This is a genomic window from Glaciihabitans sp. INWT7 (assembly GCF_014217685.1).
Classification (GTDB): domain Bacteria; phylum Actinomycetota; class Actinomycetes; order Actinomycetales; family Microbacteriaceae; genus Lacisediminihabitans.
On sequence record NZ_CP043653.1, the window covers coordinates 1,699,577 to 2,153,623 of the forward strand.

The 454,047-nt window shown below is 66.5% G+C and carries 433 protein-coding genes, 12 tRNA genes, 1 other RNA gene, 2 pseudogenes and 1 riboswitch (2 of these 449 only partly in view); of the genes and pseudogenes, 181 read left to right on the plus strand and 267 right to left on the minus strand.

Going from position 1 to position 454,047, the window contains the following annotated elements; genetic code table 11:
• The 5 genes from alaS to F1C58_RS08285 all read right to left on the minus strand — a co-directional run.
• Positions 1–417, minus strand: partial view of an alanine--tRNA ligase gene (gene alaS / locus F1C58_RS08265; RefSeq protein WP_185200675.1) — the start only. Its footprint begins 2,238 nt before the window's first position; only the first 417 of its 2,655 coding nucleotides appear in the window; it begins with the start codon at positions 415–417; its stop codon lies off the left edge, out of view.
• Between the two features lie 60 nt (positions 418–477).
• Positions 478–699 (minus strand): hypothetical protein, encoded by a 222-nt coding sequence (locus tag F1C58_RS08270; RefSeq protein ID WP_185200676.1) that lies wholly within the window; start codon positions 697–699, stop codon positions 478–480.
• 58 nt (positions 700–757) lie between these two features.
• A complete protein-coding gene (locus F1C58_RS08275; protein WP_185200677.1) occupies positions 758–1,123 on the minus strand; it encodes a DUF948 domain-containing protein in 366 nt (121 codons plus the stop codon).
• 106 nt (positions 1,124–1,229) lie between these two features.
• A complete protein-coding gene (rpsD, locus tag F1C58_RS08280) occupies positions 1,230–1,859 on the minus strand; it encodes a 30S ribosomal protein S4 (protein ID WP_185200678.1) in 630 nt (209 codons plus the stop codon).
• Between the two features lie 172 nt (positions 1,860–2,031).
• Positions 2,032–3,366, minus strand: a complete 1,335-nt coding sequence (locus tag F1C58_RS08285) for a replication-associated recombination protein A (RefSeq protein ID WP_185200679.1) — start codon at positions 3,364–3,366, stop codon at positions 2,032–2,034.
• Between the two features lie 117 nt (positions 3,367–3,483).
• On the opposite strand from F1C58_RS08285, the gene F1C58_RS08290 reads away from it, so the two are divergent.
• The 3 genes from F1C58_RS08290 to F1C58_RS08300 all read left to right on the plus strand — a co-directional run bounded on the left by F1C58_RS08290 (position 3,484) and on the right by F1C58_RS08300 (position 6,258).
• Entirely contained in the window at positions 3,484–4,284 is an 801-nt protein-coding gene (locus F1C58_RS08290) for a peptidylprolyl isomerase (protein WP_185200680.1), read from the plus strand.
• A gap of 50 nt (positions 4,285–4,334) precedes the next feature.
• Positions 4,335–5,564 (plus strand): DUF349 domain-containing protein, encoded by a 1,230-nt coding sequence (locus F1C58_RS08295; RefSeq protein WP_185200681.1) that lies wholly within the window; start codon positions 4,335–4,337, stop codon positions 5,562–5,564.
• Between the two features lie 70 nt (positions 5,565–5,634).
• Positions 5,635–6,258, plus strand: coding sequence for a hypothetical protein (locus tag F1C58_RS08300; RefSeq protein WP_185200682.1), 624 nt, complete (start codon positions 5,635–5,637; stop codon positions 6,256–6,258).
• Here the strand turns inward: F1C58_RS08300 and F1C58_RS08305 are convergent.
• The 9 genes from F1C58_RS08305 to F1C58_RS08345 form a co-directional block, all read right to left on the minus strand.
• Positions 6,245–8,536, minus strand: coding sequence for a bifunctional (p)ppGpp synthetase/guanosine-3',5'-bis(diphosphate) 3'-pyrophosphohydrolase (locus F1C58_RS08305; RefSeq protein ID WP_185200683.1), 2,292 nt, complete (start codon positions 8,534–8,536; stop codon positions 6,245–6,247). The genes F1C58_RS08300 and F1C58_RS08305 overlap by 14 nt on opposite strands.
• Positions 8,537–8,626: 90 nt before the next feature.
• Positions 8,627–8,962, minus strand: coding sequence for a rhodanese-like domain-containing protein (locus F1C58_RS08310; RefSeq protein ID WP_185200684.1), 336 nt, complete (start codon positions 8,960–8,962; stop codon positions 8,627–8,629).
• Between the two features lie 24 nt (positions 8,963–8,986).
• Complete coding sequence (gene secF / locus F1C58_RS08315) at positions 8,987–9,997, minus strand: protein translocase subunit SecF (RefSeq protein ID WP_185200685.1); 1,011 nt, start codon at positions 9,995–9,997, stop codon at positions 8,987–8,989.
• Complete coding sequence (secD, locus tag F1C58_RS08320; protein WP_185200686.1) at positions 9,997–11,784, minus strand: protein translocase subunit SecD; 1,788 nt, start codon at positions 11,782–11,784, stop codon at positions 9,997–9,999. Before secD ends, secF begins: the two co-directional genes overlap by 1 nt.
• Positions 11,785–11,881: 97 nt before the next feature.
• Positions 11,882–12,298 carry a preprotein translocase subunit YajC gene (yajC, locus tag F1C58_RS08325; RefSeq protein ID WP_185200687.1) on the minus strand — a complete coding sequence of 139 codons (417 nt, stop codon included), beginning with the start codon at positions 12,296–12,298 and terminating at the stop codon, positions 11,882–11,884.
• A gap of 72 nt (positions 12,299–12,370) precedes the next feature.
• Positions 12,371–13,402: a Holliday junction branch migration DNA helicase RuvB gene (gene ruvB, locus F1C58_RS08330; protein WP_185200688.1), complete on the minus strand. Its 1,032-nt coding sequence runs from the start codon at positions 13,400–13,402 to the stop codon at positions 12,371–12,373.
• The gene (ruvA, locus tag F1C58_RS08335; RefSeq protein WP_185200689.1) at positions 13,399–14,013 is read right to left on the minus strand and encodes a Holliday junction branch migration protein RuvA; all 615 of its coding nucleotides are present in this window, start codon (positions 14,011–14,013) and stop codon (positions 13,399–13,401) included. Before ruvA ends, ruvB begins: the two co-directional genes overlap by 4 nt.
• Positions 14,010–14,612, minus strand: a complete 603-nt coding sequence (gene ruvC / locus F1C58_RS08340; RefSeq protein WP_255461030.1) for a crossover junction endodeoxyribonuclease RuvC — start codon at positions 14,610–14,612, stop codon at positions 14,010–14,012. The genes ruvA and ruvC overlap by 4 nt, the downstream gene beginning before the upstream one ends.
• Before the next feature lie 7 nt (positions 14,613–14,619).
• The gene (locus F1C58_RS08345; RefSeq protein WP_185200691.1) at positions 14,620–15,381 is read right to left on the minus strand and encodes a YebC/PmpR family DNA-binding transcriptional regulator; all 762 of its coding nucleotides are present in this window, start codon (positions 15,379–15,381) and stop codon (positions 14,620–14,622) included.
• 78 nt (positions 15,382–15,459) lie between these two features.
• On the opposite strand from F1C58_RS08345, the gene F1C58_RS08350 reads away from it, so the two are divergent.
• Complete coding sequence (locus F1C58_RS08350) at positions 15,460–15,732, plus strand: DUF2277 domain-containing protein (protein WP_185200692.1); 273 nt, start codon at positions 15,460–15,462, stop codon at positions 15,730–15,732.
• Positions 15,733–15,830: 98 nt separating this feature from the next.
• Here F1C58_RS08350 and pdxT read toward each other — a convergent pair whose 3' ends face one another.
• The 6 genes from pdxT to F1C58_RS08380 all read right to left on the minus strand — a co-directional run bounded on the left by pdxT (position 15,831) and on the right by F1C58_RS08380 (position 21,482).
• Positions 15,831–16,433, minus strand: coding sequence for a pyridoxal 5'-phosphate synthase glutaminase subunit PdxT (gene pdxT, locus F1C58_RS08355; protein WP_185200693.1), 603 nt, complete (start codon positions 16,431–16,433; stop codon positions 15,831–15,833).
• Complete coding sequence (gene pdxS, locus F1C58_RS08360; RefSeq protein WP_370543709.1) at positions 16,423–17,262, minus strand: pyridoxal 5'-phosphate synthase lyase subunit PdxS; 840 nt, start codon at positions 17,260–17,262, stop codon at positions 16,423–16,425. Before pdxS ends, pdxT begins: the two co-directional genes overlap by 11 nt.
• 152 nt (positions 17,263–17,414) lie before the next feature.
• Positions 17,415–17,948 (minus strand): HIT domain-containing protein, encoded by a 534-nt coding sequence (locus F1C58_RS08365; RefSeq protein ID WP_255461369.1) that lies wholly within the window; start codon positions 17,946–17,948, stop codon positions 17,415–17,417.
• A 37-nt stretch (positions 17,949–17,985) separates the two neighbouring features.
• Positions 17,986–19,902, minus strand: a complete 1,917-nt coding sequence (thrS, locus tag F1C58_RS08370; protein ID WP_219732067.1) for a threonine--tRNA ligase — start codon at positions 19,900–19,902, stop codon at positions 17,986–17,988.
• A 192-nt stretch (positions 19,903–20,094) separates the two neighbouring features.
• Positions 20,095–20,583 (minus strand): hypothetical protein, encoded by a 489-nt coding sequence (locus F1C58_RS08375; protein ID WP_185200696.1) that lies wholly within the window; start codon positions 20,581–20,583, stop codon positions 20,095–20,097.
• Positions 20,584–20,765: 182 nt separating this feature from the next.
• The gene (locus F1C58_RS08380; RefSeq protein ID WP_185200697.1) at positions 20,766–21,482 is read right to left on the minus strand and encodes a potassium channel family protein; all 717 of its coding nucleotides are present in this window, start codon (positions 21,480–21,482) and stop codon (positions 20,766–20,768) included.
• Between the two features lie 516 nt (positions 21,483–21,998).
• Here F1C58_RS08380 and F1C58_RS08385 point away from each other — a divergent pair.
• The 7 genes from F1C58_RS08385 (at position 21,999) to F1C58_RS08415 (ending at position 26,196) form a co-directional block, all read left to right on the plus strand.
• On the plus strand, positions 21,999–22,985 hold the full coding sequence (locus F1C58_RS08385; RefSeq protein WP_219731955.1) for a tyrosine-type recombinase/integrase: 987 nt from the start codon (positions 21,999–22,001) through the stop codon (positions 22,983–22,985).
• 268 nt (positions 22,986–23,253) lie between these two features.
• Positions 23,254–23,442, plus strand: a complete 189-nt coding sequence (locus F1C58_RS17090; protein WP_185200699.1) for an AlpA family transcriptional regulator — start codon at positions 23,254–23,256, stop codon at positions 23,440–23,442.
• 106 nt (positions 23,443–23,548) lie between these two features.
• Positions 23,549–24,181 (plus strand): hypothetical protein, encoded by a 633-nt coding sequence (locus F1C58_RS08395; protein ID WP_185200700.1) that lies wholly within the window; start codon positions 23,549–23,551, stop codon positions 24,179–24,181.
• Positions 24,182–24,452: 271 nt separating this feature from the next.
• Positions 24,453–24,710: a hypothetical protein gene (locus F1C58_RS08400; protein WP_185200701.1), complete on the plus strand. Its 258-nt coding sequence runs from the start codon at positions 24,453–24,455 to the stop codon at positions 24,708–24,710.
• A complete protein-coding gene (locus F1C58_RS08405; protein ID WP_185200702.1) occupies positions 24,694–25,314 on the plus strand; it encodes a hypothetical protein in 621 nt (206 codons plus the stop codon). The genes F1C58_RS08400 and F1C58_RS08405 overlap by 17 nt, the downstream gene beginning before the upstream one ends.
• A 276-nt stretch (positions 25,315–25,590) precedes the next feature.
• On the plus strand, positions 25,591–25,824 hold the full coding sequence (locus F1C58_RS08410) for a hypothetical protein (protein ID WP_185200703.1): 234 nt from the start codon (positions 25,591–25,593) through the stop codon (positions 25,822–25,824).
• Between the two features lie 177 nt (positions 25,825–26,001).
• Positions 26,002–26,196, plus strand: a complete 195-nt coding sequence (locus tag F1C58_RS08415) for a hypothetical protein (RefSeq protein WP_185200704.1) — start codon at positions 26,002–26,004, stop codon at positions 26,194–26,196.
• A 30-nt stretch (positions 26,197–26,226) separates the two neighbouring features.
• Here the strand turns inward: F1C58_RS08415 and F1C58_RS08420 are convergent, their stop codons facing one another.
• The 4 genes from F1C58_RS08420 to F1C58_RS08435 all read right to left on the minus strand — a co-directional run bounded on the left by F1C58_RS08420 (position 26,227) and on the right by F1C58_RS08435 (position 26,823).
• Complete coding sequence (locus tag F1C58_RS08420; protein WP_185200705.1) at positions 26,227–26,403, minus strand: hypothetical protein; 177 nt, start codon at positions 26,401–26,403, stop codon at positions 26,227–26,229.
• 129 nt (positions 26,404–26,532) lie between these two features.
• Positions 26,533–26,604, minus strand: a tRNA-Val gene (locus F1C58_RS08425).
• A 30-nt stretch (positions 26,605–26,634) separates the two neighbouring features.
• Positions 26,635–26,705, minus strand: a tRNA-Cys gene (locus F1C58_RS08430).
• A 46-nt stretch (positions 26,706–26,751) separates the two neighbouring features.
• Positions 26,752–26,823 (minus strand) — tRNA-Gly (locus F1C58_RS08435).
• Positions 26,824–26,943: 120 nt separating this feature from the next.
• Between F1C58_RS08435 and F1C58_RS08440 the strand changes: the two genes are divergently transcribed.
• Positions 26,944–27,016 (plus strand) — tRNA-Val (locus F1C58_RS08440).
• Here F1C58_RS08440 and F1C58_RS08445 read toward each other — a convergent pair.
• Positions 26,976–27,797: a YqjF family protein gene (locus tag F1C58_RS08445; protein WP_370543710.1), complete on the minus strand. Its 822-nt coding sequence runs from the start codon at positions 27,795–27,797 to the stop codon at positions 26,976–26,978. The genes F1C58_RS08440 and F1C58_RS08445 overlap by 41 nt on opposite strands.
• A gap of 23 nt (positions 27,798–27,820) precedes the next feature.
• Between F1C58_RS08445 and F1C58_RS08450 the strand changes: the two genes are divergently transcribed.
• Complete coding sequence (locus F1C58_RS08450) at positions 27,821–28,720, plus strand: alpha/beta hydrolase fold domain-containing protein (protein WP_185200706.1); 900 nt, start codon at positions 27,821–27,823, stop codon at positions 28,718–28,720.
• A 4-nt stretch (positions 28,721–28,724) separates the two neighbouring features.
• Here F1C58_RS08450 and F1C58_RS08455 read toward each other — a convergent pair whose 3' ends face one another.
• Together F1C58_RS08455 and F1C58_RS08460 are read right to left on the minus strand one after the other, a co-directional pair.
• Positions 28,725–29,753 carry an ammonium transporter gene (locus tag F1C58_RS08455; RefSeq protein WP_185200707.1) on the minus strand — a complete coding sequence of 343 codons (1,029 nt, stop codon included), beginning with the start codon at positions 29,751–29,753 and terminating at the stop codon, positions 28,725–28,727.
• Positions 29,754–29,982: 229 nt separating this feature from the next.
• Complete coding sequence (locus tag F1C58_RS08460) at positions 29,983–31,155, minus strand: ammonium transporter (protein WP_370543711.1); 1,173 nt, start codon at positions 31,153–31,155, stop codon at positions 29,983–29,985.
• A 371-nt stretch (positions 31,156–31,526) separates the two neighbouring features.
• Between F1C58_RS08460 and F1C58_RS08465 the strand changes: the two genes are divergently transcribed.
• Positions 31,527–32,660, plus strand: coding sequence for a Na+/H+ antiporter NhaA (locus tag F1C58_RS08465; protein WP_185200709.1), 1,134 nt, complete (start codon positions 31,527–31,529; stop codon positions 32,658–32,660).
• A gap of 31 nt (positions 32,661–32,691) precedes the next feature.
• Here F1C58_RS08465 and zapE read toward each other — a convergent pair whose 3' ends face one another.
• The gene (gene zapE, locus F1C58_RS08470) at positions 32,692–33,648 is read right to left on the minus strand and encodes a cell division protein ZapE (RefSeq protein WP_185204068.1); all 957 of its coding nucleotides are present in this window, start codon (positions 33,646–33,648) and stop codon (positions 32,692–32,694) included.
• A 233-nt stretch (positions 33,649–33,881) separates the two neighbouring features.
• Here zapE and F1C58_RS08475 point away from each other — a divergent pair, with 233 nt between their 5' ends.
• The 3 genes from F1C58_RS08475 to F1C58_RS08485 are packed head-to-tail and all read left to right on the plus strand — an operon-like array spanning position 33,882 to position 35,971.
• Complete coding sequence (locus F1C58_RS08475) at positions 33,882–34,781, plus strand: sulfurtransferase (protein ID WP_185200710.1); 900 nt, start codon at positions 33,882–33,884, stop codon at positions 34,779–34,781.
• Positions 34,782–34,820: 39 nt separating this feature from the next.
• Positions 34,821–35,261: a SufE family protein gene (locus tag F1C58_RS08480; protein WP_185200711.1), complete on the plus strand. Its 441-nt coding sequence runs from the start codon at positions 34,821–34,823 to the stop codon at positions 35,259–35,261.
• Entirely contained in the window at positions 35,258–35,971 is a 714-nt protein-coding gene (locus F1C58_RS08485) for a dihydrofolate reductase family protein (protein ID WP_185200712.1), read from the plus strand. The genes F1C58_RS08480 and F1C58_RS08485 overlap by 4 nt, the downstream gene beginning before the upstream one ends.
• 9 nt (positions 35,972–35,980) lie before the next feature.
• On the opposite strand, the gene F1C58_RS08490 is transcribed toward F1C58_RS08485, so the two are convergent.
• Both F1C58_RS08490 and F1C58_RS08495 read right to left on the minus strand, forming a co-directional pair.
• Positions 35,981–36,433, minus strand: coding sequence for a S9 family peptidase (locus tag F1C58_RS08490; RefSeq protein ID WP_185200713.1), 453 nt, complete (start codon positions 36,431–36,433; stop codon positions 35,981–35,983).
• A gap of 3 nt (positions 36,434–36,436) precedes the next feature.
• Complete coding sequence (locus F1C58_RS08495; RefSeq protein WP_185200714.1) at positions 36,437–37,165, minus strand: hypothetical protein; 729 nt, start codon at positions 37,163–37,165, stop codon at positions 36,437–36,439.
• Positions 37,166–37,187: 22 nt separating this feature from the next.
• Between F1C58_RS08495 and F1C58_RS08500 the strand changes: the two genes are divergently transcribed.
• The 4 genes from F1C58_RS08500 to F1C58_RS08515 all read left to right on the plus strand — a co-directional run bounded on the left by F1C58_RS08500 (position 37,188) and on the right by F1C58_RS08515 (position 42,536).
• Positions 37,188–37,787, plus strand: coding sequence for a DUF3000 domain-containing protein (locus F1C58_RS08500; RefSeq protein WP_185200715.1), 600 nt, complete (start codon positions 37,188–37,190; stop codon positions 37,785–37,787).
• A 92-nt stretch (positions 37,788–37,879) separates the two neighbouring features.
• Positions 37,880–39,121, plus strand: a complete 1,242-nt coding sequence (locus tag F1C58_RS08505) for an HRDC domain-containing protein (RefSeq protein ID WP_185204069.1) — start codon at positions 37,880–37,882, stop codon at positions 39,119–39,121.
• Between the two features lie 77 nt (positions 39,122–39,198).
• On the plus strand, positions 39,199–40,401 hold the full coding sequence (locus F1C58_RS08510) for a thiolase family protein (RefSeq protein ID WP_185200716.1): 1,203 nt from the start codon (positions 39,199–39,201) through the stop codon (positions 40,399–40,401).
• The gene (locus F1C58_RS08515) at positions 40,398–42,536 is read left to right on the plus strand and encodes a 3-hydroxyacyl-CoA dehydrogenase NAD-binding domain-containing protein (protein WP_185200717.1); all 2,139 of its coding nucleotides are present in this window, start codon (positions 40,398–40,400) and stop codon (positions 42,534–42,536) included. Before F1C58_RS08510 ends, F1C58_RS08515 begins: the two co-directional genes overlap by 4 nt.
• Positions 42,537–42,644: 108 nt before the next feature.
• Here the strand turns inward: F1C58_RS08515 and F1C58_RS08520 are convergent, their stop codons facing one another.
• The 7 genes from F1C58_RS08520 to dut form a co-directional block, all read right to left on the minus strand.
• Positions 42,645–43,622, minus strand: coding sequence for an aldo/keto reductase (locus F1C58_RS08520; RefSeq protein ID WP_185200718.1), 978 nt, complete (start codon positions 43,620–43,622; stop codon positions 42,645–42,647).
• Positions 43,619–44,002, minus strand: coding sequence for a MerR family transcriptional regulator (locus tag F1C58_RS08525; RefSeq protein ID WP_185200719.1), 384 nt, complete (start codon positions 44,000–44,002; stop codon positions 43,619–43,621). The genes F1C58_RS08520 and F1C58_RS08525 overlap by 4 nt, the downstream gene beginning before the upstream one ends.
• 56 nt (positions 44,003–44,058) lie before the next feature.
• Complete coding sequence (gene dxs, locus F1C58_RS08530) at positions 44,059–46,005, minus strand: 1-deoxy-D-xylulose-5-phosphate synthase (RefSeq protein ID WP_185200720.1); 1,947 nt, start codon at positions 46,003–46,005, stop codon at positions 44,059–44,061.
• Positions 46,006–46,014: 9 nt separating this feature from the next.
• On the minus strand, positions 46,015–48,825 hold the full coding sequence (gene acnA, locus F1C58_RS08535) for an aconitate hydratase AcnA (RefSeq protein ID WP_185200721.1): 2,811 nt from the start codon (positions 48,823–48,825) through the stop codon (positions 46,015–46,017).
• Positions 48,826–48,989: 164 nt separating this feature from the next.
• Complete coding sequence (locus tag F1C58_RS08540; protein WP_255461031.1) at positions 48,990–49,697, minus strand: DUF3159 domain-containing protein; 708 nt, start codon at positions 49,695–49,697, stop codon at positions 48,990–48,992.
• A gap of 4 nt (positions 49,698–49,701) precedes the next feature.
• Positions 49,702–50,367 carry a DUF3710 domain-containing protein gene (locus F1C58_RS08545; protein WP_185200722.1) on the minus strand — a complete coding sequence of 222 codons (666 nt, stop codon included), beginning with the start codon at positions 50,365–50,367 and terminating at the stop codon, positions 49,702–49,704.
• The gene (gene dut / locus F1C58_RS08550; protein ID WP_370543712.1) at positions 50,364–50,807 is read right to left on the minus strand and encodes a dUTP diphosphatase; all 444 of its coding nucleotides are present in this window, start codon (positions 50,805–50,807) and stop codon (positions 50,364–50,366) included. Before dut ends, F1C58_RS08545 begins: the two co-directional genes overlap by 4 nt.
• A 104-nt stretch (positions 50,808–50,911) precedes the next feature.
• On the opposite strand from dut, the gene F1C58_RS08555 reads away from it, so the two are divergent.
• A complete protein-coding gene (locus F1C58_RS08555; RefSeq protein WP_185200724.1) occupies positions 50,912–51,403 on the plus strand; it encodes a DUF3093 domain-containing protein in 492 nt (163 codons plus the stop codon).
• A 16-nt stretch (positions 51,404–51,419) separates the two neighbouring features.
• Here the strand turns inward: F1C58_RS08555 and F1C58_RS08560 are convergent, their stop codons facing one another.
• Entirely contained in the window at positions 51,420–51,713 is a 294-nt protein-coding gene (locus tag F1C58_RS08560; RefSeq protein ID WP_147782392.1) for a DUF4193 domain-containing protein, read from the minus strand.
• Positions 51,714–51,914: 201 nt separating this feature from the next.
• On the opposite strand from F1C58_RS08560, the gene sepH reads away from it, so the two are divergent.
• Positions 51,915–52,991: a septation protein SepH gene (gene sepH, locus F1C58_RS08565; protein WP_185200725.1), complete on the plus strand. Its 1,077-nt coding sequence runs from the start codon at positions 51,915–51,917 to the stop codon at positions 52,989–52,991.
• A gap of 35 nt (positions 52,992–53,026) precedes the next feature.
• Here the strand turns inward: sepH and F1C58_RS08570 are convergent, their stop codons facing one another.
• Entirely contained in the window at positions 53,027–54,079 is a 1,053-nt protein-coding gene (locus tag F1C58_RS08570) for an alkaline phosphatase family protein (RefSeq protein WP_255461032.1), read from the minus strand.
• Between the two features lie 99 nt (positions 54,080–54,178).
• Between F1C58_RS08570 and F1C58_RS08575 the strand changes: the two genes are divergently transcribed.
• Positions 54,179–56,641 carry a DNA topoisomerase (ATP-hydrolyzing) subunit A gene (locus F1C58_RS08575; protein ID WP_185200727.1) on the plus strand — a complete coding sequence of 821 codons (2,463 nt, stop codon included), beginning with the start codon at positions 54,179–54,181 and terminating at the stop codon, positions 56,639–56,641.
• 22 nt (positions 56,642–56,663) lie between these two features.
• On the opposite strand, the gene F1C58_RS08580 is transcribed toward F1C58_RS08575, so the two are convergent.
• A complete protein-coding gene (locus F1C58_RS08580) occupies positions 56,664–58,763 on the minus strand; it encodes a type IIA DNA topoisomerase subunit B (RefSeq protein WP_185200728.1) in 2,100 nt (699 codons plus the stop codon).
• 223 nt (positions 58,764–58,986) lie between these two features.
• On the opposite strand from F1C58_RS08580, the gene F1C58_RS08585 reads away from it, so the two are divergent.
• On the plus strand, positions 58,987–59,223 hold the full coding sequence (locus F1C58_RS08585; RefSeq protein WP_185200729.1) for a hypothetical protein: 237 nt from the start codon (positions 58,987–58,989) through the stop codon (positions 59,221–59,223).
• Positions 59,224–59,367: 144 nt separating this feature from the next.
• Here F1C58_RS08585 and F1C58_RS08590 read toward each other — a convergent pair whose 3' ends face one another.
• The 7 genes from F1C58_RS08590 to F1C58_RS08620 all read right to left on the minus strand — a co-directional run bounded on the left by F1C58_RS08590 (position 59,368) and on the right by F1C58_RS08620 (position 67,193).
• Complete coding sequence (locus F1C58_RS08590) at positions 59,368–60,429, minus strand: alanine racemase (RefSeq protein ID WP_185200730.1); 1,062 nt, start codon at positions 60,427–60,429, stop codon at positions 59,368–59,370.
• On the minus strand, positions 60,429–61,106 hold the full coding sequence (locus tag F1C58_RS08595) for an alanine racemase C-terminal domain-containing protein (protein WP_255461371.1): 678 nt from the start codon (positions 61,104–61,106) through the stop codon (positions 60,429–60,431). The genes F1C58_RS08590 and F1C58_RS08595 overlap by 1 nt, the downstream gene beginning before the upstream one ends.
• Positions 61,107–61,128: 22 nt before the next feature.
• The gene (locus tag F1C58_RS08600; protein WP_185200732.1) at positions 61,129–61,866 is read right to left on the minus strand and encodes a type 1 glutamine amidotransferase; all 738 of its coding nucleotides are present in this window, start codon (positions 61,864–61,866) and stop codon (positions 61,129–61,131) included.
• Positions 61,863–63,197: a MurT ligase domain-containing protein gene (locus F1C58_RS08605; RefSeq protein WP_255461034.1), complete on the minus strand. Its 1,335-nt coding sequence runs from the start codon at positions 63,195–63,197 to the stop codon at positions 61,863–61,865. Before F1C58_RS08605 ends, F1C58_RS08600 begins: the two co-directional genes overlap by 4 nt.
• A gap of 8 nt (positions 63,198–63,205) precedes the next feature.
• Positions 63,206–64,573 carry an RNA polymerase sigma factor gene (locus F1C58_RS08610; RefSeq protein WP_185200734.1) on the minus strand — a complete coding sequence of 456 codons (1,368 nt, stop codon included), beginning with the start codon at positions 64,571–64,573 and terminating at the stop codon, positions 63,206–63,208.
• A gap of 241 nt (positions 64,574–64,814) precedes the next feature.
• A complete protein-coding gene (locus tag F1C58_RS08615; protein WP_185200735.1) occupies positions 64,815–66,161 on the minus strand; it encodes a nitrate/nitrite transporter in 1,347 nt (448 codons plus the stop codon).
• 102 nt (positions 66,162–66,263) lie between these two features.
• Entirely contained in the window at positions 66,264–67,193 is a 930-nt protein-coding gene (locus tag F1C58_RS08620; RefSeq protein WP_185200736.1) for a proteasome assembly chaperone family protein, read from the minus strand.
• 116 nt (positions 67,194–67,309) lie between these two features.
• Here F1C58_RS08620 and F1C58_RS08625 point away from each other — a divergent pair, with 116 nt between their 5' ends.
• The 3 genes from F1C58_RS08625 (at position 67,310) to sucB (ending at position 71,989) form a co-directional block, all read left to right on the plus strand.
• On the plus strand, positions 67,310–68,803 hold the full coding sequence (locus tag F1C58_RS08625) for a leucyl aminopeptidase (RefSeq protein ID WP_185200737.1): 1,494 nt from the start codon (positions 67,310–67,312) through the stop codon (positions 68,801–68,803).
• Between the two features lie 102 nt (positions 68,804–68,905).
• Positions 68,906–70,279 (plus strand): dihydrolipoyl dehydrogenase, encoded by a 1,374-nt coding sequence (gene lpdA / locus F1C58_RS08630; RefSeq protein ID WP_185200738.1) that lies wholly within the window; start codon positions 68,906–68,908, stop codon positions 70,277–70,279.
• A 72-nt stretch (positions 70,280–70,351) separates the two neighbouring features.
• Positions 70,352–71,989: a 2-oxoglutarate dehydrogenase, E2 component, dihydrolipoamide succinyltransferase gene (gene sucB, locus F1C58_RS08635; protein WP_185200739.1), complete on the plus strand. Its 1,638-nt coding sequence runs from the start codon at positions 70,352–70,354 to the stop codon at positions 71,987–71,989.
• Between the two features lie 65 nt (positions 71,990–72,054).
• On the opposite strand, the gene F1C58_RS08640 is transcribed toward sucB, so the two are convergent.
• On the minus strand, positions 72,055–73,596 hold the full coding sequence (locus F1C58_RS08640) for a protein kinase (RefSeq protein WP_185200740.1): 1,542 nt from the start codon (positions 73,594–73,596) through the stop codon (positions 72,055–72,057).
• A gap of 121 nt (positions 73,597–73,717) precedes the next feature.
• Here F1C58_RS08640 and F1C58_RS08645 point away from each other — a divergent pair, with 121 nt between their 5' ends.
• Positions 73,718–74,434 (plus strand): DUF4191 domain-containing protein, encoded by a 717-nt coding sequence (locus F1C58_RS08645; protein WP_185200741.1) that lies wholly within the window; start codon positions 73,718–73,720, stop codon positions 74,432–74,434.
• A 28-nt stretch (positions 74,435–74,462) separates the two neighbouring features.
• On the opposite strand, the gene F1C58_RS08650 is transcribed toward F1C58_RS08645, so the two are convergent.
• Entirely contained in the window at positions 74,463–74,873 is a 411-nt protein-coding gene (locus tag F1C58_RS08650; RefSeq protein ID WP_185200742.1) for an RDD family protein, read from the minus strand.
• A gap of 141 nt (positions 74,874–75,014) precedes the next feature.
• On the opposite strand from F1C58_RS08650, the gene glnA reads away from it, so the two are divergent.
• Entirely contained in the window at positions 75,015–76,439 is a 1,425-nt protein-coding gene (gene glnA, locus F1C58_RS08655) for a type I glutamate--ammonia ligase (protein ID WP_185200743.1), read from the plus strand.
• Positions 76,440–77,746: 1,307 nt separating this feature from the next.
• Here glnA and F1C58_RS08660 read toward each other — a convergent pair.
• The 5 genes from F1C58_RS08660 to F1C58_RS08680 all read right to left on the minus strand — a co-directional run bounded on the left by F1C58_RS08660 (position 77,747) and on the right by F1C58_RS08680 (position 87,113).
• A complete protein-coding gene (locus F1C58_RS08660; protein WP_185200744.1) occupies positions 77,747–79,216 on the minus strand; it encodes a UDP-glucose/GDP-mannose dehydrogenase family protein in 1,470 nt (489 codons plus the stop codon).
• 80 nt (positions 79,217–79,296) lie between these two features.
• Positions 79,297–80,736, minus strand: a complete 1,440-nt coding sequence (locus tag F1C58_RS08665; protein WP_185200745.1) for a glycosyl hydrolase — start codon at positions 80,734–80,736, stop codon at positions 79,297–79,299.
• Positions 80,723–82,243 (minus strand): glycosyltransferase, encoded by a 1,521-nt coding sequence (locus F1C58_RS08670; RefSeq protein ID WP_185200746.1) that lies wholly within the window; start codon positions 82,241–82,243, stop codon positions 80,723–80,725. The genes F1C58_RS08665 and F1C58_RS08670 overlap by 14 nt, the downstream gene beginning before the upstream one ends.
• A 492-nt stretch (positions 82,244–82,735) precedes the next feature.
• Positions 82,736–85,720, minus strand: coding sequence for a bifunctional [glutamine synthetase] adenylyltransferase/[glutamine synthetase]-adenylyl-L-tyrosine phosphorylase (locus F1C58_RS08675; RefSeq protein WP_185200747.1), 2,985 nt, complete (start codon positions 85,718–85,720; stop codon positions 82,736–82,738).
• A gap of 37 nt (positions 85,721–85,757) precedes the next feature.
• Positions 85,758–87,113, minus strand: coding sequence for a glutamine synthetase family protein (locus F1C58_RS08680; RefSeq protein ID WP_185200748.1), 1,356 nt, complete (start codon positions 87,111–87,113; stop codon positions 85,758–85,760).
• A 58-nt stretch (positions 87,114–87,171) separates the two neighbouring features.
• Here F1C58_RS08680 and F1C58_RS08685 point away from each other — a divergent pair, with 58 nt between their 5' ends.
• Genes F1C58_RS08685 through F1C58_RS08695 form a run of 3 tightly spaced genes read left to right on the plus strand, consistent with a single transcriptional unit; the run spans position 87,172 to position 90,158 of the window.
• On the plus strand, positions 87,172–88,917 hold the full coding sequence (locus F1C58_RS08685; RefSeq protein ID WP_185200749.1) for an NAD+ synthase: 1,746 nt from the start codon (positions 87,172–87,174) through the stop codon (positions 88,915–88,917).
• Between the two features lie 24 nt (positions 88,918–88,941).
• Complete coding sequence (panB, locus tag F1C58_RS08690; RefSeq protein ID WP_185200750.1) at positions 88,942–89,778, plus strand: 3-methyl-2-oxobutanoate hydroxymethyltransferase; 837 nt, start codon at positions 88,942–88,944, stop codon at positions 89,776–89,778.
• An 8-nt stretch (positions 89,779–89,786) separates the two neighbouring features.
• Entirely contained in the window at positions 89,787–90,158 is a 372-nt protein-coding gene (locus tag F1C58_RS08695; protein WP_185200751.1) for a VOC family protein, read from the plus strand.
• Positions 90,159–90,171: 13 nt separating this feature from the next.
• Here F1C58_RS08695 and F1C58_RS08700 read toward each other — a convergent pair whose 3' ends face one another.
• A complete protein-coding gene (locus F1C58_RS08700) occupies positions 90,172–90,342 on the minus strand; it encodes a methionine aminopeptidase (protein WP_185200752.1) in 171 nt (56 codons plus the stop codon).
• A 34-nt stretch (positions 90,343–90,376) separates the two neighbouring features.
• Between F1C58_RS08700 and map the strand changes: the two genes are divergently transcribed.
• The 10 genes from map (at position 90,377) to F1C58_RS08745 (ending at position 101,223) form a co-directional block, all read left to right on the plus strand.
• The gene (map, locus tag F1C58_RS08705; RefSeq protein WP_185200753.1) at positions 90,377–91,243 is read left to right on the plus strand and encodes a type I methionyl aminopeptidase; all 867 of its coding nucleotides are present in this window, start codon (positions 90,377–90,379) and stop codon (positions 91,241–91,243) included.
• A gap of 39 nt (positions 91,244–91,282) precedes the next feature.
• Complete coding sequence (ppgK, locus tag F1C58_RS08710) at positions 91,283–92,032, plus strand: polyphosphate--glucose phosphotransferase (RefSeq protein ID WP_185200754.1); 750 nt, start codon at positions 91,283–91,285, stop codon at positions 92,030–92,032.
• Between the two features lie 123 nt (positions 92,033–92,155).
• Positions 92,156–92,290: a hypothetical protein gene (locus F1C58_RS16970; protein WP_255461036.1), complete on the plus strand. Its 135-nt coding sequence runs from the start codon at positions 92,156–92,158 to the stop codon at positions 92,288–92,290.
• Positions 92,287–92,376, plus strand: a complete 90-nt coding sequence (gene kdpF / locus F1C58_RS08715) for a K(+)-transporting ATPase subunit F (protein WP_185200755.1) — start codon at positions 92,287–92,289, stop codon at positions 92,374–92,376. Before F1C58_RS16970 ends, kdpF begins: the two co-directional genes overlap by 4 nt.
• Positions 92,376–94,052, plus strand: a complete 1,677-nt coding sequence (gene kdpA / locus F1C58_RS08720; RefSeq protein ID WP_185200756.1) for a potassium-transporting ATPase subunit KdpA — start codon at positions 92,376–92,378, stop codon at positions 94,050–94,052. Before kdpF ends, kdpA begins: the two co-directional genes overlap by 1 nt.
• Positions 94,053–94,057: 5 nt before the next feature.
• Positions 94,058–96,217: a potassium-transporting ATPase subunit KdpB gene (gene kdpB, locus F1C58_RS08725; RefSeq protein WP_185200757.1), complete on the plus strand. Its 2,160-nt coding sequence runs from the start codon at positions 94,058–94,060 to the stop codon at positions 96,215–96,217.
• 39 nt (positions 96,218–96,256) lie between these two features.
• Entirely contained in the window at positions 96,257–96,868 is a 612-nt protein-coding gene (gene kdpC, locus F1C58_RS08730; RefSeq protein WP_185200758.1) for a potassium-transporting ATPase subunit KdpC, read from the plus strand.
• Between the two features lie 13 nt (positions 96,869–96,881).
• The gene (locus tag F1C58_RS08735) at positions 96,882–99,410 is read left to right on the plus strand and encodes a sensor histidine kinase KdpD (protein ID WP_185200759.1); all 2,529 of its coding nucleotides are present in this window, start codon (positions 96,882–96,884) and stop codon (positions 99,408–99,410) included.
• Entirely contained in the window at positions 99,410–100,090 is a 681-nt protein-coding gene (locus F1C58_RS08740) for a response regulator (protein ID WP_185204071.1), read from the plus strand. Before F1C58_RS08735 ends, F1C58_RS08740 begins: the two co-directional genes overlap by 1 nt.
• A gap of 497 nt (positions 100,091–100,587) precedes the next feature.
• Positions 100,588–101,223 (plus strand): nucleoside/nucleotide kinase family protein, encoded by a 636-nt coding sequence (locus F1C58_RS08745; RefSeq protein ID WP_255461037.1) that lies wholly within the window; start codon positions 100,588–100,590, stop codon positions 101,221–101,223.
• Positions 101,224–101,237: 14 nt separating this feature from the next.
• Here F1C58_RS08745 and rnpB read toward each other — a convergent pair.
• The 5 genes from rnpB to F1C58_RS08770 all read right to left on the minus strand — a co-directional run bounded on the left by rnpB (position 101,238) and on the right by F1C58_RS08770 (position 106,889).
• An RNA gene (gene rnpB / locus F1C58_RS08750) (RNase P RNA component class A) lies at positions 101,238–101,612 on the minus strand.
• Between the two features lie 28 nt (positions 101,613–101,640).
• Entirely contained in the window at positions 101,641–102,381 is a 741-nt protein-coding gene (locus F1C58_RS08755) for a zinc ribbon domain-containing protein (RefSeq protein ID WP_255461038.1), read from the minus strand.
• A 19-nt stretch (positions 102,382–102,400) separates the two neighbouring features.
• A complete protein-coding gene (locus tag F1C58_RS08760; RefSeq protein WP_185200760.1) occupies positions 102,401–103,246 on the minus strand; it encodes a Nif3-like dinuclear metal center hexameric protein in 846 nt (281 codons plus the stop codon).
• A gap of 45 nt (positions 103,247–103,291) precedes the next feature.
• Positions 103,292–105,949, minus strand: coding sequence for a cytosine permease (locus tag F1C58_RS08765; protein ID WP_185200761.1), 2,658 nt, complete (start codon positions 105,947–105,949; stop codon positions 103,292–103,294).
• A 37-nt stretch (positions 105,950–105,986) separates the two neighbouring features.
• Positions 105,987–106,889, minus strand: coding sequence for a DMT family transporter (locus F1C58_RS08770; protein ID WP_185204074.1), 903 nt, complete (start codon positions 106,887–106,889; stop codon positions 105,987–105,989).
• Between the two features lie 212 nt (positions 106,890–107,101).
• Here F1C58_RS08770 and F1C58_RS08775 point away from each other — a divergent pair, with 212 nt between their 5' ends.
• Positions 107,102–107,422 (plus strand): ATP-dependent DNA ligase, encoded by a 321-nt coding sequence (locus F1C58_RS08775; RefSeq protein WP_185200762.1) that lies wholly within the window; start codon positions 107,102–107,104, stop codon positions 107,420–107,422.
• Between the two features lie 143 nt (positions 107,423–107,565).
• Here F1C58_RS08775 and F1C58_RS08780 read toward each other — a convergent pair whose 3' ends face one another.
• Positions 107,566–108,525, minus strand: a complete 960-nt coding sequence (locus F1C58_RS08780; protein WP_185200763.1) for an RNA polymerase sigma factor RpoD/SigA — start codon at positions 108,523–108,525, stop codon at positions 107,566–107,568.
• A 201-nt stretch (positions 108,526–108,726) separates the two neighbouring features.
• Here F1C58_RS08780 and F1C58_RS08785 point away from each other — a divergent pair, with 201 nt between their 5' ends.
• Complete coding sequence (locus tag F1C58_RS08785) at positions 108,727–109,416, plus strand: hypothetical protein (protein WP_255461039.1); 690 nt, start codon at positions 108,727–108,729, stop codon at positions 109,414–109,416.
• Positions 109,417–109,479: 63 nt separating this feature from the next.
• Here F1C58_RS08785 and F1C58_RS08790 read toward each other — a convergent pair whose 3' ends face one another.
• Positions 109,480–110,253, minus strand: coding sequence for a hypothetical protein (locus F1C58_RS08790; RefSeq protein ID WP_185200764.1), 774 nt, complete (start codon positions 110,251–110,253; stop codon positions 109,480–109,482).
• A gap of 124 nt (positions 110,254–110,377) precedes the next feature.
• Here F1C58_RS08790 and F1C58_RS08795 point away from each other — a divergent pair, with 124 nt between their 5' ends.
• Together F1C58_RS08795 and F1C58_RS08800 are read left to right on the plus strand one after the other, a co-directional pair.
• Positions 110,378–112,396, plus strand: coding sequence for a DUF262 domain-containing protein (locus F1C58_RS08795; protein ID WP_185200765.1), 2,019 nt, complete (start codon positions 110,378–110,380; stop codon positions 112,394–112,396).
• Positions 112,393–113,550, plus strand: a complete 1,158-nt coding sequence (locus tag F1C58_RS08800; protein WP_185200766.1) for an SGNH/GDSL hydrolase family protein — start codon at positions 112,393–112,395, stop codon at positions 113,548–113,550. The genes F1C58_RS08795 and F1C58_RS08800 overlap by 4 nt, the downstream gene beginning before the upstream one ends.
• Before the next feature lie 46 nt (positions 113,551–113,596).
• On the opposite strand, the gene F1C58_RS08805 is transcribed toward F1C58_RS08800, so the two are convergent.
• The 3 genes from F1C58_RS08805 to F1C58_RS08815 all read right to left on the minus strand — a co-directional run bounded on the left by F1C58_RS08805 (position 113,597) and on the right by F1C58_RS08815 (position 115,212).
• Positions 113,597–113,672, minus strand: a tRNA-Val gene (locus F1C58_RS08805).
• 112 nt (positions 113,673–113,784) lie between these two features.
• A complete protein-coding gene (locus F1C58_RS08810) occupies positions 113,785–114,258 on the minus strand; it encodes a peroxiredoxin (RefSeq protein ID WP_185200767.1) in 474 nt (157 codons plus the stop codon).
• A gap of 78 nt (positions 114,259–114,336) precedes the next feature.
• Positions 114,337–115,212 (minus strand): aldose 1-epimerase family protein, encoded by an 876-nt coding sequence (locus tag F1C58_RS08815; protein ID WP_185200768.1) that lies wholly within the window; start codon positions 115,210–115,212, stop codon positions 114,337–114,339.
• 159 nt (positions 115,213–115,371) lie between these two features.
• On the opposite strand from F1C58_RS08815, the gene aceE reads away from it, so the two are divergent.
• The 7 genes from aceE (at position 115,372) to F1C58_RS08850 (ending at position 124,284) form a co-directional block, all read left to right on the plus strand.
• The gene (gene aceE, locus F1C58_RS08820) at positions 115,372–118,098 is read left to right on the plus strand and encodes a pyruvate dehydrogenase (acetyl-transferring), homodimeric type (protein WP_185200769.1); all 2,727 of its coding nucleotides are present in this window, start codon (positions 115,372–115,374) and stop codon (positions 118,096–118,098) included.
• A gap of 18 nt (positions 118,099–118,116) precedes the next feature.
• Positions 118,117–119,316, plus strand: a complete 1,200-nt coding sequence (locus tag F1C58_RS08825) for a CdaR family transcriptional regulator (RefSeq protein WP_185200770.1) — start codon at positions 118,117–118,119, stop codon at positions 119,314–119,316.
• A 187-nt stretch (positions 119,317–119,503) separates the two neighbouring features.
• Positions 119,504–120,421, plus strand: a complete 918-nt coding sequence (locus F1C58_RS08830; RefSeq protein ID WP_185200771.1) for an ACP S-malonyltransferase — start codon at positions 119,504–119,506, stop codon at positions 120,419–120,421.
• Positions 120,418–121,422, plus strand: coding sequence for a beta-ketoacyl-ACP synthase III (locus F1C58_RS08835; RefSeq protein WP_185200772.1), 1,005 nt, complete (start codon positions 120,418–120,420; stop codon positions 121,420–121,422). Before F1C58_RS08830 ends, F1C58_RS08835 begins: the two co-directional genes overlap by 4 nt.
• Before the next feature lie 41 nt (positions 121,423–121,463).
• Positions 121,464–121,712: an acyl carrier protein gene (locus F1C58_RS08840; RefSeq protein ID WP_185200773.1), complete on the plus strand. Its 249-nt coding sequence runs from the start codon at positions 121,464–121,466 to the stop codon at positions 121,710–121,712.
• 128 nt (positions 121,713–121,840) lie between these two features.
• Complete coding sequence (locus tag F1C58_RS08845; RefSeq protein ID WP_185200774.1) at positions 121,841–123,076, plus strand: beta-ketoacyl synthase; 1,236 nt, start codon at positions 121,841–121,843, stop codon at positions 123,074–123,076.
• Entirely contained in the window at positions 123,073–124,284 is a 1,212-nt protein-coding gene (locus F1C58_RS08850) for a glycosyltransferase family 4 protein (RefSeq protein ID WP_185200775.1), read from the plus strand. Before F1C58_RS08845 ends, F1C58_RS08850 begins: the two co-directional genes overlap by 4 nt.
• 62 nt (positions 124,285–124,346) lie before the next feature.
• Here the strand turns inward: F1C58_RS08850 and F1C58_RS08855 are convergent, their stop codons facing one another.
• A complete protein-coding gene (locus tag F1C58_RS08855) occupies positions 124,347–124,949 on the minus strand; it encodes a cation transporter (protein WP_185204212.1) in 603 nt (200 codons plus the stop codon).
• 31 nt (positions 124,950–124,980) lie between these two features.
• Positions 124,981–125,472, minus strand: a complete 492-nt coding sequence (locus F1C58_RS08860) for a DUF3145 domain-containing protein (protein ID WP_185204076.1) — start codon at positions 125,470–125,472, stop codon at positions 124,981–124,983.
• Positions 125,473–125,692: 220 nt separating this feature from the next.
• Between F1C58_RS08860 and F1C58_RS08865 the strand changes: the two genes are divergently transcribed.
• Positions 125,693–126,250, plus strand: coding sequence for a PadR family transcriptional regulator (locus F1C58_RS08865; RefSeq protein ID WP_185200776.1), 558 nt, complete (start codon positions 125,693–125,695; stop codon positions 126,248–126,250).
• Position 126,251: 1 nt separating this feature from the next.
• On the opposite strand, the gene F1C58_RS08870 is transcribed toward F1C58_RS08865, so the two are convergent.
• From F1C58_RS08870 to F1C58_RS08905, 8 genes are all read right to left on the minus strand, one after another.
• Positions 126,252–127,931 (minus strand): bifunctional 3'-5' exonuclease/DNA polymerase, encoded by a 1,680-nt coding sequence (locus tag F1C58_RS08870; RefSeq protein ID WP_185200777.1) that lies wholly within the window; start codon positions 127,929–127,931, stop codon positions 126,252–126,254.
• A gap of 34 nt (positions 127,932–127,965) precedes the next feature.
• Complete coding sequence (locus F1C58_RS08875; RefSeq protein WP_185200778.1) at positions 127,966–128,397, minus strand: DUF779 domain-containing protein; 432 nt, start codon at positions 128,395–128,397, stop codon at positions 127,966–127,968.
• A gap of 94 nt (positions 128,398–128,491) precedes the next feature.
• On the minus strand, positions 128,492–130,015 hold the full coding sequence (locus F1C58_RS08880) for an aldehyde dehydrogenase family protein (RefSeq protein ID WP_185200779.1): 1,524 nt from the start codon (positions 130,013–130,015) through the stop codon (positions 128,492–128,494).
• Between the two features lie 53 nt (positions 130,016–130,068).
• Positions 130,069–131,418 (minus strand): helix-turn-helix domain-containing protein, encoded by a 1,350-nt coding sequence (locus F1C58_RS08885; protein ID WP_185200780.1) that lies wholly within the window; start codon positions 131,416–131,418, stop codon positions 130,069–130,071.
• 61 nt (positions 131,419–131,479) lie between these two features.
• Positions 131,480–132,148 (minus strand): hypothetical protein, encoded by a 669-nt coding sequence (locus F1C58_RS08890; RefSeq protein ID WP_185200781.1) that lies wholly within the window; start codon positions 132,146–132,148, stop codon positions 131,480–131,482.
• 19 nt (positions 132,149–132,167) lie between these two features.
• Positions 132,168–133,013 (minus strand): DUF1684 domain-containing protein, encoded by an 846-nt coding sequence (locus F1C58_RS08895; protein WP_185200782.1) that lies wholly within the window; start codon positions 133,011–133,013, stop codon positions 132,168–132,170.
• Positions 133,014–133,331: 318 nt separating this feature from the next.
• Positions 133,332–133,535 carry a cold-shock protein gene (locus F1C58_RS08900; protein WP_147784641.1) on the minus strand — a complete coding sequence of 68 codons (204 nt, stop codon included), beginning with the start codon at positions 133,533–133,535 and terminating at the stop codon, positions 133,332–133,334.
• Between the two features lie 290 nt (positions 133,536–133,825).
• The gene (locus F1C58_RS08905) at positions 133,826–133,990 is read right to left on the minus strand and encodes a hypothetical protein (protein ID WP_185200783.1); all 165 of its coding nucleotides are present in this window, start codon (positions 133,988–133,990) and stop codon (positions 133,826–133,828) included.
• A 74-nt stretch (positions 133,991–134,064) separates the two neighbouring features.
• Here F1C58_RS08905 and F1C58_RS08910 point away from each other — a divergent pair, with 74 nt between their 5' ends.
• Positions 134,065–135,150 carry a winged helix DNA-binding domain-containing protein gene (locus F1C58_RS08910; protein ID WP_185200784.1) on the plus strand — a complete coding sequence of 362 codons (1,086 nt, stop codon included), beginning with the start codon at positions 134,065–134,067 and terminating at the stop codon, positions 135,148–135,150.
• A 144-nt stretch (positions 135,151–135,294) separates the two neighbouring features.
• Here F1C58_RS08910 and F1C58_RS08915 read toward each other — a convergent pair whose 3' ends face one another.
• From F1C58_RS08915 to F1C58_RS08945, 7 genes are all read right to left on the minus strand, one after another.
• Positions 135,295–135,654, minus strand: a complete 360-nt coding sequence (locus F1C58_RS08915) for a hypothetical protein (protein WP_185200785.1) — start codon at positions 135,652–135,654, stop codon at positions 135,295–135,297.
• Between the two features lie 116 nt (positions 135,655–135,770).
• On the minus strand, positions 135,771–137,801 hold the full coding sequence (locus tag F1C58_RS08920; RefSeq protein ID WP_185200786.1) for a glycosyl hydrolase: 2,031 nt from the start codon (positions 137,799–137,801) through the stop codon (positions 135,771–135,773).
• Entirely contained in the window at positions 137,801–138,532 is a 732-nt protein-coding gene (locus F1C58_RS08925; RefSeq protein ID WP_185200787.1) for an HlyD family secretion protein, read from the minus strand. Before F1C58_RS08925 ends, F1C58_RS08920 begins: the two co-directional genes overlap by 1 nt.
• Entirely contained in the window at positions 138,529–140,307 is a 1,779-nt protein-coding gene (locus F1C58_RS08930) for a glycosyltransferase family 2 protein (RefSeq protein WP_255461040.1), read from the minus strand. Before F1C58_RS08930 ends, F1C58_RS08925 begins: the two co-directional genes overlap by 4 nt.
• A 418-nt stretch (positions 140,308–140,725) precedes the next feature.
• A tRNA-Ile gene (locus F1C58_RS08935) sits at positions 140,726–140,799 on the minus strand.
• A 71-nt stretch (positions 140,800–140,870) separates the two neighbouring features.
• Positions 140,871–142,121 carry a glycosyltransferase gene (locus F1C58_RS08940; protein WP_185200789.1) on the minus strand — a complete coding sequence of 417 codons (1,251 nt, stop codon included), beginning with the start codon at positions 142,119–142,121 and terminating at the stop codon, positions 140,871–140,873.
• A 22-nt stretch (positions 142,122–142,143) separates the two neighbouring features.
• Positions 142,144–143,085, minus strand: coding sequence for a DMT family transporter (locus tag F1C58_RS08945; RefSeq protein WP_185200790.1), 942 nt, complete (start codon positions 143,083–143,085; stop codon positions 142,144–142,146).
• Between the two features lie 40 nt (positions 143,086–143,125).
• On the opposite strand from F1C58_RS08945, the gene def reads away from it, so the two are divergent.
• Complete coding sequence (gene def, locus F1C58_RS08950) at positions 143,126–143,692, plus strand: peptide deformylase (RefSeq protein WP_185200791.1); 567 nt, start codon at positions 143,126–143,128, stop codon at positions 143,690–143,692.
• A gap of 842 nt (positions 143,693–144,534) precedes the next feature.
• Entirely contained in the window at positions 144,535–145,971 is a 1,437-nt protein-coding gene (locus F1C58_RS08955) for an HNH endonuclease signature motif containing protein (protein WP_185200792.1), read from the plus strand.
• Positions 145,972–146,067: 96 nt separating this feature from the next.
• Here F1C58_RS08955 and F1C58_RS08960 read toward each other — a convergent pair whose 3' ends face one another.
• The 18 genes from F1C58_RS08960 to dusB form a co-directional block, all read right to left on the minus strand.
• On the minus strand, positions 146,068–146,373 hold the full coding sequence (locus F1C58_RS08960) for an AzlD domain-containing protein (RefSeq protein ID WP_185200793.1): 306 nt from the start codon (positions 146,371–146,373) through the stop codon (positions 146,068–146,070).
• Between the two features lie 64 nt (positions 146,374–146,437).
• Positions 146,438–147,220 (minus strand): AzlC family ABC transporter permease, encoded by a 783-nt coding sequence (locus tag F1C58_RS08965; RefSeq protein ID WP_185200794.1) that lies wholly within the window; start codon positions 147,218–147,220, stop codon positions 146,438–146,440.
• Positions 147,207–148,127: a sensor histidine kinase gene (locus tag F1C58_RS08970; protein WP_185200795.1), complete on the minus strand. Its 921-nt coding sequence runs from the start codon at positions 148,125–148,127 to the stop codon at positions 147,207–147,209. Before F1C58_RS08970 ends, F1C58_RS08965 begins: the two co-directional genes overlap by 14 nt.
• 109 nt (positions 148,128–148,236) lie before the next feature.
• Positions 148,237–148,581 (minus strand): SHOCT domain-containing protein, encoded by a 345-nt coding sequence (locus tag F1C58_RS08975; RefSeq protein WP_185200796.1) that lies wholly within the window; start codon positions 148,579–148,581, stop codon positions 148,237–148,239.
• Positions 148,582–148,713: 132 nt separating this feature from the next.
• Positions 148,714–149,379, minus strand: a complete 666-nt coding sequence (locus F1C58_RS08980; RefSeq protein ID WP_185200797.1) for a response regulator transcription factor — start codon at positions 149,377–149,379, stop codon at positions 148,714–148,716.
• On the minus strand, positions 149,376–150,734 hold the full coding sequence (locus F1C58_RS08985) for a sensor histidine kinase (RefSeq protein WP_255461041.1): 1,359 nt from the start codon (positions 150,732–150,734) through the stop codon (positions 149,376–149,378). The genes F1C58_RS08980 and F1C58_RS08985 overlap by 4 nt, the downstream gene beginning before the upstream one ends.
• Before the next feature lie 142 nt (positions 150,735–150,876).
• A tRNA-Asn gene (locus F1C58_RS08990) sits at positions 150,877–150,949 on the minus strand.
• Positions 150,950–151,049: 100 nt separating this feature from the next.
• Positions 151,050–152,042: a beta-propeller fold lactonase family protein gene (locus F1C58_RS08995; RefSeq protein WP_185200798.1), complete on the minus strand. Its 993-nt coding sequence runs from the start codon at positions 152,040–152,042 to the stop codon at positions 151,050–151,052.
• Positions 152,039–153,052 carry a D-isomer specific 2-hydroxyacid dehydrogenase family protein gene (locus tag F1C58_RS09000; RefSeq protein ID WP_185200799.1) on the minus strand — a complete coding sequence of 338 codons (1,014 nt, stop codon included), beginning with the start codon at positions 153,050–153,052 and terminating at the stop codon, positions 152,039–152,041. The genes F1C58_RS08995 and F1C58_RS09000 overlap by 4 nt, the downstream gene beginning before the upstream one ends.
• Positions 153,049–153,399 carry a TfoX/Sxy family protein gene (locus F1C58_RS09005; protein ID WP_185200800.1) on the minus strand — a complete coding sequence of 117 codons (351 nt, stop codon included), beginning with the start codon at positions 153,397–153,399 and terminating at the stop codon, positions 153,049–153,051. The genes F1C58_RS09000 and F1C58_RS09005 overlap by 4 nt, the downstream gene beginning before the upstream one ends.
• On the minus strand, positions 153,392–154,234 hold the full coding sequence (locus tag F1C58_RS09010; protein ID WP_255461042.1) for an ATP-binding cassette domain-containing protein: 843 nt from the start codon (positions 154,232–154,234) through the stop codon (positions 153,392–153,394). Before F1C58_RS09010 ends, F1C58_RS09005 begins: the two co-directional genes overlap by 8 nt.
• 2 nt (positions 154,235–154,236) lie before the next feature.
• A complete protein-coding gene (locus tag F1C58_RS09015; RefSeq protein ID WP_255461043.1) occupies positions 154,237–155,922 on the minus strand; it encodes an ABC transporter ATP-binding protein in 1,686 nt (561 codons plus the stop codon).
• Positions 155,919–156,983 carry an ABC transporter permease gene (locus F1C58_RS09020; RefSeq protein ID WP_185200801.1) on the minus strand — a complete coding sequence of 355 codons (1,065 nt, stop codon included), beginning with the start codon at positions 156,981–156,983 and terminating at the stop codon, positions 155,919–155,921. The genes F1C58_RS09015 and F1C58_RS09020 overlap by 4 nt, the downstream gene beginning before the upstream one ends.
• Positions 156,984–156,985: 2 nt before the next feature.
• Positions 156,986–158,095, minus strand: coding sequence for an ABC transporter permease (locus tag F1C58_RS09025; protein WP_185200802.1), 1,110 nt, complete (start codon positions 158,093–158,095; stop codon positions 156,986–156,988).
• A 139-nt stretch (positions 158,096–158,234) separates the two neighbouring features.
• Entirely contained in the window at positions 158,235–159,863 is a 1,629-nt protein-coding gene (locus tag F1C58_RS09030) for an ABC transporter substrate-binding protein (RefSeq protein WP_185200803.1), read from the minus strand.
• 177 nt (positions 159,864–160,040) lie between these two features.
• Entirely contained in the window at positions 160,041–161,915 is a 1,875-nt protein-coding gene (dnaG, locus tag F1C58_RS09035; protein ID WP_185200804.1) for a DNA primase, read from the minus strand.
• A 64-nt stretch (positions 161,916–161,979) separates the two neighbouring features.
• On the minus strand, positions 161,980–163,218 hold the full coding sequence (locus F1C58_RS09040) for a deoxyguanosinetriphosphate triphosphohydrolase (RefSeq protein WP_255461044.1): 1,239 nt from the start codon (positions 163,216–163,218) through the stop codon (positions 161,980–161,982).
• Positions 163,211–164,380, minus strand: coding sequence for a tRNA dihydrouridine synthase DusB (gene dusB, locus F1C58_RS09045; protein WP_255461045.1), 1,170 nt, complete (start codon positions 164,378–164,380; stop codon positions 163,211–163,213). The genes F1C58_RS09040 and dusB overlap by 8 nt, the downstream gene beginning before the upstream one ends.
• Before the next feature lie 33 nt (positions 164,381–164,413).
• Between dusB and F1C58_RS09050 the strand changes: the two genes are divergently transcribed.
• The 3 genes and pseudogenes from F1C58_RS09050 to F1C58_RS09055 all read left to right on the plus strand — a co-directional run bounded on the left by F1C58_RS09050 (position 164,414) and on the right by F1C58_RS09055 (position 165,929).
• A complete protein-coding gene (locus tag F1C58_RS09050; RefSeq protein ID WP_185200806.1) occupies positions 164,414–164,899 on the plus strand; it encodes an aminoacyl-tRNA deacylase in 486 nt (161 codons plus the stop codon).
• Between the two features lie 208 nt (positions 164,900–165,107).
• Positions 165,108–165,179, plus strand: a pseudogene (locus F1C58_RS17095) (DUF2510 domain-containing protein); the annotation flags it as partial.
• Between the two features lie 27 nt (positions 165,180–165,206).
• A complete protein-coding gene (locus tag F1C58_RS09055) occupies positions 165,207–165,929 on the plus strand; it encodes a hypothetical protein (RefSeq protein ID WP_370543723.1) in 723 nt (240 codons plus the stop codon).
• Positions 165,930–165,986: 57 nt separating this feature from the next.
• Here F1C58_RS09055 and F1C58_RS09060 read toward each other — a convergent pair whose 3' ends face one another.
• The 4 genes from F1C58_RS09060 to F1C58_RS09075 all read right to left on the minus strand — a co-directional run bounded on the left by F1C58_RS09060 (position 165,987) and on the right by F1C58_RS09075 (position 170,072).
• Complete coding sequence (locus F1C58_RS09060; RefSeq protein ID WP_185200808.1) at positions 165,987–166,136, minus strand: hypothetical protein; 150 nt, start codon at positions 166,134–166,136, stop codon at positions 165,987–165,989.
• Entirely contained in the window at positions 166,133–166,798 is a 666-nt protein-coding gene (locus F1C58_RS09065) for a DsbA family protein (protein ID WP_185200809.1), read from the minus strand. Before F1C58_RS09065 ends, F1C58_RS09060 begins: the two co-directional genes overlap by 4 nt.
• Before the next feature lie 219 nt (positions 166,799–167,017).
• Positions 167,018–168,403: a glycine--tRNA ligase gene (locus F1C58_RS09070; RefSeq protein WP_185200810.1), complete on the minus strand. Its 1,386-nt coding sequence runs from the start codon at positions 168,401–168,403 to the stop codon at positions 167,018–167,020.
• A 601-nt stretch (positions 168,404–169,004) separates the two neighbouring features.
• On the minus strand, positions 169,005–170,072 hold the full coding sequence (locus tag F1C58_RS09075) for an aminotransferase class V-fold PLP-dependent enzyme (RefSeq protein WP_185200811.1): 1,068 nt from the start codon (positions 170,070–170,072) through the stop codon (positions 169,005–169,007).
• A gap of 70 nt (positions 170,073–170,142) precedes the next feature.
• Here F1C58_RS09075 and F1C58_RS09080 point away from each other — a divergent pair, with 70 nt between their 5' ends.
• On the plus strand, positions 170,143–171,093 hold the full coding sequence (locus F1C58_RS09080) for a LysR family transcriptional regulator (protein WP_185200812.1): 951 nt from the start codon (positions 170,143–170,145) through the stop codon (positions 171,091–171,093).
• 2 nt (positions 171,094–171,095) lie between these two features.
• On the opposite strand, the gene F1C58_RS09085 is transcribed toward F1C58_RS09080, so the two are convergent.
• Positions 171,096–172,160: a Gfo/Idh/MocA family oxidoreductase gene (locus tag F1C58_RS09085; protein ID WP_185200813.1), complete on the minus strand. Its 1,065-nt coding sequence runs from the start codon at positions 172,158–172,160 to the stop codon at positions 171,096–171,098.
• A 154-nt stretch (positions 172,161–172,314) separates the two neighbouring features.
• On the opposite strand from F1C58_RS09085, the gene F1C58_RS09090 reads away from it, so the two are divergent.
• The gene (locus F1C58_RS09090; protein ID WP_185200814.1) at positions 172,315–172,881 is read left to right on the plus strand and encodes an AAA family ATPase; all 567 of its coding nucleotides are present in this window, start codon (positions 172,315–172,317) and stop codon (positions 172,879–172,881) included.
• A gap of 114 nt (positions 172,882–172,995) precedes the next feature.
• Here the strand turns inward: F1C58_RS09090 and F1C58_RS09095 are convergent, their stop codons facing one another.
• From F1C58_RS09095 to F1C58_RS09110, 4 genes are all read right to left on the minus strand, one after another.
• Positions 172,996–173,796 carry an isoprenyl transferase gene (locus tag F1C58_RS09095; protein WP_185200815.1) on the minus strand — a complete coding sequence of 267 codons (801 nt, stop codon included), beginning with the start codon at positions 173,794–173,796 and terminating at the stop codon, positions 172,996–172,998.
• Positions 173,793–174,596 carry a DNA repair protein RecO gene (recO, locus tag F1C58_RS09100; RefSeq protein ID WP_255461047.1) on the minus strand — a complete coding sequence of 268 codons (804 nt, stop codon included), beginning with the start codon at positions 174,594–174,596 and terminating at the stop codon, positions 173,793–173,795. The genes F1C58_RS09095 and recO overlap by 4 nt, the downstream gene beginning before the upstream one ends.
• A 234-nt stretch (positions 174,597–174,830) precedes the next feature.
• A complete protein-coding gene (locus F1C58_RS09105) occupies positions 174,831–175,409 on the minus strand; it encodes a hypothetical protein (RefSeq protein ID WP_185200816.1) in 579 nt (192 codons plus the stop codon).
• 115 nt (positions 175,410–175,524) lie between these two features.
• A protein-coding gene (locus tag F1C58_RS09110; RefSeq protein WP_185200817.1) for an IS3 family transposase occupies positions 175,525–176,669 on the minus strand; the annotation gives its coding sequence in 2 pieces (ribosomal slippage) (positions 175,525–176,390 and positions 176,390–176,669; 1,146 coding nt in all).
• An 892-nt stretch (positions 176,670–177,561) separates the two neighbouring features.
• On the opposite strand from F1C58_RS09110, the gene F1C58_RS09115 reads away from it, so the two are divergent.
• A complete protein-coding gene (locus tag F1C58_RS09115) occupies positions 177,562–178,239 on the plus strand; it encodes a trimeric intracellular cation channel family protein (protein WP_185200818.1) in 678 nt (225 codons plus the stop codon).
• On the opposite strand, the gene F1C58_RS09120 is transcribed toward F1C58_RS09115, so the two are convergent.
• Positions 178,208–179,221 (minus strand): D-alanine--D-alanine ligase family protein, encoded by a 1,014-nt coding sequence (locus F1C58_RS09120; RefSeq protein WP_185200819.1) that lies wholly within the window; start codon positions 179,219–179,221, stop codon positions 178,208–178,210. The two genes, F1C58_RS09115 and F1C58_RS09120, sit on opposite strands and share 32 nt — an antisense overlap.
• A complete protein-coding gene (gene alr / locus F1C58_RS09125; protein ID WP_185200820.1) occupies positions 179,218–180,351 on the minus strand; it encodes an alanine racemase in 1,134 nt (377 codons plus the stop codon). Before alr ends, F1C58_RS09120 begins: the two co-directional genes overlap by 4 nt.
• A gap of 65 nt (positions 180,352–180,416) precedes the next feature.
• Here alr and F1C58_RS09130 point away from each other — a divergent pair, with 65 nt between their 5' ends.
• Positions 180,417–181,166: an SDR family oxidoreductase gene (locus tag F1C58_RS09130; RefSeq protein ID WP_185200821.1), complete on the plus strand. Its 750-nt coding sequence runs from the start codon at positions 180,417–180,419 to the stop codon at positions 181,164–181,166.
• 120 nt (positions 181,167–181,286) lie between these two features.
• Here the strand turns inward: F1C58_RS09130 and leuA are convergent, their stop codons facing one another.
• From leuA to hrcA, 15 genes are all read right to left on the minus strand, one after another.
• Positions 181,287–183,047: a 2-isopropylmalate synthase gene (gene leuA / locus F1C58_RS09135; RefSeq protein ID WP_185200822.1), complete on the minus strand. Its 1,761-nt coding sequence runs from the start codon at positions 183,045–183,047 to the stop codon at positions 181,287–181,289.
• Positions 183,048–183,210: 163 nt separating this feature from the next.
• Complete coding sequence (locus F1C58_RS09140; protein ID WP_185200823.1) at positions 183,211–185,643, minus strand: phosphatidylglycerol lysyltransferase domain-containing protein; 2,433 nt, start codon at positions 185,641–185,643, stop codon at positions 183,211–183,213.
• Positions 185,644–185,669: 26 nt separating this feature from the next.
• On the minus strand, positions 185,670–186,974 hold the full coding sequence (locus F1C58_RS09145) for an esterase family protein (RefSeq protein WP_185200824.1): 1,305 nt from the start codon (positions 186,972–186,974) through the stop codon (positions 185,670–185,672).
• Positions 186,975–187,125: 151 nt separating this feature from the next.
• Positions 187,126–188,523 carry an FtsX-like permease family protein gene (locus F1C58_RS09150; RefSeq protein WP_185200825.1) on the minus strand — a complete coding sequence of 466 codons (1,398 nt, stop codon included), beginning with the start codon at positions 188,521–188,523 and terminating at the stop codon, positions 187,126–187,128.
• Entirely contained in the window at positions 188,520–189,281 is a 762-nt protein-coding gene (locus F1C58_RS09155) for an ABC transporter ATP-binding protein (protein WP_185200826.1), read from the minus strand. The genes F1C58_RS09150 and F1C58_RS09155 overlap by 4 nt, the downstream gene beginning before the upstream one ends.
• Positions 189,282–189,380: 99 nt before the next feature.
• Positions 189,381–190,094, minus strand: coding sequence for a response regulator transcription factor (locus F1C58_RS09160; RefSeq protein WP_185200827.1), 714 nt, complete (start codon positions 190,092–190,094; stop codon positions 189,381–189,383).
• The gene (locus F1C58_RS09165) at positions 190,043–191,218 is read right to left on the minus strand and encodes a sensor histidine kinase (RefSeq protein WP_185200828.1); all 1,176 of its coding nucleotides are present in this window, start codon (positions 191,216–191,218) and stop codon (positions 190,043–190,045) included. The genes F1C58_RS09160 and F1C58_RS09165 overlap by 52 nt, the downstream gene beginning before the upstream one ends.
• Positions 191,219–191,302: 84 nt before the next feature.
• Entirely contained in the window at positions 191,303–192,220 is a 918-nt protein-coding gene (gene era / locus F1C58_RS09170; protein WP_255461049.1) for a GTPase Era, read from the minus strand.
• The gene (locus F1C58_RS09175) at positions 192,217–193,722 is read right to left on the minus strand and encodes a hemolysin family protein (protein ID WP_185200829.1); all 1,506 of its coding nucleotides are present in this window, start codon (positions 193,720–193,722) and stop codon (positions 192,217–192,219) included. Before F1C58_RS09175 ends, era begins: the two co-directional genes overlap by 4 nt.
• A gap of 7 nt (positions 193,723–193,729) precedes the next feature.
• The gene (gene ybeY, locus F1C58_RS09180) at positions 193,730–194,194 is read right to left on the minus strand and encodes an rRNA maturation RNase YbeY (RefSeq protein WP_185200830.1); all 465 of its coding nucleotides are present in this window, start codon (positions 194,192–194,194) and stop codon (positions 193,730–193,732) included.
• A complete protein-coding gene (locus tag F1C58_RS09185; RefSeq protein WP_370543637.1) occupies positions 194,191–195,240 on the minus strand; it encodes a PhoH family protein in 1,050 nt (349 codons plus the stop codon). The genes ybeY and F1C58_RS09185 overlap by 4 nt, the downstream gene beginning before the upstream one ends.
• A complete protein-coding gene (locus F1C58_RS09190) occupies positions 195,230–195,586 on the minus strand; it encodes an HIT domain-containing protein (protein ID WP_185200831.1) in 357 nt (118 codons plus the stop codon). Before F1C58_RS09190 ends, F1C58_RS09185 begins: the two co-directional genes overlap by 11 nt.
• A gap of 44 nt (positions 195,587–195,630) precedes the next feature.
• The gene (locus F1C58_RS09195) at positions 195,631–196,359 is read right to left on the minus strand and encodes a 16S rRNA (uracil(1498)-N(3))-methyltransferase (protein WP_185200832.1); all 729 of its coding nucleotides are present in this window, start codon (positions 196,357–196,359) and stop codon (positions 195,631–195,633) included.
• A gap of 4 nt (positions 196,360–196,363) precedes the next feature.
• Complete coding sequence (gene dnaJ, locus F1C58_RS09200) at positions 196,364–197,470, minus strand: molecular chaperone DnaJ (protein ID WP_185200833.1); 1,107 nt, start codon at positions 197,468–197,470, stop codon at positions 196,364–196,366.
• Positions 197,471–197,488: 18 nt separating this feature from the next.
• Complete coding sequence (gene hrcA / locus F1C58_RS09205) at positions 197,489–198,511, minus strand: heat-inducible transcriptional repressor HrcA (RefSeq protein ID WP_185204083.1); 1,023 nt, start codon at positions 198,509–198,511, stop codon at positions 197,489–197,491.
• 241 nt (positions 198,512–198,752) lie between these two features.
• Here hrcA and F1C58_RS09210 point away from each other — a divergent pair, with 241 nt between their 5' ends.
• Entirely contained in the window at positions 198,753–199,121 is a 369-nt protein-coding gene (locus F1C58_RS09210; protein ID WP_185200834.1) for a DUF4870 domain-containing protein, read from the plus strand.
• A gap of 56 nt (positions 199,122–199,177) precedes the next feature.
• Entirely contained in the window at positions 199,178–199,546 is a 369-nt protein-coding gene (locus F1C58_RS09215; protein ID WP_185200835.1) for a DUF4870 domain-containing protein, read from the plus strand.
• A gap of 2 nt (positions 199,547–199,548) precedes the next feature.
• Here F1C58_RS09215 and hemW read toward each other — a convergent pair whose 3' ends face one another.
• The 6 genes from hemW to F1C58_RS09245 form a co-directional block, all read right to left on the minus strand.
• Complete coding sequence (gene hemW, locus F1C58_RS09220) at positions 199,549–200,787, minus strand: radical SAM family heme chaperone HemW (RefSeq protein WP_185200836.1); 1,239 nt, start codon at positions 200,785–200,787, stop codon at positions 199,549–199,551.
• Positions 200,787–201,455, minus strand: coding sequence for a DUF1990 family protein (locus F1C58_RS09225; protein WP_219731958.1), 669 nt, complete (start codon positions 201,453–201,455; stop codon positions 200,787–200,789). Before F1C58_RS09225 ends, hemW begins: the two co-directional genes overlap by 1 nt.
• Positions 201,456–201,547: 92 nt before the next feature.
• Positions 201,548–203,344, minus strand: coding sequence for an acyl-CoA dehydrogenase (locus tag F1C58_RS09230; protein ID WP_185200837.1), 1,797 nt, complete (start codon positions 203,342–203,344; stop codon positions 201,548–201,550).
• Positions 203,345–203,609: 265 nt separating this feature from the next.
• Entirely contained in the window at positions 203,610–205,460 is a 1,851-nt protein-coding gene (gene lepA, locus F1C58_RS09235; protein WP_185200838.1) for a translation elongation factor 4, read from the minus strand.
• 89 nt (positions 205,461–205,549) lie between these two features.
• On the minus strand, positions 205,550–205,894 hold the full coding sequence (locus F1C58_RS09240) for a hypothetical protein (RefSeq protein ID WP_255461050.1): 345 nt from the start codon (positions 205,892–205,894) through the stop codon (positions 205,550–205,552).
• A 93-nt stretch (positions 205,895–205,987) separates the two neighbouring features.
• Entirely contained in the window at positions 205,988–207,127 is a 1,140-nt protein-coding gene (locus F1C58_RS09245; RefSeq protein WP_185200839.1) for a pyridoxal phosphate-dependent aminotransferase, read from the minus strand.
• 43 nt (positions 207,128–207,170) lie between these two features.
• On the opposite strand from F1C58_RS09245, the gene F1C58_RS09250 reads away from it, so the two are divergent.
• Together F1C58_RS09250 and rpsT are read left to right on the plus strand one after the other, a co-directional pair.
• Positions 207,171–207,899: an alpha/beta fold hydrolase gene (locus F1C58_RS09250; protein WP_185200840.1), complete on the plus strand. Its 729-nt coding sequence runs from the start codon at positions 207,171–207,173 to the stop codon at positions 207,897–207,899.
• Positions 207,900–208,038: 139 nt separating this feature from the next.
• On the plus strand, positions 208,039–208,299 hold the full coding sequence (rpsT, locus tag F1C58_RS09255) for a 30S ribosomal protein S20 (protein ID WP_185200841.1): 261 nt from the start codon (positions 208,039–208,041) through the stop codon (positions 208,297–208,299).
• A gap of 96 nt (positions 208,300–208,395) precedes the next feature.
• On the opposite strand, the gene holA is transcribed toward rpsT, so the two are convergent.
• The 5 genes from holA to F1C58_RS09280 all read right to left on the minus strand — a co-directional run bounded on the left by holA (position 208,396) and on the right by F1C58_RS09280 (position 216,825).
• Positions 208,396–209,382, minus strand: coding sequence for a DNA polymerase III subunit delta (gene holA / locus F1C58_RS09260; RefSeq protein WP_370543638.1), 987 nt, complete (start codon positions 209,380–209,382; stop codon positions 208,396–208,398).
• 156 nt (positions 209,383–209,538) lie between these two features.
• Positions 209,539–211,890: a ComEC/Rec2 family competence protein gene (locus F1C58_RS09265; protein WP_185200843.1), complete on the minus strand. Its 2,352-nt coding sequence runs from the start codon at positions 211,888–211,890 to the stop codon at positions 209,539–209,541.
• Between the two features lie 73 nt (positions 211,891–211,963).
• A complete protein-coding gene (locus F1C58_RS09270) occupies positions 211,964–212,584 on the minus strand; it encodes a helix-hairpin-helix domain-containing protein (protein WP_185200844.1) in 621 nt (206 codons plus the stop codon).
• A 101-nt stretch (positions 212,585–212,685) separates the two neighbouring features.
• Positions 212,686–215,283 carry a leucine--tRNA ligase gene (gene leuS / locus F1C58_RS09275; protein WP_255461051.1) on the minus strand — a complete coding sequence of 866 codons (2,598 nt, stop codon included), beginning with the start codon at positions 215,281–215,283 and terminating at the stop codon, positions 212,686–212,688.
• Between the two features lie 186 nt (positions 215,284–215,469).
• Complete coding sequence (locus tag F1C58_RS09280; RefSeq protein WP_185200845.1) at positions 215,470–216,825, minus strand: anthranilate synthase component I family protein; 1,356 nt, start codon at positions 216,823–216,825, stop codon at positions 215,470–215,472.
• Between the two features lie 11 nt (positions 216,826–216,836).
• Here F1C58_RS09280 and F1C58_RS09285 point away from each other — a divergent pair, with 11 nt between their 5' ends.
• Complete coding sequence (locus F1C58_RS09285) at positions 216,837–217,613, plus strand: aminotransferase class IV (RefSeq protein WP_185200846.1); 777 nt, start codon at positions 216,837–216,839, stop codon at positions 217,611–217,613.
• Between the two features lie 41 nt (positions 217,614–217,654).
• Positions 217,655–218,326: a DedA family protein gene (locus F1C58_RS09290; RefSeq protein WP_185200847.1), complete on the plus strand. Its 672-nt coding sequence runs from the start codon at positions 217,655–217,657 to the stop codon at positions 218,324–218,326.
• 32 nt (positions 218,327–218,358) lie between these two features.
• Here F1C58_RS09290 and F1C58_RS09295 read toward each other — a convergent pair whose 3' ends face one another.
• The 5 genes from F1C58_RS09295 to F1C58_RS09315 all read right to left on the minus strand — a co-directional run bounded on the left by F1C58_RS09295 (position 218,359) and on the right by F1C58_RS09315 (position 222,562).
• Positions 218,359–219,153, minus strand: coding sequence for an ABC transporter substrate-binding protein (locus F1C58_RS09295; RefSeq protein WP_370543639.1), 795 nt, complete (start codon positions 219,151–219,153; stop codon positions 218,359–218,361).
• Positions 219,154–219,312: 159 nt separating this feature from the next.
• Positions 219,313–220,029: an ABC transporter permease gene (locus F1C58_RS09300; RefSeq protein ID WP_185200849.1), complete on the minus strand. Its 717-nt coding sequence runs from the start codon at positions 220,027–220,029 to the stop codon at positions 219,313–219,315.
• Positions 220,026–220,715: an ABC transporter permease gene (locus tag F1C58_RS09305; RefSeq protein WP_185200850.1), complete on the minus strand. Its 690-nt coding sequence runs from the start codon at positions 220,713–220,715 to the stop codon at positions 220,026–220,028. Before F1C58_RS09305 ends, F1C58_RS09300 begins: the two co-directional genes overlap by 4 nt.
• Positions 220,712–221,563, minus strand: coding sequence for an ABC transporter ATP-binding protein (locus F1C58_RS09310; RefSeq protein WP_185200851.1), 852 nt, complete (start codon positions 221,561–221,563; stop codon positions 220,712–220,714). Before F1C58_RS09310 ends, F1C58_RS09305 begins: the two co-directional genes overlap by 4 nt.
• 342 nt (positions 221,564–221,905) lie before the next feature.
• Complete coding sequence (locus tag F1C58_RS09315; RefSeq protein ID WP_185200852.1) at positions 221,906–222,562, minus strand: TetR/AcrR family transcriptional regulator; 657 nt, start codon at positions 222,560–222,562, stop codon at positions 221,906–221,908.
• 173 nt (positions 222,563–222,735) lie between these two features.
• Between F1C58_RS09315 and F1C58_RS09320 the strand changes: the two genes are divergently transcribed.
• On the plus strand, positions 222,736–223,779 hold the full coding sequence (locus F1C58_RS09320) for an App1 family protein (protein WP_185200853.1): 1,044 nt from the start codon (positions 222,736–222,738) through the stop codon (positions 223,777–223,779).
• 118 nt (positions 223,780–223,897) lie between these two features.
• On the opposite strand, the gene F1C58_RS09325 is transcribed toward F1C58_RS09320, so the two are convergent.
• A complete protein-coding gene (locus F1C58_RS09325) occupies positions 223,898–225,265 on the minus strand; it encodes a glucose-6-phosphate dehydrogenase (RefSeq protein WP_185200854.1) in 1,368 nt (455 codons plus the stop codon).
• 31 nt (positions 225,266–225,296) lie between these two features.
• Here F1C58_RS09325 and F1C58_RS09330 point away from each other — a divergent pair, with 31 nt between their 5' ends.
• Positions 225,297–227,102: a glycoside hydrolase family 15 protein gene (locus F1C58_RS09330; RefSeq protein ID WP_185200855.1), complete on the plus strand. Its 1,806-nt coding sequence runs from the start codon at positions 225,297–225,299 to the stop codon at positions 227,100–227,102.
• On the opposite strand, the gene F1C58_RS09335 is transcribed toward F1C58_RS09330, so the two are convergent.
• Both F1C58_RS09335 and F1C58_RS09340 read right to left on the minus strand, forming a co-directional pair.
• Complete coding sequence (locus tag F1C58_RS09335; protein WP_185200856.1) at positions 227,099–227,842, minus strand: dienelactone hydrolase family protein; 744 nt, start codon at positions 227,840–227,842, stop codon at positions 227,099–227,101. The two genes, F1C58_RS09330 and F1C58_RS09335, sit on opposite strands and share 4 nt — an antisense overlap.
• A gap of 60 nt (positions 227,843–227,902) precedes the next feature.
• Positions 227,903–228,763, minus strand: coding sequence for an aldo/keto reductase (locus tag F1C58_RS09340; RefSeq protein WP_185200857.1), 861 nt, complete (start codon positions 228,761–228,763; stop codon positions 227,903–227,905).
• A 74-nt stretch (positions 228,764–228,837) separates the two neighbouring features.
• Between F1C58_RS09340 and F1C58_RS09345 the strand changes: the two genes are divergently transcribed.
• Entirely contained in the window at positions 228,838–230,280 is a 1,443-nt protein-coding gene (locus tag F1C58_RS09345) for a HAMP domain-containing sensor histidine kinase (RefSeq protein WP_185200858.1), read from the plus strand.
• On the plus strand, positions 230,277–230,933 hold the full coding sequence (locus F1C58_RS09350; protein ID WP_185200859.1) for a response regulator transcription factor: 657 nt from the start codon (positions 230,277–230,279) through the stop codon (positions 230,931–230,933). The genes F1C58_RS09345 and F1C58_RS09350 overlap by 4 nt, the downstream gene beginning before the upstream one ends.
• Before the next feature lie 35 nt (positions 230,934–230,968).
• Here the strand turns inward: F1C58_RS09350 and F1C58_RS09355 are convergent, their stop codons facing one another.
• Entirely contained in the window at positions 230,969–231,523 is a 555-nt protein-coding gene (locus F1C58_RS09355; protein ID WP_185200860.1) for a hypothetical protein, read from the minus strand.
• A 411-nt stretch (positions 231,524–231,934) separates the two neighbouring features.
• On the opposite strand from F1C58_RS09355, the gene F1C58_RS09360 reads away from it, so the two are divergent.
• The 3 genes from F1C58_RS09360 to F1C58_RS09370 all read left to right on the plus strand — a co-directional run bounded on the left by F1C58_RS09360 (position 231,935) and on the right by F1C58_RS09370 (position 234,356).
• Positions 231,935–232,300: a hypothetical protein gene (locus tag F1C58_RS09360; RefSeq protein ID WP_185200861.1), complete on the plus strand. Its 366-nt coding sequence runs from the start codon at positions 231,935–231,937 to the stop codon at positions 232,298–232,300.
• Positions 232,301–232,392: 92 nt separating this feature from the next.
• The gene (locus F1C58_RS09365; RefSeq protein ID WP_370543640.1) at positions 232,393–233,421 is read left to right on the plus strand and encodes an aromatic acid exporter family protein; all 1,029 of its coding nucleotides are present in this window, start codon (positions 232,393–232,395) and stop codon (positions 233,419–233,421) included.
• On the plus strand, positions 233,418–234,356 hold the full coding sequence (locus tag F1C58_RS09370) for an alpha/beta fold hydrolase (RefSeq protein ID WP_185200863.1): 939 nt from the start codon (positions 233,418–233,420) through the stop codon (positions 234,354–234,356). The genes F1C58_RS09365 and F1C58_RS09370 overlap by 4 nt, the downstream gene beginning before the upstream one ends.
• A gap of 17 nt (positions 234,357–234,373) precedes the next feature.
• Here F1C58_RS09370 and F1C58_RS09375 read toward each other — a convergent pair whose 3' ends face one another.
• Complete coding sequence (locus F1C58_RS09375; RefSeq protein ID WP_185200864.1) at positions 234,374–234,853, minus strand: hypothetical protein; 480 nt, start codon at positions 234,851–234,853, stop codon at positions 234,374–234,376.
• A gap of 42 nt (positions 234,854–234,895) precedes the next feature.
• Here F1C58_RS09375 and F1C58_RS09380 point away from each other — a divergent pair, with 42 nt between their 5' ends.
• Complete coding sequence (locus tag F1C58_RS09380) at positions 234,896–235,873, plus strand: NAD(P)H-quinone oxidoreductase (RefSeq protein WP_185200865.1); 978 nt, start codon at positions 234,896–234,898, stop codon at positions 235,871–235,873.
• A 20-nt stretch (positions 235,874–235,893) separates the two neighbouring features.
• Here F1C58_RS09380 and F1C58_RS09385 read toward each other — a convergent pair whose 3' ends face one another.
• Positions 235,894–237,138 (minus strand): allantoate amidohydrolase, encoded by a 1,245-nt coding sequence (locus F1C58_RS09385; RefSeq protein ID WP_185200866.1) that lies wholly within the window; start codon positions 237,136–237,138, stop codon positions 235,894–235,896.
• 52 nt (positions 237,139–237,190) lie between these two features.
• Between F1C58_RS09385 and F1C58_RS09390 the strand changes: the two genes are divergently transcribed.
• Complete coding sequence (locus F1C58_RS09390) at positions 237,191–238,021, plus strand: UbiA family prenyltransferase (RefSeq protein ID WP_185200867.1); 831 nt, start codon at positions 237,191–237,193, stop codon at positions 238,019–238,021.
• A 35-nt stretch (positions 238,022–238,056) separates the two neighbouring features.
• On the opposite strand, the gene F1C58_RS09395 is transcribed toward F1C58_RS09390, so the two are convergent.
• The 3 genes from F1C58_RS09395 to F1C58_RS09405 are packed head-to-tail and all read right to left on the minus strand — an operon-like array spanning position 238,057 to position 240,929.
• Entirely contained in the window at positions 238,057–239,436 is a 1,380-nt protein-coding gene (locus F1C58_RS09395) for a DHA2 family efflux MFS transporter permease subunit (protein ID WP_185200868.1), read from the minus strand.
• Between the two features lie 13 nt (positions 239,437–239,449).
• On the minus strand, positions 239,450–240,124 hold the full coding sequence (locus tag F1C58_RS09400) for an alpha/beta hydrolase (protein WP_185200869.1): 675 nt from the start codon (positions 240,122–240,124) through the stop codon (positions 239,450–239,452).
• A gap of 10 nt (positions 240,125–240,134) precedes the next feature.
• The gene (locus tag F1C58_RS09405; protein WP_255461373.1) at positions 240,135–240,929 is read right to left on the minus strand and encodes an alpha/beta fold hydrolase; all 795 of its coding nucleotides are present in this window, start codon (positions 240,927–240,929) and stop codon (positions 240,135–240,137) included.
• A gap of 93 nt (positions 240,930–241,022) precedes the next feature.
• On the opposite strand from F1C58_RS09405, the gene F1C58_RS09410 reads away from it, so the two are divergent.
• A complete protein-coding gene (locus F1C58_RS09410) occupies positions 241,023–242,252 on the plus strand; it encodes a PQQ-binding-like beta-propeller repeat protein (RefSeq protein ID WP_185200871.1) in 1,230 nt (409 codons plus the stop codon).
• A 66-nt stretch (positions 242,253–242,318) separates the two neighbouring features.
• On the opposite strand, the gene F1C58_RS09415 is transcribed toward F1C58_RS09410, so the two are convergent.
• Positions 242,319–242,987, minus strand: a complete 669-nt coding sequence (locus F1C58_RS09415; RefSeq protein ID WP_185200872.1) for a hypothetical protein — start codon at positions 242,985–242,987, stop codon at positions 242,319–242,321.
• Between the two features lie 131 nt (positions 242,988–243,118).
• On the opposite strand from F1C58_RS09415, the gene F1C58_RS09420 reads away from it, so the two are divergent.
• Complete coding sequence (locus tag F1C58_RS09420; protein ID WP_185200873.1) at positions 243,119–243,778, plus strand: peroxiredoxin-like family protein; 660 nt, start codon at positions 243,119–243,121, stop codon at positions 243,776–243,778.
• Here F1C58_RS09420 and F1C58_RS09425 read toward each other — a convergent pair.
• Genes F1C58_RS09425 through F1C58_RS09440 form a run of 4 tightly spaced genes read right to left on the minus strand, consistent with a single transcriptional unit; the run spans position 243,775 to position 249,978 of the window.
• Positions 243,775–244,527, minus strand: a complete 753-nt coding sequence (locus tag F1C58_RS09425) for a tyrosine-protein phosphatase (protein ID WP_185200874.1) — start codon at positions 244,525–244,527, stop codon at positions 243,775–243,777. The two genes, F1C58_RS09420 and F1C58_RS09425, sit on opposite strands and share 4 nt — an antisense overlap.
• A 30-nt stretch (positions 244,528–244,557) precedes the next feature.
• The gene (locus F1C58_RS09430) at positions 244,558–247,089 is read right to left on the minus strand and encodes an RNA helicase (RefSeq protein WP_185200875.1); all 2,532 of its coding nucleotides are present in this window, start codon (positions 247,087–247,089) and stop codon (positions 244,558–244,560) included.
• Positions 247,082–248,011, minus strand: coding sequence for a nucleoside hydrolase (locus F1C58_RS09435; RefSeq protein WP_185200876.1), 930 nt, complete (start codon positions 248,009–248,011; stop codon positions 247,082–247,084). Before F1C58_RS09435 ends, F1C58_RS09430 begins: the two co-directional genes overlap by 8 nt.
• A 56-nt stretch (positions 248,012–248,067) precedes the next feature.
• The gene (locus F1C58_RS09440) at positions 248,068–249,978 is read right to left on the minus strand and encodes a hypothetical protein (RefSeq protein WP_185200877.1); all 1,911 of its coding nucleotides are present in this window, start codon (positions 249,976–249,978) and stop codon (positions 248,068–248,070) included.
• 145 nt (positions 249,979–250,123) lie between these two features.
• Here F1C58_RS09440 and F1C58_RS09445 point away from each other — a divergent pair, with 145 nt between their 5' ends.
• Positions 250,124–251,593, plus strand: coding sequence for an SDR family NAD(P)-dependent oxidoreductase (locus tag F1C58_RS09445; protein ID WP_255461052.1), 1,470 nt, complete (start codon positions 250,124–250,126; stop codon positions 251,591–251,593).
• Between the two features lie 231 nt (positions 251,594–251,824).
• On the opposite strand, the gene F1C58_RS09450 is transcribed toward F1C58_RS09445, so the two are convergent.
• Complete coding sequence (locus F1C58_RS09450; protein WP_370543642.1) at positions 251,825–253,252, minus strand: helix-turn-helix domain-containing protein; 1,428 nt, start codon at positions 253,250–253,252, stop codon at positions 251,825–251,827.
• A 167-nt stretch (positions 253,253–253,419) separates the two neighbouring features.
• Here F1C58_RS09450 and aceA point away from each other — a divergent pair, with 167 nt between their 5' ends.
• The 10 genes and pseudogenes from aceA (at position 253,420) to F1C58_RS09495 (ending at position 262,012) form a co-directional block, all read left to right on the plus strand.
• Positions 253,420–254,709: an isocitrate lyase gene (gene aceA / locus F1C58_RS09455; protein ID WP_185200879.1), complete on the plus strand. Its 1,290-nt coding sequence runs from the start codon at positions 253,420–253,422 to the stop codon at positions 254,707–254,709.
• Positions 254,710–254,779: 70 nt separating this feature from the next.
• Entirely contained in the window at positions 254,780–256,414 is a 1,635-nt protein-coding gene (gene aceB, locus F1C58_RS09460) for a malate synthase A (RefSeq protein ID WP_185200880.1), read from the plus strand.
• A gap of 116 nt (positions 256,415–256,530) precedes the next feature.
• Complete coding sequence (locus F1C58_RS09465) at positions 256,531–257,658, plus strand: alcohol dehydrogenase catalytic domain-containing protein (protein WP_185200881.1); 1,128 nt, start codon at positions 256,531–256,533, stop codon at positions 257,656–257,658.
• Positions 257,658–258,413 carry a 3-oxoacyl-ACP reductase FabG gene (gene fabG / locus F1C58_RS09470; protein ID WP_185200882.1) on the plus strand — a complete coding sequence of 252 codons (756 nt, stop codon included), beginning with the start codon at positions 257,658–257,660 and terminating at the stop codon, positions 258,411–258,413. The genes F1C58_RS09465 and fabG overlap by 1 nt, the downstream gene beginning before the upstream one ends.
• A 4-nt stretch (positions 258,414–258,417) precedes the next feature.
• Positions 258,418–258,906, plus strand: coding sequence for a MaoC family dehydratase (locus F1C58_RS09475; protein ID WP_185200883.1), 489 nt, complete (start codon positions 258,418–258,420; stop codon positions 258,904–258,906).
• Positions 258,903–259,301, plus strand: coding sequence for a hypothetical protein (locus tag F1C58_RS09480; RefSeq protein ID WP_185200884.1), 399 nt, complete (start codon positions 258,903–258,905; stop codon positions 259,299–259,301). Before F1C58_RS09475 ends, F1C58_RS09480 begins: the two co-directional genes overlap by 4 nt.
• The gene (locus F1C58_RS09485; protein WP_185200885.1) at positions 259,298–259,753 is read left to right on the plus strand and encodes a thioesterase family protein; all 456 of its coding nucleotides are present in this window, start codon (positions 259,298–259,300) and stop codon (positions 259,751–259,753) included. The genes F1C58_RS09480 and F1C58_RS09485 overlap by 4 nt, the downstream gene beginning before the upstream one ends.
• Positions 259,750–259,929 (plus strand): annotated as a pseudogene (locus tag F1C58_RS16975) (phosphotransferase family protein); the annotation flags it as partial. The gene F1C58_RS09485 and the pseudogene F1C58_RS16975, both read left to right, overlap by 4 nt.
• A gap of 95 nt (positions 259,930–260,024) precedes the next feature.
• On the plus strand, positions 260,025–260,810 hold the full coding sequence (locus tag F1C58_RS09490) for a phosphotransferase family protein (protein ID WP_255461053.1): 786 nt from the start codon (positions 260,025–260,027) through the stop codon (positions 260,808–260,810).
• Positions 260,810–262,012, plus strand: a complete 1,203-nt coding sequence (locus tag F1C58_RS09495; RefSeq protein WP_185200886.1) for an acyl-CoA dehydrogenase family protein — start codon at positions 260,810–260,812, stop codon at positions 262,010–262,012. Before F1C58_RS09490 ends, F1C58_RS09495 begins: the two co-directional genes overlap by 1 nt.
• Before the next feature lie 46 nt (positions 262,013–262,058).
• Here the strand turns inward: F1C58_RS09495 and F1C58_RS09500 are convergent, their stop codons facing one another.
• Positions 262,059–262,490, minus strand: coding sequence for an Lrp/AsnC family transcriptional regulator (locus F1C58_RS09500; protein WP_185200887.1), 432 nt, complete (start codon positions 262,488–262,490; stop codon positions 262,059–262,061).
• A 150-nt stretch (positions 262,491–262,640) separates the two neighbouring features.
• Between F1C58_RS09500 and F1C58_RS09505 the strand changes: the two genes are divergently transcribed.
• Entirely contained in the window at positions 262,641–263,645 is a 1,005-nt protein-coding gene (locus F1C58_RS09505) for an ornithine cyclodeaminase (RefSeq protein WP_370543643.1), read from the plus strand.
• Positions 263,646–263,650: 5 nt separating this feature from the next.
• Positions 263,651–264,586 carry a citrulline utilization hydrolase CtlX gene (gene ctlX, locus F1C58_RS09510; protein WP_219731959.1) on the plus strand — a complete coding sequence of 312 codons (936 nt, stop codon included), beginning with the start codon at positions 263,651–263,653 and terminating at the stop codon, positions 264,584–264,586.
• Between the two features lie 149 nt (positions 264,587–264,735).
• On the opposite strand, the gene F1C58_RS09515 is transcribed toward ctlX, so the two are convergent.
• On the minus strand, positions 264,736–265,362 hold the full coding sequence (locus F1C58_RS09515) for a TetR/AcrR family transcriptional regulator (RefSeq protein WP_185200889.1): 627 nt from the start codon (positions 265,360–265,362) through the stop codon (positions 264,736–264,738).
• 111 nt (positions 265,363–265,473) lie between these two features.
• Here F1C58_RS09515 and F1C58_RS09520 point away from each other — a divergent pair, with 111 nt between their 5' ends.
• The 3 genes from F1C58_RS09520 to F1C58_RS09530 all read left to right on the plus strand — a co-directional run bounded on the left by F1C58_RS09520 (position 265,474) and on the right by F1C58_RS09530 (position 268,216).
• A complete protein-coding gene (locus F1C58_RS09520; protein ID WP_185200890.1) occupies positions 265,474–266,997 on the plus strand; it encodes an MFS transporter in 1,524 nt (507 codons plus the stop codon).
• 262 nt (positions 266,998–267,259) lie between these two features.
• Positions 267,260–267,406: a hypothetical protein gene (locus F1C58_RS09525; RefSeq protein WP_185200891.1), complete on the plus strand. Its 147-nt coding sequence runs from the start codon at positions 267,260–267,262 to the stop codon at positions 267,404–267,406.
• A 9-nt stretch (positions 267,407–267,415) separates the two neighbouring features.
• A complete protein-coding gene (locus tag F1C58_RS09530) occupies positions 267,416–268,216 on the plus strand; it encodes a hypothetical protein (protein ID WP_185200892.1) in 801 nt (266 codons plus the stop codon).
• A gap of 134 nt (positions 268,217–268,350) precedes the next feature.
• On the opposite strand, the gene F1C58_RS09535 is transcribed toward F1C58_RS09530, so the two are convergent.
• Entirely contained in the window at positions 268,351–269,250 is a 900-nt protein-coding gene (locus F1C58_RS09535) for an aminoglycoside phosphotransferase family protein (protein ID WP_185200893.1), read from the minus strand.
• A gap of 179 nt (positions 269,251–269,429) precedes the next feature.
• On the opposite strand from F1C58_RS09535, the gene F1C58_RS09540 reads away from it, so the two are divergent.
• Positions 269,430–269,855, plus strand: coding sequence for a hypothetical protein (locus F1C58_RS09540; RefSeq protein WP_185200894.1), 426 nt, complete (start codon positions 269,430–269,432; stop codon positions 269,853–269,855).
• A 184-nt stretch (positions 269,856–270,039) separates the two neighbouring features.
• Here the strand turns inward: F1C58_RS09540 and F1C58_RS09545 are convergent, their stop codons facing one another.
• Both F1C58_RS09545 and F1C58_RS09550 read right to left on the minus strand, forming a co-directional pair.
• Positions 270,040–270,543 (minus strand): hypothetical protein, encoded by a 504-nt coding sequence (locus F1C58_RS09545; protein ID WP_185200895.1) that lies wholly within the window; start codon positions 270,541–270,543, stop codon positions 270,040–270,042.
• A 236-nt stretch (positions 270,544–270,779) separates the two neighbouring features.
• The gene (locus F1C58_RS09550) at positions 270,780–271,301 is read right to left on the minus strand and encodes a tetratricopeptide repeat protein (protein ID WP_185200896.1); all 522 of its coding nucleotides are present in this window, start codon (positions 271,299–271,301) and stop codon (positions 270,780–270,782) included.
• Between the two features lie 169 nt (positions 271,302–271,470).
• Between F1C58_RS09550 and F1C58_RS09555 the strand changes: the two genes are divergently transcribed.
• On the plus strand, positions 271,471–272,145 hold the full coding sequence (locus F1C58_RS09555; RefSeq protein WP_185200897.1) for an SDR family oxidoreductase: 675 nt from the start codon (positions 271,471–271,473) through the stop codon (positions 272,143–272,145).
• Positions 272,146–272,300: 155 nt separating this feature from the next.
• On the opposite strand, the gene F1C58_RS09560 is transcribed toward F1C58_RS09555, so the two are convergent.
• A complete protein-coding gene (locus F1C58_RS09560; RefSeq protein WP_185200898.1) occupies positions 272,301–272,648 on the minus strand; it encodes a VOC family protein in 348 nt (115 codons plus the stop codon).
• Between the two features lie 123 nt (positions 272,649–272,771).
• On the opposite strand from F1C58_RS09560, the gene F1C58_RS09565 reads away from it, so the two are divergent.
• On the plus strand, positions 272,772–273,128 hold the full coding sequence (locus F1C58_RS09565) for a PASTA domain-containing protein (protein WP_185200899.1): 357 nt from the start codon (positions 272,772–272,774) through the stop codon (positions 273,126–273,128).
• Positions 273,129–273,153: 25 nt separating this feature from the next.
• Here the strand turns inward: F1C58_RS09565 and F1C58_RS09570 are convergent, their stop codons facing one another.
• The 5 genes from F1C58_RS09570 to F1C58_RS09590 all read right to left on the minus strand — a co-directional run bounded on the left by F1C58_RS09570 (position 273,154) and on the right by F1C58_RS09590 (position 277,057).
• A complete protein-coding gene (locus tag F1C58_RS09570; protein WP_185200900.1) occupies positions 273,154–274,083 on the minus strand; it encodes an NAD-dependent epimerase/dehydratase family protein in 930 nt (309 codons plus the stop codon).
• Positions 274,084–274,314: 231 nt separating this feature from the next.
• Positions 274,315–274,734 (minus strand): DUF3566 domain-containing protein, encoded by a 420-nt coding sequence (locus tag F1C58_RS09575; protein ID WP_185200901.1) that lies wholly within the window; start codon positions 274,732–274,734, stop codon positions 274,315–274,317.
• A 228-nt stretch (positions 274,735–274,962) separates the two neighbouring features.
• A complete protein-coding gene (locus tag F1C58_RS09580; RefSeq protein ID WP_185200902.1) occupies positions 274,963–275,697 on the minus strand; it encodes a glucose 1-dehydrogenase in 735 nt (244 codons plus the stop codon).
• A 2-nt stretch (positions 275,698–275,699) separates the two neighbouring features.
• Positions 275,700–276,311, minus strand: coding sequence for a TetR/AcrR family transcriptional regulator (locus F1C58_RS09585; protein WP_185200903.1), 612 nt, complete (start codon positions 276,309–276,311; stop codon positions 275,700–275,702).
• Positions 276,311–277,057, minus strand: coding sequence for an SDR family oxidoreductase (locus F1C58_RS09590; protein WP_185200904.1), 747 nt, complete (start codon positions 277,055–277,057; stop codon positions 276,311–276,313). Before F1C58_RS09590 ends, F1C58_RS09585 begins: the two co-directional genes overlap by 1 nt.
• Positions 277,058–277,171: 114 nt before the next feature.
• Here F1C58_RS09590 and F1C58_RS09595 point away from each other — a divergent pair, with 114 nt between their 5' ends.
• From F1C58_RS09595 to F1C58_RS09605, 3 genes are read left to right on the plus strand one after another with little or no spacing between them, the layout of a single operon-like run.
• Positions 277,172–278,197, plus strand: a complete 1,026-nt coding sequence (locus tag F1C58_RS09595; protein ID WP_185200905.1) for an NADP-dependent oxidoreductase — start codon at positions 277,172–277,174, stop codon at positions 278,195–278,197.
• Between the two features lie 3 nt (positions 278,198–278,200).
• Positions 278,201–278,938, plus strand: a complete 738-nt coding sequence (locus F1C58_RS09600; RefSeq protein WP_185200906.1) for an AAA family ATPase — start codon at positions 278,201–278,203, stop codon at positions 278,936–278,938.
• Positions 278,939–278,949: 11 nt separating this feature from the next.
• Positions 278,950–279,711 (plus strand): putative protein N(5)-glutamine methyltransferase, encoded by a 762-nt coding sequence (locus F1C58_RS09605; RefSeq protein ID WP_185200907.1) that lies wholly within the window; start codon positions 278,950–278,952, stop codon positions 279,709–279,711.
• Positions 279,712–279,719: 8 nt separating this feature from the next.
• Here F1C58_RS09605 and F1C58_RS09610 read toward each other — a convergent pair whose 3' ends face one another.
• Positions 279,720–280,511, minus strand: coding sequence for an alpha/beta fold hydrolase (locus F1C58_RS09610; RefSeq protein WP_185204213.1), 792 nt, complete (start codon positions 280,509–280,511; stop codon positions 279,720–279,722).
• Positions 280,512–280,546: 35 nt separating this feature from the next.
• Positions 280,547–282,022, minus strand: coding sequence for an NAD(P)/FAD-dependent oxidoreductase (locus tag F1C58_RS09615; protein ID WP_185200908.1), 1,476 nt, complete (start codon positions 282,020–282,022; stop codon positions 280,547–280,549).
• 113 nt (positions 282,023–282,135) lie between these two features.
• Here F1C58_RS09615 and F1C58_RS09620 point away from each other — a divergent pair, with 113 nt between their 5' ends.
• Positions 282,136–283,401: an LCP family protein gene (locus F1C58_RS09620; protein WP_185200909.1), complete on the plus strand. Its 1,266-nt coding sequence runs from the start codon at positions 282,136–282,138 to the stop codon at positions 283,399–283,401.
• 6 nt (positions 283,402–283,407) lie between these two features.
• Here F1C58_RS09620 and F1C58_RS09625 read toward each other — a convergent pair whose 3' ends face one another.
• From F1C58_RS09625 to F1C58_RS09635, 3 genes are read right to left on the minus strand one after another with little or no spacing between them, the layout of a single operon-like run.
• Positions 283,408–284,313, minus strand: coding sequence for a 2-deoxy-5-keto-D-gluconate 6-phosphate aldolase domain-containing protein (locus tag F1C58_RS09625; protein ID WP_185200910.1), 906 nt, complete (start codon positions 284,311–284,313; stop codon positions 283,408–283,410).
• Positions 284,314–284,360: 47 nt separating this feature from the next.
• Entirely contained in the window at positions 284,361–284,849 is a 489-nt protein-coding gene (locus F1C58_RS09630) for a universal stress protein (RefSeq protein ID WP_185200911.1), read from the minus strand.
• Positions 284,846–286,786: a heavy metal translocating P-type ATPase gene (locus tag F1C58_RS09635; protein WP_255461054.1), complete on the minus strand. Its 1,941-nt coding sequence runs from the start codon at positions 286,784–286,786 to the stop codon at positions 284,846–284,848. The genes F1C58_RS09630 and F1C58_RS09635 overlap by 4 nt, the downstream gene beginning before the upstream one ends.
• A gap of 167 nt (positions 286,787–286,953) precedes the next feature.
• Here F1C58_RS09635 and F1C58_RS09640 point away from each other — a divergent pair, with 167 nt between their 5' ends.
• Positions 286,954–288,381 carry a GAF domain-containing serine/threonine-protein kinase gene (locus F1C58_RS09640; protein ID WP_185200912.1) on the plus strand — a complete coding sequence of 476 codons (1,428 nt, stop codon included), beginning with the start codon at positions 286,954–286,956 and terminating at the stop codon, positions 288,379–288,381.
• 3 nt (positions 288,382–288,384) lie between these two features.
• Here F1C58_RS09640 and F1C58_RS09645 read toward each other — a convergent pair whose 3' ends face one another.
• A complete protein-coding gene (locus tag F1C58_RS09645) occupies positions 288,385–288,813 on the minus strand; it encodes an FMN-binding protein (protein WP_185200913.1) in 429 nt (142 codons plus the stop codon).
• On the minus strand, positions 288,810–289,796 hold the full coding sequence (locus F1C58_RS09650; protein ID WP_185200914.1) for an oxidoreductase: 987 nt from the start codon (positions 289,794–289,796) through the stop codon (positions 288,810–288,812). Before F1C58_RS09650 ends, F1C58_RS09645 begins: the two co-directional genes overlap by 4 nt.
• Before the next feature lie 71 nt (positions 289,797–289,867).
• Between F1C58_RS09650 and F1C58_RS09655 the strand changes: the two genes are divergently transcribed.
• Positions 289,868–291,012 (plus strand): IS3 family transposase gene (locus F1C58_RS09655; RefSeq protein ID WP_185200817.1). Its coding sequence is split into 2 segments (ribosomal slippage): positions 289,868–290,147 and positions 290,147–291,012, totalling 1,146 coding nucleotides; the frame shifts between segments, so codons are not numbered across the junction.
• Positions 291,013–291,030: 18 nt separating this feature from the next.
• Here the strand turns inward: F1C58_RS09655 and F1C58_RS09660 are convergent.
• Both F1C58_RS09660 and F1C58_RS09665 read right to left on the minus strand, forming a co-directional pair.
• Complete coding sequence (locus F1C58_RS09660; protein WP_185200915.1) at positions 291,031–291,471, minus strand: ferric reductase-like transmembrane domain-containing protein; 441 nt, start codon at positions 291,469–291,471, stop codon at positions 291,031–291,033.
• Positions 291,472–291,773: 302 nt separating this feature from the next.
• A tRNA-Ala gene (locus F1C58_RS09665) sits at positions 291,774–291,847 on the minus strand.
• A gap of 120 nt (positions 291,848–291,967) precedes the next feature.
• Here F1C58_RS09665 and F1C58_RS09670 point away from each other — a divergent pair.
• Positions 291,968–292,528, plus strand: coding sequence for an antibiotic biosynthesis monooxygenase (locus F1C58_RS09670; RefSeq protein WP_185200916.1), 561 nt, complete (start codon positions 291,968–291,970; stop codon positions 292,526–292,528).
• On the opposite strand, the gene F1C58_RS09675 is transcribed toward F1C58_RS09670, so the two are convergent.
• The 11 genes from F1C58_RS09675 to F1C58_RS09725 all read right to left on the minus strand — a co-directional run bounded on the left by F1C58_RS09675 (position 292,525) and on the right by F1C58_RS09725 (position 301,829).
• The gene (locus F1C58_RS09675) at positions 292,525–293,487 is read right to left on the minus strand and encodes a hypothetical protein (protein ID WP_185200917.1); all 963 of its coding nucleotides are present in this window, start codon (positions 293,485–293,487) and stop codon (positions 292,525–292,527) included. The genes F1C58_RS09670 and F1C58_RS09675 overlap by 4 nt on opposite strands.
• Positions 293,488–293,504: 17 nt before the next feature.
• Positions 293,505–293,882 (minus strand): ribosome silencing factor, encoded by a 378-nt coding sequence (gene rsfS / locus F1C58_RS09680; RefSeq protein WP_185200918.1) that lies wholly within the window; start codon positions 293,880–293,882, stop codon positions 293,505–293,507.
• A 42-nt stretch (positions 293,883–293,924) separates the two neighbouring features.
• A complete protein-coding gene (locus F1C58_RS09685) occupies positions 293,925–295,904 on the minus strand; it encodes a hypothetical protein (protein ID WP_185200919.1) in 1,980 nt (659 codons plus the stop codon).
• Positions 295,901–296,503 carry a nicotinate-nucleotide adenylyltransferase gene (gene nadD, locus F1C58_RS09690; RefSeq protein ID WP_185204090.1) on the minus strand — a complete coding sequence of 201 codons (603 nt, stop codon included), beginning with the start codon at positions 296,501–296,503 and terminating at the stop codon, positions 295,901–295,903. Before nadD ends, F1C58_RS09685 begins: the two co-directional genes overlap by 4 nt.
• A 13-nt stretch (positions 296,504–296,516) precedes the next feature.
• A complete protein-coding gene (locus tag F1C58_RS09695; protein ID WP_185200920.1) occupies positions 296,517–296,717 on the minus strand; it encodes a hypothetical protein in 201 nt (66 codons plus the stop codon).
• A 57-nt stretch (positions 296,718–296,774) separates the two neighbouring features.
• Positions 296,775–298,043 (minus strand): glutamate-5-semialdehyde dehydrogenase, encoded by a 1,269-nt coding sequence (locus tag F1C58_RS09700; protein WP_185200921.1) that lies wholly within the window; start codon positions 298,041–298,043, stop codon positions 296,775–296,777.
• A 23-nt stretch (positions 298,044–298,066) separates the two neighbouring features.
• Positions 298,067–298,861 carry a glutamate 5-kinase gene (proB, locus tag F1C58_RS09705; RefSeq protein WP_185200922.1) on the minus strand — a complete coding sequence of 265 codons (795 nt, stop codon included), beginning with the start codon at positions 298,859–298,861 and terminating at the stop codon, positions 298,067–298,069.
• Positions 298,854–300,410, minus strand: coding sequence for a GTPase ObgE (gene obgE, locus F1C58_RS09710; RefSeq protein WP_185200923.1), 1,557 nt, complete (start codon positions 300,408–300,410; stop codon positions 298,854–298,856). The genes proB and obgE overlap by 8 nt, the downstream gene beginning before the upstream one ends.
• A gap of 131 nt (positions 300,411–300,541) precedes the next feature.
• Positions 300,542–300,796, minus strand: coding sequence for a 50S ribosomal protein L27 (gene rpmA, locus F1C58_RS09715; protein ID WP_185200924.1), 255 nt, complete (start codon positions 300,794–300,796; stop codon positions 300,542–300,544).
• Positions 300,797–300,813: 17 nt separating this feature from the next.
• Positions 300,814–301,122, minus strand: a complete 309-nt coding sequence (gene rplU, locus F1C58_RS09720; RefSeq protein ID WP_185200925.1) for a 50S ribosomal protein L21 — start codon at positions 301,120–301,122, stop codon at positions 300,814–300,816.
• A gap of 143 nt (positions 301,123–301,265) precedes the next feature.
• Entirely contained in the window at positions 301,266–301,829 is a 564-nt protein-coding gene (locus F1C58_RS09725; RefSeq protein ID WP_185200926.1) for a hypothetical protein, read from the minus strand.
• A 109-nt stretch (positions 301,830–301,938) separates the two neighbouring features.
• Between F1C58_RS09725 and F1C58_RS09730 the strand changes: the two genes are divergently transcribed.
• The gene (locus tag F1C58_RS09730; protein WP_185200927.1) at positions 301,939–302,211 is read left to right on the plus strand and encodes a DUF4031 domain-containing protein; all 273 of its coding nucleotides are present in this window, start codon (positions 301,939–301,941) and stop codon (positions 302,209–302,211) included.
• Positions 302,212–302,433: 222 nt separating this feature from the next.
• Here F1C58_RS09730 and F1C58_RS09735 read toward each other — a convergent pair whose 3' ends face one another.
• Genes F1C58_RS09735 through F1C58_RS09750 form a run of 4 tightly spaced genes read right to left on the minus strand, consistent with a single transcriptional unit; the run spans position 302,434 to position 308,459 of the window.
• Complete coding sequence (locus F1C58_RS09735; protein ID WP_185200928.1) at positions 302,434–303,858, minus strand: hypothetical protein; 1,425 nt, start codon at positions 303,856–303,858, stop codon at positions 302,434–302,436.
• Positions 303,839–304,594, minus strand: a complete 756-nt coding sequence (locus F1C58_RS09740; RefSeq protein ID WP_219731960.1) for a TIGR03943 family protein — start codon at positions 304,592–304,594, stop codon at positions 303,839–303,841. The genes F1C58_RS09735 and F1C58_RS09740 overlap by 20 nt, the downstream gene beginning before the upstream one ends.
• Positions 304,587–305,606: a permease gene (locus tag F1C58_RS09745; RefSeq protein ID WP_370543713.1), complete on the minus strand. Its 1,020-nt coding sequence runs from the start codon at positions 305,604–305,606 to the stop codon at positions 304,587–304,589. Before F1C58_RS09745 ends, F1C58_RS09740 begins: the two co-directional genes overlap by 8 nt.
• A gap of 51 nt (positions 305,607–305,657) precedes the next feature.
• On the minus strand, positions 305,658–308,459 hold the full coding sequence (locus F1C58_RS09750; protein WP_185200929.1) for an Rne/Rng family ribonuclease: 2,802 nt from the start codon (positions 308,457–308,459) through the stop codon (positions 305,658–305,660).
• 420 nt (positions 308,460–308,879) lie between these two features.
• On the opposite strand from F1C58_RS09750, the gene F1C58_RS16980 reads away from it, so the two are divergent.
• Together F1C58_RS16980 and F1C58_RS09760 are read left to right on the plus strand one after the other, a co-directional pair.
• Positions 308,880–309,881, plus strand: a complete 1,002-nt coding sequence (locus F1C58_RS16980; protein ID WP_255461056.1) for a vitamin K epoxide reductase family protein — start codon at positions 308,880–308,882, stop codon at positions 309,879–309,881.
• 104 nt (positions 309,882–309,985) lie between these two features.
• Positions 309,986–310,876: a thioredoxin domain-containing protein gene (locus tag F1C58_RS09760; protein ID WP_185200930.1), complete on the plus strand. Its 891-nt coding sequence runs from the start codon at positions 309,986–309,988 to the stop codon at positions 310,874–310,876.
• Positions 310,877–311,038: 162 nt separating this feature from the next.
• On the opposite strand, the gene ndk is transcribed toward F1C58_RS09760, so the two are convergent.
• Genes ndk through ileS form a run of 4 tightly spaced genes read right to left on the minus strand, consistent with a single transcriptional unit; the run spans position 311,039 to position 316,554 of the window.
• A complete protein-coding gene (ndk, locus tag F1C58_RS09765; RefSeq protein ID WP_185200931.1) occupies positions 311,039–311,455 on the minus strand; it encodes a nucleoside-diphosphate kinase in 417 nt (138 codons plus the stop codon).
• Between the two features lie 8 nt (positions 311,456–311,463).
• Entirely contained in the window at positions 311,464–311,874 is a 411-nt protein-coding gene (locus F1C58_RS09770) for a DUF4233 domain-containing protein (RefSeq protein WP_185204094.1), read from the minus strand.
• Positions 311,871–313,262 carry a folylpolyglutamate synthase/dihydrofolate synthase family protein gene (locus F1C58_RS09775; RefSeq protein ID WP_219731961.1) on the minus strand — a complete coding sequence of 464 codons (1,392 nt, stop codon included), beginning with the start codon at positions 313,260–313,262 and terminating at the stop codon, positions 311,871–311,873. The genes F1C58_RS09770 and F1C58_RS09775 overlap by 4 nt, the downstream gene beginning before the upstream one ends.
• Positions 313,255–316,554 carry an isoleucine--tRNA ligase gene (gene ileS, locus F1C58_RS09780; RefSeq protein ID WP_185200933.1) on the minus strand — a complete coding sequence of 1,100 codons (3,300 nt, stop codon included), beginning with the start codon at positions 316,552–316,554 and terminating at the stop codon, positions 313,255–313,257. Before ileS ends, F1C58_RS09775 begins: the two co-directional genes overlap by 8 nt.
• Before the next feature lie 244 nt (positions 316,555–316,798).
• On the opposite strand from ileS, the gene F1C58_RS09785 reads away from it, so the two are divergent.
• On the plus strand, positions 316,799–317,755 hold the full coding sequence (locus F1C58_RS09785) for a cation diffusion facilitator family transporter (protein ID WP_185200934.1): 957 nt from the start codon (positions 316,799–316,801) through the stop codon (positions 317,753–317,755).
• A 61-nt stretch (positions 317,756–317,816) separates the two neighbouring features.
• Here F1C58_RS09785 and F1C58_RS09790 read toward each other — a convergent pair whose 3' ends face one another.
• The 3 genes from F1C58_RS09790 to F1C58_RS09800 all read right to left on the minus strand — a co-directional run bounded on the left by F1C58_RS09790 (position 317,817) and on the right by F1C58_RS09800 (position 319,319).
• Positions 317,817–318,116, minus strand: coding sequence for a GIY-YIG nuclease family protein (locus F1C58_RS09790; RefSeq protein ID WP_185200935.1), 300 nt, complete (start codon positions 318,114–318,116; stop codon positions 317,817–317,819).
• Positions 318,117–318,247: 131 nt separating this feature from the next.
• The gene (locus F1C58_RS09795; protein WP_185200936.1) at positions 318,248–318,511 is read right to left on the minus strand and encodes a DUF5652 family protein; all 264 of its coding nucleotides are present in this window, start codon (positions 318,509–318,511) and stop codon (positions 318,248–318,250) included.
• 193 nt (positions 318,512–318,704) lie between these two features.
• The gene (locus tag F1C58_RS09800; RefSeq protein WP_185200937.1) at positions 318,705–319,319 is read right to left on the minus strand and encodes a TetR/AcrR family transcriptional regulator; all 615 of its coding nucleotides are present in this window, start codon (positions 319,317–319,319) and stop codon (positions 318,705–318,707) included.
• Positions 319,320–319,383: 64 nt separating this feature from the next.
• Between F1C58_RS09800 and F1C58_RS09805 the strand changes: the two genes are divergently transcribed.
• From F1C58_RS09805 to F1C58_RS09825, 5 genes are read left to right on the plus strand one after another with little or no spacing between them, the layout of a single operon-like run.
• Positions 319,384–321,015, plus strand: a complete 1,632-nt coding sequence (locus F1C58_RS09805) for an ABC transporter substrate-binding protein (protein ID WP_185200938.1) — start codon at positions 319,384–319,386, stop codon at positions 321,013–321,015.
• Positions 321,016–321,062: 47 nt separating this feature from the next.
• A complete protein-coding gene (locus tag F1C58_RS09810) occupies positions 321,063–321,974 on the plus strand; it encodes an ABC transporter permease (protein WP_255461058.1) in 912 nt (303 codons plus the stop codon).
• The gene (locus F1C58_RS09815; RefSeq protein WP_185200940.1) at positions 321,971–322,768 is read left to right on the plus strand and encodes an ABC transporter permease; all 798 of its coding nucleotides are present in this window, start codon (positions 321,971–321,973) and stop codon (positions 322,766–322,768) included. Before F1C58_RS09810 ends, F1C58_RS09815 begins: the two co-directional genes overlap by 4 nt.
• Complete coding sequence (locus F1C58_RS09820; protein WP_185200941.1) at positions 322,765–324,318, plus strand: ABC transporter ATP-binding protein; 1,554 nt, start codon at positions 322,765–322,767, stop codon at positions 324,316–324,318. The genes F1C58_RS09815 and F1C58_RS09820 overlap by 4 nt, the downstream gene beginning before the upstream one ends.
• Positions 324,319–324,368: 50 nt before the next feature.
• On the plus strand, positions 324,369–326,015 hold the full coding sequence (locus tag F1C58_RS09825; RefSeq protein ID WP_304599267.1) for an alpha-glucosidase: 1,647 nt from the start codon (positions 324,369–324,371) through the stop codon (positions 326,013–326,015).
• Positions 326,016–326,247: 232 nt separating this feature from the next.
• On the opposite strand, the gene F1C58_RS09830 is transcribed toward F1C58_RS09825, so the two are convergent.
• Positions 326,248–326,748 (minus strand): DUF4304 domain-containing protein, encoded by a 501-nt coding sequence (locus F1C58_RS09830; protein WP_185200942.1) that lies wholly within the window; start codon positions 326,746–326,748, stop codon positions 326,248–326,250.
• A gap of 460 nt (positions 326,749–327,208) precedes the next feature.
• Here F1C58_RS09830 and valS point away from each other — a divergent pair, with 460 nt between their 5' ends.
• Positions 327,209–329,785: a valine--tRNA ligase gene (valS, locus tag F1C58_RS09835; protein WP_185200943.1), complete on the plus strand. Its 2,577-nt coding sequence runs from the start codon at positions 327,209–327,211 to the stop codon at positions 329,783–329,785.
• A 2-nt stretch (positions 329,786–329,787) separates the two neighbouring features.
• Entirely contained in the window at positions 329,788–330,015 is a 228-nt protein-coding gene (locus F1C58_RS09840; protein ID WP_185200944.1) for a hypothetical protein, read from the plus strand.
• A 151-nt stretch (positions 330,016–330,166) separates the two neighbouring features.
• Here the strand turns inward: F1C58_RS09840 and F1C58_RS09845 are convergent, their stop codons facing one another.
• On the minus strand, positions 330,167–330,415 hold the full coding sequence (locus tag F1C58_RS09845; RefSeq protein ID WP_185200945.1) for a hypothetical protein: 249 nt from the start codon (positions 330,413–330,415) through the stop codon (positions 330,167–330,169).
• Positions 330,416–330,483: 68 nt separating this feature from the next.
• A complete protein-coding gene (locus tag F1C58_RS09850) occupies positions 330,484–331,101 on the minus strand; it encodes a transcriptional regulator (RefSeq protein WP_185200946.1) in 618 nt (205 codons plus the stop codon).
• Positions 331,102–331,186: 85 nt separating this feature from the next.
• On the opposite strand from F1C58_RS09850, the gene F1C58_RS09855 reads away from it, so the two are divergent.
• Positions 331,187–333,226, plus strand: a complete 2,040-nt coding sequence (locus F1C58_RS09855; RefSeq protein ID WP_185200947.1) for a M3 family metallopeptidase — start codon at positions 331,187–331,189, stop codon at positions 333,224–333,226.
• A 54-nt stretch (positions 333,227–333,280) separates the two neighbouring features.
• Here F1C58_RS09855 and F1C58_RS09860 read toward each other — a convergent pair whose 3' ends face one another.
• Positions 333,281–334,381 carry a benzoate/H(+) symporter BenE family transporter gene (locus tag F1C58_RS09860; RefSeq protein WP_255461059.1) on the minus strand — a complete coding sequence of 367 codons (1,101 nt, stop codon included), beginning with the start codon at positions 334,379–334,381 and terminating at the stop codon, positions 333,281–333,283.
• Between F1C58_RS09860 and F1C58_RS16985 the strand changes: the two genes are divergently transcribed.
• Positions 334,278–334,490 (plus strand): hypothetical protein, encoded by a 213-nt coding sequence (locus F1C58_RS16985; RefSeq protein ID WP_255461401.1) that lies wholly within the window; start codon positions 334,278–334,280, stop codon positions 334,488–334,490. The genes F1C58_RS09860 and F1C58_RS16985 overlap by 104 nt on opposite strands.
• 194 nt (positions 334,491–334,684) lie before the next feature.
• Here F1C58_RS16985 and clpX read toward each other — a convergent pair whose 3' ends face one another.
• Positions 334,685–335,962 carry an ATP-dependent Clp protease ATP-binding subunit ClpX gene (gene clpX / locus F1C58_RS09865; RefSeq protein WP_185200948.1) on the minus strand — a complete coding sequence of 426 codons (1,278 nt, stop codon included), beginning with the start codon at positions 335,960–335,962 and terminating at the stop codon, positions 334,685–334,687.
• Between the two features lie 233 nt (positions 335,963–336,195).
• Between clpX and F1C58_RS09870 the strand changes: the two genes are divergently transcribed.
• The 3 genes from F1C58_RS09870 to F1C58_RS09880 all read left to right on the plus strand — a co-directional run bounded on the left by F1C58_RS09870 (position 336,196) and on the right by F1C58_RS09880 (position 338,271).
• The gene (locus F1C58_RS09870) at positions 336,196–336,816 is read left to right on the plus strand and encodes a hypothetical protein (protein WP_185200949.1); all 621 of its coding nucleotides are present in this window, start codon (positions 336,196–336,198) and stop codon (positions 336,814–336,816) included.
• Between the two features lie 105 nt (positions 336,817–336,921).
• A complete protein-coding gene (locus F1C58_RS09875; RefSeq protein WP_185200950.1) occupies positions 336,922–337,638 on the plus strand; it encodes a YcnI family protein in 717 nt (238 codons plus the stop codon).
• Between the two features lie 3 nt (positions 337,639–337,641).
• Complete coding sequence (locus tag F1C58_RS09880) at positions 337,642–338,271, plus strand: copper resistance CopC family protein (RefSeq protein WP_185200951.1); 630 nt, start codon at positions 337,642–337,644, stop codon at positions 338,269–338,271.
• Between the two features lie 66 nt (positions 338,272–338,337).
• Here F1C58_RS09880 and F1C58_RS09885 read toward each other — a convergent pair whose 3' ends face one another.
• The 3 genes from F1C58_RS09885 to F1C58_RS09895 all read right to left on the minus strand — a co-directional run bounded on the left by F1C58_RS09885 (position 338,338) and on the right by F1C58_RS09895 (position 340,394).
• Positions 338,338–339,003: an ATP-dependent Clp protease proteolytic subunit gene (locus F1C58_RS09885; RefSeq protein ID WP_304599268.1), complete on the minus strand. Its 666-nt coding sequence runs from the start codon at positions 339,001–339,003 to the stop codon at positions 338,338–338,340.
• A 16-nt stretch (positions 339,004–339,019) separates the two neighbouring features.
• A complete protein-coding gene (locus F1C58_RS09890; protein ID WP_185200952.1) occupies positions 339,020–339,619 on the minus strand; it encodes an ATP-dependent Clp protease proteolytic subunit in 600 nt (199 codons plus the stop codon).
• Between the two features lie 346 nt (positions 339,620–339,965).
• Positions 339,966–340,394, minus strand: a complete 429-nt coding sequence (locus tag F1C58_RS09895) for a hypothetical protein (protein ID WP_185200953.1) — start codon at positions 340,392–340,394, stop codon at positions 339,966–339,968.
• On the opposite strand from F1C58_RS09895, the gene F1C58_RS09900 reads away from it, so the two are divergent.
• A complete protein-coding gene (locus F1C58_RS09900; RefSeq protein ID WP_185200954.1) occupies positions 340,383–340,637 on the plus strand; it encodes a hypothetical protein in 255 nt (84 codons plus the stop codon). The genes F1C58_RS09895 and F1C58_RS09900 overlap by 12 nt on opposite strands.
• Here F1C58_RS09900 and F1C58_RS09905 read toward each other — a convergent pair.
• From F1C58_RS09905 to F1C58_RS09915, 3 genes are all read right to left on the minus strand, one after another.
• Positions 340,571–341,485, minus strand: a complete 915-nt coding sequence (locus F1C58_RS09905) for a hypothetical protein (RefSeq protein ID WP_185200955.1) — start codon at positions 341,483–341,485, stop codon at positions 340,571–340,573. The genes F1C58_RS09900 and F1C58_RS09905 overlap by 67 nt on opposite strands.
• A gap of 63 nt (positions 341,486–341,548) precedes the next feature.
• Positions 341,549–342,961 carry a trigger factor gene (gene tig / locus F1C58_RS09910; protein ID WP_185200956.1) on the minus strand — a complete coding sequence of 471 codons (1,413 nt, stop codon included), beginning with the start codon at positions 342,959–342,961 and terminating at the stop codon, positions 341,549–341,551.
• Between the two features lie 70 nt (positions 342,962–343,031).
• Positions 343,032–343,105: transfer RNA gene (locus F1C58_RS09915), tRNA-Pro, on the minus strand.
• A gap of 159 nt (positions 343,106–343,264) precedes the next feature.
• On the opposite strand from F1C58_RS09915, the gene F1C58_RS09920 reads away from it, so the two are divergent.
• The 14 genes from F1C58_RS09920 (at position 343,265) to F1C58_RS09985 (ending at position 357,300) form a co-directional block, all read left to right on the plus strand.
• A tRNA-Gly gene (locus F1C58_RS09920) sits at positions 343,265–343,335 on the plus strand.
• 575 nt (positions 343,336–343,910) lie between these two features.
• Positions 343,911–345,182, plus strand: coding sequence for a M20/M25/M40 family metallo-hydrolase (locus F1C58_RS09925; RefSeq protein WP_185200957.1), 1,272 nt, complete (start codon positions 343,911–343,913; stop codon positions 345,180–345,182).
• Positions 345,179–345,979, plus strand: a complete 801-nt coding sequence (locus tag F1C58_RS09930; protein ID WP_185200958.1) for a FadR/GntR family transcriptional regulator — start codon at positions 345,179–345,181, stop codon at positions 345,977–345,979. Before F1C58_RS09925 ends, F1C58_RS09930 begins: the two co-directional genes overlap by 4 nt.
• Complete coding sequence (locus F1C58_RS09935) at positions 345,976–346,935, plus strand: ABC transporter permease (RefSeq protein WP_185200959.1); 960 nt, start codon at positions 345,976–345,978, stop codon at positions 346,933–346,935. Before F1C58_RS09930 ends, F1C58_RS09935 begins: the two co-directional genes overlap by 4 nt.
• The gene (locus F1C58_RS09940) at positions 346,932–347,807 is read left to right on the plus strand and encodes an ABC transporter permease (protein ID WP_185200960.1); all 876 of its coding nucleotides are present in this window, start codon (positions 346,932–346,934) and stop codon (positions 347,805–347,807) included. Before F1C58_RS09935 ends, F1C58_RS09940 begins: the two co-directional genes overlap by 4 nt.
• Positions 347,804–348,673 carry an ABC transporter ATP-binding protein gene (locus tag F1C58_RS09945; RefSeq protein WP_185200961.1) on the plus strand — a complete coding sequence of 290 codons (870 nt, stop codon included), beginning with the start codon at positions 347,804–347,806 and terminating at the stop codon, positions 348,671–348,673. Before F1C58_RS09940 ends, F1C58_RS09945 begins: the two co-directional genes overlap by 4 nt.
• Positions 348,674–348,699: 26 nt before the next feature.
• Complete coding sequence (locus tag F1C58_RS09950) at positions 348,700–349,455, plus strand: ABC transporter ATP-binding protein (RefSeq protein WP_185200962.1); 756 nt, start codon at positions 348,700–348,702, stop codon at positions 349,453–349,455.
• Between the two features lie 49 nt (positions 349,456–349,504).
• A complete protein-coding gene (locus tag F1C58_RS09955; protein ID WP_185200963.1) occupies positions 349,505–350,311 on the plus strand; it encodes an alpha/beta fold hydrolase in 807 nt (268 codons plus the stop codon).
• Between the two features lie 25 nt (positions 350,312–350,336).
• A complete protein-coding gene (locus F1C58_RS09960; protein ID WP_185200964.1) occupies positions 350,337–351,929 on the plus strand; it encodes an ABC transporter substrate-binding protein in 1,593 nt (530 codons plus the stop codon).
• 207 nt (positions 351,930–352,136) lie between these two features.
• Positions 352,137–352,853 carry a phosphatase PAP2 family protein gene (locus F1C58_RS09965; RefSeq protein ID WP_185200965.1) on the plus strand — a complete coding sequence of 239 codons (717 nt, stop codon included), beginning with the start codon at positions 352,137–352,139 and terminating at the stop codon, positions 352,851–352,853.
• 166 nt (positions 352,854–353,019) lie between these two features.
• Entirely contained in the window at positions 353,020–353,601 is a 582-nt protein-coding gene (locus F1C58_RS09970; protein ID WP_185200966.1) for a DoxX family protein, read from the plus strand.
• A gap of 79 nt (positions 353,602–353,680) precedes the next feature.
• A complete protein-coding gene (locus F1C58_RS09975) occupies positions 353,681–355,462 on the plus strand; it encodes a DEAD/DEAH box helicase (protein ID WP_185200967.1) in 1,782 nt (593 codons plus the stop codon).
• A gap of 144 nt (positions 355,463–355,606) precedes the next feature.
• A complete protein-coding gene (locus F1C58_RS09980) occupies positions 355,607–356,272 on the plus strand; it encodes a response regulator transcription factor (protein ID WP_185200968.1) in 666 nt (221 codons plus the stop codon).
• Complete coding sequence (locus F1C58_RS09985; RefSeq protein WP_255461061.1) at positions 356,269–357,300, plus strand: sensor histidine kinase KdpD; 1,032 nt, start codon at positions 356,269–356,271, stop codon at positions 357,298–357,300. Before F1C58_RS09980 ends, F1C58_RS09985 begins: the two co-directional genes overlap by 4 nt.
• Before the next feature lie 72 nt (positions 357,301–357,372).
• Here the strand turns inward: F1C58_RS09985 and F1C58_RS09990 are convergent, their stop codons facing one another.
• A complete protein-coding gene (locus F1C58_RS09990; RefSeq protein WP_255461062.1) occupies positions 357,373–358,167 on the minus strand; it encodes a hypothetical protein in 795 nt (264 codons plus the stop codon).
• A 92-nt stretch (positions 358,168–358,259) separates the two neighbouring features.
• Between F1C58_RS09990 and F1C58_RS09995 the strand changes: the two genes are divergently transcribed.
• Positions 358,260–358,928 carry a DedA family protein gene (locus F1C58_RS09995; RefSeq protein WP_185200969.1) on the plus strand — a complete coding sequence of 223 codons (669 nt, stop codon included), beginning with the start codon at positions 358,260–358,262 and terminating at the stop codon, positions 358,926–358,928.
• Positions 358,929–358,969: 41 nt separating this feature from the next.
• Here F1C58_RS09995 and F1C58_RS10000 read toward each other — a convergent pair whose 3' ends face one another.
• Positions 358,970–361,582 carry a glycosyltransferase gene (locus tag F1C58_RS10000; protein ID WP_255461063.1) on the minus strand — a complete coding sequence of 871 codons (2,613 nt, stop codon included), beginning with the start codon at positions 361,580–361,582 and terminating at the stop codon, positions 358,970–358,972.
• Between the two features lie 186 nt (positions 361,583–361,768).
• On the opposite strand from F1C58_RS10000, the gene F1C58_RS10005 reads away from it, so the two are divergent.
• Together F1C58_RS10005 and F1C58_RS10010 are read left to right on the plus strand one after the other, a co-directional pair.
• Complete coding sequence (locus F1C58_RS10005) at positions 361,769–361,975, plus strand: hypothetical protein (RefSeq protein WP_185200970.1); 207 nt, start codon at positions 361,769–361,771, stop codon at positions 361,973–361,975.
• A complete protein-coding gene (locus F1C58_RS10010; protein ID WP_185200971.1) occupies positions 361,959–363,521 on the plus strand; it encodes a glycosyltransferase family 39 protein in 1,563 nt (520 codons plus the stop codon). Before F1C58_RS10005 ends, F1C58_RS10010 begins: the two co-directional genes overlap by 17 nt.
• Here F1C58_RS10010 and F1C58_RS10015 read toward each other — a convergent pair.
• The 10 genes from F1C58_RS10015 to F1C58_RS10060 form a co-directional block, all read right to left on the minus strand.
• Entirely contained in the window at positions 363,508–366,000 is a 2,493-nt protein-coding gene (locus tag F1C58_RS10015; protein WP_255461374.1) for a CDP-glycerol glycerophosphotransferase family protein, read from the minus strand. The genes F1C58_RS10010 and F1C58_RS10015 overlap by 14 nt on opposite strands.
• 63 nt (positions 366,001–366,063) lie before the next feature.
• On the minus strand, positions 366,064–366,867 hold the full coding sequence (locus F1C58_RS10020) for a hypothetical protein (RefSeq protein WP_185200973.1): 804 nt from the start codon (positions 366,865–366,867) through the stop codon (positions 366,064–366,066).
• A gap of 29 nt (positions 366,868–366,896) precedes the next feature.
• Complete coding sequence (locus F1C58_RS10025; protein ID WP_185200974.1) at positions 366,897–367,181, minus strand: hypothetical protein; 285 nt, start codon at positions 367,179–367,181, stop codon at positions 366,897–366,899.
• Positions 367,182–367,266: 85 nt separating this feature from the next.
• Complete coding sequence (locus F1C58_RS10030; protein WP_185200975.1) at positions 367,267–368,049, minus strand: enoyl-CoA hydratase/isomerase family protein; 783 nt, start codon at positions 368,047–368,049, stop codon at positions 367,267–367,269.
• Between the two features lie 49 nt (positions 368,050–368,098).
• Positions 368,099–369,316 carry a CaiB/BaiF CoA-transferase family protein gene (locus tag F1C58_RS10035; RefSeq protein WP_185200976.1) on the minus strand — a complete coding sequence of 406 codons (1,218 nt, stop codon included), beginning with the start codon at positions 369,314–369,316 and terminating at the stop codon, positions 368,099–368,101.
• Positions 369,313–370,836: an aldehyde dehydrogenase family protein gene (locus tag F1C58_RS10040; protein WP_185200977.1), complete on the minus strand. Its 1,524-nt coding sequence runs from the start codon at positions 370,834–370,836 to the stop codon at positions 369,313–369,315. Before F1C58_RS10040 ends, F1C58_RS10035 begins: the two co-directional genes overlap by 4 nt.
• A gap of 10 nt (positions 370,837–370,846) precedes the next feature.
• The gene (locus F1C58_RS10045; protein ID WP_185200978.1) at positions 370,847–371,623 is read right to left on the minus strand and encodes an enoyl-CoA hydratase; all 777 of its coding nucleotides are present in this window, start codon (positions 371,621–371,623) and stop codon (positions 370,847–370,849) included.
• Entirely contained in the window at positions 371,620–372,519 is a 900-nt protein-coding gene (gene mmsB / locus F1C58_RS10050; protein WP_185200979.1) for a 3-hydroxyisobutyrate dehydrogenase, read from the minus strand. The genes F1C58_RS10045 and mmsB overlap by 4 nt, the downstream gene beginning before the upstream one ends.
• Positions 372,516–373,631 carry an enoyl-CoA hydratase/isomerase family protein gene (locus F1C58_RS10055; protein WP_185200980.1) on the minus strand — a complete coding sequence of 372 codons (1,116 nt, stop codon included), beginning with the start codon at positions 373,629–373,631 and terminating at the stop codon, positions 372,516–372,518. The genes mmsB and F1C58_RS10055 overlap by 4 nt, the downstream gene beginning before the upstream one ends.
• Complete coding sequence (locus F1C58_RS10060) at positions 373,631–374,767, minus strand: acyl-CoA dehydrogenase family protein (protein WP_185200981.1); 1,137 nt, start codon at positions 374,765–374,767, stop codon at positions 373,631–373,633. Before F1C58_RS10060 ends, F1C58_RS10055 begins: the two co-directional genes overlap by 1 nt.
• Before the next feature lie 103 nt (positions 374,768–374,870).
• Here F1C58_RS10060 and F1C58_RS10065 point away from each other — a divergent pair, with 103 nt between their 5' ends.
• A complete protein-coding gene (locus F1C58_RS10065) occupies positions 374,871–375,416 on the plus strand; it encodes an MOSC domain-containing protein (protein WP_185200982.1) in 546 nt (181 codons plus the stop codon).
• A 26-nt stretch (positions 375,417–375,442) separates the two neighbouring features.
• Here F1C58_RS10065 and F1C58_RS10070 read toward each other — a convergent pair whose 3' ends face one another.
• Entirely contained in the window at positions 375,443–376,096 is a 654-nt protein-coding gene (locus F1C58_RS10070; RefSeq protein WP_185200983.1) for a pentapeptide repeat-containing protein, read from the minus strand.
• Positions 376,097–376,216: 120 nt separating this feature from the next.
• Between F1C58_RS10070 and F1C58_RS10075 the strand changes: the two genes are divergently transcribed.
• Positions 376,217–380,293: an SCO7613 C-terminal domain-containing membrane protein gene (locus F1C58_RS10075; RefSeq protein WP_185200984.1), complete on the plus strand. Its 4,077-nt coding sequence runs from the start codon at positions 376,217–376,219 to the stop codon at positions 380,291–380,293.
• Positions 380,294–380,436: 143 nt separating this feature from the next.
• The gene (locus F1C58_RS10080; protein WP_185200985.1) at positions 380,437–380,613 is read left to right on the plus strand and encodes a DUF2510 domain-containing protein; all 177 of its coding nucleotides are present in this window, start codon (positions 380,437–380,439) and stop codon (positions 380,611–380,613) included.
• 27 nt (positions 380,614–380,640) lie between these two features.
• On the opposite strand, the gene F1C58_RS10085 is transcribed toward F1C58_RS10080, so the two are convergent.
• The 5 genes from F1C58_RS10085 to F1C58_RS10105 all read right to left on the minus strand — a co-directional run bounded on the left by F1C58_RS10085 (position 380,641) and on the right by F1C58_RS10105 (position 385,061).
• Positions 380,641–381,309 (minus strand): response regulator transcription factor, encoded by a 669-nt coding sequence (locus tag F1C58_RS10085; RefSeq protein WP_185200986.1) that lies wholly within the window; start codon positions 381,307–381,309, stop codon positions 380,641–380,643.
• A 59-nt stretch (positions 381,310–381,368) separates the two neighbouring features.
• Positions 381,369–382,718, minus strand: coding sequence for a sensor histidine kinase (locus tag F1C58_RS10090; protein WP_255461065.1), 1,350 nt, complete (start codon positions 382,716–382,718; stop codon positions 381,369–381,371).
• A 93-nt stretch (positions 382,719–382,811) separates the two neighbouring features.
• Positions 382,812–383,396, minus strand: a complete 585-nt coding sequence (locus tag F1C58_RS10095) for a helix-turn-helix domain-containing protein (protein WP_185200987.1) — start codon at positions 383,394–383,396, stop codon at positions 382,812–382,814.
• A gap of 19 nt (positions 383,397–383,415) precedes the next feature.
• The gene (gene speB / locus F1C58_RS10100; RefSeq protein WP_185200988.1) at positions 383,416–384,354 is read right to left on the minus strand and encodes an agmatinase; all 939 of its coding nucleotides are present in this window, start codon (positions 384,352–384,354) and stop codon (positions 383,416–383,418) included.
• 38 nt (positions 384,355–384,392) lie between these two features.
• Complete coding sequence (locus F1C58_RS10105) at positions 384,393–385,061, minus strand: cyclase family protein (RefSeq protein WP_185200989.1); 669 nt, start codon at positions 385,059–385,061, stop codon at positions 384,393–384,395.
• Positions 385,062–385,158: 97 nt separating this feature from the next.
• On the opposite strand from F1C58_RS10105, the gene F1C58_RS10110 reads away from it, so the two are divergent.
• Complete coding sequence (locus F1C58_RS10110) at positions 385,159–386,733, plus strand: cytosine permease (protein WP_185200990.1); 1,575 nt, start codon at positions 385,159–385,161, stop codon at positions 386,731–386,733.
• Positions 386,730–387,128: a nuclear transport factor 2 family protein gene (locus F1C58_RS10115; protein WP_185200991.1), complete on the plus strand. Its 399-nt coding sequence runs from the start codon at positions 386,730–386,732 to the stop codon at positions 387,126–387,128. The genes F1C58_RS10110 and F1C58_RS10115 overlap by 4 nt, the downstream gene beginning before the upstream one ends.
• A 17-nt stretch (positions 387,129–387,145) precedes the next feature.
• On the opposite strand, the gene F1C58_RS10120 is transcribed toward F1C58_RS10115, so the two are convergent.
• The 8 genes from F1C58_RS10120 to F1C58_RS10155 are packed head-to-tail and all read right to left on the minus strand — an operon-like array spanning position 387,146 to position 393,870.
• Positions 387,146–388,615, minus strand: a complete 1,470-nt coding sequence (locus F1C58_RS10120; protein ID WP_185200992.1) for an amidohydrolase — start codon at positions 388,613–388,615, stop codon at positions 387,146–387,148.
• Positions 388,612–389,232 (minus strand): FMN-binding negative transcriptional regulator, encoded by a 621-nt coding sequence (locus F1C58_RS10125; RefSeq protein WP_185200993.1) that lies wholly within the window; start codon positions 389,230–389,232, stop codon positions 388,612–388,614. Before F1C58_RS10125 ends, F1C58_RS10120 begins: the two co-directional genes overlap by 4 nt.
• Before the next feature lie 24 nt (positions 389,233–389,256).
• Positions 389,257–390,234 (minus strand): Fpg/Nei family DNA glycosylase, encoded by a 978-nt coding sequence (locus tag F1C58_RS10130; RefSeq protein ID WP_185200994.1) that lies wholly within the window; start codon positions 390,232–390,234, stop codon positions 389,257–389,259.
• 2 nt (positions 390,235–390,236) lie between these two features.
• Positions 390,237–390,722: a ribose-5-phosphate isomerase gene (locus F1C58_RS10135; protein WP_185200995.1), complete on the minus strand. Its 486-nt coding sequence runs from the start codon at positions 390,720–390,722 to the stop codon at positions 390,237–390,239.
• Positions 390,723–390,760: 38 nt separating this feature from the next.
• Positions 390,761–391,156 carry a cupin domain-containing protein gene (locus tag F1C58_RS10140; RefSeq protein WP_185200996.1) on the minus strand — a complete coding sequence of 132 codons (396 nt, stop codon included), beginning with the start codon at positions 391,154–391,156 and terminating at the stop codon, positions 390,761–390,763.
• Complete coding sequence (locus tag F1C58_RS10145) at positions 391,153–391,734, minus strand: hypothetical protein (protein ID WP_185200997.1); 582 nt, start codon at positions 391,732–391,734, stop codon at positions 391,153–391,155. The genes F1C58_RS10140 and F1C58_RS10145 overlap by 4 nt, the downstream gene beginning before the upstream one ends.
• A 54-nt stretch (positions 391,735–391,788) precedes the next feature.
• Positions 391,789–393,213, minus strand: a complete 1,425-nt coding sequence (locus F1C58_RS10150; protein ID WP_185200998.1) for an FAD-binding oxidoreductase — start codon at positions 393,211–393,213, stop codon at positions 391,789–391,791.
• 33 nt (positions 393,214–393,246) lie between these two features.
• A complete protein-coding gene (locus F1C58_RS10155; RefSeq protein WP_185200999.1) occupies positions 393,247–393,870 on the minus strand; it encodes a DsbA family protein in 624 nt (207 codons plus the stop codon).
• Positions 393,871–393,978: 108 nt separating this feature from the next.
• Between F1C58_RS10155 and F1C58_RS10160 the strand changes: the two genes are divergently transcribed.
• The 7 genes from F1C58_RS10160 to F1C58_RS10190 all read left to right on the plus strand — a co-directional run bounded on the left by F1C58_RS10160 (position 393,979) and on the right by F1C58_RS10190 (position 401,956).
• Positions 393,979–394,629, plus strand: coding sequence for a hypothetical protein (locus F1C58_RS10160; RefSeq protein ID WP_185201000.1), 651 nt, complete (start codon positions 393,979–393,981; stop codon positions 394,627–394,629).
• Positions 394,630–394,684: 55 nt separating this feature from the next.
• Positions 394,685–397,222 (plus strand): aminopeptidase N, encoded by a 2,538-nt coding sequence (gene pepN, locus F1C58_RS10165; protein ID WP_185201001.1) that lies wholly within the window; start codon positions 394,685–394,687, stop codon positions 397,220–397,222.
• 166 nt (positions 397,223–397,388) lie between these two features.
• Entirely contained in the window at positions 397,389–398,303 is a 915-nt protein-coding gene (locus F1C58_RS10170) for an ABC transporter ATP-binding protein (protein ID WP_185201002.1), read from the plus strand.
• A complete protein-coding gene (locus F1C58_RS10175; RefSeq protein WP_185201003.1) occupies positions 398,300–399,139 on the plus strand; it encodes an ABC transporter permease in 840 nt (279 codons plus the stop codon). The genes F1C58_RS10170 and F1C58_RS10175 overlap by 4 nt, the downstream gene beginning before the upstream one ends.
• A gap of 49 nt (positions 399,140–399,188) precedes the next feature.
• Positions 399,189–400,211 (plus strand): mechanosensitive ion channel domain-containing protein, encoded by a 1,023-nt coding sequence (locus tag F1C58_RS10180; protein WP_185201004.1) that lies wholly within the window; start codon positions 399,189–399,191, stop codon positions 400,209–400,211.
• 68 nt (positions 400,212–400,279) lie between these two features.
• Positions 400,280–400,660 carry a globin gene (locus F1C58_RS10185; protein ID WP_304599278.1) on the plus strand — a complete coding sequence of 127 codons (381 nt, stop codon included), beginning with the start codon at positions 400,280–400,282 and terminating at the stop codon, positions 400,658–400,660.
• Positions 400,661–400,855: 195 nt separating this feature from the next.
• Positions 400,856–401,956, plus strand: coding sequence for an acyl-CoA desaturase (locus F1C58_RS10190; RefSeq protein WP_185201005.1), 1,101 nt, complete (start codon positions 400,856–400,858; stop codon positions 401,954–401,956).
• On the opposite strand, the gene F1C58_RS10195 is transcribed toward F1C58_RS10190, so the two are convergent.
• The 3 genes from F1C58_RS10195 to F1C58_RS10205 are packed head-to-tail and all read right to left on the minus strand — an operon-like array spanning position 401,953 to position 404,410.
• Complete coding sequence (locus tag F1C58_RS10195) at positions 401,953–402,765, minus strand: CoA ester lyase (protein WP_185201006.1); 813 nt, start codon at positions 402,763–402,765, stop codon at positions 401,953–401,955. The two genes, F1C58_RS10190 and F1C58_RS10195, sit on opposite strands and share 4 nt — an antisense overlap.
• A complete protein-coding gene (locus F1C58_RS10200) occupies positions 402,762–403,244 on the minus strand; it encodes a MaoC family dehydratase (protein WP_185201007.1) in 483 nt (160 codons plus the stop codon). Before F1C58_RS10200 ends, F1C58_RS10195 begins: the two co-directional genes overlap by 4 nt.
• Positions 403,244–404,410 carry an acyl-CoA dehydrogenase family protein gene (locus F1C58_RS10205; RefSeq protein WP_185201008.1) on the minus strand — a complete coding sequence of 389 codons (1,167 nt, stop codon included), beginning with the start codon at positions 404,408–404,410 and terminating at the stop codon, positions 403,244–403,246. Before F1C58_RS10205 ends, F1C58_RS10200 begins: the two co-directional genes overlap by 1 nt.
• 121 nt (positions 404,411–404,531) lie before the next feature.
• Here F1C58_RS10205 and F1C58_RS10210 point away from each other — a divergent pair, with 121 nt between their 5' ends.
• The 3 genes from F1C58_RS10210 to F1C58_RS10220 all read left to right on the plus strand — a co-directional run bounded on the left by F1C58_RS10210 (position 404,532) and on the right by F1C58_RS10220 (position 407,481).
• Positions 404,532–405,119, plus strand: a complete 588-nt coding sequence (locus F1C58_RS10210; protein ID WP_185201009.1) for a TetR/AcrR family transcriptional regulator — start codon at positions 404,532–404,534, stop codon at positions 405,117–405,119.
• A 203-nt stretch (positions 405,120–405,322) separates the two neighbouring features.
• On the plus strand, positions 405,323–406,981 hold the full coding sequence (locus F1C58_RS10215) for an FAD-binding dehydrogenase (protein WP_185201010.1): 1,659 nt from the start codon (positions 405,323–405,325) through the stop codon (positions 406,979–406,981).
• Between the two features lie 80 nt (positions 406,982–407,061).
• On the plus strand, positions 407,062–407,481 hold the full coding sequence (locus F1C58_RS10220; RefSeq protein ID WP_185201011.1) for a nitroreductase family deazaflavin-dependent oxidoreductase: 420 nt from the start codon (positions 407,062–407,064) through the stop codon (positions 407,479–407,481).
• Here the strand turns inward: F1C58_RS10220 and F1C58_RS10225 are convergent.
• Together F1C58_RS10225 and F1C58_RS10230 are read right to left on the minus strand one after the other, a co-directional pair.
• Complete coding sequence (locus F1C58_RS10225; protein WP_185201012.1) at positions 407,465–408,142, minus strand: NUDIX domain-containing protein; 678 nt, start codon at positions 408,140–408,142, stop codon at positions 407,465–407,467. The genes F1C58_RS10220 and F1C58_RS10225 overlap by 17 nt on opposite strands.
• 38 nt (positions 408,143–408,180) lie before the next feature.
• Positions 408,181–408,873, minus strand: a complete 693-nt coding sequence (locus F1C58_RS10230; RefSeq protein ID WP_185201013.1) for a hypothetical protein — start codon at positions 408,871–408,873, stop codon at positions 408,181–408,183.
• 69 nt (positions 408,874–408,942) lie between these two features.
• Here F1C58_RS10230 and F1C58_RS10235 point away from each other — a divergent pair, with 69 nt between their 5' ends.
• A complete protein-coding gene (locus F1C58_RS10235) occupies positions 408,943–409,815 on the plus strand; it encodes an acyl-CoA thioesterase II (protein ID WP_185201014.1) in 873 nt (290 codons plus the stop codon).
• 6 nt (positions 409,816–409,821) lie between these two features.
• Here the strand turns inward: F1C58_RS10235 and F1C58_RS10240 are convergent, their stop codons facing one another.
• From F1C58_RS10240 to F1C58_RS10250, 3 genes are read right to left on the minus strand one after another with little or no spacing between them, the layout of a single operon-like run.
• A complete protein-coding gene (locus F1C58_RS10240; protein WP_185201015.1) occupies positions 409,822–410,340 on the minus strand; it encodes a hypothetical protein in 519 nt (172 codons plus the stop codon).
• A 47-nt stretch (positions 410,341–410,387) separates the two neighbouring features.
• The gene (locus tag F1C58_RS10245) at positions 410,388–411,098 is read right to left on the minus strand and encodes an anti-sigma factor (protein ID WP_185201016.1); all 711 of its coding nucleotides are present in this window, start codon (positions 411,096–411,098) and stop codon (positions 410,388–410,390) included.
• Positions 411,095–411,601, minus strand: a complete 507-nt coding sequence (locus tag F1C58_RS10250) for a sigma-70 family RNA polymerase sigma factor (RefSeq protein ID WP_185201017.1) — start codon at positions 411,599–411,601, stop codon at positions 411,095–411,097. The genes F1C58_RS10245 and F1C58_RS10250 overlap by 4 nt, the downstream gene beginning before the upstream one ends.
• 144 nt (positions 411,602–411,745) lie before the next feature.
• Here F1C58_RS10250 and F1C58_RS10255 point away from each other — a divergent pair, with 144 nt between their 5' ends.
• Both F1C58_RS10255 and F1C58_RS10260 read left to right on the plus strand, forming a co-directional pair.
• Complete coding sequence (locus F1C58_RS10255) at positions 411,746–412,195, plus strand: Rieske (2Fe-2S) protein (protein WP_185201018.1); 450 nt, start codon at positions 411,746–411,748, stop codon at positions 412,193–412,195.
• Positions 412,195–412,701, plus strand: a complete 507-nt coding sequence (locus tag F1C58_RS10260; RefSeq protein WP_185201019.1) for a DUF2231 domain-containing protein — start codon at positions 412,195–412,197, stop codon at positions 412,699–412,701. The genes F1C58_RS10255 and F1C58_RS10260 overlap by 1 nt, the downstream gene beginning before the upstream one ends.
• Before the next feature lie 20 nt (positions 412,702–412,721).
• Here F1C58_RS10260 and F1C58_RS10265 read toward each other — a convergent pair whose 3' ends face one another.
• From F1C58_RS10265 to F1C58_RS10275, 3 genes are all read right to left on the minus strand, one after another.
• The gene (locus F1C58_RS10265) at positions 412,722–413,201 is read right to left on the minus strand and encodes a thioesterase family protein (RefSeq protein WP_185201020.1); all 480 of its coding nucleotides are present in this window, start codon (positions 413,199–413,201) and stop codon (positions 412,722–412,724) included.
• Between the two features lie 5 nt (positions 413,202–413,206).
• Entirely contained in the window at positions 413,207–414,889 is a 1,683-nt protein-coding gene (gene ettA, locus F1C58_RS10270; RefSeq protein ID WP_185201021.1) for an energy-dependent translational throttle protein EttA, read from the minus strand.
• Positions 414,890–415,268: 379 nt separating this feature from the next.
• The gene (locus F1C58_RS10275; protein ID WP_185201022.1) at positions 415,269–415,751 is read right to left on the minus strand and encodes a hypothetical protein; all 483 of its coding nucleotides are present in this window, start codon (positions 415,749–415,751) and stop codon (positions 415,269–415,271) included.
• 155 nt (positions 415,752–415,906) lie between these two features.
• Between F1C58_RS10275 and F1C58_RS10280 the strand changes: the two genes are divergently transcribed.
• Together F1C58_RS10280 and F1C58_RS10285 are read left to right on the plus strand one after the other, a co-directional pair.
• Complete coding sequence (locus F1C58_RS10280) at positions 415,907–417,514, plus strand: carboxyl transferase domain-containing protein (protein WP_185201023.1); 1,608 nt, start codon at positions 415,907–415,909, stop codon at positions 417,512–417,514.
• Between the two features lie 5 nt (positions 417,515–417,519).
• Positions 417,520–419,526: an acetyl/propionyl/methylcrotonyl-CoA carboxylase subunit alpha gene (locus F1C58_RS10285; protein ID WP_255461066.1), complete on the plus strand. Its 2,007-nt coding sequence runs from the start codon at positions 417,520–417,522 to the stop codon at positions 419,524–419,526.
• Positions 419,527–419,532: 6 nt separating this feature from the next.
• Here the strand turns inward: F1C58_RS10285 and F1C58_RS10290 are convergent, their stop codons facing one another.
• The 3 genes from F1C58_RS10290 to F1C58_RS10300 all read right to left on the minus strand — a co-directional run bounded on the left by F1C58_RS10290 (position 419,533) and on the right by F1C58_RS10300 (position 420,737).
• On the minus strand, positions 419,533–420,081 hold the full coding sequence (locus tag F1C58_RS10290; RefSeq protein ID WP_185201024.1) for a single-stranded DNA-binding protein: 549 nt from the start codon (positions 420,079–420,081) through the stop codon (positions 419,533–419,535).
• A 67-nt stretch (positions 420,082–420,148) separates the two neighbouring features.
• On the minus strand, positions 420,149–420,409 hold the full coding sequence (locus F1C58_RS10295) for a hypothetical protein (protein ID WP_185201025.1): 261 nt from the start codon (positions 420,407–420,409) through the stop codon (positions 420,149–420,151).
• An 88-nt stretch (positions 420,410–420,497) separates the two neighbouring features.
• On the minus strand, positions 420,498–420,737 hold the full coding sequence (locus F1C58_RS10300) for a methyltransferase (protein ID WP_255461067.1): 240 nt from the start codon (positions 420,735–420,737) through the stop codon (positions 420,498–420,500).
• A gap of 116 nt (positions 420,738–420,853) precedes the next feature.
• Between F1C58_RS10300 and F1C58_RS10305 the strand changes: the two genes are divergently transcribed.
• Positions 420,854–421,903 (plus strand): LLM class F420-dependent oxidoreductase, encoded by a 1,050-nt coding sequence (locus tag F1C58_RS10305; protein ID WP_185201027.1) that lies wholly within the window; start codon positions 420,854–420,856, stop codon positions 421,901–421,903.
• 6 nt (positions 421,904–421,909) lie between these two features.
• On the opposite strand, the gene msrA is transcribed toward F1C58_RS10305, so the two are convergent.
• Entirely contained in the window at positions 421,910–422,437 is a 528-nt protein-coding gene (msrA, locus tag F1C58_RS10310; protein WP_185201028.1) for a peptide-methionine (S)-S-oxide reductase MsrA, read from the minus strand.
• A gap of 109 nt (positions 422,438–422,546) precedes the next feature.
• Between msrA and F1C58_RS10315 the strand changes: the two genes are divergently transcribed.
• From F1C58_RS10315 to F1C58_RS10325, 3 genes are all read left to right on the plus strand, one after another.
• Positions 422,547–423,554, plus strand: a complete 1,008-nt coding sequence (locus tag F1C58_RS10315) for an aldo/keto reductase (RefSeq protein ID WP_185201029.1) — start codon at positions 422,547–422,549, stop codon at positions 423,552–423,554.
• A 97-nt stretch (positions 423,555–423,651) separates the two neighbouring features.
• Positions 423,652–423,897 carry a hypothetical protein gene (locus tag F1C58_RS10320; protein WP_185201030.1) on the plus strand — a complete coding sequence of 82 codons (246 nt, stop codon included), beginning with the start codon at positions 423,652–423,654 and terminating at the stop codon, positions 423,895–423,897.
• Between the two features lie 104 nt (positions 423,898–424,001).
• Positions 424,002–425,312: a hypothetical protein gene (locus F1C58_RS10325; RefSeq protein WP_185201031.1), complete on the plus strand. Its 1,311-nt coding sequence runs from the start codon at positions 424,002–424,004 to the stop codon at positions 425,310–425,312.
• 42 nt (positions 425,313–425,354) lie between these two features.
• Here F1C58_RS10325 and F1C58_RS10330 read toward each other — a convergent pair.
• A tRNA-Arg gene (locus F1C58_RS10330) sits at positions 425,355–425,426 on the minus strand.
• 338 nt (positions 425,427–425,764) lie between these two features.
• Between F1C58_RS10330 and F1C58_RS10335 the strand changes: the two genes are divergently transcribed.
• Positions 425,765–428,152, plus strand: a complete 2,388-nt coding sequence (locus F1C58_RS10335; protein WP_185201032.1) for an HAD-IC family P-type ATPase — start codon at positions 425,765–425,767, stop codon at positions 428,150–428,152.
• Here F1C58_RS10335 and F1C58_RS10340 read toward each other — a convergent pair.
• Positions 428,127–430,241, minus strand: a complete 2,115-nt coding sequence (locus F1C58_RS10340; RefSeq protein ID WP_185201033.1) for an MMPL family transporter — start codon at positions 430,239–430,241, stop codon at positions 428,127–428,129. The two genes, F1C58_RS10335 and F1C58_RS10340, sit on opposite strands and share 26 nt — an antisense overlap.
• Positions 430,242–430,303: 62 nt before the next feature.
• Here F1C58_RS10340 and F1C58_RS10345 point away from each other — a divergent pair, with 62 nt between their 5' ends.
• Positions 430,304–430,810 carry a MarR family winged helix-turn-helix transcriptional regulator gene (locus tag F1C58_RS10345; protein ID WP_255461068.1) on the plus strand — a complete coding sequence of 169 codons (507 nt, stop codon included), beginning with the start codon at positions 430,304–430,306 and terminating at the stop codon, positions 430,808–430,810.
• A 7-nt stretch (positions 430,811–430,817) separates the two neighbouring features.
• Here the strand turns inward: F1C58_RS10345 and F1C58_RS10350 are convergent, their stop codons facing one another.
• The 3 genes from F1C58_RS10350 to F1C58_RS10360 are packed head-to-tail and all read right to left on the minus strand — an operon-like array spanning position 430,818 to position 431,610.
• Positions 430,818–431,078 carry a co-chaperone YbbN gene (locus F1C58_RS10350; RefSeq protein WP_185201034.1) on the minus strand — a complete coding sequence of 87 codons (261 nt, stop codon included), beginning with the start codon at positions 431,076–431,078 and terminating at the stop codon, positions 430,818–430,820.
• Between the two features lie 12 nt (positions 431,079–431,090).
• Positions 431,091–431,369: an oligoribonuclease gene (locus F1C58_RS10355; protein WP_185201035.1), complete on the minus strand. Its 279-nt coding sequence runs from the start codon at positions 431,367–431,369 to the stop codon at positions 431,091–431,093.
• A gap of 31 nt (positions 431,370–431,400) precedes the next feature.
• Positions 431,401–431,610 carry an SCO4848 family membrane protein gene (locus F1C58_RS10360; RefSeq protein WP_185201036.1) on the minus strand — a complete coding sequence of 70 codons (210 nt, stop codon included), beginning with the start codon at positions 431,608–431,610 and terminating at the stop codon, positions 431,401–431,403.
• 237 nt (positions 431,611–431,847) lie between these two features.
• Here F1C58_RS10360 and F1C58_RS10365 point away from each other — a divergent pair, with 237 nt between their 5' ends.
• The 7 genes from F1C58_RS10365 (at position 431,848) to F1C58_RS10395 (ending at position 435,691) form a co-directional block, all read left to right on the plus strand.
• Entirely contained in the window at positions 431,848–432,285 is a 438-nt protein-coding gene (locus F1C58_RS10365) for a MarR family winged helix-turn-helix transcriptional regulator (protein ID WP_185201037.1), read from the plus strand.
• A 1-nt stretch (position 432,286) separates the two neighbouring features.
• Complete coding sequence (locus F1C58_RS10370; RefSeq protein ID WP_185201038.1) at positions 432,287–433,534, plus strand: MFS transporter; 1,248 nt, start codon at positions 432,287–432,289, stop codon at positions 433,532–433,534.
• A 70-nt stretch (positions 433,535–433,604) separates the two neighbouring features.
• Positions 433,605–434,228 (plus strand): oligoribonuclease, encoded by a 624-nt coding sequence (orn, locus tag F1C58_RS10375; RefSeq protein ID WP_185201039.1) that lies wholly within the window; start codon positions 433,605–433,607, stop codon positions 434,226–434,228.
• Between the two features lie 188 nt (positions 434,229–434,416).
• Positions 434,417–434,489: transfer RNA gene (locus F1C58_RS10380), tRNA-His, on the plus strand.
• 91 nt (positions 434,490–434,580) lie between these two features.
• The gene (gene clpS, locus F1C58_RS10385) at positions 434,581–434,865 is read left to right on the plus strand and encodes an ATP-dependent Clp protease adapter ClpS (protein WP_185201040.1); all 285 of its coding nucleotides are present in this window, start codon (positions 434,581–434,583) and stop codon (positions 434,863–434,865) included.
• A complete protein-coding gene (locus F1C58_RS10390; RefSeq protein WP_185201041.1) occupies positions 434,862–435,341 on the plus strand; it encodes a DUF2017 domain-containing protein in 480 nt (159 codons plus the stop codon). The genes clpS and F1C58_RS10390 overlap by 4 nt, the downstream gene beginning before the upstream one ends.
• On the plus strand, positions 435,341–435,691 hold the full coding sequence (locus tag F1C58_RS10395; RefSeq protein WP_185201042.1) for a metallopeptidase family protein: 351 nt from the start codon (positions 435,341–435,343) through the stop codon (positions 435,689–435,691). Before F1C58_RS10390 ends, F1C58_RS10395 begins: the two co-directional genes overlap by 1 nt.
• 70 nt (positions 435,692–435,761) lie before the next feature.
• Here F1C58_RS10395 and F1C58_RS10400 read toward each other — a convergent pair whose 3' ends face one another.
• Genes F1C58_RS10400 through F1C58_RS10420 form a run of 5 tightly spaced genes read right to left on the minus strand, consistent with a single transcriptional unit; the run spans position 435,762 to position 440,085 of the window.
• Positions 435,762–436,625 carry a sulfurtransferase gene (locus F1C58_RS10400; protein ID WP_185201043.1) on the minus strand — a complete coding sequence of 288 codons (864 nt, stop codon included), beginning with the start codon at positions 436,623–436,625 and terminating at the stop codon, positions 435,762–435,764.
• Positions 436,622–437,152: an ATP-binding protein gene (locus tag F1C58_RS10405; RefSeq protein WP_185201044.1), complete on the minus strand. Its 531-nt coding sequence runs from the start codon at positions 437,150–437,152 to the stop codon at positions 436,622–436,624. The genes F1C58_RS10400 and F1C58_RS10405 overlap by 4 nt, the downstream gene beginning before the upstream one ends.
• Before the next feature lie 28 nt (positions 437,153–437,180).
• A complete protein-coding gene (locus F1C58_RS10410) occupies positions 437,181–437,975 on the minus strand; it encodes an energy-coupling factor transporter transmembrane protein EcfT (RefSeq protein WP_185201045.1) in 795 nt (264 codons plus the stop codon).
• Positions 437,972–439,456, minus strand: a complete 1,485-nt coding sequence (locus tag F1C58_RS10415; RefSeq protein ID WP_185201046.1) for an ABC transporter ATP-binding protein — start codon at positions 439,454–439,456, stop codon at positions 437,972–437,974. The genes F1C58_RS10410 and F1C58_RS10415 overlap by 4 nt, the downstream gene beginning before the upstream one ends.
• Positions 439,457–439,464: 8 nt before the next feature.
• Positions 439,465–440,085: an ECF transporter S component gene (locus tag F1C58_RS10420; RefSeq protein ID WP_185201047.1), complete on the minus strand. Its 621-nt coding sequence runs from the start codon at positions 440,083–440,085 to the stop codon at positions 439,465–439,467.
• 59 nt (positions 440,086–440,144) lie between these two features.
• Positions 440,145–440,256: riboswitch (TPP riboswitch) on the minus strand.
• 243 nt (positions 440,257–440,499) lie between these two features.
• Between F1C58_RS10420 and glgX the strand changes: the two genes are divergently transcribed.
• From glgX to F1C58_RS10440, 4 genes are all read left to right on the plus strand, one after another.
• Positions 440,500–442,698, plus strand: a complete 2,199-nt coding sequence (gene glgX / locus F1C58_RS10425) for a glycogen debranching protein GlgX (protein WP_185201048.1) — start codon at positions 440,500–440,502, stop codon at positions 442,696–442,698.
• On the plus strand, positions 442,698–444,995 hold the full coding sequence (gene treY / locus F1C58_RS10430) for a malto-oligosyltrehalose synthase (RefSeq protein WP_185201049.1): 2,298 nt from the start codon (positions 442,698–442,700) through the stop codon (positions 444,993–444,995). Before glgX ends, treY begins: the two co-directional genes overlap by 1 nt.
• A 7-nt stretch (positions 444,996–445,002) precedes the next feature.
• Positions 445,003–446,751, plus strand: coding sequence for a malto-oligosyltrehalose trehalohydrolase (gene treZ / locus F1C58_RS10435; RefSeq protein ID WP_370543644.1), 1,749 nt, complete (start codon positions 445,003–445,005; stop codon positions 446,749–446,751).
• Positions 446,752–447,178: 427 nt separating this feature from the next.
• Positions 447,179–447,643 carry a phage tail protein gene (locus F1C58_RS10440; protein ID WP_185201050.1) on the plus strand — a complete coding sequence of 155 codons (465 nt, stop codon included), beginning with the start codon at positions 447,179–447,181 and terminating at the stop codon, positions 447,641–447,643.
• A 121-nt stretch (positions 447,644–447,764) separates the two neighbouring features.
• Here F1C58_RS10440 and dinB read toward each other — a convergent pair whose 3' ends face one another.
• From dinB to F1C58_RS10460, 4 genes are all read right to left on the minus strand, one after another.
• Positions 447,765–449,027, minus strand: a complete 1,263-nt coding sequence (gene dinB, locus F1C58_RS10445) for a DNA polymerase IV (RefSeq protein WP_185201051.1) — start codon at positions 449,025–449,027, stop codon at positions 447,765–447,767.
• Between the two features lie 80 nt (positions 449,028–449,107).
• Positions 449,108–450,001 (minus strand): oxygenase MpaB family protein, encoded by an 894-nt coding sequence (locus tag F1C58_RS10450; RefSeq protein ID WP_185201052.1) that lies wholly within the window; start codon positions 449,999–450,001, stop codon positions 449,108–449,110.
• 78 nt (positions 450,002–450,079) lie between these two features.
• A complete protein-coding gene (locus F1C58_RS10455) occupies positions 450,080–450,712 on the minus strand; it encodes a M23 family metallopeptidase (protein ID WP_185201053.1) in 633 nt (210 codons plus the stop codon).
• A 380-nt stretch (positions 450,713–451,092) separates the two neighbouring features.
• Positions 451,093–451,623 carry a DUF1697 domain-containing protein gene (locus tag F1C58_RS10460; RefSeq protein WP_185201054.1) on the minus strand — a complete coding sequence of 177 codons (531 nt, stop codon included), beginning with the start codon at positions 451,621–451,623 and terminating at the stop codon, positions 451,093–451,095.
• Positions 451,624–451,729: 106 nt separating this feature from the next.
• Here F1C58_RS10460 and F1C58_RS10465 point away from each other — a divergent pair, with 106 nt between their 5' ends.
• The gene (locus tag F1C58_RS10465; protein ID WP_185201055.1) at positions 451,730–452,290 is read left to right on the plus strand and encodes a YceI family protein; all 561 of its coding nucleotides are present in this window, start codon (positions 451,730–451,732) and stop codon (positions 452,288–452,290) included.
• Positions 452,291–452,377: 87 nt separating this feature from the next.
• On the opposite strand, the gene F1C58_RS10470 is transcribed toward F1C58_RS10465, so the two are convergent.
• Both F1C58_RS10470 and F1C58_RS10475 read right to left on the minus strand, forming a co-directional pair.
• Positions 452,378–453,316 (minus strand): cation diffusion facilitator family transporter, encoded by a 939-nt coding sequence (locus tag F1C58_RS10470; protein ID WP_185201056.1) that lies wholly within the window; start codon positions 453,314–453,316, stop codon positions 452,378–452,380.
• A 47-nt stretch (positions 453,317–453,363) separates the two neighbouring features.
• Positions 453,364–453,876 carry a PaaI family thioesterase gene (locus F1C58_RS10475; RefSeq protein ID WP_185201057.1) on the minus strand — a complete coding sequence of 171 codons (513 nt, stop codon included), beginning with the start codon at positions 453,874–453,876 and terminating at the stop codon, positions 453,364–453,366.
• An 82-nt stretch (positions 453,877–453,958) separates the two neighbouring features.
• Here F1C58_RS10475 and F1C58_RS10480 point away from each other — a divergent pair, with 82 nt between their 5' ends.
• Positions 453,959–454,047: the start of a hypothetical protein gene (locus F1C58_RS10480; RefSeq protein WP_185201058.1), read on the plus strand. It continues 781 nt past the right edge of the window; the window shows 89 of its 870 coding nt (coding positions 1–89); the start codon lies at positions 453,959–453,961; its stop codon lies beyond the right edge, outside the window.

Below are 454,047 nucleotides of genomic sequence, written 5' to 3' on the forward strand. Positions count from 1 at the left end.
CCAGAGGTCGAAGGCCTCGTCGTCGTCTTTATAGACCGTGACCCAGAGATCTTTCTCCTGGAAACCGTAGCCACCATCCGCTTCGGAGCTGGTCAGGAGGTCCCAGGCGTACGTGATCGCCTGCTCCTTGAAGTAGTCGCCGAAGGAGAAGTTGCCGTTCATCTGGAAGAAGGTGCCGTGCCGTGGCGTCTTGCCCACTTCCTCGATGTCGAGGGTGCGGATGCACTTCTGCACACTCGTGGCGCGCGGATACGGAGCGGGCACCAGTCCGGTGAGGTACGGCACGAACGGCACCATCCCGGCCACCGTGAACAGCAGCGTCGGATCGTCACTGACGAGGGAGGCGGAGGGGACAACGGTGTGGCCACGCTCGGCGAAGAAGTCGAGCCAACGGCCCCGGATGTCAGCGGTTTGCATGGTGTCCTGAAGTCAGGGCGTGCCCGTCCGGGCCGCCGAGGGTGGTGAGAGGGATCGTGTTCAGCGAGCGGTGAAATCGGAGAGCGCGTCGCCGGCTTCGCCGACGGCCGCGCGCAGCTCTGCTTCGCGTTCCTTGTAGCCATCGACGACGGCGTTCGAGAATTCGTGAGCGCGGCTGTCGACGTCTTGGAATAACCGCTTTCCCTCGGGGGTCCTGTTGATCTGGTGGGCGGCGACGAATCCCAGCCCGACGCCGACGATGAGCCAGAGGATGTTCTTCATGGGTGCTCCCTAGATGAATTGCGGATGCTTCGGGCGCTGCGAGTGGATCAGACCGAGTTTACTTCGAGCGCGATTTCGGCTTCAGCGCACCGAGCGCGACCTTCACGGCTGCCGAGAATCCTGCGAGCTTGATGAGGGGGCCGCCGACCGTCGCCGCCGTCAGCGCGATGAGTGAGGTGATGTTGCCGGTGGCTTCCGCGACACCCTTGGTGATGGTGTCGACCCTGGCAAGTTGCTTGTTGGTCTCGGAGATCGTCGTCGTGGCCTCTTCGAGAATCGGCGTCACGTTGGTTCCGAGATCACGGATGGCCGTACCAGCCTCGTCGAAGACTCGCCCGAGCTTCACCAGGGGAATTGCCATGATGCCGACGAGTACCGCGAAGACTCCCGCGGCGATCAGTCCGGCGATATCGCCACCGCTCATAGGGTGCACCAATCAGTTGTTTAACGAAGGAGGAGCGGACCATCCGAAGATGATCCGCTCCCACAATACCGGTGGTCGAGTCGGGCGCTCAGCGCCCGTATCGAGACTAGCGAGCCGCGTAGTACTCCACGACGAGCTGCACTTCACAGGTCACGGGAACCTCGGCGCGCTTCGGGCGACGCACGAGGCGGGCCTGCAGCTTGTCGATCTCGACCTCGAGGTACGGCGGCGTCTTCGGAAGCACGTCGACGTGACCGCCGGCGGCGGCGACCTGGAACGGCTCCATGCCCTCGCTCTTGGCGTGCACGTGGATGAGCTGTCCCGGCTTGACGCGGAACGACGGACGGTCGACACGCTGGCCGTCGACCAGGATGTGACGGTGAACGATCATCTGGCGCGCCTGGGCCGTGGTGCGCGCGATGGCGGCACGCACGATGAGGGCGTCGAGACGCATCTCGAGCTGCTCGACCAGGTTCTCACCGGTCAGGCCTGCGGCGCGACGAGCTTCTTCGAACTGGATCTTGAGCTGAGCCTCGCGGATGCCGTACTGGGCACGCAGACGCTGCTTCTCGCGAAGACGAACGGCGTAGTCGCTGTCGGTCTTGCGCTTGGTGCGGCCGTGCTCCCCCGGAGGGTACGGACGCTTCTCGAGGTATTTGGCGGCCTTCGGCGTGAGCGGGATGCCCAACGCACGCGACAGGCGCGTCTTGCTACGGGTACGTGACTGGGTAGACACGGATTCCTTTCGATTCTCTTCGCCCCATCGATGCGGAACTGCGCCGATGAGGCCCGTGCGTGAGCGCGGACAGATTGGGAAGAGGGGTCGGCCCGAGAAATCTCCCCAGGGCCACAGAGCATCCTAACAGAACACCCGCCGGCCGAGTAGCGCAGAGTAATCGGTGGTCCCGTCACTCCCCGCGGATGATCCGCCGCAGCTTCTCCAGCCGCGCCTTCACGTCGCGCTCATTGCCATGGTCGGTAGGGGTGTAATAGCGGGTGTTACGCAATTCGTCCGGCAGGTACTGCTGCTGTACGACCCCCAATTCGGAGTCGTGGGAGTATTTGTAGCCCTTGCCGTGCCCGAGCTTCTTTGCTCCGGCATAGTGCGCATCCCGCAGGTGTTTAGGCACGCGACCGATCTTGCCGGCGCGCACGTCGGCGATCGCCGCATCCAGAGCCATGTAGGACGCATTGGACTTGGGCGCGGTCGCGAGATAGACGACGGCTTCGGCGAGGGGGATCCGCCCCTCGGGCATACCGACGTACTGCACAGCGTCGGCGGCCGCCACCGCGATGAGGAGGGCCTGCGGGTCGGCGATCCCGATGTCTTCCGCGGCGCTGATCATCACCCGGCGCGAGATGAAACGCGGATCTTCCCCGGCTTCGATCATTCGGGCGAGATAGTGCAGGGCGGCATCCACGTCGGAGCCCCGGATCGATTTGATGAACGCGCTGATCACGTCGTAGTGCTCGTCGCCATTGCGGTCGTACCGCAGCAGCGCCCGGTCGACGGCCATCGCCACGATGTCAGCCGTCACGACCGGCTTCTCGTCGTCCTCTGTGGTCGACGAAGCCGACAGCGCCGCGGCCTCGAGCGCCGTGAGGGCGCGACGCGCGTCACCGGACGCGAGGCGGATGATGAGCGCTCGTGCGTCGTCCTCGAGCACGACCTTGTCGGCGAGCCCCCGCGGATCCACCACGGCGCGGTCGACGAGGGTGGAGAGGTCTTCGTCGCTCAATACCTCGAGGGTCAGCAGAAGGGAACGCGACAGGAGCGGTGAGATCACCGAGAAGGAGGGGTTCTCGGTCGTGGCCGCCACCAGGATGACCCATCCGTTTTCCACGCCCGGAAGCAGGGCATCCTGTTGAGCCTTGGTGAAACGGTGGATCTCATCGAGGAAGAGGACCGTGGAGACGCCGTACAGGTCGCGTGACGACATGGCCTGTTCCATGACCTCGCGCACATCCTTCACGCCCGCGTTGACGGCAGAGAGCTCCACGAACTTGCGGCCGGACGAGTGGGCGATGGCCTGGGCGAGGGTCGTCTTCCCCGTGCCGGGCGGCCCCCAGAGGATCACCGAGGTCGCGCCCTGCTCCCCCGTCTTGTCCGACGCGAGGCTGACGAGAGGCGAGCCCGGCGTGAGCAGATGGCGCTGGCCCGCCACTTCGTCGAGGCTGCGCGGACGCATCCGCACGGCGAGAGGGGTCGCGCCGGCGCGCAGTCCGATCCGGGCATCCACCATGAAGGCAATGGTAGTTCGCGCCGCCGACCCCGATCGTTCGGGGCCGGGTACGCGTCGGCTACAGTGCAGGAGGACATTCCCTGCCGTGGACGCGGCACCGAGCTCGAAGGACCAGCCGTGTCAGCAAGCAAGAACGCCGAGCGGGACGCGCGCGAGGCTCGCGAACGTCTCCGCCGCTACAACGCCCGGCAGTCCGTGCACAACCTCCAGGTCTCCCGGCGCCGGCGTGACAACATCATCGCCATCGTCGGCGTCGTCGTGATTGCAGCCCTCGCCACCCTCACCCAGGTCTTCTACTTCACCGCCGGCCCTGGGATGCCCACGCCGAGCGCCTCCCCGTCACCGTCGAGCAGCCCGGCAGCGGGAAAGAACGTGGGCGATGTTCCGGCCAAGACGATCGCGGAGAACCGCACCTGGACGGGCGAACTCACCCTCAATGACGCGAAGCTGGGGATCTCGCTCGACGGCGCGAACGCCCCCCAGGCCACCTCTGTCTTCATCGACCTTGCGAAGAAGAACTTCTATACGACGACCGGCGCAACCTGCCACCGCCTCACCAATGGCGATTCGTTCAAACTCATCCAGTGCGGTTCGGTCGATGGCAAGGGCGCCGGCGATGTGGGCTTCAGCTTCGGGCCACTAGAGAATGTGCCCACGGACGGCGTCTATCCCGCGGGAACCATTGCAATGGCCCGAGGGGACTCCGCCTACTCGCAGAGCAGCCAGTTCTTCATCACCTATGCCGACACGAATCTGCCCTCCACCACCGGGGGCTACACCATCTTCGGCAAGGTCACGAGCGGACTCCCCGAGTTCGTGAGCGGCATCGCCGATGCCGGCGTCACCCCCTCTGCGAGCGGCACTATAGATGGTGCTCCCGTCGTTCCGACGAAGATCACGCAACTGACCGTGCAATAGGCTGGTGGTCGGCCATTCCACAGCATGGCCGACAAGCAAAGGTGAGACTTTTGGCGACAGACGAACAGGCTCCATGGGGCCGCGTTGACGAGACGGGCACCGTCTTCGTGCGCGAGGGCGAAGGCGAACGCGCCGTCGGGCAGTACCCCGACGGCACGGCAGAAGAGGCTCTCGGCTACTTCCAGCGCAAATACGTCGAATTGGCGGGCCAGGTGACGTTGCTCGAACAGCGCATCAAGCGCGGCACGGCGGCGTCGGATGTCGCCAAGACCATCTCTGCGCTCAAGACCACTGTCGCGTCGGCGAATGCCGTCGGCGACCTGCCCTCTCTCACGAAGCGGCTCGATGCGCTCGACGGAGCCGTCAGCGAACTCACTGAGAAGCAGACCGCCGAGACCAAGGCGGCCACCGAGGCGGCTCTGGCCGAGCGGGAGGCGCTCGTCGTCGAAGCCGAGAAGCTCGCGGCGCAGGATCCGGCCAAGGCCCAGTGGAAGCAGGTCAGCGCCACGCTCGACGACATCTTCGCGCGCTGGCAGAAGCACCAGGCAGACGGTCCCCGCCTGCCCAAGAACGAGAGCAACGAGCTCTGGAAGCGATTCCGCGCCGCCCGCACCATCATCGAGACGCACCGCAAGGCCTTCTTCGCCGAACTCGATTCCGTGCACAAGGACGCCCGCAACAAGAAGCAGGAGCTCGCCGAGAAGGCGGAGGCCCTCATCCCCAAGGGCCTCGATGGCATCCCGGTCTACCGTTCGCTTCTGGACGACTGGAAGGCAGCGGGCCGCGCCGGAAAGAAGTTCGACGACGCCCTGTGGCTGCGCTTCAAAGCCGCCGGAGATGCGCTGTACTCGGCGAAGTCCGAGATCGATGCCAAGGACAACGAGGAATTCAGCGCCAATCTCGAGCTGAAGCTCGCCCTCCTCACCGAGGCCGAGCCGCTCGCGACCGAGACCGACCGGGTCAAGGCGAAAGACGCGCTCCTGTCCATCCAGCGTCGCTGGGATGCCATCGGCAAGGTGCCGCGCGACAAGGTGAAGCCGATCGAGGATCGCTTGCGCAAGGTCGAGACCGCGGTGCGCAAGCTCGATGAAGACCACTGGCAGAAGAGCAATCCCGAACGCATCGCGCGCGCCGAAGGGCTCGCCGGGCAGCTGCAGGATGCCATCGCCAAGCTGGAGGCCGAACTCGCCGAGGCGAAAGCGGGCGGCGACGCCAAGAAGGTCGCGGACGCCGAGGAGGCCCTGGAGGCGCGTAAGGCCTGGCTGAAGGCGATCGGCTAGCGCTCCTCCCCCGGGGTCACCGCCGGGTGGCGACTGTCCACAGATCGGGTTGCGCGCCCGATGAGCTCCGATGGCCTCCGCAACGATGGCTGGCATGCGCCTGCCGTCAGTGCTCTTCCACTCGGATCTCCCTCAAGCAGAGCTCCACGCGGCCAGGCTGGATGGTGAGCTCTATCGCGTCGACCAGTGCTTCAGCCCCATCGACGAGATCGAGTCACGCCTGCTGCGCGCCAAAGCGCTGTTCCTGACCCTGCCGCCACGACTCATCGCGGAGCAGCGCAGCGCCGCCTGGATCTACGGGGCGGCCGGATTGCCGACCCGGCACCAACTCTGCGCGGACATCAGCGCCCGGGTTCGGCCGGCGACTCTGGTTGCGCTGAGTGTTCGGGAGGTGGTGATCGACGACGAGGATCTCGATCGCATCGCGGGACTGGCGGTGACCACGCCGGTGCGCACTGTCGTCGACCTCGCCCGCAACAGCCTCCGTTTCGATGACGAGGAACTGGATATCATCTGCTCGCTGATGCGGAGCGGTCGCTTCGGCCTCGAGGAATGCCGAGCCGTTCTCGACCGACGCCGAAATCTGCCCCACAAGACCCTCGCCGTCGAGAGGATCCGCGAGGCCGTGCGACGGATCGACTCGGTCCGCCAACCCCTGCATCCAGCGGTACTGAGCGGGCTCAGCCCCCGTTGACCCGGTAGACGTCGTAAACCGCGTCGATGCGCCGGACGGCATTGAGCACGGCATCCAGATGCGTCGTGTCACCCATCTCGAAGACGAAGCGGCTGAGGGCGAGACGATCACTGGAGGTCGATACTGATGCCGACAGGATGTTGACATGACTCTCGGAGAGCACCCGGGTCACGTCCGAGAGGAGTCCGGCACGGTCGAGCGCCTCGACCTGGATCTGCACGAGGAAGATGCTCGACGACGTCGGCGCCCACTCCACGTCCACCATGCGCTCTGGCTCGTTGAGGAGAGAGGCGACATTGTGGCAGTCGGTCTTGTGCACCGAGACACCGGATCCCCGGGTGACGAACCCGACGATGTCGTCGCCCGGCACCGGCGTGCAGCACTTCGCGAGCTTAACGAGGATGTCGGGGGCTCCGCGCACGAGCACGCCCGAGTCGCTGTTGCGCAACTGCTTGCTGCGTCCCTTGGTGGGGAACGGGATCTCGGCGTCTTCGGTCTCCGCCTCGGTATGCAGCGTGCCGAGCACCTTCTCGATCACCGACTGGGTGGAGACGTGTCCCTCCCCCACGGCCGCGTAAAGGGCGGAGATGTCTTCATAACGCATCTGGGCCGCGACCTCATTGAACGAGTCCTGGTTCATCAGCTTCTGGAGCGGCAGATTCTGCTTGCGCATGGCGCGCGCGATGGCATCCTTGCCCTGCTCGATCGCCTCGTCGCGCCGTTCCTTGGTGAACCACTGCTTGATCTTGTTCCGCGCGCGGGGACTCTTGACGAAGTTCAGCCAGCCCTGGCTGGGTCCGGCATCCGGGCTCTTCGAGGTGAAGATCTCGACGACGTCACCGGAGTTGAGCGTGCTCTCGAGGGGCACCAGCCGACCGTTGACCTTCGAGCCCATCGTGCGGTGACCGACCTCGGTGTGCACCGCATAGGCGAAGTCGACCGGGGTGGCACCCGCCGGGAGGCCGATCACCTTCCCCTGCGGGGTGAAGACGTAGACCTCCTTCGCGCCGATCTCGAAGCGCAAGGAGTCGAGGAACTCGTTGGGGTCGGCGGTCTCTGCCTGCCAGTCCGTGATGTGGGCCAGCCACGCCATGTCGCCGTCGTCGCTCGTCTCGCTCGTCGAGCCCTTGCCGTTGACGCGTTCCTTGTACTTCCAGTGCGCCGCGACACCGAACTCAGCACGCTGGTGCATCTCGTCGGTGCGGATCTGGATCTCCACCGCACGACCCTTAGGACCGATCACTGTGGTGTGAAGCGATTGGTACAGGTTGAACTTGGGGGTCGCGATGTAGTCCTTGAAGCGACCGGGAATGGGGTTCCACCGCGCGTGGATAGACCCCAGCACCGCGTAGCAGTCGCGAACGGATCCCACGAGCACCCGGATGCCGACCAGGTCATAGATCTCGTCGAACTCGCGGCCACGCACGATCATCTTCTGGTAGATCGAGTAGTACTGCTTGGGCCGACCGACGACCTTTCCCTTGATCTTCGAGGCCTTGAGGTCGTCTTTGACCGAGTCGATCACCTGTTGCACGAACTCTTCACGCTGGGGAGTGCGCTGTTTGACCAGGTTCTCGATCTCGATATACAGCTTCGGATAGAGCACCGCGAAGGAGAGGTCCTCCAGCTCCCACTTGATGGTCTGGATGCCCAGCCGGTGCGCGAGGGGGGCATAGATCTCGAGGGTTTCCTGGGCCTTGCGGGTGGCGGACTCGGCCGGCACGAAACCCCAGGTGCGGGCATTGTGCAGCCGGTCGGCGAGCTTGATCACGAGAACGCGGATGTCCTTGGACATCGCCACGACCATCTTGCGCACGGTCTCGGCCTGGGCGCTGTCGCCGTATTTGAGCTTGTCGAGCTTGGTGACCCCATCCACCAGCATCGCGATCTCGTCGCCGAAATCGCGCCGCAGCAGGTCGAGGGAATAGTCGGTGTCTTCCACGGTGTCGTGCAACAGGGCGGCCGCAAGAGTCTTGGGCCCGATGCCGAGGTCGGCCAGAATCTGCGCGACCGCGACCGGATGCGTGATGTACGGCTCGCCGCTGCGTCGCTTCTGACCGCGGTGGGCGCGCTCGGCGGTGACGTAGGCGCGCTCGATGATGCTGACGTCGGCCTTCGGATGATGCATCCGCGCTGTCTTGATCAGGCGGTCGACGGCCCCGGTGGGCTGGGCCTTGGAGAAGATGCGCGGCAGGAGTGTGCGCAACGAGCCGGTCGCCGGACCGTTCGAGCCCGGGGTGGGAGGCGCAGAGGGATCGGATGTCGTCGTATCAACCATCAGCGTTCCTCCTGCTGCAAAACTATCACCGCGCGGATGGTGCCCTTCGCAGGTTCGCTCACGGCACGATGCTCCGGCTGTGCGGCGGGGTCATTCGACGCGAGCGGCATCCGTTCCCTCTGAGACCAGGGGTCCAGCGGCGGCGGACCACGCGAGCATCCCGCCGGAGACGTTCACCGCATCCACGCCGGACTGGGCCAGCGCGGTTGCCGCGCGCTGCGACCGCCCACCGGAGAGGCAGACGACGAGCACCTGCTGGTCGGTGGGCACCTCGGCTAGGCGCGCTCCGAGTTCCGACAGGGGCACCAGGTGGGCGGATGGCGCGTGGCCACGGTCCCACTCCTCCTGCTCGCGCACGTCGAGCAGCCAGGTGCCGCCTTCGCTCAACGTGATCGCTTCGTTCGCGGTGACTGAAGGTACGGCCATGGTCTTCCCTTTCGCGGGGTTCGGCTACTTGACGGCGGCGATGCTGGCTTCACGCACCGTGAGGGTGCGCTTGTCGCGCTTCTTGATGGCATCCTCACCGCTGCGCAACTGGGCGTACAGCGGCGCGGCGATGAAGATCGTCGAGTAGGTGCCGACGATGATTCCGATGAAGAGGGCGAGAGAGATGTCCTTGAGGGTGCCGGCACCGAGCACGAACGCGCCGATGAAGAGGATCGAGCCGACCGGGAGGATCGCGACAACCGAGGTGTTGATCGACCGCACGAGAGTCTGGTTGACCGCGAGGTTGACGGACTCCGCGAAGGTGCGGCGCGACTCCGCGCCATCCTCGCCCGTGTTCTCCCGGATCTTGTCGAAGACCACGACAGTGTCGTAGAGCGAATAGCCGAGGATGGTGAGGAATCCGATCACCGCGGCGGGGGTGACCTCGATATGGAACACGCCGTAGACGCCGGCGACGATCACCAGGTCGTGCAGGAGCGCGGTGATGGCCGCGACGGACATCTTCCACGTGCGGAAATAGAGTGCCATGACGATCGCCGCGAGAATCACGAAGACGATCAAGCCGGTGAGGGCCTGCTTCGTGATGTCCTGACCCCAGGTGGCCCCGATGAAGGAGGTCGTCACCTCGGAATCCTTGATCTTGTAGGCCTTCGCGAGGGCCTGCTGGATAGCGACGCTCTGCGAGCTGGTGAGCTGGTCGGTCTGCACCCGCACCGAGTTATCGGTGCCGACGAGAGTCACCCGCGGGTTGGAGCCCGGCTCGACCGCGAGCACGGTGTCCTGGGCGAGGGTCTGTGCCCTCGTCGAGTCGAGGCCCGCGGAGCTGGCGATCTGGAACTGGGATCCGCCGAGGAACTCGATGCCGAAGAGGAATCCGCCCCGGATGATCGGCACGACGATCACGATCAGGATCAGGAGCGCGGAGATACCGTACCAGATCTTGCGCTTGCCGATGATGTCGTACGAGCGCTTGCCCGTGTAGAGGTCGTTTCCGAACTGCGAGAAGCTGGCCATCAGGAATCCTTCCCGTCGGTTTTCGTAGAGGAAGTGCTTGACGCGGCCTTCTTCGCAGTCGAAGCGGGCTTCTTGGCGCCGTGCTTCGTCGCCTCGAGCTCCGCGGCTTTGCGTTCGGCGATGGTCTGGCGCTTCTGCGCCTCTTTGCTGACCGAGGCCCGCTTGGTGGCGGTCACCGCGGTCGGCTCGCGGAAGGTCGCGCGTCCGCGGTAGACCGCGCCGAGCGCGCGCGGGTCGAGCCCGCTGAACCGGTGGCCCTCGCTGAAGTACTTGCGCCGGGAGATCAACTGCAGGATCGGGTGGGTGAAGAGGGCGACAACCACCAGGTCGACGAGAGTCGTGAGACCCAGCGTCAATGCGAAGCCCTTTACGTTACCGACCGCGAGGATGAACAGGATCGCTGCGGCGAGAAAGTTGACGGTGTCCGACGCGATGATCGTGCGGATGGCGCGCTTCCAGCCCGCCTCCACCGCCGACTCGAGCGCACGGCCGTCTCGCAACTCGTCGCGTATTCGCTCGAAGTAGACGATGAAGGAGTCTGCGGTGATACCGATCGCCACGATGAGACCCGCGACACCGGCGAGCGACAGTCGATACCCCTGCCGCCAGGACAGAAGGTCGACGATGAGGAAGGTGATGGTCGCGGCGACGACGAGAGACGCGACGGTCACCAGGCCGAGGGTGCGGTACTGCAGCAACGAGTAGAGCACGACGAGCACGAGACCGATGAGGCCGGCCAGCAGTCCGCTTCGCAGCTGACTGGTACCGAGGGTGGCCGAGATGCTGTCGTTGCTCTGCACCTTGAAGCCGATGGGCAGTGCGCCGAACTTGAGCTGGTCGGCCAGGGTCTTGGACGACTCCTGAGTGAAGGATCCGGTGATCTGCGGCTTGCCGTTACTGATCACCGCGTTGGTCGTCGGCGCCGAGATCACGCGACCGTCGAGCACGATGGCGAACTGGTTGCGCACTCCGGTGAGCGCGTTCAATCGTGTCGTCACCTTTGCGAACTCGTCGGTGCCCTTGCCGTTGAAGATGATGTTGACGGCCCACTGGCCGGTGCTGATTCCCTGGCTGTTCGAGTTGAGACCGTTGGTCGCATCGGAGATCGTCTCTCCGGCGACCTCGACCGGACCGAGGATGTACTTCGACTGTTGGCGACCGGCCTGCGCGACATCGCAGGTGATGAGCGGCTTGTCGGCGGGGGCGACGTTGGTCTTGGCCGCCTCGACTTTGTCGCAGGTGAAGTCGTCGAACTGCTTCTGCAGAGCCGGCGTCACATACGACAGGTCGCTACCGTTCGTCGGGCTCGCGGTCGGCGTCGACTGCAGCGGCGGTTCCGAGGCACTAGGGCTCGGGGAGGGCGTCGGGGTGCCGACAGCACTCGTCGCCGCGGCATCCGAGACCAGCACGGCGCGAAATTCGAGTTTTGCCGAGGATTCGATCCGGTTGATGGTGGCCTGGTCAGGGGTGCCCGGAAGGGACACCACGACGTTGGACGAACCCTGCGTGTTGATCTCCGCCTCTGACACCCCGCTCGCGTCGATACGCTGACGGATGATCGACACGGCCTGATCGAGCTGCTCGGTCGTGGGGTTCGCAGCCCCGTTAGCCACCTGGGGCGTAAGAATGATCTGCGTGCCGCCCTCGAGGTCGAGGGCCAGTTTCGGAAGCCAGGAGCCTCCCGCGAAGATGGCGGCGTAGCCGTTGAGGCCCGCGAGCCCCGCAACGATGATCAGCAGCCAGGTCAGCGACCGCAGGGCCTTCTTGACCGGGGTCGTTCTTGCCACGGGAGACTCAGCTTTCTACGCGCGCGACCCGGATCAACGACCGGGCACACAGGAGGCTCGCGCACAGGTCATGCGCGAGCACACATCAGGTTAGTGGTTAGTCGTCGCTCTTCTTGGGTGCTGCCTTGCGTGCGGGCTCCGTTGCCTCCGGCTCGACGCGCTCACCGAACTCGGGGTCTCCCATGACGATGGCGCTGTCTTCGTTCAGTTGGACCGAGTCTGCGGCGGCGTCGCTCTCGGACGCCTCGGGGGTCTCGTCTTCTACGGCTTTGAGGATCGTCTGGCGATGGATCTTCAGCACCGTGCCGGGGGTCGTCTCGATGAGCGCCATGTTGGTGTCTTCGTCGATAGACAGGATGGTGCCGTAGAGGCCGTAATTCGTCATGATCTCGACGCCGGGCGCGATCGCGGCCTGGCGGGCGGCGGTCTCCTTCGCACGCTTACGAGAGGTGCGGAACTGGAAGAAGACGAACACCGCGAGCGCGACAGCGATGAGAATGAGTGTGGGATCCATGGGAAAAGAGCCTTTCAGGGGCGTGTTGAGAACACGGGGAGTCTAACCCTGCGCACTGTGACCAGCTTCCGATTATAGGTCATCGCCGAACAGCGCCGACTCGACGCGGGGGATGCCGAAGTGCGCCCACGCCTGCTTCGTCGCCACCCTGCCGCGGGGCGTGCGCGTGATCAGTCCGATGCGCACGAGGAACGGTTCGACCACCGATTCGATCGTCTCCGCCTCCTCCCCCACCGAGACGGCGAGGGTGTTGAGGCCCACCGGGCCACCGTCGAACCGGTTGAGGATGATCTCCATCACCGCCCGGTCGAGACGATCGAGTCCGAGGGCGTCCACGTCGTAGAGCTCGAGGGCAGCATGCACCGCGTCGAGGCCGGTCGTTCCGTGCACCAGCGAATAGTCCCGCACCCGCCGCAACAGCCGGTTCGCGATCCTCGGGGTGCCCCGACAGCGCCCGGCGATCTCGGCGAGGGCTTCCCGGTCCATCCGCAGGTCGAGTAGCCGTGCCGCTCGGGTGAGCACCTGCTCCAGCTCCGGCTCCGAGTAGAACTCGAGGTGCGCCGTGAATCCGAACCGGTCTCGCAGAGGGTTGGGCAGCATGCCCGAACGCGTCGTCGCGCCGACCAGAGTGAAGGGCGCGAGGTCGAGCGGGATGGAGGTCGCTCCCGCCCCCTTTCCCACCATGATGTCGATGCGGAAGTCTTCCATCGCGAGGTAGAGCATCTCCTCCGCGGAGCGCGCCATGCGGTGGATCTCGTCGATGAAGAGGATCTCCCCCGGCACGAGCGAGGAGAGCACGGCGGCCAGGTCTCCGGCGTGTTGGATGGCCGGTCCGCTCGACATGCGCAGGGGGCGGCCGCTCTCTTCGGCGACGATCATGGCCAGAGTCGTCTTGCCGAGGCCGGGTGGACCGGCGAGAAGGATGTGGTCCGGGGTGCGATTCTGTAGGGTCGCCGCCTGCAGCAGCAACTGCAGCTGTGCCCGCACCTTGGCCTGGCCGACGAACTCGGCGAGGGTGCGGGGGCGCAGCGCTCCCTCGAAGGCGAGCTCGGCATCCGACTCGAGGGTCGGCCTCACAATCGCGACGGAGGGGTCGTCCGTCATCGGGTTCCCACCTTCTGCGGGCCGAGCTGAGTGAGCGCGAGTCGCAGCAGCGTCGCGACCGACGAGGATTCGGCGGCGGATGCCCCGGCCAGGGCGTCATCGACCGCCTGAGCGGCGATCTTCTCCGACCAGCCGAGGCCGACGAGAGCGACGAGCACGCTGTCGCCGACGGATGCCGCGGACGGGGCCGTCTTCGCGGCAGGCGACGAGGCGATCTGCATCTTGCCGGCCAGGGAGAGCACGATGAGCTTCGCCGTCTTCGGGCCGATCCCGGAGACCTTGCGGAACGCGGAATCATCCTCCGTCGCGACGGCGGAGGCCACCTGGCCCGGGCTGAGCACGGCGAGCACCCCCATTGCAGACTTCGGTCCCACGCCCGTGACACCACGAAGGAGGTCGAAGACCGCGAGTTCGTCCGAGTCCACGAAACCGAACAGGGAGAGATCGTCCTCGCGCACGATGAGAGCGGTGCGCACCAGCGCCTCGGTGCCGACCCGCAGGCTGAGGGCGTGCTGGGGAGTCACGGTGACTGCGAGACCGACCCCTCCGACCTCGATGACCGCCGTGGTTCCGGTGACGCCGAGCACTGTGCCGCGCACCGAGGAGATCATGATCTCAGCCTACGTTTGGGGGCCGACTTCGAAGCGGAGCGCTCCGCGGCGAGCCATGTCTCCTGGGCCTTGGTGAGTGATCCGCCGGGAGCGGCAACAGTCGCGCCACGCTTCCAGGCATGGCAGATCGCGATCGCGAGCGCGTCAGCGGCATCGGCGGGCTTCGGCAGCTCATCCAATCCCAGAACCTTCGCCACCATGGTCGCGACCTGCTTCTTGTCGGCCGAACCGTAGCCCGTGATGGCGGACTTCACCTCCGACGGCGTGTGGAGGCCCACCGCGAGTCCGCGCTTGGCCGCGAGATGCAGCGCCACCCCGCTGATCTGGGCGACACCCATCACCGTGCTGAGGTTCTGTTGGGCGAAGACCCGTTCGATCGCCACGGCCTGCGGCCGGTGCAGGTCGAGCAGGCGTTCGATCTCGTCGCCGACGAGCAACAGGCGCTGTTCGAGTGGCAACTCCGTGCCGCTCCGGATCACGACGACGTCGACGAGGGTCGCCCGACGGGTCGGGGTGACATCGACTATGCCGACACCGCACCGGGTGAGCCCCGGGTCGATGCCGAGCACTCGGACGGTGGCGCCCTGGGGTGCGACCACCGGGGAGTTACTCCTCTTCGTCGAGCTCGGCCTGCACGTCGGCCGGCACATCGAAGTTGCCGTAGACGTTCTGCACGTCGTCGTTGTCGTCCAGGGCGTCGATGAGGCGGTAGATCTTGCGCGCCGTCTCCGCGTCCACCTCGATCGTCACCCCGGGCACGAACTCGACGTCGGCGGAGTCGTATTCGATTCCGGCATCCTGCAGCGCGGTGCGCGCGGCGACCATGTCGTGCGGTTCGGTGATGATCTCGAACCCGGCCCCACGGTCGTTGACCTCCTCGGCACCGGCGTCGAGCACGGCGGCCAGGATGTCGTCTTCGCTCACGGCATCCGTCTTGGTGACGGAGACGACGCCCTTGCGACTGAAGTTGTAGGCGACGCTGCCCGGGTCACCCATGGTGCCGCCGTTGCGGGTCATCACGGTGCGCACGTCCGCGGCTGCGCGGTTCTTGTTGTCGGTGAGGCACTCGATCAGCAAGGCGACGCCGCCCGCCGCATAGCCCTCGTACATGATGGTCTGGTAGTCGACGGCCTCGCCGAGCTGGCCAGATCCGCGCTTGACCGCCGAGTCGATGTTCGAGTTCGGTACGGAGGTCTTCTTCGCCTTCTGGATGGCGTCGACGAGCGTCGGGTTTCCGGCGAGGTCAGCACCTCCGAGCTTGGCAGCGACTTCGATGTTCTTGATGAGTTTGGCGAACGACTTGGCACGGCGAGAGTCTTTGATCGCCTTCTGGTGCTTGGTGGTTGCCCATTTGGAGTGGCCTGACATGCTGAACATTCTATCCAGCGCCGGGATGCGGGCCTTGACACTCTTGATCCGGATGCGCGACGCGCTTAGCCTCGCTGCATGTGCCGAAACATCCACACTCTCCACAATTTCGAGCCTGCCGCCAATGACGAAGAAGTTCAGGCTGCGGCGCTGCAATACGTGCGCAAGATCAGCGGCTCGACCAAGCCGGCGAAGGTCAACCAGGAAGCCTTCGACCGTGCGGTGCACGAGATCGCCCACATCACGCAGCACCTGCTCGAAGACCTGGTCGCCACCGCGCCGCCGAAGGATCGCGATGTCGAGGCCGCGAAGGCCCGCGAACGCAACGCGAAAAGGTTCGCGACCGCCTGAGCCCGGGCCGATCCGCTGGCAGCGAGGCCGCCGCCTGCCCCGTGACCGGCGGTACTGCAAGCATCACACCGGGCCGTCGAGGACACCGGGAACCGGCCCTAGCGCACTCCGCGCACCCGGTCGAGGAAGTACTCATGGAAGCGGGTGTCGCCCGTCATCTCGGGGTGGAAGGAGGTTCCGAGCAGGTTGCCCTGCTCGACAGCCACCACGCGACCGTCCTCGAGAGTCGCCAGTGCGACGACCGACTCCCCCACCTGCTCGACCACCGGCGCGCGAATGAAGACCGCGTGCACGGGCGGATCGCCGAGGACGGGGATCGACAGATCCGTCTCGAAGGAGTCGCGTTGCGATCCGAAGGCGTTCCGTCGCACGGAGATATCGAAACCGCCGAGACTCTGCTGACCGGTGATCGCGTCGAGCACCCGGTCCGCGAGCATGATCAGTCCTGCGCAGGTTCCGTAGACCGGCAGCCCCTCACGGATGGCGTCCTTGAGGGGATCCGCGAGTCCGAACATGCGCGACAGCTTGTCCATCACGCTCGACTCGCCGCCCGGGATCACGAGGCCGCCCACCTGGGCGAGCTCTTCCGGACGGCGGACCGCACGAGCATCCGCTCCGAGCGATTGGAGCACCGCGATGTGTTCGCGGAAATCGCCCTGGAGTGCGAGGACTCCGACTATCGGGGCCGCGCTACCAGCCACGTTCGGCGAGGCGGTGCGGTGCAGGAAGGTCGGACACGTTGATTCCCACCATCGCTTCACCGAGGCCTCGCGATGCGGCAGCCACGACCGAGGGGTCGTCGAAGAAGGTGGTCGCCTTCACGATGGCGGCGGCACGGGCTTCGGGGTTGCCCGACTTGAAGACGCCGGATCCCACGAAGACGCCATCGGCGCCCAGCTGCATCATCATCGCGGCATCCGCGGGGGTGGCGACGCCACCGGCGGTGAACAGGACGACCGGCAGCTTGCCGGTGCGGGCGATCTCCAGCACCAGCTCGTAGGGCGCCTGAAGCTCCTTGGCCGCGACGTAGAGCTCGTCGTGGGTCTTCGCCGCGAGGGCGCGGATCTCAGCGGTGATGGTGCGGATGTGCTTCGTCGCCTCGGAGACGTCACCGGTGCCGGCCTCGCCCTTCGAGCGGATCATCGCAGCGCCCTCGTTGATGCGACGAAGCGCCTCACCGAGGTTCGTTGCGCCACAGACGAAGGGAACGGTGAACGGCCACTTGTCGATGTGGTTCACGTAGTCCGCGGGCGACAGCACTTCGGACTCGTCGATGTAGTCAACATTGAGGGTCTGCAGGATCTGCGCCTCGACGAAGTGGCCGATGCGGGCCTTCGCCATGACGGGGATCGAGACCTCGGCGATGATCGAGTCGATGAGGTCGGGATCGCTCATGCGGGCGACTCCCCCCTGGGAGCGGATGTCCGCGGGAACGCGCTCGAGTGCCATGACCGCGACGGCCCCGGCGTCTTCTGCGATACGTGCCTGCTCGGCGGTGACGACATCCATGATGACGCCTCCCTTGAGCATCTCGGCGAGCCCGCGCTTCACGCGGCTCGAGCCAAGGTTTTCGGTGCTGCTGCTGCTGGTGGTGATGTCGGTCACTTCTCGCCTCTCTGATGCTCCGCAGGTGCCGCGAAGCGACCCCATTCTAAGCCGGGGATACTGAGCGTTGCCGTGGGTTACGGGCGCGGCCAGGCCGCGGCGACCTCGGCACGCACATCGCCGAGAAGCCGGGGCATGGCTTTGGTGCCGGCGATGATCGGGAAGAAGTTCGAATCCTGCGCCCACCGGGGCACGATGTGCTGGTGGAGGTGTTCGGCGATGCCCGCTCCGGCGATGCCGCCCTGATTCATCCCGATGTTGAAGCCGTCGCAGTCGGCGGTGGCGCGCAACACCCGCATCGCGGTCTGGGTGAGAGCCGCCATCTCGGTGACCTCTTCCTGCGTCGCCTCGTCGTAGCTGGCGACGTGCCGGTACGGGCACACCAAGAGGTGACCGGCGTTGTACGGGAAGAGGTTGAGAAGCACGAAGCAGGTCTTCCCGCGCGCCACGATGAGGGCCTTCTCGTCGCTCATCGACGGCGCGATGCAGAACGGGCACTCGTCTTTGTGCGGTTGCGGACCAGCCTTGATGTAGACGAGTCGGTGAGGGGTCCACAGTCGCTGGAACGCATCCGGAACCGCCGCGAAATCCTCTGCAGACTCGATCTCGATGCCCGCGAACTCGTCGGGGCCGTAGCTGCCGGTCACGTCAGACCTGTGCCCGGGTCGCTATCGCCGTGGTGATCCTCTCGATCGCCTCCGCGATCGGCACACCGTTGTCCTGGTGCCCGTCACGGTAGCGGAAGCTCACGGCGCCCGCAGCGCGATCCTCTTCACCGGCGATCAGCTGGAACGGCACCTTCAGCTTGGTGTGGGTGCGGATCTTCTTCGGCATCCGGTCATTCGAGTCGTCGAGCTCCGCCCGCACTCCGGCGTCGCGCAGCTGGCGGATGACGTCACCGAGGTACTCCTCGTACTGCTCCGCCACCGGGATGCCGACCACCTGCACCGGCGACAGCCACACCGGGAAGGCGCCGGCATAGTGTTCGAGCAGGATGGCGAAGAAGCGTTCGATCGAGCCGAGGAGGGCCCGATGGATCATCACCGGTTGCTGACGGGTGCCATCGGCGGCCGTGTACTCCAGCCCGAAACGTTCCGGCTGGTTGAAGTCGAGCTGCACGGTGGACAGCTGCCAGGTCCGTCCGATCGCATCCCGCGCCTGCACAGAGATCTTGGGGCCGTAGAATGCCGCGCCGCCGTGGTCGATCACGAATTCGAGTCCGGATTCGGTGGCCACCTGGCGGAGGGTCTCCGTCGCGTCGTCCCACGCCTGGTCGGTGCCGACGGACTTCTCGGGATCGCGGGTGGACAGTTCGAGGTAGAAGTCGTCGAGACCGTAACCGCGAAGGGTCTCGAAGACGAAGTCGAGCTGGCTGGAGATCTCGCCCTTCACCTGCTCCGGAGTGACGTAGATGTGCGCGTCATCCTGGGTGAGCCCGCGCACACGAGTCAGGCCAGACAGGGTGCCGCTCTTCTCGTAGCGGTAGACGGTGCCGAACTCCGCCAGGCGCAGCGGGAGCTCGCGGTAGCTGCGCCCTCGCGCGCGGAAGATCAGGTTGTGGAACGGGCAGTTCATGGGCTTGAGGTAGTAGTCCTGGCCCTGGCGGGTGACGTGACCCTCGTCATCCACCTCCTCGTCGAGATGCATCGCCGGGAACATGCCTTCCTTGTACCACTGCAGGTGCCCGCTGGTCTCGAACAGGCTGCCCTTGGTGATGTGCGGCGAATAGACCTGCTCGTACCCGTTTGCGATGAGGCGGTCGCGCATGTAGTTCTCGATCTCGGCCCGGATGATTCCGCCCTTGGGGTGGAACACGGCGAGGCCGGATCCGATCTCCTCGGGGAAGGAGAACAGGTCCAGTTCGGCACCGAGCTTGCGATGGTCGCGCTTGGCCGCCTCCTCCTGCCGGGTGATGTAGGCCCGCAGGTCGTCCTTCGTTGCCCAGGCTGTGCCGTAGACCCGCTGGAGTTGCTTGTTCTTCTCGGAGCCTCGCCAGTACGCCGCAGCACTGCGCGTGAGCGCGTAGCCATTGCCGATCAGGCGGGTGTTCGGCAGGTGCGGGCCGCGGCACAGGTCTTTCCACACCGTCTCGCCGGTGCGCGGGTCGACGTTGTCGTAAATGGTGAGCTCCGCGCCGCCGACCTCGACGGACTCATTGTCGTCGGTGCCGCCGGAGCCTTCGGTCGGATGCCCCTTCAGCCCAATGAGTTCGAGCTTGTAGGGCTCGTTCGCGAGCTCCGCCCGAGCTTCATCCTCGGTGACCACCCGCCGAACGAACCGCTGTCCCGCCTTGATGATGCGTTCCATGGCCTTGTCGATGGCCTTGAGGTCTTCCGGGGTCAGCGGGGTCTCGACGTCGAAGTCGTAGTAGAAGCCATCGGTGATGGGCGGCCCGATCCCGAGCTTGGCCTCCGGGTTGATCGACTGCAGCGCCTGGGCGGTCACGTGGGCGGCGGAATGGCGCAGGATGCTGAGCCCGTCCGGCGACGAGAGGAGCACCGGTTCGACGATCTCGCCCTCGCTGACAGATGCCGCGAGATCACGCAGTTCCCCTCCGACCCGCATCGCGATGACCTGGCGATCGGTGAAGAGCTCGAACCCGGTGGTCGCCTCCGCCGCCGTGATCGACTCGAGGATGGGCTCGTTGCCGGCGGGCGAATCTGACACGACGGATGTCTCCTTGCGTTGGACAGAGTCTGCGCCGAGAGGCGCGACAGGGGTGTCTCAACTTTAGCGTCGCGCGGTGATGGGGCCGGGTCAGCTCAGGAAGAGCCGCCGTCCCCGGCTGCGGCGCTTCACCGCTCGGGCCACCGCCGCTGCGATGTCCGCCGACGCGACGGCGCCGAACTCCACCGGTGAGGCGATGACGCCGGCGATGCGATCCGCGCGGGCGGCATCCGGAATCCGCGAGGTGGCCACGAGAACCGTGCCGTTCGACTGATCGCGCACCGGAAACCAACTCTCGGAGAGATAGGTCTCGTCGGGCCACTGGTCTACGAGGTCGTGATCCACATGGGTGCGGGCGAGATTGAGCACCGGCAGGTTCCAGGCGCGCGCCAGCACCGAACGCAGGGCCACGGGATCCAGGGCTCCCTGCGTGACGAGCACCGCGTCGACTGCGATTCCGGAGAGCGCGCTCTCGACGGAAGCCCGGGCGAGTTGCTTCGCCGAGACAAGGCCAGAGGAGACGAGAAGATCGGCAAAAGCGGTGCGCTCGGCAGAGGAGTCATCGCTTTCCGGGTACATGTACCCCAGTGTCGCGAAAACTGTACCCAATCACCATTCCCCACTAGGTGGGACAGAACGACCTGTCATGAGTTCCACCCGCCGCCGGAAATCTGTCTCGACCGCTCGCGATTCGCCCTCAGTGCCTGATTCCCGAGCAGTGGGCACGAACAACACCGCAGCGTCCTCTTCGGGGCCTGCCGCTATGGTGCGGGCGCCGTCCCGTCGTCAGGATTGTCGTGCCGCCGAACCGAGGCAAATACTTCGTCAGCATCACCGGCCAGCTCATCGCCGTATCTCACGGGCGGCCGACCGATGATCTCGATGAACCAGGATGCGAATGTCGCTGTCACGCTCCCGATGAGTGCGATGCCCGAGATCATGAGCCCGACAGCGATCAGGCGACCGACGAGAGTGACCGGGTAGTAGTCGCCGTAGCCGACCGTGGTGATGGTCACGAATGCCCACCATAGAGCGTCTCCAAAAGTCCGGATGTTCGAGCCGCTCGCATTTTGCTCGGCATCGAGAACGGCGAGCCCCGCGACGAATACGAGAAGGAGTGCTGATCCTCCGACGTACAGGGTTATCCGGCCGCGAAGAGCGCTGCCGGCAGTGCGGTGCAGTACCGCGAGCAGCGTGACGAGCCTCAAGAGCCTCAGCGGACGGAGCACTGGGAGAACGACGATGAGCAGTTCGTACAGGTGGCGGACGAACCACCGTCCTCGCGGCCGAGCCAGGACCAGACTCACGACGTAATCGACCACGAACATCGCCCAGACGACGTTCATTATCCAATCGGTCACGGTCGATTCTGGTCCTGCGAAGTCACCGATGACCGAGCACGCATAGGCGACGAGAAACAGCAGGGCCGCGCCAGCGAGGGGCCATTCAGTAAGAAGTTTCCACCGGGCCAAAGTCATGCGGCGACTTTACCGAGTCCGCCGCATCCGATCGACGCGTCCCACTTTCGCGTCTGGCCTCTTGCGTCCGTGCCCACATATCGAAGGTCATCCCTGAATTAGCGTGGCGTCGGGAGAGGTGCCCAAAACAAAACCCCCGAAATCACGAAGATTCCGGGGGTTTTTCTGTGAGCGATACTGGGATCGAACCAGCATTTGACGCCTCGTGTTCGCCCCCGTGATTTGGCGTTTCCAGTATATAAACACTGGGCTCGGCTGCCATTCTGATAGTGTCATTAGTAGTCACAAGTACACATTAATCAGCTTGAGATGTCCCACGATGTCCCACGGAGAGGCCTTAGGGCGATGGCAACCACGAAACGAAAGCGGCGCGAGACGTTCGGCCAACTCGACAAACTTCCCTCTGGTCGAATCAGGGCGCGATACACCGCCCCGGATGGCCAACGTCACTCCGCCCCTCGGACATTCGACAATCTCGGCGACGCGCGCGGATGGCTCGCCGCTCGACAAACCGACATGGCCCGGGGCGAGTGGCAGCCGCCAAGCGTTCTCGCCGCAGAACAGGCCGAACGGAACCAGACGCTGCAGACGTTCGCCGCAACGTGGCTGGCATCCCGAACCAACGCGAAGGGCGACCAACTGAGCCCGCGAACCCTCGAAGAATACCGCCGCCTATTGCGTGGTCCGCTCGCTACCCTCACGGCGCTCCCCCTCGCAAGCCTGACACCAGCCGTCGTCCGGCGGTGGCGCGCCGAGCAGATGGAGACCGGCCACAAAACGCAGACCTCTCGCGCCTATGGCTTGCTCTCGAGCATCCTTGCCACGGCGGTTGGCGACGGCATCCTCGCGACCAGCCCGTGCACGATCCGAGGCGGTCAGAGCACGCACACCGGCCGCAAGGTCGTGCCACCCACTGACGCCGAGCTCGAGACGATACTCGAGAGCATCGCACCCCGCTTCCGCGCTCTCGTGCTCGTCGCCGCGGTCGGGGGTCTCCGATACGGCGAGGCGACTGCCCTGCGCGCCCGCGATGTCACTGTCGAACGTGACGAGTCCGGCGCGGTCGTCGCCGTTCGGCTCGACGTTTCCCGCGGGGTGGTCGCCACCGCCGCGGGCTTCGTCGTCCGCAAACCGAAAAGCGAGGCAGGCATCCGCCGAGTTGCGATATTCGGCGACGACGCCGAGGTCATCGCGCAGCACGTCCGCACCCTCATCGGCGACGCTCTGCTCTTCCCGTCTCGCGATGGTGTCGGGTTCCTCGCGCAGTCAACCTTCACGCGATATTGGTACCCCGCTCGGATGGTCGCTGGTCGCGCCGACATGCCCTTTCACGCCCTCCGCCACTACGCGGGTACTCGTTACGCGCAGACAGGCGCCACGGTGCGCGAGACGATGGCGAGACTCGGGCACGCGTCATTGGGCGCCGCGCTGAGATACCAACACTCTGGCAGTCGAGACGACGAGCTGGCGGCTCGGATGAGTCGCCGCAACACCTCAGCCTGACTCCCGCTCGATAGTCTGCTGACTGTCCCGACAGTGCAAACAGCGTTTGCAAAAATGCTGATCAGCGCGATGTTATTTTGGTTGGTAGAGCGCACGCATGATATGCTCTGACCAATCAACGGTTTGCGTGGCCTCCCGGATAGTTGCCTAGAGGTCAGGGCAAACGGCGCATAACGGCACGCGCAGAACCCGGTTGTTCAATGCCTTCACACGGATCACACCGCGACTTTCTCGAGCGCGCAGGTGGTCTCAAACGAAGGGACAACCGGTGCCTCTCACCGACCCAAAACTCAGCATCTGCGAGTGCGCAGAGCATCAAGGCACCAGCGAGCTAACGATTCGCCGGTGGATAGCCAAGGGTCTACTTCCAGCGGAGCGCCTAGGTCCAAAACTGATCCGAGTCCGGCTGTCGGACCTCGAGGCGATGGGCAAGCCAATCGGCGGCGATGTCGCGTGAGCGGGCGCGGGCCAGTTTGGCCGACGCGGCGCCAGAAATCGTCGCAGAGGCGACGCAACCGGCGTCGAGTTGCCGCGGCAGCCGCCCGACGGGCGAGGAGCAGCCGATGACGTGGACCAAGCTCTCGGATGATTTCCCCGACGACTGCGAGGTGCTCTCCGATGCTGCGTTCCGCCTGCATGTGGAGGGGCTTGTCTGGTCGAACCGGAAGCTGCTCAATTGCCGCATTCCGATGGGCGACATGCGCCGTTTCGCCAAACACCCCGAGGCCGTCGCAGAGCTCCTCCGGGTCGGCTGGTGGGAGACAGCGGACGGCGACTACGTGATCGCTCACCATGCCGTTTACCAACGCGACAGGGACGCCGTGGTGAGGCAGCAGGCGGCGAATGCCAAGAACGGGGCCAAGGGTGGCCGCACGGCCGGACCGCCCCGCGAGCTCCCCTCTCGGACCGCTGCTCCCAAGCCCTCTACCGAATCCATTGCGGGAAGCGAATCGCTAAACGAATCGCTAAACGAATCGACAAGCGAAAGGGACAGGCCAGGACTGGCAGGGACTATAAGAACTATTGGAAACGAAGAATCGCAAAGTTTCCCCGCTGACTCTCTGAGTTCCGACCAGACAGGGCCTGAATCGTCTTCGCCCCCTCTGGCACCCCCAGACGTGGGTTCCCGTGAGTCTGTGCAGTACGACACTGTCCGTGAGGGCGGCCTTGTCCGTCGTGTGCGGAGGGCGAGCTGATGGGGGCCGCGCCGTCGTGGCCGACGAGGGAACCGGGTCGCGGTTACCGATGGCTTTCGGATTTGACGGCAGAGACACCCGCGCTGACCTGTCCGGAGCATCACGAGCCCACGGACTCATTGGGCGTGTGCCCGTCTTGCGTATCTGAGTCGCGGGCGCGGTTGGGGGCCGATCCGCTGGAATGGCAGGAGTGCCCGGTGTGCGGTTTCCCCGTGCATCCGGCGGCTGAAGCGGGCGGGTTCGATTGTTGCCCGTCGTGTGAGGTGTCGCGGTGACTGATCCGAATGCGCTTCAGGCCGCCGCTGGGGACGTGGCGCGTCTCTACGGCAGGGAGCTGGCAGCCGCCGCTCGGTGTCTCGCCGAGGCCTGCGGCGGCGACGAACGCACGTTCGCGAATATTTGGTCAGGAATCGGCGAATTGTGCCGCGCAGGGATTTTCGACTTCGTCGCGGCTGAATCGGCCGAGTCGTCCACCACGGCGCCAACGGGTGCCACGAATCAAGGAGATAGCAATGACATTGAGCACTGATGAATTGTCCGCCAAGGCGCGTCTGGCCGCGATGGAGGCCGCCGCTATCGCTGGGCAGCAGGTCGAGCCTGCTGCCCTCGCAGAGGCACGTGAACGGGTCACGCTGGCCGCTCTGTGGGCGAAGGGTCGCGAGCAGCGCGCACGCGAGAGGCAAAGCGCCGCCGATCTGGTGCGACAGGGCGAAGCCAAGGCGGAAGTGGCTGCACTGTTCGCGGAGCATTCGGAGGACTCGCTGCGGGCGTACGATTCCGCCGTTGCGGCCCTCGAAAATTTGGTGGGCGTGATCGACGGCGAAAACGCCCGAATCGACACCGCGGCGGCAATTCTCCGCACAGCAGGTGTGCCGCGCTCAAACTGGGACCGGTCACAGCAGGAAGGCTTCGATAGCGCGAACTTTGTTCAGGAAGAGCAAGGCGGGTCAGCGACGAGCGTCATCGTGGATGGGGTCGGCCACGGGCGCGAGATTGCAGCATCGTGGGTTGCCGCTGCGGTTTGCGCCGTCGCGGCTGCGAATCGCGGTCTGCCATTTCCCTACGGCGGCAATCTGGAAAACGCGACCCGCCACGACGTGCCCGCCGCCATCAAGAACAGAGACGCGACGTGATGCAACATTCGGTTCTCGCGCGCGAGGCACGTCGTGGCAGTTTCTGAGGAGTCAGGGGCGACGTTGCTCGAGCTTGTTCGACAGGGACGGTCGTGCAATTCGATTGCGCGTCAGCTCGGGCTGAGCCCGTCAACGGTGAGCAGGCGTGCCCGTCAAGCTGGGCTGACGTTCGACCGTCAGCAGACCGCGAGAGCAGTTGCGGCGGCTTCGGTTGACGCTGCGGACAGGCGCGAGCAGATCAGCGACGGCCTGCTCTCAGACCTCAGTCACGCACGAATGGTGCGCCTCGCTGAGGCGGAGGATGCGCGGCAATTCCAGCAGGTCGCCAGCGGCATCGCGGCCCTGAGCCGGGCGTACCGGGATTTGCAGGGTCTCGGCGGCCCGCCCGGCGGAGGAGAGGAGGCAGCGAAGGAAGGTCTGAAAGTGTTCTTCGAGTTGACTCGAAGTATCGCGGCAGGGCAACGCGGGGCGACTGTCGCCGGTGCGGTCGTGGTTTCCGACGGAGGCTGAGCCGAAAGCAAGACGATGCGCGCCGCTGTTCGGGGGCCTGTACGCCCGGCTAACGGCTCGGGTCCTCGATTCGGCCTGCTGGTCGCGGAGGGACGGGAACAGTTGCAGTCACGCCGTGCACGGTGCATCCACCACTGATTCAGGCGTGCTCCGCCGCAGAGGATGAGAGCATGAGGGATGACCAAGCACCGGGCACCGGGTCCAGAGTCCCCCGTCGAGGTCGCAGCGATGCTCGAGCAGGCGGACGCCGAGCTCGCCAGAGTGCCGCACCTCGGGATGACCACGGAACAGGCCGCCAACCTCGCGAGTTACACCCGGTGGCTATTCGGTGTGCCGACTACCGCTCCGCCGACATCGCCACGGAGCGGTTGAGCGAGTCTGCTGGTCCCCTAGCTCGCCGAGCTAGTTGTCTATGCAGAGAAAATAGGAAACGGACCCTGTCGGGTACTGAGCGCATTCCTGATCCTTGGCAGCTTGCTTCGCCGCGTTTTGCCCGTTCACGAGGACCACGATGATGATGACGAGCGCAATGAGAACCGCTGCGCCGAGGGCGAATAGTCCAATGGTCGTTTTTTTCATAGTCAGTCTTTCAGTTGAGGTGTCTTCGGCGCACCATTCAGGCTGCGTTCTGCGAGCGCTCTCCCACGTATACCCCACGAGGGCTCTCCCTTAAAGACGAAACCCCCGGCTGACCGGGGGTTTCTCTTGTGAGCGATACTGGGATCGAACCAGCGACCTCTTCCGTGTCAGGGAAGCGCGCTACCGCTGCGCCAATCGCTCAAACTTGTGTGAAGTTATCTTTGCCCTTCGAGGTGGCGACGGGATTTGAACCCGTGTGGACGGCTTTGCAGGCCGCTGCCTCGCCTCTCGGCCACGCCACCGTGCATGACACTTTCGAGTCACATACAGTGAAAACTACTTCACTCGAGCGGATGACGAGATTCGAACTCGCGACCCTCACCTTGGCAAGGTGATGCGCTACCACTGCGCCACATCCGCACTGCTCGCATTTCTGCGTGCGTCCATGACTCTAGCCGATGCCCGGGGTCTCGCCAAACCGTGTGACGGAACGGCGTGGCGTCGTGAACGGTCGCCGGATATGGCAGGATTGGCGAGTCAGGGCGATTGGCGCAGTTGGTAGCGCGCTTCGTTCACACCGAAGAGGTCATCGGTTCGAGTCCGGTATCGCCCACAATATTTCCTGGCCGCGCAGTAGCGCCTGGCAGCCCGAACCTGCCACGCTCTGGTGCAGTGATCGGCTGCGCTCCACTGAACTGGGTGAGCACGCCCGGGGAGAACAGCACCGAATCCGGCGCCCGATCCGCGATCCCCGGCAGTCCCGCCGCCGCAAGCAGAGCGTCGTCGAGTTCGATCAGCTCCGCCGTCAACAGCGGCCAGGCGCCGTGTCGATTCGCCTGCACCGCGGTCTTCCCGCCCCGCCCGACGAACAGCCGCCAGCGCGCGGTCAAGAAGTCGGCGAGGGGGTCATCCACCACCGGCACTCCGGACACCCGACTCACGATTCTCGTAGTCGGGCCGCCGCCGCCGATCCGCTTGCTCGCGTACCGATACTCCGTCCCCTCGCTTCCGAAGTCCGCGGATGCCCAGAAGTACGGGAGCCCGAAGACAGCGCGGGCAGCCACGACGGCGGCGAGCCGTGATGCTTCGAGCGAGGCGAAGACCACGCCGCGGCGACCGAACTCGTCCACTCCGTAGAGACGCACGTTCACCTCGGTGAAGGTGCCGAAGTAGGGAACGGCCGGCCCCCCGAAGAACGCGGAACCGATCATCCGGAACGGAATGAGCCCGACCCAGGAGCTGCCGTCGAAGATGTCGGGAACGATCCCGGGCGGCAGGAGCGGCGCGACGACCGAGGCATCCACTCTCCAGTGCAGGAAGGTGAGGTCGGCCCAGAACTGCTGGAGCACCGGGCGCCCTGGAAGAATCGGCGCTGTCTGCGAGATCGACTCCACGAGTGCCAGCTTATGCTTGCCCCATGTCGAGTCTTGCCAGTCGCCTCATGCCCGCCGTCATGACTCTGCGGGGATCGAAGCGGGTGTTCTCCTCTGCCGATGCCATGAAGCGCAAACTGGCCCGTCAGGCCGCCGGACGAGCGCCGAATTCTCGCCCCCCGGCCCGGCTGGCGAAGACCGTCGACATCCGCGAGCTCAGCATCGACGGCTGGACCGTCTACGAGATCACCCCGAAGGGAAAGACGCCTCCGCGCCGCGCGCTCTACCTCCACGGCGGATGCTACGTGTTCGAGATCGCCCTGCAGCACTGGCTGTTCGTGGCCAGGCTCGCCGTGGAGACCGACACCCGGTTCCTCGTGCCGATCTATCCGCTCGCCCCCGCGGAGACCGCCGACACGATAGTGCCGAAGGCCACGGCTCTCGCGAGCTCCCTCATCGACGAGGTCGGCGCGCGAAACACCAGCATTCTCGGCGACTCGGCCGGAGGGGGGATGGCCCTTGCGGTGGCGATGCAACTCCGCGACCGGGGTATCGAGGCCCCGCACAGCACGGTGCTCGTCTCGCCCTGGCTCGACATCACCGGCACCGATCCGCAGCTCGCCGTCATTGCGCCCCACGACCCATGGCTCGCCGTTCCCGGATCGCATTTCGCCGGAGGGGTGTACCGCGGGCCGCTCGCCGAGACGGATGCCCGGGTCAGCCCGATCTACGGCGACCTCAGCGGGCTCGGCTCCCTCACGATGTTCAGCGGCACCCGGGACATCCTCAATGCGGATGCCACGAGGTTCCTGTCCCTCGCAGAGGCCGCCGGGCTCAGCGTCGACTACCACGAGGTGCCGGGGATGATCCACGTGTTCCCGATCCTGCCGATCCCCGAGGGCACCGCAGCCCGGGCCGTCGTCGCCCGGTCGATGGTCGACTAGAGAGCTAGATCTCCGGCGAAGAATCGGCGCGGTTCCCAGACGGCCACCGGCGAGAGAGCCAGCCCAGGAGGGTGCCCACCGCTCCCCCGCCGACCACAGCCAACAGCACGATCGACAGCTGACCAAAGGCAAGCTCGGGCTGGCCCGTGTAGATGTAGCCGATATGAGCGCCGAATGCGCCGAGCAGCATTGTGCTGATCGCGGCGCCGAGCGCGAGTGCCGTGGCGGGCCAGCCGCTCATCCGTTGCGGAAGGACGCCGGTGACGGCTCCGACGATCACCCCGATGACGGCGGCGAGAGGGGCCGTGACGAACGCACAAGCCGGCACCACTGCCGCGATCCCAGCCAGGAGGCCAACGACGATCGCCGAGGGCGTCGTACGGCCGAACCGAATCCGTTCGACGAGGGACGCGGCCACGGCAGCAAGCGCGGGCATCACGAGCGCGCTGACCGCGATCACCGGCACCATGTCGTCGGCGGCGAGTTCGAGCCCGACCACCCAGCCCACTCCGGCGATCCAGGCCAGGATCGCGGGAATGAGCACCCGCCATCCTCTGGTCTTGGGGGGCAGCGCGATCCGTCCACGCCCGCGAGTCAGTGCCGTGCCGAGAGCAACGGCCCCGCCACCGACAAGGGTGGGCACACCTCCCCCCAGGTCGATCACTCCGAGCTGGGTTCCGAAGGGGTCGAATGTCGTGGCGAACACCGTCCACGCCAGGGGCAGGAAGACGAGTGCAGTGGAGGCGGCGGCCAGTCCGAGCCTGCGAGTTGTGGAATGCGAGCGCAAAAGCGAGGTCGACAGGGTCGCGAAGAGCGCCCCCAGCGCCGCGAGTGGCCCGATCAGGAGGAGCGGGAGTACCAGCAGCTGCAGGAAGCAGGCCAGGGCGACGATCGCACCGCCGACGCCGGCGATCAGCACGGTGCCAGCCCAATCCGCCGAAGCGAAACGATTCTCGACCACGGCGAGAAGAGCGGTCACGGCGAGGATCGACACGATGGCCAGCGCGCTGAAGCCCAGGCTCACAGCATCCATTCGACGCCTTTCGCATCGGGCGCCCCGGTGGCGTCGTCGCAGCCAAGACTAGGGGCAGTAAACGCCAGGGGCAGTAAACACCAGGGGCAGCGAACACCAACCGAAGTGACCACCAAGGGCAGCCAAGACCGGGCACAGCCGGCGACACGGGCGCACCGATCTACGGGCAGACGGAAACAGGGCGCCGTCCCGAAGGACGACGCCCTGCTGCCTCGCTACTTCGACCGGGTTAGACCGTCTCGAGGGCGTAGCCCTCTTCACCGTGGACGATGGTGTCGACGCCGGCGACCTCATCTTCGTTGGTGATGCGGAAGCCCATGGTCCTCTGAATGACCGTGCCAATGATCCAGGCGAGTCCGAAGGAGTAGATCCCGATTCCGAAACCGGCCAGAGCCTGAACGCCGAGCTGCTTGAAGCTGCCGGTGTCGATGAGGCCGATGCCGCTGCCGAATATGCCGATGTAGAGCGTGCCGAGCAGTCCACCGACGAGGTGGATGCCCACGACATCGAGCGAGTCGTCGAAGCCGAGCTTGAACTTCAGGTCGATCGCGAGGGCACAGACGGCGCCAGCGAGGATGCCGAGCACGATCGCCCATCCGGGGGTGAGGATGTTACAGGCCGGGGTGATCGCGACGAGTCCGGCGACCGCACCGGAGGCGGCACCGATCGAGGTGGGCTTACCGTCCTTGACCCGCTCGACGATCAGCCAGCCGAGGATAGCGGCGGCGGGGGCGGCGAGGGTGTTGATCCAGGCGATCGCAGCGACGCCGTCGACAGCGGCCTCGGAGCCGGCGTTGAAGCCGAACCAGCCGAACCACAGCAGCGCGGCACCGAGCAGCGTCAGCGGCACGTTGTGGGGCTTGGACATGCCCTTCTGGAATCCGACGCGCTTGCCGAGTACGAGTGCGAGTGCGAGACCCGCGGCACCGGCGTTGATGTGCACCGCGGTACCGCCGGCGAAGTCGTTGACTCCGAGGACGTGCGGCGCCCAGCCGTCGGTGAGGTTGAACACCCAGTAGGCGACCGGGAAGTAGACCAGGGTGGCCCAGACTCCGGCGAAGACCATCCACGGGCCGAACTTCGCACGGTCGGCGATGGCTCCGGAGATCAGGGCGACGGTGATGATGGCGAACGTGGCCTGGAAGCCGGCGAAGGCGAGCCCCGGAAGGTCTCCCGTCATGGCGCCGTCCTTGCCGATGCCCACCAGCTTGCCGAGTCCGAAGAGGCCAGAGGGGTTTCCGAGCCAGCCGCTGATGAGCGGCGGGCCGAAGGAGAGGCCGTAGCCGTAGAGCACCCACAGCACGCCGATGAGGCCCATGGCGCCGAAGCTCATCATCATCATGCTGATGACGCTCTTCGCGCGCACCATCCCTCCGTAGAAGAACGCGACCCCGGGGGTCATGATGAGCACGAGAGCCGCTGCTACGAGAAGCCAGAGCGAGTTCAGGTTGGATGTTATGCCGTCAGTCGTGGCATTTGTAAGGACCGACAATGCGACCATGGGTGGGGTTGCCTCTCTCTATTACCGAAGGACTCCCGCGTGGCATTTCGCAGAATGCCTGGAATCAGGCTGCGATTCGGGATCCGCCTCGGGGATGGGGCAAGTTTGGTGGGCCGATATTTCCACGAGCGTGTCACTGTGTTTCTCCGTTGTTACGCACCGAGCGTCAATGTAAACATCGTGTTTCCGAAGCCTTACCGCCGGGATGGAACGGGGAGAGCCGCCGTCGCGACCCTCTCTCGTAGACTTCTGGGAATCCGATCGGGGGCACGATGACTTTTCTCCGGAGCGAGCGCTACGCCGCCTTCCTGCTGCTCGGTGCCGCGGTTCTCGGTGTGATCCTGGCCAATTCGGCGCTCGGACCCGCCCTGCAGGGCGTGCGGGACCTGCATCTGCCCGTGCCGTGGCTCGGCCTGGATCTCTCCGTCGGTCACTGGGTCACCGACGGCCTGCTCGCCGTCTTCTTCTTTCTCGCAGCAATCGAACTCAAGCATGAACTCGCGCACGGGGAGCTCGACAGCGCGGGCAAGGCCCTGGTTCCCACCATCGCCGCGGTGGGAGGGGTCATCGTGCCGGCGGCGATGTTCCTCGTCATGGTTCCGGACCGCGAACTCTCCCACGGCTGGCCCATCCCCACCGCGACGGACATCGCCTTCGCGCTCGGAGCACTGGCCCTCGTGGGCCGCGCGCTTCCCTCCCGCGTCCGCGCCCTGCTGCTGGCTCTCGCCGTGATCGACGACCTGATCGCGATCCTGATCATCGCGTTCTTCTTCACCGACGACCTCCGGCCGCTGCCGCTGATCGCCGCCGTTCCGGTGATCCTGGTCTTCGGCTGGCTGAGCAGGCGGGTGCGATCGGCACCGATCGTCGCCGTGCTGATCGCGCTGGGAATCGCGGCCTGGGTGCTGGTGTATCTCTCGGGAATCCACGCCACTATCGCCGGGGTCGCTCTCGGACTCGTCATGGCGGGCAAGAGCGCCGCCCGCACCCGGCACGCGCTCGAGCCGTGGAGCAATGGGATCATCCTGCCGGTGTTCGCCTTCGTCGCCGCGCTCGTCGTGCTTCCCGCGGTGGGCATCGGCGAACTCAGCCCGGTGTTCTGGGCCATCCTCGTCGCGCTGCCGATCGGCAAGCTCGTCGGCATCACCGCCGGGGCCCTCGTGGCCAACCGGCTTGCCGCCGCGCGTCACCGCGTGCCCTTTGGCGACATCACCGCAGTGGCCGGCCTCGGTGGCATCGGCTTCACGGTGTCGCTGCTCATGAACGAACTCGCCTACGCGAAGCAACCGGATGTCGTCGTGGAGGGCACCCTCGCCGTGCTCATCGCCTCCGTTCTCGCGGCGGTCATCGGCGTCGTTCTCACCGCGATCCGCGCGCGGCACTACCGCTCGGTCGACGCGGCCTGACCGGCGACACCCGACGGGGAGGACCGCCGGATCAGACCTGACCCGCGGTCAGGGCGATGAGGCGCGACGCGGCACGAAGATACTTCTTGCGGTATCCACCCGAGAGCATGTCTTCGTCGAAGACCTGGTCGATGGGGGTGCCCGTCGCGAGAATGCGCACCTGGGCGTCATAGAGACGGTCGACGAAGGCGACGAGTCGCAGGGCATCGGTCTGATTGGAGAGCGGATGCACATCGGTCAGCGCGATCGCATCCACACCGTCCACCATGCGCACGTATCGCGACGGATGCCCCGTGGAAAGCAGCCGGATCACGGTGTCGAAACCGTCCACCGTCACCACCCCGGACAGCTGGTCGAGTGCCGCCCCGAAGTCGGAGACGGAAGTCGTGGTCGCGTGGCCCTCCATGTCGCGGCGGCGGTAGTCGAGCCCGTCGATGCGCAGGGTCGTGAAACGCGCGGCAAGCGCATCGATCTCCCGAAGGAAGTCCTGAGCGGCGAACCGACCCTCGCCCAGAGCGTTGGGAGGGGTGTTCGAGGTCGCGGCGATGCGGGATCCGGAGGCGACGAGTTCCGAGAGCAGCCGCGACATCAGCCGGGTATCCCCAGGGTCGTCGAGCTCGAACTCGTCGATGCAGACGAGGGTCGCGCCCTTCAGCTGCGCGACAGCGCCGGCATAGCCGAGGGCCCCCACCAGCGCGGTGTACTCGATGAAGGTGCCGAAGTATTTGCGACCCGGGGCGAGGTGCCAGAGTGCCGCGAGAAGGTGGGTCTTGCCGACACCGAATCCGCCGTCGAGGTACACCCCGGGCAATTCGACCGGAGCCTTGCGCCGCGAGAAGAGACCGCCGCCGCCCTTGGAGGAGAATACGTGGGCGAAGTTCCTGATCGCCGCGACGGCTCCTCCCTGCGACGGATAGTCCCGGTCGGGCCGGTAGGAATCGAGCGTCGCCGTCTCGAACTGCCGCGGCGGGACGAGGTGCTGCACCATCTCCGCGGCCGTGATCGAAGAATCGCGGTCCACGAGGCTGCCTCGGGATATCACCTGTTCGGCGGTCACGTGTCGAAAGGCCCTTACGCTTGCGGAGGAGATGTGTCGAAGTCTTACGGAAACGACATGTCGTTCAGGTCGAGTGCGTAGATTCGATAACGGTCAGTTACGAGCCTAGCTCCCTGTCCACAGGCAAATCGCCGCCCCCAGAGGGCGCAAACCGGAGGTATCAGATGACCGTCGCGGTCGACCCATCACCCACGTTCACGGAGTTCGCTCATCCCGGTAGTTTGGTCAGCACCGACTGGCTTCGCGCCAACCTCGGCACGCCGGGCCTCGTCGTCGTCGAATCGGATGAAGACGTGCTGTTGTATGAGACCGGGCACATCCCCGGCTCGGTCAAGATCGACTGGCACACCGACCTGAACGATCCGGTCGAACGCGACTACATCGATGGGGCTCGATTTGCCGCTCTCGTCGGTTCCAAGGGCATCGCCCGTGACAGCACCGTCGTGATCTACGGCGACAAGAACAACTGGTGGGCGGCCTACGCCCTCTGGGTGTTCTCCCTGTTCGGCCACGAAGACGTTCGGCTGCTCGACGGCGGTCGCGCCAAATGGGAGGCCGAGGGCGGGGAGTACGTCACCGAGACCTCGACTCCGACCGCGGTCGACTATCCCGTCGTACAACGGGACGACTCGGTCATCCGCGCCTACAAGGACGATGTCCTCGCCCACTTGGGCAACCCGCTCATCGACGTGCGTTCACCCGAGGAGTTCAGCGGCGAGCGCACCACCGCCCCCGCTTACCCGGAAGAGGGAGCCCTTCGCGCCGGCCACATCCCGAGCGCCCAGAATGTGCCGTGGGGCAAGGCCGTCGCAGAGGACGGCACGTTCCGCGCCCTGCCGGAGCTCGACGCGATCTATCGCACCGGCGCCGGTCTGGCCGACGGCGACGACGTGATCGCGTATTGCCGCATCGGCGAACGCTCCGCCCACACCTGGTTCGTGCTCACCCACCTCCTCGGCTTCGAGGGAGTGCGCAACTACGACGGATCGTGGACGGAATGGGGATCCGCGGTTCGGGTACCGATCGTCAGGGGCTCCGAGCCCGGACCGGTGCCCATCCGCTGACGGTCAGCGGCACGCGCGCGGATGGAATACTGGAGTCCTATGACCTCCAGCGCACTTCCCGAGTCCCTCGCCCAGATCCGCGAGGATTTCCTCGAGCTCGACCAGTCCGATCGGCTCATCCTGTTGCTCGAATTCGCCAACGAACTGCCCGAGTTGCCTCCGCGATACGCCGACCATCCCGACCTGCTCGAGCGGGTCGTGGAGTGCCAGTCCCCCGTCTTCATCTTCGTGGAGGTGGACGACGACGGGATCGTGCATCTGCACGCGACCGCGCCGAAAGAGGCTCCGACGACCCGGGGATTCGCATCCATCCTCGCCCAGGGGCTCTCGGGACTCACCGCCCAGCAGGTGCTGGATGTGCCCGACGACTTTCCCCACACCATCGGACTCACCGAGGCCGTCAGCCTTCTGCGTATCCGCGGGATGACCGCGATGCTCGCCCGCACTAAGCGCCAGGTGCGCGAGAGGCTCCCCGCGTGATCGTGAGACGGGTGTTCCCCGAGACCGGCCCGGCGATCGAAGTCGAATCGACGGAGGCGCGGGAACAGCTCGGCGAGCTGTATGCCCTCGCCGGAACCGACATCCTGCGCATCAACCTCGTCGCGAGCGTGAGCGGCAGTGCCGCCGGCGGCGACGCTACCTCCGAGACTCTCACCAATCGCGCCGATCGCAAGATCCTCGGAGTAATCCGTCGCGACAGCGATGTGGTGCTGGTGGGGGCCGCAAGCGTTCGGGCCGAAGGCTACCAACTACCGCGTACCGCGCCTCTCGCCATCGTCACGAGCACGGGGGATCTCGGGGGGCACCGGCTCACCGTGCACCCCGACCGGTTCATTCCCTTCGTGCTGTGTCCGGCCGCGGTCGCCGAGGTGGCCAAGACCGCACTCCCTTCTGCGGAGATCGTCGTCGTGCCGGATGCCGCTGGCCGTATGTCCGCCGTCGACATCGTGTCTGCCCTCCGTCTGCGCGGGCTGCGTCGGATCGTCTGCGAGGGCGGTCCGTCCCTCGCGGCACAGATGCTCGAGGCTGGTCTCGTCGACGAGCTCTGCCTGTCCACGAGTCCCATCGTCGGCGGAGTGTCGCTCCCCCTGTTGGGAAGCTCCCCCATCGCCGCCCACCGGCTGGAGCTCGCGCAGCTGCTCGTCGATGACACCAGCACGCTCTACGCCCGCTGGCGGGTGTTGGACTGAGGGTTCGCGCTACAGCGGCGCAGTGCGCAGCCAGTGCGCGATCGCGTCATTCCAGCGCGCGCGGTCGAAGTTCCACAGCTTCGTATGGCCGGCGACGGTGAACCGCTCGTAAGTCACGATGTCTGGGCGGGCGGCCGCCAGGGCGAGCGAAGCCGTCGATGGGATGAATCCGTCGTCATCGCTGTGCATGAGCAGGATGGGCACGTGCAGGTCGGCGGAGCGACGGACGAAGTCGAGCCGGGGCAGGTCGATGGGCACGTGCTGACCGGTGAGCCGCCCCGCCCATTTCAGGCCGAGCAGCGCGATCACCGCCGTGCGAATCGGGTTCGGCAGTCCGAGCAGCTCGCCCCGGAAGCGCAGGGCAGTGACCCAGTCGATCACCGGCGAGTCAAGCACGATGCCCCGCACGACCTCCGCGAGCTCGGAACGGGTGACGGTCTGCAGCACCGTCGCCCCTCCCATCGATCAGCCCATGAGCACGACATCCGTTGCGCCGTGATCGATCGCGTACCGGAGAGCAGCGTCCACGTCGTGCCACTCCGTGTCACCGAGGCCGTAACGTCCGTCCAGGCTCGCCGGGGCATCCTCGTCATTGCGGTAGGAGACCAGCAGCGAGGTGTAGCCCGCCGCCCGGAACACCGGCACGGCCCTCAGGGTCTCCTCGCGCCGTACCGCCCGGCCGTGAACCTCGATCACCCACCGTGTGCTCGGCTCCTCGGCGGGCACGAGCCAGGCCGGAGCCGGCCCGAGTTCGGTGGGGATCTCCACATCCTGGAAGGGAAAGCCGAGGTCGGCCGGGCCGGTGTAGAACCACCCGCTGAACCGGCCACGACGCGCGTGGGACAGGTCTCCCCGGTCCACCGCGAGCAGTCGGCGCACCACGGTCTCCGAGGTCTCAGCGACGATGTCCCCGACCCGCGCGTGGCCTCCCCCGTCGGCGAAGAAGAGGCTGTACTCACCCGGAAGGCGGGAATCCGCGGTCGACGACAGCGTGATCAGGTCTCCGGCCCCATCGACCGAGAGGATGCGCGTGTCCTCCGGTCTGCGCTTCGGAGGAGTGACCACGGTGCGGGCAACCAGGAGCGTCACGCCGGCCACCGTCACTGCCGCGATCGACGCTACGGCGCCGAGAGAGGCGACGACGACGACACCCCACGGAAATGCTTTGACGGCGTGCCTTCGGGAATCTGCCACAGGGGAACTTTAGTCTTCACTCGTGCCCGAAAACGCCGCAGGTCAAACGGAGCCGGCCGCGTTCCGCGCCGCGCTCGATGCAGTCCGGCGGGCTTCGCTCCGCTCGGAGCTCGTTCTCACCGAGATTCCCTCCCCCGGAGGGGATCTCGCGCCCTACAGTGTCGCACTCGCCGCGGATGTCACCCCGGCCCGGCACAACTCGGACTCCGATCTCGGCACCGGCCGATTCATCCTCCTCTACGACCCCTCCGCACCCGAGGCCTGGGGCGGGGTATTCCGGGTGGTCTGCTACGCGCAGGCTCCGCTCGAGAGCGACATCGGTCTCGATCCCTTCCTCGCGGACGTCACCTGGTCCTGGCTCGTCGATGCGCTCGAAGCACGCGGCGCGCAGTACACGGCCGAGTCGGGAACGGCCACCCGCATCATTTCCACCGGCTTCGGCGAACTCGCCGCGCAGGGGGACGGGGCGCAAATCGAGCTTCGAGCGTCCTGGACTCCCCTCGATGCCCACGACATCACCTCACATGTGGAAGGCTGGGGGGAATTGCTGTGCATGCTGGCGGGACTGCCGCCGGCTGTCGAAGGAGTGAGTGTGCTAGCGGCCCGCAGAGATCGGACGTGAGCGACACCGGAAGAGAACCGGTGTTTCTCGACGGTACGGAGTTTCAGGGCCGCGCCGAAGCGCCCGTGAGCGCCCCCGAGGCGGAGTCTCCCATCGAATCCGAGCCTGAAAATCGGATCGAACCCGAGCAGGCTCCCCACGTCGAAGTGCATGTCATCGAGACGCGCGAGGAGTACCTCGAGGCCGTCGCCGCCATAGTGGCGGGCCACGGTCCGATCGCCATCGACGCCGAGCGGGCCTCAGGCTTCCGGTACTCCCAGCGGGCGTACCTCATCCAGATCTTCCGCCGCGGTTCCGGCGTCTTCCTCTTCGACCCGCCGGCCATCGGGTCTTTTGCGGAACTCGACGCCGCCATCCGTGACGAGGAATGGATCCTGCACGCCGCGAGTCAGGACCTCGCCTGCCTGCGCGAGGTGGGGCTCGACCCCACCCGCATCTTCGACACCGAGCTCGGTGCACGGCTCGCCGGCCTTCCCCGGGTCGGGCTCGGCACGGTGGTCGAAGACCTCCTCGGCATCCACCTGGCCAAGGAACACTCGGCGGCGGACTGGTCGACACGGCCGCTGCCCCAGTCCTGGCTGGTCTACGCGGCGCTCGATGTCGAGTTGCTCCCTGACCTCAGGGACGCGATGGCCACCCTCCTCGAGAACGGCGGCAAATCCGAGATCGCCGAGCAGGAATTCGCCGCCGTGCTCGCCCGCGAAGCGAAGGTCGTCACCGGTGACGCCTGGCGCCGCCTCTCCGGGCTGCACACGGTTCGCGGGGCGCGAAACCTCGCCGTCGCCCGCGAACTCTGGGAGGCCCGCGACGCCTTCGCCCGCGAGATCGACACGGCCCCCGGACGACTCGTTCCGGATGCGTCGCTCGTCGCCGCCGCGAAAGCGATGCCGGATTCCCGCCACGGTCTCGCCTCCCTGCGCGAGTTCAACGGTCGCGCGAGCCGCTCGGAGCTTCCGCGCTGGTGGGCCGCGATCGAAGCGGGACGGGCCACTGAAGATCTGCCCGCGCTCCGGGTCGCGAGCGAGGCGATGCCGCCTCCACGGGTGTGGAGCGACCGCAACCCGGTGGCCGACAAGCGGTTGAAGGCGGCTCGCGCCGCGATCGCCGTGGTCTCGGCCGAGGTCGACATCCCGGTGGAGAATCTGCTGACTCCGGAGTTGCTCCGACGTCTCTCCTGGACTCCTCCCGAGCCGCTCGACCTCGAAAGCATCGGATCAGCCCTGGATGGCTTGGGCGCGCGGCCCTGGCAGGTTGACGCTATCGCACAGGTGATCCTCGATGCCTTTGTCGATGCCAGCCAAACGAACGAACCGGGCGTCGAGGCCGATTCGTAGGAACAGTCAAACGATTCTCGACGCGTTTTTCGCCGGTTTAGGCTCGTTGATGTTACCTATGAGCGAAAAGAGGCACTGTGGCCGAGAGACATGAAGTCGTGTTCGTCGATGGGGTTCGCACCCCGTTCGGACGCGCGGGCGAAAAGGGAATGTACTGGAACACCCGAGCGGACGACCTGGTCGTCAAGGCCATGGTCGGCCTGCTCGAGCGCAACCCCGATGTGCCCCACGACCGGATCGACGAGGTCGCCATCGCTGCGACAACGCAGCAGGGCGACCAGGGCCTGACCCTCGGCCGCACCGCCGCCCTCCTCGCGGGCCTGCCGAAGTCGGTGCCCGGATTCGCCATCGACCGCATGTGCGCCGGGGCGATGACCTCGGTCACCACGCTGGCCGGGGGAATCGCATTCGGAGCCTACGACCTCGCCCTCGCGGGCGGTGTCGAACACATGGGCCGTCATCCGATGGGCTTCGGAGCGGATCCCAACCCGCGCTTCCTCGCAGAGAAGCTCGTGAGCGGTGAGGCCCTCAACATGGGCTCGACCGCCGAGCGTATCCACGACCGTTTCCCCCAGCTCACCAAGGAGCGCTCGGACCGTTTCGCCCTGGCGAGCCAGCAGAAGGCCGCCGCGGCCTACGACAACGGCAAGCTGCAGCCCGACCTGATTCCCGTGTCCGTGCGTTCCGAGGCCGGCTGGGGTCTGGCCACCCGCGACGAGGCGCTCCGACCGGAGACGACGCTCGAGGGGCTCGCCGGACTGAAGACACCGTTCCGCCCCCACGGCCGGGTCACGGCCGGCAATGCATCCGGCCTCAACGACGGCGCGACCATCAGCCTTCTTGCGAGCGAAGCCGCCGCAAAGGAACTGGGCCTCGCCGCGAAGATGAAGCTCGTGAGCTTCGCCTTCGCCGGCGTCGAGCCGGAGATCATGGGCATCGGCCCGGTGCCATCCACCGAGAAGGCTCTGAAGAAGGCGGGACTGTCGATCACCGACATCGGCCTGTTCGAACTGAACGAGGCGTTCGCGGTGCAGGTGCTGTCCCTGCTCGATCACTTCGGCATCGCCGATGACGACCCTCGGGTCAACCAGTGGGGTGGCGCGATCGCCATGGGTCACCCGCTCGCCTCCTCCGGCGTGCGCCTGATGATCCAGCTCGCGGCGCAGTTCAAGGAACGCCCGGATGTGCGCTACGGCCTGACCGCCATGTGCGTCGGCCTCGGCCAGGGCGGATCCGTCATCTGGGAGAACCCGTACTTCGACGGAAAGAAGAAGAAATGACCGACGTCGCAACGCAGAGCCGTTTCGCAGAACTCATCGCGGCATCCGACGATGAGGTTGTCACCCACTCCTATGTGCGAGACATCCCGATCTCGGGTGGACGCACCCTCGCCCTCGTCACCCTCGACAACGGTCGGGACCACACCCGTCCCACAACGCTGGGTCCGGTCACGCTGGTCGAGTTCGCGTCGACGCTCGACACCCTGAGAGATCGCGCTTCCCGCGGCGAGATCGCCGGTGTCGCCGTCACCGGAAAGCCCTTCTTCCTCGCCGCCGGCGCCGACCTCTCCAAGGTTGGTGCGATCACGAGTCGAGCGGTCGGAAAGCAGATGGCCGAGTTGGGCCACTACGCCCTCGGCAAGCTGAACGGCATGGGCGTCCCGAGTTTCGTGTTCATCAACGGGCTCGCCCTCGGCGGTGGCCTCGAGATCGGACTGAACGCCGACTATCGCACCGTCGACCGCAACACTCCCGGTGTCGCCCTTCCCGAGGTCTTCCTCGGCATCATCCCCGGATGGGGAGGCGCCTGGCTGCTACCGAACCTCATCGGCATCGAGAACGCCCTCAAGGTGGTCATCGAGAACCCGCTGAAGAACAACAGGATGCTCAAGGGTCAAGAGGTCTTCGACCTCGGTATCGCGGATGCCATCTTCGACTCTGTGTCGTTCCTCGAGCACTCCATAGCGTGGGCCGACGGCGTAATCTCCGGAACCACGACCGTGAAGCGCGCGAACGCCCCCGGCAAGATCGAACGCGCGGTGAAGTGGGACATCGCCATCGGTGTCGCCACCAAGATGCTTGAGAACCGCATCGGCCGGGTCGCGAAGTCGCCGTACAAGGCTCTCGAACTGCTCAAGGCCGCGAAGAACACCGACCGTGCCACCGGTTTCGCCGCGGAGGACGAGGCCCTCGCCGAACTCATCTCCGGCGACCAGTTCAAGGCGAGCATCTACGCATTCAACCTGGTGCAGAAGCGAACCAAGCGTCCCGCGGGAGCGCCGGATAAGGCGCTGGCGAAGCCGGTCACCCAGGTCGGTGTGATCGGCGCCGGTCTCATGGCCAGCCAGTTCGCACTGCTCTTCGTGCGCCGCCTCAAGGTGCCCGTGGTGATCACCGACCTCGACCAGGCACGGGTCGACAAGGGTGTGGCCTACATCCATGACGAGATCGACGCCCTTCTCGGCAAGAAGCGCATCTCTCCGGATGAAGCGAATCGCCTCAAAGCGCTCGTCACCGGTACCACCGACAAGGCCGACTTCGCCGCCTGCGACTGGGTGATCGAGGCCGTTTTCGAGGAGCTCGGAGTCAAGCAGGCCGTCTTCGCCGATGTGGAGCAGTACATCTCCGAGACGGCCGTGCTCGCCACCAACACCTCCTCGCTCTCGGTCGAGCAGATCGGCGCCGACCTGAAGCATCCGGAACGCCTCGTGGGCTTCCACTTCTTCAACCCGGTGGCCGTGATGCCCCTCGTGGAGGTTGTCAAGACCCCGCAGACGGATGATGCGACGCTGTCGACCGCGATGGTGACCGCCGCAAAGCTCTTCAAGAACGCGGTGATCACCACGGACACTCCCGGCTTCGTGGTCAACCGCATTCTCGCGAAGGTGCTCGGCGAGGCGATGCACGCGGTCGATACCGGCACTCCTTTCGAGGTCGTCGAGGAGTCGACCAAGCCGTTCGGCCTTCCGATGACCCCGTTCGAGTTGCTGGAGTTGGTCGGACTCAAGGTCGGCGCGCACGTGCTCGACACCCACCATGCGGCGTTCCCCGAGCGGTTCTTCGAGAGCGAGAATCTGCACAAACTCGCCGAACTCGGTCACATCTTCGAACGCGATTCCAAGGGGAAGGTGACCGGAATCAATAAGAAGGCGCGCGCCATCGTCGCCGGGGGCACGACTCCGATGACGGCCGAGGAACTCCGCACCCGCCTCGAGGACGGTCTGGCGGACGAGGTACACCGCATGCTCGAGAGCAACGTCGTCGAGGCTGCGGAGGACATCGACCTCTGCCTCATCCTCGGGGCCGGCTATCCGTTCCAGATGGGCGGGGTGACTCCGTACCTCGACCGGGTCGGTGCCTCGGAGCGGGTCTTCAACGACACATTCCATCACCCGGTGCTGCGCGGAGTCTCGTAGCGCCGGCTCTCCGGTTCGAGATCCCTGCCACTCTCGGATGGGACCGGCGTGATCACAATCACGCCGGTCCCTCCCGACGAAGCCCAGGCCTCCCGGCGGGGTCGGCCGCTAGCGGTTGAGCGGGCTCATGTCGGCGTAGCGATCCCCCACCGGGGCCGCGACGGCATCGAGCGCCGCGAGCTGTGCCGCTGACAGTACGAGGGCATCCGCCGCGACATTCTCTTCCAGGTAGGGGATGCGCTTCGTTCCGGGGATCGGCGCGATGTCTTCCCCTTGCGCGAGAAGCCAGGCGAGCGCGACCTGGCCTGGCTTGGCCCCGAGTTCTGCGGCCACGGCATCCACCTGTTCGACGATGCGGATGTTCGCCTCGAGGTTGTCACCCTGGAATCTCGGGTTGGATTTGCGGAAGTCGCTGTCTTCGAGCTGGTCGAGAGAGCGGATGGTGCCGGTGAGGAATCCCCGGCCGAGCGGAGAATACGGCACGAAGCCGATGCCGAGCTCGCGCACGACGGGCAGGATCTCGGCCTCGACATCGCGCGACCAGAGCGAATACTCGGTCTGAAGGGCGGTGACCGGATAGACCGCATGTGCGCGACGGATGGTGTCGGGCGCCGCCTCGGAGAGTCCGTAGCCGCGGATCTTGCCCTCTGCGATCAGCTGAGCCAGAGCGCCGACGGTCTCCTCCACCGGGGTATCCGGATCCATGCGGTGCTGGTAGTAGAGGTCGATGTATTCCGTTTTCAGCCGGGACAACGAACCTTCGACCGACAGTCGAATGTTTTCCGCACTTCCGTCGAGGCCGCGGCTGCCATCCCCGCGGTGCAGGATCGTGCCGAACTTGGTGGCGATCACCACCTTGTCCCGGCGGCCGGAGAAGGCCTCCCCGAGAAGGGACTCGTTCGTATAGGGGCCGTAGATCTCGGCGGTGTCGAAGAAGGTGACACCGAGATCGACGGCACGATGGATCGTCTTGATCGCACCGGCGTCGTCCTGGCCAGCGCCGCTGTAGAACGCCGACATGCCCATGCAGCCGAGTCCGATGCGGGAGACCTCGAGAGCGGTTGAGCCGAGGGTGATGTGTTTCATTCCGTGGGGGTCCTTCCCTGGTAGGTCGCGATCTTGAAGTCGATCGCGGCCAGGCTTTCGGTCATCACGGCGAGTTGCGCCATGACGGAGATCCGGTGCAGGAGCAACAGCTCGAGCCGGTCGGGAACTGTCGACTCGCCCTCGCGGGCCAGATCGACGTATTGGCGCAGCCGGGCGATCGGTAGACCCGTCGAACGGAGCTTGGTGAGGAATTCCACCCAGCGCACGTCCGCGTCGTTGTATCGCCGGTGCGTGGATGACGCGCGAACGATCGGCCTGAGCATCAGTCCGGCCCGCTCGTAGTAGCGCAGTGCATGCGCCGACAACCCGGTGAGTTCGGCGACCTGGGAGATCGAGTAGCTGGGGGCGGTCAACGTCATAGAGCAAGGCTAGAACTTAGAGCGCACTCTCAGTCAAACCCGTGCCGGGGAGAGGGTCAGGAGCGATCTGAGCCGAGAGATCGTTCTTCGTGGGCATCGTCGGCGAGCGGACGAGCGACCGGGATCTTGCTGCCGAGAACCTGTTCGACTACGTCGCGGGCGATCTGCTGCGGAGTCAGGCCGGCCTCTTCGAGGATCTCTGCTCGTGACCCGTGCTGGAGGAATTCGTCGGGGAGCCCGAGTTCGGTGAGAGCGGTGTCGACGCCGGCCGCCCGCAGCTCCTGCCGGATGCGAGTGCCGATTCCTCCGACCCGGATGCCGTCCTCGATGGTCACGACGAGTCGATGCTCCGCAGCAAGGGAGATCACGCTCTTCGGCACGGGTACCACCCAGCGTGGATCGATGACTGTCGCGCCGATCCCCTGGTCCGCCAGCCTCTCGGCCACGGCGAGTCCGATCTCCGCCATCGGGCCCACCGTGACGATCAGCACGTCTTTTCGCGACGCCTCACTCAGCACGTCGACGCCGTCGGGCTGGCGTCGCACCGCGGCGATCTCGTTGCCGACGCTGCCCTTGGAGAACCGCACGACAGTCGGAGCATCGGTCACGGCGACAGCCTCGCCGAGTTCCTCGCGCAGCCTGGTCGCGTCACGCGGCGCACTCAGGCGGATGTGAGGCACGACCTGCAGGATCGCCAGGTCCCAGATGCCGTGATGACTCGGCCCGTCCGGTCCGGTGACCCCGGCTCGATCGAGCACAAAGGTGACGCCGGCCTTGTGCAGCGCGACATCCATCAGAACCTGGTCGAATGCCCGGTTGATGAACGTGGCATACAACGCGACCACGGGATGCAAGCCTCCGAAGGCGAGCCCCGCGGCCGAGGTGACCGCGTGCTGCTCGGCGATTCCCACGTCGAAGACGCGGTGCGGATACTTGGCGGCAAAGGGCTGGAGGCCGGTGGGTCGCAACATCGCTGCCGTGATCCCGACGATGGCCGGGTTTCTGTCGGCAAGCACCACGAGCTCCTCGGCGAAGACCGAGGTCCAGGACTGCTTGTCGGAGGCTCCGATCGGCTCGCCGGTCTCCGGATCGATGTGGCCGACGGCATGGAACTGGTCTGCGGCATCGAGCACGGCCGGTTCGAAACCCTTGCCCTTCTGCGTGATCGCGTGCACGATCACGGGGGCACCGTAGTTCTTGGCCTGGGTGAGGGCTTCCTCCATGGCCCGGAGGTCATGGCCGTGGATCGGTCCGATGTATTTGATGTCGAGGTTCGAGTAGAGCGCTTCGTTGTTCGAGAAGCGGCTCAGGAAGCCGTGGGTGCCCCCGCGGATGCCCCGGTACAGGGCTCGACCCGGGCCGCCGAAGAGGTCGAAGAAGCGTCGACTGGAGGCATAGAGACTGCGGTACGAGCGACGGGTGCGCACGTCATTGAGGAAGCGCGCCATCCCCCCGATGGTCGGAGCATAGGAGCGCCCGTTGTCATTGACGACGATCACGAGGTTGCGGGAATTGTCGTCGCTGATGTTGTTGAGGGCTTCCCAGGTCATGCCACCGGTCAGCGCGCCGTCGCCGACGATCGCGACGACATGACGATCCTTCTGGCCGGTCATCTGGAACGCACGCGAGATGCCATCCGCCCAGCTCAGGGAACTGGAAGCGTGCGACGACTCCACGATGTCGTGAACGGATTCGGACCGCTGCGGATACCCGGCCAATCCTCCGCGCTCGCGCAGGCGGCTGAAATCCTGCCGCCCGGTGAGGAGTTTGTGCACATAGGACTGGTGCCCGGTGTCGAAGACGATCGCATCGTTCGGCGAGTCGAAGACCCGATGAACTGCCATCGTCAGTTCGACGACACCGAGGTTGGGGCCGAGGTGACCGCCGGTCTTCGAGACCTCCCTGACCAGGAACTCCCGGATCTCGGCGGCAAGGACGACGAGTTGCTCTTGCGAGAGTCGGTCCAGGTCTCGGGGTCCGTGGATACTCTGCAGAAGGCTCACGACTTCAGCCTAAACCAGCGACCTCAGAACGAACTGGAGGATGCCACCGTTGCGGTAGTAGTCGGCCTCACCGGGGGTGTCGATGCGAACCACCGCGTCGAACTCGACGGTCCGCTTGCCCGGCTCGGAATGCTCGGTCGGTGCAGCGGTCACGTGAACCGTCTTCGGCGTGGTGCCCTCGTTCAGCTCCTCGAGCCCCGAGATGCTGACCACCTCGGTGCCGTCGAGCCCGAGGCTCGCCCAGCTCTCACCGGCGGGGAACTGCAGCGGCACGACTCCCATGCCGATCAGGTTGGACCGGTGGATGCGCTCGAAGCTCTCCACGATGACCGCCTTGACGCCGAGAAGGCTCGTGCCCTTCGCCGCCCAGTCGCGCGACGAGCCGGAGCCGTACTCCTTGCCGCCGAAGATGACGAGCGGGGTTCCGGCGGACTGGTAGTTCTGGCTCGCGTCGTAGATGAACGCCTGCGGGGCATCCGCCTGGGTGAAGTCGCGGGTGAATCCGCCCTCGACGTTGTCAAGGAGCTGGTTGCGCAGGCGGATGTTCGCGAAGGTACCGCGGATCATCACCTCGTGGTTGCCGCGACGCGAACCGTAGGAATTGAAGTCCTTGCGGTCGACGCCGTGGTCGGCGAGGTACTGCCCCGCCGGGCTGTCGGCCTTGATGTTGCCTGCGGGGCTGATGTGGTCCGTCGTGACCGAGTCACCGAGCTTCGCGAGCACACGGGCACCGGTGATGTCGCTCACCGGGGTGGTCTCAAGCGTCATGCCATCGAAGTAGGGGGGCTTGCGGACATAGGTGGACTCGCTGTCCCATTCGAACACCTCGCTGTCCGGCGTCGGGAGCGAGCGCCAGCGCTCGTCGCCGTCGAAGACCTCGCCGTATTCCTTCGTGAACATAGCGGTGTCGATGGACGAGTCGATGGTGGACTGCACCTCTGCGGCATCTGGCCAGATGTCCTTGAGGTAGACCTCCGCGCCATCGCTTCCGGTGCCGAGCGAGTCGGTCTCGAAGTCGAAGTTCATGGACCCGGCCAGCGCGTAGGCGATCACGAGCGGCGGGCTTGCGAGGTAGTTCATCTTCACGTCGGGGCTGATGCGACCCTCGAAGTTGCGGTTGCCCGAAAGCACCGCCGTGACCGCGAGATCGTTCTTGTTGATCGCGTCCGTGACCTCTTCGATCAGGGGACCGGTGTTGCCGATGCAGACGGTGCAGCCGTAGCCGACCGTGTAGAAGCCGAGGGCTTCGAGGTCGTCGGTCAGCCCGGCCTTCGCGTAGTAGTCCGTGACGACCTTGGAGCCGGGCGCGAGAGTCGTCTTGACCCACGGCTTGGAGGTGAGCCCCTTGCGCACGGCGTTGCGGGCCAGGAGGCCGGCCGCGAGCATGACCGAGGGGTTCGAGGTGTTGGTGCAGGAGGTGATCGCGGCGACGGCCACGGCACCGTGGTCGAGCGTGTAGTCGAGGCCGGACTTGGTGTGCACGTCCGTGGGGCGGGACACCGTCGACGGCGCGTGGCTGACGTGCGTGTGGCGATGCGTGTTGAGGTGATCCCCGGGCTGGTTGCTCGGCGGATCGGAGGCCGGGAAGGACTCCGAGATCTCCAGGTCGACCAGATCCTGGTCTACCTCGGCGTAGCTCGTGAGGTCCTTGGCGAACTGGGTCTTGGCGGAGGAGAGGATGACCCGGTCCTGGGGCCGTTTCGGCCCGGCGATCGAGGGCACCACCGTCGTGAGGTCGAGCTCGAGGTACTCGCTGAAGGTGGGCTCGGAGTCCGCGTCGTGCCAGAGCGTCTGCAGCTTGGCATAGGCCTCGACCAGGGCGACCTGCTCCTCACTGCGACCGGTGAGGCGAAGGTAATCGAGAGTGACGTCATCGATCGGGAACATGGCGGCGGTCGAACCGAATTCCGGGCTCATGTTGCCGATGGTGGCGCGGTTCGCCAGCGGCACGGCGGCGACTCCGGCACCGTAGAACTCCACGAATTTGCCGACGACACCGTGCTTGCGCAGCTGTTCGGTGATGGTGAGCACGACATCCGTCGCCGTCACGCCGGTGGGGATGACGCCGGTGAGCTTGAAGCCCACGACCTTGGGGATGAGCATCGAGACGGGCTGGCCGAGCATGGCGGCCTCGGCTTCGATGCCGCCGACTCCCCAGCCGAGCACCCCGAGCCCGTTGACCATCGTGGTGTGCGAGTCGGTGCCGACGCAGGTGTCGGGATAGGCCTGCAGCACCCCGTCGACGGTACGGGTCATCGTCACTCTGGCGAGGTACTCGATGTTGACCTGGTGCACGATTCCGGTTCCCGGCGGCACGACCTTGAAGTCGTCGAACGCGGTCTGTCCCCAGCGCAGGAACTGGTAGCGCTCCCCGTTTCGCTCGTATTCGATCTCGACGTTGCGCTCGAGCGCATTCTCCGAACCGAACAGGTCGGCGATCACGGAGTGGTCGATCACGAGCTCGGCGGGGGCGAGGGGGTTGATCTTCTTCGGGTCTCCCCCGAGGGCGGAGACCGCCTCGCGCATGGTGGCGAGGTCGACGATGCAGGGCACCCCGGTGAAGTCCTGCATGATCACCCGGGCTGGCGTGAACTGGATCTCGGTGTCTGGGTCGGCCGTCGGCACCCAGGACCCGAGGGCCTCGATCTGCGACTTCGTCACGTTCGCGCCGTCTTCGGTGCGCAGAAGGTTCTCGAGCAGAACTTTGAGGCTGTAGGGCAGCTTCTCGTACCCGGGCACCCGATCGACCCGGAAGATCTCGTAGTCGGTAGAACCGACCGTCAGGGTGTCCTTCGAACCGAAGCTGTTGACCTGCGACATTGCGCGACTCCCTTGCTGAGCTGTAAGAGGTGTGATCTCTTGACGAGACATCCGCTGTCATCCTGAACCTCGACCGGCGACCATGCCAGCAAGGTAAGCCTAAGTCTCCCCCGGCTCGGACGGCAGCTAAAGTATCTTGACGTCAAGATACTTTAGCACGATGATCAGTCGCTACTCGGTCGGGCCGGGCTCGTGTAGACAGCGCGCACGAGAAGCCACGTCACCCACAGCATCCCCGCATACAGAGGGATGCCGAGGAGCAGTTTCACGCCCGCGAGCCACTCCGCCTCTTTGGCGAGGTACAGCGGCACCTCTACGGCGAGCCGGAGCGCGAAGAGTCCTGCCCACAGCCACGTCGTGAGGTAGAGCACCCTGCGCTTCGCCTTCTGCTTGCGCCACTGGGTGGTCTCGTTGGTGAGGAACCCGACGATGACGCCGATGAGGGGCCACCGCACGAGGATGCTGAGCAGAAGCACACTCAGACTCGCGATGTTGATGATGATGCCCGGGATGAAGTTCGCCTCGGCGCGACCCGAGATCAGGGCGAGAACCGCCGAGATGGCGATGCCGGCGATGCCGGCGAAGGCCTGCGTGATCGGAGTACGGGTGGCAAGCCTGACCACCACGAACAGCACGGCGAGCCCCACCGGGACCAACACCGACAGTGCAACGTTCTTCGTTGCGGCGTAGAGCACGAGGAAAGCCAGTCCGGGAAGGATCGACTCGACGAGGCCACGCACCCCGCCCACCGCCTTCAGCAGCGATCCTGCTGTCGGCACTTCGCCCGGGGCGACCTGTCCGAGACCGGTCTTGCGCATCGCGTCCGCGAACGCCTCACGAAACCCCGGTTCCGGCGATTTTTCGTCGGCCACCCGGCTAGGCGCCCGGTGTCGACGGCATGTCGTCCGCCGCCGCAGCGGTCTTCGGCATATGGAGAGGGATGAGGTCGCGCGGCGGCATCGGCGTCTTGCCGCGCACGACGACGACACTGCGGAATAGCTCCTCGATCTTCGAGGCGGCCTCCTGGTCGACCGCGCCGTCGCCGGCGATCACACCCCGCAGGAACCAGCGAGGCCCGTCGACTCCGATGAATCGCGCCAGTCGGGTGGAATCGGGCTGTCCCGGGGTCGTTGCCGGAATTTCGGCGAGCAGCTCCGGACCGAAGGGACCGACAGAGAGTCGGGTCGTTCCACCCTGCTTCGCGATCTGTTCGGCGATCTGCTCGCGGATCTCATGCCAGAGACCGGATGTGCGGGGAGCCGCGAAAGGCTGCACCTGAAGGGTGGACCCGGCGTAGTCGAGGCCGACTGCGACGACCCGCTGACTGCCCTCCTCCACCTCGAGGCGCAGCTGAAGACCCTCCCGCGGAAGGATCTTCACTCCACCGAGATCGACGTAGGGGCGCACCGGGTTCGCCTCAGATTCGTCGAGCGGTCCCTCGGTCTCCCGATCGGCAGGGGCGGACTTCAGCTGCTCGTCCGGGGCACTGGCCTCGGTGGCGTCGCTCGGCTGGATCTCGCCGGAGGTGTTGGTGTCGCTCACAGGAGCTCTCCTTGTTGGTCGTGATGGGGTGTATCGCTGTCAAGCGTCGCATAGCCGGTCGATCCGAATCCGGATTCCCCGCGATGACTGCCCGGGAGCGTCGAGACGGGGATGAACCTCGCCCGGCTCACCGGCATGATCACCAACTGGGCGATCCGGTCTCCGACCGCGACAGAGTACGGCACCGAGCTGTCGGTATTCAGCAGGGTGACGCTGATCTCCCCGCGGTAGCCGGCATCCACGGTGCCCGGACTGTTGACGATGGTGATGCCGTGCCGCGACGCGAGCCCGCTGCGCGGCACCACGAAGGCCACAAAACCGTCGGGCAGGGCGATCGAGACGCCGGTTGCGACTGTTGCACGCTGGCCCGGGTCGAGCTGCACCGCTTCCGCTGCCGTGAGGTCGGCACCAGCGTCACCGGGATGCGAGTAGCTTGGCATCCGGTCGGCGACGATCAGTACTTCAACGCTTTGAGCCACGTCACGAGGGTAGTGCAGAACGCGCAGGGGGTTGGAGCACGGCAAAGTCTGATCGAATAGGGACTATGACGCAGAACCCGCCCGGCGGCCCCTCGACCCTCTCGACGCTCTATCGCGAGCGCATCTGGCCATCGCCCTGGGTGTTCGTATCGACGGCCCTGGTCATCCCGGCGAGCCTGCTCGTTTTCCTGCCGATCAACCTCTTCGCCGGGGTGATCGTGGCCATCGTGCTCTACGGCGCCGTGGTTCTCGTGCTCGTGGCGACATCCCCGATCATCGAGGTGCTGCCCGGCGAACTCGTCGCCGGTCGGGCGCGAGTGCCGGTGGACCTCATTGCGGGGGTGACCGCCTTCAGAGGAGAGGAGGCGACCTTGCAGCGCGGTCGCCTACTCGACGCGCGGGCCTGGCTGCTCATCCGCGGCTGGGTCGCACCGGTCGTGAAGATCGACCTCGCCGACGCGAGCGACCCGACCCCGTATTGGATCGTGTCCACCCGCACCCCCGATGCGCTGACCGCCGCGCTGACCTCCGCGATCGACTCCGCCCGCGCCGCCTAGCTCAATGCAGAAGCGATCAGGCCGCGCACTCCTGGCAGATCGGACCGAGCTTCTCTTCGTGGTCGAGCTGCGAACGGTGCTTCACGAGGAAGCAGTTGACACAGGTGAATTCGTCGGCCTGCGGAGGCAGCACCACGACATCGAGGTCGAGGTCTGAGAGGTCTGCACCAGGAAGCTCGAAACCCCCGGGATTGTCGGCGTCGTCGACGTCGACCACACCGGACATCTTGTCCGGGACGCGCTCTTTGAGAGCCTCGATCGACTCGGAGTCGTCGTCGGTCTTTCGAGGTGCGTCGTAGTCGGTTGCCATGCCCATCCAGTTCTTGAAAATATCGATTGGTCTCAATCGGCGGCCATAGTTTGCATCATTAGTTTGCGAATAGCAAACCACTGCCAAACGACCGTGAATCCGACTTCTGTGCAACTTGCGGCACGCCCGGGATATTCCCGGGATTTGGGGATGGGGCGTGCGACTCTAGAGGCGAAGAAGTGACCGCGAGAGGCGTTCAGCATGCAAGACCTGAGAGTCATCGGAGTGGAGAACGGCGCACTCCTCGTCGCATCAGACGAAGGTACCAAGTACCGCATCGCCATCGACGAAGTACTGCAGTCCAGACTGCGCCAGGCGATCCCCGACCCGGGATCGGGGCGAAAGCTCGCGCCACGGGAGATCCAGGCCCACATCCGTTCCGGGATGTCGGCGCAGGATGTCGCGGCCATCACCGGCGTTCCGCTCGACTACATCCAGAAATTCGAGGGCCCCGTGCTCGCCGAGCGCGAGTTCGTCGTGAACTCCGCGCTCAACGTGCCCGTGCACACGGCGATGGAGACAGACCCACTCGGTGGCGGCTCGACCTTCGGCACTGTCATCCGCGAACGCCTCTATGACCTCGGCGCTATCGATGAGCGGTGGGCGAGCTGGAAAGAGGTCGGCGGCGGCTGGGTCGTGAAGCTCGCCTTCAGTGCGGAACAGATCGAGCGGGACGCCCGCTGGCGGTTCGATCCCAAGAAGGCCGCGCTTTCCCCGCTCAACAACGAAGCGATCACGCTGTCCCAGCAGGGGGATGCCTCCGGCGCGCTGGTTCCCCGCCTGCGTGCGGTCGGAGACGAAGAGCGCCAACCCGACCAGTCGCGCTTCGACAGCGGCGCCTTCACCAGCGAAGAGCTCTCTCAGCAGGAGCCGGGGCGTTCACGTCTCGAGGTGGTGCCCTATGGACGACTGGATGATGCGCCGGCCGCCGTCTCGGATGCCGCGATAAATCGTGCGCCAGCCCCCGACGAGTCCGAATCGAACCAGACTGCCGACCTCCTCGAGGCCCTGCGTCGCCGTCGTGGCGAGCGCGAGTCCGCCGGGTTCGGCGACGAGGCGATCGCTGCCGACTCGAAGTCTGCTCATCCCTCGACCGGCACCATCCGTCTCGTGGATGTGCCCCTCGATGTCTTCGGCGACGAGAACGACGACCGGCCGGGAAACACCGCCCCCCAGCCGAATGTGTTCCAGCCCCGAGCGTCGTCACGGAAGGGACGGGCGTCGATGCCGAGCTGGGACGAGATCGTCTTCGGCGCGCGCTCGGACGACGACCTGTAGCTCAGCCTTCCGATGGTCTCGCGACGCTCGCACGGTCAGCGGGCGAATGCGCCGAAGCGGAGGAGTGGCACGGAGAGCTCATCGGCCGACCATGAGCCGTGCTGCCCCACCATGTTCCGGCCCGTGTTGCCGGTGACTCTCGAGTCGTAATAGGCGATGCCCTTTCGCGCGGCCACGATGACGTCGCCGATTCGCGGGGCCACCTCGGCATAGACCACGGCACCGAACCACCCCGATTCGATCGCTTCTGAGCGCGAGACGATCCACGATCGGGATCCCTCGATCTCTCGCCAGGCCGCCAGCACCGACGCACGAAGTGCCTCTGAAGCATCCGGTTCGAAATGGAGCTGCAGGGCCCGCGGCTCCCCCGCGACGAAGCGGATGCCGTCGATCAGGCGGGCTTCCGAATCGAAAAGCACCTGCGCGCTCGGCGGCACGTCGAGCACACCGTGATCAGCGGTCAAAAGCATCCCCTCGTCTGCGCGGAGCGTCGGGGCGAACGCCTGCACCTCGCTGTCGAGCTCCTCGAGAGCCGCGGTCCACTGTTGCGACTGCCAACCCCACGCATGACCGGCCTGGTCGAGCTCGGGCACATACAGGTAGATCAGTCCCCGGTCGATCTCGTCGAGAGTGCGCCGAGCCTCCTGGAAGCGGTCCGACATCGTCGCTCCGCTGCGGTATTCCGCACCCCGCAGCACCGCGCGAGTGAAACCGGACGACCGATAGCGCTCTGTGCCGATCGCGAAGCTCGGGATACCGGCTTCGCGGGCCGTCTCGAAGAGGGTCGGCACCCGCTGCCAGGTGGCCGGATCCAGCCGGGCATCCCATCCGCTCAGCTGGTTCACGACGCGGTCGTTCGCCGCGTCGAGCACGCTGTACCCGACGAGCCCGTGGATACCGGCCGACTCACCGGTGGTGAGCGTGGCCAACGCCGCGGCTGTGGTCGAGGGGAACCGCGCTCCGATGATCGATCCGGCCGTGAGCAGTGGCGCCAGGGTTCGCGCGTGCCCGCGCCGTGCAGTGAGGGCGGATGTTCCGAGCCCGTCGACCAGCAGCACGATCGCCTTCTGCACCGGCGGCAATGCCAAGCGATTCGTCTCATGAGCGATGGTTTGAAGGGAACTTGGCACGACATCGGCAAGGCTGAACCGGTGCGTTTTGGTGGCCGGTAGCATGGGGGCAATCCTATGACTACTCCCGAAATCCCTCCTGCGCAGCCCAGCGGGGAACGCATCGACACCGTCGACGTCTCCACCGAGATGGAGGGGTCGTTTCTCGAGTACGCCTACTCCGTGATCTACTCTCGAGCACTCCCCGACGCTCGCGACGGGCTCAAGCCGGTTCAGCGCCGCATCCTGTACCAGATGACCGAGATGGGCCTGCGGCCCGACCGCGGGCACGTCAAGTCCGCGCGCGTCACCGGTGAAGTGATGGGCAAGCTGCATCCGCATGGCGACGCATCCATCTACGACGCGATGGTGCGGCTCGCCCAGAGCTTCATTCTGCGTGTGCCCCTCATCGACGGCCACGGCAACTTCGGCACGCTCGACGACGGACCGGCGGCCCCCCGCTACACCGAGGCCCGTCTCACCGCGGCCGCGATGGCGATGACGGAGGACCTCGACGAGGACGTCGTGGACTTCGTGCCGAACTACGACAACCAGCTGACCCAGCCAGAGGTGCTGCCCTCGGCGTTTCCCAACCTGCTGGTGAACGGGGCCTCCGGCATCGCGGTGGGGATGGCCACGAACATGGCGCCGCACAACCTCATCGAAGTCATCGGCGCGGCCCGGCATCTCATCGCGCATCCGGATGCCTCCCTCGACGACCTCATGTCGTTCGTGCCCGGCCCCGACCTGCCCACCGGCGGCACCATCATCGGGCTCGCCGGCATCCGCGACGCCTATGAGACTGGACGGGGCAGTTTCCGCACCCGCGCGCGCGTCTCGGTCGAGAACATCACCGCGCGAAAAGCCGGCCTCATCATCACCGAGCTCCCGTACATGGTCGGCGCCGAGAAGGTGATCGAGAAGATCAAGGACGGGGTCAACTCCAAGAAGCTCAACGGCATCTCGGATGTCACCGACCTCACCGATCGCAAGCACGGCCTGCGGCTCGTCGTCGGTATCAAGACCGGCTTCAGCCCCGACGCGGTGCTCGAACAGCTGTTCCGCTTCACGCCGCTCGAAGACTCGTTCAACATCAACAACGTCGCCCTCGTCGACGGCGGCCCGAAGACCCTCGGCCTGCGCGAACTGTTGCAGGTCTACATCGACCACCGCATCTCGGTGGTGACGCGCCGCAGCCAGTATCGGCTCGCTCGCAAGAGGGAACGCCTGCATCTCGTCGAGGGTCTGCTCGTCGCGATCCTCGACATCGACGAGGTGATCCAGGTGATCCGGGCGAGCGATGACACGGAGCAGGCCCGCGTGCGGCTGATGGATGTCTTCGACCTCAGCCAGATCCAGGCCGAGTACATCCTCGAACTGCGGCTGCGCCGCCTCACCAAGTTCTCCCGCATCGAACTCGAAGCGGAGCGCGACCAGTTGCTCGCCGAAATAGCCGCGCTCGAGCAACTGCTCACCGGGCCGCAGCGGGTGCGCCAGCTGGTCTCCGACGAGCTCGAGGAGGTGGCGGAACGCTTCGGTACCCCCCGCCGCACTCTGCTGACCGAGGCGCGACCCCCGGTCGGCACCACCGTCGCCGCCCGGGCGGCCGCGGCCGTGCTCGAGATCGCCGACACGCCCTGCCGGGTGTACCTGTCGACGACCGGTCGGGCGATCCGGGTCGACCTCCCAGACGTCGCCTCCGAGCTGCCCGAGCGTGCCGCCCGACGCACCAAGCACGATGCGATCCTGTCGTCGATCGTCACGACCAGCCGATCGGAGATCGGCGCGGTCACGTCGCTCGGACGACTCATCCGCCTCACACCCGTCGACCTTCCGGTCGTTCCCGAGAGCTCAATCCAGCTCGCGGCCGGGGTGCGAATCTCCGACTACCTCGCTATCGATGCGAAGAAGGAGCGTGTGCTCGCTCTGGTGTCGCTCTCGTCTTCGGACGCGATCGCCATCGGTACCCGACAGGGCGTGGTGAAGCGGCTCACGCCCGGAGACTGGGCGAACCGACCCGAGTTCGAGATCATCTCCCTCAAGCCGGGAGATTCGGTCGTGGGAGTGCGGCAGTCGGCCGACACCGATGAGCTGCTCTTCGTGACCTCCGAGGCGCAACTTCTACACTTCCCCGCCGCCAGTGTTCGGCCACAGGGGCGTTCGGCCGGCGGAATGGCGGGCATCAACCTGGGTGCGAAGGCCTCGGTGATCTTCTTCGGAGCCGTCGACCCCGGGTCAGAGGTCGTCGTCGCCACCGTTTCGAGCAGTAGCGCGACGATCGCCGGCATGGAGGCGGGACGTGCGAAGGTCTCATCACTGTCGGAATTCCCCGGAAAGGGTCGCGCGACCGGCGGGGTGCGCGCCCATTCGTTCCTCAAGGGTGAAGACCAACTCGTGGTGGCCTGGGCCGGTATCGCTCCCCCACTCGCTGTCGGTGCGGATGGCGCGGTGCGCGCCCTGCCCGAGGCAGGAGCCAAGCGCGACGCATCCGGAACCCCCCTCGACGGCCTCGTCGGCTCGATCGGCAGCCCGATCCGCTGACAGCGGGGCCCTGCGGCTCGCCTCAGACGTCGATGCGTTCGCGGGAGAGCCCGTCGGAGCCGGCGATGATGAAGTCCTTGCGCGGGGCCACATCGTTCCCCATGAGCAACTCGAAGACGCGCTCGGCATTCGCCGCGTCGGTGATCTGCACTCGCCGGAGGGTGCGGTGGTGGCGGTCCATCGTGGTGGTCGCCAGCTGGTCGGCATCCATCTCGCCGAGTCCCTTGTAGCGCTGGATGGGATCCTGATAGCGCTTGTTGGACTTCTTGAGCCCCGCGAGCACACCGTTGAGTTCCTGCTCAGAGTAGGTGTAGATCGTCTCGTTCGGTTTGGTGCCGGGATTCATCACGATCACCCGGTGCAGCGGGGGAACCGCCGCGTACACTCGCCCGTCCCTGATCATGTCGGGCATGTAGCGGAAGAACAGGGTGAGCAGCAGGGTGCGGATGTGGGCGCCGTCGACATCCGCGTCGCTCATGATGATCACCTTGCCGTACCGTGCAGTCGCGAGGTCGAAGCTTCGGCCGGATCCGGCTCCGATCACCTGGATGATCGAGGCGCATTCGGCATTCCCCAACATGTCGGAGACCGATGCCTTCTGCACGTTGAGGATCTTGCCGCGGATGGGCAGGAGGGCCTGATATTCGCTGTCCCGCGCGAGCTTCGCCGTGCCGAGCGCGGAGTCACCCTCCACGACGAAGAGCTCGCTGTTGGCGACATCCGAGCTGCGGCAGTCCACGAGCTTGGCAGGAAGGGACGAGTTCTCCAGTGCGTTCTTGCGGCGCTGGGTCTCCTTGTGCGCCCGTGCCGAGATGCGGGACTTCATCTCCGCGACGATCTTGTCGAGCACGAGAGCCGACTGGGTCTTGTCGTCGCGCTTGGGCGAACCGAATCTCTCGGCCATGGTCTTCGCCACGACGGCAGCCACGATGTTGCGCACGGCCGGAGTCCCGAGGATCTCCTTGGTCTGCCCCTCGAACTGCGGTTCTGGAAGCCGCACCGTCAAGACCGCGGTGAGCCCGGCGAGCACATCGTCTTTCTCGATCTTCTCCGTGCTGTTCGCCCCGGTTCCCACCTTGAGCCGCCGCGCGTTCTGCTCGACCTGAGAGCGCAGGAACTTGAGCATCCCGGCCTCGAATCCGGCCTGGTGGGTGCCGCCCTTCGGTGTGGCGATGATATTCACGTAGCTGCGGAAGACCGTTTCATAACCCGTACCCCAGCGCAGCGCGATGTCGACCTCGCACTCGCGCTCGAGTTCTGTGGCGACCATGTGCCCCTTGTCGTCGAGCACGGGGACGGTCTCGCTGAAGGTGCCAGAGCCCGACATCCGCCAGGTCTCCGTGAGGGCGGTGTCGGGAGCGAGGAAGTCCACGTACTCGCCGATCCCGCCGTCGAAGCGGAAGACTTCGGTGCTCGGCTCTTCGCCGCGCTCGTCGGTGATGGAGATGCCGAGACCGCGAACGAGAAACGCGGTCTGGCGGGCGCGGGTCGAGAGCTCGTCGGTCTGGAAGGTCGTGCCCCGGCTGAAGATCTGCGGATCCGCCCAGTAGCGGATCCGGGTGCCGGTCACACCGCGGGCGACCTTGCCCACGACCCTCAACTCGCTCTTGTTCTCGAACGGGGTGAATACGGCATCAGCCCTCGGGCCGTCCCCGGAGTCGGCGAAGATTCCCGGTTCTCCCCGGTGGAAGGACATCGCCCAGGTCTTGCCGTCGCGGTCGACTTCGACATCGAGTCGTTCCGACAGCGCATTGACGACGGATGCGCCAACGCCGTGCAGTCCCCCGGAGGCCGCATACGATCCACTGCCGAACTTGCCGCCGGCGTGGAGTTTGGTGAAGACGACCTCGACGCCGGAGAGTCCGGTCTTCGGCTCGATATCGACCGGGATGCCGCGCGCGCGATCCCGCACCTCGACGCTGTTGTCCGAGTGGAGGATCACGCGGATCTCGTCGCCGTTTCCGCCGAGCGCTTCGTCGACGGAATTGTCGATGATCTCCCACAGGCAGTGCATGAGCCCACGGGAGTCTGTGGATCCGATGTACATTCCTGGGCGCTTCCGCACGGCCTCGAGGCCCTCGAGCACTGAGAGGTGTCGTGCGGAATAGTCGGAACTCGCCACGTGAATCTCCTTCGCGGCGCCGCCGGCATCGCCTGAACGGGAATGGATGCTGGCCGGGCCGGGTTAAACACTAATGACCAACGTCACTGTCCCCGACCTGCGACACCCCCAGCACTGGGTGGTACGCGTTCAGCGAAATACACGGGTTTTGTCGTCACGATGTAACACGCCCGTGTTTGGATAGGGACAACGAATTATTGATAGGAAACCGGAGGAGCAACTCATGACTCAGATTGCACCCACCACGACCGCAGTGGATGAACTCGACTCGAGCCACCAGCTCACTGCCTCGGACCGCTGCGACAGCTGCGGCGCACAGGCGTACATCCGTGTCGCCATCGGTTCCAGCGAGCTGCTGTTCTGCGCCCACCACGGCAAGAAGTACCAGGAGAAGCTCGCGACCGTCGCCAGCGACTGGCACGACGAGTCGGACCGCCTTCTCCAAGACAACCGCGCCTGAGCGGCAACCTCCCCCTCTGATTTCAGACAGCGCCCTCGGCTCCGGCCGGGGGCGCTGTGCTGTCTGCGCAACCTGCGAAGTCTGCGAGGTCATGGTGATCTGGGCAGTGTGGGCGATACCGCCAGCGCGTTCAGGTTGAGAGACTCACTCGAAGAAGCGGCGCAGGATACGCGGACTCAGTCGGGTCACGATCTCTTCGCCGATCGTGCCGAGCTCGTCTGCCCATTCCTGCAGCGTCGGCTCGCCGTCCGCTCCGCTGCCGAAGAGTACCGCGGTGCCCCCGGGTCGCACCAGCGCCTCCCCCGTATCGACCACGAGGCTGTCGATGTGAACCGCGACGATCTCGTGAAGGCGCCCGTCGATGGAGAGCTGCAGCACCCCGGCAGCTGCGCTCGGGATGCCGTCACCGAAGCCGATGCCGATTGTCGCGAGTCCATCACGCACGGCGATGACGGGGGCGGTCAGGGTCATCACGGGTTCGAGCCACAGCGATGAGGGCGTGATGCCGCCACCCGGTGAGATCCCGTAGGAGAACGCCCCGATCCGCACCAGATCGAACCGCGCATCCGCCCTCGCGAAGGCGGCTGCGCTCGCCGCGAGATGCCGCACGGCGAAGCGCGCACCGAGTTGCTCGGCCACGGCGACCGCCGCAGCGAACCGTGCGATAGCGATCGAGTCGTCGTCGTCCGAGGCCTCGGCGATGTGGGTCCAGGCTCCGACGAGCTCGATGCGGTCGGACAGCTCGATCGCCCGCGCCACGAGCCCCGGCCACTCGTGGACGCTCGCGCCATTTCGGTGGAGGCCGGTGTCGATCTTGAGGTGGACCCGCGCTCGCAGGGAGGCGCCAGCACCCGCTATCGCCTCGAGCTGGCCGATCGTCGACACGCCGAGATCCAGTTCGGCCTCGATCGCCGCCGCGTAGTCCTCGTCTGGACCGAGCAGCCAGGTGAACACCGACACGTCGCGCGGGATGCCGTTCTCTCGCAGTACCAGTCCGGTCTCGATGTCGAGGGAGCCGATCCATCCGAGCCCCGCCTCTACCGCGGCGCGCGCAACCGGCACGAGACCGTGGCCGTAGGCATCCGCCTTCACCACGGCCATGAGCGCGGCCGGTGCGATCCGCTCGCCGAGCCGCGCGAGGTTGCGACGATAGGCGGAGAGATCAACCGTCGCCGTCGGCACTGTCGTCGGATCGGACGACACCATCAGTACACCCGCGGCAAGTGACTGCCGAACACGGAGACGATCTCGGCGGAAGGTCGCCCGAGGCTGCCTGCCCAGTCCCAGACCGCCGGTTCGCCCGCGAGAGGGTCGCCGAAGACCACGGCTTCGTCGCCGATCGCGGCCCGGTCGGATCCGAGGTCGAGCACCAGGGCGTTCATGGCCACACGTCCCACGATGCGCCGTGCCGCTCCCTCGAGCAGGAGGGATCCCACATTGCTGGCGATGCGGTCGAGGCCGTCGGCATAGCCGATGCCGACCAATGCCAGGTTCGTGCGTGCACTCGCTGTCCAGGTGTAGCCATAGGAGACGCTCTCGCCGGCATCGATGGTCTTCGTGCCGACGACGAGCGCGCTCACCCGCATCGCCGCCCGCAGTTCGGGATCGGACGAGAGACCGTACAGCGCGACGCCGGCGGAGACGAAGTCGCCATGCACTCCCGACGACGCGGCGAAGTCGAGGTCTCGGATGAAGGCACCACCATCCAGCGCGGCGTCGGTCACCGCGGTGAGGCCGTGCCCGTAAGCATCCGCCCGCACGTCGGCCACCAGCACACGAGAACCGGCCCGGCGGGCGAGCACGGCGGCATTGTCACGGATCGCCGAGAGGTCGATGCTCGCGCTGTGAATGCGTGAACCGGGCAGCGTCATCACCTCTCGCACCGAAACCAAGATCCTGACGAACCTAGATCCTCGAGAATACGTGCTTCGCGTGGGAGATGATCACTTCTCGGGCCCGCGTGGCGTAGAGCTCGAGGCTCTCGTTCCCCGCGGAGGAGTTCGTGGGCAGTCCACGGCGCTCTGCGACGAAGGCGATGATCGCGTCGGTGAGAAGGGGGTTGAGGGGCAGCACAGGGCCGCCGACCTGGGTGCCGATCGCGCTGCCGTCGAGAAGTCCCTCGACCGATCCCTCACCGTTGCCCGTTCCCGCCTCGAGGATCCCAAATGGCTTGGCGCCGGCATCCAGCGTCCACCGCGACGCGTTGTCTTCGAAGCCGACGACCTGGCCGAACGGTGAATTGACGATGACATAGCCGACCGAGCGGCTCGCGACACGCGTCGCTCTCAGCGGGAGGATGCCGAGCCCCTCCAGCGAACTGCCGTCGAGCAACGAGATCGAGTGACCGAGAAGCTCCGCACCGGAGCCGTAGGCGAAGATCGGCACTCCGCTCTCGCGGAGCGCCCGGAGCCGGTCGGCGTTGGCCAGCAGGTCGGCGTGGATGTTCCGCATCGCCGAGAGCGGACCGTTGCCCACGACGACGAGATCGACGTCCGTCGGCAGTACGGATCCCACTTCGTGCGCGACGACGGTGACCGAATGTCCGGCGTGCTCGAGTCGCTTTGTCAATGCCATGACATTGCCGCGATCTCCGGCGACGCCGAGCTCATCCGGGTAGAGCTGCACGATTGTCAGGGCACTCATCGCTGGTTCTCCAGTTCGAGGAAACCGATCTGCTTGCGCGCGAGCATCATGATCTCGTAGTTCACGATCCAAGTCTTCAACCCGGTGGACGGTCGGGGCATGGCGCGCATGATGTCGATCGCCTTCTTCAGGTCGGGTTCGACCACCCCGATGGTGATCCCCTCGTGTTCGAGGCGCAGCGCGATCTGCCAGGCCTTTGCCCCGGTGATGACATCCACGTGATCGAGAGCGGCGAAGTCGATGTCGTAGATCCAGGAGATGTCGGGCGTGCCCTCATCGATGGCCAGAAGCACCTGCTCCGGCGGCTCCGGAAGGGCATCGAGGTTGAGCTGCAGGCTCGCCGCATTCTTGAACATCACGAACTCGACCTGCTCGTTCACGCCATCGCGGTTGGTGAAGTCGAGCAACTCACCACGCCCGTAGGCCGGCTTCATCGCGGCGAACGCTGCGGCCGAGGATGCCCCGTCGAAGCGTTCCCCGAGGATGACCGCCGCCGTTGCCAGCGCCGCTGCGGCATCGATGGCGTAGTGGAGCCCCTTCGCGGGCAGGGTCACCTCGACGCTGGTGCCATCGACGATGATCGAGGCGCCGGCGCGGTCGGTGGCCACCAACTCTGCAAGGGCTCGATGCGATTCGGCCTGCACCGCCTGGTCGCGATAGTCCTTCGCATTGAACAGGCCATGAGGGGCACGCGCGATGACGTCCGCGGACGCTCCGAAGTAGGTGATGTCGGGCTCGGTCGTCGCATCGCCGTCGACGTACCGGCGCGCGATCTTCGACAGGTACGGGTCTTCGCGATTCGTCACGATGTGCGACCCCGCCTGCTGGGCGGTGTCCAGCATCATGTCGGCGACGCGCTCGGTCTCGTAAAAACGATAGAGCTGGTCCACCTGCGTGTTCAGCACGAGCACCGTCGAGGGCGGCACGACCGCCGCGAACTCGAGCGCGAAGGCCTCATCGACCTCCAACACGCCGATGTCGGCATCCACCCGTCCGAGCACGCTCGACTCCGCAAGGATCGACGACGCGATTCCCTGCGGCAGGTTCGCGCCGGAGGGATTCGTGAACACGGTGAGTCCGTGGCCGCGCAGCACCTCCGTCAGCATGTGGGTGGTCGTGGACTTGCCGTTGCTGCCCAAAACATAGACGATGCCGTAGCGGAACTGGCCCGTGACATCCCGCAGGAAATGCGGTGCCAGCCTCGTGGTGACGTATCCGGGGAAAGCGGACCCACCGCCACGCAACTTCGCGAGGGCGCGCACCGCCTTACCCGCCACTACGGGGAAGAAGTACCTGAGGCCACGGAGGCCGCCTGTTTTCTGCTCGCTCACCACGCGGTTTACTCGAGGTAGTCGCGAAGAGACTGCGACCGCGACGGGTGGCGAAGTTTCGCCATCGTCTTCGACTCGATCTGGCGGATGCGCTCACGCGTCACGCCGAACGTGTCACCGATCTGGTCGAGGGTCTTCGGCATTCCATCGCCGAGGCCGAAACGCATGCGGATCACGCCCGCCTCACGCTCGGAGAGCGAGTCGAGCAGTGATTCGAGCTGCTTCTGGAGCATGGTGAAGCCGACGGCATCCGCCGGCACGACAGCCTCGGTGTCTTCGATGAGGTCACCGAACTCGCTGTCGCCATCCTCGCCGAGGGGGGTGTGAAGCGAGATGGGCTCGCGCCCGTACTTCTGCACCTCGATGACCTTCTCCGGCGTCATGTCGAGCTCGCGGCTCAACTCCTCCGGGGTGGGCTCGCGACCGAGATCCTGCAGCATCTGGCGCTGCACGCGGGCGAGCTTGTTGATGACCTCGACCATGTGTACCGGGATGCGGATGGTGCGGGCCTGGTCGGCCATCGCTCGCGTGATCGCCTGGCGGATCCACCAGGTGGCGTAGGTGGAGAACTTGAAGCCCTTGGTGTAGTCGAACTTCTCGACGGCACGGATGAGCCCGAGGTTGCCCTCCTGGATGAGGTCGAGGAACTGCATTCCCCGGCCCGTGTAGCGCTTCGCGAGTGAGACGACGAGGCGGAGGTTCGCGCCGAGCAAGTGGCTCTTTGCGCGCTGTCCGTCTTTGGCCACCCAGGTGAGCTCGCGTCCGAGCTGCGACTTGAGTTCTGCCGGGGTCATGTCGGCGAGCTTGTCCTCGGCGAAGAGCCCCGCCTCGATGCGCATGGCGAGCTCGACCTCTTCGGCCGCGTTGAGGAGTGCGACCTTTCCGATCTGCTTCAGGTAGTCCTTGACCGGGTCGGCAGTGGCACCGGTGATCGCCGATGAGTAGACCGGAACTTCGTCTTCGTCGTCGACGAGAGACAACACGAGGGCACCGGAGGGAAGCACCTCAACCGTCTTGTCTTCCTTCTCCTCGTCGGCATCCTCGGCGGTCTCTTCCTTCGAGTCATCGTCTTTGCTGTCGTCCGCGACGACGACGACTTCGGCCTCGGTGTCGGCCTCATCGTCGGGGCCGTCTTCCTCATCGGAGTTCGCAGCCTTGGTGCCGCGCTTGGCCGGAGCCTTCTTGGCCGGTGCCTTCGCGGCTGCCGGCGCCTTTGCGGTTGCCGGCGCCTTTGCGGTTGCGGCCTTCTTCGCCGGGGCTGCCTTCTTCACAGGGGTGGACTTCACGGGCGCGGCCGCGGCAGCCGAAAGGTCGGCGCTGACCTCTTCGGTGACATCGGGTTCCGCTACCGCGGTGGTTTTGGTTCGGGTGGCCATCGGGACACCTTTCACTAGTTGATCTTCAGGCGTTACACGCCCATCGTTGGTAGAACGACCCTCACCCGGCACACCATGGCCACCGGGTTTTTCGGGCAGCACTAAGACCCATGTCAAGTCCTGATCTTTCACGCAGCGGTGCTGCAGAACAATCACGATGACCTGAACGGGTCTTACGTCAATTATTGCACGGATTCACAATGACCCTTGCCAACTCAGCCAAGTCGCTATATAACAACCGCTAATCGGTCCTGCGTCTCCAGAACCTCACCAGGGAAACCCACAACGGGGCCACCGTTATTCCCTCCTCGGCGTGGAGCTTCACCCGGGTCAGCCGCCGTGCGCGCACGAGGAAGAACATCCCCGTTCCGATGACGAGATACTGCACGAGCAGGGCGATCCGGAAGGAATCCCAGGCGAACACCTCGCTCGCCGCTCCCCCGGCCACGCGCGCCGTGTTCTGGATGTCCAGCACGAGCCCGATCAGGTACATCATGACGAAGCTGGCCAGAAACCCGCCCACGTTGACGACACCGTTCGCCGAACCGAGGCTTCGCATCGGGTTGAAGGTGCGGGCGAAGTCGAATCCGATCAGTGATCCGGGCCCGCCGATGCCCAGCACCACCACCAGGGTGACGACGAGCCAGAACGGCGGATGCCCCGGCCACAGCAGCACGGTAGTCCAGGTGACCCCGATCATCACCACGATGGCGATAACGAGGTTTGACCGCCGCAGGGGAAAGCGCGCGGTGAGGATACCGAGGATCGGTCCGCTCACGACTCCCGCGGCCACGATCAGCGTGAGAAGGGCGGAGGCCGTGCCCGGGGAGTAGCCCAGTCCCGCCGTGAGAAGAGGGAACCCCCATAACAGGGAGAAGACCGTTCCCGACGATTGGGTGACGAAGTGCGACCAGAAGCCCAATTGAGTGCCGGGGCGAGCCAGCGATTCCCGCAACTGGTGCACCGCACCGCGCCAGTTCGCGGCCCCGCTTTCGGGCGCTGCGGCATCCGCCGGCGGTCTCGTCGGGTTGCCGTTGGAGAGCAGAACGATCACCAGTACGGAGGCGATGAGAGAGAGTGCCGCCGCCGAGAGGAAAGCGGGTTGCCAGCCCAGCCGGTGCAGCAGAAGCGACAGCGGTATGGCAGAGAGCACCTGACCGAGTTGCCCGATGTTGCCCGTCCACTGGGACACCTGGGGAAGGATGCGCCCGCGAAACCACGAGGCGAGCAATCGAATGACCGAGATGAAGGTCAACGCATCGCCGGCGCCGACCAGGATGCGCCCCAGGATCGCGATGCCGATGGAGGGGGCGAGGGCAAGGGTGGTCTGCCCCGCGAACATGAGCACGGCGCCCGCCGCGATCAGCACCTTCGGTCCCACCCGGTCGAGGAGAACGCCGGTAGGGATCTGCAGGGCGGCGTAGACGATCAGCTGCACCACCGCGAGGCTGGACAGCGCGGAGGCCGACACATCGAAGCGATGGGCCGCCTCGATACCGGAGACCCCGAGCGAGGTACGCTGCATCACCGCGATCACGTAGGCGAAGAGGGCGACTCCCCAGATGAGCCAGGAGCGCCGCGAATTCACCTGTCAACTGTAGCCCGCACGGACAAACCACCCCCGGCCAATGTGTTACGCCGCGGTCAGGGACGCAAGAGGTCGGGGCCCAGTCTCACGGGGTCCGAGGTGTCAGAGCGAGAACGGCTCCGGCTCTTCGCCGTTGCGTCGAGCGGCCAGGAAGTTCTCCAGCTCTGCGGCGATCTCATCCGCCGACGGGAGTTCGCCGTCCACGTCGGTGAGGGGAGACCGCAGCGGGTTTCCCTCCATGTAGGAGTCGTGGCGTTCCTCGAGGGTGCCGACAAGGCGCGCGAGCTCCGGGTTCGATTCCACCTGGCTGTCGATCTTGGTGAGGAAGTCCCGGCCCTCTTCGCGGAGCGCATCGGTCGGGAAGATCAGCCCGGTGGCCGCGCTGATCGATTCGAGGGCTTTCACCGCGGCATCCGGAAACTCCGTATCGGCGAGGTAGTGCGGAATGAGCAGGACGAAACCCGCTGTCGGGTGCGACTGCTGCTGCAACCGGTATTCGACCAGGTGGAGGGCGTTTGCCGGCACCTGGGTGCGCGGCTTCCAGATGGACATCGCGTCGGTGAGTTCCGTGCGGTTGCCGCTGACGGTCACCCCGATCGGACGGGTGTGTGGAACCGGCATGGGAATCGCGTGGACCCAGGTCGTGGTCTTCACCTTGAACCGCGCGATGAGGTGCATCACCGCTTCGCTGAACCGCTCCCACTGGAAGTCGGGTTCGAAACCGGTGAGAAAGAGAAAGGGCTGGCCGATCTCATCGGTCGCGAGGGAGAGGGAGAGACGCGGCGGCCGGTAGTCGGCCAGGTGATCCTGGTCGAAGTAGATCGTGGGGCGGCGGGCGCGGTAGTCGAGCAGGATGTCGGCGTCGAATGTCGCCACCTCGCGGTGGTCGACCGTGTCGAGCAGGTACTCGCTCAATTGGGTCACGGCGGCTCCGGCATCCGCAAAGCCGGTGAGGCCGGCCACGAGATCGAGGCCCTCCGGCACGTCGATGACGGCCGGATTCAGTTCATAGAGACCCTCGGGATTTTGCATTGTTTAACTCTAATCGCGGTCGTTGGCGCACACTCCCGTCCCGTTAGTGCCGAGAGCGAACAGGTGACCGCTGCCCCGGCACAGTCCTTCCCCGGTGGCGCGGATACGATGGCGCAATGACCCTGCCCACTCTGAAAATTTCCTCCGCCGCTCCTCTCTCGCTCGCCGCCGACGTGCTCGTGCTCGGGGTACGGGCGACGGATGACGGGCCCCGCCTCGTCACTGAGGACGCCGAATTCGCCGAGCTCTCGGCCAGCCTCGACGGCATCGGAGTCACCGGCGGAGTCGACGAACTGGTGCGGGTGCCGGCGGCGATCGGAAGCGCGCGCAGCATCGCGCTCGTCGGCCTCGGCACGTCGACGCCGGGGCAAGACTCGCTGCGGTACGCGGCCGGCACCGCTTCCCGTCGGCTCACCGGCGTGACCTCGCTGGTGATCGCCCTGCCGACGCTGTCGTCGGCCGAGGTGCTCGCAGTGCTGGAAGGGGCCGCGATCGGCGCCTATTCCTACACGTCTTACCGGTCATCGACCCTCGAGAAGACGAAACTTCCCGCGACGGACATCACCATCGCCACGGAGATCCCAGCCGATGACGAGCTGGTCTCTCGCGCTTCCATCGTGGCCGGGGCGATCCACTCGGTGCGCGACCTCGTCAATGCACCCCCCTCGGACCTCTACCCGGAGAGCTTCGCCGACGCCGTGCTCGAGCTCGCCGAGGACCTCCCCGTCGAGGTCGAGGTGCTGGCGGAGGACGAACTCCTCGCCGGCGATTTCGGGGGAATCCTCGGAGTCGGCCAGGGTTCCACCCGCGGGCCGCGACTGGTCAAGATCAGCTACTCCCCCACGACCGCGCGCTCCCACCTGGCTCTCGTCGGCAAGGGCATCACCTTCGACACCGGAGGGCTGTCGCTCAAGCCGCCGGCAGGAATGGTGGGAATGAAGTACGACATGGCCGGTGCGGCGACGGTGATGGCTGCGGTCTTCGCTGCGGCACGGCTCGGTCTCGACATCCGCCTCACCGCCTGGTTGTGCCTGGCGGAGAACATGCCATCGGGCTCGGCCATCCGCCCGAACGACGTGCTGCGCATGAAGGGCGGTACGACCGTGGAGGTGCTCAACACCGATGCCGAAGGCCGTCTCGTCATGGCCGACGGGCTCGTCGCCGCGAGTGAGGAGTTTCCGGATGCGATCATCGACGTCGCGACGCTCACCGGTGCCCAGCGGGTCGCACTCGGCGATCGATATTCCGGGGTGATGGGCGACGACGCTCTCGTCGGCCGGGTCGCCGCGACAGCGCGCACCGTCGGGGAGCAGCTCTGGCCGATGCCGCTTCCAGGCGAGCTCCGCGCCCTGCTCAAGTCGGATGTCGCGGACATCGCGAACGCGAAGATCGGCAACACGGCCGCAGGCATGCTCCTCGCCGGAGTGTTCCTGCAGGAATTCGTCGGTTCGCAGTCGGATTCCTCGGCTGGACGCATCCCCTGGGCCCATATCGACATCGCTGGACCGGCCCACAATGCCGGAGGGGGATACGGCTACATCGGTACCGGACCGAGCGGCGTTGCTGTGCGAACTCTGATCGCGCTGGCTGAGGAGATTTCGCTCGCGTAGTAAGGTCTTTGTGGCCCGAAAATAATCGGGCCACGCGGTCCGTGGCCTGTCAATGGCCGGGACACACGCACACCTCACAAAGAAACCCAAGGGAGTCGCCGGGTGCCTGAGCAGAACTTCGACATCGTCATCCTCGGAGCGGGAAGCGGCGGCTACGCCGCGGCGCTGCGAGCAAGCCAACTGGGGTTCTCCGTGGCCCTCGTCGAAAAAGGAAAACTGGGCGGTACCTGCCTGCACGTGGGGTGCATCCCCACCAAAGCGCTGCTGCACTCCGCCGAGGTCGCCGACGTCACGCGTGAATCCGCGAAGTACGGGGTCACCTCGAGCTTCGAGGGAATCGACATCGCCGCCGTCACCGCATACCGCGAGGGAATCGTCGCGAGCAAGTACAAGGGCCTCCAGGGTCTGATCAAGGCCCGTGGAATCACCGTGATCGAGGGCGAAGGTCGCCTCACCGCGGCCAACACCGTCACCGTGGGCGAGAACACCCTCGTGGGCAAGAACGTGATCCTCGCCACCGGGTCGTACTCCCGATCGCTCCCGGGCCTCGAAATCGGCGGACGCGTTATCACCTCCGAGCAGGCGCTCGAACTCGACTTCGTACCGAAGAAGGTGCTCGTGCTCGGCGGTGGTGTCATCGGCGTCGAGTTCTCGAGCGTGTGGAAGTCCTGGGGCACCGACGTGCAGATCATCGAGGCGCTGCCGCACCTCGTGCCCAACGAGGACGAGGCCATCAGCAAGCAGTTCGAGCGTGCATTCCGTAAGCGCGGAATCAACTTCAGCCTCGGCATCCGCTTCCAGAGCGTCACCCAGAACGACGACGGCGTCGTCGTGACGCTCGAGGATGGCCAGACCTTCGAGGCCGAGCTCCTGCTCGTCGCCGTCGGCCGCGGACCGGCCACCGCAAACCTCGGATACGAAGAGGTCGGCGTGACGATGGACCGCGGATTCGTCATCACGAACGAGCGACTCCTCACGAGCGTTCCGAACGTGTATGCCGTCGGAGACATCGTGCCCGGCCTCCAGCTCGCGCACCGCGGCTTCCAGCAGGGCATCTTCGTCGCCGAGGAGATCGCGGGGCTGAACCCGATCGTGATCGAGGACATCAACATCCCCAAGGTCACCTACTCCGACCCGGAGGTCGCGTCCGTCGGACTCTCCGAAGTCAAGGCGCAGGAGCAGTACGGGGCCGACAAGGTCACCACCTACGACTACAACCTGGCCGGCAACGGCAAGAGTCACATCATCGGCACCGCGGGATCGATCAAGGTCGTGCGGGTGAACGACGGCCCGATCGTCGGAATGCACATGATCGGTGCCCGCGTCGGGGAACTCATCGGGGAGGCCCAGCTCGTCGTGAACTGGGAGGCCTACCCCGAAGACCTCGCGCCGCTGCTCCACGCGCACCCCACGCAGGACGAAGCGCTCGGCGAGGCGTTCCTCGCCCTGGCCGGAAAACCGCTCCACGCGATGTAGGCGTCGCGCCAAGAGGCGCGTCGTCATCGAACTAAGCTAAACAAACAGAACTGGTCTAAAGGAGCATCACTGATGAGCGAATCCGTCAACCTCCCGGCACTCGGAGAGAGTGTCACCGAGGGCACGGTGACCCGCTGGTTGAAGAACGTGGGAGACCGCGTCGAGGTAGACGAGCCGCTGCTCGAAGTCTCCACCGACAAGGTCGACACGGAGATCCCGTCGCCGATCGCCGGCGTGATCGAAGCCATCCTGGTGGCGGAGGACGAGACCGTCGAGGTCGGCACCCCCCTGGTGACCATTGGAGACGGATCCGGATCATCGGATGCGACCCCCGAGGCACCCGCAGAGGCCGCCCCGGCCGCCGTCACGCCCGCACCGCCGGAGGACGCGCAGCCCGTCTCAGAAGTGCAGCCGGAGCCCGTCGCCGCAGCGGCACCCGAGCAGATCTCCGCTCCGCCGCAGGCGCCCGCAGCGCCGCAGGCCCCTCCCGCTCCTGAGCCCGCCGCCCCCCAGCAGGCGGAGGCGCCGGTCGCCGAGGTACCTTCCGCCGATGCTCCCGCTCCGGGAGACGAGGCGCCCACTGCTGCTTCCGCCCCGGCACCTGCCGACGCGGTCGACCCGGCACCGGCACAGGAGGCAACCGACGCTCCGGCGCCTGACGCAGCCCCGGCACCCGCGGCTGCTCCGGCGCCCGCTGCTGCTCCAGCACCCGCCGCTGAAGCTGCTCCTGCACCCGCTGCTGCTCCGGCACCTGCGGCTGCTGCTGCTCCCGCTGCTGCTCCTTCCGTCGATGCCAACCCGGGTTACGTCACTCCCCTCGTTCGCAAACTTGCCAATGAGAAGGGCATCGACCTCTCGACGATCGCCGGTTCCGGAGTCGGAGGACGGATCCGCAAGGAAGACGTGCTCACGGCGACCTCGGCCACACCGGACGCTGCGGAGGCCCCGGCCGCTTCGGCTCCCGCGGTCGCCGCACCGGCATTGGAGACCTCTCCCCTGCGCGGCACGAGCGTTCCGATGTCTCGACTTCGCAAGGTCATCGCCGAACGTGCGGTCATCTCGATGCAGTCGTCCGCGCAGCTCACGTCTGTCGTCGAAGTGGACGTCACGCTCGTCGCGAACTTCCGCGACTCGGTGAAGGCGGAGTTCCTCTCGAAGACCGGGCAGAAGCTGTCCTTCCTTCCGTTCTTCGCGCTTGCAGCAGCGGAAGCCCTCAAGGCCTTCCCGATCATCAACGCCACGATCGACGGAGACACGATCGTGTACCCGCCCCAGGAGAACATCTCCATCGCGGTCGACACCGAGCGTGGGCTTCTGACGCCGGTGATCCGGGATGCCGGGTCTCTCGATCTCGCCGGTCTCGCCGCGCAGATCGCCGACCTCGCCGCGCGCACCCGCGACAACAAGCTGAAGCCCGACGAGCTGGCCGGCGGTACCTTTACGCTGACCAACACGGGTTCACGCGGGGCGTTGTTCGACACCCCGATCGTGTTCCTGCCCCAGTCCGCGATCCTCGGCACCGGGATCGTCGCCAAGAAGCCGGTCGTCGTCTCGAGCGGTGGGCTCGACGCGATCGCGATCCGCTCGACGGTCTACCTCGCCCTGTCGTACGACCACCGGATCGTGGATGGCGCGGACGCCGCCCGCTTCCTCGTTGCCGTGAAGAACCGTCTCGAAGGCGGCGATTTCGCCGGAAACCTCGGCTACTGAGAAGCCTCGGCTACTGAGAAACCTCGGCTACTGAGAAACCTCGGCAGCACGGTCGCGCGCTCTCGCTAGCCGAGTGCAAGATCTCTGATCCGCCATCCGGCCTCGCTTCTCACCAGCAGAAGCGGGGCCGGATTCTTCGTACTCACCGCAGAACCGTCAGTCGCGAGCAGCTGGATGATGGCCGAATCTCCCAGCTGCTGGATGAGGTGCGGGGTGAACCCCTCGAGGGTCGCCTCTGCCGGCAGGCTGCCCCCGTTCTTGAGACGACGGACGAGATCGCGGTCCGCCTCGATCACTGCCGAGCCCGACTGATCGACCCCGTCCAGGCAGGTGACGGATCTCGCCACGAAGCATTTCGACCGCGCGGTGAGGAGAGCGCGGGCGGCGGCGAGAGGGTCCTGCCCCTCGATGGCGGATCTCGACGGCGCCGGAGATGCGTCGAACGGGAGGTCGGCCGGGAGCCCTGACTCCATGGGCGCTGTGCGATCCGGGGTCGGCGTCGGCGAATCCGGCCCGGGCGATCTCAAGGCGGGCGAGGTCGGTGTCGTCTGGGAACCTTCCGGTGTCGACCCCGGCTTCCCCGGGGCGGACTCGGAATGAGCAGCCGGAATCACGGTGAGAGCGACGACCAACGCTCCGATCCCCGCTCCCCCGGCGATCCAGACGGGAATCCGAACCGGCGAGAGGAACGTGACCAGTCGTGCGCGCAGATGAGCGAGCGGGTGGATGTCCGTGACCTCGGTGGCAGCGGCCCAGTTCGGCAGAAGCTCACGGCTCACGGACAGATCCTCCGCGGGGGCTTCCCGAAGGAGAAGCGGGATTCCCGGATGAAGAACGGGGTGGGTCGACTGCTGCAGCGGCACCGAGATCGGTGACTCCTCGTCGAAGCGGATCGGCAGCGCCGGAGCGAGCGCGAAGAGTCGGTCGATCAGGTTCGAAAGCGCTTCCTCGCCCAGGGGTGGCCCGGCCAGTTCGTGCCGCACGGTCGCAAGGGCGGCCGAGGACGCTCCCGGCTCCAGCCGACCGAGTACCGATCCGATCAGATCCCGAATCCCCTGCCGATCTGCGCCCGCGCCGGCATCCGCGTCGAGCTCGGCCGCCGTCAGGCTCGGAGTGTCTCCCTCTGTCGGAAATTCCCCGATGAGCGCGACCGAGCCGAATTTCGCCAGCACCGGAGCGCCGCCATCGTCGAAGAGAACCGAAGAGAGCGTGATGTCCCGATGCGCGACTCCGACTCGATGCAGCTCCTTCACCGCCTCAATGAGCGGCACCAGGATGCTCACCGCTTCCCCCGGCGCGAGGGTGCCTCGCGTCGCGAGCAGTCGGCCGAGGGTTCCGGAGCCCAGTCGCGGCAGGATGAGGCACGGCCGACCATCCGCACCGGTCGCGAGGTCCTTCAGCTCCAGAAGGTGACGGGAAGATGCCCGGGCCAGGGCCTCTATCTCGCGATCGATGCTCCCGTCGTCGGTCTGCGGCCGGTAGACCTTGATCGCCGCGATCCGATCCCCATCGGGAGGTTCCCGCGTACCTGCGTGACCGAGGTGGATCTCGGCGCGCGTCCCCGCACCGAGCTTGCGCACGAGTCGATAGCCGCCGACGGTCTCCATGCAGCGAGTATCCGGTCCGTGGGTCATCCGTCGTCGCGCCCGGACCCGGTCTGTGGCCCGTTGCCTCCTCTCTGCCAGTGTGAGGGAGCAGAGCCCGACGGTCAGGCCGTATCCTTGTGTCATGGCACGCACCCAGAATTCGGCACCCAAACCTGCGAAAGAGCCCGGTCGTCTCAAGCAGATGTACCAGGTCTTCCAGATGACCCGTCGCTACGATTCGAATGCGATCTGGTGGTTCCTCCTCGCGTTCCTCGCCCCGATACTCGTCGGCATCGTGGCAGGATTCCTGATCTCCGGTGTCGATAACGTCTTCGGATTCGTTCTGTGGATCATCGCTGGCGTTCTCGGTGGCGTGCTGCTGTTCCTGATCGTGCTCGGTCGACTCGCGGAACGCGCTGCCTATTCGCAGATCGAAGGGCAGGCCGGCGCCGTCGGCGCCGTGCTCAAGAGCTCGCTGCGCCGCGGCTGGACCGCGAGTGAGATGCCCGTCGCCGTGAGCCCCAAGACTCAGGATGCCGTCTACCGGGCGGTCGGCAACGGCGGTGTCGTGCTGATCGGCGAGGGTCCGAAGAGCCGCACCCAGAAGATGCTGGACGAGGAACGTCGCCGGGTCACCCGCATCCTGCCGAACGTGAGTGTGCACTTCCTTCACGTGGGCCCGGATGCCGATGCGGTGCCACTGCACAAGCTCGCGGGGCGCATGGCGCGTTTCAAGCGCTCGCTGAACAAGTCAGAGATCTACGCAGTGAGCAACCGACTCGCGTCCCTCGGTAAGAACCAGCTTCCCATCCCCAAGGGCGTCGACCCGATGCGGGCGCGCGCGCCCCGGCCGCGCTAGTAGGCGGCCCTCCGCCTCTTGCCGGCTGCTAGCGCCGGACCAGCACGGTGCCGGCGAGCCGGTCGTGCAGGCCGCGTCGATCCCGGTCGGCGATGAGAGCCGGCACGAGCAGGGAGAGCAGCACTGTGCGCACGATCGGGCGCCAGACCCCGATCCATCCGGACGCCAGGGGCACGACCCGCATCCCGAGCAGAAGGTGCCCGATGCTGCCGCTCAGCAGCATCAGGAAGACGATCTGAAGCACCGCGAAGATGGCGAGGCTGGCCCAGCGGTCGTAGTCGAAGAACGCGTAGGAGATCAGGGCGCCCAGCGCCACGTCGATGGCGAACGCCGCTAGACGGCGACCGAACCGGGCGATCGAGCGCGGACCGGTGGCGGGAAGACCGAAGTGCCGGCCAGGCCAATCGCTGGGCTGGGCGGATGTTCGGGGCTCTGCCATACCGAAGATCCTACGGTCGCCAACTCGACGTAACATGCACGAAACAATAGCGACACCGTGGCGAAACTCCCTTCGTCTAGCGTCACAGTTGGCTGCGCTTGCCGCCGTACCCAGTTCCAAACCCCATTGGAGTCAAGTCACATGTTCAGTGATTCTTCAGAGGTGCTCAAGTTCATCAAGGCCGAGAACGTCAAGTTCCTTGATATCCGCTTCACCGATCTCCCCGGTGTGCAGCAGCACTTCAACATCCCCGCCTCGACCGTCGACGAAGAATTCTTCTCGGTCGGACAGCTCTTCGACGGCTCGTCGATCCGCGGCTTCGCGTCGATTCACGAATCCGACATGCAGCTCATCCCCGACGTGACCACCGCGTACGTCGATCCCTTCCGCGTCGAGAAGACGCTCATCATGATCTTCGACATCTACAACCCGCGAAACGGCGAGATCTACGCCCGCGACCCGCGCCAGGTTGCCAAGAAGGCCGAGAAGTACCTCGCCTCCACCGGAATCGCGGACACCGCATTCTTCGCACCGGAGGCCGAGTTCTACATCTTCGACGACGTGCGTTACGACGTGCGCCAGAACTCCAGCTCCTACTTCGTCGACTCCGAAGAAGGCGCCTGGAACTCGGGACGCGTCGAAGAGGGCGGCAACCTCGCCAACAAGACGCCCTACAAGGGCGGCTACTTCCCGGTGAGCCCCGTCGACAAGCAGGCCGACCTTCGCGACGACATCAGCCTCAAGCTGATCGACGCCGGACTGATCCTCGAGCGCGCCCACCATGAGGTCGGCACCGGAGGCCAGGCGGAGATCAACTACCGCTTCGACACGATGGTGCACGCGGCCGACGACATCCTCAAGTTCAAGTACATCGTCAAGAACACGGCGCTCGAATGGGGCAAGGTCGCGACCTTCATGCCCAAGCCGCTGTTCGGCGACAACGGATCGGGCATGCACACCCACCAGTCGCTGTGGAGTGACGGCACCCCGCTGTTCTACGACGAGAAGGGCTATGGCGGCCTCAGCGACATCGCGCGCTGGTACATCGGCGGACTGCTCAAGCACGCTCCAGCGGTGCTCGCGTTCACGAATCCGACGCTCAACTCCTACCGTCGATTGATCCCCGGCTTCGAAGCACCGGTCAACCTGGTCTACTCGGCCGGCAACCGTTCGGCCTCGATCCGCATCCCGATCACGGGCACTAACCCGAAGGCGAAGCGCATCGAGTTCCGTGCACCGGATGCCTCCGGCAACCCGTATCTCGCTTTCGCCGCGCAGCTCATGGCCGGCCTCGACGGAATCAAGAACCGTATCGAGCCGCACGAGCCCGTGGACAAGGACCTGTACGAGCTTCCCCCCGAGGAGGCCAAGAACATCCCGCAGGTTCCCGCTTCTCTCGAGGAGGCCCTGCGCGCACTCGAGGCCGACAATGAATTCCTCACCGCCGGCAACGTGTTCACGCCCGACCTGATCCAGACTTGGATCTCGTACAAGCGTTCCGCGGAGATCATCCCGGCCGCCCAGCGTCCGACGCCGTTCGAGTACGAGCTGTACTTCAGCGTCTGATCCGCTTCTCGACCAAGAGCCGCATCCCCTCGGGAGTGCGGCTCTTGCGGGTTAATCGGGCGCACATGCCGACGCCGCGATGTCATCGTTGCCGCCAGCCGTCAGAAAGTGCGCTCCTCTGCGTTCCCGTCGACCGTCTTTGACGGGTGGGTGCTCCCGGACTGTGGGTAGACCGAGACTCTCGCCCGGCTCCGGCCTGGCCGCGGCGTTGCGAACCGCCTACCCCGGCCGTCACAAACCGTCCAGTCGCGGGGTCCGTTGCAACAGTCTGCAACGGACGGGCGGGGATCACCTCTCCCTGCGCCGACCACTGCCTCCGGTCCGGCCATGCGCCGTCGGACTCGGCACCGCCGCGGCCTGCCCGTGGGACTTGGCTCCAGGCGTGGTGACTCGGCTCCTGCGGCGCCTCCATCCGACAGGAGTTGCTGTCCTCAGCGCCCCAGGAGACGATTTCCGACGGGCGCGCACTCCTAGCCCAACGCCACCCGAAGAGACTCGATCGGCTCCGGGGGGTCCCGAACCGCGAAGATGCTCCCGCCGTCTCGGCCTGCCCCACCGTCGCCAGCCGCTCCGCCGTGGCCAGCCGCCCCACAGTCGCCAGTTGCCCCACAGTCGCCAGTTGCTCAGCCGTCGCCAGCCGCCCACCGTCGCCAGCCGCGCCACGGTCGCCGGCCGCTCAGCCGTCACTAACTGCGCGGTCGCCGGACCCTCAGGACAAACACTGACGGATGAAGGCAGCTCGCCGCCACCATCCGCCAGAACCCCCTCCCACCGCACCGCGATCCGTCAGAAGTTGATCTACTCGGCGCCTCAGGCGACAGTCTCCGACGGGTGAATGGCACCCGCGTCCGACCGGAGCAACTCGCCGGGCTCCGCTGCTCCCCATCGTGACCCTCCCCCGCCGTCTCGTCCTCCCCCGCCGTCGCAAACTGCTCAGTCGGCGTGGATTCGCGGCAGTCTTTGACCGATGGCAGGTAACGCACGCCATTCAGCCGCGGAACACGGATGGCAGGCAACGCACGCAGCTCCCCCGCGGAACACAGATGATCGGCAACGCAGGCTCAGACGCAGAGAACAGGCGACCGACGCCAGAACACACTCTGGCCGTCGCGGAGGGCATGGCGGCACCCGAGCCGTGGGAGACGGATGCGTGGCCCCCGCGGCCGGGGAAGTTTCAGCACACTCGGCTCCGGTGAGCAGCCCGATCCGGGAGCACAGAGGCGCGAAGCGAATGACGACCCCGAGAAGCCGCAGCAGGGCCGCACCGATTACGGCACGGCCCTGCGAAAACCCCTGTTCGCGCGGGTCTAGCGCGCCCCAACGAGTCGTCGGCCCGAGCCGAGCACGAGCGGCGGCGAGTAGGCCAGCAGCGGGGCGGGAGCCGTTCCGAGACCGGTGAGCGTCCAGCCAGCGGAACGCCATTCGTGCGCATCGAGGCAGTTGCGGGCGTCGATGATGACCGGCGTCGCCACGAGGTCTACCAGGTCGCGCGGATCGGTCTCCTTGAACTCGTTCCACTCGGTGAGAACGAGAAGGGCGTCGGAGTTCGTCGCCGCTTCCGCGATCGACTCGGCGTAGATGAGGGTCGGGAACATCTTCTGCGCCGTCTCGTTGGCCTCGGGATCGTAGACGACCACCTGGGCACCGCGCAGATGCAGAGCAGCCGCCACGTTAAGCGCCGGGGAGTCGCGCACGTCATCGGTGAGCGGCTTGAAGGCCGCGCCGAGCACACCGATGCGGCGGTTAAGAACGGATCCGCCACAGGCCTCGATCGCCATGTCGATCACGCGCTGGCGCTGAGCCATGTTGATCTCATCCACCTGCTGCAGGAGCGAAGCCGCCTTCATCGCACCGAGCTCACTCGAGCGATGGATGAGCGCACGAATGTCCTTCGGCAGGCATCCGCCACCGAAGCCGAGGCCGGCGTTGAGGAACTGCCGCCCGATGCGCACATCGTGGCCGAGGGCATCCGCGAGCACGTTGACGTCGGCTCCGGCCGCATCGCACACCTCGGCGATGGCGTTGATGAAGGAGATCTTGGTGGCGAGGAACGCGTTCGCGCTGACCTTCACCAGTTCCGCGGTCGGCAGATCGCAGACGATCACCGGTGTACCGGTCGCGATCGGGATGGCATAGACCTCGCGCATGAGAGCTTCCGAGGCCTCGCTGGTTCCACCGAGCACGATGCGGTCGGGAGTGAGGGTGTCGTCGACAGCCTTGCCCTCTCGGAGGAACTCGGGGTTCCAGATGATCTCGGTCTCGATGCCCTCCGGTACATGCTCGAGGATCATCTCGCGCAATGCCTGTCCAGTGCCCACGGGCACCGTCGACTTGCCGACGATCAGGCCGTTGTGCGTGAGGTTCCCCGCAACCTGCCTGGTGGCCTCCTGCACGTAGTTGAGATTCGCCGCATTGCTTCCGCGCTGCTGCGGGGTTCCGACGCAGATGAAGTGCACATCCGACAGCGCCGTGGCCTCGGCGATATCCGTGGTGAAACGAAGTCGACCGCTTTCGACATGCTTACGGATGAGCTCCGGCAGCCCGGGCTCGAAGAACGGCACCCGCCCTTCGCTGAGGGCCTGCGCCTTGGCCGGGTCGTTGTCGACGCCGATCACTTCGAAGCCCATCTCCGCCATGGCGGCGGCATGGGTCGCCCCGAGGTATCCGGTGCCGACGACGCTGATCCGTGGCGCCGTCGTGCGCGGCGCGGTGAGGGTGGTGTCGACGAAGACCTGGTCGACAGGTGTTGCATCTCCGAGCGGGTTCTGCTTCTTCATGATGTCCTCCTGGTAGTGGTGATGGACGCCGTCCGATGGGGATGGTGGCTGGTGGGGAGTGTGGGTGTCTGGTCGGTTGGTCATTGAGGACTGAGATCGAATCGTCCGCCGGGAAGCGCGAGACCCGCGGTGAAGGCGGCGAGGCTGTCCGGCCTCGAGTCGATGCGCCAGTCGTTGGTTGCGAGCTCCCCCTCGGTGTAGGAGGTGACGGCGAGGTTGAACCAGGAGAACCCGATGATGTCCTGGTTCTCCGGCTTCGCGAGGGCCTTGAAGAGGCTGGTGATCCAGGCCGCCTTGTGGCCTCCGGTTTCGGATGCCCCGATCTCAGCGAGCAGGATCGGCTTGTCGGTGATCCGCCTCAGTTCCTTCAGGCTCGGGGTGAAGGTGTAGTCGAAGGTGAAATCGTTGTCCGGCTTGTAGGCGGGGCGGAGGTAGCCGGAGAGACCGACGACATCCACGTAGGCGGATCCCGGGTAGAGCGAATCGAGATAGGCCGGGGCCTTGTGCGTCGCCGGGAGGTTGTTGATCACGTTCGGCGCCCAGATCCAGGCGACGAGGCTGTTCGCGCGCTCCTCCTGGAAGATGTCGTGCACGTGCTGCCACATCTTGACGTAGTCCCCGGGCCGGTTGCCGTTGATGGCCGTGCCCTTGCCGTCGTCTTCCGACCACGGGTACCAGATGCCGTTCATCTCGTGGTCGAGACGGATGCCGAGGGGAAGACCGGAGGCCACGATGTCTTTCGCGTACTGGTGAAGATAGGCGTCGAAGTTGCCGGGAACGCCGGCGGCGGGGTCGCCGATGATCTTGGGGAGCGAGTAGTCCGGCTCCGAGACGGCATCATTGGCTGCACCGATCGGTCGGGATTCCCAGGTGAGGATCGGAAGCGTGTTGCGCTTCCACGAGGCCTTCACGACATCCGCCCGGAAGCTCTGGTCCCAGCCCCCGAAATAGCCCACCGCATTCGGCTGGCTGCCGATCTTCTTCGCCGTGGCGTCGAACGACGCGAAGTTGAATGGTGCCTGCTCGGTGTACATGCCGAAGTAACGGGAGGTCGGGTTGATGATCTCCGCTTTGGACGGCGCGGTCACGACCGCTCCCGCCGCGCTGCTCGTCGGCTTCCGGGTGGTGGGCTTCGCCTTCGCTGCCGTGGTGGTCTTGGCGGCCGCAGCGGCATCCAGGGCGCCCTGCGCGCTGTAGAGCTGCTGTTGGATCGACGCCAACTGGGCCTTCGTCGCGCTGAGGTTGCCCTTGCTTCCGCTCAGCTGCTTCTGCAGCGCGATCACTTGGCTGAGCAGCGAATTGCGCTCGGCGACGATCTTGGCGGTGGCGAGATCCGCCCGGGTGACGGATGCCGCTGCCTGGGTGACGGGGTTCGCCGGCGAGTTCCAGACGATCACGCTCGTCCCAACGAGGCCGAGCACGAGGACGGCGGCACCGGCGGCGGTGAACCGTGCACGGGTGCTCGAGAGCGCCCACCAGGTTCCCGGTCGACTGAGGTTGCTGCGCTTAAGAAATGACAATGAAATACGCCTCCACAGCGAAGATGGTGAGTCCGATCACGTACGGCCAGGCGGCCTTGGGATTGAGACGCCGGCGCCGCTGGGCCCGGGGCGCCGAGGCCCTGACCCGGGTAGCGATCCGTGGCGACGCCTCGAGAAGTGCTGTCGAGTGGTTGCCGGCCGATAGCGGGCCGAATCCGATCGGGGCCTGATCCGAACCGGGATCGACCCGGGGGCTCTCATCGATCGACAAGGACTCGACGATCGTGTCGTTCGACGAGCCACCCGCATAGGCCCCGGCCCGGGTGCCCCAGCCGCTGGCGTGTCCCATGCGGAAGAAGCCGATGAGGCGGATGGGCATGAGGAACGCGGTCGAGACGATGATGAACACGGGAAGCCGGAAGAAGTCGCTCGGCTTCTCCGAGAGATGACGCAGCTGCCGGATGGCCATGCTGAGCACCGAGGACAACACCATGAGGCCGACGACGAGCGCGATACCGCTCTGGACGCCGTACTCCTTGAGGATGCCCTCGTAGAAGTTGTAGCCCTGGCCGGTGAAGCTGCGGAAGATCCAGCCGCCGATGACTCCGGCGAGCAGGAAGGGAAGCACGATGTCCATCACGAAGAACAGGGCGAGCACTGGCGCGTGACCGAGCATCCAGGGCAGCATCCGAAGGGTGTTGTACTGGCTGCCACGAGCCCAGCGCAGCTGCTGCTTGAAGAGCTTCTTGATCTGGAGGGGGGCATCCGTGTACACCAGCGAGGTGTACTGGTACACGGTGCGGTAGCCCTCCTTGAGCGTGAGGTTGGTGAGGGTGCGGTCGTCGCTGACCTCGAGGAAGACGCCCATGAACTGTTCAGTCATGAAGCGCTCCATGACCCGCACCATGATCGAACGGCGGAAGGCGATCGTGCGTCCGGGAAGGCAGCCGACCTGTCCGAGCACGCTCTGCGCGGGCATCGAATACAGGGCCCGGGAGTTCTCCAGCCAGTCCGCCCATCGGGTGATCCAGCTCCGCTCGGGCTCGAGAATCCGCTGGCGCGTCGTCGCGCCTCCGACGGATACATCGGCGAACGGCTTCACGAGCTCCGAGAGGGTGTTGTCGGTCCAGACGGTATCGGAATCGACCAGCACCGTGATGTCGCCGGTGGAGAGCTCCGTACCGATCTTTACGGCGTTGCGCTTGCCGGGAATCGGAGTGTGGACCCACCGCACCAGGGGCCGGAACTCGTCGGAGATCGCCTCAAGGGTCGGGTTCCGTGCTCCATTGATCACGACGATGATCTCGCCGGGCCGCTGCTCCACCATGCGGCCGAGCACGTCACGAAAAAGATCTTCCGGCTCGTCGAGCACGGGCACGATGACGCTCGTCGTTCCGGTGAAAGTCCCGGTGAATGGCTTGTAGCGGCTGGAGATGACGAGCTTGATCACCCAGAGGGCCCAGATGAGGGCTGAGTAGACCGCGAAGGTGTAGATCTCCGGGTGTCCGTCAATCATGTGACGGATCTGGAGGATGAAAATGAACACGAGATTCCCCGATCGTTTGCGGTGGTGGACTGTCCGCAACGTTGAGGAACTGGCGAGCTTTTTTCGGGGTAGTTGAATTATTGACAGACGGCTCAAGCAGAAGCAAACGGGCAGAACCGGGTCGAAGCGGATCTCTCGGTTCCCTCCCGTTTTTGTCACCCGTTTTGTGTCAGCACTTCGGCCGACGTAGGGCCTGACCCCCAAACGGTGGACACCGGCGTCATTCTCGAGGAGCGCAGGAAGCTCGGCTGAAGCTCTCAGCGATGGAAGCAAAAGTGCTGATCAAATTGATTATCGTGCGCCCGAATACGCGGTCGGAATCGCGGGCGTGGACGGCGCGGCTGCCGGGTGGCCGCGCGGGGGGACAGAACGCCCCCTCCCCGAAAGGGGTACAAAAAATCGCCGCGACGGGGGACGCAGAAAATAGATAAAAATAGTCCGAACGTTTACCGGTTGGAAACATCCGAGGGGCCCGGAGCGAGCCGCCGCGACTCAGCCGGTGGTCGGTCCGGGCGCTTTCGCGACGCCGTAGAACCGCTTCTCGAACACCGCGCGAGCCAGTCGGGTCACCCGCAGGTAATCCTCTTCGAGCTGAGTCGCGGAGCCAGGCGGATACTCGAGCAGTCGAGCGACACCGTCGAGCTGCTGCCGATCGGTGGGCAACACATCCGTTGTCCGGGTCATCCAGAGCACCATCGCGGACCGCACGCGGGACGCGAAGATCCAGGCATCGCGCAACTTCGTCGCATCGCTCGCCGTCACGAAACCCTCGGCGCGGGCGACCTCGAGTGCCGAGAGCGTCGAGGTGGTTCTGAGCCCCGGCACGGTCGCCCCATTCTGCAACTGGACGAGCTGCACGAACCACTCCACGTCACTGAGCGAGCCCCGACCGAGCTTGAGGTGCCGGGCCGGATCCGCCGCCTGCGGCAGCCGCTCAGACTCGACTCTCGCCTTGATGCGTTTCACCTCGCGCACGTCGTTGTCCGAGATGGCGGTGGGAAATCGCACCCCATCGGCGAGGGACTCGAAGTCGGCGAGCAGCGCGGGATCCCCCACGGCACCACGAGCGCGAAGGAGTGCCTGCGCCTCCCAGGTGAGCGACCATCGGGCGTAGTACGCCCGATAAGAGTCGAGCGATCGGACGACCGCCCCGTTCTTGCCCTCCGGTCGCAGGTCGATATCGAGGTCGAAGGGCAGTCTCAGGTCTTCGGTGTGGCGGTTGAGCTCGCTGACCAGTTGCTTCGCCCGCGTGGCGGCGTCTTCGTCCGTGGCACCGCTGGCGCGATAGACGAAGAGCACATCGGCATCGGATCCGAAACCGAGCTCTTGGCCGCCGTAGCGCCCCATTGCGACGATGCCGAACTCGATGCCGTCATCCTCGGGTCGCACGGCGTCGAGTATCCCCGTGAGGAACGCCGTCGTCACGTCGGAGAGGGCCTTGCCGAGCTCCTCCACGTGCACCACGCCGAGGATCGCGCCGATGGCGAGGCGCAGCACCTCGCGGCGGCGCAGAGTGCGCAGCGCGAGCGCAGCGGCAGCGATGTCGTCATGTCTCGCGAGGGTGGATGCCGTTTCGTCGAGCAGTGCCGCGAGGGAGCGCGGGGCGAGCTCCTCCTCCCGGTCGAACCAGGCGGCCGCCTCCGGGATGCGCTCGAGCAGCACTCCGACGAAGCGGGCGGAGGACAGCACGCTGGTGAGGCGTTTGGCCGCGCCGGAGGAATCGCGCAGCATTCGGAGGAACCAGTAGGACTCCCCGAGGTCGTCACTGAGTCGACGGAAGGCGAGGAGACCATAGTCGGGATCCGCGCCGTCAGCGAACCATTGGAGCATCACCGGCAGCAGATGGCGCTGGATGGCCGCGCGGCGCGACACTCCCCCGGTGAGCGCACCGATGTGCGCGAGCGCGCCCTTCGGATCGCGGAATCCGATCGCCGCGAGCCGCGCAACCGCCTGTTCGCTGCTCAATGCGAGGCCCTCGTCGGGGAGGGCAGCGACCGCGGAGAGCAGAGGACGATAAAAGAGCCGCTCGTGGAGCTTGCGGACCTCGTGCTTCGTACGGTTCCACTGCTCGGTCAGGTCGGCGACACCGGACGCGACGCCGGTCGCGCGGGCGAGGATCCTCACAGCGTCGGGATCGCTCGGCATCAGGTGGGTCCGCCGGAGCAGGACCAGTTGGAGGCGGTGTTCGAGCAGCCGCAGAAAACGGTAGTCGCGCGAGAACTCCGCGGCCTCGACGCGCCCGATGTAGCCCTGCTCGGCGAGGGCGACGAGGGCGGGAAGCGTCGCACGTTGGCGAACAAGCTCGTCGGTCTGGCCATGCACGAGTTGGAGCAGCTGGATGGTGAACTCCACGTCGCGCAATCCGCCCGGCCCCAACTTGAGCTGGTAGTCGAGTTCGGCGCTCGGGATGTTGTCGGTCACCCGCTCCCGCATGCGCTGCACCCCCTCGACGAAGTTCTCGCGTGAGGCGCTCGACCAGACCTTCGGAGCGACCGCGTCGACGTAGCGCGCCCCGAGTTCGACATCACCGGCCAGGGGTCTGGCTTTGAGAAGCGCCTGGAACTCCCAACTCTTCGCCCAGCGGTCGTAGTAGGCGATATGGGAGTCGAGGGTGCGCACCAGCGCACCATCCTTACCCTCCGGCCTCAGGTTGGCATCCACCTCCCAGAGCGCGGGCTCCCGGGAGTAGTCGTGGATGCCTCTCATCGTCGCCATGGCCAGGCGGGTCGCGATCTCCACAGCGCGGGAGTCGTTCACCTCACCGGAGCCCTCGGCGACGAAGATCACATCGACATCGCTCACATAGTTGAGTTCCCTGGCGCCGGCCTTCCCCATGCCGATGATCGACAAGCGGGTCGCCGCAACCTCCGCAGCAGGAAACCGTGCGGTGGCGCGGGCAACAAGCAATGCAGCGTCGAGGGCTGCTGCCGCCAGGTCGGCGAGTGCCGCCGCCACACTGTCGAGACCGTCGAGCGGATGCGCCTGCCCGAGATCCCACGCGGCGAGTTGCGTCACGTGGCGGCGATAGCGCACCCGAAGGGCATTCCAGGACGCCTCCTCGTTCGTGGCATCGATCGAGGCGACCGACTCCGCCAGGTCGAGTCGATACGCCTCAGGAGCCAACGGTCGCGCGAACGGCAGCGCAAGCACCGCAAGCTCCTCAGGATGGCGCATCAGGAAGTCCGCGAGCCCGGCGGAGGCTCCGAGCACCCGAACCAGCCGATCGGCCGCGGAGGCATCGCCGAGCACCGCCATGGTCTCGGTCGGAGCCTGCCGTGCCAGCGTCGTGAGAAACCGCAGGGCGCCGTCGGCATCCGCCGCATGGGCGAACAGGGGCAGGAGTCCCTGCGCGCTCAGGTCACCGGTTTCGTCTCCGCCGAGCAGCTCATCCAGTTCGGCGAGCAGCTCGACCGCGGGGTCGAGTTCGGCGAACCCGATCCTCGCGAGATCGGTCAGGATGGATTGTTCGCGCGCCATTGCCGTCGAGTCCTAAAACCGCAGTTCGGGGATGCCGTTACAGCATCTCCAGGTTGCTCTTGAGCTCGTAGGGGGTGACCTGCGCGCGGTACTCGCGCCATTCCTGGCGCTTGTTGAGGAGCACGAAATTGAAGACCTGCTCACCGAGGGTCTCGGCCACCAGCTCCGACTCCTCCATCAGCGAGACTGCGTGATCCAGACTCGCGGGGAGCTGGCTGTAGCCGAGGGCTCGGCGCTCGGCATCCGAGAGCTCCCACACGTTGTCCTCGGCCTCGGCGGGGAGCTCGTAGCCCTCTTCGATGCCCTTGAGCCCGGCGGCGAGAAGCAGCGAGAAAGCGAGATACGGGTTCGCCGCCGAGTCGATGGCACGGTACTCCACCCGCGCGCTCTGGCCCTTGTTCGGCTTGTACAACGGAACCCGCACCAGGGCTGAGCGGTTGTTGTGTCCCCAGGTGACGAAGCTCGGAGCCTCCCCGAGCTTGTTCTGCGACGATCCGCCCCAGAGCCGCTTGTAGGAGTTCACGAACTGGTTGGTCACGGCGGTGATCTCCGGCGCGTGGCGCAGAAGGCCCGCGATGAAGTGGCGCCCGATCTTGGACAGTTGATACTGTCCCGCGCCGTCGTAGAACGCGTTGGTATCCCCCTCGAAGAGAGACATGTGAGTGTGCATGCCAGAGCCTGGCTCGCCCGACAGCGGCTTCGGCATGAACGTGGCGTAGACGCCCTGCTCGATCGCGACCTCTTTGATCACGGTGCGGAAGGTCATGATGTTGTCGGCGGTGGTGAGGGCGTCCGCGTAGCGGAGGTCGATCTCGTTCTGGCCCGGGCCGGCTTCGTGGTGGCTGAACTCTACAGAGATGCCGAGGTCTTCGAGCATCCGCACCGAACGGCGACGGAAGTCGTGCGCGGTGCCTCCTGGCACGTTGTCGAAGTAGCCGGCGCGGTCGACGGGCTGCGGACCCTCTTCACCGAACTGAGAGCTCTTGAGCAGGTAGAACTCGATCTCGGGGTGCGTGTAGAAGGTGAATCCGCGCTCCGCGGCGGTCGCGAGCGTGCGCTTCAACACGTTGCGCGGGTCTGCGACGGCCGGCTGGCCATCGGGGGTCATGATGTCGCAGAACATGCGGGCCGTCGGGTCGATCTCCCCGCGCCACGGCAAAATCTGGAAGGTCGCCGGATCCGGATGCGCGAGTACGTCGGCCTCGTAGGAGCGGGTGAGTCCCTCGATCGCCGAGCCGTCGAATCCGAGACCCTCGGCGAAGGCTCCCTCGACCTCCGCGGGAGCGATCGCGACGGACTTGAGAGTACCGACGACGTCCGTGAACCAGAGGCGGATGAACTTGACGCCACGTTCTTCGATGGTGCGGAGAACGAAGTCGCGCTGCTTGTCCATGGGCTCCTCTTGTTGCTCGCTCCGGGGCGATTCCTCCCCGGCTATTAGGCTAGTGGCTATGCCCCGACTCCGCTTGGCGCTTGGCCAAACCAACCCCATCGTCGGCGATCTGGTCGGCAATTCCGAACAGATTCTCGACGCCGCCCGTCGCGCCTCCGCCCAGGGAGCAGACCTGCTCGCTGTCGGGGAGATGGCGATCAGTGGCTACCCGATAGAAGACCTTGCGTCACGGCCGAGCTTCCTCGCCGACTGCCACGCCGCGGTGCAGAGCCTTGCCAAGGAGTTGCAGGATGCCGGTCTTGGCGATCTCGCCGTGATCGTCGGCCACCCGGATGGGCCATTCGAGCCGCGGCTGCTTGGCACGAGCAACGCGCCGACCGCGATCGCGCAGAACTGCGCAAGCGTGATCCAGCACGGGCACGTGACCGCCCGGTACGCCAAGCACCACCTTCCCAACTACTCGGTGTTCGACGAGTACCGCATCTTCATCCCGGGTGACGAGCTTCTGGTGCTGCGCATCAAGGGAGTGGATGTCGCGGTGATCGTCTGCGAGGATCTCTGGCGCGACGGCGGTCCGGTCGGTCGGGTTCTCGATGCCGATGCCGGCCTCCTCGTGGTGATCAACGCCTCTCCGTTCGAGCGCGACAAAGACGAGGTGCGCCTGCCGCTGGTCACCCGCCGTGCGGTCGAGACCAACACCACAGTCGCGTACGTCAACATCGTCGGCGGGCAGGACGACCTGGTCTTCGACGGCGACAGCGTGGTGGTGGATGGCGCGGGCACCATCCTCGCGCGCGCCCCGCAGTTCGCCGAACACCTCCTCGTCGTCGACCTCGAGGTCTCCCCCGCGACGGACTTCTCGGCGTCGGCGGCATCGCTGCCCCGAAACGTCAAGCGGGTCACCCTCGCCGACGGACCGGACCAGAAGCCGCCCCTCGACCCGGATCTCGCCACCCTCCCCGATGATCGCGAACAGGTGTGGAACGCCCTCGTACTCGGCCTCCGCGACTACGTGGGCAAGAACGGCTTCCGCTCGGTGATCCTCGGGCTCTCCGGGGGCATCGACTCCGCGGTCTGCGCGGCGATCGCCGCCGACGCGCTCGGCGCCGACCGGGTCTGGGGCGTGAGTATGCCGAGTCGGTACAGCTCCGAGCACTCGCGTTCCGATGCCGACGACCTGGCCGACAACATCGGATTGCACTACTCCACCGAAGCCATCGCCGATCTCGTGTTGCCGATCGAGACCCAGCTGAAGCTCACCGGCACCGCCGCCGAGAACGTGCAGGCGCGCATCCGCGGCATCATCCTGATGGGGCTGTCCAACCTCGATGGTCATCTCGTGCTCACCACGGGAAACAAGACCGAGCTCTCGGTGGGGTACTCCACCATCTACGGCGACTCGGCTGGAGGGTTCGCGCCCATCAAAGACGTGCCGAAGATGCTCGTCTGGGAGCTTGCCCGGTGGCGCAACGAGGCCGCGATCGCGCGTGGCGAGGTGCCTCCGATCCCCGCGAATTCGATCGACAAGCCACCGAGTGCCGAGTTGCGTCCGGACCAGACCGACCAGGACTCCCTCCCGCCCTACGAAGTGCTCGACGCCATTCTCGATGCTTACATCACCCGCGCGCTCGGCCGGGAGGATGTCATCGCTCTCGGCTTCGACGAGGAGACCGTCGACTTCGTGACGAAGCTGGTCGACCACTCCGAGTGGAAGCGCCGACAGGGGGCCATCGGTCCCAAGATCAGTCACATGGCATTCGGTCGCGATCGGCGGCTGCCGATCACGTATCGACCGACCGTCTAGTGCCCCGAGGCTAGGATTGCGCGCATGACCGACCCCACTGCAGCGGCGACCCAGGCGAACCTCAAGAGGGTGCGCACGCGACACTTCCAGAGCGCGAAAGAGAACGGTGTGAAGATCACCGGCCTCACGAGCTACGACCAGCTCACGGCATCCATCTTCGATGCTGCGGGGATCGACTTCCTGCTCGTCGGCGACTCCGCCGGCAACAACGTGTTGGGCTACGAGACCACGCTCCCCGTGACGATCGAGGACCTTATCCCGCTGACCCGTGCAGTGGCCGGCGCCGTCACGCGCGCCTTCGTCGTGGCCGACATGCCCTTCGGCAGCTACGAGACCGGGCCGGATGAGGCGTTGCACACGGCATTCCGGTTCATGAAGGAGACGCACGCGCACGCCGTGAAGTTCGAGGGCGGTGTGCGCAGCGCCGAGCAGATCCGCCGCATCGTCTCGGCGGGAATTCCCGTGATGGGTCACATCGGTTTCACCCCCCAGAGCGAACACGGTCTCGGCGGCCACATCATCCAGGGTCGCGGAGAAGGGGCAGAGCAGCTCCTCGCCGACGCTCACGCCGTGGAGGACGCGGGAGCTTTCGCCGTCGTGCTCGAGATGGTGCCCTCACTCATCGCGAAGCAGGTCACCGAGGAACTGCGCATCCCCACGATCGGGGTGGGGGCCGGCCCCCATGTGGATGGTCAACTGCTCGTCTGGACGGACTGGGCCGGGCTGACCCTCGGCCGCATCCCCAAATTCGTCAAGCGCTATGCGAACCTCAGCGGCATTCTGACGGATGCCGCGAAGGAGTACATCGCGGATGTCGCGGGCGGAGAGTACCCGTCCGCGGAACACGAGTACACGGACTAGCACCATCCATGAAGATCGCGCAGGTCGCCCAGCGAGTAACCGACCTCGACCGGGCCGTCGAGTTCTACGAGCAACTCCTCGGCCAGCCGGCGGTCGCGCGGTTCGATCCCCCGGGCCTAGCCTTCTTCCGGTTCGGAGACACCCGGTTCTTGCTCGACCGTGTCGCTCCAAGCTCACTCTTGTACTTCGCCGTGGACGACGTGCGTGCCGAGACTGAGCGCCTGCGGGCATCCGGGATCCTGATCGACACCGAACCCCACATCATCTTCAGTCATGACGACGACACTCTCGGGCCGGCCGGCACCGACGAATGGATGTCCTTCATCATCGATAGCGAAGGCAACACCGTCGGGCTGGTCAGCCACAACCCTCCCACCTGAGGGCCGAGGGCCATCAGTCGTTCTTCGCGTCGTCCTCTGCCCACTTGCGGGCGCGTTCGGCGATGATCTCGGGAGCGCGGGCGGCATCCTCCCGGGTGTCGAACGGGCCGTCCAGCTCCGAAGCAAGCGACTGCTTGCCCTCTTCCACCTCGTGGGTGCGGGTGTTGTAGTACCACTGCGTCATGAATGACTCCTTGCTCGCGACTAAAATTACTCCTATGCCCAAGGATTCGAATGGCCACCTGGTTGCGGGGCACGTTTCTCCCGCTCGATTCGTGCCGAGGCACATCGTGCGTCCCGAATACGTCGGGAAGGCCGCTCCCTCCCGCTTCACCGGGTCGGACATCTACGACGCGGAAGCCGTCGGTCGCATCCGCGAATCGGGCCGGATCGCGGCGGATGCGATCGCCCTCGTCGGCGAACACGTGCGGGCGGGAATCACCACCGATGAGCTGGATGTCATCGGCCACGACTACATGGTGGCGAACGACTCCTACCCCTCGACCCTCGGCTACCGTGGCTTCCCCAAATCGCTCTGCAGTTCGGTGAACGAGGTGATCTGTCATGGCATCCCCGACGACACCGTGCTCGAAGACGGTGACATCGTGAACATCGACATCACCGCATTCAAGAACGGCGTGCACGGGGACAGCAATCAGACCTTCATCGTCGGCCAGGCTGCACCGCAGGTGGCGGAGCTGGTCGAACGCACGCGCGAATCGCTCAATCGAGGCATAAAAGCCGTGGCGCCCGGCCGGGAGATCAATGTGATCGGACGCGCCATCGAGTCCTACGCGCGCCGTTTCGACTACGGAGTCGTGAGGGATTTCACCGGCCACGGCGTCGGGGAGGCATTCCATTCCGGCCTGATCATTCCCCACTACGACGCCGCCCCCTCCTATGCCACAGAGATAGAAGTGGGTATGGTCTTCACGATCGAGCCGATGCTCACCCTCGGGGGCATCGAATGGGAGATGTGGGATGACGACTGGACCGTCGTCACCAAAGACCGCAGCATCACCGCCCAGTTCGAGCACACCATGGTCGTGACCGAGCGCGGCGCGGAAGTGCTGACACTCCCCTGAACTGCTGACGGCAGAACAATCTAAGAAGAGAATGGCGAGATGACTTCCAAAGCAGTAGGCATCGACATCGGCGGCACCGGCATCAAGGGCGCGATCGTCGACGTCTCGACGGGCAAGCTCCTCAGCGATCGGATCAAGTTGCCCACACCGGAGGGCGGGCAGCCGGATGACATCGTCTTGACGGTGCTGGAGGTGCTGAAGAAGCTCGGCTCGCCCGACAAGAAACTGCCGATGGGCCTCTGCTTTCCCGCTGTCGTCGTGAAGGGGCGCACCCTCTCGGCCGCCAACGTCTCGAAGAAATGGATCGGCCTCGAAGCCGAAGCCCTCTTCGAGAAGGGGCTCAACCGCGACATCAGCTTCGTGAACGACGCGGATGCGGCGGGCTACGCCGAGGCGCTGTACGGGGCGGCCGAGAAGCAGAAGGGCCTGGTGATCCTGACCACCCTCGGCACCGGCATCGGAACCGCTCTCATCTACAAGGGCGTCCTCGTGCCGAACGCCGAGCTCGGCCACCTGCAGCTCGAGGGGGTCGACTGGGAGACCAAGGCGGCCTATTCGGCGAAGGAACGCGAGAACCTGAGCTGGGAACAGTGGGCCGAACGCCTGCAGAAGTACTACGACATGCTCGTGGCTCTCTTCCACCCCGATCTCTTCATCGTGGGTGGCGGGGTGTCGAAGGAGCACAAGGACTTCCTGCCGCTGCTGAAGCTCGATACCCCGATCGTCCCCGCCGTACTCCGCAACAACGCCGGCATCCTCGGTGCTGCCGCCCTGGCCTCCGGAAAGTAGCTCCGTCCCGCTCGAGCCCGCGTAAGGCTTCGCCTCCGCGGCGTTAGGGATCCGTTAGTTCCGCGACCCTGCCGCCCCGGCGGGTGTGGAATTCCTGAGTGGCATCGTGTCGATCTGCACACGATGCCGCTGCGTGCCCCATGGCCGCAGCTTTCGCTCGTTTCGGAGGAATCCATGCTCGATCTCATTTATGTGATCGGCGTTGTCGGCCTGTTCGCCCTCATCGCCCTCGTCGCCCGGGGGGTCGAGAAACTGTGATCTTCTTCACGGTGCTCAGCCTCGTCCTCGGCGTGGCAGCACTCGTCTATCTCGTCTTCGCCCTCGTGAAGCCGGAGCGATTCTGATGAACAACACCTGGCTCTTCATCCTGCAGGCGGCGACCATCGTCCTGGTCCTCGCCCTGATCTATCGCCCCCTGGGCGACTACATGGCCCAGGTCTACACGAAGCCAAAGAACATGCGTGTCGAACGCGGCTTCTACCGGCTCATCGGCGTCAACCCGGCATCAGAGCAGACCTGGCCGGTCTACCTCCGCAGCGTGCTCGCCTTCTCGGCGATCGGAGTGCTTGCGGTCTACCTGCTCCAGCGCATCCAGGAGATCCTGCCCTACTCTCTCGGCTTGCCGGCAGTGGAGCAGTCGCTGGCCTGGAACACCGCGATCTCGTTCGTGACCAATACCAACTGGCAGTCGTACTCGCCAGACCTCACCATGGGTTACACGGTTCAGCTTGTCGGGCTCGCCGTTCAGAACTTCGTCTCCGCAGCCGTCGGAATCGCCGTGGCCGTCGCCCTCATCCGCGGGCTCGCCTCTCGAAAGTCCACGACGATCGGCAACTTCTGGGTGGATCTCACCCGCGGTGTCGTGCGGATTCTGCTTCCGCTCTCGGTGATCGCCGCCATCGTGCTGATCTTCAGCGGAGTAATCCAAAACCTCGCCGGCTTCCAGCACATCTCGACTCTGACCGGAGGTACCCAGACGCTCCCGGGTGGTCCGGTGGCCTCCCAGGAGGCGATCAAGGAGCTCGGTACCAACGGTGGCGGATTCTTCAACGCCAACTCCTCTCATCCCTTCGAGAACCCGACCGGATGGTCGAGCCTGTTCGAGATCGTGCTCCTGCTCGCGATTCCGTTCTCCCTGCCCCGCACCTTCGGGCGCATGGTGGGCGACAACCGCCAGGGCTACGCCATCCTGTCGGCCATGGGCCTGATCTGGGTGGTCTCGGCGGCCCTCCTCACCCTCCTGGAGAGCGTCGGCAGCGGAACGGCAAGCCAGCTGGCTGGAGGGGCGATGGAAGGCAAAGAGGTGCGATTCGGCATCGTCGGATCGAGCCTCTTCGCCACCTCAACGACGCTCACCTCGACCGGCGCGGTCAACTCCATGCACGACAGCTTCACCTCCCTCGGCGGAGGTCTGATCATGGTGAACATGATGCTCGGCGAGGTGGCTCCCGGTGGGGTGGGATCCGGCCTCTACGGCATCCTCGTGATGGCGATCGTCGCCGTCTTCGTGGCGGGTCTGATGATCGGGCGCACCCCCGAGTATCTCGGCAAGAAGATCGGTTCGCGCGAGGTGAAACTCGCGAGCATCTACATCCTGATCACGCCGACTCTCGTGCTGGCCGGAACAGCGCTGAGCTTCGCCATACCGGCGGTACAGAAATCCGTGGTCGGCACCTCGATGGCAAACACCGGGCTGCACGGATACTCGGAAGTGCTCTACGCCTTCACCTCGGCGGCGAACAACAACGGTTCGGCCTTCGCCGGGCTCACCGCGAGCACCCCTTGGTTCGATACGGCTCTCGGAGTGGCGATGCTGCTCGGCCGGTTCCTCCCGATCGTGTTCGTACTCGCCCTCGCCGGCTCCTTCGCCGCCCAGGAAAAGATCCCGACCACCTCCGGCACCCTTCCCACCCATCGGCCGCAGTTCATCGGCCTTCTCGTCGGCACGATCGTCATCGTCTCGGCTCTCACCTACCTCCCCGTACTCGCGCTAGGCCCGCTCGCAGAAGGACTGAAGTAACAATCATGACCACAACCCTCATCACTCCCACCGGGAGCGACTCGCCTTCGCAGAAGCAGGGGCGAAAGCAGGCCTCCGCGTTCAGCGCCGGCCAGCTCGTCAAGAGCATCCCGGATGCCCTTCGCAAGCTGGATCCGCGCCTCATGTGGCGCAACCCGGTCATGTTCGTCGTCGAGATCGGCGCCGCGCTCACCACCCTCCTCGCGATCGCGACCCCGTTCCTCGGCACATCCGCGCAGACCGCAGCCTCCCCCACCTCGCTCGCCTTCATCTGGTCGATCGCGGTCTGGCTGTGGCTCACCACTCTCTTCGCCAACATGGCGGAGGCGGTGGCCGAGGGTCGCGGGAAGGCCCAGGCCAAGAGCCTGCGTGACAGCCGCACCAGCACCATGGCGGAGCGGGTGCGCGCATACGACGAGACTGGAGATCCCGGTGCAGAGCGAGCCGAGTTCGAGAAGATCGCCTCTGCCGAGCTCACTCTCGGTGACACCGTGGTCGTCGTCGCAGGAGAGCCGATCCCCGGCGACGGCGACATCATCTGGGGTATCGCCTCCGTAGACGAATCCGCCATCACCGGCGAATCCGCTCCCGTCGTTCGCGAGTCCGGGGGTGACCGCAGCGCGGTCACCGGGGGCACCCGCGTGCTCTCCGACCGCATCGTCGTGCGCATCACGTCGAAGCCGGGCGAGACCTTCGTCGACCGCATGATCAAGCTGGTCGAGGGCGCGTCTCGCCAGAAGACTCCCAACGAGATCGCACTCAACATCCTGCTCGCGAGCCTCACCATCATCTTCGTGGTGGTCGTGCTGATCATCAATCCGATCGCTCAGTATTCGAACGCGGCCCAGAGCCTCCCCGTGCTCGTCGCCCTGCTGGTCTGCCTCATCCCGACCACCATCGGCGCCCTGCTCTCGGCGATCGGCATCGCCGGCATGGATCGGCTCGTGCAGCACAACGTGCTCGCCATGTCCGGCCGTGCCGTCGAGGCTGCCGGCGACGTGACGACCCTGCTCCTCGACAAGACCGGCACGATCACCTACGGCAACCGCCGGGCGGCGGAGTTCGCGACACTCTCCAGAGTGGATGCCGAGACTCTCGCCACGGTCGCGGCAGCCTCCTCTCTCAGCGACCCGACCCCCGAGGGCAAGTCGATCCTCGATCTCGCCACTGAGCAGGGCTTTGCCTACCCGACCACCGTCGACGGCACCGTCGTGCCGTTCACCGCGCAGACCCGCATGAGTGGCGTCGACTACGCCGATGGCAGCCAGGTGCGCAAGGGCGCCGGATCCATGGTCAGCTCCTGGGTCGCGGAGTCGAGCACGCTCACTCCCGCCCAGCAGACCGAACTGGACGGCGTTGTCACGCGCATCTCCGAGGCCGGCGGCACGCCGCTGGTCGTCGCTCGACGCACCGCCGCGGGTGAAGCGTCCGTTCTCGGTGTCGTCTACCTCAAGGATGTCGTGAAGACCGGCCTTGCCGAGCGCTTCGCCGATCTGCGTCGCATGGGCATCCGCACCGTGATGATCACCGGCGACAACCCGCTCACCGCCAAGGCGATCGCGGCAGAGGCCGGGGTAGACGACTTTCTCGCAGAGGCGACCCCGGAAGACAAGATGGAGCTCATCAAGAAGGAGCAGGCCGGCGGCAACCTCGTGGCGATGACCGGAGACGGCACCAACGACGCCCCGGCGCTCGCTCAAGCGGATGTCGGTGTCGCGATGAACACGGGGACCTCTGCGGCCAAAGAGGCGGGCAACATGGTGGATCTCGACTCCGACCCCACCAAGCTCATCGACATCGTGGGCATCGGCAAGCAGCTGTTGATCACCCGTGGGTCGCTCACGACCTTCTCGATCGCGAACGACGTCGCCAAGTACTTCGCCATCATCCCGGCGATGTTCGTGGCGAGCTACCCCGGACTCGCAGCGCTCAACTTCATGCAGCTGCACTCCTCGGCATCCGCCATCCTGTCCGCCGTCGTCTTCAACGCCCTCATCATCATCGTCTTGATTCCCCTGTCCCTCCGCGGGGTGACCTACCGCCCGGGCAGCGTGTCCAGCGTGCTCGGACGCAACCTGCTCATCTACGGTTTCGGCGGCCTCATCGCGCCATTCATCGGCATCAAGCTGATCGACCTCGTCATCTCCCTCATCCCGGGCTTCTAAGCCCTTCGCAGACAAACGAATTCACAAAGGACACATCTCATGAGCCAGCTCCGCGGCGCACCGCGCCAATACTGGGTCGCTCTTCGCGCCATGGTGGTCTTCACCATCGCCCTGGGCATCATCTACCCGCTCGTCATCACGGTGGTCGGCCTGGTGGCTCCATCGCAGGCGAACGGCTCGCTCGCCTCGGTAGACGGCAAGACCGTTGGATCGAGTCTGATCGGCCAGTCGTTCACCGACAAGAAGGGCAACGCCCTGCCCCAGTGGTTTCAGTCCCGCCCATCGGCAGCCGGGGAAGGCTATGACGGCGGGTCCTCCGGCGCCACCAACCAGGGCACCGAGAGTGAGACACTGATCAAGGCGATCAAGGAGCGGAAGGCAGCCATTGCGAAGAGCGACGGGGTGGATCCGGCGTCGATCCCGGCTGACGCTCTCACGGCCTCAGCGTCGGGACTCGACCCGCACATCAGCCCGGCCTATGCCCGCGAGCAGATCTCACGGGTGGCCGCGGCACGCAACCTCTCCGAAGCCCAGGTCACGAAGCTCGTCGACGCTGCGGTCACCGGCCGCGTGCTCGGCTACATCGGCGAACCGACGGTCAACGTGCTCGAGCTCAACGTCGCTCTCGCCAAACTCGACCCGAGCAACTGAGGCGGTCGGCTGAATGACCCGAGGCATCCTGCAGGTCTATCTCGGCGCGGCTCCCGGAGTCGGCAAGACCTTCAGCATGCTCGAGGAGGGCCGGCGACTCCTCGACGCCGACCTCGACGTGGTCGTGGGACTGGTCGAGACGCACGGCCGAGCCGAGACTGCGCGGCTCACCGAGGGTCTCGAGCTGTTCCCGCGTCGCAGCGTCGGACATCGCGGGGTGACCCTCGATGAACTCGACCTCGACGGCCTCATCGCCCGCCATCCGGACTGGGCTCTCGTCGATGAACTCGCGCACACCAATGCCCCCGGCAGCGCGCACGAGAAGCGCTGGCAGGACGTCGAAGACCTCCTCGATGCGGGCATCAACGTGATCTCGACGGTGAACATCCAGCACATCGAGTCGCTCAACGACGTCGTGCAGTCCATCACCGGGGTCACCCAACGCGAGACGATCCCCGACTCCGTGCTGCGATCCGCCGACCAGATCGAGGTGGTGGACCTCACGCCGGAGGCGCTGCGCACCAGACTCGCGGGCGGTCACATCTATCCCGCCGGCACTATCGACGCCGCTCTCAGCAACTATTTCCGCCTCGGCAACCTCACCGCCCTGCGCGAACTCGCCCTCCTCTGGTTGGCGGACGAGGTGGATGTCGCGCTGCAGGCCTATCGCAACGAGCACGGCATCCGTGGCAAGTGGGAGGCCAGGGAGCGGGTCGTCGTCGCCCTGCCCGGCGGAACGGAGGGAGAGACCCTCATCCGCCGGGGGGCTCGCATTGCGGCCCGAACCAGCGGAGGGCAGCTGCTTGCCGTCCACGTCTCGAGCTCGGATGGCCTCGCCGAGTCCGATCCCGGCGCGCTCGACACCCAACGGTCCCTCGTCGAACGCCTGGGCGGCACCTATCACCAGGTGATCGGTGACAACACTCCCACGGCGCTCGTGGACTTCGCCCGCGGCGTCAACGCCACCCAGCTCGTGATCGGCGTGAGTCGGCGGAGCCGCCTCACCACCTTCCTCACGGGGCAGGGAATCGGTCAGACGGTCATCCGGGCATCCGGCGACATCGACGTACACATCGTCTCCCATGCCTCCGCCGGCACCCTGCAGCTGCCCACGACCGGCGGGGCGCTCACGGTGCGTCGCCGAGCCGTGGGCTTCGCCCTCGCCCTGATCGGGCTCCCCCTGCTCACCTGGATCCTCAGCGGGTTCCGAAGCAGCGAATCGCTCCCGAGCGATGTGCTGGCATTCCAACTGCTCGTGGTGGTGGTGGCGCTCATCGGCGGCATCTGGCCCGCCGTCACGGCAGCGGTGATCGCTGGGCTGCTGCTCGACTTCTTCTTCGTCAACCCGCTCTACACCGTCACGATCGCCGACCCCCTGCACCTTCTCGCCCTGGTGATCTTCCTGGTGATCGCGGTGCTGGTCAGCCTGGTGGTCGACCAGGCCGCAAGCCGAAGCCGTTCAGCGAAGCGCTCCGCAGCCGAGGCCGAGACGCTCGCCACTGTCGCCGGCAGCATCATCCGCGGCGAGAATGCCGTCGAAGCCCTGGCCAACCGCATGCTGGAGATCTTCGGCATGACGAGCGTGATCGTGAGCTATGACGGTGAGCGACTCTTCGAGGCCGGTGCATCGACCGCGACGGGTGATGAGAAGCGTACGGTCGTGGAGCTCGGAGACAACGGCAGCGTCGTGCTCACCGGACGCGATCTGCAGGCCTCCGACCGGCGCATCCTCAATGCCTTCGTCTCGCAGATCGAGGCCGCCCTGGTGCAACAGGAACTGCGTACCGCTGCCAGCGGCATCCGCCCGCTCGAGGAGGCAGACCGCCTGCGCACGGCGCTGCTCGCGGCCGTCGGTCACGACCTGCGCACCCCTCTCTCCTCGGCGACCGCGGCGGTGTCGAGCCTGCGCAGCACGGATGTCTCATGGAGTGATCGTGACCGGGACGATCTGCTGCAGACCGCAGAGGTCTCCCTTCACCGCCTCGCCGAACTGGTCAACGACCTGCTCGACGCCAGCAGGCTTCAGGCCGGTGTGCTGCCGATCTCGCTGGGGAGGGTCGGCCTCGACGAGATCGTTCCCCTCGCTCTCGACGAGCTGAGGGTGCCGCTCGACCGGGTGCGGGTGGATGTCTCTGCCGAACTCCCCGAGGCGCTCTGCGACGCGGTGCTCCTTCAGCGGGTGATCGTCAATCTGGTCGCGAATGCCCTGCGCTACTCCCCCGCCGACTCCCCACTCTTCATCACGGCGAGCAGTTTCGGGGAGCGGCTCGAACTGCGTGTCATAGACAGGGGTCCCGGCATCCCGCTGGCGAAACTGGCCGAAGCCTTCCAACCGTTCCAGCGACTGGGAGACACGGACAACACCACCGGAGTCGGGCTCGGACTGGCCCTGTCCAATGGATTCATGGAGGCGATGGGGGGCAGCCTGGAGGCGGAGGACACCCCCGGTGGCGGGCTGACGATGGTCGTGACCCTGCCGACGAGTGAGCCGCTACCCACCCAAGAGCCCGTGAACGAACTTCCGCTGAGACAGGAGTCGTGATGCGCATCCTGGTGGTGGACGACGACCCGCAGATCCTCAAAGCGCTGCGCATCAATCTCGCGGCTCGCGGCTACGAGGTATTCCTCGCGCAGTCCGGACCAGACGCCCTGGACGTCGCCGCCCGCGTCAAGCCCGAGCTTGTGGTGCTCGATCTCGGACTGCCCGGCTTCAGCGGCATCCGGGTGATCGAGGGTCTGCGCGGCTGGACCGAGGTTCCGATCCTCGTCGTAAGCGGACGCACGGATTCCGCAGACAAGGTCGACGCGCTCGATGCGGGGGCGGATGACTATGTCACGAAACCGTTCGCGATCGACGAGTTGCTCGCCCGCATCCGCGCCCTCAGTCGACGCTCGCCTGCGGAGCCGGAGCAGCCGGTGGTGACCTTCGGCGATGTGACGGTGGACCTCGCCGCGCATTCCGTGTCGAAAGCGGGCTCCGGCGCGGTGAAGCTGACCCCGACCGAGTGGCACATTCTGGAAGTCTTGGTGCGCAATCCGGATCGCCTGGTGACGAAGCACTTGCTCTTGACCACGGTGTGGGGCCCGGCCTACGAGAAAGAAGACGGTTACCTGCGGCTCTACCTCGGGCAACTCCGCAAGAAGCTGGAGCCTGAGCCCTCACGGCCGAAGTATCTGCTGACGGAGCCGGGAATGGGCTACCGGTTCGCTCCCGGGACCTAGCAGTTTCGGCCAGCGCCGTTCCGGCCAGCGCCGTTTCGGCTCGTGCCGTTTCGGCCAGTGCCGTTTCGGCTAGCGCCGTTTCGGCTCGTGCCGCTTCGGCTAGTGGCAGGGCAACACCGGGGTTCGCCGTCGCAATCGACGCTCATCCGCACATCGGAGCCCGGCCGCGTAGCCAGTCCGACGAAGCACAGACGGATCGCCTCACCGATCGTGAAGTCCCAGAATTCGGCTAGCAGGACGCTCGAATATAGTCTCTGAACAGCATTTTAGATGGTGGAGAGCCGAATCATCCATCGACTTGTGGAGAAGTGGACCCGCACACCCAGTGCCGAATTCACAGCCTCGCTCGCAGCGCGCAAGCGACAGAATGGACCCATGCACTCCCGCCCCGTGAGCGTCAGCATCCACCGTCCCGCAGCCGAGGACTCCGAGCTCGCCGTCGACGAGGCGAATCCGAAGACTCTGCTGGAGAGCCCGTGAGCTCGGAAGATCGGGCAGTGGCACGCACCCCCACAGACCTGCTGCCCTTGGTCGATCACCTCCGCTCGCGGCTCCGAGAGACGGGGATGCGTCAGATCATCGGTATCGCCGGAACACCCGGAACGGGCAAGTCGACACTCGCGGGGCGCCTTGCGGAGAGTCTCGGCGCGGACCGCTGCGTCGTGGTACCGATGGACGGCTTTCACCTGGCCACCGCCATCATCGAGGGCACTCCGCTTCGTGATCGCCGCGGGGCGATCGACACCTTCGATGTCGGAGGCTACATCTCCCTTCTGCAGCGTCTTCGCGAACGCGACGAGGCGGTGGTCTATGCGCCCACATACCGCCGCGGTCTCGAAGAGCCGATCGCCGCGTCGATCGCCGTTTCGCGTGACATCGACATCGTGATCACGGAGGGGAACTACCTCCTCTCGCCAGAGCCGGGCTGGCGAAGCATCCGCGACCTGGTCGACGAGATCTGGTTCGTGGATACGCCGACGGAGCTGCGGACGGTTCGACTCATCGACCGACACGTCGCGTCCGGCATGAGCCGGGAGGCCGCTACGGCCTGGGCGACCGGTCCGGATGAGGCCAACGCGCGGGCCATCGAGTTGACCCGGCACCGCGCGGACCGCCAGATCGACGGAGGCTAGCTCGGCGGAGAGGGTGAATGGGCCGGCTATTACGCCGGGTTCTGTCCCGACACATCCGAAAACGTGTCATCGACGGCCATCTATCTACGATGTACGTTGCCGCACACCTCTAGCGGTCTACCCGGAAACTGGACGAGCCGCCCGTAACGCTTCCTGTTCGACCTTGCTCCGGGCGAGGTTTACCTAGCCGACCCGATCACGCGGGCCGCTGGTGGTCTCTTACACCACCGTTTCACCCTTACCGCCTGGTCGAAACCAGGAGGCGGTCTGCTTTCTGTTGCACTTTCTCGCGGGTTGCCCCGGGTGGGAATTACCCACCGCCCTGCTCTGTGGAGCCCGGACGTTCCTCGGTACCCCCGAGGGGATAACGCGACCGTCTTGCCGACCCATTCGAATGGACAGCCTAGCCGAGTGCGGTTAGAGCCCGGACTCCCCCGTGCGCACGAGGATCGCACTGCTCTCGGGGCAGATCAGCACATCGTCCGGAGCGGCGGCACGAATGGCAGCCATGTCGAATTCGTTGAGCTTGAGGCCACTCGCCTCCGATACCCCTCCGCGGAGCAAGGATGCACCCTGGCCGTAGCGGGCACGCTGGCGCTCGTAGAGCGCCAGGAGTTCTTCCGGCACCTTGCCCGCGATGGTCGAACGATTCGCAGCGGCATGCGTGCGTTCGCTGGTGAGAGTGCCGAGCGACTCTTCCTTCTCGGCCACCACTCCCGCGATCGTGGCCTGAAGCGCGTCGTGCCTGGCCCGGAGCTCCCGCATGGCGGCTTCGAGTGCATCGACCCGCTCCATCACCCCGAGTTCGATCTCCTCGAGCTCGAGCTGCCGGCGCGTGAGGCCGGCGAGCTCGCTCTCGAGCCCCGCGACATCCTTGACCGAAGACGATGCCTGAAGGCGCTCGGTATCGCGCTTGATCCGAGCTTCGACCACCGAGACGTCGGACTCGATGCGTCCGAGCTCACGCTGGGCATCCTCCAGCGCGCCGGTCGCGCTGAGCGTCTCGACCCGCAGCGCCGTCGACTCGCTTTCGAGCCCCGCGATCACGGCGAGTTGCGGAAGCTTCTTCGCGCGGTGATCGAGCTGTTGGATGCGCGTGTCGAGAGCCTGCAACTCCAGCAGGTGGGCCTGGTCGTTCGGGCTGGCTTTCAGTGCCATGGGTGCCTCATTCGGTTGGTCATTGGACGATCGTGAAATCCCAAGGGTCTGTGCGGAGGTCGCTCACGGTGACCGTGACACCGGGAAGCGCTGCGCGCAACTCCTCGGCTGCGACATCCAGCCAGAGCCATTCGCTCGCCCAGTGGGAAACGTCCACGAGCGCCGGCCCAGTGTCGACCTTGGCGTTCTCGCGCGACTCCGAGGCGGGGTGATGCCGCAGATCCGAGGTGATGTAGACGTCGGATGCGAGCACCGCAGCTTCACCGAGGAGCGAGTCCCCGGCCCCGCCGCAGAGGGCGACGCTCTCGATCACGCGATCGTAATCCCCGGAGACTCGGATGCCCGAAGCGGTGGCGGGCAGGATCTCCGCGAGCTGGCGGGCCAGTCGGCCGAGTGTGGTCGGCTCCGGGAGACGGCCCACCCGTCCGATGCCACGGGAGGCGAGCGGGCCGGAGGTGATGGGGTGCACCTTCAGAAGGCCGAGGTGGGAGGCCAGGACGGCGGAGGTGCCGGTCTCCACGACATCCGCGTTGGTGTGCGCCGCAATGAGCGCACAACCGCCTCGGATCAGCCGGGCGAGCACGACCCCCTTGTACCGGTCCTCCGCGACAGAGGTGACCCCACGCAACAGGAGTGGATGATGCACGAGCAGCAGATCGGCACCGGCGGCCAGGGCCTCGTCGGCCACATCCGGAACCGCGTCGACCGCGAGGTGAATGGCGGTGACCTCCGCCCGGGGATCACCGGACAGCAGCCCGGGGGCGTCCCAGGCTTCCGCCCCGGCGATCGGCCAGAGTCGTTCGACTACGGCGCAGACATCCGCGACGGTCACAGTTGCCGTGTCGGCATCGGCGGAGTGAGGCATCCGCCCATTGTAGTTTCGGAGCGAGCCGCCGGTTGCGCCGAGAGATCAGGTGCGCGACGCCTGACGTCGCTCCTGGCGGCGGATGGTCGAGATTCCCGCCACCAAGGGGGTGAGCACGCCGAGCGCGAGGGACATCAGGACTCCCGCATCCGTCGAACCGAGAGCACTCGACAGGGGAACCCCTGTCGCGCGGAAGAGGTAGCCTTCCCAACCGAGACCGGGCAGGGTGGCCGAAGTGAATCCCCATCCGATGACGGATGCGACCAGCAGCATCGAGAAGTTGAGCCAGTTCACATCGCGGTAGATCCCGCCGCGGGCCAGGAGCGACCGGGTGTCGAAACGCCGACGGCGCAGGATCATCTCGGCCGAGAAGATGCCCGCCCAGGCAGCCACCGGAACGGCGAGCGTGGTCGCGAGATCACGGAACACGGTCACGACATTGCTCACGGTGAAGCCGAGGGCGATCGCCACGGCGAACACCAGGACTCCCACGATCACGGTCGCCCCGCTCCTGGTGACCCGCAGGCCGAGCGCCCCGAGGGCAAAACCCCCGGAATAGATGCTCAGGATGACTCCCGAAAGCAGGCTGAGCGAGACGGCCGCGATGAGCGGCAGCGGGTACCAGCCCGGAAGGAGGCTCGCGATGGTGTCGATCGGGCTGCTGCCGAGACCTTTCGCGATCGCGGGATCGGATGCCGCGAGAACCGCGCCGTAGGCGATCAGAAAGAACGAGGGAACCGTGGTGCCGAACGACGCCCAGAGCATCGCCGATCCACCAGAGGAGCTGGGACGCTGGTATCGGGCGAGGTCTCCACTGCTGTTGGCCCAGACAAGTCCGACGAAACTGAAGACGAGCACGACACCGGTCACCACGAGGATCACGGGCCCATCCCCCACGGTGAGCGCAGCGGAGATATCGACGGCCGGCCAGGTGATGGCGATGAGGGCGATGATGAGCACTGCGGAGAGGATGCCGAGCACCAGCTGGCTGCGGGCGAAGAGCGCGTAGCCGAAGAATGCCACGGTGAGGGCGAGCAGGAATCCCGCGGCCATGACGATCACCATCAGTTGCAACTCGGTGAGGGTGCCGCCGAACCCGGAGCGCACGAGGACGCGCGCGGTGGCCGCCGCGATGATCCACAGGAGCACCGCGCCCCAGAACAGGCGACTCACAAGCGCGATCGTGGCTGGGAGGATGTTGCCGAGGTGGCCGAAGGTCGCTCGCGAGACCACCATCACCGGCTGTCCGCTCCACTTGCCGGCGAGCGTGCCGAGGCCGAGCGGCAGGAGCGAGATCGCCACCCCGATGAAGGCGGCCACCACAGCCTGACGGAGGCTCATGCCGAGAGAGAAGATCGCCCCGCCGAAGGCAAGGCTGACCACCGAGGAGTTTGCGGCGAACCAGAGCCAAAAGAGGCGTGATGTTCGACCGACGCGCTGGTCGAGTGGTGTCGGCTGCGAGCCGCTCGCCTCCGGCATGAACACCCGCGCTCCCACAGCCTGTTGCTCGACGACCGCGACGGCGGCGGATTCCAGGAAGGGATTCATCGTGCCCGGCGCACGGAGACCGTCATCACCGTCTATATCGCTGGCAGAAGCGGCCTGCGCCCCGAGCGGATCGTGCGCCGGAAGCGCGGCGACCGCGTCTACCGATTCCGGCGCGAATCGCGAGGGCGGCCCGACTGGAGAGTGAGCGGCAGGGATCGCCGCATTCGGCACGAAATTGGGGGGGATGACCGTCGGCACCGCCGTATACGGCTGCGGCTCCACGAGGGCGTAGACGGGGGGCTCGGCCACCGGTACGGGATCCGCGACTACAGCTTGCGGCGAGAGAACCTCGACGGGTGCCGTATCGCCGAAATCGGGTTCGGGATCAGGCGCGACCGGTGCCGGGGAAAAATCCGGCACCGACGGCACCACCTCCGGTACCGGGATGGTGTCATCGCTCACGGCGGCCGGCGCCACCTGATCCAGCAAGGGTGCCGGGTCCAGCGAGGATGCGGGGTCCGGCGCGGGTTCGGCACTCTGCGCGAGCTCGGGACCCGGCGAAGAATCGAGGTACTGTGCAGGCCCGGAATCCTCCGCGGGAATTGCCGGCTCAGGAGTGACTGGCGCCCGTCGGGCCGTCTCCTCCCGCGCGGATTCCGCCCGGGCGCGGGCGTGCCCCGCATCGCGGATCGAGCGACGAGTCGGCAATGCATCCACCGGGGGTGCGGCGGCGTCAGGGGACATGCCGGACATCGACGGCTCGACGCCCGATCCCTCGATGGGGGCATCCTCGACGTCAGTCCTCGCCGCGACGGGCGAGTCGAAAACCACCGGCTCACCCGAGGGGGCGGGGAAATTCGACAGATCGAGCGCCGGATGGGGTGTGATCGTCGGGGGAGCTGCGGGCTCGTTCACCGGGAGTGGCCTCTGCGCGGTCGCCCGCTGTGCTTCCTCATGTTCTCGGGGGGCGGCCGGGCCGGTGGATACCGCGCGCGCCATGGGCGGCGGCCGGGGAGTGCTGACGGCCGGGGTCGTGGGCGGCGGCATGATCGTGATGCTCCCGGTCAGACCGAGCCGCACCGCTTCATCCGACATCGCCGCTGCGAGAGCGTCGTCGTCATAGTGCTCGAAGCCGTCACTCGCGGCGGCCGACTCGGCCGACTCGGCCGGACTATCGGGCTCGGCCGCGGCGCCGGCGAAGGCCTCAGTGTCCATGCCCAGTTTCCATGCCCAGAATGATACGGGTTCGGTGTCAATTGTCCGGATGACGGGCCGCAGACATCGTGGCGACTCCCGCCAGGACGAGCGCGAGTCCGATCCAGCCGACGATCGCGAGGCGCTCCCCGACCACCCCCACGGCGAGCAGTGTTGCCACAAGCGGCTCGAGGAGGGTGATGGTGGTGGCCGAGCTGCTGCGGAGCGTCACGAGCGCGTAACCGAACAGCAGGTATGCCACGAGCATCGGACCGATGGCGAGGTAGGCGGAGATTCCGATGTTCAGGGCGCTGTCGAGGATGGGCGCGCCGGTGAGGATCAGCACCGGGAGCAGTCCGAGAGAGCCGAGACCGAACATCCCTCCCATGACTCCCCGGGAGGACAGCCCGAGACCGATCGCCCGGGAGGACGCGTAGGCGTACAGGGCGTAGGCGATGCCGGCGAGCAGGCCGAGCAACACGCCGGGGAGGGGGCTTTCCGCCGCCTGGTCGCCCCGGGTGGAACCGCCAAACGCCAGGAGGGCGATGCCGGCCACGGCCGTCACTGTGCTCGCGATCCAGACCCGCCCCGGGCGACGTCGTTCCCAGAGCCACTCGAAGAACGCGGCGAATACCGGGCCGGAGCCGAGCGCGACGACGTTGCCGATCGCGACACCGGCCAAATTCATCGCCGCATAGAACGCCAGCGGATAGACAATGACGCCGATCGATCCGACGAGCAGCCACCGCAGGGCGGCCCGATCACGCAGGGCGGAGACGGATTGCCGCAGCGAAACGACGAACAGCAGAACCCCGCCCACTCCCATCGTCGCCGACCCGATGGCCAGCGGACTCACCTCCGCGGGCAGGAAACTCGCGACAGTGCCGGTGGTGCCCCAGAGGATCGACGCGAGAACCAGCGCGACGACGCCGGGTCTCGCCCGCGCCCGCGCCTCACTCATGCTCACGACAACACACTCTAGGGGCGGGGTCGAGCTCGACGGCTAGTCACGCGCGAGCCCCCGACGGGGAAGACGCGTTGGACATCATCCCCGAATGCAGTCGCTTGTCAACACCTTCCCTAATTGATTTCAGAATGGCGGCGACGTAGTAGCGTTCAGTTCAGACTTGAGGACGACGATCCTCGAATCACCGTGATAACAGGAGAACCAGCGTGGGAAAGTTGCTCTACGGCCAGACCATCGAGGTCGTCTTCGACGATCGCGTTCTCGCCCACCTTCAACTCGTGATCGGCCTGAAGCTGCGTCGTGACGAGAGCTTCTTCTTCTCGTGGAGAGACGAACAGAGCGTGGGCGACGGGCGAAGTGTCATCTGGCTCGATCCATCCATCCCGCTGGTCTTCCGTTACAGCGGTGGCCGCATGCCCAAGATTAACCGCGAGTGGCTCGAAGCCCTCACGATCTCCTCCAACAGCGCGCAGGGCCTCCAGCTCACCGAAGAAGTCGGTGCCCTCGGGAAGACCTCGGAAGAATGACCGGGCCGGGTCGGGACGGCGACGCCGAGGTCTCGAAGACTCCGCCGAGCGACGACCTCAGCTTCGAAGAGGCGATCGACGAGCAGGAAAACGCCGAACCACCGGCCTAGGTCCATCCAGCCTCATGCCGGGTGTCGGCGGCCTCAGGCCAGGTAGGAATGCAGGTCTTCGCTGCGCAGCCGCTTGAGGCTGCGGGTCTCGAGCTGCCGCACGCGCTCCCGGGTGATGCCGTACAGCTCCCCCACCTCGTCGAGCGTCAGGGCCTGGCGGCCCTCGAGGCCGAACCGCAGGCGAAGCACCGTGGCATCCCGGGGCGGAAGCGCGTCGAGCTTGCGCCGGATGTCGTCATGCCGAAGGTCGAGCTCGACCGACTCGTGCGGTTCCGGGGTGTCGGTGTCTTCGATGAGGTCGCCGAGCTCGGTGGTGCCGTCGTCGCCGATCGGGATGCCGAAGGAGATGGTGTCGTGATCGGACTTCGCCAGCTTGATCACCTCTGCCACCGTCACCTGTGCGGAGTCCGCCACCTCTTCGATGGTCGGCGTGCGGCCCAGCTCGTTCATGAGGTCGCGACGCACTCGATCCAGCTTGTCCATCTTCTCGACGGTGTGCACCGGGATGCGGATGATGCGGCTCGAGTCGGCGATGCCCCGGAGGATGGACTGGCGGATCCACCAGGTCGCGTAGGTGGAGAACTTGTTGCCGATGGCGTAGTCGAACTTCTCCACTGCCCGCACCAGGCCGAGGTTGCCCTCCTGGATGACATCCATGATCGGAAGGCCGCGCCCGGCGTACCGCTTGGCGATACTCACCACGAGGCGGAGGTTGGCACAGACGAACTGTTGGTACGCCGCGTCACCGTCGCGAGAGAGCCACAGCAGTTCGCGCTTCGCTTTGCCGTCGAATTCCGGATGCTGAGCGAGGCGTTCGCCGGCGAGCACACCCACCTCGATGCGACGGGCGAGACTCACTTCTTCGTCGGCAGTGAGAAGCTGCGCACGACCGATGCGCTGGAGATAATCGCGAAGAGGATCGATCGAAACCTGCGCCGCACCTCGGGGTGATTCGAGGGTGGACTCTTCGTTCTCATAGGCGCTGATCGTCATGACGTGACCCCTTTTTTGGTTACATTCAGCGTATGGGACCGCAGAATTTCGAGCTCAGGGCTTGACACTTACCGGGGGGACGCGCTACCAGTCGCAGGCTCCGTCGCAGACGGCTATCCGACCGACACGCAGGCCGCTCTGGTAGCCTCGACGCTGTTTCTGCGGGCACGCCCTGGTCGTCACCGGTGGAGACGCTCCCCTATGACCACTTCCCGCCAGCCGCTCCCCTCTCGACGCGCCGCACTGCGGCCGCGCCGGCCGTCGCGATCCCCGAGGCGGTTACGACTCGCCGTGGGGGCATCCCTCGGTGCGCTCTCGTTGATCGCCGTCTTCGCGATCGCTCCGCCTGCCACACCGGACGCCGCGGGCCAGCTCGCGGTCTACATCTCGAAACATCCACAGACCCTCCGGGTCTCGGATCGCGTCTCGCTGCAGGACGGTGCCCGGGACGGCTATTCGGCTACCGCGGGAGTCCAATCCCTCGCGGCGAGTGGCACCAATTACTCCTGGGCGAAGCTCGTGATGCTCTCGGGCGGTTGGCCGCAATCCGAGGCGAATGTCACGGTGATGGTGCGGTGGATGCGTCAGGAGAACGGAACCGCAAGCTGGTGGAATCGCAACAACCCGCTGAACAACGGCTACGGCTCCGGCGGCGGAAGCGGACTGGGCAGTTACGACAACCTGGTGATCGCCGCTCAGAAGGCCGCGCAGAACCTGCAGCGCAATCCCTCGTTCGCCACGATCGTCGCCGCTTTCGCGGTCTCCGCCCCCACCAACATCACCGAGCAGGCGATCTGGGCCTCCCCCTGGGCCTCGAGCCACTATGGGAACGGATCGCGCTGGCACACCTCCTCCGTGCCGGAAGTCTCGGCACCCGCAAGTGACTGGTGAGCTCGACCTACGACGAAGGCCCCGGGCTGCTGACCGGGGCCTTCGTTCGGAGTGCTGCGACGATCAGGCTTCGCTCATCGCCGTCTTCTCGGCCTGGCCTTTGGCCGCGTAGTACGCCGCGCGCGCTGCAATGCGACGGGCCTGCTCGGCCTGGCCGGCATCCAGCACGTCCTGCGGCACCTCGACGTTGGGCACGCGGCTGACGCCGTTGTGCTTCTCGATGTAGGCGTCGAGCTCAGGGCCGGACTCCCACGAGGTGATGAGGCAGTAGCGGGGCTCGGTGCCGATGTGGGTCGCGGCGTGCCAGAGGCGCTGCGTGTCGATGATCAGCTGCGCACCGGCCGGCAGGGCGATGCGGTACTCGACACTCGGGTCTGTGCGGTTCTCGCGCAGCACGAAGTAGCTGTCCTTGTCGTCGGTGAGGTTGAAGAATCCGCGAACGACCCAGCCGGTGCCATCCGGATTCAGACGGTTGTTGTCGTCCTGGTGAAGGTTGTAGAGCGTGTCCGAGTACTCGTTCGGCTGCAGCTCGATGACGCGACAGCGACCGACATTCGCACCCGGCTCCTGCGCGCGACGCACGAGATTCGGCGCCTTCTCGACCTGGGACGGGATCCAGACGCCGTCCTTGTCGGTGCGCGGCGGCTTGTGGTTCCAGAAGCCATTGACCTCGATTTCGCCCTTCGCGCTGGCGAGAGGGGCGAACTGGGTCTCGCCAGACGACTTCCAGTCGACGTACTCGATATCGCGCCATTCCTGGGGGTCGAGTTCTTGGTTGTAGCGGTCGAGGACGACGTAGCCGGTCTCTTCGAGAGCGGCGGATTTGATGTAACCCATGATGCGAATCATGACCTTTCGTAAGGGGCCAGCACGTTTTAACAGGCCCAACTTAGGTAAGCCTAACATTCGAGGCCTCCGCTGCCCTGTGCCTCGCCGCGGTGCGAATAAACTGGGTTCAACCATGCGTACTGCCACGAATATCGAAGCCACCGCTGTCAATACGATTGCCTGGCTATCCGCCGAGCACACGACCATCGTCGTCCCGGTGTACCAGCGCCAGTACCGCTGGGATATCGGCGCCTGCGAACAGTTGCTCACCGACATTCGAGCGGTGGCCGACTCCGACGATCGGCACATGCATTTCATCGGGTCGATCCTCTCTTCTGCGAGCACCGAGGGCAACGCGGCCGAGCTCGTGCTCATCGACGGCCAGCAGCGCGTCACGACCCTCATGCTCCTGGTGGCGGCACTGCACCACAGCGTGTTGAACGATCCGACGCTCTCCGCAGACGCCTCGCTCTCCACAGATCTCGAGAGAGTGCTCGTGCGGGGCGCTCAGCGGGAGCGCACAAAACTCCGACCCCACCGCGCCTGGGCCGAGACTTTCGAGAGCGTCGTGCTCGACCGGCGGCTCGAGGGCACCGACCCTCGCGACTCCCGCTTCGACGACAACTACGCGTTCTTCCGCAGCCAGGTGCCCGCGTCGGAGGTCGTGCGCATCTGGAGCGGCCTGCAGCGCCTCGAGCACGTCGCCATCACGCTCGGGGAGGATGCGAACGCCCAACAGATCTTCGAGAGTCTCAACTCCACGGGCGAGCCCCTGCGTGACCACGAGCTGATCCACAATTACGTGCTGATGGGACTGTCGCACTCGGAGCAGAGCGAGATCGAAGATTCGTTCTGGGTGCCGATCGAGCACAACACCGGGGATGCCATCGCCGGGTTCTGGCGGCACTACCTGGTGATGACGACCGGGCGCGAAGTCGACACGACCGGCGGTCGCGGTGTCTATGACGCCTTCCGGCAGCGCTTCCCTCGACTGGATCTCGCTGCGCTTCGCACGCACGCCGCGGAGTGGAGGGAATTCTCGGAGATCTACCGGATCCTGCTGCATCCGCCACTCGCCGGAGGCGCCGAACTCACCCGCCAGCTCGAATTCACCAACACCTTCGGCCGCGGGATGTACCCCCTGATGATGCGCGCTTACCGCGACCACCTCAGGGGCGGGCAGCGCGCGACCCTCGTGGCCACTCTGGAACTGGTGCAATCGCTGCTCCTTCGACGCACGATCGTCGGCCTGGACAACGACAGGCTGGTCGGGCGGCTGTGTCGGGCCGGCGAGGCGGGTGCGGATGCTCTCGCCGGCGCCATCGCCCGTATCACCCCGTCCGACGCCCGGGTTCGCGTGGCTCTCAAATATGGGGACCTGCCGCACGCCGCCTACGTCCTCCGACGCCTGGCCGGTGCCGACGGCTCGCTCGACCTCGATGTCGATCACGTCTTTCCGCTCGCCCCCTCCGACAGCTGGAGTGGCGACGGCATCCGAGAGTGGGCGGAATACAGCGATGACGAGCAGAACAGCCACCGCGCCCTCGCGCAGACCCTCGGCAACCTCGCACTGCTGGAGCAGCCTTTGGCGGAGCGGGCGCGGGACGCATCCTTCCCCGCAAAACGGCCGCTGTTCGCCCGGAGCGCGATCCCGGAGACCCGCGACCTCGCCGACGGCCAGCTCTGGGGAACCGCCGCGATCGGCGAGCGGACAGCGAGACTCACCATCGATTTCCTCACCATCTGGGCGCGTCCGACCGCCGTGGGCATCGACGACGACGGTCTCACCCCGATCCTCGACGCGCAGCGCCGTCGCGGATGGCCGCTCGGCTGGCAGCGTGAGTTCGAGTACGTGGAGTACCGCGGAGAGCACTGGGAGGTCTATGACGTCAAGGCGCTCTTCAATCGCATCTTCAAGCGCCTCTGGGCGGATGCTCGGGCCGATGTCGTCGCCTTCAGCACCCGTCGCGGCGGCCCGATCTTCGACGCCCAGGCGTGGAACGGCCAGTGGGACGCGCTGGACGAGTCCAACTTCCTCTACATGGGCTGGGACTCGAAGTACATGCTCACCGCAGTGCAGGGCGTGCTCGAGGAGTCGGGCATCGCGTCCGAGGTGTTCGTGAAGTACTCCTACATCGGGGACGCGATGTGAGGTATGTCCTCGCTCTCATTCTCGCGGTGACGGTGTCGCTCTTGGTCGCCGCTCCCGCCCACGGAGCATCCCTCCCCGCAGCCGAAGGCCAGAGCACGCACGGACTCGAATACGTCGCGCTGGGAGACTCCTTTTCATCGGGACTCGGTCTCCCGCACCCGGTGAGCAACTCGCCGTCGTTCTGCCACCGTTCCACCATCAACTTCCCCCATCGGGTCGCTCGCGCCCTGGGATTGACGCTGAAGGATGCGACGTGCGCGGGCGCCACCACCTCGAACGTGATCTCGTCCCCGCTGAAGTACGGCAAGGGAAGCTCTCCGCCGCAGAGCGGTTCGCTCAATTCCCAGACAGACGTGGTCACCATCACCATCGGAGGCAATGACCTCGGCTTCGTCGATGCGACCAAGTCGTGCGTCGCGCTCGGCCGTGAGGGGCCGCTGCTTCTCGCCAAGGCTCCCAATTGTCGATCCCTCTTCGTTCGCGACAGCGCCGATGAGCTGTCCCAGCGGATCGATTCCGCGGTGATGAATGGAACTGACGCGTACCCGAGCGGGCTGGAGAAGACCTTCGCGACCATCGCGAAGAAAGCCCCCCACGCTCGCGTGTTCGTCATCGGGTATCCGACGATCATGCCCGATCCCGCACACATTCCCGTGGGGGGCTGTTTCAACGCCAAACTGACCGGCACCGATCTCGCGGACGCTCACGCCGTGGACATCTTCCCGTTCACCGACACCGACACGAGCTATCTCAATTCCATCGAGCAGAAACTGGATGCCGCGACCGGCACCGCTGCCCGTGCCGCAGGCTTCACTTACATCTCCCTGCTGCGCAGCACCGCGGCGAACAGCGCGTGCGCGCCCGCGAAGGAACGCTTTCTCAACGGCGTCTCCATCGATCGCAGCGCCTCGGGCTCGGTGGTCCTCCGAGCCGGTAGCCTCCATCCCGACGATCTCGGCACGGCATTCTTGGCCGATGCCGTCGCACCGAAGATCGCCGCGGCCTTCCCCGCGAAAACCACGACACCGGCCGGCAGCCCAGCCTTCCCGTGGGCGCCGATCTGGGTCAGCGCGGCCGGAGTGCTCGTTCTCTGCGTGGGAGTGATCGTGTTCGTGGTGCGGCGCAGGCGACGCAGCACGACGACGACATCCTGAGGCCACTCCCACGGCCGGCGTGGTCGAACAGTCCGCGAGATGTGAGTGGTGGGCCCTACCGGGCTCGAACCGATGACATCCACGGTGTAAACGTGGCGCTCTACCAACTGAGCTAAAGGCCCGCAGTGCACGCCCGCGAGGGCGGCTGCGACGAATCAATATCGTACAGGCATCCGGGCCGGCCGCGCACGGCCTGACATGCTGCCGCAGTCGAGACTCGCAGCGGGAAAAACCTTAGACGGACACCGGCGAGAGTTCGGCAAGTGCCTCACGGTAGGCCGCGATCGAGCGCGCCTCCCCCGGTGCCGTCACGAAGCTCGCGCGGATTATTCCGTTCAGGTCGATGAGAAAACTCGCGCGATTCGCGAAACCCTTTTCGGGCAGGAATACCCCGTATTCCTTCGCGACTCCCCCGTGCGGCCAGAAGTCGGCGAGCAGGTTGAAGTCGTAACCATCAGCTTCGGCGAAGGCGCGGAGGGTGGCCTTCGAGTCCACGGAGACGCCGAGGAGTTCGATGCTCTTGTCGCTGAAGAGGGAGAGGTTGTCTCTCAACTCGCACAGCTCGCTCGTGCAGGTGCTCGAGAACGCAAGGGGGAAGAAAACGAGTGCGACCGGCTTCTTGTGCCGGAAGTCGCTCAGCCTGATGTGCTCCCCGAATTGGTTGGGGAGCTCGAAGTCGGGGGCCAGGGTGTCATTTTCCAGAGCCATGTGAAGTTCCTATTCTCCGGAAGATATGAACATCCGGTAAACACGATTGGCAAGCTTACGCCCGGTGAGGGCGGTCTCCTATGGCGAAGGCTGCTCGACAGTGACGCTGTAGGTGAACTCTCGGCTCTCATCCGGCTCGAGCACGAACTGGTGCGGTTTCTCGCTGTACTCGCCGGAGAAACCCTGGGGCGCCGTCATGCCGAACCACGGTTCGATGCAGACGAACTCCCCCGGAGCCTTCGACCAGACTCCGAGTATCGGGAAATCGGGGAATGACACGACGATGCTCGGCGCTCCGGGTGCCGAATAGCGCACGGAACGACTGGCCAGCTGATCGAAGATGACCGCGTCTGCCACGAACAGGGTGTCGTCAAGAGTCAGGGTGTCACCGACCACGGGAGTCGGCTGCGACTCGACCAGCGCCAGTCCGTCCACGATGCGGCGGATGGGAGCGGGTTCCGGCAGTGCGAACTCGATCACGTGGGCGTCTCGGGCGATGCCCTCCATCAGCGGCCAGGCGAAGGCGGGGTGCTCCCCGAGCGATGCCGAGAATGGCACGCTGTCGGTGTTGGTCACTGTCGTCGTGACAGTGAGCGTCGCATCCGTCACTGAATAGCGAACGGCGAGGCGGAAGCGGAAGGGGAACTTCTCTCTCGTCTCCGGCGAATCGACGAGGGTGAAGATGACCGAGTTCCCATCGAGATCGGATGCCTCGAAGTCTTGGTCGCGGGCGAAACCGTGTTGTGCGATCGGGTAGCTCACCCCCTCGTAGCGCAGGATCCCCTCCGGCATCTGCCCGATGATGGGGAAGAGGATTGGCGCGCGGCGCTTCCACACCGACCGTCCCTGCCACAGCAACTCCCGGCCGGCCCGGTCGACGAGGGACGACAGCTCCGCTCCCGACTCGTCGATGGTGATCCGGAGGCTGCCGCTGTCGATCGTGTGGAGGACCATGGCTGAGACGCTACCCGTGCCGGGCGGCTCCGCACCATGCGCAGGAGGCGTCGCCAGCGAGAACTAGACTCGATACGGCCCTTCATCCCGGCGACGGTCGCAACCCGATCGTCACCGCCTGGGTCACGGATTGTCCACGGAAAAGATGCGAGGTCGACGTTGACGGTAAACGACCAGGACCCCTACTCGGTGAATCACACCGACCAGGACCCTGAGGAAACTGCGGAATGGCAGGAGTCCCTCGATGCGCTGGTGGCAGCGCAGGGCCATGAACGCGGGCGGGAGATCATCCTCAGCCTGCTGAAGCGGTCGAAGGAGCTCCACCTCGGAGTGCCGATGGTTCCGACCACCGACTACCTCAACACGATCGCCCCGGAGAACGAGCCCGAATTCCCCGGCGACGAAGATCTCGAGCGCCGGTACCGCGCCTGGCTGCGCTGGAACGCCGCCATCATGGTGCACCGCGCCCAACGCCCCGGCATCTCCGTCGGCGGACACATCTCCACCTACGCCGGATCGGCGACCCTCTACGAGGTGGGCAGCAACCACTTCTTCCGGGGTCAGGATCACGTCGGCGGCGGGGACCAGGTCTTCTACCAGGGTCACGCCTCCCCCGGCATGTACGCCCGCGCCTTCCTCGAAGGGCGCCTCTCCACCGACCAGTTGGACGGATTCCGCCAGGAGAAGTCGCACCAGGGCGGCGGACTCTCGTCATACCCGCACCCGCGTCTCATGCCGGACTTCTGGCAGTTCCCCACGGTGTCGATGGGCCTCGGCCCGATCAACGCGATCTACCAGGCGCAATCGAACAAGTACCTCACCAACCGCGGTATCAAGGATGCCTCGGACCAGCAGGTCTGGGCGTTCCTCGGCGACGGCGAGATGGACGAGGTGGAGAGCCGCGGTGCCCTCCAGCTCGCGGCGAACGACGGCCTCGACAACCTCAACTTCGTGATCAACTGCAACCTCCAGCGCCTCGACGGCCCGGTGCGCGGCAACGGCAAGATCATCCAGGAGCTGGAGAGCTTCTTCCGCGGTGCCGGCTGGAACGTCATCAAGGTGATCTGGGGCCGCGAGTGGGACGAACTCCTCGCCCGCGACTCTGAGGGCGCGCTCCGCGACCTGATGAACCGCACCCCCGACGGCGACTACCAGACCTACAAGGCCGAGAACGGCGCCTACGTGCGCGAGAACTTCTTCGGCCGCGACCCGCGCACCCTGGAGATGGTCAAGGACTTCACCGACGACCAGGTCTGGGGACTCAAGCGCGGCGGGCACGACTACCGCAAGGTCTACGCGGCCTTCAAGGCGGCATCAGAGCACAAGGGCCAGCCCACCGTGATCCTCACCAAGACGGTGAAGGGCTACGGTCTCGGCCCGTCGTTCGAGGGGCGCAACGCGACGCACCAGATGAAGAAGCTCACCCTCGACAACCTCAAGCAGTTCCGCGACGCGATGCGCATCCCGATCACGGATGCCGTGCTCGAGGAGAACCCGTACCTGCCGCCCTACTACCACCCGGGTGAGGACGACGAGGCGATCCAGTACATTCGTGAACGCCGCGCAGAGCTCGGCGGTTACCTGCCGGAGCGCCGCACGCGGCACGTGCCACTGAGCCTTCCGGACGACTCGGCCTACGCGATCGCCAAGAAAAGCTCCGGTAAGCAGGAGATCGCCACCACCATGGCTTTCGCCCGCCTGCTCAAGGACCTGCTCAAGTCCAAGGACTTCGGTCACCGCATCGTGCCGATCATCCCGGATGAGGCGCGCACCTTCGGTATGGACGCCTACTTCCCCACCGCCAAGATCTACAACCCCAGCGGGCAGCAGTACACCTCCGTGGACCGCGAGCAGTTGCTCGCCTACAAGGAGAGCCCGCAGGGCCAGATCGTGCACGTCGGAATCAACGAGGCGGGAGGCTTCGCGGCCTTCACCGCGGCAGGAACCTCCTACGCCACCCACGGCGAGCCGCTGATCCCCGTCTACGTCTTCTATTCGATGTTCGGCTTCCAGCGCACCGGTGACGCGATGTGGGCCGCCGGCGACCAGATGGCGCGCGGATTCATCGTGGGTGCGACAGCCGGGCGCACAACGCTCACCGGTGAAGGTCTGCAGCACGCCGACGGTCACTCGATCCTGCTCGCCTCGACGAACCCGGCGGTCGTGGCCTACGACGCCGCCTATGGCTACGAACTCGGCCACATCGTCAAGGACGGCCTCGACCGCATGTACGGGGGCACCCATCCGCACCCGAACGTCATGTACTACCTCACGGTGTACAACGAACCGATCATCCAGCCGGCCGAGCCGGAAGATCTCGACGTCGACGGATTGCTCAAGGGCATCTACCGTTTGAACGCGAGCAGCACGCAGGGACCGAAGGCGCAGTTGCTCGCCTCCGGTGTCTCCGTGCCGTGGGCCCTCGAGGCCCAGCAACTGCTGGCCGACGACTGGGGGGTGTCGGCGGATGTCTGGTCCGTCACGTCCTGGACCGAACTGCGTCGCGACGGCCTCGCCGCCGAGGAGCAGAACTTCCTCAACCCCAACTCGGAGAAGCGCGTGCCCTATGTGACGCAGAAGCTCTCCGGAGCCGAGGGACCCTTCGTGGCAGTCACGGACTTCATGCACGCGGTGCCGGACCAGATCCGTCCCTTCGTCCCCGGAGATTTCGCCACCCTCGGTGCCGACGACTTCGGATTCTCTGATACCCGCGCTGCGGCCCGTCGTTTCTTCAAGATCGATGGTCCGTCGCTTGTGGTGCGCACGCTGGAGTCTCTCGTCGCGCAGGGCAAACTGCACCCGGGCATCCCGCAGCAGGCGATCGAACGCTACCGTCTGCACGATGTGACCGCGGGCACCACGGGCACGGCGGGCGGCGAGAGCTAGCCCGACGCTCGCGACGACATGGCACCTGCGGTCAAGACAAAGGAACAGACGCTCGCCTGGCTCAGGGCGATCTCTGGTGAACTCGCCACGGCGACCCTCAAACGACTCGACGACACGCTCTCCTGGTACGGCGAAATGCCACCGGGACGGCGGTCGGCGGTCGGGCTGGTCGCCCAGGCGGGAATCACCTCCTTCATCCACTGGTACGACGACCCCACCTCGACCCCGTGGATCGCGGCAGACGTCTTCGGCGCGGCTCCCCGAGAGCTGCTGCGCTCCGTGAGCCTCACGCAGACGCTGCAACTGATCCGCGTGACCGTCGAAGTGGTCGAAGACCGCGTCAAGGGTGCCGACGAGACGGTGCGCGAAGCGATCCTGCTCTACTCCCGCGAGATCGCCTTCGCGGCCGCGGACGTCTACGCCCGCGCCGCGGAGGCCCGCGGCCTGTGGGATGCCCGGCTCGAAGCTCTCGTCGTCGACTCGATCCTCAGCGGCGAATACGACGACGAACTGCCGTCTCGGATCGCCGCGCTCGGCTGGCATGGGCACGGCGAGGTGTCCGTTCTCGTCGGTACCGCGCCGAAGATGCTCGATGTCGACATGCTGCGCCGAACCGCGAGACACCTGGACGCCGACGTGCTGATCGGCGTGCAGGGAAGCCGGCTCGTCCTCGTGATCGGGCGCGCTCATCCCACCCCCCAGGAGGACGAGCCCGCAGACGCGACCCTGACTCCGTTCCTCGAGATCGCTTCGGCGCTGGAGCCGGGTTTCGGCGACGGTCACCTGGTACTCGGCCACCAGGTTCCCTCCCTGGTCGAAGCATCCCGCAGTGCCAAGGCGGCGCTCGCCGGATTCGCGGTCGCCCGGTCCTGGCGCAACGCCCCCCGGCCTACCCTCGCCGACGACCTGCTTCCCGAACGGGCACTCGCCGGGGACGCCCTCGCCCGGGCCACGCTCATCAACCGCATCTACAAACCGCTGCAGGCTCACTCCACCGAGCTCCTCGCCACTCTCTGGTGCTACCTGGACAACGGTCGGTCTCTTGAGGCCACGGCACGCGAGCTGTTCGTGCACCCCAACACCGTGCGGTACCGCCTCAAACGGGTCTCCGAGGTGATCGGATGGGATGCAACGGGCGCCCGGGAATCCCTCATCCTGCAGGCGGCTCTCATCATCGGATCGATCGCCGAGCCCGACGGTCCGCTGCGCCGCCGCTAGCTGCCGCGCGAGATTCCCGGCGGCCAGCCCGGTTATCGGTGGCCCGCAGAGCCTGCCGAGGACGCCGGTAATCCGGGTAACAGCCTGCTGCCGACCCATCGGGACTGTGGGATCGGCCCAAGCTGTGCGGCATTTCTTAGCGAAGGTCTACAACCCGGGATGTGCTCCAGCACGGCAGACTGGACTGATGATCGTCGTCGTCTGTCCCGGCCAGGGTTCTCAAACTCCGGGCTTCCTCTTTCCCTGGCTGGCTGAACCCCGGTTTGCCGATCATCTGACCGCCCTCTCGGATGCGGCGGGCATCGACCTCGCGGCACACGGCACCACCTCCGACGCCGACACGATCCGCGACACCGCCGTCGCCCAGCCGCTCATCGTGGCCGCCGGCCTTCTCACCCTCGCCGCTCTGCTCGACGGGCGTCGCGACAAGATCGGCGGAGTCGCCGGTCATTCGGTCGGCGAGGTCACCGCTGCTGCCGCCGCGGGCATCCTCAGCGAGACGGATGCGATGGCTCTCGTGCGCGAGCGAGGATCCGCCATGACAGGTGCCGCGGCCCTCGAACCCACCGGCATGAGCGCGGTCATCGGCGCGGCCGAAGACGAACTGCTCGGCACGCTCGCAGAGTTGGGGCTCGAACCGGCGAACTTCAACGGTGGCGGCCAGATCGTGGTCGCGGGAGCCCTGGATGCCCTCGCGGCTCTCAAGGAGGCGCCGCCCGCCGGAGCGCGGGTCATTCCCCTTCAGGTCGCTGGGGCATTCCACACCAGGTATATGTCGCCGGCCGTCGCCCATTTGTCGACAGTGGCAGCGGCACTCGCGAAGCACGATCCGAGCGTCACCATCTGGACAAACCACGACGGAACGGCGATCACGAGTGGTGCCTCGTTCATCGACCTGCTCGTCGGGCAGGTTTCGTCCCCTGTACGGTGGGACAAGACAATGGACGCGTTCGCGGCCGCTGGTGTCACCGGCCTGATCGAGATCGCGCCGGCTGGCGCCCTGGTCGGCTTGGCGAAACGCGGCCTCAAAGGAGTGCCAACGGTGGCCGTCAAGACTCCGGACGACCTCTCTGCCGCATTCGACCTGATTGACGGGAAGTCATGAGCCACCCCATCCTGAACCAGTCCAACGGTGCGCAATTCACCCGCATCTACAGCTACGGCGCGGCGCGCGGTGACCGGGTCGTGCCCAACGAGGAATTGATCGGCCCGATCGACTCGAGCGACGAGTGGATCCAGCAACGCACGGGAATCGTCACCCGCACCCGTGCCTCGGCGAACATCCTCGCGGTGGACCTCGCCACGGATGCCGCCCGCGAGGCGATCGAGAAGTCTGGCGTCGCCGCAGACCAGATCGACCTCGTGATCATCGCGACGATCAGCAACGTGCAGCAGACCCCGTCCATGGCCGCGGTCGTCGCGGATCGCGTTGGCTCCAACCCGGCAGCGGCCTACGACACCAACGCCGCGTGTGCCGGCTTCAGCTACGCCGTCACCCAGGCCGATGCCCTCATCCGCACGGGTGCCGCGCACTACGCGCTGGTGATCGGCGCCGAGAAGCTCAGCGATGTGGTCGACCCGACGGATCGCTCCATCTCTTTCCTGCTCGGTGACGGTGCGGGTGCCGTTGTGATCGGACCGAGTGAGACTCCCGGCATCGCTCCGGCCGTCTGGGGCTCGGACGGTTCCAAGGCGGATGCCGTGGGAATGAACTCCACCCTCACCGACTTCCGCGACGGGACTGCCGAGTGGCCCACCCTTCGTCAGGAGGGCCAGACCGTCTTCCGCTGGGCCGTCTGGGACATGGCAAAGGTCGCCAAGCAGGCCCTGGAGGCGGCAGGAATCACATCGGCAGACCTCGCGGCCTTCATTCCCCATCAGGCCAACATGCGCATCATCGACGAGTTCGCCAAGCAACTCAAGCTGCCCGAATCGGTGATGATCGCGCGCGACATCGCCACGACCGGCAACACCTCTGCCGCGTCGATCCCCCTCGCCACCCACCGGCTGCTCGCCGAGCATCCCGAACTCAGCGGCGGTCTCGCGCTGCAGATCGGATTCGGCGCCGGGCTGGTCTTCGGAGCCCAGGTCGTTGTGCTCCCGTAAGATAATCAACGGTCAAACGACACCCCCAAGGAGATAACACAATGGCATTGTCCACCGAAGAAGTACTGGCCGGTCTCGCCGAGCTCATCAACGACGAAACCGGGATCGCCACCGACTCGGTGGAGCTGGGCAAGTCGTTCACCGACGACCTCGACATCGACTCGATCTCGATGATGACGATCGTCGTCAACGCCGAAGAGAAGTTCGACGTGAAGATCCCGGACGAAGAGGTCAAGAACCTCAAGACCGTCGGTGACGCCGTGAGCTTCATCGTCGCCGCCCAGGACTAAGCACCGCCCAGCACGGAAATCGGGCCCTCTGGGCCCACCAACGCGGCTGGCCAGCCCACGCTCTTCGCTGGGCTGGCCGCGCCCGTCGGACGACGCCATCCGCGTCTATTCATCAGAGAGTTGCCGCCATGACCAAGAAGATCGTCGTCACCGGAATCGGTGCGATTTCGCCGATCGGAGCCACCGCACCCGATACCTGGGCCGCACTTCTCGCCGGCGCCTCCGGCGGCCGCAGCCTCGAATACGACTGGGTCGGGCAGTACGACCTTCCCGTGACCTTCGCCGCCGAGGCCATCGTGCGGCCCGAGGAGTTCCTCGAGCGCCAGGAGGCCAAGCGGCTCGACCCCTCCGCCCAGCTCGCCCTCGTCTCCGCCCGTGAGGCGTGGAGGGATGCCGGCTCGCCCGAGGTGGCCCCCGAGCGCCTCGGAGTGGACTACGCCACGGGTATCGGCGGGCTCTGGACCCTCCTGAACGGCTGGGACACCCTGCGTGAGAAGGGGCCCCGCCGGGTGCTTCCGATGACCGTTCCGATGCTGATGCCCAACGCGGCATCCGCCGCGATCAGCATGGACCTCGACGCGCGCGCCTTCGCCCGCACCGACGTCTCCGCGTGTGCCTCCAGCACCGAGTCCATCGCCAATGCCTACGATCATCTGCAGGCGGGGCTCGCCGACGTCATCGTCGCGGGCGGAACCGAGTCCGTGATCCATCCCTTCACCATCTCGGCCTTCGCGGGCATGCAGGCGCTCTCCAAGCGCAACGACGACCCGGCGACGGCCTCCCGGCCCTACGACAGTGCCCGCGACGGATTCGTCATGGGCGAGGGCGCGGCGACGATCATCATGGAGACCGAAGAGCACGCGCTGGCCAGAGGAGCCCGGATCTACGCCGAGATCGCCGGAGGCGGGGTTACGAGCGATTCGTACCACATCACGGCGCCCGATCCGGAGGGTCGTGGGGCCGCAAGGGCGGTCTACGCGGCGCTCGAGCAGGCCGGCGCCACGCCGGATGAGGTCGTACACATCAACGCGCATGCCACCAGCACTCCGGTCGGCGACATCGCCGAATACAAGGCGCTGCTCTCCGTGTTCGGCGACCGGCTCGGCCAGATCCCCGTCTCGGCCACCAAGGGCGCGACGGGCCACCTGCTCGGCGGCACCGGTGCGCTGGAGGCGATCTTCACAATCCTGGCGATCCGCGATCGCACCGCACCCCCCACGATCAACCTGACCGACCAGGATTCGGAGATCCCGCTCGATGTCGTCACGAGCCCTCGTGCGCTCGGCGACGGTCCGCTTCTCGCCATCAGCAACTCGTTCGGTTTCGGCGGTCACAATGCCGTGCTGGCCTTCCGGAGCGTATGACCGCGGCACCAGGTGGCCCGCTGAAGATCGCCATCGTCAGCGACTACTACTTCGACTATGTCGGCGGTGCCCAGACCTCGATGCGGCAACAGAAACTCGCGCTGGAGCACGCCGGACACAGCGTGATCGTCGTCTCGCCGGCCCGCGGTTTCCGGGGTGCGCGCTATCAGCGCTCCCCCGACGGACTCCTCGTGAAGCCGCTGTTCCGGCTTCCCGTGCTCGATCTCGCCGTCATCCCCAACAACGCCCGCAGCGTGGCCGCACTGGAACGGTACCTTCGCTCCGAGAAGGTGGATGTGGTGCACGTCCAGACCGAATTCGGGCTCGCGCACGTGGTGGATGCGGCAGCGGCCAACATGGGCATCCCGCTCGTCCATACGGTGCACAGCTTCTACTGGGCGAGCGAGGGACCTCCGCAGGCATCAGTCGCCTGGTTCATCCGCTGGGCTCTCCAGCTGGTGATCGGCGAGAAGATCCCGAACATCCTGTTCACTCCGCGCAAGACCGACAACCTGCTGCGCAATCTCGTGCTCGCCATGGCCCGTCGAGCGAAGCAGGTGGTGTCACCCTCGAAACATCAGGCAGACGACCTCGCCGCCGCCGGTGTCACCGGCACCATCTCGGTGATCCCCAACCCCATCGCGACGACGGACGTCGCGTCCAATGCCCTCACGATCGAACAGGCGCGCCGCCCGAGCTTCCTCTGGGTCGCCCGCTGTGAGCCGGTCAAGCGTCCGCTGCACTTCGCCAGGGCCGTCATCGTCGCCCTGGCGCGCACCGACAACGGTTTCACCGTCGACTTCGTCGGCGAGGGCTCCGACCTGCCCGCCCTGAAGAAGCTCGCCGCGAACCATCCGGAGATTCGAGTGCAGGGCGCCCTTCCGCACGACGAAGTGCTCGCGCTGATGGATGCGTCGGCCGCCATCGCGCTCACCTCACTGGGCTTCGACAACCAGCCGATGACCATCGCCGAAGCCGTGAGCCGTGAACGCGGGGTCTTGTACTGCGACCCGAAGCTCAAGGAGGGCCTGGGCAACTCGGGGTATCTCTCGGAGAGTCCGGATGCGGCGGGCTTGGCCGATGCTCTTGTTGCGCTGGTCGAAGACCCCTCCTTGCTCGTCGGGCTGTCGGAGGGCGCGCTCGTGGATCGCGAGCTGTTCTCTCCGACCAACTACGTGGAGCGCATCATCGAGGTCTATCGGCGATAGTAAGGAGGAGCCGGCCGTGAATTCTCCGGGCGGGCTCTCCTCGGTTCGCTGTTCGGACCCGGTCAGGAATGGCCGACGCGAAAGATCTGGATCGCCTCCCGAACCGCGTAGAACACGATCACGAATCCGGCCACCGGATCCGCCCACCACCAGCCCAAAAGGAGGTCGAGGCTGATTCCGAGGAGCACGGCGACGGCAAGCAGTGCGTCCACGAAGGTCACGCGGGCCTCGGTGAGCAACACGGGGTTGCCGAGGGCGCGCCCGGTTCGCCCCTTCGCCGTGGCGAGGGTGAACATGACGGCGGCCGTCGCGGCGGTCCAGACGATCCCTCCGAGACCGGGAGACGCGCGGTGACCGGTCGAAAGGGCGACAACGGACTGGGTGAGCAGATACGCAGCCAGCAGCACGAATGCGATGCCGATCAGCCGCAGCGCCCGTTGCTGCCGGGCTTCACCCGTGCCGGACAGTTCCCACAGAACCACGGCAGACGCGCCGATCTCGATGAGACTATCCAGTGCGAACCCGGCCAGAGCGATCGAGGACGCGGTCGCCGCGAGAACCGCGAGTACGGTCACCCCGGCGACGTTCCAGCCGAGCGTCACCCATTCGAGATGTCTTCCACGGCGCAGGAGGTGCGGGCCGGCGCCTGAGGGCAGAGAGGGCACGCGGATCCGTCCCCCGGTGCGATCGGCCGGCTCAGCCGACCTTGTGCAGCCAGACGACCTGGTTGGTGTCGCTGGAGTGACGGAATGCCTCCAGCTCGTCGTCCCAGGCCTGGCCGAGGGCGAGACGCAGCTCACGATGCAGCTCGAAAGCATCGGATCCCGCGATCTCCATCGCGTAACGCACCCGGTCTTCGGGGATCACCACGTTGCCCGCCGTGTCGGTCTGCGCGAAGAAGATCCCCAGGTCCGGGGTGTGCATCCAGCGGCCGCCGTCGCTTCCGGGAGAGGAGTCCTCGGTGACCTCGAAGCGCAGGTGTTCCCAGCCGCGAAGGGCCGACGCGATGGCCGCCCCGGTGCCCTGGGCGCCTTCCCAGTAGAACTCGGTGCGCATGGAGCCCTTGAGAACCCGCTGCTCTTCCCATTGGAAGTTAACGGCGCGATCTATCGCTCCCCCTGCGGCCCACTCGATATGCGGGCACAGTGCTCGTGGAGAGGAGTGCACGAAGAGAACACCCCGCGCCATTGCGACACTGGTATTGGTGAGTGCAGCCACGATAACTCCATTCCGTTGAGGTGCGACTTCCCCATCGACCTCGGAATGTTCCGTGCTGCGCTTTTCAGTTACACGGCAAGCCGTTTCGCCCATTATCGCCGAAGACTCCGGTAAATAACAACTGTGTAATTGCCGAGTGCCCCGGCGAATATATACTCGGCATGGTTTTATTCGGCCAGAGGAGGCGTCGATGTCGGTTCGAGATGGTCTTCTCGCCGTGTTGTGCCTCGGCGAGGCCTACGGCCTGCAACTCCATTCCGAGCTCGCCACCCGCACCCCGCATCGTCGTGCGGTCAACGTCGGCCAGATCTACAGCACGCTCGAACGGCTCGCCCGCTCCGGACTCGTGGAACCCGCCGGGACGTCCGTCGATTCTCTCCCCCTCTACCGCCTCACCGAGGTCGGCCGGGCGGCCGCGAACGCCTGGATGACCGAGCCTGTGCTCGACGGTCTCCCCGAGTGGACCGAGATGCTCGACCAGGTACTCGTGACGAGCTCCATAGACCCGGTGGCGGCGAAGACCGTCGCGGAGAGCTACCGTCGCTGGTGGGAGCGCGATCTCCTCACGACCCGGTCCACCGTCGAACCGGAATTCGCGGATGCCCGCCTCGCCCTGGTCGCGCGGGAGGCCCAAGCGGTGGCCGCGGTCGCCTGGCTCGGCTCCGCGATCGCCGCCCTGGCCGATTTCGATTCCTTCCGCCCCCTGTCCGACGCACGACCGAAGCGGGGACGTCGAGCCAGATCCTGAACTACTTGGCTGCCCCGTAGTCGTCCACGATCGCCACCGTGAGGGGGAAGGTCACCGGCAGGGCTCCGAAGAGCAGCCGACCGGCATCCTCCGCGGCAGTTCGAATCGCGGCCTCCACGACTGCCACTCGGTCGGCCGGGGTGTGGACCACCACTTCGTCGTGCATGAAGAACACCAGGTGGGGCGATTCGGTGAGCCACGAGTCGCCCGCCCCGTCATGGAGGGCGCGGCGCAGGTTGGCCATCCAACAGAGCGCCCACTCCGCGGCGGTGCCCTGCACGATGAAGTTGCGCGTGAATCGGCCCCAGCTGCGCGCCTGCCCGCGCGCGCGGCTCGCGTCTGCCTCTGTGGCGGTGTCGCCGTAGGCATCCGCCTGGGTGGCGCGCCAGGCCGTTCCGGGCGGTGGCGAGCTGCGACCGAGGCGGGTCGTGACGACCTCGCCGCGTTCGCCGGCGCGGGCGGCCTCTTCGACCAGGCCGATGGCGCGGGGATATGCTCTGGCCAGCCGGGGCATGAGGCGACCACCTTCACCGGAGGTTGCACCGTACATCGCTCCGAGCATTGCGACCTTCGCTTCGTCCCGAGTCTCGACCGCACCGCTGGCGACGATGCCCGCGTAGAGGTCACCGGCACTTCCCGCCTCGGCCATGCCGCGATCCCCTGAGAGGGCGGCGAGGATTCGCGGCTCGAGCTGGGAGGCGTCTGCGACCACGAATTTCCAGCCCGGATCGGCGACCACGGCGCCGCGGATCTGCTTCGGAAGCTGCAGTGCGCCGCCGCCTCCGGTGCTCGCCCAGCGTCCGGTCACGACTCCCCCTGGCACGTACTCTGGGTGGAATCGGCCATTGCGCACGTTCGTGTCGAGCCAGTGCCATCCGTTGGCCGTCAGCAGGCGCGACATCTTCTTGTATTCGAGCAGCGGTTCGATGGCCGGATGCGTGAGCTTCTTGAGTTCCCACGATCTCGTCGAGGTGACCATGAGTCCGGCTACGGCGAGGGCCTTGAGCAGCTCGGAGGGGGAATCCGGGTTCAGACTCGGTGCCTCCAGCTCTGTGCGCAATCGCTGCAGCATCGCCTCGAGAAGCGCGGGCCGCTGCCCGGGTGCCGGCCGCGCACCGAGGTGGCTCTCGAGGATGGCATTGTGGATGTCTTCGCGCCAGGGCAGCCCGGCGTGCATCATCTCGGCGGCGACAAGGGCGCCGGCCGACTCTGCCGCGAGCAGCAGTCCGATCCGTGCCGGGTCGTCGGCACCAATGATCGCGGCGCGCTGATCGGAGAACTCCGCGAGGGTGTCTTCTTCGGCGTCGTGCTCTTCAGCCTCATCCCAGTCGAACAGGGTGTGCTCAGCCGGACGTTCGATCCGCTCCAGTGCGCCACGGTCCCAGGACGACAGCGGTGCGGTCGCCAGCGCCGAGCCGGAAGTCAGCGACGAGTTGCGCAGTATCGCGTGGGACAACCGCAGGTCGACGCACCGCTGGACACGAACGCCGGCGGCAAGTAGTGGCGGGTACCAGCGGGCGGTGTCGTCCCACACCCACCGCGGATGCTGCCGCTCGAGATCTGCGACGCTCGCGGCCAACGATTCGAGCGCAACATCCTGCCTGGCGCCGTCGACTGCTCCGTCATCCGTCAGCTGCTGAAGGACGATCCCTTCTGGGGAGGAGAAGACGGCAACGAACACGACTCAATTCTGACGGGTATCACCGTCAGCCCGGTCACACGAAGGGCGTCGCGGTCTCCATCAGGCGGGAACGGATCATGAACCGCACGCCCTCCGGCGACTCCACCGAGAACCCGCTGCCCCTGCCCTTGACGACGTCAACCGTAAGAAAGGTGTGGCTCCAGTACTCGAATTGCTCTGCGGACATCCAGAAATCGATCACCTGCGGCTCGCCACCGGTCGGTGCGATGTCGAGGCGGCCGAGCAGCACATCCTGGTCGGAGGTGAGGAAGTCGCCGGCCGGGAAACACATCGGGCTCGAACCGTCGCAGCATCCGCCGGACTGGTGGATCATGAGCGGGCCGTACTGATCCCAGAGCTTGCGGAGGAGGTCGACCGTCGCGGGCAGGAACTCCACTCGCGGGATGGTCTCACCGGCGACAGTGACGCTGGCGGTGACGACTCCCGTGCTTTCGATGACAGACATCGGTGTCCTTTCGATCTGGATTCAGTATGCGCCTCAAAGCGGTGATCGAGCCTGCCAGTAAGCCGACAGGCCCGATCACCACGGTGTTGCGGGTTTAGAAGAAACCGAGCTTGTCTTCGGAGTACGACACCAGCAGGTTCTTCGTCTGCTGGTAGTGGTCAAGAGCCAGACGGCTGTTCTCGCGGCCGATGCCCGAGCTCTTGTAACCGCCGAACGCCGCTCCCGCGGGATAGGCGTGGTAATTGTTCACCCAGACCCGGCCGGCCTGGATGTCGCGCCCCGCCCGGTACGCCACGTTGCCGTTGCGCGACCAGACTCCGGCCCCGAGCCCGTACAGGGTGTCGTTGGCGATCGCGATCCCGTCGTCGTAGCCGTCGAAACTCGTGACCGCGAGCACCGGCCCGAAGATCTCCTCCTGGAAGAGGCGCATCTTGTTGTGGCCCTCGAAGATGGTGGGCTGCACGTAGTACCCCTCGGTGAGGTCCCCGCCGAGGTCCATGCGCTCGCCACCGAGGAGGAGCTTCGCGCCCTCCTGCTTTCCGATGTCGATGTAGCTGAGGATCTTCTCCAGCTGGTCGTTCGAGGCCTGCGCCCCGACCATCGTGTCGGTGTCGAGCGGGTTGCCCTGGACGGCCAGTGCGGTGCGCTTGACGGCATCCCCGAGGAACTTGTCGTAGATCGGCTTCTCGATGAGAGCGCGGCTCGGAGCCGTGCAGACCTCACCCTGGTTGAAGGCGAAGAGCGCGAAGCCCTCCTGGGCCTTGTCGTAGAAGGCGTCGTCGTGGTCCGCGACATCCGAGAAGAACAGGTTCGGGCTCTTGCCGCCGAGTTCGAGAGTCGCGGGGATGATGTTGGCGCTGGCGTACTGCAGGATCAGCCGACCGGTGGTGGTCTCACCCGTGAAGGCGATCTTGCGGATGCGCGGGCTGGAGGCAAGCGGCTTGCCCGCCTCGACACCGAAGCCGTTGACGATGTTGACGACCCCGGGCGGAAGCACATCACCGATCAGCTCGATGAGCACGAGGATCGATACCGGAGTCTGCTCGGCCGGCTTCAGCACAATCGCGTTGCCGGCGGCGAGGGCCGGTGCGAGCTTCCAGACGGCCATGAGGATCGGGAAGTTCCACGGGATGATCTGACCGACCACGCCGAGCGGCTCGTGGTAGTGGTAGGCGGTCATGTCGCCGTCCATCTCCGCGAAGCTGCCCTCCTGGGCGCGGATCGCCGCGGCGAAGTAGCGGAAGTGGTCGGCGGCGAGGGGGATGTCCGCATTGAGCGTCTCGCGCACCGCCTTGCCGTTGTCCCAGGTCTCGGCGAGGGCGAGCAATTCGGTGTTCGCGTCGATCAGGTCGGCGATCTTGTTGAGCACCGCCGCGCGGGCCGTCGCACTGGTCTTACCCCACGCCGGCGCTGCCTTGTGGGCCGCGTCCAGGGCGAGCTCGATGTCCTCCGCCGTTCCCCTGGCGACTTCGGCGAAGGGCTTTCCGTTCACCGGCGAGATGTCTTCGAAGTACTGTCCCTTGACCGGTTTGACCCATTCACCGCCGATCCAGTTCTCGTAGCGGGGCTTGAAGGTGATTTTCGAATCCGGGGTTCCCGGGGCCGCATAAACGGTCATTGCCACTCCTGTCGACGACTCTGTCAGATGGACCCAATGGGTCTCGAGACAGGCTAGGGGCGTCGAGGTTGCGCGGAGGTTGCGACTTGTTGCAGGCCGAGTTCGGCCTCGATGCGCTCGAGGCGGGCGACAACGGCCGCCCGTTTCGGCGACTTGGGCGGCAGCATCCGCAAGCACGCGCGCCAGACCTCGGCGTCGTACGCGGCCTCGTCGGTGCGCGCGTACGCGAGGAGGGTTTCGGCTGAGGCGTCGGTGAGCAGTGCATCCCGCAGCCGGTCGCTCAACTCCCGGCGGATCTCGACGATTCCGGGCGCGGAGGATGTCGGCAGCAACGCCCCCGCGTAGGCCCCGAGCGCCACGCGATGCGCACCCCGATCGAGGAACGCCAAGACCCGGTGGGCATCGAGCTGCAGACGCGCGGGAAGTCGATAGGGGCGGGAGAGAGGCACGAGGGAGTCGTCGATCCGTTCGAGTACCTTGCGCAGGCGCACCATCTCCGCCCGCAGTGTAACCACCGATCCCTCGCGTTCGTAGACGAGACCGGCGAGGCGGTCCACGGAGAGTCCCTCCGGGTGCCAGGCGAGCAGGGTGAGGATCTCGGAGTGGCGAGTGCTCAACTCGACACCACGACCGCCCACCACGATGCGACCGAGATCACTGCCGAGCACGGAGAGCACGGGCGGCGTGATGGCTCGCGGAGCAGCCACAACCGACCTGGAGCGTCGTGAGCGGGGTCCGTGCTCATCCAGTCTGCGGATGCGCATCTCGGACTCGACAGCGGCCACGGCTGCCTCCAGTAGCGGGAGTGTCGCCGGAGCGACGGCATCCGCTCCCCCGGTGATGTCGATGACGCCCAGGATGCGCCCGGAGGCGGGGTCGTGCACCGGCACTGCGGTGCAGCTCCACGGATGGACGATGCGGTTGAAGTGCTCCGCCCCCTGGATCTGGATGCCGTGGTCGAGGGCGAGCGCCGTTCCGGGCGCGCTGGTTCCGACCGCGCGCTCGGACCAGTCGGCCCCCTCGACGAAGAGCATGCCCTCGGCCTTGCGGCGAAGGGCGCGATCGCCGTCGATCCAGAGCAGACGACCGGCTTCGTCGCCGATCGCGACGATCAACCCGGCATCGAAAGTGTGCCGGATCAGCAGGCTGTGGATGGTCGGGAGAGCGAGCGCCATCGGGTGGGCGCTGCGGTATTCGTGAAGGTCGTCTTCATCGAATTCGATGGCCGCGCCGAGAAGATCGGGGTCGAGTTCCAACTGCAGGGACCGTTGCCAGGACTCCTGCACGAGCCGGCGCACGCCGCTGACGGCGGTGCGGGTGGCGATGACGGAATCGTGAGCGGAGGCCAACCGCTGCCGCTCAGAGCTGTCGCTCGGTCGCGCGACGATCCACGGGCTTGCCATGACTCCCCCGATCAGCGTTGGTCGAATGGCGCAATCCTAGTCGGCAGAGCCGTGCTCGCTTTCAACAGTCCTGGGAGACACCCACCGGAGCGCTGAGAAAGCGGATCAGGCCGGTCTTCGGGTCGGAGATGGCCACCACTCCCACGTCCGTGGCGTCGAGATCGAAGAATACTTCCACACCGGCCTGAGCGGCGGTGTCCTGGCCGATCACTCGCGCATCGGGCGTCGCATCGATCAGCGACTGGATCGGATCCCCCACTGCGAATCCGGATGAGGTGGTGACATCCACCCCGCCCGGCGTCCTTGCGGAATCAGACCTCACCACGAAGGAGGATCCGGTCGCCGACGCACCGGTGACGGAGGTGAGGGAGAGGCCATCGCCCCAGCTGACTCGCTTCTGGCTGGAGGAACAGGAGGTTGCCACGAGGGTCTCGACGGAAGGCGTCTCTCCGGCCCGCTTACTCAGGGCTGCCACGGCCAGAACCGGGTCGCCGGAATAGGAGAGCTGCTGCAGCACCGACCCGTCGCTGCCGACGAGAGTGAGCGCCGTGCCGGTGAGCTGGATGCCGGCAAGGCTCACCGCGACCGGGGAAGCAGTGGGAGTCGCCGGAATCGCTGAAGGAGGCATCCCGGAGGGTGCCTGCATCGGTCTACCGGCGGCACAACCGACCAGCGCCAGCGCCAAACCGACGGAGACTGCGGCCCGCACGAGGCTGCCCAGTGTCAGCATGCGCCAACCGTAATGCAGCTCACTCGTGCAGCAGCGAACCGTCCTTCTTCAGAACCTGCTTCTCGCCGGCCTCGATCGGCACGGTGAACCGATTCTGTTTGGGCGGCATCGGGCAGTTGAATGCGTAGCTGAAGGCACAGGGAGGAAGCACGGCCCGGTTGAAGTCGAGGGTGATCGTGCCATCCGCGTTCGGGGCGACGAAGAGAAAGCGACCGACGCTGTAGGTGCTGTCACCGCTGGTGGCATCGGAGAAGACGAGCTGGAGCGCCCGGCCGGCCTTGAAGGCGGCGAGGTTGTAGTCCACCCCGCCCTTGGAGAAGGTGATCTCGCCGGGGATCGGCAGGTCTCGGGTCTTGCCATCGTCCTTGAGGTGCTCGAACCCCACGGTCGTGCCGTCGGGAAGCTCGGTGAAGGTGCCGGTCACAACCCACTCCGGATCATAGTCGAACGCCGAAATGGACCCGAACTCCTGGATGCCTTCCGAGTTCGAGTCCCAGACCCGAAGTGCATAGGTGCCCTCCTCGCTCGCGATCACGAAGCCGGTAACGGTGTCGCTGAACACGATCGCGCTCGGCTGATCGGCATCCTTACCCCGCACCGTCACTTCGCCATCCACGAGGAGGCCATCGACGACGATGTTGTCGGATTCCTCGGCGGTCAGTTTCAGTCCCGACTCGCCCTTCTGCAACGGAGCCCAGGTGCCCGGCACGCCCCAGATCGTCTGGGACGAGTCGATCCACTGCGTGTTGACGAGGGCGAGACTGCCCGTGGGCTGCACCACCGAGAGCTCGCGCCGCCCGTGATAGGTGGCGTACGCCTCCTCCGGAGTCGGGGTGGCCGTCTGGGCGGTGGTGGTGTCGGTCATGGTTCCATCCTTGCTGAAGTCACGGGCCTTGCTGAAGTCACGGGCCTTGCTGAAGTCACGGGCCTTACTGAACTCGCTGGCCTTGCTGAACCCACAGGGTCCAACGACGACCGCCGCGCTCACATTCCCGGTATCCGTGGCAAGCGGGAATGAAAAAACCGGCCCCGCACGAATGCGGGACCGGTTCATTTCGGAGTATCAGCTGCGATGGGTAGTACCCACAGCACGTGAACACCCTTATCCGTGAGGAAGGACATCCACAGCGCCTATTCGACGCACGAAGCTGCATCCAGTTCGGCCACTACGGCCAACCTTTAGTTACAGGGGGCGAATGTTCTCGGCCTGGGGTCCCTTGGGGCCCTGGGCGAGGTCGAATTCGACCTTCTGGTTCTCGTCAAGCGACTTGTAGCCGCTCGAAGCGATCGCCGAGTAGTGTGCGAACACGTCCGGGCTTCCGTCGTCCGGGGCGATGAATCCAAAGCCCTTTTCAGCGTTGAACCACTTCACTGTTCCTAGTGCCATAATTTTCTCCTTCAGGAGTCTTCGCGCGAACCCGACTTTCGGGCCCGCTCGTCGCGGTGTTCATCGTCCGCTCCCGAAAGAAACATGGCACTCTTCGCCTCGATTATTGCTAACCGCCGCGGCGAGCTCCAAGCATTCAAGATGTGCGAGGTACTGCAACTGCACAGCCAACTGTAGTGCACCCACCCCGTTTTAGGCACCCGTGTAACAAGAACGGAACACATTCGCCTCGATTTTTTCTCAGCGCGTTCCGGCTCGGTGCCCGATTGACGCCCGGAAAGTCGGGGGTTTCAGGCCTTGGTGCGGCTGCCACCACGTCGGATATATCCGACGATCGCGGTCACCACGAAGAGGATGATGCCGATCACAGCGAGCCAGAACAGCCCTTTGATGACGAAGCCGAGCACGGCGAGGACGAGCCAGATGACGAGGAGGAGAACAATAAATCCGATCATGCAATTCACGGTACTCCTCTCTGCACCGGATCGGGGGCACACCGGGCGTCGGTGGCCGCCGCCATACTGAAGCAATGGCCGCGGCACCCACCGTCATCTCAGGCAAAGACCTGCTCGGTAGAAGACTCGCGTGTCAACTGATCGGCGGCGACACGGACGGCTCACGAGACGTGGCTTCCACGGTTCGGCGCCTGTTCGCCACGCAGTCCCAGGACTTCGCGCAGTCGTTGTGGGGCATCGGCCTGCGAACGCCGGGGGCACACCGTTGCGACGTGCTTGCCGCGATGGAGTCCGGCTCCATCGTGAGATCCTCGTCGCTGCGCGGGACGCTGATGATGGTTGCTGCGGAAGACCTGCGCGCGATCCTCTCCCTGACGGCGGAGCGCACGATCGCGTCGTCCCTCACCCGTCAGCGCCAACTCGAGCTCGACGAGGCAACGATGTCTCACGCTCGGACCGTATTGGAGACGACACTCGCCGGTCGGAACGCTCTGCCCAGGGCCGCGGTGCTGCAAAAACTCGAGGACGCCGGCATCCGCACCGATGCCCAGCGGGGGTATCACATTCTCTGGCTGCTCGCCGAGCGGGGAATCGTCTGCTGGGGGCCACCGAGGGGCACGCAACAGGGACTGGTGCTGCTCGAGGAATGGATCGCTGCGGCGCCCTTTGTCGAGCGTGACGAGCACCTGAGGCGATTTGTGGTGCGCTACTTCGCGGGTCACGGGCCGGCGACGATCGCCGACCTCGCGTGGTGGGGCCGCCTGACGATCGCGGATGTGCGGCGGGGCATCGCCTCGGCCGGCGACGAGCTCTGCGAAGTGACGGCCGACGGAACCGAGTACTGGATGACCGCCGACCAACCCGCGGGTGCACCCGCCGTGGGCACCGTCGCACTGCCGGGGTTCGACGAGTACCTGCTCGGCTACTCCGATCGATCCGCCGCGCTCTCGTCGGAACACGTCGAGCGGGTGGTTCCCGGCACCAACGGCCTCTTCCTTCCGACCATCGTCGCGGCCGGGCGCGTGATCGGCACGTGGAGACGAACTGTCGTGAACGGAGAGTGGCAGATCACTCCGGAGCCGTTCGACGCTCTCACCCGCAGTCAGGCCCGCGCCTTCGAGGCGAGCGCGCAGGCGTATCGAGAGTTCGTTTCCGACTAGAGCCTCGCGGCCCGGCCCCTCTCAGACGAAGGTGACATCGCAGCTGAGACACAGCCATTCGGATTCGCGACGTTCCAACCCACTGCCGCACAGCGGGCATTCCAGATCGTTCGGCATCTGTAGCCTCCTTCAGCTCGGTTCGAGTCAGTACAGTTCGAGGTCGCCCGTCGCGGGATCTGCCGCGTCGAGGTCTGTGCCGGAGATGGGACCGCCGAAGGCGTGCGCGCTGGTGGCGCCGAGCTGAGAGGCTCGCGCACGGAGGGCGGCCGCAGCGTCCCGGGTGTCCGGCTCCGGAAGCGAGGACTCGATCGGGGTGGTCAAGAGTTCACTGGACGGCCCGATCACCAGCCTCACCGAGACGACGCGACCATCCTCGAGCACGATCGGCAGCGAGACGACCTCCCCCACCGCGCTCATTGCGGCCGACGCCGCGAAATCGAGCAGCGCCGCTGCCCCGTCATCACTGGTGATGAACGACTCTCCCCCGTACGAAACACGTTGCATGCCTCTACCGTGCTCCCGAAAGTTGAGGAAGGGGAGGTGATTGCGCGAATACGGAGGAAGGCGTAATAACTCCGGTCACGCCCTCCCCCGCCATATCGGCTTACGCCGCTCTGTGATCAGGCGCGCGTCATGATCCACGCGAGCAGGTAGCTGCGCGAGTTGCCATCGTCGATGAATTTCTCGGGCAGATCCTTCGCGGTCGCCAGTGCAGCCTTAGCCTGGTCCGCCCCTCCGAGTGCCTCGTACATCAGCAGGTAGTCCCCGAACTGCTTGTTGAAGTCTCCCGAGGTCGCTTCGGCTACACCCTGCGCGATGTGCTTGGAGTCTGCGGCGAGGTAGCCGCTCGCCGGACTCATCGGAATGAGCTGGATGCCGAGTTTGGCGTTCGCGTCGGCACTGAACCAGGTGGAGTAGTCGCGCTTGCCGCCCCAGTTGAGCGCGACGACGGAATGCGTGTAGTTCGCGTAGACCGGGTCGGAGGTGTCGACATCGGTCCAGTACGCGCGAGCGGATGCGGCTTCGCTCGCCAGCATCCAGGAGGCTTCCGTCTTCAACCGGCTGTTGTCGCTCACCGATGCCCATAGCGCGAGACCGTTCCACGCATTGACCGCTTCAGAGCTGGACTCCAGGTTGTTGCCGTCGGCGAAGGGCGAATATCCGGAGGCCCAGGAGTGACCGGCGTAAGCGTCGAATCCCCGACGGTCAGGGAAGTACTTCGAGCCTCCGCTCGAGGCGAGGTCTGCCGCGAGGAGGTTCATCACCGGAGCGATCTCGGTACGGAGCTTCGAATCGTGAGCGGCGGCGACACTCGCCGCGTAGAGGAAGTACCCGTAGTGGAAGTTGTGGTCGTTGAACTGGTCGGAACCGAACGATGCGGCCAGCCCGACGATGCCCTTCGTCTTGGGGTCGTAGACGAAGCAGCGCTCAGTGTTGGACTTGCAGCGCGTCGGATCCGTCCACTCGCGCAGCGCGTCGCTGAGCTTCGCACCGACCGTCTTCGCCGAAGAGGTATCGCCGAGCTGGTCGGCCAGCATCAGCAGGTTCGCGAGGCGGTAGAGGGCCTTGCCGCCGAAGTATGTGTCGGCGGGGAGCGCGGCGGTGCCCGCAACATCCTGCGCCAGCGCCGTGGTGAGTTGCGCCTTCTTGGCCGCGTCGAGCGACCCCAGGTCGATGGTGTCGGATGCCGCGACCGTCGGGCTCGTCCACGAGAGGGACTTGCCCGCGCAGAGCTGCATGGTGCCATAGATCGACGGGTAGCTTCCGAGACTGCACGCGGGCGTGGTCATCGACTTCTGCTGGTGCGGAAGCGTCGCGATGAGGGTGTTCTCGGCCTTGGCCGTCGCATAGGCGAGCGTCGTCGATGCTGTGGAACCGCCGCTGCTGTAGTCGAGCGTCACCCCGGTGACGGGGAGCGCGTTCGCTGCGACCTCAGACAGGGTGCCATCGGAGGGCACGGGGAACCAGACGGCCGTCGCACCATCCACCAGGCTGAGTGCGGTGCCGTCCTTCGTGACGGAACCGGTGGTGCGCATTCCGTACGTGGTCTTCCCGACCTTGGTGGAGAAGACACCCTTGCCGGAAGAGCTGAACTTCTGGCCGAGCTCGAGCGTGAGCTTCTTGGCCGCGGTGAAGCTGACCAGGGGCGACCCCTCGGCGATCACCGTGGAGCCGACAGTGCTTCCGGAGCCCGTCTTGTGTGCGATGGTGACGGACGCGTCGTCGTAACCGGTGATCACGCTGGTGCTCGCCCCGGCGTCGATGGTCACGCTCGGTGCGTTGCCGCCCGTGATGGTGTTCGCCGTGGTGGTCACCTCGGGAAGGCCGAAGGTGAACCCGGAGTCGGTGAGCCCGAAGGAGAGAGGCAGCGGGAAGACGGGAAGCGGATGCTCGCCGAAGACGAGTCCGGAGAACCAGCGGTTCGTCGGCGGCGCGAGCCCGTGTGCGAGTCGACTCACCGGCACCTCGCCGACGGTCTTGTGCGGAAGTTTGGCGATGGTCGAACCGACAGAGCTGTCGGACAGCACCTGCGTGCTCGGCGACCCCGCTGTCGTGCCGGGTCCGCTGCACGCGGCGACGAGTGAGACGATCACGCCGGCCGCGAGGAGGCCGGTGGTGCGGAGGAGGGTGGTCTTCGTGGAGCGGGTCATCAAATTCCGATCTGCTCGAGGAGCGAGAAGAACGAGTCCTTCACGCCGGCAAGCGGTCCATCATCGCGGAGGTGCAGGATTGCGGTCACCGGGGTTCCCGGCTCGACGAGGCCGTCGTTTCTGCCGGCGATCAGGTCTTTGCTCGTGACCTTGATCTCGGCATCCGCCTCCCCGCCGACCGTCTGCACCTTGACATCGGAGACGATGCCCGAGATGCGCTGGTGGTTGGGAAGCACGATCTCGACGCGCCCGTTCTTCTCGATTCGGGCGAAGTCGTAGGAATCGACCCGGAACTTGGCCAGCACGAACAGCGGACCGGTGCGGTCGATCGTGGCCAATGGCTGACCCGCGCCGACGAGGCCGCCGACCTGGGCCTTGACGCTCGAGACTATGCCGGGCTCGGTGGCGGTGAGGGTGAGGGTGCCGTCGGTCGAGGTCGTATAAGCGGTGCTGACCGGCGAGGTCTTCGGAGACGAGAGGTCTCTCAGCAGGGTCGCGCTCTGGATGGTCATGAGCGGGTCGCCCTTCTTCACCGGGTCGCCCGCGTTGACGGAGGCCGCGATGACGGATCCCGAGTAGTCGGACCCCACGGAATAGGAGATGGCGTTGAGCGAGGCGGATCCGCTCGCCACCTGGTTCTCTCGCTGGTTGAGCACGAGGGTTGCACCCGCCACGACGGCGAGCACGAGCATCAGTCCGCCAAGGAGGCGGAATCGGTTTCCCCAGGTCATCGGGTCACCATTCCTTTCGAGTTGAAGACTTCGGAGGTCGCGGCCTCACTGCCGGTCGCGACGCGATGCACCGGGATGGCGCGGGTTGTGGGGCGAGCCGCGGAACGCGGCACCCGGGCGAAGGCGGGATTGAGCTGGGGCCGGGCGGGCACCGCCACGCGGGCGCGGTGCGACTCCTTCAGAGCCGCTCCGATGAACACCGCGAAGACGAGTGTGCTCGTGAGGTTCCAGGCCGTGGCGAGGGTGATCGTGCCGTGTCCGACATCCTTCATCACGGCCACGACGGAGGTGAGAAGCAGGAAGGCGAACATGAGCACCTGCGGGATCATGAAATTGAACGGTGACACCCGCTTGCCGGCCGCCCCGGTGACGTGCCACTTCTGCTCACGCCCCGAGAAGACATTGATGAACGCACGAATGTAGATGGGGAAGGACACTGTGGCCATGACGAGGGTCGCCGGGCGGAAGGATCCCATCGTGTTGAATGCGAGCAGGATCTGAAGGCCGTAGAAGCCGAGGTAGAAGAGCAGCCAAGTGAGCCAGGTGACGGTGAGGTTCACCGGCCGGAGGTCGAAGTAGATCTCGAGCGGGGGCACCATCAGCAGCAGCAGCGGCGTGATTCCCACGAGGTAGTGAATGGCCGTGACGGTGTACTGCAGGCGCTGGTCCATGGTGAGCCGGCGGCGCGGGTTGAGCGGGTTGTGACGCATCAGGATCTCGAAACCGCCGGATGCCCAGCGCAGCTGCTGTTTGGTGTAGTCCTCGACGGTCTCGGGGGCGTCTCCGACCGCAAGGGTCACCGGGATGTAGACCGAGCGCCAGCCGTTCTCGTGCAGCATGAGGGAGGTCCAGACGTCTTCCGACTTCGAGTCGGTGAACATGCCCCCGATGTCGTTGATGGCCTCACGCCGGAAGATCACGTTGGTACCGACACAGAAGGCGGCGTTGAACCGGTTGCGACCGGGCTGGATGAAACGGTAGAACACCGACTGCATGAAGCCCGCACCGCTCGAGACCAGGTTCTTGATGTTGCCGTAGGTCTGCGGGGTCTGCACGAAGGCGACGTTGCTGTCGATGAAGAAGGGCACGGTCTCATAGAGGAAGTCCTCCTTCGGCACGAAGTCCGCGTCGAAGATGGCGTAGAACTCGCCGCTGCTGATCGAGAGAGCGTGGTTGACGTTGCCGGCCTTTGCACCGTTGTTGGACAGGCGGCGCACGTAGCGTGCTCCCAGTTCGGCGGCCAGGTCTCGCACGGCATCCGATCCCCCGTCATCGAGGATCCAGGTGAGGTGCTCGCCGCGCATTGCGATGGCCGCGGTGGCCGTGCGGCGGATGGTGGCGACATCCTCCCCGTACACGGTGATGAAGACGTCGATGCCGATGCGGGCGTCTTCGAGGAAGACTCCCCAGCTCTCGGGGTGGGCCTCGGTGCCCTCGCTCTCGATGGCGGCAGCGTCGAACAGGCGCTCCTGGGAGTGATGGAACGCGAAGTCGCGCGGGTCGACACCGCCAGACAGGATCGTCCACATCGAGACGAGCGCCTGCGTCACGAGGATCACCTCCGCGGTGATGACCAGCGTGTACGGCAGCCAGTCGCCGCGATTCGCCGGATTCAGCAGGAAGAACGTGTAGGCGAGCACTCCGACCGTGGCGATGAGAACGAAGAGCACGAGGGTCGGCGAATTGGCGGCACCGTTCTCGGCGACGCGGGGCTGCGGTGCGTACTCGCTGCGGCGCTCGCCGCGAAACGGCTTGTCCTTCCAGAGTTGACTCACAGTGCTGTTCTCCATTCCATAGGGCGCGCGGGTACGCGTGGTGGCAGCGGGCTGCCCGGGGCGACGACGATGGCTTGTGCAGGGGGCACCATGCCGCCGTACACACAGAAATGGCACTCTCTACGAGGGCGGGCCGCGTGACCGTCAGGTCCTCTGGGGGCTTCGCTCTCGGATCGTGCCTGTTCAACAGTAGACACGCGATCGGGCGGATGTCCCGCTATATGAGAGCTTTGTAATGAAGCATCGCGGGGCGATTTTGCAGATACAGGCCGGCCAGGGCGCAGATCGACGATCGCAGCGTACGAAGGCGCTGGACGGGGTCGCGGCGAAGACTCCGTTTGACTGGCGCTCGCATCCGAGTGGGCGCGCAGTCAGGCCGCATGCACGCGCGCGCCGGTACCCGCTTTCTGGTGTCCGGTGGGGCGGACGGGACTTGAACCCGTGACCGACGGATTATGAGTCCGCTGCTCTAACCAGCTGAGCTACCGCCCCGCAGCGCCCGGAAGGGACGGTGCGTCACCACGATACAGGCTGTGGCGACTCCGACCGTGGGCCGTGAACCGCTAGCTGACCTGCTCGTCGAGGGAGGCATCCGTCACCGGATCGGTGACCTTCTCGCCGCGGTAGAGCTGCTCGAAGATGTTGAGGGTGCGCCGAATGTCGTGGGCCGCGATATAGCGCAAGCTCGCGTCCTTCATGGTGCGCAACTGCGCATCGGGCAGTCGAAGCACGCGGCTGAGCTTGTCGGCCAGGTCTTTCGCGTTGCCCGGCTCGAAGAGGTAGCCGTTCTCGCCCTCGTGCACGAGATGGGGAAGCGCCATCGCGTTTGCTGCGACCACCGGGAGCCCGGAGGCCATCGCCTCCATCGTGGCGATGCTCTGCAGCTCCGCGATCGAGGGCATGGCGAAGACCGTCGAATGGGTGAGCGAGGCACGCAGCTCTTCATCCGTCACATAACCGGTGAAGGTGACGCGCTTGTCGATGTCGAGCTCGCGCGTGAGTTGCTTCAACTGGTTCATCTGGTCCCCGCCGCCGACGATCTCGAGCTGCACGTCGAGGGCAGGGTCGATCAGGGCGATCGCCTTCATGAGCACGTCGAGGTGCTTCTCTCCAGAGACGCGTCCGACGAAGATCACGCGATTCTCGGTGCGCGGCTCGAAATCGGCCGTGTAGAGGGCCGCGTCGATGCCGCAGGAGATGGCATGAACGTGCTCGAGGTTGGTCTCGGTCTCGAGGAAGTCGGCGGCCTTACGGCTGGGGGAGGTCACGGCCTCGCAGTAGGCGAAAGTGGTCGAGGCATCCTTCCACGCCGCCCCGATGGCCCATTTGCGCGCGAACTGGGGCAGGCGGGTGTGGTCGATGAGGTTCTCGGGCATGAAGTGGTTGGTGCCGATCACGCGGATGCCGCGCTTCGCGGCCTGCCGGGCGAGTCCGCGACCCACGACGATATGGGACTGGATGTGCACGACATCCGGCTTGAACTCGTCGAGGATTCGAGCGGCGTGCGCCTGGCTGCGCCACGGCAGCACGAACCGCAGCCAGTCGTGCGGATACCAGCGCCAGGAGTAGACGCGGTGCACGACGAACTCCGCACCATCGTGCTTCTCGAGGAAGGCACCCGTGCTGCGATTGAAGGCCGGAGCCTCCACGTGCACCGTGTGACCACGCTCGGTGAGGCCGGCGGCGAGTCGCGAGCCGAAGTTCGCGGCTCCGTTGACGTCGGGGGGAAAGGTGTCGGCACCGATCAGGACGCGAAGGGGAGCCTTTGCATCCTGCGGGGCGTCGTGCGGGGTGTCGGACAAAGTCTTAAGCATCCCTTGCAGTTGAAACCATCGGTTACAGCCTAGCGGCGGCTTCGGGCTGACGTCGCGACAACTGCACCACGCCGTACACGGCAAGCGCGCCCGCCACGACGAAGGCGAGGATCGCGTACCACGGGGCCGTGGATGCCTCCTGCAGCACGATGATGCCGATGGACACCGCGACGATCGGGTCGATCACCGTGAGGCCGGCGATCACGAGGTCGGGAGGGCCGGAGGAGTAGGCGGTCTGCACGAAGTAGCCTCCGAGCACTGTCGCCGCGAGCAGGGCGACGACACAGGCGATGGTCAGCCCCTCGAAACCCTGTGCGCCATTGATGAAGATCGTGTGCACCCGGTCGATGACGACCTTGGCCAGCGTGGCGACGAATCCATACAGCACCCCGGCACCGACGATGTAGATGAGAGCGCCGAATTTCTTCCGCAGGAAGGCGAAGAGCAGGGCGAAGGCGATAGTGACCACGCCGAGGATGATCAGCACCGTCACCAGTTGGCTCTGGGTGATCTCCTTTGACCGGGCGAAGATGGTAGCGAAGGTCACGAAGAGTCCGACGCCACCGACGCAGAAGATGATCGGCCGGATGGCATCCTGCTTGAGCTTCACGCCGGACACACGGGAGTTGACGATCGCCGTGATGATGAGGGCGATGGCACCGAGCGGCTGGACCACGATGATCGGTGCGAAATACAGTGCGGTGAGCTGAAAGACCACGGCGAGGCCGAGCATGAGGGTGCCGATCACCCATGACGGCCGGCGAAGCAGCAGGAGCAGCTGGCCGATGTTGAGGCCCGCTGTCGACGGAGCTTCACTCAGACGATCGACCTTGTTGACCCCGCGGTGCTGGAATTGCGCTCCGAGGGCGAGGAACACCGCCCCGATCAGAGCGATCGGAATGCCGATGTATGCAGAAGGGGTGAGGGAGATCTGGTCCGAAATGGCACTGAGGTCTGGCGTCACGGCACGACCCTACCCGCTGGCCCTCCGATATTCTTGGCGAATGGCCGTCCTCCCGATTCAAATCACGGGCAATCCCGTGCTCCACTCCCCCGCAGCAGACGTCACCTCATTCGACGATGAACTGGCGACCCTCGTGGCCGATATGTTCGAGACGATGGAGGCCGCGCCGGGTGTCGGTCTCGCCGCGCCGCAGGTCGATGTGCCGCTTCGGCTCTTCGTCTTCAATTGGACGGACGACGACGACACGCTCTGGCGCGGAGTCGCCATCAATCCCACCCTGTGGGTGAGCCCGGTGCCGATCGGGCCGGCGGATGAGGACGAGGAGTCCGAAGGGTGCCTCTCGGTGCCCGGCGAACGCTTCGCGCTGCGGCGGTCGCAACTCGCCATGCTCACGGCCGTCGATCTCGACCAGAAGCCCTTCGAGATCAGGGCGGAGGGCTGGCTCGCCCGCATCTTCCAGCACGAATACGACCACCTCGACGGTGTGCTGTATGTCGACCGTCTCGACCACGCGGCGAGCAAGGCTGCCGCGAAAGCCGTGAAGAAGAGCGGCTGGGGCGAGCCCGGACTGAGTTGGATGCCAGGGGTCGACGACCTCGAGGGCTGATGACAGAACTTCACACCCTGTGATCCGGCAGCCACGGTTCTCCGAGGCGGCTGTGATCGCGGCGATCCGGGTGGACGGGTCGCGAGATACGCACGGCCACCTTCTTGCCCTGGAGTTCTCTGGCGTCGCGGCCCTTCGTCTGCGCGTGGGGATATGGACGACGATTCTGGCGGCAAGGCTGTTCCCGACCGGCTGTTCGTCGCTGAGTCGTCGAGCCACATCCTGGGATCGCCTTTGTCGGCGACAGGCCCGAAGTTTCCGCTCGCCCCCTATGCCTCGCCATGTCGCCTGTCCGCAGTGAGCAACATGCACGGGCATCGGTCAAGCCCGCCTCGACGCTGCGGCCAGGGAGGATCCCGCGCAACTCCGGATGGCACAGGACAACCCACGGGCGTATGCGATCTACCGGCGAGACGGGTTCGTTATCGAAAGAACGGAAGGGGTCGACAGCGCGGCAGACGACCTCGCGGAGATCCAGCTCGCCTGGTGACGCAGTGCGACGGCGTGCGGGGGTTGGGTGTCGCGGGTTGCGTCTCACGGGTTGCGTGTCGCGGATGGGCTCTCGCGGGTTGCGGCTCGCGGGTTGCGTATCGCGCGGGTTGCGGCTCGCGGGTTGCGTATCGCGCGGGTTGCGTATCGCGGGTTGCGGCTCGCGGGTTGCGGCTCGCGGGTTGCGTATCGCGCGGGTTAGGTCTCGCGGGACTCGACGCTCGTTTTTGCGTCGGGGCTTCTAGGGCGCCCTCGTCCGCGCGGCCCCTCCTCCACAGCGATGTACCCGACGGATTATCCCCAGATTTGACAAAGCCCTTCAGATATGTATTCGAAGCTGGGAGAATGAATACATGGCAAATAACGAAGACGTGTTCGACGAGTCCCCGGGTGGGGACTTCGATTCGTCGCTGGCTGGCGCGCGCCGGGCGGTCGGCTTTGTCGCCGAATGCGCTCGCTCAGTCGACACTCTTTCCGACCCCGATCTTCTTCGCATCCAGCGCGAACTCTCGGAACTCGCCCGTGAACTCGGCGCGAGCGCCGCGGTGGTGGCCGGCGAGATCGGTCACCGTTCGCGGCGGGAGCTCGGCTTTTCGGGACTCGCCCAGAGGGAGGGGTTCCGCACGCCGGAGGCCCTCGTGCGGCATGAGACCGGGTTTACCGCGCGCAGCGCCTCCGCACTCGTCCAAGCGGGCACGATGGCCCGGGAGTCCGCTGCGCCCGAGACCTCTTCGAGCGCCGAGCCCTGGTTCCGGGAGGTCGGCGCCGCCGTTGCCGCGGGTTGCATCTCGGTGGACGCCGCCCGCGCGATCCGCGTCGGGCTCGGTGCGCCATCCGAAGGCTCTGGTGCTGTGACAGCAGATGCCCTGTCCGTTGCCACCCACCTGCTCGTGATCGAGGCGACACTCGTCGACGCAGACGAATTGCTGCGTCTGGCCCGCCGCCTGAGGGACGATCTGGACGAAACCGGTATCGCGGAGCGCGAGCGGGCCGCCTTCGAAGAGCGGTCGGTGCGCCGCACCCGGCGTCCCAATGGTCTCTCGAGATACATCATCGACCCGGACATCGAGTCCGCGGCTTTCTGGGACGACGTCTACGACACCCTCACCTCTCCCCGCCGAGGAGGCGTCCGATTCGTCGACGACGCCGACAGGGCATGGGCAGCAGCGATCGCGACGGACGAGCGCACCACCGACCAGTACGTGCACGACGCGTTCACTCAGCTGCTACGAATCGCGGCGGGAGCGGAGACGGGTGAGAGCCGACGGATCGTGGGAACTCGACAGCCTTCGGTGCGAGTGCTGGTGACGCGCACCGCGCTCGAGGCCAGGCACGGCCACGGTCGGATCGAAGGATGCGACATCCCGATCTCAATCGAGACCGTCGAGCGCATCGCCTGCGAGTCCGGCACGGTTCAGCTCGGCTTCGACGAAGCCGGGCGCCCCCTCGACTTGGGCCGGGAACAGCGGCTGTATTCGAAGAGACAGCGGATCGCCCTGGCCTCGGCACAGGGCGGATGCTTGTTCGGGGACTGCGATCGGCCTCCCAGTTGGTGCGAGGCCCACCACTCCAGACACTGGAAGCGAGATCAGGGCGAGACGAACATCCTCGATGGGGTGCTTCTGTGCCGCTATCACCATCTGCTCGTGCATAACAACGGTTGGGAGATAGTTCGGGATGACACGGGGTTCTGGCTCATTCCTCCTCGAAATGTCGATCCGGACCAGCGGCCGCGGCCCATGCCTTCGAAGAGTGCCGCCCTCCGCGACTTGAAAGTGCTCAGCGCCTAGTGGGGGGCTGGTCAGGGTGGCGGGTCAGGGTGGGCTGGTCAGGGTGGCTGGTCGGGGTGGCTAGTCAGTGTGGCCGGTCAGGGTGGCTGGTCACACCTAGAAGACCGCGCGGATGAGAGCGGCAGTCGCGGCGGCCGCTATCACCACCACGATGAAAGGAACTCGCAGCGCCAGCAAGAGGGCGGCCACGGCCACGGCGGGGAGTCGCGCATCGAACACGATGCGGGAGCCAGCACCGAGGGTCTGCACCGCGATGAGGGCGGCGAGCAGAGCGACGGTGAGCAGATTAGCGATGCGGGCCGGAGCGGGCTTCTCGAGGAACGATGCTGGCACGAGGTATCCGGCGATCTTCAGGGAGAGGCATGCCAGGGAGGCGATGATCACGATGAGCCAGAGCGTCATGATGAGTCGCCCGTGAGCCGAGGGAGCCCACTGACCGGTGGCGCCGATTGAAAGACGTTACAGGTCATGTCGGAATCCCCGGGGGTTCGGGCTGGGGATTCCGACTGCCGAACCAGTTGAATCCCCCCACGATCACGGCGACGATTCCCGCCACGAGCACCGGTAGGCCCGGGATCAGCACCGGAGTGGTCACCGTGGCGATCACGGCGGCGGCGGTCGCCACGGCGATCGTCTGCAGTTGGCGCAGGCGGGGCCAGAGAAGTCCGAGGAAGGCAGCGGCTGCGGCAGCATCCAGTCCATACGTTCGGACATCGCCGAGGGCGTTGCCGATGAGCGCACCGATGAGCGAGGTGAGATTCCAGCCGACAAAGACCGACACTGCGGTGACCCAGAAGCCGATTCGCTGGGTACGCAGTGTGGATTGGGTCGTGGCGACGGCGGTGGACTCATCGATCGTCACCCAGGCCGCTGCCAACCGGCGCCAGCGACCGGCGCCCACAATGGGAGCGACCCGGATTCCGTAGATCCCGTTGCGGATGCCCAGGATCGCTGCGCTCGCGATGGCGGCCGGCCCTGCGGCCACTCCACCGGTGGCGATCACCCCCACGAGGGCGAACTGCGAGCCGCCGGTGAACATGAGGAGGCTCATCACGCAGGTCTGCCACACGTCGAGCCCGGCGGCGACGGCGAGGGCACCGTAAGAGATGCCGTAGGCCGCGGCCGCGAGACCGACGGCGACACCCTTGCGGGCAACGGCGCGATCCTCGCCACTCCAGGTGGTGGCTGCGGTGGGCGCGACTTCCCGGCCTTGATCGTCGTCGGAGGGACCCGGCTCAGTCCTGGCCATCGCGCAGATTCACGCCGTGCACGCCGTTGTCGTAGCGAATCGAAGGGAACACCGCCGACACCGTGAACCCGACCCCGGGAAGCATGTTCGCCGTGAGGATGCCCCGGTACAGTGCCGCACGCTCCCGCATCTCGCTCATTCCGGGTCCGACGACCACCTCGGTCAGAGCGTCGAGGTCGTCCTGGAAGGTGTACGTGCGGCTCTGCGCGAGCTTGTCCGGGTCGAGCCCTTCACGGCGGGCGGCGGCGCGCACGCCGTCTTCGTCGATCACGACCTGCAGGCCCTCGTCGGTCCAGGTGGAGCTGACGCGCACCTGCGTGCCGGTGCCGCCGTACTTCAGCGCATTGGACAGCGCCTCCTGCACGATCCGGAAGACGGCGAGCTGCGGCCCGTCACCGAGCACGAACGGCTCGCCGTTCTCCACGACCGTGATCTCCAGCCCGGCATCCCGCATCACGTCGAAGAGCTCGAGCGTCATGTCGGTGCGTGGCTCTGGCAAGGATTCGTCGACAGACCCACCCACCACGGTCATCACGCGACGAAGATCGGCGAGAGTCGACCGGGCGGCCTCGGCGATGGTCGCGGAGGCACGCACCGCCGCGCCGGCATCCGAGGTCGCGGCATACTGGGCGCCATCCGCCTGGCTCACGATCGTGGAGACAGAATGGATCGCCACCTCGTGGAGTTCGCGCACGATGCGCAGCTTTCCGAGTTGCTCTTGAAGTGATGCTTCGAGGTCGAGATTGTCGCGCTCGGCGTCGACGCGGGCGAAGTACTGGCGGCGGCGGCCACGGGCGGCGCGGATCCAGAGCACCAGGAACACGACCGTGAGAACGAGGAATACCGCGGATGCTGCGGTGAGCAGGATCATCACCAGCATCGAATGCTGTTGCAGCCAGGTATTCACTCGGGTCTCCTCGGGCTGACAGCATCGGGTCTGACAACGACGTGCTGTCTCTCCGAGGTTATCGCGAACCGGGATCGGCGCGCTGCCGTCCCGGCTCGCGGGTGCCGGCCTACTTGGCCGGCGGCTGCGGCCAGGAGTTCGCCCGCAGCACCTCTAGACGTGCGCGGTAGTCCTTCTCGTCGATGTCTCCCTGCGCGAACCGCTCGGCGAGGGTCGACTCCGCCGACCGGGACGGGCTGCCCCAATGACCCCACTGGCCGCCGCCGAATCCAGGGTGACCGTATCCGCCGCCCTGCGCGAACCAGGCGCGACGGCGACGCCGAGCAATCGAGAAGACGACCGCGAAGAGCGCGATCCAGAACAGCGGGATGAGCAGGAAGAAGAATCCGAAACCGCCGACCCAGGGGCCGACGAAATGGGCCGCGGGGGCCGCGAGGGCGAGTGTTGCGAGCACGATGTATCCGTTTCTGTGAAGGTCCCGGTGGCGAGAGCCGGTGGAACCGTTGCACTCAACACTCCTCGCGAAGCCGAATCGGCGAATCTGCCCGGCGGAGGCACTCGGCTACTGCGCCGGGAGCACTCCCTGCTACTCCTGGTACCCCGCCCGGACGAGTCCGGTCTCGTAGGCGACCACCACGAGCTGCACCCGGTCTCTCGCGAGGAGCTTCGACATGATGCGCGACACGTGGGTCTTCGCGGTGAGTGGGCTGAGGAAGAGCTTTCGGCCGATCTCGTCGTTGGTGAGCCCATGCCCCACCAGGCCGAGCACCTCCCGTTCGCGTTCGGTCAAGGGTGCGAGCTGCGACGTGTCCGGGGCCTCTTTGAGGGATCCGGCGACCCGCTCGAGCAGGCGCTTCGTGACACCGGGCGACAACAGCGCGTCGCCACCGGCCACCACCCGCACCGCACGGATCAACTCCTCCGGCTCCGTGTCCTTGACCAGGAAGCCGCTCGCGCCCGCACGGATCGCCTGGGCGACGTATTCGTCGAGCTCGAAGGTGGTGACGATCACGATGTGGGTTCCGGCGAGAGCGGGATTGGCCACGATCCGCTCTGTTGCCCACAGACCGTCCCCGTCGGGCATCCGGATGTCCATGAGAACGACATCGGGCTTCTCGCGGGTGACGAGAGCAACCGCCTCCGCGCCCGTGCCGGCCTCACCCACGACGTCGAGGTCGCTCTCCGCTTCGAGCAGTGACCGGAAGCCGCCCCTGATGAGTTGCTGGTCGTCGGCGATGGCGACGCGGATCATGGGCTGTCCTTCTGGGAGGGTCCACCGCGAGGGGCGGACGGGATGTCGGGTGCGCTGGTGTAGCTCACTGCGGCTGCTGTCTGGGGAATTCTGGCAGAGACTCGAAAGCCGCCGCCCTCGGCGGGAGCGGCGGTCAGGCTGCCGCCGAGAAGTTCGGCGCGCTCGTGCATACCGAGCAGGCCACGGCCTCCGGTGTCCTGGCGCGGTGGGCTCCCGGTGCCGTCGTCGATGATCTCGAGCAGGTAGAAGCCATCCTCTTCCCGGGCACTCACGGTGACCGAGGTCGCCCTGGCGTGACGCAGCACATTAGTCAGCGACTCCTGAGCGATGCGGTACAGCGCGAGCTGGGTGCCGGCGCTCGGCACGCTCTCGATCGTGTTGCGCACCTCGACGGCGACGCCCTGGTCGGCGATCGACGCGGCGAGGCCGCCGAGCCGCGAGAGATCGGGCTCCGGAACGAGCGGCGCACTGGGATCCGCTCCCCCTTCGGCGCGAAGGATACCGAGCACCGACCGCACTTCGTCCAGGGCCGTCTTGCTGGACTCTTTGATGCTCGCCAGGGCCGCCTTGGCCTTCTCGGGCTGTTTGTCCATGAGATGGAGCCCCACACCGGCCTGCACATTGATCTGGCTGAGGGAATGCGCGAGCACATCGTGAAGCTCACGGGCGATGCGCACCCGTTCGGCCTGCACCTCGGACTGCTTGCGCTCGGCGATGCGGCGTGAGATCTCCGAATACTGCTCGCGGCGCGTTCGCACGCTCTCTCCCACGCCGAGCACGATGAGAATTCCGAGCGTCACGGCCGCGATTCGCGGCGGCGAGACGTCGAGACCCGCGATCAGCGATACGGCGAGGGCGAGGAGCCAGGCCGCGGACACCGAAATCCAGGCCCAGCTTCGGGCGCCGCGCACCACAGCGGACACGACGGCGAAGGCGAGCGCCAGGTACGGCGGATGGTCTGAGGTGCGGAACAGCAGCAGATCGGCGCCCCCCGCCGCGGCAGCGATGGCCACGACCGGACCGGGGAAACGACGGGCGGCGAGCAGGGCGAGCGGACCGATGAGAGCGAGCCCGAGCCCGACCAGGAGCATCCTCGGGTCGGTCCACACTGCGGTGCGGACGATGCCGTTGCCGGGGCGCACGCTGAAGAAGACGGCAGGCACCTGCACGAACAGCGACAAGAGCACGGGAAGGATCAGGCGCATTCTGCGTGCGCCGGCGGAATTCTGGCGCCGCGCTCGGCTGGCCTCCATCTCCTGCCACGGTTCGTGCCAGGATTCGAAATTCCGATCCGCGAAACGACCACTTCGGCGCTCGGTCCAGCCCGCGCTGTCGAAACGACCATGGAAGGGCATGGATCGATCGTAGTTGCGGCTCTTGCCCGGGACATCCGCTGCAGGATGGCGGGCGGCTACTCCCCCGGGAGTAGTCACGGATTGGCATCGACCGCTTAAACAACGAATGCCGCAGGGGGTGGAGCCCCGTGCGGCAATCGAGCTCCCCGACTTGGACTCGAACCAAGAACCGCCGCATTAACAGTGCGATGCTCTGCCAATTGAGCTATCGAGGATTGCTGAAACAGCTTGACCACTTTACCAAAGGAACGCGTTGCACCAAATCGTGCGGTGCAATCCCCTGGGCAGCTCGTGCTCGACGCTGAATCGACGTGTCTACAGTACCGGCAGCAGGAAGGTCGGCGATGCAACTTCCACCGGCGAGCCGAGCGGAAGAGGGATGCCGGTGACCGGATCGATGCGGAATGCGGCCACCGTCGACGACAGCTGGTTCGCCACCAGAAGCACATCGCCGTCGATCATGCAGAGGTGCCGTGGCCAGTCGCCGTCGCTGGAGACGGTCGCGACCGGACTGAGGTCTCCGGTGCGGATCACCGCGATGCGGTTGGAGCCGCGCAGCCCCGTGTAGAGGAAACGGGCGGACGCGTCGATCGCGAGTCCCGCGGCGTGATCTGACTCGACCCAGTCCTCGGCGATCGTGCCCGCGTCGAGCACCTCACCGCGGTCACCGAGGGCGAAGAGACTGCCCCGCAGCTCTCCGAGCAGGATGGTTCGACCCGCGAGCCTCGCCAGGTCGCGCGGCCCGGTGCCCGGCGGGAGAGCCACAGAAGCCGTGCGCACGAGCCTGCCGTTCTCGATTCCCTGCACGTGCACCCGGTCGGCGCCGAGATCCGCGCTGAGCACGGTCGATCCCCGCACGAGGGTCGAGTGCGCATGCGGCCGCTCCTGCACCGGGTCGGGTCCACTCCCGTGCGACGTCAGGGTCTGGATCAACTCGCCGATCCGGCCGTCGGGCAGGAGCGGGAAGACGTCGATGGAGCCGTCGAGATAGTTCGACACGAACAGGCGATCCGCCGTGACGCTCACATGACAGGGGAAGCCGCCGCTGGTCGGTTGGCCTCCGAGCAATCGCAGAGAGCCCCGAACCCGTCGGAACGCCTCGATGCGCCCGGCCGGGCCGGTGCCGTACTCGTCGGTCGCGTAGACCAGCCCGGCGGAACCTGAGGCGAGGAATGATGGTGACGAGGTCGGTGTCGTTTCGAGCAACTCCAGTCGGGCTAGCTCACCGTGCCAGCGCAGCAGCGAGATGCCCTTCGCGTCTCCCATGGTGCCGGTGTACCCGCCCACCAGCAGGTCGATGGTGGTCAATAGCCCGCCTTCGGGTCGACGACTCCGACGAAACGGCCGTCGCCCACGAAGGCTGCGACGTTCTCGCGAATCCTCTCGGCGAGCAGCGGCTCCGTCATCTCCGGGGTATCCGCACTGTGCGGTGTGATGAGGATGTGCGGAGCGGTCCAGAGCGGATGCCCGTCGGGCAGCGGCTCCGGGTCGGTGACGTCGAGGCCGGCGGCGGCGATCTCCCCGGAGCGGAGGGCAGCGACGAGGGCATCCGTATCGACGAGCTCTCCCCTGGCGATGTTGACGAGCACGGCGCTGTTCTTCATCCCCGCGAACTCCGGGGCACCGAACAGGTGGTGGGTGCCCGTTGTCGAAGCGGCGGCGATGACCACCACATCGGCATCGGGCAGCACCTCTGCAAGCCCGTCGGCGGTGATCGTCCGTCGGGCACCGTCGACCTGATCTGCGGTTCGCCGCACGATGGTGACGCTCACGCCGAACGGCGCGAGGAGACGGAGCAACTCTCGCGCGACCCCGCCGGCACCCACGATCAGCACCGAGAGTCCGTAGAGGGAGCGTCCGACCTTGGGACCGGTCGGCCAGCCGGTGGCTCGCGCCCGCTCGGGGATCACCCGGAGAAGGCCGAGCACGAGGGTGAGCGCATGTTCGGCGACGGGCTGCGAGTACGCACCCTTCGCGCTGGTCCAGAGCGGGAACGGCCGATCGGCGTGTGAGCGCAGGAGCTCGGCGAACACGTCGACGCCTGCGTAGGGAAGCTGCACCCAGCCGATCGCGGGGTGCGAATCCAGGGTGGACTCGAGCGCTGCCGCACCACCGTAGGACAGCCAGATGAGCCCCCGGGTCTGCGGGCCGAGCTCGACGAGCTCGCCCCCGCCTGCGGTGACCGCCCGGGCGAAGACGTCTTCCGCAGCGGAGGAGGTTGCCGAGGCCGGAACGATGCTGACCGGTCCGGATGCGGGGCGCCGGTCGCCATCGAGAACGCGTCCGGCATCGGCCGTCACGCCGCGGTGCTGGCTCACTCGCGCTCCGGGCGTCGGCCGACGGGCCGCGACTTCTTCGGGCGAGGAGCGGGGCGCGCATCCGCCGTCGCCTGCACGGCCTTCTGAAGCCAGTCTCGGTCTTCGAGAAGCTCGCCGGGCACGGAACGGTAGTCCTTCGCCCCGGGATGCGGCGGCGCGGGAACCGTGCGCTCGAACAGCGCGGCTTCGGCGTCGGTCGGCGTGAGGAAGAGAGTGTCGTCGCAGATGAAGCCGACGACCTTCTCGTCACAGTAGATGGCGTGCTCCCCGAACATCGTGCGAGTGCGGATGTTCAGGTCGCCGAGCTGGTCCTCGATGAAGCGGACCGTGTCCGGGTGATTAGCCATGGAACTTCTGCGTCTCGGCAGTCCCGAGCACGGAGCGCGAGCGAGCCAATCCCTTGAGGTACTCGTTCTCCGGTGCGGTCGTGAGGGTGTCGAGGTCCCCGAGCCCGACCAGGATGCCGTTCTGCATCACCGCCAGCCTCGGGGCGATGCGGGAGAGGACGGCGAGGTCGCTGCTCACCACTATCGCGGTGAGACCACGGTCGCGATGAAGATCTCGCAGGGCGTCGAGCACGCCGTCACGGACGCTCGCGTCCACTCCGCGGGTCGGCTCATCGGCCACGAGCAGAGTCGGCTCCAGAACGATCGCGCGGGCGAGGGCGACTCTCTGCCGTTGGCCGCTGCTCAGCTGGTACGGCAGCCGGTTCATCAGGCTAAGGGGCAGGCGCACGGCGTCGATGACCGTCGCCACGGCATCCGAGGCTTCCCGCACGCTGAATCGGCGATCGCGCTGATAGATCGGCTCGGCCACATTCTCGGCGACGGTCAGCAACGGGCTGAGCCGCTCCGCCGCATCCTGTCGCAGAAAGCCGACCTGCAGCGTCAGTCGATCGCGGGCACGGCGCCCCACACGACGCAGGCGCGTGCCGTGAACTTCGAGCTGACCGCCGCAGATCCTCGGCATCGACTCCCCACCGCGCCCCGCGATGCCCGCGATCGCGAGTGCGAGCGTGGACTTGCCCGATCCGGACTCCCCCACGATGCCCAGCATCTCGCCCGCCGCGACCTCGAGGGTGACTCCGCGCACTGCGAGGTAGGGGCGGGCGTGATTCGAGCGATAGACCATCGAGACATCCCGGGCGGACACCACGAGGTCTGTCGAATTCGCTGCGCTCACGGTCAGTCCGCGGCTCGGAGAATCCGCAGTTCCTCGCGTCGCTTCGCCTGCTCTGCGGGGTTGGGCACGGGCAACGAAGCGAGCAGCCGCTTGGTGTACGGATGCTGAGGCGCGCCGAGCACCTCGGCCCCGGTGCCTTCTTCCACGAGCTCACCGTGGTACAGCACCGCTATCCGGTCGGCGAGGATGTCGACGACGGCGAGATCGTGACTGATGAACAACGCCGCGAAGCCGAACTCTCGCTGCAGCTCCGCGAAGAGTTCGAGCACGCGGGCCTGCACCGAGACATCGAGAGCACTGGTGGGCTCATCGGCGATCAGCAGCTTCGGCTGCAGTGCGAGGGCGCGGGCGAGGGAGGCGCGCTGGCGCTGCCCACCGCTCAGCTCGTGGGGATACCTGTCGCCGAAGGCGCGGGGAAGTTGCACCGCTTCGAGCAGCTCGTCGACCCGCGCGCGGGCAGACCGGGCATCGGGAGCACGACCGTGCACGATGAGCGGCTCGGCGACGCACTCTGCGATGGTGAGCAGCGGGTTGAAGCTGGTGGCCGGGTCCTGGAAGACGAACCCGATGTCACTGCGCAAGGGGCGGAATGTGCGTTCCCTCACCCCGAGCATCTCCTGCCCGAGCACGGTCAGCGAGCCGCCCGTGATACGGGTGAGACCTCCGATGGCGCGACCGATGGTGGTCTTGCCCGATCCGCTCTCGCCCACGAGACCGAGCACCTCGCGCGCCCCGATCTCGAAGCTCACGCCGTTGACCGCGCGGAAGCCCGCGCGGCCGAAGCGACCGGGGTATTCGATCTCGAGTGCCGTCGCGACGACGAGTGGGGGTTCGGTCTCGGTGAGCGCTCGTTCCGCCGCCCGCTCCTGGGTCTTCACGGTGCCCGAACCGAGGTAGGGAACGGCCGCGAGCAGTCTCTTCGTGTATTCGTGCTGCGGGTTGCCGAACAGGCTGGTGGCATCCGCCTCCTCGACGACCTTGCCCTGATACATCACCGCGACCCGGTCGGCCAGATCGGCGACGACGCCCATGTTGTGCGTGATGAGCACTATCGCGGTGTCGAATTCGTCGCGGCACCGGCGCAGGAGGTCGAGGATCTCGGCCTGAACCGTCACGTCGAGCGCCGTTGTGGGCTCGTCGGCCACGATGAGCTCTGGATCGAGAACGAGCGCCATGGCGATCACCACGCGCTGCTTCTGCCCGCCGGAGAACTGGTGCGGGTAGTAATCGACCCGTTCCTCCGGATCGGGGATACCCACCTTGCCGAGGATCTCGATGGCCTTGGCCTTCGCCTCGGCGCGCGAGTACTTGCCGTGTGCCCGCAGGCCCTCGGCGATCTGCCAGCCGACGGTATAGACGGGGTTCAGTGCGGTAGACGGCTCCTGGAACACCATGGCGGCGCTCGTTCCGCGAATCTCCCTCAGGCGGCTGTGGCTGACGGTGACCACGTTGTCGTTGCCGAGCAGCACGACACCGGATGCCGTCGCCGTGTCGGGAAGGAGACCGAGGATCGTCTTGGCGGTCACGGTCTTGCCGCTGCCGCTCTCGCCGACGATGGCGAGCACCTCTCCGGCGTTCACCGACAGGGTCACCCCGTCGACGGCCCGGACATCGCCGCCGTCAGTGGCGAAGGTGACAGAGAGGTCGGTGATTCCGACGGCCTGCTGGCCGCGCACGAGACTGCTCACGGGCGTGCCTCCAGTTCTGAAGAGTCGAGTTCCAGGTCGCCCACGACATCCGTGCTCGCCTCGGGAGCGCCGTCTCCGGTCGGACCCGGCGCGGGCAACTTGCCGGCGGCCCGGCGACGAGTGCGCAGTCGCGGGTCGGCGAGGTCGTTGAGGCTCTCCCCGACGAGGGTCATGCCGAGAACGGCGAGCACGATCGCGAGGCCCGGGAAGACGGAAGTCCACCAGATGCCGCTGGTGACGTCGGAGATCGACTTGTTGAGGTCGTAGCCCCATTCGGCTGCGGAAGTCGGTTCGATGCCGAAGCCGAGGAAGCCGAGGCCGGCAAGGGTGAGGATCGCCTCGGAAGCGTTGAGGGTGAAGATCAGCGGGAGGGTGCGGGTTGCGTTCCGCAGGATGTGGCGGAACATGATGCGTGCGGAGGAGGCGCCGAGCACCTTCGCCGACTCGACGAATGCCTCCGCCTTGATGCGCACCGTCTCAGCCCGGATCACCCGGAAGTACTGCGGGATGAAGACCACGGTGATCGAGATCGCGGCGGCGAGAACACCCCCGATGAGTTGGGATTTGCCCCCGGTGATCACGATCGACATGACGATCGCGAGCAACAGCGTCGGGAAGGCGTAGACCGCGTCGCAGACGACCACGAGCACACGGTCGAGCCAGCCCCCGAGGTAGCCGGAGACCACCCCGAGAAGCACCCCGGCGAAGATCGACAGGATGATCGCGACCACGATCACGAAGAGCGCCGTCTGCGATCCCCAGATCACCCGCGAGAGCACGTCGTACCCTCCGACGGTGGTTCCGAGGAGGTGGGTCGAGGAGGGCGGATTCTGGGCGCCGAAGTTGCCGTTGGCGTCGTTGAGCTGCGAGAAGCCGTAGGGCGCCAGAATCGGCGCGAAGAGCGCGGTGAGGAGGAAGAGCACGACGATCGTCAGTCCGGCGACGAGCATCCCCCGCTGCAGTCCGACGCTCTGACGCACCTGGTGCACTATCGGGATGCGCGTCCACAGCGCACGCTTCACGGGTGCTGAGTCGCGATGTTCGGCGGTGTTGACACTCATGATCAGTACCTCACTCGGGGATCGATGAGAGCCGCGATGACGTCGACTATGAAGTTCGTGACGGCCACGACGACGGCCAGGAGTGCCACGATCCCCTGCACGGCGACGAAGTCGCGGGCGGCCAGATACTGCGCGAGCTGGAACCCGAGACCCTTCCACTCGAAGGTGGTCTCGGTGAGCACCGCACCGCCGAGCAGCAGCGCGATCTGGAGGCCGATGACCGTGATGATCGGGATTAGCGCGGGCTTGTAGGCGTGCTTACGTACCAGCCGGTACTCGCTGACCCCCCGAGAGCGGGCGGCGTCGACGTAGTCCGCCGAGAGCGTGCCGATCACGTTGGTGCGCACCAGCCGCAGGAAGATGCCGGCGGTGAGGAGCCCGAGGGCGATCCCCGGCAGCACGGCGTGGCTGAGGACATCCGCGAGATCGGCCGGGTTTCCGGTCTGGATCGCATCGATCAGGTAGATGCCGGTGGGATGCGGAAGCAGTTCGATATCGAGTTCTGTGCCGGTCGATGCTCGGCCGGAGACGGGCAGCACCCCGAGCCAGACCGAGAAGACCAGCTTGAGAAGCAGGCCGGCGAAGAAGACCGGCGTCGCGTAGCAGAGGATGGCGAAGACCCGCAGGATGGCGTCCGGCCACTTGTCTCGGCAGTAGGCGGCGAGCATCCCGAGCGGGATCCCGACGATGAAGGCCACGATGAGGGCGTAGAACGCCAGCTCGAGGGTCGCGCCGCCGTAGGTGAGCAACACCTTCGTGACCGGCTGGTTGTCACTGATCGTCGTGCCGAAGTTGCCGGTGAAGATCTGCCCGAGGTATTCGAAATACTGCACGAGGATCGGGCGGTCGTACCCGGCCGCATGGATGCGCTCCTGAAGCTGGGCCGCACTCAGCCGACCACCGAGGGCCGCCGTGATCGGGTCGCCGATCGTGCGCATCAGGATGAAGACCATCGTGACCAGGATGAAAACGGTTGGGATGATCAGCAGCAGCCGCACGATGATGTAGCGGCCGATCTGGTTGCCGCCCGCGGCCCCTCGCTTTCGAGAGCCCACCCGGCTCGTGCCCGGAGGCGGCGGCGCTGCCTCTGCCGGAATCACGGTTGTCGTCATGGTCACCAATCTGCGCTGCGGGTAATCGTGCGGCCAAGAAGAACCGGGGGCGACCCGCTTTCGCGAGCCACCCCCGGCCGCGGCTACCAAAAGGTTAGCCGGTACTGATCACCGCCGTGACAGCGGTACCCTCTGTCCGCTACTTCGAGAGCGTGCCGAAACGGAACTTGAATGAGGCGTCGAGAGTGACTCCCGACACGGACTTTCCGGCGACCGCGACCTGAGCGCCCTGCAGCAGCGGGACCGTGGACAGGTCGGCGGCAACCTTCTCCTGGATGGTCTCGATGTCCTTGGTGCGCTTGGCCTTGTCGGTCTCGACAGCCTGTGCCTTGATCAGCGAATCGACCTCGGAGTTGCTGTAGTGGTTTCCGAGGAAGTTGCCCTCGGCGAAGAACGGCGACAGGTAGTTGTCGGCGTCGGAGTAGTCGGGGAACCAGCCGAGCTGGTACTCCGGATACACGTCCTTCGTGCGGTCCTTCGAGTAGGTGACCCACTCGGTGGACTGCAGGTTCACCGTGAAGAGTCCGCCCTTTTCGAGCTGGCTCTTGACGAGCGCGTACTCGTCGCCCGAAGAGGCACCGTAGTGGTCCGGGTTGTACTGGAGGTTCAGCACGACGGGGGCGGTGATGCCTGCGGCGGTCAGAGTCGACTTGGCCTTGGCGCCGTCCGGGCCTCCGTTGCCGTCGCCGTACAGGCCCTTGAGTGCCGTGTTGGCACCGGTGAGGCCGGCAGGAACGTAGGAGTACAGGGGCAGGTAGGTGCCCTTGTAGACCTGGTCGGCGATCGCCTGGCGGTCGACGAGGTCTGCGACGGCCTGGCGCACGGCGAGAGCCTTCGCGGCATCCGCACCGTCGGCCTTTGCGCCGAAGGGCTGGGTGTCGAAGTTGAAGACGATGTAGCGGATCTCGCCACCGGGTCCGGTCGTCACCTTGACTGCCGAATCCTTCTTGAGGTCGGCGATGTCGGTGGCGGAGAGGCTGCGCGACGCGACGTCGATGCCGCCCTTCTGCACATCGAGCTTCATGTTCGACTGGTCGGTGTAGTACTTGAGGTTGACCGTCGCGGTCTTGGGAGCGCCGAGCATGCCCTTGTAGTCCGCGAACGCCTTGAACTGCACGAGCTGGTTGAACTTGTAGCTGCCGATCGTGTACTGCCCGGCGAACGCCTTGCCCTTGATGATGTCGTCGTCGCTGGTGACCTTGTCGGCCGAGAAGACCTGCTCGTCGACGATCGGCGCGGCTGGGCTCGACAGGATCTGGGGCCAGATCTGGTCGTTGCCGGCCTTCAGCGTGAAGACGACGGTCGTCGCATCCGGTGCCGCGGTGCTCACCAGGTTGGCGAGAAGCGTGGACGGACCGTTCTCGTCGGCGATCTTCAGCTGACGGTCGAAGGAGAACTTGACGTCGGAGGAGGTGAGCTTGTCGCCGTTGGCGAAGGTCAGGCCCTTCTTGAGCACGACGGTGTACTCGGTCGGGGAGGTGAACTTGGCCGACTCCGCGATGTCGGGCTGCACCTCTGAGGTGCCCGGCTTCGAGTTGAGCAGGAAGGGATACACCTGGTTCATGACGGCGAACGAACCGTTGTCGTACGAACCGGCGGGGTCGAGCGAGGTCACCTTGTCGGTGGTACCGACCGTGATGGACGTCGCGCCCGACGAGGAGTTGTTCGAACTACCGCCCGCGGAGCACCCCGCGAGGGTGAGCGCCGCGATTGCGGTGCCCCCGAGAACGGCAAGCGATCGCTTGCGGAACGTGGATGCGGATGTCATATCCGTTACGCCTCTCTGTTGGAAAAGACCATGGGGAACCCGCGCCGAAGCGGCGGATGTCCAGGCTGTATGAGTCCTTCGTACCACTCGGACACTCCCCACGACCAATCGCAGACGGCCAAAAGGACGAATGTTTACGCATCTGCAACACACGGCACGCCGCCGGCGACCACGATGCTATTCGCTGCGGAGCGCGCGGCGTTCGGCTTCGATGCGCACGAGTTCCACCTGCAGTGCGCGGTATTTCTCGGGCTCGGCTGCGGCATCCGTTCGCTGCGACTGGCCGAGAAGCTCGGCCTTGCGCCGCAGTAGGTCACGAGCGATCAGATCGGTCGTGACGGCCTGGCAGTAGAGGGTGAGCTCACGCCCCTCGCGTTCCGGAAGCGGGGCGAGGCCGAGCTCCTTGACGAGCATCGCGAACGGTACCGGCACCTCGTCGATGACCCGGGCCAGCCATTCGGAGGAGTCGAACAGGTCCATGCTCGCGGTGACCCCATCGCGGACGACCGCAAGGGAAGGGTTCGCGAAAGCGACCTGCGTCGCACGCTCGACCAGCCCGCGACCGATGAGCGTCGGCTGCTGAAGGATGGCCATGAGGGCATCCCGTTCCAGCCGCGTCGAGGGGTCGATCGGGAGGTGCACCAACGAAGGCCCCTGTTCGACCGCCGGTGCCGGCGCTTGGGGCTCGCCGAAGCTCCGCACCTCGCGGGGGATCTCGGGGGTGCGGGCGCGGGCGGCGCTGACGGCACGCCCCACCTCGTCCGGGTCCATGCCGAGCCAGCCGGCGAGGTTGCGCACGTAGCCCACGTTGAGCGCCTGGTCGCGGATGCCGGCGACGACGGGGGCGGATGCCCTGAGCGCCGCCACCCGGCCTTCCACCGTGTCGAGATTGTGCCCCGCGAGCACCCGGCGGATCATGAACTCGAACATGGGCTTCTTGGACTGGACGAGTCGCCGGACGGCGTCATCGCCGCGCTCGAGGCGGAGATCGCAGGGGTCGAGTCCGTCGGGGGCGACGGCAACGAAGGTCTGCGCAGCGAAGCGCTGTTCCTCGGTGAAGGCGCGGCTCGCCGCCTTCTGGCCCGCCTCATCGGGGTCGAAGGTGAAGACCACCTCGCCGGTGCCGGTCGTGTCCGAGTTCTCCACGTCGCCGAGCACGCGTCGCACCACCTTGATGTGGTCGACGCCGAAAGCCGTGCCGCAGGTGGCGACGGCGGTGGTCACACCGGCGAGGTGACAGGCCATCACGTCGGTATAACCCTCCACGACCACGACCTGCCTGCCGCGGGAGATGTCCCGTTTGGCCAGATCGAGCCCGTAGAGCACCTGGGACTTGTGATAGACGGCAGTCTCGGGAGTGTTGAGGTATTTGGGACCCTGGTCGTCGTCCAGGAGCTTGCGTGCACCGAAACCCAGCGTCTGCCCCGTGACGTCACGGATGGGCCAGACCAGGCGGCCGCGGAACCGGTCGTAGGTGCCACGGTCCCCCTGCCCGACGAGGCCGGAGGCGACGAGTTCGGCCTCGGTGTAGCCGAGAGTCTTGAGGTGTTTGGTGAGCCCGGTCTTCGGTGCGAAGCCGACGCCGAAGCGCTCGGCCGCGGAGGGGTCGAACCCGCGCGTGCCGAGGAATGCGCGGGCGGGCTCGGCATCGGGGGTGACCAACTGCGACACGAAGTACTCGGCGGCGGACTGGTTTGCGGCGAGGATGCGGGCACGGTTGCCGTGGTCGCTGTTGGCCTGGCCGCCGTCCTCGTAGTGGAGCTCGTAGCCGACGCGCGCGGCCATCCGCTCCACAGCCTCGGTGAAGCTCGTGTGATCCATCTTCTGCAGGAAGCTGAAGATGTCACCGTCTTCGCCGCAGCCGAAGCAGTGGTAGCGGCCGACCTGTGGGCGCACGTGGAAGCTGGGGCTCCGCTCGTCATGGAAGGGGCACAGGCCCTTGAGCGAGCCGACTCCCGCGCCCTTGAGCGTGACGTAATCGCCGACGATATCGGCGATGTTGATGCGCGATCGCACCTCGTCGATATCGTTTCGTCGAATGAGGCCGGGCACCTGATGATTCTACTGATCGCCGCTGATGACCCGGCGCTCGCCGGGCTGGTGCGGACGGGCGGGGTCAGCCGACGATGCGCTCGTGCCAGGCCATCGCGGACTGGTCGGTGAGCGAGGCCACCTGGTCGACGACCGCGCGCTTGCGGCCGGCATCGGTGGTTGCTGCCCTCCAGTCCGCCGCGAAACCCGGGTCGAGGGATGATTCGCCCCGGGCGAGCAGCGTCGTGGCGAGCTCGGTGAGCACCTCGCGCTGTTGCGTGTAGATGGGCTGCCGGGTGTTCTTGGACATGACGAAGGCGGCGACGATGCCCTTCAGCACGGCGATCTCGGCCCGGATCTGGCGCGGCACGATGATGTCCGCACCGAAACGGATGAGGCTCCCGCCGTCCTGGGTTCGTGTCGCCTGCACCGCGGCCGCGGCGAATCGCCCGATCAGCTGGCTGGTGAGGTTCTTGAGTCGGCCCTGAGCCTGGCGACTGCCATCCCAGTCTTCGAGCCAGACATCGAGCGAGTCGAGACGATCGAAGGCCTCGATGAGTTCGTCATGGTCGAGCTCCCCGCCGATCCACGCGAACATCGAATCGACGAGGGCATCGTGGTTCACCCTCGCGCCGAGCGCCTTTACGTCGATGTACCCGCTGACGACGGCATCCTCGAAGTCGTGGACGGAGTAGGCGATGTCGTCGGACAGGTCCATCACCTGGGCTTCGATACAGAGACGCCGTTCCGGTGCCCCGTCACGCAGCCAGTGAAATGCCTCGACGTCGTCGGAATAGAAGCCGAATTTGGCCCGACCGCTGGGATCACCCACCGAGGAGCTCTCCGGCCACGGATACTTGCAGCTCGCGTCGAGACTCGCCCGGGTGAGGTTGAGACCGTAAGACCGACCGTCCGCGCCGAAGACCTTCGGCTCGATGCGGGTCAGCAGCCGGAGGGTCTGCGCGTTGCCCTCGAATCCGCCGATATCGATGGCCCAGGTGTTGAGGGCGCGCTCCCCGTTGTGCCCGAAGGGCGGGTGACCGAGGTCGTGCGCGAGGCAGGCAGTGTCGACGACATCCGGGTCGAGCCCCAGGCTCGTCGCCAGTTCGCGACCGACCTGCGCGACCTCGAGCGAATGAGTGAGCCGATTCCTGGCGAAGTCGAGGCCGGCTGCCGGGCTCAGCACCTGGGTCTTGGCCGCGAGACGCCGGAGCGCACTCGAGTGCAGGAGGCGCGCGCGGTCCCGCGCGAAATCGCTGCGACGGCTCGAGTGCTCCTCCGGATACCAGCGGGCGGTGTCGTGCTCCGAGTAGGTCTCAACCACCGCTGTTGTGGATCTCTGCTTCGGCGACCTCTGCGCGCTGGGTGTCGGCAAGCTCGCGGCTGTCGAGCCATCCAGTGGGCAGCGATGTGCGCTTCGGGGTTCCGGCGCGACCGCGCGGTCCCTCGGCATCGGCACCGGGATACGGGAGGCTCCAGTCGAGACGACCGAGCAGGTCGTCCATCTGCTGCAGACTCTCCACCGTCGCGAGCGAGGAGCGGATGTCGCCGCCCACCGGGTAGCCCTTGAAATACCAGCCGATGTGCTTGCGGATGTCGCGGCAGGCGTGGTCCTCGTCTCCGTCGAAGAAGTCCATCAGCAGTTCCGTGTGGCGGCGCAGAGTCTCGGCGACCGTGCCGAGCGAAGGCTGGGGAATCCGGTCCTCACCGGCGAACGCCGAGGCGAGCTCGCCGAACAGCCACGGGCGACCGAGGCAGCCGCGGCCGACCACGACCCCGTCGCATCCGGTCTCCTCCATCATGCGGATCGCGTCCGCGCCCGACCAGATGTCACCGTTGCCGAGAATGGGCACGCCGGAGATAGCCTCCTTGAGCGTCGCGATGGCCGACCAGTCGGCGTGGCCGCTGTAGAACTCGGAGGCCGTGCGAGCGTGAAGCGCGATGCTCGCCACCCCGGCCCCCTCCGCGATGCGTCCGGCTTCGAGATAGGTGAGGTGGTTTGAGTCGATTCCCTTGCGCATCTTGATCGTGAGCGGAAGGGCCCCGGCAGCCTTCACTGCGCCCTCGACGATCTCCTGGAAGAGGTCGAGTTTCCAGGGCAGCGCGGCTCCCCCGCCCTTGCGGGTGACCTTGGGCACCGGACATCCGAAGTTCAGGTCGATGTGGTCGGCGCGGTCTTCCGCGACCAGCATGGTGACCGCCTCCGACACGGTCTTCGGGTCGACGCCGTAGAGCTGGATGCTTCGCGTCGTCTCCGATTCGTGATGCTTGATGAGGCGCATGGAGCCCTCGGTGCGTTCGACTAGCGCCCGACTGGTGATCATCTCCGAGACGTAGAGCCCGGCTCCGAATTCCCTGCAGAGGCGACGGAACGCGGTGTTGGTGATGCCCGCCATCGGAGCGAGCACGACCGGCACAGAGAGCGCGAGCGGCCCGATCTGTAGGCTCTTCTCAACGCTCTTGTGGGGAGCGGCTGTCATGGTCATCCCCCAATTCTCTCAGGCAAAGGTGAACCCGACGTGACTGCCCCCACCGGACGAGCACGAGTACTGGCGGATGCCGCGGCCCGTGGCCTCGATATCGAGGTGGTCGAGCGGTCCGCCGCCGACTCGCTCGAGCAGGCAGCGGTGTTGCTGGACATCGAGGCGCGGCAGATCGTCAAGTCGCTCGTGGTGCGTCGGCACACCCCGGAGGGAGCGCCCCGCGAATACCTGTTCGCACTCATCCCGGGCGACCGGCAGATCTCCTGGGCGAAGCTGCGGGCTGTGGTCGGGGTGAACAAACTCTCGCTGCCCTCCCCCGAGTTGGCGCTCGAGGCGACCGGATTCGAACGCGGCACGATCACGCCGCTCGGCAGTTCCACCGCCTGGCCCGTCTTCGCCGACGTCTCGATGGTCGGAGGTCGCATCGCCATGGGCGCCGGAGAGGCCGGCTACAGCGCGTTCGTGGATGCCGATGACCTCATCGCGGCCTATGGCGCGACAGTCGCCGACATCACCGCCTAATCGGTCCACCCGCGCGAGTCACCCTTTCTCCGCCCAACTTCTAGGCCCAACCGTCACTGACGGTCGTCTGCGCTCCCCGAGACAGCAGTTTGTGACGGCTGGCCGCGGTCGGCGGCGACCCGAACGGGGGGCTCGCGAGCTTCGCTCACGTCTCTTTAGACTCGGGGAGATCCCAGCGAAAGGCAGTTCCGTGTCCGAGACAGTGACTATGGCAGGCGGGCCCGCGGCAGGCTGGTATCCGGATCCCGCGGGGTCAGGTGCTCTTCGCTGGTGGTCAGGCGCATCCTGGACAGAGCATTTTGCCCCCGTGCCCGCGCAACCCGCGGTCATCGGCGACACGGCTTCGACGCCCGAGCGGGTCGGAGGCCTCTTCGACCCCATCGCTCCACAGGTTCTCGGGGCGGCACCGCTGACACAGGCGAATCAGCCAACGAACCCGAGCGCCCATACCTGGGGTGTGTGGCTGATCGCTAGCGTTGCCGCCTTCGCGGTCGGAGTGCGAACAGCCTCAGCCTCGCTGCTCCCCATGTCTCCCGTTCTGGCCTTGGTGACATTTCTCGTGCTCTTGGCGCTCGTGGCGAGCCTCGCGGTCTGGGACAGCAGGGTGCTCCGGGCCCGGGGACTCAGAGCCGCCTCCGCGTGGTGGATACTGCTGCTTCCTCCCATCGCCTATTTCGTGGCGCGCCGCGTGGCTCTGAAGAAACAGGGCATCCGAGCGAACGCTCCCGGCAACGTCTATGTGCTGACGATCTTCGCCGCGGCAGCACTCACTTCCGTCGCGCTCACGCCGATGGCCCTCGCCCGGATGGATGCCGCGTCGCTCCGCCTGCTCGAGCAGCAGGCATCCGCCGAACTTCAACGGCAGACTTCGGAGTCGTGGACGGTGAGCTGTCCAGACGGAGCGCCGGTGACGATCGTCGGGTCGAGCTTCGACTGTGCCGCTATCGACGCCACGGGACGGGCGGTGCGATTCACCGCGCACGTACTGAGCCCCCGACAGTTCTCGGTCGATCCTGCGGTGCTGCAATAGCTCATCGATAGGGCGGATTCGGCCCAGGATTCACGCGGATGCAGTCCCGGGAGCCGGCTAAACCAGGTCTTCGTCGAGACGACGGTTTACCACTGCCTGCTCGTGGTGGTCGGGAATCACGCAGGAGTCACCCTCGCAGGCCGCCGCGCTCGGATCGCCCACGATGGTGAGCGGGATCGTCAGTGGCCTGGTTACGGCATCCGTCACTGGATGGCCTCTCGTTCGGTTCGTACCTGTTCGAGCACGTTAGCGAAGGTGGTCGCATCCTGTGCCCCCGACACCCCGTACTTGCCGTCGATCACGAAGAAGGGAACGCCCTGGATGCCGTACTCGATCGCCTGGGCGACGTCGGCCTTCACGTCGGGGAGAAAGGTCTCGTCGGTGAGCACGCGCACGACCTCTGCGCGGTCGAGGCCGATTTCGGCCGCAAGGTCGGCGAGGTCCTCGATGCGACCCACGTGTCGACCGTCGACGAAGTACGCCTTCAGCAACCGCTCTTTCATCGCCAGCTGGCGACCCACCGACTTCGCGTAGTGGATGAGCTCGTGCGCCTTCACCGTGTTGGTCTGGTGCACGTGGTCGTAGTCGTACTCCAGACCGACAGAGGCCGCGATGCCGGTGACGTTGGCGAGCATCTCTGTCACCTGCTGCACCGGGATCCCCTTGCGCTGGCTGAGGTAGTCGACCGGGCTGCCGTCGAAATCCACGGGGGTGTCGGGAGCGAGCTCGAAGGAGTGATACTCCACCTCGACATCGCCTCCGAAGGCGGTCGCTCCCGCCTCGAACTTGCGCTTGCCGATGTAGCACCAGGGACACTGCACGTCCGACCAGATGTCTATTTTGATGGGGCTCAGGGTTCTGTCATTCACCCTCGGTGCAACGCCTTGGCCCGGCGCGTATTCCCGCGCGAGAGCAAAAATGAGCCCCCGGGTACCCGTACCCGGGGGCTCAAAGCCATTGCTGGCAACACAGGCAGAGGCGGTCGTCCCGAACGCCCGACCTCCGGCCAATTCCGAACATACGGGCAGACAGAACCGTCTCCCGAATCAGACGCGCCGATGGAACACCCGGATTTTAGGGAGCCGGTGCTAGGCCCCGACCAACTGCTCCGCGAGGTAGCCCACGACACGGTCGAGAGAGATGCGTTCCTGAGCCATCGAATCCCTTTCTCGAACCGTCACCGCATTGACTTCGAGGGTGTCGAAGTCGATGGTGATGCAGAACGGCGTGCCGATTTCGTCCTGGCGCCGGTAGCGACGTCCGATGGCTCCAGCATCGTCGAACTCGATGTTCCAGTACTTGCGCAAGTCGGCCGCAAGCGACCGGGCGACCGGCGACAGCTGCTCATTCCGGGACAGCGGGAGAACGGCGACCTTGACCGGGGACAGGCGTCGGTCGAGACGCAATACCGTGCGCTTGTCCACCCCGCCCTTCGTGTTGGGGGCCTCGTCCTCGTGGTAGGCGTCGGCGAGAAATGCCATGAGCGCCCGGGTGAGGCCGAATGCCGGCTCGATCACGAAGGGGATCCATCGCTCGTTCTTGGTCTGGTCGAAGTACGACAGGTCCACCCCGGAGCCCTCCGAATGGGTCTTCAGGTCGAAGTCCGTGCGGTTGGCCACGCCCATGAGCTCGCCCCACTCGCTGCCCGCGAACCGGAACCGATACTCGAGGTCGACGGTGCGCTTGGAGTAGTGCGACAGCTTCTCCTGCGGGTGCTCGAAGCGGCGGATGTTCTCGGAGCTGATGCCGAGGTCGGCGAACCATGCCTCGCAGGCATCGATCCAGTATTCGAACCACTCGTCGTCGGTGCCGGGCTCGACGAAGAATTCCATCTCCATCTGTTCGAACTCACGGGTGCGGAAGATGAAGTTGCCTGGCGTGATCTCGTTGCGGAAGCTCTTGCCCACCTGCGCGATGCCGAAGGGCGGCTTCAGGCGCGAGGTCGCGAGCACGTTGGCGAAGTTGGTGAAGATGCCCTGGGCGGTCTCGGGACGCAGGTAGTGCATCCCCTCCTCGTTGTCGACCGGGCCGAGGAAGGTCTTGAGCAGTCCGGAGAAGTTCTGCGGCTCGGTCCACGACCCCGGCTGGCCGGTGTCGGGGTCCTTGATGTCGGCGAGGCCATTGACCGGGGGGTGGCCGTGCTTCTCCTCGTAGGCTTCGAGCAGGTGATCCGCGCGGTAGCGCTTGTGGGTGTGGAGCGACTCCACGAGCGGGTCGCTGAAGACCTCGACGTGACCGGAGACCTCCCAGACGCGCTTGGGGAGGATGACGGCGGAGTCGAGCCCCACGATGTCGTCCCGGCCCTGCACCATGAACTGCCACCATTGGCGTTTGATGTTCTCTTTGAGCGCGGTGCCGAGAGGCCCGTAGTCCCAGGCGGATCGCGAACCCCCGTAGATCTCTCCCGATTGGAAGACGAAACCCCGGCGCTTGGCGAGATTGATGACGGGATCGAGCGGGGAGGCGTTGGCCACGAAGAACTCCAAAGGTCAGCCGCGCTGGGTGCGCGGTCGCAGGGCAAGCCCCAATCCTAGTTTGTGCCGCAACCGCCGATCGCGGCCACCGCGAGGGGCAGCTCGCACGCGCCGAGGTTCAATTCCTCAGCTCCGAGCGCCTCGGTGAAGCTGATGCGGACGGCGATCTGCGCGACCCGGATACGACCGGCCCGAGAAGCAGCAGCGCGATCTGGATGCGCTGGGCGGGAGACGGGAGAGGTCGGAGATGCCGAGCAGTTTCCAGAACAGTACGTTGTCGACCCACTACTCACTGACATCAGCGCTGATGGCGACCGCTCCAAGAATCCGCACGGGGACGAACAGCACCGCCATCTCGTGCCGTTCCGTCTCGTAGCCCCGTGCGGACCCCCAGCTTCGTCTAGGCCCGCGGAGAGAGCTCCTCGGTGCGGCTTGTGCGAAAACAATCATGGTGGCGGCGGGACAGACGCACCCGCCGCACCCGATCGACGCCCACGAGCGAATGGGTCGAGCAACCCCGTCGGGCGGTCCATCCGGGTCGGGCGGATCATCCGGGTCGGGCGGATCATCCGGGTCGGGCGGATCGGGGGCGCAAGGCGGATCAGGGGCGCAGCGCTGCGACGACCGCCGCGACATCCGCTTCGTCGTTCCACAGGTGGAAGGCCGCGCGAAGACGACCGGCGCGCCCCGAGGCCTTGATGCCCGCTGCGACGAGCTTGTGCAGGTCGGAGGCGTCCGGATCCGCCCAGGTGACTATCGCCTGGTGCTGCTGCGGTATGCCGAGCCCGTCGCAGAGCAGGTCACCGAGACCGCTGCTGTAGGCCCAGACTTCGGCGATGTCGAGCTCGGAGAACATGCGGATGGCGGGCTCCGCTCCCACCCAGGCCGGCCAGGCCGGCGAGACATCGAACGCTCGTGCGTCGCTCGCCAGGGTCATGTGCGGTCCGTAGCAGGACTGCCAGACCTGGTCCCCCGCGTACCAGCCCGCCTGCAGCGGCCGCAGCGTGGCCTGGAACCGCTCGCTCAGCGTGAGGAAGGCGACGCCGCGTGGCGCACAGAGCCACTTGTAGCTGTGGCACACGGTCGCATCGAAGAGCGAAGCGTCCACCGGATGCACCCCGGCCGACTGGGTCGTGTCGCAGAAGGTGTACGCGTCGTGGGCGCTCGCTGCCGCAACGATGGCCGCGACATCCGCCACCACCCCGGTGGACGACTGAATGTGGGAGAACACGACCAGCCAGGTGTCATCGGTGATGGACTCCGCGAGAGCGGCGAGTGACACAGTACGAAGACGGATGCCCGGTTGCTGGAGCAGAGGAAACACGATCGAGGAGAAGTCCCCGTCGACACTCAGCACCTCCGCCCCGTCGGGAACGCCCGCCGCGACGAGGCTGGTGATCACCGAGGTCTGCGAGCCCGTGGCAACCCGATCCGGCGTCACGCCGACGAGCTGGGCATAGGAACGGCGCGTGCGTTCGACGATGGCGTCGTAGTCCATCGGGTCACGACGAGCGGCTCCCCAGAGGTCGAGGTCGGCCTTCTGGGCGGCGACCGTCTCGCGAGTCGGGATGCCGATCGAAGCGACGGCGAGGAACCCGCTGGATGGCTCGAAGCTCGACCGAGCCCGCTGGAGTTCTGGCGAAAGGGCGGGTCGCGTCGCAGTGGTCATGCATCCAGCATGACGCGGCGCCATTCATGCGACAAGGGCATACTTTCGATAGAACCCATAATATTGGGTTATGACTCTCGTCTTCGACCCTCAGCTCGACCTACAGACGATCCGCATCGTTCGCGCGATCGCCGACAGCGGCACGATAACCGGCGCGGCCCGACTGCTCGGCTACAGCCAGCCGGCCGTGAGCCAACATGTGCAGCGCGCGGAGGCTCGTCTCAACCTTCCGTTGGTCACGAGAGTCGGGCGCTCGGTGCGCCTCACCGAGGCCGGGACGGTGCTCGCCCGTCACGCCCTGACCATCGCCTCCGCCCTCGACGCGGCATCCGGCGACCTCGCCGACCTCGCCGGACTTCGCACGGGATCGGTGCGCCTCGCCGCCTTCCCCACTGCCTCATCCACCATCGTGCCGCGGCTTCTTGCCGCCATGGCTGTGCAACATCCCGGCCTGCGGGTGAACTATGTGGAGGCCCAGCCGCCCGAGGCCGTGGCGATGTTGCGGGAGGGCAGCATCGACCTCGCGATCACCTTCAGCTATCCCGGCGACCGCTCAGACCCCCACGTCGACAGCGCGAACGGGCTCGGGTCGGAGACCCTCTTCACCGAAGACACCGTCGTGGTGCTCGGCTCCGACCATCCGTTGGCCCGCCAGCCGGTTGTAGACCTCGCCGGTCTCTCCGACGAACGCTGGATCGCCGGATGCCCACGCTGCCGCGGCCACCTGCTCGCCGTCTGCGAACTGGCCGGCTTCGCCCCGGCCATCGCTTTCGAGACGGACAATGCCAGCGCCGTGATCAACATGGTGGCCAGTGGCCTCGGCGTGGCGATGCTTCCGCGACTCGCCCTGGTCGCCGCGGCTCTTCCCGCCGGCGCGGTGATCCGCTCGCACACGCCGGCCAGTGCCCGCAGCATCCATCTCATCGCCAACGAGGGGTCACGGCGGGTGCCCAGTCTCGCGGCGACCAGCCGGCTGCTCCACGAACTCGACGGCAACGACTGGGGGCTCGTGACCGTGTGAGCTCAGCGGCTGAAGCCGTGCACGCCCTCGATGATGCGCAAGGTCTCCAGCGCCTCCCGCGGGTCGACCGGTGGCAACGCGCCATCCCGGATGGCGGCAGCTGCTCCGCGGTAGAACGCGGCGTAGTCACCGCGCTCGGTGGGCACCTTGGTGAGGGGGAATTCCTCCGAACCCGTGATGCCGATCGTGCCCCAACTCTCCTCCGACGCGATTCCGAAGCCCGGGTCGCTCGGAGATCCCCCGGCACCGAGCGCGGGTTCCTGGCCGTCGAGTCCGTAGCTCGTGAAGGCGGATCGATCGCCGAGAACGCGGAAGCGCGGACCGTTCTGGCCGGCGAAGCGACTGATGGTGAGATGGGATCGGGTGCCCGAGGAGTGAAGCAGAGAGATGAAGGCCTCGTCGTCGCTGACGCCTCCGGCCCTCAGGATCGAGAGTTCGGCATCCGTGATAGTGGCCGGTCCGAAGAGGTGGAGTGCCTGGTCGATGAGATGGCTTCCCAGGTCGAAGGTGATTCCTGCACCCTGCCCACTGGTCGAGGTGTCCTGCCAGCGGTCGCGAAGACCGGGAGACCAGCGCTCGAAGGTCGACTCGAAGCGGTGGACGGTGCCGAGAGCGCCCTCGGAGAGGAGCTTCTGCACGGTGAGGAAGTCACCGTCCCAGCGGCGATTCTGGAACACCATCAGCGGTCGTCCGGCGGCCTCGGCCGCGGTGATGAGCTGCTCGGCCTCGGCGACGGATGCCGCGAAGGGCTTGTCGACCACGAGCGCGGATCCGGCGGCCAGTGCTGCGAGTCCCTGCTCGAGGTGGGCATGGCCCGGTGAGGCGAGCACCACCAGGTCGAGCTGCCGCGCGACGAGCTCGGCCGGGGTATCGACGGTCTCGACGGTCGGATGCTGGGAGCGGGCCACAGTCTGCCGCCCGGCGTGGCTCGTCGCGACGACGTCGAGCGAGAAGCGCGGATTCGCCGCAATGAACGGAGCGTGGAAGACCCTCCCGGAGAGCCCGTAGCCGATGATGCCGGTGCGGATGGGGGTGGAGTCGGAGGTGCTCGGATCGGGGGTGCTCATGAGGCCAGAGTATCGATTCGAAAGTCACCGGGGGCCGCGCACGGTGCAGGTGACTTGCGAGAATCACCCTTCCCTCGCGTCGAGAGCGTGCCTGCAGTGCGACACAATGGCCAGTGACGGCGAAGGTCTGGGCTGCAGCGCGCACACTGGAGCGATGCTCTCCCATGCCAATCCCCTGCGACGGCCGGCCCGCGTAGTAATCGCCGGCGTGAGTGGGGTCGGCAAATCTACGCTCGCCAGGCGGATCTCGCAGGCCCTCGACCTGCCGTACACGGAGATCGACGGCCTCTACCACGGTGCCGGGTGGGTGCCACGGCCGGAATTCCTCGACGATGTCGATCTCTTCATCCGAGAACCGTCGTGGATCACCGAATGGCAGTATCGGGACGCCAGGCCGATGCTGTCCGCGCGTGCGGACACCCTGGTCTGGCTAGACCTCCCCTCACCGATCGCGATTTCGCGCGTGGTGCGCCGGACCATCCGACGCAGCCGCACGCGGGTGGAGCTCTGGAACGGCAACACCGAGCCGGGATTGTGGCACGCACTCGTGAGTCCGGAGGGGATCATACGATGGGCACTTGCCCACCAGCGCCGCTACCGTCGGACGGTTCCGGCTGCTTCATTGGAGCATCCGCACCTGCAAGTCGTACGTCTGCGCAGCCAGCGCGAGGTCGATTCCTGGCTCGCCGGGCCTCTTGCAACCGCCCAGCGTGGCATGTGAAACGCAGGGGATTCGCCAGCCATGGCGACAACCTACGGAGAAGGAGACCCTTTCGGGGCGAAACTCCTAAGCTACGGGTCGCCCGGAGGGCTCGGGAAAACGGCGCCGTGCCGCTCAGACCGAGGGTGCGTCGACCGCCCCGCCGAAGCGACGGGTGCGTTGCGCATAGAGCACGACGGCCTCCCACAGCTGCTCGCGGGTGAAGTCCGGCCAGAGCGTGTCGAGGAACACCATCTCGGCATAGGCACTCTGCCAGAGCATGAAGTTGCTGGTGCGCTGCTCGCCGGAGCTGCGCACGAAGAGGTCGACATCCGGCAACTCGGGGGCATAGAGCCGCTTCTGGATGGTCTTCTCGCTGATGCCAGAGGGTTTGAGCCGACCGTCGGCGACGTCGTCGGCGATCGCACGAACGGCGTCCGCGATCTCGGTGCGGCCTCCGTAGTTGACGCACATGGTGAGGGTGAGCACCGAATTACCGGCGGTCAGCTTCTCGGCGAACTGCAGCTCCTCGATGACGGATGCCCAGAGCCTCGGCTTGCGCCCCGCCCAGCGCACCCGCACTCCCCAGTCGTTCAGCTGGTCGCGGCGGCGGTGCAATACGTCGCGGTTGAAGCCCATGAGAAAGCGCACCTCGTCGGGGGACCTCTTCCAGTTCTCGGTGGAGAAGGCATACACGCTGAGGTGCTTGACCCCGATCTGAATAGCGCCGGCCACGACGTCGAGCAACGAGGCCTCCCCTGCCTTGTGGCCCTCGACGCGGGTGAGGCCCTTGCCGTTGGCCCAGCGACCGTTGCCGTCCATCACGATGGCCACGTGCTCGGGTACCGCGTTCTTCGGCAACTTCGGTGGGTAGAGCCCGGTCCAGTCGATCGGCTTGAAGTCGACCGCGTCGCGGTGGGTCTTCGGCTTGCTCATGACGCCTCGATCTGGGGGGCGATGCTGGTCTCGATACGACCGCCGGCGCTCGGAGCTCGACCACCGGCCGGAATCGCGCGGTCGACGTGCTCGAGGGACCGCAGCCCGCGGTCCAGATGGAACTGGGTGTAGGCGGCGACGATACCGCTCGCCTGCGAGCGAGTGCGGTCGTCCGCGTCATCCGCCGTCTCCCACTCTCCGGTGAGCAGCGAGGAGAGCAGCAGCAGGGTGCGCGCGTCGAGGCGAGGTGCGCCGGGCGGCGCCACGGCATCCGCGACCACACCACCGAGCTGCACCACGAATGCAGAATGCGGCCCAGGAGCTCCGGTGACCGAACAGTCGTCGAAGCTCGGCGACCAGCCTGCGATGGACAGGGCTCGGAGCAGATAGGAGTCGAGCGTGAGGCTCGCCCCGTGCTCGCGGCGGGCGAGGGACCGAAGAGCGCCCACGAGCAGCAGGTACTGCTGCAGGCTCGGCTCTCCCTCGGTGAGCTTGTCCGCGGTCTCCACCATCGCGCTCGCAGCCGTGTAACTTCCGTAGTCCGCGGTGATCTCGGCGCCATACGACCCCACCGATTCGGCCTGCGTGATGATGTCGAGACTGCGGCCCTCGTAGAGCTGCACGTCGGCCACCATGAAGGGTTCGAGCCGGGCCCCGAACTTCGAGGCGGTGCGGCGCACCCCCTTGGCCACCGCGCGCACCTTGCCGTGCTGGCGCGTGAGCATGGTGACGATGCGGTCGGCCTCACCCAGCTTGTGGGTGCGCAGCACGACGGCTTCGTCACGGTATATCTTCGGCACAATGACCTCCGCTTCCCGTGCTGCGATCTACACCCGCATTTCTAAGTCCGATCGTACCGTCGAGGCCAACGCGGATCAGGAGCGACGCTGCCGCGACCTGGCAGAACGCGAAGGATACGAAGCGAGTTCGCCGGATCCCTCACCGTCACCGACGGCGTGATCGCACACGCCGCGACCGCCGCCAACGCACGCCTCGTAAGGCTGGGACGTATTAAGCCGAGCCCGAACGCATCCCTAGGGTTTGAGGTAGTAGCGAGTTCCCCTGGTCTGTCCATCGGCACGTAATTGCACGCCAACCATCGGGCGCACAACGAGCTTCGCGAGGTCAATGCTGATTCCCAGCGCCTTGGCAATGTCGCTGATTCGGAGACCATCAGTTGGATGGGCAAGGCTAACGATGTCTCTCCTCAACGTGTCAATCTCGTTCTCCACAGCGCTCCGTGGGACCGGAAAGTGTGTCGCGACTATGCGTTCGAGCTTCTCGCCGAGTTCGCTCATCGACGAGTATTGAAGGCGATCGCGACCTCTAAGGTCCGCGGGTGCGTCGCTCGCACCGGCGGAGGGATTGAAAGCGGTGTACGCCTTTTGGTTGAGGCCAAGCGCCAGTCCCAACTCAAGGGTTACGTTGGCATTCCAGTTCGTAATGTCGTAAATGCCGAACGCTGACCCGAGTATGTAACCCTTGATCTTGTCCAAGACGTTGAGGTCGGTGATCTCCTCGTCCGCATAGATGAACCTGACGCCGAAGGCCTTGCCCACTTCCGCATAAGGCTTCCGATAGTCTGCCGCCGGAAACGCGTAGGGGTAAGCCACGAAAACCTGCCGGACACTTGAGCTGGGAAGTTGAGCTGACGATACCTGGTCACCAATAGTCGCCACCGGCAAATGGGACTGCCCCGAGTTCAGTTGACTCGGTGGGTTAGTGGTTTCACGCGGCGTTGAGGGCCATGTTTATTGTCTCAAACTCGATCGGGGTGAGTTTGCCGAGGCGGCGTTGCCGACGCTTGCGATGGTAGGTTCGCTCGATCCAGACCACGATCGCGAGGCGTAGCTCTTCCCTCGTGGCCCATCGTTGCCGGTCGAGGACGTTCTTTTGCAGGAGGGCGAAGAAGGACTCCATCGCGGCGTTGTCGCCGCATGCGCCGACGCGGCCCATCGACCCGGTGATGGCGTTGTTCTTCAACACCCGCACGAAGGCGTTGGAGCGGAATTGAGAGCCGCGGTCGGAGTGCAGAATCGTGCCGGCGATGTCGCGTTGCCCGATTGCGTTGCGGGCCGCAGCGACCGCCAGGGATGCTTTCATTCGGGAGTCGATGGAGTAGCCGACGATCTTGTTCGACCACACGTCCTTGATCGCGCAGAGGTAGATTTTGCCTTCGTCGGTGCGATGCTCGGTGATGTCCGTCAACCACAGCTGGTTAGGGCGTGTCGCGGTGAAGTTCCGCTGGACATGGTCGTCATGCACGGGCGGGCCGGCTTTGCCCCTCAGGCCGCGTTTCTTCGCGAACACGGACCAGAGCCGCTGCTGGGAGCAGAGCCGCCAAACCCGGTTCTCGCCCGCCTTCAGGCCAGCCTGGTTGAGTTCGTCGCTGATGAACCGGTAGCCGAACGCGGGGTCGTCCCGGTGGGCGTCCCACGCCGCGTTGGTCAGGTGAGCGTCGTCCCAATCACGTTGCGAGACGGGGTTTCGGAGCCACTGATAGAAGGCTTGTTTGGAGAAGCGCAATACCCGGCAGGTCACCGTGACGGGGACTCCGTCGACGGCCAGTTCGCGGACCAGCGGGTACATCATTTTGGGTTGACATCCCGGGAGAGGTAGGCGACGGCGCGGCGCATTACCTCGGCTTCCTGCTCCAGCAGCCGGATCCGTTTCCGCGCCTCCCGCAGCTCAGCCGACTCCTTCTCCGTCACGCCAGGCTTCACCCCCTCTTCGACGTCGGCTTTCTTCAGCCAGTACGCCAGACACGACTCCGAAATTCCGAAGTCCTTCGCGATCTGGTTCAGCGGGGCTTCGTGCTTGCGAGCGACCGCGACAACATCGCGGCGGAACTCGGGCGGGTAGGGCTTGGGCATGGTGACATCCTTCCAGCGGAGACGAATCTCCACAGGTCAAGAGTCAACCAAACCGGGGGCAGTCCCAATCGTTGTAACGACCGGCCGCGGAGTCACTCGCAGAGCTCATAACTGACAGGCTATCAATTCAACAGGGCGGTGATGCCTGGCGACCGGTAACGGCCTGTCGGCCCGCGTCAGTTTAAAGAATCGGTTGGCCGCTCCGGGCGCCGCGGGCTGCCTGCTGCCTCTTGACGGCCGCACGAGTCTGCCGCTTGCTCGGCTTCCCTACCGGTGTGCCATGCAGCTCTGGGCCGATTGAGCCGAATAGTCGCCCGACGATCGTTTGCTCGGGCAAGGTCTCGTGTCGACGCTCGATCCAGGTGGGTCTCCGCACGATCTTTACCCAAGGCTCAGCCTCGCGCGAACCGAACCGAGATGGACCGCCCGGAATCGTCCACGAGCGCGAGTCATGGCGCTCGAGGCGAAGGGGAAACGCCTCGAGTTCCTTCGCGCTCAAGCCATGAGTCAAGTATCCGTCTGGCCGCCGCTCGGTAATCAGTCCGACGTCAATGAGAGTGACTGCGCGCTCGCCAACGTTCGTAACGTCGACCCGATACTCCCAATGCGGCTCGGTCATTCGGGAATTCTGGCGTGACCCAGACGAACCTCCGACAAAGACAAAGGGCCGCTCCCAATAGGTCCGTACGAGTTGGAGACCCAGCGCCACCAAGGAGATGAAAACTGCCAATATGCTGACGACGGTCGCGACCATGCCTAAGAGGCTACTGCCGAGCACCGACGCCGCCAGTCGGATGCCTAATTTTGACCTACGGCTTCGTCACGGTAGAGGGGCATCCGACAATTATCGTCGCCCCGGCTGGGCGAACCGGAGTGCCGTGCCGTGGTACCAATGACTGTGAACGCCAGCCCCCTCATCATCCCCCTCTGGGCGGATCTCCTCGCGATCGCCGTCGGCGGAGTGCAGGGAGCGATGTTCGCTGCGCAGTTCCGCGATCGCCGACTCGATCTGCTCGGAGTGGCTCTCATCGGTATCGCCGCGGGTACCGGCGGCGGACTCTTTCGAGACCTTCTGCTCAACCAGGTGCCGGTGGCCCTTCGGCTGAACTGGTACCTCATCGTTGCGGTCGGCGCGGCTCTGCTCGGGATGCTTCTTGAGCGCCTGTTCCAGCGCCTCGGCCGGGTCATCACGGGCCTCGACGCCCTCACCATCGGGCTGTTCTGCGCCATCGGCACGACGAAGGCGCTCACACTCGGCCTGCCCGAGATCCCCTCGATCTTCGTCGGGGTGCTCTCGGCCGTAGGGGGCTCGATCCTTCGGGACCTGCTGCTCAACCTGCCGATCGCGCTCATGCACGTCGGATCGCTCTATGCCATCGCGGCCGTCGCGGGCGCCGGAACCCTTGTCACCCTCGTCGCGCTCGGAGTCCCGATGTTCGTCGCCGCGGTGGTCTGCGTCGCCGTCACCTTCGGTGTGCGCGTGCTCGCGGTTCTCTTCAAGTGGAGCCTTCCGGAGCAGCGGCGACTGGAGCGGATGCCTAGATGGCGGCGACACTCCGCTCGCCGCTGAACGCGACGACGGCCCGGTCGATGAGTCGACTCAAGAGCTCGGTGTAGCTCACGCCGACGGCCTGCCACATGCGTGGATACTGACTGAAGGCCGTGAGCCCCGGCAGGGTGTTGACCTCGTTGAGGGTGATCGTGCCGTCGGCCCCGAGGAAGAAGTCCACTCGGGCGATGCCCTCGCAGTCGAGGGTGCGGAAGGCCAGCGTGGCGAGTTCGGCCAATCTGGCGCTCGCGGCCTCCGGTATCTGCGCCGGAACCTCCAGTGTGGCCCCGCCCCCGGCCGTGTACTTGGCCGTGTAGTCGAAGAACGTCGTGGAATCCTCGGTGAGGATTCGCAGAGGGGCGCCGACTTCCAGGCTGCCGTCGAGCTGTTGAAGCACGCCGAGGTCCACCTCGTCGCCGACGATCGTCTTCTGCACGAGAGCGGTCGAATCGTGCTGCAATGCGAGTGCGATGGCAGCGGCCATCCCTTCGGCGGATTCCACCCGGCTCGCCCCGACACTGGAACCGGAGCGATTCGGTTTGACGAACACCGGATACCCCAGTGATTCGGCGAGGGAAACCGCATCCCCGGCCGTCGCCGCCGTCACCGCAGAGGTCGGAATGGTGGGGATGCCGGCGAGCTCGAGCAGTCGCTGGGCGAGCAGCTTGTCCATGGCCAGCGCGCTCGAGAGCACGCCGCAGCCCACATAGGGGATGCGGGCGAGCTCGAGGAGGCCCTGGACCGTGCCGTCCTCTCCGAAACGGCCGTGCAGCGCGGGAAAGGCGATGTCTATGCCGTCGAGATCGGGAAAGCGGGTGCCGCCGGTCGCCTCGGCGAGGGCATCCACCGAGTCAAGGCGATGCCAGCCTCCGTCGCGGTCGATGCCGATGAGCACCGGTTCGAAACGCTCGGGATCGAGGTGGGATGCCACGCTGCGCGCGGAGTTGCACGACACCTCATGCTCGCTGTTCGCCCCGCCGAAGATGATGCCGATGCGCTTCACGAAAAAGTCCTTTGAGTCTGGTCGATATGACGCCGGGCCATGCGGCCACCGAGGCCGGTGAGTATCTCGTGGGCGATCGTACCGGTTACGGTCGCCCACTCCTGGGCATCCGGCTCGCCGTCGCTCGGGGAACCGAGCAACACCACTTCGTCGCCCAGGGCCACCACGGCGTCTCCGACATCCACGACGAGCTGGTCCATGGAGATCGCTCCGACGACGGGATGACGCACGCCGCCGATCACGATCTCCCCGCCGTGCGAGAGGTCGCGGGGGATGCCATCGCCATAACCCACCGGCACGAGCACGAGCGTGGTCGCCGCCGGAGAGACCCAGGCGTGGTTGTAACTGACCCCCGTGCCCGCGGCCACGCGTTTCAATTGGGTGACACGCGAAACCACCCGCATCGCCGGCTCGAGCGAGTGCGTGAGCCCCATCACGGTCTCGATCCCGTAGAGGGCTGCTCCGCATCGCACGAGGTCGTACCAGGTGTCGGGATGTTCGAGGGCACCCGCTGAATTCGCCAGGTGCAGGATGCCGGGCGCGAGACCGAGCTCGCGAGCCCGAGCGACCCCCCGCTCGAAAGCCCGGACCTGAGGAGTTGTCGACCCGGGCTCCGCGTCAGCGGCGAGGGCCAGGTGCGACCAGATCCCGGTGACGCGCACGGAGGGCGAGGCGAGCGCGGTCGTGATGAGGGCGTCCCAGGCGTATTCGGGAGCACCGCCCCGCGACATCCCCGTGTCGAATTCCAGGTGCACATCGGCGGCATCCCCGAGGGCTGCGATGGCCTCGAGCGTCTCGACATTGGCGCAGGAGATGGTCACGCCGGCGGTCACGGCCGCGCGAAGGTCGCACCAGGGATCGGCGAGCCAGCACAGGATCGGCGCGGTGATTCCCGCGGATCGCACGGCAAGGGCTTCGTCCACCGTCGCGACACCGAGCCAGGTCGCCCCGGCCGCGAGCGCGGTGGTCGCGACCTCGATCATGCCGTGGCCGAAGCCATCCGCCTTCACGACGGCGAGGATCGGGGTTCCGGTGATGTCACGGATGCGACCGATGTTGCGGGCGATCGCACCGAGATCGACGATCCGGGTGGCGAGCGGGCCGGAGTCGGGGTGCTCCAGCGAGGTCATGCTCCCAGAATACCGACGGGCGTCCGCCTGCCCGACACGCGCCCCGGTGGGGCACAATGTGCATCATGACGACGATCCTGGTCACCGGAGGCACGGCTCAACTGGGACGACCGACGGTCAGGGCGCTCCGGGATGCCGGCCACGACGTTCGCGTGCTCAGTCGCGGCCACCCGGCGGGCGCGCTGTCCGGCGACCTCCTCACCGGGCGTGGCCTCGGTCGAGCCCTCTCGGGAGTGGAAGCGGTCGTGCACCTCGCCAGCACCGGTTCCGCCCGGGACGTGGCGGCCACCACTCTTCTCAGCGCCTTCGCCCGCTCGGCCGGGGTGGCACACGTCGTCTTCATGTCGATAGTCGGCATCGACGAGATTTCCCTGCCCTACTACCGGGCCAAGCGGCGGGCGGAGGAGGTGGTCGTCGGTTCGGGTATCCCCCACACCGTCCTGCGCGCGACACAGTTCCACTCCTTCGTCGAGACGCTGTTCACCACGCAACGCCGCGTCCTCCCGGTGACCCTCGTGCCCTCATTCTCGTTCCAGCCGATCTCGGTGCAGGATGTCGCGGCGCGGCTCGTCGAGCTCGTTGCGGCCGGTCCGGCCGGGCGCGCGCCCGACATCGGCGGCCCGCAGGTGCTGACCGGTCACGAACTCGCGACCCGCTGGAAACTCGCCGCAGGAACGCGCCGGCCCCTGGTCCCCTTGCGCATCACCGGGCGCGCGGTTGCCGCCTTCGCCGCCGGGGCCAACCTCGTGCCCGGGCCGCCCTTCGGCCACAGTACTTTCGACGAGTACCTCGCCGCTCGTCACCCCCGGGGCTAGTCCCAGAGTTCGAGGGAGCGCTCCTACCGCGCGGAGCCCGGGTCGTCGCCACAGGACGTCAGACACGACCCGGCCGGCCCGGGACACCGGCGGCCCGGGCGACACGGGCGCCCGCGCGATTCAGACGGATGCCAGCTGCCGATCGCCGGACTCCTCGCGCACTGCCCGGTTGACGGCCGAGACGACCGCCTTGAGGGATGCTGTGGAGATGTCGGCGTCGATACCGACGCCCCAGAGACGCACGCCGTTCACATTCAGTTCGACGTAGGCCGCCGCGAGTGCATCCCCTCCGCCGCTGAGCGCGTGCTCGACGTAGTCGTAGAGCTTGACCTCGACGCCCTGCTCGGTGAGCACGTTGAGGAACGCCGCGATCGGACCGTTTCCGGTGGTGTCGGTGGTCACGAACTGTTCACCGACACGCAGCTCGGTGTGCAGCGAGACCGTTCCGGACATGTCGCTCTGAGTGCGCGTCGAGGCGAGTTCGAACTGGCCCCACTTGTCCTCCGCCGCGGAGGCCGGCAGGTACTCGTCCTGGAAGATCTCCCAGATTTCGGCGCTCGTGACCTCGCCGCCCTCGGCATCCGTCTTGGCCTGCACGACACCGGAGAACTCGATCTGGAGCTTGCGCGGCAGGTCGAGGGCATGATCGTTCTTGAGCAGGTAGGCGACGCCGCCCTTGCCCGACTGCGAGTTGACCCGGATCACTGCCTCGTAGCTGCGCCCGAGGTCCTTGGGATCGATCGGCAGGTACGGCACCGCCCAGACCAGCTCGTCCACGGTGACGCCCTTGTCGGCGGCATCCGCGGCCATCGCCTCGAAGCCCTTCTTGATCGCGTCCTGGTGCGACCCGCTGAAGGCGGTGTAGACCAGGTCGCCGGCCCAGGGGTGACGTTCGGGAACGGGCAGCTGGTTCACGTATTCCACCGTGCGCTTGACCTCGTCGAGATCGCTGAAGTCGATCTGCGGGTCGATGCCCTGGGTGAACAGGTTGATCCCGAGCGCCACGATGTCGACGTTGCCGGTGCGCTCACCGTTACCGAAGAGGCAGCCCTCGATGCGGTCCGCGCCGGCGAGGTAGCCGAGCTCGGCCGCGGCCACCGCGGTTCCCCGGTCGTTGTGCGGGTGCAGCGAGAGGATGATGTTCTCGCGGTGGTCGAGGCGGCGCGACATCCACTCGATGGAGTCCGCGTAGACATTGGGAGTCGCCATCTCCACCGTCGCCGGAAGGTTGATGATGACCTTTCGCTCGGGGGTGGGCTCGAAGATCGCGATGACCTTGTTGCAGACCTCGAGCGCGAATTCCAGCTCGGTGCCCGTGTAGCTCTCCGGCGAGTACTCGTAGAAGATCTCTGTTCCCGCGGTTATCGACTCGGCCGCTTTGCAGAGTCGGGCGCCCTCGAGCGCGATGTCGATGATGCCCTGTTTGTCGGTGCGGAACACGACGTCCCGCTGCAGCACGCTCGTGGAGTTGTAGAGGTGCACGATGGCCCGCTTCGCCCCGATGAGCGACTCGTAGGTGCGGTTGATCAGCGCCTCGCGCGCCTGGGTGAGCACCTGGATCGTGACGTCATCCGGAATCAGGTCGTCCTCGATGAGACTGCGCACGAAGTCGAAGTCCGTCTGGGATGCCGAGGGGAAGCCGACCTCGATCTCTTTGTAGCCCATGCGCACCAACAGGTCGAACATGATGCGCTTGCGCTCGGGACTCATCGGGTCGATGAGCGCCTGATTTCCATCGCGCAGGTCGACGGCGCACCAGCGCGGGGCGACTGTGATGCGCTTGGACGGCCAGGTGCGGTCCGGCAGATCGACGGTGAGGGTCTCGTGATACGGGCGGTACTTGTGGATCGGCATTGCAGAAGCCGACTGTGTGTTCTTCATTGTCTCGCTCTTTCGCTTGGTCTGAGGTGGTCAGCCAACGGCGCTGTTGCAGCACCAGTCTCCGCGACGAGGGAGGCCTGGGTTAGGACTCGTCGCGGCAGCTAAGAAGGAGCAGGCCGAACAGCACAATTCCGAGGATAGCACCGCGCGAGCGGGCAGTCCTCTAGCCGCGTCCCCGCAGAAACCGCACGGTCTGCGAAACGCTGAGTGAGGGCAGATATGCCCGACCGAGAGCCGCGCCGATCGCGGGGAGGGCGAGGGGGTCGGGATAGGCCATGAGCATCGCCTTCAGTTCGGGCTTGAATTTCTGTTTGAACGTGAAGAGGGATTGGAACCCGTAGACCGGCTCGAGGGTGCGCGCGAGGAAGGCCAGCAGTCGATCGGTGCCGTCGGATGCCTCCGACGCCGACTCCCGACGCGCGAGCGGCGCGGCAGACAGGCTCATGAACTCGATTCCCCGCTGCTGCATGAGCAGAGCGGCGGAGGCGATGAGGAACTCCATGACCCCGTTCATGCTGCCGGGACGACGCCGCATGAAGTCCAGCGTCCAGCCGACGATCTCACCCTCGCGATAGGTGGGCATCCAACTGGTCACGGCCTCGACGACGTCATCGTCCCCGAGGGCGAGCAACACCGCGACATCCGGATCGCGCAGCTCGTCCATGCCCCCGAGGGTGAAGCCGAGCTCCGGCAGCTTCTTGTCGGCGACCCAGGATTCGGAGATGGCCTCGATCTGGGCGCTGTGGGCGATCGAGAGCTTTGCCCAGCTGGTCCAGACCGCGCGCACTCCGAGGCGCTCGGCGCGGTTGATCGAGGAACGCACGTCCTGCCAGCTCTTTCCCTGTGTGGAGAAGGTGGCGGGATGCACGATGGTCTCTTCCGCGACCACCATCGTCGACCAGCCCATCGCCTGGAACTGCGGTTGGAATTCGTCGTCCACGCTGTAGAACACGGGCGTCCATCCGTTGTCGTCGCAGAAGACTGCGAACTGGCGCACCGCCCCGGCGGCGAACTCGGCGCGGCCGAGCGGCCCCCCGGTGGTGAGCGCGACTCCGGAGACCACCCGGTACGCCACGGCGGCGCGACCGTCGGCGCTGAACCAGTAGTCGTTGCCATCCCACAGAGCCATGTGACCGATGGAGCCACCGCCCTCGAGCAGCAGCAGCCGGGCACGGTCACGCTCCTCGAAGCTGTAGCGATTGCGATCGGAGAAGAAGAGCGGCAGCGTCGCGGCGATGAACACCAGCCAGAAGACGGGCCCGATCCCCTGGTACAGGATGCGGGTGAACGGCGCCACCGGGATGAACGGCACCGTCTCGAGACGGAGGAATCCGACCGGCACGAAACGGTCGGGCAGGTCGAGAAGGAGCTGAAGCAGGCTCGGCGCGGGACGAAACTGCAGGCGGTCCAGCCATCCGCCACCGAGATAGAGAACACAGAGCACTACGAAGGTGCCCACTACGGTGACGATGAACCGCATCATCGATCGACGCGGGATCCGCACGGTGAAGTGGCGCAGGTTGATGGCGATGAGCGCAGCGATCACGAGCGGCACGAGCACCGAGACGGCCAAGCGGGCCACGGGCTCGAGCCCGGAGGCGTAGTCGGAGACGACCTCGTCGCTTCCGAACGCGGGGAGGAACCCGTAGTAGAACGCGGCAACGAGGGCCAGGAACAGGTTGACCGCGATCGCGATGAGGGCGGCGCTTCGACGGCCCCTCAGCATGCCGAGAGCGGCGACGATCAGCACGACCAGCGGAAGGGGCGCGAGCAGGACTGTGCCGGGGCCATTGATGCTGGCCAGGGCGAGCTGGAGGTGGCACCCGGGTGAGGTCGCATGACCGAGGCAATGGTGGATCACGGTCTGCATGCGTGGCAGCTGGTCGCGGAACAGCAGGCCGAGCGGATGCAGCGGACCGTAGCGCGCCGGCGTGAAGATGCTCACGAAGGGACCGGCCGCGGTGATCATCAGCAACACTGCGGTGAGGCTCCGCGCTTCGTAGTGCGAACTGCGGGCCCACCGGGCGGAGGGCAGGGTGCGCGCCAGCACCATCCCCAGTACGAGACCCGCGAGGGCGGCGATGATCCGGAAGAGGTCTGAGGGCTGGCCAGAGTACAGGAACACGATGATGAGCGCCGCGAATCCAAGCACTCGCACGCGTCGACGCCACAGCGGGCCGGCGAAGGCGCTGGCCGTGAGAAGCGTGCCAGAGATCGCGGTGAACGGATCGAAGACGATGAACTCCTGGATCCGAACGGCCCAGACTTCCCGGGCGAGCAGGCCGGCCGCCTGCAGGAGTGTTCCGATCCCGGCGCCGGCATACGCGGTGACGACGAACGCCAGCAGAGTGCGCCACCATCCCATCAGTCGTTCGGCAGCGCCGACCAGGATCACCAGTGCCGCGATCGACAGGAGGAGTTCGAACCACCCCGAGGCGAAGAGCACCGAGGTGATGGGCGAGAACGGGTTGTGCGTCTCGAGAAACGCGTCGAGACCGGTACCGACCAATGGCCTCAGTCGCACCCGTGGCCCACGAAGCAGCGAACCGGTGACGAAGGCGAGCACGAGCATGAGACCCGCGATCGAGATACTCACTCGTCGCTCGGAGATAAAGCGCCTCATCAGAGTCCCCAGCGCGCGGCGAGGATCGGAATACCCTGTCGAAGCGCGAACTGCACGGTATGCCAGTCGTGTGCGGTGCCCGGAGACTGCTCGTAGTGCACGGTCATGCCCGCGGCCCGGGCCGCATTCGAGACGGTCACCGATGCCGCTCCGTATCGCGTGTCGTTCTGGCCGACGAAGAAGACCCCGAGGGTATCGCTATAGGGGGCGCCGGCGGCGAGGAGGGCGACCGGCGCCGCGGCGGCATAGGCGGCCGGAGATCCGCCGAAGCCCTTGGCGACCGTGAGGGCGAGCGAGGTTCGGAACGGCACAAGTTGTCCCGAGATGTCGAAGATGTTGCCGTACAGGGCGTGGAATTTCGCCCCGAGCTGGATGGAGCACGTCCCCCCCTGCGAGAACCCTCCGATCGCCCAGTCGGCTCGGGCGGGCAGCACGTGCAGGTGATGAGTGATCCAGTTCGGCACATCCTGCGTGAGGTAGCTCGCGGAGTTGCCGAGCGCCGAGTCGACACACATCGGATTGAGCTGGGGAGCCCCGAGTTGGTCGGGGATGACCACGATCGGCGCGAGACCGGCATGCGCTGCCGCGAACTGGTCGAGAATCGTCTCCATGGCGCCGGAGGTGATCAGATTCGACGGCGCACCCGGCTGACCCGAGAGCATCTCGAGCACCGGAAGTCGCGGCGCACCCGCGACCAGCGCGGCGGGGGGAAGGTAGACCAGGGCGCTGCGGGCGGCGAAGTGCGAGATCGTGGCCGGGATGGTCACGGATCCCAGGGTTCCCACCTTCGGCATCCCTGCCGGGGCGTGCCAGCTCTGCGCCAGCGTCTCGATGGCCGTGCTGGTGGGGGTCGGCGTGGGAGTGGAGGCCGGAAGAGCGAGTTTGGCGATCGAACTCACCCCTAGCGCCGAGCCGAGGGTCGGGAACTCCGCGACATCCACGTTCACCCCGATCGCGACGGCGAGCGCGAACAGGAAGACGGATGCGCTGCCGAGCACCACACGCCAGGCACGCGCCCGCCACAGGCCCGCGATCGCGAACCCGATGCCGCCGACTCCGAGCGCGAACCAGAGCCGAGTGATGGGCGTGAGAGCGACGCCGAAGCTGTTCCACACGTCGCTCACCAGCCAGGCGAGTACGAGTCCGACCCCGGCGCCGGCCAGGCCGCCGAGCAACTGCACCGGCAGCCAGCGACGCAGCGGCCGACGGGTCGCCAGCACCGCGAGAGCGACGAGGGCGAGAGCGTAGACGACGATCGGAAAGGGGCCCGTCTCGAGACGAAGATCGAGAAATTGTTGCGACATCGGGTTCCCCTCACACACACGCAGCAGTTGCGCACGCTCATTATGGGCACGCCACCGGGAGCCGAAACGGGCCTTAGCGCCTCCCTGTGAGAGCCCTCAGCAAAATCGGGCGCTTAGCTGGTCGGCGGCTGTGACCGCCGACCAAACCTCACTATTCCACCGCGAGTGCCGCGACCGGAGCGATCCGCGTCGCCCGACGAGACGGAGCGACGGAGGCCACCAGCGTGAGCACCGCCGCAGCCACGGCCAGGATCCCGAGAAGCGCGAGAGGGATCGCGGGAAGCACGATGCCCGGCGACCCGGAGATCGAACCGAGCAGCGACTGGGCACCCGCCCAGCCGTAGAAGGTACCGAGAACGAGACCGACGAGCACTGCCGTGACAGTCAGCTGCGCGCTCTCGGCGAGGATCATCGCGCGCACCTGTCGAGCAGTGAAGCCGAGTGCGCGAAGCAGCCCGAGTTCCCTGGTGCGCTGCAACACGCTCATGGAGAGGTTGTTCACCATTCCGACGGCGGCGATGAGGGCGCTGAATCCCATGAGCACCGAGAACACGACAACCGTCACCGTGAGGGTCTGGTCGACTCCCTGATAGACCTCCGGCTCGACCTTCTGCGCATTAGTGATGATCACCTGATAGCTCTCGACACAGACCGCGAACATCGTGATCAGGGTCACCCCGATCACGAGGCCGATCGTGGTGCGCGAACTGCGTTCGGGGTAGCGCACCGCGTTCTCTGCAGCGAGCCTGGCCGGCGCGCTGCGTCCGAACATCCGCCCGGTGAGTCTCAGGGCGACCGGCATCACCAGCGGGGAGCCGAGCACGAGCCCGGTGAACGAGAAGAGTCCCCCGACGACCCCGACGAGCACCCCGAGAGGGCTCACCAGTCCGATGAGCATGCCGAGCACGAGCAGAGCTCCCCCGAATGCGAAGAAGACGATGGCTACGACGGAGCGTCCCCGACCTCCCGCGGCCTCGTCGAGCGACTTCTCCACCGCTCCCCCCGTCGCTTGCATCGGGGAGACCCGCAATACCCGGCGGGAGCCGATCCACGACGCCAGCCAGGTCGTGAGCACCACCGCGACGATCGGTAGGGCGATCACCGGGCCGACATAGCTGTAGGGATGCGCGGGCACGACCCCGGTCGCCACCGATACGCTGACGAGCCCGATCGTGACCACGGTGCCGATGACGGCACCGATCGCGGAGCCCACCGCGCCGACGACCAGACCCTCGCGGGCCACCGCCCGTCGCTGGTCCGAAGCGCTCGATCCGATGAGGCGATAGAGCGCGATCGTGCGGGTTCGCCCGGCGATGATCGTGGCGAAGGTGTTCGCCGTGACGATCGACCCCACGTAGACCGCGATGACGATGAAGACCGACGCGACGATCTGCAACATGACCGCGACGTTGGCGCTCGAACCGGTGACACTGTCTGCCGAGAGAACCTGCGCGAGCACGCCGGTCGTCTCGAGCAGGCAGACGCCGAAGGCAGAGCTCAGCGCAGCCACGAGCGCGCTCGGGAGCTGTTCTGCGAGAGGACGCCTCATGCTGCCTTCTCCATCGTGAGCATCAGGCGGGAGATCTCTTCGGCCGATGACCGGGCACGATCGTCGACGACCCGGCCGTCGGCGAGGAAGAGGATGCGGTCGGCATAGCTCGCCGCGATCGGATCGTGGGTCACCATCGCGATGCTCTGTCCGTATTCGGCGCTTGCCGCGGCAAGCAGCGACAACACCTCACGGCCGGTGCGGGAGTCGAGGTTGCCGGTCGGCTCATCGGCGAAGACCAGGTCGGGCCGCGTGCCGAGGGCCCGGGCGATGGCCACGCGCTGCTGCTGACCACCGGAGAGCTCATGCGGGCGATGCTTCAGGCGGTCGCCGAGCCCGAGCGAATCGATGAGCCGGTCGATCCAGGCCGACTCGTCGCGGGTGGGACGACGACCGTCCAGTTCGAACGGCAGCAGGATGTTGCCTCGCACGTCGAGCGTCGGCACGAGGTTGAAGGCCTGGAAGACGAAGCAGACCCGGCGCCGCCTCAGGATGGTGAGGTCGGAATCGGGAAGGCCGGTGATCTCGGTGTCCCCGAGCCACGCCGAGCCCGCGGTCGCGCTGTCGAGGCCGGCCATGATGTGCATGAGGGTGGACTTGCCCGAACCGCTCGGCCCCATGATGGCCGTGAACTCGCCGGAACGGATGCCGATCGAGACGTCGTCGAGCGCGGTGACCGGGTTGGTTGTCGATCCGTAGGACTTGGAGAGGTGGGAGACGCGGGCGACTAGCCCGGCTTCTGAATGAGTGAATGACATGCTTCGACGCTACGGTCGCGTCTGTCGGCGGGCATCCGGCGCAGGTCTCGGTAGCCGTACATCCAGCGGATGACCTTGTGGGGGCTCGGGGCCGTCGCCTCAGGCGTTCAAGCCGTTCTCGAAGGCGAAGACCACCAGTTGCACGCGATCGCGAAGACCCAGCTTGCCGAGAATGCGGCTGATGTGGGTCTTCACCGTCGCCTCACTCAGGTATTCGCCCGACGCGATCTCGGAGTTGCTCAACCCGCGAGCTGCGAGCTGGAAGATGTCGCGCTCCCGGGCGGTCAGCTGACCGAACGCCGCCGGCGTCTCGGGCTGCGCCCCGGCCGGAGCGAAGTGCTCGAAGAGTTCCCGCGTGGCGGATGCCGCGATCACGGCGTTGCCCGCATGCACGGTGCGGATCGCCGCGAGCAGGAACTCGGGGTCGGCGTCCTTCAGCACGAAACCGCTCGCTCCCCCACGGATCGCCCGGGTGGCGGCCTCATCGAGATCGAAGGTGGTGAGGACGATGATGCGGGGAAGGCTGCCTCCCCGGGCATCCGCTCTCTTGAGCACCTCGGTGGTGGCCGCGATGCCGTCCATCACGGGCATGCGGATGTCCATCAGGATCACATCCGGTCGGGTCTCGGCGGCCATCGCCACGGCCTCGAGACCGTCCCCGGCCTCCCCCACTACTTCGAGGTCGGGCTGGGAATCGATGAGCATCCGCACGCCGGCGCGGAAGAGTGATTGGTCGTCGACGAGGCCGACGCGGATGACACTCACCCCGGCACCGCTTCGAGGCTCAGCGGAATTGTGGCGGTGACGACCCATCGACCTTCGTCGACCCCTGCCGAGAATGCGCCACCGACCAGCACAGTCCGTTCGCGCATTCCCGCGAGACCATGCCCACCGGGGTGGGCGTCGTCGCCAGCGCGCGGGGCGTCGAGCGCGCTCGAAATCACCAGCCGGAGCGCATCTGCCTTCCAGGCGAAGATCAGCCGCACCTCGCGTTCGGTGTCGCCGTGGCGTAACGCATTCGTGAGGGACTCCTGGGTGATGCGATAGACCGCGAGCTGCTGCGCCGTGGCGAGTGGCCTCTCTTCACCAACGGACTCGCGGCTCAGAATGAGACCCGAACTTCGCAACTGGTCGACGAGCGCATCGAGATCCCCCAGCATCGGCTGCGGTGTTTCGCCCTGGCTGTGGCGCAACTGCCCCAGCAGGATGCGCACGTCGCCGAGAGCCTCCCGCGCGGTCGTGGAGATGGTGGTGAGAGCCAGGTCGACCGCCTCCGGATCTGATTCCCTGGCATAGCGCGCGCCATCCGCCTGGGCGATCACCACCGCGAGAGAGTGGGCGACGACGTCGTGCATGTCGCGCGCGATGCGGTTGCGCTCCTGCTCGACGATGACATCTTGTTCGGCCTCGACCTGGGCAGCGCGGCTCTGCCGCGACCGACGCACCGTGCGGGCGAGCAGTCCGAGAGTCCAGGACAGCCCGAGTGCGGCGAGACAGCCGAAGAACAGCAGCAGGCTGCTGGAGAACATCGACGGGTTCGACATCACGTTGCCGAGCAGGTTTCGTCCGCCGTTGAAGAGCACCAGGTAGAGGGTTGCGGTGACCGAGCCCAGAATCGCGGAACCGAGCCCGACCCAGCGCAGTAGGCGACCTCCGTAGGAGGCCGTGGTGAAGAGGATCGCCAGCACCGCGAGATCGTAGAACTGCGGAGACTCGAGCGAAGACGCCATCTGCAGGATCGCGCCCGCCCAGGCGCCGCCGAGGGCGAGCGCGGGACTCAGCCGGCGAAGTGCGAGAGCCGCAACGAAGATCAGCGCGACGACGAGAGAGGGCAGCACGTCGCCGACGCTCGACAGGCTGGCCAGCTGCAGCAGCAGGAACGCAGCCGCGAAAGCCAGGTCGGCGATGACCTGGTAGCGACGAAGCGTGCGGAACATCCCTCCACCGTAAGCGGCACGCGCGGACTCCGGGCAGATCGCGCCGGAAATCATCCTCGCGATGTACCCATCGACCAAGCGTCCCTAGAAGCCCAGGCGACCCAACTGTTTGGGGTCTCGCTGCCAGTCCTTCGCCACCTTCACGCGGATCGACAGGAAGACCTGCTTGCCGACCAGCGGCTCGATCTGGGCGCGGGCGCGGGCGCCGACATCCGCGAGTCTCGATCCCTGGTGACCGATGATGATGCCCTTCTGGCTGTCGCGCTCGACGAAGAGGTTGGCGTAGATCTCCACGAGGTCCTTGTCGTCCCGCTCGATGATGTCGTCGATGGTCACGGCGATCGAGTGCGGCAGTTCGTCTTCCACGCCCTCGAGCACGGCCTCCCGCACGAGTTCGCTGATGCGCGCCTCGAGGCCCTCCTCGGTGACCGCGTCGGCGGGATACAGCGCCTCCGAGACAGGGAGCAGCTTGATGAGTTCGGCCGCGAGCGTGTCGAGCTGGATGCGGCTGGATGCCGACACGGGGATGATCGCCTCCCAGTCGCGCAGCTCCGACACCGCGAGCAGCTGTGCGGCCACCTGCGGCCGGGAGGTGGCGTCGATCTTGGTGACGATCGCCACCTTCTTCGCGCGGGGGAAGGAGTCGAGCTGCTCGTTGATGTAGCGGTCGCCCGGACCGATCTTCTCGTCCGCCGGCATGCAGAATGCCACGACGTCCACGTCGCCGAGTGTCGTCTGGACGATGCTGTTGAGCCGTTCCCCGAGCAGCGTGCGTGGGCGGTGCATCCCCGGTGTGTCCACCAGAATCAGTTGCCCGTCGGCGTAGTGGGCGATTCCCCGGATGGCACGGCGCGTGGTCTGCGGCTTCGACGAGGTGATCGCCACCTTCTCCCCCACCAGTGCATTGGTAAGCGTGGATTTGCCCACGTTCGGACGCCCGACGAAGGACACGAACCCCGCCCGGAACTCCGAGGGGTTGTCATTGTTCAGCGACACGCTCAATCACCGTCTTCTGTTGATGTGGATACTGTGGCCTTCGGCTTTTCCCGCTCGGACTCCCTGGCCTTGGAGTCCCTGGGCTTCGGCTCTTTCGGCGCCTTGGGCATCGACTCCCTGGCCTTCGAATCCTTCGGCCTGGATTCCTTGGGCTCTTTCGGTTCCTTCGGCTCCTTGGACTCCTTGAGCTTCGTCTCCTTGAGCTCCTTCTGCTTCGATTCCTTCGCCTTCGGCGGGTTGAACGCGGCCATGGCGTCACTGAGCGCCTGGTCCCGCTCGACGAGCACCGTGCTCAGCCGTTTGCGCCGTCCCTCCGTGCGCTCGGCGGTGAGAATGAGACCGGAGATGGTCGCGACCGAGCCAGGCAACGGAAGGCGACCGAGCGCCTTCGTGATCAGCCCGCCGACCGAATCTACGTCGTCGTCATCGAGGTCGAGCTCGAAGAGCTCCCCGAGCTCGTCGACCGGAAGGCGCGCACTCACCCGGAAGCGGCCGTCACCCAGGTCTTCGATCTCGATCACCTCGTGGTCGTATTCGTCCGAGATGTCGCCGACCAGTTCCTCGATCAGGTCCTCGAGGGTCACGAGACCGGCGATGCCGCCGTATTCGTCGACGACCATCGCGAGATGGTTGGATTCGAGCTGCATCTGGCGCAGCGTGTCATCCGCCTTCTTCGACTCCGGGATGAACAGGGCGGGGCGCACGAGCGAGTCAAGAGTCACCGAGTCGAGCCCCTTCGGCCGCTCATAGCTCAGCCGGGCGACATCCCGCAGATAGAGCACACCGATCACTTCGTCGACATCCACCCCGATCACGGGCACCCGGGATACTCCGCGAGAGAGGAAGAGCCCCATCGCCGCACCGATCGACTCGTCGCTGTCGATCGTCACCATGTCGGTACGTGGGATCATCACCTCACGCACGACCGTGTCGCTGAATTCGAAGATCGAGTGGATGAGTTCGCGATCGTCTTCCTCGAGCACGTCGAGCTCCGTGGCTTCGTCCACCATGCTCAGCAGCTGCTCCTCCGAGGAGAAGGTCGCGGTGCGGCCCGGAGTGACCCGGTTTCCGATCGCGACCAGGGCGGCGGCCACCGGCCCGAGGAACAGGCGAATGGCGTGCACCGTCCATGCGCTCACCCGCACCACCGCTCGGGCGTGAACCCGCCCGACGCTGCGCGGGCTGGACCCGACGAGCACGAAGGATGCCACGGTCATGATGAACGCCGAGGCGAGCAGCGCCCACCACCACTCCGTGAACACATAAGCGAATGCGAGAGTGACGAGCACGGCGGCGGTTGTCTCGGCGACCACCCGCATGAAGTTGACGGCGTTCACGTGCGCCCCGACATCCGCGGCTATGGCGACGAGGGACTTCCGGGCCCGCGAGGTCGAGGCGATCTCCAGAAGGTCTGCGCGCGACAGAACGCTGAGGGCGGCGTCGGCCGCGGCGAGGAGTCCGCCGAAGATCACCAGCAGGACAGCCACGCTGACGAAGAGCGGAATCATGGCGAGACTACTTCGATCGTCGCTCGGAGAGGGCGAATCCGGCCAGGATCTCGCGCTGGATGCCGAACATCTCCTTTTCCTCGTCCGGTTCGGCGTGATCGAACCCGAGCAGATGCAGGATGCCGTGGGTGGTGAGCAGCAGCATTTCGTCCAGGGGGCTGTGCCCGGCGGTCTCCGCCTGCGAGATAGCGACCTGCGGGCAGAGCACGATGTCGCCGAGGAGTCCGGCCGGAGTCATGGACTCCTCGGTGCCGGGCCGCAGTTCGTCCATCGGAAAGCTCAGCACGTCGGTGGGACCTGGCTCGTCCATCCATTGGAGGTGAAGCTGTTCCATCGCTGCCTCGTCGACGAGGACTATCGCGAGCTCTGCGTCGGGGTGAACGTGGAGGTGGTCGAGCGCATACACGGACAGGCGCTGCAACGCGACCTCATCCACCGGGATGACCGACTCGTTGTTGATCTCGATGCTCACGATCGACCCCCCTGTTCCCGGTCGAAGCGCTGTGCCTGCCGCTCTGCATCGTACTTGGTGTACGCGTCGACGATGCGGCCGACGAGGTTGTGGCGCACCACATCCTCGCTGGTCAGGCGCGCGAAATGGATCTCATCGATCTCGTCGAGCACCCGGGTCACGAGCTGGAGACCGCTGGCACCGACCGGCAGGTCGACCTGGGTGATATCGCCGGTGATCACCATCTTGGAACCGTGACCGAGCCGGGTGAGGAACATCTTCATCTGCTCCGGAGTGGTGTTCTGCGCCTCGTCGAGCACGATGAACGCGTTGTTCAGCGTGCGACCACGCATGTAGGCGAGAGGGGCTACCTCGATGGTGCCGGCGGCGAGCAGTTTGGGAACGACCTCCGGATCCATCATCTCGTTGAGGGCGTCGTAGAGCGGGCGGAGGTAGGGGTCGATCTTGTCGGTGAGACTGCCGGGCAGGTAGCCGAGGCGTTCGCCCGCTTCCACCGCAGGGCGGGTGAGGATGATGCGTTCGACCTCTTTGCGCTGCAGCGACTGCACGGCCTTCGCCATCGCGAGATAGGTCTTGCCGGTGCCAGCCGGCCCGATGCCGAAGACGATGGTGTTCTCGTCGATCGCGTCGACGTATTCCTTCTGCCCGAGGGTCTTCGGACGGATGCTCTTGCCGCGGCTGGTGAGGATCGCCTGGCTCAGCAGCTCGGCCGGGCTCACCCGCTGGTCGCTCGCGAGCATCTTCGCGGACTCGGTGACGCTTCTTTCGTCGAGCACGTTCTCTCCCCGTTCACGGTCGCCGCGCACCATCAGCACCAGCTCCTCTACCAGCCGCGCCGCGGCGGCCACCTGACGGGAATCCCCGTCCAGGGTGATTTCGTTTCCGCGCACGAGCACGGAGACCTGCGGATACTGCCGCTCGATGGTCTTGAGCAGCCGATCCTGCGGTCCGAGTAGTCGCACCATCGCGACCCCATCGACACGGATGACGACGTGCTGTGCGGACCGCTCCTCTGGAGAGGGTGCTGTGATATCGCTACTGGCCAAGGGTTCCTTCGGTAAGGGTTCCACCGAGAAGGTGGGCGTGAACGTGGAAGATGGTCTGTCCGGCCTGTTCGCCGGTGTTGAAGACGAGACGGTATTGGCCGTCGCAGTGCTCGTCGGCGAGTTGCTGCACCACCGCGACGATCTCCGCGAGAAGCGCAGGGTCCGCTGCGGCCAGTTCGGTCACGTTGGCGAACTCCGCGGTCTTCGGCACCACGAGCAGGTGCACGGGAGCCTTGGGGGCGATGTCCCGGAACGCGATGATCCGCTCGTTCTCGAAGACGATATCCGCCGGGATCTCGCGCGCAACGATGCGCGTGAAGAGCGAAGGCTCCGCTGTAGTCGACATGTTCCAAGGGTAAACGACGCCGCCGACCCGCGGATGAGCGTTCGCTACCAGCGCCCGAGCCGTGCGTTGAGCACCGCGACGGCGGCAGGACCCGCGGTGGAGGTGCGCAGGATCGTGCCCCCGAGCCGCACCGGTGTCGCGCCAGCGGCCTCGAGGCGAGTGAGCTCCGAGGGTGAGATTCCGCCCTCCGGTCCCACGACGAGCACCACATCCCGGTCGTCTGGCTCTAGCGCACTGAGGGCGAGCGGCGCGGTGGGCTCCAGCAGGAGCATCCGGGTGACCTTCGCGAGGGCGACGAGCACGGTGAGGGAGGCGAGATCGCCCACCTCCGGCACCCACGACCGCACCGACTGTTTGCTGGCCTCCCGCACGATCGCGCTCCAGCGATCGTGCCCCTTGCGCACCTTCGCGCCCTCCCATTTGACGATCGAGCGCTGGGCGGACCAGGGGATGACGCCGTCGACGCCGAGCTCTGTGGCCTGCTGCACCGCCTGTTCGTCGCGGTCGCCCTTCGCGAGAGCCTGAACGAGCCAGATCGCCGGCGACGCCGGAGGGGCGTCGACAACCGTCGAAACCTCGACCACGAATTCGGTGTGCTCCGCCGAGACCACCGTGCCGGAGACCATCAGGCCCGCTCCGTTGCCGATCGAGATCGACTCGCCTTCGGCGATACGGCTCACCGTGACGGCGTGGCGCGCCTCCGCTCCCCCGACCGTGATCCGCTCACCGACGGTCGCGGAGACCAGCTCTTCGCTCAGGTAGAAGTGGGCCATGCGATCAGATGTTGAGGAACCGGTCGCGCAGCTTCTGGAACAGGCCCTGCTGGAAGTGCGTGAGCGTCGGTGCCGCGGCCTTGCGAGTGCTCGCGAACTGCTTGATGAGATCCTGCTCCTTGTGACTGAGCTTCACCGGGGTCGTCACCTGCACTCCGATCTTGAGGTCACCACGCCCGCTGCCGCGCAGGTGGGTAACGCCGCGATCCTTGATCGTGATGACCTCCGCGCTCTGGGTACCGGGACGGATGTCGACCGCGACCTCGCCATCGAGCGTCTTGAGCGTCGCCCTGGTGCCGAGGATGGCGTCCGTCATCTGCACCTCGAGGGTCGCGAGGATGTCGTCACCGTTGCGGCTGAACACGTCGTGATGGCGAACCTTGATCTCGAGGTAGAGATCACCGGCGGTGCCGCCGGCCGGACCGACCTCACCCTGGTTGGGCATCTGCAGGCGCAGTCCGGTGTCGACCCCGGCGGGGATATCGACCGGGATGCTTCGGCGCGCCCGAACGCGACCCTGGCCCTGGCAGGTGGGGCAGGGGTTCGGGATCACGGTGCCGTAGCCGCGGCAGGTGCCGCACGGGCTCGATGTCATCACATTGCCAAGCAGGCTGCGCACAGTGCGCTGGATCTGCCCGCTGCCGTGGCAGATGTCGCAGGTGACCGGGGTGGTCCCCGGCGCGCAGCACGAGCCATCGCAGGTCTCGCAGAGCACGGCGGTGTCCACCTCGATGTCGCGGGTCGTGCCGAAGATGATCTCCTCGAGGTCGACCTCCACGCGCACGAGGGCGTCCTGTCCGCGTTCGCGGCGCGAGCGTGGCCCACGGGTCTGCCCACCGCCGAAGAAGGATTCGAAGATGTCACCGAAGCCGCCGAAGCCCTGTCCACCCTGCCCACCGAAACCGGTCTGGGGTCCGAGGTCGTACTGCTGGCGCTGCTGCGAATCGGAGAGCACGTCGTAGGCGTGCGTGACGAGCTTGAACTGCTCCGAGGCATCCGCTCCGGGGTTCACGTCGGGATGCAGTTCCCGCGCGAGGCGACGGTACGCCTTCTTGATCTCGTCTGTCGTCGCGCTGCGGTCGACACCGAGTACTTCGTAGTGGTCAGCCAATCAAATTCCCTTTGGTGTTCAGTCCTCGCCGAGCAGGCGGGACAGGTAGCGGGCGACAGCTCTCACTGCCGCGATGTTGTTCGAATAGTCCATGCGGGTGGGGCCGATCACGCCGAGGCGTGACACTTCCCCACCGGAAGTGGCGTAACCGGTGGTCAGCACCGAGGTCTCCCCCAGGCCGAAGGAGGCATTCTCCTTGCCGATCGACACCGAGAAGCCGTTCTGGTCCGGCTCCATCTCGCCGAACAGCCGCAGCAGCGTCACCTGCTCCTCGATCGCCTCGAGAACAGGGTAGATGCTGCCGCTGAAGTCTTCCTCGGTGCGCACCAGGTTCGCAGTCCCGGCCATGACCAGCCGGTCCTGGCGGTTGGCGAGCACCTGTTCGATGAGGGCCGATGCGATCCGGCCGACCGCCGGGGCCTCCGCCGGCGAGAACTGCTCGGGCAGCTGCGCCAGCTTCTCGGCGGCCTCCGCGAGCCCGAGTCCGCCCAGACTCGCGTTCAGCCGGGATCCGAGCTGGGAGAGGAATTTCTCCTCAAGCTCGTCTGAGACGTCGAGCAAGCGCTGCTCCACTCGGCCGGTGTCGGTGATCAGCACGGTCATGACACGGGACGAAGCGAGGCGCACGAGTTCGACGTGGCGGATGCGCGAGCGAGAAAGCGAGGGATACTGCACGAGCGCGACCTGGTTGGTGAGCTGCGACAGCAACCGCACAGTGCGTCCGAGCACCTGGTCGAGGTCGGCGGATGACCCGAGAAAGGTCTCGATAGCGGTGCGCTGCGCGGGGCTGAGCGGTCGCAGATCGGCGAGCTGGTTCACGAACACGCGGTAGCCCTTGTCCGTGGGGATGCGCCCGGACGAGGTGTGCGGCGCCGCGATGAGCTCCTCCTCTTCGAGCAGCGCCATGTCGTTGCGGATGGTCGCTGCCGAGACTCCGAAGGAGTGGCGATCCACGATGGATTTGGATCCCACCGGCTCGCGCGACGCGACGTAGTCCTGCACGATGACGCGCAGCACGTCGAGGCCTCGCTCCGACACCATGCTCATCACCCCGCTCTCTCCGCCACCGTAACTTCGCGCTGCCCACCCTTGGCACTCGCGTGTGCAGACTGCCAATTGTACCGTGACACACCCTGACGAAGGCATTGCATGCATGGCGAGGAGGGCGCTACCTTATGCATGTGCTCGTGCAGCGCCCTCAGTCGAGGGCCCAGCGAGACACCGCCCGAAGTCTTTCCTCGCCAGCTCGCAGGATCGATCCGCTCACCGAAAGGCTCTGCACATGACCGACCCCATCTCCACGCCGGCTGCACCGCAACCGGCTGCGCCCCTCACCGAGGCTGAGGACCGCCAGTGGGCGTCGTTCGCACACCTCGGGGGCATCATCGGCTTCCTGCCCTCGCTGATCATCTGGCTCGTCTTCAAGGACCGTGGTCGTTTCACCAACACCGAAGGCAAAGAGGCACTGAACTTCCAGATCACGATGGTGGCCGCGTACATCGTCGGATCGATCCTGAGCGTCATCGTCATCGGATTCCTGATCACACTCGCTGCGGCGATCGTCTCGATCATCTTCTCGATCATCGGCTTCACCAAGGCCAAGGACGGCATCGCGTACCGTTACCCCTTCGCCATCCGCCTCATCAAGTAATCAGCTCTTCAGCAAGCCCGGCCGCACGCGGCCGGGCTTGTGTGTTTAATGGGCGCATGTCAGAAACCACGCCGAACCCGTACCAGACGCCGACGCCATTCAGTCCGAGCGACGAAAAGCTCTGGGCGATGCTCGTTCACCTCGGCGGGATCTTCTTCCACTTCCTGCCGGCACTGATCGGTTACCTGGTTCTGCGCGACCGCGGTCCATTCGTGCGCGAACACACCCGCACGGCGCTCAATTTCCAACTCACCGTTCTTCTCGGCTACGTCGTAGGACTGTTCACCCTCTGGCTGTTCGTTGGCGCGATCATCATCCTGGCCGTCGCCGTGCTCGACATCGTTTTCAGCATCATCGCCGCGATCGCCGCCAACCGGGGCGAGTGGTACACCTACCCGGTGGCCGTGAAGTTCATCTCGGCCTAGGGCTAGTCGAGCAGCCGCCGCACCACCGCATCGGCGAGCAGGCGCCCGCGCAGCGTCAACACGAGCAAGCCGCGCACGGCGGACGCGCCGTCGACGAGTCCGTCGCCGATTAGTCCCGCAACGGCGGTGCGTGCGCCCGCCGGGAGCTCGGCGATGACCAGCCCCTCTCGGATGCGCGTGCCGAGCAGCACGCCCTCAACCCGCCGGGTCTCCTCGTCGAGGGTCTCTCGCCCGGCCCCGGGCGACAGACCAGCGCCGATCCGGTCGGCGTAGGCAGCAGGATGCTTCACGTTCCACCAGCGCACCCCGCCGACATGGCTGTGCGCCCCGGGACCGATCCCCCACCAGTCATGGCCCTGCCAGTAGGCGAGATTGTGCCGCGACCGGTGCTCGGCGAAATCCCCCGATGACTCGCGCGCCCAATTGCTGACCTCGTACCAGCCGTAGCCGGCGGAACCGAGCAACTCGTCTGCGAGCTCGTACATGTCTGCCTGAAGATCTTCGTCAGGCTGTGCCACATCGCCCCGACGGATCTGCCGCGCGAGCTTCGTTCCGTCCTCCACGATGAGCGAATAGGCCGAGAGGTGGTCCGGATGCTGGGCGATGGCGTGCTCGAGCGACACCCGCCAATCTTCGAGGGATTCCCCCGGTGTGCCATAGATGAGATCGAGGCTCACCTCCAGTCCGGCGTCGCGGGCCCACTGCACCACGAGAGGCACCCGCTCGGGGTCGTGAGTACGCTCGAGAGTCGCGAGCACGTGCGGCACGGCCGACTGCATGCCGAAAGACACGCGCGTGAACCCCGCGTCCGCGAGGGATCGGAGGTAGGCGGCATCCACTGAATCGGGGTTCGCCTCGGTGGTGACCTCCGCGCCGCGCTCCAGTCCCCAGGTCTGCCTGACCGCCGCGAGCATTGCGGTGAGATCGGTGACCGGAAGCATGGTGGGTGTGCCCCCGCCGAAGAACACGGTGGAGACCTTGCGGCTCGGGAGCAGCACCCGATCGAGGATGTCCCGCGCGAGGGCGACCTCGGCGATCGCCTGTCCGGCGTAGTCCGTGCGCTTCGCTCCGCGCAGCTCGTCGGAGGTATAGGTGTTGAAGTCGCAGTACCCGCAGCGCACGCGGCAGAACGGCACGTGGAGGTACACGCCGAAATTGCGTTCAGCGGCACCGACGGTGACGGAGGCGGGCAGCGCGCCGTCGGACGGCGCCGGATCGGCGAGCGGGAGAGCGCTCGGCATCAGGCCTCGGTCGTCGGCGCGAGGGTGCCGGAGAGTGATTCGAAGTAACGCCGGGTGTAGTAGGCCTGCGAGAAGCGCAGCACCGGGTAGACGAGCCACCAGAGAGCGTTGGCCGGCCGCGAGAACGCGCTGATCTCCAGCCAGACCGATCCGTCGTCCGTCTGTTCGACGATGAACGACTCCTCGCCGCTCTCGGGATGCCCCGGCAGGGTGCCGTAGGCGAAACCGCGGCGATTCACCTCGTTGACCACATAGACCACCCGCGCCGGGGCGGTCACCTGGAACGGCCCGAAGGGGATCTCGAGCACGACAGAGTCGCCGGGCACGATGAAGGGGGCACCGTCGGGCCCGAACACCACCTCGTCGCCGGCGACCGCGTCCGCGAGCGGTGCGCCGGCCTCATCGAAGGCGACGGGCACGTAGGTCTGGTCGCTGACGGCCGCCGGAACATCGGCCACGTCGACGCGGAAACCGCTGTTGCGCTGGATTCCCCAGGACATCACCTCGGTCCAGGCGTAGTCCCACCGTGCGTCACCGTGGCCGATTCTGGTGCGCTGACGGAACGGCCGGTAGCCGGAGGGCGACTTGGTGAGCAGGTCGGCCGACTGGGTCGCCCCGATGCTCGCATAGGTGACGGGCCGCTCCCAGAGCGGCAGCTTCGCGGGCATCTACCGAGACCGGATCGTCGGGGCGGCTGAAGCGGGCATGGCGCAATTCTACCGGCGCCACGCCCGTCGACGCCCCTTGGGAGAACAGGCGTCTAGCCGATCGAGCCGCTCCGCACCCGCCCGGCGAGCTGGTCGGCGTCGAGGGCGAACAGGTCCCGCGCGCCGCCAGTGGCTGCGCCGAAGAGTCCTGCCACCTGCGGCAGCAGCTGCTCGGCATAGAAGCGAGCAAGCACGAGCTGGGTGTCGGCGAGGTCCGCGTCGCCGGTGGCCTCGCCGGCGAGAGCCGAGCGCGCCATCAGCCAGCCACCCACGGTGAGTCCCCACATGCGGAGGTAGGGAGACGAGCCGGCGAGCACGGCGTTCGGGTCGGACTGACTGGTGCGCAGCATCCATCCGGTCGCCGCCTCGAGCGAGTCCAGCTGGGTGCGAAGCTGCAACCGGATCGTCTCGAAGGACTCCCCCGCGGCCGCGAGCTCGGTGTCGATCTCGCGCATGGTCGCGATGAATTCGAGGAAGGATGCTCCGCCGCGCACCGCGAGCTTGCGGCCGACGAGGTCCGCGGCCTGGATGCCGTTGGTGCCCTCGTAGATCGGAGTGATGCGCACGTCGCGGAAGTGCTGGGCCGCGCCGGTCTCCTCGATATAGCCCATGCCCCCGTAGACCTGCAGGGCGAGGGAGGTCAGCTCGACGCCGAGGTCGGTGCCGAAGGACTTGCTGATCGGGGTGAGCAGGCCCACGATCTCGGATGCCCGCATCCGGGCCGCCTCGTCGGTACCGTGGGTGCTGAGGTCGATCTGCACCGCATTGAAGAGCACGAGACGACGGAGCGCCGAGAGGTACGCCTTCTGCGTCATCAGCATGCGACGCACGTCAGGGAAGTCGATGATCGGCGAATCGACGGTGGCACCGATCGCCTTGCCCTGGGTGCGGTCCTGCGCGTAGGCGAGCGAGCCCTGGTAAGCGCGCTCGCCGATGGACAGGCCCTGGGTGCCCACCGAGAGCCGAGCGCTGTTCATCATGACGAACATGATGCGCATGCCGAGGTTCTCCTCGCCGATCAGGTACCCCGTCGCGTCCTCGTAGGAGAGCACGCAGGTCGGGGCACCGTGGATGCCCAGCTTGTGCTCGATCGAGAGGCAGCTGACACCGTTGTGCTCGCCGAGCGAACCGTCGTCGTGCACGTGGAACTTCGGCACGATGAAGCAGGAGATCCCGCGGGTGCCGGCCGGGGCTCCCGGTGTGCGGGCGAGCACGAGGTGCACGATCTGCTCGGAGAGATCGTGCTCGCCGTAGGTGATGTAGATCTTCTGGCCGGTGATGGCATAGGTGCCGTCGCCGTTGGGAACGGCGCGAGTGGTGAGCGCCCCGACATCCGACCCCGCCTGAGGCTCGGTGAGGTTCATCGTGCCGGTCCACTCGCCACTGATCATCTTGGGCAGGTAGGTGTTCTTCTGCGCGTCGTCCCCGTAGTGCAGGAGGGCATCGATGGCGCCCTGCGTGAGCAGTGGACAGAGCGCGAAGGCCATGTTCGAAGAGCCGAGCATCTCCTGGATGGCGAGGCCGACGGACCACGGGAAGCCGCCGCCGTCGAACTCCTCGGGGAACGGCACGCTGCCCCACCCCGCATCGACGTACTGGCGATAGGCGGACTTGAAGGCGGCCGGCGTGCGGACGGAGCCGTCGGGATCGCGCTGCGCGCCCTCGACGTCCCCGGACTGGTTGGTGGGCGCGACGACCTTCACCATGAAGTCGCCGCAGTCTTCCAACAGGCCGACGACGGAGTCGAGATCGGCGTGCTCATAGCCGGGGAGCGCGGCAACCTGGGGATACCCCACCACGTGCTCGAGGACGAAGGCAAGATCGGACACGGGGGGACGGTAATCGCTCATGTTCGCAGCGTACTGCGCCGGTCGTCGTTCGGTCACGAACGCTGTGCCGACTCACAAAGGACTGTGGGCGGACACACTATTTGTTGTCAGTGCGGTCCATCCCCTGCCGCGAACCCCACTGGCATGGACTGCGGGCGCGCGAGGGTGCCCGCCGCACCGACAGTGTTGAGCAGAGAACCGACAGGTGGTGCTCTCCTCGGCGCGGAATACAGCTCGAACTGCCAGGTATGCAGCCACCGCAGGGCCGAATCGGCGAGCAGCCGAGTTACTTCTCTTTCTTGGTCTCCGTGTCACCGCTGAGCGCCGCGATGAACGCCTCCTGCGGAACCTCGACGCGACCCACCATCTTCATGCGCTTCTTGCCCTCTTTCTGCTTCTCGAGGAGCTTGCGCTTGCGGGTGATGTCACCGCCGTAGCACTTGGCGAGCACGTCCTTACGCATCGCGCTGATCGACTCACGGGCGATGATCCGGGCACCGATGGCAGCCTGGATCGGCACCTCGAACTGCTGGCGCGGGATCAGCTTCTTGAGCCGCTCCGTCATCAGCACGCCGTAGGCGTAGGCCTTGTCGCGGTGAACGATGGCGCTGAAGGCATCCACCGCCTCGCCCTGCAGCAGGATGTCGACCTTCACGAGGTCCGCATCCTGATCGCCGGTCGGTTCGTAATCCAACGAGGCGTAACCGGCGGTGCGGCTCTTCAGCTGGTCGAAGAAGTCGAACACGATCTCGCCGAGCGGCATCGTATAGTGCAACTCGACCCGGTCTTCCCCCACGTATTCCATACCCTGCATGGTGCCGCGGCGGCCCTGGCAGAGTTCCATCACGGTGCCGACGAAGTCCTTCGGAGTGAGGATGGATGCCTTCACCACGGGTTCGCTCACCGAGGCAATCTTGCCGCCAGGGAATTCGCTGGGGTTGGTGACCGTCACGGTCTTCTTGTCGTCGGTCGTGACCTCGTAGATCACGCTCGGCGCCGTCGCGATGAGGTCGAGACCGAACTCACGTTCCAGCCGTTCCGTGACGATCTCCAGGTGCAGCAGTCCGAGGAATCCGCAGCGGAAGCCGAAGCCGAGCGCCACGGAGGTCTCGGGCTCGTAGACCAGTGCGGCATCCGAGAGCTTGAGCTTGTCCAGGGCCTCGCGCAGCACCGGATAATCAGAGCCGTCGATCGGGTAGATGCCGGAGAAGACCATCGGCATCGGCTCGGAGTAGCCCTTGAGGGCGACGGTCGCGGGCTTCATGAAACTCGTCACGGTGTCACCCACCTTGCTGAGCCGCACGTCTTTGACGCCGGTGATGAGGTAGCCGACCTCGCCGACGCCGAGCCCCTTCGTCGGGGTCGGCTCGGGGGCGCTCACTCCGATCTCGAGCACCTCGTGGGCGCTCTTGGTGCTCATCATCATGATCTTCTCGCGCGGCTTGAGCGCCCCGTCGATCATGCGCACATAGGTGATCACGCCGCGATAGGCGTCGTAGACGGAGTCGAAGATCATGGCGCGGGCGGGCGCCGTCGCGTCGCCGACAGGCGGCGGGATGAGGCGGGTGGCGCGGTCGAGCAGTTCCGGCACGCCGACGCCGGTCTTGCCGGAGACGAGCAGGATGTCTTCCGGCTTGCATCCGAGCAGCCCGACGATCTCCTTGATGTACTTCTCGGGGTCCGCGGCGGGCAAGTCGATCTTGTTCAGCACCGGGATGATCGTGAGGTCGTTGTCGAGCGCGAGGTAGAGGTTGGCGAGCGTCTGCGCTTCGATGCCCTGCGCGGCGTCCACGAGCAGGATCGCCCCCTCGCAGGCCGCGAGCGAGCGCGAGACCTCGTAAGTGAAGTCCACGTGGCCGGGGGTGTCGATCATGTTGAGCGCGTAGGTCTGGCCGTCGAGCTCCCACGGCATCCGCACGGCCTGGCTCTTGATCGTGATGCCGCGCTCGCGCTCGATGTCCATGCGGTCGAGGTATTGGGCGCGCATGTCGCGGTCGCTCACCACGCCGGTGATCTGCAGCATCCGGTCGGCGAGCGTGGATTTGCCGTGGTCGATGTGCGCGATGATGCAGAAGTTGCGGATGAAGGCGGGGTCGGTCGAAGCCGGCTCGAGGGCCTTCAATGCTCTGGGGCTCACGCAAATCCTTCGTATCGGTGCCGTGGGGTCGCACAATTCTCCCACGACGGGCGGCGGCCGGGATGCGGACGCCGCTCGACGGGCGACCGCTATTGCGCGAAGAATGCCGCGAGGACTCCGAACGGGGCGAGAAATGCGAGCCCGAACGCCAGGGCGAGCACCGGGAGCGCGAGGGAGACCGCTCCGACGATGATTCCCCAGGTGCTGTAGTTGCGACCGGCAGGTTCACGGTTGAGCCCGATCGAACCGACGACGATCGCGGCGACCGGCACGATCAGCGTGTACCCGAAGACGATCGAGGCGATCGCGAGCACGAGGCTCGTGATCCCGAGGCTTCGGGATGTGTCGCCGGCGACGACGGGCACGGCGCGTTCCTGCGGGGGCACGGGGGTGGTATCGATGGCCGGGCTGTTCTCGGTAGTCGGGATGGTCATGTTCTCTCCAGGGGTGATCGGTGTCACTCCAGGCTAGAAAACACCGCACACGGCGGCCATGGGGCTAACCCCCGGGTCGTCCGCGGCCAATCCCTACGGTGCCGGAAGCCGCCCGAGCCCCTCCAGCAGCACGGCCTGGTCGGCAGCGAGCGACACTCGGATCCAACCCTCCCCGGACCGTCCGAATGCACTGCCCGGCGCGATCGCGACCCGGTCGTGAAGCAGAAAATGTTCGGCCCAGGCAGCGACGTCTCCGCCGCTCGCGTGGGAGACATCCACCCAGAGATAGAAGGCGCCGCCGGGCCGCTGGTAACGGATGCCACGGGAGTCGAGCAGCGCGCACGCCGCCTCGAGGTTGGCGCGATAGTGCTCCCGCGAGTCGGCCACGTGCTGGTGATCGCCGGTGATCGCTGCGACGGCGGCGTATTGGTCCGGCATCCCGACGCAGCTGATCGATGCCTCTTGGACGGTTCGCATGACGGCGGCGAGGCCGGGTGGGGTCACAAGATAGCCGATGCGGGCTCCGGTCATCGCGTAGGTCTTGGAGAGGGAGAAGACGCTGAACACCCGGTCATCGGTGTCGAGGCTCGCGATGCTCACATGCGGGGCGCTGTAGGTGAAGTATTCGTAGACCTCGTCGCTGAGAACCCAGAGGTCGTGGCGGCGGGCGAAATCGAGAAGCGTGCGCAACTGCTTCTCGTCGAACACGACACCGAGCGGATTCGACGGAGAGTTGACGATGATGACGCGGGTGCGGTCCGTGACGAGTCGCTCGAGTTCGTCGAGATCCGGAGCGAAACCGTGCTCCGGGCGCAGGGAGTACGGCACCGGCACGGCCTCGAGCAGCCGGGCATTCATCGTGAAGGTGGTGTACCCGGGATCGGGAACGAGCACCTCATCGCCGGTGGAGAGAAGCAGACGCATCGCCTGGAACAGCCCCTGTGTGGCGCCGAGGGTCACCCAGACGCGCTCGACATCCACCTCGATGCCGTTCTCCCGGCTCAGCTTCTGCTCGATGGCCGCTCTCAGCGGCGGGATCCCCCCGTTTGCCGAATAGCTCGTGAGGTCGTCGCGCCACGCTTGCGCCCCGGCCGCGAGGATGTGCGCGGCGACCGGACGGTCGGGCTCCCCCACCGCGAGGGAGATCACGTCATCCAACTCGAGGGCGATCTCGAAGATGCGCCGGATGCCGGACTGCGGAACAGCGGCGATGTGCGGGGAGAGTGACGGCATACTGTCAGGCTATTACCCCAGCTGGAGCCATTAGCATCGTGAAATGCCCACCCCCGTCGTGCTCGTCCACGGCCTCCGCGGCTCGAGCGCCGAGTGGTCGGTGCTGCGCGACATCCTCGAGGCTCACGGACACGAGGTAGTGGCGGTGGATCTTCCCGGCCACGGCACCCGCATCGGCGAACCATTCTCCATCGGCGAGTCCCTGGTGACAGTCGCGGATGCCGCGCGCTCCCTCGGCACCGTACCGGTGTTCGTCGTCGGCCGGGGTCTCGGCGGTCATCTCGCAGTGGAGTGCGGCTCCCTGATCGACACCGTCGGCGGTGTCGTCGCCATCGGCTGCGGCACCCAGGCGCTCAGCTGGGTTCTCGACAGCTACCGCATCGCCTCGACCACGACCCACCACATGCTTCCCGACAGCGGCGCGGCGATGAGCAGCGCGGCATCCTCCACCTTCGTTCGTGCCGGATCCTCGGGCGGTGTCGCCCCCTCCGAGCACTTCGCCGATACCCTCCGCCAGCTCGACGCGCTCGACACCGGTGCCGCACTCTCGCGGCTTCAGGTGCCGGTGTGGTTGCTCAACGGTCAGTTCGACCGGTTCCGGATGCAGGAGCGCGCCTTCCTGTCCGCCGCGGCCGATCGCCGGCTCGTACGCCAGCGCGGGGTGCGCCTCGCCGCCCGTTTTCGCCGCCCGATGGACACCGCCCGCCTGCTGCTGGGAATCCTCGATGGGCGCCACCCGACACGCTCCCGCGCCGCGTTGCCGGATCGCTGACGCACTGGTATCGTTGATGGTTGGCTTGCGCGAGACATTTGGTACCCGAATGGTTTCGCGAATCGCAGCCCGGATCCCTCAGCACTGGAACCGGTTCGCGGCTGCCCTCAACCGTTCGAACCACAGAGAAAGTTAGACATTGGCAAACATCAAGTCGCAGATCAAGCGCATCGGAACCAACAAGAAGTCCCAGGACCGCAACAAGGCCGTGAAGAGCGAGGTCAAGACCGCCGTGCGTACCGCGCGTGAGGCCATCGTCGCCGGCGACGCCGCCAAGGCCGCCACGGCACTCGCGCTCGCGTCGAAGAAGCTCGACAAGGCCGCAAGCAAGGGCGTCATCCACAAGAACCAGGCTGCGAACCGCAAGTCGGCCATCGCCAAGCAGGTCGCCGCACTCTAAGCGTCTTCGTCCGGACCTTTTCGTCCGGGCCTTTTCGTCCGCGCGTTTTCGTCAGGAGCCCGTCACCGTTCGCGGTGGCGGGCTTTTGCGTGCCCGTTAGGAGGTGCCGCGGGTGCTGATCACGCCGACCAGACGCTCGAGCACGAAGACCGGATCGCGACCGGCACCCTTGATCGCGGCATCCGTCTCTGCGAGCAGTTCGATGCACCGGCCGAGGCCGCGGTCGTCCCACCCCTGCAGGTCGCGACGGGCGCGATCGACCTGCCAGGGCGCGAGTCCGAACTGCTGGGCGAGCTGGCCAGATGCTCCGCGCGCGCCGGAGATCTTCGCCATGGTGCGCAACTTGCTTGCGAAGGCGGCGAGGATCGGCACCGGGTCGGCTCCGGAGGCCAGCGCGTGGCGCAGCAGGATGAGGGCGTCGCCGCGGCGGCCCGCGATCGCGACATCCGCGACCCGGAAGGCATTGGTCTCGACCCTGCCCGAGTAGTACTTCTCGACGGTGACCTCGGTGATCTCCTCGCTCGCGTCGGCCATCAGTTGCTGGCACGCGGCCGCGAGCTCGGCGAGGTCATCGGAGAAGGCACCGGTGAGCGCGCGGAGGGCACCGCTCGTGATGCGGCGGTTCTCGATCGCAAACTCCGCCGCGGCGAAATCGAGCTTCTCGGAGTCTTTCTTGAGCTCGGTGCAGACGATCTCGATGCCGTTGCCGAGCCCGCCGCGGATGGCGTCGAGCAACTTCTTGCCCCGCACTCCGCCGGCGTGCCGCAGCACGACATAGGTGTCGTCGGCCGGTGATTCCAGATACTGGATGGTCTCGGCGATGAAGGCATCCGTGCACTTCTCGACGCCGGTGATCCGGATCATGCGCGGCTCGCCGAACAGCGAAGGACTGGCCATGGTGATGAGCTCACCCGGCCCGTACGCATCGGCTTCGAGGTCGCTGATCTCGAGGCTCGGGTCTTCTGCCCTGAGGATCTCGCGCAACAGGCGGATGGCGCGTTCGGCCAGAAAATCCTCTGTGCCCGAGACGAGCACAACATTCGCCGGTCGCACGCGGTCCCAACCCAGCTGGGGAATCGACACCGCCGTCTTCCCTGCTGGGGATGCGGATCTCGGTGCTGCCCTGCCTGCCACTGCGCTCCCCGAATCTCTTCGCCCTGAAGGGCTGTCGGCCCCAGTTTATTGCGACCCCACTGACGATCGGACCGACGGGCAGCAGGCGGAGGCCTGAGCGGTAATCTAGTGAGAGTTCGCCTTCCCCTCCGGCATCGAATGCTCAGTCCACACGATCACACCCCCTCCCGGAGCCGGCGCCAGCAGCGCCATCCCCTCGAGGTCCGTGCGGGTCGGAAGGGTGCGGCTGTCGGCGAGGAAGCCGAGCAATCGGTCGGTCGGGTGCCCGTAGCCGTTGGCGAGGCCGACTCCGATCACTCCGACCGTCGCGTGCAGCGCCGCGTAGAGCTTCGGGTTCTGATCGCCAGAACCGTGGTGCGCCACCTTCACGACATCCACTGGACCGATGCGATTGGCCGCCATCATCAGGGCCTGTGGTCGCTCGCCGAGGTCGCCGAGAAAGAGGGACGAGAGGCATCCCGACGTGCACTCCCCGACTCCGGTGAACCGCAGTGTCACGCTCGCGTCGTTGCCGGGTGCGACCGAGCCGAGCCGCGCCCGTGGCCACAAGACCTCCCACCCGAGCTCGCCCAGCCGGCCCGTGAGCCCCTGGCTCACCTGGCTGACGGCGGCACCGCGCTGCGCGAGTTGCGCGCCGATGCCCGATGCCGGCGATCCGTCGCTCGGGCCGGTCATCGCCCGGGTGACGCGACCGAATACGGCGGAGGTTCCGCCCACATGATCCAGGTCCCAATGGCTGAGCAGCAGAAGGTCGATGTGGGAGATGCCGAGATCATCGAGGCACCGCCGCAACAGCTTCGGATCGCGACCCGTGTCGACGAGAGCGATGTGCCCCTGGCTGCGAACGAGCACAGCATCGCCCTGGCCGACATCGCAGGCCGCGATCTGCCAGTTGTCGGGTTTCGAGAGACGCCCCCTGAGGGAGTCCCCCGCGGCGACGCCTCCCACCACCACGACGACGAGGGCGAGCGCGATCGAGGCGAACCTGTGCCACCGAGGACCCGGCGGCGCGAGCATGACCACGAGGAGCAAGGCTGTGATGAGTGCGATGGAGGCGACCCCGGGAGCACCCTGCACCCAGGGAAGCGACCCTCCCGGCAGGCCACTGAAGAACGTGGCGACGGAGGCGATCCAGGCCGCTGGCAGCCAGGCGATCGCCGCGACGAGGTTGCCGACGGCGGGCAGCACCGGAAGCAGCACACAAGCGATCAGACCGAGCACGGTGGCAACCGGAGCGGCGGGTTCCGCGAGCACGTTGGCGAAGACTCCGTAGGTGGGAATGCTCGGGTTGAGCAGGATGAGCACCGGTTGACAGGCCAATTGTGCGGCGAGCGGGATGGAGAGCACCGCCGCGAGCCAGAGCGGGACCCAACGGGACATCAGTCTCGTGAGCGGTGCGGAGAGGGTCAGCAGCCCCCCGGTGGCGAGCACAGAGAGGATGAAGCCGTAGCTGTGGGAGAGCCAGGGATCCGTCGCCAGCAGGACGAGACTGGCCAGCGCCAGGATGGGGATGCCGCGAACCGGACGCCCCCGGGCGAGTGCCGCGAGCACCAGAGCCGCCATCACCGCGGCCCGCAGCACGCTCGGCTCGGGGGTGACCAGCACCACGAAGCCCAGGAGGATGGCCACCGACAGGCCGATCCGCCAGGCCCGCGGGAGACCGATCGCCGCACCGCCGAGCATGACCAGAGCGATCACGACGGCACAATTGGCACCGGAGACGGCAGTCAAATGGCTGAGAGAGGTCGCCTTCATCGCGCCGTCGAGCGTTGTGCCGACGGCGCTGGTGTCCCCGATGGCAAGGCCCGGGAGCAGGTCTCCGCCGTTGCCCGGGAGCGTTGCCGCCGCCTGCCTGAACCCGGTGCGAAGACCATTCGCCCAGTCGAGGTACCAGGGCGGGGCGGACTCCAGGCGCAGCCCCCGATCGGCGAAGAAGCGGAACGCGACCTGGTCCGTCGGCTCGGCTGTCGATAGGGTACCCGCGAGACTCACGGTCGCTCCGATGCCGATCGGATCGGGCGGCGGAATCGCGAAGACGGTGGCCGGGCTATCGACCGACAACATGCGGCCGGCGATTGTCACCGAATTCACCGTGGCGGAGAACATCGCCCTACCCGCGACACCCTGGCCATCCGGCGGCACCGTTTCGGTGACCACCGCCCTCGCGGTGACGAAGCGACCGGCCTGGGCCGCCTCGATCAGCGCCTCCGGCGATCGATCCGGGGCCCTGGTCGCCGCGACGCTGGTGAGCAGAGCGCTGGCCGCAAGCGCGAGGACCAGGCCGACGAGCACGGCGCGAAAGCGCCCGCGCGCGGCAAGAGACGCCAGCAGGGTCAGGGAGGTGGCGACCCAGAAGAGGATCGCCGCGCCAGGGAGCAACTGCGGTGTCGCGACAAGCACCCCGACCGCTACCCAGGCGACCACCGTCGGCACCGCGAGTCGCAGGTCGACGTTCACAGCATCACGACCTTCACCGCGTCACGACGTTCACAGCATCACGACCTTCACCGTGTCACGACCTTCACCGCAGTCACAGCGTCACGAGGTCCTTCAGCGAGTCGAAGGTCTTCTGGCCGACACCGGTCACGCTCATCAGGTCTTCGAGAGCGGTGAACCTGCCGTTCTTAGCGCGCCAATCGAGGATGCGTTTCGCCATGGCGGGTCCCACCCGGGGAAGGGTCTCGAGCGCCGCCTCATCCGCGGTGTTGATATTGACCTTGCCGCCAGCGGAAGGCGCTCCCGGAGTGATGACGGGGGTTTCGCCGACGGCAGGCACGAGGATCTGCTCGCCATCGACGATCGGTCGCGCCAGGTTGAGCCCGGCCTGTTCGGCAGCCGGGGTGAACCCGCCGGCGGCCGCGATCGCATCGACGGCACGGTCCCCGTCGCGCAGAAGGTAGAGCCCCGGTTTCGCGACCGCCCCGAGGATGTGCACGTAGATGGTCACACCACCCGCGGCGGACCGTGGCGGGCCGCTGCCGCCGGGCGTCGATGGAGCGCTGGGCGGGAGCGACTGCGTAGCCCCGCCAGGGCCCACCGCGCTCACAAGCACCGCGATGCCCAGGCCCACGAGAACCAGCACGATGGCCGCCCCCACCCCCACCCGCGCACGAACGGGTCGGCGCACGGCGAGGGCAGCAGGCGGATCCATGACCGAAGGCTAGGAAATACCCGCCCGCGAACTCACCGTGGCGGTCGGGGATGGGGACAATCGGGCCGCCGTTCCTCCGGCAGAGGACTGGAGCCGTAGCGTCAGGGTCTGGTGGCGATGTTCACGATGCGCGGAGCGCGGACGATCACGTTGACGACAGTGCGATCACCGACGGCGCGCACGACGCCGGCGGAGGCGAGTGCGAGCTTCTCGAGCTCGGCGGGATCGATCTTGGGGCTGACATCCGCCTTGTCACGCACCTTGCCGTCGACCTGGAACACCGCCGTCACGGAGGTCTCCACGAGCAGGGTCTTGTCGGCCTTGCGCCAGCCGAAGAGCGCGACGGGCGGCGGGTAACCGAGCTGCTCCCACATCTCCTCCGCGGTGTACGGCGCGAAGAGCGAGAGCCCGAGGGCGACGGTCTCCGTGGCCTCGCGCACCGCGGCATCCGCTCCCCCGGCTCCGCTGTCGATGACCTTGCGGGTCGCATTGACGAGTTCCATGAGACGGGCGACGACGACATTGAACTTGAATGACTCGATGAGGCCGGGCGCTTCGGCGAGGAAGTGGTGGGTGACCCGGCGCAGGGCCTGGTCGCCGGTGCGCCACTCGATCTCGGGAGCGCTCGTGACATCCTGCGCGAGGCGCCAGGCGCGGGCGAGGAATTTCGCCGAACCGGCCGGCGACACGTCTTCCCAGTTGATGTCGTCTTCCGGAGGACCGGCGAACACCATGGTCAGCCGGATCGCGTCGACACCGTGGGCCGCGATCTCGTCGCCGAGGTTCACTCCCCCGCGGCTCTTCGACATCTTCGAGCCTCCGGAGAGCACCATCCCCTGGTTGAGGAGGGCGCTGAACGGCTCGGTGAAGCTCACGTAACCGAGGTCGAAGAGCACCTTCGTGATGAAACGCGCGTAGAGCAAATGCAGGATCGCGTGCTCGACGCCCCCGATGTACTGGTCGACCGGAGCCCACTTGTCGGCCTCCTTCGGATCGAAGGCACGGATGTCGTCCTGCGGGCTGAGGAAGCGCAAGAAGTACCATGAGCTGTCGACGAAGGTGTCCATTGTGTCGGGATCGCGACGCACGGCCCTTCCGTCGGGCAGGGTGGCGTTCACCCAGTCCTCGGCCGCACCGAGAGGAGAGACCCCCTTCGGCTGCAGGTCGAGACCCTCGGTCGATGGCAGACGCACGGGCAGCTGGTCCTCTGGCACCGGCACGAGCTCGCCGTCCTCCGTGTGGAAGATCGGGATGGGGGTGCCCCAGAACCGCTGGCGGGAGATGAGCCAGTCGCGCAGGCGGTAGTTCTTCGATGAGCGACCGTTTCCCGCGGCATCCAGCTGCTCGGTGATGCGCTTGATCGCGTTGGACTTGCTCAGCCCGTTGAGGGAGCCGGAGTTGAGCATGCGCCCCTCGCCGGTGAGCGCGATGCCGGTGTGGGCGGGATCGAGCGGCGGCAGGTCGTCGGGCAGCTCGGCCTCACCGGTCTCCGGGTTGATCGGCAACACCGGGATCGCGCCGGTGACGGGCTGGTTGGTGTCGACCACCACCCGCACGGGCAGGTCGAACTTGCGGGCGAAGTCCAGGTCGCGCTGGTCGTGGGCCGGAACGGCCATGACCGCACCGTGCCCGTAGTCGGCGAGCACGTAGTCAGCGGCCCAGATCGGGATGCGTTCGCCATTGATCGGATTCACCGCGAAGCGATCGAGGAAGACGCCGGTCTTCTCCCGGCTGGCATCCTGCCGCTCGATCTCTGTGGTCTTCTGCACCTGGACGAGGTAGTCGGTGAAGCTTTCGCGCACGGCATCCGTCGACCCGGATACGAGCTCCGCCGCCAGGTCGGAGTCCGGCGCGACGACCATGAAGGTGACGCCGTACAGAGTGTCGGGACGGGTAGTGAAGACGGTGATCTTCTCCTCACGGCCCTCGATCACGAAGTCGACGTCCGCGCCCTTGGACCGGCCGATCCAGTTGCGTTGCATCGCGAGCACCTTTGGCGGCCACGATCCCTCGAGCTGGTTGAGGTCGTCGAGCAGTCGGTCGGCATAGTCGGTGATCTTGAAGTACCACTGCGTGAGCTTCTTCTTCACGACGACGGCGCCGGAGCGGTCTGAGGTGCCGTCGGGCAGCACCTGCTCGTTCGCGAGCACGGTCTGGTCCACCGGGTCCCAGTTGACCCAGGAATCCTTGCGGTAGGCCAGGCCCTTCTCATACATCTTGAGGAACAGCCACTGGTTCCACTTGTAGTACTCGGGATCGCTGGTCGCGATCTCCCGGTCCCAGTCCACCGAGGTGGCGTACTGCTTCATCGACTCCGACTGCTGGGCGATGTTGGCGTAGGTCCACTCGCGCGGGTCGACCCCCCGCTTGATCGCGGCGTTCTCCGCGGGAAGGCCGAAGGAATCCCAGCCGATGGGATGCAGCACGTTGAAGCCCTGCTGGCGCCAATAGCGCGCGAGCACGTCCGCGAGAGCGAAGGCCTCGGCATGTCCCATGTGCAGGTCCCCCGACGGATACGAGAACATGTCGAGGATGTATTTGCGCGGACGCTTGTCGTCGGGATCGTCGGTACGGAACGACTTCAGTTCGTCCCAGCGCGGCATCCACTTCGCTTGGAGCGCAGCGGCGTCGTAGCGGGGACCGTGATCTGCGGAGCGGTCTTCTGCAGTCGGGTCTGCTGCAGTGCGGTCTTCTGCCACGAAAGTCTCAATTCATTGAATTCACCAGAGGCGGCCGGATTTAGCCACGGCCGTGTCCAAGGGTACCGAACCCAGCCGTACGCGACCGCATCCCCCCGACGGAGGCTTCCCGGCATGCATGACCGCGGCGATCCGGGCGACGGTGGAGGGGCCCGCCGCGCCGGCGCGGCGCCGATCCACTGCGGGTCACGCCGAAGGCACGCCCAGTGCCGCGAGCAGAGCCGCCGCCTTGAGCTTCACCTCGGCGAGTTCTTCCGCGGGCACCGACAGCGCCGTAATACCACCGCCGGATCCGACGGTCGCGCCCTCGGTATCCAGCAGGATGCTGCGGATCACCATCGCCAGTTCGACCCGGCCATCGAGCCCGAAGTAGCCGAAGGCGCCAGCATAGGCCCCGCGCGCGCGGTGTTCGAGGCGGTCGAGGATCGTGACCGCGCTGTGTTTCGGGGCACCGGTCATGGAGCCCGCGGGGAAGCACGCCACCACGGCGTCGATCGCATTCAACCCCGGTGCGAGACGGCCGCGCACCGTACTCACCAACTGGTGGACGTGAGCGTAGGTCTCCACCGCCAGCAGCCGCGGAACACTCACCGAACCGATCTCACTCACCCGGGCGATGTCGTTGCGCATCAGGTCGACGATCATCAGGTTCTCTGCCCGTTCCTTGTCGCTCGCCAGCAGTTCCGCCACGAGTGCCGCGTCGGACGCCGCCGTCTCGCCGCGACGACGAGTGCCCTTGATCGGATGGGACTCGATGGTGCCGTCCGGTGCCACGGAGAGGAACAGCTCTGGCGAGGAGCTCAGCAGCGAGACATCCCCCGCGCGGAAGAAGGCGCCGTGATGGCTGGGATTTGCGGCCCTCAGGGCGAGGTAGGTCTCGAACGGATCGGGCGTGACCGCCACCCTCGCCTCGGTCGTGAGGCACAACTGGTAGGCATCGCCGGCGTCGATGGCGGCCTGGCAGGCCTCGATCATCCCCAGGTAGTCCTCGTCGGTATCCGCCCACACGACCTCTGCCCCTGGCGGCTCACCGATGCCCCCAGCGCCGGCCGGAGCCTCGCTCAGGCCGCCAACGGCAGCGAGCAAATTCTCGACGGCGACCCGCTCGAGCCCCAGCACCGTAACGGTGCCCGACGAATGGTCGAAGGCGATCGCGGAGTCCACGAAGACCAGCGAGGCATCCGCGTATCGCGACTGGTGAGCGGATGCCGCGCCCATAGTCTGCGCGGCCAGGCCGTAACCGAGCCATCCCACCCAGCCGAGCCGGAAACCGGTCGAGGGAGGCAGTTCATGCAGAGCGAGATCTTCCCGCAGCACATCGAAAACCTCGCCCTCGATCGTCTCGCCCGCGATTGTCACCGTGCCATCGGCGACAGAGGCCGTGAGCGAGCGCGAGCCGAACCCCACATAGCTCATGCCTTCCGTGGCATGTATCCCGGAGTCCAACCAGACCACCGACGCACGATCGGCGAAGAGTGCGCGGGCGAGTTCGGCAGGGTCGCTCCAACCGGGCAGCGGTGACTCGTAGACCCGGTGGCGCATAACCTAACTCTATGAGCGAGTCGACCGTCTACCGCTGGCACGAGGGTGCACTGCACCTCCTCGATTACTGCGATATGACCGACACGAGTATCTCCGCCGCGGATTCCTGGTTGGTCACCGACGGCTCTTCACTCGCCCTCGACTTGCACCGGCACCGATTCTTCGAGGCGGCAGCGGGACTACTCGACGATCTCGATGCCTTCTGGCACGCCTCCATCACCGCGATTCCGCGCTCCGGCGACTGGTTCCCTCGGTTCGAGGTGCAGGTACGCGGCGGCGCTCCACTCGCGGTTTTCCGGCTGCGCAGCGCCCCACAGCTCCTCCGGTCGGTGAGGCTCGCGAGTCATCCGGGGGCGGATCCGAGAACCGTGCCGGGCACGAAAGGTCCCGACACCGCGGTTTTGCTGCGCATTCGCACGGAAGCCCAGGCGATCGGTGCGGACGAGGCCGTGATCCTGTCTGCCGATGGATTCGTTGTCGAGGGTGCCTACAGCGCGATTCTCTGGTGGCGTGGGGACGTGCTGTGCGCCCCCTCGCCGGAGCTCGACCGCGTGGACAGCGTCACGGCCCGGTCGATCATCACCCTCGCCACCGCGCTGGGCATCGAGGTCTACTACGAGTCGATAGAGCCGTATGAACTGGACGGATGCGAGATCTGGGCGGTGAGCGCCCTGCACGGTATCCGCATCGTCACTTCGTGGATCGACGGACCTGCGCCGGCCGAGCTGCCCGGCCGCCTCGCAATCTGGCGCGCCCGACTCGAGCGCCTTCGACGCCCCCTCCCCTAGCGCCGCACGGAATCGCATTTCGGCTGGCTAAGCTCTCGACCGTGAACGACATCCTCAGCTGGATTCTCGACACGGTTCGCAACGTCGACCCCGTGCTTCGAATCCTGATCGCGGGTGTCGGGATGCTGCTGGAGACCTCGATCCTGGTGGGGCTGATCGTGCCAGGGGACACTATCGTGCTCGTATCGGCCACTGGCATCGCCGATTGGCCGCAGTACGTGGCGCTTCTCGCCGCCGTGATCGTGGGTTCGCTCACCGGGGAGAGTGTCGGCTTCGCGCTCGGTCGCTTCTTCGGGCCACGCATCCAGGCCTCCCGGATCGGTCGGCGGCTCGGTGAGCGCAATTGGCTCAGAGCGGAGACCTACCTCGACCGGCGCGGGGGCATCGCGGTATTCATCTCCCGATTCCTGCCCGTGCTGCACGCGCTCATCCCCCTCACCGTCGGGATGAGCACGATGAGCTATCGCAAGTTCCTGGCTTGGACGGCGCCGGCCTGCATCCTCTGGGCCGGCGCATATGTCTCGGTGGGATGGCTCGCCGCGGGGTCCTATCGCCAGCTGGCCACCCAGTTGCACTTCGCGGGCTACCTCTTCGCCGGCATCATCGCGGTGTTCCTCGTGATCGTGCTGATCGTGAAGAAGGTCGTCACTCGGGCCGAGGCCAGGCACATGCTGCGCGAGGAACCCCAGAACGACGAAGTGCCCGAGCCGTAGCCCGGGCACTTCGAGTGATCACGCGGTCGCTGCTACTTGAGCAGTCCGGCGTCGGTTAGCCACGCCTTCGCGATGACCGGTGCAGACTTCTGGTCGGTGACGCTTTCGGAGTTGAGGCTCACGAGGTCGGACTGCGAGAGCTTGGCACTCACCTTGTTCAGGATGTCCGCCGCCTTCGTGTTGACCTTCTTGGAGACGATCGGGGCGATGTTGTCCGGGAAGAACAGGTTGTCAGGATCCTTGAGCACGACCAGATTGTCGGTCTTGATCAGCGGGCTCGCGGTGTAGATATTGGCGAGCTGGATCTTGTTGTCCTGAAGCGCCTTCACCGTGAGCGGTCCGCCGCCGTCTTCGATCGCGGTGAGCCCGGCGGTGGTGACGCCGTACTTGGCCTTCAGTGCATCGGGACCGTAGGGACGGGTCGCGAGCTCGGAGTTGCCTCCGACCAGGATGGGCTCGGTCACGTTCTTCAACGAGGCGATATCGGTGAGGTTGTACTTCTGGGCGAACGCCGAGGTGACGGTCCACGAGTTCTGATCGGCCGCCTCGGCCTTGTCGAGCACGCGGAGGCCGGTCGGAAGCACCGACGCGAGGTCCTTCGCCACGTCATCCGCAGAACCTCCGGCTGCGGTCTTGTTCAGTGCCTGGTCGAGACTGCCGATGTATTCGGGAAAGACATCGATCTTCCCGGATTCGAGTTCGGGCAGGTAGACCTCGCGCTGGCCGATCTTGAACTGGCGATCGACAGTGAATCCGCCGTTTTCGAGCGCCTGGGCGTAGATCTCGGCGACGATCTCGTTGGAGTAGTAGTCCTGCGATCCGACCACGAGGGTCGTCTTCGATCCCGAACCCGAGCCCCCGGAGATGGGGTTACTCGACGCACACCCTGAAAGGGCTATTGCTGCCCCAACCACGACTGCGCCAAGTGCGACGAGCCGGCCTCTTCTTGCTGTGAACATGTGATTGTTTCCTTAATGTGAGGGGGATTAACCCAGTGCCGCGCGAGATCGGGTCGACTTCACGCGGACGTCTTGAGGTCGTCCGGCCGTGACCCCTGCAGGGATGACGAGCCTCTGGACGATGCTGAACAGCACTTCGGAGAGGATGGCGAGCAGGATCACGAGAATCGATCCCGCCAGCATCTGGGGATAGTCGTTGGTCTTGAGCCCCAGGAAGATGTAATGACCAAGACCGCCGCCGCCCACGTAATCCGCGAGCGTTGCGGTGGCGATCACCTGGAGTGACGCGGTCCGCAATCCGCCGATCAACAGTGGCAGCCCGAGCGGCATCTCCACGCGCCCCACGATCTGCAACTCGGTCATACCTACAGCTCTCGCGGCATCGATGGCTCGTCGGTCCACGGCCTCGAATCCCGAATAGGCACCGGCGAGGATCGAGGGGATGGCCAGCACGACGAGTGCGACGAAAGGGCCGATGAGTCCGACGTTCATGATCAGCGCGATGAGGCTCAGCAGTCCGAGGGTGGGAAGAGCTCGTGTCGCGCCGGATACTCCGATCGCGAGCGACCGACCCCGGCCGGTGTGACCGATGACGTAGCCGAGCGGGATCGCGATCACCGAAGCAACGCCGAGAACCCCGAGGCTGATGAGGAGATGCTGGCCCACCCGGGTGCCGATTCCATTGACGCCGACATAGTGGGCCGGATCCAACACCCAGAGGATGCCCTGCACGAAGAGATTCATGCGGTGACCGCCTCCCTCGATCGGCGCCGATCCCGGCGCGGCACCCGCCCGGAGGTGACCGCGACCCAGGGCATCAGCACCCGGCCGAGCAGCACGAGGAGCCCATCGACGCCGAGCGCGATGACGATGGTGAGCACGATCCCGGTGAGGATCTCGACGGCGATGCCACGCTGGATCCCGTCGGTGAAGAGTGCCCCGAGGCTGCTGATGCCGATCACTGCTCCGACCGTCGTGAGGCTGATCGTGCTCACGGCGACGACACGGATGCCGGCGAGCAGCACGGGACCGGCGAGTGGAAGCTCCACCCTGAAGAATTGCGACCTTGCCGAGAACCCGACGGCGGTGGCCGACTGCCGGATGTCCGGATCCACCGAGCCGAGACCGTCGGCTGTGGTGCGCACCATGAGGGCGATGCCATACAGGGTGAGCGCGACGACGAGGTTGACCGGGTCCCTCAGCCCGGTGCCGATGATCAAGGGAAGGATGATGAACAGCGGGAGCGACGGGATGGCGTAGAGCAGGCCGAGCACGGTCAGGAGCGTCCCGCGGCTCCAGCGGTAGCGATTCGCGACCCAGCCAATCGGCACCGAGATCACGAAACTCAGGATAATCGGCGGGATGGCGATCAGGAGGTGGGCCACCACGAGCTGACCGATCAGCTCGCCGTTGTTGAGCAGCCAGTTCACCGCGCTGCCCCGCCGGATTCGCTGACGGTCTCGGAATCAGGCACGAGCACTCCGGCGGCACGTCCTGAGGCATCCACCAGGATGTCTCCGCTTGGCGTGCTTCGGATGCTCAGCTCGCGCTTTCCCTTATCCCCTCCGATGAAGCTGGCGACGAATTCGTTCGCGGGCGCCGAGAGGATCTCGGTCGGCGTGCCGACCTGGGCGATGCGACCGCCCTTCTCGAGGATCACGACCTGGTCGCCGAGCAGGAACGCCTCGTCGATGTCGTGCGTGACGAAAACCACGGTCTTGTCGAGCTCCCGCTGAAGGCGAAGCAACTCGGTCTGCAGCTCGGCACGCACGATCGGGTCCACGGCACCGAAGGGCTCGTCCATGAGCAGGATGTTGGGATCGGCCGCGAGCCCTCGGGCCACCCCGACGCGCTGCTGCTGACCGCCGGAGAGCTGGCTCGGATAGCGATCGGCCAAGGCGCGGTCGAGACCGACCGTGTCGAGCAGGCGCAGTGCATCCTCCCGCGCCTGTTTCTTGGGCACCCGGTTCAGCACCGGCACCGTCGCGACGTTGTCGACCACTTTGAGATGCGGAAGCAGGCCGGAGTTCTGCATCACGTAGCCGATGCGACGGCGAAGTGCCACCGGCTCCAACTTCGAGGTGTCGTCACCATCGATCTCGATGACGCCGGACGTGGGGTCGACCATGCGATTGATCATGCGAAGGAGTGTGGTCTTGCCGGATCCGGAAGAACCGACGAACACCGTCGTCTTGCGCGATGGCAACACCAGGCTGAAGTCTTCGACCGCGACCGTGCCATCGGGGAACTGTTTTGTGACGTTGCGGAACTCGATCATGGGGGCGGCTCATTCCTCGTGGGCTACACGAATCGACACTTGCCGGACTTTTCTAGCTAAACACTATTCCCGGCCACCGTCACTTTCGGTTGCCGCAGATTACGAATCGCTGACAGTGCGGGACGCTCAGCACTCGCAGAAATGGCCGGATTTCACGGTGAACCGAACCGTACGCCCCGACCGAGTCGCCGCCTAGGCCAGGTCGGGATCTGTGCAGGAGCCTGTCAGGAACTCTCGGGCGCACGGCGACGACAGGTTCGTCGCTGCGGCGCCGGGTGAAGCCGCCTCGTGTTCGCGACGTGACGCGACGCGAAACGCCGCGACGCTGCGCCTAATTCGGATTTACGCCTTATCCGGATCCCCGTAGAAGCCCGTCAGGTAGGCCTTCGAGATGGTCGTCGCTTCGTCGACGAGGGTGGAGTCACCCTTGGAGTCGTAGGTGAAGGCGCGGGACAACAGTGAATCGGCGACGACGATGACGACCTCGAGGCGGTGAGCGAGTTCCTCGATCGGGAGCCCGAAGCGCTCGGAGAGTGCCTTCGCCGCTTCGGCGGCGACAACGGTGCTTCCGGACTGGGCAGAGAGCGCCGGACGCACGTCCAGCACATCGCCCAGCCGGAGCGAACGGAACCCGGGGGTGGAACGGAACGCCCCGGTCATCCCGTTGATGCAGGCGCTGATGGCATCCCACCAGGTGGCATGGGCCGGATCGAGGATGGTGGTGCGGGTGCCATCGACGAAACCGCCGAGCGATCGCGCGCTGAGGCTCTGGAGTACGACGATGCGATCGGGGAAGTAGCGGTAGACGGTGCCGATAGAGGCTCCGGCACGCTCGGCTACCATCGCCGTGGTGAGGCGCTCGTAGCCGATCTCGTCGATGATCGCCGCTGCGGCATCGAGGAGGCTCGCGAGCCTCGCCGTACTGCGCGCCTGGACCGGCTCATTGCGCAACAGGGCGCTGCCATCCGAGGCGACTTCCGTGGGGTTTTGATCGGCCAATGCAACTCCTCGATTTATGTCAATCGGAATACTATCGCGCCCCCGAGACGGGGGCGCGAGTTTCTTGCGATTAATTCACGAACTGTGAGATTTCCCAGAAATGACGCTTCTGTGTACTACTCCAACCGTTCTGTGGACGGTATCGCTCGCCATAGTCGTGAAAGACTTGCCCCATGGCCAGGATCCCGAAAACGTCAGCCACAGCGGCAGGAGCAGAGCCGATCCTTCACCTGGCAGCGCGGGCAGAGGACACCGTGCACGAGCTCAGAGAGAAGTGGGCTCGCCGTCGCGGACACCTCCCCACCATCGTCCCCTACGCCGGATACGGCGCTCCGGGCTGGGCAAGGGTGTTGTGCCGGGTGCTGCTCACCAAGCCGACCGCCGGCACAGACCCCCGGTACAAGAAGATCCGCGGATGGCGCAGTTTCACGAGCGTTCCGGTGAACGACATCGTGGTCACCATTGGCATCGGAGACGTGGAACAGCGCGTGGAGGCCGACCGCGGAGGAGTCGTCGACACGGTGCTCGAGGTCGACCTTGCCCCGGGCTGGCACACGATCACCCTCGGCACCGACGAGACCGACACCGTGGAGGCCTCGGTATTCATCGTGGACCCCGCGGTGACCGTGGGAATCATCTCCGACGTGGATGACACGGTCATGGTGACCGCTCTGCCCCGTCCGTTCCTCGCCGCCTGGAACACCTTCGTGCTCGACGAGCACGCGCGGCGACCGGTGCCGGGCATGGCCGTCCTCTACGAGCGACTGACGCGTTCGCATCCGGGAATCCCCGTCTTCTACCTCTCCACCGGAGCCTGGAATGTGGCACCGACCCTCACCCGCTTCCTCTCGCGGAATCTCTATCCGACCGGCCCGCTGTTGCTCACCGACTGGGGTCCGACCCATGACCGCTGGTTCCGCAGTGGACGAAACCACAAGGTCGACACCCTCAAGAGACTCTCCCGGGAGTTCCCGGACGTGCGCTGGTTGCTGGTCGGAGACGATGGGCAGCACGACGAAGAGATCTACAGCCAGTTCGCCGACAGTCATCCGCACAGTGTCGAGGCTGTGGCGATCCGCCAGCTCTCGAACAGTGAGGCTGTCCTCGCGGGAGGCCGAAGCAAGTCCGAGGCCCATTCCAATGAGTCCGCACCCTGGGTCTACGCCCCGGACGGGGCAGGGCTCGCCGAACTCCTCTCCGACTCTGGAGTTTTCTGACGCCGGGTGTGGTGACACCGACCTGCGGGGCCTGTGGCTCGTGGTGGGGCATCCGTCCCTCCGCGACGAGGCCTAACCTCGGTTTTCAGTTGCATCCCTCCCGCTGGGTGCAGGCTCGCTACCTCCAGGCGGTCGGCCCGGCAGATCCGGCCCGGTAGTTGTCGATCGGCACCTCGCCTTTGCGCCAGGCCGAGACGATCGGCGCGACGATGCGCCAGCATTCCTCAACCGCATCCGCTCGCACCGACAGGGTGACATCGTCGGACAGAATGCCGTGGAGCACCTCGCCGTAGGGACCGAGCTCCCCCTTCGCGAACTCCACATCGAGGCTCACGCGGTCGAGGGTGAACGGGTCGTCTTCGCCGTTGATGTTCAGGTCGAGCTCGATGCTGTCCGGGGTCAGCGAGATGGTGAGTCGCGCGGGCCCCGGATTGCCCGTGAAGCCGTAGGGGCGGTGTGGCACGTCCTTGAAGGTCACCACGATCTGCTGGCGCTTGTCGGCGATGGCCTTGCCGGACCGCAGTCGGAACGGCACGCCCGCCCAGCGCCAGTTCTCGATCCCCACCGTGACCTCCGCGAGGGTCTCGGTGTCGAGTTCCGGATGCACGCCGTCCTCCTTCACGTACGCGGGGAGCTTTCGACCGTCGATCGTGCCGGCGGTGTAGCGGGCACGGCGCCCGGCGGCCACCGGATCGCCCTTCCAGGCATGGGTGGCACGCAACACCTGTGCCATCGACCCGCGGAGGTCTTCGGCGTCGAGACTCGACGGCGGTTCCATGGCGGCGAGCGCCATAACGAGCAGCAGGTGGCTCTGGATCATGTCCACGAGGGCACCGGCCTTGTCGTAGTACCCGGCCCGGCCTTCGAGGGCGAGGGTCTCGTCGAAGACGATATCGACCCTCTCGATGTGCTCGGCGCTCCAGACCTGTTCGAAGATGCGGTTGGCGAAACGGAGGCCGAGGAGGTTGAGCACCGTCGACTTCCCGAGGAAGTGATCGACCCGATGGATGTGCTTCTCCGGCAGCAGCTTCACGAGCTGCCGGTTGAGCGCCTGGGCGCTGCGCAGGTCCGTGCCGAAGGGCTTCTCCAGCCCAAGAACGGTGCCCTTCGGCAGCCCGATTTTCTCGAGGGCGGCGATCGAGAGGATCGTCACGTGCGGAGGGAGCGCGAAATAGAGCGCGGGAGTGCCGGTTGCCGCAGCGAGAATGCGCGTCAGGTCCGCCGGCTTCGTCACGTCGGCCTGCAGGTAGACCGAATTCTTGGCCACAGCAGCCGCCCGGGTGCTCGCGGAGCCCCCGGCGGCGAAGGATTCGACGACCCGCGCTCGCCACTCCGCATCCGTCATCGGATCGAAACCCACACCGATCAGGTGCAGGTCGTAGCCGCGCGAGCTGGCGAGCAGCTGGCCGAGGCCGGGGAGCAACAACCTCTTGGTGAGGTCTCCACCCGCTCCGAATATGACGAGAGTTCCGATGTGGTCAGCCATGACCACAGGCTACCTCTGCAAGACTGAGGGGATGGCTCTGCGCATCGAGGACTACGCCCTGATCGGCGACTGCCACACCGCCGGACTGGTCGGACGGGACGGGAGCATCGACTGGCTCTGTTTCCCCCGCTTCGACTCCCCCTCCACTTTCGGGGCTCTGCTCGGGAACAAGGACCACGGTCGGTGGCTCCTCGCCCCTGCCGGCGAGGTGCTCGAGACCTCGCGACGGTACCGCGACGACACGTTCATTCTCGTGACCCGATGGGTGACGGCGGATGGCGAAGTCGAGGTCACCGACTTCATGCCGCACGGTGACCGGCGTGCCGATGTGATCCGTCGCGTCACGGGCATCAGGGGCAGCGTGCCGATGATGATGGACCTGCGCTTCCGGTTCAACTACTCCGATGCCCTGCCCTGGGTGCGTCAGGCTCCGGACGAGCACGGCTACGGACTCGTGGCGGTGGCCGGTCCGGATGCCGTCATCATGCGGGGACCCGAGCTGAGGGCATCCGACCACACTCACGTCGCGGAGTTCACCGTCTCGGAGGGCGAGACCGTGGATGCCTCGATGACCTGGTATCCCTCGCATCGTGAGCCGCCCGCCCGCGTGGTCGTCGACGACCGTCTGGCCGACACCACCCTCTGGTGGCAGGACTGGGCATCCCACTGCATCGCCTCGCCCGTGTACCACGACCAGGTGCACCGCTCGCTACTCGTTCTTCGTGCGCTCACCCACGAGGACACCGGGGGGATCGTGGCGGCGGCAACGACCAGCCTGCCCGAATCCTTCGGCGGCAGCCGCAACTGGGACTACCGCTATGTCTGGCTGCGCGACGCGTCTCTCACCCTCAACGTGCTGCTCGGGCACGGATTCCGCGAAGAGGCGAAATCCTGGCGTGGGTGGCTGCTCCGGGCCGTCGCAGGAGACCCGGGCGACGTGCAGATCATGTACGGGCTGGCCGGCGAGCGTCGACTCACGGAGTGGGAGGTCGACAGCCTTCCCGGCTATGACGGCGCATCCCCGGTGAGGGCAGGCAACGATGCCTGGAGGCAATACCAGGGCGACGTGTTCGGCGAGGTCATGATCGCGCTGCAATCGGCCCGTGAACTCGGCTTGGCAGAAGACGAGTTCTCCTGGCCACTGCAGCGGGCTCTGATGACCTACGTGGAAGAGAACTGGCGGCGACCGGACAACGGCATCTGGGAGATCCGCGGACCGCAACGGGATTTCGTCTCCTCCCGCGCGATGATCTGGGCGGCATTCGACTGCGCCATCCGGGCGGTCACCGAATTCGGTCTCGACGGCCCGGTGGAGCGCTGGATCCGGCTGCGCGACGAGGTGCACGCCGAGATCGAGTCGCGGGGATTCGATGAGTCCCGCAACACCTACACCCAGCACTACGGCAGCACAGGAGTGGATGCCTCGCTGTTGCTGCTGTCCCAAGTGGGGTACGTCGCCGCCGACGACCCGCGGATGCTCGGCACTGTTGCCGCCATCGAGGAGGAGCTGCTCCACGACGGACTGCTGATGCGGTACCGCACGGAATCCGGGGTCGACGGACTGCCCGCGGGCGAGCATCCGTTCCTCGCTTGTTCGTTCTGGCTGGTCGAGCAGTACGCCCGCAGCGGCCGGGTCTCCGATGCGCGCACCCTGATGGATCGCCTGGTGAGCTTCTGCAACGATCTCGGGCTGCTCAGCGAGGAGTACGACGTCGCGGGGTCGCGCCAGGTGGGAAACACCCCGCAGGCACTCTCCCACCTCGCGCTGGTGCGTGCGGCCGATGCCATCGCCGAGGCGAGCGCTGAGGCCACACCGAGCAGCAGGGCCGGAGCCTAGCTCTTCTTCGCGAGATGCTCGCCGAAGAACGCGTCGATTCGCGTCCACGCGTCGGCAGCAGCCTCCGGGTTCGGACCCGCCCCGAGAATGCGCTTCATGATGAAGCGGAGTGCGGGTGGTCCGCTCTCTTCGTCGTTGAGGAATGAGTGCCCCGCCTCGGGATACTCCTTCACATCGTGGTCGATTCCGAGCCGGGTGAGCGAGTCCTCGAGCTGCTGGGCCGCACCCTTCAGCGAATTGTCCTTACCGCCGTAGCTGCCGATGATCGGGCAGGCGCCGACGAGTGACTCGTCGAGGGGTTTGTGCAGCCGGCCGTAGTTGGCCGAAGCGGCCCCGAAGCCGAGGCTGGCGGCGGCGAGCGCGAAGCCACCGCCCATGCAGAATCCGATGATGCCGACCTCGCCCGTGCACTCCTCGCGCGCGATGAGCAACTGCCTGGCCGACTCGATGTCGGCGAAGGAGCGGCCGCTGCCGGCGCTGAGCTCACGGAAGGTCTGGTTCAGGCACTTGCGAGCCCCGCCCTCGGTGAAGAGATCGGGCATCAACGCGATGTACCCGGCCCGGGCGAAGCGCTCGGCCTGGCGTCGCATCACGTCGTTGATGCCGAAGGCCTCATGCACCAGCACGACTCCCGGCCACGGTCCTTCTCCAGCGGGCAGGACCAACTCCCCGGTGAGCCCGGCGCTCGCCCCGGCGAGACCGGGGATGTCGATGGTGTGGACTGCGCTGGTCTCGGGCATTGCTCTCCTGTGTGGTGCTCGGGCGGGATGTTGGTCGGACGGCTGAAGGCGGGGCGGTGCTCAGACCGCTGCTGTCAGCTCCGTGAACTCATCATCGGTCAATTCGAGAGCCGCTGCCGCCACATTGTCCGCGAGATGATCGAGGCTCGACGTGCCGGGGATCGGCAGAAGCACCGGCGAGCGCTTGAGCAGCCAGGCGAGAGCGAGCTGGGAGGGCGAGGCGCCGTGCTTCTGTGCCAGTGCATCGAGCGGGCCGCCCGACTGAGCGAGCTTGCCGGTGGCCAGCGGGAACCACGGGATGAAGGCGATGTCGTTGGCGGTCGCGAACTCCAGCAGCGGCTCGGCATCGCGATGGGCCAGGTTGAACAGGTTCTGCACCGAGACGATGGTCGCGAGCTCCTGCGCGGCCACCAGCTCGTCGACACTCACCTCCGACAATCCGAGGTGCCGGATCTTGCCCTCGGCCTGAAGTGCCACGAGCTCCCCCAGTTGGTCCTCGAGAGCGACCGTCGGGTCGATCCGGTGCAGCTGGAGCAGATCGATGCGCTCGAGGCCCAGGTGGCGCAGGCTCAGCTCCACCTGCTGGCGCAGGTATTCCGGCCGCCCCACCGGAATCCACTGGTTCGGGCCCTGGCGCGTGAAGCCGACCTTGGTGGCGATCACCAGATCATCGGCATAGGGATGCAGCGCCTCCTTGATCAGCAGGTCGGCGACCTCCGGGCCGTAGGCATCCGCAGTGTCGATCAGCGTCACCCCGAGCTCGACGGCCCGGCGCAAGACCTTCACCGCGTTCTGCGGATCGCGCGACTCTCCCCACACGCCGGCCCCGGGCAACTGCATCACCCCGTATCCGAGTCGGTTGACCGTGAGGTCACCGCCGAGGGCGAAAGTTCCGGATGCGGACGCGAGAGTAGAAGTCATTATCGTCACGGTACGCGCGTGAGACCTCTCTCATCTTGGAAGTAGCTGGGTAAGGTCTCCTCGATAATGAGGGGATGACCCGCCGCCGCACCATCACCGTGTCGGTGCGCGTGCGCATCCTCGCCGCGATGCTCGTGGTGGCCGCCGCCGGAATGACGGTGGCCGGGGGCACGGCCTTTCTGGTTCAACGGCAGCGTGTGCTCGCCCAGGTCGATACGCGACTCGAAGACACGGCAAGTCGACTCCGCACGATCGCCGCAGACAAGGAGTACGCGAGCATCCGAGAGCTGCTGACCGCAGCGATCCAGCAGATCACCCCCGACACCAACGAGGGCATTCTGGGGATCATCGATGGCAAGCCGGCGGTAGTTCCCGGCAGCCAGGTCGGTGTGTCTCTGGAGAACCAGACGGCGTTCATCACACGGATCAACCGGGAGACTCGACCCGGGGCGGTGGTTCTCGGCACAGATGTGGGCCCGCGCGGCGCCTTGCGCTACCTCGCTGTGCCGGTGCGGGCGAGTGGCGACGGCGCCACCGGCGTCTACGTGGCCGCCTATAGCATCGACGCGGAACTGCTGCCGATCGCCGGCGGCTTCCAGACCTTCCTTCTGGTGGCGGCCGCTGCGCTGGTCGCGGTCGGTCTCGTCGGATGGTTCGTGGCCGGCCGACTGCTGAAGCCGCTGCGATTCCTGCGCGACACGGCGCGACGCATCACCGGATCAGACCTGGTCGAACGCATCCCGGTGGCGGGCGGGGACGACGTCTCTGAACTCACTGTGACCGTCAACGAGATGCTCGACCGCCTTCAGACCTCGCTCGAAGGCCAGCGGCAGTTGCTCGACGATGTGGGTCACGAGCTCAAGACGCCGATCACGATCGTGCGCGGGCAACTTGAGCTGCTGGATGTCGGTGACGCTACGCAGGTGGCAGAGATCCGTACCCTGGTGATCGACGAGTTGGATCGCATGAATCTCCTCGTCGCGGACATCTCGCTCCTTGCCTCCGTTCAACGCCTGTCCGGAGTGACGATCGAGGCCACCGACGTGCGAAACCTCACCGAGACGGTGTACCGCAAACTGTCGGCGATCCCGGGGAGGGACTGGAGACTCATGGAGACTGCGGACGCGGTCGCCGAGCTCGATCCCGCTCGGATCACGCAGGCGTGGATTCAGCTCGCGTCCAATGCGAATCGTCATGGCACGCCCGGGCTACCGATCGAGATCGGCAGCAGGGTGGTCGAAGACCTCGGCGAGGAGTTCCTGGAACTCTGGGTGACCGATTTCGGACCGGGGATCGCCCCGGAGGCCCATGAGCGCATCTTCGAGCGATTCCGCCGCGAGGGAGAGGGCCGGGGTGAGAGTGGTGCGGGCCTCGGACTCGCCATCGTCACGACGATCCTCCACGCGCACCGCGGGGTGGTCCGCCTGGAGAGCGCGCCGGCGATCGGATCCACCTTCACCCTCGAGCTGCCGCTCGGACCGGCGCTGCCCGGCGAAACCTCGGAGGAACAGGAATGAGCGGGATTCTCATCGCCGAAGACGAGGAGCGCATCTCCTCGTTCATCGAAAAGGGCCTGAGGGCGGCGGGCTACACCTCGCACGTGGTGGCGAACGGCGGCGATGCTCTCGACTTCGCCTCGTCAGGGTCATTCGACCTCCTCGTGCTCGACATCGGGGTTCCCGGCCTCGACGGATTCGAGGTGCTGCGTCGACTCCGGTCTTCCGGCTCCAGCATTCCCGTCATCATCCTCACCGCGCGCGATTCCGGTGCCGACACGGTCGCGGCACTCGAGAGCGGGGCGAACGATTACATGTCGAAGCCGTTCCGGTTCGACGAATTGCTCGCGCGCATCCGACTCCGCGCGCAGGATGCCGTGCCAGCCGATCGATCGGTGCTCTCGCACGGCGACCTCAGCCTCGACACCCGCACCCGACGCGCGACCATCGGGTCGCGAACCGTGGATCTCTCCGCGCGCGAATTCGGTCTCGCCGAGGAGTTCCTGCGGCATCCCGACCAGGTTCTCAGCCGGGAGCAGTTGCTCAGCCGTGTGTGGGGATTCGACTTCGACCCCGGCTCGAATGTCGTGGACGTGTACGTGCGCTACCTCCGGGCCAAATTCGGTCCGGAGCGCATAGAAACGGTGCGCGGGATGGGCTACCGGTTGAGGTAGGGCATCCCGCGCACCTGGCTGGGCCGACCGTGCTGTTAGTGGTGCGCGCCGGTGTCGCCCGAACCGCCACCGCTGCCACCACCGCCCGGCGAACCGCTCTTGCCGGAGCCTCCACTTCCCGAAGTGGAGCCCGATCCGCTGGTTCCCGAACCTGAATCGCCCAACCCGCCTGTGCCGCCAGAGGATGTGCCACCAGACACTTCCGTGCCGTGGCGGGAATCATCGGTACCGCTGTCACCGCTGCGGGTGTCACCGCTCGTGCTTTCTCCGTTGCCCTGGTCTTCGTCACCGGGGCCGTTTTGCGCACCCTCGTCGTCACCGCTGCGATCTGACCCGTCGTCGTCGACGTTGATCGGTGGCGCCGGAGCGACCGTCGTCGTGCCGCTCGGACCGTTCGACTTGTCGTCGGTCGCGGATGCGGTCGGAGACGGGTTCGAGTTGCCCGTCGTCACGGGGGCGATGCCCTGCACAACACCGGCGCGGTCCGCGACGGTGAGGCTGCCTGCGACCGCGGCAGCCCCGGCCGAACCGAGAGCAAACACTCCGAGGGTGACGACACCGGTCAGGACGATCTTTCGCGAGATGTTCATGCCGGTCTCCTTTCGCTCGTGCGTGTGTCCCGGGGCTGAGCACGGGACTGACTTTTGGTGCGCCTGCGAGGCTACCCGTACGACCTGACCAGTATGGATCGGGGGCATGAGATCCGCACGAGAAACGGATGAGAAGGCTCTCATCTTGTTCGAGTCCCGGCGACCCCTCCGGAGAGCGGAGTCGTGGTCTCGCCCGGTCGAGAATTCGGGGAGAAAAGCCCGTGATTCCGGGCAGCGCCGAGGGGATTATGTCCCGTGCCCCCAAATTGGGGCACATACCGGCTTGCCCCGCGAATGAGGGGCTGATACGGTCACTCTATCGATCCGATGTCCCCCTAAAGACGGACAGACCGATACACAGTTCATGTACCCGACATGAACCGTTCCTTACCCGAAAGGAACAGCCAGCACATGAATGCTGCGCTTGCTGCCGCGCCCGCGGCGACCGATGCGATTACCCTGCCACTAGTGCTCACTGTCGCTTGTGCGACAGTCGCCCTCGTGGCCATCGCCGTTTTTGTGAGGCGCTCGCGCCTCGCGGGACGGCTGACCGGAGTGACCGCGGCAGCAAGCGGAGTTTCAGCGGCCGGCATCCTCGCGAGCGCACTGCTCGTGAGTGTCGCGCTCGGCGGATCTACAGTCGCGTCGGCTGACACCGTCTCCGGAACCGGCATCCCCCAGCCGGGTTTTACGGATTCGTCTGTCACCGTCGTGTCCCCCACTGTTGGTCCGCCGACCAGCGACGATCTCAGCGGCCCCCAGCTGCCCACCGAGTAGGTCTCCCCTCGCAATCGCGGTGTGCCCTGGGCTGACGCCGATGATCGCACTGGTGAGACTCCGCCTCCGGATACTCTGGGGGGATGCGACTGATGGCCTCGCTGCGCGCCTCGTCACGCAGTCCACTGCTCCAGGTGCTCAAGACCTCCGTCGCCGCGATCATCGCCTGGCTCATCTGCACGGTGACGCTGGGACAGCCGCTTCCGATCTTCGCCGCGATCGCGGCGCTCCTGGTGGTTCAGCCCAGTGTGAACCAGTCTCTCGCCAAGGGGATCGAACGCAGTGTCGGGGTGATCTTCGGGGTCGTCCTAACCTACGCCGCCGGCATCCTCTTCGGGCACTCCAGTTGGATCGTTCTCGGGATCATCGTCGTCTCGCTCCTGGTCGCCTGGGCCCTCCGGCTGTCGCCCGGCTCGGCGAACCAGATCCCGATCAGTGCGATGCTGGTGATCGCCATCGGTACCAACACACCCGGATACGCGGTCAATCGGGTGATCGAGACGGTGATCGGCGCGATCGTCGGATTGGCGGTGAATGCGATCATCGTGCCGCCGGTGCTTCTCACCCCCGCCCACGGAGCGGTCGTCAGACTGGCCGAGAGAGTCGCGGACACTCTCTCCTCCTTCGCAACGGCCCTGCGGACTCCGCAAAGCGCACAGGAGCTCGCGGCGATGCTGGCCGCGGCGCGCCAGCTGCCGGCTCTGCGCAATTCGGCGACGGATGCTCTGGTGCGCGCGGACGAATCCCTGATGCTCAATCCGCGACGGGCGCGGTATCGCGAGGCTCTGGAGCGCGATCGTGACCTTCTCGACACTCTGGGAATCCTCGTGACCCGGGTGACGGGCATGGCCAGAGCCCTTCACGACAACTACGACACGGGCCTGGCCGACGATCGGTTCGTCGGCTCGATCGCGCTCGAGCTCGACCGGGCGGCCCACGACCTGCGCCTTCTCGCGCGGGACTCGCCGAGCACGGAGCCGACGCCGATCACGGCCGAACTCCCCGCGCTCACCGCACCGCTGACGATCGCTCTGCCGGATCCCGACAACTGGATCCTGGTCGGGTCGCTGCTCGAAGACCTGCGCCGGGTGCGCGAGGTCATCATCGGGGAGGTCGCATGAGCATCGTCACTGTCGAGAACTACGCGCCGTTCGAACTCCTCTCGGATCCCGCTGCGCTCGGGCTCGCCACCACGACCGTCTCGAGCCCACTCGGAACCTGCGTCGCCCGACATCCGGCGCGCCGCACCTCGACGCGCGCCACGCTGTTTCTGCACGGGGCCGCCGGGTCGTGGACCACCTGGACCCCGCTGCTGCAGGCGGCGGTCGCCGATCGGATCGACCTCGGCGACATCGTGGTCTTCGACCTGCCGGGCTGGGGCGACGCGTCCCTCGCGGAGGGCTCTGTCGACGACCCGGTGTTCGCGATCTGTTCGCTCGTCAAGGACATGGCCGAGGAACTCGGTTACACGGAATGGGACATCGTGGGCCATTCCCTCGGTGGATTCATCGCCCTCCACATGGCTTCGATCTGGCCACAGGCCGTGCTCTCGGTGGGGATGGTCTCCGGCACGACATTCTCGATCATCCATTCCGTCGAGCATCCGGTGCGGCGTTTCGGTGAGCTCCCGGGATTCACGATGCTGTGGCGCGTCATGCAGTTTCTCGCCCTTCTCGGTCGTGCGGGGCCGGCGCTCGTGCGTGGAATCGGCGGGATCGGGCTGCTGCGGCCCGCCACTTTTCCGCTCTTCCGGCACTGGCGGGCGGTACCGCGATCGCAGGGGCACGCTCTTGCCATCGAGATCCGTCCGAGGTCATTCGCGACAGCCGCCGCCGTGACGAGGGGATACGACGCGGATTCGCTCTGGTCACGGATCGAGTGCCCGGTGCGCGCGACCAAGGGCGACCGTGACGTGTTCGTCACCCAGGAGGACCTCGACCATCTCGGGCGGCTGCTGCCGTCGAGCCTGCGAACGGTCATCCCGGACTGTGGCCATTTCGGTGCGGTCGAACGCCCGCGGGCGGTGCTGAGCGCTCTCGGCTATACCGAGGACTGAGGGCGCACGCCGGCGGGTCAGTCGGCGAGTTCGAGCCAGGTGAGGCTCGCGAATTCCTCGTGCGTGAGGCCGAGAGACTCCGACAGCCCCGCGACCTCGGTGCGGAATGCCAGTGAGTCAGTGCCCTCCCGCAGGACGACATCGACTCCGGCGGGGCTCAGTAACGACTTCGCGAAGCGGATCACCAGGATGTTCGAGTCCTCGGTCACTCCAGCGACAGCCCAGCGGCTGGTCACGAACCGGAGCAGCCCCGCCCCGCGCCAGACGAAGCCGTCGTGGCGCATCCGGTCGACGCCGACGATGGTCTTCTCCACCCCGTCCACGCTGGTGTAGCCGACCACGTCATCCAGCACGAGTGGATCGGCAGTCTTCAGGTCGTAGCGGAAATGCGGCCGGAGACGGTCACCGCGCAGCCACATGGGGAAGTTGGTGGCACCGACGCGCCAGGTGCCCGGAAGCAGCGCGGCGAGAGCGGCGGCATCCGGTGCGAGTGGCATGACCTCCAACCTAGTTGCAGCGGCTGGGCGTAGCGTTCAGGAATGCACGCGATCACTGTCCCCAGTCCCGGGGGTGTCGACGCCCTCGTCTACACCCGACTCCCCGATGTCGTCGCCGGCACGGGAGAGGTCGTGATCGAGGTCGCCGCCGCCGGTGTCAACCGCGCCGACATCGGCCAACGCGAGGGCAATTATCCGCCGCCGGAGGGCGCCTCCCCGCTGCCCGGAATGGAGGTCTCCGGCACCATCAGATCGCTCGGGCACGGCGTGAGCGGCTGGGCGGTGGGCGACCGGGTGTGCGCCCTGTTGCCCGGCGGGGGCTACGCCTCCCTCGCGGTGGCCGCGGCGGGCCAACTGCTGCCCGTGCCCGACTCCCTCGATCTGGTGGATGCCGCGGGACTCCCCGAGGCGATCGCGACGGTGTGGTCGAACGTGTTCCTCACCGCCGGACTGCGATCGGGAGAGACCCTTCTCGTGCACGGGGGGTCGAGCGGCATCGGCACGATCGCCATCCAGCTCGCCCGCGCATTCGGCTGCCTCGTCGCCGTGACCGCAGGAAGCCCGGCCAAGCTGGCGGCCTGCGAACGTCTCGGCGCGGAGATCCTGATCGATTACCGCAAGACGGATTTCGCGGAGGAGCTGTCGGCGGCCACCGGGGGTGCGGGGGTGGATGTGATCCTCGACTCGATCGGCGGGGGCTACCTCGACCGCAACCTCCGCTCGCTCGCCCCGCACGGCCGACTGGTCAACATCGCGAACCTCAGCGGCGAGGGCGGCGACCTGGACTTCGGACTCATGATGCGACGCTGGCTGTCGATCCACGGATCGACGCTGCGCGCGCGCAGCGTTGAAGAGAAGGACGAGATCCTGGCGAGCGTGCGGGAGAACGTCTGGCCCCTCGTGGAGAACGGCCAGATCGTCCCCGTCATCGACAGCAGGTTCGCCCTCGCGGATGCCGGCTCTGCGCACGAGCGGATGGAATCCTCCGGCCACATCGGCAAGCTGTTGCTTCTGCCGTAGCCCAGAGCGCGACCGGTCCCTCAGTCCCGGGTGAGAAGCGCCTCCAGCGCGTCGGCGAGCGCGATCGACCCCGCTTCCGCGTCATCCGCCTCCACGTGTTCCTCCGGCGAGTGGGATACGCCGGTCGGATTGCGCACGAAGAGCATCGCCGCCTCGACCCGCGCGCCGAGAACGCCGGCATCGTGGCCCGCCCCGGTGTCGAGAAGTGGGCTGTCCGGGAGGAGGCCTTCGAGCCGGTCACGGAGCCCGGTCGGGAACTCCACGGTGCCGCTCAGCGACTCCTCGACCACGCGCACCGAGCAGCCCTCCTCGGCGGCCAGGCGCTCTGCCTCCCCCGTGATGCGCTGCACCACCGCCGCCGTGATGTGGTCCTGCGGGTGCCGCACATCCAGCCACAGGTCGACAGTGGACGCGATCACGTTCGTGCCCCCGGGCATCGGATTCAGCCGCCCGACGGTCGCCCGGGCATCCGGATGCGCGAGAGCCGCCTCGCGCACGGCGACGACGATCTGCGCCGCGGCGAGCATCGGATCTCGCCGGTCCGCCATCAGAGTGCTCCCCGCGTGGTTGCCCTGCCCGCTGACGGTGATGCGCCAGCGCCCGTGACCGAGGATCGATCGCGCGATCCCCACGGGCCGGCCCAGATCGATCAAACCCCGGCCCTGCTCGACGTGCAGCTCGAGAAAAGTCCCGATGGTCGCGAGAGTACCGTCATCCTGTCCGAGGAATCGGGGATCCAGTCCCCCCGCTGTCGCGACCTCTGCGAAGGTCGCTCCGCCCTCATCACGCAGCGACCGTGCCCGGTCGGCATCGATCGCCCCGGTGAGCAGGCGCGATCCGAGACAGGCCACGCCGAAGCGGGAACCCTCCTCCTCCGGGAACACCGCGATCGCGAGTGGACGACGGGGCACGACCCCACGCTCGTGCAGGCGGTCGATCGCAACGAGCGCCGAACAGATGCCGAGGGGCCCGTCGAAGGCCCCTCCCCCGGGCACCGAGTCGAGGTGGCTGCCGGTGACGACGGCATCGCCGGCGGAGAGCTCGCCCATCGACGCCCAGGTGATGCCGTTGAGGTCGGTGTGCACGTCGAGGCCGCGTCGTGAAGCCTGCTCCGTGAACCAGCCCGTGAGATCACGCTCCGCCGCCGAGAACACCGGGCGGGAGTATCCGCCGCGCTGGTGGTCACGCCCGACATCGGCGATCTGTGCGAGAAGCCCGGTGACCGTGTCGGTGCGTATGGAGTCGAGACGCGGTGACTCTGGCATGTTCCCCACGATAGTGCGGGCCCCCGCATCCCGGCGCAAGTAGCATGAGCGGATGCCCCGAACTGCCGCCGCGCTGGCCCTCTCGAGCCACCCCGGGCCAAGCCTCGCGGTCAGCGCCGTTTCCGCGGTGCTGGGCATCGCGGTCGGGCTCGATCCCCTTCACGTGGCGATGCTCGGCGTGGCGGTCCTGCTCGGACAGCTCTCGGTGGGACTCTCCAACGACTGGATCGACGCCGCGCGGGATCGCGCGGTCGGTCGCACCGACAAGCCCGTCGCCGCCGGGCTGGTCGGCGTCGGCACCGTGCGCACGGCATCGTTCGTCACCGCGGCCTTGGCGATCCTGCTCACCCTCACGCTCGGCGTGCCGGCCACGCTCGCTCACACGGTCTTCATCGTCTCAGCCTGGACGTACAACCTCGGTCTCAAGAAGACACCGGTATCGGTGCTCCCCTACATCCTGAGCTTCGGGCTGCTGCCGATGGTCGCCACGCTGTCGCGCCCCGTGCCCGCTGTCGCCGCGGGCTGGGCGATCGCCCTCGGTTCGCTCCTCGGCGTCGCAGCGCACTTCGCCAATGTGTTGCCCGATCTCGACGACGACGCGCGCACGGGAGTCGCCGGGCTGCCGCATCGCGTCGGCCGCGCGGCATCCGGGATCGTGATCTGGGGATCCCTCGCCGCCGGAGGGATCGTTGCGTTTTTCGGACCGACGGGCGACAAGACCCCGCTGCAGTGGGTCGGGCTGGCGCTCACCCTCCTGCTCGCCGTTTCGATCGCCGTCGGGCTGCGCCGACCGCCGACCCGGCTGCTGTTCCAGCTGATCATCGCCGCCGCCCTCGTGAACGTCGTGCTGCTCTCGTTCAGCGGATCCCGGTTACTCGCCTGACCCGTGCTCGACGCGGCACTCTGGCGGGCATGGAGTCAGTCGGCGACGGCGTTATCGACCAGCGGTGCCTCCTGCACGGAGTTGCGGATGCCGATCCACGAGGTCACCCCGCCGAGCAGCAGCAGCACGGCCGTGACCAGCACGCCGCGCTGGAAGCCGGCGACGCCGAGTTGGGGCCCGACGATGAGCGCCACGAAGGCGATCGCGATGAGGCCGGCAACCCTCGACACGGCGTTGTTGATCGCGGACCCGATCCCGGCCTGGCGCTGATCGATCGCCCCGAGGATCGCGCTGGTGAGGGGGGCGACCGTGATCGTCATCCCGAATCCGAAGAGGATGACCCCGGGCAGGATCTGCGTCCAGTAGTCGGGGTGCGCGCCAGTGAAGGCGAAGAGGAAGAAGCCCACAGCGGTGACTATCGGGCCGATGGTCATGAACGCTCGCGGGCCGTACTTGCCGGCCAGGGCACCGATCCGACCGGAGAGCAGGATGCTGATGATGGTCACCGGAAGGGTGGAGAGTCCGGCGAGTGTCGCCGGATACCCGGCGACCTGCTGCAGGAAGACCGCGAGCAGGAATCCCCCGAGCGAGATGGCCGCGTAGACGAAGGTGGTGGTCAGGTTGCCCCAGGCGAAATTGCGCACGCGGAACAGCGCGAGCGGCACCATCGGCTGTTTCGCCACTTGCTCTCGGCGGAGGAAGGCGACGAACGCGATGATGCCGAGGCCCATGCTGAGGAAGATGAGGGGACTTCCCCAGCCGTAGTTGCCCTGCTCGATGAGGGCGAACACCGGCAGCCCGACCCCGAGCACACCGAGCACGGCGCCGGGATAGTCGATGGCGACATCCTTCTGCCGCTCGTCCTTCTGCTTGAGCACCGCGAGCAGGTACAGCGTCACCACGATCGGGAGCACGTTGATCGCGAAGACCAACCGCCAGCTCGCCAGATCGACGAAGAGCCCGCCGAGCAGCGGGCCGAGGATGAACGCCGCGCTGGTGAAGCCGGTCCACTGCCCGATCGCCTTGGCTTGGGCCGGGCCGCGGAAGTTGGAGAGGATGATCGCGAGCGAGCTCGGCACGAGCAGCGCTCCGGCGATCCCCTGCACTCCGCGCGCGATGATGAGGATCTCGGCGGCGGGGGCGAGAGCGCAGAGCAACGAGGCAGCGCCGAAGCCGATGAGTCCGGTGCGCAGCACGACGATGCGTCCATAGACATCCGACAGCGAGCCGGCGACGAGGATCAGCGATCCGAGGGTGATGAGGTAGGCATCGACCACCCACTGCTGCGTGGTGATGCCACCCCCGAGGTCCCTGGTGATGGCCGGGAGCGCGACGTTGATGACCGAGCCGTCGAGAAAGGCGACGAACGAGGCGAGTACCGCGATGGCGAGTACGAGTTTCTGGTGCTTCTCCATTGCCGCCATTCTTCTACCCCCGCGCGGAGATGGCACCCTCTACTTCGGTGAACAGTGCCGGCGAGCTCAGCGGGCGGAAGTGTCCCACGATGGGAAGGCGGATATTCGTCGCACCGGCGAGCGCGCTTCCCTCGGGGATCAGCGGGTCGAGCCGGCTGTAGATGGAGGTGATGCGCGCATTGGCCTCGAGGTTCGCGGCCAGGGTCATCACAGTCTTGTCGCGGGGGGAGAACGCGCGCAGGGTGCGCACCGGCGCCCAGTTGGCCAGGGTGGAGCCGCCGAAGGGCGAGTTGATCGCGACGAGGGTGTCGATGCGGCCCGCTCGGTCATCCGTCACCATCATGTGCTTGGCGATGAGGCCCCCTTTGCTGTGGGCGACGATGGCCACTCGGGTGAGATCGCGCTCGTCGAGGTAGCGCTGGGCCAGCTCCGCCGAGGCGGCGATGGTGAGCCGGTTGTATCCGAGTGCCGGAAGGGTGTGGATCGGGTGCCCGAGGGCGTTGAGCCGGTCGGCCACCGGCCTCAGGAACTGCCAGGTCTCGTACACTCCGGGGAGCAGCAGCACGGGAGCGAGCGCCCCGCGATCGTAGCGCGGGCTCGGAACGCGGCCGACGACGTGTCTCGTCTGCTCCCGCATCTGGTAGAGCCGGTCGGCGACGGCGGCTCCGGCATCCCTTGCGCTGATCACAGCCGACTCCTCATTCGGAGTGTTCCGTGATGAGGGACGCGATCCGCACCGGGTCGGAGTGCATCACGATATGCGGTCCCGCGACATCGGCGTAGGTTCCGTGGGGCAGCAGTTCGGCCACCCGCTCGGCCCATGGCCGCGGGACAATCGGATCGCGATCCCCCCGCAGCACGAGTGTCCGCGCCTCGATCTCGGGAAGGCGGTCTTCCATGTGATCACCCACCAGGTGTTTGAACTGGGCGAAGAAGTACGGGATGCCGCACCGCACCAAGTAGTCGGTGAGCACGATGAGGTTGGAGCGCAGCGACTCCCGGGGGATATCGCGCAGCAGTGCCATCGCCTCCGTGCTGAAGCGTCGGTCCGGCGGGTTGACTGTCGGCGCGATGAGCACGAGACGATCGGTCACCTCGGGAGAGTCGAACACCAGTTGCGAGACCACCTGGGTACCCATCGAATGCCCGACCAGCACGGGATTCACGATGCCCGCCTGCTGCAGGAAGGTGCCGAGCACCTTGGCGTGCAGGGCGATCGAGACATCGCGCTTCGGATCCGGGGCGGAGCCGTACCCGGCGAGATCGATGAGGAAGACCTCGCCGCTCTTGGCCAGCTGCTCGGCAAGAGGATGGAAATATCGAGAGGAGACGCCGATGCCGTGCACGAGAACGAACGGTCGTCTGCCCGGCGAATCGATCGAGCCGGGGAAGCGTCTGATCGCGACGGCGAGGTCGTCGTAGAGCGGGCGGCTCGAGTAGTAGGTGACGCCGTGCCGGTGCCGCCGCCGTTCGCCGGTGCGGAGGTCATTCATGGTCACACAATCGACTCTACGCGGCGCGCATCCGTCATCGAACTGTAAGACGCATCCGGCTCCGCCACGCGCCACGCGTCGTAGGTTCGCTGCATGACCCGTGCACAGAGCATCGCGACGCTGCGTCTATCGGCGGGGGTGCTCGTCGTGGGCGTGCTGCTGACGGGATGCACGGCAACGGGAACAGGCGCCGGATCAGGAGGCGCGGCGGGTGGCCTGAGCGGCGTCGGGCGGCTCCCGGCACCGGCGAGCGCTTGGCCCTCGGCGCAGTTCGATGCCCGTCACTCCTCCGCGACGACCGCGACCGGGCCACAGACAGCGAACCTCCGCTGGTTGAGGGACCTCGGAGGATCGGTGACGCCGGGGCCGGTGATCGGAGTGGATGGCAGCATCCTCGCGGCCACGAACGCGGGAGTGCTGCACGCCCTCGACCCCGAAACCGGGGAGGACCGCTGGGTCTTCGATGGCGGCTCCGGCTACGGAAGCGACCTGTCGACCAGCCCAGCAGTGCTCGGTGACGGCATCATCCTCTGGCCGGGGCCCCGCTCCGCCCTGTTCGCCCTCGATCGGTCTGGACGGCCGATCTGGACGGAGAAGTTCGCGGGCGACGTTCTCTCGCCGGCGATCGCCGGTCGCAACCGGGTCTACGTGGCCGACCTCACCGGTCACCTCGCGGCTCTCGAGGTCACCGCGACGGGGCATCGCAGGGTATGGACCCTCGATCTCGGTGGCGTCGACTACGCGAGCCCCTCCGTCGGCGCGGATGGCACCATCTATACCGCCATCGAAAAGCAGCTCATCGCCGTTCGAGACACCGGCGTTGCGGGAGTCATCCGCTGGCGATTCGAGACGACGAAGCGCATCGAGGTCTCCAGCGCGGTGAGCGAGTCGGGAATCGTGGTGCTCGGCACCAACAACGATCACGAATACGGCGTGCGCAGCGACGGCAGTCGAGCCTGGCAGCTGCCGATCCACGACTACACCTACTCTTCGTCGACGGTACGGCCGGACGGTACTGCGTACTTCGCCGACAACTCCGGGCGCGTGCGCACCGTCGACTCCTCGACCGGTCGGGTCATCCGCACGATCGCCCCGGTCGCGCCGGCGAAGGAACACGCCTGGACCTCGATAGTGGTCGATGCACGAGCCGACACCTACTGGGGGTCGATGACCGGCACCGTCTACGGCTACGACGGGAACGGGAATCGTCTCTTCGCTCTCGCCGTCGACTCCGGGGTCTCGAGCTATCCCGCGCTCGGAGCGGACGGCACTCTCTATGTGGGAACCGTCGGCGGCCTGCTTTATGCGATCGGTGCCTCCTGACCGACGCACACACGACGAAGGGCCCACCGCGGGTGCGGTGAGCCCTTCGCGTGAGGTGCTGAGCCGTTACTTGATCTGCGCCGTGATGGTGGCGATGCCCACGAGGAGGCCGCCCTTGACGGCGTCGGTCGAGAAGACCTTGTCGAGCAGGCCGGCGGCGGTGTCCGAGATGTGCACTGTCGTGCCGGTGAGGATGGCGTTGTCACCCTCGAGCTGGAGCGGCTTCAGGGTTCCACCGTGCAGGTCGAACAGCGGGGCCTGGACGGCGGCAACGGTTCCGTTGACGTCGACGTCGCCGTAGAGCTGCGAGTTGCCCGGGTTGATCGTGAAGTTGGAGAGGCCGACGACGGTGGATCCCGCGGTGAGCGAGAGGCCGGATCCGTCGTGCTCGATGATGCCCTGCACGTAGGGACGGTAGTTGCTCTTCGGCGACCAGTAGACGACGCTTCCGCCCGTGATCGGGAAGTGCACCGAGCCGTCGGTGAGGGTTCCCGTGCCGGTGACGCCGGGCGTGAGGCCGAGCGAGGTGAGAGCCGAGGCGAAGCCGGCGTCGAGCAGCACGGCGGTGTCGCCGCCCTTGAGTGCCGGAACGGCGGCGGCCGGGGCCGGGATGGCGGAGGAGGACTTCGCCTTGATCTCGGGAGCGGCGTTGGCGGTGGAGCTGACGCCGGCGACGCCGGCGACGAGGAGGCCCGCGGTAGCGATTCCGATGGCGGCCTTGGTGAAACTGCGCATGATCTTAACCTTTTCTGACGGTGGACTGGGAGAACAACTGGTTGCATCTGGTTCGGTGTGCCGCCCCAAAGGGTTTGCTCCCCCGCGAGAACGTAAGCTCGGGGGCATCCCGATCAGTGAAAGCAGGAACCATGTCTCCGGCGACCATCAGTCAGGAAGCGGATGAATTCACTGTCGGCTTCGACCGGCGGATCGGCGATCGCCTGGCTACCGTCTTCGCGACCGACCGCGCCCGTTCGCGGTCCGAAGGAGTGCCGGCAGTCTCGGTGACTCTCGGCGCGAACCTCCCCAATGCGCCGCTGCTCGACCGGGACGGATTGCCGGCCTCGCTCTATGACGCCCTCGGATCGGATTCCGCGGTCATCGTGTTCTATCGGGGTGCCTGGTGCCCGTACTGCACGCTCGCCCTTGCCCACTATCAGCGGGAGTTGTTGCCCCCACTGCTCGAGCGTGGCATCGGTCTTGTCGCCATCAGCCCGCAGAAGGCGAGCTCCTCGCAGCTTTCGATCGCGAAAGGCGCCCTCGATTTCACCGTGCTCTCGGACCCCTCGAACTACCTCGCGACGGCCCTGGGCATCCTCACCGAACCGAGCGCGCCGGTGCGTTCAGCCCACTTCGAACTCGGATTCGACGTCGCTGACAGCAATGCGGATGCCACCGCCGGAATCCCCTTCCCCACCGTCATCGTCGTCGATGCCGGACGCATCGTGCGTTTCGCCGATGTGCAGGTGGACTACACCCGGCGCACCGAGGTATCGGCGATCCTCGCGGCGGTCGACGCGCTGGACTAGAGGAGACGCTGTCGAAGCAAGTCGATCTCGCCGGAGCTGAGGCCGCTCGCTCGGAGGTACGACTCGACGTCGAGTGACTCGAGCCAGGCGAGAAGAGCGGATCGGCGGCTTGCGATGCGCTCCTCCATCACCGCTGCGGAGTGGGCCTTCTCCTCGGTGAGGCCCGGCTCTCTCCCGAGCCCGGCGTTGAAGCGGACTGCCGCGTCGACATAGTCATCCGCGATCGCTTCCGGTATGACCCCCACCACGCTCAGAAGTATCGCCATCACCATCCCGGTGCGGTCGCGACCAGCGGCACAGTGCACGAGGACCGCGCCCTCGGCCGCGGCGATCGCTCGGAAAACCTCTGCGAACTTCCGCGGGTACAGCCGGATGTTGTCGGCGTAGGAGAGCGGATGGTCGAGCAACGCACCGCAGAGCGCCAGGAATTGCGGGTCGGTCGGATCCTCGGTCGGACAGGAGACGCACCTGATCCCCTCCGGCACCACCGCAGATCCGGCCGCCGCTCCTGTCGCCGGCACAGTCCCCTCGCTCGTACTCTCCCCCGGATTACGCAGATCGACCACGGTGGTCACCCCGGCGGCTCGAGCAGCACGCCAGCCCTCCGGCGTGAGATAGTCCGGGCGCGCCGAGCGGAATACCCGCCCGGATCGGGTGACTCCGCCGCTCCGGAGGGGAAGGCCGCCCACGTCCGCGAGGTTGAAGGATCCCGGCCAATACGGGCGTCCGGCTGTGGGGAGAGTGGTCATGGGTGTCGATCCTCGCTTACTCGATCGAGCTCAGAGCATGCCGACCGCGGTCACCCGCACCACGGCGACGCCGGCGGCGTTCGACTCCGCGAGGTCGACGGTGGCCGAGATGCCCCAGTCATGATCTCCGGCCGGATCGTCGAAGATCTGGCGCACGGTCCACGCGGTCGACCCCTCCTCCACAATGAGCATGGCTGAGCTGCGGGCATCCCCACCGGTGCCGAGGTGGTCGTGGGCGTCGAAATAGGCGTCCATGGCATCCCCCCACGCGTCGGCATCGAAGCCGGCCGCGGCATCCAGCTCCCCCAGCTGGTCGCAATCCTCGAGTGCGGCGAGCTGCACCCGGCGGAACAGCTCGTTGCGCACCAGGATGCGGAAGGCACGGATGTTCGTGGTCACGCCCTTCGGGGCGGGCGGCAGCACCGGGGCGGAGGCATCGATCGCGGCCGCCGGGTTGATGAGCTGCTCCCACTCATCGAGAAGGCTCGAGTCGACCTGGCGCACCAGTTCGCCGAGCCACTCGATCAGGTCGAGAAGCTCTTCGGTCTTCGCATCGTCCGGAATGGTCTGCCGTGCCGCCTTGTACGCATCGGACAGGTAGCGCAACACGAGCCCCTCGGAGCGGTTGAGCTTGTAGAAGCCGATGTAGTCGTTGAATGTCATCGCTCGTTCGTAGAGGTCCCGCACCACCGACTTGGGGCTCAGCTCGAAGTCGCCGACCCAGGGCTGCGAGGCGCGGTAGGTCTGGAACGCCGCATCCAGAAGTTCTTCGAGCGGTTTGGGCCAGGTGATCTGCTCGAGCAACTCCATGCGCTGGTCGTATTCGATGCCCTCGCTCTTCATGGCCGCCACGGCCTCGCCACGCGCCATGAACTGCTGGGCCGAGAGAATCGGGCGCGGATCATCCAGGGTCGCCTCGAGCACGGAGATCAGGTCGAGCGCATACGTCGGCGAGCTCTGCACCGCCCCCTCCGCGGGCTGCAGTAGGTCGAACACCGCAAGGGCGAAGGGCGACAGCGGCTGGTTGAGGGCGAAATTCTGCTGCAGGTCCACGGTGAGGCTGATGGAACCGGTGGCGCTCTGCTGCACGATCTCCGCGGTGCGCAGCGTGCGGTAGATGGCGAGCGCCTGTCTCGCCAGCTCTCGCTGCCGGGGCCGCGGCTCGTGGTTGTTCTCGATCAGCTCTCTCAGCTCGTCGAAGGGCTTCCCCCCGCGCCCGATCACATTGAGCACCATCGAATGACTCACCTGCATGCTCGAGGTGAGGGTCTCCGGCTGGGCGGCGACGAGCCGGGCGAAACTGGGCTCCCCCCAGGAGACGAACCCATCCGGCGCCCGTTTACGCACGATCTTCTTGATCTTCTTCGGATCGTCTCCCGCCTTCGCGAGGAGCCTGGCGTTCTCGGTCTCGTGGTCCGGGGCCTGCACGATGACGGTGCCGGCGGTGTCGAAGCCGGCTCGACCGGCGCGACCGGCGATCTGGTGGAACTCCCGGGCGCTCAGCTGGCGCATCTTCGTGCCATCGAACTTGGTGAGCGCGGTGAGCAGAACGGTGCGGATCGGCACGTTGATGCCCACCCCGAGCGTGTCCGTGCCGCAGATCACCTTGAGCAGGCTCTGCTGCGCGAGCTGCTCGACGAGCCGTCGGTATTTCGGCAGCATCCCGGCGTGATGCACCCCGATCCCCGAGCGGATGAGGCGGCTGAGGGTGCGCCCGAAGTTGGTGGTGAAGCGGAAGTCGCCGATGGCATCCGCGATCTCGTCCCGCTGCTCACGGGACGCGATCTTGACGCTGGTGAGCGCCTGTGCCCTCTCGAGGGCGGCGAGCTGCGAGAAATGCACGATGTAGACCGGTGCCTGGCCCGTGGCGAGCAGGTCCTCGACCGTCTCGTGCACTGGCGTCGTGGCGTAGGAGAAGTGCAGGGGCACCGGGCGGTCGACACCGGCGACCACCGCGGTCTCGCGGCTGTTGCGCTTCGACAGGTCTGTCGCCAGCCACTCGACATCCCCCAATGTCGCCGACATCAGGATGAACTGCACGCCAGGCAGGGTGAGGAGCGGTACCTGCCAGGCCCAGCCGCGTTCCGGATCGGAGTAGAAGTGGAACTCGTCCATCACCACCTGGTCGACCGGCGCATCCGTGCCCTCTCGCAGGGCGAGATTCGCCAGGATCTCGGCGGTGCAGCAGATGATCGGAGCCTCGGCGTTGACGCTCGAGTCCCCCGTGACCATTCCGACGTTCTCCGCTCCGAAGATGTCGACCAGGGCGAAGAACTTCTCCGACACGAGGGCCTTGATCGGGGCGGTGTAGAACGTGCGCTGCCCCTGCGCGAGCGCCGCGAAGTGTGCCCCGATCGCGACGAGGGACTTGCCGGTGCCGGTCGGGGTGCTGAGGATGAGGTTGGCGCCGGAGACGATCTCGATGAGGGCTTCGTCCTGCGCGGGATAGAGACTCAGGCCTCGCCCGACGGCCCACTCCACGAACTGTTCGTAGACGGCATCCGGATCGTAGGGGCCCGTCGCGCGGATCGTCTGCAGCCGGTCGAGGAGGAGATCAGGCATGCTGCCCCGCGACGATCGCATAGACGTGCTCGACGTAGGACCAGAAGCCCGCGACATCGAGGGTGACCGGCACCAACGCATTGGGAAACGGCGAATCGAAGTCGACGACCGTCATTCCACTGGTGAACTCGCCACGGGTCTCCACTGTCACCAGCGCCGGTCGCGAGGAGAAGAGGTCCGGACGCACGACGTGGGCGACCGCGCAGACGTCGTGCACGGCCTGGCCGTCCCAGTCGCTGTTGTTCGCGTCAACCCAGAACGTGGCGAGGGGCAGGATGAGCTCGTGCGCGAGAGTACCGAGCCGGCCAAGCCGCTCGACCACAGCGCTGTTGGCCTGCGCCTGGAGGGTGAGGTCGAGGCCGACCATCACCACCTGCCAGTCCGCGTCGAAGACGATCCGGGCGGCCTCGGGATCGGCATAGATGTTGAATTCGGCCGCGGGAGTGGCGTTGCCGCGGGTGAAGGATCCGCCCATGATCGTGAAGGAGGCCACCCAGCGGGCGATCCCCGGTTCCTGCTGGAGGGCGAGGGCGATGTTGGTGAGCGGGCCGGTGGCAACGAGATGGATGGCACCGGGAGCCGCACGAATCGTTTCGACGAGAAAGTCAACGGCAGGACGCGGGTCCACCGCCAGGGTGGGCTCGGGCAACACGGCGGCGCCGAGCCCCGACTCTCCGTGCACGTGGCTCGCGTCGCGGGTCTCCCCGCTCAGGGGCCGTGCAGCACCCGCGGCCACCGGCACGGTCTCGAATCGCAGGTACTCGCGGAGGGCGAGGGCGTTGCGGGTCGTGCGGGACAACCCGACATTGCCGCCGACGGTCGTGACCCCGACCAGGTCGATGTTCGGATCCCCGTGCGCGAGCAGCAGGGCGCGAGCATCGTCGAGGCCCGGGTCGCAGTCGAGCAAGATCTTCTTGGGCATGGGTCAACCGTGCCACATCCCCGGGCCGCCTGCCGCGACGCGGGCTGCCGGTGCGGTCAGTCCGGTGTTTGGGTGCGCGCCGCCAGAGTTCTCGGAATGCGGCCGAACCACGGAGCCGCGATCACCGCGACCGCGGCGATCAACGACCCGACGAGAACGAGCGGATGAACGCGGGCGGCAACGCTCATCCCCACGGCGAGGGCCAGTGCGATCGGAACGCGCACGATCAGCCCCCACACCCGGAGACGGGGAACCGCCGGGATGTCGTAGCGACTGCTGGCGAGCCGGGTCTCGAACAACTGCCAGAGCGCGCCATTGGCCCAGAGCAGCAGGGCCGCCGCTCCCGCCACGAGGGCGAAGAACGGCACCCAGGTGAGGGTGAACAGCCAACCCCAGATCCCCTCCCCGTCTTTAACCTGAAGCAACCACTTGAGTGCCGCCGTGACGACGGCAACCGGTCCGGTCGTGGTCAGCCTGAAGAGTTCGGCGAGAGTCGGCACGAAGAAGCAGAGGGCGGCGAGCAAAAGCACCAGCAGCCGATTCAGGCCGAGTTCCTTCACCGCCCTCACGTGTAGCCGATTCTGCTCCGTGCTGGCCGCCGCCAGGGGACGCTCGCCGCCATCCTGCGCCGGTTCACGGGTCTCGAGTCCCAGCACGATTCGGGCGAGCGGATCGATCACCTGCACGATGTTCGCGGAATAGGACTGGTGATCGGTGAGGGCGGAAGCGGTGTTGTGCACCGGATGCTCCTCCGGACCGAGTTCGGGTGACTCGGCGAGAGTCCCCCGCTCCCCCTCCGCCACCGGTGCGTAACTCGCGGTCCAGCGCGCGCGACGGGCTGCTCCTCCGGTGGAGGTCGGACCGGAGGGGATCACGTCCCAGGTCGCGAAGAAGTCAAGCCAGCGCGGGCGGCTGGTAGCCGGCATCCCGCCCCAGGCGCGCACCGGATTGAGGGAGAGGGAGAATCCGTGGGCTGCGAGTTCGGCGGGACTCAGCCGATGGGAGGTGAAGCTGGGGCGCCCGAGCAGGGAAAGGGCACTTCCGACAGTGACGAGTGTGTCCACCCGCAATGCCGGAGTGAGCATCGCATCCCCGAAGAGCAGGTTTGCGGTGATCGCCGCGCCCTCGGAATGAGCGACCACCATGACCCGGCCTTTCTCGCCAGCCCGTGCCCGTGCGGCGCCGACCGCAGTGGCCACGATCTGACGCATCGCGGCGGCCCGGGTCGGGCGCTGGGTCCAGGCCGGCACATCGCCGACGAAATCGACGAGGGCGTCCACCACCGGTTTGAGTGCCGTGCCGACGAAGGGAAACATCAACAGCGGCCCGGAGAGGGCGAGGAAGACCACCGCGACGATCGTGAGCACTCCTACCGCGAGGCTGAGCACCGCGATCGCCATCACGGCGACGACCCGACCGATCCCCCAGAATCCGCGGGAGGTCACCCAGAACACGGTGCTGAGGTAGGCCAGCAGGCGGCCGACCGCGCGAAAGACGAAGCCGAGGCCCCAGGTGAAGATCTGGGTGCGGGACAGGGGAAGGAAGGCCTCCGACCAGCGCGCCTCCGTGATGTGCAAAGCCACCGAACGCGGCGCCGCGTCGAGATCGAGATAGTGGATGCTTGCGGTCACCTCGTCGTGCGCCGTACCGAGCACGACCGCACCGAACTCCAGCGCGGTCGGTTCGCCGTCCGCGTCGTCGTCCTGGTGCGCCGTTCCGATCTCGGCGGGAGCCGTCGGCCGCAATCCTTCCCCCGGGGACTGCCGGGCCGCATCCTCGGCGACGGCCTGCGCGGAGGGGGTCGCGCCGTTCTCGGCCGGACTGCCCTTGGCGAGCCAGTCCATCCGCTGCAGTATCGGTTCGGCCCATTCGAGGAGGGTCTGCCCGGCGGTCTGGCGCCCGATCCCGTGTACGACCACCAGCTCGACGAGCGGTTCGGGCGGCGGGTCGGCCAGGGTGCGGGACATCTCGGATCCTCCCTCGGGCCGACTGCGCAGTGCCCGGAACGCCGCTCTGCCGATCACGGGTGACCACACAGTAGTACGGCGGCACCGGTGACGGCCAGACCCGGGGCCTGGCCCGGCGGCCGAAGCCGTTCGCTTAGAATCGTGTGTGCCTTCCGACCCCGCCGACAGCAGTGCCCTCGACCCGACCGAGCTCGAAATCACCCTCCGGGTGCTCGCGTCGATGGACACCCTCGATGAAGAACACCCGGACTTCATCGCCGTGCGCCAGGCCACGGCCCGCATGTTCAAGTCCGTGAAACGCAACCGGCGGCTCGAGAAACGTGCCGTCATCGCCGACGCCGACCGCGCCGTGGTGGCCAACACCGCCACGGGAGCGCCCGACCGCATCGATGACGAGACCCGCGGTATCCCCCTCTCCATCACGGCGACGGCGACAACCGCCGGAACCCTTCTCAAGTCGCGGCCGTGTTACATCTGCAAGCAGCATTACACGCAGGTCGACGCCTTCTACCACCAGCTCTGCCCCGACTGCGCCGCCCTCAACCACGCGAAACGCGATGCCCGCACCGACCTCACCGGCAAGACGGCACTGCTCACCGGGGGCCGCGCGAAGATCGGGATGTACATCGCCCTTCGGCTGTTGCGGGACGGCGCGCACACGACCATCACGACCCGTTTCCCCCGCGATGCCTTGCGCCGGTTCGCCTCGCTCCCGGATGCGAGCGAGTGGCTGCATCGCCTGCGGGTCGTCGGAATCGACCTTCGCGATCCGGCCCAGGTGATCGGACTCACGGACGCGATGATCGAGGCTGGGCCCCTCGACATCCTCGTCAACAACGCCGCACAGACCGTGCGGCGTTCCCCCGGTTCCTACGCGCCGCTGGCGGATGCCGAGAGCGCCCCGCTGCCCGACGGCCCGCTTCCCGAGCTGCTGACCTTCGGCCACACGAACGATGCCCATCCCCAGGCGCTGGCCGCCTCGGTCGGTTCGCACCCCATCCTCGCCAGCGCCGGAGGGCTCAGTGCCGCGGAGCTCACCGAGCTCGCCCTCGCCGCAGGCTCGTCATCGCTCGCCCGTCTGGCCGCCGGCACCGCGATCGACGCGGGTGGGTTGGTGCCCGACGAGCACGACCAGAACAGCTGGACGCAATTCGTGCACGAAGTGGACCCTCTCGAGATGCTCGAGGTGCAGCTCGCGAATGTCACTGCTCCGTTCCTGCTGGTCTCGCGTCTCCGCCCGGCCATGGCAGCATCGGCAGCCCACCGAAAGTACGTCGTCAACGTGTCGGCGATGGAGGGGCAGTTCGGTCGGGGCTACAAGGGTCCGGGGCATCCGCACACCAACATGGCCAAGGCCTCGCTCAACATGCTCACCCGCACCAGCGGGAAGGAGATGCTCGAGACCGACGGCATCCTCATGACCAGTGTCGACACTGGCTGGATCACCGACGAGCGCCCGCACTTCACCAAGATCCGGCTCGCGGAGGAGGGCTTCCACGCCCCTCTCGACCTCGTCGACGGCGCCGCTCGCGTCTACGACCCGATCGTGCGCGGCGAGGCCGGCGAAGATGTCTACGGCGTCTTTCTCAAGGACTACGCCCCCGCCGCCTGGTAGCTCCCGCGCACCCCCGTCTGGCCTTCATCATTCAGGAACTTCTGTCGCTGGCGGGGAGGATGCCACGCTCCGATGTCACATCGGACTCACGGGTGCCTCCAGTGCCACACCTTCCTGAATGAAGAGATCGACGCTCGACGCCGTCCACGTCTGCAGGGTCCTCCATTCCCGGTCCTTCCCGCGCGTTGAGGCGCCGGTTGGGCGGGCTCGGAAGGGTCGATCGGGCCCGGACTACGCCGGCGCGTGACGCTCCAGAAACTCGAACACCTCTGTGCTGTCCACCCCGGGAAACGCTCCGGTCGGCATCGCCGCGTGAAGTGACGAGTTGAGGCGCGCGCTCGGCCAGGAGTGCTTGTCCCACTTGGCCGCGAGGGTGCTCGGGGGTGTGCGGCAGCACGAAGGCTCTGGACAGGTCGAGGTGAAGCGATTCTCGGTATCCCTCCCCCGGAAGAACTTGGCCTGCGCGAACTGGGTACCCACACTCACCGAGAACTGCCCGCGAGGGGAGGATTGGATGCGCGACGTGCACCAGTAGGTGCCCGCGGGTTTGTCGGTGTACTGGTGATACGGGCTGAACCGGTCCGCGACATCGAATACGCGGCGAGCGCTCCAGAAACGGCACACGACCTGTCCCTCCACCGCGCCGAGAGCATCCGTCGGCAACGTGACGCTGTCGTTCTCGTAGGCCTTCGACACCGTGCCGCTCTCGTGCACCTTGAGGAAATGCACGGGGATGCCGAGATGCTGTGTCGAGAGGTTGGTGAAGCGGTGCGCGGCGGTCTCGTAACTCACCCCGAAGGCGTCCCGCAGGTCTTCGACCGAGAGCTCGCGGGCTGCCTTCGCGCGGCTGAGGAACTCGACGGCGCTCTGCTCCGGCACCAGCAACGCAGCCGCCAAATAATTGGTCTGCACGCGCTGGTCGAGAAAATCGGCGTAGTTGGTTGGCTCCTCGTGACCGAGCACATGGCTCGCGAGCGCCTGAAGCACCACCGATCGCGGATCGGAGTCCGGACTCGCCCCGAGCGGCACGTAGATGCGGCCGTTGTTGAGGTCGGTGACCGACCGGGTGGATCCCGGAAGGTCGGGCACATAGTGCAGGGTGAAGCCGAGGTGAGTGCCGAGGTCGGCGGCCACCCGTTGGGAGAGCGGGCCACCGGTGTGGCCCACCGCCGCGAGCAGGCCGCGCGCCACATCCTCCAGCTCGGCGAAGTAGTTGTTGCGACGCCGCATCGCCTTGCGCAATTCCGTGTTTGCTCGCCGCGCCTCTTCCGGGGTCGCCGCGCGCTCGCTGTGCACGCGCTCGAGTTCGCGATACAGGCCGAGGATCGCCTCGATCGCCTCGTCGCTCAGGGCCTTTCGCACGGCGAGCTGAGGCAGCCCGAGGGAGGCATAGAGGGGTCCGCGCTGGACGCGCTCGAGTGCGATCTCGAGTCCAGCTCGGCCGCTCGGCGGCTCAGAGTTCAACAACTGGTCGATCGGCACCTCGAGCGCACGGGCGAACCGTTGCAACTCGCCGAGTTTCAGTTCACGCTTGCCGTTCTCCACCACCGAGACCTGGGACGCCGCGCGCCCGATCGCGACTCCCATGTCGTCGAGCGTCATGTGGCGGGAAGTGCGCAGCTGCCGGATGCGGCGGCCGATCGTCAGCGAATCGAGCATGTCTTCATCCTCGAACGGGTCGAACGGCCGTGGTCCCATCGGCCAAGGATGACACGCGAGCTTCTTCCGGTAAATAGAAGAATCGCAGAAATTCTGGCATTCGGATGGGTTCGCGTTCGCTAAAACGACCGCATCGTGGGTTTTACGCAACCAACGAAGGAGCACCGATGACCAGCCGACCGGGTGACCAGAATCAGACCGCCGCCGAGCTCGAGACACAGTGGAAGACCGACGCACGCTGGAATGGAGTCGAGCGGGACTATACCGCCGAAGACGTGATCGCCCTGCGTGGCAGCGTGCAGGAGGAGCACACCCTCGCCCGGCGCGGCTCGGAGCGGCTCTGGGGTCTGCTCGATTCCGAAGAGTGGGTTCCGGCCCTCGGAGCCCTCACCGGCAATCAGGCCGTGCAGCAGGTGCGTGCCGGACTCAAGGCGATCTACCTCAGCGGCTGGCAGGTCGCGGCCGACGCGAACCTCTCCGGCCAGACCTACCCCGACCAGAGCCTCTACCCCGCGAACTCGGTGCCGAGCGTCGTGCGGCGCATCAACAACGCGCTGTTGCGTACGGACCAGATCGAGACCTCGGAGGGACGCACCGGCACCGACTGGCTCGCCCCGATCGTCGCGGATGCCGAGGCTGGCTTCGGCGGACCGCTCAACGCCTATGAGTTGATGACCTCCATGATCGCGGCCGGAGCCGCTGGCGTGCACTGGGAGGACCAGCTCGCCAGTGAGAAGAAGTGCGGGCATATGGGAGGCAAGGTGCTGATCCCCACCGGCCAGCACATCCGCACTCTCAATGCGGCCCGTCTCGCCGCCGACGTCGCGGGCGTGCCCACGATCGTCATCGCGCGCACCGACTCGCTCGCCGCGAACCTCGTGACCAGTGATGTCGACGAACGCGACCGCCCGTTCCTCGATGGCACGCGCACTCCGGAGGGCTTCTACGGCACCCGGCCCGGCATCGAGACCGTGCTCTCGCGAGGCCACGCCTACGCGCCATACGCCGATCTGCTCTGGGTCGAGTCCTCTGAGCCGGACCTGGCCCTCGCCCGCACTTTCGCCGAGAGCATCCACCGGGAGTTCCCCGGCAAGAAGCTCGCGTACAACTGCTCGCCGTCGTTCAACTGGAAGAGCCACCTCGACGATGCCCAGATCGCGACCTTCCAGCGGGAGCTGGCCGCAATGGGCTATGCCTTCCAGTTCATCACGCTAGCCGGGTTCCACGCCCTCAACCATTCGATGTACACGCTCGCCCGCGACTACAGCCGGCGGCACATGAGCGCCTACGTCGAGCTGCAGGAGGCCGAATTCGCCTCCGAGGCCGACGGGTACACCGCAACAAAGCACCAGCGCGAGGTCGGTACCGGCTACTTCGACAGGATCTCGACAGTGCTGAACCCCGACAGCGCGACCCTGGCGCTGGTCGGCTCGACCGAATCCGCACAGTTTCACTAGACCGCAGTTCCACCAGACCGCAGTTCCACCAGACCGAAGTGTCACTCACCAGCAGGGAAAGGCCATCATCATGACAACGCACAACCGCATGACCGTGCTCGGCAGCCCGGAACCCGGCTTCGAGACAATCCTCTCCCCGGAGGCGCTCACCTTCGTCACCCGCCTGCACGACCAGTTCACCGGCCGCCGCCAGGAACGGCTCACCGCGCGAATGGTGCAGCGCAAGAACATCGAGAACGGGCGCAATCTCGGCTTCCTCTCCGAGACCGCCGCGATCCGGGCGGACTCCGGATGGCGTGTGGCCGGTGCCGGGCCCGGGCTCGAAGACCGCCGGGTCGAGATCACCGGCCCCACCGACCGCAAGATGACGGTGAACGCGCTCAACTCCGGCGCGAAGGTGTGGCTCGCCGATCTGGAGGATGCGACGAGCCCCACTTGGTCGAACATCATCGGCGGGCAGCTTTCGCTCTACGACGCCATTCGTCACCAGGCGGACTTCACCAGTGAGGCAGGCAAGCACTACACGGTCGGCGAGGTCACCCCGACGATCGTCATGCGTCCCCGCGGCTGGCACCTGGTGGAGAAGCACCTGAGGTACACCGACCGGGCGGGCCTCGGCAAGGCGGCATCCGCCTCGCTGGTCGACTTCGGGCTGTACCTCTTCCACAATGCGGCAGCCCTCATCGCCGACGGACGCGGGGCGTACTTCTACCTGCCGAAAATCGAGAACCACTTGGAAGCGCGCCTGTGGGACGACATCTTCACCTTCTCGGAGATCGCCCTCGGCCTCGAGCACGGCTCGATCCGCGCGACTGTGCTCATCGAGACGATCACCGCCGCGTTCGAGATGGACGAGATCCTGTTCGAGTTGAAGGAGCACTGCGCCGGCCTCAACGCCGGTCGCTGGGACTACATCTTCAGCCTGATCAAGAACTTCCGTGGTCGCGGCCGCCAGTTCGTGCTCCCGGATCGGAACCGCATCACGATGACCTCGCCGATGATGCGCAACTACACCGAACTGCTGGTGGCCACCTGCCATCGTCGGGGAGCTCATGCCATCGGCGGCATGAGCGCGTTCATCCCGAATCGTCGGGACCCCGAGATCACCGCGCAGGCGATCACCAAGGTTCACGACGACAAGCGACGCGAGGCGACCGACGGTTTCGACGGCACCTGGGTGGCGCATCCGGACCTCGTCGCAAGCGCACGTGAGGAGTTCGACGCGGTGCTCGGTGAGCGCCCCAACCAGGTCGACCGTCTGCGTCCGGAGGTGGATGTCTGCGCAGCCGACCTCCTCGACGTGGGGTCCTTCGACCAGACGGTCACCACCGAGGGGGTCCGTCGCAACGTGTCCGTGGCGCTGAGGTACATCGAGAGCTGGTTGCGCGGAGTCGGCGCGGCCGCCATCGACAATCTCATGGAGGACGCCGCGACGGCGGAGATCTCCCGGTCGCAGCTCTGGCAGTGGATCGCCCAGCGCACCGTCACCGAGCAGGGTGACCTGGTCACGCGCGAGCTCGTGGAGGGGATGCTGCAGAGCGAGCTCGTCGGCAGCCGGCGGTCGACGGATGATCGTTTCGACGATGCCGCAGCGGTCGTGCGCCTCGTCACCCTGCAGGACGACTTCCCGACCTTCCTCACCATCCCGGCCTACACCCACTACCTCGTGGATACCGTGGCGGAGCGGGAGACGGTCGCCGCCTGAGGGTTGCCCGCGCACCCTCGCCGGTCGGTGCCCGCTACTCGACCAGCGGGCATCCGGGTAGACTCCATACCGTCCGGTCGGTTTTGCGATCGGGGTCGGTACTACAGAAGGCATCAATGGAGATCGTCGGCGCGGTACTCGAGCGCAGCGGGGCGGAGCCGCCATTCGCGGCATCCGCTCCCCTGTCGATCAGCCGGCTCGAACTGGATGCCCCCAGGCCCGGAGAGCTTCTCGTGCGCATCGAAGTGGCCGGGGTCTGCCACTCGGACCTCTCCGTCGTCGATGGCAATCGAAAGCGCCCCACCCCCATGCTCCTCGGCCACGAGGCGGCCGGCATCGTCGAAGCACTGGGAGACGAGACCAGCGACCTGGCCATCGGCGACCGCGTGGTGATGACCTTCCTTCCCCGCTGCGGCGCGTGCGCGGGATGCGCCACCGGCGGGCGCCTTCCCTGCGAAATCGGCAGCGCAGCCAACAGTGCCGGCACCCTGGTCGGCGGAGCGATTCGGCTGCAGCGGCAGGGGCATCCGGTGTTCCACCACCTCGGGGTGTCCGCCTTCGCGAGCCACGCCGTCGTCAACCGAACCTCCGTTGTGCGGGTGGACCCGGACATCCCGGCGGATGTCGCGGCGCTGCTCGGTTGCGCCGTGCTCACCGGTGGCGGCGCGGTGCTCAACTCCGCCCGGCCGCAGCCGGGTGAAACGGTGATGGTGGTGGGGCTCGGCGGTGTCGGCATGGCCGCCGTGCTCGTGGCACTCTCGCTCGGACACCACGTGATCGGGGTCGACGGCGTCGAACAGAAGCTGGCGACCGCCCGGGACTTCGGCGTGACCGAGACCTACACTCCGCAGCAGTTGCTCGACGCGGGAGTGCGAGCCCCCGTGGTGATCGAAGCCGCCGGCAACGCTCGCGCCTTCGAGACCGCGCTCGCGGCGACGGCCGCCGGTGGTCGCACCGTCACCGTCGGGCTGCCCGCACCGGAGGCGCGGGCATCCATCTCTCCCCTACTGCTCACCGCCGAAGCGCGCACCATCATCGGCAGCTACCTCGGCTCCGCGGTGCCGTCCCGCGACATCCCGCTGTTCGCCCAGCTCTGGCGCGAGGGTCGGCTGCCCGTGGAGAAGTTGATCTCCAGCCGCATCCGCCTCGACCAGTTGAACGAGGCGATGGATGCCCTCGCCGAGGGCCGCGCGTTGCGCCAGTTGATCGTGTTCCCGCCAGAAGCACCCACGAAGGAGAACTGATGACCGAGCAGCGCACCGCCATCGTCACGGGAGGCGCCCGGGGAATCGGGGCCGCCATCTCGAAACGTCTCGCCTCGGATGGCTATGCCGTGGCCGTGATCGATCTTCGCGAAGAAGACACGACACCCACCGTCGACACGATCGTCGCGGCGGGTGGGCGCGCCATCGGCATCGGAGCGGATGTCTCGGATGCCCCGGCGGTCGCCACAGCCGTCGCGCGAACTGTCGACGAACTCGGGGCTCCCACGATCCTCGTCAACAACGCCGGCATCCTGCGCGACAACCTGCTGTTCAAGATGTCCGAGGGCGACTGGGATGCCGTGATGGGCGTGCACCTTCGCGGGGCCTTCCTGATGAGCCGCGAGGTGCAGAAGCATCAGGTGGAGGCGAAGTGGGGGCGGATCGTCAATCTCTCGAGCACCTCCGCTCTCGGCAACCGCGGGCAGGCCAACTACTCCGCGGCCAAGGCCGGCCTGCAGGGTTTCACCAAGACGCTCGCGATCGAACTCGGACCTTTCGGTGTGACCGCGAACGCCATCGCACCGGGCTTCATCGCCACCGACATGTTGCGCGCGACCGCCGAGCGCATGGGGGTCACCTTCGACGCCTTCCTCGAGGGTGCCGCGAAGGAGATCCCCGTTCGGCGGGTCGGGCAGCCGGAGGACATCGCCGCCCTGGCATCCTTCTTCTGCTCCGAAGAGGCGGGGTTCGTCTCCGGTCAGGTCGTCTATGTCTCCGGCGGACCGAAGGCCTGAGCCGATGACCGCCTTTGCCAACCCCGCCGCTCTGCTGACTGCCGTGGGAGCCGAGCTCGGCACCACAGAGTGGCTCGAGATCGACCAGCACCGCATCGATGGCTTCGCGGCCGCGACGGGCGACGAGCAGTGGATCCACGTCGATCCGCAACGAGCTGCCGCCGGGCCCTTCGGCGGCACCATCGCCCACGGGTACCTCAGCCTGTCCCTTCTCGCCCCGTTCACCGCGCAGTTGCTCGAGGTGGGTTCCGTGGCGATGGCCATCAATTACGGCCTCGACCGGGTGCGGTTTCTGCAGCCGGTGCGGAGCGGATCGCGGCTGCGGGCACGCGGATCGATCACCAGCGCCGAGGCTGTGGGGCTCGGAGTGCGGGTGGGTGTGAAGATGACTGTAGAGATCGACGGCGAATCGAAGCCCGCACTTGTTGCGGACACCATCGTGCTTTTCGCCGCCGAGCCGCATCCCACACCCCCAGCAGAGGAGCCCTCATGACCGAGGAAAAGGCCCTGACCGAGAAGTCCCTCATCGAGCTCTGGACGAAGGCGCGACTGCACCTCATCGTGTCGCAGTTCGCCCCGACTTTCCTGCTCATCGTCACGATCGGCCTGCTCGACGCCGGCCTGACCACGGCGCCGGCCAGCGTGCGGCTCGGGGCCGCGGGAATCCTGCTCGCCTCGGGCATCCTTGGCGCGCTCGCTCAGATCTCGGTTGCGGGTGAGGCGGCCGCGATCATCGACGATCTCGACGCGATCGTCGCTCCCTCGGCCGTGGCGCAGCGCATCATCGCCTCCCGCCGCTGGCTGCTCGTGCCGAAGTTCGTGACGCCCGCGATCTTCGTGCTCGTGTACATCGCGCTGCTCGTCGCCCTGTTCCTGACGAGCAGATGACTAAGACACCAGCACCGACAGAGACTCCGGTGCCGGAGGGCTTCGGCTACAGTCGCGTCTTCGGCACGCGCTGGAACGACAACGACGTCTACGGTCACCTGAACAACACGACCCACTATGCCGCGATGGACACCACCATCACCAGCTGGCTGATCGGGATCGCCGGACTCCGCACGGACGCGGATGACGCGATGGCCGTGGTGGTCTCCTCCTCCTGCACCTACCTCGCGTCGGTGTCGTTCCCGGAGGGACTCGTGGTGGGCCTCCGCGCCGGGCGCCTCGGCACGACGAGTGTGACCTGGGAGCTCGGCCTGCACGCCGAGAGTTCCGGGGCGCTGGTGGCAACCGGGCAGTTCGTGCATGTCTTCGTCGACCCCGTCGGCCAGAGACCGGTGCCGATCCCGCGGCTCGTTCGAGACGCGATCGAGTCCCAGTTGGTGATGGCGGGATGAGCCGCGAACCACGGGGGCTCGCGACGTCGGTGCTCGAGGAGTGGCTGAGGGCTGAGCATCCGGAACTCGTCGCGCAATCCCAGCTCGACGCGACGCTGATCACGGGCGGTCGCAGCAACCTCACCTACCGGGTGCTCGGTGGGGCGACGCCCCTGGTGCTTCGGCGTCCACCGCTCGGGCACGTGCTGGCGAGCGCTCACGACATGGGCCGGGAATTCCGGGTGATCTCTGCGCTCGGCGGAAGCACGGTGCCCGTGCCGCAGGCCCTGTTGTGCGGGATGACACCGACGGCACCGCCGGAGTTGGTACCCCCTTCTACCTCATGGGCTTCGTCGACGGCCAGGTGCTCTCGTCCCCCGCCGCGAACGCCCCCTTCAGCCCGAGCCAACTGCGGACACTGAGCCTCGACCTGGTCGAAACCCTTGCCGAACTGCACTCGATCGACCCGGCTGGTGTCGGACTCGACGACTTCGGCCGGGCATCCGGCTACCTCGATCGCCAGGTGCGCCGCTGGGGTGAGCAGTATGACAAGTCCCGCAGCCGCCCGTTGCCGGAGCTCGACGCGTTGCAGGCAGCCCTGCGTGAGAGGGTGCCATCGACGATCGGCTCCTCGCTCGTGCACGGCGACTTCCGCCTCGACAATGCGATAGTGCAGGTGGATTCCGGTCGACGGCCCCGCATCGCGGCGATCCTCGACTGGGAGATGGCGACCATCGGGGATTCGTTCACCGACCTCGGACTGCTCGGTCTCTACTGGGACATCAGCAGCATCAGCGAGCAGGCGGCGGCCGTTGCGGCGAGCGCGGTCGATCCGGCCGCGGGATACCCGAGCTTCGCCGAACTGCTCGACGCCTACGCCGCAGCGCGGGGAACCGCGGTGCCCGAGCTCTCCTGGTACCTCGCGTTCGCCGCCTACAAGCTCGCCATCATCCTGGAGGGCATCCACCTGCGGTTCCAGGCCGGCGAGACGGTCGGCCCCGGCTTCGACACCATCGGCGCTCTCGTCGCCCCACTCGCCAGGGCCGGTCTGCGCTCGCTGGCCGAAAGGACCCGCTGATGGACTTCGCCCCCGACGCCACGACGGTCGACCTCGTCGAGCGGATGAATGCCTTCCTCGCCGAGTGCGTCTACCCCGCAGAGACCGTGCTCGAGGCCCAGGTCGCCGAGACCCCGGATGACTGGAGCCTGCGTCCCATCGTGCGGGAGCTGCAGGCGGAGGCCCGTTTGCGCGGCCTCTGGAACCTCTTCCTTCCCTCCGAGGGCCTGACGAACCTGCAGTATGCGGCCGTCGCGGAGCTCACCGGGCGCAGTCCGAAGCTGGCCCCCGTCGCGCTCAACTGCGCCGCGCCGGACACCGGAAACATGGAGGTGCTGGCGGAGTTCGGAACCCCGGCGCAGAAGGAACGCTGGCTGGCGCCGCTGCTGGAGGGCCGCATCCGCTCATCGTTCTGCATGACGGAGCCGGAGGTCGCCTCTTCGGATGCCACGAACATCGCGACGAGCATCCGTCGCGATGGGCACGACTATGTGATCGACGGGCGAAAGTGGTGGTCGACCGGGGCGATGAACCCCGAGGCCGAGATCTTCATCGTGATGGGACGCACCGCGGCGTCGGATTCGGACGCTCCCCGTCACCGCCAGCAGAGCATGATCCTCGTGCTACGCGACACCCCGGGGGTCACGATCGTGCGTCCCCTCACGGTCTTCGGGTATGACGACCGGGACCACGGCGGCCACGCCGAGGTGCTCTTCGAGGGAGTGCGGGTGCCCGAGAGCAACCTCATCGCCGGGGAGGGCGACGGATTCGCAATCGCCCAAGCGCGGCTCGGGCCTGGACGCATCCATCACTGCATGAGGCTGCTCGGCATGGCGGAGCGCACGATGGATCTCATGCGCGAGCGAGCACAGACTCGCGTCGCCTTCGGGAGGCCCCTCGCCGAGCAGGGCGTGGTGCGCGAATGGCTGGCCGAGAGCCGCATCTCGATCGAATCGCTGCGGCTGCTGGTGCTGAAGACCGCGTGGCTCATGGACACGGTGGGCAACGCCGGGGCGATGACCGAGATCCAGGCGATCAAGATCGCCGTGCCGCGGGCGGTGCAGCAGATCCTCGACCGCGCCATCCAGTTGCACGGCGGCGGCGGGCTCACGGCCGACGACCCGATCGCCGAGATGTACGCCGCAGCGCGCGCGCTGCGTCTGGCCGACGGTCCGGACGAAGTGCACCTGTCTTCCCTCGGCAAGGCGGAATTGCGCCGCTGACGCCGGAGCTGCCGGAAGGCTGACCCGCCAGCGCAGGACAGTGCCGCTAGCGCAGAACCGAACTGAGCAGCAGGCTGGTCTCGCTGTTGACCACGCCCTCGATCGCGCGGATCTGCCCGAGGGTGCGATCGAAATCCGTGAGGGTCTCTGTGCGCAGTTCGGCCACGAGGTCCCAGCCGCCATTCGTGGTGTGGAGCGCACTGATCTCGGGCAGGCCACGCAGCTGGCGGATCACGTGGTCGGTGGTGCGACCCTCCACCTCGATGAAGGCGATCGCATGGATGGTGAGGGGGTCGAGCTCATCCCTCACCCGCACCGTGAACCCCACAACGGTTCCGGATGACACGAGCCGCTCGAGCCGACTGCTGATCGTGGCTCGGGCGACCCCCAGCGTGCGCGCAAGGAACGCGACGGATGCCCTGCCGTCCTCGCGCAGGGCGGAGAGCAGATTGCGGTCGAGGTCGTCCAGAGCAGGCATGAACACAAAGTACTACACCGTGTAACAGATTGCTCATCCACAGTCTAAAAGAACAGCTTTTTGATCATTCTCTGTGCATATCGTCGGAAACTAGGCTTGCTGTCTAGTGAAGTGGAGACGCCCGTGACGCGTTTTGTGGATGTTCGAAACATGGTGCGATGGGCCACCACGACCGGACCAGAGGCCATCATCGGCGGCATGATCGGGTACCTTCGCGACGACTTCCGTCGCTGGGAGAGCTTCGACAAGACGGCTCGAGTGGCCAGTCACACCCCCCTCGGCGTGATCGAGTTGATGCCGACCAGCGACCTCGAGACCTACGCCTTCAAGTACGTCAATGGCCACCCCTCCAACCCCGCCCGGGGATTCCAGACCGTGACCGCGTTCGGGGTGCTGGCCGACGTGCACAACGGCTACCCGACGCTGCTCGCCGAGATGACCCTTCTCACCGCCCTGCGCACGGCCGCGACCTCCGCGATGGTCGCAAAAGAACTCGCCCGCCCGGATTCCACCGCCATGGCGATGATCGGCGCCGGCAGCCAGGCCGAGTTCCAGGCCCTCGGATTCCGGGCCGCGCTCGGAATCGACAAACTGCGCGTGTGGGACACCGATCCCGACGCCGTGGAGAAATTCGTGCGCAATCTCGCCCCCCTCGGATTCGACATCACGGTCGCCGCGAGCGCCGCGGATGCCGTGGCCGGGGCCGACATCATCACCACCTGCACCGCAGACAAGGCCCTCGCGACAGTGCTGACGAGCGACCTCGTCGTTGCAGGCGTTCACATCAACGCGATCGGCGGCGACTGCCCCGGCAAGACAGAACTCGAGGCGGCGATCCTCGACCGGGCATCCGTCTTCGTCGAATACCCGCCCCAGACGCGGGTCGAGGGTGAGATCCAGCAGATGGCACCCGACTTCCCCGTCACGGAACTGTGGAAGGTCATCGTCGGCAGCGCTGCCGGGCGCACCTCGGCCGAGCAGATCACGCTCTTCGACTCCGTCGGCTTCGCTATCGAGGACTTCTCCGCCCTTCGTTACCTGCGTGATTCGGTGGCGGACACCGACTTCTTCGACGAGATCGACCTCGTCGCGTCTCCGGAGAACCCCAAGGATCTCTTCGGCATGATCGGCGCGCTCTCCCCCGTCGGCGGCTGAGCCCGGTGTCGATCCAGGCGCCTTCGGCGGTCGTACTGGTGCGACCGCACCATTTTCGCCCCAACCCCCTCACCGCCGACGACAACGTGTTCCAGGTGATCGGAGCCGAGACCGAGTCGGTCCGCATCGCCGCGGCCGCCTACGACGAGGTGACGCGTGCGGCTGCGGCTCTCGAGGCTGCCGGCATCCGGGTTCACCTCTTCGACGACGAGAGTGCGGATCGGCCCGACAGCGTCTTCCCCAATAACTGGATGTCCACCCATCCGGGCGGTCACGTCGCCATCTACCCGATGTACGCGGTGAACCGTCGCGGCGAGCGCCGGTGGGATGTGATCGACATGCTGAAGAGCGACTACCGGGTCCAGGATGTCATCGACTATTCCGGTCTCGAACTCGATGACGTTTTCCTCGAGGGCACCGGCGCCATCGTGCTCGACCACGTGTCGCGCATCGCCTACGTCGCCCGCTCGCACCGCGCCGATCCGATCGCTCTCGAGAGGTTCTGCACCAACTTCGGATACGAGCCGATGGTGTTCGATGCGGTCGACCCGAGTGGGGTGCCGATCTATCACACCAACGTGATGATGGGGATCGCCACCGATTTCGCCCTCGTGGGTCTCGACCTGATCCACTCCCCCGCGCGCCGCGCGCAGGTGGTCGACCGGCTGACCGCCCACGGACGCACCATCATCGATCTCGAGTTCGACCAGGTCTGCGACTTCGCCGGCAACGCGATCGAACTGCACGCCCCGGGAGGCCGCATCCTCGCCCTGTCGCGGCGTGCCGCCGAGACGCTGCGACCCGACCAGCTCGCGATCATCGAACGGTCCTGCACGCTGATGCCCCTCGACATCCCGACCATCGAACTCGCGGGAGGCTCGGTGCGGTGCATGATCGCGGGAATCCACCTCGACCGGCGTCCAGAGGTCGTCGCGGCCTGAGTCGTCGCGGCCTGAGTCGTCTCAGCCCGAATCGTCTCAGCCTGAATCGTCTCAGCCTGAATCGTCGCAGCCTGGCGGCGTGCTCGGGGCGACCCGAGAACGTGCAAGTCGTAGGAGGTCGCGCTCGAACGTCTCTCTCCGCTGCGAAGCTACGGACGAAGTCCGACGGCCGGTAGCAGCAGGCCATCGATGACGGATATGAGAAACGCGCGGTCAACCGTCTTGCGCTGGATCATCGAACGGTACATCGCCATCGACGTGACAAGGAGTGACAACGTGTCCACGTTGCTGTGGACGGGGATTTCCCCCCGGTCGATCGCCCGCTGAAGGAAGATCCTGCTGATCGCCGCGCGGGGCTCGACGATTGCGGTCTGCACCGCGTCTGCCAGCCCCGGGTCATGGGTGATCATCGACATCAACCCCGCCATGACATGAAGTTTGCGGTCACCGTCCTCGATCGCGTGGGGCTTTATGTTGGCGACAAGATCGCCCCGGAGCGTGCCGGTGTCGGGAAGATTGGTGATGTCGATGTCGGCGTTCTTCATGCACGCAACGGCATCGATGACGAGTTCTGCCTTGGAGGCCCAGCGGCGGTACACAGTCGCCTTGCCTGCTTTGGCGCGAGCCGCCACCATGTCGATGGTCATGCGGTCATAGCCCGTTTCAGCGAGCACATCCAATGCAGCGGTGAGAATTTCCGGGTCGCGGGTGTGATCGCGCTTTCGTCCCAGCTTCGGCGAATCGGCGTCACGCGGCGCGAGTTCGATCTGACTCATTGCGGCGTACTCCTTGCTCGACAGCGCCACCCGGGTGGTGAAATGTTTCGTGCAAGCAAATTCTAGACCAACAGAATCCGGAACTGTAAAGTTTCGGATATAGTCAGTCTCATGTCTGATGAATCCCCTGCTTCGCCTGTCGCCCCCTCTGGCCCCGCTGTCGTATCGCGGCGACGGTGGTTGACGCTCGGCGTCGTCGCCCTTGCCCAGCTCATGGTCGTGCTCGACTCGACCGTCGTCAACATTGCCCTGCCTGCGGCCCAGGCCGACCTCGGCTTCTCCAACGGAGACCGCCAATGGGTCGTCACCGCCTACTCTCTCGCCTTCGGCAGCTTGCTGCTCCTTGGCGGCCGACTATCCGACCTGATCGGGCGCAAGCGCACCTTCATCATCGGTCTCATCGGTTTCGCTCTGGCATCCGCGCTCGGAGGTGCTGCTGATAGTTTCGGCATGCTCGTCGGTGCTCGCGCACTCCAGGGTGTATTCGGCGCGATGCTCGCGCCCACTGCTCTAGCAGTGTTGACGACGACATTCACGGTGCCGAAAGAACGCGCTCGCGCTTTCGGTGTCTTCGGAGCGATCGCTGGAGCGGGAGGGGCGGTAGGCCTTCTCCTCGGCGGCTACCTCACCCAATACTTCGACTGGCGCTGGAACCTGTACATCAACGTGTTCATCGCGCTGCTCGCCATTATCGGTGCGGCGATCTACGTAGACCACGGAGTTCGAACGAGCCCCCGTCCGAAGCTCGACATTCCCGGAACCATTCTCGTCTCTGGTGCGCTTTTCAGCCTCGTCTATGGGTTTTCCCATGCGGAAACCGATGGGTGGGACTCCCCCCTCACCTGGGGCATGCTGGCCGCAGCTGTCGGGCTGCTGATCGCGTTCGTACTCTGGCAGCGGCGCGCCGCCCACCCACTCCTGCCTCTTTCGATCGTGCTCGACCGCAACCGCGGTGCCGCTTACAGCTCCGTTCTCATCGCCGGAATCGGGATGTTCGGCGTCTTCCTCTTCGTGACGTACTACCTGCAGAAGACCCTCAACTACACCCCCGTGCAGGCCGGCCTATCGTTCCTGCCGATGATCGCCATGCTCATCCTTGCTGCCCAGCTCGGCACGAACCTCTTCGTTCCCCGATTCGGACCGAAAATCATGGTGCCGTTCGGTATGACACTGGGTGTCGTCGCGATGGTGATGCTCACCCGCTTGGATCTTCAGAGCGCATATGCGTCCGAGGTCTTGCCTCCGCTGATGATCATGGGATTTGCGATGGGATCGATCATGCCCGCATCGATGCAGACCGCGACGCTCGGAGTCGACCGCAAGTTCGCCGGCGTGGCATCGGCAATGGTGAACACCAGTCAGCAAGTCGGAGGATCGATCGGGACAGCGCTGCTCAACACCCTCGCAGCCGCGACCGCGACAAGCTACCTCGCTTCTCATGTGCCCACCACGGCGCGGGTCGCGGCCGAAGCAGCCGTGCACAGCTACGCCACCGCCTATTGGGCGGGCGCAGCATTCTTCGCTTTCGGCGCACTGCTCTCAGCGCTCCTGTTCCGTCGCCGCGGCGACGGAATCTCACTCACCAACCCGAACGGCACAGCAATAGCCGACCGTGAGCCGGTCACGGCTCACTAGCCGAACGCAACCTGGAAACTGGCACCGCCTCCCCGACGAGGGCAGCGGTCCCAGTCGTTCGTTCGCACCGATTGCAACACACCGCGAGTGTGACGGCGAACAGCAGGGTTGGCTACGCGGTTGATGAATTCTGGCTGACGCTTGCTCCCCCCACGCCGTAAAGGGCTACCCAGTGCGGCCTGCTTGCGAGCTCAGGGCAGTTCCGGCGCGTCAGGTCGAGTTGCGAGGCAGCCCCGATCGGGCAGGTCGCTAGTCTCAGAGGATGATTCAGTTCAGCTTTCTCGTGGTTCTCTATTTCATCGTCATAGCGGCCGCAGTCATCGTGCTGTTTTGGCTCGCAATCACGGCGATACGCGCCCTCAACGTGTACATCCGCAAAAATCGTCTGCCGTCGATCGACCAGCACTAGGTCTCTCGGTTGAAAACGGTATCGATCGCCGCACGATATGTGGCTGCATCCGCCCTGATCGCGGCCTCCATCCTGGTCTGCTGCTACCTGACGATAATGGCCACCTTCGTGGTGGGTAGCTCCCTTTCCGCGCCGGACACCACGGAAGCCTGGGTACGTGAGATCGCGCTCTCTGCCGACTTGATAGCGCAGGGCGCTCTGTGGTCGTTTGTCGGGCTGGCGGTGACCATGGCTTGTGCGCTCGTTGGGGTCCGATGGCGTAAGAGCCGCTGGATGTGGGTGGGTATCGCCTGCAGCGCGCTCTTTGCCTGCACGTTGCTCCTCGTAACAATCTCCGGGCCTTATCGGCTCGATCGCCTCGTCGAGCGAGCGACCGCCGCAATCGAAAACGGTCCCGCGGTGGAACCGGCACCTCCGAGGCAGACGCCGCCGCCCCAGTTCACCGCACAGTACGTCCGGTCGGCGATCCAGCAGATGGCAGCGGTGTCACAGAGGGCCGCAGTGGGACCAGTCACCGATATGAACGGTGCCATCATAAATTTCGCCGGCATAGTGCCGATGGCGGTTGCCTGCGAAGATTCCGGTTCTCAAGGAAATGTCCAACTCGACTTTCGCACCGGAAACAACGCTCGATCACGTGATCAGATTCTTGCGGCCTGGGACTCCGCGGGCTACGCGCCCGACCGAGCTATCCAAGAAGACCTTCGGTACAGCGCCACTCTTCCGATCGCTCGTATGACCATTCGAGACTCGACCACCATCGATGGACTCATCCACATGAACATCGTCGGCCAGTGCGCCACCCCATAACATCGCACCTGACTTCGGGGGCGAATACGCCGTCTCACTTTCCCGAGTAGAACAGTATTCGCTCGATGGGATAGACAATGTCGGGCGCGGTCAGGGTCGGTGGATCTGGCGCCTGAGCTGAGAGATGAATTCTCCTAGAACTCTTGGCCGGCGAGCATGCGCTCCAAGGTGTTCCGCCCCAGCGCGCTCATCCCGGGGTTCGTCCTCCGGTAGTACCACACCAAGCCCATCGCCTGTTGGAACGCCCACGCGGCTCCCCGTCGCCACTCGAGGTCGTCGCATGACAGTTCGCTGCGGAATAGCGCTCGCCTGTCCTCGTCGAGCATGTGCCACGCGGCCACAAGGTCAAGTGACGGGTCAGCAGCAGCGAACCCTCCGCCATCTAAGAGCCCCATGAGTCGATCACCGTGAACAAGGAGATTGCCCGGTGTCAGATCACCGTGCGTCATCAGTTCACGGTGGTATTCAGGCAAGTTGCGGAATTCGGCCCAAAGACCGCGGAGCTCTTCGACGGGAAGGAGCCCATCGCTTTCTGTGAAGCAGACTTGCATCCAGTCGTCGGAGCCCCCGAGATCGCCGCCGCGGCCCGAGCCTGCGAAGTGGCCTCCTCTGGTGTCAGCGGCGCGAAGTGCGTTGACGAGCTCGGCCAGGTCCCGGGCGAAGCGATCAGAGCGCGCTAGCCCGTTGGGCGTTGCAACTACTCCCGGCAGCCACGTCTGCACGGACCATGGCATTGGGTACCCGTGACCGGGAGTTCCCAGGGCAACGGGCACAGGAGTCGGCACCGGACAGCATGCGACCAACTCGCGCATTGCGACAGTTTCCTGGGCGAGCACTGCTCCCCTGTCGGCGATATCTGCGGGACGCAGCGGGAATCGCGCCGCAAGACCAGTGCCGATTCTAAAAACGGCATTCACTGTTCCCTCTGCCTCGACGCGTTGGACGCGCTCCCGACGCCATTCGGGAAATTGGTCAGTGATCAGTTGAGCGGCGATGTGCTCGTCAATGAGCAATTCATCGTCGTGCATCGCCATTCACCACACGCTAGCGCGTGCCGCGCGTTGTGCCGGTTAGCATCCCGCTGAGGGTCCCGCACGGGAGACCTGACCAGTCCTCGACGAGGTGCGAAGCGCTGACCCCGGCGATGATGACCAGGCTCGAGCTGATGGCCGGAATGCACGAGGAAGATTCTTCTTCGGGTTATCTTGTGTCCATGGATAGAGCAGCTCGTCGAAACCGACGCCGACAGGCCGGCACCCTCTTCGCCGACAGCTACGACGGAATTGGAGCCGAGAGTGCCAGCGGACCGGGCTCTCCACCATTGGCCGTCACTCTCTCCCTGTTCGCACTACAGATTCTCGTCTCCGGCTATGTCATCTTCACTGCGGCGCTCAGCGGCTTCATCGTTGATTCCTGCGGGGAGAGGAACTGCAACTTCCCCTTGATCGAGTTCGCCGGATGGACTGCTCCCCTGGGAATAGTTGCGATCTTCGCATTCTGTGTCGGATTGTGCATTCGCAGGTACAGTCTCAGCCGTGCGACCTGGTGGATTCCCCTCGGGGGTATCTGCGCCTCCCTGCTGGTGCTGCTCGCCTCGATCGGGTTGCTCCACTGGGGCGTCGGCCCAGCGGGCATATAGGGGCGACACCCCTCGCGAGGTCGCATCGGGCGCACACTCGAGGCGCAAGCAGTGAACGGGTTGCCACATCTCGCAAGGGTAAATCACCGGGCAACCGTCACGTACCGACGACCGCCGAGCGCGGAGGCGACATGCTTGGTCGGACGGGGTGTGTGCTTGGTCCCGGCGGTTGTCAGAACCTTGGTCAGTGTCCCGAAACTGCGTGGCAGCCCCCATCGGCGACGAAACCGCCGTCTTCGATCGTCAGTCCCGCCACAGGAGTTATCTCGCCGAACACGCAACCGTTCATTTCTTTCTCTGCCCAGAACTGCACCTCGGTCGCCGGGTCGCCGGAAACCTCGACGAAGGTGAGGCCTTCTGCCTCAAGGGCCGCTTTCACCTGGTCGCTGTTCGGCATAGGGGTGGCTATCGCCTGTAGCGACGATCTCGCCGAAACAAGCGCTCGGTCCAGGATGGCCTGATCTTTTGGCGCCGGCGTGCCCCGAGCCCTGTAGGCATAGTTTGAATCCATGGGCTTGTCGCCGTCGTACATCGCGCAGCCCGGTATGTCGATCTTCTCCGTGCCGGAGTAAGGGCAGGCAACCGACGGGGACGGAGTCGAGACTGCCGATGGGCTATTCGCCGCACACCCCACAAGGCAGAGAGCAAGAATCGCGGCGTGGAGCACAGAAACGCGACGGAGGTTCATTTTCACAGGCTAGCGGGCTGGCGAAGCACAGCGCCAGGATTACCGACGGTGGCCGATCGGCCCGGTGCCAATGAGCGCCGCACTTCGTCAAGGCCCGCGTGGCCAAAGCGGAACGTGCACACGAGAGCGTCAAGTTCCGGCTGACTCTGGCGCGTGAACCATTCGCGAGCGGCACGATATCCGGCTAACCCGAGTTTTGCTGGATCGGGCCTCGTCTCGTCGAGCTTGCGGTCCCGCTATCGGGCGCTCTCGGTTGATCCCGATGAGTCGAGCGATGTCAGATATTCGGCGTTGCCGCGCAGCGCGGGTTTGTAGCGTTCGATCTCTTCCGAATGCACATGGTCTGCGATCAGGGCGAGAAGGCTGCCGAGGGCAGTATTGACGTGTCCGGCCGCATGGAGACTCAGTGCTTCGAATGCGCCGAGGGCAACGGAATCCGGAAACTCCCTGCGCGCCTGCGCAAAGACGGTCACCGACTCATCCAGGCGTCCAAGGTTGCGGAGAGTGCTCCCGTATTGGAGGTAGCACCGGCGACGCACATCCCCGTCAAGCCCTCCGGTCATCGCTCGCTGGTAGAACCCGAGGGCCGTCGTCTCGTCGCCTGCGGTGTCGTACGCACCACCAACTTCGTAGAGAACCCGAGGGTCGAGGGGGTGCTTCTCGTAGACCTGAAGGAGGGCGGCGATCGTCGGCCCCATGTTGTCGCGGTTGCGAGCCGCGAAGATGCGGGCCAGCTCGATGTGCAGCTCTGTACTCATGGGTTGGGTGACTCCTCGGCTCGTTCCAGCCGCGCAGACGCGCGCCCTCAGGCTAGCTGCCAGACTCGAATCATCCGTCGCCGCCGGTTCTCGGTGGGCATGGTGGACATCTTGTCGCCCGCACTGGCCGCTATGGTCGAATCACCACCATCAATCGGAGGACCCCATCGTGCCTGTCATCGCCATCATCGGAGCTGGACCGGGACTCGGAGCTGCGGTAGCGCGACGATTCGGCCGCGAAGGCTTCTCGATAGCCCTGATCTCGAGAAACCAATCGAAGCTCGACGCCATGGCCGCGGAGCTCACCGCGGGCGGCTTGACCGCGCGCGGTTACGCCGCGGACGTGCTGGCACCAGCCGAGCTCGAAGACGCCCTTACGCGTGCAGCGGCAGAGCTCGGACCCATCACTGCGGTGCAGTACAGCCCGCTCCCGTCGCGTGAATATCTGAAGCCGGTGCTCGACCTGACTCCGGAGCTGGCGCAGGAAGCACTGCAGTTCTCGGCCCTCGGACTGATTCGGGCGGTGCGTGCGGTCCTGCCGTCGATGCGTCAGGCCGGGAGCGGCAGCGTCATCCTGGTCAACGGAGGCACCTCAGTGAAGGCACGCGACGACTTCGCAGGCACATCGGTCGCATTCCCGGCCGAGAGTGCCTACGGTGAGATGCTCCACGACGCACTCGAGGGGGAAGGCATCCGTGTCGCGCAACTGGTGATCCCGGGAGGCATCCCCCGGCTTCAGCTCGCCAATGGCATCGACGACGTCGCCGATCGCATCTGGGACCTCCACGCCGTCGCGGGTCCGTTCCGCACCATGCTCATCCCTCTCGAGGACGGCAGAGAGTAGAGACCGGATCGGCCCTCCGAACGTCGCTGAGGGCAGGGGGCGTGTCACTGGCTGCAGAAGGGATCGGGGCTCGGCAATCATCGTCTTGGTCCACGATCACCAGCGAACCGTTGTTCATTCAGCCCGCAGGGCGAGGCATTCGCGACCGAGCATTCCTACCGCGCGGCAAGCACGCAGAACTCGTTTCCCTCCGGGTCTGCCATGACCACCCAGGACGTGCTTCCCTGACCGATCTCGACGCGGCTGGCGCCGAGGCCGATAAGACGCTCGACCTCCGCCTGCTGGTCGTCGGGCACCCAGTCGAGATGGAGCCGGTTCTTTCCCCGCTGGAGGTCGGATACCTCCACAAACAAGATGGTTGGCGTGTGTCCCGGGGCTTGAGCCAGCTCTATCGCGCCACTGTCCTCGCCCACGATCTGCCAGCCGGTGGCGGCGCGCCACCACCGGGCGAGCGAGACACAATCACGGCAGTCGACAACAATTTCCTCCAGACGAAGAGCCATTCCTCACCCTAAGCACGGGGCACACCCGGGCGAGGAAGGGCCCGCCGTCGTTGGCCCCATCGAAAAGCGTTGCCGATCCACGAAAAGGATGCTCTCGTCGTGGGCGACGAGTAACTTGTGAATATGAGCGAGCGGTTTGCAGAGCGGGCCACGGTGCCGGATGTCGTCGGGCTGCCGTTCCATGTCGGCCGTGACCTGGCCGCCGAGTCCGGCGTCTCTCTTGCGAACCCCGATCCTGATGGACCACCGATCGGTGGTCTCGCGTGGCCAGGATTGTTCTACATCACCTCGCAGCACCCGTCCGCGGGCACTGTCGTCTACCAGTGGGATTCCGTCTCTGTCGAGATCGTCGGTTATGGCGAGGCCGAGACGGGCGCGCTTCGCAACTCGCCGGGGGCGCCGCCGGCGGATGTGGCGCATGCCACACCAGAATCCACGGATTTCGTCGACTTGTCCTCGACCGACATCGTTTCCCCCTGAGGCATTTTCCGCTCTCGGCACGGTCTCACTGAGCCGCGATCCAATCGATTTCCTCCGCGAGCAGAGCCAGACCGGTGCCCGCGGGCGCGTATCCCAGTCGGGTCGACGCGCTCGTATCCAGCACGATCGGATGCGCCGTCATCCACGGGTGCCGGCCACGCAACGGATCTGCCGCGCCACCCAGGAGGTCGAGCGCGCCGTTCCAGCCCACGCGCAGGGCGATCGCTCGAACGATCTGCTCTGCCGACGGGGCATCGGGGTCAGCGCTGTTGAGAATCCGAGCGCCCGGCAGCGTGGCGACAGTGGCGATCAGGGCCGCCGTGTTGGAAGCCGCGGTCAGATGGTCGATGCTCTCTCCACGCGCCGCAAGCTCAATCTTCTGCTCGCCTCTCATCATCGACTCGACGAATGAGCGAGTGCGCGGGTTGCGCGCCCACCGCCCGTGGACCTTGGACGGGCGGATGACCGTGATCGGAAGACCGCTGCCCAACGCGACTTGCTCGACGGCGACCTTCGATGGCGCGTATCCCTCGCGGCTGAAGGGGTCGACGCCGTCTGCTGGCCGCACGGTCGGCATGCTTTCGGTTATCGGCACAGGAAACCGGGGCGCATCATGCCCGTTGACGTGGCGGCCATCCGCATCGACGTAGACCGCTCTGGTGGAGATGATCACTGTGCTTCCGACCGATCCCATCGCCGGCAGCAGCGCTCGCACGTCTGCGGCGCGGTAGGCGAGCAGATCGACGAGGAGGGCCGAGTCGTCGCCGACGAGCCTTCCGATCGCCTCGACGTCGCTCCGCTCGATCGAGTGGAAATGGACGCCCCGTGCGGGCAGCTCTGCCGGCATCGACGCGGGGTTGCGACCGGTCACCTCGACCTCGCACCCGCTGGCTGCCAACCTCGCGGCGGCGGCGCCCCCGATGGCGCCCGTCCCGCCCAGAATCACTGCCCGCACGACCTCCCCCTCAAAAAATCTTCAGCCGGCCACCCTACGGCACCGGCACACGACCCTTTGAAGGCCGACCGACGACGTGCTGTTCGAGCATCACGTCCCCGACTGGGACTGTCCGATCCTTCGACAACTCCCGCACCGCTGAACCGAATTCGAGGTCGGGCGTCCGTCTCCGTGGCTGGCGGGGTGGACAGCGGAGCGCTGACCGGCCGTCCGATTGACATTCCGCGGCGCCTACTGGTTGGTGAATCCGACGAACACACCGCCGGTGAGCCGCACAACCAGGTTGTAGAGCACCGCGCTCACCGCACCGAAGATCGTGGTGACGACGACATTCGCCAGCCCGAGCAGTGCGCACAGTTCGAATACCCGATTGAAGCTGAGCAACGATTTCACGTTGATGCCGTTGGTTCCTTCTCCCGCGACGACACTGGCCAGCTGGTCGAGAGAGCCGGTGCGGGTGAGGACGACCCACCCCACCGAACCGAGGAGGATCGTGAACGCTGCGAGAACCACTCCGACGAGCAGGGATACCAGGAGGGCGGTCCTCACATTCAGGTAGACGAGATGCAATCGCACCTGTTTGACCGGCCCGGAGCGACCGCTGGACTTCTGTGCAAGCCTGTCGGCAATGCTGCTCAGGATGGCCTCCACAATCGTCTCATCGCCGCGAACGATGAGCTCATCCCTCGCGTGAGCGGCCAGGGAGTCATCCTCGAACGGCCCCGTGGACCGCGCACCCGCGCCACCGTAGCCTCGCCGATGTCAGAAATCGCTAAGAAATCCACCGTCGGGCTGACCCACCGTCGTGGTCACAGATCGAAGAGATCACCAGCAATCACGTCGACCTGCCGCGCGCGGAACCCGACGACCGCCAACAGCTCAGGAGTGTGGAATCGCCGAGGTCATCCCTCCGTCGACCACGAACTCCGCACCCGTCGAGTAGGCCGACTCCTCGCTGGCGAGGAAGACGACGAGCGAGGAGACCTCCTCGGGTTGGGCCGGTCGGCCGAGCGGAACCTGCTGGCTCGCGAAGTCGAGCTGCTCGGTCATGGGGGTCACGATGAACCCCGGATGCACGGAGTTGACCCGCACGTTGTGGCGCCCGAGTTCCACGGCCACCGACTTGGTGAGACCCCGCACCGCGAATTTCGACGCGACATAGCCGTGCAATCCGGCGCTTCCGCGCAGCCCCTCGACCGAGGAGATATTGATGATGGATCCGTGTTTGGCGGCCTTCATCACCGGAACCACAGCCCTCACCCCGAGGAATGTACCGGTGAGATTCACCGCGAGCACGGCATTCCACATCTCCAGCGTGTACTTGTCGATGGCGGCCATGTTGCCGATACCCGCATTGTTCACGAGCACGTCGACAGTGCCGAAGGCCTCGACGGTGGAGGCGACGACCGCCTCCCATTCGCCCTCTGACGTCACATCGAGGTGCTCGTAGCGCACGGCCGCGCCGAGCTCCTCGGCAAGGGCCCGGCCCTCGTCGTCGAGCACGTCGGCGATCACCACACGGGCGCCCTCCCTGACGAAGGCTCGGGCGTGGGCGGCCCCCATTCCGCGAGCACCACCGGTGATGATGGCGACGGTGTTGGTCAATCGGGACATGGTTACTCCTTCGTCAGGGTGTTGACAGAGTTGTTCGGGATGCCGATGCCGGCGAGAAACAGGTCGGTGAGCTGGGCCGCGATGAGACTGCCGTCTTCCGGGCCATCCGCGGAGTACCACTGCGGCAGGTAGTGCAGGTCGCTGAAGAAATTGGCCACCAGCACGGCCCGGGGGATATCGGTGCGGTACACGCCCTCGCGCTGTCCGGCCTCCACCAGCGACACGAACTGGTCGTTGTACTCACGCCGACGGTGTTTCACTTCGAGTTGCTTCTCGGCCGGCAACATGTGCGCCGAACGGAAGAACACGGTGCCCTCGTCGAGGAATTCGATGGAGGTCTCGATCACGTCGATGCAGGCGGCGCGGAGCTTCTGCTCCGTCGAGTCCCCGGTCGCGACGATCGCCGCGAGGTGCTCACCCTGCAGGGTGAGTAGGTGCTCGTAGATGCCAAACAGCAGCTCGTCCTTCGAGCGGAAATAGTGGTACATCGCGCCCTTGGTGACGCCCGCCGCATCCACGATCTGTTGCACCGAGGTGTTCGCGAAGCCGTTCTTCGCGAACAGGTCGACCGCGGCGGTTCGCACCGCGTCTTTGACACCCGCACTCGTCGCCATCAGGTCACCGGACGGATGGACCCGCCCCCGTCGATCACGATGGTCTGGCCGGTGATCCAGGCTGCATCGCTCGAGAGGAGGAAGGCGACGACGCCGGAGACGTCCTCGGGCACACCCAGGCGGGCGAGTGGATAGATCGAAGCGACGTCCGCCTCACGCCCCTCGTAGAGTGCTTCGGCGAACCTGGTCTTGATCACCGCGGGTGCCACCGCGTTCACCCGGATGTGCGGCGCCAGCTCGAAGGCGAGTTGGGTCGTCAGGGAGATGAGGGCGGCCTTGGAGACCCCGTAGAACCCGATGCCGGGAGCCGCGGAGATTCCCGCGATCGACGCGATATTCACGATGGAACCGTTGCGGGCTCCGATACCGGCCGTCACGGCATCCCGCGACCAGTCGAGCGCGGCCATCACGTTGATCTCGAGAATCTTCGCCATGGCCGAATGCTCGGTATCCAGGGTCGGTCCGAAGCTCGGGTTCACTCCGGCGTTGCTCACGAAGTGGTCGAGCCCCCCGAACTCCCGGCCGATCAGGTCGAAGACCTCGGCCCGGTGGGCGGGATCGTCAGCCTTGCCCGCCACCCAGAGCGCGGACGACCCGAGTTGCGCCGCCGCATCGCGAAGGGCCTCTTCCCGGCGGGCGGTGATGAGCACCCGGGCACCCTCGTCGACGAGCCGCTGGGCAATCGCGAGTCCGATGCCGCGGCTCGCTCCGGTGATGAGGGCCGTGCGGCCGGTGAAGCGATTCACGAGAGCTCCTGACAAGGGAAGACAGACAAACCGACTGTTCGGTATGGCTACCCTAGCGCCGTTCGCTACGCTGGAGGCGCCGGCGCCGATCCCCGGCCGTCGATGGAGACACACATGACCCCCCTTGCGTCCAGCCGCCAATGGCACCTGGCTAAACGGCCCACCGGCACCCCCACCACTGATGATGTGAGATTCGTCACCGTGGAGCTGCCCCCTCTCGCCGAGAACGAGGTGCGGGTGCAGAACGAATTCATCTCGGTCGACCCGTACATGCGCGGTCGCATGAACGACGTCAAGAGTTACGTTCCGCCGTACCAGCTCGACCGGGCGATGGATGCCGACGCGGTGGGCCGCGTAATCGAATCCCGCTCCCCCGATCTGCCGGTCGGCCAGCTGGTGCAGCACTTCCAGGGCTGGCGTGATGTCGCCCAGGGCGACGCGAGCCGGTTCACCGCTCGCGACGAGGTGCCGGGCGTCGCGTCATCCGTCTACCTGAGTGCTCTCGGACTCACCGGCATGACGGCGTGGGTCGGGTTGCTGGTGATCGCCGGGATGAAGCCCGGAGACACGGTATTCGTCTCGGGCGCGGCCGGTGCCGTCGGCTCCGCCGTGGGCCAGATCGCGCGCCTTCGCGGGTCGGGCCGGGTGATCGGCAGTGCGGGCACAGACGAGAAGGTGGCGCTTCTCACAAGCCGTTACGGCTTCGATGCCGCCTTCAACTACAAGAGCGGGAAGGTGTCGCGGATGCTGCACGAGGCGGCTCCCGACGGAATCGACGTGTACTTCGACAATGTGGGTGGCGATCATCTCGAGGCGGCGATCTTCGCCTTCAACGACGGCGGTCGGGCGGCTATCTGCGGAGCGATCAGTTCCTACAACTCCGAGCGGGCCGAGCCCGGTCCGCGCAATCTCGCCATGCTCATCTCCAAGGGGCTCACTCTCAAAGGATTCACCATCCCGAGCTACCAGCACCATGCCCCCGAGTTCTTCCGCGAGATGACCCCGCTGGTCGCCTCCGGCGAGTTCGTCTTCGACGAGACGGTGATCGATGGCGTAGATCAGGCGTTCGACGCCTGGCTGAGACTGATGCGCGGGGAGAACACCGGCAAGATGCTGGTGCGAGTCGACGGAGACGCCTGACCTGTGCCCGTCGACGCAGGGTTCGACCGCTTCCCGATCCGCCGGATCGAGGGACACCCCCTCAATGCCCTGGCGAGGGATGCCTGGCCGGCCACACTCGCGCCGGTGGCCCACCTGCTCGATCATGGCCTCGATCTCGGACCGGCCACGGTCTTCGTCGGCGAAAACGGATCGGGCAAGTCCACCCTGGTAGAAGCGATCGGGCTGGCCTACGGGCTCTCCCCCGAAGGCGGATCCGTCGGCGCGCATCACAGCACCCGGGCATCCGAGTCCGAGCTCTGGGACCACCTCCAGGTCGTGCGAAATGCCGGAGCCACCAAGCGCGGATACTTCCTCCGCGCGGAGACGATGCACGGGTTCTTCACCTACCTCGAGGGGAATCCGAGTCCGTTCCGGGAGGACATCCGCTTTCATGAGAGATCACACGGCGAATCCTTCCTCGATCTGGTGGAGGATCGCTTCACGGGCGCGGGCCTCTGGCTGCTCGACGAGCCGGAATCGGCGCTGTCGTTCTCGGGCTGCCTCGCACTCGTCGGCATCCTCACTCGTCTCCTCGACTCCGGAAAGTCCCAGGTGATCATGTCGACCCATTCGCCGCTTCTCGCGTCGCTTGCGGGCGCGACGATCTATGAGGTGGGCGACTGGGGGCTGCATACCAGCTCGTGGGAAGACCTGCCCCTGGTGCTCAACTGGCAGGCTTTCCTCAGTGCGCCGGAACAGTACCTGCGCCATCTTCGGTGAGTGAGGCGGCAATGACGGTCGACGAGGTGGTCGCGCACTTACGCGCCGCGGGATGCGTCTTCGCGGAAGACGAGGCGGCACTGCTCATCGCGGCGGCATCCTCCCCCGCCGAGTTGAGACAGCTGGTCGACAGGCGCGTCTCGGGGATCCCCCTCGAGCACATCCTCGGCTGGGTGGAGTTCTGCGGCCTGCGCATCGCCGTTGGCCCGGGAGTCTTCGTGCCACGCCAGCGCACCGCCTTCCTGGTGCAACAGGCCATCGCTCTCTCCGCGCCGGATGCCATGGTGCTCGATCTGTGTTGCGGAGCGGGCGCGATCGGGGCCGCGATCGCGTCGCGGCTACCGGGAATCGACCTGTATACCGCCGATATCGACCCGGCGGCGGTCGCGAGCGCTCGTCTCAACATTCCCGCCTCCCGCGTCTTCGAGGGCGACCTGTTCGAGCCCCTGCCGCGACAGTTGCGGGGGCGCATCGACATCCTCGTGGCGAACACCCCCTATGTGCCGACGGATGCGGTGGCCCTGATGCCCCCGGAGGCGCGTCTCTTCGAAGCCCGACTCGCCCTCGACGGCGGGATCGACGGACTGGACGTGCAGCGTCGCGTCGCGGAGGCCGCACCCCTGTGGCTCGCCCGCGGCGGCCACCTGTTCGTGGAATCGAGCGAAGAACAGGCCGAGCTCAGTGCGGCCGTGTTCGAGGCCGCGGGACTCGGCGCATCGATCTCGCACTCTGACGAGCTCTATTCGACCGTGGTGATCGGCACGCTGTCGTAGCGCCTCACTCAGTCGAGCGAGGCGAGGAACGGGATCACGGCGTCGAGCACCTCCGCGGCGGGTCGCAGGGTGTTTCCGTGCGTCCGTCCCGGCAGCGCCCGAAAAGTGGCATTCGGCATGAGCGTCGCCGCACGCTCGGAATCGAGATATCGCTCGTGATCGCGGGTGCCGGCGAGCAGCAGGGTCGGCACGGCGAGTTCGGCGAGCCGGGCGTCCGGAATGCCCGGTTCGAGCTCGACCCGACGAAAATACGCGCGAAGAGCCAGCGGATCGTTGGCGAGAAAGGCTGCGGAGGTCTGTGGATCGATCGGTGCGCCGGCGTGCGCAGCCCATCCGTCGAGGAAGCCGCGCATGCCGCCCGCCCCGAGCGCCCCGTCGTAGCCGGGGAAGAAGAGTTCGGAGACGCTGCCCCCGGGTGCTCGGTACGTGCCACCAGCAGAGATGAGCGAGAGCAGTCGATGCGGATGACTGTCGGCGAGAGAGAATCCGGCGCGCGCCCCGAAGGAGTAGCCGAAGAGGTGAGCCGCGGGCGCCTCGACCGCGTCGAGCACCGCCAGGATGTCCGCGAGGACGAGCGGCATCCGGTACGCCTCGGTCTCGTGGGGCTTGCCGCTTCGGCCGTGCCCACGCAGGTCGATAGCGATCACCCGATAGCGATCCTGCAGCGCGGCCACGTATCCGAATCCCCGCCAGATCGACCGCGAGAGCGCCGAGCCGTGCACGAGAAGCACGGGAGTACCCTCGCCGCGCACATCGAACGCGATCCGCGTGCCGTCGATCGGGTTCACCGTTTCACTCACGGATCCATCATCTCCCGTCGAACGGTGCACTGCGCTCAGCTCTCGAAGGCAACCAGCTGTTGCTCGAAACGGTATTCGGAGCTGTCGAAATGGCGCACCGAACTGCGGAACAGCGCCGCCCGGTGCGGCCAGAGTGTGGTGTTCCTGCCCCCGGAGTCGAGATAGTAGCTCGAGCATCCGCCGCTCACCCAGACCGAGTCCGCGAGGTCGGCCTGCACACGCCGGTTGTACCGCTCCTGGGCTTCGGGGGTGGGCACCACGGATGCCGCGCCGCGCGCCCGCATCGCCTCGAGTGCCTTGAGCACATAGTCGATCTGCGCCTCGATGATGTAGACGATGCTGTTGTGACCGAGCGCGGAATTCGGTCCGACGAGAAGGAACAGGTTCGGAAAGCCCGCGACGGTGGTGCCGTGAAGTGCCTCCATGTGCGGAGACCACGCCTCGGCGAGGGTGACGCCGTCTATCCCTCGCACGAGGCGGGCGACCGAGGGTTCCGTCGCGTTGAACCCCGTTCCTGCGATGAGGACGTCGAACTCCCGCCGTTCGCCATCCGCCGTGACGACCTCGCGTCCCTCCACGGAGACGATCGCGTCGGTGACGAGTGTCACGTTGGACCGGGTCATCGCCCGGTAGAAGTCGCTCGAGACGAGGATGCGCTTGCAGCCGATGCGGTAGGCCGGGGTCAACTTCGCGCGCAGGCCGGGATCCGTGACCTGGCTGTGCAGGTAGCCGGCCGCGAATCGCTGGATGAGTCCACCGATAGCCGCGCTGCGGAATCCCGCGAACCGCGCTTCCGCAGACCGGAACACCCACGCCCGTGCAGCGCGGCGGAGTATGGGCAATCGCCGGAACAGCCTGGCGCGGCGCGCGGTGGTGGGAGCATCCCCCCGCGGCACGATCCAGGCCGGTGTGCGCTGGAACACCGTGAGTTCGCCGGCCGCCTTCTGTACTTCCGGCACGAACTGGATGGCGGATGCCCCGGTGCCGATCACGGCGACCCTGAGGCCCGCGAGGTCGATGTCGTGCCGCCAGCGGGACGAATGGAAGCGCTCGCCCGTGAACCCGTCGATACCGGGGATCTGCGGCCACACCGGATCGATCAGCGGACCGGCACCGGACACGAGCACCGAGGCGGTGAAGTCGCCGGTGCTGGTGCGCAGCCTCCAGAGGGACGCCGAACCATCCCAGGTCGCGTCGAGGAGTTCCGAGTCGAACCGTATTCGCGATCGGATTCCGAACTCGTCGGCAGTCGATCGAAGGTAGGCGAGGATCTCGGGCTGGCGGCCGTAGCGGAACTTCCAGTCGAACGCCGGAGCAAAAGAGAACGAATACAGGTCGCTGCGGATGTCGCAGGCGGCTCCCGGATAGGTGTTGTCCCGCCAGGTGCCCCCGACTTCGCCCGCTCGTTCCACGACCACGAAGTCGTCGATGCCGTGCCGACTGAGCTGGATGGCCATGCCGAGTCCGGCGAACCCCGAGCCGATGACGGCGACCCTCACATGTTCGAGCATGCGCAGATGGTACCCCCGGATTCAGAAAGGCCAGCCCCATACAGCATCTATTGAGGTCTGCTGGGGTACATTTCTGATCGGTGTCGCGTGCGCGGCATGCGGGGGAAGGTCTCATGGGTCGTCGAAGCGCCGTAACAGGCTCTCGTTCGTCGCGCCCGCATGCGCCCATCCGTCACGGACGGCTGCACCGCTCGCACCCCATCGCCTCGATCGCCAAAGTGCTCGCCGCGATGGTCGCCGTCGTGGCCGTCAGCGGAACCGCCGTCGGCGCCTTTGCCGTATACGGCACCGTCTCGAACATCAAGCCGGGCATCCACCTCACCCACGCCGTCGGGGCCAAGCCCGCGCCAGAGGCACCGTCGGTCGGCCCCATCGATGGCGAGGTCAATATGCTTCTCGCCGGCACCGATACCCGCACGGGCCAGGCCGGCTACCAGACCAAAGCCCAGCTGGCCGGAAGCTCCGGCATCGGCAACAACGACGTCACGATGTTGCTTCACGTCTCCGCCGATCACACGAGCGCGACCGTCGTGAGCTTCCCGCGCGACATGGTGAACATCCCGATGTGCGGCCGCAGCACCTCCCCGGCCATGTTCAACTCGACGCTCTCCCGGGGGCTCTCCTGCACAGTGCAGACCGTCGAGAAGATGACCGGCCTCTCGATTCCCTACGCCGGCGTCATCACCTTCGACGGCGTCACCGGCATGTCGAACGCGGTCGGAGGTGTCACCGTCTGTCTCGCAACCCCGGTGAAGGACCCCTACACCGATCCTCAGCTCAATCTGCCGGCCGGACAGCAGAGCCTGGTGGGCGCCGAAGCCCTGTCGTTCCTGCGGAGCCGGCACGGCGTCGGCGACGGCAGCGACCTCGGGCGCATCAGCAATCAGCAGGTCTTCCTCTCGGCCCTCACGCGCAAGATCACCAGTGACGGCGTGCTCAGCAACCCGGTCACGCTCTACAAGCTGGCGAACGCGGCCCTGTCAAACGTGCAGCTCTCGGACACCCTCACCAACCCGACCACGCTGATGTCGATCGCGCTGGCGCTCAAGGGCATCGACCTCAGCAACATCGTCTTCGTGCAGTACCCCACCGGAGCCGATCCCGCCAACCCCAACCGGGTCGTCCCCCTCGTGACCCCTGCGGCCGCCCTGGCCACGGCGCTGCAGTCGGACCAGCCGATAACGCTCACCGGCAAGCTCGGGCGCGCTGCGATCGCCGACCCGACCGCGCCAGTGGCTGGCACTCCGGCACCGACCGCATCCACGGATCCCTCGGCGAGCGCCACCCCGGGCCCGGGTTCGATCGCCCTGCCGTCGACCATTTCCGGCCAGAGCGCAGACCAGACCACCTGCACCCAGGGCTTCACGAACAGGAAGTAGCTCGACTCAGCTGTCCCAGGCGTGCACGAAGTGCGTGTAGTTGTCGGCGACCAGCTGAACGAGCTGCGACTCGGATGCCGTTCCGGCCAGGTGATCCGACAGCGGGTTCTCCCAGATGCTCCGGCCGATCGCGAAGCCCCGGAAGCCCTCGACGACGGATGCCACGCTGAGCCAGTGATCGAGCCGCGGCCGGGAGGCGTCCCTCCCCAGCACGATGCAACTCACCGCAGCGCGGCCGTCGCGCTGTGCCGCCGCGACCACGGCGCGGGCGTCCTGCTCCGACTCCAGTCCCTCGATCTTCCAGATCTGCGGCTCGATCCCCTCAGCCTGCATCTCTTCGATCACCTGGACCGTCAGGCCGGCCCGGACTTCGCGGTCATAGCGGAGGGCATCCGATCCGACCGATTCGAGTTGCGGCGGTGTAGCGGGAACCAGGAGTTCGATCATGAAGGTGCGGCCGGCCGCCCGAAGAGCATTCGACACCGTGATGAGACGGTCGAACTGCAGCACGCGGTTGAATGACCCGTGAGGGTTGTCGCGCACCAGAACCTTCACCTGGGCCGGGGCGAACTCCTGCACGTGTCGCAGCCACTCAGAGTCTCCGAAGGTGCCGTATTCGAGCATGAAAAGCGGCTCCCCGCTGCGCTCGATCGGCATGGCAAGGTCGATACCGGCCTCCTTCGCCCGAACGGCTACGGCCGCCCCGTACCGCTCATCGACGAGGACGCCGACACGCGAGGCATCCACCCCGCCCTCGATCGCCTTCAGCAACCCATCGAAGATGAGCGCCTTGTGGGCGGAGATCGTGGTGATCTGCTCCCTCGTGGGAGCGCCGTCGATGCCGTAGAGATCGCGCAGGAGCGAATCGCGATGATCCATCGCGAGGATGAGCAGGTCCGAATTCGAGTTCACGATGTTGACGGTACTCCGCCGAGCACGGGGTTCCGTGCACGGCCCGATCAGCGCGTCGGCACGACGAGTACCGGGCAGGTCGCCAGCTGCACGCAGTGGCTGCTGACCGATCCGAGAAGCAGCCCGGCGAACCCGCCGAGTCCGCGAGGACCGACCACCAGCATGAGGGCGTGCGCGGCCAGTTGGGTGAGCAGTTGCGCCGGTTGCGCCAGCGCGGCGCGCACCTGCAGGGTCACGTCCGGGTGACGGGCGGCGATGCTCGCGGTGTCGGCGACAAGCATCTTCCGCACCGTCTCCGTCACCTCGTCGAAGGAGGCGACATAGCCGTCGTTGTACAGGGCGCCGTGGGGAGCCGTGTCGATGCTCCAGGTGCGCACCACCACGATCTCGACTTGGAGTTTGGCGGCGAAGTCGAAGGCGACCGCGAGGGCATGGTCCGAGTCTTTCGATCCGTCATGCCCGACCACGATGCTGCCGACCGGGACGGTGAAGACCGGTGCCGCGGCAGTAGTCGTTGCGGGGCTGGTGTCACTCATGGCTGTGCTCCTTCTGTGGGGTGGGGATGCTGTGGGGTGGGGGCGACGAGAGCCGGCTGGGCTCGGTCGGTGTGCTCTGTCGGTCGGATCGCCCGCAGGGCGTTGAGAATGGTCGCGAGGTCGACGACCTCCTGGATTCCTGCGCCGAGGGTGGCCGGGATCACGCCGAAGGCGGCGATGAGCATAAGTCCGATGCTCAGCGCGATGCCCAGCCAGATGCTCTGCAGGGCTATGCGCACGGTGTCCTGGCCGATCCTCACGGCGAGGGCCACCACGGAGATGTCGTCGAGCAGGATCACGGCGGCCGCGGACTCGCTCGCGGCGGTCGCGCCGCGCGCTCCCATGGCGATGCCGACATCCGCCGCGGCGAGCACGGGTGCATCGTTGACCCCATCCCCGATCATGAGCACCGGCCGCGAGGGGATGTCCCGCACGGCGGTGACCTTGTCGATCGGCAGGCAATCGGCGGTGAATCGGGAGATGCCGACCGCGGAAGCCACGTGGGCCGCGGTGGCGTTGGCGTCTCCGGTGAGCATCACGGTCTCGTGCACGCCGAGCATTCCCAATTGCTCGATGGTGGACCTCGCGTTGTCGCGCACGGGGTCGCTCGCGACGACCACGCCGGCGAAACGACCGCCGATCGCGACGTAGATCGCCAACTCCCCCGCAGCCAGATCCACGGCTTCGACGCCAGGTGCCGCAGCAGCGGCGAAGGCGAGTGTTCCGATCTCGATTCGCTGACCGTCGATCGTGGCCGAGACGCCCTGTGCGGCCACCTCCACGGCGTTCTCGGCAGAGGGCAGCACCAGTCCGCGGTCCGCTGCCGAGGCCACGAGGGAGGCCGCGAGCACGTGTGAAGAGAAGCGCTCGGCCGAAGCCACCCGGGCGAGAAGTTGCGTTTCGTCCCAGGGATCGCGCGGCAGGATCCGCGTCACGGTGGGCGCGCCGATCGTGAGCGTGCCCGTCTTGTCGAACACGGCGGTGCGCACCCGGGCAAGGGTTTCAAGCACCCCGCCGCCCTTCACGATGATTCCGTGGTGGGCGGCCCGGCTCATTCCCCCCATGAATGCGACCGGTGCGGCGAGTACGAGCGGGCACGGCGTGGCGAGCACGAGCACCTCGGCGAAGCGCACCGGGTCGCCGGAGACAATCCAGGCCACGGCACCGATGAGCAGCGAGATGACAGTGAAGGGGATGGCGTAGCGATCGGCCAGGCGCACCACGGGCGCCCGATTGGTCGACGCCGCTGCGACCAGCGCCACGATCGCCTGGAATTGACTGTCGCGGGCCAGGGCGGTCGCCACGATGGTCGTCGCGGTCACCCCGTTCACCGAGCCGCTCAACACCGTCTCTCCCGCCATGCGGGTCACCGGCAGGCTCTCTCCGGTGAGGGAGGATTCATCGAAGGCCGCGCTGGCAGACACCAGCTCTCCGTCGACGGGAACCACCTCGCCGGAGCGCACGAGGATCAGGTCACCGACGACCACGTCGCCCGCGGGAATGTCGTCGATGTCAGCGGAGTCGGCGTGTGTGCGGTGCGCGACCTGCGGCTCCCGGTCGAGCAGCGCATCCAGCTCGCGACGAGCCCGGCCCTGGGCGAAGTCCTCGAGGGCTTTGCCCCCCGACACCATCAGCACGATGATGATGCTCGCGAAGAATTCTCCGACCAGCACGGTGGCCACGATCGCCACAATGGCCAGGATGTCGATGCCGACGATTCCCTTGCGCAGTTGCTTCGCCATCGCGACGGCCTCGATGCCGGCGACCACGATCGCGAAGATGCTGAACAGCCACCGGGTGATGTCCACCAGACCGACGAACCAGACGATCATGCCTACGACACCGACGAGAACCGTGAGCGACACGACCGGATAGCGGCGGCCGAACCCCATCGCCGCGTGAAGCAGGTTTCTCGGTCGATCCGGGTGTCGCGGCACTGTCGATCCTCTCGTCGGCTCCCAGCCTCCTGCGTGCCGGCGGCGGCGACCGGGTCGAAGGTCCCGTCCTTCGCGGCGGTAGGGCGAATCGGTGTGTTGTCAACCCCTCCCGGGCGCGGGGGCACTGACGAGCGGCCTCAATACACTGGGGAAGGAGAGTGGGTTTCATGGTGGTTCCAGCAGCAGGGAACATGGCGGGCCGGCTGCTCGGGGCACGCTATCGCGTCGAATCCGCCATCGGATTCGGCGGAATGGCCACGGTCTACCGGGCGACCGACGAGGTGCTCGGTCGCGCCGTCGCGGTGAAGCTGTTCGATTCGAGCAGCCTCGATCCGGCTCGACAGGAGAGCGAACTCGCCGTGCTGGCAAGTCTCGACCATCACGGGGTGGTGAACCTCTACGACGCCGGTCTCGACACCGACGATTCCGGCCGCACCCGCCGTTTCCTGATCATGGCGCTGGTCACCGGCCAGAACCTCCATGAGCGCATCCAGGTCTCCCCCATCGCCTCCCGGCACATCGCCGAGATCGGTTACGACATGGCGGAGGCGCTCGAGTACATCCACGCCCGCAATGTGCTTCATCGCGACATCAAGCCGTCCAACATCCTCCTCGTCGACTACGGCAATGACGCGCCCCGGGCGCGGGCAAAGCTGACCGATTTCGGAATCGCCCTCTCCGACGACATCGAGCGGATGACCGCAGAGGGAGAGACCACCGGCACCGCCGCGTATCTCAGCCCCGAGCAGGTCACCGGCACCCCGCTCACCGCGGCGAGTGATGTGTACTCCCTCGGTCTGGTGCTCCTGCAGAGCTTCACCCGTGCCATCGAGTTTCCCGGATCGATGGTGGAATCGGCGATGGCGCGCCTCTCCCGCGACCCGGTCATCCCGGCATTCTTGCCCGACCACTGGAGCGACCTGCTCTCCGCGATGACGGCGCGGGACCCCGCACAGCGTCCGGCCGGTCGGGAGCTCGTCTCCCTGCTGCGCCAAACGGTCATCGCCGACAGCGCGCGGCACAAGGATGCCGAGTCCGACACCTTCTACCCCGGAGACCTACATGCCTCGAGCGGTCGCTCCGCGATCCTCGACACGATCCCGGATGAGGCGCTCCATCGCGTCACGGCCATGGCGGCGCGGCTGTTCTCCGCCCCGATCTCGATAGTGAGCGTCGTGGATCACGACCGCACCTGGTTTCGGTCGCACTACGGACCGGAGGTCGAACAGATCGCGCGATCCGTCGACCTCCGGACCGCGACGATCCCGCATGCCGAGCCGGTGATCATCGAAGACGGCCAGAGTGACCCTCGATCGCAGGACAGCTACCTGGTCACCGGGCCTCTCGGCCTGCGTTTCTATGTCGGGGTGCCCCTGAAGCGGGCCGACGGGCAGACCATCGGCACCCTGTCCGTGCTGGATTTCGTGCCGCGTTCGGCATCGGATGCCGAGGTGGCGAATCTCGAGGACCTCGCGGCCCTCGTGGTGGCCCAGTTGGAAACCCGCCACGAGGGTCTTCGCACCGTCGAGATGACCGGACCGATGATGGCCGTGGTGCCGCAACCCGATGGACCGTCCGCGATCCGTCAGGTCTGAGGCCTAGAGCCCCGCCTGGTCGAGTGCCGATTGCAGGGACAGCAGGTACGCGTCGGTCGTGTAGGTCGCGCCTCCGACGCTCGCGACTTTCGCCGACTGGGATTTCAGCACTTCCGCGCGCAGGATCGGAGCGGCCCGGTTGCTCAGCTGCACCGAGCGACCGCCTCTGTCGGTGAGGTGCACGGGCACCACATCGGTGATCTTGCCTCCCGCGACCACGATCTTCACCTGCACGCTGCCGTAACGGGTGTTCTCGGAGGCACCGGTGAAGCTGCCGCTGGATGCTGCACTCGCGGCGGGCTTCGAAGTGGAGGCCGCACCGACCCCCGCGGGACCTCCGCTCGCGGCGTCGATCGAGCTGCCCACCTGCCAGGCGACGGCGAGGATCGCTGCAGAGCCCAGCGCCCCGACGACTGTTGCGCGCGCCCTCACCAGTCGAACCGTTCGGCGTGGATCTGGTGTTCGGAGATTCCGGCGGCGCGGGCATCCGCTTCCACGACATTGAGCCACGAGGTGGGTCCGCAGAGGTAGATGTCGCTTTCCAGCAGATCGGGAAAGACTCCCAGGAGGGTGAGTCCGCGGTCGGCGTCGGCCTGGGTCATCCAGCCGGGTCCGGTGCGCGCCCGCGGCCCGATCATCGTCGTGACGGCGACTCCCTTCTGCCGGGCGAGCTCGTCGATCTCGCCCCAGAGGAAGGTGTCATCGATGGTAGAGGCACGCAGCAGGATCGTGGCCTCCCCGGGCTTCAGCACCGAGTCTTCGAGCATGGCCCGCACCGGGGTGATGCCGATGCCGGCGACGACGATGGCAAGCTTCGGCGCCGTGCGTCCGGCATCCGTGAAGATGCCATAGGGACCCTCGAACCACACCCGCGTGCCGGCGGGGACGGAACTGATGCTCCTGCTTCCCCCTCCGAGGTCGCGCACGGTGATGCGCAGCTGGGTGTCGGTCGCCACGGAAGAGAGCGAGATGGGATGCGAGTGCCACCAGGTGCCCGCCGTCCAGAACCTCCAGACGAAGAACTGGCCCCCCACCGATTCGAGCGACCTCAATCTGCGGCCGGAGAGGTAGATCGATACGACCCCGGGAGCCTCCGGTTGCATCCGATCGACCCGCAGACGGTGCCGAATACTCGAAACCAGCGGCTCGGCGAGCCGATGGGTGAGGATCGCGCCGAACGCGAGGATGTAGAGCGCGAGCCAGTAGACCCGCTCGAAGCTGAAGGGCGACAGCACGCTGCCGATGCTCAGGTGGTGGGGAACGGATGCCAGCACCGCGGCGTAACTCAGCAGGTGCATGAGGTGCCAGGTCTCATAGCTGTACCGGCGTCGCACCAGGGCCGCCGAACTCACGATCACCCCGGCCAGCAGCGCGAGAGCGAGGATCGCGAGGAGCATGTCGGGGATGGCCAGCATCGGACGGGACTGCCCCCGGTTTGGTTGACTCTTGACCTGTGGAGATTCGTCTCCGCTGGAAGGATGTCACCATGCCCAAGCCCTACCCGCCCGAGTTCCGCCGCGATGTTGTCGCGGTCGCTCGCAAGCACGAAGCCCCGCTGAACCAGATCGCGAAGGACTTCGGAATTTCGGAGTCGTGTCTGGCGTACTGGCTGAAGAAAGCCGACGTCGAAGAGGGGGTGAAGCCTGGCGTGACGGAGAAGGAGTCGGCTGAGCTGCGGGAGGCGCGGAAACGGATCCGGCTGCTGGAGCAGGAAGCCGAGGTAATGCGCCGCGCCGTCGCCTACCTCTCCCGGGATGTCAACCCAAAATGATGTACCCGCTGGTCCGCGAACTGGCCGTCGACGGAGTCCCCGTCACGGTGACCTGCCGGGTATTGCGCTTCTCCAAACAAGCCTTCTATCAGTGGCTCCGAAACCCCGTCTCGCAACGTGATTGGGACGACGCTCACCTGACCAACGCGGCGTGGGACGCCCACCGGGACGACCCCGCGTTCGGCTACCGGTTCATCAGCGACGAACTCAACCAGGCTGGCCTGAAGGCGGGCGAGAACCGGGTTTGGCGGCTCTGCTCCCAGCAGCGGCTCTGGTCCGTGTTCGCGAAGAAACGCGGCCTGAGGGGCAAAGCCGGCCCGCCCGTGCATGACGACCATGTCCAGCGGAACTTCACCGCGACACGCCCTAACCAGCTGTGGTTGACGGACATCACCGAGCATCGCACCGACGAAGGCAAAATCTACCTCTGCGCGATCAAGGACGTGTGGTCGAACAAGATCGTCGGCTACTCCATCGACTCCCGAATGAAAGCATCCCTGGCGGTCGCTGCGGCCCGCAACGCAATCGGGCAACGCGACATCGCCGGCACGATTCTGCACTCCGACCGCGGCTCTCAATTCCGCTCCAACGCCTTCGTGCGGGTGTTGAAGAACAACGCCATCACCGGGTCGATGGGCCGCGTCGGCGCATGCGGCGACAACGCCGCGATGGAGTCCTTCTTCGCCCTCCTGCAAAAGAACGTCCTCGACCGGCAACGATGGGCCACGAGGGAAGAGCTACGCCTCGCGATCGTGGTCTGGATCGAGCGAACCTACCATCGCAAGCGTCGGCAACGCCGCCTCGGCAAACTCACCCCGATCGAGTTTGAGACAATAAACATGGCCCTCAACGCCGCGTGAAACCACTAACCCACCGAGTCAACTGAACTCGGGGCAGTCCCGACCGATCTCGGCTACGGGGTTGAGTCCGGAACTCAGTCCATAGCCGATGAGCAGGATGACTCCGTGGCCGAGTAGGAGGAAGAAGGCCGGCTTTCCCAGGGCCCGGTGCACGGCGATCGCCCGGTCGTGGCCGATCGCGTGGTCGATGAACGGCACTCGCGCCGCAAGGAGCAGCATCGCCAGAACCAGGTTGGTGCCGACGAGTCCGGTCGCGATCCCCACGCTCGTGACGGCATCCGCGACCGATGCGAACCGGGCGGTGCCCCCGGACAGGAGGAAGAGGGCGACGGCGAATGCGGACGTGAGCCAGAGGGCAGTGCCGAGGGCGTCCCCCACGCGTGCCCGTCGCCGATAATGGGCAGGGTGGTCGATACCGGGAGTGGATAGTCGCGAACTCCGCTGCGAGTCGATCGCCATCGGTGGACTTCCTCTGTTCGAGACCACGACCCGGTGCGAGATCGTGTGAGCCCCAAGGTACCCGTCGCCGACGCTGTCGACCCGGGATATTGGTCCCGACACGGCGTGATCCGTCACGAGCCCCGATCTCCGCTGCCCGCCTGGCTGCGAGCCCACGACTCGGAGCCGAGAGAAATCGCACTGACACCGGATCGGAGTGCGGGCGAGCAGTGCCGATCGTTCGAACTGCGAGAGCAGCACCCAAGAGAAAAGCCCCGAACCAGAGGTTCGGGGCTTTTCTCCATCCTGGAAGAGGATTTCTGTGGATCCAAGGGGATTCGAACCCCTGACCCCCTGCATGCCATGCAGGTGCGCTACCGGGCTGCGCCATGGACCCAAGCTGACTTTCTCGAACTTCCGAGAAGGCAACTACGTCAGATTACTACACATCCGAGCTCTCCGCGGTCAGCCCCCGATTCCGAGCGGCGGACCCGACCGACGGTGCTTGACTGGAGGGATGTCAGCAGAACCGATCACCGTCTCGATAACCCGCGTCGTCTCGCCCGATCGCGCGAGGGAGGTCGCCGCCTGGGCGCGTGCCGGCCAGGACCTCCTCAGCACGAGCCCCGGCTACCTCGGCTCGGGGTGGGTACGCCCGGATCCGGAGTCGCATGAGTGGCACATGCTCTACCGGTTCGCGGACGCCGCAGACCTCGCACTGTGGGAGCGGTCACCGGAACGCGAGTGGTGGATCGCCAGTGCCCTCGGTCTCGTGGAACATGCCCGGGAGGAGAAGCGCACCGGTATCGAGGGCTGGTTCGATGAACCCTCGACGGTCGAGGTGCTCGAGTCCGCGCCATTCGCACCCCCGCGTTGGAAACAGCTGGTGAGCATCTTCATCGCGTTCTATCCGCTGAGCCTGCTCGCCAACTGGCTGCTGGCTCCGCTCACCGGCCCTTGGCCGCTTCCGCTTCGCGTGCTCGTGCTCGTCGCGGTGGTCGCGCCGATCATGACCTACCTCGCACTGCCGTTCGTGACCCGCGCGCTGCGACCCTGGCTGCTGCGTGGGCCGCGTTAGCCGTCCAGGCGCCTCCGGAGAGCGAGCATCGCCCCGATGGCGGCCCGCAGTTCCTGAAGGTGATGCTCAGCCAGGAAGGGCTGACTGTGCGGCCCCAGGTCGCTCGCTGAGGCACTCGCGCCCACGGTGTCGACCGCGAGTCCATTGTCGAGCCCCAGGATGCCCACCGCCACCGCAGCCTGGTACGGCACGTAGATCGGTGATGTGACCTGAAGCACCGAGTGCTCGGCCGGGGTGCGACGCTGCTCGGCCCAGAATCGATACGTGTCGGCCGAATTGGCGCGACGCTGCAACGGGTCGGACGAGGGGGCCGCAAGCACGCTCAATCGGGGCAGCCGTGGTCGATTCCAGGTGAGATGCCGCCAGGACGCATGGGGCGTCTCCCCCCGGTGTTCGTCGAGCTCGGGCACTCCGAGCGGGCCGAACACCTGCTCGAGGCCGGCCAGCATCCCCCCGAATTCATCGTCGGCATCGATCTCGAGCGCTCGGGCGACGACACTCTCCTCCGACGAGAACGGTCGAAAACCGCCGAGGAACAGGATGTGGCCGCACCCGAGCCCCTGTTCGAGCAGTTCGGCCACGAACCGGGGCTTCACGATGCCGGCGCGCACCATGCCCCCGGTCATGATCACCGTGTCGTACTGTGCCCTCCCGGGTCTTTCCCGGTTCGCGAGCCCAAGCTCCGGGGACTGCCCGATCACCGCATCGGACTGAGCCGGGGACAGCGCCGATCGACGGATCGAGTCACGCTCCCTGCCATGCCGGAAGTCCCATTCCGCAGCCGCGAAGGAGTCGAGCCAGGCCAGGCGATCGACAGCACCGCTCTCGGGCACGGAACCCCCGAAGGCGCCCATCACGGCGGCGAGGGCGGATGACGCAGCCCAGTTGTCGATGAGGTCGAGGACGCGCTCCCGATCGCCGGCGGTCGCACGCCAGGACGGCAGCTCGAGAGCTGTCATCCGCTAGCCGGTCTCGACTATTCGGCGGACTCGCGCACCGGAAGATCGATCGGGATCACTGGGCAGTCCTTCCAGAGACGTTCGAGGGAGTAGTACATGCGGTCCTCCTCGTGGAAGACGTGCACCACGAGATCGCCGAAATCGAGCAAGATCCAGCGTCCCTCAGCCCGGCCCTCGCGGCGGAGGGGCTTCGAACCGTGTTCGATCAGCTTGTCTTCGATCTCGCTCGCGATGGCGACGACGTTGCGTTCGTTGCGCCCGGTGGCGAGCAGGAAGACATCCGTGAGGGGAAGTGGACCGGAGACATCGAGCGCCACGAGATCTTCGGCTTGCTTCGAGTCTGCGGCGGCCGCAGCGATCTGGAGGAGTTCGCGGGCGTGGTCGGTCGCAGTCACAGGGTCCTTTGGGGTGGGAGAGAAAAAGAAGGGGTCACAGGCCTAGAAGATCTTGAAGATCAACCCTGCGACGAGCAGAACGACGACGCCGACGGCCATGACCGCGGCGGAGACGATGAGGATGAGGGGCAGTCGACTGGTCTTCTGGGGCTTCATCGAATTGATGACGTCGCCAGATGCGGTGTTCGTGCTGATAGCGCGGATCGCCCGAACCGGCGCGGACTCGGGATCGGAGGAGTCTTCACGATCGTCGGCCTCGAGCAGCGCGTCGACATCGGAGTGGTCGTAGCGGGCCGGGTGCACACCGGTGGATCCCATGCTGCTCGGGAGGTTGATGGACCCGGTGATGAGGATCTCACCGGTGCCGCTCAGCGGGCCCATGATGTCTTCTCCGGTGGGCATCGACGGCAGCACCAGGGCGCTCGTCGTGATGGCTCCACTCGTGGCGCCGACGTCGCGGGCGAAGGTGTTCTCCTGTACCTGCACGTCATCGTCGATCAGCGCCTGTGTCGACCAGTGGCCGACCGGGGGCACATAGCTGTCTTCGGGCTCGGCGACGGCGCGATCGGCGGACACGGTTGGTGCCGGCGCATCGTGGCCGGCGAGGAATGCACCGAACGGAGTGGCCGCCGCGTCGGCGGGTTGCGGCTCGACCGTGGTCTCCACGGGCTGACCGCTGGGGAACAGAAGGTCTTCGAAGGTCGAGTCGTTCTCCGGGTGGGGCTCGAGCTCCGCGACGACGATTTCGGGCTCGGCCACGGCGTGCTCCGAAGCCGGAGCGACGTTGAACACCGGCGAGTTGACGGGCTCCGCTGGCACGGACGGAGCGACCGGCGGCTCGATCAATTCGGCGACGGTGACATCGGTGGGAATGGCGCCGGTGAACAGCTGGCGCAGCGGCGGTTCGATCAGGGCCGGCGGTTCGACGAACACGGGAGGTGCGACAACACGAGGCGCCTCGGCGAACACCGGTGCGGCAGCAGCCTGGGATTCCTGCGCCGCCCGACGGGCCTCTTCGCGCTCGACCTCGGGATCCACCGTGCCGCGACTGGCGCGGTCGCGGAAACGCGGGCGCTCGGTGGGGGCCTCGGCGACGGCCGCCGTTGGCGCGTCCGGGGCGGAAGCAACATCACGGGGAACAGCAACATCACGGGGAACAGCACTGACGGGCGGCGCTTCGATCAAAGCGGCTTCGATGGGCACGGCTTCTGTGGGTGCGGCTTCGGTGGGCGCGGCTTCTGTGGGTGCGATCTCGATGGGAGGTGCGTCCACCGGTGCGGAATCCACCGGGGTCGCTGGCTCTGACGCAGTGGCTGCGGCGGCGGCGGCGGCCCGTTCGGCCTCGTCGTTCTCGCTCGGGGTGGTCACGAAACCGCCGATGCCCAGTTCGCGCATCTGGCGACGGGTGAGGACGGGCGCGGGCTGAGACGAAGATTCGGATGCGACCGGGGCCGACGGTGCGGCGGCCTCGGCCGACGGCGCGGCCTCGATAGCCGGTGCAGCGATGGGCTCCGGGAGCGGCACCACCACGGGCGGGGCCCAGTTCAGCGGTGGACCGACGGGTCGGAAGGCGGATCGACGAGAGTCCGAGGGGCTGAAGTCGCGGTTGCGGTATTCGGGCTGCTCGGAGGAGGGCGCGGGATCCACGGCGCCGGAGTCATGCGGAACCGCGCTGATCGCCCGGCCTCGGAACGAGGCGCCGTCGTAGCTCGGTACCTGGGGTCGGGCCTGGGTGATGTAGAGAAGAGGCTCCGGCGCGGCGTCCGGCCCGAGTTCGTTGGTAGCCGGCTGTTGAACCCTGCGGCCCCGGCTCGCGGGGGGCTCGACGGCACTCTCCGGCGGTCCCTGCGGCGCAGTCGCACGGCGCGCTTCGGCTTCCCAACCCTTGCGGGCAATACCCGCGAAGGAGGTGTCATCGGGAGCGTCCTGCTCAGGGGTCGCCTGAGGCTCGACGTTCTCGTCGCGTTCGGTTTGCCGAACTTGCCGCCGACTCACGGGCGGCTGGTCTTGCCAGGCTGTCATGTCAGACTCCGATACAAGTGATGTTTGGAGATGTATTGAACAACACCATCGGGGACCAAATACCACACCGGGTATCCCCGGCTGACCCGGCTTCGACAATCGGTGGAGGAGATTGCGAGCGCGGGCACTTCCAACAAGCTTACGTCCGACTCGGGCAAACCGGAAATAGTGAGCGAGTGGCCCGGTCGCGTGACCGCGACGAAGTGGGCGAGTGACCAGAGTTCGGCCACGTCTTTCCAGTCAAGAATTTGGGTGATGGCGTCCGCGCCGGAGATGAAGAAGAGCTCGGCTTCCGGTCGCTCCGCATGCAGGTCGCGAAGCGTGTCGATCGTGTACGTGGGTCCATGGCGGTCGATGTCCACCCGGCTCACTGTGAAGTTGGGGTTCGCCGCGGTGGCGATCACCGTCATCAGGTAGCGGTGCTCGCTCGAGGTGGCACCCGGCTTCTGATAGGGCATGCCGGTCGGCACGAACACCACCTCGTCGAGGCCGAATGACTGCGCCACCTCGCTCGCTGCCACGAGGTGCCCGTGATGGATGGGGTCGAAAGTACCGCCCATCACACCGATCTTCGGGCGCTTCGTCGCGCTCTGCGCCATCACGTCGTCGGCGTCAGTGATCGGTCGTGTGCCCACTCGCCGCCGAGCCGCCGGTCTTCTGGCTGTGGCGGTTGGCGACGTCACGGAAGCTCCACACGACGAAACCGAGGGCGGCGAAAGCGGCAGCGGCGATGATGGGGAAGACCCAGGCCGGGAAGAACAGGGCGATCTTCGCCTCTTCAGCCGCCAGAACGATCATGCTGAGCACCGACATCCACCAATCCGTTTGAACGATATTTCACTGCCGGTAAGCCTACCGGCCCGCAGATGCCTATTCCCTGACCTGGCCCGCGCCACGCACTATCCATTTGGTGCTGGTGAGTTCGCTGAGACCCATCGGCCCGCGCGCGTGGAGCTTCTGGGTCGAGATGCCGACCTCGGCGCCGAAACCGAATTCCCCGCCGTCGGTGAACCGGGTGGAGGAGTTCACCATCACTACCGCAGAGTCCACCTCAGCGAGGAAGCGTTCGGTATTTCCGAGGTCGTTAGTGACGATCGACTCGGTGTGATGCGTCGAATAGCGGCGGATGTGATCGATCGCCTCGTCGAGCGAGCCGACGACTCGCACGGCCAGGTCGAGCGACATGTATTCGGTCGTCCAGTCCTCCTCCGTGGCGGCGACGGCATCCGCGAAGATCTGCCGCGTGCGGTCGTCCCCGTGAATGGTCACTCCGGACGCCCGCAGGGCACCGAGCACCGACGGCAGCAGGCGCTCCGCAGCGGCCTCGTGCACGAGCAGAGTCTCGAGCGCATTGCAGACACTCGGTCGCTGCACTTTCGAATTGTGCACGATGTCGATGGCCCAGGCTTCGTCGGCGGATTCATCGAGGAACACGTGCACGATCCCGGCCCCGGTTTCGATCACCGGGACTTTCGATTCTGTCACAACGGTGCTGATCAGGTCGGCACTCCCCCGCGGGATCAGCACATCGATCTGACCGCGCGCCTGCATAAGCTGCCGGGCACCGTCCCGGCCGAACTCGTCGATGGTCTGCACCGCGTCGGCGGGCAGCCCGACGCTCACGAGCGCCTCCTGGATGATCGCAACCAGCACCCGGTTGGTGTTCTCCGCGGCGCTGCCTCCCCGCAGCACGACGGCATTGCCGCTCTTGAGCGCCAGGCTGGCGATATCGACGGTCACGTTGGGGCGAGCCTCGTAGATCACTCCCACGACGCCGAAGGGAACGCGCACTTCGCTGAGCCGGAGTCCGTTGGGCAGCGTCTGTCCACGCACGTTCTCGCCGACCGGGTCGACGAGCGTAGCGACCAGGCGCACCGCGCCCGCCAGAACATCGAGGCGCGCGGCGTCGAGCCGGAGGCGGTCCTGCATGCCGGCGCTCAGCCCGTTCTCCCGACCGTTGGCGAGATCGAGATCGTTCGCCGGGATGATCCGCTGCCCGTGCTGCACTATCGCGGTGGCGATAGCGGCGAGAGCGCGATTCTTGAGTGCCGCGTTGGCGGTGGCGAGCACGAGGGATGCCGCGCGGGCGGCATCCATCTTCTCGGTGAACGAGCGCGTGGCGACGACGGTCTCAGGCATGACGCCAGTGTAGTTGCGTGACCTCAGCCGGCCGGCGCGGCAGCGAACCAGGTGCCGAGCTCGACCCCATCGAGGGCAGCGGCGACCTGCCTGGTAGAGGCGAGGAGCACGGGTGTTCCGGATACCGCGGCGAGTTTTGCGGCCGCCACCTTCGTGCCGGCGCCTCCCGTTCCAACCCCGGCCGCGCCGATGTCTCCGAATTCGACCCCGGTGAGATCGTCGTCGAACGCGACGTCGACGATCCGGCGCGCTCCGGGCTGTTCTGGTGGTCTCGTATACAGCGAATCGACGTCGGAGAGCAGCACGAGAAGGTCCGCGCGCACCAACCGGGAGACGAGGGCCGCGAGCCGGTCGTTGTCGCCGAAGCGGATCTCGTGGGTCGCCACCGTGTCGTTCTCGTTGACGATCGGCAGGATGCGCAGGTCGAGGAGACGCTCCATCGCCCGCTGCGCGTTGCCGCGATGAGTGGGATTCTCGAGATCTCCCGCGGTGAGCAGCACCTGGGCCGCAACGATCTTGAAGCGGTCGAGGCTGTCCTGGTAGCGGTAGATGAGCACGTTCTGGCCGACCGCGGCGGCGGCTTGCTGGGTCGCGAGGTCGGTGGGGCGGGCATCAAGCCTGAGGTACGGCATGCCGGTGGCGATGGCCCCGGAAGAGACGAGGATGACCTCGGTCCCCCGCGCGTGGGCTGCGGCAAGCGCATCGACGAGTGGCGCGATCTGGTCGGAATTCGCTCCGCTGATCGACGACGAGCCGACCTTGACGACGATGCGCCGCGCCGCGGGGATGCCGCTGCGCGAGAGAACCGGGTTAGACATCCGCCGGCGAATCCTCCGACTCGGTTTCGGCGCCGTCCTTGTCCGCGATAGCGAAGCCCTCGTCGTCGTTCCACATGCCGGCTTCGCGTTCGCGCAGGAGTTCGGCGCGCGCCTCAGACTTGCTGTCCATGCGATCGAGGTATTCCTGACGGCGGGTCTTCGACGTCGGCCGGTCGTTCTTTACGAGTCGCGGATCGGTGCCTCGGGGAGCGGTCAGCAGTTCCGCGGTGGAGGTGAGGGTCGGCTCCCAGTCGAAGGTGACCGGGCCGATGATCACGGTCGAGCCGGCGACGGCTCCGGCCTTGAACAGCTCGTTCTCCACCCCGGACTTGGCCAGGCGGTCCGCGAGGAAGCCGATGGCCTCTTCGTTGTTGAAGTCGGTCTGGGCGACCCAGCGCTCCGGCTTTCCGCCGACGACACGGTAGATGTTGCCACCCGAGCCGCCCTCGACCTTCACGGTGAAGCCCGCGTCGCCGCTTGCACGGGGGCGCAGCACGATCCGCTGCTTCACCGGCACGGCAGCCTTCTTGGCGCGTTCGGCATCCACCAGCTCGCCGAGAGCGAAGGACAGCTCACGCAAGCCCTCGCGGCTGACGGCCGAGATGTCGAAGACGCGATATCCCCGGGCTTCGAGGTCGGGGCGCACGAGGTCGGCGAGATCCCGACCTTCGGGCACGTCAACCTTGTTGAGCGCGATGAGCTGCGGGCGTTCGAGTAGCGGAAGCTGGCCTTCGGGCACCGGGTAGGCGGCGAGTTCGCCGAGGATCACGTCGAGGTCGCTGATGGGGTCGCGGCCGGGCTCGAGGGTCGCACAGTCCAGCACGTGGAGTAGCGCGGAGCAGCGCTCGACGTGGCGCAGGAATTCGAGGCCGAGCCCCTTCCCCTCGCTCGCGCCCTCGATGAGACCGGGCACGTCGGCGACGGTGTAGCGGGTGTCACCCGACTCCACGACACCGAGGTTCGGATGCAGCGTGGTGAAGGGATAGTCCGCAATCTTCGGCTTCGCGGCCGAGATGGCAGCGACGAGGCTGGACTTGCCGGCCGAGGGGTACCCGACCAGGGCGACATCCGCCACCACTTTGAGTTCGAGGAAGACGTCGCCTTCCCAGCCGGGGATGCCGAGGAGCGCGAAACCCGGAGCCTTGCGCTTGGTCGACGCCAGGGCGGCGTTGCCGAGCCCGCCCTGACCGCCGGGAGCCACGATGTAGCGCATGCCCGGTTCGGTGAAGTCGATGAGTTCGTTGCCCTCGGCGTCTTTGACGACGGTGCCGAGCGGCACGGCGAGTTCGATCTCCGCGCCGTCGGACCCGCTGCGGTTGTCGCCCATGCCCTGGCCGCCCTTTTCGGACTTGCGGTGGGGTGCGCGATGGAAGCCGAGGAGAGTCGTGACGCCGATCTCGCTGACCAGCACGATGTCGCCGCCGTCGCCGCCGTTGCCGCCATCCGGTCCGGCGAGGGGCTTGAACTTCTCGCGCTTCACCGAGACGCAGCCGTCACCGCCGTCGCCGGCGCTGAGGTGGAGTGTTACCTGGTCAACGAAGGTAGCCACAACGCATCCCTTCGCTTAATGCTGCTTAACAGGTAAGAGCGAGCCGAAGCTCGCTCGAACCCACTGAAATTGCCGACCCCGGGTAAAACGGGTCGAGTAGGTCGCTGCGCGACCGTGTCTAGACCAGCCGCTTACGCGGCGACCACGATGTTGACGACCTTGCGGCCGCCCTTGGCGCCGAACTCGACCGCACCGGCCGACAGGGCGAACAGGGTGTCGTCCCCGCCACGGCCGACATTGACGCCGGGGTGGAAGTGAGTGCCGCGCTGGCGAACGATAATCTCGCCTGCGCTGACGACCTGGCCGCCGAAACGCTTCACGCCGAGGCGCTGTGCGTTGGAGTCGCGACCGTTACGGGTGGAGCTTGCGCCCTTTTTGTGTGCCATGAGTTTTCAGCCCCTAGTTACTTAATGCTGGTGATCTTGATGCGGGTGAGCTCCTGGCGGTGGCCCTGGCGCTTCTTGTACCCGGTCTTGTTCTTGAACTTCTGGATGACGATCTTCGGGCCGCGGAGGTCGCCGACGACCTCAGCGGTCACCTTCACCTTCGCGAGAGCCGACGCGTCATGCGTGATGGTGTCGCCGTCGACCAGCAAGACCGGCACGAGCTCGACGTTGCCGTCTTTGTCTGCCTTGATGCGGTCGAGAACGACAATGCTGCCGACCTCGATCTTTTCCTGCCGACCACCGGCGCGCACAACTGCGTAAACCACTTGGGAACCCTAACTCTATGAACTGTTGCCGATGATTTCGGCAGAAGTCTTGGTGTGCATTCGGTTGCGGGCTTAGCCCAGCACACACCGAAGGTCAACAATAGTCGATTATCGCGGCCGCGGTCAAACGCTGCGGGGCGTGTTCAGGCCGTGTCGACGATGCCGACGATCTCGTGTTCGGAGGGATGCCGTTCCAGCCACATCCGCAGCAGCACTCCCACGAGGATGACGAGTGGCGCGACGCTCAAGAACTGCTGCCCTGCGGTCGCCGCGGAGAACCCGAGCGCCTGCAACACCCGCTCCCCCGCGTCGGCGGGCAGGCGGATCTGGCCCATCAGGCCGTTCGTCACCAGAGTGAATCCGTTCGTGGCGAGCATCACCGCGAAAATCAGGATGCCGCCGACGGCCGCCGCGAGCACCGAGCGCGTGATCACGTGGACCACATGCAGCTCGGGGCCGATCGGCGCGATGAACCAGAAGCTGAGGAACACCCCGATCGACAGCGGAACGGCGACGGTGGCGAATTGCGTGGCATATCCCGCCCACCACTGCCAGGCCGGCACACTGCTCGACCCGAGGAAGGTGAGTTGGCCGATCAAGGCATTCAGTACGTTCTGAATCAGGCTGACGGCCAGCACGACGAGGGCAGAGGCAAGCGCGACGAGGAAGCCGTGTTGGCGCACGACGCGATGGGCTAGTGAAGTCATCCCGCGCATCCTTCCTGGTGAGATCTTCTTGATGGGAAACGGCGCCGCCTGTGGTCGGCGCTGTTGAGGATCAGCGCGGTCGACGATCAGCGCTGTTTAGAATCGGCTTGTGACCATCCTGATCGACCAGCCTAGGTGGCCAGCCCACGACGTGCTCTGGTCTCACCTGGTGAGTGACAGTTCCCTCGAGGAATTACACGAGTTCGCGGGCCGGATGGGAATCCCCCGGCGCGGCTTCGATCTGGATCACTATGACGTGCCGGAGGGCCGCTATGACGAGCTGGTGGCGGCCGGGGCGGAACCGGTGAGCATCCGGCAGCTCGTGGAGCGGCTGAGGGATAGCGGGCTGCGGGTGTCCCAGCGAGATCGTGGCCGACTCTAGCCGCCCGACGCCCGGCCGCCCGACACCCAGCCGCACGACACATTCTCGCCATGATGGCCCTTTGCGGCTCTCCCGGGGCGCCAGCCGCTACCTCTTGACCTGGCGGGCACCTCGCCCGGCGGGGAGATTCCCGCTCGGAAAGAGTCGCACGTCACGCAGCGACGAAAAGCACAGTCCGCGATAAGTCGTATCCCCCGCCACGGCGGCACCCAGTGCCAACGGTTACCAGCTTTCGTCGAAGCCTTCCACGCTGCGCACGACGGCTCCGCTCGTGATGTCGATGAAGACTGTCGAGATCGAGGTGGACTGCGCGTCTACCGGGTAGCCGTCCGAGATACTGTTCGCATAGTCCGGAATCACGTTCACCGCCACGAACTGGCCGTTTGGCGAAATGCTGAAGTCCTCGATGCTGCCGGCATCGTCCTTCGACTGGTAGAGCACCCGCGCGGTCGTACCGTCCTCATAGACCAGATAGCTCTGAAACCTGCCGCCCGTCGAGGAATCGAACACGGCGACCTGCTGCACCCGGGCGGTGCCGCGTCCGAGCAGCGCGACATCGCCGCCGTAGGTCGATGCCCCGGCGATCGGCAGCGACGGAAGGCGCGTCTCCTTGCCGTCAGCGAGAGAGTAGGCGATCTTGCCGAAGACATCACTTACGACGATCGTCTTGCCGTCGGGCGAACTCCGCCCCAGACCGGTGTACTGGCCGAGTGGAACGGGCGGTCCGACCTTGGCGGCATCGATCAGCAGCACGGTCTGGTCCTCGCCCTGGGCGACGATGCTTGTCGTGCCGCCGAGAAAGCTCCAGTCCAGCACTCCCAGAGGCTTTCCGGCGAGGTCGAGCACCGGGGTCACAGTATGCGCTCCCGTGAGATCGATGCGCATGAGCACGGAGTTGTGCTGGCGCGAGAACGCGGGACCAGCGCTCGTGAAGGCGAAGCCGAGCAGTGCCGCATCCGACTCACCCTGCATTTGATCGATGGTGCCCGGAGACGGCAGCACGATCTGCTCCACCAGTTTGCTGGACAGCCCCACCAGAGAGAGCGAACTGGTGCCGTCGTCGGCGAGAGTCGTGACTGCGATCGCCTGGGCGAAGACCACGAATTGCTGGATGCGCGGCGCCGAGTAGACAACGGTTCGCTCACTGCCGCGCAGCCCGGTTCGGATAATCGAATCTTGCTGCCCGACCCCGGCCGACGGGTCGGCGCGATCGAGATAGTAGATCTCGGCGGGAGCTGTGGTGAACGCATAATCGAAGGTCGACTCTCGCGGCTGAAACGCGTTGGCGACACCCGACACCCGCACCGAGTATCTGGTGGCATAGCGAAGTCGGTCCGTGAACTGCACAGCGATGACGGCCCCTGAGGTGCTCACCGTGAATGGCACCGCCGGAGTCACCGAAACGTGCTTTTTCGCGACGTCCACGATGCTCTGGTTGGCGAAGAGCCGCAGCTGCTGTCCGGCCTGAGCGACCACACGATCGGTATCGACGCTTCCGCTCGACAACTTCGGCCCCTGAAGGTAGTTGAGGCCGGCGAATCCCGCGACGAGGATCACCAGGGCGATGACCGTGATCGCGAGGGCTCGACGGAACTGCCCGGCCGTCCCGTCGGCAGCATCAGCGCCGTCAGTAGAGGTATGGCTCACTCGGCTTAGTCACCTTCGTCGTCGCGGTGGGCACGAGCGCGATGGACTGCTGGCTCTTCGTGCTCGGGTTGGTCTCGAAGGATCCGCTGACCTTCACCCACTGGTCGGCAGCGAAGCGGTCCTGCCAGTTGGGCAGGTACACCGGCACACCCACTGGCTGCGCGTCGACGGCACAGCAGGTGATCACGAAACGGGAGACATAGAAGACGTTCTGGGGGTCATCCGAGTCCTTGGTGATAAATCCGACCACGTTCGCCGTCTTATCGCGGTAGAAGCCCGCGTCGGTCGTCTGGCGCAGGAGTGACGACCAGTCGAGAACAGTGAAGCGCGCGAACGCGCCGGCGGGAGCGGATGCTGCCGAGTCCACAGTCTTCGTGCCGGAGCCCACCTGGGTGCTGTTTATCACCCGCTGGTCTGCGGTAGCCGTGGTCAGGGTCGCGGGCGGCACGACGACGAGAGCGACAGCGACCACGAGGGTGACCGCCGTGCCGGCAACAGAGATCGCTCTGCGGTAGCCCCGGGGGCTCGGCTCGCCGTGGTCGTGGTCATCCGGCTTCGGCGACTTCCAGAAGCTGGCCACGACGAGCGCGAGCCCCAGCCCAGCCATGATCACGGTGAACACGATGTATCGCGGGTGGATGTAGAGGATGAGCTGGTTGGTCACGGCCAGCCAGACCGTGGAGACGAGCGCCGCGACGCAGAGGGCGAGGCCCTGCCACCGGGTAAACCTAGGCAAGATAATTCACGACCAATCCGATCAGGGCGCTCAGCAAGCCCACGATCACGGTGAGTTGCACCAGCACCTTCGCCCGGAAGGTGGTGCGCATGAGGGTGAGCATCTTGATGTCGATGATCGGTCCGAAGACGAGGAACACCGCGATGGAACCCGGCATGAAGGTGCTCGCGAACGGCAGGATGAAGAACGAGTCCACGTTCGAGCAGACGGAGATCACGAACGCAAGCACCATCATCGCGAGGATCGACCAGAGCGGATTGCTGCCCAGGCTCAGCAATACAGCCCGGGGCACCGCCACCTGCACGAGCCCGGCGATGAGCGACCCGATGAACAGGGCCGGCATGATCACGCTGCTCTCGCGGGTGAAGAGCTCGACGCTCTTCTGCCAGCGGGTCTCATCGTGTTCGTGCGAGTCGGGCAGCCGGCACTCGGCGGCGAAGCGCTCGGTGAGCAGGCTGTCCTGGTCCGGATGCTTCGAGAAGAGCCATCCGATCACATTGGCGATCACGAATCCGCCCACCAGGCGTGCCACGAAGATCCAGCTGTCGAAACCGAAGGCCTGCCCGGTAGTAAGGATGGTGATCGGATTCACGATCGGCGCGGCAAGGAGAAAGGTCATCGACTCGGAGACCGTGAACCCCTTCACCATAAGTCCGCGCGCCAGGGGCACGTTGCCGCACTCGCAGACCGGCAGGAAGATGCCGAGGAAGGAGATCACAGCGCGCCGCAGGAAGGCATTGTGCGGAAGGATCCGCATGATCCAGCGATCGGGAACCCAGAGCTGCACCAGGATCGACAACACGATCCCCAGAATCACGAACGGAAGGGATTCGATGATCACGCTGATGGACAGCGTGAGGAGATCCTGTACGCGATGGGGAAGCGACCACGGGCCGAGAGCCGGCGTCAGCGCGCGAACGAGAAACACGGCGACGATACCGACGAGTCCCACGGTCAGTCCCGCGATGGTGGGCCTCCGGATGGCGCTTCGCTCGCGCTCTGCTACCCGGATGCCCACCTGCGGAATCCTACGACGTGACGCTGTCGGCGCCACCCCGGCTCGCTACTCTTGCGCGGAACCCTCAGACTGCGCGGAACCCTCAGACTGCGCGGAACCCTCGGACTGCGCGGAACCCTCGGACTGCTCGGAACCCTCGGACTGCTCGGACTGCTCGGTGGTTCGAACGGTACCGGCGCTGGAGGCACGGCGAGAGACGCGTGAGCGCCCCTGCCCCGGCTGCTTCGGCTCGGGAAGGGCATCGAGCACCGAATCGAGGATCTGCTCGGCATCGTGGGTGGAGATGCGTCGCGGTCCCCGCGAGTTCTTCTTGACCGGGATGTCCAGGATCTCGACGGCGGCCTCGGCCGCCGCGATGGTGACGGCCTCGACCTGGGCAGAATCGACAGCGGCTGCCGGAGCGGCCTCGGTGGCGACCGCGGATGCCGCGACATCCTCGGCCCGAGCCTCGGAGACCACGGCTGCGGGCTCGTCGACGTGCGCGTGCGCGATGGTGGAGGCAGCGATCTGGGCGAGGGCGTTCTTCACGTCGTCGGTGATGGCGTGCGTTCCACCGTTGGGCTTCTGCGTGGCCGACGAACTATTGTTCGACGATCCGTTGGAGCGCCCGGAATCATTGTTGCCGTTGCCGTTGCCGCCTTTGCCGCGTCCGCGACGGGGCGTCTCGGGCTGGGCCGACTGGCGGTGACGCACTACCGGGTCGTGATGGATGATGATGCCGCGTCCCGCACAGAACTCGCAGGGTTCGCTGAACGACTCGATGAGGCCGAGCCCCAGCTTCTTGCGCGTCATCTGCACGAGCCCGAGCGAGGTGACCTCGGCCACCTGGTGCTTGGTGCGGTCGCGGCTCAGGCACTCGACGAGCCGACGCAACACCAGGTCGCGGTTCGACTCGAGCACCATGTCGATGAAGTCGACGACGATGATGCCGCCGATATCGCGCAGACGCAACTGGCGCACGATCTCTTCCGCCGACTCGAGGTTGTTCTTCGTGACCGTCTCTTCGAGGTTTCCGCCCGAGCCGACGAACTTGCCGGTGTTGACGTCGACGACGGTCATGGCTTCGGTGCGGTCGATGACCAGCGAACCACCCGACGGCAGCCATACCTTGCGGTCGAGAGCCTTCTCGATCTGCTCGGTGATGCGGTACTCGTCGAACGAGTCGACGGTGCCTTCGTAGGTCTTGAGACGGTCGACGAGATCGGGGGCCACCTGCGAGAGGTAGGTCTTGATCGTGGCTTCGGCATCCTCGCCCTCGATGACCAGCTCGTGGAAGTCCTCGTTGAAGACGTCGCGCACGATCTTGACCAGCAGGTCGGGCTCGCTGTGCAGCAGGGCAGGAGCCTGCACCGTCTCAAGGGTGGCGCTGATCGCGGCCCACTGGGCGGTGAGACGGTTGACGTCGAGGGTGAGCTGCTCGTCGGTGGCGCCTTCGGCAGCGGTTCGCACGATGACACCGACATTCTCGGGGAGCACCTCTTTGAGAATCTTCTTGAGACGAGCGCGCTCTGTGTCGGGGAGCTTGCGGCTGATGCCGTTCATCGAGCCGTTGGGCACATACACGAGGTAGCGACCTGGCAGGCTGACCTGGCTGGTGAGACGGGCGCCCTTATGGCCGACCGGATCCTTCGTCACCTGCACGAGCACCTTGTCGCCCGGCTTGAGGGCGAGCTCGATGCGTCGGGCCTGGCTCTTGCCGTCGGCGGAGTTCTCCGCGGCGGCCTCCCAGTCGACCTCGCCGGAGTAGAGCACGGCGTTGCGACCGCGCCCGATGTCGACGAAGGCAGCCTCCATGCTCGGAAGCACGTTCTGCACGCGACCGAGGTAGACGTTGCCGATGAGGCTGGCGTCTGCGGCCTTGGCCACGTAGTGCTCCACCAGCACGCCGTCTTCGAGCACGCCGATCTGGATGCGGTTGAACTTGGAGCGCACGACCATCTTGCGATCGACGCTCTCCCGGCGGGCAAGGAATTCGGCTTCCGTGATGACCGGGCGGCGGCGACCGGCGTCGCGTCCGTCGCGCCGGCGCTGCTTCTTGGCTTCGAGGCGGGTGGAGCCACGCACCTTGGTCGGTTCGTTGCTGAGTTCTGGCGCCGGGCGGGGAGTGCGCACCTTGACGACGGTGTTGGTCGGGTTGGAGTTGCCCGAGTTGCCACCGCTCGAATCGCGGTCTTCATCCCCGGCACGACGGCGTGAACGGCGGCGCAGCGTCGTCTGCTCTCCGTCGTCGTCCCGCTGGTCGCGGTCAGTGTTGCGATCGTCGTTTCGGTCGTTACTTCGGTCGTTGCTTCGATCGTTGCGGCTGTTACGCGAATTGCGTGACGACCTGGTGTTGTCTCTCGGCTCGTCGTCGAAGTCGTCGTCCCGGTCCGGCCGCGGTGGGAGCACCGGCAGGTCGGGCGCCTGGAAGAGCAGGGACGTGGTCGGGCGCGCGATCGGCGCCTTCTTCGTCGCGGCGGGCGTCGGCTCGGTCGCCTTCTCGCCAGTCGAATCGTCGGACTTCACGGCATCCTGCTTCGCCGCGGGCCGGCGGGCCGGAGCGCGCTTGGCCGGGGCCTCGGAGGTCGCCGCTGCGGCGTCGCTGCCCGCTGCACCCTGGGGCTGCTCGGCCTTCGCTTGCCGGGGAGCCGCCACTGTGGCCGGCGCTGCATCGGACTGGGGAGCGGCAGATGCCGCCGGCTGCGAGGCCGCCGCTGCGGGTTCCGGAGCTTTCACCGGTTGAACGTCAGCAGCCGGTTCCGGAGCGGCCGTGGCCTTTGAGGCCCGACGTGAGCCGAAGAGGCGCGAACGCTTCTTCGGTTCGTTCTGGGCCGAACCGTCGTTGTTGTTTGTAGTTGTCTCCACCATCGCTGGTGCACTCCTAGCCCGGTACGGGAAGCCGCGCGACCCGTCGGGTACTCTCTCGTCGCGGTTCTCGACTCCGGCGGTTCTGGCCTCGGTCGATGTGCCGCTAATTCTTCGCTCTGAAACCGAACCCCGGCCCCCGGTCGCTGTGACACGCTGGGGCTGGCTCTGGTCTCGTTCGCTTGTCTTGGTGATTCTGTTCGGAACTCGCTATCCGACACGCTCTCGATGGGGATCGATCCTTGGGCGGATCGAAGCCGATTCAGCGCGGCCCGGTGTTGTGTTCGGCAACCCTCAGGTTTCGTCACACAGTGCCCGGTAAGCATTCTTTGGCGTCATATCGAGCGCGGCTCGCATGACTTCTCCAAATTATCGCATGCCTTGCCAGTTACGCCGCATTTGGCTCATGCAATAATCCTCAGGGTGACCACGACCCCACCGGCGACTCCCTCCCGTCGTGGCACTCTTCTCCTCACGGCGACCGGCGCCGCGGGGGTTCTCGTCTCCTTCGCAAGCACGGCGATCGCCTTCGTGGGCATCGAGTCGGCGAGCGGTATCCCCAAGCTCCTCGGCGCCGACAACGAGCTCGGCTACCCGTCATCGGCCTTCTCGATGGCCCTCTTCGTCATCGCGCTCACGGTCGGCGCCGCGCGGCTCGCCGGTGCCAGCATCTCGGCAGGCTGGTGGCGCGCCCTCGGCACGATATTCGCCGTCGGAGTGCTCTTCCAGGCCTGGGCCCTGTATCTCGCGGTCGTGCCACAGCTCACCGTTTCGTGGCTTCTCGCCGCGCAGCTCGTGCTCATGGCCCTCGTCTTCGCGCTGTCCGTGCCACACTTTCGCCGGGACGGGCGACCCCTCGAACTCGGGATGTTCCTGGCCGTGGCATCCGTCGCCGGGTTCTTCGCGGCGTTCCGCCTCACCGTCGACAAGGTCGGCACCTTCACCACACCGGATGTCGCGCCGTCGTGCAACGTGAGCGTCCTCGTGCAGTGCGGCAAGAATCTCTCCTCGTGGCAGGGCTCCCTGTTCGGCTTTCCCAACCCGCTCATCGGCGTGGGCGGGTGGATGGCCATGTTCATGATCGCCGTGCTCATCATCAGCGGCGCCACCTTCGCGCGCTGGTTCTGGATCGCGCTCAATGTGGGCATCACCCTCGCCCTCGTCTTCGTGATCTTCCTGATCACGGAGAGCATCTTCGTGCTCGGAACTCTCTGCCCGTGGTGCATGGCCACCTGGTCGGTGGTGATCCCCTCGTTCTGGCTGATCACTTTCTTCAACCTGAAGTCCGGACACATTCCCGTATCGGCACGCCTGCGCGATCTCGGCGCGGCAGCCTACGGATACGTGCCCCTCATCACCCTCGTGAGCTATGTGGCGGTCGCCGCGATCGCGCAGGTTCAGCTCGACGTCATCCATCGCCTCTGAACTCCGCCGGTGAACACTCAGCCTCCACCATGATCCGTCCCAGCTTCACCCCGTAATTTCTGCCCAGATTTTCGTCCATCTCACAGAACGTTGGTAACCGACACATGGCTGCTTCCGGCACCGCAAACTCCCCGCAGGGCAAGAAGGATCGACGGGAGGCCGCCCGCGAGACTGCCCGCATCGAACGCGAGGCCGAGAATAAGCGCCAGCGTCGCAACAAGATCCTGCTGCAGGGCGGGATCGGTGTCGCGATCCTCGCTGTCATCGCCATAGTGGTGGCGATCGTCGTGCAGCCCGCCGCACCGGGGGCTCCCGGCCCGAAGAACATGGCGAGCAGCGGAATCCTCTTCACCGGCAATGGCGGTGTGGCAACGCCCACGACCACCGCAGCGGCCGCAGCAGACGGCAAGCCGAAAGCGACGAAGACCGACACCTCCGACGGGCTCGCCCACATCGTCACCTACGTGGACTGGGCCTGCCCGGCCTGCAAATCCTTCGAAGCCACCTACGCGGCACAGATCCAGCAGCTCGTCGCGAGCGGATCGGCCACCCTCGAGGTGCATCCCGTCTCGATTCTCGACCGCAACTACCTCACGAGCCGTTATGCGAGCCGCGCCGCTAATGCGGCCGCCTGCATCGCCAATTACGACCCGGCGAAGTTCCTCGACGCCCAGACCGTCTTCTACGACAAGCAGCCCACCGAGGGCACCTCTGGCCTCACCGACAAAGAGATCAAGGCGCTCGTGGCAGAGGGCGGAATCACCGATCCCGCGGTGAACAGCTGCATCGACAGCGAGAAGTTCAAGTCGTGGGTGAGCAAGTCCACGCAGGTCACCACGAGCACGGCGTCGCTCGTGAACCCCGCGGCCGGTGGGTTCTCCACCCCGACGGTTCTCGTCAACGGAAAGCGCTGGGATGGCACCGGAGACTTCATCTCCTTCGCCGCGAGCGCCGCCGGAATCACCCCGTCACCCAGCTCGACCCCCACGCCCTAGGCGCCGGGCAGACTCGGGGCACGACTCCGCACGCTCCGGATGCCCGGAACCGTGCGAGGTCGTGCCTCGCGGGTCGACGAAGGCTCGGTCGAACCGGTCAGTCGAACCGCCCGGTCGAACCGGTCAGTCGAACCGCCCGGACGAACCGGTCAGACGAACCGCTTAGTCGAACCAGAGGGCGAGCTCGCGCTCGGCGGATTCTGACGAGTCCGACCCGTGCACGAGGTTCTGCTGCACACGGAGCCCCCAGTCGCGTCCGAGATCCCCGCGGATCGTGCCGGGAGCCGCGGTGGTGGGATCGGTCGTGCCGGCGAGGGATCGGAAGCCTTCGATCACCCGCTCGCCGGTGACTCGCAGCGCGACGATCGCGCCACTCTCCATGAACTCGATGAGAGGTTCATAGAAGGGCTTTCCGACATGCTCCTCGTAGTGCTTGGCCAGGAGTTCGCGGCTCGCCTGAACGAGCTTGATGTCGACGAGCTGGTAGCCCTTCGCTTCGATACGGCGCAGGATCTCGCCGGTGAGGTTGCGGGATACGCCGTCCGGCTTGACCAGGACGAGGGTTTCTTCGGTGCTCATGGGGGCTCCTAATTGTTGGGGGTGGACGGGTTGTCGAGCAGATAGGCGGCCTTGCCGCGGTCGAGACGACGACCGGTGACGAAGCAGTAGATCCAGATCGCCGCGAAGATCGCTCCGATGAAATACATCAGCGGCAACAGGATGCCGAGGGCGATCAGCACGACTTGGAGTGCCCAGCCCAGCCAGACGCCGGGCGGTCGCCCGGCGAGCCTGCCTGCGACGATCAGCAGTACGACGAGCAACGCTCCCCCGCCGAACACTGCCGGGGTGGGAAGCACCTGGAGGCCGAAGGCCACCATCACCACGAAGAAGACCAGCACGGCCTCGAGGAGGAGCGCGATGGAGAGCAGCGATTCGCTTGCGGAACGCTCTCGCCGCACCCGCGTGCGAGGCGCGCGGGCGCCATCCGCCCCCGTCATCGTTTCCAACCCTCATCCGCGGCGAGCACCAGGGCGTCGCCGATGAGAGTGATCGACCCGGTGATGACGACACCGCGGCGCGGGGCCTTTTCTGCCCAGGCCCGGGCGGCCGCAATCGCTTCGCCCGGGGAGTCGTAGTCGTCCACGGAGGTCTCGGGGGCCACCTCGCGCACGATCTCCGCCAGGTCATCGACGGGCACAGCCCGCTCGGAGCTCGAGGCCGTCACGAGGATGACCTCGGCCACCGGCGCGAGAGCCGCCACTATCGAGCGCGCGTCCTTGTCGTCGAGCACGCCGAGCACGATGGCCACCTCATCGAAGGTGAAGTAGGTGCCGAGTGCCGCCGCGAGAGACTGAGCTCCATCGGGGTTGTGTGCGGCATCGATGATCACGGTCGGCTCGATGCCGATGACCTGCAGGCGTCCGGGCGAAGACGCGGTCGCGATGCCTTCGGTGAGCACATCCCCCACCAGGGTCTGCTGCCCTCCCCCGAGGAAGGACTCGACCGCCGCGATCGCGACGGCGGCGTTCTGGGCCTGGTGATCCCCGAACAGCGGAAGGAAGAGGTCGTCGTAGGTGCCGGCGAGCCCGCGCACCGAGATGACCTGGCCACCGACCGCGACGGTGTTCGAAAGCAGTTCGAAGGCGGTGCCCTGCACGGCGAGGCTCGCCTCCATCAGCTCGCTCGCCCGCTCGAGTTCGGCGAGGGCCGTCTCCGGCTGGGTCGCCGTCACTACCGCTGCCGCGGGCTTGATGATGCCGGCTTTGGTGGCCGCGATAAGCGCGACGGTGTTGCCGAGGCGGGCGGTGTGGTCGAGCGAGATCGGGGTGAAGACCGCCACCTGGCCGTCGCCCACATTCGTGGAATCCCACTCGCCGCCGAGTCCGACCTCGATCACTGCGACATCCACCGGGGCGTCTGCGAAGCTCGCGTAGGCGAGCGCGGTGAAGGCCTCGAAGAACGCCAACGGAGCGTCGCCTGCGGCACGGAGCTCGGCATCCACCATGTCGAGGTATGGCTTGATGTCGCGGTAGTTGGCCACGAACGCCTCGTTGGTGATCGGCTCGCCGTCGATGAGGATGCGCTCGTTCACCCGAACGAGATGCGGGCTCGAGAAGAGACCGGTGCGCAGGCCGTACGCGCGCAGGATGCTCTCGATGATGCGGCTCGTGGAGGTCTTGCCGTTCGTTCCGGTGATGTGGATGATCGGGTACGAGCGCTGCGGATCGCCGAGAAGTTCGACCACGCGCCGCGTCGCGGCCAGGCGCGGCTGCGGGTGCCCCTCGCCGATGCGCGCGAGCAGCTCCTGATAGACGGCGTCGGCATCCTTCTGAAAGAGCGCGTCGTCTCCCAGTTCTGGATCTTCGGAAAGAGGGTTCTTAGACATCGGTTGCTGCTCCATGGATCGTTACTTCGACAAGCACGTCGCCACTGTTCGCATACTGCCCGGCCCTGATGAGGGAACGGAACGCCCCGGCGTGACCGTGCTGGGCAGCGTACGCCTCCACGCTCCCGTCGGTCTCGACGGCATCGATCGCCAGGGCGAGGGTCTCCTCGGCGATGGTGGCTTCGAAGGGTTCGACGCCGGCTCGCTCTGACGAGGACTCGAAGTAGAGGGTGAGGTCGATGCGGTCGCTGACCTGGAACCCGGCCGCCTTCCGCGTGTCCTGCACTCCGCGGATGAGGTCACGCGCGAGCCCCTCGGCCTCGAGCTCCCAGGTGGTCACCGTGTCGAGCAGCACGAAGCCGCCGCCGGGCAGGAAGGTGATCGCCTGCGCGTCATCCGCCGCCTGCAACTGCAGGTCGAACTCGGTGGGGAGCAACTCGATGCCGCCGACGATCACGTTGTCGCCGCTCGGAGCCCAGTCTCCGGCCTTGGCAGCCTGGATCACCTGCTGCACCTGCTTGCCGATGCGGGGTCCGGCCGCGCGGGAGTTGACCGTGAGCTTGCGCTGGATGCCGAACTCGCCGAGGCTCTCCTCCCCGAGTTCTCGCACCACCACGGCCTTCACGTTGAGCTCGTCGCGGAGGATGTCGGCGAAGGCCCGCAGGTCTGCCGAGTTCTCGGCGACGACAGTGAGCTCCGCGAGGGGAAGCCGCACACGCAGCCCGGTGGCCTTGCGCAGGCCGAGCCCGGAGGACGCTATCTCGCGGACGCGGTCCATCGTGGCGACGAGAGCGTCGTCCTCGGGGAACGAGGCGGCATCCGGCCAGTCGGTGAGATGCACGCTGCGGCCGCCCGTGAGTCCCTTCCAGATCTTCTCGCTGACGAGCGGAAGCAACGGTGCCGCCAGTCGCGTGAGGGTCTCGAGCACGGTGTAGAGCGTGTCGAAGGCTTCGGTGCTCTCGCCACTCCAGAAGCGCCCACGGCTGCGCCGCACGTACCAGTTGGTGAGCACGTCGCCGAAGTCGCGCAGAGAGTTCGCGGCGAGCGGGCTGTCGAGGTTGTCGAGATGGGCAGTGACATCCCCGATCACCTGCCGGGTCTTGGCGAGGAGGTACCGGTCCAGCACGTCGGTCGAGTCGGTGCGGAGCGTGGCCGTGTGGCCCGCGGCGTTGGCGTACAGCGTGAAGAAGTAGTAGCTGTTCCAGAGGGGCAGCATCAGCTGGCGCACTCCCTCACGGATGCCCTCCTCTGTGACCACGAGGTTGCCACCGCGGATCACCGAAGACGACATGAGGTACCAGCGCATGGCATCCGCGCCGTCCCGATCGAAGACCTCGGAGACATCCGGATAGTTGCGCAGCGACTTGGACATCTTCTGCCCGTCGCTGCCGAGCACGATGCCGTGGCTGATCACGTTGCGGAAAGCCGGCCGGTCGAAGAGAGCCGTCGACAGCACGTGGAGCATGTAGAACCAGCCGCGGGTCTGGCCGATGTACTCGACGATGAAGTCCGCGGGGTTGTGCTGCTCGAAGAACTCGGCGTTCTCGAAGGGGTAGTGCACCTGAGCGAACGGCATGGAACCGGAATCGAACCAGACGTCGAGCACGTCTTCGATGCGTCGCATCGTCGACTTGCCGGTGGGGTCGTCGGGGTTCGGCCGGGTGAGGTCGTCGATGAACGGGCGGTGCAGGTCGGTGGGACGCACGCCGAAGTCCGCCTCGAGCTCGTCGAGCGATCCATACACGTCGACGCGCGGATACTCCGGGTCGTCGCTCTTCCAGATCGGGATCGGCGATCCCCAGTAGCGGTTGCGCGAGATGGACCAGTCCCGGGCGTTCGACAGCCACTTGCCGAACTGGCCGTCCTTCACGTTGTCGGGCACCCAGTTGATCTGGTCGTTGAGCTCCACCATGCGGTCGCGGAACTTCGTGACACTCACGAACCAGCTCGACACCGCCTTGTAGATGAGCGGATTCTTACAGCGCCAGCAGTGCGGATAGCTGTGTTCATAGCTCGCCACGCGCAGCAGGCGGCCGTCGGCGCGCAGCTTCTGCACGAGCGGCTTGTTGGCGTCGAAGACTTGCAGGCCCGCCACATCCGAGATCTGGGACAGGAATTTGCCGCCATCGTCGACGGAGATGATCACGGGGATGTCGGCCGCAGCACAGGTGATCTGGTCGTCTTCGCCGTAGGCGGGCGCCTGGTGCACGATGCCGGTGCCCTCACCGGTGGCGACGTAATCGGCCACGAGGATCTGCCAGGCGTTGCCGGTGCCCCAGGTCTCGACATCCGCGTAGTAGTCCCAGAGGCGCGCGTAGGTGACCCCGTCGAGCTCAGACCCGAGCAGTGTTCGCCCGATGGCTTCGACGGCGGCCTCGGGCGAGCCGTAGCCGAGGTCCTTCGCATAGGCGGCGACGGTGTCGGCCGCGAGCAGGAACTCCGCAACGCCCTCGGCGGAACCGTCGGATGCCCCGAGTGGACCGCTCGGCACGATCGCATAGGAGATGGCGGGACCCACGGCGAGCGCGAGGTTGGTGGGTAGCGTCCACGGGGTCGTCGTCCAGGCGAGCGCCTTCACGCCGGTGAGTCCGAGGGACTCCGCCTTCGCGCCGTCGAGCGGGAACGTCACGGTGACGGACTGGTCCTGCCGCATGCGGTAGACGTCGTCATCCATGCGCAACTCGTGGTTCGAGAGCGGCGTCTCATCGTGCCAGCAGTACGGCAGCACGCGGAATCCCTCGTATGCCAGACCCTTGTCGTAGAGCTTCTTGAATGCCCAGATGACCGACTCCATGTAGGTGATGTCGAGGGTCTTGTAGTCGTTCTCGAAGTCGACCCAACGGGCCTGGCGGGTGACGTAGTCCTCCCACTCGCGGGTGTATTCGAGCACCGATTCCCGAGCCTTCTCGTTGAAGGTCGCGATGCCCATCTCTTCGATCTGGTGCTTCTCGGTGATGCCGAGCTGCCGCATCGCCTCGAGCTCGGCGGGAAGGCCGTGGGTGTCCCAACCGAACCGACGGTGCACGAGCTTGCCGCGCATGGTCTGGTAGCGCGGGAAGAGGTCCTTGGCGTAGCCGGTGAGCAGATGGCCGTAGTGCGGCAGGCCGTTGGCGAAGGGCGGACCGTCGTAGAAGACCCACTCGGAGCATCCCTCGCGCTGGTCGATGGAGGCCTGGAAGGTGTCGTCCTTCTTCCAGAAGGCGAGGATGCCGTTCTCGATCGCCGGGAAGTCCGGGGATGCAGTCAGGCCGGCGTCGCCAGCGTCCGGGCCGTCGCTCAGGGGGTAGGTCATGTCTCTCCAGGTCGCACGTTCAACTGGACGAGGACGCGATCCCGATCGGTTCGGATCACGCGGTACCACCCCGCTTGCCTCCCTCTGCAGGGCGACCGCTTGTTCGTTGGCGATGACGGGCCAGACCCGTTCGGTTCTACCCGGATGCCACCCGTGGGCGGCCGCCGCTCTTCCGAAGACTCCCCGGTGATTGCCGGATCGGTGTCGTTGCAGACAATTCTACGTGAGGTGACAGACTGAATCGGTGACAGATGCCGTTCCCCCCGCAGCCGCCGGCGGATCGCTCACCGTCGTGATCGCGCTCGGCGCCAACCTGCTGGTCGCTATCGCGAAGACCATCGCCTCGGTGATCACGGGATCCGCCTCCATGGTCGCCGAGACGGCGCACTCTTGGGCGGACTTCGGCAACGAGATCTTCCTGCTCATCGCGGATCGACGCTCGGTAAGACAGCGCGACGATCGGCATCCGCTCGGCTTCGGTCGCGAGGCCTACGTTTGGTCGATGTTCGCGGCCTTCGGCATCTTCACCGCCGGGGCCGTCGTCTCGATCTGGCACGGCATCCAGGAGCTCATGATGCCGGAGGATGCCACGGACTTCGGCATCGCGTACATCGTGCTCGCCGTCGCGTTCGTACTCGAAGGGATCTCGTTCACCCAGGCTTTCCGTCAGGCGAGGGCCGGCGGTAAGCGTCGCGGCATCAGCACGGGGTCCTACGCTCTCACCAGCTCGAATGCCACGCTTCGGGCCGTCTTCGCCGAGGATGCCGCGGCACTCATCGGACTCGTACTCGCGTTCCTCGGCATCCTCTTGCATCAGGTCACGGGACTCGCGGCATTCGACGCGATCGGCTCGATTCTGGTCGGGGTGCTTCTCGGCGGCGTCGCGATCGTGCTGATCGACCGCAACCGTCGATTCCTCATCGGTGAGAATCCCGATGACGGGCTTCGCAACGATGTGCTCGGCGGACTGCTCGAGCGACCGGAGATAGAGCGGGTGACCTACCTGCACCTCGAATACGTGGGACCGGGCAAGGTGTTCCTCGTGGCGTCGGTGGACATCGTCGGCGACGACACCGAGACACATGTGGCCTATTCGCTTCGCCGCATCGAAGAGTCCCTGCGCCAGAACGACCACATCGAAGAGGCCCTGCTCTCGCTGTCGACCCCGGACGAGCCGTCGCTCCTCCCGCTGGTCGAGTAGCGCCGTCCACGGCGCGTATCGAGACCCGCCGACCGCGCTGCCCTGCCGGTCGCGGAGCGACCTACTCCACCAGTGGAGACTTCCTCGGCGGCTTTCTACTCAGCGCGTTGAGATCACCGAATCGTCCTTCGATGAGCGCAATTCGCTTCGCTCTCCCCCAGTTCTGCACCTGCTTTTCACGCTCGAAGGCTTCGTCGATACGAACGAACTCTTGCGCGAATACCATTCGCACCGGGCGACGCCGCTTGGTGTATTCGGCGCCCTCGCCAGCGATGTGTTGAGCGAGTCTTCTTTGGAGGTCAATTGTGCTGCCGACGTAGAAAGACTTGTCGACGCATTCGAGAATGTACATGAGGGGCATGCCGCAGAGTGTGCTGCGCGGGGTCATAGGTGCGCTGGAGTCATCCACAGCGGTCTCGATACGGTCGCTGTGCGACCTACTCGACCACCCCAGGATCGCTGTGCGACCGCCTCGACCACCAAGAGGGAGGCTCAGTCTTCGACGGTGTGGGTCTGCTGCGGGTAGCTGTCATCGCTCCGCGCATCCTCGACCGCGAGCTCTCGCGTGCGACTGACCCTGAAAATGTACAGCGCGTCCAGGAGGCCGGCCGTGTTACTGAGCAGCAGCGCGACGAACCAGGGTTTGCTGTCATCCTTCGCGGCGTGCCACAGCGAGGCGCCCTTCCAGGCGAGGGTCCAGGCCGCGAGCAACGAAATGAGCGCGAGCTGTGCGGGCTCTGGGCGTTTGTAGTCCATCCAATTTCCCATGGCAACAAGTTTGCGCTTTTGCGCCGGGCGCCGACAGGGTCGAATGTCCTGATTCTGCGACGGTGACCAAACCAGGATTGCGGTCACGACGGTTTTGTGGGCCGGTCTCGATACGCTCGCTGGCGCTCGCTACTCGACCAACGACAGGAGCACGCGGTCTCGATACGCTCGCTGGCGCTCGCTACTCGACCAACGACACGGTGAGGCCGACCGAGACGATTTCGAAGGCCTCCGACATGTAATCGGCGAGGGGACAGCGGCCGATGCCGTCCCGTGCCCAGACCGTCCAGGCTGCCGAGATGGCGCCCGAGAGCGCGTTCGCGGCGCTCAGCACCAACAGGTCATCCGGGGCTCGTCGCAGCTGACGAGCAAGGAACCCGGCGATGAGGTCGGAGCGTCGGGCGAGCCGGGCGAGACCGGATACCCGGGTCTCCTCGGCCGTGCCCATCACATCGTCTTGGGTCAGCGCAAGGGGTACCCGGTCCACTCCGATCTCGGAGACCACGCGCAGTGTCGCCGCCCGCATCTCGGCGAGCGCGGGGCGACCCTCCGGCACCGCCTGCAGCTCGATCGCGAGGCGGTCGATCGCGGCATCCAGCTCGACCCAGAGCACATCGCTCTTGGCGCCGAAGTAGTTGAAGAAGGTATTGCGGCTCACCCCTGCGCGCTGCGTGATCTGTTCGATCGTGGTGAGCGCGTAGGTGTTCTCGAGAAAGAGTTCGGCTGCGGCATCCTCGATGACGGCGCGGGATGATGTGCGCGGGCGTCCGACGGCGTTCGGTGTGCCAGGGACCATCTGTTCCTCCGCTGGGGCGTAATATTGTGCTGAGTCCAATAATAGAACCGAAAGAGTCTCCGTTTTGAAACGTGTCGCCGCCCCCGTCATCTCCATTCTCGCAGTCGCGCTCATCGCGAGCGGCTGCAGCGCCGCGCCTGCGCCGACAAGTACGAAACCGGTCTCCGGCGGCACTCTCGTCTATGCCTCCGGCGATGCCGAGCCGGATTGTCTAGATCCGCACGTGGGGGGCAACTATCCGCAGGCGCTCGTGGCCACCCAATACCTCGAATCCCTCGTCTCCAAGAACACCGCGGGCGAAATCATCCCGTGGCTCGCAACCACGTGGTCCGAGTCTGCCGACGGACTGAGTTGGGACTTCACCCTCAAGAAGAACGTGAAGTTCACCGACGGTACCGCCCTCACCCCCGAGGCGATCGCGGCGAATGTGGCGCACGTCCAAAACCCGGCCACTGGATCATCCACCGGCTACCTCGCCCTGCAGAAGGTGACCGCGGTGACCGCGGTGTCGGCGGATGTCGCCCGCTTCACCCTCTCGACCCCGGACAGCGCGCTGCTCGACTCGCTCTCCCAGCCCTGGCTCGCAATCGAGTCCGCCACCGCGCTGAAACGCAGCCAGGCCGTCAACTGCGAGTCCCCGGTGGGCACCGGACCGTTCGTCGTGAAGAAGTGGACGCACCAGCAGTCGATCAGCCTCGTGCGCAACGACGACTACACCTCTCCCCCGGCGGATGCCGCCCACACCGGCCGCGCCTACCTGAAGGCGATCGACTGGCGCTTCCTGCCCGACTCCGCCTCGCGCTACGCCGCGCTGCAGGCCGGCACGGTCGATGTGATCGACAATGTGCAACCGGACACCCTCGTGGCCGCGAAGAAGAGCAATGACCTCGTCGCCATCGACGCACCCCGGCCCGGGGCATCCAATCGCATCGAATTGAACTCGAGCATCGCGCCGTTCGACGACGTGAAGGTGCGCGAGGCCTTCATCCGGTCCGCCAACGTGAACGACGCGGTCACGAGCCTCTTCTTCGGCACCGCGAAGCGCTCGTACTCTCCGTTGTCGAGCGTAGAGAAGGCCGGATACTCCGATCCCTCGCTCTTCGACTACGACCAGAAGGCCGCAGCCCAGCTCCTGGATGCGGCGGGCTGGTCCACCAAGAACGCCGACGGGTACCGCACCAAAGACGGCGCCGTGCTCGAACTCTCCTTTCCGGTGAGCACCAACCAGTCGATCCCCGCCGAGCAGTCGCTGTTCGAGCAGCTACAGGCCACTTCGAAGCAGGCCGGGTTCAAGGTGGACCTCAAGCCCCTCGATCTCTCCAGCTGGTACGGCGCCCTCGGCAAGAACCAGTACAACCTGGTGAGCGCCCCTTATACGAAGGTGGGGCCGGATGTCTTGCGCATCCTGTTCGACTCCGCCGGCACCATCCCCGCGCCGAGCGGCTACTTCGCCAACCACTCCCAGGTGAAGGACCCGGCGCTCGACGCGCTTCTCGAGAAGGCCGCCGTCTCCTCCGATGCCGCCGAACGGCTGTCGCTGTACAAGCAGGCGCAGCAGATCGTGCTGAAGGGCTTCTACATCCTGCCCCTCTACGACCAGCAGAATCACTACCTGCACCGCTCTCTCGTGAAGGGCCTGCGGGCGATGCCGACGGTATCGACCCCCACGATGTACGACTCGTGGCTCTCCCGGTAGCGGCTCTACCGGGGACCGGGAGGCACAGGCACTGGGCTCCCTGGGCTGTGCTGCGGGCCGGTGGTGTGGCCTTCGTGCTCTGGGCGGTGGCCACGGTCACCTTCTTCGCGATCCGGCTGATCCCGGGGGACCCCGCCGAGGCGATCCTCGGCGGGCCCGGTACTCAGGCGAGCGCGGCGGCGCTCGCCAAGGCACGGGCCGACTACGGTCTCGACCAGCCGCTCTTCGTGCAATACCTGCAATATCTCGGTCGGCTGCTTCGCGGCGATCTGGGCACGTCTTACGCGCTCAAACGCCCGGTCATCGCTGTCGTCGGCGAGAACCTCGGCGGCACTCTTCTGCTGGCGGTGGTGTCGCTGATCATCGCAGCGGTGATCGCGCTCGCGCTCGCGGCCTGGTCGGCCCAGGGCGGGCGGGTGGCATCCGCCGTGAGCTGGGTGCTCGAGGTCGTCGCCGCTGCGGTGCCGCACTTCTGGCTGGCGATCAGCCTGATCCTGCTGTTCTCCACGACTCTCGGCTGGCTGCCCCCGGTGAGTGTGCCCGGCCCGCTCGGACTCGTGCTTCCCGTTCTCACCCTCGCCCTGCCGCTCTCCGGATTTCTCGCGCAGGTGATGCGCGAATCGATCCTCGACGCGATTGCCTCGCCTTTCGTGCTCGCCGCCCGGGCCCGGGGCGAGGGGCCGAGCGGGGTGTTCTGGCGGCATGCGCTGCGTCACGCGGCGATTCCCGCCATCGGACTGGCCGGCTGGGCCTTCGGTTCCCTCATCAGCGGGGCTGTCGTCGTCGAGACAATCTTCGCGCGGCCCGGACTCGGACGCAGCCTGCTCTCGGCGGTGCAGCAGAGGGACGTGCCTCTCGTGCTCGGCGTCGTGCTCGTCGTCGCCCTCGGCTACATGCTTGTCACGACGCTGACAGATCTCGCCGACCGCGTTGTCGATCCTCGGTTGCGTGGTCGATGAGACGCATCCTGCCGTGGATCGGAGTCGGGGCGCTCCTCTTCCTGCTGCTCGCGGCCCTCGTGCCCGGCCTGCTTGCGCCGGCCGATCCGCTGGCCATCCATCCCACCCAGAGCTTTCGAGCCCCCTCCTTCGGCCACCTCTTCGGCACCGATGAATCCGGCAGGGACATCTATACGCGCATCATCCACGGCACCGGAGCCTCCCTGCTGATCGGCATCTCCGCCACGGCAATCGGCGTGGGTCTTGCGCTCGTCTTCGGGCTGCTCGCCGGGCTCGGTCCGCGCTGGCTCGACTTCGGCACCACCCGCTTTCTCGAGGTGCTCTTCGCCTTCCCCGGGCTGCTTCTCGCGCTGCTCTTCATCGTCGTGTACGGACCCGGCGTCGTCACGTCGACCATCGCCGTGGGGCTCGCCACCGCGCCGGGCTACGCCCGCATCATCCGCAGTCGCGTGCTCGTTGTGCGCCGCGCGCCCTACCTCGAATCGGCGACGGTGCTCGGGCGCGGCTGGTGGTTCCGTCTCCGGCAGCACCTGGTCCCCAACGTGGCAGGATCGCTCTTCGTGCTGGTCACCCTCGGCATCGGCCAGTCCATCGTCTGGGCCTCGTCGCTCAGCTATCTCGGGCTCGGTGCGGTGCCGCCCGCGGCCGAGTGGGGCGCGATGCTCTCGGCTGGTCGCACCTACCTCGCCTCCTCCTGGTGGATGACGTTCTTTCCGGGTCTGTTCATCCTGATCAGCGCGGTGGCGACGACCCTGGTCGGGCGCGGGCTGCAGGAACGGAGCCGGCAATCGTGACTCCACTGGTGAGCGTGCGCGACCTCTCCGTCAGTTTCGGTGCTCCCGTCGTCTCGGGCGTCTCGTTCGACATCGAACCGGGGCAGTGTGTCGCCATCGTCGGCGAATCCGGATCGGGCAAGAGCGTCACTGCGCGGGCGCTGCTCGGCCTCACCGGCGGCGCGGTCACAGCATCGACGCTGCGCTTCGACACGACCGACATCGCGGATGCCTCCCGCCGCCAGCTGCAGCGCCTCCGCGGGCGGCACATCGGCTTCATCTCGCAGGGGGCACTGGTGGCCCTCGATCCGTTGCGGCCGGTAGGGCGGGAGATCGCAGACCCGCTTCGCCTGCACACCTCGCTCTCCCCCGCCGAGCGCCAGGCACGAATGCTCGAACTGCTCGCACAGGTGGGCATGCCGAATCCCGCGCTGCGCGCGTCCCAGCGTGCGGATGAGCTCTCCGGAGGGCTTCGTCAACGAGCTGTCATCGCCTCGGCGATAGCTCTGCAACCACGACTCATCATCGCCGATGAACCGACGACCGCGCTCGACACCACAGTGCAGGCCGGCATCCTCGAACTGCTCGAGCGGCTTCGGCAGGAGGGAGCCGCCGTGCTGCTGATCAGCCACGACCTGGCTGTGGTGAGCCGGCTGGCCTCCCAGGTGCTCGTGATGAGCGAGGGACGCGTGGTCGAGAGCGGCCCGACCCATTCGGTGCTCTCTGCACCGCAGCATCCGTACACCCGAAGGCTGATAGCGGCCGTGCCCGCCGGACGGCCTCGTTTCTCCCGGCTCACGGAAGAGCCACCGGCACTCGAAACGCCGGTGGAACCCGCCATCGTGCTCGCCGCACAGGGACTCTCCCGGCGATTCGACACCCTGCAGGCCGTCGACGGCGTCAGCTTCTCCCTCCGGCGTGGGCGCACCCTCGGAATCGTCGGCGAATCCGGCTCGGGTAAGACCACCCTCGCCCGCTTGGTGCTCGCCCTCGAGCCGCCGGATGCCGGGCAGGTCTCCCTGCTCGGCGAGCCGTGGAGCGGCGTGCCGGAGTCTGCGCGACGAGCTCGGCGTCCGCGCATCGGCGCTATCTACCAGGACGCCGTCAGTTCGTTCGATCCGCGCTGGACGGTCGGGCGCATCCTCGCGGATGCACTCGGCGACAAGGAAGGTGTGCCGGCCTTGCTTGAGTCGGTCGGGCTCTCCGCGGCGCTGGCCGCCCGCCGCCCTCGGCATCTCTCCGGCGGACAGCAGCAGCGCGTCGCGATCGCGCGCGCCATCGCGCCGCGTCCGGACATCCTGATCTGCGACGAGCCGGTGTCGAGTCTCGACGTGTCGGTGCAGGCGCAGGTGCTCGACCTGCTCGACGACCTGCAACGCTCACTCGGGCTCAGCTACCTGTTCATCACGCACGATCTCGGCGTCGTTCGGCACATGAGCGACGATGTGCTGGTCATGCGACACGGTCGGATCGTCGAGGCCGGCGCGACCGAGGCGGTGTTCCGGGCACCGCAGGATGACTACACGAAAGAGCTGCTCGCCTCTGCGCCGCGCCTGCCGACGGCCGACTGACGGGGATCCCACCGGTACCGGGCAGAGATCAGCGTGAAAGACTTGATCGGATGAGCATCGAAATCGCGCCCGCCTGGTGGACCTCAGCCGTCGTCTACCAGATCTACCCGCGCAGCTTCGCGGACTCCACCGGTGACGGCATCGGTGACCTCGGCGGCATCCGGGGCAAGCTCGACTACCTGCAGGAGCTCGGGGTGGATGTCGTGTGGCTCTCCCCCGTCTACCGCTCACCCCAGGCCGACAACGGCTACGACATCAGCGACTACCGGGACATCGACCCGCTCTTCGGCTCTCTCGACGAGTTCGACCTGCTGCTGGCCGAGGCGCACGCCAGAGGCATCAAGATCGTGATGGACCTCGTGGTGAACCACACGAGCGACGAGCACGCGTGGTTCGAGGAGTCCCGCAGCTCACTGGCCAACCCGAAGCGCGACTGGTACGTCTGGCGTGACGGAGTGGACGGCCGCGAGCCCAACCTCTGGCGCAGCATGTTCGGCGGACCGGCCTGGCAGCTCGATGCCGCAACCGGCCAGTACTACCTGCATCTCTTCGCGGTGAAGCAACCCGATCTCAACTGGGAGAACCCCGAGGTGCGCGCCGCCGTCTACGAGATGATGAACTGGTGGCTCGACCGCGGCGTCGACGGCTTCCGCATGGACGTGATCAACCTCATCGCCAAGGTGCAGTCCGACCTCGTGGGCGACAGTCCCGGCTTCGTGATGGGCGATCAGGTGCACGACTACCTGCAGGAGATGAACCGCGAGGTCTTCGCCTCACGGGATGCCGACCTCATCACGGTCGGCGAGACGCCCGGTGCGACGGTGGATGACGCCATCCGGTTCACCAGTTCCGATCGGCTCGAGCTCGACATGGTCTTCCAGTTCGAGCATGTGGGCCTCGACCACGGTCCGCGCACCAAGTTCGACAACGTGCCACTCAATCTCGTGGATCTCAAGCGGTCGCTCGGGCGTTGGCAGTCCGGCCTCGCCGAATCGGGCTGGAACAGCCTCTACTTCGGCAACCACGACCAGCCGCGCTCCGTCTCGCGATTCGGCGATGACGGCGAATTCCGGTTCGAGTCGGCCACTCTGCTCGCCGCCATCCTGCACCTGCACCGCGGCACGCCCTACGTCTACCAGGGCGACGAGATCGGCATGACGAACGCCGGTTTCACCACCATCGAGCAGTACCAGGACATCGAATCGGTCAACTACTACGACGAAGAGATCGCCGCCGGGGCATCCGCCGCGGACATCGTGGAGTCGCTCGCCTTCCGCAGCCGTGACAATGCGCGCACCCCGGTGCAGTGGGATGCCTCGCCGGGGGCGGGTTTCACCACCGGCACGCCGTGGCTCGCGATCACTCCGAACCACAGCACTATCAACGTCGCGGCGGATCGGGCCGCCGGCTCCCGATCGATCTTCGAGTTCTACCGACGACTCATCGCGCTGCGGCACGAGTCATCGGTCGTGGCGCTCGGCGACTTCGAGATGCTCGAGCCGGAGCATCCGACGCTGTACGCGTTCACTCGGTCGCTGGGCGCGGAGTCGCTCCTTGTCGTGGGCAACTTCTCTTCCGGCACGCTCGAACGTCCGCTGTCTGCCGAAGGCGACCTGGTGATCGGCAACTACCCCCACGGTGAGGATGCCTCTGGGGTTTTGCGGCCGTGGGAGGTGCGGGTGATTCGGCGGCAGTGAGCCGCTCGAGCACTTCGACGGTTATGAGGATGCCGGTCGCGACGACCGGTTGTTCACGGCCCGCCAGCGCACGGGCCTCGCTGCCCGAGACTGCGGATGCTGCTTGCCGGGTTGCGATCGGCCGCCGTACTGGTGCGAGGCGCACCACATCGTGCTCTGGCAGTGTCATCGTGGACGGATGAACCTCGCGGACGAAGCAAATTGGAAATGCGTCCATTTGAGCCGAGTGGACCTACCCCATGTGGCGGTGAAACCAAGGCAGCCCGAACTCCTCAATTTCAGCTAGAACTTCTGTTGCGGTCACAACACTCTCCTCGTCTGCACGGACGTCCCACCACGTGTCCTCGTGCCCAGCGATCGGCCCAATTCGGTCGTGCGGAACCGCCTCACCGTAATCGACCCCCGCGGACGGACGCTTACCCAAGTAAGGATGCTCTTCAACTTCGCGCGCCCAGACATCCCGCGCTACTGCGGTCAGGTTGACGGTGAATCGTATGGCTTGGCGGTTGCTGTAAGCGGACTTCTGGAAACCCAGCAGTGCCCAATGGCTCGCTGACGCGAGCTCGTACCTTCCGCCGCTGCCCTTGAAACCAAGTTCCCGAAGTCGAGGCGAGATGGTCGTATCCACCATGAGCTTGTAGCGCTCCTGGGCAGTTACATGGCATTCAAATGGAGGCTTGATCGGTACGTTGTTCCGAAGTCGCCATTTCATAAAAGTCTCATACGCTGACATTGGGTCAGTCTGCCAGTTCGTAGCCATGGCGCAGCGTAGCTACGAGTTGCGCTCAGCCGACAGGACGCTGTCATGCCACCGCGGGGGATTTATGCACTGATCGGCTGGGTAAGGGCGAATTGACAAACGACCTAGCGGACGGAGTTCTCCCGTGTCGGTTCCACCACATGCTCATCCACAACCACGGCTGGCAGATTCTCCGAGATGGTGCCGAGGACTGGCTGAAGCCGCCGTCAGCGACGACCCTTCACGGGTTCTTCGACCGATGCCGCGCAAGAGTCCCGCCCTCGCCGAGCTGAGGTCGAGTCGGATGGCGGTCTGAGTAGCGGCAGGGTGAGCGGCTGGCGGTATGAACCGTCGCTACGGATCGACATGGAGCCCGCCTGTAGAATTGCGGCACTCACACAATCAGGCACCTCTTCATCGACTCGGTGCCGCCTATACAGAACCGGAGAACGCCATGGCGCTCGAAATCTCGCGAAGTCAGATTCCCGACAAGCCCGCCCTCGAAGGGCTCGAAGCCAAATGGGATTCGGCCTGGGAGGCTGCCGGCACACACCGGTTCGACCGAGAGAACGCGACCAAGGACAACGTCTTCTCCATCGATACCCCGCCGCCCACGGCATCCGGGAGCCTGCATATCGGGCACGTCTTCAGCTACACCCACATGGATCTCATCGCGCGGTACCAGCGCATGCAGGGCAAGAACCTTTTTTACCCGATGGGTTGGGACGACAACGGCCTGCCCACCGAACGCCGCGTGCAGAACTACTACGGTGTGCGCTGCGACCCGACGCTGCCCTACGACGCCGGGTTCACCCCGCCGCTCGAGGGGGGAGAGAACGCGTCGTCCAAGGCCGCCGACCAACTGCCGATCTCCCGCCGCAATTTCATCGAACTGTGCGAGAAGCTGACCGCAGAGGACGAGACTCAGTTCGAGGATGTCTGGCGCAAGCTGGGACTCAGCGTGGACTGGACACAGAGCTATCGCACCATCGGCGATGAGGCACAGACCGCAGCCCAGCGCGCGTTCCTGCGCAATCTCGCTCGCGGCGAGGCCTACCAGGCGGATGCCCCGACCCTGTGGGACGTGACGTTCCGCACTGCCGTAGCCCAGGCCGAGCTCGAAGACAAGGAGCAGCCGGCGGCGTACCATCGCCTCGCCTTCCACGCCCCTGACGCCGACGTGTTCATCGAGACCACCCGACCGGAACTGCTTGCGGCGTGTGTCGCGCTCGTTGCGCATCCAGACGACGAGCGATACCAGCACCTCTTCGGCACCACCGTGAAGACCCCGCTGTTCGGCGTCGAGGTTCCCGTGCGTGCTCATCACCTCGCCCAGAAGGACAAGGGGTCGGGCATCGCCATGGTCTGCACCTTCGGCGATGTGACCGACGTTGTCTGGTGGCGCGAACTCGATCTGCCGAACCGCACGATCATCGGCCGGGACGGACGCATCGTCGCGGATGCCCCAGCGGCGATCACCGGCGAGAGCGCACTTGCGGCCTACGCAGAGCTCTCCGGCAAGACGGTCTTCAGCGCCAAGGCGAAGACCGTGGAGTTGCTGAAGGCGAGCGGGGAGATGATCGGCGACCCGAAGCCGATCGTGCACCAGGTCAAGTTCTTCGAGAAGGGTGACAAACCCCTCGAGATCGTGTCGACCCGGCAGTGGTACATCCGCAACGGAGCTCGAGACGAGACGCTGCGCGACACCATGCTGGAGCGCGGCAGGGAAATCAACTTCGCGCCGGACTTCATGCGGGTGCGCTATGACAACTGGGTCAATGGCCTCACCGGCGACTGGCTCATCTCCCGCCAGCGGTTCTTCGGCGTGCCGATCCCGGTCTGGTACGAGCTGGATGCCGAGGGCGAGAAGGGTGCCGTGATCGTGCCCGGCGAAGACGCGCTGCCGGTCGACCCGGCTTCCGCCCCCGCGCCCGGATTCGACGAGAGCCAGCGCGGCGTGCCCGGCGGTTTCATCGGCGAGGTCGACATCATGGACACCTGGGCCACCTCCTCCCTCACCCCGCAGATCGCGGGCGGCTGGGAGCGGGATCCGCAACTCTTCCACCTCGTGTTTCCCTACTCGCTGCGCAGCCAGGGGCAGGACATCATCCGCACCTGGCTGTTCTCCACAATGCTGCGGGCACAGCTGGAGAACCACAGCGTGCCGTGGAAGAACGCCGGCATCTCCGGTTTCATCGTCGACCCCGACCGCAAGAAGATGTCGAAGTCCAAGGGCAACGTCGTGACGCCCGCAGGCATGCTCGACGAGCACGGATCGGATGCGGTGCGCTACTGGGCCGCGTCGAGCCGGCTGGGCACGGACGCGGCTTTCGATCCGCAAAACCCCAAGCAGATCAAGATCGGTCGACGTCTGGCGATCAAGGTGCTGAATGCCGCCAAGTTCGTCTACGGCTTCCCGGCGCCCGCGGAGGGCCTCGCCGATTCGGTCACGCACCCCCTCGACATCGACATGCTCGCCGAACTCTCGACGGTCGTGGAGGCTGCGACCGCCGCCTTCGACGCCTTCGACCACGCCAAGGCCCTCGAAGTGACCGAGAAGTTCTTCTGGACCTTCTGTGACGACTACCTCGAGCTCGTGAAGGAACGGGTCTACTCGACCGACTCCCCGCAAGGACAGGCCTCCGCTGTCACCGCGCTGCGCTCGGCACTCGAGGTGATGCTGCGACTGTTCGCACCGTTCATCCCCTTCGCCACCGAAGAGGTGTGGTCGTGGACCCACGACGGTTCGGTGCATGTCTCCGAGTGGCCCACCGCGCCGACCGAAGCCAAGCCCACCGGTCTGTTGGCCCTCGTCGGCGAGGCGCTCATCGGCATCCGACGCGCGAAGACCGATGCGAAGGCATCGCAGAAGGCGGATGTCACGTCTGCCACGATCGGCGGGCCGGCCCAGCTGCAACTCGCCCTGGACGATCTTCGGGACGTGGGACGCATCGCCACCATCGACTTCGTCGAGTCCACCGAGATCACGGTGAGCGATGTCGTGCTCACCCCGACACCATTGGAGAACTGATCATGCAGATGGGAACCCGTTGGGCGGTCGGTGCCGAGGCACCGTCCCGCCTCCCCCAGCTGGTCGTCGATGCGGTGAAGGCGATCGAGGTCGACCTCGAAGGGGTCGACACGAGCCTGCTGCGCTGGACGCTCACCTGGCTGGAGGGAAACCCCGTCGTCGAATTGGATGATGGCACGGTCATCCGCTATTCCGGCGGCGAGGTCTTCATCGTCGCGTCGACCGACTGAGCCTCGACCGGGAAGGTGCCTGCAGACAGGACTCGGTTTCCCCTTCGAGCCCCGTCTCTAGCAGAGCCCGGATCGCTCATGGCGCTAGCTTGCAGCAGAGCTGGGTTACCGCGACGAGCTCGACTCTCGAGCGAGCGGCTGCTCCTCGCTGCTAGACGAGTCGAATCGGGCCGAGCGGGCACGCCTTCTCACGCGCATCGCGATCGAGGGCATTGCGGTTTCGCAGCACGGCCTCTTCGTACGGCACGATCGAGCGGTCGGCGCGCTTGCGCGCCCACCGGAGCATCGCCACGCTGACCCGGATCACGATGCGGTCGAAGCCTCGCGGCTGCGCGCGACGAGAGCCGCGAAGGGTTGAGGGAAGGGCGGTGGAGTGCTGGAGCGCGACTGCTGATGTCATTGGTTTTTCACCTCCTCGTTAGGGCAAATCTAGGGTCGGCCACCGACATTCTCGGGGCCGGAATCAGGTCAGTCTTCGGTTGGTGTTGCCACACCGTCGACGATCGGGAAGGCATCGAAATGGATGAGTACGGGGCGTGCGCCAGGCGCATCCTTTCCGCGGAATCTCTCGACGATATCCTCGAGAAATTGCTCGATCGCGCCGCTGACCTCCGCAAGTTGTTCTGCGGTGAGCCTCAGGTTCGAGGAGCTGAAGACGGCCGGGTCGGTCCATTCGTGCGGCAGGATGTCCCAGCCGCGCTGCGCGAAGTCGAGAACCAATTGCGATCGGTTCTGCTCCCACTGCGTGAGCACCAGGCTCGACGCTGCCCGCCCGGTGGGCGTGTCGGTGATGGTGCGGTCTGAGATCGTGATGCCTCCGGGCATTCGCTCCCACCAGCGCTCGCGACCGGTGCCCTTCCCGGTGACCTCGCGCACGAAGCCATGCCGCTCGAGCTGGCGAAGGTGGTAGCTGGTCGCGCCGCTCGACTCCCCGAGACGCTCTGCCAGCCCGCTTGCGGTGAGGCTGCCGTGAGAGGACAGCACGTCGACGATTCGCACCCTCAAGGGGTGAGCAAGCCCTTTGAGCGAGTCGAGGTCGATCTCCCGAAGCTCCGGGAGGCTTCGCCCATCCGTCTGTTCATCCATGAGGAGAACGTATCAGTGCAAAGATTTCTTTGCAACACTTTCTTTGCAATTGTTCCTTTGCACTGGGTCACCCTAGGCTGGAGGGATGGTTGAACAGAATCCTTTCTTCGCGCCCAGCACCCTCCCTTACGGTCTTCCGCCCTTCGCGGACATCACGGACGACCACTACCGCCCGGCCTTCGAACGCGGCTTCGAGGAGCAACTCGCCGAGATCTCGAACATCACCCGTCGCCGTGACATGCCGACATTCGAGAACACGATGATCGCCCTCGAGAAGTCCGGCCAGACCCTCGAACGCGTCGCCACGGTCTTCTTCAACAAGAGTTCGGCCGACAGCACCGACTTCACGAACGACCTCGAAGAAGAGATCGCTCCGCTGCTCGCGGCCCACTCCGACGCCATCAAGCTGGATGCCCAGTTGTATTGGCGCATCAAGACCCTGCACGACCAACTCGATCAGCTCGATCTCGACGCGGAGTCGCGATACCTGGTGGAGCGGTACTACGCCGAGTTCACCCTTGCCGGTGCGGGGCTCGACGAGGCGGAGAAGGCGAAGCTGCGCGAGTTCAATCAGAAGCTCTCCACTCTCACGACCCGCTTCGAGAAGAATCTGCTGGCCGACACCAACGAGCTCGCCGTCGTGATCGACGACGTCGCAGACCTCGATGGCCTCGAGGCTGGCGAGATCTCCGCGGCAGCAGAGGCCGCAAAGGACCGCGGCCTCGAGGGCAAGTACCTCGTCACCCTGGTGCTTCCGACGGGACATCCATACCTCGATGCCCTCACGAAGCCCGCGGTGCGGGCGCGGATCATGGATGCCTCCCGTGCGCGTGGAAGCCGCGGAGGCGCCAACGACAACCGCGAACTGGTGCTCGAGATCACCCGCCTTCGTGCCCAGCGGGCGAGATTGCTCGGCTTCGGCAACCACGCCGCGTACGTGACCGCGGACGAGACCGCGAAGACGCCCGAAGCGGTCGCCGCGATGCTCGGACGACTCGCGCCCGTCGCGGCCCGCAACGCTCGCGCGGAGCAGGATGACCTGCAGGTTCAGGTGACGGACGGCGCGCCGATCACGGCCGCCGACTGGGCCTTCTATACCGAGAAGGTGCGCATCGCCAAGTACGACGTGGACACCGCGCAGATGCGTCCGTACTTCGAGGCCGAGCGGGTGCTGCACGACGGAGTCTTCTTCGCCGCGAACCAGGTATATGGGGTCACCTTCACCGAACGAGAGGACCTCAAGGCGTACCATCCGGACGCCCGCGTCTTCGAGGTGCACAACGACGACGGTTCTCCCGTGGGGTTGTACGTGCTCGATCTGTACACCCGCGACTCGAAGCGCGGCGGGGCCTGGATGAACCCGCTCATCTCGCAGAACACTCTGCTCGATCAGCCGGTGACCGTCGTGAACAACCTCAACGTGCCGAAACCCGCCGCGGGCGAACCAACCCTGCTCACCTACGACGAGGTGAACACCTTCTTCCACGAGTTCGGGCACGCCCTGCACGGATTGTTCGCGCGGGTGACCTACCCCAAGTTCGCCGGCACCAATGTGTTCCGCGACTTCGTGGAGTTCCCGAGCCAGGTGAACGAGATGTGGATGCTCTGGCCCGAGATCCTTGCGAACTACGCCGTGCACTACCAGACCGGTGAGCCGATGCCGGCGGCGTTCGTGGAGAAGATCCAGGCGTCATCCGCTTTCAACGAGGGTTTCAAGACCAGCGAGTACCTCGCTGCTGCGATGCTCGACCAGGCCTGGCACCGGCTCTCGGCCGACGACGCGGTCGACGATGTCGCCGAGTTCGAGGCCGAGGCCCTCACCGCCGCGGGGCTCGACAACCCGGCGGTGCCCACCCGGTATTCGAGCGCGTATTTCGCCCACACCTTCTCCGGCGGCTACGACGCCGGTTACTACTCCTACATCTGGAGCGAGGTGCTGGATGCCGACACCGTCGACTGGTTCACCGACAATGGCGGGCTCACGCGGGCGAATGGCGACCGCTTCCGCGACCGGCTGCTCGGTGTCGGCGGATCGAAGGATCCACTCGAGGCCTACCGAGACTTCCGCGGGCGCGACGCCGTGATCGAGCCGCTGTTGAAGCGTCGGGGACTGCTCGGCGCCTGATGCTCCAGCGCCTCTGAGTTGCACTCGCGCCCGCATGTCCGGGCGCGGGTGTTCTCACGGGCGCGGTGATGCCGCTCGTCTGCGCCAACCCAGCCAGAGCATGACGAGGGCACCCACCAACAGCCCCCAGAAGGCCGATCCGACTCCCCCGACGACGATTCCGGATGCCGTCACCAGGAAGGTGAGGATCGCCGCGAGCCGGTGTGCCGCCTCCTCCACCGCAGCAACGACCGCGCCGATCAGCGCACTGAGCAGCGCGAGCCCCGCCACCGCTTCGATGAGCAGGGGCGGCGACGCAGACACGAATGCCGTCGCGACTCCGGCGAGCAAGCCGAGTGCGATGTAGGTGACCCCCGCCGCGACGGGAGCGATCCAGCGTCTCGTTCGGTCCGGGGATGCTTCCGGGCCGGCGGTCAGTGCCTGGGTGAGTGCCGCGAAGTTGACGGTGATTCCGCCGAAGAGCGCCCCGACGCCCGACATCACCCCCGATGAGACGAGCGCCGATCGCACGGGAGCGCGATAGCCGAAGTTGTTGAGGATAGCGGCGCCCGGGATGTTCTGCCCGGCCATCGTCACAATGAACAGCGGGATCGCGAGACTCACGACAACGAGTGGATCGAAGACCGGCGCCACGAAGACGAGTTGCGGCGCGAGGTGCGCACCGGCGAGCCATCCGTCCCCCGCGGTGACCGCGAGCAGAATGCCGGCGAGCACGATCGCCGCGGGCACCGCCCAGCGCGGGGCCAGCCGGTACAGCAGGAGCCAGACCAGGATCACCGGGATCGCGAGCAGCGGGATTGCCACCGCCGCCTTCACCGGGGCGAGACAGAGCGGCAGCAGGATGCCGGCGAGCATGGCGCTGGACACCGGACGCGGGATGCGCCCGATGAGCCTCTCGAGGGCCGGCCAGAGTCCCACCAGCACGATGAGTGCTGCCGCGACGATGAACGCGGCGACCGCCTCGGCGAATCGCCCGGTCACGCCCGCCGTCGCGACGAGCAGAGCGGCCCCTGGCGTGCTCCAGGCGAACTTCACCGGAACTCTATAGACGGTGCTCAGCACGATCGAGAGCAGCCCCTGCACGACACAGATCACCAAGAGGCCGGAGGCCGACTGCGATTCGGTCGCCCCGACGGCGGCGAGCCCGGCGAGCACGATGGCGAACGAGCTCGAGAACCCGGTGATGGCGGCGACGATCCCCGCGATGATCGGCTGGACTATGGGCTATCGGGCTCTCTCGTCGACAATGGTGTGCCCAGCCTAGGGGCGGCAGCGAGCGGATGTCCCGGGCCAATCCTGCGCCGGTGGCCCGTGGGGCGGCTGGTCAGTGCGCGAGCGGTGTGCGGTGGCCCGGCGGCGCAGTTCGGCACCCCCGGGCGTTCGCGTACTAACGGTGCCGGCGTGCCAGCCCAGAATCTTCGCAGACGCCGGGTGTGTGGGAGAGGGCGAGCGAGCGGATCAGGCCGACTTCTCCTGGCGCGCTGCCTTGTGGTTCACGATCGTCGGCAGCGCGTTCTCGAGCACCGCCGCCTTCGTCACGATCACGCGGGCGATGTCGTCGTTCGACGGCACGTCGAACATGATCGGCCCGAGCACCTCTTCCATGATCGAGCGCAGTCCGCGCGCACCGGTCTGGCGCAGCACGGCGAGGTCAGCGATGGCCTCGAGCGCATCCTGTTCGAAATCGAGGATGACGCCATCGAGGTCGAACATGCGCTGGTACTGACGCACCAGGGCGTTCTTCGGCTTGGTGAGGATCTCCATCAGCGCGACCTGGTCGAGCGGAGTCACTGTCGCCACGACGGGGAGGCGACCGATGAACTCGGGGATGAGTCCGAACTTGTGCAGGTCTTCCGGCAGTACTTCACCGAAGAGGTTCACGTCGTCACCCTTGCTGTGCAGCGGGGCACCGAAGCCGATGCCCTTCTTGCCCGCGCGCTGGGAGATGATCTCCTCCAGCCCGGCGAACGCGCCGGCCACGATGAAGAGCACGTTGGTGGTGTCGACCTGGATGAACTCCTGGTGCGGATGCTTGCGGCCGCCCTGCGGGGGAACGGAAGCGACAGTGCCCTCGAGGATCTTGAGCAGCGCCTGCTGCACGCCCTCACCCGAGACATCCCGCGTGATGGACGGATTCTCGGCTTTGCGGGCGATCTTGTCGATCTCATCGATGTAGATGATGCCGGTCTCTGCGCGCTTCACGTCGTAGTCCGCGGCCTGGATCAGCTTGAGGAGGATGTTCTCGACGTCTTCGCCGACGTAGCCGGCCTCGGTCAGTGCCGTCGCATCCGCCACCGCGAAGGGCACATTCAGGCGCTTCGCGAGGGTCTGGGCGAGGTAGGTCTTGCCACAACCGGTGGGACCGATCAGCAGGATGTTCGACTTGGCGATCTCCACATCGTCGATCACCGCGTCGGCCGAGGCGATCGTATTGCGGGAGCGGATGCGCTTGTAATGGTTGTAGACCGCGACCGAGAGAGCCTTCTTCGCGGCCTCCTGCCCGATCACGTATTCCTCGAGGAAGTTGAAGATCTCGCGAGGCTTGGGAAGCTCGAACTCGCTGGAAGACTCCTCGCCGGCTTCGGCCAGGCGCTCTTCGATGATCTCGTTGCACAACTCGACACACTCGTCGCAGATGTACACGCCAGGACCGGCGATCAGTTGCTGAACCTGCTTCTGGCTCTTGCCGCAGAAGGAACACTTGAGCAGATCGGCGCTCTCACCTATACGAGCCATGCTCGGCCTCCTCCTGGTCTCGGCCTGTGCTGTGCCCCGCTGTCTGGGACCGCAGCCCTGCAATCAGCGGGTTGTCTGACACGACCGTGGGTCAGATACAGAGCCTAACGCGAGTAGACGACACTGTTCGCACCATGACGCGATTCGGCGTCGGCGAGCCGCCTCGTTCGCGGGGGTGTCGCCGCCGATCTAGACTTGTGGGGAGCCGAATGGCAGACGGACCGGGAGCGGGAATGACCACCAGATGGGCGCGATTCGCCCGCGGGTGGATCGCTGCGATCGTGTCGCTCTGTGTCGCGGCGTGCTCCCACGCCCTCGCCGGAGGAACGCTGCCGGCCACCGCCGGGCTCGCCCTGTGTCTCGCCTTCTCGGGCGCCGTCTGCGTGCTGCTTGCCGGGAAGACCCTGTCGCTGCTTCGCCTCTCCATCGCCGTCGTGCTCAGCCAACTGCTCTTCCACGGGCTCTTCAGCCTGCTGGCGGATGCTCCGCTCGGCGGGTCTACCGCGGCCGAGGCCGGAATGCAGCACGGCCACCAGATGGTGCTGCAACTCGGCTCCGCGACATCCGCGAGCCCCTCGATGAGTGCGGATGCCGACGTGGCGATGTGGATCGGTCACGCGATCGGCGCGATCATCACCATTGCCGCCCTGAGTTCCGGCGAGCGGGCCTTCTGGGCGCTGGCGCGGCTCGCCCGCCTCTGCATCTCGCGAATCGTGGATGCCGTGCTGCCGGTCGAGACTCCGACCCCCGCCCGATGCCGCGGGGCGGCCCGGGACGTCGTGGCGACTCCCCGCGCGCTCGTCTTCTCGATCCATCGGCACCGTGGACCCCCGGCGATTACTGCCGCCTTCTGAATTTCCGCCGGCACAGCCCGCGCGGCCACCATTTTCGACGCCCGTTCCGAATCTCCCGTGAGCGACGCTCCGGCGGATGCGGGTGTCACAAACCCAAGGAATGACATGAACAAGAGAACCCTGATCACCGCGACCGTCGCCGTCGGCGCCGGAGCCCTGCTCGCGCTCGCCGCGCCGCTGGCCGCCAGCGCGCACGTGGAAGTGACACCGAACACTGCCGCCGCGGGAACCTATGCGGACATCACCTTCCGCGTGCCGACGGAATCCGCGACCGCGACGACGACGAAGGTCGAGGTCGATATCCCGGCCGCGACGCCCTTTCCGAGTGTGAGTTACGTTGCCGTACCCGGCTGGGACACCGAGCTGGTGACCGAAACCCTCCCGAAGCCGGTGAAGGAGGACAAGACCACGATCACCGAGGCGGTGACCAAGGTCATCTGGACCGCTCAGCCCGGGTCGGAGATCAAGGAGAGCGAGATCCGTCAATTCACGCTGTCCGTCGGGGCCGTGCCCGACACCGGCAAGATCGTGCTCAACGCGGTGCAGACCTACAGCGACGGCTCGGTCGTCGAGTGGACCGGCACCGGTGAGAGCGCCGATCACCCCTCCCCCGTGCTGTACGTGAACGACAAGCCCGCCGCCGAGCACGATGCGGATGCCGTCTCCGCCCCCGCGGCAGCGCACGATTCGGAGGCCGCGGCATCGTCGTCGGCATCGTCGAGCGACACTCTCGCGCGCGTGCTCGGCATCGGTGGCCTCGTCGTCGGCGCGGTGGGCGTGGTGCTCTCCGTCGTCACCCTGCGTCGCAAGGCCACGGTCTAGGCCATGGCACGTCGCTCCCGGCTCCCCCTGGTGATGCTCGTTGCACTCGCGGCGATGCTGGGAGCGGTCGTGCCTGTCATCGGCGCGGCCGCCCCGGCCCAGGCGCACAACTACCTGGTGTCCTCCACGCCAAAGGCAGGCGAGATCCTCACCGCGCTGCCGAAAGATTTCGTGATCACGACCAACGACATCCTGTTGAACATCGACGGCAACGGCGCAGGCTTCGGCCTGCAGGTCACGGACGGCGAGGGCAAGTACTACGGCGACGGGTGCGTGAACGTCGAGGGCCCCGAGATGTCGACCACAGCATCCCTCGGCGCCGCCGGCACGTACACCGTGACCTGGCAGGCCGTCTCGACCGACGGTCACACCGTGTCGGACAGCTATCAGTTCACGTGGCAGCCACCCGCCGGCTTCACGCCCTCCACCGGCACGACGACGGTACCGGACTGCAACGGCACCGCCTCGGTGAACACCAAGCCCGCTGCGGGATCCGCCACCACCGGGGCAGCCACCGTCGACAGCGGCACCTTGAGTACCGTGCTGTGGATCGGTGGCGCCATCCTCGCGGTGGCCGCAGCGGTGATCGTGACCCTCGTGGCCACGGGGCGGAAGAAGAAGCCGAGCGCCTAGCCATACGCGCCACATAGCACGAAGGGCCCGGATTTCTCCGGGCCCTTCGTGTCGTACTGGCGGTACCTACTTGGTGATCGCCGGGATGTTCTTGCGCGAGGTCAGCACCTGGTCGACGAGGCCGTAAGCCAGCGCCTCTTCTCCGCTCAGGATGTTGTCGCGGTCGATGTCCTTGTTGACCTGCTCCATGGTGCGGTTCGAGTGGCGCGACAGCGTCTCCTCGAGCCAGGAACGCATGCGGAGGATCTCGCGGGCCTGGATCTCGATGTCAGAGGCCTGGCCGCGACCGGAGTCGCCCGTGGACGGCTGGTGGATCAGGATGCGGGCGTTCGGCAGGGCGAGACGCTTGCCCGGGGTTCCGGCCGCGAGGATGACCGCGGCGGCGGATGCCGCCTGGCCGAGCACCACGGTCTGGATCTGCGGTCGCACGTACTGCATCGTGTCGTAGATCGCGGTCATCGCGGTGAAAGAGCCACCCGGTGAGTTGATGTACATCACGATGTCGCGGTCGGGGTCCTGGCTCTCGAGAACGAGCAGCTGGGCCATCACGTCGTCCGCCGAGGCGTCGTCGATCTGCACGCCGAGGAAGATGATGCGGTCCTCGAAGAGCTTCGCGTAGGGGTCCTGGCGCTTGTACCCGTAGGCCGTGCGCTCCTCGAAGGTCGGGAGGATGTAGCGGGCCTCGGCCGTCGGGCCGGCGAGCCCGGTCGGCATGTTGTCGTTGAATTCCATGTCTCTGTGCCTGTCTCTACTTCTTGGTAACGGACTCGTCGGTGCCGCCGCCGCCGATGACCTCGGAGGCGAACTCCCGCAGGTGGTCGACGAAGCCGTACTCCAGGGCCTGCTGTGCGGTGAACCAGTTGTCCCGGTCGCCGTCGATGATGATCTGCTCCGGGCTCTTGCCCGTCTGCTCGGCGGTGAGCTCGGCCATGCGCTTCTTCATGTCGAGGATGAGGTTGGCCTGCGTCTGGATGTCGGCAGAGGTACCACCGAACCCGCCGGACGGCTGGTGCAACAGCACTCGCGCGTTCGGGGTGATGTACCGCTTGCCCTTGGTGCCGGAGGAGAGCAGGAACTGCCCCATCGAGGCCGCCATGCCGATACCGACGGTGACGATGTCGTTCGGCACGAACTTCATCGTGTCGTAGATCGCCATGCCCGCGGTGATGGATCCACCGGGCGAGTTGATGTAGAGGAAGATGTCACGCTTCGGGTCTTCTGCCGCCAGCAGCAGGATCTTCGCGCAGATCTCGTTGGCGTTGTCGTCACGCACCTCTGAGCCAAGCCAGATGATGCGGTCCTTGAGGAGTTGGTCGAAGATGCTCGAGACCAATGCCGGTTGGGCCATTGTTGCGCTCCATTTCAGTTTGTCGCTGGTGACGAATCTATCGGAGGCTCGGGGTCGAAACTGCCGTGTTCGCCGTGGGCAGAGCGCGCGGCGGCGGCACGGTCGGCCGTGGCGGCACAGCTGTGAGGTGAGGAGTCGTGTCTCCTGCTCGACCGCGGTCGGCCGGGCGACCTCGGACTCGTGATCACCGCTCGCATCATGTCGCGGCGATCACCCGCTCCGCCCCTCCCAGAATGCGCAGGAGATTCGCCACGAAGACCACCGAATAGTGAGGCGAGACACCTTTTCGTGGCGAAGGTCCTGCGTTTTCGGAAGTATGGGCGGGCACCAGGGGTGGCTCGGTCGGTCAGTCGCTGAGGTTGTCGCTGAGGATTCCGAGCACCGTCGAGCGCGCGGCGCAGGCACGATCGCCGAGCCGGGCCGCGATCACCTCCACGAGGGACTCGAGCAGGATCACGTGCGGCACGCGCGAGGTTTGCTCGAGCTCGTGCCGGAACGACCCGCTGGCCGGGGCGACCACGAGTGCGACATCCGCCAGTGATCCGAGCGGGGAGGTGGCGAAGGAGGTGATGACGACGAGTTTGGCCCCGGTGAGCTTCACGGCGCGCGGCGCGACCGATGGCTGGATGGCGCATTCGCGAGCGCGCTCGGCCTCCCGCCGGACGCCTTCCTTCCGATCGGCACCCGCACCGGCACCCTTCTCTCCCGCGTCACGGCTGCCGTGCTCCCCCGCATCGTCGAACCACCGGGCGACGCACCATTGGTGGTCGATCAACAGTCGATCGATGGCGGCATCGCGGTGCGCTCTGTCGTGGTCGGCCGCGCCACGGGCGCTGCGCTGCTCTACGGCGTGCGCGAAGCCGGACGGATGCGCGCGATCACGGCGTTTCCGCTGGCGGTGGCATCCGAATCCTTCTGCCGGTCCCTCGAGCAGCAGGCCCCACGGCTGCGCTACAACGCCGCGACGTCGGCGCTCGCGCCGCGGTCGGAGCTCTCGGCGAGCCTCCGCACCCAGTAGCCGAGGAATGCGGCACCCGCCTCATCGTGGATCGCATCGCCCTCGACGATGACCCGGTAGGGGCGCTCGAGGATGCCGTCCGTCGGGCGCACGTCGACGTGCGCCACGTCGTATCCCGCCCCATGGAGGTGGTCTGCCATCAGGTAGTCGCTACGGGAGTCCCCGACCGAACGCCACAGTGTGGGGAGCGGTCCGAGGCCGGCGAAGTAGTCGAGGGCACGTTCGGCGCCCCGGTCCTTGTCGAGCAGCACCGATTCGATGTCGGTGGAGATGATCGTGGATTCCAACCGGAATGGCACTCGACCCGCGGCATCCGGAGCCGATCGCGAACCGAGCTTCACACCGACGCCCGCCGCGGCGATGAGGGCGAAGCTCGCGTCGTTGAACCAGGCCTGGGCGTGCAGGTACGTCTCGGGCGAGACGTCGGTGCGCTGCTCGACCGAGATCATCGCCCGCTTCGTCTCGTCGAAGAACATCGTGTCGGAGAACCCGTCGGCCACCAGGGAACGCACCCCGTCGACGATCGAGGCCGGCGGCGCGACGCTCTGGTCGACGATGACTTCGCCCATCCCGGCGCTCGTGATGGGCGCCCAGGAGCCACCCTTCTCGAAGACTCCGAACATGCGCGCACCCGGCATGGCCAAGGCTTCGGAGAGCCCGACCCGCATCAGCGGCGCGATCACCTCATCGCGGATGAAGGTGTCGGCTCGACCGGTGATGAAAGCGATCGGCACGCCCGCGTCGGTCAGCGCCACGAGATCACCGAGAATGCTGGGAATGCGGATGCTGCGGCTCACCGGGCTCGCGAGAGGCCCGTCCACGTCGAAGAGCAGGCCGAGATCGAGCATGGTCTTACCTCCGGTTCGACGGCGATGCGATCGCCGTCGAACGCGGGGGATGGATCGGCACGACTACTTGTGGTCGTGTCCGTAGTGCTCGTTGTTGGCCGAACGGCCGTGGCTGTCCTTCGCGCCACCGTGGCTGTGGCCCTCGTGCTCGTCAGAGCCGGCACTCGCCTCGACGAAGTCCTCGTCATCGCCGGATCCGGTGACGGGAGCGGTGAACTCGGTCATGTCGACGTCGTCCCCGTTGGAGTCGACGACCTTCGCCTTCGACAGCACGATGGCGAGGGCCTTGCCGCGGGCGACCTCACCGATCATGCCGGGGATCTGGCCGTTGGAGTCGAGCACCTTGATGAACTCGCCCGGCTCCATGTTGTACTGGGCCGCACCCTGGATGAGGTACTGGGTGAGCTCGTCCTGGCTCACCTTGACCTCTTCGGCCTCGGCGATCGTGTCGAGCAGGATCTGGCTGCGGAAGGTCTTCTCGCTCGACTCGGTGACCTCGGCGCGATGCACCTCGTCCTCGAGACGGTTCTCGTTCTCGAGGTGACGGTGCACCTCGTCGAGCACGAGCTGCGGGGGAACGGGGATCTCGACGGACTCGAGCAGCTTGTCGACGACCTGGTCGCGCGCCTGGGTGCCCTGGCCGAACACCTTCGAGCGGCTCACCTGCACCTTGATGTCGTCCTTGAGCTCGCCGATGGTGTCGAACTGGCTGGCGATCTGGGCGAAGTCGTCGTCGGCCGCGGGAAGCTCGCGCTCCTTCACGGCGAGGAGCTTGACGGTGATCTCCGCGGACTCGCCCTCGTTGTCGCCACCGAGCAGCTTGGACTCGAAGACGGTGGTCTCGCCGGCGCTGAGGCCGTCGAGGGCCTCGTCGATGCCGTCGATCAGGTCGCCCGATCCGACCTCGTACGAGATGGCGTTGGCCGTGTCGACCTCATTGCCGCCGATGGTGGCGACGAGGTCGATCTGCGCGAAGTCCCCGGTGGTGGCGGGACGCTCGACGGTGATGAGGGTTCCGAAGCGCGAGAGCAGGTTCTGCAGCTCAGTCTCGACCTCCTCATCCGTCACCTCGATCGCGTCGACGGTGAGGGTGATCCCGTCCAGGCTCGGAACGGTGAACTCCGGGCGCACGTCGACTTCGACGGTCACCTCGAGGTCGCCGGAGAAGTCCTTCGTGCTCGGCAGGCCGGTGACATCCGCTTCGGGGCGACCGAGTGGACGGATCTTCTGCTCCTCGATGGCCTGACGATAGAACTTGTCGAGACCATCGCTCACGGCGTGGTTGAGCACCTCGTCGCGGCCGATACGCTGGTCGATGATGGGCGGCGGAACCTTGCCCTTGCGGAAGCCGGGGATGTTGACCGACTCGGCGATGTGGCTGTACGCGTGATCAATGCTGGGCTTGAGCTCATCGGGAGTGACTGAAATGCTCAGCTTCACTCGTGTCGGGCTCAGCTTCTCGACCGTGGTCTTCACGTTGGTTCTCCTGCTTGCTCTTTTGTGCGTGATTCTTGGGCAGTTCTACATGGGGATCGTGCGGGTGATGTCGGGATGACAGGAGTCGAACCTGCGACATCTCGGCCCCAAACCGAGCACTCTACCAAGCTGAGCTACATCCCGATGGGCCTGTCAGACCCGGTGGCCCAGCGGCGGAACGCCGAAAGGCGCCCGGAAATAGGCCTCGCCAAGCCTATCGCACCGATCCTGCGAGCTGGTTCTCGCATCCCCACTCATGTAATAAGGTGGTAACCGCGCAATCGGCCTCGGTCGGCAGCCCATGGGGATGTAGCTCAATGGTAGAGCCTCAGTTTTCCAAACTGATGGCGCGGGTTCGATTCCCGTCATCCCCTCCCATCCAGGCGTCACCCGCCCCTCGGTCTTTTTTCGCTCCTCAGTCTTCTTTCGCTCCTGGCGATCAGCGGCGAGACGTCACTTTCCGTGCCATTTGCGTGCGGAGAGAACCGGATGTGACGGCTCGGCTCTCATCGCTCCGGAAGGAGCAGTGGCAGAGGTGGCTCCGGCTGGGTTGACGCCTCCATCGGCTGGCGGCGCCCCCGCTCGCTCCGGTCGACCTCCGCACCCTTCGTCTCAGCGCACGTGAAGGTCGAAGCGTGTTTCATCGCGATGGGCCCTGAGCCCTCGACGGCTGCTGACGACGAGGGCCTTCGTCGAGCGGGACGTCGCGCCGTGCGTCGCCCTACCGCGGCGGTGACGATCGTGCCGGCCCCGTGCGACGCCTGCCCGTCTTCGAGCGAGGGTCCTCCTCGGCCCGACGCGAAAGGTCGAGCACGGATTCCCTCCCCGATGTTTCGTTCATGTGTCGCCGAAAAACACGGGAGGTAACAAATCCGGATCTTCTCGATTTTGCACTTCTGAGTCGACGGAAAAAGGATTAGGGTCTGGACTCTAGACCAAAAGAGGGTTCATGCTGACCGAGCTCGATCACGTCATCGCGAGCAATTCCGAGCGCGCTTTTCAGTTCTTGGAAGACCTGGTGCGCGCGCCGAGCACGGTGGGTCGTGAACAGTCCGCACTCGACGTTTTCGCCGCAGAGATGCAAGCCATCGGGCTCCAATCCGAGAAACTCGCGTTCCCGAACACTCCCCTCCCCCACTCGCGCGCGGGGATCACCCAGCCCGAGTCCATCGATGCAGGGGCCCGGTACCAGTTGCTCGCCCGCACGCCCGGTGAGGGTCCCCTGAAGTTGCTTCTGAACGGCCACATGGACGTCGTGCCGGCAATGACCCCGCACCTGTGGACCTCGCCTCCCTTCACACCCGAACGGCGGGGTGGTCGCCTCTTCGGCAGGGGAACGGGCGACATGAAAAGCGGATTCGCGATCGGCTCCCTCGCCCTTCGCGCCCTCGCTGAGGTAACACCGGCGCTCTTCTCCCAGCAGCGCCTGGGCTTTCTCGCGGTCATCGAGGAGGAGTGCACCGGCAACGGCGCGCTTCACTCGATCATCGATCACGGCATCACCGCCGACGAAGTCGTGCTGCTCGAACCAACCGATCTCGGGCTCATGGTCGGTGGGGTCGGAGTGCTCTGGATCGATGTCGACGTGACCGCTCTCTCCGGCCATGCCCAGGAGGCCAACCTCAACGCGAACGCTCTCGAGCTGGGGATGAAGGTGTTTCACGGCCTGACCAGGTGGTCAGAACAACTCGCGAGCACGCAACCGGAACCGAGTATGGCGATCGGCGAGAACCCCTACAACGTCAATCTCGGCAAGGTGCATTCCGGCGACTGGACGTCGACGGCGCCGTCGACGGCGACCTTGAGCATTCGCGTCGGATTTCCCCGAGCGTGGACTCCCGACACTGCAGAGAAGGAAGTTCGCCGCGCCATCGCCGAGCTGGTCCAAACGGAGACCGACTTCGCTTCTCCTCCCCGAGTGACTCTCACCGGTTTCCGGGCCGACGGATACCTGCTTTCCACAGACTCGCCACTGGTGAGAGACCTCAGTGCCGCGCACTTCGACGCGCACGGCACACTGCCGACGGCATTCACCCTCGGAAGCACCACCGATGCGCGCACCTACCTCAACGGGTTCGGGATTCCCGCCGTGTGCTACGGCGCAGTCGCTCACGACATGCACGGGGTCGATGAGTCCGTGGAACTCGAGAGCATCGTCGCGGCCGCGCGCACGCTGGCGCGCTTTCTTCTCGCCCGATTCACGCGAGAGACGCAATCATGATGGCCCCAGAGGCGGGATCGGAGGCTTCTCTCGCCGCGAACGACACCGCCGCCGCGAACCTCTCCTGGGGAAGCCCCATCGTGGCCCGGCACGTCGCCGACGATGTTGTCGACCGGCTGATCACCGCGATTGCACTCGGTCTATATGTCCCGGCACAACAGCTCCCGACCGAACGCGAACTCGCGTCGATGCTCGGAGTGTCGCGCACCTCGGTGCGCGAAGCACTCGGGCAGCTCACCGAAACGGGTTACCTCGAGGTGCGCCGCGGACGCAATGGCGGGTACTTCGTGCTCTCCACCTGGGGGCCGACGTCGGCCGAACACGTTCGCCGTCATCTGATACCGAAGTGGTCGGAGTTCGAGGAGCTGTTCGACGCCCGCACTCTGCTCGAACCGCTCATCGCCCGCACGGCTGCTCTTCGGCACACGGAAGAAGACGACATCAGGATTCAGGCGGCCCTCCAGGCCTACCAGGATGCCCCGAACCACGACGCCTCCCGCAACGCCGACTCGATGCTGCACCGCGCGATCGCGGAGGCCAGCCACAATCAGCTACTGGTGAACCTGTCGGTAGACCTTCGCACGAAGATCAGCCTGAACCTCGGGGCGGAGCCGTACACCGATTCGGTGCGCCAGACCGCCATCCACCAGCATCATGACCTCGTGCAGGCGGTCATCGAGGGAAGGGTCGACGACGCCGGCGACATCGCAGCCCTTCACTTCGTGCTCTCCGAAACGCTGATCCGGGATCTGATCGCGCGCGCGGAACGAGACAACGAGAAGGAGGGTGAGCGATGACCTCCCGCTTCGCTTTCGTCGTGCGCAGAATACTGCTCACGATTCCGGTGCTCCTCATCATGAGCATCGTGGTCTTCCTGATCATCCGGCTGGTGCCGGGCGATCCGGTGCGCACGATGCTCGGATTCCGGGCGACAGCCGCGAACGTCGCAGAGATCCGTCACCAGCTCGGGCTCGACAAGAATCTCCTCGAGCAGTACCTGAACTGGATCGGAGCCCTCCTCCACGGGGATCTCGGCACCGACATCGTCAGCCATGCCTCCCTGGCCGAGTTGCTCTCCCAGCGACTGCCGGTCACCTTCGAACTCGCGGGGCTGTCCATGCTTCTTGCCGTCGCCATCGGCGTGCCGCTCGGAGTCCGCGCCGCCGTCGGGGGTCGTTGGGTTCGTCGGCTCACCGAGGGTTTCGTCATTCTGGGAGTCAGCATCCCGGACTTCTGGCTCGGAATCATGCTCGTGCTTCTCTTCACGGGCACTCTCTCGCTGCTGCCCCCGTCCGGCTATGTGCCATTCACCGAGAACCCTCTCGACAATCTCCGCTACATGATCCTGCCGGTGCTGACTCTTGCGGTGGGCGAGGCCGCCTACATCCTGCGCACGACCCGCGCTGCAGTGTCGACCGTTCTCGACCAACCGTTCGTGCTGTTCCTCCGTGCGAAAGGGATTCGTCCCGGCCGCATCGTGTTCGGGCATGCGCTCAGGAACGCCGGCCCGGCCATCGTCACCGTCATCGGAATCCAATTCGGAGTGTTGCTCGGAGGGGCCATCATCATCGAGACCCTCTTCGCTCTGCCCGGCGTGGGCAAACTCATCGTCACGGCGATCAACCAACGGAACTACCCCACGGTCCAGGTGGGCGTCCTCGCCATCGCGACGACATTCATCGTCATCTCCCTGCTCACCGACCTGATCGTCGGCTGGCTCGACCCGCGTGTCTCGGACGGAGCCTCCACATGACCACGACCCTCGTTCCCGACACGACTTCGGCGGGGATACGACCACCTCGCAGACGACGTCGTGCGGCGAACCGTTTTATTCTGGCTGGCCTGCTGATTCTCGCTGCGCTCGCCATCGTCGCGATCATGGCGCCGATCCTCGCGCCGCACGACCCGGAAACCGTCGAGGTGAGCAGGGTGCTCGGCGCCCCCAATCTGCAGCATCCCTTCGGCTCGGATGTGCTCGGACGAGACGTGCTCAGCCGGGTTCTCTTCGGTTTGCGCGTCAGTCTCCTCGTCTCCATTTCGGCGGTCCTCGTCGCCACACTCGTGGCCGTACCGCTCGGACTGGCCGCAGGCTACTTCGGCAGCTGGGTGGACACAGCGATTTCCCGCACCCTTGACATGGTCCTGATCCTGCCGGCCATGCTCCTGGCGATAACGCTGATCGCGATCCTCGGCCCGGGAAGCACAGTCGCCGGCCTCGCTATCGCCGTCATCTACCTGCCCATCCTGGCCCGGGTGATGCGAAGCAGCACCCTCGTCGTGACGCGCAACGACTATGTGGCCGGAGCACGAGCGCGGGGAGCGAGTCACCTTCGTATCATCGGCACCCACGTGGCACCGAATGCGATCGGCCCGGTCATCGTGCAGGCGTCGATTCTCAGCGCATTCGCCCTTCAACTCGAGGCGGGACTGAGCTTTCTCGGACTCGGCACCCAGCCGCCTACCCCGTCGCTCGGAGGCATGCTGGCCGACGGACGGGATGTCCTGATCCAGGCTCCCTGGGTCGAGATCTTCCCCGGTCTGGCGATCGTGATCGCGGTGCTAGCGTTCACGCTTCTCGGCGAGGGTCTTCGTCGCGCCTTCGATCCGGCAGGAGTGGCCGAATGACCGACATCCTCGCCCTCTCCCAGGTATCCGTGCGCTTCGGCGCACAGCCCGAACCTGCCGTGCGCAACGTGTCGCTCACCCTCAACCGCGGCGAGATCTTCGGGATCGTCGGCGAAAGCGGCAGCGGCAAGAGCACCCTGGCGAACGCCGTGATGAGCCTGCTTCCGACGATCGCCCAGACGACCGGAAGCATCTCCGTGAACGGGCGGGAGATCACACACCTCGACACAGCCGAACTCCGAAACCTGCGCGGCAACGAAGTCGCGATGATCTTTCAGGATGCCTCCGCGAGTCTCGATCCCACTTGGTCGGTCGGTGACCAGATCGCCGAGACCCTTCGCGCGCACAGTCGCATCTCCCTGCGGGAAGCGAAGGCGCAAGCAATCCAGCTCATGAGCGAAGTGGGTATCCCCGAACCCGCCTCCCGCTATTCGGACGCTCCCCACCGCCTTTCCGGCGGCCAACGGCAGCGAATAGTCATCGCCGCCGCCCTGGCGAACCGGCCGCAGCTACTTATCGCGGACGAACCGACCACGGCACTCGACGTGACCATCCAGGCGCAGGTCCTTCAGTTGATCGACACGCTACGGACCGCCCACGGCACCACCGTTCTGCTCATCACCCATGACCTCGGCGTTGTCGCACAGGTCTGCGATCGAGTGGGGGTGATGTACCGGGGAGAACTCATCGAGGTGGCGGAGACGACGGATCTCTTCAGCGCACCCCGACATCCCTACACGCGCGCACTCCTTGCCTCCAACCCGGCTGGCGCTCCGCGCGGAAGCCGCCTTCCCGTGATCTCGGACGACTGGAGCGTCGACCGGGCGGCACCAGATGAGTCACTCCCCGAAACGGACGGCCGATAATGAGCTCCCTTCTAACGGTCGACACTGTGAGCAAGTCGTTCCCCGCGGGCGGTCCTCCGTGGAGGCGCCGCAATGCCATGGCCCTCGACCGCGTCTCCTTGACGCTCGAGCGCGGGCAGACCCTCGGTCTCGTCGGGGAATCGGGAAGCGGAAAGAGCACTCTCGGTCGCTGCATCCTCGATCTCACCGCGCCATCCGACGGGGTCATCACCTTCGACGGGAAGGAACTCGGCACGATGTCCCGGGCCGATCGCTCGACGTTCCGCCGCCGCGTTCAGCCGGTGTTCCAGGATCCCTATGGGAGCCTCGATCCGCGGTGGCCGATCGGGCGGAGCGTGCGGGAATCGCTCGACAGCTTTCGCATCGGCACGCCTCTCACCCGAGAGCGACGCGTGCTCGACCTGTTCGACCGGGTCGGACTCAGTACGACCCTGGTCGATCGACTGCCGACCACGCTCTCCGGCGGCCAGCGTCAGCGCGTCAGTATCGCGGCCGCTCTCGCGAGCGAGCCCGAGCTCATCGTTGCAGACGAGCCGGTGAGTGCCCTCGACATGAGCGTGCAAGCACAGATCCTCAACCTATTCATGGATCTGCAACACGACCTCCACGTCGCCTGCATCTTCATCTCCCACGACCTCGGGGTGGTCGAGCACATCAGCAACGAGGTCGCCGTGCTCTATCACGGAGTCATCGTCGAGACCGGTTTAACGGAACAGGTCATGAACCGGCCCGGTCATGACTACACCCGAGCGCTGATCGGCGCGATTCCCCGACCGAAATAACCCCGACCGAGCCTACGAATTCGCACATCACCAACAGAAGGAGCGCACCGTGCCCACAGCACACGTGAACGGAATCACCCTGAATTACCGTCTCGACGGCGAAGAGAACAGCGGAGAGACGATTGTTCTCATCAACGGACTCGCCGATGATCTCGCCTCCTGGGACTTTCAAGTCCCCGCGCTGCTCGAGGCGGGATTCCGCGTATTGCGATTCGATAATCGAGGCATCGGGGACTCCGACAAGCCTGCCGGTCCGTACACCTCCCTGAGGATGGCCGAAGACGCGAAAGCCCTCGTCGACAGTCTCGGGATCTCCGACTTCCACCTCATGGGTGTCTCGATGGGCGGCATGATCGCCCAGGAGTACGCGATTGCGTTCCCCGAGGATCTCAAGTCGCTCACCCTCGGATGCACCTACGCGAAACCCGACGCGTTCTGCCTCACCATGTTCGCGATGTGGGCTGACCTCGCCACAGGACTCGGCGTGCCGTTCGTCATGCGGGACGTCGCCCTCTGGGCATTCACGGGTCCGTTCTTCGAAGAGCGTCCAGAGGACGCCGCCGAATTCGCGGAGGCGATGGCATCCCTGCCGATGACCGTCGAGGCGTACCTGTCACAGCTCAACGTCATCCAGACCCATGACACCGTCGACCGGCTAGCCCGCATCACCGCACCGACTCTGGTCTTGGCCGGCGAAGAGGACATCCTGATCCCGGTGCGCCTCTCAGCGCAGCTCCAGTCCGACCTCCCCGGCTCCAGCTGGGCGACGGTTCCCGGCGGGCACGCGTGCCTGTGGGAGTCCCCGGATCCGTTCAACCACAGCTTCATCGAGTTCGTCACCCGCACAGCAAATTAGTCCATCTCATTCGGAAGAGGCACCCATGAAACCGCACTCCCTTCCCCGGCCCTCGACAGGCCACCGGGCAAAAATCGCCGCACTCATCACCGCAACCGGACTCGCCGCCGCCCTCGTCTTGACGGGATGCGGAACCAGCTCGACGCCGTCGGCGAGCGGTGGAACGTCGTCGTCGGGCATCAAGGACGGGGGCGACCTCCGGGCGGCGCTCACCGGCGAACCCGACGTGCTCGACCCTGCGACATCGTCTATCTACACGGGCGCGCAGGTGTACGAAGGCATCTTCAGCATGCTGATCGACCTCGACGCCAACGGAAAGTTCGTGCCCGATCTCGCCACCAAATGGAAGCAGGATGACGCGACGACCTGGACCTTCACCCTTGTCGACAACGCCACATTCCAAAACGGCGAGAAATTCAGCTCCGCCGACGTGAAATACACCTTCGAGAGGCTGCTCGATCCCGCAACAGCGAGTGCTTATGCGGGGCTCTACTCCCAGATCGATTCCATCGATGCACCAACGCCGACCAGCGTGGTATTCCATCTGAAGGCAGCATTCGGACCCTTCCTCACCAACCTCGCAACGAATGGCGAGATCGTGAACAAGAAGGCGATCGAAAGCTCCGACCCTGCTCGCAACCCCGTCGGGACCGGGCCATTCGAATTCGTCGAATGGGTGCAGGGAGACCACATCACGCTGAAGAAGAACCCCAACTACTTCAAAAAGGGGCTTCCTCACCTCGATTCGATCACCTTCAAATTCCTTCCAGTAGACCAGAGCCGCATCGACGCTCTGTCATCCGGTGAGATCGATTGGGCCGACGCCGTTCCCCTCCAGCAGGTGCCCGCCCTCAAGAAGGACCCGCGTTTCACCCTCGTGACGAGCCCGGTTGCGGGCATTCCGGATTACCTTGCTCTCAACACGACGAAAGCGCCGTTCAACGACCCGAAGGTGCGCCAGGCGATCGCCCTGGCGATCGACCGTTCTGCGATTCGAGATGTCGCGTACCTCGGTACCGGCGAACTCGGGCTCGAGGAGGTTCCCACCGGATCATCCTGGTATAACGAATCAGGCATCTTCGGTGCGAAGCAGGATATCGCCAAGGCGAAGAAACTGATGAGCGAGGCAGGCTATGGGAGCGGACTGAAGGTCGAGTACCTCGGCCTGTCCCAGTATCCAGAGCTGCTCAAGACCGGGCAGGTGGTTCGAGACGAACTGAAGAAGATCGGCATCGACATGTCGATCAAAGCGGTCGATGTGTCCGTCTGGTACGACGCTTTCAGCAGCGGTGACTACCAGATCACCAGCGCATACCAGGAGCGCACCATCGATCCGGACAACTTCTATTCCCTGGTCATCAAGGCGGGCGGGCCCATCAACACCACCGGATACTCGAACCCGCAAGTCGACGCGCTCATCGACCAGGCCGCGGCGAGCAGCGACACAAAGGAGCGAGAGTCCCTCTACGAGAAGATTCGTACCCAGATGACAACGGATGCCCCGCTCATCTTCACGCACTACGAAACGCTGAACTACCTCATGAACAAGAAGGTGGTCGGATCGGCGATCACCCCGACTCTGAGCCTCAACATGGCGAAGATCGGTTTCAGCAAGTAGCTCAGATCAGCCGGGCCGGGCGGGAAGCGAACACCACGCTTCCCGCCCGGTGTCACGCTTGAGCAGAGCCACGGTCCCGGTCGCAAAAGCTCGCGGCCTCGGGATTGAGCGGCACGTGATGCACGGCTGCCCCAGCCAGGCGGAAAACTGCTCGGGAAACTCACGAACCTTGCGAGATTCTTAGAGCGTCGAGGCAAGGTTGGGCACGTGAGCATCCCCCCGACACCCCCGGTACGCCCGACCGTCAACGACAACTCCCCGTCACTACTCGGTCGACGGCTACCCTCACTCGCAGCCACCGCCGTGGTCGGGGTGGTTTTCGTCGCCGTCCTCGGGCTCGGAGTCACCAGATTCGGTCTGCTCTCCGGCTTCGACCGGGGTGCGTCCCAGGCACTCAATACCCTGCATTCGGGCGGTCTCGGCGTCATCACGTCCGGCCTCTATGCGGTGCTGAGCCCGATCCCGGCCGTGATCATCACTGCCGCCATCAGCATTGTCATCGTGGCGATCACGCGCCGGTTCCGCGTGGCCCTCAGCTTCGCCGTCGTCGTGGCCGTCACATGGTTGCCGAGCGCAGTCCTGAAATTGCTCATCCACAGGCCACGGCCGGATGCCACGGCACTGTCACATCCCTTCGCACATCAGCCGGTCGATGCCTCGTTCCCCAGCGGTCACCTCGTGTTCGTCGTCGCAGTGGTCGTCGCGGCCGTGTTCCTCGCTCGGCCCGGCGCCTGGCGCGCGTTCGCCCTCACAGCAGGCACGATCTTCACCCTCATTGTCGCGTTCGCCCTGATGGTGGACGGGGTGCACTACCCCACGGATGTCTTCGCTTCGATGCTGTGGTCGGTCTCGGTCGGCCCGCTCGTGTGTGCGCTGTGCGCCCGCGTCATCCTGCACCGTTCGCAGCCGGTGGCCGCGCACTAGCCGCCGAGCCGCTGCCGCTTCCTGCTCCGGTCGGCCGCACAACGGGACCAAAGACTCTGCCCGGTGATCACCCGCCTGCGAGGCTCGTCGACGGCGGAGCGCACCGGTGCTCTCGTCGATCGAGGCGGACCTCTCCGCTCAGACAGTTCGGGAAGCAGACAAGCTCATGAGTACTGAAACAGCATCCGCCACGATCGCCGGCACTCCGATGACCACTCACCAGACCCCCCGGGAGTCAGGCGCGCAGGCCTCCGCCGCACGGTGGAGCCTCGCCGTGCTCCGGCTCGCCACCGGGTTCATCTTCCTCTGGGCCTTTCTCGACAAGACCTTCGGCTTGGGTTTCTCCACGCCGGCCGCGCGGTCGTGGCTCAACGGCGGCACTCCGAGCCAGGGCTTTCTCAACAGCCCGGCCGTCGTCGGTCCGTTCAAACCGTTCTTCGCCGCGATCGCCAGCCCGACGACCGACGTACTGTTCATGCTCGGCATGCTCGCGATCGGTCTCGCGGTCATGCTCGGGATCGGACTGCGCATCAGCGCCGTCGCCGGCACCGTCATCATGATCTTCATGTACCTGGCCGAGTGGTCCTTCGGCGCCAATGCTGCCTCCACCAACCCGGTTGTCGACTACCACATCATCTACGCGCTCTCCCTCATTGTGATCGCCACCCTCTCGGCGGGTGACACCCTCGGTTTCGGCCGTGCCTGGAAGAAGCTCCCCCTCGTGAGCGCCCACCGCTGGCTCCTCTAGCGCACGATGGTGGGGCCGGAAAGGGGAATCGACCACCACAGCGCGGCACTGGGGCCTGGCGAACGTCTACCGTTAGACCATGACGCCAGCTGACACCACCACGACCAGCGAGGCAACCGCTGCCCCCGCCACGCTCACTTTCTCCGAACTCGGACTCACCGACGCCGTGCTCAAGGCACTCAAGGATGTCGGGTACGAGACCCCCTCGGCCATCCAGGCTGCGACCATCCCTCCCTTGCTCGCCGGACGCGATGTCGTGGGACTCGCTCAGACCGGCACGGGAAAGACCGCCGCATTCGCCCTGCCCATCCTCTCCCGCCTCGATCTCGCCCAGAAGAACCCGCAGGCGCTCGTGCTCGCCCCCACTCGCGAGCTCGCCCTCCAGGTCTGCGAGGCCTTCGAGCAGTACGCCTCCGGAATGCGCGGCGTCCACGTGCTCCCGGTCTACGGCGGGCAGGCCTACGGGGTGCAGCTCTCCGCCCTCCGGCGGGGCGTGCACATCGTGGTCGGCACTCCCGGACGCATCATGGATCACCTCGCCAAGGGCACGCTCGACCTCTCGGAGCTCAAGTACCTGGTGCTCGACGAGGCAGACGAGATGCTCAAGATGGGCTTCGCCGAGGATGTCGAGACGATCCTCGCCGACACTCCGGACGACAAGCAGGTGGCGCTGTTCTCGGCAACCATGCCCCCGCAGATCCGCCGGATCTCGAAGAAGTACCTTCACGACCCGCAAGAGATCACCGTCGAGAACAAGACCACGACTTCGGCCAATACGACGCAGCGATACCTCATGGTGTCGTATCCGCAGAAGGTCGACGCGCTCACGCGCATCCTCGAGGTCGAGAACTTCGAGGGGATGATCGTCTTCGTGCGCACCAAGAACGAGACCGAGACCCTTGCCGAGAAACTGCGAGCACGCGGTTACTCCGCCGCAGCCATCAGCGGCGACGTCGCCCAGGCCCAGCGCGAACGCACGGTGAACCAGTTGAAGTCGGGCAAGCTCGACATCCTGGTGGCCACGGATGTCGCGGCGCGCGGCCTCGACGTCGAGCGCATCAGCCACGTGGTCAACTACGACATCCCCATCGACACGGAGTCCTACGTCCACCGCATCGGACGCACCGGTCGTGCGGGTCGCAGCGGTGCCGCGATCAGCTTCGTCACCCCGCGCGAACGTCGGCTGCTCGACGCCATCGAGCGCGCGACGCGCCAGCCGCTCACGCAGATGCAGCTGCCGAGCGTGGAAGACGTCAACGTCACCCGCCTGACCCGCTTCGACGACGCCATCACCGAGGCCCTCGGCCAGGGCGATCGCATCGCCGGGTTCCGCGACATCATCAGCCACTACATCGCGCACCACGACGTGCCGGAGGTGGATGTCGCCGCCGCGCTCGCGATCGTCGCCCAGGGCGAGACCCCGCTGCTGCTCTCCCCCGAGCGCACGCAGCGCCACGACCGCGCCGAGCGTGCCGACTGGGGCGATCGCCCGGACCGGGGCGACCGCCCCGAGCGGGCGGACCGCACCGAGCGACGCGCGCGGCCCAACGCCGGCCCGATGTCGACCTACCGCATCGAGGTGGGCAAACGACACAAGGTGGAACCGCGCCAGATCGTCGGCGCGATCGCCAACGAGGGTGGACTCAGCCGCGAAGACTTCGGTCACATCAAAATCCTTCCCGACTTCTCGCTCGTCGACCTGCCGGCGAACCTGCCGGGCGATGTGCTCGACAAGCTCAAGGGCACCCGCATCAGCGGCAAGCTCATCGAGATCCGCGCCGACCGTGGCGGGGCGCGCAAAGACGCAGCCCGCGGCGACGACCGGGGCGACCGACCCCCGCGCAAGTCCTACCGGGACTAGCGCGCAACGTCCCCGGCGCCCGAGCAATGGATTCGGGTCGGTGTGCGCCAGAGTCTTCTTTAGAGAATTCTTAGAGGGAAATGGGCAGAGTGGGCAGATGACCTCGATTGGGCAGACGACCTCGACTGAGCACCCGAGCGTGCCGTGACCGACGCGCGGCCCCGCTTGCTGCTCATCGAGGACGACCCCCAACTCGGTCCCCTCATGCGCGAAGTGCTCGACGAGGTGTACTCCGTCACCCTCGTGGCCGACGGCACCACCGGAGTCGCCGTGGCGCTCGACGGAACGTTCGAGGTGATGATCGTCGATCGTCGCCTTCCGGGACTGGACGGCCTCGGAGTGATCGAGACCCTCCGCCGCAAGCGCGTCACCACCCCCATGCTGATCCTCACGGCGCTCGGCACCATCCAGGACAAGGTTCGCGGTCTGGATGCCGGTGCGAACGACTACCTGGTCAAGCCATTCGAGTTCGACGAGCTGTTCGCCCGGTTGCGGTCGATCCGGAGGGTCTACACGGGCGAGGGGCCGTTCGTGCGCATCGGGCTGTGGGAGTTCTACCCGGAGAGCCGCACCGTCTACTCGCCCTATGACGGCCGCACCATCCTCACTGAGCGGGAGAACGAACTGCTGCGGTTGTTCGCGGAGAATCCGCATCGCACCTACACGCGCGAACAGATCCTGGACCAGGTCTTCGGCTCGACCGATCAGCCCGGCACCGTGGACACCTACGTGCACTACGTGCGCCGCAAGACCGACTCAGACCTCATCACCACCGTCCGCGGCCAGGGCTACCGCCTGGGGGCACCGTGAGCAGGCGCGGCATCACGCGCAAACCGGATGACTCCGACGCTCGCGCGATTCGCCGGGCATCGCGCTCCGTCGGCCTCCAGATCACCATCACCTCGACCGCGCTCGTGCTGGTCGTGCTGATAGCCGCCTTCACCTTCGTCTTCGCACACATCAAGCCCGGCCGTCTCTTCCCCCAGGGAGGATCCCACGAGACGACCATCGATGTCGGCGGCCTGGAGATCCTGGTCGGCGGACTCGTGATCGGCACGGTCGCCATCATCCTGGCCGGCACGATGAGCTTCTTCGCCACCCGTCGGGCCGTTCGGCCCCTCGGCGACGCGCTGCGGCTGCAGCGGGCATTCGTCGCCGATGCCAGCCATGAGCTTCGCACCCCGCTGACCGTGCTCGACGCGCGCCTCCAACTGCTCCAACGCGGCCTGGCCCCGGACGACCCCTCGGCTCCCACGGTGAACGATCTGCGCCGCGACACCAGGACCCTGATCGGTATCGTCAACGATCTGCTCTCGCTCGCGGAGCTCGAGCGCTCCCCCGGACCCGGCGAGTCCATCGCGGTGCCGCCCATCGCCCGGCGAGCCATCGACTCGATGTCCATCCTGGCCACGGAACGCTCGATCTCGATCCTCCTCGAGGCGGCGGAGGGGTGCGCCACCGCGGTACCGGCCACCGGCATCCACCGCTGTGTTTTGGCGCTCCTGGACAACGCCATCGATTTCTCCCCCGCGGGATCGACCATCACCGTGACGGTCGAAGAGATCAAGAACACCGTGGTGATCCGCGTGCGAGACCAGGGTCCGGGGATCACGGGGATAGAGCCGGGCCGCATCTTCGACCGTTTCGCGCGCGCGGGAGCGGCCGTCGGCGGGGGCGGGACCACCCATACCGGGTTCGGCATCGGACTGTCGCTCGTGCGCGACACCGTCGAACGCTTCGGCGGCACGGCGAACGTCCTGGAGACGTCGCCGGCAGGCACCACCATCGAACTGCGCATTCCCCAGGCTCGGCAACCGCACCCCGCGGCTGCGTCGTAGGGTCGATCGCCAGGGCATCGACGGCACGAGCCACCAGGACCCGAGACGGCGCTGACCGGGGTGTCGCGTGGCCTAGGAATCGATCATTGCGAGTCGCCGGCGACGTTCGGTGGCGGCGATGACCGCCACCCCGACGGCGATGAGGACCGCAAGCACGACGCTCACCGGGCCGGTTCCCCATTGCAGCCCGCCGCGCGCGTGGGAGACGCCCATCCAGTCGGCAAAGGATGCTCCGAGCGGTCGGGTTGCCACGTAGGCGAACCAGAACGCGAACACCGGGCCGAACCGACGCAACCGGAATGCCACGGCCGGGATCGCGATCACCACGGCGAACAGCAGGCCGGAGACGAGGTATCCGAGATGCAGCGTCGTCGCTGTCAGGTCTCCCACCGCTGTTCCGAGCGCGAAGGTGACGATCACGGCGGCCCAATAGAAGATCTCGCGACGGTGCGAGGTGATGCTGTGGATCGACAGGGTGCCCTCGCTTCGGCGCCAGACGAAAAAGACCAGTGCGAGCGCAGCCCCGAAGACGATGCTCGAGACCAGATACGGCACACCAAGCACGATGTGGGTGACATCCGCCGCCATCGTGCCGAAGACGCTGACCGCGACGACGGTGAGCCAGTAGACCCACGGCCGGTAGCGACTCGCGAGGAGCTGAATGGTCAACGCCAGCGCGAAAAGAGCGGCTCCGATCCCGACCGCGACGACCGGGTCGATGGAACGCACCAGGAAGTCCGAAGTCGTCTCTCCCATTCCGGTCGTCAGCACTTTGACAACCCAGAAGAGCACGGTCACTTCGGGCACTTTGCTCGCGGTGGTGGTCGCGAGACGCGTGCTCCGCGGGGGTGAAGGACGAACGGTCACGATGGCAACCCTCCACGCGACACCCTAAGAAGCGTCTGAGATTTGCGCAGCTTGGAGCTTTCTTAGACCTGCGTTCGGCAGACTGGGAGACCATGATCTCCTCCTCCTTCGTCTCTCTCGGGATCCTCGACCCCCAGTCCCTCATCACCGGTGCCGGAATATGGGGACTCGCGATCGTCTGCGCGGCCGTGTTCGCCGAGACCGGCCTCCTCGTCGGATTCTTCCTCCCCGGCGACACCCTGCTGTTCTTCACCGGCGTGCTCACCCTCAGCGGAGCCATCCGCCAACCCCTGTGGCTCGTCGTGCTGGTCGTCGCTGTCTCAGCCGCGCTCGGCGACCAACTCGGCTACACGATCGGCCGGCGCACGGGGCCGAGGGTATTCGAACGCCGCGAGTCGGGGATCTTCAGCAAGAAGAGTGTGGCTCGCACGGAAGCCTTCTTCACCCGCTTCGGCCCGGTCGCGGTGACCATCGCCCGGTTCGTGCCCGTGGTGCGCACCTTCGCTCCCGTCGCCGCCGGTGTGGGACGCATGTCGCGTCGACTCTTCACATTCTTCAACCTCGCGGGGGCCGCTCTCTGGTCGGGATTGGTCATCCTGCTCGGCTTCGGACTCGCCCACGTGCCCGGGGTCGCCGATTTCGTCTCGCAGTACATCGACATCGTGCTGGTGGGTATCGTGGTGATCTCGGTCGTGCCGATTCTGGTTCGCACGATCATGGTCCGTCGACGCAACTCGACAGCATCACCCGAGTCGGACTGATCCCACCCGCGACTCCAAGTCGCCCGTAACCGGCGGGCGGGCTAGATCGTGATCCGCTGCGCCTTGGGGTGCGGGCTCGCCACCGCGCAGAATTCCGCCAGCGCTGAACGGTTGTATGCGACCCCGTCGAGCACGGCCGCGCCCACCTCGCCCCGGAGGAACGCCCGCATGCCGTCCGCGAGACCGCTGTCGCTCTGGGGAACGATTCGGATCGGGGAATCCGGCAGTGCATCGCGAGCGGAATCGAACTCCACGGAGACGATCGGAAGCCCCGCGAGTGCGGCTTCGAGAAGCACCATCGGTTGGCCCTCGTAGTCGCTGGACAGCACGAAGCAGTCCGCCGCGGCGAGTACGGGGAAGGGGTTGGCGAATGGCCCGACGATGAACGCGACCGCGGAGAGACCGTGGCTGTCGATGAGCTGCTTCAGGTGGTCGCGCAGCGGTCCATGACCGACGACGACGAGCCGCGCGGCGGGGGTATCCCGAGAGATCTCCGAGAAGGCGCGGATGAGTCGTGCCTGGTTCTTCTCCGGCGAGAAGCGACCGACGGTGACGAACCAGATGGCACCGTCGTCCCGCTGCATCCTGTCGATCCAGTCTGCGTCAATCCAGTCTCCGTCGATCCAGTCTCCGTCGAGCGAGGCCCGCCCACGACCCTGCGTCGCCGCCTCGTCCGTGTCGAACTCTTCGATCGACGACAGCGGGGCACGAAGCCCCTCGAGCACATGGGCTTCGTCCACGAGATTTCTCGCGAAGACGAATGCCTCGTCCGACAGTGAGTAGCGCGTGCCGAGGGCGTCGCGGTTGATGCGGTTCAGACTCTCCGACACCGAGACCAGGGCGTCGAAGTCCCGGTACACGCTGAACACCGCGGGTAGCGAACGCTTCATACGGCGACGACTGCCCACGAATCGCCGGGTCTCGAGCGACAGGTCGTTGTGCAGCCAGATGGAGCGGAAGGCCTGCGGGGAATGCAGGAGCAGAGAGGCCCAGAACGCGGTGTAGCCGCTGAACTCGACGACGGAATCGAACTGCGTGTCGCCGAAGCAGCGTGCCCACTCTGTGCGCCACATCCGCTGCTCTACCGCGGTCTCCGGCCTGCGTCGCAGCTGGGGGTAGTGCTCCTGCAACCGACGAAACAGGTGCGTGACCTTGCTGCCGTTCATCCCGCCTTGGCGGTGGAATTGCCTCACCTGATGCGGGATGCGCTGCTGGTTCGACAGTTGCTGGGCGCGGCGCGGCCGGTTGAAGATCACCGACACGTCGTAGGCATCGTGGTCGATCGCCGCAAGCAGATTGAGGGCGGAGTTGGTGATGCCATTCGACCGCATCCCTCCGATGCTCAGCAGTATCGACGTACGAGGGTCCTCTGCGAGAGACCGAGTTCGAGCGCGATCCGTCATCCCCCGGAAGACGATGTCGACGACACGACGCGCGGCTCCCCCGTCGTCTTCCGGTGAGAAACGCTCTCTCCACTCGGCAGAGCGGGTGGCCGGTCCAGACGCGGCATCCGGGTCTTTCGAGTTGTTCGGGGCTTCCGAGTCTGTCGCGGTGAGGCAGGAGCGAATGGCTTCGCCGAGCTCCGAGAGCTGTGTCACCACCGGGCCCGGAAGCTCGTCGAGCGGAAAGTAGAGCCCGCGCGATGCGGAGTAGTCCAGATCGTCCGGGGTGAAGAACACGATGGGGCGCTCGAGCGGGAGGAAATCGAAGAAGATCGACGAGTAGTCGGTGATGAGAATGTCGGTGATGCCCAGCATCAGGTTCGTCGGCAGGTCGTTCGAGACGAGGATCTCGCGGAATTCCGGGCGATCCCTCGCGAACCGGTGGACCACCTGGTGGGTCTTGAGCAGCACCAGGAATTCGGGTCCCACCTGGGCCTGGATCTCCTTCGCCTGTTCGAACAGCTCGTTCGCGTCGTCCGCCGGCGAACTGAAATCCGTTCCCTTCCAGGTGGGGGCGAACAGGATCACCGACCGATCGCCCAGCCTGATTCCATCGGCCTCTAGCCGGGATCGCACCACGATCGATTCCTCGGCGCGGAGGAACTGGCGGTCGACGCGAGGGTATCCCTCTTCGATGACCAGCCCGCGGAAGGCACCGCGCAAGCGATAGGCCTTCTCGTACATGCGCTCGGTCATGAACGGGTTCTGGGACAGCAGGAAGTCGGCGGCCACGAAGTTGCGCAGTGTGTTCGCGGAGTCGAGAGCGCCGTTGGGCATGTCGTAGCCCATGCGTTTGAGCGGCGTGCCGTGCCAGGTGTTGAGGTAGACCTGCCCGGGCCGCTTGCTGAACTCCGCGGGGAAAGTGGCGTTGTTCACCAGATAGCCGCTCGTCGCGAGGGCTCGAACATAGGCGAGAGAGCGTCGCCTGACAAAGCGCACCCTCCGATCGCCGGCGAATTCCGCCTGCACCGCCCGGTGTTCCCTCAGGCTGTCGAGCGCCCACACATGGTGGAGGTGGGCGAGGTCGGGAGATCGCAGGGCCTCCCGAAAGATGGCCTCGGGATTGCACAGCACACCGTTTCCGGCGAAGGACTCGTACAAGACGACGTCTGCCCGCACGGCCCCGCGTCTCGCGAGAGCCTGGAGTTCGGCCCGGCTCGCTCCGCCTACGAGCCTGAGCAACTGGCGGATCAGACGGATGACTCGCGGCATGGAGCTCTCTCTTTCGAACCGGCCGTTCAGCACAGCACACGGGAGAAGCGTGCTCGGCGGCCCCCCAGAAAGGTCTAAGAATGAGCCGCAATCTCCCGCTGCGGGGCGAGATGCAGTCTTAGAGCCATCTGGGAGAGTGCTTGGCAGGCTGGCCCCCGACAGGTTCGAGATCCCGGGAGGCGCTCTGTGGTGTGGCTGATATTCGGCGGTGTCGGCGTGCTGGTCATCGTTGCGGCGGTGTGCGTCTGGACCGTCGTCGCACTGCTCGCAGAGGTCGGGGATGAACAGAGCGACGATCAGGACGCGGCGACAAGCGATCCCCTCGGTGTCGACGACCGTTCCGACAGCTCCTCCGAACGAAGGCGGGTTCACCACCGTGTCGCTCGCTACTGAACTCTCCGACAGCACCCCGTCGGCCCTCTCCCGAATGTGGGGATGGCGGCCGTCGTTTCGGTCTGGCCTGGCAGTCTTCCTCGGCGCCGTGGCCACCGCAATCTCCGCCTCCGGATCCTCGATTCCGTCGCTGTGGGGCGATGAGGCGGCAAGCGTCCTGTCCGCCGAGCGGTCGATCCCCTCCCTGTTCCGCATGCTCGGCAGCGTGGACGCCGTCCATGGCACCTACTACCTCTTCCTGCACTTCTGGGTTCAGGCGTTCGGCGCCTCGCCCTTCTCCGTGCGGTTCCCCAGCGCCATCGCTGTCGGCATCGCCGTGGCGGGCGTCGTCGTGCTCGGCTCGCGCCTCGGGGGAATCCGGGTCGCGGCCTTCGCCGGCATCATCGCCGTGATGCTGCCGCGCATCACCTACATGGGCGAAGAGGCTCGCGGGTATGCCATGAGCACGGCCGCCGTCGTCTGGCTGACGATCCTGCTGCTTCACATCGTCGCCCGCGATCGGCCGGAAAGACGACTCTGGGCGGCCTATGCCGTCGGACTCGCCGCGTGCGGGTACCTGTTTCTCTTCAGCCTCCTGATCGTCGTCGCCCATGCGGTGGTGGCGCTGTCCCAGCGCCGCCCAGCCATCCTGCGCGGCTGGGCCCGCGCGACGCTCGGCGGCATACTGATCGCCGGGCCGGTGATCGGTTTCGGCATCGGCGAGAGCGGACAGATCGCGTTCCTGGCGAACCGCGACTCCACCAACATCCGCACACTGGTCGTGACGCAGTGGTTCGGCAACAATCTGCTGGCGACCCTCGCCTGGATCCTCATCGCTGCCGCGATCATCGCCTGGGCCGTGGGCTCGCGCCGAAACCGCAGCTGGTTCGATGGCGCGGATCCCGATCCCGTCTCCGGTGCCCGGACTCCGGCCCTCGTGCCTCTTGCGGCGACCTGGCTGCTCGGCCCGCCGGCCATCTTGCTCGCGGTCAACTCCGTGCACGCGGTCTACTCCTCTCGCTACCTCTCCTTCGCGGTGCCCGCTGCGGCCCTCCTCATCGCATGGCTCGCGGCACGAATCCGCCCGCGCATCCTGGGGATCGGCCTTCTCGTCGCCGTCGTCAGCGCCTCCTCGATCAGTTATCTCAGCGAACGCACTCCCTTCGCCAAGAACAACAGTGACTGGGCGCAGGTCGCGCAGACCATCCAGGCGCACGCGCGGCCCGGTCAGGGCATGCTCTTCGACGAGGGGAGCCGCCCGTCCCGCGCCACCCGGCTGGCGATGCGCACCTACCCGGCATCATTCGAGGGGCTGACGGATGTTGCGCTCAAGACCCCCTGGTACGACACGAGCAACTGGCACGATGCGGTGGTGCCGACGACGACTGTCGCGTCGAGACTCGACTCGCTGTATCGCTCCACCAAGACGGTCTGGTTGGTCGAGTACCGCCTGCCTGGCGCGGAGGCCGACACCTACGATAGATCGATGCTGGCAGCGCAGGGATTCGTTGTGGTGGCGGAGTACCCGCAGCACACGAGTGTCGTGCTGGAACTCACTCGTCCGTGATCGCACCGATCGCCCGATAGAACATCCCGATCGCCCGATCGTCGTGCGCGATCCAATCGATCGACGATGTGCCGACCCGGCCGGCGAGGAACTCGAGCATTCCCTCGGCCAACGCCCGGTCGTCCGCCGGCACCTCGAGGATCCCCGAGAGCGGCGCGACGCCGGGCTCCGGGCCGATCACCCGCACGACGGGCAATCCGAGCACCCGCGCTTCCCCGAGCACCCTCGCAGTTCGGGCACCGCCGGCGGCGAAGACGACGCAGTCTGCCTGAGCCAGGAGGGCGAAGGGATTGGTTCGGTAGCCCACGAGGGCGACGACCTCGGTGAGGCCGAGTGCGACCAGCTCCGCGCCGAGGATCGAAGCGAGCGGACCATCCCCCACCACCAGCAGTCGCGAAGCCGGTACAGCGGCGTGAACCACAGCAAAGGCGCGGACCAGTCGTACCGGGTCGTTCTCCACGGTGAGCCGGCCCAGCGACACGAAGATCCGGTCCACCGCTGTCGCGGCTCCGGAGCCCTCGTCACCCAGCCAGTCGGGCAGCGCAGCATCTCCGTCGTGTTGCTCTGTCGGCAGTGCCGCGCGGGCGAGGATGCTCGCGCCACCGATCACCGGCTCCGCCACGGCCACGGGCCGAAGGGAGGGATGCTGCGGAGGTGAGGGCGAGACCAGACGATCGTAGGCGTCGTAGAGGACATCTCTCTCCGTGTCGCCGACCCCCGGCCGATCAGAGGAGGCGTCCTCCGCCACCGCCGCGACGGGGTCATCCCTCAGCCAGATCGAGCGTTCCGAGTCGGGCGACTGCAGCATCAGGGTCGCCCAGAACGGGCTGGTACCGGCGAAGTCGAGCGTGAAGTCGAAGGCGGCAGAGCCGAAGCATCGATCCCACTCGTCCCGCCACAGGTCTCCTGACCGGAGAGGCGTCCGAGGGCGAGCACCCGAGCGGACTGATGCCGCGCCCGTCGACCGCAACCGGGCAAGGGCGAGTTTCGATCCGTTCATACCGCCGACCCGAGCGAACTGACGCACCCGCGGATGCAGCAACCGCTGCTGGTCGAGCACCGGCCGGGAGCGGAGGGGCGGGAAGATCACCGACACATCGAACCGCGAGTGGTCGATCTTCTCGAGCAGCGCGATGAGTTCCGCGGTGATCGCCCCCGGCCTCATGTTTCCGGCGGCGATGAGAATTCTCCGCCGCCCATCGCCGGGCAGCGGCGCGACCGCATAGCCCTCGGGCTTGCCGCGAAAGACGATGTCGAGGATGCGCTGCGTGGCGCTTCCGTCTTCGCGCGCGACGAACCGCGCCTGCATTTCCCGATAGTTCGACGCGACCCGGTCGTCGACGCCTCCGTGGTCGAAGTCGTTGATGGCACCGGCCAGTTGCGTGACGTTCGGCACCACGGGGCCCGGCCAGAGCTCCGGCTCGATATAGAGACCGCGGTAGCCGCTGTAGTCCGCGAGATCCGGGGTGAGGAAGAAGATCGGCCGGCCGGTGGCGAGGAAGTCGAAGAAGATGCTCGAATAATCGGTGACAAGCACGTCGGTGACGCCAAGGATGACGTTCGACGGGATCTCGTTGGGAACCACGCGATCGCGCAGCCCCGGGATGTCCGCCGCGAAGCGGTGCACCACCTGGTGCGTCTTCAGCAGCACCACGTACTTCGTCGTGTCGATCTGCGACTCGAGCTGGTCGATCCGTGACACCAGCTCGCTGATGTCGTATTCCGGCCGGGAGAACGAGGTCCCCTTCCAGGTGGGCGCGTAGAGGATGATCCGGCGTCCGTGCAGAGCCAATCCCCCGGCTTCGAGGCCGGCTCGCGCCGCGGCCACGGAGGGTTCATCCATGAATTGGCGATCGATCCGGGGGTAGCCCTCCTCGATGATCCGCCCGGGATAGATGTTGCCAAGGCGGTGGGCATCCTCGTACAGATGCTCGGTCATGAACGGGCTGGCCGAGAGGAGGAAGTCGGCCGAGAGGAGGTTGCGGATGACGTTGGCCACGCGGGTGGCCGGATCCCCGATGTCGAAGCCCATGCGCTTGAGCGGCGTGCCGTGCCAGGTATTCAGGTAGACCTGGCCGCCGCGTTTGCCGAACTCTGTCGGGAATGTCGCGTTGTTGACAAGAAAACCCGCGGTGGCGAGTGCCCGAAAGTAGCCGAAGGTACCGGGGCGGACGAACCGTACGGAGTGCGATCCCGAGAACTCCCGCGCGACAGCCGGGTTCTCCCGTCGACTCGTGAGCACCCAGACATGGGTTAGATCGCCGAACTCCGGGTCGGCGAGAAGGGCCCGGAAGATGGCCTCCGGATTGCAGAGCATCCCGTTTCCGGCGAATGACTCGTAGAGGACCATCCTTGGACGCACCGCTCGGCGTCGCCAGAACGCGTAGACCTCGGTCTTGGCCGCCTGCCGAAGACGGCGGGCAAGGGCGAGGAGACGGCGACGGATGCCGGTGAGGCCGGGCACCTCCGTCAGACTCATCACCACCTCACTATAAAGTCCGCCGCGCACCGCGCCGTCTGGGGTGAGCGGAACTCCCCGGCGCTAGAGCTGCCCGCTCACGACGCCCACCACGACCAGCCAGGCGAAGACGGAGGTGCTCGCCAGACTGAGCACGATGTGCACGACCTCTCCCGACGACGACGACCGGGCCGAATCGATCCGCTGCTGCTCTTGCCGGTTCTCGGGCAGGAGACGGTTCTCGGGCAGGAGACGGTTCTCGGGCTGGAGACGGTTCTCGGGCGATAACCGGTGCTCAAGCAATAACCAGTGCACGAGGAAGAAGGCGAACGAGAACGCGAGCATCACCAGGGTGATGACGCGACCGAGACCGGATGGTGACTGTGCCACGAGCAATCCGGCGATCTGGTGGAAGGCGATCACGCCCCACGGAACGATTCCGATCGCCGCGCCGAACCAGAGGGGAAGCATCCGCTCGGTCGCCGCTCGTTCGGTGCGCTCTTCGAGCACGAAGAACAGGGTCATCGCGCTCGTCGCGGCATAGGACAGCACGAGGGCACCGATGTCGCTGATGCCGTTCAGTTGGGCGACGAGAAACACGACGATCGACGAGCTGAAGGCGAACTCGATCCAGCGTGCGGGGTGGCGACCGCCGGCCACCTGGGCGGAATAGACCGGGAAGATTCCCGGGGTGATGGCGAGCAGGCGAGCCACCCCCACGAGCAGGCAGAGCGCGACGACGCCGAATCCGAGGTCGAGGCGAACGAGCACGACGGGATGTGGGCCTGCGGCGAGGTCGAGAGCGATCGGCAGGAACACGCGCGAGGGAGCCGACGCGAGCACGATCCACAGCGCGATCGCCTCGATCACGAGCAGCGCCCCGGACAAGCCGGAGATTCGCCGAAGGTGGGCGCTCCTCACCGGCGGCCCACCCGCCAGCCGAGACAGAAGACCAGCGCGGCGATGCCGACACCGATCAGGATCGCGCCCGCCGCATGCAACGTCGAGGAGAACCATGGCGTCGGCACGAAGGTGGTGCTGCTGAGCGGCACAAAGGCGAACCATCCGAAACTCGCGGGCGGATCCGGCCTGAGCAGGAGGATCAACCCGGTGATGGCCAGCACCCCGGCGATGAGCGGCAGGACGACGCCGAGCAGCAGTTGGCCGCGCTGGCGTGGGGAACCTGCGGGCCGTCCGGACATGAGAGCAGCCTAGTTCTCGTGCCTCCGCCCGCGCGGTCGGCGCTAACGGCGACAGCGAGTGAAGGGAGCAGAGCGCCGCGCTCCGTCAGTGCGGAGCTCGCGGCGCCCAGGTGAACTCGGGGGCCTGCTTCGCGGCGAAGGCGGCCGCACCGATTGCCGGGTCGTCGCTGCCGGCGACCTCGACCTGCCACCGCTGATTCACGTCCGCGGTATCCGCACCCGATGCGATGGCATCGACGATCTGCTTCATCGCGTGGATCGAGAGTTGCGACCGCGCTGCCAGGCGGTTGGCGAGACCGTCGGCTTCACTCCACAGGTCGTGCGCCTCCACCACCGAGGTCACCATGCCCCAGCGTTCTGCCGTGGCCGCGTCCACCAGATCCCCGCTGAAGAGCAGGTATTTCGCGACGGCGACTCCCGCGACGCTGACCAGCCGCTCGATGCCGGACAGCGGGTAGACGATCCCGATGCGCGACGGGGTCACCCCGAAGGTGGCCCGGCTCGAGGCGATGCGGATGTCGCACGCGGCCGCGAGCTGCCAGCCGCCGCCGACGCAGTATCCGTCGATCGCCGCGATAGTCGGCTGAGGGAACCCAGCCAGCGCATTCTCGGCTTCGGTGAGATAGCCGCCGTCCTGACCCGTTGGGGCATTCAGGATCCCGTCGAGCTCGCGGATGTCCGCACCGGCCGAGAAGTCCTCACCGGCTCCGCGCACGATCAGCACCTTCACGCTGTCGTCGCCCGCGAGCCGGGAGAGAAGCGGCGGCAACTGCTGCCACATCTCCGCCGAGAGCGCGTTGCGTCTGAGGGCGTTCTCGATCACCAGCGTCGCGACGACTCCGGCGCGGTGCACCGACAGTCCTGCCATGTCAGGAGGCTGCCATGTTATGAGACTGCACTGTTATGAGACTGCACTGTTATGAGACCGTCTGCGTGGCTGCGGTCTTCACGATGCCCGAGGCGAGCAGTCCCGCGACCTGTTCAGCGGTGAGACCGAGCGCGGTGAGCACCGCTTCGGTGTCTTCTCCGAGCGCGGGCGGGGCCTTGCGGATGGGGAGCGCCTGCCCATCCACCGAGATCGGACCGCGGAGCAGCGGGAGGTCGGTGCCGTCGGCCCGGGTCACGTGTTGCACCATGTCGAGGTGCTTCACCTGCGGGTCTTCGAAAACCTGCTGGTAGTTGTAGATCGGGCCGGTGGGGATGCGTGCCTTGCGCAGCGCCTCGACCCATTCGAGTCCGGGGCGCGCCGCAAGGGCGAGTTCGAGCCGGGCGGTGAGGACGTCCCGGTGACTGAGCCGCAGCGAACCCGTGGCGAAGTCGGCCTCTGATGAGAGCTGCGGGTCACCCACGAGTGCGCACAGGTCAACCCACTGCTTGTCGTTGCCCACCGCGATGATGATCGGGATGTCTGCCGTGGCGAACATGCCGTAGGGCGCGAGCACGGGATGGTTGTTGCCCTGAGGCTCGGGCACCACCCCAGTGCTGAGGTACCGCTGGCCCTGGAAGGCGGAGATCGCGATCGCCGCCTCGAGGAGGGAGGTCGACACCTCACGACCGCCTCCGCTGCGCTCCCGGCCCACGAGGGCGGCGACGATACCGAAGGCCGTGAAGACACCGGCATAGATATCGATGATCGGGATGCCGACGCGGTACAGCTCGCTCGCGTTCTTGCCGGTCACCGACATGAGCCCCGACATCGCTTGCGCCACCTGGTCGAGTCCCGCCGTCTGGCTGAGCGGTCCGGTGCTACCGAAGCCGCTCACCGAGGCGATGACGATCGAGGGCTTCTCGGCGCGGAGCCCCGCGGCATCCAGCCCCAGATCGGCCATGACACCGGGGCGGAAGTTCTCGATGACCACGTCGGAAGCGAGGGCCAGACGGCGCAGGAGCGCCTTGCCCTGGGGAGTGTAGAAATCGAGGGCGATCGAGGACTTGCCACGGTTGACCGAGTCGAAGTAGAGGCTGTGTTCGTTCTCGAACGGTGGCCACCCGCGCGTCGAATCCCCACCCTTCATGCTCTCGACCTTGGTGATCGTGGCCCCCATGTCCGCGAGGAGGGCGGTCGCGTATGGGCCGGCGAGCGCGCGAGTGAGGTCGAGCACCGTGATGCCCTCGAGGGGCAGTGGGGCGCTCATCCCCGGAGCCGCACGTTGATCTGCTTCGTCTGGGTGAATCCGGCGAGCATGCCCTCGAGCGACACCTCGCGCCCGATTCCGCTCTGCTTGTAGCCGCCATAGGACTGGCCGACCACCTGGCCGCCGCCCTGGTTCACCTGCACCCACCCGGCCTCCACCCGATGGGCCGTACTCAGCGCCGCATCGAGATTGTGGCTCCAGACGAAGGCGGCGAGCCCGTAGTGAGAGTCGTTGGCCATGGCCACCACGTCGTCGACCTCGCGCCACGGGATGGCGACGAGCACCGGTCCGAAGATCTCCTCCTGGGCGAGACGGAAGTCGTTGCGAGCACCGGCGAAGACTGTCGGCAGGTGGTAGAAACCCTCGGTGAGCGCACCTTCCGTCGGCGCTGAACCGCCGAGCGCCACCGTCATCGCGCTGTTCGCCCGACCCTCTGCGAGATACTCGTCGATCGAGGCATGCTGCTTGCCGTTGATGATCGCGCCCATATCGGATGCCTCGTCGAGGGGATCCCCCACCGTCAGGGCACCGAGGCGGCCGACGAGACGATCGAGAACCTCGTCGTAGATGTCTTCGTGCAGGAAGAGGCGGGATCCGGCCGTGCAGCTCTGTCCCTGGCGGGTGAAGCGGGAGGCGAGAAGCAGTCCGTCGATGAGTTCGTCGGTGTCCTGCGGCGTCGCGGTGGCGTCCGGGAACACGATCGAGGGGTTCTTGCCCCCCAATTCGAGCGAGACATGCGCGAGGCGCTCCCCCGCCTGTCGACCAACACCGCGGCCGACCTCGGTGGAGCCGGTGAAGGACACCTTGTCGACGCCGCGATGCGTCGCGAGAGCCGAGCCGATGAGGCTGCCGCGACCCGTGAGCGCGTTGACCACACCGGCGGGGAGGTGGCGGTTGCAGACCTCGGCGAGCAACAGGATCGTGAGCGGTGCGTCATCCGCAGCCTTCAGGATCACCGTGTTGCCCGCGGCGAGCGCCGCCGGAACCTTGAAGCCCGCGATCATGAGGGGCGAATTCCAGGGCAGGATGCATGCCACCACCCCGAGCGGCTCGAGTCGGGTGTACTGCAGCTGGTTGTCTCCGGCGGGCAACGTCGTGCCCTTCACCTCTCCGGCGATTCCCGAGAAGTAGCGGAAGAGCGCGACGAGGGTGGTCACCTCGGGGCGGGCCTGCGTGCGCAGCGCATTGCCGGTGTCGAGGGCGGTGAGGCGGGCGAAGTCCTCCGCCCGGGCTTCGATCTCGTCCGCGATGAGAGCGAGTGCCCGCGCCCGCTCGGTGAAGTGCCGGGCGCGCCAGGCCGGGAATGCCGCGCGCGCTGCGGCGACCGCGCGGTCGACGTCTTCGACCCCCGCGGCCGGCACGCGGCAGATCACGCTGCCCCGGTGGGCGGGGTTGGTGACCTCTCGCCACTCGCCGGTGGCGGACTCGACCTTCTCACCGCCGATCCACATGGGCTGGTCTGGGCCGGGGGTGGTGGCGAAGGTGTCGACTGCGCCGGGAAGGAGGGTGGTGTCGGTCATGCGGAGCGTCCTAGCGGTTGGTGAAGTGCGGGGAGCGCTTCTCGATGAAGGCGCGCATCCCCTCCTTCTGGTCATCGGTGGCGAATACGGAATGGAAGACGCGGCGCTCGAAGCGGATGCCGGCATCCAGTGTGGTCTCGAAGGCCGCGTTCACGACCTCCTTCGCGAGCATTGCGACCGGAAGGGACATTCCCGCGATCGTCGCCGCGGTGGTGAGCGCATCATCGAGCAGCGTGTCGGCAGCCACGACCCTGGCGACGAGACCGGCCCGCTCCGCCTCACTTGCGTCGATGGTGCGCCCGGTGAGGATGAGTTCCATGGCCTTGGCCTTGCCGACCGCCCGGGCGAGCCGCTGGGAGCCGCCGATGCCGGGGATCACGCCGAGCTTGATCTCCGGCTGGCCGAACTTGGCGGTGTCGGCGGCGATGATAAAGTCGCACATCATGGCAAGCTCGCACCCGCCGCCGAGCGCGTGACCGGAGACGGCGGCGATGAGCGGTGTGCGCACGGCCGCGAGCCTGTCCCACCCGGAGAACCAATCGGCGAGGTACATCTCCATGTAGCCCTGCGTCGACATCTCCTTGATGTCCGCTCCGGCGGCGAAGGCGCGGGCCGATCCGGTGATCACGATGGCTCCGATCCCCGTGTCGGCGTCGAGCTCGGTCGCGGCCGACACGACGTCGTTCATCAGCGCGAGACTCAGCGCATTGAGTGACTCTGGCCGGTTGAGGGTGATGAGCCCGACGCGCCCGCGCCGTTCCAGCAGGATGTTCTCGTAGTCGGTCATGCTGCCCTGCCCTCGGAATTCTCGCGGATGCTGTTAATGATGGCCGAGAAGTCGAGGCCTGCGCCGCCCTCGTCCGCGAATCGCCGGTAGATGGATGCCGCCAGCGGCGCGAGTTGGGCGGCGGTGCCGGTCGCCTCCAGCGCTCCGAGGGCGAGCCCCAGGTCTTTCGCCATCAGGGAGCCCGCGAACCCGGGCTGGTAGTCGCGATTGGCCGGGCTCGCCGGCACCGGTCCGGGCACCGGGCAGTTGGTGGTGAGGGCCCAGCACTGGCCCGACGCCGTGGATGCAACGTCGAAGAGCGCCTGGTTCGACAGGCCGAGTTTCTCGCCGAGCACGAATGCCTCACTCACGGCGATCATCGAGACGCCGAGGATCAGGTTGTTGCAGATCTTCGCGGCCTGGCCGGCGCCCGAGTCGCCGCAGTGCACGATCCGGCCGCCCATCACGGAGAGGATCGGGTCTGCGGTGGCGAAGTCCGCGGCATCCGCTCCGACCATGAAGGTGAGAGTGCCGGCGGTCGCTCCCCCGACGCCGCCCGACACCGGCGCATCCATCCCCCGGTGTCCCGCTGCCACGGCGAGCGACCGGGCGGTGCGGGCATCCTCCACGTCGATCGTCGAGGAGTCGATGAACAGGGTGCCCGGGGCCGCGGCGGCGAGCAGCCCATCGGAGTAGGCATCGATCACGTGCTTTCCGCTGGGGAACATCGTGATGACCACCTCGGCGCCGGCGACCGCGGATCCGGAATCTGGCGCGACGGTGACGCCGTTCTGCCTGGCATGGTCGAGCGCGGCAGGCACCGGATCGAAGCCCACCACCTCGTGGCCGGCCTTCACGAGGTTGGCGGCCATCGGGCCGCCCATGTTGCCGAGCCCGAGGAAAGCGATTCTGGTCATGGGGTTCTCCTGTCTTGCTCGGCTGTCATCGATGACAGGCCGAGTTCTCGAAGCGGTGGATCGCTGCCGTCGAGGCCCGCGAAATAGGCCTCGATGGCGCTCCGGCTCACGTCGGCGAGAGCCGGTGGCGACCAGTGCGGAGTGCGATCCTTATCGATCACCTGGGCGCGTACGCCCTCCACGAGCTCCGTGCCCCGGGCGAAACGCACGGAGACGCGGAACTCCTGATCGAGCACCTCTTCGAGCGTTCCGAGCGCCCGTGCGCGGCGCAGGGACTCGAGAGTGACGCTGACCGCCGTCGGCGACTTGGCGAGAATCGCGGATGCCGCGGCCCTTGCCGCTTCGACCGGTGAGGCCGACAGACGTTCCACGATCTCCGTGGCATCGTCCGAGGCGTAGCAGTCGTCGATCCAGTGCCGCTGCTCGAGAAGTGCGGATACCGGCGCCGCCGTGGCCACGGCGGCGATCGCCTCCGCGACATCCCGCGTCTCCAGGGCGATCGCGAGGCCGGCGAGCGCCTCGCTCGGCACGAAATGGTCGGCGAGACCGATCGCGATCGCGTCGGCACCGGTGACCGGGCCGGCGGTGAGTCCGAGGTGGGTGCCGAGCTCTCCGGGCGCGCGCGAGAGCAGGAAGGTGCCCCCGACATCCGGAACGAACCCGATTCCCGTCTCCGGCATGCCCACCCTGCTGCGTTCGGTGACGACCCGCACCGATCCGTGCGCGGAGACCCCCACTCCCCCACCGAGAACCACGCCGTCCATCACGGCCACGTAGGGTTTGCTGTAACGGGCGATGTGCGCGTTGAGCGCATACTCGTCGGCCCAGAATCTCGCAGAGTCGTTGCCGCCGGCTTTCGCATCCGTGTAGATCGCGACGATGTCACCCCCGGCACACAGGCCGCGCTCCCCCGCGCCCGTGATCAGCACCGTCGACACGGAGTCGTCGTGCTCCCACCGCTCCAGCGTCGCCGCGATGGTCTTCACCATCCCGTGGGTGAGGGCATTGATCGCCTTCGGGCGGTTCAGGACGATGTGGCCGAGCCGTCCGCGGCGCTCGACCAGGACGTCCTCGTGGTTCGATGTCTCGGGGCCTATCGTCTCCGGGCCCATCAGGCTTCCGCCAGGTTTCGGCCGATGATGAGGCGCATGATCTCGTTGGTCCCTTCGAGGATCTGGTGCACTCGCAGGTCTCGCACGATGCGTTCCAGTCCGTACTCCGCCAGATAACCGTAGCCGCCGTGCAACTGGATGGCGGCATTGGCAACGGTGAATCCCGCGTCGGTCGCGACCCGTTTCGCCATCGCGCAGAGCCGAACCTTGTCCGCATCGCCGCGGTCGAGGGCGTCCGCTGCCCGAGCGAGGAGCGTGCGTGCCGATTCGAGTTCGGTGTCCATGTCGGCGAGCTGGAAGAGCAGCGCCTGTTGCTCGATCAGTGGGGCTCCGAAGGCCCGGCGATCCTTGAGATACGCGACGCTCTGGTCGAGCGCAGCTTGGCCGCCTCCCAGCGAACAGGCGCCGATGTTGACCCTTCCGCCATCCAGTCCGCTCATCGCGATGCCGAAGCCGTCACCCTCCTGGCCGAGCCGGTTCGCGATGGGCACCCGCACTCCGTCGAAGAAGACCTGCCTCGTCGGCTGGGCATGCCAGCCCATCTTCTTCTCCAGCGGTCCGAAGCTGAGCCCGGGAGTGCCGTCCGGCACCACGATGGCACTGATGCCGTGGCTGCCGGTGTCGGCGGTGCGTGCCATCACGATGTAGAACGCCGAAGTCCCCGCCCCGGAGATGAACTGCTTCACGCCGTCGATCACATAGTCGCCGCCGTCGCGCACCGCCCGCGTGCTGAGGGCGGCGGCATCCGACCCGACTCCCGGCTCGGTGAGGCAGTAGCTGCCGAGGGCCTCCATCGAGGCGAGCTGCGGCACCCATTCCGCGCACTGCTCGTCCGTGCCGAAGCTGTCGATCATCCAGGTGACCATGTTGTGGATCGAGATATAGGCCGCGATCGTGGTGTCGCCCTTGGCCAGTTCCTCGAAGATGAGCACCGAGTCGGCTCGGCTGAGACCGGATCCGCCGAATTGTTCCCGGGAGTAGATGCCTCCCATTCCCAGCTCGCCCGCCTGGCGCAACACGTCGACGGGAAAGTGGTGGGTCTCGTCCCACTCGGCCGCGTGCGGCGCGAGCGATTCGGTGGCGAATTGGCGCACCATCTGAACGATCGCGGCCTGGTCTTCGGTTACTCCGTACATCTTTCCAATTTACTAGGACTTCCGAGTATTTTTACGAGGACTTCCGAGTACTTGCAGAAAACTGTGAATTGGCGAGACCCTCGTCGGTTGCGAGAATGACGGTATGCGCATCCCCTCCGTGGTCTCGGTCAGCCGGGATGACCGCCACCGCTTCAGCAAACCCGTGGTGGACCGGATAGTGCTCCTTGGCGGGCTCGGAATCGAGGGCGATGCGCACTGCGGTGCGACGACGCAGCACCGGTATCTCGTGAAGAAAGACCCGATGCGGGCCAATCTCTGCCAGGTTCACCTGATCGGCGTCGAGCTCTATGACGACCTCGCGACTGCCGGCTGGCAGATCGCACCCGGGCAGCTCGGCGAGAACGTGACGACGCGCGGGATCGACCTGATGGGGCTGCCGACCGGAAGCATCCTGCACCTGGGCGGCGAAGCGAGCATAGAGATCACCGGAAAGCGAAGCCCCTGCAGCCAGATCAACGGCTTCCAGGCCGGACTGGTGAAGGCGGTGTTCGGAGTGGATGAGTCCGGCCGCACGCAGTCGAGGGCGGGAATCATGGGCATCGTGCTCACCGGAGGGGTGGTGCGCCCGGGGGATTCCCTGCGGGTCACCCTGCCCGCTGAGCCCTTCCGTGCACTGATCGCGGTCTGATCCCCGAGCCTCGCCGGTGGCGGAGATCAGTCGACGACGACACCGAGGTGGGAGGCGAAGAGCGGCGCGAACAGGGAGAGCTGGTAGTCGTCGATGGTGACGCCCCGCAACCCCTCGAGACCGTTCACGGTCGCGAGGCTCGTCGATCTGAGGTCGACGTCTGCCAGTGTCGCTCTGGTGACATCCAGGGTGTCAACCCGGCAGTTGCGCAGGGCGATTCGCGTGCCTCGGCAGCCTCCGAGATCGATGTCGGTGATCGTGCAGTCTTCGATCAGCAGGTCGGTGATGGTGGATGTGCGCAGGTTGAGGTAGTCGATCTTGCCGCCGCGCAGATGAACTGAGGTGATGTCCGCCTCGAAGAGTTCCGCAGAACCCCACCGTGGATTGACGATCACGCCCTCGCGCCAGGTTGTACGCGCGGCCAGCAGTGAGGGGGCGAAGGAGTCCGAGATGAGGCACTCGACGAAGCGCGCACCCCGCAACTGTGTGCCGTCCAGGGTCACCGCCGAGAAGTCGCACTCGGTGAAGAGGCTGCCGGTGAGGTCGTAGCCGGTGAGGTCGCTCTCCCGATAGTGCTCGCGTTCCCTCTCGTCATTGCGGGCGAGCAGGGTGCCGTCGGTCTGGTCGAGCGGCGGGAGGGATACGAGCGGCATCCGGGGGGCTTTGGTGGGAGCGGTCACGCCTTCCACTCTTCCACCTCGGCTCGCGCCATCCGTTTCTCCACCGACCCGCGAGCTGATTGATCCTCGCACTCGTCAGCCGCTAACCTGAGCGGACGGCGTTCGAGGGGGAACCGGAACATGGCCGAGACAGATCCACCGAGCGCGCGCGAGGCCGGCATGAGCGCGCCGACCGGGCTCGATTTTCGCCGCTTCGCCGGCCGCGTGCTGTTCCCGCGCACTCCCGCCGACCTCACCGACACCGCGCGCTGCCCCGCCTGTTTCTCACCACTGGTCGACGGAACCTGCCAGGACTGCCGACTGGACCTCTCCCATTCCGCAGCCGCCGAGCTCGTCACCCTCTCCCAGCAGAGTGCGGACTTGCTCGACCGGCGCCTCGAAGTCATCGGCAGGATCCGCTACGACACGGGGCAGGCCATTCTCGCGCTCGAGGCGCAGAGGCAGGCGAACGGGCGGGTGCGGGATGACGTCCCCGCGTTCTCGACCGTCGCCACGGACGCCTTCACCGCCCTCATTTCGACACCGCAGCGCCCAGCGGCCGGTGCGGGCGGCGCCCCGGCTGGTATCCACGAGACGGCTCGACCGGATACGAGTCTCCCCGGCGGGCCCATTCCCGAGACCGCCGTCGCCGGAGCGACGCCTCCCCGACGCTCGAGCGTGCAGGTGATTCTGCTCATCGTCGGCATCTCGCTGCTCTCGGTGGCCGCAGTCTTCTTCCTCGTCTATGCCTTCATCAATTTCGGGATCCTCGGCCGATCGCTCGTCATCGCCGGCGTCACGATCGCCTCGTTCGTCGTCGCCTCGACGCTGCGCCGCCGCTCTCTTGCCGCGACCGCCGAGGGCATCGCGGTGCTCGCGGTGGTCCTCGTCTATCTCGACGCCTTCGCCGTCCGCGCGAACGACTTCTTCTCGCTGGGGTCGACAGACATCGCTGCGTTCTGGGGAGCGACCCTGCTCGTGACCGCAGCGGGCTTCCTGGTCTGGCACCGCCTCTCCGGTCTTCGCACCGCCCACCTGGTCGGATTCGTGGCCGTGGTCCCGGCGACCGCCCTGCTGGTCGGCGGACTGGCCGAGCGCGCGGATGACGGCACCCGGGTCTTCGTCGCATTCGCCGCTGCGGCGTTGGTAGGAGTCGCGCACCGCTTCACCGGACGCCCGGCGACCGCCACGCGAGCGGCCGTCTCCGGTCGCGCCGAACGCGTGATCGTGCTCGGCCTCACCGGCGGCGCCCTGATCGGAGCGCTCGTCGCGGCCACCACCCTTGCCCCGGGCTACCCCTGGGCGTCGACACCGGCGTTGCTGGTGGTGGCGGCGATCGCTGCCCTGCAGGCCCGGCTCGTGGGCTCAGACCCCCACCTTCCCGCTGGGCTCTCCACCGCCGTCTTCGTCGGTGTCTTCGTCGGTGTCTTCGCTGCTGTCAGTGGAGTGGGCGCCGCCGTGGCGGTGGGCGCGGGAGCGCTCCGAAACGGCGACCTCACCGCGGTCGTGATCCTCGCCCCGGTCTGGGCAGTGCTGGTCAGCCTCGCGGGGGAATGGCTCTGGCGGCGATCGCGACACTCCCCGAGCGCGGCGACCGCGCCTCGCCGCGGCCTCGTGGTCGCCACGATCTCGGCAGCAACCGTGGCGGCCATCGCGCTGCTCTACCCCCTGGGGGTGACCATCTCGTCCGTCGTGGGCACCGTCTCCCGGAGCCTCTCCTCGGCCTGGACCCTGGAGCCGGACGAGGCGGTGTTTCGCGCGACCAGCCTCGACGCCCTCGCGGTCATGGCGCTGGCGGCCTGTGCGCTGATGGCGGCGGTGGCGTGGACGGCCGGTGGTTCGCTGCGGTCTCGCGACCGCATCCTGGGCTGGTTCGCCGCCTTCGTCGTGGTCGTCGCCGTTCCGCTCGTGCTCACCGTTGCACTGGTCGTGACCGCATGGCTCGGGATCGCCACGCTGACGCTCACCGGGCTGCTGCTCTCCCACCGATACCGGAGCGGCTCCCGGCTTCGAGCGCCCGCGATGCTGCTTCTGGCCGTCTCCGGGCTGCTGGGCTATCTGGCCTCCTGGGGCAGCACCGCCACCTGGTTGATCGGTTCGCTCGTCGCGGTCGCGTTGCTCCTCACCTCACGGCGCCTCCCCGGCAGTCCGCTCGGACGAGCCACGGCGGCCGGTACCGCCGCGATCGTCGTGCTCATCGGGTCGGCCGCGGCGGCCCGTCAACTAGCCATCCCCCTTCAGCCGGATTTCCTGGCCGATTCCTCCAACGTCCTGCGCTTCGTCGGCTGCGCCGCGATCGCGCTGATCGGTGTCTCCGCGTTCCGCCTGACCGCGGGTTTCTCACGGCTCGATCGGCTGGTGGTTTTCTGGGTCAGCCTCGCCGCAGCCTCGACGTCCTTCGCCGTGCTCACCGTGTCGCTCTGGACCCTGTCAGCGAGCGAGCGGATAACGCTGCTGCTGCCCGAACCGGGCACGAGCCTCGCGGCGAGCGCCGCCCTCCTCGCTGCACTACTCCTCGTGGCCTCACGGTCGCCGGGCAGGGGACTGCCCGGCTCGGAATCGGCCGTTTCGGGGCCCTCCGTCGAACGGCTCGTCGCTTCGATCGCGCTCTCCCCTGTGCTCTCGCTGGTGCTGGACTCCTTCGCCCGGGTGATCGGGCTGCCGGAACTCGTGCGATCGGTCGGACCGATCACCGCCGCCCTTCTCGCCGCGGTGGGAATACTCGTCATCGCGGCTCGTCGTTCCCGGCCAAGCACGGTCACAGCAGGGAAGGTGCCGCCAGAACTCACCCACACGGCGGCGGACAGAGACGGCCGGCTCGATCGACGAGGAACGCGGGAACTCGGTGTGCTTCTCGTCGCCGTTCCGAGCCTCGTCGTGGGAGTCGGCCGCCAGGACTCGGCGACCTGGCTCGTGCTCGTCGTCTCCGCGCTTGTTGCCCTGGTGCTGGCGACGAGTCCCGACGGGTTGGTTGGCTCTGTTTCCCCGAGACGCTATCTCGGCTGGGTGTCCCTCGCACTGGCGACGGCCGGCCTCTGGTGGCAGCTCGTGAGCGCTGGGATCACGAATCTCGAACCCTACGTCTTGCCTCTGTCGGGAGTGCTCCTGCTCGTAGCGCTCTCGGTCTGGCGCGCGACTCCCGTCACTACCGCCTCCGGCCCGAGTCTCGTCGCGCCGGCGATCACCCTCGTCGCTCTGCTCGGGTCGATTCTCCCGCTCGCGGCGAGCGGCGCGAGCGGGCCACCGCTGCGCGCCACGCTGACCGGAGCGGTGTCCGCGACACTGCTTCTCATGGGCAGCATTCCCCGCGGCACCGCCGCCTCCCGCCCCTATCTCGACTCGATCGCACTCGCCGGCGCACTCGGGGTGGTCACCGTTGAGGTCGGTCGCAGTGCCACTCTCATCACGCAGGCCGGCGCACCCGACATCCGTCTCGATGCAATGCTGGCGACGGGTCTGATCCTGCTGCTCGTGGCCGGGATCGGTCAGGCTCGGGATCGCGGAGAGCGGGATCGCGGAGAGTATGGCGCAGCCGGCCGCTCGGTGGCGAGCCAGCTGCTCGCGGTGCTCGGGCTCGTGATCCTCCTCGCCTTCGAACTCACGGCGATCGATGCGACATCTCTCGGCGGCATCCGGGCGGTCGGGGTCATATTGCTCCTCTGTGCCGTGCACGTGATCGCCTTCCTCCTGCGCCGCGCGCCCTTCACGCACGCGGTCGCCTGGATAGCGATCGCCGGAGCTGCGGTTGCGGGCATCGGTGCCCTGGTCACGGGAGCTGTCGACGTCGTCGAAGTCACGTCCGTGCCGGTGGCCATTGCGCTGATCCTCACCGGCGCGATCACCCTCTCGCGGGTGCCTTCGGCCCGCACCTGGCCGTGGCTCGCACCGGGAGTGGCCCTCTTGCTCCTCCCCTCTCTCATCGCGACCGCCGGCCAACCGCCCCTCTTCAGGCTCGTGGGGCTCGGGGTGGTGGCTGTGGCCATCGTCGTCGTGAGCGCGATCCTGCGCCTGCAGGCGCCATTCCTGATCGCCGTCGTCGTCGGGCTGGTGCATGCAGGCGCGACCTTCGCACCGCAGATCCGGGTGATCTACGAATCTGTCGAGTGGTGGCTCTGGTTCGTGCCCGTCGGCATCGCGGTCGTGGTGTTCGCGGCCCGATTCGAGCAGAGCGTCGTGGGGATGAAGAGCGTCGCGATGCGCATCCGCGCCCTCCGCTGAGAGCCCCTGTCGCCTCTCGAACCGAGGATTTCCCACACCCCCCATTCGGGGGTCTGTGCTGTCCCCCCTAAGGGGGACTATCGTGAGCACACCGCACCCGAAAAGCCCTTTGCGGTAGGGCAAATCCCCACAGGAGCTCCCCGATGCCTTCAGTGAACAATTCCCCTGTACCCGCCGGCTGGTACCGCGACCCGCTCGGCCTGCCCCAGCTGCGCTGGTGGAACGGCCTCAGCTGGACGAACCGGATCGAAGAACACCGACCGGAGATCCAGATGGCGACGCCCGACGCCGAGGAGTCGAACCTGGTGGCCGCACGCTGAATGACGCATCACCCGCAGCCCGAGCAATCAGCGCTGCAGCCAGGCCAGTACCGCAAGCACTCGCCGGTGGTCGTTGCCCGAATCGTCCAGCCCCAGCTTCTGGAAGATCGACGTGACGTTCTTCTCCACCGCCCCAGTACCGACGACCATGGCAGCCGCGATCGCCGCATTCGTGCGACCTTCGGCCATGTGCGTCAAGACTTCACGTTCCCTGGGCGTGAGCGAGCCGAGCGGGTCGTGTCGGCGCCCGAGTAACTGTGCAACGACTTCGGGGTCGAGCACAGTTCCGCCCGACGCGATCCGTTCGATCGCTTCTTCGAGCTCCGCAAGCGACGCGACTCGATCCTTCAGCAGGTACCCGATCCCGCCGGTGCCAGAGGACAGCAGTTCCTGCGCGTAGGCGATCTCTACATACTGGGACAGCAACAGGATGCCGAGCCTCGGCATCAGTTGCCGGGCCCGGATGGCGGCGCGAACCCCTTCGTCCCGGAAGCTGGGCGGCATCCGCACATCGAGCACTATCAGGTCGGGGTTCTTCGACTCGAGGTCCGACAGCAGCGAATCGGCATCCGCATACGAGCCCGCGACCTCGAGTCCGGCCTCGACGAGCACGCGTACCAGTCCCTCTCGCAGCAGGACAGAGTCATCCGCCACGAGCACTCGGAGGGCTGCGGAGGCTTCGGTCGTAACGGTCACGCCACCACCCTAGGGGGCGGGTGGCCTCGTCATTCAGGAGCGTGGCCGAGGAGCTGTGCTCAAGAGAGCGGCAGAAGTGCGGAGATCTCGGTCGGCCCGCCCTCGGGACTCTCGATCACCAGCCGGCCCCCGAGTCCGCGAAGGCGTTCCTCGAGACCGGCCAACCCGTGCGCGGCCACCACTGTCGCGCCGCCCCTGCCGTCGTCCGTCACCGAGATCTGCAGCTCGCCTGCCTCGACGAGTTCGACCCGAAGGGCGATCGAGGTCGCCGAGGCGTGCTTTGCCACGTTGGTGAGCAGCTCGCTCGCCACGAAATACGCGTTGCGCTCGATCTCCTGCGGCAACAGCACCGGCGACGGAAGCGCGTTCACCAGCGTCACCGGCACGGGGCTGCGCACGGCAAGGGATTCGAGCGCGGCGATCAGGCCACGGTCGAGCAGGATGGGAGGCGCGAAGCCGCGGGAGAGCGCCCGAAGCTCCTCGAGCGCTTCACGGGACTGGTCCCTGGCCTCGGAGATGAGGGTGCGCGCGGCATCCGGGTTCGAGGCGAGCTGTCGTTCGGCCGCAGCCAGATCCATCTGCAGTCGCACGAGCCGCTGCTGTGGCCCATCGTGGATGTCGCGCTCGAGGCGGCGGAGCGCGGTGCCCTCGGCCGAGACCGCGGCCGTCCGGGACGCGGAGAGATCGGCGACCTCGCCCTGCAACTCGGCGATGCGGAACCGGCCCAGCATCCCGACCGCGACCAGGTAGTGCAGCATGGTCATTCCGCGGGTGATGAACGGCAGTGTCAGCGCGAAGATCACCCCGATGCCGAGAGCGATGAGGTCGTCGGCGAGCACGGTATCCGGGGTCCAGCCCGGGGCGAAGGTGCGGGTGATCCAATCGGAGAGATGCCAGTCACCGCGCCCGGTGGGAATGAACCGGGAGTAGAACCAGTAGGTGAGGCCCGACATCGCGACGATGGTCCAGGTGAAGGACAGGATCCAGGTGAACAGTCCGACCGCGAAGTTGACGACGAGGCCGTGCAACAGGTGGAGCCAGTAGTGCGGGTTGAGCAGGGTGCCGAAGAGCCTCGCCCAGAACCCTGTCGCTGCCGGTTTCGTCCAGTCCGGGCCCGGGATGGCCGGACGACCCGCCCAGCGGAGGCGCAGGAGTTCGAGCATCCCGAACCCCCGCGCCGCCCAGAGCGAGCCGATGATCAGGAAGATGCCGAAGAACGTGACCAGAGTGCTGAAGCCGGTGGAAATGCCGGTGACCAGCACGGTGAACGACACGATGACCACGGGAAGAGTGAGCAGCAGGAACCCGAGCTCCCGCGGCACCGCGCGCCACAGACTCCCGTACAGGGATCGCGGGCGAGGGACTGTCGTGGTCACAGGGTCCAGAGTGGCAGAGTCGGTGAAGGTCATGGAGCAAGCCTCGCGAATGGCGGTGCCGGGCGACATCCGGTGACCACACCGGTGCGGAGTGGGGTTAGCCCCCGGTGTGCGCGGCGCCTCGCTCTAGGAGGACCCGCTCCAGGCCGCCGGGACGATGGTCCAGATCAGCTCGGTCTCGCCGTCGGATTCGTTGTCCCACGAGTGCGGTTCGCGTCCCGCGAAGGTCATGGTGTCCCCCTCCGCGAGATCGACCCGACCGCTGACCAACCGCACCCGGAGACTGCCCCGCACGACGTGAAGCACCTCGACGTCGCAGTTGATCGTGTAGAGCTCCTCCCCTCCGGATGCGCCGGGCGCGAGCACCGACCGCAGCAGCTGCACCCGGGCCTCGCTGCGCGGAGTGAGCAGCTTCTCCACCGCGCCGATGCCGCCCATATTGATGCGCGGCGCGTCGGCGAGCGCCACGACCTCGTGCTCCGGCGGCTCGAACAGCGACCCGAGCTTCAGCGACAGCACCTGGCACAGCGTGACGAGGGTCGACACGCTGGGTGAGGTCTCATCGCGCTCCACCCGACTGATGAAGCCGGTGCTCAGTCCGCTCGCCGTGGCGACGTCCGCCATGGTGAGGGACTGCGCCAGTCTCGTCGCGCGCAGCTTTGCGCCGATGGCGAGCGGGGATCCCGAGGGCGCGGGGTGGACTGCTCGCATGTACGGTTCTCCGGTCGGATCAGCGGGGTGTCATCGCTGAAAGGATCTCATACGCGACGTGGGAGGCGGCAACAGCGGTCACCTGCGCGTGATCGTAGGCCGGGGCGACCTCCACGACGTCGGCTCCGACGATGGTGAGCGGGCTGAGGGCGCGGATGATCGCGAGCAGCTCGCGACTCGTCAGGCCACCGGCCTCCGGCGTACCCGTCCCCGGGGCGTGAGACGGGTCGAGCACATCGATGTCGACCGAGATGTACACCGGACGGTCACCGAGCCGGGCGAGCATCCGCTCGATGACCCGCGCCAGGCCGTCCGTCTCGAACTCGTGGGCGGCGATGACCGCGAACCCGAGGCGGGCATCGTCAGTGAGGTCCTGCCGGCTGTAGAGGGGACCGCGGATGCCGATATGCAGGCTCGCCTCGAGGTCGATGAGGCCCTCCTCCGAGGCACGACGAAATGGCGTTCCGTGGGTCACCGGGGCGCCGAAATAGGTGTCCCAGGTGTCGAGGTGAGCGTCGAAGTGGAGCACGGCCACCGGGCCGGTGCGCTTGGTGACGGCCCGGAGCAGAGGCAGGGCGATGGTGTGGTCGCCGCCGATCGTGAGAAGGCGGGTGCCATCGGCGCCGAGGCGCGTTGCCGCCTCCTCGATCTGGGCGACGGCCTCCTCGATGTTGAACGGGTTCGCCGCGATGTCTCCCGCGTCGACGATCTGCTGGGTCGAGAATGGCTCCACATCCTGCACCGGGTTGTACGGTCGCAGCAGGCGGGATGCCTCGCGAACGTGCGCGGGCCCGAATCGGGCGCCCGGGCGGTAGCTCACTCCGCTGTCGAATGGCACCCCGACGACCGCGATGTCGGCGCGGGGCACGTCTTCGATCCGCGGGAGACGGGCGAAGGTGGCGATGCCGGCGTAGCGGGGCGAGATGCTCGCATCCGACGGCCCGAGGGGTGTTGTCATGGGGTTCTTCCTGTTGGAGGGTTCGTGCGGCGGAGAGGTCAGTCGGTCATCTGAAGCGCGACAGCGCGCACGGGGGCGCCGTCGGCTGCTTCGAAGGCGATGGGCAGCAGCGAGATGAGCGGATCCGCGAAGTCGATCGACTGAAGGTTAGTGAGATTCTCGCTGATCACGCCGGCGACATCGGCGATGAGGTGATGAACGGGGAATCCTTCGCCGGGGTGGTCGTCATCGGGGGTCTCATCGATATTGATCGCGTCGATCCCGAAGGTGCGGATCCCGAGCGCGATGAGGCGCGCACAGGCGTCCGCGTCGAGGAAAGGATTCGCGAAGTACTCCTCGGTGCCGTAGTGGGCGCTCCAGCCGGTGTGGAGCAGCACGATGGTGCCGGCCACCAGCAGATGTTCGAGGCCGGCGAAGTAGTCCCACGTGATGCGCCCGCGTGCCCCGGCTCTGCGGGCGTCGACCACCACACCCGGACCGACGAATCGGTCGAGGGGCAGTTCATCGAGTTTGGGCGCGGCGGCATCGAAGTGGAACGGCGCATCGACGTGGGTGCCCGTCTGCGATCCCATCGAGACGCTGAGCAGGTTGAATCCGTCGTGCTCGATCGTGGAGTGGGGGCGGAATAGCGGCACGGGATCACCCGGGTAGACCTGCGTCGTGGCGTTGACCACCAGCGAGAGATCGACGACCGCTTTTAGCTTCATAGTCAAAAACTATTGCACATGGAACAACACCCCGCTAGTGTCGGGCCAACCCTCGGAGCCCTCGCCGGGCCCGTTCGCTTCGTCGAAAGCACTTCACATGACCACACGCCCCGATGTCCGCTCCGACTCCCCCACCGAGGTGCTGAACAAGCGCCCCAAGATCACCGAGGTGGAGGTGCACGGGGTCGACACGATCCCCGACGCCGACCGCACCTCCACCTGGCTCGACCTGCTGCGAATCCAGTTCGGTGGCGCCAACACCTTCGCCACCGTTCTGCTCGGCACCTTCCCCATCGTGCTCGGACTCTCGTTCTGGCAGGCGGTGCTCGCCACGGTCTCCGGAGTGCTTCTCGGCACCATCTTCCTCATGCCGATGGGGTTGTTCGGCCCGAAGACGGGAACCAACAACGCTGTCTCGTCCGCCGCCTTCTTCGGCGTGCGCGGTCGGATCGTCGGCTCGTTCCTCTCGCTCCTCACGGCTGTCGCGTTCTACTCGATCTCGGTCTGGGTGAGCGGCGACGCACTCGTCGGTGCGCTGACCCGGCTCGGCGGCATCCCCGATTCGCTCGGGCTGCGCACCCTCGTCTACGGCATCATCGGCGTGATAGTGATCGTGGTGGTGGTCTTCGGGTTCCAGTTCATGCTGCTCGTGAACAAGACCGCGGTGATCGCCAACACCATCCTGATACTGCTCGCGATCGTCGCCTTCAGCGGCACTTTCGACAGTTCCTACGACCCCGGACCGAAAGGCTTCGCCCTCGGCGGATTCTGGGCGACCTTCGTCGCCGCGGCCCTCATCGTGGCATCGAACCCCATCTCGTTCGGCGCATTCCTCGGAGACTGGGCCCGCTACATCCCGCGCAACACGCCTCCCCGCAAGCTCCTCGCCGCGACGCTGTTCGGGCAGTTGCTCACCCTCATCCCCTTCCTCTTCGGAGTGGCGACCGCCACGATCGTCGCCGGCAAGAGCGACTACGTCGTCGCTCTGATCCAGGCTTCGCCCATCTGGTACGCCGTGCTGCTCATGGTCGTCGCCTTCATCGGCGGCCTTTCCACCGGCACCACCTCGCTCTATGGCACCGGGCTCGACTTCTCCTCGGTGTTCCCGAAGTTCAGCAGGGTGCAGGCCACCATCGGCATCGGGGTCGTGGCGTTCCTGTTCATCCTCACCGGCCGGATCTTCTTCGACCTGCTGGGCGCCGTCAACGCCTTCGTCGGCGCGATCATCGTCACCACGACTCCGTGGATGGTCATCATGGCGATCGGATACATCGTGAGGCGCGGAAGTTTCCGTCCCCGTGACCTCCAGGTCTTCAACCGCGGCGAGATCGGCGGCAGCTACTGGTTCCGCAACGGGGTGAACTGGCGGGGCATGGTGGCGTGGCTCGGAGCGGCGGCCCTCGGCCTGCTCTTCGCGAACTATCCGCCGATCATCATCGGACCGTTCATCAACGTCGGCGGCGGCATCGACCTCAGCCTGGCTGTCGCGGTGGTATCCGGTGCGGTGCTGTACCTCGGCGCTCTCTGGCTGTTCCCCGAACCGCGCTATGTCTTCGGAGACGATGGCCCGCGGGGAGTGCGCAGCCTGCCGGGAGAACCCCGCCCGATCGAGACCGACCACACCTCCACCGCAGCCAGGATCGCCGCCCGTCGAACGGAAGCGGCGTCATGATCGAGGCACCGGTACCGACCGAGGCGGATGCCCTCGCCGCCGCCGACCGCATCATCGACGACTTCGCCCACCACCGTCGGGATGCCTATTTCGCCGGGTTCTCCCCCGAGGCCACGTTCCTGTTCCACAACGTCGACCACCGCCTCGAAGCCCGGAAAGCCTACGAGGAGCTGTGGGCGCAGTGGGAGGCCGAGGGTTTCCGGGTGCGGGGGTGCAGATCGTCGAACCGTCGCATCCAACTGCTCGGCACGGTGGCGGTGTTCAGCCACGATGTCGACACCGACTCGGAGGTCGCGGGGGTCGCCGAAACCTCGCACGAGCGCGAGACGATTGTGCTTGCCTTCGCCGACGGGGGTTGGCTCGGGGTGCACGAGCATCTCTCCCAGCGGGAGTAGCGCCGCTCGACGTGCCGCTAAGCGCCGAGCGTGTCGTGGGTGAACGTGCCGGCGATCAGTGTCGCTGAGACCGGCATCGCGCGCAGCTCGTCGCCGCCGGCTGTGAGAGGGTCGATGTCGACGACGCACAGGTCGGCGATATCTCCCGCAATGACGCGACGGCGGCCGTGTGCCGATGCCCCGACGGCCTCAGCCGCGGTGATCGACTGCTCCGGATGCCAGGGGGCGCGCCCGTCGCGTGCGCGTGCGACCGCCGCGGCGATCGTGATCCACGGATCGAGCGGGGCGACCGGCGCATCCGATCCAAGCACCACTGTCGCCCCCGCGTCGAAGAGGCTCCGCAGCGGGAAGGCGCGTGAGGTGCGGCCCGACCAGTAGCGGTCGGCGACATCGCGGTCGTCCATGGCCTGTTCGGGCTGCACGCTCGCGGTGATCCCGAGGGCGGCGAACCTCGGAAGATCCGCGTTGCGCAGCAGCTGCGCGTGCTCGATGCGACCGTGGCATCCCACCGCCTCGAATGCATCGAGCGCGATGCGATTCGCGTCATCACCGATCGCGTGCACAGCGGGAAGGAGCCCCGCGGCCGAGACCCGCCGCAACAGCGGCAACAAGTCCTCTGGAGCAACGGTGAGCATGCCGTGGGAGTGCTGATGCCCCTCGAGTCCCGGGTATTCGTCGACGCAGAAGGCCGTCCGGGTGTTGAGGGACCCGTCGATGAGGATCTTGAACGGCCCGACCGCGAGGAGCTCGCCGGTGTCGGGTACGACCTGTCCGGTGCGATGGCCGGCGGTGATCGCCGCGTCGAGATGCTCGGTGTAGATCCCGGCGGAAATACGCAGGGCACGCGACCCTGCGGCCATCCGGCGGCGCCACACGGCGAGGTTGTCGGCCATCTCGAAGTCGACGACCCCGACAACTCCCCGGGAAGCCGCGGTCTGGGCGGCTTCGGCCACCCACCCGTCGAGCACGCCGTCCGGCACGTCCTGCAACGAATCTGTCACCCCGAAGGCGTCGTCTTCGCGCAGGAGGCCGGTCGCGTGACCGCCGAAGCCGAACCGGTCGAGCGCCGCACTGTTCAGCCAGCAGCAGTGGAGGTCCCCACTCACGAGCACGGTCGGCAACGAGCCGGTGGCCTCGTCGAGCACCGCTGCGGTCGGGAGGTCCGGCCAGAGTCCATCGCGGAAGCCGAACCCGACAAGGGGCACTCCCGGCTCGGGGGGTCGCACAATGGCAGCGGCCGCCATGATCGCGGCGGCCTCCGCCGCGGAACCGGCCGCCGACACATCCACCCGTCGCCGGGCGAGGGCATGCTGGCTGAGATGCACGTGGTCGTCCCAGAGTCCGGGCACGACATGACGGCCCTCGAGGTCGATCGACCGGTCGGCGGTGAGACCGGCGCCGATCCGGCTGACCAGTCCGTTCTCGAGGAGCAGATCGACAGGCTCGGCCCCCTCGATCCGGCCGTTGCGCAGGACGAGCCCGGTCACGACGCGACCTCGTTCGCGCGACGCATTTCCGCAGCGAGCGGCGCGCTCGAGTAGGCCCCGTCACCCTCGAGCTGGTTCACGATTCGCTCGACTACGGCGTGCTCCTTGTTCTGGCTCAACTTGAGCCGGGCATCGAATCGCGTGACGCGCAACCGCAGCCCGACGGTGCCGGTGGCGATGTGGCGGGCGGCGGACTCGTCGATCTGAAGCGACATCGGCTCGGGCATCCGCTGTTCGAAATGATCGACGAGCCGGCCGAGCACCGCGAAGTTCTCCTCTTCTGACAGGAGCTCCGGGGTTCCGTAGAGGTGGGCGGTGACGTGATTCCAGGTGGGTACGAAGTCCTCGGACTCGTACCACCCGGGCGAGATGTACCCGTGCGGGCCCTGGATGATCACCAGCACCTCGTGCTGGCCCAGTTCGTGGAGCCTCTCGTCCGGTCTGCCGACGTGACTGACGATGCTGATGCCGTCGGCGTCTTCCTCGAGCAACACCGGGTAGTGCGAGGCGACCATCCCCGACGCGGGGCTGGAGACGATCGTCGCCCAGGGGTTCTCGCGGATGAGCCACTTCACCTCATCCGGGTCCGTGAGCAGGTAGTCGGGAGTGAAGCGCATGGTCCCATTCTGGCGTAGAGAAACTCAGGCCTGATCGGTGGGGCACCAGTAGAGTTTGCGGCCGCCGAGCTCCTCCAACGCGATATTCGTGCCGCAGACCCGGCAGGGCAGGCCGGCGCGGTGATAGACCCAGTGCCGGTCATCCCGGTGCGCGAGAGCCTTGCGTCGAGCCGCTGGCGTGAGTCCGTCCATCGTGAGCATCTGGCCGGTCTTCACACCGATGGCGAGCAGCCGACACCAGTCCCGCCACAGGGCACGCAGGGTCTCCTCCGGCACCATCTTGCCGGGGGTGTGCGGGTTGAGCCTGGCGCGGAACAGCAGTTCGGCGCGATAGACATTGCCGATGCCGCTCACGACGGACTGGTCCATGAGCAGCAGCGCGATCGGGGTCGGCTTCTTCTGGATGACGCTCACGAACCGCTCCTCCCCCGCCTTCTGGTCGTCGACCAGGGGATCCGGGCCGAGTTTCGCGATCGAGGCCTCTACCTGCTCCGGCGTCTGCACCTCGCAGGCCGTCGGTCCGCGCAGATCGGCGACGGTGTCGTGGGTGAGCAGGCGAACGCGCACCGCGCCGACCGGATCGGGCGGGAAGGGGGTGTCCGCGTCGCGCAGCACCTCCTGCTCCGACATCCGCAGCCGGGTGCGCCGCGGGGCGCCGATGCTCGAGAGCGAGTCCTCGGCCGCATCCCGATCAAGGACCGTGCCGCGCTGATTGGTCTGGCCCATGCGTCCGTTGGCGGATGCGACGGTGGCATCCGCGGTGAAGTCGCCGGCGAAATCCCAGGCTCCGTAGAGCCCGAGATGCACCCGGAGCCACAGGTGGTTGTCGAACTCGAGGAACATCTGCTTGCCGACGGCGCGCGCGTCGATCATGCTGTGCCCGTCGAGGAGTGCTGCCCCCTCGGCGAAGCGGCCCTGCGGAGAAGACACGGCGGTCTGCTTGCCCACGAAATGTCGGGCGAACTGGCGGGCGATGCGGTGGACGGAATGGCCTTCTGGCACTGTCAGTCGATCTCGTGGCCGGCGATCGCGCCCGTCGCCTCGTACTCGGAGAGCTGGGCGATGCGGCGCGCGTGCCGCTCCTCACCCGAGAATGGTTCGGAGATGAAAGTGTCGATGAAGAGCTTCGCCTCGTCGACGCTGTGCTGCCGCGCGCCGATGGCGATGAGGTTCGCATCGTTGTGCTGGCGGGCCAACAGCGCGGTCGACACGTTCCAGACCAGGGCGGCCCGGGCGCCGAGCACCTTGTTGGCCGCCATCTGCTCGCCGTTCCCCGAGCCGCCGAATACGATCCCGAGCGCCTCGACGCCGGCCTCCTGGTCTGCGACGGTGCCACGCGCCGCATTGATGCAGAAGCTCGGGTAGTCATCCACCGCGTCGTAGACCTTCGGGCCGTGGTCGACGACCTCGTGGCCGGCGGCACGGAGGTGCTGCTGCAGATCCTCGCTGAATTCGAGCCCGGCGTGGTCGGTGGCGATATGGATGCGCATGATCTCCAATTTAGGCGATGCGCTCGGGCGATACGCGCCTAGGCGAGGTAGACCTTGCGAATCGTCTCGGTCACCGTCCACACCGTGCGTTCGCCGGCGGAGAGTCGAGCTACCGATCCCGCGGAGAGGTGCATGACCCTGCCATCGGCGTCGAAGCTGACCGTTGCGCGACCGGCGATCACGACGAAGACCTCGTCGGTCTCGACATCGCGCATCGATCCGACCGTCATCTCCCACACCCCGACCTCCCGGTCGCCGAGAGTGGTGATGGTCGTGAAGCCGGTGCTCGGCGCCCCGCTCACGACCTGCTCGAGCGCAACCCGCTCCAGAACGATCTCCACCTCACCGGCGGCGACCGCGACGTCTTTGGGGCCCGCCCCGCAACCCGGCACCGTCTCGGAACCCGGCACCGTCACGGAACCCGGCACCGTCATGGAACCCAGTATCCGACGCGGGCGAGAAGCCTGGTCTCGGCGTCCGCGTCAGCGGGCACCGTGATCTCGGGCGGGAAGACCCCCATCGCCCGGAAGCCATCGATCTGCGGCCCCACGATCTCCCAGAGGCCGTCGACGAGCGGATCGGGCAGCGAGTAGTCGAGACCGATGAACTTCGCGATCGACCAGGCCTGGAATGCGCGATAGGTGCTCGTGTGGACGAGGTAGTCGCCGAGGGGGAAGTCGCCGTAACTCAGGTGGACCGTGCGCGCGAGGTCGAGATCGCCGGTGACGGCCTCGGTCGCCGCGTCGTTGATCTCGCCGTAGTTGCCGATCGGGTCGTCGCCGAGCAGGTCGCCGTCGTGTCGAGCGCCCACCTCCTCCGTGGTGCGCCCGGCCAGCACGTCCGGCACCCAGGCCTCATCGAAGGCGTGGTACGCGAGGATGTCGCGCAGCGTCGGGTTCGGCTTTCGGGACCAGTCGGTCGGAGCGGCGAGGGACAGCTGGTCGGCATCGACCATATCGATGACCTCCCGCAGGGCGGCGTCGGACATGAGGAAGAGATCCTGTTGGTTCATGCCCACACGCTACTGCCGGCCGCCGACGCCCGGAAGATGCCGACGCCCGGAAGATCAGGAGTCGAAACCGAGCCCTGCCGCATCCAGAGCCTTCAGAAACAGGTTGCGGCGGCCGCCGTCGTGGTCGGCCCGGTCGAGCGCCCACTTGGTGGCCTGCACGCCCGCATAGGTCGCCGGCTCCGGCGGGAACGGCAGGGGCGTCGAGCGCACCATCTCTAGCTCTGTGCGCTCGGTCGGCTCCCCCGCCAGGTGATCGAGCATGACATTGGCGGCGAAACGGCTCGCTCCGACACCGAGCCCGGTGAAGCCTGCGGCGTAGGCCACCCGACCGCGGCGGGCGAGTCCGAAGAAGGCGCAGAATCTCGTGCTGGTGTCGATCACTCCGGCCCAGCGGTGGCTGAACTTCACCCCTTCGAGCTGGGGGAAGGTCGTGAAGAAGTGGCTGGCGAGTCTCTGGAACGACTGCGGCCGGTCGTCATAGCCCGCACGGATGCGTCCGCCGTAGTGGTAGATCGCGTCGTAGCCGCCCCAGAGGATGCGGTTGTCGGCGCTCAGGCGGTAGTAGTGGAACTGGTTGGCGAGATCGGCGATGCCCTGCCTGCCCTCCCACCCGATAGAGGCGAGCTGGGCATCCGTCAACGGCTCGGTCATGAGCACGTAGTCGTACACCGGCACGGTGTGCAGCCGGTACCGCTTGAGCAGCGACGGGAAGGCGTTCGTGGCGAGGGCCACCCGCTCGGCGCTGACGAAGCCGCCATCGGTGGTGAGCGTCACGGCGCCGGTGGGCAGCTCGCTGTCGATGCCCCGCACCGGTGAGTTCTCGCGGATGTCCACTCCTGCCTCCACACAGGCCCGGGCGAGTTCCGCGGCGAGTTTCGCCGGGTGCACGAGCGCCGTCGCGTGCCGGCTCCACAGTCCGCCCTGGTAGGTGGGCGAATCGACGAGGGAGCGGATGCCCGCGGCGTCGTAGTACAGCTCGCCATCGCCGTCGTGGGCGGCCCCGAGCTCGGGAAGCTGGTAGCTCTCGGTGGCGACGGCGAGCGAGCCGGTCCGCTCGAAGTCGCAGTCGAGACCGAGCCTGGCGACGGTCGCCTGGATCTCGTCCAGGTTCTCCGCGCCGAGCCTGTCCAGCTGCGCCAGCTCCTGGGGAAAGCGGGCGAGTCCGTTGGACTCCCCGTGGGTGAGGGATGCCTCGCAGAAACCTCCGTTGCGCCCGGAGGCGGCCCAGCCGATGGTCTTCGCCTCGAGCACGATCACACGCGTGCCGGGATCCCGCTCGATCGCCTGCAGCGCCGTCCACAGCCCCGTGTAGCCGCCGCCGACCACGGCGAGGTCGTAGTGCACGGTGCCGGAGTGGCGCGGGTGTGTCGACCGCCGGCCGAGGTCGTCGAGCCAGAACGGGGCGAGCCGGGCATCCGCCAGCGAGTCTGTGATGATGCGGGCGTCGGGTGCGGATCGTTCGAAAACCGTGCGTGCCATGGCCCAACCCTACGGTCGCCGGGCGGGCAGCGCTCAGTCGAAGATCGGGCCGCGCGTGCGGGACCGCTTGATCTCGAAGAATCCGTCGTAACTTGCCAGCGCGACGACGCCGTCCCACAGCGTCGCGGCCTGCTCGCCCTTCGGAGCCGGAGAGAGCACGGGACCGAAGAAGGCGTAGCCGCCGACCGCGATCACCGGGGTGCCGACATCCTGGCCGACCCTCTCGATCCCGTCGAAATGGGATGCCCGCATCTGCGGGTCGTATTCGTCGGAGTCGGCGAAGGACGCGAGCGAAGCGGGGAGCCCCGCCTCGGCGAGAGCCTCGGTGATGATGGCATCGGAGTCGGAGCGGGCACCGGGATGGATGCGCGTCCCGAGCGCGTCGTACAGGGGCTTCACCGCGGATTGGCCGTGCAGTTCGGTGACGGCCGCGACAAGGCGCGTGTACCGCAGCGCCCGCGGCAGGAATTCGCGATACTGCTCGGACAGGTCGGTGGCGTCCTCGTTGAGCACGGCGAGGCTCATCACATGCCAGGTCACCTCGAGGTCGCGGAGCACCGCCACCTCGTCGAGCCAGCGGCTCGTCATCCAGGCCCAAGGGCAGGAGGGGTCGAACCAGAAGTCGACAGCGGTCGGGGCAGGGGGAGAAACGGTCATGGATCGAAAGGTACCCTCTGTCTCCTGAAAATACGGTCGGGGTATGGATTCGCGGGGCCCGAAGGCGCACACTGGACTGACAGAATTCGTCAGTCGTGGGAGGCCGTCATGCGCACAACTCCAGACCTGCTTCCGGTGCTGTCCCGAGGCAAACATCGCACGCCGCGGCGCGGCGCCTGCTTCATGGAGTACGCCTCCTACCTGGCCGGCGAGAGCTGGAGCGACCACCCTGCGTGCACCGATCCGGCGCTCGCCTCCCTCGCGCGAATGGTGAACGACTGCACCTCTGATGTGGCGCGCGGTCGCCTTGTCACCCTCATCCCCTCGGTCATCGGCCTCACCGGCGCCGGCACGATCACGGGCATCCGTCTCGCCGCCCGGGCGGCGAGTGCCGCGCTGCCCATCGCGAGCGAGGGACGCCAGCGTGCCCTCGCGGCGGGTCTGCTGCGCTGTGATGAACTCCTGGCCGGTTTCGGCGAGAGCACCGCGAGCGTGAGCCGCACCCTCATCCGCCGCGCCCTGGATTCCACCCCCGGAGCCTGCTCTTGGGCCGCGGAGTTCCTCGCGGCCGCGGGAGCGGTCAACCCCCGCTCGATCCCCCTGATGAGTGACGCGATCATCCGCACGGCCGTCGTGGGGATCGCGGACGCGTGCGTACAGGACCCGGACGACCGTCTTCGGCAGCTCCTCGGCGAGGCGATCGCGGACTGCACCATCGCGGCCGAAGCGCCGGCCCGGGAGCTTCAGCCGACCACCTGACGGGCGCAACTAGACTCTTTCGTTGGACACGATCCATTGAGCGAAGGAGCCGCAGTTGCCTGGAGAGAACCTCACCCGCGTCGAAGCCCAGGAGCGCAAGTCGCTCGTCTCGGTCGATCACTATGACGTGACGCTCGACCTCACCACGGGGCCGGAGACCTTCCGCAGCACCACCACCGTCACCTTCTCCGCCACCGCGGGATCGTCGACCTTCATCGACGCGATCACCCGCACGGTGCACTCCGTCACCCTCAACGGCACCGAGCTCGATGCCGCTGCCGTGAGCGACGGCATCCGGATCCAGCTCGACGGTCTCGCCGCCGAGAACACCCTCACCGTCATCGCCGACGCCGAGTACACGAACACCGGCGAGGGGCTTCACCGCTTCGTCGACCCGGTCGACAACGAGGTCTACCTCTACACGCAGTTCGAGGTGCCGGACTCCCGGCGCGTCTTCGCCGTGTTCGAGCAGCCCGACCTCAAAGCGACGTTCGGATTCACCGTCACCGCGCCCGCCGCCTGGCAGCTGGTCAGCAATTCGCCCACCCCCGAGCCCGTCGTCGACGGCGATTCCGCAACCTGGGCCTTCGAGCCCACCCCGATCCTCTCCTCCTACGTGACCGCCCTCGTCGCGGGGCCCTACGAGGTCGTGCGCTCCGAGTTGACGAGCAGCAGCGGACGCGTCATCCCCCTCGGCCTGTTCTCCCGCAAGTCGCTCAGCCAGTACCTCGATGCCGACTACATCTTCGAGAAGACCCGCCAGGGCTTCGCCTACTACGAAGAGAAGTTCCAGTACCCCTACCCCTTCGCCAAGTACGACCAGCTCTTCGTGCCGGAATTCAACGCCGGGGCGATGGAGAACGCGGGTGCCGTGACGTTCACCGAGACCTACGTATTCCGCTCGAAGGTGACCGACGCCATCAAGGAGCGTCGCGTCGTCACGATCCTCCACGAGCTTGCGCACATGTGGTTCGGCGACCTCGTCACCATGAAGTGGTGGAACGACCTCTGGCTCAACGAGTCCTTCGCGGAGTGGGCGTCCACCATCGCGACAGCCGAAGCCACCGAGTGGACCGAAGCGTGGACCACTTTCCAGGCCATGGAGAAGAGCTGGGCCTACCGCCAGGACCAGCTGCCATCGACGCATCCCGTCGTCGCGACCATCGAGGACCTCGAGGCCGTGCAGGTGAACTTCGACGGCATCACCTACGCCAAGGGCGGATCGGTGCTCAAGCAGCTCGTGGCCTGGGTCGGCATCGACGCCTTCTTCGCCGGGGTAGCCGCCTACTTCGCCAAGCACGAGTTCGGCAACACCGAGCTCGGAGACCTGCTCGCCGAGCTCGAGATCACGAGCGGACGCGACCTCAGCGGATGGTCCGCACTCTGGCTCGAGACCGCTGGTGTCAACACACTGACACCAGAGATCGAGACTGACGGCACGGGGGTCATCACCTCGTTCGCGATCGTTCAGACGGCCGCAGCCGACTACCCGACCATCCGTCCGCACCGTCTGGCCGTCGGCTACTACGACCTCTTCGATGGATCGCTCGTGCGCACCCACCGGGTGGAACTCGACGTCGATGGCGCGCGCACCGAGGTGCCGGAGCTCGTCGGCACGACCAAGCCGGCGCTCGTGCTGCTCAACGACGACGACCTCGCCTATGCGAAGATCCGCCTTGACCCGGACTCGCTCGCCGTGGCGATCGACCACCTCGCCCACATCGAGAACCCGCTCGCGCGGGCCATCGTCTGGGGAGCGGCCTGGGATGCGACCCGCGACGGCGAGAGCGCCGCAAGCGACTACGTGCGCCTGGCCCTCGGCAACATCGCCAGCGAGACCGAATCGACGACCATCCGCACGACGCTCAGCCAGCTCGGCCTCGTAGCCAAGCAGTACGTGGCTCCCGAGAGGCGCGCCGAGACGCTCACTCGCGTCGGCGACACCCTGTGGACTCTCGCGACGGAGGCGACCCCCGGCTCCGATGCGCAGTTCCAGTTCGTCAAGTTCTTCGCCGCCTACGCTTCGACTCCGCAGCACGCCGCGGCCCTCGCCGGGCTGCGGGACGGCTCCGCTCCTCTCGAGGGCCTGGAGATCGACACCGACCTCGGGTGGGAGATCCTCGAGGGGCTCGTGCTGCTCGGTGCCGCGGGACAGTCGGAGATCGACGCGGCACTCGCCGCCGACAACACCTCGAACGGCCAGCAGGCCGCGGCGCGGGCATCCGCCACGATCCCGACCGCCGAGGCCAAGCGGGCCGCTTTCGACTCCCTGGTCGACAGCGATGCGCTGCCCAACTCCATTGTGCGCAACGTGACCATGGGCTACTTGCACGTGAACGATCCCTCGGTGCTCGAATCGCTGATCGAGCCGTACTTCGCCGCGATCGCGGATATCTGGGCCACCCGCTCCTACAAGATCGCGGAATACATCGTCTTCGGTCTCTACCCCTCCCCGCTGGCATCCGTCGCCCTCGTCGACGCGACGACGGCGTGGCTTGGGGCCAACCCGGACATCCCGGCTCTGCGTCGACTCGTCACGGAGAACCTGGCCGGGGTCGAGCGAGCCCTGGCCGTGCAGTCGAAGGACGCGTAGCCCGCTCCGCACTCGCCGTCGTTGCGGGCGTGTGCGGTCATCCCGGGTTGGCACGACCGCCCGGATTGACCGCGCACGCCCGTCTCGTTGCTGTGGGGAATATCCCCCGGAGGGATGATTCGCCCGGGAAACGGCCTCGCTAGGCTTGAATCATGAGGATGAATTCATGATCGAAGCGATCGGCCTGACCAAGCGATACGGCACGAAGACCGCCGTGGACGATGTGACCTTCTCGGTGAGACCCGGGCTGGTGACGGGCTTCCTCGGACCGAACGGAGCGGGGAAGTCGACGACCATGAGACTCGTCGTCGGCCTCGACCGCCCGTTCGGCGGATCCGTCACGGTCAACGGAAAGCGCTACAGCGACCTGAAGGCGCCGCTTCGCGAGGTCGGCGTGTTGCTCGACGCCAAGGCCGTGCACACCGGCCGCTCGGCGATCAACCACCTCCGCGCCCTCGCCGCCACGCACAGCATCGGGCGTGCGCGCGTCGACGAGGTGATCGGCCTCACCGGGCTCGATTCGGTCGCCCGCAAACGCGTCGGCGGCTTCTCGCTGGGCATGGGGCAGCGGCTCGGCATCGCCGCGGCCCTGCTCGGCGACCCGGCGACCCTCATCCTCGACGAGCCGGTCAACGGCCTCGACCCGGAGGGAGTGATCTGGGTGCGCAACCTCGCCCGGTTCCTGGCCTCGGAGGGACGCACGATCTTCCTCTCCTCGCACCTCATGAGCGAGATGGCGCAGACCGCCGACCACATCATCGTCCTTGGGCGCGGACGGATCATCGCGGATGCGCCGGTGGGAGAGATCCTCGCGCTCGCCACCGGAACCGCTGTGCTGGTGCGCACCCCGGAGGCGGAGCGTTTCGGCGCTATCCTCTCGGCCCCCGACATCTCGATCACCCACCGCGAACCACAGCTCATGCAGGTGACGGGGCTCTCCTCCGCGCAGATCGGCGAGCTCGCCGCCAAGAACGGCGTCGTGCTGCACGAACTCTCACCGCAGGCCGGTTCGCTCGAAGACGCCTATCTCGCCCTCACCAAGGACGAGGTCGAATACCACGCCGGAGGAACCACACGATGACCACCACCCAGGCCTACGTCGCGCACGGATCGGGACTCAGCTTTCGCGGACTTCTGCTCTCGGAGTGGATCAAACTCTCCTCTTTGCGCTCCACGATGTGGTGCTACGGCATCATCATCCTCATCAATATCGGCCTCGGAGTGCTTCTGGCGGTCTCGTTCCAGCCGCAGGGCGCGTCGACAGCGGCGATCGACCAGGGCTACTGGGTGCAGTTCTCCACGATCGGCATCGCGTTCAGCCAGCTCGTCGTCTCCGTTCTCGGGGCGCTCGTCATCACCGGTGAGTACGGAACCGGGATGATCCGCTCCACCCTCACCGCCGTTCCGAAGCGGATTCCCGCGCTCATCTCCAAGGCCATCGTGTTCTCGATGGTGAGCTTCGTGATCTCCCTCGTGAGCATCGTGGTGGCGGCGCTCCTCGCACAGGGGCTGCTCACGGGCAAGGGAATGACCCTCGACCTGTCCGACGGCAAGGCCTGGGGTGCGATCGTCGGAGGGGCGGCATTCCTCGCTCTCATCGGACTCGTCGCCCTGTTCCTCGGTGCGATCGTGCGCAACAGCGCTGCAGGGATCTCGGCCGCGCTCGGCCTGATCTTCGTGGCGCCGATCATCTTGCAGATCTTCGCCGCCGTGACCCGGGCGGTCTGGGTGCAGAACCTCTTCGAATTCCTGCCCAGTAGCGCCGGGGCACGGATGTACAGCTACACGGTCACGCCGGCACCGAAGGTGCCCGATGTGATTGTGCTCGATCCCACCCAGGGTCTCCTGGTGCTGGTGGCCTGGGTCGTGCTGTTCGGCATCATCGCCAGCGCGCTGCTCAAGCGGCGGGACGCCTGACCCGTCCACGGAGGGAGCGCACAACCGGCCGCCGCTAAACTCGGTGACCATGGTGACTGCGGTGGCGATCGACGGATGGACTGCCTTCTGGGCGACCATTCGAGGCATCTACGAGATGAAACTCGTGCAGGTCATCGTGATCATCGTGGTCGCCGTGGTTCTGCGGATCGTGTTGCGGTTCGTGATCGACCGGGTCGTCAAGCGCATCGTCAACGGCGTGAAGAAACGCCAGGGCGTGCAGGACACCCAGGCGCTGAGCACCTCGCCCCTGAGTGCGGTGAGGGTCGTGCAGCGCACCCGCACCCTCGGAAGCGTGCTCAACAACATCGTGGCCGTCTTGCTCGTGATCGTGGCGAGCCTCTCGGTCATCACCACCATCAACCCCACCATCCTCGGCTCGTTCGCTCTCATCACCGCGGCGCTCGGCGCCGGCCTCGGCTTCGGCGCGCAGAACATCGTGAAAGACGTTCTCAACGGACTGTTCATGGTCGCGGAAGACCAGCTCGGCGTCGGTGACATCGTCGATCTCGGGTTGGCGAGTGGCGTCGTCGAATCGGTCGGCATCCGCATCACGCAGATCCGCGACGTCAACGGCACAGTCTGGTTCGTGCGCAACGGCGAGATCGTTCGCGTCGGCAACATGTCGCAGGGCTGGTCGCGCGTGATCATCGACCTGCCTGTGCCCTACGACACCGACGTGGCCGCGGTGCGAGCGCTGATGCTCGACGTCGCCACCGACATGGCCGCCGATCCGCAGTGGCGCAGCCGCATCCTCGAGCGCCCGGAGATCTGGGGAATCGAATCGATCTCGGCCGAGGCCATCGTGATCCGCCTCGTGATGAAGACCCGACCGGGCGCCCAGTACGACGTGGCCCGCGAGCTGCGGTCACGGCTCAAGGCCGGACTCGACGCCACGGGCGTGCGCCTTCCCGCGCTCAACGGCCTCGTCGTCGCGTTCGCGGGGGCTGAGGGTGCCAAGGACGACGTACCGCTCACGGAACCGGACCCGGTCGCTTCCACCGCCGGACCGGGCGCCGCCGAACCGAAGTCGCCGAGGAAACCGCGCTCATGAGTACCGATATCCCCGGTGGGCAGGTCAACCCGGTGACGCTTCGCGTGAGCGAGCACGGCGAATCCGTGATGGGCAGCTTCTACGAGAAGATCGGCGGGCGGGCCGCATTCGAACAGCTCGTGCGCGCCTTCTACGACGGCATCCGTACCGACGAGGTGCTGATGCCGATGTATCCGGAGCAGCCGGAGCTCGAAGGCGCGATCCAGCGCCTCACCGGGTTCCTCGAGCAGTACTGGGGTGGCCCGGGCACGTATTCCGAGCAGCGCGGGCACCCACGCCTGCGTGCGCGGCACATGCCGTTCAAGGTGAATCCGGATGCCCGCGACCGCTGGCTGCACCACATGCGCGCCGCCGTCGACGGGCTGCACCTCTCCCCGCTCGATGACGCCACGCTCTGGGGCTATCTCGACCGGGCTGCTCATGCGATGGTCAACACCTTCGAGGAGTGACCTCCGCCGACCGTCCGCGATCCGCGCTCTTCCCGCGCAATCGCTCGACCAGCACCGAAGCCTGACCGGCGACTGGGAGTCCGCTCCGGACATCCCGCCTGCATTGCGGTCGGTTCCGAACTACCCGTTACCGTGGATGCAGGTTGCCTTGGATCCCGGTCGCCCCACCGACCACACACCAGAGCGAGGCTCCGCATGAGCGCGACCACCAGCAGTCCCGTCGTCACCTTCACCAAGACGAAGCCGCGCGGCGATCGTTCGAATCCGACGACCGAGTACTCGGCCCTCCTCCGAACCGTTCGGGATGCCGGCCTCCTTCAGCGCAGCCGGGGCTTCTACTACGGAATGTTCGCCGCTCTGCTCGGGGCACTCGCTGCCACGGTCACCGGAATGGTCCTGCTCGGCGAATCCTGGTTCCAGCTGCTGCTCGCGGCGGCCCTCGGGCTGATCCTCACCCAGTTCGCCTTTCTCGCGCACGAGGCATCCCATCGCCAGGTCTTCGAGTCGGGCAGGGCCAACGACCTCGCCGGACGCCTGATCGCCAACCTCTTCGTCGGCATCAGCTACTCGTGGTGGATGACCAAGCACAGCCGCCACCACGCGAACCCCAACATCATCGGCAAGGATCCCGACATCGAGCGGGACTTCGTCTCGTTCGTGCCAGAGGATGCCGCGAAGGCCGGCGGACTCTATGCCTGGTTCACCCGCCGCCAGGGCTACCTGTTCTTTCCGATTCTCATCTTCGAGGGTGTGAACCTGCACATCGCCGGTTTCCGCACGGTGTTCGGTCGCGCGAAGGTCGATCGTCGGGCGCTCGAGATCTCCATGCTCGTTCCCCGTATCGCCCTCTACCTCGCGGCCGTCTTCCTGTTGCTTCCGCCCGGTATGGCCTTCGCCTTCATCGGCGTGCAGCTGGCCGTCTTCGGCGTGTACATGGGCGCATCCTTCGCACCCAACCACAAGGGCATGCCCGTGCTCCCCCACGATTCGACTGTCGACTTCCTGCGGCGCCAGGTGCTCACCTCGCGCAACATCCGCGGCAACTGGGCGATGGACACCTTCATGGGCGGTCTCAACCACCAGGTCGAGCACCACCTGTTCCCCAACATGCCACGCCCGCACCTCAAAAAGGCCCGCGAGATCGCCCGCGAATACTGCGAAGCGCACGCGATCCCCTATACGGAGACGTCGCTCCGCGCGTCCTACGCCATCGTGGTGCGCTACCTCAACCGCGTCGGCCTGGCGGCCGGCGGCGACCCCTTCGACTGCCCGGCCGCGACCGCCTTCGGCCGCTAGGGCCGTCGGGTCGCCCGCGCCAGCAGCGATCGCGCGTGGCGCAACACCGGCTCGTCGACCATGCGTCCGTCGAAGCGGAACACGCCGCGCTCCCCCTCGGCCGCCGCGAGCATCGCGGTCGCGGAGGCGATTTCTTCCGCCGACGGGAGGTAGGCGCTGCGGATCGCCGGCACCTGGCTCGGATGGATGCAGGCAGTGGCCGAGAATCCACTCGCCCGCGCATCCCGCGCCTCCCGCTCGAGCCCGGGCAGGTCGGGGATGTCGACGTACACCGAGTCGATCGCGACCTTTCCCGCGGCACCTGCCGCCAGAAGCATGCTCGAGCGGGCATGCACGGCGACGGCGCGGTACCGCCCCATTTCATCGCGACTCGAGGTGCCCCCGAGTGAGGCCACGAGGTCTTCCGCACCCCACATCAGGGCCACCACCGCGGGAACGGCCGCAATCGACGCGACATTCACGATGCCGGTCGCCGTCTCGCACAGGGCGACGACCTCGAAGCCGTCGAGCCGACTGACCTGGGCGACCGACTCGGTCTTGGCGAGCATCACCCGGCGGTAGTCGGTGCGGGCCAGCGCGGCGAGATCGTCTTCGAATAATCCGGAGTCGACCGAGTTCACGCGAACGATAGTGGATGCCGCATCGAGCGGATGAGCCACGAGCGCCTCGCGGGCGGCCGCTTTGTCGCCGGCAGCCACGGCATCCTCGAGGTCGAGGATCACGGCATCCGCCCGCTCCGCCGCCTTGTCGAAGCGATCGGGACGGTCGGCCGGGCAGAACAGCAGTGCGGGACCGAGGTCGAAGCTCACGCCGCCCCCTCGCACCAGACCAGCGTCGTGCGCACCGCCGTCGCCACGACCACATCGTCCTGGTTCCGGCCGCTGTGACGAAGCACCACGATGCCCTGGCCCTGCCGGGATTTCGACAGCCTCTTCTCCTCCACCACCGTGGAGCTGTACAGGGTGTCCCCGAGAAACAGTGGCGCCGGAAAGGTGATGTCGCTGAACCCGAGGTTCGCCACCAGTGTGCCCTGGGTGAGTTGAGCCACGGAACTGCCCACCATCGTCGAGAGGGTGAACATCGAGTTGACCAGTCGTTGCCCGAAGGGTTGCGTCGCCGCGAACGCCGCGTCGAGGTGCAGGGCCTGAGTGTTCATGGTGAGCGTCGTGAAAAGCACGTTGTCGGCTTCGCTGACGGTGCGCCCCGGGCGGTGAAGGTAGCGGGCGCCGAGTTCGAACTCCTCGAACCAGAGCCCGCGCTGCAGGATATCCCGGTGCACGTCATCCATCAGTCGGAGAACCCGAGGTCCCGCGCGATCACCATGAGCTGCACTTCGGTGGTCCCTTCGCCGATTTCGAGGATCTTCGAGTCACGGTACTGCCTCGCGACCGGATTCTCGTTGAGGAACCCGTATCCGCCGAAGATCTGGGTGGCGTCCCGCGCGTTGTCCATCGCCGCTTCCCCCGCCACCATCTTCGCGATCGAGGCCTGCGCTTTGAATGGCACCCCTGCGAGCATGCGGCGCGCGGCGTCGTAATACGCGAGACGGGCCGTGTGTGCCCGCGCCTGCATCCGCGCGATCTTGAACGAGATGGACTGGTTCGAGCCGATGCTGCGCCCGAAGACATTGCGCGACTTGGCGTAGCGCACCGATTCGTCGAGGCAGCCCTGCGCGGCGCCGGTCGCGAGAGCGGCCACGACGATGCGCCCCTCGTCGAGGGTCTGCACGAAGTTGGCGAAACCGCGGCCCCGCTCACCGAGCAGGTTCGCTTCTGGCACGCGCACGTCGCGGAGGGTGAGCGGATGCGTGTCGCTCGCGTGCCATCCCACCTTGTCGTAGCCCGGCTCGACGGTGAATCCGGCGATCGGTGTCGGCACGAGGATCGCGGAGAGCTCCTTCTTGATCGACCCGTCCTCGCGGGTGGATTCACCGGTCACCGCGGTGATCGTCACCAGCCGGGTGATGTCTGTGCCGGAGTTGGTGATGAACTGCTTCGTGCCGTTGATCACCCATTCGCCGTCGACGAGTTCGGCGGTGGTCTTGGTGCCCGCGGCGTCCGATCCGGCGTCTGCTTCGGTGAGTCCGAAACCGGCGAGCGCTCGGCCACTGGCGAGCTGGGGCATCCACTCTTCCCGCTGCGCGTCGGTGCCACGGCGGAACACCGGCATCGCACCGAGCCCCACGCCGGCCTCCAGCGTGACCCCGACGCTCTGGTCGACCCGGCCCAGTTGTTCGACAGCAAGGCAGAGGCTGAAGTAGTCCTTGCCCTGGCCGCCGAGCTCGGTGGGGAATGGCAGACCGAAGAGCCCGAGTTCGGCCATCTGGGAGACGACCTCGTAGGGAAAGCTGTGTTCGGCGTCGTGCTTGGCGGCCACCGGAGCAACCACCCGGTCGGCGAAGTCACGAACGAGCTCGCTCACTCGCTGTTGGTCATCGGTGAGGTCGTAGTGCATGGTGTCTCCGTCGACAGTTCGGCCGCGCGTCTCAGTAAGTCTTGACTAACTCAATTAGGTTAGTGATCACTAACTGGATTGTCCACACTAGAGTGTGAATCCACACGATCGGAGGGCTCGGATGGCTGTCGAAACCGACTCTCGCGAGACCCCGCGGGCCCGCGCGAAAGCCGATCGCCGCACGGCCCTGCTCGACTCCGCCGCCCGGCTGTTCGCCGAGCGTGGATTCGACCGAGTCTCGATGGAGGACCTGGGTTCCGCCGCCGGAGTCAGCGGGCCCGCCGTCTACCGGCACTTCCCTGGCAAGCAGTCCGTGCTGGCCGCGCTGCTCACCGACGTGAGCCAGGGGCTCTTCGACGGCGGCACGATCGTGGTCGAGCGCGGATCGGATGCCACGGCCACCCTTCACGAGCTCATCGCGTTCCACGTCACTTTCGCGCTGGCGAACGCCGATGTCATCCGCGTGCAGGACCGCGACCTTGAGAGCCTCGCCCCCGCCGACCAGCACCAGGTTCGCGCCCTTCAGCGCAACTACGTCGAGCTCTGGGTCGGAGTGCTCGCGCGACTCGACCCCGACACACCCGCCGCCGCCCTGCGCGTGAAGGCGCATGCCACCTTCGGGCTGATCAACTCGACCCCGCACAGCGGTCATTCGGCCGGCACCGGTCAGATCCTCGAGGCTATGGCCCGGGCGGGGCTCCGGGCCTGACGACCTGCCCATCCGTCGCCGCGGTGACCGCCTCACCTTGTCGGGCGAGCGCGCTCGGCGGACGCTCGACGGCCCAGATTCTGGCTCGACGTCGTGACAACAGCGGTGAAGCAGCCGAACTGATCTCGGGTACCGGTAGCGTTGCACCACCCGCACCGCGAGAACACCGTGCTGCGAGAACACCGTGACGAAGGAGCCACCGGATGCCCGACCCATCCACCACTGACGTTCTGATCGTCGGCGCCGGCCTTGCCGGGCTCGTCGCCGCGGCCGAACTCGTCGATGCCGGCAAGCGGGTCACGATTCTCGAGCAGGAGCCGGAGGCGAGCTTCGGCGGGCAGGCCTGGTGGTCGTTCGGCGGAATCTTTCTCATCGACTCCCCCGAACAACGCCGCCTCGGTGTGCGCGACTCACTCGAACTCGCGCGGCAGGACTGGATGGCCACGGCCGGATTCGACCGCGACGAAGATGCCTGGCCGCGGAAGTGGGCCGAGGCGTATCTCGACTTCGCCTCCGGAGAGAAGCGAGCCTGGCTGCGGGCGCAGGGTATGCGCTTCTTCCCGGTGGTGGGCTGGGCAGAGCGCGGTGGATACACGGCCCTCGAACACGGAAACTCGGTGCCGAGATTCCACATCACCTGGGGCACCGGCCCCGGCGTGCTCGCCCCCTTCGTGCGGCGCGTTCGCGCGGGAGTCGACAGCGGACTGGTCACCCTGGCATTCCGCCACCGGGTCGACGAACTCCTCGTCGACGACGGGGCCGTCGTCGGGGTGCGCGGCGCCGTGCTCGCCGCGGATGCCGCGGAACGCGGCGCCCCCTCGAACCGGGAGGTCGTCGCCGACTTCGAACTGCGCGCCTCTGCCGTCATCGTGACCAGCGGCGGCATCGGCGGCAACCACGACCTCGTGCGCCAGCAGTGGCCGACGCGAATGGGTACGCCACCGCGGAAGCTGCTCTCGGGCGTGCCCGCGCACGTGGACGGTCGCATGCTCGCGATCAGCGAGAAGGCCGGTGCGAACCTGATCAACGGCGACCGCATGTGGCACTACGTGGAGGGGATCGAGAACTACGCGCCGGTGTGGGCGCGCCATGGCATCCGCATCCTCCCCGGGCCGTCGTCGCTCTGGCTGGATGCCACCGGCCACCGCCTGCCAGTGCCCCTGTTCCCCGGCTTCGACACCCTCGGCACCCTCGAGCACATCGTCGCTACCGGCCATGACCACAGTTGGTTCGTGCTCACCCAGAAGATCATCGAGAAGGAGTTCGCGCTCTCCGGCAGTGAACAGAACCCCGACTTCACCAACAAGGACTATCGCCTTCTCGCCAAACGCCTGCAGCCGGGAGCGCAGGGACCGGTCGAGGCGTTCAAGCAGAAGGGACCCGACTTCGTGGTGGCGCACACCCTCGACGAGCTGCTGGCCGGCATGCAGAAGCTCAGCCCGGAGGTGGAGATCGACGCGGAAAGGGTGAGGCAGGAGGTCGAGGGCCGCGACCGTGAACTGGCCAACGACTTCTCCAAGGATGCGCAGGTGAATGCCCTGAGGCAGGCGCGTCGCTACCGGGGCGACAAGCTCATCAGGGTGGCCACGCCGCATCGCATTCTCGATCCGAAGGCCGGTCCGCTCATCGCGGTGAAGCTGCACATCCTCACCCGCAAGAGTCTCGGCGGCATCGAGACGGATCTCGACGGCCGCGCGCTCGCCTCAGACGGCGAGCCGATCCCGGGCCTGTATGCGGCGGGAGAAGCGAGCGGCTTCGGCGGCGGCGGGATGCACGGCTACCGCTCGCTCGAAGGCACCTTCCTCGGCGGCTGCCTGTTTTCCGGTCGGGTGGCGGGCCGCGCCGTCTCCCGCGCGCTCTGAGCGCTCTGAGCGCTCTGAGCGCTCTGAGCGCTCTGAGCGCTCTGAGCGCTCTGAGCGCTTTGAGCGGGCACAATGGCACCATGACTGATTTCAACGACCGGATCATCGCCGAGTTCCGCGCCAACGACGGGGTCGTCGGAGGACCGTTCACCGGAGCGCAGCTGCTGCTCCTCACGACGACGGGCGCGAAGTCCGGTGAACGCCGGGTCGCCCCCGTGATGTATTTCGCCGAAGGCGACACGAGCTACGTGATCGCCTCCAAGGCGGGCTCCCCGACCAATCCGGCCTGGTTCCACAACCTCGTCGCCCACCCGACGGTCTCGGTGGAAGCCGCGACCGATGACGGGATCGAGAGCTACACCGCCACGGCAGAGCAGGTCACGGGAGAGCTGCGCGAACGCCTGTATACGAAGTTCAGCAGCACGAACCCCGGGTTCGCCGAATACCAGCGGAAGACGGATCGGGTCATTCCGATCGTGGCGCTCACTCGGGCGGGCTGAGCTTCCGCGGCCGACGGAATGGTCCGCTGAGGGCGGCCCACTGCAACAGCATGATGGTCTTCGCGTCGGCGATCCGGCCATCCGCGATCATGCGCAACGACTCGGCGAAGTCGAGTTCGAGCACGTCGATCTCCTCACCCTCCTCCACCAGACCGCCACCCGCGCTGGTCCGGGATTCGGGCGAATATGGCGCCGCGAAGAAGTGCACTCGTTCGGTGACCGAACCCGGGCTCATGTAGACGTCGAAGACGTGCTCGATCTCGCCGAGAGTCACCCCGAGCTCCTCCTCGGCCTCCCTGCGGATGGCGGCCTCCGGCTCGTCGTCGTCGAGAAGCCCGGCGGCGGTCTCGATGAGCAGACCATCCGGATGCCCGTTCACGTAGACCGGGTAACGGAACTGCCGCGAGAGCAGCACAGTGGCGCGCACGGCGTCGTAGAGCAGGATCGTCGCTCCGTTGCCGCGGTCGTAGGTCTCGCGCTGCTCGGTCGTGACGGTGCCGTCCGCGTGGCGATGCTCGAAGGTGGTCTTCCTCAGCACGTGCCAGCCAGAGGCGAGGAGCTCGACGGCCGTCACCGTGATGTCGGGATTGCCGGCCAGGTCGATCCCGGCGCGATCGAGGCCGGTGCGACCGCGATGATCCGGCTCGTCTACACCGCGCATGTCACTCCGCGCATGTCACTCCGCCCATGTCGGGCCGATCAGCGCTGGAGGCTCCACGCGCGGCGCTTGACCAGCACGTGACCCCGGTCTGAGGTGAGTCGGGTCCAGGGACCGGTCTCATAGATCTTCACGGGGGCCGGCCCACTGAGGAAGCCGAGCGAGAGCCCGGCGAATGCCGCACCCGCCGGAACGTATTCGAATCCGGGAATCGGGTGACCCCACACCTCGGAGCGCACCCGCTGCACGATCTGCTCGCCGGTGCCCGTCGGAATCGCGGCGGCGACCTCGTCGATGCCCGACTTCGCGACGGCCTCGAGCACGGATGTCTCCACCGACTCGAGGGATTTCCAGCCCCCCCGGGGCGGCGAGATCGCGGCCCAGGTGACCGTGTTCACCTGCATGGGCAGGTTCACCGTGACGGGAGCGGTCGGGTCGACGATCTCGCTCTGAAGCCGATTGAGTCTCTCGAGCAGCGAACGCACCGGCACCACCGCGTCGAAGGAGTCCGGCGCCGCATCATCCGCTGCGCTGAGGGCGAAGGTGCGCAGCCCGAGCACCGTCGGGCTCTCGTCGAGCAACCCGGCCGGCACGAGTATCGCGACATAGACCGCGAGCACCCCCTGCCCGGCAATCAGGCGCACCGAACCATCCTCCACGCGCTGGGCACGACTGAGGAATACCTGCAGGTCGCCGAGGGAGAGGGAGTCAACAAGGGAGAATGTCTGGCTCATCTGCTCTCTAAACTATAGGAGCGCCGGGGATCTCGCTGCCCCGTGACCGCCGGACCACGGGAGAAGACCATGACCGACCCACTCGTCGACCTGCTCTCCGCACTCGATCTCACCGATACGCATGCCCGCACGAGCGAGGACATCTTCATCGGCGAGAGCCAGTGGTCTGCCCTCGGCCGCGTCTTCGGCGGGCAGGTACTCGCCCAGTCGCTGGTGGCCGCGCAGCGCACCCTCGCCGAGGGGCGCACGGTACATTCGCTTCACGGCTACTTCCTTCGGCCGGGCAATGTCGAGCTGCCCATCACCTTCTCGGTCGACCGCATCCACGACGGCCGTTCGTTCTCGACGCGACGCACGCAGGCCTACCAGGGCGGGTTGCCGATCCTCTCGATGATCGCGTCGTTCCAGGATTCCGACGACGGCCTCGAACACCAGGTCGAGATGCCGACAGATCTGCCGCAGCCGGAGGACTTGCCGACCGCTGCACAGGTACTCGGCGCCGTCGACCATCCGATCGCCAAGCAGTGGGCAGAGGGCCGCCCGTTCGACATGCGTCACGTGCCCTCCCCCGTGTTCCTCACCGTCGACGGACCGCATGTGGCCCACCAGGCCGTGTGGCTGAAGGCCACCAGTCGGCTTCCGGACGATCCCGACCTGCACCGTGCCGCTCTGGCATACGCGAGCGACTATTCGATCCTCGAACCGATCTTCCGTCGGCACGGTGTCGCCTGGTCGACCCCCGGCCTCAAGGCGGCCAGTCTCGACCACGCGATGTGGTTCCACCGCTTCGGGCGGGTCGACGAGTGGATGCTCTACGCGCAGGAGTCCCCCAACGCCACGGGCGGTCGCGGGCTCTCGCTCGGGCGCATCTTCAGTCGCGACGGGATCCTTCTCGCGAGCGTCGCCCAGGAGGGCATGGTGCGGGTGCCGCGTCGCGACTGAGGTCTCTCAGTCCCCGGCGAGGATGCTCGTGCGTTCCGCGAGATAGGACTCGAGCTTCGCGAGTCCCTGATCGCCTTCACCGGCCACCCAGCGCACCATGACCGTGTCACCGCGCAGCGACAGCGGTCCGGTCTCGGCGCGCAAGCTCGCGGCATCCAGGGCGATCTCCGTCACGTCGAAGTTCACGGTGTCGCCGAGCGCGAAACCACCGCGGGTCGCGGCGACCCGCAATTCCCGCCGATGCAGCGCTTCGGCGTTCATGTACACGGTCTCGTGGGTCAACTCGATGGCGCGCGTGATGCCTCCGACGGCGAACAGCCGGCAGTCCCGGTCGAGAAGCAGCACGCCGAGCCGCCAGGCGCGCCCGACGCCGTCCATCACCGCCGGCCGCGGGATGAAGCCGATGCGCCGTGCCGGGCGGAGAGTGGCGATCGCCTCGTCCCCGATACCCATCGCCTCGAGCCGCTCGATCGTCTTCGCGAGCACCGCCCGGAGATCGGAGCTGATCTCATCCGCATCGGTCATGCTGCCAGTATGCCTCGCCGACCCTGAGCCGGATGTCGATGGCCGCCTCAGGGGCTCCCCGAAAGCAGTACCCGCCCATCCGAACCCGATCGGATGTCGACGGAGCTGATGTCGGCGACCGCGAGGCTCGTGGTGCCAGCGGGTTCGACGGTGCTGCCCGGGGTGGCCGTCCACGTCGCCACCTGCATGGACCGCCCGGATGCATCCGTCACGAACATCGCATAGCCCGCACCCTCGCCCCTGCTGTACCCGGGAGGGGTGCTCGCCGTGGCGTCGTACCGGCAGTTCAATTCGAGGCGCGTGCCCCAACCCTCCGGCACCAGTTTCACGTCGGCATACAGCGGACTCGATTCCACCGGCGTGAGCACGACGGATATCGCAGACGCGCTGCCCGTCGAGGTGACAGCGGGAGGCGTGGGAAGGATGAGTGGAACCGCGAGGACGATCGCGGCTGCGGTGGCGGCAGCAGCGAGGATGCTGCCGACGACGAGAGCGCGCGATCGACGACGACGGCGCGCGACGGACCGCACCAACCGCGGAAGAAGCGTCTGCGGAACGGGGAGCGGAGACCTCTCGCTCATCTCGACCTCGCCGACCGGAACCTTGGCAAGCAGACCAGGGAGCCCGGCGAGCTCCGCGACAGCGGCGGAGCATTCGGCACAGCCCGCCAGGTGGCGTTCGAACTCGCGCCGGTCGGTTGCGGCCAGTGCGCCGAGCACATACGCGGCATCCCAGTCGGAGTAGGCATCGGTCGTCATTGGGTCACCCCCCGTTCCTGCAGGGCCAGCCGGAGGGCACGGAGCGCGTAGTGCAACCGCGACTTGACGGTGCCCTCCGGGATCTCCAACGCCCGGGCTGTCTCCGCGGTCGACTGTCCGAGGTAGTACGCGTGAATCACAACGAGCCGGTGATCCGTCGACAGGGTTGTCAGGGCATCCGACACCAGCCAGGCATCCAGCAGCGCATCGGTGTCGTCATCGGCCGGGCGTTCGGGGAGCTGTTCCGAGGCGATCTCGTGCCGCGCGTGGGCGCTTCGCCGGTCGTCGATCACGAGATTGCGCGCCACAGTGAACAGCCACGAGCGCGCCGAGTGATCACTCTGGTCCAGTACCTGCGGGCGACGCCAGGCCCGCATCAGGGTCTCCTGCACCACGTCTTCGGCGAAGTGTCGGTCACCGGTGAGCCAGACCACATACCGCCAGAGGGCGGGCGCGTGCTCGTCATGAAGCGTGCGTAGCAGTTGCGCCTGTTCGTCGACCATCGTCACCCTCCTGCTGGTTACAACGTAGTCCGGGGCCTCTCGGTTCATTCCCAGCCGAATTGAACCGAAACGGGCTCGCATTCGTGCATTCAGGTGACAGGCTTTCCACGTCGCTCTCCACTCATCCCCCGGAGGAATCAGCTCATGACTGCATCACCGTCTCTCACCCGTCGCGCCCTGATCAGCGCCGGCAGCGCCACCGTCGTCGGAGCGGGGGCCCTCGCTCTCGCGGCATGCAGTTCGCCCGCCCCGAGTGGCAGTGGAAGCAGATCCGGCACCTCTACCGGTGCGAAGATCGCCGCGGGGACTGAGGTCGCGAAGGTGGCGGACATCCCGGTCGGTGGCACGAAATCGGCCAAGATCGGCGATGCACCGGTGCTGCTCTCCCAGATCACTGCAGGCACGGTCATGTGCTTCAGCGCGATCTGCCCTCATCAGGGCTGCACGGTGGGAGCCGCGGCGAAGGAATTCGACTGCCCCTGCCACGGATCCCAGTTCAATGCGGAGACCGGCGCCGTGCTCAACGGTCCCGCACAGACCGGCCTCACCGCCATCCCCGTGAAGGTCTCCGGGGATTCGGTGGTCATCGCCTGATGGACTACGAATTCAACGGGCTGCCCGTCCATGTGCTGCTGGTGCACTTCGTCGTCATCGTCGTGCCCCTTGCGGCGCTCTGCACGGTTCTCGCCGCGTTCTGGCCCGCCGCCCGCCGGCGCCTCGGGGTAGTGACGCCGATCATCGCTCTCGCGGCGTTGATCTCCGTGCCGATCACCACCGAAGCCGGCGAATGGCTGCAGGAGCGGGTCGGGCGAACCGATCTCGTCGCGGCGCATGCGGCGATCGGCAAGACCCTGCTTCCGTGGGCCGCCGCGACCTTCCTCTTCGCCGCGATCCAGTGGTTCTGGTTCCGCTTCGTCACGGCTCCGGATGCGAAGTTCGCCGCCCGGGTGCCCGGCAAGACCGCGCGACTCGTCATCACCGTCGCGCTCGCGGTGATCGTCGTGGTGCTCGCCGTCGGTTCGGTGGTCACCGTGGTGCAGATCGGCGAGTCCGGCGCGCGGGCGATCTGGACGGGTTCGTTCACCCAGAATCCGAAATAGCGCGGCAGCCGCGGTAGACCTCAGCGGCGGGTGAAGACCGGCGGCTCCTCCACATATGGCTTCCACGCGGCGCGCTCCTTCGGGCTCAACCGTCGTGGCTTCATCGTCTGCGAGTCGCAGAGCACCACACGGGTGGCGGCCCTGGCGTACAGCTCGGCTGGTTCGGCTCCGATCGGCGACCGGATCTCGTAGCAGACGTCGAGATCCGCCCCGCCGAGGCGACCGATCCACACCTGGATGTCGAGCGGGCTCCGGCGGTAGTCGATGGTCGCGAGGTACTCGATCTCGGTGCGCGCGATGATGCTCAGCGTCGGTGACCCGAGCCGCGCATCCAGCACAGCGCTCGGCGGCGTGCCCGCGCGCTCAGCCTCGTCATCGGGCATCCACAGCGCCTGAACTCGGGCCTCTTCGAGCAGCCGCAGGATCTCGACGTTGTTCACGTGCCCGTAGGCATCGAGGTCGCCCCACCGCAGCACCGTCGGGATGTGCAGCCGCGCCACGAGCGTCAGTCCCTGGTGAGTTTGCGGTAGGCAGAGCGGTTCGGCTTCGCCGCATCCGGTCCGAGTCGCGCGATCTTGTTCTCTTCGTAGGACTCGAAGTTGCCCTCGAACCAGTGCCAGTTGCCCGGGTTCTCTTCCGTGCCCTCGTAGGCGAGGATGTGGGTCGCGATGCGGTCGAGGAACCACCGATCGTGAGTGATGACCACGGCGCAGCCGGGAAACTCGAGCAGCGCGTTCTCCAGGCTGCCGAGGGTCTCCACGTCCAGGTCGTTCGTCGGTTCGTCGAGCAGCAGCAGGTTGCCGCCCTGCTTGAGGGTGAGCGCGAGGTTGAGGCGGTTGCGCTCTCCACCGGAGAGCACCCCCGCCTTCTTCTGCTGGTCTGGACCCTTGAAGCCGAACTGGGAGACGTAGCCGCGGCTCGGGATCTCGGTCTTGCCCACCTGGATGTAGTCCTGCCCGTCGGACACGACCTCCCAGAGCGTCTTGGTCGGGTCGATGCCGCCACGATCCTGGTCGACGTAGGAGATGTCGACGGTGTCGCCGATCTTCAGGTCGCCCCCGTCGAGGGACTCGAGCCCCGTGATGGTCTTGAACAGCGTGGTCTTTCCCACCCCGTTCGGGCCGATCACACCGACGATGCCGTTGCGGGGAAGCGTGAAGCTCAGCCCGTCGATGAGCACCCGGCCGTCGAAGCCCTTCTCCAGTCGCTTCGCGTCGATCACCTGGGCGCCGAGACGCGGACCGATCGGGATGACCAGCTCTTCGAAATCGAGCTTGCGGGTCTTCTCGGCCTCACTCGCCATCTCTTCGTAACGCGCGAGGCGTGCCTTCGACTTCACCTGGCGACCCTTGGCGTTGCTTCGCACCCACTCGAGCTCGCTCGACAGGCGCTTGGCGAGCTTGGCGTCCTTCTTGCCCTGCACTTCGAGGCGCGCGCCCTTCTTCTCGAGGTAGGTCGAGTAGTTGCCCTCGTAGGGGTAGAGGTGACCGCGGTCGACCTCGGCGATCCATTCGGCAACGTGGTCGAGGAAGTACCGGTCGTGAGTGACGGCGAGGACGGCGCCGTGATACTGCGCGAGGTGCTGCTCGAGCCACAGGACGCTCTCGGCATCGAGGTGGTTGGTGGGCTCATCGAGCAGCAACAGGTCCGGCTTCTGCAACAGAAGCTTGGTGAGCGCGACACGGCGCTTCTCTCCACCGGACAGATTCGCGACGGTGGCGTCTCCGGGCGGCGTGCGCAGGGCATCCATCGCCTGCTCGAGCTGAGAGTCGAGGTCCCACGCGTCGGCCGCATCGATGGCCTCCTGCAGAACGCCCATCTCGGCGAGCAGCGAGTCGAAGTCGGCATCCGGATCCGCCATCGCGGCGGAGACCTCGTTGAAGCGGTCGACCTTCGCCTTGATCTCGCCGACACCCTCCTGCACGTTCTCGAGCACTGTCTTGGTCTCGTCGAGCTCCGGCTCCTGCATCAGGATGCCGACGCTGTAGCCGGGGCTTAGTCGCGCTTCCCCGTTGGACGGGGTGTCGAGTCCCGCCATGATCTTGAGGATCGTGGACTTGCCCGCGCCGTTCGGCCCGACCACGCCGATCTTGGCGCCGGGGAAGAACGACATCGTGACGTCGTCGAGGATGAGCTTGTCGCCGACCGCTTTGCGGGCGCGGACCATCGAGTAAATGAATTCGGCCATGCGGCAAGTTTAGGCGGCTGCCCTGCGTCACCCGAACCGCCCGAGAATTGTCCGCGCAGCACGGCTCGCCCAGGCTGGGCAGGGTCTTTCGTGCCGCGCTATCGACCGATCGGGTGGGTCGTGCCGATCGCAGTCACGGGTCAGGACAGCTTTTCGAACACCAGGACTCGAGTTTCCCTCGTAAGACTACACACGCGATTCGCGCCGGGCGCCACGGTTCGTCCGCTCCGCCCGGCTGGGGCCGACGGCGGATTCGGGGACGACACGCCGGGAGCGGCGCACTGCAGACGGCGTGTTGCGAGGATCTCCGCCCGGAGACTCCGAACACGCCTCCGCTATCGCGCGACTCACCACCCTCGAGCGGCGTCGGACCCGCTCGCTACCAGTCGATCGTGCGGGTCTTGCCGATGAGGCAGAGCCCGCTCGACAGCGCCTTTTCGACCGCGCTGCTGTACCCGCCTCCGCCGTGCTGGCCGAGCAGGCAGGAGTCGCCGATCTTCACCGAGAAGAGGATGGAGTCGACTCCCCCGTTGATCGACGTCTTGTCGGGCGTCACCTGCATCGCGGCTTTGTCGAAGCCCGCGGAGACCAGTGAATCGATGATCGCTCGCCCGTTCGCTCCGCCGTTCGATGCGAAGAGCTTCGTGTTGACCGCATCGAACCAGGCCTTGTTCGCCTGCGCGGTGCCGTCGGGCCGGTAGCTCGGAGTCGGTGCGGGCGTCGCCGTGCGGCCCGGGCTGGCGGATGCCGATGCGGATGCGGGCACCGCAGTCGGCGCGGACGCGGCGGGCGAGCACCCCGCCAGGGTGACGGCCAGCAGGAGCAGCGGTGCGGCGAGCAGCATGCGGCCCCTGGCTGACATCCGGTCGACCTCCCCAGTCGCTGTGCGGGGCGGATCCCCCGTCGCGATTCTAATTCGTCCGCTTCTGCCACCACCGACACCCCCGCGCTCGACTTTCCAGTTAGTCGCCACTAACCTGTTTCAATTAGCGTCCGCTAACTGAAACGGAATGGTCGATGGAGACTCTGTCCAGCACTGCACGTGCGTCGAGTGCCGAGTTCCAGGCGAATTCGGCGGCACAGGGCGCGCTGGCGGCCGAATTGCGGGCCAGGCTGGCCGAGGCATCCCGCGGCGGCTCCGAACGAGCGCGCGAGCGCCACACCGGTCGCGGAAAGCTGTTGCCACGGGATCGGATCGACTACCTTCTCGATCCCGGCAGCCCCTTCCTCGAGATCGCACCGCTCGCCGCCTGGGGGCTCTATGACGATGAGGCTCCGGGCGCCGGGCTCGTCGCCGGCATCGGCCTCGTCACCGGTCGGCACTGCATGATCGTCTGCAACGACGCCACGGTGAAGGGCGGCACCTACTACCCGCTCACGGTGAAGAAACACCTCCGGGCGCAGGAGATCGCGGCGCAGAATCTGCTCCCCTGCATCTACCTCGTCGACTCCGGCGGCGCCTTCCTGCCCCGCCAGGACGAGGTCTTCCCGGACCGGGACGACTTCGGCCGCATCTTCTACAACCAGGCGCGGATGTCGTCGCGCGGCATCCCGCAAATCGCCGCGGTGCTCGGCTCGAGCACCGCCGGCGGCGCCTACGTGCCCGCGATGAGCGACGAGACCGTGATCGTGCGAAGCCAGGGCACTATCTTCCTCGGCGGGCCTCCGCTCGTGAAAGCCGCCACCGGTGAGGTCGTCACGGCGGAGGACCTCGGCGGCGGAGACACGCATGCCCGCCTCTCCGGCGTGGTGGACCATCTCGCCGACAACGACCAGCATGCGCTGGAAATCGTGCGGGACATCGTCGGCACCCTGCCGCCCGCCGCGCCCCGCCCGTACGATCTGCGCGCCCCGCTCCCGCCGGCTGTCGACCCGCTCGAGCTCTACGGCGTCGTGCCGACGAACCTTCAGTCGCCCTACGACGCGCGCGAGATCATCGCGAGAATCATCGATGGCAGCGAGTTCCACGAGTTCAAGAAGAACTACGGCGAGACCCTCGTCACCGGATTCGCTCACATCCATGGCCATCCGGTGGGCATCGTCGCCAACAACGGGGTGCTGTTCAGCGAGTCGGCCCAGAAGGGTGCGCACTTCATCGAACTGTGCGACCAGCGCAAGATCCCCCTGCTGTTCCTGCAGAACATCACCGGCTTCATGGTCGGGCGCGAATACGAGGCCGGAGGCATCGCCAAACACGGGGCGAAGATGGTCACTGCCGTGGCTTGCGCCCGGGTTCCGAAGCTGACGGTAGTGGTGGGCGGGTCGTTCGGCGCAGGCAACTACTCCATGGCCGGTCGCGCCTTCTCCCCGCGATTCCTCTGGATGTGGCCGGCGAGTCGCATCTCCGTGATGGGCGGCCCGCAGGCGGCCTCGGTGCTCGCCACCATCCGACGCGAGCAGGCGGAATCCAGCGGAGCGACCTGGACCGACGAGGAGGATGTCGCCTTCCGCGCCCCCATCACCGAGCAGTACGAACGACAGGGCGATCCCTACTACTCGACGGCCCGGCTGTGGGACGACGGCATCATCGACCCGGCCGACACTCGCACCGTCGTCGGCCTCGCCCTCGAGGTGTGCTCGCACGCCCCCCTGGACGACGTCTCCTACGGCGTCTTTCGGATGTGACCCGGATGCCTTCCCCCACCATGTTCGACGCCGTACTCGTGGCCAATCGCGGCGAGATCGCCTGCCGCATCATCCGCACGCTGCGCTCGCTCGGCATCCGCTCCGTCGCCGTCTACAGCGACGCGGATGCGGGGGCGCGGCACGTCTCGCTGGCGGATGCCGCGGTGCGCCTCGGCACCGCCAACGCGGCCGACAGCTACTTGAACATCCCCCGCATCGTCCAGGCCGCCCTCGACACGGGAGCCGATGCGGTGCATCCCGGCTATGGATTCCTCGCCGAAAACGCGGAGTTCGCCGAGGCGTGCGCCAGCTCCGGCCTCGTCTTCATCGGCCCGGGAGTGGAGGCCATCGCGGTGATGGGTGACAAGATCCGTGCCAAGAAGCAGGTCGCCGGGCGCGGAGTCCCGGTGGTTCCTGGTGTCGCGGATCCCGAGCTCAGCGACTCCGAGCTCGCCGCGGCAGCGCTCGCGGTGGGATTCCCGCTCCTGGTCAAGCCCTCCGCCGGTGGCGGCGGCAAGGGCATGCACGTGGTCGATGGACCGGAGCAGCTGGCCGAAGCGATCGCCTCCGCCCGACGCGAAGCGCTGTCGTCATTCGGCGACGACACGATCTTCATCGAGCGATTCGTCTCCCGCCCACGCCACATCGAGGTGCAGGTGCTCGCCGACAACGACGGCACGACGGTGCACCTCGGCGAGCGCGAATGCTCGCTACAGCGGCGCCACCAGAAGGTGATCGAGGAGGCGCCCTCCCCCCTCCTGGACGAGGCGACCCGCGCACGGATCGGCGAGGCCGCCTGTGAGACGGCCCGCAGCGTCGGCTATCGGGGTGCCGGAACAGTCGAGTTCATCGTCTCCGCAGACGCGCCGGAGGAGTTCTTCTTCATGGAGATGAACACCCGGCTGCAGGTGGAACATCCGGTCACGGAGTTGGTGACCGGTATCGACCTCGTCGAGTGGCAGCTGCGCATCGCGGCCGGCGAGCCCCTCGATTTCGGCCAGGCGGAGGTGCGCCTCGCGGGTCACGCGATCGAAGCACGCATCTACGCCGAAGACCCGCAGAGCGGGTTCCTCCCCTCGGGGGGCCGGGTGCTCGGGTTGCGCGAAGCGCGCGGCGATGGCATCCGGGTGGACAGCTCTCTCATCGAGGGACTCGACGTGTCGGCAGACTACGACCCGATGCTGTCGAAAGTGATCGCATGGGCTCCCGACCGAGACGGTGCCCTTGCTCGCCTGCGCGGAGCGCTGCGGCAGACGGCGATAGTGGGCGTCACGACGAACATCGAGTTTCTCGGACTGCTGCTCGCCGACGAGGACGTCGCGGCGGGGCGACTCGACACGGAACTGATCGGCCGCCGCCTCAGCACCCTCGACTTCGCCACCGTCGACGACGGGTTGCTCTCGCGCGCCGCACTCATCCTGTTCGCGGCTTCCGGCCGAGAAACCCCGGAGTCGCCGTGGCAGGCCAGGGACGGATGGAGGATCGGCGCTCACGCTGCGACACTCTTCCGCCTCCGAGTCTCCGGCACAGAGTCAGAGCAGGTGGTCGCGGTGTGGGGCACTCCCCAGCGGGCAACGGTGAGCGTGAACGGGCAGCCCCCGCTCACCGCCAGCATCCGACGAACCGAAGATACGGATGGCCTCGCCTGTCGCACTACCCTCGGTGGTCGATCGGTCGAATCGTGCTGGCTTTTCTGTGACGACGTTCTGTTCCTGGTCGAAGACGGGCGGTCGTGGACCATCAGTCGGGTGACCACTGCTCCTCGCGCCGCGGCGGACGCGATAGCGGTGCCAGAACTGCGCTCACCGATGCCCGGTGCCGTGGTGGCGATCGCGGTGAATGACGGCGATCTGGTCGAGGAGGGTGCGGCGATCATCGTGGTGGAAGCCATGAAGATGGAGCACGTTCTGCGGGCGACGACCGCCGGGCGGGTCGAGTTGCACGCGACGGTGGGCACCCAGGTCGCCCGCGACCAACTGCTGGCGATGGTGGTGCCGCCTGCCGCCGACTGAGGGCCACTAGAACGGTGCCTCCGGGCCCTGCACTGCCGCGCCCACCAGATCGTCCCCATCGCGTGCCTCCGTCTCATCTGGAGCGCCCGGGGTCGCGGTCGGCCAGCCGTTCTCCGGGGAGATCGCCACGGTCGTCGCGGACGGATCGGATGCCGAGGCATCCGCGCCCACCCGAGCGGAGGAATCGACGGTGCCGCTCGACAGGCCGCGGGTGAACGACGCCGTGCCCCAGGTGAGGTCGTGGCCGATGGAATCGGCATCGATCTCGATGGACGTGCCCACCTTGTCGCCGGCGGCCCAGTCCCGGATGCGGAGGCGACCGGTGACGATCACCCGCTCGCCCTTCCTGATCGAGCTGTTGGCATTGAGCGCGAGCTGCCGGAACGATGTGACGGTGTACCAGTTGGTGCCGTTGTCGACCCACAGGTTGCGGGAGCGGTCGAAGCAACGTTGCGTGGAGGCCAGCCGAAAGCTGGTGATGGGAAGCCCCTCGCCCGTGACGAGGTGATTCGGGACGGTGGCCACAAAGCCGGTGAGTGTGATGGTGTCGGTCATGCGGCAAGTGTGGTCCGGCGCCGAGGGCCGGCCGGTCCATCCCCTCGAGGACGGGGAGAACCCAGCCTCAGAGGTAGGTGTGGAGGAGTTGCCATTCGCCCCGGGCCGCGTCGTAGAGCACATCGAACATGCGGCAGTCCCCGCTGTCGGAGGTGCCCTGAAACCGCCACCCGAGCGGCATCGCGCCGGGATGGGTGATCGCCGCATAGTCGACGTCGAGGGGGGTGGGCGTATCCGTCACGCGGAAACGGCTGCCCGCCCACACGAATTGCTCCGGAATGCCCTCGGCTCCGGTCCACACCGTCACTGTCGCGCCAACCAGCGTCATCTTTCCCACCTCCGACATTCGAAACTTTGTTCGATAGTCGACTGTAGGTGACCGCGGCGCGACACGCCAAGAGGAAATTCCCCAGGGCTCAGTGCTCCCGGAACTCCGGCCACTCCGAGCCGGGGAGCAGGCTCGCGTAGAGCGCGCTTTTGGCGACATCCAGTGTCGGATAGATGCCGCGGTAGCCGGCATCCGTCATCAGTTTGAAGGTGAATCCACCCTCGACGCTGTGCACGGACCCCACGGCACCGGCCGGGCCCATCGCCACCCAACGGTTGCCCGTCAGCACGTGGGAATCAGACGTTGACTGCATTGTGTTGCTCATCATTGAGCTCCTTTTGATCACACCTGCCGATCCATGCCGGCAGGAATAGCCTAAGTCTGTGCGCTGCGATCGTCACGCTGCGTGAACTGTCAATTTCATGAACACCGAGGAGACCACCGATGCCCTCCACCCGACTCGGAGTCGTCTTCGACTACGCGGACGACTTCACCGCGAACGCGGCCGAGGTCACCGAATTCGAGCGCGCCGGCGTCGACCTCGTCACAGTGGCGGAGGCCTACTCCTTCGATGCCGTGAGCCAGCTCGGGTATCTCGCCGCGATCACCTCGACCATGACCCTCGCCTCCGGAATCCTGCCGATCTTCTCCCGCACTCCGGCCCTGCTCGCCATGACGGCGGCGGGGCTCGACTCGGTATCGCGCGGCCGCTTCGAACTGGGGATCGGATCCTCCGGAGCCCAGGTGATCGAGGGATTCCACGGAGTGCCGTTCAGCGCGCCTCTCGGCCGCATCCGCGAGAACGTGGAGATCTGTCGGGCCATCTGGCGACGTGAGCGCCTGGACTTCCACGGAGCGCTCTACACGATCCCGCTGCCGGCGAGCGAGGGCCGGGGGCTCGGAAAGCCGCTCAAGATCATCAATCAGCCTGTGCGCGAGTCCATCCCCATCTCGATCGCCGCCCTCACCCCGAAGGCCGTGGCACAGGCTGCCGAGATCGCGGACGGCTGGCTGCCGCTCTTCTACCTGCCGGAGAAGGCGGATGCCGCCTGGGGCGTTGCCCTCGCGGAGGGAAAGGCACGGCGCTCCCCCGATCTCGGGCCTCTCGACGTCACGGCTCAGATGCCGTTCTACCTCGGAGACCATCCCGACCGTGCCGTGGAGGCGTACCGACAGAATGTCGCGCTCTACGTCGGAGGGATGGGTGCCCGGGGTGCGAATTTCTACAACGATCTCGCTGTCGGATACGGTTTCGGCGACGAAGCGAGAAGCGTGCAGGAGCTGTATCTCACGGGCCGCAAAGCCGAGGCGGCAGCGGCGCTGCCGGAACAGCTCGTGTCGGGCACGGCTCTCATCGGCACCGAAGGCGAGGTGCACGCCCGTGTGGACGCACTCCTCGCCTCCGGGGTCACGACGATCTCGGTCAAGCCGCTTGCGTCGTCACGGTCGGAGCGCATCGAGCAACTCGAGGCCCTCCGCGCCATCCTGGGCTAGCGTCGCTCAGGAGGCGAGCACGTACTCCGCGAAGGACTTGCGGATCTTGTTCACCTTGGGAAGCGCCACCGCCATGCAGTAGCCCTGGCCCGGGTTCTTGGCGAAGAAGTCCTGGTGATACTTCTCGGCCTCGTACCAGGTGCCCAGCGGCGAGATCTCGGTGACGAGACCGCCATCCCAGTATTCGGATGCGCGATCGCGAGCGGTCTCGAACTGCTGCTTCTGGGCGTCATCCGCGTAGAACATGGCCGAGCGGTACTGCGTGCCGACATCGTTGCCCTGCCGATTGAGCTGGCGTGGGTCGTGCAATGAGAAGAAGACGTCGAGGATGACATCGGCCGGGATGATCTCGGGATCGAAGGTGACCTCGACCGCCTCGGCGTGGCCGGTCATCCCGGTGCAGACGGCGTCGTAGTCGGGGTTCTTGGTGACACCTCCGGTGTAACCGGAAACGACGTCGCTCACCCCGCGAAGGGTGCGGTACACCGCGTCGAGACACCAGAAACAGCCACCGGCGAGTACGAATGTTTGCATGCGAGGAGCCTACTTTCCGCTTATGGGGGTGGCAGCATCGCTGCCTCTCAAGACAACACCATGCCACCCGGCACCATTCCTCACTCACAGCCGCCTCTAGGCTTGGATCATGACCTATGTCGCCAATCCAGACCGCTACCAGTCCCTCGACTATGACCGCGTCGGCCGCAGTGGCCTGAAGCTGCCCGCCGTCTCGCTCGGCCTGTGGAACAACTTCGGATTCGATCGTCCGATCGACACGCAGCGCGCCATCCTGCGCCGCGCCTTCGACCTCGGTGTCACCCACTTCGACCTCGCAAACAACTACGGTCCGCCCGCGGGGAGTGCCGAGACCAACTTCGGACGCATCTTCGCCGACGACTTCCGCCCGCACCGCGACGAGCTCATCATCTCCACCAAGGCCGGCTACGACATGTGGGATGGGCCCTACGGGGAATGGGGATCGCGCAAGTACATGCTCTCCTCGCTCGACGCCAGCCTCGGTCGGATGGGACTCGACTATGTGGACATCTTCTACTCCCACCGCCCCGACCCGGAAACCCCGATCGAGGAGACGATGGGCGCGCTCGCCACCGCCGTCACCTCAGGTCGCGCGCTCTACGCCGGCATCTCGAACTACAACACCGAGCAGACCCTCGCCGCGTACAGAGCTCTCGCCGAGTACAAGATCCCGCTGCTCATCCATCAGCCGCGCTTCAACATGTTCGACCGCCACATCGAGACCGAGGGTCTGCTTCCGGTTCTGGATGATCTCGGCATGGGCAGCATCGTCTTCTCGCCCCTCGCCCAGGGCATGCTCACCGACCGGTATCTTCGCGGCATCCCGGCGGGTTCCCGGGCGGCAGAAGGCCGGTGGATCAACTCCGAAAACATCAGTGAGCTCTACCTCGAGCGCGCGAATGCCCTCAACGAGATCGCGAAGGGCCGCGGCCAGAGCCTCGCGCAACTCGCGCTGACGTGGGTGCTGCGTCATCCGCAGGTGACATCGGCTCTCATCGGCGCGTCGAGCGTCGCCCAGCTGGAGAACAACATCGCGGCGCTGTCGAGCGCTCCGCTCACCGACGAGGAAGTCGCCGCGATCGAGCCATTCGCGGTAGACGGCACGAGCGACCGGTAGCGGCGCCGATGTCGGCGGCCCGACCTACTGTGAACACCACACAGACAACCGGGCCGGCTGACACTCGAGGGCATCCTCGAGACGTGAAGGAACGCGCATGACCACTCTGGCTTTCACCGGCTCTCAGGCCGTCACCCGCCCCGGGCTCCACCTCGTGCAATTGCACGACGAGCTGTGGCGGGTGACGCGCCCCTCGGGCGACGTACTCGGCTACGTCGAGCAGTTCCGGGTTCGCGCGGGACTGCGCTTCCGCGCCAAACGGTTCATCGCGCGCCAGCGCCGCTTCGTGGAGATGGGCGAATTCTGGAGCATGGATGACGCGGTGGATTGTTTCGGCTTCTGATTCCCCGTCTCCGGGATCCCCGCGGTTGAACCGGTCCGAGACCAGTTGGAGACTCGCCACGAGCGATTGCTGAATGTCGCCTGTGGCCGGGTTAAAGTTCGTCCATGCAATGGTGGACCGACTTTCTCGACTGGCTCAACTCCGACGACGGTTGGCGCATCGTGTCGACAGCGGTCATCCCGTTCGTCGCGATCGTGGTGGCGGGCATCGTCGCTGCCGCGATCGGGCGCGCGTCGGCCCGCAAAGTGATCGAGCTGAGTGAGCGGGAGGTGCGGGCATCCGCCGTCACCGCTCTCATCAGCGCGGCGCGTAAGGCTGCCGTCTGGAACACACTCCCGGCCCCCGAGCAGCAGCACATCGACCACCTGATCGGCGACGCCGAGATCCGCCTGCGCCTTCTGCCGATCGCGGGCACCGCGCTCGCAGCCGACTGGTCGCGGCACGAGATCGCGGGGATGAAGCGGAACGCCATCTCGTTCAGTTTCCAGGCCGAGCAGTCCCTGCTCGTCTTCCGCGACCGCCTGATCGAATGGCAGGGTCGACCGAGCCGCGCCAAGAAGCTCTTCAAGAACGACCTCGACTCCTGGGCCTATGACTCCTCGGCGAGCGAGCAGGAACTCGTGCACCAGCAGCAGAAGTGGGCCGCCCAGCAGGTGACCGAGACGGGACCGATCACCACGGTGACGACCACCCCGTTCACGCGTCCGCCGTCGCCCGCGCCCATCCAGGCTCCGCTGGTCGAGTCCACTGCGCCCGTCGCTGCCGGAGCCGCCGCCGCTGCCACCGGAGTCACTGCCGCCGGCCTCGCCGCCGCCGCCGCCCCCGTCGCAGCAACCGTCGAGACGGAGGTAGATCCGCCGAACAGGGCGGTGCCCTCCCCCGCCGAAGCCGCCGCGGACGACGCCGCTCGCCTCGAAAGAGCTGCAGCAGGGCCCGAGGTACCCGCTGCTCGGCTGACCGAACCGAAATTCAGCTCGCCCGAAGCCGTCATTTCCGCTGAGGCCGCCGTTCCGGCTGAGGCCGCGATGCTCGCCGGCGATGAGCCGCATCCTCTCGTGGAGCCGGCCGACACCTCCTCGCATGATGTCTCTGAGGCATCCATCTTCGGAGGTAATTCGCCACAGAGTGCCGCAGAGCCGCACAGCACCACTCCGGACCCTGCCGAGTCCGCGTTTCCGGGGAGCGAGGACCCGGAGCCCGAGCACACTGAGCCCGACCACATCGAACCCTCCCCGGCCGAGGCGCACATCATCGACGGTGAAATCGTCGAGTCGGATACCGAGCCCGGGGATGCCTCGCATGATTCTGGAGGGGATGAGAACGTCGGGTCCGACGACCACAATCATGGTGACCACGAGAACACCCACGACGATCATCAGCACCACGAGCACAATCACGACGAGTGGCGCGGCTGACCCGAATCGGGCACGAAGAACAACGCACGGACTGCCGCTGGGTCCCCCCGGAGGGATTCGAACCCCCGGCCAAGTGGGTAGAAACCACACGCTCTTCCGCTGAGCTACGGGGGGAGGACGGTCCCCAGATTACTACGCGGACGTAGGTCACCCGTGGCTGCAGCGCCGCGCACCGGTTCTCGCCTGACCGTTGCCCACGGGTCTGAGGCAACGTCCGCAGCGCTGCAGTCCTCCTGGACACCAGGTCTGGACCTGTCGGACGGATATCGCTAGGGGCGCGCACAGAACCGTACGAGCGGCCATCCCCGGGATGAGCCATCCACTAGATTGAGGCGATCGAGCCCTCACCGCAGTCCCTCCCAGGTACCGGTCCGTTCGCTGCCCCGCAGCGGCCCGCTCTCCCGCCGATCGATTCCACGCGGCTGGCCGACAGCGGACTGGATCACAGCGAGGTGGCTATCCGTGTTCGCGCGGGGGCGACCAACAACGTGCCAAGTGGATCCAGCCGCAGCTTCGCGCACATCCTTCGAGCCAGCCTGTTCACCCTCTTCAACGCGGTCGTCGGCGCCGGCACCGTGGTGCTCATTCTGTTCGGCGACTGGCAGGACGGCCTGTTCGGGCTCACCGCCCTCGCCAACGTGCTGATCGGGGTGTTTCAGGAGTTCCGCGCCAAACGACTCCTGGACTCTCTCTCCCTTCTCAACGCGACCCCGGCCCGGGTCCTTCGCGGGGGCGAAACCCACGAGATCGGCACCGAACTGGTCGTGCTCGATGACCTGCTCGTGCTCCGGGTGGGAGACCAGGTGCCGGCCGATGCGGTGATCGTGAGCGAAGTCGGTCTCGAGATCGACCAGTCGCAATTGACCGGTGAGACCGCCCCGGTGGGAAAGCGGGCTGACGACACGGTGCTCTCCGGATCTGCCGTCGCCGCCGGGCACGGCACGGCCCGCGTGGTGCGCGTCGGCGCGGATTCCTACACGAGCCGACTCACCGCGGAGGCGAAGCGCTTCTCCCTGGTCAATTCCGAGCTCCGCAATGCGGCCAATCGCATCGTCCGGTGGGTGAGCTGGGGCTTGGCTCCCCTGATCATTCTCGTCATGAACGCACAGATGCACGCCGCGGGAGGGTGGGATACGGCGATCCGGTCCGGGCACTGGCGAGACGCCCTGATCGGCACGGTGGCCAGCGCGTCCAGCGTCATCCCGCAGGGCCTGATCCTCATGATCAGCATCTCTTTCGCCCTTGCAGCGGCAAAACTCGCCCAATCCCAGGTTCTGGTGCAGGAGATCGCGGCCATCGAGATCCTCGCAAGGGTCGACACTCTCTGCTTCGACAAGACGGGCACGCTGACCGACGGTGCCATCGCCTTCGATGGCACCCATGCGATTGAGACCGAGGGAGGGAAGGCTGGTGCCGAGCAAGCGGACTGGAAGGCCGTCTTGGGCTGCTTCGGTGCCGACGACGATGCCAACGCGACGGCGCGCTGCCTTCGGGCCGCCTTCCAGGCCGGAGACCTGCGGCCGAGCGGATCCGTTCCCTTCACGTCCGAGCACAAATGGAGCGCGGTGGGTATCCCACAGGGAGCCTCACGGGGCACCTGGGTATTGGGAGCGCCCGAGATGGTCTTCGCGCACCTCGACGACACGCATCCCGCCCTGCAGAAGAAACTCTCCGGCCTCCTCGCGCGGGGGCTCCGAACCCTGGTGCTCGCCCACAGCGACGATCGTCTTGGCGGTGCCGACATCGACGGCCATCGGTTGCCCGGGTCCCTGCAGCCGGTCGCTCTCGTCACCTTCGCCGAGACCATCCGGCCGGATGCGGCGGAGACCGTCGCCTACTTCCAAGCGCAGGGCGTCGCCCTGAAGGTCATCTCCGGCGACAACCCGCACACCGCCGCCACAATCGCCCGCGCGGTGGGTATCCAGCTCGAGGGATCCGGCTACGACGCGAGAGATCTCCCCGAAGACCTGGGGGCGATGGGCGAGGTCCTCGAAACAAACGCGGTCTTCGGCCGGGTGACGCCGGCACAGAAGCGGCAGATGGTTCGGGCCCTCCAGCAGCGCGGACACGTTGTGGCCATGACCGGTGACGGCGTGAACGATGCGCTGGCCCTCAAGGCCGCCGACATTGGCATCGCGATGGGATCAGGGGCCCCGGCTACGAAGGCCGTGGCCCGCATGATTTTGCTCGATGGGCAGTTCTCCCGGCTCCCCAGGGTGGTCGCGGAAGGGCGACGCGTGATCGTGAATATCGAGCGAGTGTCAAAACTGTTCCTGACCAAGACCACCTACGCCGTCCTGCTCTCGATCGCGGTGGGGGTGCTGCTCTGGAGGTTCCCCTTCCTGCCCCGCCAGTTCGCCCCGACCGACGGCCTCACCATCGGAATCCCGGCGCTGCTTCTGGCACTCGCCGGTCAGCAGAAGCCGTACCGGCCGGGTTTCCTGCGCCGCTCACTGAGGTTCTCACTCCCGGCCGGAGCAGTGACCGCGACGGTGATCGTGGTGGTGCTCGCATTCGCCCGCGTCTCGGGAGAATATTCGTCCAGCGAGATGTCCACTGCGGCAGCGATCGCTCTGTCCATCGTGGGATTCTGGGTGCTTGTGGTCTCGGCACGCCCTCTGACCGCCCGGCGTTACGCCCTGTTGGCCACCATGGTGACCGTGCAGGCCGCCTGCTTCCTCGTGCCGCTGGTGCGCACATTCCTCGCCTTCACGCTGCCGACCGGACCGCTGCTTTCGGTCTCGTTCGGAATAGCGGCGACCGGCTGCATCGCCGTCGAGATCGTTTTCAGGCTGACCTCGCGAAGAGCGCCACTCAGCGTTGTCCCGCCGCGACTGTAGCCTCCGTTGGCGCACCGGGATCCGTCGACGCTGTGTGCTTGTGCGCGCGACGGTGCGACGGCCACCAGAAGAAGTCCTTCGTGATGAACACCATCGCCGGCACGAGAACGGTGCGGATCACGAGGGTGTCGAAGAGCACCCCGATGCAGACGATCACTCCGATCTGGGTGAGCGCCACCACCGGCAGCACCCCCAGCACCGCGAACACCGCGGCGAGCAGGATACCGGCGCTCGTGATCACCGCACCCGTCGACGACAGCGCGCGGATCATCCCCTCTGAGGTGCCGTGGAGTTCCCGCTCCTCCCGCGCTCTGGTGGTGAGGAAGATGTTGTAGTCCACACCGAGCGCCACGAGGAACAGGAAGGCGAACAGGATCACATTGGTGTTGAAGGCGGGGAAGCCGAGCAGGTGGGTGAAGATCCAGTTGGCCGCGCCGAGGCTCGCGAAGAAGGTGGCGAGCACGCTCGCAATCAAGAGCACGGGCGCGATGAGCGACCGGAGCAGGATGGCGAGGATGGCGAACACGATCGCCAGGATGATCGGGATGATGAGGTCCTGATCGCGCTGTGAGGTGGTGAGGCTGTCGAGCGCCGTGGCATCCCGTCCCCCGACGATGGTCTCTCCCACCGCGCCGGATTCGTCGGCGTAGGCCGAGCGGAGCTTCGTGATCGTGGTGAATGCGGCGTCGCTTCCCGGCGCGCTGGTGAGGGACACGTTGAGCTGGGTGAGGCCGTTGGCGCTCTCCCCCGGGGTGACGGAGTCGACGCCGGAGACGCCCTTCGCGATCGAGGTGGCATCTGCCGCCGCATCCTCGGGGGTGAGCACGGTCGTCTGGCTGGTGAGGCCGGCCGAGAAGGACTTGTCGACGATCTTCTGGGCGACCACCGACTCCGGGTTGCCGAGCAACTGCTCGGTCTGTGACAGACCGACGGAGAAGCCGGACAGCCCGAGGGTCAACACCCCCACGACGGCAACGGAGAGCACCGTGATGATCACCGGGCGGTGCGAGACTCCGCGGCCCAGGCGGGTCCAGAAGCCGTCCTTGACCACGGCGGATGCCTCCCGCACCCGTGGTACGAAGGGCCAGAACAGTCCGCGACCGCACACTACGAGCGCTGCGGGAAGCACGATGAGGGCGAAGAGGATGGCCACGACCACACCGATGGCGCAGGCGAAGCCCAGGGCACGGTTGCCCGCCAGCTCCGCGAAGAGCAGGGTGATGAGGCTCAGCGCCACGGTGCCGCCGCTGGCCGCGATCGCCGGTCCGGCGCTCTTCACCGCGGTGAGCATCGCGACCGAGCGATCCTCGATCTTCAGCAGCTCCTCCCGGTAGCGCGCGACGAGCAGCAGGGCGTAGTTAGTGCCAGCGCCGAAGACCAGCACCGAGAGGATGCCGCTGACCGAGGCATCCAGCGTGATGCCGAAGGGCTTGGCGAGAGCGGTGACGACGGCCCCGGCGAGACCGTCCGCGGTGCCGACGACGGCGAGCGGCACGATCCAGAGCACGGGGCTTCGGTAGGTGACGATGAGCAAGACCGCTACGACGATCACGGTGACGAGAAGCAGTTTGAAGTCTGCGCCGGCAAAGGCGTTGGTGATGTCGGCCTGAAACCCGACGCCTCCGGTGAGATAGCTGTCGAGCCCGGCCGGCAGGTTCTTGGCCGCGGCTGTCCGCAGCGAGTCGGCGGTGCCGGCGACGTCTTTGTCGACGGCTTTCACGCTGAGCGGCACGACCGAGATGGCCGCCTTGCCATCGTCGCTGAATTGCGGGGCGGTGGCCCGGGGAGCGGTGGAGAGCTCGCCGAGGGCGGTCGCCCGGGATGTGATCGCACCGCGGTCCGCGGCGGTGAGCGTCGAGTCGCCTCGGCTCCAGACAAGGATCGCCGCGGTCTGTTCCGCGGAAGGGAACTTCGCCAGCGCCGCATCCACCCTCGCGGCCTGGCTGCTCGACGGGAGGCCGGTACTGGGGAAGCTGTCGCCGGAGTTCTTGGGCAGAAGCGAGAAGAGCAGGCCGACCGCGACGATGGTGCCGACGAGCACGATCCAGGCCGTCCGTCGTCCGCTGATGAAACGCCAGATCGCGGTCACGATTCCTCCACATCGGTCGGTAGCTAGTCTATTTAGCTATCACATCGTTTAGCATGTCTGTTATGGAAGATTCGCGCAAGTCGAGGGTGCCGATTGCGCCAGAGGTTTCCGGTGACGTCGCCGCCGAAGCCGTCGCTTCTCAGCTGATCGCGGAGCAGCTCCGCGAGATCTCCGCGCTATCGACCCGATTCCAGAGGCACGTCGGACAGTCTCTGTCCGTCAACGACACCGACCTGTCGGCGATGGAGCACCTGATGACGAACGGACCGCTCACCCCCACAGACCTCTCGCATCGCCTCGGGATCTCGACCGCGGCCACCACGGTCATGGTCGACCGGCTCACCGCTCTCGGTCATGTGCATCGAGAACCGCACGCCCACGACCGGCGAAAGGTCGTCGTGGTGCCGACGCCGGCATCCGTCCAGGAGGCCTTCGCGACGCTCGAGCCCATGATCTCGGGGGTGTCTCGGGTCACCGCAGCCCTTCCGGCGCAGGACAGCGCAGTGGTGACGAGGTTCCTCTCCGAGGTCATCGGAGTGTTCCGACAGGCGATCCCCACGGCGGACTGAGTCGAACTCAGACCGCTTTCGCCAGGGCGACGAGCACCTGGTCGAGGCTCGGGGCTCCCTCGGCGCGAAAGACCTCCGCGCCATCCGCGTCGAGCACGATCACCGTCGGAGTCGAGCGGATGCCCGCCCGTTCAGCCTCGTCGCCGTGAGCTGCGACATCCAGCTCGGCGATCTTCAGCGAAGGAACGAGCTTCGACGCCTGGTCGAGCACGGCTCTGGTCTGGATGCATGGGTCGCAGAAGGCCGAAGAGAAGAAGAGAAGCTGCACGGCGGGAACCGACTACTGGCGGTCGCCGCGGTCCTCCGGTGCATCGAAGGGCTCGCTGTCCTTCGCATCGAAGGTGTAGTTCACGTGGTACTGGCCACCGACCTCGGTGAAGTCGACCAGGGTGTAGTCGGTGAGGGTCTCTTTGCCTCCGACCGCGGTGAGCACCGTGATCTCGGTGTCGAAGCCCCCGTCGGTGGAGATGCGGGTGTCGGTGCGCCCGTCATTGGGACCGCCCGAGTAGATGGCGATGTATTCGTCGCCGTGGGAAAGGGTCGGTTGTGCGTCAGTCATGCTCCATTAGTACCACGGCCGGGTGGCAACCTCAGAAGAAGGAGAGGATCGCGGCCGCGGCCGAGGCCGCCGCGATCAGGTAGGCGATGCCCACGATCACCCGATGCACGGTGAGAAACCGGCTCGCCGAGCCCGACGCATCCCGTGCCCGGCTGTCTTTCGCCACCCGCCGGTAGAAGGTGGGCCAGACGATCACGGCGAACGCGGCGTTGACGAGGAGCAGGATGGCGAGGAGGGTCACAGCCTCCAGCCTAGGGTCGTGACGGATGCCGGCTCGCAGGGCCCAGAGCGGACATCCTCACCGACCGCGGCGTGTCACGGGCGCCAGGCGGCGTGTCGTGCGGGATCTGCGCTCTCGGACGCAGTGAACCGCGGCAGCTCCGGCACGTCCGCTGCCTGCGTGCATCCGCGCCCTCACCCGTCTCCCGTCCACAGCTATACATAGACGAGCTATATAGTTTGGCTATATACTTGGTGGATGCTTGAAACACAACGCCCCCTCGTCGAGAAACTGATCGTGCAGGCCAACCGCCTCACCCGCGTCGCCGCGCAGGCCACCGGGAGCACGACACCCGCGTCCGTCTGGCGCACCCTGTCGATCCTGGCGAGCGATGGCTCATACCGCATCGGGGATCTCGCGAAGGCCTGCCGCGTGACGCAGCCGACCATGACGAAACTGATCCAGCACCTCGCGGAAGACGAGCTGATCTACCGGATAGCGGATGTCGCAGACTCCCGCGCCTGGCTGATCGCGATCACCGACAAGGGCACGACAGCCCTCGACGCGTGGCGCACCGAACTCGGCGAGGCGCTTCAGCCGATGTTCGCCGATCTCTCCCCCGACGAGACGCAGATCCTCGATCGCGCCGTCGCCATTCTCGAATCACGAACCAACACCGCACGAAAGGTGGCCTGACATGGCACACGAAAAAACCGCCGGAGCGAGCATCCTCAGGCAGCCGAAAGAGGTCTGGGCCGTCGCCTTCGCCTGTGTCGTCGCCTTCATGGGTATCGGGCTCGTCGATCCCATCCTTCCCGCGATCGCCCACGAACTGTCGGCGACCGCGGCCCAGACCGAGCTCCTCTTCACCAGCTATCTCCTGATCACCGGCGTGATGATGTTCTTCACCAGCTGGATCTCCAGTCGAATCGGCGCCAAGAAGACGCTGATGATCGGCCTGGCCTTCATCGTCGTGTTCGCGCTACTCGCCGCACTCAGCGGCAGCGTCGAGGCCGTCATCGGCTTCCGCGCCGGTTGGGGTCTCGGCAACGCTCTCTTCATCTCGACGGCGCTCGCAACCATCGTCGGTGCCGCGAGCGGTGGCACCTCGTCGGCGATCATCCTCTATGAAGCCGCCCTCGGCCTCGGCATCGCCATCGGTCCCCTGCTCGGCGGGCTGCTCGGCAGCGTGAGCTGGCGCGGACCGTTCTTCGGCACCGCCGCACTCATGGCGATCGCCTTCGTCGCGATCGTCGTGCTGCTCGGCAAGGAAGACAGGTCCGCCCGGGTCCCCACGAAGTTCTCCGCCCCGTTCCGCGCGCTCGGGAACCCCGCCCTCGCGATCCTCGCCGGTGCCGCACTGTTCTACAACATCGGATTCTTCACGCTGCTGGCCTGGACCCCCTTCGCGCTCGAGCTGCCCAAGGAGAGTGCCGCGCTCCAACTCGGTCTCATCTTCTTCGGTTGGGGACTCTGTGTCGCCATCGCGTCGGTGTGGATCGCCCCGTTGCTCACGGCACGGATGAAGCGCACAACCGCGCTCACCGTCGTGCTTCCGCTGCTCACCCTCGACCTCGTGGCGGCGGGCATCTGTGCGGGCAGCAAGCTCGGACTCATCGTCTGCGTGGTACTCGGCGGCCTGTTGCTCGGCATCCTCAACACGGTTCTCACCGAATCCGTGATGGAGGCGACCGAATTGCCGCGCTCGGTGGCGTCATCCGCCTACTCCGGCGTGCGGTTCCTCGGCGGGGCGGCCGCTCCGCCGCTCGCCGCCCAGCTCGCGATCTGGTTCAGCCCCTCGGTGCCGTATTACGTCGCCGGAGGATCCGTGCTCATCGCCGCAATCCTGGTGCTCTCCGGGGTGCGCTTCCTCGGCCGCGCGAACAACGGGCCGGAACCGCTTCTCGCCGAGGCCGAATCGATCGGGGTCGGCGAGCTCGCCTGATCCCCCCTCACTGCCGATGCCGGCCCGGCCCCGAGCCGCCGGCATCGGTACCCGACGATAGAATTCACGGATGCCAGCAAACACCGACCGCCTCGTCTGGATCGATTGCGAAATGACGGGGCTCGATGTCAGCATCGACGAGCTCGTGGAGGTCGCGGTGGTCATCACCGACTTCGACCTCAACATCATCGATCCCGGCTTCGAAATCGTGATCAAGCCAGACCAGGCCGCCTGGGACAACATGGGCGAGTTCGTGCGCGACATGCACACCAAGTCGGGCCTGATCGAGGCGATCCCCCACGGTGTGAGCCTTGCGGACGCCGAGTTCGCCGTGATCGAGTACATCCTCAAGTTCATTCCCGCGGAGCAGCACGCGCCGCTCGCCGGCAACACCATCGGCACCGACCGCACCTTCCTCGCCAAGTACATGCCGCGCGTCGACAACCACCTGCACTACCGCAATGTGGACGTCTCGTCGATCAAGGAGCTCTCCCGGCGCTGGTTCCCCCGCGTGTACTTCAACGCACCGGCCAAGAACGGCGGGCACCGTGCACTCGCCGACATCCTCGAATCGATCCGCGAGCTCGACTACTACCGCAAGGCCGTGTTCGTGGCGGAGCCCGGACCAACTACCGACGACGTTCAGGCGGTCTCCGCAGCGGTCGTGGAGAAGTTCCTGCCGCACCTCTCCTAGCGAGCAACGGGCCTAGCAAGCGACGGGCCTAGCGACCGCCCGGCCCAGCACCGACCGGCCCAGCATCCGACGGCCCGGCATCCGACGGCCCGATTCGCTCGCTCCGATGCCGCGGCAGCAAAACTTCTACGGGTGTAATAAGCTTGTCGAGTTGTGTCGGTCGCGAATCATCGTGGACGGCACGCATGGTGGTCGTAGCTCAGTTGGTAGAGCGCTGGCTTGTGGAGCCGGATGTCGCGGGTTCGAGCCCCGTCGGTCACCCAGGGAGTTGCACGGTGTGCAGCAGAGCAATGTGTGAAGAGAATGGCCCCGCGGAAACGCGGGGCCATTCTGCATGTGTGAGGGTTGACCTATGACCGATGTCCTCGAGCAGACCGAGCTGGTCGAGTCGACCGTGCTCGACTCGCCCTGGGTCACCATCGTCTGGAACGACCCGGTCAACCTCATGAACTACGTGTCGTGGGTGTTCCGCAGCTACTTCGGTTTCACCCGCGCAGAAGCGGATCTGCGGATGCTCCAGGTGCACAATGACGGACGAGCGGTGGTCGCCACCGGCAGCCGCGAGGAGATGGAGCGCCACGTGGAGGCGATGCACGACTTCGGGCTCTGGGCCACCCTCGCCAAGGCGGACGAGTGAAGGCCTTCCGCCGCTCCCGCCACCAGTTCGTCGCGGTCTTCGAGCCGGTCGAGGCTGAAACCCTCTCGCTCCTCGCCAACCAACTCGCCGAGCTGGTCGGCTCTCGCGCGGACCACGACTCCGATCCGGCGCTCGCGCGGCTGCTTCCGGACGCGTATCCGGACGACGTGGAGGCATCCGCCGAATTTCGCCGATTCACCGCCGACGACCTGGCCTCCCGCAAGAGCGCGAACGCCCGTCGAATCGTCGCCGACCTCGCAACCGCAGCCCGCGCCAGTTCGCCGACCGCGGTGAAGGTCGATGCGCAATCGGCGCAGGCCTGGGTGCGGTCGCTCACGGACATCCGGCTGACGATCGCGGCGCGGCTGGGCATCGAGGCTGACGGCGATCTCGGGTCGGAGGATCCGGTGCTGCTCGATCTCTACGACTGGCTCGGCTTCGTGCAGGGCTCTCTCGTCGACTGCCTGGACCACTGATGCAAGAGTTGGACGCGGCAGAGTTCGAGAAGCTGGTGGTCGACGAGCTGGACCTGTTGCCCGACGAGATGGTCGACGGTCTCGAGAATGTCGTCTTCGTGACCGAGGACAGGCCGGAGGACGGCTCTCTCGACCTCCTGGGGCTCTACGACGGCGTCGACCTCACCCGGCGCGGCAACTACGGCTTCGGGGAGCTGCCGGACCGCATCATCCTCTACCGGGAGCCGCTGCTCGCCGTGGCCGGGGACCTCGAGGAGCTGAAGGACCAGATCCACGTGACCCTGGTGCACGAGATCGCGCACTACTACGGAATCGACGACGACGAGCTGCACGACCTCGGGTGGGGCTGAGGTTCGCGGAACACTCTCGAGCAGTCCTTGGCCTGCCGGCGTCCCGAGGCCGTCGGAAGTAGGCTGCGGATCAGCCGAGCGCGAGCGGAAGCGTCTCGTCGGCAGACCACTCCTCCAGCGAACCGTCATAGATTCGCACGGCGGAGATGCCCAGTTCGACGAGCGTGAGCGCGTTGGCGGATGCTGAGATACCTCCGCCGCAGTAGAGCAGCACCTCCTCTGCGCCGGTCACGCCCTCGGCCGCATAGGCCTCGCGCAGGGATTCGTCGCTCTTCACGGTGCCGTCAGCGGAGAACAGGTCGCGCGAGGAGACATTCACGCTGCCGGGGATTCGCCCGCGACGGGAGTACCGCGAGGGGGCGGAGCCGGTGAAGCTGCTCGCGGGCAGCCCGCAGACCAGGGGGCGGGCATCCGATTCGGAGCGCTGGATGAGCTCCTCCTTTGTCACCCACGACTCGAGGGTCGCCGCGGGAGTCCACGCCGGCACGGCCGGCGGCACGGGCTCCTCCCCTGTCGCTGTCGGTTTGTGCGCCGCGCTCCAGGCCGCGAGGCCCCCATCCAGCACGCGCGCGTCGACACCGATCCAGCGCAGGAGGTACCAGAGGCGGGCGGCGAAGAGCCCCCCGGTCGTGTCGTAGACCACGACGGCGTCCGCGGCGCCGACACCGATGCGGGCCAGTTCGCTCGCGATCGCCGCGGGGGAGGGGTGCGTGTAGTGAAGGGTCGCTGCACTGTCAGAGAACTGACTCGGCACGTCGACATGCTGCGATCCCGGGATGTGCTCGTCGAGCCAGAGCGGCCGTCCAGAGTCGCGCCGGTAGTCGCCATCGAACTGCGCCGGGTGCAGCACACAGCTCGCGTCGAGGACAACCGGCGGGGCCGGGGAATCGAGCAGGGCGGAGAGTTGGACGGCGGTGATGAAAGGCGAAGTCATAGCAATGACGCTAGCCCGTCGACCAGCCGCGCGACGTCCTCGTCGCGGAGAACGAGGTCGGCCAGGCGCCAGGGATGCTCACGACGGCCGAAAGAGCGTTCCTGCGCGGCCCAGCGGTCCCAGTGCGGAGCGTAGGTGTCACCGTCCCGCGCCAGCGCACGGTGCTTGCGCGTCGGGGCGTCGAGTTCGACCCAGATGCCGAAGCTGGCGCGGGCGCGATTGGCGCGGCTGAGGCATCCGGAGCCCTCGATCACCAGCGGGAGCGCGGCGTCCAGCGCGTGCCATTCCGCCGCGGTGTCGGCTACCCAGTCCCAGCGACGCCACCTGGGACCGATCGGGGCGAGCACGTCGTCGTGAACCGCACGGGACGCCGCTTCCAGCCCGTCCCAGCCCGGATAGAGCTCGTCGAGTCGCACGAGCTGGGCGTCGAGGGCGGGAGCGAGGGCTTGGGCGAGAGTTGTCTTGCCGGAGCCGGAACCGCCATCGATGAGCACTACCGGGCGGGGTGCCCGGCGGAGTCGAGCCACGAGGGCTGGCGCGCTAACGCCTGGGCCGTCAGGCCCCGGCAAGGAAATTCCAGTGCCCGGTGACTACCGAGGTGCCGACCGCGGCGAGCGCGATCAGCAAGGACAGCGCCACGAGTGCCCACTCGCGCCCGCCGAACCGGGACTCTCGTGCCCAGCTGCGGGGTATCGACGAACCGAAGCCCCTGGCCTCCATCGCGGTGGCGAGCTTGCTCCCGCGCCGGATCGAGAGCACGAGGAGCGCGAAGGCCTGGCCGGCGAAACGGCGCAACCGCCCGCGGTCGGCGATCCCCCGCGCGCGGCGCGCGAATTCGAGCGACTTCCAATCCTCCGCGAACAGACCTACGAGACGCAGTCCGCCGAGAGCGCCGAGCACGAATCGGGAGGGCAAGCGCAATACCTGCGCGAGCCCGTCGGCGAGATCCGTCGGATCGACAGTGACGAAGAGAACGACGGCGGGAAGGCCGATGGCGAGCACCCTCAACAGGGTGGCCACCGACAGTTCGATCGACCCGTCGGTCACATTCACCAGCAGGAAGCGCCAGTGGCTGGTGCCGGAGGCTCGCCCGTAGAGCAGGATGGTGCCCGCCGCGAAGAGCGCCGCCACCGCCACCGGCAGTGTCCTCTTCACGAACTGGCGCGGCCCGAGCCCGGCGAAGAAGAACAGCACAGCCTCGAAGGCGAGCGCGACGGATGCCGAGACCCAGTCGATCGACAGCACGAGCGCGATGCCGATCACCGCGGTCGCGGCGAGTTTGGCGACCGGATTGATGCGATAGATCGCCCGGGTGCCGGCCGGCGGGGTGAGGATGTCGGCAGTCGTCATCGAGGCACCCTCGACTCGAGCAGGTGTCCGGCCCGCGACATCCGCAGTTCGGTGTCGGCGAGGGCGTCGACCAGGTACGCATCGTGGGTGACGGCGACGACGCTGCTGCCCTCATCGAGGAGTTCGGCGAGGAATGCGACGAGTTCGGCCCAGGTGCGCGCATCCTGCCCGAAGGTCGGTTCATCCAGCACGAGGAGCGGCGGTCGGGTGACGAGAACCGTCGCAACGGACAGCCGACGCTTCTCGCCGCCGGAGAGCGTGAACGGATTCGCCGCGGTGAGGTGCCCGAGACGGAGTCGTTCGAGCAGGGGATCGATGCGCCGAGCCGACTCCTCGGCTGAGAGTCCGATCGCTCGCGCCCCGACGGCGAGTTCGCCGGCGACCGTGCCACTCACGAACTGGTGCTCCGGATCCTGGAACACGCTGCCGATGCGGGTCACCAGCTGACGGGACTTCCAGCGCAGCGGATCGGTGCCGAGACCGCCGGCGAGGCCATCGGCCGTCACTCGCCCGACGAGCGCCGGCAGCAGTCCTCCGAGCGTGAGCCCGAGAGTGGTCTTGCCCGTTCCGTTCGGGCCGGTGATCGCCAGGCACTCCCCCGCTCGCACAGACAGGGCGAGACCGGACTGAAGCGCCGAGGCGCGGCCGATAGTGAGGTTCTCGGCGTGAAGCAGCGGCTCGCCCGGCCGTCGCTCGCGGTTCGGATGCTGCGGCAGGTGGCCCGGAACCCATACTCCCGAGGCGGCGAGAGCCGCTCCCTCCCGGCGCAACACATGCTCCGGCGCGCCATCGGCCAGGACTCCCCCGCCCGGCGAGAGCACGACCACACGATCCACCAGGGGCCACCACACGTCCACGCGGTGTTCGACCACCACGAGGGTACTGCCGGTGGCTTCGAGCACGCGCGCCACGGCATCCCTCACCTCGATCACCCCCTCGGGGTCGAGATTGGCCGTCGGCTCATCGAGCAGCAGAAGGCCCGGTCTCATCGCGATCACCCCGGCGAGCGCGAGCCGCTGTTTCTGCCCGCCGGAGAGTCCGCTGGTGGGATGCCGCAGCGGCAAGGGCAATCCGACCGCCTGCAACGCCTGCTCCACCCGCACCCAGGTCTCCTCGCGCGGCACGCCCATGTTCTCGCAGCCGAAGGCGACATCGTCGCCGACTCTGGCGAGTACGACCTGCGAATCGGGGTCCTGCAGCACGAGCCCCACGCGTCCGCGAGCCTGCGCCGCAACGCCGCCTCCGATGAGCAGCTCCCCAGCGGATTCGCCCTCTTCATCACCTCCGAGCACCCCGGCGAGCGCCTGCACGAGGGTGGACTTTCCCGCCCCGGACGCCCCGAGCAGCAGAACCCGTTCGCCAGGCTCGACGCGCAGGTCGAGCTCGCGCACCGCCCAGTCCGCCCGACCGGCATGGCGCCATCCCCATCCCCGGGCGTCGACACTGAGCGGCGTCGCGGGGGTGAGGGGAAGTGATGCCATGGGTCTGGTCAGCGAGCCGCGACGCGGCCCGACGCAAAGCGGCTGAGCGCACCGGTGCGCGCGAGCCCGCGCACGATGAACCACGAGCCGAGCCCGGCGATCACGGCGCCGGAGAGGATGCCGGAGACGGTATAGATGGCCTGGAATGCGGAACCGGAGGCCAGGTAGTAGCCGACGATGTCGTTGACCGCCATCGCGAGCCCCGCCGCGGCTCCGGCCAGCATGGCCACCACCACGTTCCAGCGGTGGTAGAGGAAAACCAGGAAGATCAGTTCCGCCCCCAGTCCTTGTGCGAGGCCAGCCTCGATGGTGGCGAAACCACCCCACTGCGCACCGAGGAGTGCCGAGACGACAGCGGCGACGAGTTCGGTGAACAGTGCGGCGCCGGGCTTTCGGATGACGAGACCGCCGAGCACTCCGGCGAAGAGCCAGAGTCCGTAGAAGAGGGCCTGGGATCCGGGAAGCACGGCCTCGAGCGGAGCGGTCACCGGGGCATAGACCTGGTTCCAGGCGAAGAAGACCAGTGCGCTGGCCACGCCGAGCACGCTCGCGACGACGATGTCCACCACCCGCCAGCGCGGTTCGATGCGTCGAGCGGTCGGGCGGGAGGATGTTGCGGTTGCGTTCATGGTCGTGCCCCAATCGTGAGTGAGGGCACGGGTGTGGATTGTGCGCGGATGCGACAACCCGGAGAGAAAATCTGCCTCCCTGCGCTGGCATGATCCAGATCAGGTTCGACGGTCGGAGCTTGGAGAAGCTCCCTCTCAGCCCGGCATCACCGGACTCCCGTGTCCCTTCTCAGCTTAGCGCCGCGCAGAGTCGATGTGCTGGATGACTGGTGCCCGAGCCATCAATCCGACGCCGTCGACCCCGGCCGCCGCAACGGGTAATCCCCGTCTCGGCGGGGAATTATGCGCCCGCGGCAGCCCCACACACTCTCGGACCGACTTGTCAAGGCTCCGCGAGGGTTCGACCTTCTTCGCACCCGCAGGATACGGTGAAAGCCCCCCGCTGAACGAGCCTGATCGAATTGAGAAAAACCCATGGAAACCTGGCCCGGATCTGCCTATCCCCTCGGCGCCACCTTTGACGGCAGCGGCACCAACTTCGCACTCTTCAGTGAAGTGGCCGAGAAGATCGAACTCTGCCTGTTCGACGACGACGGTGTCGAGACCCGCGTCGAGCTCTTCGAGATCGATGCTTATGTCTGGCACGCCTATCTGCCGCAGGTGCAGCCGGGCCAGCGCTACGGCTATCGCGTCTATGGGGAATACGATCCGGAATCCGGCAAGCGCTGCAACCCCAACAAGTTGCTTCTCGACCCCTATGCCAAGGCGACCTGCGGCGACTTCGACTGGGACCAGTCGCTCTTCGCCTACAACTTCGGCGACCCGCTCTCTCGCAACGACGAGGATTCGGCCAGCCACACGATGATGGGCATCGTCATCAACCCTTTCTTCGACTGGGCGGGCGACCGTCATCCGCGCATCCCCTACAACGACACGGTCATCTACGAGGCCCACGTCAAGGGGCTCACGGAGCTCCACCCCGACGTGCCGGCGGAACAGCGCGGAACCTATTCCGGGCTCTCCCACCCGGCCGTGATCGAGCACCTGCAGAAGCTCGGCATCACGACACTGGAGCTCATGCCCGTGCACCAGTTCGTGCAGGACTCGACGCTGCTCGACAAGGGCCTCCGCAACTACTGGGGCTACAACACCATCGGTTTCTTCGCTCCGCAGAACAGCTATTCCTCGACCGGGGATCGTGGCCAGCAGGTGCAGGAATTCAAGAGCATGGTGCGATCGATGCACGACGCCGGCATCGAGGTCGTGCTCGACGTGGTCTACAACCACACAGCGGAGGGCAACCACCTCGGCCCGACGATCTCGTTCAAGGGCATCGACAACGAGGCTTACTACCGCCTCGTCGAAGACGACCAGCAGTTCTACATGGACTACACCGGCACCGGCAACTCCTTCAACGTGCGCCATCCGCACTCCCTGCAGCTGATCATGGACAGCCTGCGCTACTGGGTCACCGAGATGCATGTCGACGGATTCCGCTTCGACCTCGCCTCCACGCTCGCCCGGGAGTTCTACGACGTCGACAAGCTCTCCACCTTCTTCGAGCTGGTGCAGCAAGACCCGATCGTCTCGCAGGTGAAGCTCATCGCCGAGCCCTGGGACGTGGGCCCCGGCGGCTACCAGGTGGGCAACTTCCCCCCGCAGTGGACGGAATGGAACGGAAAGTACCGCGACACCGTGCGCGACTTCTGGCGCGGCGAGCCCTCGACGCTGGGCGAGTTCGCGTCTCGGCTCACCGGCTCCGCCGACCTTTACGAGGGCGATGGGCGTCGCCCCGTCGCATCCATCAACTTCGTCACCGCGCACGACGGCTTCACCCTCGCCGACCTCGTGTCCTACAACGAGAAGCACAACGACGCGAACGGTGAGGAGAACAACGACGGGGAGTCGGAGAACCGCTCCTGGAACTCCGGCGTGGAGGGCCCGACGGATGACCCGGAGGTGCTCGGCCTGCGCGCGCGCCAGCAGCGCAACTTCCTGGCGACGCTGCTGCTCTCGCAGGGGGTTCCGATGATCCTGCACGGGGACGAACTCGGCCGTACCCAGCAGGGCAATAACAACACCTACGCGCAGGACTCCGAGATCGCGTGGGTGCACTGGGATGCGGCGGATGCCCCGCTCACCGAGTTCGTCGCGGCCGTCACCCGGCTGCGCAAAGACCACCCCACCTTCCGACGCAAGAGCTTCTTCGACGGGCGACCGGTCAAGCGCGGGGCGGGCGAGCCTCTGGCGGACATCGTCTGGCTCACCCCGGACGGCGAAGCGATGGAGCCCGAGAACTGGGACTCCGGGTTCGGCCGCGCTATCGGTGTGTTCCTCAACGGGAACGGCATCCAGGGCCGCGACCTGCGTGGACAGCGCATCACCGACCTCAACTTCGCCATCTTCTTCAACGCGGGTGACGAATCCGTCGACTTCACGCTGCCCTCGGAGGAGTTCTCCGGATCCTGGGAGATCGTGATCGACAGCTCCGGCGAACTCGCCGACACGGAGCCGCGCAAGGCCAAGGACGTGCTGCCTGTCGTGGCGAAATCCCTCGTCGTGCTGCGGGCCTGGGTCGCGCCGGAGATGGAGATCGATCACTCTGTCGCGGCCTCGCTGAGCGCCCAGGCCGGAACCCAGGCGGCCGCGCCGCGCATTCCGGAGTCCCACTGATGCGCATACCCGCCTCCACCTATCGGCTCCAGATCCGCGAGTCCTTCGACCTGAACGCTGCGGCGGCCATCGCCGGCTACGTTCACGATCTCGGGGCGGACTGGCTCTACCTCTCCCCCCTCCTGAAGGCGGAGGAGGGATCCGACCACGGCTACGACGTGGTCGACCACTCGCTCGTCGACCCGGCGCGCGGCGGCCGGAACGGACTGGATGCCGCCTCCGCGGCCGCACGTGAGCTCGGCCTCGGTGTGCTCATCGACATCGTGCCGAATCATGTCGGTGTCGCCACACCGAAGCAGAGCGTCTGGTGGTGGGATCTGCTGACCCACGGACGCCAGTCGCGCTATGCGGAAGCATTCGACGTCGACTGGGTCTTCGGCGGCGGCAAGGTGCGCATCCCGGTGCTCGGTGACGAGCCGGATCCTGAGTTCCAGATCATCGACGGCGAGCTGGCCTATTACGACAACCGCTTCCCGCTCGCGCCGGGCACCGCCGACGATGACGCCTCCCCGGCAGAGATCCACTCCCGTCAGAACTACGAGCTGATGAACTGGCGCCGGGCGGATGCCGAACTCAACTACCGCCGCTTCTTCGCCGTGAACACGCTCGCCGGCATCCGCGTGGAGACACCCTGGGTGTTCGACGAGTCGCACGTGGAGATCATCCGCTGGATCACCGATGGTCTGGCCGATGGACTGCGGGTGGACCATCCCGACGGCCTCGCCGACCCGGCCGGCTACCTGGATGCACTCGCCGCGGCAACGGACGGTGCGTATGTGCTCGTCGAGAAGATCCTCGAGGGCGACGAACAGCTGCCCACCTCGTGGGCGGCCGCGGGCACCACCGGCTACGACGCCCTCGCGGATGTCGACCGGGTGCTCGTCGATCCTGCGGGCCGCAAGGCTCTCGACGCGCTCGACTCCACGTTGCGTGACTCCACCGAGCCGGTGTCGTGGACCCGCCTCATCCACAGCACCAAGCGCGCGATCGCCGACGGTATCCTGCGGTCGGAGGTGCTGCGCATCGAACGCGACCTCGGTGCCGATGGCGCGCACGAGCAGACGGCCGATGCCCTCGCCGAGCTCCTCGCCTGCTTCCCGGTCTACCGTTCCTACCTCCCGCTCGGAATCGAACACCTTCACGAGGCGGTGAGGCTGGCGAAAGAGTACCGGCCTGAGCTCGCGGACCGCATCGATGCCCTGCTGCCGACCCTCGGTGATCCGGCTCATCCGGCAGCCGTCCGCTTCCAGCAGACCTCGGGAATGGTGATGGCGAAGGGCGTGGAAGACACCGCGTTCTACCGCTATACCCGGCTCGGATCCCTCACCGAGGTGGGGGCAGACCCGTCGGAGTTCTCGATCGGCATCGACGAGTTCCACCGGCGCCACCAGTTGCGACAGGCGAGCTTCCCGGCCTCCCTCACCACCCTGTCGACCCACGACACGAAGCGAGGGGAAGACGTGCGGGCGCGCATAAGCGTGCTCGCCGAGATCCCCGCAGAGTGGGAGGCTGCCCTCGCCCAGTTGCGCGTCGCGGTGCCCCTCGGCGACGGTCCCCTGGAGTCCCTGCTCTGGGAGGCGATCGTCGGAGCCTGGCCCGCCAGCCGGGAGCGCCTGCACGCCTATGCAGAGAAGGCGGCCCGTGAGGCCGGCAACTCCACGAAGTGGACAGCGCCGGGAGAGGAATTCGAGGCGCGGATGCACCGGCTCATCGACTCCGCCTTCGATGACGAGCACGTCATCGGTATCCTCGACGGAGTGCTCGACACCGTGCGTCAGCCGGGCTGGTCGAATTCGCTGTCGGCCAAGGTGATCCAGCTGACGGCCCCCGGCGTGCCCGACGTGTACCAGGGCAGCGAACTCTGGGAGACCTCCCTTGTCGACCCCGACAACCGACGCCCGGTCGACTTCGACGAACGGCGGCTCTACCTCGCGGCTATCGATGCCGGAGCCCACCCGCCGATCGACGAGTCGGGGGCTGCGAAGCTGCTGATGACCTCTCGCTCCCTGCGGCTGCGGCGCGATCATCCGGAGTTCTTCACCCGCTATGCCGCGATCGAGGCCTACGGTTCCGCGGCGAAGCATGTCGTCGCCTTCGACCGGGGCGAAGCGCTCACCATCGCGACCCGCCTGCCGATCGGACTGGACCGCGAGGGCGGATGGGGCGACACCTCCGTGATCGTCGCGGGGCGTCCGGTCACCGATGTCTTCACCGGCCGGCAATTCGAGGGTGGAACTCTGCTGCTCTCCGAGGCGCTCGAGCGGTACCCTGTAGCACTGCTGGTCCCAAGCGAGTAGGCGGACGATGATGACCACTGAAGCGACGAATTTCGATATCTGGGCTCCCGCAGCCTCGAGAGTCACGCTGCTGCTCGACGGGGCACATCACGAGATGACGGCGACCACCGGAGGCTGGTGGGTCGCACCGGAGGGCGTCTCGGGCACCGACTACGGCTACCTGGTGGACGATGACGAGTCGCCGCTGCCCGATCCGCGCAGCCGGCGACAGCCCGAATCCGTCCATGGCCTCTCGCGCACCTTCACCAGCGATTTCGAGTGGACCGACTCGTCCTGGACCGGCCGGCAGCTTGCTGGCGGTGTGATCTACGAGTTGCACCTCGGCACCTTCACCCCGCAGGGGACCCTCGACTCCGCGATCGACAAACTCGATCACCTCGTCTCCATCGGGGTCGATTTCGTCGAACTGTTGCCGGTCAACGGCTTCAACGGCGACCACAACTGGGGCTACGACGGGGTGCTCTGGTACACCGTCGACGAGACCTACGGTGGGCCCGCCGCCTACGAGCGGTTCGTGGATGCCGCGCACGCGCGGGGTCTCGGCGTGATCCAGGATGTCGTCTACAACCACCTCGGCCCGAGCGGCAACTACCTCCCGCGCTTTGGCCCGTACCTCCGCGCCGGGTCGTCGAACACCTGGGGTGATTCGGTCAACCTCGACGAGCCCGCCGTGCGGTCGTACATCGTCGATAACGCGCTCGGCTGGTTCCGTGACTTCCACGTGGACGGCCTGCGACTCGACGCGGTGCACGCCCTCGTCGACGACTCGCCGAAGCACCTCCTCCAGGAGCTGTCCGAGCGCACCGACGCCCTTTCCGCCTTCCTCGGGCGGCCGCTCAGCCTCATCGCCGAGTCCGACCTCAACGATCCGAAGCTGATCACGCCCCGAGAGGGAGGCAGTGGCGGCTACGGGCTGCAGGCCCAGTGGAGCGATGACTTCCACCACGCCGTCCATGTGGCCCTCACCGGGGAGACGACCGGGTACTACGCCGACTTCGCGCGGCTGGATTCCCTGGCCAAGGTGATGACCCGTGGCTTCTTCCACGACGGCACCTACTCGTCGTTCCGCGAGCGCGATCACGGTCATCCGATCGACACCGAGCACATGCCGGCGTGGCGGCTCGTAGTCGCCAACCAGAATCACGACCAGATCGGCAACCGTGCCGTCGGTGACCGCCTGTCGGCCCAACTCGATACGGACCAGCTGGCGATCGCGGCGGTCCTCACGCTCGCCGGCCCGTTCACTCCGATGCTCTTCATGGGCGAGGAGTGGGGCGCGACCACGCCGTGGCAGTTCTTCACCGCTCATCCGGAGCCCGAGCTCGGAAAGGCGACCGCGGAGGGGCGCATCGCCGAGTTCGCGAAGATGGGGTGGGATCCCGATGTCGTGCCGGATCCGCAGGATGTCGAGACCTTCCGGCGTTCGAAGCTCGACTGGGACGAAGCGGCCGACGGCGATCACGCCCGCCTTCTGCAGTTGTACCGCTCGCTGGCGGCCCTTCGCCGCGACCGCCCTGACCTCACCGACCCCCGTATGTCGCGACTCTCCGCGGAATTCGACGACGATGCGAAATGGTTCGCTCTGCACCGCACCGACGTGGATGGCTCTGGCACGAGCATCCTCGTGAACTTCGCCGACTTCCCGGTGGCGCTGCCCTACGGCGGTTCGGTGTTGCTGGCGACCACGAACACGGTTGCCGCCTCCTCGGCGGAGATCCTTCTCGGAGCGCGATCGGCGGCGATACTCTCCCGCTGAGCTCACCCTCAGCAGACGACGGCGCCTGGCATCCGGTGGCGCTCGTGCCGCTAAGGCACTGTGTGGGCGTGTCTCGAGGTGGTTCGCAGCACTGGTGCTCGCCTGGATAGGGCGGGCGGATGTCACGGTGGCAACCGGTCGCGGCGACGCCTTGCCATCACGGAGGGAGACACAACTCCCTCCGCGATGAGATCCCGCCTCCGCGAGCGCTGAGATCCCCCGCCATCGCCGGCGGTGACACCTTCACTCGAAGTGAATGATGTGAGCGGTGTTGGGCCTCCTCGTCTCCAGGCATACGTCGGTCGGTCGAGGGCCCCATCGGGCGACGTTTTCAGCAGACACGGGCCGGACCCGATCGCGCGTGTGCGGTGCGGAGCGCCCACCGCCGCCGGCGGAATACAATCGCAGGATCGGAGAGGGAGATCCCATGCGTCAGAGCGTTGATTTCGAGAACGTATCGACTTCCGGGTTGGAGTCGAGCCCGGTCGCGCCGGCACTGGCGGGCCTGAGGGCCAACGAGGCTCGCTACTTCAAGAACAAATACGATCACGTCTTCAGCGTCGCCCCGGCAGACGAGGAGGTCGAGGCCCTCGACTGGGCGACTCGCATCCTCGCCGAGGAGCGCGATATCGTCATCTCCTCACCGCCGCTGGAAGTGACCTCCTTCGAGGTCGGCGGCTATCGCATGGTCTATGTGTTCTATGAATCGGGCCTGTCGATCAACGTCATGTATGCGCTGGAGGACGGAGGGAAGCGAGCGGTCGGATTCAAACTCTCCGAGGGCATGGAAGTGCCCGAGGAACTCGCCGAGCGGTTCAAATTCGCCCGCCAGAAGTCGAAACTCGCGGGTGTGATCCGCGGCTCCTACTTCGTGATCAAAAACGGGTATTGACGCCGGCGAAGCCGGGGCGGGCGAGAACGGTGCAGCGACGCTCTGCGATTCGATCGGAGTTCGGCTGCGGGTGCGTTGAGGGATGAATCACCGGAGGGACACCCCTCTCTGCGCGGCAGGCTCAGCGGGGCGGTTCGTAGTCGATTCGGTGCGCGTTCTGCGCGTCGCCGCGCGGAGCCTTGGCCTTCAGCAGGGAGGCAGGCCGCAGCATCCCGCGACCGAATCGCGCCGTGACCGCATCGATGGTGTCCTCGGCCTCCCGCCAGTCCTCGTCTTCGTCCCACAGACCGAGTTGCTGCCCGTCACCCTCCGTCAGCTGTTCCATGCGCACCCCGATCAGACGCACGGGGTTATGGCGGCCGAGGGCCTCGTAGATCGCCCTGACCTCCTCGTAGATGCGGCGGCCGACATCCGTCGACTCCGCGAGGGTGCGCGAGCGGGTGATCGTGGTGAAATCGTCGTATCGCAGCTTGAGCACGACGGTGCGCCCCACCCAGCCGGCCGTGCGCATCCGCACCGCGACAGCGTTCGCCTGGCGCAGGAGCTCCCGGCGGAGCTCGTCCGCATCGATCGTGTCCTGCTCGAAGGTCACCTCGTGACCGACGCTCTTCTCCACGGATGCCGTGGTCACGGAGCGGGGGTCGCGACCGTTGGCGAGATCGTGCAGCTTGAGTCCTGAGGCGTCGCCGACCGCGCGCTGGAGAGCGGCGAGGGGAGAGCGCGCGATATCGCCGATCGTGCGCAGGCCGCGCCGGGTGAGAGCCTCCTCGGTGACCGCTCCAACGCCCCACAGCGCACCGACCGGCAGCGGGTGGAGGAACGACAGCGTCTGGTCCGCGGGCACGACGAGCACGCCGTCGGGCTTCGCACGCCCCGATGCCAGCTTCGCCACGAATTTGGTGGATGCCGCCCCCACCGAACAGGTGAGCCCGGTCTCCCGGTACACCCGCTCGCGGATCACCGCGGCGACCTCCGCGGGATTCCCGATCAGGCCGGCGCCGGAGACGTCGAGGAACGCCTCGTCGATGCCGAGCCGCTCGACCAGCGGAGTCACATCGTCGAAGACCTCCATCACGAGCTGCGAATAGTGCCGGTACTTTTCGAAGTGCGGCTCGAGCACGATCGCCTTGGGACAGAGACGCAGCGCCTGCGAGAGTGGGATCGCCGAGCGCACACCGTACTTGCGTGCCGGATAGTTGGCCGCCGTCACCACCGACCGCATCGACTTTCCGGCCACGATCACGGGAAGGTGCGCCAGTTCCGGCCGATCGAGCAGCTCCACCGAAGCGAAGAAGGCATCGAGGTCGACGTGGAGGATCGTCGCGGTAGTGCTGTCGACGGAGCTCGCGCTGACCTGGCGGTCGCGGCCGTCCTGCTTGCTCATCGGTTCGGTCTGCTCTGTCTCATGGCACGACCGAATCTACCCTCGGCCGGCGACAGCGGCAGTGGTCAACGCAACAGCGGTCAGAGCAACCCGAGCCGGGCGAGTCGGCGGCGGGCGGCGTCCTCACTCGTGGAACTCCGGCCGAGCAACGACCCGACGAGCACCAGGATCAGGCGCGTGGCCGTGATCGCCGGCCACCAGGCGCGGCGGAGGCCGAGCATCCGCCGGTATTCGAGCGGGATGGAGGCGACCGCTCCGGCGAAGAGGATGTTGTAGAACGGCAACATTCCGGGAGGCAGCCCGGGCTTGCGGATGAACCGCACTGCCTCGGCGACCCGATCGTCGCTCTTGAGGATGCCGGCGGTGCGGAAGGCCTCGAGCTGCGAGCGGAGTTCGGCCTGCGACGCGGGAGGGTCGACGACGCCGACGAGCTCGCCCGCCTTGGTCCATTCGCTCACGTACCGGTCGGGCCCTCCCGGAATCTCCGATCCCCAGACGAGGTGGCTCCCGAGGAACGCGTCGGTGAAGACGACATGCACCCACGACAACAGCTCCGGGTCGCCCGCGGCGTACTGCCGCTCCACGCCCCGGGCATCGACGTAGGTACCGACAACGCGGTCGTGGAAACGTCCCACCCGGTTGGACTCTCGTACCGCCATCGTCGTGTCGGAGAAGGTGACCCCGATGAGCCACTGGATGGTTCCGGAGAGCCGACCGAGCGGATCCTCCTTGTACCTCGACCAGTCGTGCACCCCCGCCATCGCGCCGGGGTGGAGGGTCTGCATCAGCAGCGCCCGGATGCCGGCGACGAGTGTCGCCATGCCACCGTGGACCGCCCACGCGGCGGACCCGACACCGAAGAATCCGGCGTCGTCGCCCTCTTCGATCTGGCTGACCCAATCCGGCCGTCCGCTCGAATCGCCGGTGAATGCCGAGAGCAATCGAGACCGGAAGGGCGCGGTGAGAGAGGTCACCCCAGCACGCTATCCAAGGAGTCTGGGAGTGACATTCAGCTAGCTGACTAGTTGGGCGAGCACGCCGATCGCTTCGAGTCAGCCCAGCCTTGCGCGCATCCAGGACACGGGGTCGACCGGCGAGGTTCCGCCGACCCGGATCTCGAAGTGGAGGTGCGCCCCCGTGCTCGCGCCGGTGCTGCCGACCCGACCGATGAGCTCGCCCGCGAAGACCGTGTCGCCCACGTGGAGGGGCATCGATCCCACCTGCATGTGTCCATAGGCGCTCGTGATCGTCTGGCCGTCGATCACGTGCTGGATGGCCACATGGATGCCGAGGGCGGCCCACCCCGGATTGTTGGTCTCGACGACGGTCCCGGCGGCGATCGCGTGCACGGGCGCGCCGTTGCCGGCGTCGTAGTCCACTCCTTCGTGATGGGACGAGCAGCCCGCGCACGGAGACACCCGCGGGCCGAAGCCGTCACTGATCGGGCTCGAGGGATCCACCGGCCACTGCAGGGGCGGCGGAACGGTGACCCCGTAGGCGTCGCGCACCACGGCCACCGGCGGGGTGACCGCCGTGACGGTGAGGCTCTGGAGGGGCAGCGTGCGCACCGGCGGGCCCGCGGTCGCCGCAGCATACGCCGGCACACCGAACCCGAGGGCGATGACCACCGCGAAGGATGCCGCGGCCGCGGCCACTCCCCCGCGCACCGCTTTCACGGCTCGCACATGACGGAGATTGCGTACGGATCGCCCGTTGAGGGCGGGGAGTTCTGGACTGTGTTCGGCGGGGACCGCCGGGACTGCACGGATGTGGGCGCGCGCGGAAGCGGCGAGGGGATTTTTCAGCAAATGAGGATCTCCGATTGTCCGCAGCAACGCGATCGCTAGGGGGAAAGCGCGGCAGCGGGCGGCGACGCACGAGGCGGCGCGGGGCGGTGGATGCTTCCCGAAATGGGTGGGAAACGGGCTCTCGACGGGATCCATGACGGGTGGAATGCTCTCACCGTCGGACCGCACTTCTCGTCGATACCGTGTCCAACTGTTCGGCACGAGCCTCCACGTTTCCTGTGAAGGAGGGGCCGCACGCGCGCCCGCGCGTGGCGCGATCAGCTGGTGAGGATGGCCCGGAGCTTGAGCACCGTGTTCCAGTTGCGCGCGGTGACGGGCGCGTCGAACTGCTTCCAGAACGACCGGGGCACCCGGGTCTGGAGGCTTCCCTCTGGCATCCACTGGTACACCGCTGCGGGGCCGACGGCGAGCACTTCCGGGGCGAGAGAGGCGGCACCCGGGAGCGACAGTGAAGACGGCATCGACGTGACGAAGGTGACGAAACTCTGGGAGCCGTCGGTCGCGATGTCGACAAGCGGATTGGCATTGAGAACCCCGCAGAACACCGCGGATTCAAAGGTGAGCACGCTCGATTGCACCCCGGTCGATGCGAGCACAGCGGCCTCGATACGGGCGGCGGCATCCACCGTCAGGGGTCCGGACGACCCGAACACCACATTTCCGCTTCGCAGTACCGTGTGCACATCGGAGAATCCGAGGGACTCGAACACCGAGGCGAGCTGCGCCATCGGAATCGCCTTCGCCCGACCGACGTTGATCCCGCGGAGCAGTGCGACGTTTCGGGGCATGGTTCGAGGCTAGCGAAGAGGTCGGGCTGGGGAACAATACGCGAACTCCTGTGAATTGACACACAATTCGGGAATAACGCACAGGTGCATGCACTTGCATAGAACTATGACAACCATCACTGACACTCATCCCTCCTACGTCGCCGGCACCTGGGTGCTCGACTCCACCCACTCCGAGGTCACCTTCTCGGTGAAGCACCTCGCCATCAGCAAGGTGCGCGGCTCCTTCGAGCGCTTCACCGCAACCATCGTCACCGCCGAGGACCCGGCGAACTCGACGGTCGAGGCCAGCATCGAGGTCGCCTCGGTCAACACGAACCAGAAAGACCGCGACAACCACCTCCGCACCAACGACTTCTTCAAGGCCGACGAGTTCCCGAACATGACCTTCGTCTCCACCAGCGTCGTCCTCGACGGCGATGACATCACGGTCGTGGGCGACCTCTCCCTCCGCGGGGTCACCAAGTCCGTCACCCTCACGGGTGAATTCGGCGGGATCGTCACCGATGGCTACGGCCAGACCAAGGCGGGCTTCGCCGCGTCGACCAAGATCAACCGCCACGACTTCGGCGTGAGCTGGAACGCTGCCCTCGAGGCCGGCGGATTCACCCTCGGCGACGACGTCAGCATCAACCTCGAACTGCAGTTCGTCCTGCAGGCCGCGTAGTCCCCACTCCCTCGGAAGGGCTCCCGCCACGCGGGGGCCCTTCTTCGCATCCGCCAGCACCCACGGGGCGGGCGCGCGCACTCGCGGTCAGCGGTGTTGGTCCACCTCGTGGTCGGCGTGCTCCTCAGGTTCCAGCTGGAAGGTGGAGTGTGCCACGTCGAAATGATCGGCGAGGCATTCGGTGAGGGCGTCGAGGAGCTGGTCGGTGCGGTTCTCGCTGAAGACGACCCGATGCACGACGACATGCGCCGAGAACACGTTCGCCCCGGGTGTGATCGACCAGACATGCACATCGTGTACCGACACCACGCCCGGCTTCGACAGCACGTGTTCGCGAATGAGCGCGACATCCGTTCCGCGTGGAGTGCCCTGGCTGAGCACGCGGATCACGTCCCGAAGCAGGCCGAGCGCCCGCGGCACGATCAGCGCGGCGATGGCGAGGGAGGCGATCGCGTCGGCTCGCTCGAAACCGGTGAGCAGGATGACGATTGCGGCCAGGATCACGGCGATGGAGCCGATGAGGTCGCCGAGCACCTCGAGATAGGCGCCGCGCATGTTGATCGAATCCTTGGCTCCGCCGCGCAGCACGAGAAGCCCGGCGGTGTTCGCGACCGCCCCGAGCACGGCGACCCCCAGCATCAGCGGGGCCTGCACGGCCGCCACCGTCGGCTCGACAAGCCGCGTCACCGCCTCGACGACCACGAAACCAACGAACACCAGCAGGATGAGCCCGTTGGCCAGTGCCCCGAACACCTCGGCGCGCCTATGACCGAAGGTGCGGGCATCCGTCGCCGGTCGCGCCGCCATGGTCAGGGCGACCAACGCGACGAGCAGCCCGGTGAGGTCGGAGAGCATGTGACCGGCGTCGGCGAACAGGGCGAGAGAGCCAGAGAGGATGCCGCCGATCACCTCCGCCACGAGGACGATGAAGACGATGCCGATAGTGATCAGCAGGCGCGCGCGATTTGCTCGGCCGGCCTGGGGATCCAGGCCGTGCGAGTGGCTGTGCCCGTGTGTTTCGCTCACGCTGCCAGTCTAAGAAGTCGCGGCTGTCAGAGCGCTCACGACCACATTCAGACCGGGAACACCAGAAGAGTGCTGCTCGCGGTGGCGATGAGCTTGCCCTTCGAGTCGTGAACCGTGCCGTCGGCGAAGGCGGCCCGGCTCCCCGGCTTCGTGACGATGCCGACAGCGGTGAGCTGACCGGTCTCGGCGGTGACCGGGCGGAGATAACTGATCTTGATCTCGAGCGAGGTGTAACCCTGCCCCTTCGGCAGGGTCGTCTGAACGGCGCATCCGAGCACAGAGTCGAGCAGGGTGCAGACCAGCCCTCCATGAACCGTGCCGATGGGGTTGTAGTGCGATTCGTCGGGGTCGCAGGTGAAGGTGACCTTGCCCACCTCGACCCCCACCGGCCTCATCTTCATGAGGTTCACTATCGGCGGCTCGGGGATGCTGCCGTCGACCAGTCCCTGCATGTATTCGAGGCCGGACATCGTCTTGGCGAGAGCGGCCCCGACCAGCGGATCCTCCCACGTCACCGTCCGTGATCGATCGATCGGGGTGCTGCCGGAATCTGTGCTCATCGAGTGGGGCCTTTCCGTTTTCCAGCCTACGGCGGGGCGTACGGTTGTACTCACCCTGCACTACCGACGAGGACGATCGCTCATGGACGACGATACGGATGCCGCTCAGCTGCGAGCGCGGATCGCACTTCTCCGACGCGAGGTCTACTCTCGCGAGGGTGCGCAGTCCCC

Bases quoted from the DNA above. Each gene is read 5' to 3' on its own strand.
- F1C58_RS08270 (WP_185200676.1), bottom strand. From the start codon at position 699: ATGAAGAACATCCTCTGGCTCATCGTCGGCGTCGGGCTGGGATTCGTC.
- F1C58_RS08275 (WP_185200677.1), bottom strand. From the start codon at position 1,123: ATGAGCGGTGGCGATATCGCCGGACTGATCGCCGCGGGAGTCTTCGCG.
- F1C58_RS08285 (WP_185200679.1), bottom strand. From the start codon at position 3,366: ATGGTGGATGCCCGGATCGGACTGCGCGCCGGCGCGACCCCTCTCGCC.
- F1C58_RS08300 (WP_185200682.1), top strand. From the start codon at position 5,635: ATGGCCTCCGCAACGATGGCTGGCATGCGCCTGCCGTCAGTGCTCTTC.
- F1C58_RS08305 (WP_185200683.1), bottom strand. From the start codon at position 8,536: ATGGTTGATACGACGACATCCGATCCCTCTGCGCCTCCCACCCCGGGC.
- F1C58_RS08310 (WP_185200684.1), bottom strand. From the start codon at position 8,962: ATGGCCGTACCTTCAGTCACCGCGAACGAAGCGATCACGTTGAGCGAA.
- secF (WP_185200685.1), bottom strand. From the start codon at position 9,997: ATGGCCAGCTTCTCGCAGTTCGGAAACGACCTCTACACGGGCAAGCGC.
- yajC (WP_185200687.1), bottom strand. From the start codon at position 12,298: ATGGATCCCACACTCATTCTCATCGCTGTCGCGCTCGCGGTGTTCGTC.
- ruvB (WP_185200688.1), bottom strand. From the start codon at position 13,402: ATGACGGACGACCCCTCCGTCGCGATTGTGAGGCCGACCCTCGAGTCG.
- ruvA (WP_185200689.1), bottom strand. From the start codon at position 14,013: ATGATCTCCTCGGTGCGCGGCACAGTGCTCGGCGTCACCGGAACCACG.
- F1C58_RS08345 (WP_185200691.1), bottom strand. From the start codon at position 15,381: ATGTCAGGCCACTCCAAATGGGCAACCACCAAGCACCAGAAGGCGATC.
- F1C58_RS08350 (WP_185200692.1), top strand. From the start codon at position 15,460: ATGTGCCGAAACATCCACACTCTCCACAATTTCGAGCCTGCCGCCAAT.
- pdxS (WP_370543709.1), bottom strand. From the start codon at position 17,262: ATGCTCAAGGGAGGCGTCATCATGGATGTCGTCACCGCCGAGCAGGCA.
- thrS (WP_219732067.1), bottom strand. From the start codon at position 19,902: ATGCGGGTCGGAGGGGAACTGCGTGATCTCGCGGCATCTGTCAGCGAG.
- F1C58_RS08375 (WP_185200696.1), bottom strand. From the start codon at position 20,583: ATGTACCCGGAAAGCGATGACTCCTCTGCCGAGCGCACCGCTTTTGCC.
- F1C58_RS08380 (WP_185200697.1), bottom strand. From the start codon at position 21,482: ATGACTTTGGCCCGGTGGAAACTTCTTACTGAATGGCCCCTCGCTGGC.
- F1C58_RS08385 (WP_219731955.1), top strand. From the start codon at position 21,999: ATGGCCCGGGGCGAGTGGCAGCCGCCAAGCGTTCTCGCCGCAGAACAG.
- F1C58_RS08395 (WP_185200700.1), top strand. From the start codon at position 23,549: ATGACGTGGACCAAGCTCTCGGATGATTTCCCCGACGACTGCGAGGTG.
- F1C58_RS08405 (WP_185200702.1), top strand. From the start codon at position 24,694: ATGACATTGAGCACTGATGAATTGTCCGCCAAGGCGCGTCTGGCCGCG.
- F1C58_RS08410 (WP_185200703.1), top strand. From the start codon at position 25,591: ATGGTGCGCCTCGCTGAGGCGGAGGATGCGCGGCAATTCCAGCAGGTC.
- F1C58_RS08415 (WP_185200704.1), top strand. From the start codon at position 26,002: ATGACCAAGCACCGGGCACCGGGTCCAGAGTCCCCCGTCGAGGTCGCA.
- F1C58_RS08420 (WP_185200705.1), bottom strand. From the start codon at position 26,403: ATGAAAAAAACGACCATTGGACTATTCGCCCTCGGCGCAGCGGTTCTC.
- F1C58_RS08450 (WP_185200706.1), top strand. From the start codon at position 27,821: ATGTCGAGTCTTGCCAGTCGCCTCATGCCCGCCGTCATGACTCTGCGG.
- F1C58_RS08455 (WP_185200707.1), bottom strand. From the start codon at position 29,753: ATGGATGCTGTGAGCCTGGGCTTCAGCGCGCTGGCCATCGTGTCGATC.
- F1C58_RS08460 (WP_370543711.1), bottom strand. From the start codon at position 31,155: ATGACCCCCGGGGTCGCGTTCTTCTACGGAGGGATGGTGCGCGCGAAG.
- F1C58_RS08465 (WP_185200709.1), top strand. From the start codon at position 31,527: ATGACTTTTCTCCGGAGCGAGCGCTACGCCGCCTTCCTGCTGCTCGGT.
- zapE (WP_185204068.1), bottom strand. From the start codon at position 33,648: ATGGTGCAGCACCTCGTCCCGCCGCGGCAGTTCGAGACGGCGACGCTC.
- F1C58_RS08475 (WP_185200710.1), top strand. From the start codon at position 33,882: ATGACCGTCGCGGTCGACCCATCACCCACGTTCACGGAGTTCGCTCAT.
- F1C58_RS08480 (WP_185200711.1), top strand. From the start codon at position 34,821: ATGACCTCCAGCGCACTTCCCGAGTCCCTCGCCCAGATCCGCGAGGAT.
- F1C58_RS08490 (WP_185200713.1), bottom strand. From the start codon at position 36,433: ATGGGAGGGGCGACGGTGCTGCAGACCGTCACCCGTTCCGAGCTCGCG.
- F1C58_RS08515 (WP_185200717.1), top strand. From the start codon at position 40,398: ATGACCGACGTCGCAACGCAGAGCCGTTTCGCAGAACTCATCGCGGCA.
- F1C58_RS08520 (WP_185200718.1), bottom strand. From the start codon at position 43,622: ATGAAACACATCACCCTCGGCTCAACCGCTCTCGAGGTCTCCCGCATC.
- F1C58_RS08525 (WP_185200719.1), bottom strand. From the start codon at position 44,002: ATGACGTTGACCGCCCCCAGCTACTCGATCTCCCAGGTCGCCGAACTC.
- acnA (WP_185200721.1), bottom strand. From the start codon at position 48,825: ATGTCGCAGGTCAACAGCTTCGGTTCGAAGGACACCCTGACGGTCGGT.
- dut (WP_370543712.1), bottom strand. From the start codon at position 50,807: ATGCCAAGCTACTCGCATCCCGGTGACGCTGGTGCCGACCTCACGGCA.
- F1C58_RS08555 (WP_185200724.1), top strand. From the start codon at position 50,912: ATGACGCAGAACCCGCCCGGCGGCCCCTCGACCCTCTCGACGCTCTAT.
- F1C58_RS08560 (WP_147782392.1), bottom strand. From the start codon at position 51,713: ATGGCAACCGACTACGACGCACCTCGAAAGACCGACGACGACTCCGAG.
- sepH (WP_185200725.1), top strand. From the start codon at position 51,915: ATGCAAGACCTGAGAGTCATCGGAGTGGAGAACGGCGCACTCCTCGTC.
- F1C58_RS08575 (WP_185200727.1), top strand. From the start codon at position 54,179: ATGACTACTCCCGAAATCCCTCCTGCGCAGCCCAGCGGGGAACGCATC.
- F1C58_RS08585 (WP_185200729.1), top strand. From the start codon at position 58,987: ATGACTCAGATTGCACCCACCACGACCGCAGTGGATGAACTCGACTCG.
- F1C58_RS08590 (WP_185200730.1), bottom strand. From the start codon at position 60,429: ATGGTGTCGTCCGATCCGACGACAGTGCCGACGGCGACGGTTGATCTC.
- F1C58_RS08600 (WP_185200732.1), bottom strand. From the start codon at position 61,866: ATGAGTGCCCTGACAATCGTGCAGCTCTACCCGGATGAGCTCGGCGTC.
- F1C58_RS08610 (WP_185200734.1), bottom strand. From the start codon at position 64,573: ATGGCCACCCGAACCAAAACCACCGCGGTAGCGGAACCCGATGTCACC.
- F1C58_RS08620 (WP_185200736.1), bottom strand. From the start codon at position 67,193: ATGCAAAATCCCGAGGGTCTCTATGAACTGAATCCGGCCGTCATCGAC.
- F1C58_RS08625 (WP_185200737.1), top strand. From the start codon at position 67,310: ATGACCCTGCCCACTCTGAAAATTTCCTCCGCCGCTCCTCTCTCGCTC.
- sucB (WP_185200739.1), top strand. From the start codon at position 70,352: ATGAGCGAATCCGTCAACCTCCCGGCACTCGGAGAGAGTGTCACCGAG.
- F1C58_RS08640 (WP_185200740.1), bottom strand. From the start codon at position 73,596: ATGGAGACCGTCGGCGGCTATCGACTCGTGCGCAAGCTCGGTGCGGGG.
- F1C58_RS08645 (WP_185200741.1), top strand. From the start codon at position 73,718: ATGGCACGCACCCAGAATTCGGCACCCAAACCTGCGAAAGAGCCCGGT.
- F1C58_RS08650 (WP_185200742.1), bottom strand. From the start codon at position 74,873: ATGGCAGAGCCCCGAACATCCGCCCAGCCCAGCGATTGGCCTGGCCGG.
- glnA (WP_185200743.1), top strand. From the start codon at position 75,015: ATGTTCAGTGATTCTTCAGAGGTGCTCAAGTTCATCAAGGCCGAGAAC.
- F1C58_RS08660 (WP_185200744.1), bottom strand. From the start codon at position 79,216: ATGAAGAAGCAGAACCCGCTCGGAGATGCAACACCTGTCGACCAGGTC.
- F1C58_RS08675 (WP_185200747.1), bottom strand. From the start codon at position 85,720: ATGGCGCGCGAACAATCCATCCTGACCGATCTCGCGAGGATCGGGTTC.
- F1C58_RS08680 (WP_185200748.1), bottom strand. From the start codon at position 87,113: ATGGACAAGCAGCGCGACTTCGTTCTCCGCACCATCGAAGAACGTGGC.
- F1C58_RS08685 (WP_185200749.1), top strand. From the start codon at position 87,172: ATGCCCCGACTCCGCTTGGCGCTTGGCCAAACCAACCCCATCGTCGGC.
- panB (WP_185200750.1), top strand. From the start codon at position 88,942: ATGACCGACCCCACTGCAGCGGCGACCCAGGCGAACCTCAAGAGGGTG.
- F1C58_RS08695 (WP_185200751.1), top strand. From the start codon at position 89,787: ATGAAGATCGCGCAGGTCGCCCAGCGAGTAACCGACCTCGACCGGGCC.
- F1C58_RS08700 (WP_185200752.1), bottom strand. From the start codon at position 90,342: ATGACGCAGTGGTACTACAACACCCGCACCCACGAGGTGGAAGAGGGC.
- map (WP_185200753.1), top strand. From the start codon at position 90,377: ATGCCCAAGGATTCGAATGGCCACCTGGTTGCGGGGCACGTTTCTCCC.
- ppgK (WP_185200754.1), top strand. From the start codon at position 91,283: ATGACTTCCAAAGCAGTAGGCATCGACATCGGCGGCACCGGCATCAAG.
- F1C58_RS16970 (WP_255461036.1), top strand. From the start codon at position 92,156: ATGCCGCTGCGTGCCCCATGGCCGCAGCTTTCGCTCGTTTCGGAGGAA.
- kdpA (WP_185200756.1), top strand. From the start codon at position 92,376: ATGAACAACACCTGGCTCTTCATCCTGCAGGCGGCGACCATCGTCCTG.
- kdpB (WP_185200757.1), top strand. From the start codon at position 94,058: ATGACCACAACCCTCATCACTCCCACCGGGAGCGACTCGCCTTCGCAG.
- kdpC (WP_185200758.1), top strand. From the start codon at position 96,257: ATGAGCCAGCTCCGCGGCGCACCGCGCCAATACTGGGTCGCTCTTCGC.
- F1C58_RS08735 (WP_185200759.1), top strand. From the start codon at position 96,882: ATGACCCGAGGCATCCTGCAGGTCTATCTCGGCGCGGCTCCCGGAGTC.
- F1C58_RS08740 (WP_185204071.1), top strand. From the start codon at position 99,410: ATGCGCATCCTGGTGGTGGACGACGACCCGCAGATCCTCAAAGCGCTG.
- F1C58_RS08755 (WP_255461038.1), bottom strand. From the start codon at position 102,381: ATGGCACTGAAAGCCAGCCCGAACGACCAGGCCCACCTGCTGGAGTTG.
- F1C58_RS08760 (WP_185200760.1), bottom strand. From the start codon at position 103,246: ATGCCTCACTCCGCCGATGCCGACACGGCAACTGTGACCGTCGCGGAT.
- F1C58_RS08765 (WP_185200761.1), bottom strand. From the start codon at position 105,949: ATGGACACTGAGGCCTTCGCCGGCGCCGCGGCCGAGCCCGATAGTCCG.
- F1C58_RS08770 (WP_185204074.1), bottom strand. From the start codon at position 106,889: ATGAGTGAGGCGCGGGCGCGGGCGAGACCCGGCGTCGTCGCGCTGGTT.
- F1C58_RS08780 (WP_185200763.1), bottom strand. From the start codon at position 108,525: ATGACGATCAGCGCCTATGAGAACGAAGAGTCCACCCTCGAATCACCC.
- F1C58_RS08785 (WP_255461039.1), top strand. From the start codon at position 108,727: ATGACCACTTCCCGCCAGCCGCTCCCCTCTCGACGCGCCGCACTGCGG.
- F1C58_RS08790 (WP_185200764.1), bottom strand. From the start codon at position 110,253: ATGGGTTACATCAAATCCGCCGCTCTCGAAGAGACCGGCTACGTCGTC.
- F1C58_RS08795 (WP_185200765.1), top strand. From the start codon at position 110,378: ATGCGTACTGCCACGAATATCGAAGCCACCGCTGTCAATACGATTGCC.
- F1C58_RS08810 (WP_185200767.1), bottom strand. From the start codon at position 114,258: ATGGCTCTGGAAAATGACACCCTGGCCCCCGACTTCGAGCTCCCCAAC.
- F1C58_RS08815 (WP_185200768.1), bottom strand. From the start codon at position 115,212: ATGGTCCTCCACACGATCGACAGCGGCAGCCTCCGGATCACCATCGAC.
- F1C58_RS08825 (WP_185200770.1), top strand. From the start codon at position 118,117: ATGGCACCTGCGGTCAAGACAAAGGAACAGACGCTCGCCTGGCTCAGG.
- F1C58_RS08830 (WP_185200771.1), top strand. From the start codon at position 119,504: ATGATCGTCGTCGTCTGTCCCGGCCAGGGTTCTCAAACTCCGGGCTTC.
- F1C58_RS08835 (WP_185200772.1), top strand. From the start codon at position 120,418: ATGAGCCACCCCATCCTGAACCAGTCCAACGGTGCGCAATTCACCCGC.
- F1C58_RS08840 (WP_185200773.1), top strand. From the start codon at position 121,464: ATGGCATTGTCCACCGAAGAAGTACTGGCCGGTCTCGCCGAGCTCATC.
- F1C58_RS08845 (WP_185200774.1), top strand. From the start codon at position 121,841: ATGACCAAGAAGATCGTCGTCACCGGAATCGGTGCGATTTCGCCGATC.
- F1C58_RS08850 (WP_185200775.1), top strand. From the start codon at position 123,073: ATGACCGCGGCACCAGGTGGCCCGCTGAAGATCGCCATCGTCAGCGAC.
- F1C58_RS08860 (WP_185204076.1), bottom strand. From the start codon at position 125,472: ATGGCGCGGGGTGTTCTCTTCGTGCACTCCTCTCCACGAGCACTGTGC.
- F1C58_RS08865 (WP_185200776.1), top strand. From the start codon at position 125,693: ATGTCGGTTCGAGATGGTCTTCTCGCCGTGTTGTGCCTCGGCGAGGCC.
- F1C58_RS08875 (WP_185200778.1), bottom strand. From the start codon at position 128,397: ATGTCTGTCATCGAAAGCACGGGAGTCGTCACCGCCAGCGTCACTGTC.
- F1C58_RS08880 (WP_185200779.1), bottom strand. From the start codon at position 130,015: ATGACCGTTTATGCGGCCCCGGGAACCCCGGATTCGAAAATCACCTTC.
- F1C58_RS08885 (WP_185200780.1), bottom strand. From the start codon at position 131,418: ATGGCAAGCCCGTGGATCGTCGCGCGACCGAGCGACAGCTCTGAGCGG.
- F1C58_RS08890 (WP_185200781.1), bottom strand. From the start codon at position 132,148: ATGCTGACACTGGGCAGCCTCGTGCGGGCCGCAGTCTCCGTCGGTTTG.
- F1C58_RS08895 (WP_185200782.1), bottom strand. From the start codon at position 133,013: ATGACCGACACCACCACCGCCCAGACGGCCACCCCGACTCCGGAGGAG.
- F1C58_RS08900 (WP_147784641.1), bottom strand. From the start codon at position 133,535: ATGGCACTAGGAACAGTGAAGTGGTTCAACGCTGAAAAGGGCTTTGGA.
- F1C58_RS08905 (WP_185200783.1), bottom strand. From the start codon at position 133,990: ATGATCGGATTTATTGTTCTCCTCCTCGTCATCTGGCTCGTCCTCGCC.
- F1C58_RS08910 (WP_185200784.1), top strand. From the start codon at position 134,065: ATGGCCGCGGCACCCACCGTCATCTCAGGCAAAGACCTGCTCGGTAGA.
- F1C58_RS08915 (WP_185200785.1), bottom strand. From the start codon at position 135,654: ATGCAACGTGTTTCGTACGGGGGAGAGTCGTTCATCACCAGTGATGAC.
- F1C58_RS08920 (WP_185200786.1), bottom strand. From the start codon at position 137,801: ATGACCCGCTCCACGAAGACCACCCTCCTCCGCACCACCGGCCTCCTC.
- F1C58_RS08925 (WP_185200787.1), bottom strand. From the start codon at position 138,532: ATGACCTGGGGAAACCGATTCCGCCTCCTTGGCGGACTGATGCTCGTG.
- F1C58_RS08940 (WP_185200789.1), bottom strand. From the start codon at position 142,121: ATGCTTAAGACTTTGTCCGACACCCCGCACGACGCCCCGCAGGATGCA.
- def (WP_185200791.1), top strand. From the start codon at position 143,126: ATGGCCGTCCTCCCGATTCAAATCACGGGCAATCCCGTGCTCCACTCC.
- F1C58_RS08955 (WP_185200792.1), top strand. From the start codon at position 144,535: ATGGCAAATAACGAAGACGTGTTCGACGAGTCCCCGGGTGGGGACTTC.
- F1C58_RS08960 (WP_185200793.1), bottom strand. From the start codon at position 146,373: ATGACGCTCTGGCTCATCGTGATCATCGCCTCCCTGGCATGCCTCTCC.
- F1C58_RS08965 (WP_185200794.1), bottom strand. From the start codon at position 147,220: ATGGCCAGGACTGAGCCGGGTCCCTCCGACGACGATCAAGGCCGGGAA.
- F1C58_RS08980 (WP_185200797.1), bottom strand. From the start codon at position 149,379: ATGATCCGCGTCGCCATCGCCGACGACCAGCAACTCATCAGGGGCGGC.
- F1C58_RS08985 (WP_255461041.1), bottom strand. From the start codon at position 150,734: ATGCCCTTCCATGGTCGTTTCGACAGCGCGGGCTGGACCGAGCGCCGA.
- F1C58_RS09005 (WP_185200800.1), bottom strand. From the start codon at position 153,399: ATGGCTAATCACCCGGACACGGTCCGCTTCATCGAGGACCAGCTCGGC.
- F1C58_RS09020 (WP_185200801.1), bottom strand. From the start codon at position 156,983: ATGAGTGTCAACACCGCCGAACATCGCGACTCAGCACCCGTGAAGCGT.
- F1C58_RS09025 (WP_185200802.1), bottom strand. From the start codon at position 158,095: ATGACGACAACCGTGATTCCGGCAGAGGCAGCGCCGCCGCCTCCGGGC.
- F1C58_RS09030 (WP_185200803.1), bottom strand. From the start codon at position 159,863: ATGACATCCGCATCCACGTTCCGCAAGCGATCGCTTGCCGTTCTCGGG.
- dusB (WP_255461045.1), bottom strand. From the start codon at position 164,380: ATGACCATGACAGCCGCTCCCCACAAGAGCGTTGAGAAGAGCCTACAG.
- F1C58_RS09075 (WP_185200811.1), bottom strand. From the start codon at position 170,072: ATGACCACTGCGACGCGACCCGCCCTTTCGCCAGAACTCCAGCGGGCT.
- F1C58_RS09080 (WP_185200812.1), top strand. From the start codon at position 170,143: ATGACTCTCGTCTTCGACCCTCAGCTCGACCTACAGACGATCCGCATC.
- F1C58_RS09085 (WP_185200813.1), bottom strand. From the start codon at position 172,160: ATGAGCACCCCCGATCCGAGCACCTCCGACTCCACCCCCATCCGCACC.
- F1C58_RS09090 (WP_185200814.1), top strand. From the start codon at position 172,315: ATGCTCTCCCATGCCAATCCCCTGCGACGGCCGGCCCGCGTAGTAATC.
- F1C58_RS09095 (WP_185200815.1), bottom strand. From the start codon at position 173,796: ATGAGCAAGCCGAAGACCCACCGCGACGCGGTCGACTTCAAGCCGATC.
- F1C58_RS09115 (WP_185200818.1), top strand. From the start codon at position 177,562: ATGACTGTGAACGCCAGCCCCCTCATCATCCCCCTCTGGGCGGATCTC.
- alr (WP_185200820.1), bottom strand. From the start codon at position 180,351: ATGACCTCGCTGGAGCACCCCGACTCCGGCCCGCTCGCCACCCGGATC.
- F1C58_RS09130 (WP_185200821.1), top strand. From the start codon at position 180,417: ATGACGACGATCCTGGTCACCGGAGGCACGGCTCAACTGGGACGACCG.
- leuA (WP_185200822.1), bottom strand. From the start codon at position 183,047: ATGAAGAACACACAGTCGGCTTCTGCAATGCCGATCCACAAGTACCGC.
- F1C58_RS09145 (WP_185200824.1), bottom strand. From the start codon at position 186,974: ATGTCGCAACAATTTCTCGATCTTCGTCTCGAGACGGGCCCCTTTCCG.
- F1C58_RS09150 (WP_185200825.1), bottom strand. From the start codon at position 188,523: ATGAGGCGTCCTCTCGCAGAACAGCTCCCGAGCGCGCTCGTGGCTGCG.
- F1C58_RS09155 (WP_185200826.1), bottom strand. From the start codon at position 189,281: ATGTCATTCACTCATTCAGAAGCCGGGCTAGTCGCCCGCGTCTCCCAC.
- F1C58_RS09160 (WP_185200827.1), bottom strand. From the start codon at position 190,094: ATGGGTCGTCACCGCCACAATTCCGCTGAGCCTCGAAGCGGTGCCGGG.
- F1C58_RS09165 (WP_185200828.1), bottom strand. From the start codon at position 191,218: ATGTTCCGCACGCTTCGTCGCTACCAGGTCATCGCCGACCTGGCTTTC.
- F1C58_RS09175 (WP_185200829.1), bottom strand. From the start codon at position 193,722: ATGATTCCGCTCTTCGTCAGCGTGGCTGTCCTGCTGGTGATCTTCGGC.
- F1C58_RS09190 (WP_185200831.1), bottom strand. From the start codon at position 195,586: ATGTCGACTACAGCGGAGCCTTCGCTCTTCACGCGCATCGTTGCGCGC.
- F1C58_RS09195 (WP_185200832.1), bottom strand. From the start codon at position 196,359: ATGGCCCACTTCTACCTGAGCGAAGAGCTGGTCTCCGCGACCGTCGGT.
- hrcA (WP_185204083.1), bottom strand. From the start codon at position 198,511: ATGGTGTCGGAGCGAGGCCTCGACGTGCTGCGCGTCATCGTGCAGGAC.
- F1C58_RS09210 (WP_185200834.1), top strand. From the start codon at position 198,753: ATGACCGACCCCATCTCCACGCCGGCTGCACCGCAACCGGCTGCGCCC.
- F1C58_RS09215 (WP_185200835.1), top strand. From the start codon at position 199,178: ATGTCAGAAACCACGCCGAACCCGTACCAGACGCCGACGCCATTCAGT.
- hemW (WP_185200836.1), bottom strand. From the start codon at position 200,787: ATGCCGAGCGCTCTCCCGCTCGCCGATCCGGCGCCGTCCGACGGCGCG.
- F1C58_RS09225 (WP_219731958.1), bottom strand. From the start codon at position 201,455: ATGCCCGCGAAGCTGCCGCTCTGGGAGCGGCCCGTCACCTATGCGAGC.
- F1C58_RS09230 (WP_185200837.1), bottom strand. From the start codon at position 203,344: ATGAGCGATTACCGTCCCCCCGTGTCCGATCTTGCCTTCGTCCTCGAG.
- F1C58_RS09240 (WP_255461050.1), bottom strand. From the start codon at position 205,894: ATGACCATCCCGACTACCGAGAACAGCCCGGCCATCGATACCACCCCC.
- F1C58_RS09245 (WP_185200839.1), bottom strand. From the start codon at position 207,127: ATGCCGTCACTCTCCCCGCACATCGCCGCTGTTCCGCAGTCCGGCATC.
- F1C58_RS09250 (WP_185200840.1), top strand. From the start codon at position 207,171: ATGCCCACCCCCGTCGTGCTCGTCCACGGCCTCCGCGGCTCGAGCGCC.
- F1C58_RS09270 (WP_185200844.1), bottom strand. From the start codon at position 212,584: ATGGATCCGCCTGCTGCCCTCGCCGTGCGCCGACCCGTTCGTGCGCGG.
- F1C58_RS09280 (WP_185200845.1), bottom strand. From the start codon at position 216,825: ATGCGCCACCGGGTCTACGAGTCACCGCTGCCCGGTTGGAGCGACCCT.
- F1C58_RS09285 (WP_185200846.1), top strand. From the start codon at position 216,837: ATGAGCGAGTCGACCGTCTACCGCTGGCACGAGGGTGCACTGCACCTC.
- F1C58_RS09300 (WP_185200849.1), bottom strand. From the start codon at position 220,029: ATGAATCTCTTCGTGCAGGGCATCCTCTGGGTGTTGGATCCGGCCCAC.
- F1C58_RS09310 (WP_185200851.1), bottom strand. From the start codon at position 221,563: ATGATCGAGTTCCGCAACGTCACAAAACAGTTCCCCGATGGCACGGTC.
- F1C58_RS09320 (WP_185200853.1), top strand. From the start codon at position 222,736: ATGGCCAGGATCCCGAAAACGTCAGCCACAGCGGCAGGAGCAGAGCCG.
- F1C58_RS09325 (WP_185200854.1), bottom strand. From the start codon at position 225,265: ATGGCTGACCACATCGGAACTCTCGTCATATTCGGAGCGGGTGGAGAC.
- F1C58_RS09330 (WP_185200855.1), top strand. From the start codon at position 225,297: ATGGCTCTGCGCATCGAGGACTACGCCCTGATCGGCGACTGCCACACC.
- F1C58_RS09335 (WP_185200856.1), bottom strand. From the start codon at position 227,842: ATGCCCGAGACCAGCGCAGTCCACACCATCGACATCCCCGGTCTCGCC.
- F1C58_RS09340 (WP_185200857.1), bottom strand. From the start codon at position 228,763: ATGACTTCTACTCTCGCGTCCGCATCCGGAACTTTCGCCCTCGGCGGT.
- F1C58_RS09345 (WP_185200858.1), top strand. From the start codon at position 228,838: ATGACCCGCCGCCGCACCATCACCGTGTCGGTGCGCGTGCGCATCCTC.
- F1C58_RS09350 (WP_185200859.1), top strand. From the start codon at position 230,277: ATGAGCGGGATTCTCATCGCCGAAGACGAGGAGCGCATCTCCTCGTTC.
- F1C58_RS09355 (WP_185200860.1), bottom strand. From the start codon at position 231,523: ATGAACATCTCGCGAAAGATCGTCCTGACCGGTGTCGTCACCCTCGGA.
- F1C58_RS09360 (WP_185200861.1), top strand. From the start codon at position 231,935: ATGAATGCTGCGCTTGCTGCCGCGCCCGCGGCGACCGATGCGATTACC.
- F1C58_RS09365 (WP_370543640.1), top strand. From the start codon at position 232,393: ATGGCCTCGCTGCGCGCCTCGTCACGCAGTCCACTGCTCCAGGTGCTC.
- F1C58_RS09370 (WP_185200863.1), top strand. From the start codon at position 233,418: ATGAGCATCGTCACTGTCGAGAACTACGCGCCGTTCGAACTCCTCTCG.
- F1C58_RS09375 (WP_185200864.1), bottom strand. From the start codon at position 234,853: ATGCCACTCGCACCGGATGCCGCCGCTCTCGCCGCGCTGCTTCCGGGC.
- F1C58_RS09380 (WP_185200865.1), top strand. From the start codon at position 234,896: ATGCACGCGATCACTGTCCCCAGTCCCGGGGGTGTCGACGCCCTCGTC.
- F1C58_RS09385 (WP_185200866.1), bottom strand. From the start codon at position 237,138: ATGCCAGAGTCACCGCGTCTCGACTCCATACGCACCGACACGGTCACC.
- F1C58_RS09390 (WP_185200867.1), top strand. From the start codon at position 237,191: ATGCCCCGAACTGCCGCCGCGCTGGCCCTCTCGAGCCACCCCGGGCCA.
- F1C58_RS09395 (WP_185200868.1), bottom strand. From the start codon at position 239,436: ATGGAGAAGCACCAGAAACTCGTACTCGCCATCGCGGTACTCGCCTCG.
- F1C58_RS09405 (WP_255461373.1), bottom strand. From the start codon at position 240,929: ATGAATGACCTCCGCACCGGCGAACGGCGGCGGCACCGGCACGGCGTC.
- F1C58_RS09410 (WP_185200871.1), top strand. From the start codon at position 241,023: ATGACCCGTGCACAGAGCATCGCGACGCTGCGTCTATCGGCGGGGGTG.
- F1C58_RS09415 (WP_185200872.1), bottom strand. From the start codon at position 242,987: ATGCGCAGTTTCACCAAGGCCGCCATCGGAATCGCTACCGCGGGCCTC.
- F1C58_RS09420 (WP_185200873.1), top strand. From the start codon at position 243,119: ATGTCTCCGGCGACCATCAGTCAGGAAGCGGATGAATTCACTGTCGGC.
- F1C58_RS09425 (WP_185200874.1), bottom strand. From the start codon at position 244,527: ATGACCACTCTCCCCACAGCCGGACGCCCGTATTGGCCGGGATCCTTC.
- F1C58_RS09430 (WP_185200875.1), bottom strand. From the start codon at position 247,089: ATGCCTGATCTCCTCCTCGACCGGCTGCAGACGATCCGCGCGACGGGC.
- F1C58_RS09435 (WP_185200876.1), bottom strand. From the start codon at position 248,011: ATGCCCAAGAAGATCTTGCTCGACTGCGACCCGGGCCTCGACGATGCT.
- F1C58_RS09440 (WP_185200877.1), bottom strand. From the start codon at position 249,978: ATGTCCCGCACCCTGGCCGACCCGCCGCCCGAACCGCTCGTCGAGCTG.
- F1C58_RS09450 (WP_370543642.1), bottom strand. From the start codon at position 253,252: ATGCTCGATTCGCTGACGATCGGCCGCCGCATCCGGCAGCTGCGCACT.
- aceA (WP_185200879.1), top strand. From the start codon at position 253,420: ATGACCAGCCGACCGGGTGACCAGAATCAGACCGCCGCCGAGCTCGAG.
- aceB (WP_185200880.1), top strand. From the start codon at position 254,780: ATGACAACGCACAACCGCATGACCGTGCTCGGCAGCCCGGAACCCGGC.
- F1C58_RS09465 (WP_185200881.1), top strand. From the start codon at position 256,531: ATGGAGATCGTCGGCGCGGTACTCGAGCGCAGCGGGGCGGAGCCGCCA.
- fabG (WP_185200882.1), top strand. From the start codon at position 257,658: ATGACCGAGCAGCGCACCGCCATCGTCACGGGAGGCGCCCGGGGAATC.
- F1C58_RS09475 (WP_185200883.1), top strand. From the start codon at position 258,418: ATGACCGCCTTTGCCAACCCCGCCGCTCTGCTGACTGCCGTGGGAGCC.
- F1C58_RS09480 (WP_185200884.1), top strand. From the start codon at position 258,903: ATGACCGAGGAAAAGGCCCTGACCGAGAAGTCCCTCATCGAGCTCTGG.
- F1C58_RS09485 (WP_185200885.1), top strand. From the start codon at position 259,298: ATGACTAAGACACCAGCACCGACAGAGACTCCGGTGCCGGAGGGCTTC.
- F1C58_RS09495 (WP_185200886.1), top strand. From the start codon at position 260,810: ATGGACTTCGCCCCCGACGCCACGACGGTCGACCTCGTCGAGCGGATG.
- F1C58_RS09500 (WP_185200887.1), bottom strand. From the start codon at position 262,490: ATGCCTGCTCTGGACGACCTCGACCGCAATCTGCTCTCCGCCCTGCGC.
- F1C58_RS09505 (WP_370543643.1), top strand. From the start codon at position 262,641: ATGGTGCGATGGGCCACCACGACCGGACCAGAGGCCATCATCGGCGGC.
- F1C58_RS09515 (WP_185200889.1), bottom strand. From the start codon at position 265,362: ATGAGTCAGATCGAACTCGCGCCGCGTGACGCCGATTCGCCGAAGCTG.
- F1C58_RS09520 (WP_185200890.1), top strand. From the start codon at position 265,474: ATGTCTGATGAATCCCCTGCTTCGCCTGTCGCCCCCTCTGGCCCCGCT.
- F1C58_RS09525 (WP_185200891.1), top strand. From the start codon at position 267,260: ATGATTCAGTTCAGCTTTCTCGTGGTTCTCTATTTCATCGTCATAGCG.
- F1C58_RS09535 (WP_185200893.1), bottom strand. From the start codon at position 269,250: ATGGCGATGCACGACGATGAATTGCTCATTGACGAGCACATCGCCGCT.
- F1C58_RS09540 (WP_185200894.1), top strand. From the start codon at position 269,430: ATGGATAGAGCAGCTCGTCGAAACCGACGCCGACAGGCCGGCACCCTC.
- F1C58_RS09545 (WP_185200895.1), bottom strand. From the start codon at position 270,543: ATGAACCTCCGTCGCGTTTCTGTGCTCCACGCCGCGATTCTTGCTCTC.
- F1C58_RS09550 (WP_185200896.1), bottom strand. From the start codon at position 271,301: ATGAGTACAGAGCTGCACATCGAGCTGGCCCGCATCTTCGCGGCTCGC.
- F1C58_RS09560 (WP_185200898.1), bottom strand. From the start codon at position 272,648: ATGGCTCTTCGTCTGGAGGAAATTGTTGTCGACTGCCGTGATTGTGTC.
- F1C58_RS09565 (WP_185200899.1), top strand. From the start codon at position 272,772: ATGAGCGAGCGGTTTGCAGAGCGGGCCACGGTGCCGGATGTCGTCGGG.
- F1C58_RS09580 (WP_185200902.1), bottom strand. From the start codon at position 275,697: ATGTCCCGATTGACCAACACCGTCGCCATCATCACCGGTGGTGCTCGC.
- F1C58_RS09585 (WP_185200903.1), bottom strand. From the start codon at position 276,311: ATGGCGACGAGTGCGGGTGTCAAAGACGCGGTGCGAACCGCCGCGGTC.
- F1C58_RS09595 (WP_185200905.1), top strand. From the start codon at position 277,172: ATGACCCCCCTTGCGTCCAGCCGCCAATGGCACCTGGCTAAACGGCCC.
- F1C58_RS09605 (WP_185200907.1), top strand. From the start codon at position 278,950: ATGACGGTCGACGAGGTGGTCGCGCACTTACGCGCCGCGGGATGCGTC.
- F1C58_RS09615 (WP_185200908.1), bottom strand. From the start codon at position 282,022: ATGCTCGAACATGTGAGGGTCGCCGTCATCGGCTCGGGGTTCGCCGGA.
- F1C58_RS09620 (WP_185200909.1), top strand. From the start codon at position 282,136: ATGGGTCGTCGAAGCGCCGTAACAGGCTCTCGTTCGTCGCGCCCGCAT.
- F1C58_RS09630 (WP_185200911.1), bottom strand. From the start codon at position 284,849: ATGAGTGACACCAGCCCCGCAACGACTACTGCCGCGGCACCGGTCTTC.
- F1C58_RS09640 (WP_185200912.1), top strand. From the start codon at position 286,954: ATGGTGGTTCCAGCAGCAGGGAACATGGCGGGCCGGCTGCTCGGGGCA.
- F1C58_RS09650 (WP_185200914.1), bottom strand. From the start codon at position 289,796: ATGCTGGCCATCCCCGACATGCTCCTCGCGATCCTCGCTCTCGCGCTG.
- F1C58_RS09660 (WP_185200915.1), bottom strand. From the start codon at position 291,471: ATGGCGATCGACTCGCAGCGGAGTTCGCGACTATCCACTCCCGGTATC.
- F1C58_RS09670 (WP_185200916.1), top strand. From the start codon at position 291,968: ATGTCAGCAGAACCGATCACCGTCTCGATAACCCGCGTCGTCTCGCCC.
- F1C58_RS09675 (WP_185200917.1), bottom strand. From the start codon at position 293,487: ATGACAGCTCTCGAGCTGCCGTCCTGGCGTGCGACCGCCGGCGATCGG.
- F1C58_RS09685 (WP_185200919.1), bottom strand. From the start codon at position 295,904: ATGACAGCCTGGCAAGACCAGCCGCCCGTGAGTCGGCGGCAAGTTCGG.
- nadD (WP_185204090.1), bottom strand. From the start codon at position 296,503: ATGGCGCAGAGCGCGACGAAGCGCCCGAAGATCGGTGTGATGGGCGGT.
- F1C58_RS09695 (WP_185200920.1), bottom strand. From the start codon at position 296,717: ATGTCGGTGCTCAGCATGATCGTTCTGGCGGCTGAAGAGGCGAAGATC.
- F1C58_RS09700 (WP_185200921.1), bottom strand. From the start codon at position 298,043: ATGCCTGAGACCGTCGTCGCCACGCGCTCGTTCACCGAGAAGATGGAT.
- proB (WP_185200922.1), bottom strand. From the start codon at position 298,861: ATGTCTAACCCGGTTCTCTCGCGCAGCGGCATCCCCGCGGCGCGGCGC.
- rpmA (WP_185200924.1), bottom strand. From the start codon at position 300,796: ATGGCACACAAAAAGGGCGCAAGCTCCACCCGTAACGGTCGCGACTCC.
- F1C58_RS09725 (WP_185200926.1), bottom strand. From the start codon at position 301,829: ATGACTTCACTAGCCCATCGCGTCGTGCGCCAACACGGCTTCCTCGTC.
- F1C58_RS09750 (WP_185200929.1), bottom strand. From the start codon at position 308,459: ATGGTGGAGACAACTACAAACAACAACGACGGTTCGGCCCAGAACGAA.
- F1C58_RS09760 (WP_185200930.1), top strand. From the start codon at position 309,986: ATGGCTGCTTCCGGCACCGCAAACTCCCCGCAGGGCAAGAAGGATCGA.
- ndk (WP_185200931.1), bottom strand. From the start codon at position 311,455: ATGAGCACCGAAGAAACCCTCGTCCTGGTCAAGCCGGACGGCGTATCC.
- F1C58_RS09770 (WP_185204094.1), bottom strand. From the start codon at position 311,874: ATGACGGGGGCGGATGGCGCCCGCGCGCCTCGCACGCGGGTGCGGCGA.
- F1C58_RS09775 (WP_219731961.1), bottom strand. From the start codon at position 313,262: ATGTCTAAGAACCCTCTTTCCGAAGATCCAGAACTGGGAGACGACGCG.
- ileS (WP_185200933.1), bottom strand. From the start codon at position 316,554: ATGACCTACCCCCTGAGCGACGGCCCGGACGCTGGCGACGCCGGCCTG.
- F1C58_RS09790 (WP_185200935.1), bottom strand. From the start codon at position 318,116: ATGCCCCTCATGTACATTCTCGAATGCGTCGACAAGTCTTTCTACGTC.
- F1C58_RS09795 (WP_185200936.1), bottom strand. From the start codon at position 318,511: ATGGACTACAAACGCCCAGAGCCCGCACAGCTCGCGCTCATTTCGTTG.
- F1C58_RS09800 (WP_185200937.1), bottom strand. From the start codon at position 319,319: ATGGTCCCTGGCACACCGAACGCCGTCGGACGCCCGCGCACATCATCC.
- F1C58_RS09815 (WP_185200940.1), top strand. From the start codon at position 321,971: ATGAGACGCATCCTGCCGTGGATCGGAGTCGGGGCGCTCCTCTTCCTG.
- F1C58_RS09825 (WP_304599267.1), top strand. From the start codon at position 324,369: ATGAGCATCGAAATCGCGCCCGCCTGGTGGACCTCAGCCGTCGTCTAC.
- F1C58_RS09830 (WP_185200942.1), bottom strand. From the start codon at position 326,748: ATGTCAGCGTATGAGACTTTTATGAAATGGCGACTTCGGAACAACGTA.
- valS (WP_185200943.1), top strand. From the start codon at position 327,209: ATGGCGCTCGAAATCTCGCGAAGTCAGATTCCCGACAAGCCCGCCCTC.
- F1C58_RS09840 (WP_185200944.1), top strand. From the start codon at position 329,788: ATGCAGATGGGAACCCGTTGGGCGGTCGGTGCCGAGGCACCGTCCCGC.
- F1C58_RS09845 (WP_185200945.1), bottom strand. From the start codon at position 330,415: ATGACATCAGCAGTCGCGCTCCAGCACTCCACCGCCCTTCCCTCAACC.
- F1C58_RS09850 (WP_185200946.1), bottom strand. From the start codon at position 331,101: ATGGATGAACAGACGGATGGGCGAAGCCTCCCGGAGCTTCGGGAGATC.
- F1C58_RS09855 (WP_185200947.1), top strand. From the start codon at position 331,187: ATGGTTGAACAGAATCCTTTCTTCGCGCCCAGCACCCTCCCTTACGGT.
- clpX (WP_185200948.1), bottom strand. From the start codon at position 335,962: ATGGCTCGTATAGGTGAGAGCGCCGATCTGCTCAAGTGTTCCTTCTGC.
- F1C58_RS09870 (WP_185200949.1), top strand. From the start codon at position 336,196: ATGACCACCAGATGGGCGCGATTCGCCCGCGGGTGGATCGCTGCGATC.
- F1C58_RS09875 (WP_185200950.1), top strand. From the start codon at position 336,922: ATGAACAAGAGAACCCTGATCACCGCGACCGTCGCCGTCGGCGCCGGA.
- F1C58_RS09880 (WP_185200951.1), top strand. From the start codon at position 337,642: ATGGCACGTCGCTCCCGGCTCCCCCTGGTGATGCTCGTTGCACTCGCG.
- F1C58_RS09885 (WP_304599268.1), bottom strand. From the start codon at position 339,003: ATGGAATTCAACGACAACATGCCGACCGGGCTCGCCGGCCCGACGGCC.
- F1C58_RS09890 (WP_185200952.1), bottom strand. From the start codon at position 339,619: ATGGCCCAACCGGCATTGGTCTCGAGCATCTTCGACCAACTCCTCAAG.
- F1C58_RS09905 (WP_185200955.1), bottom strand. From the start codon at position 341,485: ATGCTCGATCTCGGCCTGCTCTTCGACGTGGACGGGCCTCTCGCGAGC.
- F1C58_RS09925 (WP_185200957.1), top strand. From the start codon at position 343,911: ATGCTGACCGAGCTCGATCACGTCATCGCGAGCAATTCCGAGCGCGCT.
- F1C58_RS09930 (WP_185200958.1), top strand. From the start codon at position 345,179: ATGATGGCCCCAGAGGCGGGATCGGAGGCTTCTCTCGCCGCGAACGAC.
- F1C58_RS09935 (WP_185200959.1), top strand. From the start codon at position 345,976: ATGACCTCCCGCTTCGCTTTCGTCGTGCGCAGAATACTGCTCACGATT.
- F1C58_RS09940 (WP_185200960.1), top strand. From the start codon at position 346,932: ATGACCACGACCCTCGTTCCCGACACGACTTCGGCGGGGATACGACCA.
- F1C58_RS09945 (WP_185200961.1), top strand. From the start codon at position 347,804: ATGACCGACATCCTCGCCCTCTCCCAGGTATCCGTGCGCTTCGGCGCA.
- F1C58_RS09960 (WP_185200964.1), top strand. From the start codon at position 350,337: ATGAAACCGCACTCCCTTCCCCGGCCCTCGACAGGCCACCGGGCAAAA.
- F1C58_RS09970 (WP_185200966.1), top strand. From the start codon at position 353,020: ATGAGTACTGAAACAGCATCCGCCACGATCGCCGGCACTCCGATGACC.
- F1C58_RS09975 (WP_185200967.1), top strand. From the start codon at position 353,681: ATGACGCCAGCTGACACCACCACGACCAGCGAGGCAACCGCTGCCCCC.
- F1C58_RS09995 (WP_185200969.1), top strand. From the start codon at position 358,260: ATGATCTCCTCCTCCTTCGTCTCTCTCGGGATCCTCGACCCCCAGTCC.
- F1C58_RS10000 (WP_255461063.1), bottom strand. From the start codon at position 361,582: ATGCCGCGAGTCATCCGTCTGATCCGCCAGTTGCTCAGGCTCGTAGGC.
- F1C58_RS10015 (WP_255461374.1), bottom strand. From the start codon at position 366,000: ATGAGTCTGACGGAGGTGCCCGGCCTCACCGGCATCCGTCGCCGTCTC.
- F1C58_RS10025 (WP_185200974.1), bottom strand. From the start codon at position 367,181: ATGTCCGGACGGCCCGCAGGTTCCCCACGCCAGCGCGGCCAACTGCTG.
- F1C58_RS10030 (WP_185200975.1), bottom strand. From the start codon at position 368,049: ATGGCAGGACTGTCGGTGCACCGCGCCGGAGTCGTCGCGACGCTGGTG.
- F1C58_RS10035 (WP_185200976.1), bottom strand. From the start codon at position 369,316: ATGAGCGCCCCACTGCCCCTCGAGGGCATCACGGTGCTCGACCTCACT.
- F1C58_RS10040 (WP_185200977.1), bottom strand. From the start codon at position 370,836: ATGACCGACACCACCCTCCTTCCCGGCGCAGTCGACACCTTCGCCACC.
- F1C58_RS10045 (WP_185200978.1), bottom strand. From the start codon at position 371,623: ATGACCGACTACGAGAACATCCTGCTGGAACGGCGCGGGCGCGTCGGG.
- mmsB (WP_185200979.1), bottom strand. From the start codon at position 372,519: ATGACCAGAATCGCTTTCCTCGGGCTCGGCAACATGGGCGGCCCGATG.
- F1C58_RS10055 (WP_185200980.1), bottom strand. From the start codon at position 373,631: ATGGGCCCGGAGACGATAGGCCCCGAGACATCGAACCACGAGGACGTC.
- F1C58_RS10060 (WP_185200981.1), bottom strand. From the start codon at position 374,767: ATGTACGGAGTAACCGAAGACCAGGCCGCGATCGTTCAGATGGTGCGC.
- F1C58_RS10065 (WP_185200982.1), top strand. From the start codon at position 374,871: ATGCGCATCCCCTCCGTGGTCTCGGTCAGCCGGGATGACCGCCACCGC.
- F1C58_RS10075 (WP_185200984.1), top strand. From the start codon at position 376,217: ATGGCCGAGACAGATCCACCGAGCGCGCGCGAGGCCGGCATGAGCGCG.
- F1C58_RS10080 (WP_185200985.1), top strand. From the start codon at position 380,437: ATGCCTTCAGTGAACAATTCCCCTGTACCCGCCGGCTGGTACCGCGAC.
- F1C58_RS10090 (WP_255461065.1), bottom strand. From the start codon at position 382,718: ATGACCTTCACCGACTCTGCCACTCTGGACCCTGTGACCACGACAGTC.
- F1C58_RS10095 (WP_185200987.1), bottom strand. From the start codon at position 383,396: ATGCGAGCAGTCCACCCCGCGCCCTCGGGATCCCCGCTCGCCATCGGC.
- speB (WP_185200988.1), bottom strand. From the start codon at position 384,354: ATGACAACACCCCTCGGGCCGTCGGATGCGAGCATCTCGCCCCGCTAC.
- F1C58_RS10105 (WP_185200989.1), bottom strand. From the start codon at position 385,061: ATGAAGCTAAAAGCGGTCGTCGATCTCTCGCTGGTGGTCAACGCCACG.
- F1C58_RS10110 (WP_185200990.1), top strand. From the start codon at position 385,159: ATGACCACACGCCCCGATGTCCGCTCCGACTCCCCCACCGAGGTGCTG.
- F1C58_RS10115 (WP_185200991.1), top strand. From the start codon at position 386,730: ATGATCGAGGCACCGGTACCGACCGAGGCGGATGCCCTCGCCGCCGCC.
- F1C58_RS10125 (WP_185200993.1), bottom strand. From the start codon at position 389,232: ATGCGCTTCACTCCCGACTACCTGCTCACGGACCCGGATGAGGTGAAG.
- F1C58_RS10135 (WP_185200995.1), bottom strand. From the start codon at position 390,722: ATGCGCATCCATATCGCCACCGACCACGCCGGGCTCGAATTCAGCGAG.
- F1C58_RS10140 (WP_185200996.1), bottom strand. From the start codon at position 391,156: ATGACGGTGCCGGGTTCCGTGACGGTGCCGGGTTCCGAGACGGTGCCG.
- F1C58_RS10145 (WP_185200997.1), bottom strand. From the start codon at position 391,734: ATGAACCAACAGGATCTCTTCCTCATGTCCGACGCCGCCCTGCGGGAG.
- F1C58_RS10150 (WP_185200998.1), bottom strand. From the start codon at position 393,213: ATGGCACGCACGGTTTTCGAACGATCCGCACCCGACGCCCGCATCATC.
- F1C58_RS10155 (WP_185200999.1), bottom strand. From the start codon at position 393,870: ATGACCGTTTCTCCCCCTGCCCCGACCGCTGTCGACTTCTGGTTCGAC.
- F1C58_RS10160 (WP_185201000.1), top strand. From the start codon at position 393,979: ATGCGCACAACTCCAGACCTGCTTCCGGTGCTGTCCCGAGGCAAACAT.
- F1C58_RS10170 (WP_185201002.1), top strand. From the start codon at position 397,389: ATGATCGAAGCGATCGGCCTGACCAAGCGATACGGCACGAAGACCGCC.
- F1C58_RS10175 (WP_185201003.1), top strand. From the start codon at position 398,300: ATGACCACCACCCAGGCCTACGTCGCGCACGGATCGGGACTCAGCTTT.
- F1C58_RS10180 (WP_185201004.1), top strand. From the start codon at position 399,189: ATGGTGACTGCGGTGGCGATCGACGGATGGACTGCCTTCTGGGCGACC.
- F1C58_RS10185 (WP_304599278.1), top strand. From the start codon at position 400,280: ATGGGCAGCTTCTACGAGAAGATCGGCGGGCGGGCCGCATTCGAACAG.
- F1C58_RS10190 (WP_185201005.1), top strand. From the start codon at position 400,856: ATGAGCGCGACCACCAGCAGTCCCGTCGTCACCTTCACCAAGACGAAG.
- F1C58_RS10200 (WP_185201007.1), bottom strand. From the start codon at position 403,244: ATGGATGACGTGCACCGGGATATCCTGCAGCGCGGGCTCTGGTTCGAG.
- F1C58_RS10205 (WP_185201008.1), bottom strand. From the start codon at position 404,410: ATGCACTACGACCTCACCGATGACCAACAGCGAGTGAGCGAGCTCGTT.
- F1C58_RS10210 (WP_185201009.1), top strand. From the start codon at position 404,532: ATGGCTGTCGAAACCGACTCTCGCGAGACCCCGCGGGCCCGCGCGAAA.
- F1C58_RS10215 (WP_185201010.1), top strand. From the start codon at position 405,323: ATGCCCGACCCATCCACCACTGACGTTCTGATCGTCGGCGCCGGCCTT.
- F1C58_RS10220 (WP_185201011.1), top strand. From the start codon at position 407,062: ATGACTGATTTCAACGACCGGATCATCGCCGAGTTCCGCGCCAACGAC.
- F1C58_RS10225 (WP_185201012.1), bottom strand. From the start codon at position 408,142: ATGCGCGGTGTAGACGAGCCGGATCATCGCGGTCGCACCGGCCTCGAT.
- F1C58_RS10230 (WP_185201013.1), bottom strand. From the start codon at position 408,873: ATGAGCCAGACATTCTCCCTTGTTGACTCCCTCTCCCTCGGCGACCTG.
- F1C58_RS10235 (WP_185201014.1), top strand. From the start codon at position 408,943: ATGACCGACCCACTCGTCGACCTGCTCTCCGCACTCGATCTCACCGAT.
- F1C58_RS10240 (WP_185201015.1), bottom strand. From the start codon at position 410,340: ATGACCGATGCGGATGAGATCAGCTCCGATCTCCGGGCGGTGCTCGCG.
- F1C58_RS10245 (WP_185201016.1), bottom strand. From the start codon at position 411,098: ATGACGACCGATGCCTACTCCGACTGGGATGCCGCGTATGTGCTCGGC.
- F1C58_RS10250 (WP_185201017.1), bottom strand. From the start codon at position 411,601: ATGGTCGACGAACAGGCGCAACTGCTACGCACGCTTCATGACGAGCAC.
- F1C58_RS10255 (WP_185201018.1), top strand. From the start codon at position 411,746: ATGACTGCATCACCGTCTCTCACCCGTCGCGCCCTGATCAGCGCCGGC.
- F1C58_RS10260 (WP_185201019.1), top strand. From the start codon at position 412,195: ATGGACTACGAATTCAACGGGCTGCCCGTCCATGTGCTGCTGGTGCAC.
- ettA (WP_185201021.1), bottom strand. From the start codon at position 414,889: ATGGCCGAATTCATTTACTCGATGGTCCGCGCCCGCAAAGCGGTCGGC.
- F1C58_RS10275 (WP_185201022.1), bottom strand. From the start codon at position 415,751: ATGTCAGCCAGGGGCCGCATGCTGCTCGCCGCACCGCTGCTCCTGCTG.
- F1C58_RS10280 (WP_185201023.1), top strand. From the start codon at position 415,907: ATGGAGACTCTGTCCAGCACTGCACGTGCGTCGAGTGCCGAGTTCCAG.
- F1C58_RS10285 (WP_255461066.1), top strand. From the start codon at position 417,520: ATGCCTTCCCCCACCATGTTCGACGCCGTACTCGTGGCCAATCGCGGC.
- F1C58_RS10290 (WP_185201024.1), bottom strand. From the start codon at position 420,081: ATGACCGACACCATCACACTCACCGGCTTTGTGGCCACCGTCCCGAAT.
- F1C58_RS10295 (WP_185201025.1), bottom strand. From the start codon at position 420,409: ATGACGCTGGTTGGCGCGACAGTGACGGTGTGGACCGGAGCCGAGGGC.
- F1C58_RS10300 (WP_255461067.1), bottom strand. From the start codon at position 420,737: ATGATGAGCAACACAATGCAGTCAACGTCTGATTCCCACGTGCTGACG.
- F1C58_RS10305 (WP_185201027.1), top strand. From the start codon at position 420,854: ATGCCCTCCACCCGACTCGGAGTCGTCTTCGACTACGCGGACGACTTC.
- msrA (WP_185201028.1), bottom strand. From the start codon at position 422,437: ATGCAAACATTCGTACTCGCCGGTGGCTGTTTCTGGTGTCTCGACGCG.
- F1C58_RS10315 (WP_185201029.1), top strand. From the start codon at position 422,547: ATGACCTATGTCGCCAATCCAGACCGCTACCAGTCCCTCGACTATGAC.
- F1C58_RS10320 (WP_185201030.1), top strand. From the start codon at position 423,652: ATGACCACTCTGGCTTTCACCGGCTCTCAGGCCGTCACCCGCCCCGGG.
- F1C58_RS10325 (WP_185201031.1), top strand. From the start codon at position 424,002: ATGCAATGGTGGACCGACTTTCTCGACTGGCTCAACTCCGACGACGGT.
- F1C58_RS10345 (WP_255461068.1), top strand. From the start codon at position 430,304: ATGGAAGATTCGCGCAAGTCGAGGGTGCCGATTGCGCCAGAGGTTTCC.
- F1C58_RS10355 (WP_185201035.1), bottom strand. From the start codon at position 431,369: ATGACTGACGCACAACCGACCCTTTCCCACGGCGACGAATACATCGCC.
- F1C58_RS10365 (WP_185201037.1), top strand. From the start codon at position 431,848: ATGCTTGAAACACAACGCCCCCTCGTCGAGAAACTGATCGTGCAGGCC.
- F1C58_RS10370 (WP_185201038.1), top strand. From the start codon at position 432,287: ATGGCACACGAAAAAACCGCCGGAGCGAGCATCCTCAGGCAGCCGAAA.
- orn (WP_185201039.1), top strand. From the start codon at position 433,605: ATGCCAGCAAACACCGACCGCCTCGTCTGGATCGATTGCGAAATGACG.
- clpS (WP_185201040.1), top strand. From the start codon at position 434,581: ATGACCGATGTCCTCGAGCAGACCGAGCTGGTCGAGTCGACCGTGCTC.
- F1C58_RS10395 (WP_185201042.1), top strand. From the start codon at position 435,341: ATGCAAGAGTTGGACGCGGCAGAGTTCGAGAAGCTGGTGGTCGACGAG.
- F1C58_RS10400 (WP_185201043.1), bottom strand. From the start codon at position 436,625: ATGACTTCGCCTTTCATCACCGCCGTCCAACTCTCCGCCCTGCTCGAT.
- F1C58_RS10410 (WP_185201045.1), bottom strand. From the start codon at position 437,975: ATGACGACTGCCGACATCCTCACCCCGCCGGCCGGCACCCGGGCGATC.
- F1C58_RS10415 (WP_185201046.1), bottom strand. From the start codon at position 439,456: ATGGCATCACTTCCCCTCACCCCCGCGACGCCGCTCAGTGTCGACGCC.
- F1C58_RS10420 (WP_185201047.1), bottom strand. From the start codon at position 440,085: ATGAACGCAACCGCAACATCCTCCCGCCCGACCGCTCGACGCATCGAA.
- glgX (WP_185201048.1), top strand. From the start codon at position 440,500: ATGGAAACCTGGCCCGGATCTGCCTATCCCCTCGGCGCCACCTTTGAC.
- treY (WP_185201049.1), top strand. From the start codon at position 442,698: ATGCGCATACCCGCCTCCACCTATCGGCTCCAGATCCGCGAGTCCTTC.
- treZ (WP_370543644.1), top strand. From the start codon at position 445,003: ATGATGACCACTGAAGCGACGAATTTCGATATCTGGGCTCCCGCAGCC.
- F1C58_RS10440 (WP_185201050.1), top strand. From the start codon at position 447,179: ATGCGTCAGAGCGTTGATTTCGAGAACGTATCGACTTCCGGGTTGGAG.
- dinB (WP_185201051.1), bottom strand. From the start codon at position 449,027: ATGAGCAAGCAGGACGGCCGCGACCGCCAGGTCAGCGCGAGCTCCGTC.
- F1C58_RS10460 (WP_185201054.1), bottom strand. From the start codon at position 451,623: ATGCCCCGAAACGTCGCACTGCTCCGCGGGATCAACGTCGGTCGGGCG.
- F1C58_RS10465 (WP_185201055.1), top strand. From the start codon at position 451,730: ATGACAACCATCACTGACACTCATCCCTCCTACGTCGCCGGCACCTGG.
- F1C58_RS10475 (WP_185201057.1), bottom strand. From the start codon at position 453,876: ATGAGCACAGATTCCGGCAGCACCCCGATCGATCGATCACGGACGGTG.